Origin of the sequence: Rouxiella sp. S1S-2, from assembly GCF_009208105.1 — a bacterium.
Taxonomy (GTDB): Bacteria; Pseudomonadota; Gammaproteobacteria; order Enterobacterales; family Enterobacteriaceae; genus Rouxiella.
In genome coordinates this window covers 3,685,088-4,146,460 of record NZ_WFKL01000001.1, presented here as the reverse complement: position 1 = coordinate 4,146,460, position 461,373 = coordinate 3,685,088, and the positions used below count along the sequence as shown (strand labels likewise).

Here is a 461,373-nt window from a genome sequence, read left to right as displayed (position 1 = left end):
TAACGGTGCAGTGAGACAAATTGCCGACTTCCCGCGTCACAACGGTGCACCGGCATTTTCTCCAGACGGTACAAAACTGGCGATGGCCCTGTCTAAATCAGGCAGCCTGAACCTGTATGTAATGAATTTATCATCTGGCCAAATCAGCCAGGTTACTGACGGACGCAGCAACAGCACTGAGCCAACCTGGTACCCAGACAGTCAAAATCTGGCGTTTACCTCGGATCAGGGCGGTCGTCCTCAGGTGTATAAAGTAAATATTAATGGCGGTGCGCCACAGCGTCTGACGTGGGAAGGTTCTCAGAACCAAGACTCAGATGTTAGCTCCGATGGAAAATTCCTTGTAATGGTTAGCTCCGCAAACGGCAGCCAACACATCGCCAAACAAGATCTGGAAACGGGAGCCGTTCAAGTATTAACGGACACGTTCCTGGATGAAACGCCTAGTATCGCGCCGAATGGCACCATGATTATTTACAGCTCCTCACAGGGACTGGGTAAGGTGTTGCAGTTGGTTTCGACTGATGGGCGTTTCAAAGCGCGTCTTCCGGCTACCGATGGACAGGTCTCATTTCCTGCCTGGTCGCCGTACCTGTGATGCATGTTTAGATATGTATGGCAAATTATAAAAAGGATTATCGGAATGCAACTTAATAAAGTGCTGAAAGGCCTGCTGCTGGCTCTGCCAGTTATGGCAATCGCTGCTTGTAGTTCACACAAAACCGCAGACAACGGCCAAGCTGGTTACGGCGCTGGCACGGGTACCGGTACTGAAAACGGCAATATGTCTTCAGAAGAACAAGCTCGTCAGCAGATGCAAGAACTGCAGAAGAACAACATCGTTTACTTCGGTCTGGACAAGTACGATGTTTCTTCTGATTACGCTCAGATGCTGGATGCACACGCTGCATTCCTGCGTAGCAACCCGTCTTACAAAGTGACTGTTGAAGGTAACGCCGACGAACGTGGCACACCTGAATACAACATCGCATTGGGCGAGCGTCGTGCTACTGCAGTTAAAATGTACCTGCAAGGCAAAGGCGTTTCTGCTGACCAAATCTCTATCGTTTCTTACGGTAAAGAAAAACCAGCTGTACTGGGTCATGACGAAGCGGCTTACGCTAAAAACCGTCGTGCCGTACTGGTATACTAAGAGAATCGCATGAGCAGTAACTTCAGACATCACCTGTTGAGTCTGTCGTTATTGGTTGGCGTAGCGGCCCCCTGGGCCGCTACTGCCTCGGCGCCAATCAGTAATGTCGGCTCTGGCTCGATAGAAGATCGAGTCACCACTCTTGAGCGTATCTCCAACGGTCAAGGTCAGCTATTAAACCAACTCCAACAGCAAGTCTCTGACAACCAGAGCGATATTGCGAATCTTCGTGGTCAGATACAAGACAACCAATATCAGCTGAAACAGATTACCGATCGTCAAAACCAGATCCTTCAGCAGATAGCATCAATGCAAAGCTCAGGTGGCGCTCCTGCGGCCGCAGCGGGCTCTTCTGCCGGTGCAGCAAGTGCTGACACAGGATCTGACTCGGCGCCTGCCAGCAGCGCGCCAGCGAGCTCAGGTAATCCTGATACCGACTACAATGCTGCCGTTTCGCTAGCACTGGAAAAGAAACAGTTCGATCAGGCTATTTCTGCTTTCCAGGCTTTCATCAAGCAGTATCCAGATTCGACTTACCAGCCTAATGCCAATTACTGGTTAGGCCAGTTGTATTACAACAAGGGTAAGAAAGATGATGCGGCATATTATTATGCTGTCGTGGTCAAAAACTATCCGAAGTCACCGAAAAGCCCAGATGCAATGTACAAGGTCGGGATCATCATGCAGGAAAAAGGCCAGAGCGATAAAGCAAAAGCCGTGTTCCAGCAGGTGGTTAAACTCTACCCGAACAGTGAATCTGCCAAGCAGGCTCAAAAACGTTTGTCTTCAAAATAGTGCGTCATTCAGGCCCGAAAAATAACCATATCGACTATTTTTCGGGCTCGAATGTATGAAGAACAAGCAGTCAGTCGCTTATCTCGAAATTAGGGTTGCGCTGTCGAGATAAATCAGTAATATATGCCGCCGTTGCCCAGACAAACTGAAACAAGTTATTCAGGCAAGCGAATTAAGCAGATTTAGTGGGTCGTTAGCTCAGTTGGTAGAGCAGTTGACTTTTAATCAATTGGTCGCAGGTTCGAATCCCGCACGACCCACCACTGTTTAATAAGTAGTAAAGTGTTAAGTTGTAAGCAGTAAACAGTGGGCCGTTAGCTCAGTTGGTAGAGCAGTTGACTTTTAATCAATTGGTCGCAGGTTCGAATCCCGCACGGCCCACCACTGTTTAGTAACAAGTAAAATTTTAATCCGTAAGGGTTGAGAACCTGCAACAGGTTCGAGCCGAGCGAAGCGAGACGACAACGCGTTAGCGTTGCCCGTAGGGCGAGTCCAAACGACGAGTCAATCCCGCACGGCCCACCACTGTTTAGTATGCAGAACGTTTAAGTAAGAAATGAAGAAGTAGAAGAGGGCCGTTAGCTCAGTTGGTAGAGCAGTTGACTTTTAATCAATTGGTCGCAGGTTCGAATCCCGCACGGCCCACCACTTCTAAGAAAAAAGCGCCTAACGGCGTTTTTTGCGTTTTAGGATTAGCTAAATTATTTGGCATCTTAAAACTGGCATATTCCGCGAAGAGTGTGGGTGAGAAGCTGCGTTCAGGTTCGAGCCGAGCGAAGCGAGACGACAACGCGTTAGCGTTGCCCGCAGGGTGAGGCCGGAGGCCGAATCAATCCCGCACGGCCCACCACTTCTAAGAAAAAAGCGCCTAACGGCGTTTTTTGCGTTTTAGGATTAGCTAAATTATTTGGCATGTTAAAACTGGCATATTCCGCGAAGAGTGTGGGTGAGAAGCTGCGTTCAGGTTCGAGCCGAGCGAAGCGAGACGACAACGCGTTAGCGTTGCCCGCAGGGTGAGGCCGGAGGCCGAATCAATCCCGCACGGCCCACCACTTCTAAGAAAAAAGCGCCTAACGGCGTTTTTTGCGTTTTAGGGTTCTGTGAATCCACTCATCTTCGCGTCCACGAGTAAACCCCTCCTGCATCACCCTTCTCGCAAGCAACGCAGAACGCGTCCCTGGGGGAAGTTGATTGATACAGCGCAATAGTTTGTTAAATTTTAAGCCGCTTAAACAAAATTCGTTAGCAGCACAAAATTACAGCGACTTTTTTACTGCTTCAGAGTATTTTGTTTAGCATATAAAACAAATGGGCCGTCAAAGGCTCGATTCGCTTCCTTGCCGGATTGTTGACGGCTGACTGAGATGATGAGTAATGAGTGAGACTCTAGACCTGAATGCGGCGGTTTACCCTTTCCCTCCAAAACCGGCACCCTTGAACGACGATGAGAAATCCTTTTATAAAGAAAAAATTAAAAGGTTACTTAAACAACGGGACGCGGTAATGGTGGCTCATTACTACACCGATCCGGAAATTCAGGCGCTGGCCGAGGAAACCGGAGGCTGTGTGGCTGACTCGTTGGAGATGGCCCGTTTCGGCAGTCAGCATAAGGCCTCGACGCTGCTGGTCGCCGGTGTGCGCTTTATGGGCGAAACATCCAAAATCCTCAGTCCTGAGAAAACTGTGCTGATGCCCACGCTGCACGCCGAGTGTTCCCTGGATTTGGGCTGCCCTGAACAGGCTTTCTCTGATTTCTGTGACAGCCATCCCGACAGAACGGTGGTGGTGTACGCCAATACCTCAGCGGCAGTCAAAGCGCGGGCCGATTGGGTGGTCACCTCAAGTATTGCGGTCGAACTGATTGAACATCTTGATAGTCTGGGTGAAAAAATCATCTGGGCACCAGACAGACACCTCGGGAATTATGTGCGCAAGCAGACGGGGGCCGACATTCTGTGCTGGCAAGGTGCCTGTATCGTCCATGACGAGTTTAAAACCCAGGCCCTAGCCCGCATGAAGGCATTGTACCCGGAGGCAGCTGTACTGGTGCACCCAGAGTCTCCTCAGGCCATTGTTGATATGGCCGACGCCGTCGGTTCTACCAGTCAGCTGATTCAGGCTGCAAAAACCTTGCCAAACCAGAAGCTGATTGTTGCCACCGATCGCGGTATTTTTTACAAGATGCAGCAGGCCTGTCCGGATAAAGAGCTGTTTGCGGCACCTACAGCGGGAGAAGGGGCGAGCTGTCGCACCTGCGCGCACTGTCCGTGGATGGCGATGAATGGCCTAAAGGCGATAGCCGAAGGATTGGAGCAGGGGGGAAGTCAGCACGCGATAAAAGTGGACGAGGCTCTGAGGGTGAAGTCGTTGATCCCACTGAACCGTATGTTGGATTTTGCCGCACAGCTTAAACTGCGGTTGCAGGGTAACGCATAAATAAAGGGCCAGCTTCCTCGCCGGCCCTGTTGCTTTTGCCCGTTAGTGTTGATGGTCATGCCCGTGATGATGATGACCATGCCCCGAGGCCGCCGAACTGGCGGCTACCTCGCTGATAGTGCAGTCCGGCATGTCGCACACGCCATATTCCATCTGAATAGTCGCATGGCCGATATTATACTTTTCGGAAAGATGATGTTGGATCCTTTCCAGCAATGCATCGTGATCGTGTGGCGGAATAACCTGCGTGTGCAGTGTCATCAAACGCTGTTCCCCAATCTGCCAGACGTGGACGTGATGCACATTACGCACCTCAGGGATGGCCAGGCATAAATCCTTGCGCAGTTTGTCGATGTCAATTTCCTGCGGCGTACCCTCAAGCAGCTCATGAAAACTCTCGCGCAGCAGGCCCCAGGCATTGCGCAGCACCAGACATGAAACCAGCACCGATAAAATCGGGTCGATGGGCGTCCAGCCTGTATTCATGATAATTAGCGCTGCCACCACGGCACCCACGGAACCCAGCAGATCACCCATCACGTGCAGTGCCGCTGCTCTGACATTAATATTCTCTTTTTCTTCCCCCTGATGCAGGAGCCAAAAGGCCAGCAGATTGGCAAACAGACCGGCAATCGCAATCGCCAGCATGGTACCGCCGAGCACCGGCTCCGGAGTCATAAAGCGCTGCACTGCCTCCCAGAGAATAAGTATGACGATAAGCAACAGGGCCGAGGCATTGACAAACGCGGCCATGGTGGTCAGGCGCAAATAGCCAAACGTATGTCGGGAGTTGGGTTTGCGACGAGCAAAACGCACGGCCAGCAGCGCCATGAGCAGTGCGGCCGCGTCTGTCAGCATATGCCCCGCATCCGCAAGCAGAGCAAGGGAGCCGGAGATCAGTCCGCCAATGACTTCAATCACCATAAAGACAACGGTGACTAAAAAGGCCAGCAGTAAACGACGGCTGTTTCTATCCTCAGGTAATAAAGACTGCACTGACATGTTTTTCCCTATTTATGTAAAACTAATTATTGATAACAAAAAGCTTATGCAGCAACTCATGCACTAGATTGATGACTCTATTATAGGCCTGCTGCGATAACTTGCCTTGCTGGCATTGTTCAATCAGCTGTTGGCACTGCTGCGCCTGTTTCTCGTCGCCAAGGATAAGCAGGCTGCCTTTCAGTCGATGCGCGGCTTTGGCGATATCGGGCAAATCATCGGCCCCATATGCGTCCGTCAGCCTCTGCTGATCCTGTCGCAGCGTTAGCAGCAATGTATCGCGCAGGCGTTTAACCAATGCAGGGCTGTGATTGCCCCACGCCTGAAGCCGGTTTTCCAGCGCTGAGAGTTCTCGCCGTTGTGCACTGCGGACTTTATTTAAAAGGGTTTGGATAGCCGCGAGTGCTACTGGTTTGGTCAGAAAATCCTCGACGCCAAGATGATGCATCGGCAGGCGGGTAAACTCCTGCACGTCGGCCGAGCAGAGAATAATATGGCAGGGCGCACGCCCAAGTTGACGCTCCCGACGTCGAATAATGCGGCTCAGCTGAACACCGTCGGGGCGCGGCATATTGTAGTCGATAAACAGCACGTCAAACGGCTGCTCAGTGCATGCCTGAAGGAATGACTTACCGCTGTCGAATGTGGTCGCAACAACGCCACTGCTCAACAACTGGCGCTCCATCAGCAGAAGATTAGTTGGGTGATCGTCGATAACTGCCACGCGCAGCGGGTAGATGTCGTACGCTTGAGCTACCGGTACTGTCTCAGGCGTTGCAAGCTCGAGTTTATCCAGCGTAAGCGCCGCCGCAGGTAGGGTGACAGAAACGTGAGTACCTACTCCGAGGGTCGAGCTCAGGCTAATGCGGCCAAACATCTTCTCGGTTATCTCTTTGCAGACGGATAATCCCAGACCGCTGCCCTGAACCGAAATGCGCTGTGCGCCCGCGGCTCGATAAAAAGGTTCGAACAGTCTCTCGCGTTCATCCTCGGCAATTCCGCAGCCGGTATCGATAATGTCGAGCTGCAACTCTCCGCTTCCCACCTCGGTTTCTCGCCAACTCAGGGTGATACTTATCTCGCCTGCGGCAGTAAATTTAATGGCGTTGCCGACCAAATTATTGATTATCTGCATAAGACGATCGATATCGATCACCATAACCTCGGGCAGAGGCCCATTGCGGTGCAGTACGAACGCAATGGGTCGCTGTCCAATCAGCGGTTTAAACAGTTTACCCAGTTGGTGAAGCCACGGCTCTACGATCAGCGGTTTAGGGTTAAACGTCAGCGTACCCGTTTCAAGGCGCGCATAGTCCTGAAGATCGTTAAGCAGGTTCATTAGCGAAGAGGCTGAGCTGTAAACCAGAGGGATATTTTCCCCCAGTGCTGATGAGTCTTTCATCTCAAGCTCCAGCAGACCAAGAATGGCGTGCATCGGCGTACGTAGCTCATGACTGATGGTGGCCAAAAAACGGCTTTTCGACTGGTTGGCTTCTTCTGCCTGAATACGTGCCAATTCCAGCCGCTGGCGCTCCTGCTTATCTTTACGCTGCAGATAAAAGCGACGCACCAGCAGCAGCAGGAGTACGACGACGACCGCCGCCAGCAGGCCAAGGAGCCAGGTCATTTGCGGCTGCATGCGGTTATCGTTAACGGCGTCAATCACATTCTTCCGGTCGCTCACCCACTCATCGCGCAGCGTTTGCAGAGTCTGTGCCGGAATTTGTTGCAAACTTTTATCCAGAATACTCAGCAACAGCGGTGCGTCTTTGGGCACGCCGAAAGCAATCGGGTAGGAGATGTTGTTGGCGGCAAAGGCCAACTTTAGCACGCCCGAGTAGCGCGAAAGAGCGGTGAAGTTAGCGGTCACTATATTATCAACCAACGCATCTATCTGACCATTGGCCAGTGCGTCATACAGTGATTTACTGTCGCTAAATACTTGCACTTTCTGGGTCGGTGGAATAATTGACAACGACAGATCGCCGCGCAGCGCACCCATTCGCTTGCCGTTCAGCGCCTGCCAGGTCGAGATATTCCCGGCATCCTCGGCAACATACACGCCCCACAGTGAGCGGTGGTAGGGCATGCTGCTCTCATATTGTTCTCTGACCTGCTCATACAGGGGCAATACCGCGCGAAATGCCGCTTTGTCCGTGGCGACGTCGAGGTCGGATTGTTGCGCATTGTCAGACCACACAGGGGCAAACTTTAAACCGCTGTTTTGTGAAATGATATTCAGGATATCAACCACATAGCCATGAGGTTGCCCGTCGAGTCCGCGATAGACAAACGGATAGTCATTCTGCGTAGCGGCGTAATGCACCAAAGGATTCTGCTTTACCCAGTCAGCCTCCATCGGCGTTAATGAGGCATTTCCCGCGTCAAGATAGGTAGGGATCGGCTTATTCCAACGTCCCTGCAGTTGGTTCATTACCTCCATCGGCGTGCCGCTGATCGTCTGATTCAGCAATGTTAATAGGGCAGGACGTTGGCCGTTGAACACAAACGACAGGTTGCCAAAGCTGAGCGCGGTAGTCTCAACCTGATAAATCTGCCCCAGTTGCAGTTGGTCGATAATGAAACTGGCGCTGGCTTCATCGGCAATCATGTAGTCACTTTTGCCGTTCAGCAGCGAGTAAATGGCCTGCAGATTGTTGTCAAAGGAGGTAATGTTTGCCGTAAGTTTTCGAATGCGATCGTAGGCCTGCATGCCGGTCATTTTACTGATGGCAATTTCAGAACCCTGTGAATTCACCATAATTTGGCGTGCATTCTGACGGCTACGCAACACGCGAAGTGGGCTGATATAGTAAGGCTTGCTGGCCCAAACGCCCTTGGGCTGCTGATTTTGCGGCAGGCCGAAGATAAGATCTATCTGCTGCATTTTTAGTGCCTGCTGCAAAGCCTGAGGACTCTCGTAGCCGCTTAGCAAAAAATGAATGCCGGTAACCTGCTCGACGTAGTTGAGATAGTCAGCATTGAGGCCGTAATAGTCGCTGCCGATTAGAATATTGTAAGGACTGGTGTTATCACTGAGTATGCCGATTCGCAGCGTTTTTCCCCGCCAGGGATTTTGCAAGCCGTTAAGCAACAGTTCGGTCGGCAGGGTAAGATTACTGACCAGGTGATAAGCCGGCGGGGGGGAAGCGTAACAGAAAGGCACTGTCCAGAAGGCAATGATAATAATAAGCAGCTTAAGGAATTTCATCCGTTCTGCATTTCTTTATAAACGGCGGCTAATTCAAATAAATTATTGGCACCGGTTTTACGTAATATATTTTTCTTGTGCGTGCTGACCGTTTTATTACTTATATTTAACATGCTGGCAATTTGCAGATTGGAATGTCCTTGGGCTAATAGGCCTATTATTTGCAACTCTTTCAGCGTTAATGATGAGGTTGATTCTTCCCCCTCTGTTTCTGCGTCGTACTCCAGCCACTCAGGAAAGAAGTGCTCTCCTTGACTCAGGGCATCAAAAGCCTCAACCAGCACCGCCATCGGCTGTCCCTTATTGATAAAGCCGCTGGCACCGCCCGCCATCGCCAGCCGCGCATACACCTCTTCCTCCTGTGCGGTATAAATCAGTACCGCCTGAGCCGGGTAATGGCGAAGTATACGTTTCAGCAGCTGCAGGCCGTCAACCTCCGGCAGACCAATATCGAGTACGACCAACTGATAGGCATTTGACGCCAGTCTGGACATCGCCAACTGGTCGTCGTCGACGCTATCGAGCACCCAGTCGCTGCCCGAGCGCTGTAGCGCCGCCTCGATAGCAACTTCAACAAGAGGATGGTCATCGACTAGCAGTAACCTTGGCATGGGGCGCTCACAAAGATAAGGAGCTTTAGAATAGCTCAACCTTGAAGGGTTGAAAACGTTAATGGAAAGCGCATGGCGGCCAGTTTCGAGGCAAAAAAACGGGGAGCCGTAGCTCCCCGTTGCTTTAAACTTACAGCGTTAAGCGACCTTAATTACCCGTTGCCTTGGACTGCTTGGTGCCCGGAGTCTGGTTTGGGCAGCGGCCGTCTTTACACATCGTTATTTTATGATCCGCATTTTTGCTGGTTTTTTTGTGCATTTGGGTGGTTTTTTTATGATGCTTTTCTTGCGCTGTGTTGGTGTTAGAGGTGTTGATCTTGTTATTATCTACACCGTTAGGCGCAAGTTTTTGAACCGATCCCGGGCCGCCCGTCTGATTGGCGTTACCGTTATTGGAACCCGCGTCAGTACCTTCTGCAAATACAGCGCCACTGCTTAAGGCTAAACCAGCGGCAAGAAGTAACGTTGCGAACTTTTTCATAACCCATTCTCCATTTCCGGTTTGTCGTAGAAATCCACTCTGTATTTAGAATGATCGTACTCTGTAAATATTCTTGTCTTGTCGTGTAAAGCCTAGTTGATGATTAGAACCTCGCAATGAGATAAATGCCCATTAATGACTCAAAGTCGATTTACAGCCGTTCGCAATGCGGCTAGATTGGTCGCGTTCAGAATTTAGATCAGACCTTTTTTGAAATACCCAATGGAATAGTTATGAATTATCAAAACGACGATTTACGTATCAAAGAAATTAAGGAACTTTTGCCGCCGGTTGCCTTGTTGGAAAAATTTCCGGCAACAGACAAGGCCGCAAAAACGGTTTCCCAGGCGCGCAATGCTATCCATAAGATATTGAAGGGTAATGACGATCGTCTGTTGGTGGTAATTGGTCCCTGTTCTATTCACGACCCCAAGGCGGCCAAAGAGTATGCAGCCCGTCTGCTGACCCTGCGTGACGAGTTGCGCGGCGAGCTTGAAGTGGTTATGCGCGTTTATTTTGAAAAGCCGCGTACTACCGTGGGTTGGAAAGGGTTGATTAACGATCCGCAGATGAACAACAGTTTTCAGATTAATGACGGCCTGAGAATTGCGCGTAAATTGTTGCTGGATATTAATGACATTGGTTTACCGGCGGCGGGCGAGTTCCTCGACATGATAACGCCACAGTATCTGGCCGACCTGATGAGCTGGGGCGCAATTGGCGCGCGCACCACGGAGTCTCAGGTTCACCGCGAGCTGGCATCTGGCCTGTCGTGCCCTGTCGGTTTCAAAAACGGGACTGACGGCACTATCAAAGTGGCTATCGACGCTATCAATGCGGCGGGCGCTCCCCACTGTTTCCTGTCAGTGACCAAATGGGGCCATTCGGCTATCGTGAATACCGCGGGCAACAGCGATTGCCACATCATTTTGCGCGGCGGCAAAAAGCCAAACTACAGCGCTGAAGATGTGAAAGAAGTGAAAGATGGCCTGAAGAAGGGCGGTCTGCCGGCACAAATCATGATCGACTTCAGCCACGCTAACAGCAGCAAGCAGTTTCAAAAGCAGATGGAAGTCTGTGAGGACGTTTGCGCACAGTTGGCCAACGGCGAGCAGGCGATTATGGGCGTGATGGTTGAAAGCAACCTGATTGAAGGCAATCAGAGCCTGGACACCGGTGAACCTTTGGTTTACGGACAAAGTGTGACTGATGCCTGCATCGGCTGGGAAGATACGGAAACCCTGCTGCGTAATCTGGCGAATTCAGTGAAACAGCGTCGCGGTTAACGTTTATTAATCAACATATTACCGCCAATAAAAAAGAACGCCGAGGCGTTCTTTTTTTTCGTCTTCAGTAGAGAACTGAATTACTTGGCTTTACCCTGATTAGCAACCGCAGCCGCTTTGGCAGCGATTTCTTCAGCGTTGCCCAGGTAGTAATGCTTGATAGGTTTGAAGTTTTCATCAAACTCATAAACCAGCGGAACACCGGTAGGGATGTTCAGCTCAAGGATTTCGTCTTCACTGAGGTCATCAAGGTATTTAACCAGTGCACGCAGTGAGTTACCGTGCGCAGCAACGATGACGCGCTCGCCGCTTTCAAGGCGTGGTTTGATAACGTCAGTCCAGTAAGGAATAACGCGCTCAATGGTCAGGGCCAGGCTTTCAGTCGTTGGCAGTTCTTCAGGGCGCAGTTTCGCATAACGCGGGTCATGGCCTGGGAAGCGCTCGTCAGTTTTTTCAAGCTCTGGAGGCGTAACGCGGAAGCCGCGGCGCCACTGTTTAACCTGCTCGTCACCGTATTTGGCCGCGGTTTCAGCTTTGTCGAGACCCTGCAACGCACCGTAGTGACGTTCGTTCAGTTTCCAGGACTTTTCAACCGGCAGCCACGGCTGGTCTAATTCGTCCAGAACACTCCAAAGAGTGTGGATGGCACGTTTCAGTACAGACGTGTAAGCGAAATCAAACTGGAAGCCTTCATCTTTAAGCAGTTGACCTGCCTGTTTTGCTTCAGTACGACCTTTGTCGGAAAGATCAACATCATGCCAACCCGTGAAACGGTTTTCTTGGTTCCATTGACTTTCGCCGTGTCTTACAAGAACCAGCTTGGTTACAGCCATAGCTAAACTCCTCAATTTACTGAAATTCAAATGACAACTGAGTTCATTATATGGCCTCAGCCCCCGTTCCGGCAATCTTTAAACGAAACGCGCAGCCTGACGGGCAGGCTGCGCGTTAATGGGAGTTTGCTTCACTACTAATTACGCAGCTTTTTTCAAACATGTGCTCATAAAGGTTTTACGAGCATCACCTTTCAGATCTTTTTTCGCAGCATCCGCGTTACAGGACTTCATTTTATTCTGCTGTGGCGTCATAGATTTGGTTTCGGCTTTCAGGCAATGACTCATGAAAGTCTTGCGCTCATCTCCTTTGAGACTTTGCGTCGTAGCCTGTTGATTACAGTCGGTCATTTTCTGACGCTGTGCTGTCTGTGCCGCAGAGGCTTGCTTCACAGCTTCAGCGGCCAGTGCATTACCCCCAACAAAAAGCGTTGCTAATAAAGACAACAAAATTGGTAAACGCATAGCTCATTCCTTTTTAAGACGTCCTGCTCACCAGGACACTCTGTAAGCGTAGATGGATCGATTCGTTTTGGCTGAGTAAATATCCACCCAGAGAGGATAGATATCACATTTTTCGCTAAATGATCGACTCGCGCTGCGCTGAAATCCTCCGATTCATTACTATTCGCAAAACTTACTCAAAAATTACATCCGAACGGTAAACGTAACCAGAATCGCATATTGACAGAAATGTTTATGATAATTATTATCATTTTCATTACAAAATAATGTTACATAAAGCCCTGATAAATAACAGGGTATTACTGTGCTTTTTATCTGCAGTTCAGTGGCTGTTTGTTTTTTGAACTGTATTTATTCGCCAGACTGCCTTAATTAGCGAGAAGTATTGCTGAGCATAATAATAATCCTAAACTTCCTAAGGCCTTTTTATGTCTACACATAAGGGAAAGCGTCACCTTAAGACCCTGCTGTCTTTAAGCCTGGTCGCCAGCTCGGTAATGAGCGCCGTTGCAGCGGAAACGGCTAACACTGCACCCGTGGTTAAAAATTCAGATAATAAAGCCGATGCTGGCGACGTCATGACCGTTATCTCTCCAAAAGTGGTGAGAAAGGCCGGTGACGAGACCAGGCTGACGGCGAAAGATATGCAAAAAGACGGCGGTAACGATTTTGGTACCATTATGCGTTACCAGCCATTAATCAGTGCAACAGGCTCGGCGGGCGGTTCATCGGTCGGTAAAAGCGGTTTCGACCGCGGCGGTTATACCGGTTACAACGTGCGCGGTCTGGAATCAAACCGCGTGGCCATCGACGTAGACGGCATTGCCCAACCCAATGCCACGGGCCGACCTTACGTCGGGCGAGCGGGGCAGGACACCTTTGGTATCGGCCGTGACTTTATCGACCCGTATATGTATGGCAACGTCGATATTCAATCGGGTGCAACCCATGTTTCCTACGCCAATACCTCAATCGGCGGCTCGGTTTCTTTCAAACCTAAGTCAGCCGACGACTACCTGAGTGAAAACAAGCACAGCTATTTTGGCTATCAGAGTGACTACGACTCTTCAAACCGCAGCTGGCATAACGGGTTTACCGTGGCCGGTGGCGATCGCGACCTGAGCGGAATTGTGGTACTCAGCCGTCGTGACGGTCAGGAAACCCGCAACAATAGCGGCACGTTGGATGCTTATCCGGCTAACTGGCACTCCGATTCGGTGATGGCATCCGGCACGTGGGCGGCAACCGATACCCATACGCTGACCGGCACCGTTGATCTTTTCACCAAGACTAACCATACCAACTTTGACTCATGGAACACCGCCGGTTCTGCCACTAATGGCACTAACAACCAAACCAGCGAAACCCGTCGTCTGACCGCCAGCCTGCTCGACCATTGGACGCCGTATTCACTGCTGGTGGACACCGTTGATACCAAGCTGTTCTATCAAAAAACGCAGGCCCACGACAACACCTTTGGCCCAAGTTCTACCACCGGTACCAGTCTGGTTCGTACCTTTTCTGACTCCAATACCCATACCTTTGGATTCGATAACAAGATGGCTAAGTCCTGGGGAGTCCATGAATTCCGCTGGGGCCTAAATGGCAACATCTCCGAGACTGACCGTCCGTTCAGCCAGTCGCCCGCGCAGAGTATTTACAGCTACATCATGCCTCCGGCGGCCAACAGTCGTACTTATGTTTTTGGCGCATTTGCCGAAGACACCATGACCTGGGACTTGGCTGGCCACAACTTCTCGGTAGTGCCCGGTTTGAGATTGGCTTATCAGAAGTCTGAGCCACAGGACCTCTCGACGCTGGCCAATAGCTCTCTTTCCGAGTCGGCGCTATCTACGCTCTACAGTTCCAACAGTGATACACAGTTACTGCCTTCACTGGCCTTCATCTACGACATTACGCCGAAGGTGCAGACTTACCTGCAGTACAAACGAGGCGCTCAGTTCCCGGATGCCAGCCAGCTTTATGGTTCATGGAACCTGAGCTCAAGCTATGCTGGCTCGGCGCAGTACGCGTTGATCGGTAACTCCAATCTGAAGACAGAAACCAGCAACAACTATGAGTGGGGCCTTAAGGGCGAGGCGACGGAGGGGATCACCTTTAACCTCAACGCGTTCTATAGCCAATATTCTAACTTTATTGCCTACACCCGCTACACGCGCGCAGGCAGTCCGGGGATTTTCGCCAACATCCCGAGCAACATCTATACCGCGTATGAAGCAGAGAACCGCGATAAAGCCTATATCTACGGCACCAGTCTCAGCGCCAGGTTTAACTTTGGTACCTGGTATCACGAGGTCAACGGCCTGAGTGCACGAATGGCGTTTGGCTATGCGAAGGGCGCGTCCAAGTCGAGCTACAACGGCGATAAATACGTTGATCTCGACAGCGTCCCGCCGATGAAACTGGTGACTGGCCTGGCGTGGGATGACCCATCAGGACTGTATGGCGTGGCAGCAACGGCGACCTTCAACAAAGGGAAACAGGCCACGGCGACTAACCGTCAGACTTACACCAATACCGGTACGGCAATTACTGATTCTTCCACCGAATATGCCCGTATTCCGGGCTATGGCGTTGTTGATTTGACCGGTTACTGGCAGGTTGCTAAAAACGTTAAACTCAGCGGCGGTGTTTATAACCTGACCGACCGTAAATACTGGGATTACTTGAGTACTCGCAACAATGAAATCTCAACGGCTCAGGATAAAGCCGATCTTGCATTGGCGACGATGCCGGGCAGAACCTTCCAACTGGGGGTGAATGTCGATTTCTAATAACGACTAGTATTAAAACTATTAAAAGAAGCCGAGTAATAGTTCGGCTTCTTTTTTAATTCTCTATTTATCATAAAACCCTCAGATACTTAATAATGCCGGAAATGTTTTTTTGGGATTAAATACTATTGTTTAGAATTTCACCTCATCTTAAAGATAATAAGAATGCCCGCGAGATTACTCTCGGTATTCTATAGAACCCTCTTATTTTCAATTTGTTACAATCAGAATATATTGAAGTTCTAATGACACATTCACTTACATATCATTAAATTTCAAAGGATTGCTAAATGAAGAGAAATCACAAGTTTACACTTGTTGCCATAGCAACGATGGCGGCACTGTATGGTACTCAAACGTTTGCCGTGCAAGTGACACCGGAACAATCTGGCCAGTTGAACCCCGTGTTAAAAGGTGAGGCTGAAAGTGTGAGTCGCTATCGCGGAGATCGCATTGAGGGTAAGTTAGGCTGGAAAGAATGGTCCAACGATATGGAAGGGTTAAATGCAAATAGCCCTAAAAATTATAAAGTCTATGAAGTGAAATATACTAACCCAAATGATGAAGAGCCTGTTCGAGTAGGTGAGCTTAATTTAAATAATAAAGGGTTTAATGCGCAGTTAGAAAAAAACGTCCCTTTCAAAGTCAGTGGAAAGAAAGTCGTCGGCATGTATTTTGATGAGTGGGCGTATTGGGAGCGAGCTTTCACTGCTGACTTTGTGCCAGCTAAAAATTTGACACACGTTTATTACGGTTTTGTCGGGATTTGCGATTTCGGCAGTTTACGCCCTGTGAATACCCAACTGCCGGTGACGAATAATAATGGTCTGAAAGCTGAGGGCAACGAGCGCGGTGCCAATATTCTCAAAGCAATGTGTGGCCAGGGCAAATTCCCGTTGTGGAACGGAAGTGAGCAGGACTGGAACGCAGGCCTCGACACGCCAGCCAAGCAGCAGGGCGATTTCAATATCACCAAATACGATCCTCAGGCTTCGCATTTCGGCTTCGATGCCATGAAAAAAATGAAGCAAGTTAATCCTCAATTGAAGGCTATTGTCTCTATTGGTGGCTGGACATTGAGTTCGCCGTTCCATGCGATGGTTGAAACGCAAGCAGGTCGCGATATCTTTGTTAAGTCTGCGATGAAGTTCCTGGCGGATAACCCGTTTGTAGATGGTTTGGATCTTGATTGGGAATTTGTCGGCTTTACTGGTCCGTCAGATATGGGCAATCTGGCCATTCACGGTGTTAAAGAGGAAAGAGCGCGTTATACCTCTTTGGTCAAACAGCTGCGTAAGGCAATGGATGACAAATATGGTACTGGCGAAGGTCGTAAAGAACTGAGTGCTGCGGTAGGCGCCTCACCGGCAAAACTGTCGGCAATCGACTTTAACGCGCTGAAAGATGATTTTGACTACATCAATATCATGTCTTATGACATGTATGGTGCATTTACGCGCAACCCAAGCCATCAGGCCGCAGTCAACGCCAAGCCGCTTGCCGGCGCTTATACCACGCCAGGTTCTAGTACTCTCCTGAAAGATGAAAGCGGCGAAATCATCAAAGATGCCCGCGGTAATACTATCTCTAATGAGCAGGCGATGCGTAACTTCAGTACTGAAGGCGCGATTAAAGCCATTCTGGATAATAACCCTGATTTCCCTGCGGAAAAACTCAATCTGGGTGCTGCCGCCTATAGCCGCGGCTGGCACAGCGTGAGTGTTAAACCCGAACACGACAAACTTTTCTGGCACGGTATTGCCAACGGTACTGAAGTGAGTCGTAAAGGGTTAGGCAGCAACGGGACCTTTGAGAACGGCGTCACCGACTACCGTGAGTTATATGATAACTACGTGAGCAAAAATAAAGACGTGTACTACGATACCCAGGCTGAAGCTGCCTATATCTGGGAACCGATAGCTAAGGTTAATAACAATCCTACCGCTCACGTCGAAAGTTTCGATTCTCAGCGTTCGGTCATTGCCAAAGGTCAGCTGGTCAAAAAATACGGCCTTGGCGGAATGTTTGCCTGGGCGGCGTCTAACGACAACGGCTTAATCCTCAACAGTATGAATGCTGCCGTGTGTAACAAGCTGGATAACGGGAATTACTATAACTTTACCGAAAAATATAATGGTGAAGTTAACACTACCGTGGTGAGTGAGCAAAATGGTATTGCCACTAAAGTTGACGAAGTCATGAACCTCAACCCTGCTGCTTACAAATTCAACGGTGAAACATATTGTGAATCCACCGGAGAAGAAGAAGGGCAAGCACCTACGGCGAAATTGAGTAAAACGTCTATTACCGCCGTTGCTACCCTGACGACGAATTTTGGCTATGCCGTTGAAGGCAGCAGCAACCAGCAAAATGTCAGTTATGCATGGGACAAAGTAGAAGGTGATGCAGGGATAACCCTGAAAAGTAAAAACACGGCAGCTACCCAAGTAGTCGTCAAATCTGGTGTGAAAGACGCCAGTGCGCGCTTCCGTTTGACGGTCACCAGCAAGGATGACAAAAAGCTGAAAAGCGAAGCCTTCGTCAATGTTACGGTCATTGCACCGGCAGTGACCGTAAGCGGTGGCAACAGCATGGCAAGCAATTCACCGCTGACGCTAAAAGCCAAAGCCAACTTTGACAACGGCCAAACTGGCATGCAATACACCTGGAAACTGTCAAAAGACGGACAGGTTGTGGCCAACGGTATTAACCAGAGTGGCAAGATTAAAGCCGGTTTGGAAAAAGGCAATTATACTGCCAGCGTTGAGGCTTACAGCGACAAAGGCCCACGTCGTGCCACATCTGAACATCAGATTAAAGTGACAGCTAATGGAAATGGTCAGGTAAAACCTAATCAGCCGTTTATCGATGGATTAAAGCTGGTTATTACCCCAACCGATAAAGCAAATGCAGTGACCTTCAACGGTGTCACGTCATCAACGGCTGATCCTAAAGGCAACCCGGCCTATAGCTGGACCGTGCCGGCTAATGCGCAAAATCAGACCGGTGGGAAAGTTAAAAAAGGCTTTACTATCAAGAAAACGGATGCTGAACAGCGCCTGAATGTTTCCGTCGAAGTTAAGGTCGGTAAGCTTGATAGAACCCTGACTCAGTCGATTGTTGTGCCAGCGAAAGCGGGCAGTGACGACAACGGCAACGACAACGGCAACGACAACGGCAACGATAATGGCAACGGCCAGGCGCATCCAAAGTTCGAGTTTGGTAAGGCATACAAGGGCGGTGACAAAGTGATGGGCACTGACGGTAGCGTTTACGAATGTAAAGGCTGGCCTGCAACGAACTGGTGCAATGTAGCAAAAGGCACCGCTCAGGAAGTGCATTACACCCCAGGCTCTGGTGTCAACTGGAGCGACGCCTGGATCAAAATATAAGTATAAACAGGTTTAATTAACCTTTTATAACGTCAAAAAGCCATCGGCATGAGTCGATGGCTTTTTTTTGTGCCGTTTTACCTACATCGCAAAAAACTGATAGACCGTAGCCGAACGATAAATTTGACCCGGCTTTATCCAGCAGCTTGGCTGTGGCCAGGTTGAGTGGTTCGGGCTGTCGGGAAGAAACTCACTCTCAAGTGCCACGCCGCTGTAGTTGGCATACTGCCCACCGCTGCGGTTTGGCGTGCCGTTGAGGAAGTTGCCACTGTAAAACTGCAGCGCAGGGGCTGAGGTAAATACCGACATTTTTACTTTTTCATCGCCAGACCAGAGGTGCGCCGCCGGATTGTCATTGGCGTTGCAGGTGGCAAACAGCAGATAGGCGTGGTCGTAGCCCTTGACCCGCTGCTGATCGCGATCCTTGAGGAAATCCTGCGCCAGCGTTTTCGGCGTACGGAAATCCATGCCGGTTTGCTGAACAGAGGTGAGATCCGCACAGGGAATTCCGTCGCTGTCGATCGGCAGAAAACGTTCGGCAAACAGCTGCAGCTTTTGCTTACGTGCGTCGTGACCTTCACCGTCGAGATTGAAATAGGCGTGGTTGGTCAGGTTAACAGGACACAGTTTATCGACCTGCGCCTTGTAGCTGATTTCAAGCCGGTTATCGTCGGTAAGCTGGTAGTGCACTTCCGCCGTTAATTCGCCCGGATACCCCTGATCGCCATCAGGAGAAACCAGCTGAAAGCTGACTTTCTGCTGGGTGTAATTAAGTATTTTCCAACGACGAGCGTTGAAACCCTCAGGCCCGCCGTGCAGCTGATGTACGCCCTGATTGGCGACCAACAGATGCGGTTTACAATCGATTTGAAACTGCGAACGCGCAATACGGTTAGCGTAACGACCTACAGTAGCGCCCAAATAGGCGCTCTGGTTGACGTAGTCTTCCGGCCCCTTGCAACCCAGCAGTAATTCGCGGTTTTCACCGCACGGCAGTGGCAGCACTAATGACAACCAGGTCGCGCCCCAATCCATAAAGGTTGCCGTTGTCCCTGCAGGATTTTTTAGCGTAACCAACTGAAAAGGCGAGCCGTCTGGGGCTCGCTGGGCGTTGACTGGTGTTAACATATGCTGGCACCTTCTGAAGCCTGGCAGACGTAAAATGTTTCTTTAATGCCGGTTTTGGCGTGATATTCATGCGCCACAGTTTTGCGAACCTGCTCGACCAGCTCGCTGGGTATCAGGGCGACAATGCAGCCACCAAACCCCCCGCCGGTCATGCGCACTCCGCCTTGTTCACCAATCACCGATTTAACAATTTCAACCAGAGTATCAATCGGTGGCACGGTGATTTCGAAGTCGTCACGCATTGAGGCATGAGATTCAGCCATCAGCACGCCCATTTTTTTCAGATCACCGTGGCTCAACGCAATGGCGGCGGCTTCGGTTCGGTCATTTTCGGTAATCACGTGGCGAGCACGGCGCGCGGTGAGCGGGTCGAGGCCTTCCTGCTTAGCGGCAAACTGCGCCAAGTCAACGTCACGCAGCGCTTTCACGCCGAAGAAGCGCGCTGCTTCCTCACACTGTTTGCGGCGAGTGTTGTATTCGCTGTCAACCAGGCCGCGTTTTACATTGGAGTTGATAATAACCACAGACGCGTTTTCAGGCATGGAAACGGCTTTGGTTTCCAGCGAACGGCAGTCAATCAGCAGTGCGTGGTTTTCTTTACCCAGCGCCGAAATTAGCTGATCCATAATGCCGCAGTTGCAGCCCACGAACTGGTTTTCGGCTTCCTGACCGTTTAAAGCTAGCTCAACGCCGTCTATCGGCAGGTCATACAGGCTTTTTAACGCCTGACCTACGGCAACTTCAAGCGAGGCCGACGAGCTGAGACCTGCGCCCTGCGGCACATTGCCACTAATAACCATGTCTGCGCCGGAAAAATCCCCGTTGCGCAGCATGAGATGTTTAACCACCCCGCGCACGTAGTTAGCCCACGGCAGCGCGTTGGTGCTAAGGATCGGCTCATCGAGTGAGAACTCATCCTGTTGGTTGTCGTAGTCGGCGGCAATCACGCGAATTGTGCGGTCATTGCGCTGGCCACAGGCAATGACCGTTTCGTAGTCAATCGCGCAGGGCAGAACGAAGCCGTCGTTATAATCAGTGTGCTCGCCAATCAGGTTGACGCGGCCCGGAGCTTTAATCGTGATGGTAGCCGGATAGCCAAATTTTTCTTCAAATATTTTTAATGTTTTGTCTTTTAATTCCATCATTTCACTCCGGCCTCACGATAATGAACATCACTGACTGCACGCAGACGCTCTGCGGCCTGTTCGGCAGTCAAGTCTCTTTGGGTCTCAGCCAGCATTTCATAGCCAACCATAAATTTTCTCACCGTCGCGGAACGCAGCAGCGGCGGATAAAAGTGTGCGTGCAACTGCCAGTGGGAATAGTCACCTTCGCTGAAAGGCGCGCCATGCCACCCCATAGAGTAAGGGAAAGAGCACTGGAACAAATTATCGTAGCGGCTGGTTAGCTTTTTCAGTGCCAGCGCCAAGTCACTGCTTTGCGCCTCGCTCAGCTCGGTAATTCGCAACACTTTCGCTTTCGGAAGCAGCAAGGTTTCGAACGGCCACGCGGCCCAATAAGGGACAACAGCAACCCAGTGCTCAGTTTCGACCACCGTACGGCTGCCGTCGGCCAGCTCGCGTTGCGCATAATCTACCAGCATTGAAGAACCATACTGCGCCAGATACTGACGCTGCAGATGGTCCTCACGCTCGGCTTCGTTGGGTAAAAAACTGTTGGCCCAAATTTGACCGTGCGGGTGCGGGTTTGAACATCCCATCGCCGCACCCTTGTTCTCAAACACCTGAACCCAGGGGTAAGTTTTGCCCAAATCTGCACTCTGTTCCTGCCAGGTGGTGACCACTTTTTCCAAAGCTTCAAGTGAAAGCTGCGGCAGTGTTTTGCTGTGGTCTGGCGAGAAACAGATAACCCGACTGGTACCACGCGCGCTTTGGCAACGCATCAGCTGATCGTCACTCTCTGGGGCAAATGGCGTATCCGGCATCAGCGCGGCAAAATCGTTGGTAAAGACGTGGGTGCCTTGATAGTCAGGATTCACGTCACCGGTCACTCGGGTATTGCCCGGGCACAGGAAACAGTCAGGATCGTGCGCGGGGAGCGTTTCCTGAGACGGTGTTTCCTGCTGGCCCTGCCACGGGCGTTTGGCCCGGTGCGGACTGACCAGTACCCACTGATCGCTCAGTGGATTATAGCGGCGGTGCGGGTGCTCGATTGGGTCAAAACTTGACATTACTTTTCCTTAGTCTGGATAGCCCTGTGGGTTGTTTGATTGCCACAGCCAGGTATCAGCAGCCATATCTTCCAGAGTACGGCTGACTCGCCAATTCAGTTCGTTGGCAGCTTTGGTTGGATCAGCCCAGTAAGCAGGCAGATCGCCAGCGCGGCGTGGTGCAAAGTGATAGTTAACCGGTTTGCCACAGGCGTCGCTGAACGCGTTAACCACTTCCAACACGCTCTTGCCGAGGCCGGCGCCGAGGTTGTAGATGTGTACGCCCGGTTTGTTATGCAGCGTTTTCATGGCGGCCAAATGGCCATCAGCCAGGTCAACCACGTGAATGTAGTCGCGCAGGCAGGTACCGTCCGGTGTGTCGTAGTCATTGCCAAAGATTGACAGCGATTCCCGACGACCCACGGCAACCTGGGCGATAAACGGCATCAGGTTATTTGGGATACCCTGCGGGTCTTCTCCCATCAGGCCTGACGGATGTGCGCCGACTGGGTTGAAGTAGCGCAACAGCGAAATGCTCCAGTTGGGTTCGGCGCGCTGCAGGTCCTGCAGAACTTGTTCGACCATCAGCTTGCTGCGGCCGTACGGACTTGAAGGTGTACCGGTAGGGAAGTCTTCGACGTAAGGCGTTTTGGGCTGATCGCCATAGACGGTTGCCGACGAGCTGAAAATCAGGTTTGTCACGCCCGCTGCGCGCATGGCCTCAACCAGCACCAGAGAGCCGTAAACGTTGTTATCGTAGTATTCCATCGGCTTGTTGACTGATTCGCCAACGGCTTTCAATCCGGCAAAGTGGATAACCGAATGAACATTATGCTCCTGGAAAATTTTGTCCAGCAGGGCGCGATCGCGGATATCGCCCTGATAGAGGAGAGGAGTCTGACCCGTCAGAGTATTAATACGCTCTAAAACGCTGGCTTTGCTGTTGCAAAGATTATCCAGAATGATTGGCGTATAGCCCGCTTTGATTAATTGAACGCAAGTATGACTACCAATGTAACCGCTACCACCGGTAACTAGAACGTACATATCGACTCCTTAAAGGTATTGATGTTGACCACAATATCATGCTGTGGCGCGTAAAAAGGTGATCCATCTTATAAAATGAAATCGCTTACACCCCTTAGTTTACCACCCCAGCAATTTGCGCACCAACGGCCCTGAAGGCCGAGTTTTCATCAACACAAGCCTTATAATACCTTATGTGTAATCGCTTACACCTACTTTTTTTAAATGAAAACTGTCTTATAAGCTTAATTTTAAGATTAAGACTAGGCGGGAGTAGAATGTTCTATCATGAGCTTTCATTCATAAAAGGTGCGTTTAAAATGTACACCGAGGAAACGATTTAATGAGAAATCTGCCGCCGAGTTCCACGCTACGCGCCTTTGAGGTTGCTACTCGACATGCAACATTCACCGCCGCCGCCGAAGAGTTGCACATCACCCAAAGCGCGGTCAGTCATCAATTGAAAAATCTCGAAGATCTCTGGGGATTGCAGCTGTTTCAGCGTGGCAAGTCGTTGAGCCTGACGCCCGCCGGAGCCGCACTCGTGCCGATCGTGCGCGAGTTTTTTAGCAATCTGGAGACCACGCTCACCGATCTGCGAGAGCAAAAAGGAAGGGTCAGGGTTAAGGTCAGTACGACTTACTCCTTCGCGTTAAAATGGTTGCTGCCACGATTGCCAAACCTCTCTCTGCAGCATCCTGAAATTTTGGTTACGCTTGAAACCAGCGACAAGTCGATTAATTTTTCAAACGCGGAGTCTGACGTTGCGATACGGTTTGGCCATGGCAACTATCCGGGCCTGCATGCGGAGTTTATGTTTAGAGAACACATTTTTCCCGTCGCCAGTCCTGCTCTGTTAAATCGCCTTGGAACGCCTGAGATACCGGCAGATTTACTGAGTTACCCACTGCTCACCCGTGACGGTGCCGATTTGGTACCGAAATGGGCGCTGTGGTTTCAACATGTAGGCGTGGCCACCTCCGCACTTAAGGAGAGCGTGAGATTTGCCGACACCAACATGACTATCGAGGCGGCGCTGCTGGGCCAGGGGATCGCATTGGCGCGAAGCGGGCATGTCGAAACTGAACTAGGCGATGGCAGCCTGATCAGACTGTTTGACGTGGCCTTTCCCTCTCCGGTTGCTTACTATTTTGTCTGCCCAAAGGGGACTGAATCGCAGCCGCATATCATCAGCTTTCGACATTGGCTGCAGACAGAATCAAACAACGCGCAACAAGATTATCGATAAGGCATGAGGATTTACTCATGCTTCAATGAGGAGACTTCGCTTTAGTCAAGGCATGCAGTTGCTTACTATGACGTATGCCTATTCCAATCATTTTACTCATACTTTTCGCTGCGCTCTTGCATGCAAGCTGGAATGCGCTTCTGCGCGGTGGAGTCGACAGACTGTGGTCGATGACGGTCATGTGCGTTGCGGTTGCAGTTGCCAGCGCCATTATCGCGATTTTCCTGGCGCCGCCGGCCAAAGCCAGCTGGACATATGCCGTACTGTCAGCGGTGCTGCACGTTGGCTATAACCTGTTTCTCGTCAGGAGCTATAAAGCGGGAGACCTCGGACAAACGTATCCGATTTCACGAGGTTCTTCTCCGATCCTGATTACCTTTGCGGCCGCGGTTTTCGCCGGAGAAAAAGTGGGTGTCAATGCTCTGCTCGGCATTGTTCTGGTGTCGGGAGGCATTATTTCCCTGGCCTTCAAAGGGCGAAAACTTGCGGTGCCGAGTCTGCCCTATGCGCTGGGGACCGGATGTTTCATTGCCGCTTACAGCGTGGCAGACGGTATCGGCGTGCGCCTGTCTGGTGATCCGATGGCCTATACGGTTTGGATGAGTGCGCTGTGGGGCGTGTTGATGCCTCCGGTCTATATCTTTTTACGCGGCGCCAAAAGTTTATTCACGCTGCGGCCCGGTTTTATCATCGCTTTCATCGGTGGACTGGTCTCTCTTATGGCCTACGGCATCATCATCTACGCCATGTCTCGCGTGCCAATGGGAGCCGTTTCGGCACTGCGTGAAACCAGTGTGTTATTTGCGGCATTGATAGGCTATTTTTTCCTCGGTGAAACGCTGACTGTGCGAAAAATCGTGGCCTGTACCGTTATTGTCATCGGTATTATCGTCATAGGCTGAAAGGCCGGTGAATGACCATCAAGACAGGAGATATGAAGATGAAATCTGAAAATCCAACCGTCGCACTCATTGGGCCGGGGGCAATCGGCACAACTATCGCGGCGGCACTGCATGAGGTTGGGCGCACGCCTATTATATGCGGGCGCTCGGCTCATAGCCGTCTGGAATTGCGCTTTGAGGGGGGCAGCGTCGTTGTACCGGGGCCGGTGCAAACTTCGCCGACTGAAATTAAGAGCAGCGTCGACCTGGTTTTTGTCGCGGTCAAATCCACACAAATAGAGGCAATAGCACCGTGGCTTACCGCATTATGCAGTGCAAATACGGTGGTCTGCGTGCTGCAAAACGGTGTTGAGCAACAGACGCTGGTCGCCCCGTATGTGTCCGGCAGCCCGATATTGCCCGCAGTCGTATGGTTTCCTGCGCAACGCGAACCTGATGCCTCGGTGTGGTTACGTGCCAAACCGCGTCTAACGTTGCCTGATACCGCCGAAGCCCGCAGGGTGCTTGACGCATTACACGGCACTCGCTGTGCAGTGGATCTTGCGGCGGACTTCACGTCTATCGCATGGCGCAAGTTGCTGCAGAATGCGGTTGCCGGTTTAATGGTGCTTTCAGGACGTCGAGCGGGAATGTATTCCCGGGCTGACATTACCGCGTTATCGCAGGCCTACCTGCGCGAGTGCCTGACAGTTGCGCGTGCCGAGGGCGCGATACTGGGCGACGAAATCCCACAGGAGATTATCGATGGATTTCAGCGCGCCCCCGCCGATTTAGGTACCTCAATCCTTGCCGACAGGGTGGCAGGTTTTCCTCTCGAATGGGATATTCGCAACGGCGTGGTGCAGCGAATGGGGCGAGCGCACGGTATTCCCACGCCCATCAGCGACGTCGTGGTGCCACTTCTCGCTGCTGCTAGCGATGGGCCAGGCTAAAAGCCGTTATTTTCTGCCGCTGGCATGCGCTAAAGAGGCAGTGTGGTCATTGAGGGCATCAATCTGATAGTGATAAATCTCCCCATCGGGTACAAAACTTAAGCGATGGGTAATACACTGCGGGGCATCTTCAGCATGATGAGAAACGAACAGCAGTTGAGTGTTTCCCTCGCCAATCAGCACGTCAATCCAGCGGCGTACCAGTTGACGATTGATCGGGTCGAGGCCCTGCAGAGGTTCGTCGAGGATAAGCAATGCCGGATGCTTCACCAGCGCGCGAGCAATCAGCGCCAGACGCTGCTGCCCCCACGACAAACTGTGGAAAGGTGTATCGGCGGTGCTGCCGCCGAGGCCCAGCAGGTCAAGCCATTGGGTGGTCAACTGTTGCTGGCGGTCGGACACGGCCTGATAAATACCAATCGAGTCAAAGAATCCCGATAAAATTACGTTACGTACGCTGGAGCTCACGCGGTAGTCAAGATGCAGACTGCTGCTGACATAGCCGATGTGGCGCTTGATGTCCCAGATGGTTTCTCCACTGCCGCGACGACGACCAAACAGCGTCAAGTCGTTGCTGTAGCCCTGCGCGTGGTCACCGGTAATCAGGCTGAGCAGGGTGGATTTCCCTGCGCCGTTCTGCCCCACGATTTGCCAGTGCTGTCCCGGCTCAACCTGCCAGGTCAACCCGTGTAGAATCGGCTTGTCGTTGTATTCCACCACACCGTTGCGCAGCACGATAAGCGGCTGGTCCTGCGGCGGAGAAACGTTTTGTGTCGGATCTTCATTTTCGGGAAGCTGCATGCCGTCGAGCGTTTCACTGTGCGCCAACTGGGCAATCAGCGCTTCACGCAGCACCTGCTCGCGCGGGCCGACGGAGGCCAGCGTGCAGTCTGCCAGTACGCCAACGTGTTGAACAAAATCAGGAATATCATCAAAACGGTTTAACACCAGCACCATTGTTTGGCCGTGAGCAGCCAGTTCTTCAAGCATGGTGGCTAACTGCTGGCGGGCGTTAACGTCCAGCCCGTCGAAAGGCTCGTCTAGTACCAGCAGGTCTGGTTGCTGCATTAGAATCTGACAGAGCAGCGTCTTGCGCGTTTCGCCGGTAGAAAGATACTTGAAGCGGCGCGTGAGCAGGTGAGCAATCCCAAACTGTGCGGCCAGTTTTTCGCAGCGCGCGGTGTCCTGCACCTGTTCCTGAATAATTTCAGCCGTGGTGCGGCCAGTATCATCTTCATCAGCGCTGAGCAGGTCAGTGTTGTTGCGCTGCCATTCATCGGAGACCAATTTCTGTAACTGCTCGAAGGAGAGGCGCACCACGCGTGAAAAATCGCTATGACGCTCGCCGTTTAACAGCACAAGGTTGCCAGCAATCGCCCGCGCCAATGCCGATTTTCCGCTGCCGTTAGATCCGACAAATGCCCACGACTCGCCCTGATTCAGGTTGAGTTCATCCAGCGATAAAGTGCGCGTATCGCTGAGTCGGAAAATGGCCTGTGAAATAGTTAATGATGACATTTTGCTCCAGCCTGTCTTGTGACGTGGGGGAAGCCCGTTTCAGGCAGTGCCCCGAATATTCTGGTTAATGACGAATCCTTAAGGTTTTTAGGGATAAGCTCATCACCGGAGCAAGTCAATTGACAAATCTGCAAGCTGTCAGCGCTTAAAATGCAAGATACTGAATAAAAATGATTTATTAGCAGAGTGTGGCGATAATCACTTTGTCGGCATCGAACTGTGCGAACACCTCGGCGCCTTGCGCTAATGCCATTTCTTCAAGTTGTGCAGTGGGAACGGTGGCACACAGTATCTCACCCGCGTTCAACGCGATCAGCACTTCGCTGTTGTCGTGAGCCAACTGAATGCTGTGCACTTTTCCGGCCAGCGCATTGTCCGCATTGGTGGCCTGATAGCTCAGCGTTATCCACGGTGCTTTGATTAAGGCCAGGATCTCTTTGCCGGGCAGCAGAGAAAGACGATCGGCGCTTTGCTGGGTGAGCGCGGCGCGAATGCGCGTTTTTCCATCGGTCAGCAAGACGTTGATATGCTGTTGGACTTCTTCATTATCGCGCTCAATGACAGTGCCAAAAAGTTGGTTTCTGGCGCTGGTCTGTAGAGAGAATCGCGAAATCGCAGCCAGTAAACTGTCGAGCGGCAGGCCGTCGTCTTTGAGTACGTCAAAGGCCTTTTGCTGGATCTGCGCCAGCAGGTCATAGAGTTGTATCAAACGCTCGCCGTAGCGAGTCAATATCGCACCGCCGCCGCCTTTGCCGCCAGTGTTGCGCTCGACTAACGTTTGGTCAGCCAATTGGTTCATCTCATTAATAGCGTCCCAGGCACTTTTGTAACTGATGCCAGCCAGTTTGGCGCCCTGACTAATCGAACCGGTAATCTTTACCTGCTTGAGCAGCTCGATGCGGCGAGGATCGGCAAAAAGTCGCTGCTGCAATTTTAATGTGAGGAGGATTTCAGCTTGCATAAAATAGGGGTCCAGTCTCGGCGAAGGCAAAAGTCATGCGGTTAGGCATAACTTGATAATTGAGTATTGTCGCCGATCGTCGGGATTTCTCAAACCGCCGATGCCGCGCAAAAGCCGCTAGTTTGCGTCCAGTTGGCGAAAAGCTAAAGTAATTCCTAAGATTCACTGTTAAGATTGGTAACAGATTTTTGCTTTCGCCCTTGTGCGATTTAAGTCAACAGAGTGAGGCCATCATGTTAGAACTATTAGAGAGTTTGCTTTTCGCGGTAATAATGGTGCCTATCTTTATCGCCGTTGTTCTGGGTTTAATTTACGGTATGGGCGAGTTATTTAACGTCATTTCCAAAGTTGGCCACCCGAAAGAATCTCGCAACGAGCCTAGAGCGTAAGCCTTTCACGTTCGTTTGCCACAGCCCGACCTTTGCGTCGGGTTTTTTTTGCCTAAATTTTGATGCAGATGTTTATGTAACTGAGTGTTTCTACGCTATATTGCACCTTATACAACGGTTGAACACTATAACAACATGAGGAAAACTCAATGCGTATTACTCTGGGTAAAGGTTTAGCGGTAGCCGTACTGGCTGCGGGCGCGTTCACACAGTTACAGGCTCAGGCGGCAGAAAAAATTACCGTGTTTGCCGCCGCGTCGTTGACCAACGCGCTGCAGAAAATATCTGAACAGTACCAACAAGGGAAAAACGTGCAGGTCGTTTCTTCCTTTGCTTCGTCATCAACACTCGCCAAGCAAATTGAACAGGGCGCACCGGCTGACCTGTTTATCTCTGCCGACCAGCAGTGGATGGACTACACCGTGGGCAAGCAACTGATGGTAGATAACACGCGCTATACGCTGCTCGGTAACGATCTGGTGTTAGTGGCGGCCAAAGAGAGCAAGCAGCAAAAAATTGATATCAATAAAGACACGCCTTGGCTGAAGCTGCTTAACGGCGGTCTTTTGGCGGTGGGCGACCCCGCTCACGTTCCGGCCGGTATCTATGCCAAAGAGGCGTTGCAAAATCTGGGTGCCTGGTCGGCGCTCGAGCCAAAACTTGCGCCTTCAAGCGACGTACGCAGCGCGTTGGCACTGGTCGAGCGCGAGGAATCACCGCTGGGTATCGTTTACGGCTCTGATGCCGTGGCCAGCAGCAAGGTGAAAGTCGTCGGCATCTTCCCCGAATCGAGCCATAAGCCAGTCGAGTATCCGATGGCCGTCGTTAAAGGGCATGAAAGTGCAGCACTGACGGCGTTCTATGATTATCTTAAAACGCCTGCCGCCGCCGCCATCTTCAAACAATACGGATTTACACCACGCTGATGATACTGAGTGAATACGAGTGGCAGGCGGTGGTGCTGAGCATCAAAATCGCCAGCCTGGCCGTCGTTATCAGCCTGCCGCTGGGTATTCTTATGGCGTGGATACTGGTTCGCTGCCGCTTTCCCGGCAAGTCATTGCTCGACAGCGTGATCCATTTACCGCTGGTGCTGCCGCCGGTGGTGATCGGTTATTTGCTGCTGGTGGTGATGGGACGCAGGGGCATTATCGGGGAATGGCTGTATGACTGGTTCGGATTCAGCGTCAGTTTTAGCTGGAAAGGTGCGGTGCTGGCCTCGGCAGTCATGGCCTTTCCGTTGATGGTGCGCGCCATTCGCCAGTCGCTTGAGGCGATTGATACTCGCCTCGAGCAGGCGGCGAAAACGCTGGGGGCATCAGTGTGGAAGGTGTTTTTCACTATCACGTTGCCGCTGTCATTGCCGGGAATTATCGTTGGCATCGTGCTGTCGTTTGCCCGTTCGCTCGGCGAATTTGGTGCCACGATTACCTTTGTCTCTAACATTCCCGGGGAAACGCGCACTATCCCGCTGGCAATGTATACGCTAATTCAAACGCCGGGTGCGGAAGGGGCGGCGGCCAGGCTTTGCACCTTGGCTATATTGTTGTCGCTGGCGGCTCTGCTGATTTCTGACCTGCTTGCTCGGCGCAGCCGTAAGCATTTGGGGGGCTGATGCTCACACTGGATTTCTCCCAGCAGTTGGGCGACCTGTCGCTAGAGGTGAAAGTGGCGCTGCCAGAAAGTGGAATAACCGCTATTTTCGGCCTTTCCGGCGCAGGTAAAACCTCGCTGATTAATGCGATTGCCGGATTGACCCGTCCCGACAGTGGTTCAATTGTTCTCAATGGAAGGGTGCTTTCACAGCGTGGTTCGGCGTCTGCCAACGCGCTTTTTCTGCCGCCTGAAAAACGCCGTATTGGGTATGTTTTTCAAGATGCGCGCCTTTTCCCGCACTATAAAGTGCGCGGTAATCTGCAATATGGCATGGGGCCTGCCATGCGTGAACAGTTTGACGACATTGTAAAACTGCTCGGCATCGAAGCGTTGCTCAATCGCTATCCTTTAACGCTTTCAGGGGGCGAAAAGCAGCGCGTTGCCATTGGTCGCGCTCTGCTCAGCGGACCGGAGCTGTTGCTGATGGACGAACCGCTGGCGGCGCTGGACTTGCCGCGCAAGCGCGAGCTGATGCCGTATCTCGAGCGGCTGGCTCAGCAAATTAATATCCCTATTTTATACGTCACGCACAGCCTGGACGAGATCCTCAGCCTGGCTGAAAAAGTGCTAATACTTGATAACGGAAAAGTGCTGGCCTTTGGCGATGTCGAAGAGGTGTGGGCCAGCAATGTGATGCGTCCGTGGTTGCCGCGTGAAGAGCAGAGCAGCGTGCTGAATGTTAACGTGTTGGAGCAGCATCCTGATTATGCGATGACCGCGCTGGCGCTGGGCGACCAGCGACTATGGACCGGTAAAATCGATGCACCAACGGGTTCGCCACTGCGTATTCGTGTGCAGGCTTCAGACGTGTCGCTGGTGCTGCAACCGTCCGTTGGCAACAGCAGTATCCGTAATATATTACCGGCGCAGGTGGTAGAACTGCTGACCACCGACGCCGCGGTTGACGTAAAACTTGCCGTCGGCGGCCACATTCTGTGGGCAAAAATCACCCCCTGGGCCTGCGATGAACTGGATATTAAACCCGGCCAACAGCTCTTTGCGCAGATCAAAAGTGTGTCGCTGAGTCGCCGTTAAATGACGTGTTCCTGATGAAGGGGGGCGTCTTAATTAAAGCACTTTACGGCGAATAACGTCGGCGATGCCCGGCTGTTCGTTGTCGGCGATAACCAGTCCGGCGCGGGCTTTTATCGCGTCATCGGCGTTGCCCATTGCGACACCCAAGCCGACATTTTCCAGCATGCTGAGGTCGTTGTAATTATCACCGAAGGCGACCACGTCGGACATGCTTAGCCCCTGAGACTCTACCCACTCCTGCAGGCGTCGGCCTTTGCTGTTGCCGCCTTTGGCGACATCAACTTGATCGTGCCATGACCATTCGCAGGCCAGCCCCAACTCGTTCTCAGCCTGTTTCGCGAAGGCGTGCAGGGCATCAAGGTCGTGGTGAGAGGTGGCAAATTTCCAGATAGACTGCGCCTCATCCGCCGCTTCACGCAGGCTGTTAACCTTGATAATCGTTGGCCGTTGGCCTTCCGGCAGCGAGTTTCCCCAGACAATTGAGCGTTCCACGTGACCGCTTGATTGCTGATAAAGCATAGCATTATCGACGTACAGCAGACCGTGAATGCCATAGAACTCAAGCAGATCGACGACTTTTTTGGCTTTGGTTTTGTCTAGCGGATCGGAAGACAGAACTTTTTTTGCCTGAAAATCGTAGAGGTAGGTTCCGTTACAGCAAATCGCGGGCGTGTCCAGTTCAAGACCCTGATAAAACGGGTGAATGGCAACGTGGTGACGTCCGGTGGCGATAATAACTTTAACCCCAGCGGCGCGTGCGTCAGCCAGTGCAGAAAGTGATTCGGGTAGAATACGTTTTTGACGGTCAAGCAGCGTGCCGTCGAGATCGAGCGCGATTACGCGATAAGTCATGAGCGGTTCCAGCAGAGTGTCAGAGAATAAATGTCAGAGCATAAAATTAAGGCTATTGATGTTACACCTTTAATCCAAATGTTAAAACCTCGCATCCAGGGCTAATGCCTTGGCACCGGGTTAGGCTATGCTGTTATTCTGACGATCGCTAAGATGAAAAATAACGTACCCTATTTCAGCTTTAATAAGGAGATATGATGAAACAAGTCGTTTATGTTGCCAGCCCAGACAGTCAGCAGATCCACGCCTTTACCCTGCATGAAGACGGCGAGCTGTCGCTGTTGCAAGCGGTAGATGTCCCGGGGCAGGTACAGCCGATGGTGGCTTCGCCGGACTCGCATCATCTGTACGTGGGGGTTCGTCCGGAATTTGCGGTGCTGACCTATCATATCCACCACGATGGCCGCCTGGAGCAGGGCGGTATGGCACCGTTGCCGGGTAGCCCGACGCACCTAGGCATTGATTTACAGGGCCGCTACGTATTCAGTGCCTCATACAGCTATAACAACGTCAGTATTCACGCCATCGGCGATGACGGTGTAGCGCTGGCACCTCATCAGGTTCTCGAAGATCTTCAGGCTCCCCACTCGGCCAACATCAATCCGACCAATCAGCTGTTGATGATCCCGGCGCTGAAAGAGGACCACATCCGTCTGTATGATTTCAGCCTGCAAGGTGAAGCCACTCCTCATCAGCCGGTTCAACTGAGCACCGCACCGGGCGCAGGCCCGCGCCATATGGCGTTCCATCCAAATCAGCATTTCGTTTACTGCGCCAATGAGCTGAACGGCACCGTCGATGTATATCAAAAAGACGTCACCAGCGGCGAATATCATGCGGTACAAACGCTGGATATTATTCCTGCCGACTTCACCGGCGATCGTTGGACTGCCGACATTCATATCACCCCGGACGGCCAGTACCTCTATGCCTCCGAGCGTACGTCAAGCCTGCTGGCGATTATCAAGGTTTCAAAAGACGGCAGCGAGCTGGAGCTGGTAGGGCATCACGCGACCCAAACGCAGCCGCGCGGCTTTAACATCGACCACAGCGGTCAATACGTCATCACTGCCGGTCAAAAGTCTGATGAAATTGAAGTCGCTAGCATCGATAAAGCGACCGGTAAACTCACTACGCTGAAGCATTATCCCGTGGGTAAAGGCGCGATGTGGGTCACTATCATTGAGCTGCACGCTTAATTATTGCTAAGTACTGACTCGGCAACGCGTCTCACGCCGTTGATTGCACTATTGCATAAAAAATGCATAAAAAAACGCCAGGCTTAAAAGTCTGGCGTTTTTATTGACGACCATTACTGAATGGCTAGCGCAAAGGCGTTATTTCAGGCCAGCAATCACGTTGTTGAACTGCCACAGGCGGTTAAAACCGGTGTCATTCAGGTCACGATTAGGGGCGATATTGCCGCTAAATGGACGCTCGGAGAAGGCTGCGTTACCCCAAGGCTGCTGCAGATTGTAGCTGCCGTCAATCTGGCTGTCGCGGATGACCAACTGACCGTTTGGCGTTTGGCCTGCGCTGTAACCGCCTTTATCTGCACCCAAGTCAACGGAGCGACCGAGTTGTGCTTTCTGTGCCGCACCCTGGCCGCTAAAGCCTTTGTCGCCGGTCAGATTGCTGTCAATTACCAGGTAGCCGTAAGGCACGTTAGCAGGGGTGATTGGGGCAAAAATGCTGGCCTGCTTCACGCCACGGCTCGAGAGAGTGTGAAACTCGACGTGGTCGAACACCGCGTTTGCCATCCCAGTAACATAATCTGTGTCACCTGCAATCAGGCTGTTGTGAACGTATACGCGGGTATAGCGTGAGGTGACGGGCTTGCTGTTAATGTCGCTGGTGTTAAGCAGCAGGGTATTTTCGCGACCCAGCACGTGAACGTTTTCCAGCAACGTTTGGTCACCGTCAACGCGCAGCGCAACCGCAGGATGCTCACCGGCGTCCGAGCTGTCCTCAAGGCTGTTCGCCACGGTCAGGTTTTGCAACTGCAGCCCTTTGCCCTGAGACCACACGGTGGCCGAGCAGCCTGCGCCGATGCTTTCGTTCTGCTGGCTTGCGCACTGATTGAACATATACCATGCGCGGTCACCCGGCAGGAACTCACCGTTCGGGTTCACAGCTTTACGGTACGCGGCGGGCGCAACGCTGGCTTCCAGACCCTGCTGTAGCACAACTTCGTCAGCGCTGTTACCGGCACCAAACAGGCTGATAGGTGCAGAGCCGGCAGGAATGTAAACTGCACCGGTGTAGGTGCCCGGCAGGATTTTGATGAATTCACGTTCGCCGTGGTTGTGCTGGCTGAGTGCGGCGTTAATTGCCTGCTGGATGCTGGTGTATTCAGCCCCATCAACACCTTTTTTAGGGCCGACCACGTAAGGCGTATTCACACCGTCGGTTTTTGCCAGCACCGGCGTCCAGCCCTGCTGTTGCACCTGAACAGAGGGGCCGCCGAAGGCCAGATAAGATTTTGCAGTATAGTTGGCCGCTTCATCAGCATTGAGAACCGGCAACGCCGCAGTACCAGGAGCAACCTGAGTCGATAGGCCTTCCTGGCTATGGCTACAGGCCGCTAATACCAATGTGGCAGATAAGATTGCGCTGGCACGCGAAAGGGTGGAAATTTTCACTATGTCTGACTCCTTGATACACAAAAAAAGTGGCCAGCACGGCTGACCACTTCGCTGTTTTAAGCATTCGCGGTTATTTTTTAATTCGGTTTTTGTAGAGTACAAATAGCCGAGCTAAAAGCATCATGGTTTTGTATCACAAACCCGATTTTATCATTAGAAAATATTTAATATGTCCGCAAAAAGTGGTGATTTAGCTATAAATCACCGTCAATGACGCTTTGCCCAGCGTGTGAAAATGCAGATTGAAACCGAGATAGGCACCGCTGGACTCCTCACTGACTTCAAGCTGGTCGACGTCGAGCGCATAGACCGTGAACTGATAGCGGTGATGTTCTCCCTTAGGAGGCGCTGCACCGCCGTAGCCTGCTTTACCAAAATCGGTACGCGTTTGCACCGCGCCCGCGGGCAGTCCGCCTTTGCCAGAGCCTGCGCCGGTTGGCAGTGCGCTGATACTGGCAGGCAGGTTTGCCACGCCCCAGTGCCACCAGCCGGAACCGGTCGGTGCATCCGGGTCATAGCAGGTGATGGCGAAACTTTTCGTGCCGATCGGCGGATTTTCCCAACTCAGCTGTGGAGAGAGATTATCGCCTTCATAACCCATGCCGTTAAACACCTGGCCGTTCGGCATTTTTTCGCCGTCTTTTAAGTCAGAACTTTTCAATATAAAAGCCATAATATCCTCGAGTGATCGCTAAAAATACTTATACCGAGCCTAGCATTTTCAACAACGCCTCGGCAACGGCGGCCGATGAGGCAGGGTTTTGACCGGTGATAAGCTTGCCATCGACCTGCACATAGGGGCGCCAGTCGGCGGCTTTACTGTATTCGCCACCATTTTTTTTCAGCTCGTCTTCGACCAAAAACGGCACTACGTCGATCAGTTGAACCGCTTCTTCTTCACTGTTGCTAAAGCCGGTGACGTGCTTGTCTTTTACCAAAGGCACGTCGTCTATTTCGACGTGACGAAATACGCCCGGTGCATGGCAGACGGCGGCAACCGGCTTGTCTGCGCGCCAGAAGGCTTCAATCAGTGCGATCGAATGAGGGTCTTCTGCCAAATCCCACAGAGGACCGTGGCCACCGGGATAGAAAACGGCGTCAAAATCTTCAGCCTTAACCTCTTCAAGCTTACGGGTTTCCGCCAACTGCTTTTGCCCAGCCTTGTCATGACGGAATCTTTCAGTGGTTTCCGTTTGTGCGTCCGGCTCGTCGCTTTTGGGGTCTAACGGCGGTTGACCGCCTTTTGGCGAGGCCAACACCACGTCGGCACCGGCATCGAGCAATTCGTAGTAGGGTGAGGTGAACTCCTCAAGCCAGAATCCTGTTTTCTTGCCGGTATCGCCCAATTTATCGTGAGAAGTTAATACAATTAACACTTTCATATCATCTATCTCCAATGATTACAGGAACCTATTGCATTGAACATCAATCAGTCTCTTTACCCACCTGAATAACCAGCTTGCCGAAATTTTTACCCTCAAGCAGACCCATCAGCGATTCGGGCGCATTTTCCAGGCCTTGCACGATTTGCTCGCGGAACTTGATTTTGTCGGCCGAGAACCATTCGCTCATCTGTTTGGCAAACTCGGGGTAGCGGTGACCGTAATCATCAAAAATGATGAAGCCTTGTATGCGCAGGCGCTTTTTCAAAATAGTGCTGGTCAGCAACGTCAGGCGATCTTCACCCTTTGGCAGCCCCTGTGCATTATACTGGGACACCACGCCGCATAGCGGAACGCGTGCCTTGGTGTTGAGCAGCGGCAGTACCGCATCGAACACCGCCCCTCCGACGTTTTCAAAATAGACGTCGATACCGCGTGGGCAGGCTTCTTGTAAACGTTTATCAAGATGGGCTTCGCGGTGGTCCAGACACTCGTCAAAGCCGAAATGCTCAACCGCATAGCGGCATTTTTCTTCGCCGCCGGCGATGCCCACCACTTTGCAGCCTTTAAGTTTGGCAATTTGCCCGACCAGAGAACCGACGGGGCCGGTTGCGGCAGCGACCACCACAGTTTCACCGGCTTTGGGTTCACCGATGTCAAGCAGGCCCATGAAGGCTGTAAATCCGGGCATGCCCAGTACGCCAAGCGCCAGTGAAGGATGTTCAAGCGCCGCGCCTTCAAGCTTTTTGACCAATTTGGCGTCAATGGCGGCATAGTCCTGCCATCCGCTGCTGGCCACTACCCAGTCACCGGCCTTAAAGTTGGCATCTTTTGACTCAACCACGCGTGAAACGGCCCCGCCGGTCATGACGGCATCGATTGCCACCGGTGGGGCGTACGAAGGAGCATCGCTCATTCTGCCGCGCATGTAGGGGTCGAGTGACAGATAAACCGTGCGTAATAACAGTTGTCCGTCGGCCAAGGTTGGCAGGCTGCTCTCTTCGTGACGAAAGTTTTCAGCTACCGGCGCGCCCTTGGGACGAGAGGCTAAAACGATGCGGCGATTGACTGTCGTGTTCTGAGACATACTGACTCCTTAAGATAATTAAAATTCTTCCACCGGGAACAAGTATAGAACGCCGGAGGTATCGTAAGGAGACAGTAACAGGGATGGTTGCCTAAGGTACAGAATCCAAAGGACTTGTTTTGTTAATAGATAAAAATACGTAAGGCGTGAACAAAGAGGGAAAGGCAGGAGCCTGCGGCGACTGAGGATAGCCGCAGGCGAAGCGGTTACTTGACGGATACGTCAATATCACCAAAATATTTTTTCGATAACTGGCTGACAACGCCGTCTTTTTTGATTTCGGCAATCGCTTTGTCCAGACGCACTTTGTTGGCGGTATCGCCTTTACGCAGGCCGAAGGCGATGCCGCTGCCGAGGATTTTATCATCCTGCACCGAATCGCCGACGAAGCCGTAACCTTTGCCGTCTGGACGGTCAAGGAAGCCGCTCTGACCGGCCGCCGCCATCACCAGCGTGCCGTCAAGACGACCCGAGGTCAAATCCAGATAAACCTGATTCTGGTCCTGATAAGACACCACGTCGACCCCTTTCGGTGCCCAATGCGCCTGCGCATACGTTTCCTGGATTGAGCCTTGGAGTACACCGATGTGTTTACCTTTCAGCGACGCGGCATCAGGCAAAATGCCTGAATCCGTTTTAGCAATCAGCTTGGTCGGAACACGATAAATGACATCGGTGAAATCGATCGCCTGACGACGTTTGTCGGTCGCATTCATCGCCGAGTTGATGGCATCAAATTTACGTGCCTGCAGTGCGGGGATCAGGCCGTCGAAGGAGGTTTCGCTCCACTCACACTTCACTTTTGCCGCCGCGCAAACCGCGTTGCCGATATCAATATCAAAGCCCTGAAGTTCACCGCTGGCTGATTTAGACTCAAACGGCGGATACTGCGCCTCCAGTCCAAACTTGATGGTGGCACTGTCCGCCAGCGCGGAAAAAGAGGCTACGGCACAGCCTAACAGCAACAGGTTTTTCAGTTTTTTCATTTTTATGGCTCCAGGGAGGTGTTGTTTAAACGCCACAGAGACGGCGTGCGCCTTCGTAAAGTGTTTCATCGTCTTTTGCAAAGCTTAGGCGAATCAGCCCTGTAGGCTGATTGCTGCTGTAAAATGCCGACAGCGGAATGGTGGCTACTTGATGGTCGCGGATCAGGCTCAGTACAAATTCATCGTCGCTGAGCGGGCTGAAATGACTGAATCTGGCGAGCATAAAGAAGCTGCCACGGCTTGGCAGGAGTTCAAAGCGTGAACCTTGCAGTGCGGTAGCCAGTAAATCACGTTTTTGCTGATAAAAATCAGCCAGCCCCAAATAACTTTGCGGATTGGCTAACGCGTCGGCAAAGGCGTACTGCATCGGTGTATCGGCGGAGAAAACCATAAACTGATGCACCTTGCGGATTTCATCCATCAGGGCTTCTGGAGCCAGGCAGTAACCCACGCGCCAGCCGGTAACGTGATAGGTTTTACCAAACGACGACACGATCACGCTGCGCTCGGCAAGCTCTGGATGGCAGGCCATGCTTTCATGGCGTTCACCGTCAAACACGACGTGCTCATAAACCTCATCGGATAAAATAACGATATCGGTATGGCGGGTCAGTGCGGTCAGCCGGTCAATATCATGCTGGGTAAAAATAGCCCCGGTCGGATTGTGCGGGCTGTTGATAATAATCATGCGCGTGCGGCTGTTTATCGCACTGGCCACTTCGTCCCAGTCGATGCTGAAGTCTTCCAGCGACAGGCTTATCGCCACCGGTGTTGCACCCTGCAGGCGGACAATGGGCGAATAGCTGTCAAATGCAGGTTCAAAATAAATCACTTCATCGCCCGGATGCACGAGGGCGCTGATGGCGGAATAGAGGCCTTCGCTGGCGCTGGCAATCACGGTGACTTCGCTATCGGCGTCGTAGCGACAGCCGTACAGGGCTTCAACCTTTTCTGACAGAGCACGACGAAGTGCCGCCACGCCGCTCATTGGCGCGTATTGGTTTTGACCCGCTCGCATTGATTTGGCAACCGCGTCCACCAGCGCCGGTTGACATGAAAAGTTAGGTGCGCCCTGAGATAAATTCAGTGCGTTATGCTCGGCACTCAACTGGCCAATAACGGTAAAAATCGTGGTGCCGACGTCGGGTAACTTCGACTGTGGGGACATGGCGCTTTTCATGCAAACTCCTGCGTAGCGTGGTGAAGAGGCGTATCATTGATTATCGATTAAGCAACAGTTTCACTGTGCCGACAATAGAAAGTTTGTCATACTTGCCATGATCTGACGTCATAGCTGGAGCCGCAATGTCATGAGTTCATATGCTGATTTTTCACCCCTTTCTGTGGCTAATTCCACCCCAAATTTGCCATCACTGAATGTGTTGAAGACCTTTTCCGTGGTGGCACAAACCCTAAACTTGACCCGTGCGGCCGAACTTTTGCACATTACGCAGGGCGCGGTAAGCCGTCAGATGACCGGCCTTGAGGCCAGTCTGGGGTATCCGCTGTTTGTTCGTCAGGCGAGGGGATTGACTCTGACGCCGCGCGGCGCACAGCTTTTGCCGCCGATTGTGCAGGCGCTGGCGCAAATGAGCGAGGCGCTGCAGCGGGTGGCGAGTCATCCCGATACGCTGCGTATCAAATGTCCAACCTGCTCAATGCGCTGGCTGCTGCCCAGAGTGATTCAACTGCAAAATGACCGGCCGGATATGCAAATCGAGCTGACCGCTTCAATGGCGCACGGGGTGGATTTTAGCAGTGAACATTTTGATGCGGCGGTGGTGTTTGGCAGGCCTATTGAGACTTCGGCGCAGTCGTTGCACCTGTTTGACGAAGTGTTGACCCCGGTTTGTGTGCCGGGGCTTTTACCTGAACGTTTGCCAGAGGTGCAGGTGGCCGATCTTGAACAGCAAACGCTGCTGCACCCCACGCGTGATCGCCGTGACTGGCTGCTGTGGCTTAAATCGGCGGGTGAGCAGGGGCTGCCGTCGAGTAAGTCACAGCATTTTGACACCCTCGATTTAGCCATTAACTCGGCGCTGCAGGGCTACGGCGTGGCGATTGGTGACCTGACGCTAATAGAAGATGACCTGCGCGCTCATCGGGTGATTGCACCTTTCACTCTTTGCGTCGCCAGCGGGGCTGCGTATCAACTGCTCTATCCCGACAATCCGAGTCCCGCGCTGCGGGTGGCGATTGATTTTCTGAATCAGGAAGCACAGCGCAGTCGGGAAAGGCTCGATACGCTGCTGGCGGCTTCCCGCCAGCTAGTCCATGTCGGCGGAAAATCTCAATAAAGGGCCGATAGCGCGCTGGCGATGCCCTGAGTTAGCTGGGTAAGTTTTGCGGGACTTATAATGTACGGCGGCATCAGATAAATCAGTTTGCCAAACGGCCGTATCCACACACCCTGAGCCACAAAATGCTGTTGGAGTCTGGCCATATCGACCGGTTGGCGCATTTCTACCACGCCGATTGCGCCGAGAACGCGCACGTCTGCCACTGCCGGATGCTCAGCCAGCGGCAGCAACGCCGATTTTAACTGCTTTTCAATGTCGGCGACCTGCGGCTGCCAGCGGTTCTCGGCCAGCAATGACAGGCTAGCGCTGGCGACCGCGCAGGCCAGTGGATTGCCCATAAACGTGGGGCCGTGCATAAAGCAGCCCGCCTCGCCATTGCTGATAGTGTTGGCCACCTCGCGAGTGGTCAAGGTGGCCGAAAGCGTCATATATCCGCCGGTCAGCGCCTTGCCGAGACAGAGAATATCCGGCGCAATTTCGGCGTGATCGCAGGCAAAAAGTTTGCCGGTGCGGCCAAAACCGGTGGCAATTTCATCGGCAATCAGCAGCACGCCGGTTTCATCACACAGCCTGCGTACCTGCCGCAAATACTCAGGGTGATACATGCGCATGCCGCCCGCGCCCTGAACCACCGGCTCGAGAATAACGGCCGCTATTTCTGCACGGTGCTCGGCCAGCAGCGCGGCAAAGGGTGCAATATCCTCGCGGTTCCAAGGCTCATCAAAACCACACTGCGGTGCGGGGGCAAACAGATGTTCGGGCAAGTAGCCCTGATACAGGCTGTGCATTGAGTTCTGCGGGTCACAGACCGACATCGCGCCAAAGGTATCACCGTGATAGCCATGGCGCAGCGTCAGCAATTTTTGGCGCTTTTCGCCGCGTGCTTGCCAATACTGCATTGCCATTTTTATCGCCACTTCCACCGCCACCGAACCCGAATCGGCCAGAAATACGCACTCCAGCCCGGCGGGTGTCATCTCAACCAACTGACGGGAAAGGGCGATAGCGGAAGGATGGGTTATGCCGCCAAACATCACGTGAGACATCTTGCCAATTTGCGCAATCGCCGCCTGATTCAGCCGCGGATGGTTATAGCCATGAATCGCCGCCCACCAGGATGACATGCCGTCCACCAACTGACGCCCATCTGCCAGGTGTAGCATGACGCCGTCGGCAGACTCCACCGCGTACGTCGGCAGCGGGTGAGTCATGGAGGTGTAAGGGTGCCAGATGTGGTGTTGATCAAATTCGAGGTCGGCCGGAGTCATGAAAGTTCCTTGCGGATGCGTGGGCTGAAAAATGTTGTAAACCAAAAATAAAATATTACGTTGACCGTAAACTAAAATAAATCAAAAATGGTTTACGGTATATCATTACTTTTGGAGATGTCTTATGACAGCCCGCACCCTTTGGACCTATGAGCAAACGAAAGCGCTATTCGAAAAACCGTTTCTGGAACTGATGTTTGAAGCCCAGCAGCTGCATCGTCAACATTTTGACCCGCGTCAGGTACAGGTCAGCACGCTGCTGTCGATTAAAACCGGTGCTTGTCCCGAGGACTGCAAATATTGTCCACAAAGCTCGCGGTATAAAACCGGTCTCGAGACCGAAAAACTGATGGAAGTTGCGCAGGTGCTGGAATCGGCGCGTCAGGCCAAAGCGGCAGGTTCAACGCGATTCTGCATGGGGGCGGCGTGGAAAAATCCTCATGACCGCGATATGCCGTATCTTGAGAAAATGGTGCAGGGCGTGAAAGAGCTGGGTATGGAAACCTGCATGACGCTGGGCACGCTCAATACCACGCAGGCGCAGCGTTTGGCCACCGCGGGTCTGGATTTTTATAATCATAATCTCGACACCTCACCCGAGTTTTACGGCAGCATCATCACCACCCGCAGTTATCAGGAAAGGCTCGATACGCTGCAGGAAGTACGTGGCGCGGGCATAAAAGTGTGCTCCGGCGGTATTGTCGGGCTGGGTGAAACAGTGAAGGACCGTGCCGGTTTGCTGATGCAGCTCGCTAACCTGCCGGTGCCGCCTGAGAGTGTGCCTATCAATATGCTGGTCAAGGTAAAGGGCACGCCGCTTGCCGATAATGACGATGTTGATCCCTTTGATTTCATTCGCACTATTGCCGTCGCACGCATCATGATGCCGCGCTCCTATGTGCGCCTTTCTGCCGGTCGCGAGCAGATGAGTGAACAAACGCAGGCCATGTGCTTTATGGCCGGTGCCAACTCTATTTTCTACGGCTGCAAATTGCTGACTACGCCAAATCCTGCCGAAGACAAGGACCTGATTCTGTTTGGCAAGCTCGGGCTTAACCCGCAAAATTTTGCTACCGAAATGGGCGACGAAGAGCAACAGCAAGTGCTGGGTGCTCAACTGATGCATGCCGACAGTGAGCAATTTTATAATGCTGCGGTATAAAACGAGCGCGGCGGTGTAACCGACATGTCATGGAATGCACGCATTGAAAGCGCGTTAGACCAACGCCGGCAGGCCAGCGCTTTCCGCCAGCGCCAGCCCAATGCCGGCGGCAACGGTCGCTGGCTGGTGCACGACGGCTGTCGTTATCTGAACTTTTCGGGTAATGATTATCTTGGGCTTTCGCAGCATGCCCACCTGGTTGCCGCCTGGCAGCAGGGGGCAACGCGTTTTGGCGTGGGCAGCGGCGGTTCCGGCCACGTGACCGGATTTTCAGCCACGCATCAGCAGTTTGAAGCGCAACTGGCCGAGTGGCAGGGTTATCCGCGTGCGCTGCTGTTTATTTCTGGCTTTGCCGCCAATCAGGCGGTGTTGGCCGCCATGATGCAGGCGGAAGACAGAATTTTGGCCGACAAACTCAGCCACGCCTCGTTGCTGGAAGCGGCGGTGCACTCACCGGCCCAGCTGCGAAGATTTGCACATAATCAACCTGAATCACTGCGTCGTCTGCTTGAAAACCCGACTGCGGGTGAGGCGCTGGTTGTCACCGAAGGCGTGTTCAGCATGGACGGAGACGCCGCGCCTCTGGCCGAACTTCACCGTTTAACGCGAGAATATGGCGGTTGGCTGATGGTTGACGATGCGCACGGTGTCGGTGTTGTGGGCGAAAAGGGCCGCGGTAGTTGCTGGCAGCAAGGTATCCAGCCTGAACTGTTGGTGCTGACCTTTGGTAAAGCGTTTGGCTGCAGCGGCGCCGCCGTATTGTGTGACGAGGCCACCGCAGATTATCTGCTACAGTTCGCCCGTCATCTGATTTATAGCACCGCTATGCCCGCTGCACAGGTCTGTGCACTGCAAGCTGCGCTGACATGTATTCAGCAAGCTGATGACCTGCGTGATAAACTGGCGGCCAACGTTGCCCGTTTTAGGGCGGGCGCCGGGCAGATAGGATTGAGACTGACGACGTCATCGGGCGCGATTCAGCCGCTGATCGTTGGCGATAATCAGTCGGCGTTGACGTTGGCGCAGCGGCTGCGCGAGCAGGGGCTGTGGGTAAGCGCCATTCGTCCACCTACAGTGCCTCCGGGCAGCGCACGGCTGCGATTGACGATTACGGCTGCCCATCAGCCTGAAGATATTGATATTTTGCTGGAGACCCTGAATGGGTGCAGTCACCGAATTAGTGAATAAAAAAGCGGTCGCCGATGCGTTCAGCCGTGCGGCCTACAGTTACGAAGGCGCCGCCGAGCTGCAGCGTCAAACCGGTGAAACGCTGATGGCGTTGGCCGATGCACAAGGCGCGACGCTAGGCGGTCAAGTTCTGGATGCGGGATGCGGCACCGGCTATTTCAGTCGCCGCTGGCGTGAGAAAGGTAAAAATGTGACCGCGCTGGACCTCTCCGAGGGCATGTTGCAACGCGCACGCGAACTGCATTCTGCCGACCACTATCTGCCGGGTGACATCGAGCGTTTGCCGCTTGCCGATAACTCAGTCGACTTAAGCTTTAGCAACCTGGCAGTACAGTGGTGCAATGCGCTGCCGCGCGCGTTGCAGGAGCTGGTGCGCGTGACGCGACCGGGCGGTATTGTGTTGTTTTCAACGCTGGCCGAAGGTTCGCTGCTGGAGCTGTCGCAGGCTTGGATGAGAGTCGATGGCCGACCTCACGTCAACAAATTTCTGACGCCGGACAAAATTGCCGAAGCCTGCGCGCCGTTCACTCATCACGTTGAGTTCAGTCAACATACCGCGCTTTTTCCGGACGTGATGAGCCTGCTGCGCTCACTGAAGGGCATTGGTGCCACGCACATTAAAGGCGGCCGTTTGGGCGGGCTTGGGGGGCGCGAGCGTTTGGCGAGCCTGGATAAAAACTATGTTCGACAGGACGGTCAACTGCCACTGACATACCGTCTGGTGTACGGACTTATCCACTGTGAAGAAGAGTAAAATGCACGTAGTCAGGTCCAAAAAGCGCTGGTTCATCACCGGCACCGACACCGAAGTCGGTAAAACCGTGGCAACCTGTGCCTTTTTGCAGGCTGCTGCGACAGCAGGATTAACCGCAGCCGGATACAAACCGGTGGCCTCAGGCAGTGAAATCACCGAGCACGGACCGCGCAACAGTGATGCGCTGGCTTTGCAAGCCAACAGCTCAGTGCCGCTAACCTATGCGCAGGTCAACCCATGCACCTTTATTGAGCCAACGTCACCGCACATCGTCAGCGAGCTAGAAGGGCGACCTATCGACCTGAAGACGTTATCTCAGGGACTGCGCGCGCTTGAACCCTTGGCCGATTGGGTGGTGGTTGAAGGGGCGGGGGGGTGGTTTACGCCGTTAAATGCCCGGCAAACTTTTGCTGACTGGGTCCTTGAAGAGCAACTGCCGGTGATTTTAGTGGTGGGAATGCGTTTGGGCTGCATCAACCATGCTGTATTGACCGCGCAGGCGGTTTTGCAAAGTGGACTCAGGCTGGCAGGATGGATTGCTAATGACGTTGAGGAGACGGGGAAGCATCATCAGGCTTATCTCGCAACGTTAAAACGTATGCTGCCCGCGCCATTATTAGGCGAGATCCCGTATCTTCAAGGTAGTCAGTTTACCGACCATGGCCGTTTCCTGACGCTCGACTGTCTTCTGTCGTAAGGATGAGCCAGTCTCTGGCTGTTAAACCGTGAGATAGGTTTTTACCAGATTGTCGTCCAGCTCGGCAAGCGTGCCCTGTGCCACGTTGCGACCGCCGTCCAGCAGGCAGAAACGGTCGGCCACGCTGCGAATAAACGGCAGTTTATGCCCGACCAGCAGCAGCGTCAGCCCGAGGTCGCGGTTGAGGCGATGGATAATGTTACCCATATTGGCTTCCATAGCTTCACTGATGTGCTCGGTTGGTTCATCAAGAATCAGCAGCTCAGGCTCTTGCACCAGCGCACGGCTGATAGCCAGCTGCTGCTGCTTGCTTTCGTCCAGTTCACCGGCTTTGAGCGACCCCATCTGTTTCAGTGACGGAAACAGATCATAAACCTGCGACGGGACGCGGCGAGTTTTGTTGCGGCCCGCCATCATGGCAATCTGCAGGTTTTCATCAACGCTCATCTGCGAGAAAATCTGTCGCCCCTGCGGCACATAGCCGATCCCCATTTGCGCGCGGGTTTCCACCGGCAGCATCAGCAGGTTCTGCGGCTCTTCATTGGCGGACTGCCAGATCATTGAGCCACTTTTTACCGGCAAATGGCCCATAATACAGTTGATCAGTGTCGTTTTACCTACGCCGTTACGGCCTATCAGGCTATTACACTGACCGCGATACAGCTCGAGATTGATATCCCATAGGGTATGATTTTGACCATAGTATTGGTTAATCGCTTTTACACTTAGCATCAGTTGTTCCTCACTTATCCGGCTTTCCGTTGAAAACATCATTGACGACCCCTGTCATATTTCTGACATTTTTATGATGCCGTTAGTCTGCTAATACAGGATTAAATTCCGTTTAAGTCTCGCATTTAAACAGCATTAACAAGTGATAAACGGCTATCCCGCAGTGGTAAACGGCTAAAACTGACGTTTGTTTGCCTTAAAAGCATTCACTGTTGCTAAAAAAAGAGAGAATTAGTTTGTTTCGTGTCACTCGCAGATAATCTGTAAAGGTAATCTGTTTAACTAATGTTGCAACTCTTGGGCCAAGTTTAAAAAGATAACTCTTAAAGAGTAGGGATTGAGGCTGCGCGAGGCCGCGGCAGGGCTGAAATGCCTTAATGCATAACTTAATTTAATGTTTACGCAGAGGGGGCAATATTAAGGTGCACTTTGCCAGTGCCGAGAACGGAAATTTTGGTGCAAGTCTGAAAGGGTCAGGAGCAGAAAAGTCCCGCTCGAATGCACATATCAATTTTGCAATCTAAAAGATCGGCGTTTTCTAGGTTAAATCCGAATAAATAAAGAAATAAAAGTGTAAAAAAATAACTAAAAAAACGTCAAACGAAGTGCATTGAGGAAAATGTACATTTTTGTCAACGCACAGCCCAAGCGGCGTGCTGAGACTTATCCACCATTCCTGTGGATAACCTTGTGCATGAGCGACCTAAAAGTTGCTGCGTGCGAGTCAGGGCGCGGGTTGAGCTTAGTTTGTCCGCATTCTCTACTTTTTGATAGAATGATTAATTATCAATAACTTAATTAAAATCAATAGGGCCTCGGACGGGTTGTCAATATTGTGTAAATATTCAGCAGGCCAACTTGAAAAAGTTAATTCGTGACAGAATCTGGGGATAAATGTCATTTGGTGGGGAAAATCCCTGCCCGCAATTGCCCTAAAAAGGGCAGTGTGCACCCCGGCGATAAAATCACCGCTTGAAGCTGTGTTTATATCCAGTATTATATATAGCAAAGTATCGTTGAGTTTGACAAGACGGAAGAGTCTTCCATACTGATCCTCCTCACCGGTCTCGCACGTTCTCATCTCAGGTAGCCCGCAATGAGCAAAGTTTTCAAATTACATTCCGATTTCAAACCTTCGGGCGATCAGCCTGAGGCTATTCGTCGCCTGGAAGAAGGGTTGGAAAACGGTCTGGCGCATCAGACATTGCTTGGCGTAACCGGTTCGGGCAAAACCTTTACCGTTGCCAACGTGATTGCCGATTTAAATCGCCCAACCATGGTGCTGGCGCCTAATAAAACGCTGGCCGCGCAGCTCTACGGCGAAATGAAAGAGTTCTTTCCCGAGAATGCAGTTGAATATTTTGTCTCTTATTACGACTACTATCAGCCCGAAGCCTATGTGCCGAGCTCCGACACCTTTATCGAAAAAGATGCCTCGGTAAACGAACATATCGAGCAAATGCGTCTTTCCGCCACCAAGGCATTGCTTGAACGTAAAGACGTTATCGTGGTCGCGTCAGTGTCTGCTATCTACGGTCTGGGTGATCCTGATCTGTATCTTAAAATGATGCTGCACCTGACCAAGGGCATGATCATTGACCAGCGCGCCATTCTTCGCCGACTGGCTGAACTGCAGTATGCCCGTAACGATCAGGCGTTTCAGCGCAGTACTTTCCGCGTGCGTGGTGAAGTGATCGATGTCTTCCCTGCCGAGTCTGATGACTTGGCGTTGCGCATTGAGCTGTTTGACCAAGAGGTGGAACGGCTCTCGCTGTTTGACCCTTTAACCGGCCAAATTTCTACTGAAGTGCCGCGCTTTACCATTTACCCGAAAACGCACTACGTCACCCCGCGTGAGCGTATTGTGCAGGCGATGGAAGAGATCAAAGTTGAACTGGCCGATCGTCGCAAAAACCTGCTGGCCAATAATAAACTGCTGGAAGAGCAGCGTATCAGTCAGCGTACCCAGTTTGATCTGGAAATGATGAATGAGCTGGGCTATTGCTCGGGGATCGAAAACTATTCACGCTATCTTTCCGGGCGTGGCGAAGGCATGCCACCGCCGACCCTGTTTGACTATTTACCGGCCGACGGCCTGCTGATCGTCGATGAATCACACGTCACCATCCCGCAAATTGGTGGCATGTACAAAGGTGACCGCTCGCGTAAAGAAACGCTGGTGGAGTACGGTTTTAGACTGCCGTCCGCGCTGGACAACCGCCCAATGCGCTTTGAAGAATTTGAAGCTTCCGCGCCGCAGAGCATTTACGTTTCCGCGACGCCCGGCAATTACGAGCTTGAAAAGTCCGGCGGCGATATTGTTGAACAAGTTGTACGTCCGACCGGCCTGCTCGATCCGCTGATTGAAGTGCGTCCGGTGGGAACACAGGTTGATGACCTTCTTTCAGAGATCCGCAAACGTGTTGCGGTCAATGAACGTGTGCTGGTGACTACGCTGACCAAGCGTATGGCAGAAGACCTCACAGAATACCTCACCGAACACGGCGAAAAGGTGCGCTATCTGCACTCCGATATCGACACCGTGGAGCGCGTTGAAATCATCCGTGACCTGCGTCTGGGCGAGTTTGACGTGCTGGTGGGGATCAACCTGCTGCGAGAAGGTCTCGACATGCCTGAGGTATCGCTGGTGGCGATTCTGGACGCCGATAAAGAGGGATTCCTGCGTTCGGAGCGTTCACTTATTCAGACCATTGGTCGTGCGGCGCGAAATCTCAACGGCAAAGCCATTCTGTACGGCGACAAAATTACCAAATCGATGGCGAGGGCGATTGAAGAAACTGAGCGCCGTCGCGCCAAGCAGGAAGCATATAATCTGGAAAGAGGCATCACACCGCAGGGCCTGAACAAGAAAATCGGCGATATACTGCAACTGGGTCAGCCGAAATTTAAAAAGAACAAAGAGATGCGCGAAGCACAGGCGGCCGCAACCTTCAAAACGCTTACGCCAAAAGCGCTGGAGCAGCGTATTCGCGAGCTGGAGGCCAAAATGTATCAGCACGCGCAGAATCTCGAGTTTGAAGATGCGGCCAATACTCGCGATGAGTTACACGCTCTCAGAGACCAATTTATCGCATTGTCTTAAATACCCTCACTTTCACGCTGTGGGGGCGTTGGCTGCCCTCATTCAGCGCGAAATCTATAGGGTATTGCATTGCTGCCAGAAGTGATAAACTTCGCGCCCTGACTTTATCTGTGGCCGCTGCTAATGACCGACATTAAACCAAAAGATCCCCTCCACGGCGTTACGCTGGAAAAACTGCTCACCGTTTTGGTGGAAAATTTTGGCTGGCTAACGTTGGCGGGGCAAGTGAACATCAACTGCTTCAAGAGTGATCCGAGCATCAAGTCCAGCCTCAAGTTTTTAAGGCGCACGCCGTGGGCGCGCACCGAGGTCGAGACGCTGTATCTTGATTTTGTCGAGGGGTTGTTGAAGCCAGATATGAGCCGCAAAGGCAAACGGCGCACCGGACCTTCAGCGGACAATGCTTCTTCGCCAGCCAAAGGTGTGGCGGGCAAGAAGGTCAGCACCGCCAAGCCGGCCGCTGACAGCCCGTGGAATAATCATCCCATGCTGAAGAAAAACGACGCTGAAAAGGGCTGATTCAAGCTTGACCTATGCGTTGTAATGCCTCTTCCAGCGCCAGCCTTAGCAGTTCTCTGTCGTGGCGATAGGGAACGTCCTGCGCCTCAAGTGGACCCTGAATAATTAAGCGGCTGGCCGCTTCACCCAAATAAACACCAGGCCCTACGATGGCCGCGCTGATAGCAGAACGGCCAATCTGCTTTTCAATCATGTTGAGTTTGTCTTGCAGGCTCAACGACGCGGCCGCCACGCTAAGCTCTTTGCCAAGATTGCTGATGTACACAATATGCGCACGGCTGCGGCGCAGCTCAGTCGCCAAGTCTTTGAGCAGCAGCAGTGGCATCAGGCTGGTGAAAAAGCTGCCAGGACCAATAATAATTAAATCCGCTTCGGCGATAGCCTCTAAGGCTTCCCGCGTGGTGTCGACCTCAGGTTCAAGCATCAACTGCTGCGGCACCTTAAGCATCTGATCGACATTGACTTCGCCATGAATCAGATTGCCGTGGTGATCGATAGCTGCCAGATCGACAGGATCCTCCGACATCGGGATCAGCTCGGCATCAACCTTTAACAAGCTGCGCACCAGGTTCATTGCCTCAAGCGGACGTACGCTGAGGCTGTCTAGTGCGCGCAGAATAAGATTGCCCAGATTGTGCCCGTCAAGCTCGCCGCTGCCGCTAAAGCGATATTCAAACATCGCCGAGGCCACACTGGGCTCAGTGATCAGCTGATTAAGACAGTTGCGCATATCTCCCCAGGCAATGCCACCTACCGATCGGCGAATTCGCCCCGTTGAACCGCCGTTATCGGTCGTGGTAACAATGCCGGTCAGGCGTGAGCCCAGCGAAGAAAGTGACGACATTACGCGCCCCAGTCCGTGACCGCCGCCCAGTGCTACAACTCTATCCAAGTCACTCAACGCCCTGTTACGCATAATTCCCCTTCGTCCGGCATTAACACTCCTGTGCGTCTCTACGCTTAAACGGCGGTGAGTTTGAGCGGTATCGATAGCATAAAATTTTCTGAAACAATTTTACCTAATTTTTCTATTAACTTGTTATCTTTCGTACTTATCAGAGCGGTTGCAAAATGCACTTGATTTAATAGGTGTTTTTATTTCAGCCAGGTAATAAAATCGCTGTATAACCAATTACATAGCGAATAACCCGCTTGGCGTATGGCTTTTTACGGCGTTACAATATGGCTCAACCGCGTTCTTTAAGACGCTGTCAGTCTGAAGAATTGAACTCCTAGCCTTGGTGCCTAAGTTGTTTGTCCACTGCGTCGTTTGCGTCGCAAATCAATCAATAAGGTGCCTTGGCCGTGACGCTCCGTCACCAGGGTGCAGGGTAGAAATGCCCGCATCTCCCGTATTTGGAAAGGTGTTAACAAGGTGCCACAACTAACTGACGCATTTGCGCGCAAGTTCTATTACTTGCGCCTGTCGATCACTGACGTGTGCAATTTCCGTTGCACGTATTGCCTGCCAGACGGCTATAAACCTCAGGGTCACAACAACAAAAGTTTTCTTTCACTCGACGAAATCCGTCGGGTGAGCCGCGCGTTTGCCAATCTTGGCACTGAAAAAGTACGTCTGACCGGTGGTGAACCCTCACTGCGCCGCGATTTCAGCGAGATAATCGCTGCCGTGCGTGAAAATCCTCAGGTTCGCCATCTGGCGGTCACCACCAATGGTTATCGTTTAGCGCGTGACGTCAATACCTGGCGTGACGCCGGACTTACCGCCATCAATGTGAGTGTTGACAGTCTTGATGCCCGTCAGTTCCACGCCATCACCGGTCAGGACAAATTTCGTGAAGTGATGAACGGAATTGACGCTGCTTTCGAAGCGGGTTTCGAAAAAGTGAAAGTCAACGCCGTACTGATGCGCGATGTCAACCACACCAGCCTGCACACCTTTCTAAACTGGATCAAAGATCGGCCAATTCAGCTACGCTTTATCGAACTCATGGAAACGGGTGACGGCGGTGATTTATTCCGCAAACATCACGTTTCTGGACAGGTAATTCGCAATCAGCTGGTACAGCAAGGCTGGACGCTGCAGGGCCGCAGCCGCAGTGACGGCCCGGCTCAGGTATTCAGTCATCCTGACTACGTAGGCGAAATCGGTTTGATCATGCCTTACGAGAAAGATTTTTGCGCCACCTGTAACCGGCTGCGCGTATCGGCTGTCGGTAATCTGCATCTGTGCCTGTTTGGTGAGCAGGGTATTCCTTTACGTGATCTGCTGGCCGATGACCTGCAGCAGGACGCGCTCATGGAACGCATTCAGGGCGGATTGAGCACCAAAAAACAGACCCATTTCCTGCATCAGGGCAATACCGGCATCACGCAGAATCTCTCATTTATTGGCGGCTAATCGCCAAAGGGAAAACATTATGAGCAAAGCCAGTGGCGATTTTCAGGCGCTTTCGATAGCTATACTTACCGTTTCCGACAGTCGCACCGAGGCTGACGACAGCTCCGGTGACCACCTTAATGAGGCCGCAACGGAAGCGGGTCACCACGTCGTTGCGCGAGAAATCATAAAAGATAACCTCTATAAGATCCGCGCCGTCGTGTCGCAGTGGATAGCCGACGAGCGAATTGGTGCAGTGATTATCAACGGCGGCACTGGATTTACTGCCGGTGACAACACGCCTGAAGCATTAAAACCGTTGTTTGACCGCGAAATAGAAGGCTTTGGAGAACTGTTCCGCATGCTCTCCTATGAGGACATCGGCACGGCGACTATTCAGTCACGCGCGCTGGCCGGCATGGCGAATCAAACCGTTATTTTTGCCATACCTGGGTCGACCAATGCCTGCACAATGGCTTGGGAGCAGATCATTTCTTCACAGCTTGATGCGCGAAACCGCCCCTGCAACTTTATTCCTCACGTAAGAAAGTAAAACAAAACTATGTCTAGTCTGACGCATATCAATGCCTCCGGTGAGGCCCACATGGTGGACGTTTCCGCTAAAGCAGAAACCGTTCGTGAAGCGCGTGCTGAAGCCTATGTTTCAATGGCTGCCAGCACGCTGGCGATGATTGTTAAAGGCGACCACCATAAAGGTGATGTGTTTGCCACGGCGCGTATTGCCGGTATTCAGGCCGCCAAAAAGACCTGGGATCTGATCCCACTGTGTCATCCGCTGTTGCTCACCAAGGTCGAAGTGAAGCTTGAGGCACAGCCTGAGTTCAGTCGCGTGCGAATCGAAAGCCTCTGCCGCCTCAGTGGTAAAACTGGCGTCGAAATGGAGGCACTCACGGCCGCTTCCGTGGCGGCATTGACCATTTATGACATGTGTAAAGCGGTGCAGAAAGACATGGTACTAGGCCCGATCCGCCTGCTGGAGAAAAGCGGTGGGAAGTCCGGCGACTTCAAGGTGGAGTCATGATTGAGGTTTTGTTTTTTGCTCAGGTTCGTGAACTGATAGGTACCGGTAGCCTGCAGTTGCCCGCAGAATTCGACAGCGTAGATGCATTGCGCCAGGCGCTGTGCCAGCGTGGTGACCGTTGGGCGCTGGCGCTTGAATCTGGCAAACTGCTGGTGGCGGTGAATCAGACGTTGGTTGACGTGACCCACGTCATTAAAGACGGCGATGAAGTGGCGTTTTTTCCGCCGGTAACCGGAGGCTGAATGATGCAAGCAACGCGTATCGTGGTCAATGCTGCGCCTTTTAGCGTCGGTGACGAGTACCAGTGGTTAGCGCAGTCCGATGCCGACGGTGCGGTAGTGACGTTTACCGGCAAGGTGCGAAATCATAATCTTGGCGACAATGTCAGTGCCCTGACGCTAGAGCACTATCCCGGCATGACCGAAAAGGCGCTGGCCGACATTGTTGAAGAAGCCCGTCAACGCTGGCCGCTGCAGCGAGTGTGTGTTTATCACCGTATCGGCGCGCTGTTTCCCGGTGATGAAATCGTGTTCGTTGGCGTCACCAGCGCCCATCGCGGCATGGCGTTCGACGCCACAGAATTCATCATGGACTACCTGAAAACTCGCGCTCCTTTCTGGAAACGCGAGGCCACCGAGCAGGGCGACCGCTGGGTGGAGTCCCGAGAGACGGATCAGGCTGCCGCCAAGCGCTGGTCCTCTTCGTCCTAGGCACTGTCGCGGCGTTGGCTGCGTTCGTGCGCCCGAATCACTGACTTGTGTCAGCTCATCGGGACTGACTCTCTTGCCGCCTTGCTACATCACCTATGACGTTGAGGAGCTAATGGGGCCAGGCACTGTCGCGGCGTTGGCTGCGTTCGTGCGCTTTTGTAAACCAATTGTTTACTGGTCACTGGTGTAACGCGCAGCGGTGGGTTTTTATGATAGGCTTAGATTACTGGTAGGCTGCAATCTCAGCCTTGTTTTTGTCCTCCATGTAAGAGGTAAGCATCATGGATCGATATCCACGCACTAATGGTTCCATCGTTGAACGCGCCAACAGCGGTATTCAGGCCTATATGGCGCAGGTGTATGGCTGGATGACCTGTGGTCTGCTGTTGACCGCTTTCGTCGCCTGGTATGCCTCGCGCTCACCGCAGATCCTCGGATTTATTTTCTCAAGCCAGATAACCTTTTTCGGTTTGATTATTCTCCAGCTCGCGTTGGTATTTGTTATTTCAGGCATGGTGAATCGTCTGAGCGGCACCGTTGCCACCGGGCTGTTTATGCTTTACTCGGCCCTGACCGGACTGACGATTTCGAGTATTTTTATCGTTTATACCGGTTCATCGATTGCCGCTACCTTCTTGGTTGCAGGCGGGATGTTTGGTGCAATGAGCGTGTTTGGTTACACCACTAAACGCGACTTAAGCCGCATGGGTAGCCTGCTGTTCATGGCGCTGATTGGCATTGTGCTAGCATCGGTGGTCAATATCTGGTTGAAAAGCTCGGCCTTGATGTGGGCGGTGACTTACATCGGCGTAGTGGTGTTTGTTGGCCTGACGGCGTATGACACGCAGAAGCTGAAAAACATGGGTGAGCAGCTGTCAGTCAATGATAAAGATAACTTCCGTAAATACTCCATCGTCGGTGCATTAACGCTTTATCTTGATTTCATCAACCTGTTCCTAATGCTGTTGCGTATTTTTGGCAACAGAAGATAAGCAGTTAAAAAGACTAAAAAGGGAGCTGTGAGTAAAATCTCACGGCTCCCTTTTTTATTGATTTCCCTTAATTATTTAACTCGCACGCCGGTCGGTATCTTTCTAAAACTCCACCAAATCTGTGCCGCATTCATCAATACCAAGATTGCAGTCACTAAAAATACCCAGCGGAAACCCAGTGCAGCGGAGACGCCGGAACCAATCAGTGGACCTGCAACGTTGCCCAAATACATAAACGACTGGTTATAGCCAAAGATGCGTCCTGTGACCTGTTCGCTGCTGTATTTAACCAGCAAAGCCTGCACCGCGGGCATCAAGGCGCCATCGCCGAATCCCAGTAAAAAGCGCAAGATGCCTAATTGAACCGGCGTGCTGATAGTGGCCATCAAACAGAACAGCACGAAGCAAAATACCAGCGCGACGATAAGCACCCGATGCGCGCCAATGCGGTCACCGAGCTTGCCAAGCTTGGGCGCTGCCAGCAGTGCAGAAACGCCCGGCACTGCCGCAATTACGCCGCTGATAAAGGCAATATTATGGGTGTTGTCCGAAAGGTTGCGAATAAACAGGGTGAGGATTGGGCTGATAGAACCGTTTGCCAACTGAATCATCATAGTGGTGACAAACAGGCTGATAATCAGCATCGGATATGGCAGCGTCGTAAACACCGCTTTGCCGCTGAGGCGATTGGCCTTGGTAACCGGCACTACGCGCTCTTTAATGAGGAATAATGTTATCAGGAAACTGATGAACAGCAGGCCACCGGTGACATAAAAGACGGTGCGCAGGCCAAGCGTATCGGCCATAAATCCACCGAGCAGCGGGCCGATAATAACCCCGGCAACCTGTCCGGTTGAGAGCGTGCCCAAGGCCCAACCGCTTTTCTCGCGTGGAACCTGTGACGCAACCAGCGCCATCGCGTTGGGAATGTAACCCGACGTTAGCCCCATCAGTGTTCTAAGAATAAACAGCTGCCAGACGTTTTGCGCGAAGCCCTGCAGTACCATGACAATGGCCATGCCAAGAGCAGCGCGCAGCAGCATCAGTTTGCGACCTTTGCGGTCGGCCAAGCTTCCCCAAAGTGGAGCAACGCAGGCTGAAACCAGAAACGTGCCGCTGAACACCACGCCTGACCAGATGCTTAGCGCTTCGTGGTCGTGAACACCAAGTTGCTCAACGTACAGAGGCAGAAAAGGCAGGATTTCACTCATCGCCAGACCGGTAAAGAAACAGCCCAGCCAGACGGAGATTAAATTAAGTTTCCACGTTTCCATTTTATTACGGCGTTGCCTTATGAATGAAATAGTTAACCTCCGTAATCATAGCAAGCTAAAGTTTTATGAGAATGACAAAAAGTGGTAACACGTTAAGCATGGGTTAATTAACGATGCTATAGCAAGCTTAGGCAATTTGGCGGCACAAAGTATCGTTTTTTGGATAAGTTGGGGATATAAATTGCCACTTTGTTTAAGGAGGGTTTTGCATAAGATTTTTAGAACATAAGGTATTAGGGCTATCAGGAATAAGATGATGCTTTTGGCCGGGTGCATATTATGGCGCATCGGCCAAAATTAGGGCGAGTAGCGTTGGTGATAGGTTTTTTCACCAACGCCCGGGGACTTTATTTAACCGCTTTCAATTCTGTAACAGTGATCGTTTCACGGCCTTTCGGATCGGTAACGGTCAGCTGAATTTTTACTTTAAAATTCTTGCTGGCAGGCTTAATGAGGCGAACGCGGGTTGAAACCCCTTCATGGTTCGATATTTGAACCTTCTTGATATTAGTGAGAACTTTCCACTTATAGTTAAATCCCTGTGGCGAAATCCCTTCAGGAGAAGTTGAGTTTGCACCACTGAGAGAGACCCAAAAGGTGGGATCAATTTGCTTAGAGGTTGTGCTTATCTTTGCATCTGGTGCCTGGTCTGCCTGACTGTCAGCCGAGAGGGTTTTTTTAATCCAATCAGCATGAGCCGACACTTTTGTTACTTGTCCCACCTGCCATAGTCCGCGTGACATTAATCCCGAGACAATATAATCACCCTGGCTGTTTAAAAACATCCATGGGCCGCCAGAGTCGCCTTTACCGGTGGTTCCTTGCGAAGCATCATCCGGGTTGCCGATGCATAAATTATTTGCCGGATTAAAGTTGGTATCCGGGTAACCTTCTGGTTTATCTATGCAGAAATGATTAGCAAAAATAGCCCCCTCTGTTTTCATCAGCTTGTTAGAGGTAATGGAGTTGTGGGTTGCACCGAAGCCAATCGCGGTGAGGGCAGTACCGACGGGAAGCTTGACGTTGTCATCGATGCCGTTAAATTTGCCAAAACTGTTCGTTTTAGCGCTGTGAGCGAGCTTAACTAAAGCGATATCATTTTGACCCATGCCGTCATAATCAGGATGAATAACGACTTTTTCGAACTCGGCACTTTCTTTATAAACAGATTTAGGCCAGTACTGCTCTAAACCTATCAGTGCTTCATACCTATCCGCATCCATTTTATCAACGCAATGCGCTGCCGTAAGGAGCCAATCTTTATTCACCATTACGCCGCCACATGTGTGGCTATTGGGTGATATCTCAGCCTTATCATTGGTGATGATCGCGACAAAAGCAGGGAACTCACCGGGAGCCGCTTCTTCGCCTTTAAGAATTTTTGTATCAATATTTCCCGCTATAGCTGAGGAAGCGGAGCTTAATAAAGCCAGACTGATGGCAGCACCTAAAAAATGTCTTATTTTCATTTAAATTCCTTTTATGTGTTTGAATTGCAATGTAACTTCCAGTTACACATTGACATATTTTTTTTCGGAATGGCCTTGATCTGAATAAGATATCTCTTTTAATAAAGGGGAATGTTCTCAAGGGGTTGAGAAGATAGAAATAAGAGGGGGGATTTTGTGTCTCTCTGTCTCTCCAATCATTGAGACTTTTGTCCGGCATACACGCACTCATTTACAGCTTGAATCATATAAATGCGCGTCTTGCTGTGATATCTGTTAGAATATCCACAACTGGCGCACTGCAGTTTGTGCCGAATCCTCGTGGTAATGCCTCATTTGCCTCGTCTGATCATCCATTCTTGAAACTGCACCGAACCTGTTCGGGTTAGAGTGGACTGGAGTTTTTCCCTATATGTCATTTGATTCTCTCGGCCTGAGTGCCGACATTCTGCGTGCTGTTGAAGAGCAGGGCTATAACACACCTACGCCTATACAGCAGCAGGCAATACCTGTTGTGCTGCAGGGCCGTGATTTGATGGCCAGCGCTCAAACCGGTACGGGTAAGACCGCCGGTTTTACCCTGCCTGTTTTGCAATTGCTCCTCAACACCAGCGTTCCGATTCAAGGACGTCGTCCGGTTCGTGCTCTGATCCTCACGCCAACCCGCGAACTGGCGGCTCAGATCGGTGAAAACGTCACGGCTTACAGCAAACACTTGAGCCTGCGTTCGCTGGTGGTGTTTGGTGGCGTGAGCATTAATCCACAAATGATGAAACTGCGCGGCGGCGTCGATATTCTGGTGGCAACGCCGGGTCGATTGCTGGATCTGGAACACCAGAGAGCGGTTGATTTATCACAAGTACAAATTTTGGTTCTGGATGAAGCTGACCGCATGCTGGATATGGGCTTTATTCACGACATCCGTCGTGTATTGGCCAAGCTGCCAGCCAAACGTCAGAACCTGCTGTTCTCTGCGACCTTCTCTGACGAAATCAAAGGGCTGGCGAGCAAATTGCTGACCAATCCTGCTTCTGTTGAAGTGGCGCGTCGTAATACCGCCTCTACCCAAATCGAGCAAAGCGTTCACTTCGTTGACAAACGTCGTAAAAGAGAACTGCTTTCGCAGATGATTGGTACCGGTAACTGGCAGCAAGTGTTGGTCTTCACCCGCACCAAGCACGGCGCCAACCATTTGGCCGAGCTGCTTAATAAAGATGGCATTACTGCCGCGGCTATTCACGGCAACAAAAGCCAGGGCGCACGTACTCGCGCATTGGCCGATTTTAAGGCCGGTGGAATTCGGGTGCTGGTCGCCACTGACATCGCCGCGCGCGGTCTGGATATCGACCAGTTGCCGCACGTTGTTAACTATGAACTGCCAAACGTGCCTGAGGATTACGTGCACCGCATCGGTCGTACCGGTCGTGCAGAATCTACCGGTGAAGCGATTTCACTGGTGTGCGTAGACGAACACAAACTGCTGCGCGACATTGAGCGTTTGCTCAAGCGCGAGATCCCTCGTATTGCGTTGCCTGGCTATGAGCCAGACCCGTCTATCAAAGCTGAGCCGATCGTTAATGGTCGTCAGGGCAGCGGTGGCGGCGGTCGTGGTGCACCACGCCAGGGCGGCGGCGGACAACGTTCTGGCGCACCACGTCAGGGCGGCAACGGTCAACGCAGTGGTAACGGCGGCAGCGCTGGCAATGGCGGTAATGGGTCAGGCGAAAGCCGTCCATCACGTCCACGTCAGGGCGGGGCTGCTCACGCAGGTCAGCGTCGTACAGGCGCAGCCGGTGGCCGCAGGTCTTCAGGCGAGTAATAACGCCTCGTCTCGCGGAATCATATCTATCAAGCCCTCTGTCTCAGAGGGCTTTTTTTTTGCCTTTCATCAGCTATAACCAGATGCGATAAGCACAGCGCCGAGCACCCTGCAGAATATGCTCAGTGCGTTCTACGTGAGCGTCCAGCGTTTTACTAAACACTTCGCGTTCTGCCCGACAAAAGCCCTGACAGGTGGACGCCGCCGCGCAAATTGGGCAGTGATTTTCAACCAGTAAATAGCTGTCATCCTCCTGCTTCTCCCAATCGGCCATATAGCCTTCACGGGTGCGGATTGCCGCCAGGCGACTCAGCCTCTCTTCCAGCGAATCTGCGCCCTGCATAGCAATTTGGTAGTGTTGCAGCGTCTCGGTTTCGCGGGTAGTGATAAGCTTATCCAGCGCGTCTTCACCCAGCGATGAGCGGATCATTCTCAGTAATTGCACGGTTAAATCAGCATGACTGTCAGGGAAGCGCGCGTGGCCTTCTGCCGTCAGCAACCAATATTGGACTGGTCTGCCGACGCCCTGGGTAATGGCTTTACTTTCAACCAATCCCTCTTTGGCCAATTTAACAAACTGCTGGCGCATGGCTTCGCCAGTGGTGCCCAGAATTTTTCCGGCGTCGCTGGCCTGCAGCTCACCGCGAGTTTTCAGCAGCATCAGCAACCGTTCGGCGACGCTTTGTTTAGCGCCTTGTGAATTTTCCAAGTCTTTACTTGACATATTGTGACGTCGGGTCCTAGATTATGGCAGGAATTATTATTCCAAGAGAAAGCTTGTTTTAATGTAAACCAATCACGCCGGGAGTTCAATCTCGTTGTGTCGGGTCAATAAATGGGATGCCAGTAATGTCAGATAATCACAGTGGATGGGGCGGTTTGTTTACGGCAGAAAACCGAGGTAGCGCGATTACTCTGAGCGGAGGCGTAGCGCTGTATGCGACCAACAGCTATATCGTGATCACGATTTTGCCTTCGGTAGTGCAGGATATCGGCGGCATGGCCTGGTATGCCTGGAACACTACGCTTTTTGTGGTCAGCGCCATTATGGGATCGGCCCTGTCGGCTCGCCTGCTTAGCAAATGTGGGCCGCGCAAAGCCTATTTGTCCGCTACCGCCATTTTTATGTTCGGCGCTGCTATCTGCACTGTGGCCCCTTCGATGCCTGTTTTACTGTTAGGCAGGGCGGTGCAGGGACTTGGAGGCGGATTTCTGTTTGCACTCTCCTATGCGATGATCAATCTGGTATTCAGTGAGGCGTTGTGGCCGCGAGCGATGGCGCTGATTTCGGCGATGTGGGGGGTAGCCACGCTGGTGGGGCCGGCGGTCGGTGGCGTATTCGCCGAGCTTCACGCCTGGCGCTATGCTTTTGGCCTGCTGCTGCCGATCACGATGCTGTTTGCGCTGCTGGTATGGAAAAGCCTTCCCGCCAGGCAGGAGAAGGCGCCGGTAGCCGAACCGTTACCGCGTTTACAGCTGGTGTTATTGGCCAGCGCGGTGTTAGCCATTTCTGCGGGCAGCCTGTCAGAGCATGCTTGGGTCAATATCTTGGGCATCGTATTGGCCTCGTTGCTTATTCTCTGGTTACGAAAAAGAGAGTTTACCTCACAGATAAGGCTGTTACCGCGTAATGCGCTTTCTTTGTCTTCTCCGCTCAGTGCGCTGTTTTTAACCATGGCACTATTGATGATTGGCATGGGGTGCGAAATTTACGTGCCTTATTTCCTGCAGCACTTACACGGGCAATCCCCGTTATTGGCGGGATACATTACCGCCGCCGCCGCTGCCGGGTGGACGCTAAGTGAGATGTGGAGTGCCGCCTGGACCGGAAAACGGGCCAGCGCCGCCATTAAGGCCGGGCCGGTGCTGATGCTATTTAGCCTACTGTGCCTGCTTTTTTCAATGCCGCTGGTATTGGGCGAACCGTGGTTACATATGAGTGGAATCGTGCTGGGATTGGTGGTGTTAGGATTTGCTACCGGGCTTGGTTGGCCACATTTATTAACTCGCGTATTGCAACAGGCCGATCCGGAAGATAAGGAAAAGGCCGGCGCTTCAATTAGCGTGGTGCAGTCTTTTGCTGCGGCAATGGGGACGGCGCTGGCGGGCACGGTCGCCAACCTGTCGGGCATCAATGCGACTGGCGGCCCAGAAAGAGCCAGTCACGCTGCATTCTGGTTGTTTATGGTGTTTTTACTCGCGCCACTCATGGCCATTATCAGTTCGCGCAGGGCAACGCGCTCAAAATCGGTCAGGCAACCGGCAGAAAGCCTGAACTATAAGTAAGTCGCCCATTGCCTTGGCGAGCCGTTCGCCCGTATTATTGCGCGTCTTTTTTAAGGGTTGAACGGCTATGCGAGTATTACTGGCTCCGATGGAAGGCGTACTGGATCCTCTGGTGCGCGAACTTCTCAGCGAAGTGAACGATTACGACCTCTGTATCACCGAATTCTTGCGCGTGGTCGATCTACTGCTGCCGGTAAAATCGTTTTATCGCCTCTGTCCTGAACTGCATAATCAGAGTCGTACGCCTTCGGGAACGCCGGTGAGAGTGCAGTTACTGGGCCAGTATCCGCAGTGGCTGGCCGAGAACGCCGCTCGTGCGGTTGAACTGGGGTCTTACGGTGTGGATCTTAACTGTGGTTGCCCCTCTAAAACGGTGAACGGCAGCGGGGGGGGGGCCACGTTGTTAAAAGACCCCGAGCTTATCTATCTCGGGGCGAAGGCCATGCGCGAGGCCGTACCGGCAGATTTACCGGTCACGGTAAAAATTCGTCTGGGCTGGGACTCGCTGGCGCAAACGCTGGAAATCGCCGATGCGGTACAGCAGGCCGGTGCCACGGAACTTACCGTGCATGGCCGTACCAAAGAGGACGGTTACAAGGCCGATCGCATCAACTGGCAGGCAATCAGTGAGATTCGCCAGCGCTTAAGTATTCCGGTGATTGCCAACGGCGAAATATGGGATCACGCCAGTGCGCAGCGGTGCATGCAGGTGACGGGGTGTGACTCAGTTATGATCGGACGCGGCGCGCTTAACGTGCCGAATCTCAGCCGCGTGGTGAAATATAATGACCCGAAAATGCCGTGGCCGCAGGTGATTGAACTACTAAAAAAATATACCTATCTGGAAAAACAGGGCGACACCGGTTTATATCACGTGGCGCGCATCAAGCAGTGGCTGGGTTATTTACGTAAAGAGTATCAGGAGGCCACGGAAGTCTTTACGCAGGTCCGCACGCTAAATACGTCTAAAGATATTGCCCTGGCGATACAAGCCTTGTAAATAAGACCCTCTCCCTGTGGTTTCAGGAATTCTCTCCTTACGTTTAAAATACGTCCGATGAACATCATCAGGCGTATTTACTGCGGATCCTACTTTGCCTAATTTATCGATGAGTTTCAGGAAGGAGGGTGACAGTTTGCCGTCGTCATCTTTTTGAAATAATGGAATGAAAAAGTCGCATGCCGATTGTGGTTGAGGGAATATGTACAGCGGCAGGTTACGACATGCATTTTTGATATTATCGCTGCGGCAAATTTTGCTGCTATAAATGATGATTATTGCAATTAAATCAAGAGATGAGCTTTGACTATCAGCACAATACTCCCTCGAGGGTGGAGGTTTTTGTCCCTCCTCATACTGTTATTCACCGCGTTAATCCCCTATGGGCAGGCTGCGACGCCCCCTTTCAGCGGTCCCGGTCGTGCGCTCGCGGTCGTGCCTCCGATAACGGACTGTGCCGAGCTGGCGGACGTTGATTTATCCTCAATAGGTGGCGCAGGCAGTAAAGTGATGTCGGTGCGTGAAGTGGTGAAAGGCGACGTTTTCTGCGAAGTCAAAGGGCTACTTAAGCCGACTATTAATTTTACGGTGCTGCTGCCCATCAATAACTGGGGGCAACGCTATCTGCAGCTTGGCTGCGGCGGACTTTGTGGCCGCGTTCAGCTACAGCTTGACGGCGCAGCGGGCTGTACTCCGCTTAACAATAGCGGTTTTGTCATTGCGGCGACGGACATGGGGCACGTCACCGGCGAGGCGGATTTTGGTAAGGACCCGCAGAAAAGGCGCGACTTTGCTTACCGCAGCGTGCATCTCACCAGCGTTGCGACTAAAAAACTGATCTCGGCTTACTATGGGCGCGCCGCTGCTTACGCCTACTTTAGCGGATGCTCGGACGGCGGACGTGAGGCCCTGGTCGAAGCGCAGCGCTATCCCAACGACTTCAACGGGATTATTGCGGGTGCGCCGGTCACCACTTTTCAGGTGCACAAGGCGCTTGATCACGGCTGGAACGCGGTCTCCAACACCGACGCCAGCGGTAACGCAATTATTACCGCCAGACAACTGCCGATGATTCATCAGGCGGTGCTGGAACGGTGCGACGCAGAGGACGGTCAGAAAGACGGGCTGATTTCCGACCCGCAAAACTGTCATTTTGATCCCTCGGTTTTAAGCTGTGCCGACTTGTCCGCCGATAATATTGCGGGGTTGGACTGCCTGTCGGAAGAGCAAATCAGCACGTTGCGCAAAATCTACGCGGGTCCGCGCGACAGTAATAGTGGGTTGCTGTTGACGCCAGGTGGCCCCTTGCCGGGTTCTGAGCTTGCCTGGGCGGGCCTGTTTGTGCCGAAAAAGACTGGCGACCTTAACTACAGTCAGGCGGTGGCACTTTCGACCTTGAAGTATCTGAATTTTGAAAAGAATCCCCCTGCCAGCTATACGCTTAAAGACTTGAAATTTAACAAACAAACGCTGGCCGACTTAACCCGTCTGCACCCGCTTTATGATGCAACCAATTCCAACTTGCAGCCGTTTTATGCTGCTGGCGGTAAGCTGATTCTATGGCACGGCTGGGCCGATCCCAGCATTTCACCGCTCAACTCGCTGGCTTATCATCAGGCACTGGCGCAGACCATGGGCGCCGTAACCCGTGAGAAATTTGAACGTCTTTATATGCTTCCCGGTGTCTATCACTGCTCAACCGGTGAAGGCCCGAGTCAGATTGATTTTTTATCGCCGATGCTTGACTGGGTTGAGCTAGGTAAAGCCCCTGACAGCGTGGTCTCTTATCAGGTTGAGCCTGGGCAAAAGAGCAAATTGGTCACCAAGGCTCTGCAGGGGGACATGAAGCTTGAATATATTGCCGACGGTGCCGTCTCACGTCCGGTTTTCCCGTATCCGGATTACGCGGTTTACAGGGGTAAAAGTGATGTTAGAAAAGCGGAGAATTATATGCGTAAGCGCCTGGCGAATGTGCCTCAAAATTATCCCTGGCTGGGAGAGGGTATGTTTAAACCCTATAGCTTTGCTGACTGATATTATCAGCAAAAATCCCGACCTGCCTCACGCCATTCGAGCCAGTGCCTTTATCTCTGCGGGCAATGCCGTTGATGTATTGAACAGTCGCTGTGAAAGTGTTCACTTACCGGCAACCCCAGAGAATATAAGGCAGTCATAATAGAGTTGTGACAGAATTTGTCACAAATCCTCCGCGTAAATCAGAGTGCGCGGAGGATTATCCTCCCTTATAATTCGCCAGCAGTATTCGCCGCCCCATTAATGACAACCTTTTTAGATACAGAGCAATGCATGTGAAAATCCGTCTTTTGGTATTGAGCTTTTTAGCCCTGAATGCAAGCATGATAATGCCTGTTGACGCCTTGGCTGCCAGCAAGTCTCAGCCGGTTGTCTCTCCTCTTGTACAAATTGCTTCCGGCAGCGCCATGGTGGTTGATCTTAAAACCCATGAAGTGATTTATTCCCGGGATCCGGATCAGGTCAGGCCAATTGCCTCCCTGACGAAATTGATGACGGCCATGGTGACGCTGGATGCCAAGCAGCCCCTCGATGAAGTGATCTCGGTTGATATCCATAACACCCCTGAAATGCGCGGCGTATTTTCCCGTGTAAAAGTGAACAGTGAAATTACCCGTCGGCAGATGATCCAACTGGCGCTGATGTCTTCAGAAAACCGCGCGGCGGCCAGTTTGGCGGCGCACTATCCGGGAGGCTATGACGCATTTATTCGTGCGATGAATGCTAAGGCTAAAGCATTGGGCATGACTCACACCCATTATGTTGAACCCACCGGCCTTTCAATTCATAACGTGTCAACCGCGCGTGATTTAACGCGGTTGCTGATGGCGTCGCGACTGTATCCGCTGATGGGTGAGCTGAGTACTACGCAGGAGAAAACGGCCGTCTTTAGTCATCCTGCCTATGCGCTGCCGTTTAGAAATACCAATCATCTGATTATGAATTCCAAATGGAGCATTCAACTGACTAAGACTGGCTATACCGATGAAGCCGGTCACTGCCTGGCAATGCGCACGGTGATAAACGGTAAGCCGGTTACGCTGGTGGTGCTTGACGCGTTTGGCAAATTTACGGCCTTTGCCGATGCGGCGCGTTTACGCACCTGGATGGAAACGGGTAAAAGTGCTCCGGTGCCGCAAATTGCAAAAGTTTATCGCAAAGAGAAAGATCAACAGCGCACTGAGCCAAGCGAAGAGCAAGCTACTGATTGATTTGAAGAACAGGTTAATTTGATTTGATAGCCCATCCGGCTTGACGCGGCGGATGGGCTATTGAGTTACTGTTGATTTAAATAACGCGCGGAGGCCTAAAATATAAGCTTGAAGACGCCAGTGATGGTCAGCAGACCGACAATAAAGATAATGGCGATTGCCCATAAAATGATTTTCATATTCTCTCCTTAAGTAGGTACGCCTCAGAATAAAGAACGCTAATTCAACGATATTCTTAGTTCAAGTATAGCCCCTGTCTGAAAAAATACTTTTTACTCACCCCTCATCGTTTTCAAGCGCGGCGCAGGCAACGGCTGCGGCAACTTCCAGCGGGGAGGAACCGACGGGCAGCAGGCGGCTACTCATCGAAGCCCCGATGGTCAGCGCGTAGGCGGTGCAAAATGACGCCTGCGTTTTGTCGAGCTCAAGGTCGGCGGCAGGTCATTGTCATTATGTACATGACAGATAGGTGATGAGCTAACACAGAGATAACATGATTTGAGGGTATGACACTGGGATATGTTTTAATGTCATAACGTTAGTTACCGGCATATCGCTATACCCCGGATGCGATAAAGAAAAGCCATGAGGGATTCAACGTCAGCCTGTCGCGCGGTGGGAGGGGCGCAAAGATGAAATACTGGAGTGGATGCTTTATGGGTGTTTGTGCCGGCAGCGGCCGTGAAATATATTCAAGAACTGTAGGGTGATTTGTAGCAGAGAGAAAGGAATGACAATCCCTGCCACTGGAGGCGAGCCTTACTGATAGCCGACTTCCGGCGCGCACTAGGAAATCATTCTTTTATGACGAATCTCGATAATGATATTATTTTCAGCTAAGGCAGATAACATATTATCGATATTTTTCATGTTTGACTCGTCCAGATTTGCGTCCCATTCGTCCAAGAGAATGATTCGCGAATCGCTGTTTAACAGTGACGCCATTTGATATAACTGTTTTTGGCCGGTTGACCCCGAGTTAGTATCTTTACCAACCTGTATATTAGGACCAAAAAATAGTGCATCAGGATGTTTGCTTTTTATATATTTAATAAGTGAGGACTTTCCAGCACCATTACTCCCTGAGACCAGGTACCGGCCTGTAGTATTCTTTGTTTCCAGGCCAAGCTCCATGAAGGCATGTGCATTAATTATTCGTCCGCTTGCTACCTCAATGACTGAAACTTTTTCATTATCTATATTGGATAAATAATCATATCCAGTAAGGCTTGATGAAAAAGCGTCCAATTTTTGGATTTTATTTTTCAATAACATAATTTGACTCGTACTCATACTTGCCGCATGGATATTTTGAAAAAGCTGTAACGTCCTGGGTAATACAGCCACCATCGCGCCAATGGCTAAAGAGTTGTTCAGCACCTGATAGTATGAAAACAGGACCAAAAGCGGAATTGAGACAAGAATGGGAGCGCAAGAAATTATTTGTTCTAATATTTTATACGATTCTATTTTTTTGAAATAAACATCTATCTTTTTTTTAGAAGATGCGAATGCCCACTGCGATGATTTCTTATCACCGTAAAAAATATTATCCCAAATTTTTCCTATTGAAAGTAATGCGACTAATTTTTCATTCTGCATACTGCTTGCTATGAGTCCTATTTTACCTTTTGATGCATACAACAGTATCACTGACAGACACATGCAGAAAACGATCACGCCAGCCAATTCAGCGCCAAGGATAACGAAAAGGGCAATTGTGGTAAAAATAACATTAAAATATATTGCCAAAATTTCGATAAAGGCAAAGCCTGCTTCATCGAGCGTGCTCAAAGCCTCACCGCTTAACCATAGTTGTGTTGATCTTTTATTTTCTTCGGTTGAAATTGAATGATCCTTTGAAATGTCAATCAACGTCTTTTGATAGTATTTCTCCCACAAATCATTAGAGAGCTTAACCCGATAGAACAACGAAGCAGAACCGAGAAGATAGGCAATAAAGATAGCGAAGAAAAACAGGCCCGTGTAGTAAAATGACTCCATTGGAAGCATGGCCACTTTCTCACCGGCTAACCCGATGAAATAAGTGGACAGCCCCACTAAAACTTGTTGCAGACATATCAATACAAGACATATCACAAAGAACTTGTTTAAAAAAATCCTATTCATCTTTATTCAACATTTAATCCAAGCGTTTTTAATATGTGTACCATCTTTGGCTTGACGGCAAGAGGTATTTCTTCCATAAAACGGGATATCTTATTGTCAACATCAGTGATACCCATTTTTGAAAAAATCACTGTCCTATCTTCTGAGCTATAAGAGGAGGCGAGACAGGACAAGAACAGGCGATCATTAGATTCAGTATAAAGCGGTTTAATTTTGTCGATAATAAACTGTGATGATCTTCGCTGAGTTACTGAAGAAACAAGTTTCAATTTTAGGTTTTTTTCGTTATCAGTTTCAGATGCATCAACATAATCCTGCAAGAGGTCAATGTTACCAGGATGATATAAAAACTCAGACATTTTAATCATCAGCCAAAATTGCTCAGTCGCAGAGGAACATTTTAATTCCTGTAAAAACTGGCTTCTACACGTCTCGGCATCAATCATTGATAATAGCTTGAAATATTTTATTTTTTTGTTAAAGCTAATGTCTGTTGCTGAATGATTAACGCGGAGGAACGGCGGAAAATAATTCAGTTGTGGAGAGAGTTCAGTGATCGGGTGTGTTCTTACTATCAGACTTACCGTCGGCTGCTCTAAATGTAAAACAGCATGTTTCTCTGTTCTGCCAAAGGGAATGATTCGGCAGTCTCCGGTTTTACTGATATAGGCTTCAGTTAATTTTATGCTTCCCATGCTCAGGTTATGGCTGACTTCGGTTTCTTCGTCAAAAGAATAAATCGTATTCAGTGCACTTCCTTGGAGTTGCAATAACACACCGGAGAATCCGTGATCGTGTATGGAGGTGTCCTTATCCCACCAGTTCAGGAGTTCTATATAAAACTTTCCATTATCAAATAACTTCATGTGCAACTCTGAAAATTCTGACGCTATTTGAATTTTATTCAATGCGTTGAGATTCAAAAGTGAGTTAAGCTGGTTAAAGGAAAATAATGAGGTTATATCTGCCAGATCCATCTCTGACTTGGCTATATTTGCAAATGAATAACAGCTATAGTCGTCCCTGCGCCATCTCGCTTCAATTTTATCCGCAAGAACTTCGATTTCTTTTAACATGATTAATCCTTTAGTGTAGGTTTTCGCGGACTGTCAATATAAAATCTTTTGTTCTTTTCGTGATAAGATTATCCAGATTCTCCAAGTCTAGTATTTCTGATATTGAACGTTTGGTATTTTCTCTCAGGGTATTTGTCGGTGGGTGAATGGTGACATTGCCGGCGGTGAGAAATGTCTTTCGAGCATTCAAAATTTCATGCGAAACCAAAATGCTGTGTACAACTTTATCTAAGGGCCTTTTTTTACCCAGCAGTGCAGAAACTGAATAATTCTCTGGCTTGATGATTTCTGTGTAATTGAATTGTTCATGACAACGTTCATCAACAAATAAAAGGTGATGTGTGAGTTCATGTAGTAAAAACTCGGCAACATCGTGAGTTGTTAATGTACCGTGACCGCTAATCCAGATACTGCCAATGGCCGTCGAAGATGAACCGCCAAAAGACGAGACGCTAGATCTATTTGCAGACTTCCTGAAAAAAATAGTGTGGATCACTAGATCAAATACCAATTTTACGTCTAAATTACATTCGACTAAATGGGCGTAACCATTTCTCACAAGCTCCGATAATTCTTCATATTTTTCCGCACTGTGTTTCTCTCCAACCATTTAACCTGATTAAGATCGTCGAGAGCACTTGGCTGGTAAGCTAGCCTTAAGGCATTGACCGCGGCTTCGTTAGAGACAATTATGTTATTTGTTTGGTTAATAGGATGGTATGGCTGATGATTTTTTAAGAAATCTAAATAAAATGGCCTCAGGTCATCAACATCTTTAATTTTTCCTGAGTCAGCATGACTTCGTGAAAGAAGGTACACATCTTTAATTATTTCATCTCTTCCTAGAATACTGAGAATATCGGATTCCTGAATGAAGATAGCACCCATTAAATGGGTGCAAAGGATTTAAACATCAAATGCGAGCATGTTCATTGGCCCGAGAAGAGAAACTTCTTTACTTTCCATTTTGGAAACCTGAGTTTCAGTTACATTAATTTCAGTTTCTTTTACAGAATCGATCAATTCTTGAATGTTCATTATTAATCTACCTTTATGTAATGGAGTCTATAGCCCCCAATATATTTACTGGGTGTTCAAAACATTAATGCGGTATGTTCTTTACGGCAAGGATGGATTCACATTATTGCAACACACATCAAACTTTTTAATCATTGAAATACTTTTCCATCATATAGATTTTATGAAAATGACGGCATTATATTTACCGTGTCAATATGATGGATATGACTTATTTTCTAAGTGTCAATTGCAAAATAAATCAGCGAAAAATATTTAACTTTTTACCAACATTGATGTTTATCCGTACAAGCACAGGTTAGGAAAAACATAACTTGAAATCTCATGTTGAATGCGATTTATTGAATAAATTGGAGAATTATATTGGCCATTAATTAAAAAGTATTGCAAATCATTCTGTTAAATTTAATTAATGTAAGTAATTATAAATTCATTGATTTTATTTAGAATAATTTATTTAATTGGTTGCGCGATGGATATAAATTAATCGAATGGGTTGCAAAGTAATAATTATATTTTTATCTACCATCCTCACTTGTAAAACTTTTTTCTGCGGCTCGCACCTCTGCCAGCACACGCTATACTTGTTCATAAGGTCGCCACCTTTTATCCCTCTGTTGCTCGTTCGATTTAACAGAGTGAAAGGAATGATTTCAGGCCGCTGTAGGCGACTGCCAGCTGGCAAGGGGGTGTATCATGGTCAATCATGTCTGGGGACTGATGTCTCGTCCAGGTCCCGAATTGCAACGTATTCAACGTGAACATGAAACGGTAACGCACGTCTATTCCCATCATGTTCTGCTTATGGCAGCTATTCCCGTGGTGTGTTCCTTTATCGGTACCACCCAGGTTGGTTGGAATTTTGGTGATGGTCAGAATTTACAAATCACCATGCTAACCGCGGCCTCCATTGCAGCGGCTTTTTACGTACTTATCCTTTGTGCCGTCGCGTTGATGGGGCGAATCATCTATTGGATGGCGCGCCGGTATGAAAGTCGACCCAGCCTGAACAGCTGTATCGTGTTTGCTGGCTATGTGGCAACGCCGATGTTTCTTAGCGGAATAGTCGCGCTTTATCCACTGGTGTGGCTGTGTCTGTTTGTCGGCCTGATAGGCCTGTGCTACAGCGGATATTTGCTGTATCTGGGGATCCCAAACTTCCTGGAAATTGACCATCGTGAAGGTTTTCTGTTCTCCAGTTCGACGCTGGCGATGGGCGTGCTGGTGCTAGAGTTCTTGCTGGCACTGACAGTGATTATGTGGGGTTATGGTTCAAAACTCTTTTAACTGAGGACTGATTATCAATTTATTCAAGGTTACTGATGGGTTACAAATTGCACGCTAAATCCCCGTTGGATAGTTCATCCTGCGGGGATTTTCTTTTCTAATCAGCTTTGCCAATGTTTTAGTTTACTGGTTTTGCCCACGCCGGGGTTGAAGCTGTTTGTGGGGTCAGCCTGCTGGTAAAATGCCTGCAAATGCGGTTTGGCGACATACAGATGCCCAACGTTGTGTTCAGCAGGATATTCCGCCCCTTTAGCATCAAGAATTTCAAGCATCTGATGCTTCAACTCCTTGCTGTTTACCCCTTTCTTGACGATGTAATCCTGATGGAAAACGTGACACATAAAGTGTCCGTAATAGAGCTTGGCCACCAATTTATTATCAATTTCGGGCGGTAACACTTCAAACCAGTCGCGATCGTTGCGGCGCAGTGCGATGTCTAAGGCCAGAATATCCTCAACCTCTTTTTCATGCACGGCGTGATAGCGCACTGCAGCTCCCGCGGCGGCGAATCGATGCAGGAAGGCCTTTTTCCCTTCATCGGCTGAACAGACAAAAAAGTCGCCGTCTCGGTCGGCAAAAAAATGGGTCAAAAAGTTTTGCGCCTCTGCAACGCCCGCACCGCTCATTTTTAGCAGCAGGTGATGCTCATAGCGGTCGCGATATTTCTTCATTCTTGGCGGTAAATGATTGGGCAGGGCGCGACTCAGGCACTGCATTACCCGATCGCTGAAATTTTTTGGCAGGAAAGGGACTTTGCTGACCCGCGCGTCAAATTTACCTTTAGCGGTAAACATATCTGGCATTTTATCGGTGCCAAGTTTGTCGATCATCAGGAACGTATCTTTACCGTAGACTTCGGTAATATCAAAAATATCCCGGTGCATATATTCACCGGCCACCGGCAAGTTTTCAAACTGGGTAAGCATACCGCGCCGAAGATCGGTAAGCACGGCGGTGCTGTCGGTGCCGATGTAAAATACCTGCTGCAGCGGTTCGGCTTGAAACGTGTCAAGCCGTACGGCAAAAATCGCCAATTTTCCGGCACATCCCGAGGCTTCATACAGGCGTCGAGCGTCTGCGTTGAAACGTGAGGGAGTATCCGCATCGACATCGCGCACGCGCTCGGCATAGTCATGATCAGAAGCTTGCAGCACGCCATTTTCAACATCCTCAGGCGTATATTGCTCGTTTTGCAAACGGGTCAGAATTTCTTCGGGGGTATCGCCAAGTCGAATGCCCAGATGGTTGATAAGCTCAAGCTCTCCCTGCACATTTACCTGTGCATACAGCGCCATTTCGGTATAAGCCGGCCCGCGTTTAACCAGCGAGCCGCCCGAATTATTGCAGACCCCGCCGACTACCGACGCCCCGATGCATGACGACCCGATAACCGAGTGAGGCTCACGGCCTAGGGGTTTAAGACGTTTTTCAAGCTGGTATAAGGTGCCGCCGGGGAAGCTAATGACCTGTTTCCCGTCGTTAATCAGCTGAATATCGTCGAGTTTTAAGGTGCTGAAAATCACGATATCGCGATCGTAATCATCGCCGCTGGGCGTTGATCCTTCGGTCAAACCGGTGTTGGCTGCCTGCATGATGACAATTTTATCCGCCTCAACACAGGCCTGCAGCAGTTGCCATTGCTCAAGCAGAGTTTGCGGAAATACCACCGCCAGCGCGTTGCCGCCTCCAGAGCGGAAGCCTTTTCGATAGCGTTCTGTCTGACTTTGCGACGTCAACACGTTACGGCTGCCCGAAATGGTTTTAAGTTTTTCTATCAACGCAACGTTACTCGTCGATGTGGAATGAGGATGTTGAGTCATTCTGCCTCCCTGTCTCTTTATGACGGCACGTTTTGCCGATAGCTTGCTTGTAATCATAGGCCTAATAATTAGGTCAGGCGTTAAGGATAGGCTTTTTCAATAATTAATGGGTCATCTTTTAGCCATTAAACCATCATCAATCTGTCACAGTTGTCCCGCTTAATGGGCGTCAGAATCTGTAAGCAACCGGAGACAGCATAATGGCGCAAGCGCAACTTAAGCTGGCACAGGCTGAATACCCTCAGGCCGAGCCAGAGCATCAGAATAAAGTTTTAGACGTGAAAGGACTGGTTAAATCCTACAAGTCAGGCTCTCGCGTGCTCAACAATATTAATTTTGAACTGCACGCGGGAGAGTTTGTTGCCGTGATTGGCCGCTCCGGTGCAGGTAAATCAACCCTGCTTCACGTGCTCAACGGCACTATTCCTCTGAGTGAAGGCAGCGTGGTTTGCCATTACGACGGCGGTGATAAACAGGAACTGGCGGGGCTGACTGGCAAGGCACTGCGCCGCTGGCGTGCAGGCTGTGGCATGATTTTTCAGGATTTCTGTCTGGTACCTCGTCTAGACGTTTTAACAAACGTGCTGTTGGGGCGCCTTAGCCAGACATCAACGTTGAAATCTTTCTTTAATCAATTTGACGACGAAGACCGTGCTCGTGCGATTTCACTGCTCGAATGGCTGCACATGTTGCCTCATGCACTGCAGCGCGCCGAGAATCTGTCGGGCGGCCAGATGCAGCGGGTGGCGATTTGTCGTGCCCTGATGCAAAACCCGAAAATTCTCTTGGCCGATGAGCCGGTGGCTTCACTCGACCCTAAAAATACCTTACGTATTATGAACGCGCTTAAAAAAGTCAGTGAAGACAATATTGCGGTGATGGTTAACCTGCATTCTGTTGAGCTGGTGAAAGATTTCTGTACCCGGGTCATTGGTATTGCTCATGGCGAGATTATTTATGATGGGCATCCTGATTATCTGACTGATTCAATCCTGCATAAACTTTATGGCGAAGAAAGTGAAGCGGTAAACGCATAACTCACCAAACTACTACACAAGGTTACTACTAAATGAAGAAGCTATTACGTCTGGCGGTATTTGTTGCAGGATCAATGGCAGCAATGAATAGCATGGCCGCAGATGCACCAAAAGAATTGAATTTAGGTATTCTTGGCGGCCAGAACGCCACACAGCAAATCGGCGATAACATGTGTGTAAAACAGTTCTTTGATAAAGAGCTGAACGTTGATACTAAATTACGCAACTCTTCCGACTACTCTGGCGTTATTCAGGGCCTGTTAGGCGGGAAAGTCGATATGGTATTAAGCATGTCACCTTCTTCTTTCGCATCGGTCTATCTTAATAATCCGAAGGCCGTCAGCATTGAAGGTATTTTGGTCGACGATACTGACCAGTCACGTGGCTATCACTCCGTGGTTCTGGTTAAGGCCGACAGCAAATATAAAAAGCTGGAAGACCTGAAAGGCACCGCCTTCGGTTTTGCTGACCCAGACTCTACGTCGGGTTACCTCATCCCGAACGCCGCATTTAAGAAGAAGTTTGGTGGTAATACCGACGACAGCTATAACCACTTCTTCTCCAGCACCACCTTTTCAGGTGGTCATGAGCAGGACATTCTTGGCGTGCTGAACGGTCAGTTTGCTGGTGCAGTTGCCTGGGCATCAATGATTGGTGACCCGTCAACCGGTTATACCTCAGGGGCGTTCGGACGCATGATGCGTATGGGGAATCCTGATTTGATGAAAAAGATCCGCATCATCTGGGAATCGCCGCTCATTCCTAACGGTCCTATCCTGGTGAGCAATTCATTACCTGCAGACTTTAAAGCTAAAGTGGTTGCGGCAATTAATAAGCTGGATAAAGAAGATCACGCCTGCTTCGTTAAAGCTGTTGGCGGCACTCAGCATATTGGTCCTGCTACACTGGCTGACTATCAGCAAATTATCGACATGAAAAAAGAGCTGACCCAGGGCGGTCGCTAATATTCTTTATCTTTCTGGCAGCAGGAATATTGGCTAGGTATTTCTTCCCCGGGATGTTGATTATATAAACTCCCGGGGACTTATTTACTTGCTATTCGGCTGCTTAAAAAATTAATTTAATCTTTATTAACTGCTTTATATCTATTCAGGCAGAGCAGAGATTTATCTCCGTCATTAACTGTGGAAGCCTTATTTTGAATACAGAATTTCATCATTACTACCAGCAAATACGCAGCAAGCAAAAAAGAGAGGCGCTGATTTGGTCTGGCTTGATGTTAGTCCTCTATTTGTGGGCGGGGAGTATTTCAGAACTAAATCTAAAAACTATTTTTATTAATGCGCCGCACTTTTTCGATTATATCGTACAAACCGTCCCGACGTTGCACTGGGCCGATTTATTTTCCGATGGCCATACCAAGGGTTCGCTGGCGTATTGGGGATATCGATTAAATATTCAGTTGCCGCTGATTTGGGAAACTATTCAGTTAGCGTTCTCATCTACCATTCTCTCAACCGCGCTTGCCGTGGTGCTGGCTTTTATCGCCGCCAACAATACTGATTCGCCAAAATGGCTGAAATTCAGCGTGCGAACTTTTGTCGCTTTTCTGCGCACCATGCCGGAACTGGCATGGGCGGTGATGTGTGTGATGGCATTTGGTATTGGTGCTATTCCTGGGTTTATTGCCCTGACGCTGCACACTGTAGGGAGCTTGACCAAACTGTTTTATGAGTCGATTGAAACAGCCTCCGATAAACCTGTGCGCGGGTTAAAAGCCTGTGGAGCAGGGCGTTTGCAGCGGATGCGCTTTGCCCTTTGGCCACAGGTTCAGCCTATTTTTCTCTCCTACAGCTTCATGCGTCTGGAAATCAACTTCCGTCAGTCTACGATTTTAGGGCTGGTGGGCGCGGGTGGAATAGGGCAGGAGCTGATGACTTCAATCAAACTGGACCGCTATGACCAGGTCAGCATGACGCTGCTGCTGATTATTCTTGTGGTTTCAGTCATGGATTATGCTTCCGGCAAACTCCGTAAACGCGTTGTAGAAGGAACGTTCTGATGCTGACAGATTCTCTCTCTGCCGCTGGCGTCGCCAGCATCAAGCAGCAACACCCCCACCTTTTTGCCGCCCAGCGTCGCTACCTGCGTTTATTAGCCCTGTCTGCAGTGGTGGTGGTGATTTATTACCTGCTTTTTTTCCGTTTTTACGGCATCTCTTTTCAACAACTGACGCACGGCTGCGCCGAAATTGGTAAGTATTTCATCCGCATGTTTGTCTGGCAGAATTTCTCGCAGTGGCCGTTAATGTACTATTTTACGCAGATAGCCATTACTTTAGCTATCGTGTTTGCCGGTACGGTAACGGCTTCACTGCTGGCGCTGCCGCTGTCATTTTTGGCGGCGCGTAACGTGATGTCAACGCCTGTGCTGAGACCGATTTCACTGATTATTCGCCGTATCATGGACGTGCTGCGCGGCCTGGACATGGCTATCTGGGGATTGATTTTTGTACGCGCCGTTGGCATGGGGCCTTTGGCGGGAGTGCTGGCGATTATCATGCAAGACCTGGGACTGCTGGGTAAACTCTTTGCTGAAGGGCACGAAGCGGTAGAGCGTTCCCCAAGCCGTGGGCTGCGGGCTTTGGGGGCCAATCCGCTGCAAACTCACCGATTTGGCATTTTCACTCAGTCGTTTCCAACATTTTTGGCGCTGTCGCTGTATCAGATTGAGTCAAACACGCGTTCGGCAGCTGTATTAGGCTTTGTTGGTGCGGGCGGGGTCGGACTGGTTTATGCCGAGAACATGAGGCTGTGGAATTGGGATGTGGTGATGTTTATCACCCTAATTCTGGTCGTGATTGTCATGACCATGGATAAGATTTCGTCCATGCTGCGTGCAAAATATATTATCGGCAACGACATTGATTTGTTTAAGCCAGAAGACGCAAAACGTACTAGAATGGCGATTTTCCGCTCAGAATAAAAGAAAAAATCCCCGCCAATGCGGGGATTTTTGATTTAAAAATCAGTGTTTACCGGCCAGTACGACCAATTTCTGATTCACAAACTCTTTGATACCTAAATCGGAAAGTTCGCGGCCAAAGCCTGAACGTTTCACACCACCAAACGGCAGTTCCGGTGCGGTATCGGTCAATGAATTGACGTACACCATTCCCGTCTCAATTTTCGTTGCCAGTTTGCGTGCGCGATTCAGGTCACGGGTGAACAAGGCACCGCCAAGTCCATAATTCGAATCATTGGCAAGCTTCACCAATTCCTCATCATTTTTAACCACGTAAACCTGCGCCACCGGACCAAAGAACTCTTCAAAATAGGCCGGATTATCACGGGTGATGCCGGTCAAAATCGTCGCCTGGTAGAAGTTACCCGGATTATCGCTGACAGCTTCACCGCCGACGTGCACCTTAGCCCCGTGTTTAACCGCCTCTTTAACCTGTTTGGTCAAGGTTTTCAGAGCATCGGCTGAGGAGAGCGGCCCAAGGGTGGTTTTAGCGTCCAGCGGATCGCCAATTTTTAAATCCTTAAAGTGCTGAGTGAATTTTTTCAGAAACTCGTCAGCGACTTTTTCATGAATGATAAAACGTTTTGCGGCGGTACACACCTGACCGGCGTTGGCGATTCGCGCCTGTGCACCCACCTTGGCAGCGTGGTCGATATCAGCATCTTCAAGGACTGCAAAAATATCATTACCACCGAGTTCAAGAGTGGATTTTTTCAGTTTTCCTGCGGCTCTCGAAGCCACAACGGCCCCGGCTTTTTCCGAACCAGTCAGCGCCACGCCCTGCACGCGATCGTCATCAATAATGTTGGATACTTGGTCTTGGGAAATAAACAGATTGGTGTAGGCACCTTTTGGTGCACCTGCTTCATTCACTAGTTTCTCAAAGGTTTCTGCACAGTGCGGCACGATGCTGGCATGTTTGACCAGCACGCTGTTACCGGAGGCAAGGTTGGGGGCCAATACGCGCATCAACTGATAGAACGGGAAGTTCCACGGCTCTACGGCCATAATTACGCCGATCGGGCTATGCTCGACCCACGCTTCACCTAGGCTTGATTTATAAGGAACCGGTTTTAGAAAATCTTCAGCATTATCAGCATAATATTTCGCAATATCGGCGCAAATTTGTACTTCTGCGCGGCTTTGTTCAATCAGTTTACCCATTTCGACGCTGACAATCTTTGCCAACTCGTCAATGCGTGACGACATCAGGTCTGAGAGTTTATGCAGCACCTTGAGACGCTGCTTAATATCACCCTGCGCCCAGTCGGATTTATACAGCTGATGTGCCGTTTCCAAAGCCTGTTCAACCTGCTTATCATTATGCGTTTGATATTCTTTGATCAGCTGGTTATTGAACGGATTGATGGTTTGATAAGGCATGAATTGCTCCTTGTTTTGCCGCTCAGAGGGTGGGGAAAGCCCACTTTCTCTGAACATGAATTGAGGTGCGTTACTCAGCTTTTTCTGCGGCTGAGACTTAAGCATAGTCGATGGAGTCACAGTTTTTGGTCTTTGGCTGCGGTTTACATAACTTTTAGGAATAGTTAACCCCTTTTTCAGTTCCAAATGAGTGCATTACCTCATTGATTGCCAAGCCATTCACTTCTATTCTGGAACCCCCCCAATTTGCATGAGAGTGATATGAAATTATCATCTATTCCTTTTTGTACCACCGACTGGAACCAGATTGTCCCCACTGAACATCCGGGTGAAATTGGTGTGGCACTTTGGCGCACGCAGCACTTTGGGGATGCGTCGCAGCCCGTTCGCGTGAGAATAGTTGAGTATTCGCCGGGCTATGTGGCTGACCACTGGTGTAAAAAAGGGCATGTCCTGTTTTGCCTTGAAGGGGAGCTGCATACCCTTTTGGAAGATGGCAGAAAGTTTGTCCTCACGCCGGGCACGAGTTATCAGGTTGCGGACAATGCCGAAGCGCATCAGTCATCAACGTCGGTCGGCGCGAAGCTTTTTATTGTCGATTAAGGCATTCTACTCCGCCGGCAATTTCCCCGGTGGCAAGCGGTTATCGCAAACGTTTTGAGGAGTTCAGGGTGAGTAAACTACGCGTGGGTATTATTTTTGGCGGCAAGTCATCAGAGCATGAAGTGTCTTTGCAGTCTGCCCGCAATATCGTTGATGCGATGGACAAGCAGCGTTTTGATGTCACCTTGTTAGGGATCGACAAACAGGGTGAGTGGCACATCAACGACGTCAGCAATTATCTGATTAATGCAGAAGATCCGTCACTGATTGCCTTGAATCGCTCCAATCAACAGGTCGCGCTGGTGCCCGGACTGGAAAAAAACCAGCTGATCGATACGCAAAATGCTCACGCGATGTCACAGCTTGACGTTATTTTTCCGATTGTGCACGGCACGCTTGGAGAAGACGGTTCACTGCAGGGGCTGCTGCGGATGGCCAATATTCCGTACGTCGGATCAGGCGTGCTGGGTTCGGCAGTTTGCATGGACAAAGACGTCACAAAGCGTCTGCTGCGTGATGCTGGGCTGAATGTAGCGCCTTTCGTGACATTAACTCGCCGCACCCGTAACCAGTATCCCTTTGATCAAGTGGTAAAAAATCTTGGACTGCCGCTGTTTATTAAGCCTGCCAATCAAGGCTCGTCGGTAGGCGTCAGTAAAGTGAAAGACTTGGCTTCTTTTGAGCAGGCGTTGGACAGCGCGTTCAGCTTTGACCATAAAGTGTTAGTAGAGTCGGCCATTAAAGGTCGTGAAATTGAGTGTGCAGTATTAGGAAACGATAATCCTAAAGCCAGCACCTGCGGCGAGGTTATCCTGCACGATGAATTTTACTCTTACGACACCAAATACATTAATGAGCAGGGCGCTTCTGTGGCAGTACCGGCTGATCTCTCTGCTGAAGTTAACGATAGGATACGTGGCATTGCCATCCAGGCGTTTCAGGCTCTGGAGTGTCGCGGAATGGCGCGGGTAGACGTGTTTTTGACCGAAGAGGGGGAGGTGGTGATCAACGAGATTAATACCTTGCCTGGCTTTACTAATATCAGCATGTATCCCAAGCTTTGGGCGGCAAGCGGCGTTGATTATACTACGCTTATCACTCTGCTGATTGAGTTGGCGATTGAGCAACATCAAATGGATAGCCAACTTAAAAGCTCACACTAATTGTACTTTCTCAAATTGCAGAAACGAAAAAGGCGTCCTACGACGCCTCTTCTGCTTACTGCTGTCTTGCCTGGTACTGTCGGACTTATTTATAAATCTCAGCGGTACCAAACAGATGGTTATCACCACCAGCGGAAACGATGCGGTATGAGCTTGCACCTTCCTGAGCGGCTTTAGCAGCCAGTTTACCCTGCAGAGTACTCAGGTCATTACCGTTAGTTGTTGCACTTACTGTACCGATACTTTGCGCATCATTTGGGGCCATTTGAACTTCAGTTGCAGCAAACGTTGCGAATGAAGCGGTAGTCAGTGCGATAACGGCAAATGCTTTAGTCAGGTTTTTCATCATATTGTCCTAGTCTTTGTGAGTGCCTAATTTGCGGTGACGGCATAGTTGCCATTCGATTTTTCAAATCAAGCGTTTAATACTGTCCGATACACTTCGTCTGCGTGGCGCATGCCGACAAAATGTCTTTACCCTTTACTGCAAACTTGAACTGCTTTCAAATTTCACTCTGTAACGAACTCACGAACTTATTTATTTATAAATTTCAGCGGTACCGTACAGATGATTTTCACCGCCGGCGGAAACGATGCGGTATGAGCTTGCACCTTCCTGAGCGGCTTTGGCGGCCAGTTTTCCTTGCAGACCACTGAGGTCGTTACCGTTGGTTGAGGCACTCACTACGCCAATGCTTTGAGCACCCGCTGGTGCCATCTGGACTTCAGTGGCGGCGAAAGTGGCGAATGAAGCGGTGGTCAGTGCGATGACGGCGAAGGCTTTAGTCAGGTTTTTCATGGTCTTAATTCCTATTCTCGTTTAATTCAAGGCTTAAATTCTGGATGACGATATTGTTATCGTTCGTTAACTAAATACTAAGCCTTGGCTCTGTCCGATGCAACTTATTTATTTAATAATCGTTAACTAATTGTGCTAAACGGTTTCTGTTTACTTTTCTTATTTGTAGATTTCAGCGGTACCGTACAGATGATTTTCACCGCCGGCGGAAACGATGCGGTATGAGCTTGCACCTTCCTGAGCGGCTTTGGCGGCCAGTTTTCCTTGCAGACCACTGAGGTCGTTACCGTTGGTTGAGGCACTCACTACGCCAATGCTTTGAGCACCTGCTGGCGCCATCTGGACTTCAGTGGCGGCGAAAGTGGCGAATGAAGCGGTGGTCAGTGCGATGACGGCGAAGGCTTTAGTCAGGTTTTTCATGGGTAGTTCCTCTTTATCTGGTTATCTGAACCGGGTACTTATCGGGTTCAGTGTTTGATTCTGGGTCGTCGTTATTAATTAACGTTCGATAAGTAAATGATAGAGGGTGAACGGATCCTGTGCAACTCATTTTTATATTAATCGTTAACTAATTGTGCGGATCGTTATTTAGCGAGGATGGGGATAAAAAGCCAATCCGAGGCCTGGCCGGTAAATCTGGGCAGGTGCAGCCTGACCTCTGCCTGATCGCCGCCAACAAGCGGGAGCGAACGCCTGCTTAAGAGGGTGTTCTGAGAAGAATTATTGACGCTTTGATCGTTAATGAATCGTAATTTAATGATGTGAAATGGATAAGCTATAAAAATAAATAAATGAAAAAGGCGACAAACGTCGCCTCTTCTTCATATTACCTGTTACTCAGTTTTCTACTTATTTGTAGATCTCTGCAGTACCGTATAAATGGTCTTCACCACCGGCGGAGATGATACGATAAGACGTTGCACCTTCCTGAGTGGCTTTAGCAGCCAGTTTACCCTGCAGGCTGGTAAGATCGTTACCGTTAGTAGAAGCGCTAACCATACCGATGCTTTGTTCGCCAGTGGGCGCAGAGCTTACTTCAGTTGCAGCAAACGTTGCGAATGAAGCGGTAGTGAGTGCGATAACGGCAAATGCTTTAGTCAGGTTTTTCATCATATTGTCCTAGTCTTCGTTAGTGCCTAATTTGCGGTGACGGCATAGTTGCCATTCGATTTTTCAAATCAAGCGTTTAATACTGTCCGATACATTTCGTCTGCGTGGCGCATGCCGACAAAATATTTTTACCCTTTACTGCAAACTTCAACTGCTCTTAAATTTCACGCGGTGACGAACTCGCGAACTTATTTATAAATTTCAGCGGTACCGTACAGATGATTTTCACCACCTGCGGAAATGATGCGGTATGAACTTGCACCTTCCTGAGCGGCTTTGGCAGCCAGTTTGCCCTGGAGGCCGCTAAGGTCGTTACCGTTGGTCGCTGCACTTACCATACCGATGCTTTGTGAGCCGGCCGGTGCCATCTGAACTTCAGTGGCGGCGAAAGTAGCAAAAGAAGCGGTAGTCAGTGCAATCACGGCAAATGCTTTAGTCAGATTTTTCATGGTCTTAATTCCTATTCTCGTTTTATTTAAGGCTTGAATTTTGGATGACGACATTAGTTATCGTTCGTTAAATAAATACTAAGCCTTGTCTCTGTCCGATGCAATACGTTTATTTAATAATCGTTAACTAATTGTGCTAAACGCTTACTATCCAACTTTTCTTATTTGTAGATTTCAGCGGTACCGTACAGGTGATTTTCACCCCCGGCGGAAACGATGCGGTATGAACTTGCACCTTCCTGAGCGGCTTTGGCGGCCAGTTTGCCTTGCAGACCACTAAGGTCGTTACCGTTGGTAGAGGCGCTTACCACACCGATGCTTTGTGAACCGGCCGGTGCCATCTGGACTTCAGTGGCGGCGAAAGTGGCGAATGAAGCGGTAGTCAGTGCAATCACGGCAAATGCTTTAGTCAGGTTTTTCATGAGTAGTTCCTCTTTATCTGGTTATCTGAACCGGGTACTTATCGGGTTCAGTGTTTGATTCTGGGTCGTCGTTATTAATTAACGTTCGATAAGTAAATGATAGAGGGTGAACGGATCCTGTGCAACTCATTTTTATATTAATCGTTAATTAATTGTGCGGATCGCTTTAACACGCTGACTTGGCAGAGGCTCCGGTGCGTGCTAATTTTATATTCCCACGTAAAGGATGCCTTCCCAATGTAATGTTGTTTCGTCGCTAACAGTCTGTTTTTCAACGTCTTGTAAATTTACAGGGCGCTATTTCTGTTATTTTGATGAGATGATTTCTTATGAATACACTACTCGTCGCGCTGTTAAGCGCGCTGCGCGATCATCGTTGGCTGCGCCTGCTCGGTTGTGCCTTTATTCTGTCTTCTGTGGGTAACGGACTGACTCAGGTCGTCGTTTATAGTCAACTTCTTCGCTGGCACGTATCGCCCGCATTAACGCTGATTTTCAAAAGGGGGCTAAAAGCCAATGAGCTTCCTGCGGCGACCGCACTTGAAACCCTGATATTTGCTGCTCAAGTTTTGTTAGGGGTAGGGCTCGGTGTGATGATCATTAACCGTTTTTCGCTGATAACCCTGCTAGTGATGGATGCTTTCAGTTTTATCTTTTCAGCGATTTTACTGATGTTTACTGCCCGTCATTTTATTAAGCGTTATGTTAATGAAAGTCGGCAACCTGCTTTCGCCGTCGCGTTAAAATGGCGTGAATGTTCCCCCTTGCAGCGTCGAAGCATGCTGTTGCTGCCATTATTGGCGGCGGTAGGGACGCCGGTGATGGCGCTCATGCCCGCGCTTGCTCAACAGATCAGGCCCGATGAAACTACCGGACTTGCACTGCCATTGCTGTTGGCACGAAGTTTGGGGCAAGTCTGTGGACCATTATTGCTTAATAGCCAAAAGCTGCGCCAACATGCTCAAAGCAATCTTCGTCTGGTGGGATACCTGTCGACATTTCTAGCGGGTTATTTTTTATTACCTGCCCTAGCGACCTGGAATCTTGCCGCAGGTACTGCAGAAATTATCGGGCCAATTAACGCACTGTATGTCGTTTCACTGCCCGGCATACTTGGTGTTGTAATAGTTTTAAAACGCAGCGGAAGATAAATGAAGGTGAGGTTTTTTAAGATTGACGGCTCCCCCAGCAAGGGGGAGTTATTGTCTGAGTAAAATATAAGTGGGGAAATTAGCGGTACAGTTCAGCGCGACCATAGAGATGATTTTCACCGGTGGCGAAGATTACGCGGTATGAAGAGGCCCCTTTTTCATCGGCTTCATTAGACATTTTATTTTTAAGCGCGCTGAGCTGGTCGCCGCCGTTAACGTTGATCACGCCCATGTTCTGCTGTCCTGCGGGAGCCGCAATAACCTCCGTGGCGGCCAAAGCGGTAAATGAAGCGCTTCCCAGAACAATAGCTGCCAGCGTTTTAGTTAAATTATTCATGATCATTCCTCACTTAACTTATCAATTGACCTCGGCTTATTTGTAAAGCTCAGCCGTGCCGTACAGTTGATTGTCACCAGAAGCAGAAATGATGCGGAATGAACTTGCCCCTGCTTCCTCGGCTTTCGCATTCAGGTTGCGTTCCAGGCTTGAGAGGTCATTGCTGGAAGTCGCTGAGACTACGCCAATTTTTTGCGCATTAGACGGCATCTGTGTGACTTCGGTGGCTGCCAGAGTTGAGAAAGACGCCGCAGCAAGAGTCAGTGCAGCACACAGCATTGTTAGATTTTTCATGATTTTTAGTCCTGGATTTGTATGAGCAAATGCTCTTTTTGCGGTAAATCTAATAAGTTAACGTTCGATAAATAAATGGTAGTCTCCGCTTTTATTTTTATCAATCAAATTCATTATCGATCATTAACTAAATGTGCTCAACTGTGCTAACTCTAAGAAAATAGGAGATTATTTTCGATAGTACGACGAGCGCGAGATGGAGGTGCTGACATTGTAGGACCAGCCGGTTAACAGCAAGGAGGGCAATACCAATCCCATTGAGGGACTAAGTAAAGATAATCAATACCGCTGTTGATAACTTGTTAAATATCAGAGCGTTTTTCATTAATCTGCAATCGTTATTCAATATAATCATTCGGAATTGTGATAAATAAAGTTTATTTTAATAGCCGATAATAAATTCTTGAGGTCAGTGGAGTAGGGTGTTAAAAAAGAAGGCAGCACAAATGGCCACCTTCATTTTTTGCCTTTATGTTAGAGCCACATTTTTGTCCTGACTCAATGGCACCTAGTAGTAAATTGCCGAAGGCGAGTTGCGATCAGCATTGGGCGCTGGCGGAATGGTTGGTGAGCTTGAAATACCGGCTTGAACCGGTTTTCTGTTCAAGGTGCCATGCGGAGGCTGAATAACATTGCTGTCGCCGGTCACATTGACCATGGCAATTTCCTGACTCTGTATTGGCATCATGATAACCTGCTGTGCGGCAACGTTGGCAACCGGTACAGCGGTCAATGCCATAACTGCAAGAATTAATTTGAAGTTTCTCATGATGTTACGTCCTGGGTTGCTTTTTCTAGCTGTGTCTTTATCCGTAGGGAGTGATTAACTTATCGCTCGATAATTAAATATTAATCTCTACTGGACATTCGCGCAACTATTTTTAATAATGATCGTTAATATATTTTTATAACCATTATCACAAGGGTGATGAAAGGAGGGTGTATGAGCACTGAACAGACGGCATTAGTCCGGAAAAGTCGCGGTCGCCCGAAACAGTTCGACCGCGGAACTGCCTTAAGTAAGGCGCTAAATCTGTTCTGGCGTCACGGCTACGAAGCCACATCTCTGGCTGACTTAGTTGAAGCAACCGGTGCCAAAGCGCCTACTCTTTATGCCGAATTTGGTAATAAGGAAGGGATGTTTCGCGCCGCCGTTGAGCATTATCTAGCAACCTTTTACGAAAAGAGTTTGTGCTTGCTTGGCAAAGATGACTTGTCAGTAGAACAGGCCGTTGAACAGTACCTGCGCACTACGGCAGAGATGTTTACCGACTGCGACACGCCGAGTGGCTGTTTTATCATCAACGCTGCCTCGGGAATGTCAGCTGCTTCTCAGGAGATTTCCGAGATGCTGCGCTCGCGCCACCTTTCACAGGAGCGCACGCTGTTTGAATTTTTCGAGAAGAAAAAGCTCAGTGGCGAGTTCCCCAACGATACCGACAGTTCGCTATTAGCGAAGTACGTCGCCACTACCGTGCAGGGAATGTCGGTGCAGGCGCGTGATGGTGCGAGCAATGAACAGCTGGGTTCGATTATTGATATGCTGATGTACGTATGGCCGCAGCTGCGAACTGTACCGATGAAAAGCGCCGTGGCTCATTAAATAAACGGTGTTTTCGGGAAAGGAAAACCTCCATCCCTGTATGATTAAGGCACGTTTTATTGTCATAAAAGAATTATTGAGAACAATGTGCCATGCCCGTTGGTGAAGGTTTACGTAAAAAGATAGAGCGCCAGGTGTTAAGCATTTCTGGCCTGGCGCTGGGAGGCATTGACTTTGATCAGCCGCGAGGTGATTTTGGGCTGTTTGGCCCTGACACCGTAGTGTGGCGCGTTCACGGCGATTTCTCGAGCATGCTGTGCGGTGGCGTCAGTGCGCTGCTGTTGCAAATGCTGCATCCTCTTGCTTTGGCGGGAGTATGGGACCATTCAAATTTTCGCAGCGACATGCTGGGACGCTTACGCCGAACCAGCCAATTTGTCTCTGGCACCACCTTTGCACCGCTTGCGGATGCGCAAAATCTGATAGCCCGCGTTAAGTCCATTCATTTACAGGTTACCGGTGTTGATACACACGGCCAACCTTATGCTGCGAGCGATCCTGACCTGCTGGTTTGGGTGCACGTTGCCGAGTCCTACAGCTTCTTGCAGTCCTACCTCCGTTATCGTAATCCCGATTTAAGCCTTGCCGACCAAAGTCAATATTATCGTGAAGTTGCGCGCGTTGTTGAAGGATTGGGCGGTATAAACGTTCCGCGCAGCGTGCAGGAAATCGATGATTATTTACAACGTATGCGCCCGCAGTTGCGCTGCGACGACAGAACGCGTGAGGTGGTGAGATTGCTCAAGCGCGCACCTGCTCCCAGCAAAATCGCCGTACCGGTCGGTAAACTGATGGTTTGGTCGGGGATTGAACTGTTGCCTGAGTGGGCAAAAGAGGAGCTGGGAATAGTGCTGCCCCCCTTAACCCGCCGCGGCATCGATTTCTCAATGCGCCGTGTGGCAACACTCTTACGTTGGGCTGTGAGAAACGGCTCCTGGCATAGAGCCATGCGGCGCGTAGGGCGGTTGCCTTAGCGCCGCCGCTGTCGTTAAGACGGCATACGCGGGTAAACGCCAGGGCCAATCGGCAGCCCCAGTAAATACCAGACCACTAACATCACCAGCCAGACGATGAAAAAGACCACCGGATAGGGCAATACCAGCGAGTAGTAGGTTCCGAGCTTGGCATTTTTGTCATAGCGCTGTAAAAATCCGAGGAACAGCGGCAGGAAAGGCGACATGGGTGCCAGCGGCAGAACCGACGAGTCGGCGATGCGGAAAACGATTTGCGCAAAGGCCGGATGAAAGCCGAGCAGCATAAACATAGGGATGAAAATCGGCGCCAGAATTGACCAAATCGCCGAGCCGCTGGCGATAAACATGCACAGCAACGCTGACAAAAAAATCAGCCCCACGAAGGCCGGAATGCCCGTCATCCCTAGTTTTTCAAGAATATCGGTCAGGCCGATGGCCATAAATTTCCCCATATTGCTCCAGTTAAAGAAGGCTACAAACTGGGAAAGCGGGAAAACCATCACGATAAAGCCAGCCATACCCTTCATCGGATCGACCAGCAAATTCGGAATATCACTCTGGGTGCGGATTTGTTTGGTGACCAGTCCGTAGGGGATAGACACCACAAAAAAGAACAAAATAATTAGCGGAACGATGCCCTGAATAAATGGCGACGGGACGATACCGTGAGTGTGCGGGTCGCGCAGCGGTGCCGAATCGGGCACTACCAACAGAGCCACCAGCGCAATAAACACCAGGGCGGCAATCCCGCTGGCAGCCAGGCCGCGATTCTGCTCGGGGGCCAGTTTTTTCATCCGCTCGTCGCTGCCGCCCTCATAGACGGGCAAACGCGGTTCAACAAATTTATCGGTGAGAATGCCGCCGACCAGCGTAAGTACAATCACCGACGCGGCCATAAAGTACCAGTTATCCACCACGCTAACCTGTACCGCCGGGTTAATCACCTTGGCCGCTTCAGAGCTGAGGCCAGACAGCAGCACGTCGGTTGTCACAATGAGGAGGTTGGCAGTAAAGCCGCAGCCGACACCTGCTATTGCGGCTAAAAGCCCGGCCACGGGATGGCGTCCGACGGCGAGGAAGATAAGCGCCCCAAGCGGTGGCATCACCACCAGCGCAGCATCCGAAGAAATATGGCTAAAAAAGGCGATAAATATCACCAGATAGCTAGCGTATTTTGCATTCACGCTGGCGGCCATTTTATACATCAGGCTTTGCAGCAGCCCGACGCGTTCGGCAAGCCCCGCGCCGAGCACCAGCGCCAAAATAGATCCCAGTGGCGTAAAACCGCTGAAGTTTTTAATCACGTTGGGCAAAATCCACTGCAGCCCTTCAACGCTGAGCAAGTTTTTGACTCGAATGATTTCGCCGTTGGTAGGATTCACCGCTGTTATGTTAAGCCACGAAATCAGCGCGCTGGTTAACATTAAAACGACGATCAGATAGATAAACAGTAAAAATGGATTGGGGATTTTATTGCCTACGCGCTCGACCCAGCGGAAAAACCCACCGGGGCTGTGTGGTTGGTTCTGTGCTTCAATACTCATTAAAAACCCTCGTCGAAAAATAGTCGGTCATGAGATCCCCGCCGGTCGTGCCGTACGGTTTTATTATTTTTTATACCCTGCGTCGGCATTGAACGATGGTCGACGCAGGGGCAGATCTTTTTATATTTTTACTTTAAAGGTGAAGGGGTAATCCCCTCGGGGATCGGACAGTGGTAGGGGCGGTGTGCACGAACGGCACGATGCTCCCGCTGGCAGAGCTCAAGCGTGGCGGGAGAATCCAGTAGCGCAATCACCGTTGAGGCCATGACTTTGGCCGCCAGACACATACCTTTGTGCGCAATAGAAGTGCGTCCCTGCGATACAATTTGCCAGGTGTGCAGCGGCGAACCCACCACGAAGCACGGACTGAAACATTGCGCTGTGGGCACCAGCCAGCTCACGTCACCGACATCGGTTGAGCCATAGAGGATGTTATCGCTGGGGCTGTAAGGGGCAACTGCCTCGGTAAGTGGCGCGGTGCGCAGCGTTTCGGCAAAGACTTTACCGTCAACACCGCCGGTTTTAGCCATCGTGGTCAGGCAGGCATCAATGTCCTGTTCGCTGAGCGTCGCGTGAATAGCGCGGGCAAACGCCTGCTCCTCCTCACTGTACTGCGGTGTGCCAAATGCCAGCACCTGCTGGTACATCACTTTCTCCAGTGCGTGGTTTGGCGCATAGTTGGAGCACGCTTTGTCAAAGCGCATGGACATGCTGGTTCCGGTCATCAGTGCGGCACCTTTGGCAATATCTGTCACGCGCTCGAAAATGGCCTGCGCCTGATCCATCTGCGGTGCGCGCACCAGATACAGCACCTCGGCGTCGGCCTGCACGACGTTTGGCGAAATCCCGCCCGCGTTGGTCACGGCATAATGCACCCGCGCTTCCTGAATAATATGTTCGCGCAGGAAATTGGCGCCGGTGTTCATCAGCGTTAGGGCGTCAAGTGCGCTGCGACCCAGATGCGGCGCGGCGGCGGCGTGAGACGCCGTGCCTTTAAAGCGAAACGCGGCCTGAATATTGGCCAGCGTCGGGTTGCTGAACATGCCGCTAAAGGTTTCTGGATGCCAGGTCAGGGCGGCATCAACGTCGTTAAACAGGCCTTCTCGCGCCATGAATGTCTTGCCAGAACCGCCTTCTTCGCCCGGACAGCCGTAAAAGCGCACCGTGCCTTTTAGCCCTTCTTTTTCTATCCAGGCTTTTACCGCCAGTGCCCCGCCCAGCGCCGCGGTGCCGAGCAGATTATGCCCACAGCCGTGGCCGTTGCCGTTTTCCTCTAGCGGTTGCGCGAAGTCACAGCCGGCCTTTTGGCTCAGGCCCGCCAGCGCGTCAAACTCGCCAAGCAGGGCAATTATGGGTTTGCCTTCACCGAAGCTGGCGACAAACGCCGTCTCCATCCCGCCGACACCGCGCTCCACCTTAAAACCCGATGCTTCGAGTTTGTCGGCCAGCAGGGCAGAAGAGTGTGACTCTTCAAAACGCGTTTCAGGGTGATCCCAGATATCATCACTGATAGCCGACAGGGTATCGCGCTGGGTATCGATAAAGTCATTGATAAAACTGACAACGTGTTGATGAGTCGGGATAACTGTAGAATCAGACATCGTTACTCCTGGGTGAACGAGTGAATATTTAACGCCAGCGCGGCCAGGGTTTTGATGCCCTGCGCCATCACTCTTTCGTCAAAATCAAACTTCTCGTTGTGGTGTCCCGCACTCAGGTCAGTGCCAAAGATGACGTAAGAGGCCTGACCGCCCAGCGATTTAACGCGCTCCATCATATAGGTGGCGTCTTCCGAACCCGCCGCGCCTTCCTGACTGTCGATGATGTTATCGAACAACCCTAATTGTTCGGCTTGACGATGAATATAGTTAACCCAAGCCTCGGTAGGTTGACTGCTTTGCGCGGCACCCATCAATTTCGTTTCAAACTTGACCTGATACATTTCTGCCGCGCCGGAAATGACCTTGAGCGCCTGCTGATAAATAAATTCGTTTACCTCATTGGTGGAACCGCGCGTTTCAACCTTCATCATGGCGCTCGATGGCACCACGTTGCGCCCCGTTCCGGCCTGCAGCACACCGACATTTATACGCGAGCTGCCCGCACTGTGGCGCGGCAGGGCGTGCAGACCCAGCGTCGCCTGTGCCGCCGCCAGCAGCGCATTGCGTCCCTGCTCGGGATTGCCGCCCGCGTGGGCCGCAACGCCGGTAAAGGTGACATCAAGTTTAGTGGTGGCCATAAAGGTATCGTTGCCGCAGACGATGTGGTCGGCGGGGACGCCGGTGCCAATATGCACGGCGGTAAAGAAATCGACGTCATCCACGACGCCTGCCGCCACCATAGATTTCGCGCCGCGCGTGCCTTCCTCCGCCGGTTGGAAAATCAGTTTAAGGGTGCCGCAAAGCTGGTCGCGAATTTCCATCAGCAGTTGAGCTAGCCCAAGCCCGATAGTGGTGTGACCGTCGTGACCGCAGGCGTGCATCATGCCGCCGTTTAATGATGCAAAACCTTCGCGGTAGGGACGATGCGCGTCATCCAGCACCTCATTCAGGTCCAGCGCATCCATGTCGACCCGATAAGCCAGCGTCGGGCCGGGCTTACCGGTGGCAAGCGTTGCCACAATGCCGGTAAAGCCACCCGAGAAATGCGGCATCCAGCGGGCAATCGCTCCCTGTTCCAACGCGCGCTGTTCCTGACGTTGCAACTCCTGTGCAGAGGGCAGGCCCATGCGCGAATCGGCATCGATCACTTCACGGCCGAGTTGCAGGCTGTAGCCCAGTTCATTGAGCCGTTCGGCGACCAGAGTGGAGGTGCGAAACTCAAGCCATCCTGATTCGGCATATTTATGCAGGTCTCGGCGCTGTTTTTGCAACTCGGGAAAATAGCCGTCGACGCGATCACAAAGCGCCAGCAGGGTAGATGTATCCATTAAGTCAGATGCTTGGGTAACCATGATTAGCTCTCTTTTTGCCGTAGGTAAGACCAATATTTTGCATGAAAGAAATATGACGCTTTGATTTCAATGTACACAAAGCGACCAGGGCGTATAAGATGCCAAAATCTTTCGGGTGATAATCAGGGGTTATCATTGAGCTATGGCATCACAAATCAAAATGCATCAACTGCGTGCTTTTGTTGCGGTAACTCGTCAGGGCAGTATTCGCGCGGCCAGCCGTACTTTGAGCCTTTCACAACCGGCGTTGACCAAGTCGATAAAAGAATTGGAAAGCGGGCTGGGCGCACAGCTGTTTATTCGTCGCCGTCAGGGGGTGACATTGACCGAGTGCGGGGAGATTTTTTTCAAGCGTGCCAGCCTGATACTCGAGGAATTACGCGTCGCACAGGAGGATATCGCCCAACGATTGGGCGCAACCAGCGGACAGGTGAACATTGGCGTGGGGGCGAGTATTGCGCGAACGATTATGCCCTTGGTTATTGACCGCTTTCACCGCGAGTTTCCTGACGTTAAGGTCAGAATTGCCGAAGGCCAACTGGTGTCGATGATCCCCGAGTTGCGTCAGGGCGAGTTGGACTTCACCATCAATACTTATTACCCAAGCACCTATGATAACGAATTGTTATATGAAAAACTTATGGATAAGGAGTATCAGGTGGTCTGCCGACGCGGGCATCCGCTGGAGAAAGCACGTTCAATAAAAGAACTGCTGCACTGCGATTGGACCATGCCCACGCCGAGAGGCAGCTACTACAAACTGTTGGGTGAGATTTTTAGCGAAATGAAGGTCGAACCCAAAATTAGCGTGGTGTGCGAGACGTTTATGTCCTGCACCAGCCTGCTGGCCAAGACGGATTTTCTTAGCGTACTTTCGGCCGATATCATCAATGATCCGCTGCTTGGTCAAAGTTTGGTCGCGATGAACCTGGATCTTCCGCTGCCCAAGGCAACCTTTCATTTAATACAAAGAAAAGAATCGACCCTGTCACCGATGGCCGCACATTTGGCTCAGCTGTTCCGACTTTACTGCCGATAAGCAGAAATTTTAGCTAAAAATCACTGTTATCAACGCTTTTAATGCGAGTTTTGGGATTTTTGCCCGTTATGCTCGCACATAAGACGTTCTACACTTTACCTCATAGAACAAGAAGCGGCTTAACCCCATTGAGGTAGCATGCGCCAATCAGAAATAATTGCTGAAGTCAGTAACGATAAAAAAACCTTGTTTGCCATCGTCGAGCAGGATGAGCGGGTCGTCTATCTCTACATCTATGCGCGGGAAGACTTGCGAGAGCGTTTCCCGCGTATGCGCGGCTGTTGGGTAAGAAACCTGTCGCCTGCACCGCAGCAGGATGACAGTGAGGCCTTGGCCTACGGTTTGCCGCCGATGCTCGCCGCACAATACTGCCGTAGCCTGGAGGCCGAAGCGCCGCTGGATCCGGCCGGCATTCAGATCCTGTGGAATGAAAGCGATGACGGCGCAGCGCTGTGGTATCACGGCCTGCTGTTGGCGGTCATCCCCGGTTGGAGTTTGTACATCGATCACTCCGTCAGTTATTCCGCCGGTTGCATTCAGCAAAACCCGCTGACCTTTCCGCTGGGCTCGGCCTCAACCAATACGCAGTACGCCCTGGCCGATAAAACGCGTCAATTCTGGCGCGACTGGGCGCATGAGGAACACAATCCGTGGCCGAAAATTCAGCGTAATTTTGTTGCCTGCTACGAGCAGCGTTTTGGTCCAGCGGTTAAATATTATGCCATTGATCAGGGGACCTGGCCGCCGATGGCCATTTCCCAACATGAAGATGATGAAAATTACTACTTCTTTACGATGGGAATGAGCATCCGTCCGATGCCGCAGATTGAGCTTATTTTCAATGATGAGGCTGAACACCATCGCCGCATCGAGCTGGCATTTGCCGTGGGTAAGGAGTACGTCGATGAGGCGAATGCCGTGCAAATGGCCAGCGCAATTTCCGGCTATGCTCAACTGCCGTGGGAGTCTTTAACCTGGTTGGGGGAGGGACATACGCTGGTTTCACCGGCCGCGCCGCTAGGTTATGAGGGCCATATCATTTCGGCGGCTCTTGGGGCATCCGTCGGCAAGTTTGCGTTGCCCAGCTGTTATGGCGATCCGGTGAATCTGCTGTGGGCCAGCCCGCTGTTTGCCAGTGAACTCGAATTTGCACAAAGCCGACCTAGCGGCGGGCAGGAGCTGGTAGTGATGATGACCGAGGCGGGCGTTGAGGCAGTGTTTGCGCCGAGGGCGCCGCTGGTGTGATAGCTGGTGAGATAAAAACGCCCCCACTCAAGCAAGTGGGGGCGTTAAAGTTTATGCTTTTATTTGTTCAAAATCTTCCGCATCCACGTCATAACCGGACGGCTCCCAGCGAATCGCCAGCAGCACAATCAGCCCAATCAGTGGCGCAAAAGCGATAACCCAGAACACGCCAGTACCGAGCGCTGCAGAGAGCACCGGGAACAGGAATAGCGAAGCAGTGGAGCTGGCGCGCACCAGAATCTGGTTAAAGCCGACGCCAACGCCACGCAGAGACGTCGGGTAGCTCAGCGAGGCGAAGGTCATGGTATGAGAACCTGGACCAAATCCTTGACCAAACAGGAACAGCGCCAGCATCGAAATCGAGATCGCCGCTTCGGCACTGTCCGACGGACGCCCGACCAGCGCCAGTCCAATCATGGCAATCAGCTGTAGCGTGTAACCAATCACCGTCATGTTCCACGCCCCCATCTTCGGCACCAAACGCACCGCCAACAGGCCGCCAACGAAGGCGAAGCACAGGTTCAGACCCAGTGAGAACAGGATAGTGCTGATAAGTGACTGTGCCAGAAAGGTCGAAAGAATAACCGGCAGACCAAAGGCGACGGCGTTGTAGGCGAACGGAGAAACCAGCGAGGTCACCGTCGCTAAAATCGTGCGCTTCAGATAAACGCCTTTCAGCAGAGTGGCATAGTTGCTCCAGGCAGCCTTGCGCACTGGGGGCTGGGGCGTCAGGTTGGCATCGTCGGCCACTTCAACATTGATATTGTATGAACGACGAAGAATAGCCGCCGCGCCTTCCAAATCCCCTTGATTCGCTGTCCACACCGGCGATTCATTCATATAACGGTGGCGAATGGCGATGATAAGCAGTGCCGGAACAGCGCCGAAGCCAAGGATTAAACGCCACAGAATATCGGTTTGACCGGCAGGCAGCACCGCGTAAAGCAGCAGCACCAACAGGTACGAAATACTGATAGCCGCATACCAGGTCGGGCACCACATGGCGACACGCGAGGCTTTGTTTCCGCGTCCCGAAAGCTTCGAGAACTCGGCTAAAAACGCCATCGCCACCGGCAGATCGATACCCACGCCGATGCCCATCACGAAGCGCGAAGCACCCAGCACCCATTCATTGGGGGCAAAAGCACAGGCCAGTGCGGCGACCACGAAGAAGAACATGTCGGCCATAAATACGCGATAGCGGCCAATTTTGTCAGTCAAATAACCGCCAAACAGAGCGCCAACGATAGCACCCAGCGTAATGGCGGAAGCCACCAGACCTGCACCCGACGGTGACAACCCGAATTGACGAGTAATGTCTTTCATGCCGAACGCCAGTCCACCGAGGTCGTAGGCGTCGAGGAAAACGCCCCCCAGTGCGATAGCGACCACGATGCGTGCATCGCTCAGCTTGGTTGCGCCCTGATTAACCAGGCGAGTGATGTCAGCTGCAGAACGGATCAGCGTCGGCTGGTCGTCGGCGCTGGATGTGTTTGTAACCCCTGATGAGGCGGCTGAAGAGGCCGCAAGTGTTGTGTCAGACATTTTTTATACTACGCTTTTATCAAAAAAAAGCAGTATAGACGTCCAGACACCCAAGCTACAAGCGCAAATTAGTTATAAATTAAAATAAATAATTCTTAAAAATTGAGTAAAATCGCCGCCGCCAGCGAATCCCTGTACTCTTCTTGACCGCTTACTTTCCTGATAGATTTGCCCAAATAATTCAGTCCCAAACCAGCACCGGCTTGATTACCTTGCCGTTTTGAGCGTCCTTCAGAGCACGATTAATGTCGTCAAAGTGGTAGTAAGTGATCAGTTGCTCTACCGGGAAACGGCCCTGTTGCCAATATTCCACCAGCCTGGGAAGGAAATCCTGCGCGACCGAGTCGCCCTGAACCACGCTAATGGCTTTACGCCCGCGAGTTAAGGTTTCGCCGCAGGAACCGGTGAGGCGAACCAGTGTACCGCCTTCTTTTAAAACCTCCTGCGCGAGTTCATCCAGGTGGCCAATGCCAGTGGTGTCGATAACGTAGTCCAAGTGTGGGCACAGCGTGGCGAGGTAATTTTCTTCATCCGAATTGATCGATTCGGTGGCGCCCAGCCTGATTGCCAGCGCCAGCCGAGCGGGATCACGGTCGACCGCGATAATCGTTTTGGCACCGGCAATTTTAGCCGCCATCACTGCTGCCAGGCCGACGGCACCGGTGCCCATCACCATCAGGCTTTCACCGGCCTTAACTTTCAGCGTATTAAGCACCGTTCCTGCGCCGGTTTGCATGCCGCAGCCCAGTGGTGCGAGCACTTCTAGCGGGAATTCCGGCGCGATTTTCACCAAATTTTGTTCGGTCACCAGGCAATAATTGGCAAACGCCGACTGTCCAAAAAAGTGCCCTTGAACGCCTTCGGGATAGGCGCTGCTGCCGTCCAAGCGTTGAAAGCCAAAATTGAGCTTGGCGAAGTGCTCGCAGTTGAAAGGCTGACTTTCATGGCACGGCGCACATTGCCCGCAGGACTGATAAGAGAGCAATACGTGGTCGCCCGGTTTAACGGCCGTTACTGCGCTGCCGACCTGTTCGACAATTCCCGCGCCCTCATGGCCGAGGATAGAACCTTCACTGAGAAAGCCAAGATCGGTATGACAAATTCCGCAGGCTACAATTCTTACGCCGACTTCGTTTTGATGCGGTGCTTTGAGCTGTAAATCGTGAAAACTCATTTGTTGATGACTGTTTACTACGGCAGCGTTCACCTTTCTGGGTTGGGTACGAATGGTCATATTTGCCTCATTACTCAATTAAATACCGCCTGATACGGCGTTGTGATTGATTGGGTTGTTAAGCTAATTTTTAGTAAAGCTATGCAATAAAAGTCATTTTACTCCCCACATAGCAGCTGATTTGATGATTGGCCTTTTTGTGCTCTCGGCAAAAATTGAACTATCCTTGTAACACTCTCATTTTATGAACACATTTTTGCTTTTTAACCTTGATCTAAGCCGGTCTTCACTCCGATATGAGGAAATAACATGGCGCGCACAATGGGTAATGCTCGATTGAGAAGTATAGCTGCCGCAGCGGCAATGGCTGTGCTCGGCACCTTGAGTTTTTCTGCTCAAGCGGCAGACAGTGTGAAAGTCGGTTCAAAAATCGATACCGAAGGTTCGCTGCTCGGAAATCTGATTGTGCAGGTGCTTGAGGCCAACGGCATCAAGACCACCAATAAGCTGCAGCTCGGTAACACCAAGGTGCTGCGCGGTGCGATCACCGCAGGCGAGATTGATATCTATCCTGAATATACCGGCAATGGTGCATTCTTCTTCTCTGACGAGAAAGACCCTGCGTGGAAAAATGCTCAACAGGGCTATGAGAAGGTGAAAAAGCTCGATTACGACCAGAACAAAATTGTCTGGCTTGACCCGTCTCCGGCCAACAACACCTGGACCATCGCAGTACGTCAGGACATTGCTACAGCAAATCATCTACAAACACTGGAAGATTTAGGCAAGTGGGTTAACGGCGGCGGTGATTTCAAGCTGGCGGCCTCGGCCGAATTTATTGAACGCCCTGACGCGCTACCGGCTTTTGAAAATGCCTATGGATTCAAGCTCAAGCAAAATCAGCTGTTGTCGCTGGCGGGCGGAGATACGGCAGTCACCATTAAGGCCGCAGCCGAGAAAACCTCTGGCGTTAATGCGGCGATGGCCTACGGCACGGATGGCCCGGTCGCCGCGCTGGGGCTGGTAACACTGCAGGATCCTAAAGGCGTGCAGCCAATCTATGCGCCTGCGCCGATTATTCGTGAATCAGTATTGAAAGCGTATCCGCAGATCCCTGAATTGCTGAAACCGGTGTTTGCCTCACTCGATGGCCCAACGCTGCAAAAACTTAACGCACAAATTGCGGTCGGTGGTGCAGATGCCAAAAAAGTTGCAGCTAAATATCTGGTACAGAAAGGCTTTATCAAGACGAAATAACGAGCTGATTCGGCAAGTAGGCAGGAGATATTGTTTGAGTAATTGGGTAAAAAATCGCGTCTTGCTTACGTTGCTGGTGCTCATGATTGCTGCGGGAGCCGGTCTGGCCTTCATCACACATGCGCCAAATCGGTTGATTTCGGGGCAGGGGATCCCGCTGTATACTCTGCTGCAGGGGCCAATGCTGCTGGTGTTGGCGCCGGTTATTGTGCTGCTATTACTGTCGTTTGTGCGTCCTGACTGGCGAGTTTATCTGCTGATTATGCTATTGGCCGAGCTGCTTCTGGCTGCGCAAACTGCGCTGGCGGGGCATGCAGCCTGGGTGCTGACCGGCGGCGATGAAGATAGCCTGGCGAGAATTTCTTTTGGCGGGGGCTTTTGGGCATGTGGCGCACTGCTGCTGCTCATCGCCTCTGACGCTATCAGTCGTATGACCTCAAATCACAGCTGGCGTGTGCTGCTGAATCTGCAACTGGCGATCCCCATCATGCTATTGCTGGTTAATGGCCAGCTTTCCCAGCTCTCTTTATTGAAAGAGTACGATAACCGCTCCGACGTGTTCGATGATGCCCTCTGGCAACATCTCGGTATTTTATTGGGCACGCTGATCCCAGCGATTTTGATTGGCCTGCCGCTGGGGGTATTTTGCGCCCGACGTCCACGCTGGCAGCCGCCAATTCTCTCTGTATTGAATATTATTCAAACTCTCCCCTCAATCGCGCTATTTGGCCTGCTTCTCGCGCCGCTTGCCGGGCTGGCTAAGGCCGTTCCCTGGTTGGGTGAGCACGGGGTAAGCGGCATCGGTGCGGCGCCGGCCATCATTGCGCTGGTACTGTACTCGCTGCTGCCGTTGGTGCGCAGTGTGATTGCCGGAATGAACTCGGTAGCGCCGGGCGTAATCGAGTCAGCAACGGGAATGGGGCTGAGTCGAATGCAGGTGTTTTACAAGGTTCAGATGCCCATTGCGCTGCCGGTTATTTTGTCCGGTATCCGTATTGTTGCGGTGCAAACGGTGGGCATGGCGATGGTTGCCGCGCTGATTGGTGCCGGTGGGCTGGGCGCTATCATGTTCCAGGGACTGCTGAGCAGCGCGTTGGACCTGGTGCTACTCGGGGTAATCCCAGTGGTGTTAATGGCCGCGGTGGTTGACGGGGTCTTTAAATTTTTAGTCTCAATTCTGGAGACCTCGCGCACATGATCAATTTCTCTCGCGTAAGTAAACATTTTGCCGGTAAAGCGGTGGTGCGTGACCTCGATTTGAATATCGCAAAGGGCGAATTTACCGTGCTGATTGGCACTTCTGGCTCCGGAAAATCGACCACCTTAAAGATGATTAACCGGCTGGTGGAGCATGACAAGGGACAAATTACCTTTGCCGATGAACCGATTGAGAAGTTTCGGGCGCAGGATTTACGGCGCAGGATGGGGTATGCCATTCAGTCGATTGGCCTGTTTCCGCACTGGACGGTGGAGGAGAATATTGCCACCGTACCGCAACTGCTCAAATGGCCGAAGGCAAAGATTCGAGACCGTGTGACTGAGCTGATGGAGCTACTTCACCTCGACCCGCAGCAGTTTCGAAAGCGCTATCCGCATCAGCTTTCTGGCGGTCAGCAGCAGAGAGTGGGCGTGGCGCGTGCTTTGGCTTCTGACCCTGAAGTTTTATTGATGGATGAACCTTTTGGTGCACTCGATCCGGTCACGCGGGCTACGTTGCAGCAGGAGATTGCGCGTATCCATCAGCTTTCCGGGCGCACGATTGTGCTGGTGACGCATGATATTGATGAGGCGCTGGGTCTGGCAGACCGCATTGTGTTGCTCAGCGACGGGCAGATTGTTCAGCAGGGCACGCCGCTTGAGATGCTCACGCAGCCTGCCACGCCGTTTGTACGCGATTTCTTTGGCCGCAGCGACGTTGGCATTAAACTACTGTCGCTGGCACGAGTGGGTGACAGAACCCGTCTTGGAGAAAGCGCGGCGGGTGAACCGGTCTTGGCGTCGATGACTTTGCGAGAAGCGTTATCGGTGTTTGTTGCTCGCCACACTGAGCAATTGCCGGTGATTGATGACAACCAGCAACCGCTGGGCGTGCTGCACTTTTCTGACCTGGTGGCCGAAAGGGAGGATGCATGAGCCTGAATAAAAAAACGGCAGACAGTCGCTTAATGCGAACCCTGCATGACCCCTTGCCTTGGGTTATCGCGGTATTTATTGCACTGGTGCTCGGCATGAGTTCACTGGGGTGGCTGTTTCACTGGATGTTCCCTAACCTCGACAGGCCGGTGTATTTGCAGGACAGTTTTTCCGGTCTGGTTATCGCTCACCTTTTGCTGGTGGGCATTTCAAGCGCGATCGCAGTAATTATCGGCATGCTGGCCGGCATTGGCGTAACGCGTCAGGCGGGCAAAGAGTTTCGGGCATTAGTTGAGACGCTGGTTGCAATGGGCCAAACCTTTCCACCGGTCGCAGTATTGGCGATTGCGGTGCCGGTGATGGGATTCAGTGAAAAACCGGCTATTATTGCGCTGGTTCTTTATGGGTTATTGCCTATTTTACAAGGGACTATCGCCGGTATCGAATCCGTACCCTCCTCGGCGCGAGAGATTGCTGAGGGAGTGGGGATGAGCCGCTGGCAGGTTCTGCGGAAGGTTGAACTGCCTCTTGCCGCACCGGTTATTCTTGCCGGAATACGCACGTCGGTGATCATCAATATCGGCACGGCGGCGATTGCCTCCACCGTGGGTACCCAGAGTCTGGGCTCACCGATTATTATCGGGCTTAGTGGGTTCAACACCGCCTATGTTTTGCAGGGCGCGCTGGTCGTAGCATTGTTGGCGATTATCGTGGATATGGCGTTTGAGCGCTGGAGCCGCCGCTTGCAAAACTGGCAGCCCTCAGCACGGGGTGAGTAGTCAGCGGCTGTGGCTACCCTGTAACCGTTATTAATTTATGCGATGCGCGGCTTCGTGTTTCGAAATATATAATGATATGACTTTATCCTTGTAGTAACCGTCTCTTAAATTCTCTTTCAGGATGTTCAAAGTGTTATCTATTTTACCTCTTTCAGATTCAAATCTATTAAGTGAACGCGCAACTAAAAGCAAATCTTTGTTTAATTCATCAATCTCCTGATTCACAACTTTAATCTCCTCTTGCATTACCGTCATTTTATCTAGCGCAGTACTAGGGACAAGAGTAAACTCACTTTCTATTGCATTCCTTTCGTGAGGCATGACCATTTTAATGGCCTCTAAAACCAGCGAGCGGGGTTTTGTTTTTTTATCAGCAGCCAAAACCAGATAAGGGGATTTTAATCCGTGAATATTGTCTTGGCTAGGAGCGGTGCGACGTCTTGAGACCCTATGGTTGCTAATGTCTAAACTCGATCTCAGAAGTTCTGATAGTTTATCTGAACGCTCTAGGGTGTTATTTTTAAATTTAACATCAGATGTTTCTTGAGCATAATTTTTACTGGCTTTGATATTGCTGCTAGGAAAAGGGGGGAGTGATGGATTACTGTTTTCGATCTTTGTTATATTTATTTTGGTAAAGGTTTTTTTATTTTCTGGAGACAGGAATTTAGAGCGATAAGTGTTCACCTGGGAATACTGTGGTATTTTTGATAACGAGTTAACGATATTAGTCATTGTGAACTCCTGTATATTACATAAAGAGGCCGTAAGTATATAGACGGTGGATGTTTGACAAAAATACAAATTTTTTATATAAATGGCTCAATTCATTGAGCAGGCATATTAATTTAGGGCTGACTGCACGCCATGCCTGCGGGTTGACGCGAAATGCCGTTAGCCTCCGTTTATAAAATTGGCAGGCCCAGCACGAGGTGAGTAGTCGCCGAGTTAATAAATAAATTTATAATTACCGCTTTGCAACCAATTGAATGAATTTAGCTTATCTTTGCTGACTGAATTTGTGCAGTTTTGAATTTCTTTAATATGACTGCTGTCGAAGTTTTTTTTAAAATTATCGCTTTCTGGATTTTTTATTTTTAATTTATTTAAAGCGTGTTCAATAAGGTGTAATTCAGCATTTACATCTACGATTTCCTCCTCAATGCTCAATATTTTCTGCATAGTATTCCGCGACATAATTTCATTACCATAATACTCGTCATCAAAATACTCATCATCTTTATTATCTTCATTGATAGTAGATGATAGTTTTTTAATCATATCCAATACCAAAGCCGGAGAGCGCAGTTCTGAATCCAAACCTGAAACGAGAAGCGGATAAGTAAAAGTTTTTTCTGCGCTATTTTGGCTTTCTTCTTTTTTTTGTACAAGAGGAGCGCAAGTTTGATCGCGCTGAGTAATTGTCAGTTTATTAAGAGGCTTTGAATTTTGGGCGAGTTGACTCGGTGGCGTAGTCAGTTTGCGAGAGGGAATAAAGCAAGATCTAAGTTTTTGTGAAGTGTTATTTAAATCTTCAAACGCTTTGATTATTTCTTTTACGCCATGCTTCTTATCGTCATTGAATCGAGGGGGAGTAAGATAGCTTCGCAGCGGTAAACGCTTATTAACAGTATCGATAGTTGAACCTTGCATATGGCACATAGCATATTCCTTTATTATCTTGTAGAAAGAGGAGTGCTATAACTATATAGAGAGCGCGTTATTAATAAAAATACAGTTTTAGTATGTAAATAGCTTATCAATTGAGCAGGCATATTAATTAGGGCTGACTGCACGCCATGCCTGCTGGTTTTGACTGAAGATACCTTCAGACTGCCTAAGACGAGCTCGAAGGCTGCGCAGGGGACGAGGTTGGCGTTGGAACGCTGGCTGGCATTTTGACCGGCTCTTCGATAACGATGGCGTAGCCGGCAACCATTACACCGCCGATAGCGCCGATAGCCATCAGACCGAACAGAGCAATAAACAGCTTTTTACCTAGAGTATTCATTTTTTGCCGAACTTCTTTTAAAAAATAGACAGTGATTATAAAACTTTTAGTGCACGGGACACAGTCATAATTTGTGCGAATGCCCTTCTAAAAACACATTTCATACACATCGTGAAACTTTTCAATCACATTTTGGCACAATAGCACGCTTTAACTTGCTGTTTATAGCGCCAATAGCGTTAACTATCCGCCTCTGATTTTCTCAGCTATAAGAAAAATCTATGTCTCGCACAGCCTTCCGTACGCTACTGCCGTTAATCGCCGCTTTGTTTGCGCTATATTTCATTTGGGGATCGACCTATCTGGTGATCCGCGTTGGGGTCGAGAGCTGGCCGCCGCTGATGATGGCGGGTCTGCGATTCTTTGTGGCGGGGGTGATCATGTTTACCTTTCTGCTGCTGCGCGGTCATAAAGTGCCTTCAATGCGCGAGTGGCTGTCGGCGGGCATTATCGGCGTGCTGCTGCTTGCCATAGGCAATGGGTTGGTTACCGTAGCCGAACATCTTGAGGTTCCCTCGGGTATTGCTGCCGTAATGGTCGCGACGGTTCCGCTGTTTACACTGTGTTTCAGCCGGATGTGGGGTATGCCCAACAGCCGTCTGGAGTGGACCGGCGTGGCTATCGGCCTGTTTGGCATCGTGCTGCTCAACACCGGCAGCAATTTGAGCGGCAATCCGTGGGGCGCGCTGCTTATTCTGATTGCTTCATTGAGTTGGGCCTTTGGTTCGGTGTTGAGCTCGCGAGTGACGCTGCCAAAAGGGTTGATGGCCGGTGCAGCAGAAATGATCATTGCAGGCGTCGTGTTGTTGGTCACCAGTCGACTGAGCGGCGAGTATTTGACTCAGATTCCTTCCCCAAGCGGTTTTATGGCACTGGCCTATTTGGTGGTTTTTGGCTCGATGATTGCCATCAGCGCCTACATGTTTTTGCTCAAAACCGTGCGACCGGCTATCGCGACCAGCTATGCCTACGTCAACCCGGTTGTAGCCGTGCTGTTGGGCATTAGCTTTGCGGGAGAGTCGCTTTCATTGATTGAATGGATTTCACTGGGCGTGATCCTGAGCGCGGTATTACTGGTCACGCTCGGACGTTTTGTGTTTAAGCCGAAACCGGCAAAGCTTGATAAGGTTGAAATTTAACCTGGTTTGCCCCTCCCGCTTTCGGCGAAAGGGGCGAAATGCCTACTCACTTTTTCTCGAAGAACAGCGTCAATTTGGCCACTTGAACGCCAAACTTGGTTAATGAGGTCACGTTCATTAAGTGTCTTTCGTCCTGCTTGAACAGCCAGTCGTCAAAGGTCAGACGATAGGTCTTACCGCTGGCTTTAATATCCATCACGTAATTCCAGTTAAACGCATTGCCTTGCGCATGACCGGTCGCCACGCCGACAATATCGCCCGCCGTGCCGCGATAGCTGCCATCCGCCAGGCGTTGAATGTGCCAGACGCGGGTCTGCTTTTCGCCATCATCGTAGGTGAAGTCTTCATGCAGCGTTAACGTATCGCCGACGACGTCACCGCGTATTGCCACTGAAAAGCGTCGGGTTTGTTTATTGCTGTAGTCCTGGATCATCCCCCAGGCTTGGCTATCGCCCTGAAAATAGCTGAAGATATCAAGCTGAGGCTCGGTGCCTTTATAGTCTTCGATTTTTGCACTGCAGCCGGCCAACAGCAGGGCCATGGCAAGCACCATGAAACGCAGATAAACCTTAATATTCAGCATAATCACTCCTGATTCAGCGGGCTCCGATCAGCCCTTTGCGCAGCTGCGGATATTGGGTGGAAGGGGATAACCAAATAGCCAAAAATGCATCGCGAAACGACGGGCTAAACCGCTGGCCAATCGCTACCGGCGTGGCATTTTTATCCGTATTGCCGTTTAGCGCAGGACGAAAGTAAAATTGCCCGCCCTGTTGGTCGCCGACAAAGGTGATTTCGCTGCCGGTAGTGACATCCGGCCATGTAGCCTCTACAGCCTGCAGCCACTGTTTTTGATTTGCCTCGTCGAGCATGCCCAACGCTTTCCACTGGTCGGCCGTAGCCTGTGTCAACTCTTTACGGCTAATGTCGCGCAAGTAATTGATCACTAATGCCTGAGGCCAGACGTTGGGCTGATATTTTCCAGCAGGCGTACGCAGGTGCGAGTTGTAAACGTCGAAAAATGCCCAAGTCAGCTTGGCAGAGCCTGTTTCTGGCCAGGTTGACCACGGAGCAGCCTGCACAATCGGCGTGAGAAAAACGCTGGTGAGCAGCAGTGAAGCAGTGAGAAAACGCAGGTTCATTACGGACTCCTCTTGCTGACATGAGGTTGACGCACGCCATAGCTTATCAGCGGTAAAAAGCAGGCCCATCCGACTGCCATCAGGGAAAATACCTGCCACGGCGGGGCGAGTAGGTACATGGCATCAAAACGCATACCTATGTAATAGGCCAGTGGACCACTCACCGCGCCAAGCAGGATAAGCCACGGCCAGCGCAGTGAAATTTGCTGATAAAACCACAGCCACCAGGCGCTAAAACTGAGCCACAGCGCCACCATCCAAACAGGTACGCCTTGGCTTTGCTCAAATGCCAACAGGCCGCTGGCGCACCACAAACTGTCCATGGCAACCCCGATTACAAAGGCGAAAATCACCCATTTTCGGCGCGCGGCAGGGGTGAAATAAAGCATCAGCAGTGCGCCAATCACCAGCAATATTTCTACGCTTTCTCGTCCCCAGACTGCCAGCGTCCACCAGAGATCGAAGCCAGCGGCCAGCAGCCAGAAGCGCAGGGATTTCATGCACGGCGCTCGGCAATCAGTTGCACGGTGCTAATCGTCCGTGCGCGGAATCCCGCTTCGCAGTAGCACAGATAAAACACCCACAGGCGACGAAAACGCTCATCGCTGACCTGCGCATTTTGCGTATTCCAGTACCGTACGACTCGCTCGCGCCACTCGTGCAGCGTGCGCGCATAGTCATTACCAATATCAAAAAGATTGCACACTACCAGTCCAGTGTGTCGGGTCATGCTTTCAGTCATCGCGTTGATCGAGGGCAAAAAGCCGCCGGGGAAGACGTATCGTTGAATAAAGTCAACGTTGCGGCTGTAGTGCTTGTAGCGCTGGTCGGCAATGGTAATCGCCTGCAAAGCCATCCGCCCTTTGGGTTTAAGCAGCGCATTGCAGCGCTTGAAAAAGGTGGGCAAATAGCGTTTACCTACGGCTTCAATCATTTCAATTGATACCAGCTTGTCGTATTGCCCGGTCAGTGCGCGGTAGTCCTCAAACAGCACGGTAACCTGGGCGCTGAGTCCGGCCTGCTCGATGCGCTGGCGGGCGTAGTCGTACTGCTCGCGTGAAATGGTGGTGGTGGTCACCTGGCAGCCATATTCCCGTGCGGCGAATTCGGCCATCGCACCCCAGCCAGTGCCGATTTCAAGCAGGTGGTCTTCCGCGCGTAGCTCAAGCTGCTCACACAGGCGGCGCATTTTGGCTTCCTGGGCCTGTTCCAGCGTCATGTGCGGGCCTTGATACCAGGCGGAGGAGTAGAGCATCTTCTCATCAAGAAATCCCTGATAAAAATCATTGCCCAAATCATAGTGCGCCGAAATGTTGCGGCGTGCCTGGCTCGGGCTGTTGCGCCTAAGGAAGTGAACGACGCTGTTGACCGGTGAGGTCAGCCAGCTGAAACGCGACTCTATTTTGTCGACCAGACCGACGTTTTCGGCTAACAGTTGCAGCACGGCTGTCAGATTTGGCGTGGTCCAATCGCCGTCGATATAGCTCTCTCCCGCCGCAATGCTGCCACCGAGCAGCACGCGACGATAAACACGAAGGTCATGAACTTCAATTTGTCCCTGCAGCGGCGCAGTTTCATCGCCGAAAAACATCGGTTCATGGTTAAATTCCTGCAGGGTCAGTCCCGCGCCATGGAGTTGTTTAAGCATCCTGAGCAACAGCGCGCGCGATCCTTTGCGACGACGGCTGCCCGCTTGCTGGGCAAGTCGCAAATCAGGTGAGTTCATGTTCAATCCTTATCAACGGGAGGATGACCGTAAATGGGCGCACGTTTGAGCCACAGTTTTACTGCCTGCCAATAAATAGTGACCGCGGTTTTTACCGTCATTAACGGAAACCGCCAGAGCTGCTGGCGCAGGTTTTTACGCGTTAGTGGCTGATAAACCAGCGTTAGCGTTGCGTCGAATTCGCGGTCCTGACGATGCGTTTCTATATGTACACGCAGACGCTTTCCCGGTGGGGTCAATTGCCAGTGATAGACCATATCCATCGGGTTAAAAGGTGAAACGTGAAACTCTTTTTTGACCGGTAAGGAGCCGTCAGGCAGCACCGCATAGGTGTGGCGCTCATTCCATGGCGTGTTGCGCACCTCGGCCAATACCCAGCGTAAAACGTCTTCTTTATCATAAAGATAATAAAAATTAACCGGATTAAAATAGCAACCAAAGTAGCGCAACTGAGTCAGCAACATGACACGCCCGTCAAAACTGTCGCCAGTTAGTGCCTGAATACGCCGCTGAGCGGTAGTTTTAATGTCACCACCGCCCAAATAGTCACTTCGTTTAAAGGTCGCCGCGGAGAATTTTTCCAGTCTGATCCCGCATTGCGGCAGCTGTTCGATTTCATCGAGATCGATAAGCGCCATGAAAATGCCATAGTCGAAGTGATGCTCTATCGGCTTAAATCGGCGATGCCGCACGCCGCCAATATAGAGCGCGCTGTTCATGCGCTTTCCTGCTCGAGGAGCTGGTTTACCACTTCTTCGGCGCTTCTGACGCCGTCTTCATGAAAGCCGTTGTGCCAGTAGGCACCGCAGAACCAGCTACGGTTGTGGCCATTAATCTCGCCGCGTCTCTGCTGTGACTGATAGCTGGCGAGGTTAAGCACCGGATGCCTATACTGGGTCTTGAATAAAATTTTACGCTCATCAATTGGCGTTATCGGATTTAGCGTCACGCAAAAATTATTTTCTGACTCAATACCTTGCAGAATATTCATGTTGTACGTCACACTGGCCCGGCGTTGGCGAACAATGGCCGAATGAACCGGTGCGGACGGCGTGTGGCCCAAGGCACTTTCAACGCCGTTGGGTAGGCGATAGTTCCAGCTTGCCCACGCGCGGCGCGAAACAGGAAGTTGATTGATATCGGTGTGTAGCACCACTTCATTTGACTGATAGGGCAGGCCACATAGCACCTGACGTTCGGCATCGGTAGGTGCCTGCAGCATCGCCAGCGCCTGATCGGAATGGCAGGCGAAAATAACCTGGTCAAATGTTTCACTGCCCTGTGTGGATTGAATAGTGACTGAGCCCTCGCGGCGAATTACTGAGTTTACCGGCGTGTTGGTCAGCAGTTGAACGCTGGCGGGAAGCAACTGCTGCATGCGGCGAATGTACTCACGCGACCCACCGGGGACTACCATCCACTGTGGGCGATGACTCACATCAAGCAGCCCGTGATTGTCGAAAAAGCGCAGGAACATCGATAACGGAAACTTGCCCATATCCTCAAGTGACGATGACCAGATAGCCGCACCCATCGGCAGAACGTAGTGCAGGGCGAAAAAGGCCGAAAAACCATTCTGCCTTAGCAGGTCGGACACGGTGCTTTCGTCGTTGCCCGGCTGCTGTACGCGCTGCTTACACAACGCATTGAAGCGCAGGATTTCACGTAAAAACCGCCAGAATTTAGGCTTAAAGAAATTACGGCGCTGGGCAAAAAGCGTATTCAGGGTATGCCCGTTGTATTCAAGCCTGCTGTCCGGATTGTGCACCGAAAAACTCATTTGGGTGGGTTGTCCGGTGATGCCTAACTGGGCGAGCAGGGCGATAAATCTAGGATAGGTTTTCTGGTTGTATACGATAAAACCCGTATCGATGGCGTAGGAACGATTGCTTATCTCGACGTCCAGCGTTGCGGTATGTCCGCCCAGCGTTTCGTTGGCTTCAAAAACCTTTATTTCACATGCAGGTTGACGCTGCGACAGCATCCACGCACAGCTGAGACCCGAAATACCACTGCCGATAATGGCCACTTTCATACGCGATTTACCTTACCAATCTTTTAGCTAAAAGTTTCTGCAGGCCTTGCGGCAACACCGAAATAAAGCGCAGTAGCCAGGCGAAAACAGGCGGAAACGCAATTTCGCTTGCGCCACGCGCCAGGCCTTTTCTAATAGAGTCGGAGGATTTTTCCACCGTTATCATCATCGGCATCGGGAAATCATTACGCTCGGTGAGCGGCGTTTTTACGAAACCCGGCATCACCAGTGAGATCTCAATTCCGCGCGGCGCAAGATCAAGCGCCAGACTGCGAGCGAAGTAGGCCAGCGCGGCTTTCGAACCGCCATAGGCCTCAGCGCGCGGCAGCGGAAACAGCGACGCGGTGGAGCCGACAAGCGCGATGCGAGAACCCGAGGCCATGCCCGGCAGCAGTGCATCAAGGCAGTTAATCGGCCCCATCAGGTTGGTGGTCATCACCCGTAAAACTTTCTCGGCCTCAACCACGCCGTTATCGAGATATTCACAGGTCCCGGCGCAGAGGATAACCAGGTCAGCCTGCACCCAGGCCAGCGCCTGCCGGGTTTCTTCAAGTTGGGTGATGTCAAAGATCAGCGGCGTTATCTGCTCCGAGGCGGTGCTGATGGCGTCCAAACGCTGGCTGTCGCGCCCGCAGGCGGTCACTTTCCAACCCTCTGCGGCGTAGTCCAGGGCAAGCTGTTTGCCTATTCCCGAACTCGCGCCGGTAATTAATACGTGCTTCATGGCGCTAACCTCGATTTAACGGCTTTAACGACACTTCCCAGAAGGGGGATGTGCTCATAAAGCATCGCTCCCAAATCATAGTAGTCGCGCTGATAAATCACTCTATTTTCGCTAAAGCGCAGATGACTGTTCCCGTCGAGAACCAATTCTTTGCCTTTTTTCAGCCGCGGATGTGAATAAATCATGCGCCAAAACAGCATCGTTTCATCATCGGTGCTCAACTGATGCTGAATATCAAATCGGCAGTAGTGCGTCTGTGCCAGCAGTTGCTCAAAATAAAGCCTAAGAGTGTCGATGCCCTCGTGGCGGCCGACGGGGTCTACCAGCACTGCCTGCCGATGATAGATTTCCGGCAATTTGGCGAGCTGGGCAGTGTCCAAATGGCGATAAAAGGTGTTCAGTTTCTCGAGCGTGCTCTGGCCATTGCCTGATTCGTTAGATGTGGCGTCCGTTGAGGCATAAGTCATTCATGTCTCCTTTATCTGAAAGGTAAAGCGTCATGCGCCTCCTCTGGCGGGTTTTGCAGCAAAACGGCTGCGCTACCCAGCAGGGAAATAGGTAACCCTAATTTCTGCCACTGCAGATACTTGTTGCGTTGGATATTGGTCAGTCGTCCCTCGGCCCATAGCAAGATCTGCTGTGCCTTAACCCCTTCAAGGTGCGGGTCCACCAGCGGGTCGGGCAGCAGGTCAATGTGCAGACCTTCTCCGCTGCGGGCGATAGACTCAAGCCATAGCTCGGTGCGGTCGATATCGCCCCAGCCTGCCAGCAGCACTTTTATGCCGGATTTTTTACGCGCCGCGTTCATGCACATTACCGCGTGCTCAATCAGTACGCCGTCGAGCAGACCGCGTAAATAAAGGGTTGAAGGGGTAGAGGTCAATCGAGTTCGCAGCGGGCGCAGCACATTGTTAACCAGGCTGTCGGGCGGGTATTCGCGGCCCAACTCGATAATCAGCTGGCGGACTTTCTGCGTTTTCTCTTCCTGTAGAACACCGAGCAGCTTTTGCTCCAGCTGTGACCAACCGCTTGGGAGGGGAGTAATGCTTCCCTCCAGCAGCCCTTTAACCTGACTGACAGGCACACCGCGGTTTATCCAGCCAAGAATAGTACGAATGGTTTCCAGGTCACTGTCGTCAAACAGTCGATGGCCGCCCTCGGTACGCTGAGGTTTGAGCAGGCCGTAACGACGTTGCCATGCACGCAACGTAACAGGATTGATGCCGCATATGCGTGCGACCTCGCCAATGCTGTACAGAGACATAAAGATATTCCGCTAAATTACTAAGCCTGAATTAACTCTAGCCGTTCAGGGTCAAGTTGTACAAGTATATTGTTCTTGTACAACTTATAAAGTTGTACAACTTGCTGGTGGAAGGGGTAGAGAAGTGAAAGTGCGGGCCATTATAACGGCCGTAAAGAAGAGTGGGTTAGCTTATTGCCAACTTCTCAAATTAGGGATATATTCTCAATATAGAGAATGCATGGGCGAGAATAATACCGATGAACGATGAGCAAAAACTGGCGCAAAGGCTGTCAATACTGCGGGTGAACAACAATTGGTCGCTTGAAATGTTGGCTGATAAAACGGGAATTAGCCGAGCAACGCTGTCGCGGATTGAGCGCGCGGAAACAAGCCCAACCGCGTCGCTTTTGGGCAAGTTAAGTGCAGCTTATGGACTGACGACCTCAAGGTTATTAATGGACCTTGAAGACAATCCGGCCGAACTTATCCGCCACGCCCAGCAGTCGGTTTGGCACGACACGCAGACCGGTTTTGAGCGCCGCTCAATTTCCCCACCGGCCAAAGATTTTCATGCCGAATTTATGTCTGGCCGCCTGCAGCCTGGGGCCACCATTCACTATGAGGCGCCGCCGGTATTTGGGCTTGAGCAGCATATCTGGATGCTCTCTGGCGTTCTCGAGCTGCGCCTTGACACTCAACGATACCGCCTGGAGGCGGGCGACTGCCTGCGTTTTCATCTTAATGGCACGTCAACCTTCCATGTCCCGGGCCAGGAAGAGGCCCATTACAGCATTGTAATTTGTCGCCCTTAGTAACCAGGAGAAAACCGTGATAACCATCAGTGAACTGAGATGTGAACAATATTCGCAGGACTTTTCCCGAGCTGATTTATTGGGCCTCGCCGAAACTCTTGACGGCTGCGTGAAACTGGGCGCTAGCGTAGGATTTGTCCCGCCTTTTGGCCCAAACGAGGCGTTGGCTTTCTGGCATAAACTTTTGCCCGCCTTTGCCGCCGGAGAGCGCCGTATTCTGGTCGCACGCCTTCACGGCAAAATAGTGGGCACCGTTCAACTGGTGGTTGATATGCCTGGCAACGGACAGCATCGTGCGGACGTGGTTAAATTGTTGGTTCATCCGCAGGCAAGAAGGCAGGGGATTGCGAGAAAACTGATGCAAACGATTGAAAAAATGGCCGCTAACCTTGGAAAAACCCTGCTGGTGCTCGACACGGTCACCGGCAGCGAGGCGCAGACGCTTTATCATCATTTAGGGTATGAGCTGTGTGGCGTTATCCCAGGGTATGCGCTGTCAACTGAAGGAATTTATGACTCAACGAGTGTGATGTATAAGCCGTTGGACCGCCTTGCGAAATAGTGTTAGCCCTTCTCTCGTTAGCCCCCTCGCCGTTAAAAAGATCGAAGGGGCCAGCTGTCCATCATTAATTAATTATACGCCTTTCCACGCTCTCAGCGCTTGACTGCGCACCTGCAGTTTCTGTTCTGGGGTCAGCTTGTTGTATCCCGGAGCCAAACCGCTTTCCCAATCACCGTACAGTGGGTTTGGCAGCACGATAAATTGGGTGCCGAACAGATTGTGATTGCTGTTCACGAAGTTGCGACGCTCATCGTTGCCTTTATGATACGTGGCCGCGCCAAAGTCGTTCAGGTTGTCACCGGCGTAAATCACGATGTTATAGCCTTCGCTTTTGATAGCATCAAAACGCGCCTGCTTGTTGGACGTGGTGGTGCTCAGACGAACGGTTTTTTCATTCACGTTCGGGAAACCGAGGCGCTTCAGATTAGCAACGGTAGCGGCGTAGTCTTTTTGGTCACGGTTCGAGACATAGAACATAATCCCGCCGTGGCTGTCGACGTACTGAGCAAAGCTCACCGCACCCGGCACGGCTTTAGCCTGTTCGGCATGGGTCCACTGAGACCAGGTTTTGGCATCAAACGACTTGTTGGCTTTTACCTGCCAGGCACTGTAGGCGCTGTTGTCTATCATGGTTTCATCGAGGTCAACGACAACGGCTTTAGGTTTGCCGGTCAGCGACTGTGCTTTATCAAAAGCAAAGGTCGCTGCATTAAAGGCCTGATAGGTCAGGGCCTGATATTCACCTGATTGCTGGAACCAGTTCAACGCCATCACTGACTGATCGTTCAACTGTGCATCATCCTGCGTTTTCGAGTGCTGTGCACAGCCTGTCAGTGCTAAAAATACCAGTGCAGTTGTGCCATAGAGTGAAGCTTTCTTCATCATTATCTTTATCGTCCTGTGAGGGTGGGATTATGAAAAATTTTAATAGGTAAAACTTTAGCAGATTCAGCAGGCTGGGGAAGGGGGAGGGGGCAGAAAGTTGATCTGGATAAGCTTTTCATATGACGAAAAAAAGCCGGGGGATGAGCCCGGCAAAAAATCCAATGAAATTTAAATGAAGCGAGGTCTTATTTTTAGAACTGGTAAGTCAGGCCAAGAGCAACAACGTTATCAGTGTTCAGACCTAATTTATTATCAGTGCTCAGACGGTTGATTTTATAATCAACAAAGGTCGACATATTCTTGTTGAAATAATAAGTCGCCGCGACGTCGATATATTTGGTTAAATCTGCATCACCGATGCCTTCAATATCTTTCGCTTTGGTTTGTACGTATCCCAGAGAAGGACGCAGACCCCAATCAAATTGATATTGCGCCACGGCTTCATAGGTCTGGGTTTTTTGCGCATATCCGCTTACAGACGAAGAGGTCAGACTTGAAACACCGGCAGGCGCAGTAATTGCTATCATGCGGTTAGTTTCGGCATAAAGTGCGGCTAAATAAACGCCGTTATTGTCATATTTTAAACCGGCGTTCCAAGCTGTGGCTTTATCGCCTTTACCCAAAGCTGAATTTGTTTGCGTAACAGTACGGTCAGAAGAGGTATAAGCCGCACCTGCGCTGATGCCTGCACCGATGTCGTAGGTGGCAGAAACGGCGTAACCGTCGCCGTTTGCCGTGCTGGCAGAACGGGTGCTGGTGTCGTCGTTTTTACCCTGGTATTGCAGGGCAAAGTTCAAGCCGTCAACCAGGCCGAAGAAGCCGCGGTTGCGGTAAGTTGCCATGCCGTTGCCACGGCCGGTCATAAAGCGGTCAGCCTTGGTGTAACCGTCGCCGCCGAACTCAGGGAACATATCCGTCCAGCCTGCGACGTCGTACAGCGCACCGTAGTTACGGCCGTAGTCGAATGAGCCAAATTCGTTGAATTTCAGACCCGCAAATCCAAGACGTGTTTTAGAACCCGTTGAACCCTGTGCTTCAGAAATGTTATCGGCGACCTGATATTCCCACTGGCCATAGCCGGTGATGGAATCATTAATTTTAGTCTGACCTTTAAAGCCAAAACGTACATAACTCTGGTCACCGTCGCTGCTGCTTGCATCAGAGAAATAGTGCTCGGCTTTAACGCGACCATAAAAGTCGAGTTTATTACCGTCTTTATTATAGATTTCTGCTGCGTGTGCGCCTGAGGCAATCAGTAATGACGGGATTAATATTGCCAGAAGATTACGTTTCATTGTTAACCCTGTATTTTTCGTTTAAACGTTCTGTCAAACGTTATTTATTTAAAGACGCTATTCATCATGTGTACTGTCATTTCCATCTAAGCGGAAATTTGTTCAGCGAGAGTTTTTTACCTTATATTTGTGATCAATTTATGACATGTGAAAATGAACTTTATTTTTTTTAAGTGAATGATTTTAATAAGCTAGCTAATAATAGGGTTGGCTATTCAATTTGCGGCTGACGTGGGCGGACGAGTGTGGGACAATAACCACAACATATGAAAACGATAAGAGATGCATGGCGCTGTCCTCCGCAGTAAAAGATCAGATTAGCCAGTGGTACAAAGCCCTACAGCAGCAAATTCCGGATTTTATCTCCCGAGCCCCTCAGCGACAGATGATAGCTGAGGTCGCGAAGGCATTGACCAGTGATTCTGCCCGCCACCTCGCTATTGAGGCGCCGACCGGCGTGGGCAAAACCCTGTCGTACCTTATTCCGGGTATTGCCGTGAGTCGGGCCGAGGAGAAGCCGTTGGTGGTCAGCACCGCCAATGTGGCGCTTCAGGATCAGATCTTCAGTAAAGATTTGCCACTGCTTAAAAAAATCATTCCAGACCTGAAATTTACCGGGGCGTTCGGCCGTGGGCGCTATGTGTGTCCGCGTAACCTGTCGATGATGAGCACTGAAAATGCCCAAGGTGACCTCGGGCTGTTTTTGGGCGATGAACTGGCGCCCTCAAGCACGGAAGAACAGCAGTTTTGCAGCACGCTGGAAAAGGCCTTAACCCGCTATGAGTGGGACGGCCTGCGCGATCATTATAAAAAAACCATTCAGGATCCCCTGTGGCTCAAAATCAGCACCGACAAAGCCAACTGTCTGGGCCGAAATTGTCACTACTACCGAGAATGCCCGTACTTTGTGGCGCGTAAAGAGATTGAAAGCGCCGACGTAGTGGTGACGAACCACGCGCTGGTAATGGCCGCGCTGGAGTCCGAATCCGTTCTGCCGAATGCCAAAGACTTGCTGCTGGTTCTCGACGAAGGGCATCACCTTCCCGACGTGGCGCGTGATGCGCTGGAGGTGGACGCTGAAATTACCGCCGTGTGGAATCACCTGCAGCTCGACAACTTTATGCGCCAGATTGAACAATGTCTCGCGCTGTTTACCCCTAAAAATCCACCGCCGTTGGCTAATGCCGAACGTCTGCAAAATCACGTGGCCGAGATGCGCGAGCTCCTGCTGCTGATTGAGCAGCAGATTAATCAGTTTTTACCGCCGAACGAGCCAGAGGCTGAGCATCGCTTCGAAATGGGCGCACTGCCGCCGGCGCTTACCGAGCTTTGTGCTCGACAGTTCAAGCTGACCGATGCGCTGCGCGGACTGGCCGAGTTTATGGTTAACGACCTCAGCGAAAAAACCGGTAAGCATGATGTGTTGCGTTTGCATCGCGCCATTTTGCACATGAGCCGCATGCTAGGTTATCTCGAAACCATGACCAAGCTTTGGCGGCTGGCGGCGCTAGATAAAGCCTCCAATGCGCCGATTGGAAAATGGGTGACGCGGCAATATTTCGATAACCAGACTCACCTGATATTCCACTGTGTTGGGATACGTGTCAGCGAGCAGCTCGAAAAAATGCTTTGGCGCAAGGTGCCGCACGTAGTCATCACCTCCGCGACGCTGCGCTCACTCAACAGCTTTGCTCGCCTGCAGGAAATGAGTGGCCTGAATGAGAAGGCCGGTGACCTGTTTATCAGCCTCGATTCACCGTTTAATCATCGTAGTCAGGGAAAAATCGTGATTCCCCAAATGCGCACCGAGCCTTTAATGGCCAACGAAGCGCAGCATATTCAGGAGATGAGCGATTTTTTCCGTGCCGAGCTGGCGACTGAAAAACACAAAGGCATGCTGGTGCTGTTTGCCAGCAATCGCGCGCTGCAGCAGTTTGTTGAACTGATGCCCGACCTGCGGCTGATGCTGCTGGTGCAGGGCGACCAGCCGAGATATCGACTGGTTGAGGAGCATCGCAAACGGGTTGAGGCGGGAAGCGTCAGCGTGCTTATCGGACTGCAGTCGTTTGCCGAAGGGTTGGACCTCAAAGGGGACCTGCTGACTCAGGTGCACATTCATAAAATCGCCTTCCCGCCGATCGACAGTCCGGTGATCCTTACCGAAGGTGAATGGCTGAAAACATTAAAACGCTATCCTTTTGAAGTGCAGAGCTTGCCGAGTGCGTCGTTTAATCTGATCCAGCAGGTGGGACGATTGATCCGCAGCCACGAGTGTCGCGGTGAAATTGTTATCTACGACCGAAGGTTGATCACCAAAAATTACGGTCCACGACTGCTGGCCGCACTGCCGGTTTTTCCTATCGAACAGCGTGGAATGCCCGAGCCAGGCCTTAATAAATACGTTGCATTGACTAAAACCAAAGTGGTCAAGGCACGAAAGAAACGCTAACGAAGGATTGTGCCGGACGACAAGGTTTCTCCCTGTGAAAGGCTGGGTTATGCTGGTGGGATTCGCAGGTGAGGGAAGAACGATGGATTACACAAAAATTATTAAAGAAGTCGGGCGTGGGAAAAATCATGCTCGCTCGCTCGACAGGGAGCAGTCGCTGGCGCTTTACCGCCTGATGCTGGCGGGTGAAGTCCCAGATTTACAGCTTGGCGGTTTACTGATTGCCTTTCGTATTAAAGGCGAAGACGAGCAGGAAATGCTGGGCTTTTATCAGGCCATGGAAGAGCAGACGCTTCGCCTGCAGGCCCCAAATAACAGATCCATGCCGGTGGTTATTCCCAGCTACAATGGCGCGCGCAAGCAGGCTAATCTGACGCCACTGCTGGCTATTTTACTGCATCGTCTCGGCCTGCCGGTGGTGGTGCACGGCGTGACTTCCGACCCCGGTCGCGTCACCAGTTTTGAGATTTTTCAGGCATTGGGCATTCCCGCTGCCAACTCGGGCGAAGAGGCGCAGGCCATGCTCGACTCCGGTCGTGGTCCGGTATTTATACCCGTGTCGCTGCTCTGCCCACCTATCGACAAACAGCTTCAGCTTCGCTGGCAGATGGGCGTGCGCAACAGCAGTCACACTTTGGCCAAGCTGGCAACACCGTTTGTTGAACAGCCCGCACTGCGCTTAGCCAGCGTTTCTCATCCCGAATATATTCAGCGCGTCTCGTCATTTTTCCACGATGTCTCAGGCCGTGCGCTGCTATCGCAGGGTACGGAAGGCGAGGTTTATGCCAATCCGTTACGCAGTGCACCGGTGCATTTGATTGGTACCGGTGAGCAAAGAATTTTGCTCGAGCGTCAGGAGTTTAGTGCACAAAACTTGCCAAGTGCTAAAGACGCGCAAATTACTGCCGACTGGATAAATGACTGTTTGCAGGCAAAAGTGGCCGTGCCGCAGGCTATTCTTAATCAGTTGGCCTGCTGTTTGGTTGCCACCGACCTGGCCGAAACGATCCCAGAGGCATTGATGCGGGTAGATCAGCTCTTTTAGCATCAACGGCCGTCGACAGACGCTAGCTCCGTAAATACACTCAGTTAATAATCTCTTTTACTTTCAGCCAAGAAGGGCGCTATGAAACAGTCACAGGAATATTTTTCAGCACTGAATCACGACTATATGAAGGTGCACAAAACTAAAGAAGAGTTGTTCTGGCAAAATTACATGGGCACGGGCGATGATGACGTTTCGGATCGCTACTCGGCATCTGAGAGCGTGTTTAAACGTTTTATCGCCAATCCGTCCCGACTGGTGGAGCTGCGTGAACACATTGCTGCCGTTGAAGCCGAGCCAAAGAGTAAAGAAAGAGAGGCGCTACTGACAGGTCTGCGCGGTTGGTATCGATTTTTTGACTGCAATGCGATTGAAGACCCTCAGGCGCAGGCGTTGCTCGACGAAATCATTCAGGCCGAGTCTGCACTTTACAGCAAACGCAAACAGCATCGGCTGACCCACCTCAATAGCAAAGGGGAGCAGGTTTCTGCCTCGCTCGGCGAGCTATTGACCAATCAAGCCACCAATGAAAACGAAGAATATCGCCGCAGTTCGCAGGTTGCGCTGCGTGAGCTTGAGCAGTGGCTACTCATTAACGGTTTCCCACAGCTTATAGCCCTGCGCAACCGTTTTGCTCGTCAGCTTGGCTACCGTAACTACTTTGATTATAAAGTAAATAAAACGGAGCAGATGACCCCCGAGCAGCTGTTTGCCATTCTGGACCGCTTTGAGGAGCAAACGCGCGAAGCCAACGTGCGTAGCCTCAACGAGCTGGTTTCGCGCAAGGGCGATGCCGCATTAATGCCGTGGAACATTCGCTTTACCAGCGCCGGTGACGTGACGCGTCAGTTGGATCCTTACTTCCCGTTTGCCGACTCGTTAGGCCGCTGGATAAACAGCTTTAAACGCCTGAATATCGGTTTTAATGGTGCCGAAATGCAGCTCGATTTGCTGGTACGTGAAGGCAAATATGAAAACGGTTTTATGCACGGTCCTGTGCCGCCTTTTGTCGATCAAGGTAAATGGGTTCCGGCGGTGATCAACTTTACCAGCCTGGCGAAGCCGGATCAGGTAGGCAGTGGTGCCAGTGGATTAAACACGCTATTCCACGAAGGCGGACACGCGGCGCATTTTGCCAATATTCGCCAAAACGCCCCGTGCTTTTCGCAGGAATTCCCTCCGACCTCAATGGCCTATGCTGAGACGCAGTCCATGTTTTGCGACAGCCTGCTCGACGATGCCGACTGGCTTAAGCGTTATGCTAAAAACGAGCGCGGCGAAGCGGTACCTGATGCGTTAATCGAGCAAAGCATTGCTGCACGCCAGCCGATGCGCGCATTTAACGAACGCCATATTCTGCTGATGCCTTATTTTGAGTGGCAGCTTTATCAGTGGCCGGAAGAGAAATGTACGCCTGAGGCGATTACCGCGCTGGCTCGCGACGTTGAAACGCATATCCTTGGCGTGGCCGGCAGCCCAAGGCCTACGCTTGCGGTGCCGCACCTGCTGTCGCTGGAGTCGGCCTGTTCCTATCAAGGCTATTTACTGGCGCTTATGGCGGTTGAACAGACGCGCGCCTTCTTCCTCAAACGTGATGGCTATTTGACCGATAATCCAGCCATTGGTCCTGACTTGGCCAAACATTACTGGACACCCGGCAACAGCGTGAGTCACGACCAAACGCTGCGCAGCCTGACAGGGGAAGGTTTTAATCCTGATTATCTGGCGCAGGCTTGCAATCAAACGGTTGAATCGGCATGGCAAGAAGCCCAGCATGTTATTGCAGAATCCGCCGAGCGCGAACAGGCTGCCGCTGACTTTGATCTTAATGTGCATATCAAGGTGGTAGACGGCAAGCGCGTGTTGGCAGACAACGCCGAGGGCGATGATGCGATGTGTCAGGACTTTGCCGATTTCGTTCAGCAGACGTATTTCAGGAAATAATGACTTTGATGTGCGGGTGGGGGGGAGAGCAGTCAGCTTTCATCCCCTCCATCCTCATTAACGCGCGTCCGGGCGCGTCAAATCAAAACGTAAATCTTCAGAAATACCGTAGTAGGCCGAAGGGCCGCCAGCGCGCAGCACCGGTTCGGCCAGTGCGGTCTGATAGATCCCCTGCTCATCAAGCAGATGACGGGCGATATGCACCGCGACCACCTCACCCAATACTAACCAAGTATCAATTTTCTCACCTGCCGCACTTTGAAGCTGGATGCACTGCGAAAGTTTGCACTCAAAATTAACCGGACTTTCGGCAACGCGATCGGCGGCAACCAACGTGCCCGGTGTGGGTGTCAGCCCTGCAAATTCAAATTCGTCGCGGCCGTGCGCTAAAGACGCTGAGCTTTCATTCATTTTAATCGCCAGGCTGCGGGTGGTGAGATTCCAGACAAATTCACCGGTTTCAACAATATTCTTCACACTGTCTTTCCATCCGCTGCTGGCGAAACCAATGATCGGTGGACGATAATTAAAGCAGTTAAAGAAGCTGTAAGGGGCCAGGTTTCTCTGTCCCTGAGCGTTGCGCGACGCGATCCAACCGATAGGGCGTGGGCCTACGATTGCGTTTAACGGATCGTGCGGCAAGCCATGTCCTTTGGCAGGTTCATAAAAGTAGCGATCGTCAAAACTCATCGTTCACCTTTTCTTTGATTAATTTAGGTTGAAAAACTTGGCCTTAAATATTCTCTGGCCAAAGAAGTGCCTGCTTCTCAATACCATAAACAGTTACCGACCAACTTACCGTGACCTTATGTGTCATGCCGACAGCCTTGTGCGGCCGTTTGTGTTATCTTACGCGGCAGAATTTTTCTCGACGGCTGCGCCGCGAAAGCACCGCGCAGCCGTCGAGTAAGCTTAACATTGATATTGGAGAGTCATTCAGGTGGAAAGAAAAAAAGCGATTCCGCAGGATAAAAAGATTGTTTTCCCGCAGGAGAAAAGCGGACTTCATGCGCGAAATCGCCACCGTAGCCGCTATGATTTTCCTGCTTTAATTGCCAGCAGTCCTGAGCTTGGGCCTTTCGTTGCCGAAAATAAATGGGGCGACCTGTCTATCGACTTCGCCAGCCCTCAGGCGGTAAAGGCGCTTAACCGCGCACTGCTGCGCCACTTCTATCAGATTGAAAACTGGGATATCCCGGCCGACTACCTCTGTCCGCCAATTCCAGGACGTGCCGATTATATTCACCATCTGGCGGATTTATTGGCCGATAGCAACGGTGGTACCATTCCACAGGGTAAAAACGTCGCTATCCTCGATATTGGCGTAGGGGCAAACTGTATTTATCCTATCGTTGGGCTGCGTGAATACGGCTGGCGCTTTACCGCCAGTGAGATTGATGAAGTCTCGATGGCAGCAGCGAAAAAGATTGTGGCGACTAACCCCCTGTTGACCAATCAGGTGCGTTTCCGCCTGCAGGCAAAACCGCCGCGCATTTTCGATACCATTATCCGCCACGACGAGCGTTATGATGCCGTTCTGTGCAACCCGCCGTTCCACGGTTCGGCTGAAGAAGCCGCCGCAGGCAGCCAGCGCAAACGTCACAACCTGGGTCTGGACCGCGCCTACCAAAAGGCCGAGTTGAACTTTGGCGGTCAGCATAATGAGCTGTGGTGTGAAGGCGGTGAAGAAGCCTTTGTGGTTCGCATGGTTGAAGAGAGTGAAACCAAGGCCAACAACTGCCTGTGGTTTACGGTGTTGATTTCAAAGAAAACCACGCTGCCGCTGATTTATGAGGCGCTTGAAGAGGCGGGAGCCACCAACGTACGCACCGTTGAAATGGCGCAGGGCCAAAAGATCAGTCGCTTTGTTGCCTGGACTTTCCTGACGCCGTCCCAGCAAAGGGCCTGGTCCGGCAAGCGCTGGAACTGAGTCGATAGAAGAAATTTAATCGCACTGATATAAAAAAGGCCTCTTTCGAGGCCTTTTTTTATGACACGTGCTGCAGGAACTCGCGCAGGCGCTCGCTTGGCGGGTTGGCAATCAGCTCAGCCGGAGGACCGTCCTCTGCAACGCGGCCTTTATCGATAAAGATAAGACGTGAGGCCACTTTTTCTGCGAAGCCCACTTCGTGGGTTACGATAACCATCGTCATGCCTTCTTCCGCCAGGTCCTTCATAACGGTCAGCACTTCGTGGCGCAGCTCAGGGTCAAGCGCCGACGTTGGCTCATCAAACAGCATGAGCTTAGGCTTGACCGCCAGCGCACGGGCGATAGCCACACGCTGCTGTTGACCGCCGGAAAGCTCAGAAGGGTAATGGTGCGCCCTTTCAGATAATCCCACTTTTGCCAGCAGCTCTTTCGCCAGTTTCTGAGCCTCTTCTTTGCTCGCACCGCGAACGCGGATCGGGCCAAAGGCGACGTTTTCCAGCGCAGTCATGTGCGGGAACAGGTGAAACTGTTGGAAAACCATGCCCGCTTCCTGACGGATGAGGCGGTCATCAACTTTAGGGTCATTAACTTTAAGGCCATCAACAATCAGCTCACCGGAAGTAATCTCTTCCAGCTTATTGATGCAGCGCAGCAAGGTGGATTTACCGGAGCCTGAGGGACCGATGATAACCACGACTTCGCCCTGTTTAATGCTCAGGTCGATATTATGTAACACCTGGGTTTTGCCAAAGTGTTTAGAAACGTTTTTAAATTCAATCATAAAATTTTCAGTTTGCGTTCTAAGCGGCGCATCGCAAAGCTCAGTGCCAGCGTGATGATCAGATAGATAACGGCAACAGCACTCCAGATTTCCATTGCGCGGAAGTTACCGGCAATGATTTCCTGACCTTGACGAGTGAGTTCCGCTACGCCGATAACAATAAACAGCGAGGTATCTTTAATACTGACGATCCATTGGTTACCCAACGGCGGCAACATGCGGCGCAAAGCCAGCGGCATGATGATGTAACGCAGCGTTGCACGGCGGGAAAGCCCCAGCGCCAGGCCTGCTTCGTTAAAGCCACGATTGATGGACTGTACCGCACCGCGGGTAATTTCTGCGATGTACGCACCCGAGTTGATAACAATGGTCACAACGGCTGCGGTAAAGGGATCAATTCGCAGGCCGCTTATCATCATTGGCAGGGCAAAATAGATAAACATAACCTGGACAACGATAGGAGTACCGCGAATAAGCTCGATAAATACCAGAGCAATATTACGACTGATTACGCCGCCAAACGCGCGCGCGAAGCCCGCAATGACGCCGATAATTACGCCCCCAACTAAACCCAGGATAGAAATCCACAGGGTCATCTTGGCGCCTTCGAGAAGTATAGGAAGAGCGGCCCAAACAACGCTCCAGTCAAACTGCATGGATTAATCTCCTGATAAACAAAACAAGCCGACCCTGGTGGACATTCACTCAGGGTCGGTGATATAGCGCCACGTTTTCACGCCAGCGGCTATATCTCATTACTGCAATTATTTAGGCTCTGCGTCGAACCATTTTTTATAGATTTCTGCGTAGGTGCCGTTAGCGCGCAGCGTTTTCAATGCGGCGTTAACTTTTTCACGCAGTGGGCTGCCTTTCGGGAAGGCTACGCCGTAGTCCTGACCTGCAACAGCCGGGCCTACAGTCTTAAAGTTGCCATGACCTGCAGTCTTGATGTAGTACTGAATGTTTGGCGCATCGAACAGTACGGCGTCTGCACGACCGGTACCCAGCTCCATGTAGGCGCTGTCGATGTTAGGGAACTGGCGAACGTCTTTTGGTTTCAGGTTGGCAGCTAGGTAGTTAACAGAGCTGGTGCCGCTTTTCACTGCAACCACTTTGCCGTTCAGGTCAGCGGTGCTTTTGATGTCTTTGTTGTCTGATTTCACCATGGTGATCAGGCCGCTGGTGTAGTAGCCGTCGGAGAAATCAACTGCCTGAGCGCGCTGAGGGGTAATGGTGATACCGGCCAGAGCCAAGTCAATGTTTTTGGTCTGCAGAGCAGGAATGATACCGTCAAAGTCCATCGGCTTTAGGGTATAAGACACTTTCATTTCTTTAGCCAATGCGGCCCAAAGGTCGATATCGAAACCAACGTATTTGTCACCTTGTTTGAATTCAAAAGGAACGAATGCGGTATCGGTAGCTACGACAAGTTTTTCTTCTGCTGCGTGGGAGCTTACTGCAAAGGCCAGCGTCAGCGCTGCCAGGGAAACTTTTAACATCGACTTCATAAGTGCAATTTCCTTTGTATATTTATGGGAAAAACAACCCCTTTTCTTGTTACTTGGGGTGACAAGCAAAAAATATGCCGCTTTTTCACACCTCTTAAAATTCAAAGGGTTAGTCACCATTTGTTGGCATGAAATGCTAAAACATACCGGGTTTTGCACCAATTTGGTGCCTTGTGTTTTCGCTAATGTCCATTTTGGTGCGAACCACTAGGCTAAACTAATTTTTATTCTAAAACTGCGTATTTATTAACATTGTTAAACAGAAAATGCGTAAATATTCTAACAAATTGTCTTGATTTGTGTATTTACTGCCATTTTTTGGAGCGACTAGTGTGCTTTAAAACAACGCTGGTGGCAATGTTGACTTTAAAGGCACTTTTATGGTGCATGCGCGATTATTTAAGTTAAAGGCAGTAAATACACTAAGTGGGGGAAGGGAATCAGAGGAGGGAGGGCATTAGAAATAAAAAATAAGGGGAGCCATAGCCCCCCAATGCATTGATTCTCGCGAGTAACACTGCTTTACAGCAATGTAAGCGCTTATTCGATGTTTGATTCAATAAACCACAGGAATTTATCGAGGTCGCGTGAAGCGGCGGTGAAGATATCCGCAGTGTCTTCATCTTCAACCTGGTTAATCGCTTTACGTGTGTCGTTAGCGACGACCGCATAACGTTCTGCCAGAGCCTTCAAATGCTCCTGCACAGTGTGTATGTTAGTTGGGTAGCTTTTCAGTGGAGTTTTATCATTAACAACCTGAACAGTCCCCAGCGCTACGCCACCCAGCTGCACAACGCGTTCTGCAATAGTGTCTTGGTGGTCGATAATCGCCGTACGGAAGCCGTCTAACATTTCATGTACGCCGATAAAATTGGCACCGCGCATGTTCCAGTGGGCCTGCTTAGTGATAAGCGACAGGTCAATGAACTCGGTTACCAGCTTGTTGAGAACCTTGATGGTCTCAAGTTTGGTACTTTCATCTACATCGTTGCGTGTAAATAGAAGTTCTGAAGATTTCGTTTTTACCAGTTTAGCGGTACTCATCATTAATATCCTCTTCAGTGAGTCGTTATCTGTTTAGTCTATGAAGTAATGTGAACACGGGAATAAGTATAGCAAGCTTTAAGTATTCCGTTGAGAAATATTACCTATCAATCTTATAGCTACAATCTAATAAAGAAAAACAAGCTGTTAAACCATGGGGATTAACTCGCGCTATCAAGCTTATATTTCACTTTCTTGCTTAATAACCTAGGGTCTAAAAACGTAAATATCAACCCTTAAGAATGTTGTTTTTATTTAACTTTATGAATCTTAAGGTTTTATTTTTTAATTTTGTTTTTAATATATTTGAAATGTTAATGCGATTTAGTGTTATTCACATTTGCTAGTCAAGAGTAAGACGTTTATTAGGATAATTCTGTGTTGCGAGATATTAATCGGTGTGTTTTTGATGCGGGGATATCAGTGGCTGAATATTAAAGGGAGGCGTTGTGCCTCCCTTTAATATAAATCTTCGTTTGGATTACAGCACGATCTTGCCGCTGTACAGAACCGCACCGGTAGGTTGTCCGGTCGGAGAACCCCCTTTAGGTTCCAGACTAATCGCCAGTAACGCCCCGCCTGCGGCCACATTGTCATTCATAGCCAGCTGGGTTGATGCGCTGTTATTAAGCAATCCCAGGGATTTAGGCTTGCCACCCGCTGGAATAACCCACAGCTCGAGACTGCGGTCGGTTGAAACAGCCGCCGCCTGCAGCGGGGTTATCGTCAACTGCAGGGTAGAATTATTCGCTGTTACGACCCATTGCCCGGCGTTTGACGCGGCATCACTGTTAGCCAGTACTGCAACCGGGGTCATGGCAGGCGATTTTATAGCGCTGTTTTCCCAGAGTCTCGGCACCAGCAATACCGCAGCCAGGCAAGCGGCAACAGCCCAGCCCAGCGTCGCTCGATTAATGTAGCGAACTCGTGAACCTGACGAGGCAGACTGTAGAGAGTCCATTTGCACTGGCTTGGGCGGCAGCTGAAGCTGAATGCGTTTCCACACCGATTCAGGGGGGGCTACCGGGGTAAGTGAGTTGTCCAATTGCGCAAAGGCCTCCTGCCAGCGAGCGACTTCCGCCGCCAACTCGGGGTCCCGCTGCATCTGTTTCTCAAACTGCAGTCTCGCCGGCCCTCTCAGAGTGCCAAGCGCATATTCCGCCGACAGAGCGGCCTGATACTCCCGTCTGTTTTTCATAGGCCCACGCAAGTCTTTAAGTGTTCCAGGGCGCGACGGATCCAACTTTTTATCGTGCCGAGAGGTTGTTGCATATGGTCGGAAACTTCGCCGTGCGAGAGTCCCTGGTAGTAAGCTAACACCAGGCTTTGTCTTTGTTCTGCGGGCAAATGCCCCAGACATTCCGCCAGTTTCTTTGCGTCACTGTCATGCTGCAGACGGTTAAGCGGTTGATCGACCTCTTCGTTCAAACTGTCCTCAGCACCATCTTCCAACTCCTGCCACTGATTATCACTGCCGCGCATCCAGTCAATAGAGCGGTTGCGAACGATATGCGTCAGCCACGTCAAGGGAGAACTCAGCGTTGGATTATAGGATGAAGCGCGATTCCAGGCAGTAATGTAGCTGTCGTGCAGCACTTCTTCGGCCCAGGCGTGACGGCGCAGCATGCGCAACGCGACGGCAAAGAGGCGAGGTGAGGTTAAGCGGTACAGGTGTTCAAAGGCCTGACGGTCACCGGCGGCAATGGCCTGCATCAGTTCACTATGCAGTTGGCCGTCGGTTAGATTATTTTCTAACGCGCTGTCTTTCATTCGTTTTCCTAAAAACTTAAGGATGCAGCACGCCGACGTTACTGCATCCCTCGGCCGTGCCCCGACAGGGACACAGCTATTATAGGAGACGGTATTTATTTAGGCATAAGAACGGTGTCGATAACGTCGATTACGCCATTTTTCTGAATCACATCATAAGTACTGATGTTGGCAACGTCGCCTTTGGCATCTTTCAACTGAATGTTGTGCGGACCGTTGCTAATCAACCACAGCGCCTGACCGTTAACGGTTTTCAGCTCTGCGTGGCCACCGCCTTTTTTCAGCAGTTTTTCGAGGTCTTTCATTTCATACTTACCGGCTACTACGTGGTAAGTCAGAATGCTGGTCAGCGTAGCTTTATTTTCAGGCTTAACCAGTTTTTCAACGGTGCCCGCTGGCAGTTTGGCGAAAGCGGCATCAGTCGGTGCAAACACGGTGAAAGGACCTTTGCTTTCCAGCGTATCGACCAGACCCGCGGCCTTAACAGCAGCAACCAGTGTAGTGTGATCTTTTGAATTAACGGCATTCTCAACAATATTTTTTGACGGGTACATCGCAGCGCCGCCGACCATCGTGGTGTTATCTGACATCATTGCAGCCATTGACGCGGTGCTGAACAAAACTGAAACGCACAGAGCGGTACGGATAAATGTTTTCATGATGTAATCCTTTGAGGTTGAGTGTTTTAATGTTGCCTAACATTAGTACATACGACCCACGGCGCGCTTTGGATGCAAAGAAATCAGACAAAATGCATTTTATTTTCTTTAATTAACTTATTTTTTTGATTTTTAAGAAAATAATTTCTTAAAAATTATTGCGGATCGACCTTGATTGCTTGGATTTTCGAGCGTCTTTGCACCGTTAATGTCGATCCCGCCGAGGCAGCGATAATGGCAATAAGCGCCAGCCACTGCATAGGTGTAAGCAACTCGTTGAGAAATAGAATCCCCGAAAAGGCCGCCATCGCAGGTTCCATGCTCATCAACGTGCCAAAGGTTTTAGCCGGTAGTCGCGTTAACGCCATCATCTCAAGCGAATAAGGCACTGCGGAGCTGAGCAGGGCAATTCCGAGACCTATTGGCAAAATATCCAAGCTAAATAGCCCGCTTTGCGCCTGTGCAATGCCGATGGGACAAAATATCAGTGCGCCAATGGTTGAGCCCAACGCCGCCGTGCCAGGCCCGTAGCTGCTGCCAGCGCGCTGTCCTGCGAGGATGTATACCGCCCAGCAAGCGCCTGCTATCAAGGCAAAACAGGCACCGGTAGGGTCGATACCAGAAACGCTGTGCCCGATAGGCAAAAGGAACCACAGCCCAATCACCGCCAGCAGTACCCAGACAAAATCAATCGGACGTCGCGACGAGAACATGGCGACTGCCAGCGGACCGGTAAACTCCAGCGCTACCGCAATGCCGAGAGGCACCGTGCGAATCGCCAGATAGAAGGTATAATTCATACATCCGAGCGCGAGGCCATAAATCAGCAGCGAGCGCAGATTGCCGCCGCGCATCTTTAGGCGCCAAGGTCTGAAGTAGAGCAGTAAAATCAGTGAACCCATTCCCAGGCGCAGCGCCGTAACGCCTTGTGAGCCTACAATGGGGAACAAGGATTTGGCCAACGCTGCGCCACCCTGCAGCGAGAGCATGGCTATCAGTAGCATGGCGACGGCGATAAGCGGGTTGTGCACTTTGGCATGCATGGGCAGCGAACCTTCCATTGATGCTTGAGAATTCTGTTTGGAGGCGTGATTTTTCAAGGACTCTGTATCCATACTTTAATGTCTGCGAGTGTAAAGGTTGGGTAAATCGCGTTCATTGTACTGAGAAGCTGCAATCATTAGTGGATTCGTGCGGATAAAAAGCAAAAAAACTTTCTCCTCAATGACCTGTAAGTGAGAAATTACTGCAAAAACCGCTGCTTATTTGGTCAGGAGATTAGGAATATTCCGCTAATATGAAAAAGTTCAATAAGTTTATCTTATAGTATTTCAGCAATAAAACTGTTTTAAATTAGTGTGATACGTTATGTTGGAAACTTTTTGTTACACCATAGGGTGTGTTGGACATCTTAATTAAGGCAGAGTTTCACACTGCTATTTGTTATATTTTAATGGTGAAGGTTAATTTGGTTCCCTTTTTTGAGGTGGTTATGAAAAAAATTGCATGTCTTTCCGCATTAGCTTGCGTAGTAGCTTTAGGTACTTCAAGTGCATTCGCTGACACCAGCACCGTTACTGCGGGTTACGCGCAGGGCGACGCTCAAGGCGTAGTGAACAAAGCGACCGGTTTCAACTTGAAATACCGTTACGAGCAAGATAACAACCCACTGGGCGTTATCGGATCTTTCACTTACATCGAGAAAGATCACTCTTTGACTGACAATTCTTACCAGAAAGGTCAGTACTACGGCATCACCGCAGGTCCAGCTTACCGTCTGAACGATTGGGCAAGCGTGTACGGCGTTGTGGGTATCGGTTACGGCAAATTCAGCAGCACCGAAAACCCAGACTCTACCGTTCTGCGTCAAAAGTCTGACACCAGCGACGTTGGTTTCTCTTACGGTGCAGGTCTGCAGTTCAACCCAATCGAGAACGTTGCTCTGGACGTTTCTTACGAGCAAAGCCGTATCCGCAGTGTTGACGTTGGCACTTGGATCGCAGGCGTGGGTTACCGCTTCTAATTACCGAAATGTGGTTGCCTGGCGCTTAATTGCAACAGGCAACGATACTTCGAAAAAAAACCGCCTCTCGGGGCGGTTTTTCTTTTTGTATCATTCTCGTCTAGATGCCGCTGTACCAGTTATAACCCTGATCTTCCCAATACCCGCCCGGGTAAGTATCAGTGACGAAAATGCCCCCAATATGTTTGGCATTTTTGAAGCCAAGCTTGGTCGGCATTCTTAGGCGCAGCGGATAGCCAAAATCAGGTGGCAGCGGTTCTCCGCCAAAGTCTAAGGCCAGAATGGTCTGCGGATGCAGTGCGGTTGCCATATCAATGCTGGAATAGTAGCGATCGTCGCACTTGAAACCGACGTATTTGCAGTTCAAGTCGGCCCCTACGTGCTGCAAAAAGGTTTTTAGCGGCACGCCGCTCCACTGACCAATGGCGCTCCAGCCTTCAATACAAATAAGCCGCGTTATCTGACTGCTTTGCGGTAACTGCTTTAATTGCTCCAGCGTCCACGACGCTTTTTTCTCAACTTTTCCTGATACCTCAAGGCGATAGTTGGGAATGTCAATTTCTGGGACGTTATACTCAGGATAGAAAGCGTTAAATCGAAAGGGCTTGGTTATCTGATCTGCCGAGTAAGTTTGTGCTAACTTCTGACCGCTGAACAACCAGCTCTGCACTCTGTCATTCCAGCGAGACATCGCCCACAGCACCTTATCAACTTCATCACCGTCCTGCATGTTACAGCCCGTGAGCATCGAAACTGCGCCCAGTGTGAGACCAGATTTGATCATCAGTCGGCGCTCGATATTCACCAGTTTTTTGCGTTGGTCAGCTTCGAGAATAATTTTTGGCCGCTTTTTTTCATTACTCATCGGCGCTCTCTCCTGAATTTTTAATCACCGCGTTACCACCGGTAATCATGCTGGGTAATGTTTTTGGCACCAGCGCGACCATAACGACGTGTACCACTACGAACAGCATGATGCCGCTCATAGCAAAAAAATGAACATAACGGGCAATCGTAAACCCGCCCATTAAATACACCAGCCCGCTGAACTGCACCGGTTTCCAGATGGATAAACCCGACAGCACCAGCAATAATCCGAGCAGTAGCACGCCGACATACATCAGTTTTTGCACGGCATTATATTGGGTGGATTTATGGGGCAGGCGAAAACGCAGAGCGCTGATAAAATCGTGCCAAACCGAGGTAGCAGTAAACGGAAAAAAACGCTGCCGGAAATGACCGCTGAGCAGTCCCCACAGTACGTAGAACAGTCCATTGGCGGCTAAAACCCACATTACCGCCAGATGCCAGCCAATGTTGCCACCCAGCCAGCCACCGAGCGTGGCGCTTTGCGGGAAAGTAAAATTGAAAAGGGGGTCAGCGTTGTAAATACCCCAACCGCTCATCACCATGCCTATCATCACCAGCAGGTTTACCCAATGGCAGAGTCTCACCGGCCAGGGATGGATTCTTTTTTTACGCATCAGAAGGTCCTTGGGGGAGGTCAGCTCCAGTCCGCCAGAGAAGCGCAGACACAGAATTTGGCGGACTGAAGCTGATTTAAAGCACAATTACATCGGCGGGGTAACGCCGTCTTTACCTGCCGCGATGCCGCGAGCAGCCAGTGCGCCCTGCGCATCTTTAACTGGGAACAAGACAATGTGCGCGCCTGCTTTCAGCAGGCTGCGATCGCCCGGTGCCAGCAGAACAACCGGCACGTTGTCAGGTACAACAACGGTTTTTTCGCCGTTCTGATACTTCACGGTCAGGGTGCGGCCATTGCTGTTAACCAGCTTGCCAACGGTGCCGTTGGTCATGGTATTGATTTTGCCGTCGGCAGATTCAAACGGGTTGAAGCCTTCACCACTGCCGCGCAGGCTTGGTGCGAATACGTGAACCTCCAGCGCTTTCAGCGTGCCGTTAGCCTGTGGAACCGCCGCAGTACCGATAAAGCTGTCGGCCTGAATATCAGACATTTTGCCTTCGGTGACCTGAGTAATTTTGGTCTGGTCGGTCAGTTTGACGTCCAGTTTTTCGCCCTGACGGGTGGTCATCACGATAGAGGTTGGCGTAACGGAGTCAATAGTGCCGCGCGTCGGTTTAATGGTATGGCTGGCGTCGGCTGCGAAAGCACCGCTGGTCATCAGCAGTGAAGAAAGAAGCAGACCGGCAAGGCGTGAGGACTTAATCATAATACTCTCCAAATTATTCGTATGAGAAATAGATAGGAAGTCGGTACCACTCACTCAGGAGTGGATGGGTAATGCGTCATTAAAAAATCAGCAACTTGGTAAACAGTTCGTTTACTAATGATAGTCAGAGTGGACGATAAACAGGGACTCATTGATGACAGGTTGATGACAATATTGTCATCAAAGGTTTCTGGCAGAACTGATAGACTTGATGCAGAACAGCGGGGTCAACGAGGCACGAATGCGGATACTGGTTATTGAAGATGATGTCAGCACTGGCGACTACCTTAAAAAAGGTCTTGGCGAGGCTGGCTATCGTGTCGATTTGGCACGTAACGGCGCTGACGGCCTTTTTCTTGCGCTGGAAGACAGCTTTGATGCCATTATTCTCGACGTGATGCTGCCGGGTCTCAACGGCTGGCAGGTGATGGAAGTGCTGCGTAAAAAGAGTGACGTGCCGGTGCTGTTTTTAACCGCCAGAGATGAGGTTCAGGACCGCATTCACGGGCTGGAGTTGGGCGCAGATGACTACCTCATCAAACCTTTTTCATTCACAGAACTAATGCTTCGAGTGCGGACTTTACTGCGTCGCGGCACGGTGCGCGAGTCCGATACCTATTCTCTGGCCGACCTGCACATCGACGTCTTAAGGCGCAGAGTGACACGTCAGGAAACGGTTATCCCGCTGACCAACAAAGAGTTTATGCTGCTCCACTTGCTGATGCGCCGTGAGGGTGAGGTGCTGTCGCGCACCATGATAGCCTCGCAGGTGTGGGACATGAACTTCGACAGTGATACCAACGTGGTAGATGTGGCGGTAAAGCGCCTGCGCAGTAAAATCGACCGTCCCTATGATGTAAAACTTATCCATACCGTGCGCGGTATCGGCTATGTCTGCGAAGTGCGAGATTATGAGTAAATCAGCCAGTTCTTCTTTTTCATTGACCCTGCGGGCGACATTGTTATTCGCTCTGATTGCCGCGCTAGTGGTGAGCAGCGTGGGTTTTTATCTTTATTACGCGATTGAAAAAGAGATGATCCGTCGTGCAGATTATCAGGTGGCGGGACGGGTGCAGTACTTCCGTCAATTGCTTGGCAATAATTTCCCGTTGACTCAGCTCAGCCAAAACCCGGAACTTTTTGAAAATATGCTCGGTAACGAGCGCGATATTCTGCAGTTCCGGCTGTTGGGTCAGGCGCCAATCATCAACGTTAATCCATCACGCATCGCGCTGCCTAACGTGGCAGCCGTGCCCGTGGGTGAGGATTTAACCTTAAACAGCGTTCATCATATTCAGGCCGATGATGATACGCCTGTGCGTTTTGCCGCCGCCGACGTACGCATGAAAAATGGTCAAACGGTAGAGATCTTGGCGGGGCATTTTATGACCGGTGAAACCCATATGTTGGTGGCATTCCGCTGGGAAATTATCGCCTCCGTGTTGCTTGCCTACGTGCTGATCGCCGGATTGGGTTACATGGTTATCCGTCGCGGGCTGCGACCGTTGAAAAAAATGGCTCAGGAAGCGGCGGGTATCCATCCCACCAGTCTGGCTACTCGGCTCAGCGAGCAGGGCGCGCCGTTGGAGCTGCAGCAGTTGATCCGCTCGTTTAATGCCATGCTTGACCGGCTTGCTGAAGGATATCAACGGCTGAACCAGTTTTCGGCCGACCTGGCACACGAAATTCGCACCCCCGTGGGGGCGCTGATGGGCCACTGCCAGGTTGCGCTTTATCAGACTCGAACCACCGAAGAGTACGAAACGCTGCTGGCGAATAATATGGGCGAGCTTGAGCGTATTTCACGCATGATAGAAAATATTCTTTTTCTTGCACGCGCCTCCCATGCCCGTTCTGTGCTCAATATTGCCCCGCTGTCGTTAGAAAATGAAACCTTGCGCGTGGTGGACTATTTTGAGGGACTGGCTGAAGAGCGCGGTATTCGCCTGCGCTGTAAAGGGGAGGGGGTGGTATTAGCCGATGCGCTGCTTTTCCAACGCGCATTGAGCAATCTGGTGGCTAATGCCATTAACTATGGTGATGAAGACAGTGAGGTTCAGGTGTCGGTTGAGCATCACACTCAGCGCACGCTGGTGAACGTTGACAATGCCGGACCGGCGATCCCAGCGGATAAAATCGATAAACTGTTTGACCGATTTTATCGTGCCGATCCTTCGCGCAGTGAGGGCGGAAGTTCTAACGGATTAGGTTTGTCGATTGTGCAGGCGATTATGGCGCTGCATCACGGTAGCGTCACAGTGCGTACACTTCCGACTGGAAAAATCCGCTTTACGCTGGTCTTTCCGGGCCCTTAACCATGAGGGAGAGCCGTTGTAACCTAAATAAATTATCAATAAAGCGTAAAAAATGAGTTTTTACTATTCTTTTAATGGCATGAAATATAAGGATATCGTTAATATTGTTACATTATTTAAGCCTCTGTAATAAATGAAATTAAAACGATTTCGGCACTTTTAATGTCTGATAGTGTTATCGGCAGTCACTTTAATGAACTCACTTGAGTCGTTGGCTCCGGCACGGGCGCGCAGCATACGCAATCAGAACCTTTGAAAGAGCTTTTACCGACTGATGTATAAACTACGAGAACTGTCACAGCAGAAGATTTCACTATTTATTGCTTTATATTTGGGAATACTGCTTAACATCCCGATTTTTTACCGCCGCTACAATCAACTTCATTACAACAACGCCCTCTCGCTGATGGTTGAAATGCTGGCCGCCTTTGCGCTGGTCTATTTCCTCACCACGTTGGTGTCGTTTACCGGTAAAACAGTCTATCGGCTTCTTCTGAGCCTGGTGGTGGTCGCCTCTGTCGCCGCCGGCTACTACATGATCGTATTCAATGTAGATATCGGCTACGGCATTCTGGCCTCGGCGTTGGCGTTTGACTCGGTGGATCTCTCGAAAGAGTCCGTCGGCACACATTTCATTGTGTGGACCCTGTTGGGGAGCCTGATACCGCTGATTTTACTCTGGGGATGCAGGATGCCGGGCGCGGCGCTGCGTGAAACGACCTGGCGTAAGCTGTTGGCTAAACTGGTGCTGCTTGCCGTAAGCGGGCTGGCCTGCTGGTTGCCGCTCAAGCTAATGGGCGATGCTCAGGAAGCCCATGACCGCGTCAGTAACCGCATGATGGCAAGCTATGGCGGCGTAGTCGCGGGCACCTACTCGCCGTCTAACTGGCTTTCCGCTTTGGGCCTGTTTATTTACAGCTCCTACAGCCAGTCGGAAGACACCAAAAATCTTTTCGACCCCGCCAAACATTTCACCTATGTGCCGCCGAAAGACGTCAATGACCTGTACGTGGTGTTCGTGATTGGTGAAAGCGCCCGCCGTGACCATATGGGTCTGTATGGCTATGGGCGAGACAACACGCCGAATCTCGATAAAGAGAAAAATCTTGCAGCTCTACAGGGCTATTCTTGCGATACCTCGACTAAGCTTTCACTGCGCTGCATGTTTGTGCGCATGGGCGGCGCGAGGGATAATCCAGAGCGCACGCTGAAAGAGATGAATGTTTTCTCGGTGTTGAAAAAGCAGGGCTTCAGCTCTGACCTTTATTCAATGCAAAGTGAGGCCTGGTTCTATAACAAAACTAACGCGGATGACTATTCTCTTCGCGAAAGTATTGGCTCAGAGAAGCGCAACGCAGGAAAGCCGGTTGATGACATGCTGCTGATAGACGAGATGAAAGACTCTATCGCCAATCATCCTAAGGGCAAGCACTTGATTATCTTGCATACCAAGGGCTCGCATTATCTTTATTCTGAACGTTATCCGCGCAGTTTCGCGCGTTATACGCCTGAATGCATGGGCATAGACGATTCCTGCTCCACGGATGAGATGATTAACGCCTATGACAACTCGTTGCTGTATACCGATTATTTCCTCGAGCAGGTGTTTGATCAGATGCGCAATAAAAATGCGATTGTGTTCTATGCCTCCGATCACGGCGAATCGATTTCTCAAAATATGCACTTCCACGGTACGCCGCGTGACCATGCCCCTATTGAGCAGAGAAGTGTGCCGATTATGGTGTGGGCATCCGACAAGTTTCTGGCTAACAGTCAGAATCGTCAGGCATTCGATCAATTGCAGTTGATGGCGAAGAATAAGACGCCGGCCTATCATGAGAAACTGTTCGACAGTATATTAGGCTGCATGGGATATACCTCGCCTAATGGCGGCATTGTGGAACAGCATAATTGGTGCCACGTGCAGACACCGGCATCAAAATGAGAAGCAAAAATGCATAATGCGCGTCTGGTGGTGGCGATTCTCACCGTAGTGATGACGTTGTTAACTTTGTTACCCCTCTCCCGTAACCAGCGTTGGTGGGTGAGGGTGTGGGATTTCCCCCGCCTGCAAATGGCGGTACTGTCCTTGATATTTCTGCTGATTGAACTGTGCCTGCTGCCCGGCGGCGGGCCGTTGGCATGGTTTATCGTGCTGCTCGCGCTGGGCTGCACGGTTTATCAGAGCTGGTGGATTTTTCCCTACACCGGCTTAGCCAAAATTCAGGTCAAGAAGACGCCTGCCAGCGAACATTCACGCATTAAAATCATCAACTGCAACGTGTTGATGACCAACCGAAAGTCGGGCAAGCTGCTGGAAATCATCGGAAAAAATCAGCCTGACGTTATTGTGCTGCTTGAAACCGACCGCTGGTGGGAGCTGCAGATGTCGCCGCTTGATGCCGAGTATCCGCACAGCCTAAAATGTCCGCTGGATAATTTATACGGCATGCACGTTTACTCACGCCTGCCGCTGTTTGAAGCAAAAGTTCAGTATCTGGTGGCTGAGGGCATTCCTTCGATGCATTTTCGCGTCGCGCTTTCCGGCGGCGAACAGGTGGTCATGCACTGCCTGCACCCGATGCCGCCGAGTCCGACCGAGGACGACGAATCGACCAATCGCGACGGAGAACTTATCGCCGTGGGTCATACGGCCGCGCGTGCCTCTTATCCTACCATTGTGACCGGTGACCTGAACGACGTTGCGTGGTCGCGTACCACCCGTTTATTCATGAAAATCAGCGGCCTGTTGGACCCAAGGCGTGGGCGTGGGATGTTTAACACTTTCCATGCTAGCTACCCGTTCCTGCGCTGGCCGCTGGATCACGTTTTTCACAGCAAAGAGTTTACTTTGGTTGACCTTAAACGCCTCGAACCTATGGGGTCCGATCATTTCCCAATCATGGTTGAGCTGGCGCTAAATCCACAGGCAGGCAGCACGCAGGAGAAGCTGGAGATTGAGCAGGGGGATATTGAGGAAGCGCGTGAGAAAATGAACAACGCGGGGATCAAGAGTCGCGATGTTCATCAGGCGGAATTCTGTTAGATTTTTTAGAGAGTAGAAGGTGGCGCGATACGTAATTTACTGCGTCGTCGCGTGTCCCCCATCCCAACTCTTCCCCGCTGAAAAAGCGGGGAAGGGGCCTCAATCGTTACTCGGGAAACGTCAACGTATTTCCCGGCGCTTCCCGATTAATATGCAGGAAGTTCAGATGTCGCTCGTACTGGTCGAGGATATCGTTGATCACCTGATGCTTGGTAAAGTCCATCAAGTCATTCCCCTGCGTACCCTCAAGCAGGAAGGTCTCCAGCCGGTAGTAGTGCGATTTCCCTGAGCGCGCGCGGTAGGTAAAGCCTGGCACCGCGTAGCGCTGTGGCCAAATCTGATAGATAAAGTTCTGCTCTTCTCCCAGTTTCACCAACAGCTCCAGATGATTGAGTTTTTCATCCTCCAACGCCTCGGCCTCGCTAAATTCCACCTTCGCGCCGCGCAGTTTCAGCTCATTGGCCACGTCCTGCATCGCAGGGCGACAGACAATATCGAGCATTTTCTGCGTGTGCGTGGTGCCAGGGAAATTCATTACCCGCGACAGACGCTGTTTCCAGTTCAGTGCCGCATCACCGGTTGAAGGCGTCGCCGGGGCGAAGTTCTGCTGTGTGCTGGCGCGGCGATAATCCTCGAGCCGCAGTGATTTATACAGGCCCGCCATGATAAAGAAGATCACAAAACTAAACGGCAGGCCCATGATAACCGTGGTGTTTTGCAGTGCAGAAACGCCGTCGGTCATCAGCATGCCAAGAGTCAGTACACCAATGGTAATCGACCAAAAGATACGCAGCCAGTTTGGCGCATCGTTGTTGATATCGGCCAGTTTTGACGTGAAATTACCCAGCACCAGCGAGCCGGAGTCCGCGGAGGTTACGTAAAACAGCAAACCTGTAATCGTTGCCACCGAGGCGCTGAGCGTAAAGCCCGGATACTGCGCCAGCAGGCTATAAACACCGCGCTCAGGGTGAGCAATCACCTCATTCGCGAAATCCAGGTTGCCATGCAGAATCTGGTACAGCGCACTGTTACCAAAAATTGACAGCCAAAACAGCGTAAACACAAACGGGATAATAAGCGTACCCAGCACGAACTGACGAATGGTTCGACCGCGTGAAATACGCGCCAGGAACAGGCCGACAAACGGCGACCAGGCAACCCACCAGGCCCAGAAGAACAGAGTCCAGCTGTTCATCCACTGCGTTGGGCGATCAAAAGCGAAGGTGTTAAGGGTCATGCCCATAAAGCGGTTCACATAGTCACCGATGTTCAGCACCAGCGCATTAAGCAGGAACTCGGTGTTACCAAAGAACAGCAGGAACAGAATCAGCCCCAGCGCCAGCAGAACGTTCAGCTCGGAAAGAATACGAATACCCTTATTCACCCCCGAGGTCACCGAAACCGTCGCCATCACCACCGACAGCAGGATAAGCGCCGCCTGCACCCCTAAACCTTCAGGAATGTGGAACAGCACTTTCAGCCCATAGTTAAGCTGAACTACACCGATACCCAGCGTCGTGGCGATGCCGAAGATCGTGCCGACCACGGCGGCAATGTCCACGCTGTGGCCGATGGGGCCATAGATTTTCTTGCCAAAAATAGGGTACAGCGCTGAGCGAATGGTCAGCGGCAGGTTGTAGCGATAGCTAAAGTAGCCCAGCGCAATACCCATCAGCGCGTACATCGACCAACCGGTGAGGCCGTAGTGGAATAGCGTCCAGACCATCGCCTGCCTGGCCGCTTCTATATTTTGTCCCTGTCCCTCAGGCGGCATCATATATTGCGTCACCGGCTCGGCGACCGAGAAGAACATCAGGTCGATACCGATACCGGCTGCAAACAGCATGGATGCCCAACTCATCATCGAGAATTCGGGTTTTGACTGCTCGGGGCCGAGCTTGATTGAGCCAAAGCGTGAGGCGGCGATAAACACCACAAACACAATGTACAGCGTGGCGGCGAGCATGTAATACCAGCCGAACGTCGCCGATACCCATTCCAGCGCGACGCTAATCGCCCTTCCCGAGATATCAGTGAAGAAAATTGTCATCAGCGTGAAGGCTAAAATGAGCCCCGCCGAGGTAAAAAACACCACCTTGTTTAGTGAGTCTTTAGGTTTATCCGAAAGTTCAACAGATGCCATCGTTTTCCCGTTCATCAAAGGTAAAAAAATCAAAAATGAAGGTGTGTGATGAGTCGATAAAGCAGCGCGCCTTAGCGCATATCAAGAACACCGAGGACGCCGTTTTCAAAAGTGAAAAAAATGTCCAGACAGGAGATCCGCTGAGTGCACTGGCTTTAAATCTCAATCATCAACCTGAAAATCAGTAAGCCGCGATAGAGCCGGTAACTTACTTTTTATCAACCACTTGCCAAAGATATTAGTGCATTTTGAGCACAATTCCGTAACCAGGTGGTAATAAAATATATGCATTTTTTATTGAACGTTCAATCAAAAAAAAGTTTAATAGGGGCAGTTACGGCGTTAACTGACAGTGAAACGGGCGTCAAAACAGCCGTTTCAAAACGCCTTTTTCAGGAGTGGAGTCCATGCCCAAAGTTGGAATGCAGCCGATTCGGCGACAGCAGTTAATCGAGGCGACGCTGGCCGCCATCAACGAGGTTGGCATGCCGGAAGCCTCTATTGCGCAGATTGCTCGTCGAGCGGGCGTGTCTAACGGCATTATCAGTCACTATTTTCGTGACAAGAACGGTCTGCTTGAGGCGACGATGCGCTATTTGCTCAGCCACCTTGGCGACAGCGTCAAGCTGAGACTGGCTACGCTTAATGATGATTCGCCCACGGCGCGCTTGCGGGCAATTGCCCAGGCAAACTTTGATGAAGGGCAGACTAACGATCCGGCGATGAAAACCTGGCTGGCGTTTTGGGCCAGCAGCATGCATCACCCTGAACTGTATCGTTTGCAACAGGTCAACAGCAGAAGGCTCTACTCGAATCTATGCGTCGAATTTCGACGTTTTTTACCTCATCACGAGGCGCGTCTGGCAGCGAAAGGCCTGGCAGGACTGATTGACGGTCTGTGGTTACGCAGTGCACTGAGTCATAAAGCGTTTGACCGTCAGGAAGCGTTAATGATTACGCATCGCTATATCGAATCACTGGCACAGTCTGCTACCCAGTAAAGGTCGTGAGGCCTTCGCTACCCGCTTTGAAACAGGAGAATATATGTCCCGCTTTGGCATGCAAAAACTTTATATCGACGGTCGCTATCAGGACAGCACCGGCGGTGAAACTTTTCCGGCCATCAATCCGGCCAACGGCGAAACGCTTGCCGAGGTTGCTTGTGCAACCCGAGAAGATCTCGACCGTGCGGTTGAAGCTGCGCACAAAGGACAGAAACTGTGGGCCGCGATGACCGCCATGCAACGTTCACGTATCCTGCGTAAGGCCGTCGATATTTTGCGCGAGCGCAATGATGAACTGGCGCAGCTTGAAACACTGGACACCGGTAAGCCGCTGTCTGAAACCACTGCGGTTGATATCGTGACCGGCGCCGACGTGCTTGAGTATTACGCAGGATTAATTCCGGCGATTGAAGGCCAGCAGATCCCGCTGCGCGACAGTTCGTTCGTCTATACTCGCCGCGAGCCGCTGGGCGTTGTTGCCGGTATCGGTGCGTGGAACTATCCGATTCAGATTGCTCTTTGGAAGTCGGCCCCGGCCTTGGCGGCGGGCAATGCGATGATCTTTAAGCCAAGTGAAGTTACCTCGCTGACCGCGCTTAAACTGGCCGAAATCTACAGCGAAGCGGGCGTACCCGACGGCGTCTTCAGCGTGCTGACCGGCAAGGGGGCCGAGATTGGTCAATACCTCACTGAGCATCCCGGCATTGCGAAAATATCGTTTACTGGCGGCGTAGTCACCGGCAAGAAAGTAATGGCCAGCGCTTCGGCGTCAACCTTGAAAGAGGTCACGATGGAGCTTGGCGGCAAGTCGCCGCTGATCGTCTTCCCAGATGCCGATTTAGACAAAGCGGCGGATATTGCGATGATGGCCAATTTCTACAGCTCTGGTCAGGTCTGCACCAACGGCACGCGCGTGTTTGTGCCTAAAGCACAGCAGGCGGCATTTGAAGCCAAAATTGTTGAGCGCGTTAAGCGTATCAAACTCGGTCAGCCGACCGACGAAGCCGTTAACTTTGGCCCACTGGTCAGTTTCGCCCATATGGAAAACGTGCTGCGCTTTATCGAGAGCGGCAAACGTGAAGGCGCGCGCCTGTTAATTGGCGGCGAACGTGTTATCCACGGTGAATACGCCAAAGGCGCATTTGTGGCACCGACGGTGTTCACCGATTGCACGGATCAGATGGAAATTGTCCGCGAAGAGATCTTTGGGCCAGTAATGAGCATTCTCGGCTATGAAAGCGAAGAAGAAGTGATTCGTCGCGCTAATGACACTAATTACGGCCTAGCCGCCGGGTTGGTCACGCGTGATCTGAACACTGCGCACCGCGTTATTCATCAGCTTGAAGCGGGTATTTGCTGGATCAATACCTGGGGCGAATCGGCGGCTGAAATGCCGGTTGGCGGCTACAAGCATTCGGGCGTGGGTCGTGAAAACGGCGTCAGCACCCTTGAACATTACACACAAATCAAATCCGTGCAGGTTGAGCTGGGCGAATTTAGTTCGGTCTTTTAACCGCCGACTGCAAGAGGAGATTGATATGGATTACGATTACATCATCATCGGTGCCGGTTCTGCTGGCAACGTATTAGCGACCCGACTGACTGAAGACAGCAGCGTAAAAGTGCTGCTGCTTGAAGCGGGCGGCCCTGACTATCGTGCCGATTTCCGCACGCAAATGCCTGCCGCGCTGGCATTCCCTTTGCAGGGGCGTCGCTATAACTGGGCCTATGAAACTGACCCAGAACCGCATATGAACAACCGCCGCATGGAGTGTGGTCGAGGTAAAGGCCTTGGCGGTTCGTCGCTTATCAACGGCATGTGTTACATCCGTGGTAATGCGATGGACTTCGACAACTGGGCTACTGCACCCGGTCTGGAAAACTGGAGCTATCTTGACTGCCTGCCTTATTTCCGTAAAGCGGAAACGCGCGATATTGGCGCCAATGATTTCCACGGCGAAGAGGGCCCGGTTAGCGTGACTACGCCGAAAGCCGGTAACAATCCGCTGTTCCACGCGATGATTGAAGCGGGCGTGCAGGCCGGTTATCCGCGTACTGACGATTTAAACGGTTATCAGCAGGAAGGTTTTGGTCCGATGGACCGCACCGTTACGCCGAAAGGCCGTCGTGCGAGCACCGCGCGCGGATATCTTGATCAGGCCAAGCCGCGTGCCAACCTGACCATTGTGACCCACGCTACCACCGACCGTATTCTGTTTGACGGCAAGAAAGCTACCGGCGTCAGCTATCTCAAAGGCGACGACGTTAAGCCGATTGAAGTGCGTGCCAAACGTGAAGTGCTGCTGTGCGGCGGTGCCATTGCCTCGCCACAAATCCTTCAGCGCTCGGGCGTAGGTCCGGCAGCGCTGCTCAATTCGCTCGATATCCCGGTGGTGCACGACCTGCCAGGCGTCGGTGAGAATTTACAAGATCATCTGGAAATGTATTTGCAGTACAGCTGCACCCAGCCTGTTTCTCTGTATCCGGCACTGCAGTGGTTCAATCAGCCGAAAATTGGCGCCGAATGGCTGTTTAATGGCACCGGCGTGGGCGCGAGCAATCAGTTTGAAGCGGGCGGCTTTATCCGCAGCCGTGAAGAGTTTACCTGGCCGAATATTCAGTATCACTTCCTGCCGGTTGCCATTAATTACAACGGCAGCAATGGCGTGAAAGAGCACGGATTCCAGGCGCACGTCGGCTCAATGCGTTCGCCAAGCCGCGGGCGTGTGCAGGTGAAGTCGAAAGATCCACGCCAGCATCCGAGTATTTTGTTCAACTATATGTCTAGCGAGCAGGACTGGCACGAGTTCCGCGATGCGATTCGCATCACCCGTGAAATCATGAACCAGCCGGCGCTCGACCCGTATCGCGGGCGTGAAATCAGCCCAGGTATCGAGGTGCAGACCGATGAGGAGCTGGACGAGTTTGTACGCCAGCACGCCGAGACCGCCTTCCACCCTTCGTGTACCTGTAAAATGGGCAGCGATGAAATGGCCGTGGTTGACGGGCAGGGGCGCGTGCACGGCATGCAGGGATTACGGGTTGTGGATGCGTCGATTATGCCGCAAATCATCACTGGCAATCTGAATGCGACCACTATCATGATTGCCGAGAAAATTGCCGACGTCATTCGCGGTCGTCAGCCGTTACCAAGAAGCACCACTCAGTATTATCAGGCAAACGGCGCGCCAGTGCGCACTGAGCCTGCTAAAAAGTGACACCCTAAACCTGTGGCTCAATAAAGCCGATAAGCGCAGATTTACCGACCCACGGAGTTGAGGCATGATGAAAAGAGATAATCTTCGGGTTATCTCTTTTTTTATGTGGCAGAGCGCAATCAGCTGTATGTCATCGTTGTCGCGGTGTGGGAAAGCATTTCAACAGCCAAGCTTTCGCGCCGCGATTAGGCGTTTAGCGATCCCAATAGGCAGGCTGGCCGTACTTCTCCAACAGGAAGTCGATCACTGCTCGCACCTTGTTCGACAGGCGGCGGCTGTTGGGATAAAGCGCGGAAATAGTTTGCGGCTCCAGCGAGGTGGAGACCTGATAATCGGTCAGTGCCTCCACCAGTTGCCCCTCATGCAGCGCCTCTCCGATAAGCCAGGTGGGGAACAGCGCAAAGCCCATGCCGCTGATGGCCGCCTGCGTGAGGGTTTGCGCATTGTTACCGGTAAGTTTCCCCTGAAAGCTGTAAGGCTGCCAAACGTCACTGTCCTTTCTAAAAAACCAGCGCTGGGAGCCTGCGAACCCTTTAAACACCAGGCAGCTGTGCTGCGACAAATCCTGCGGTGATGACGGCATTCCATACCGTTTTACATAGCTTGGGCTGACCACCAGTCGAAAACGCTGCTGCGCCAGCGTGCGCGCTTGCAGTGTGGAATCGGTCATCACACCGATGCGGATCAGCAAATCGGTGGCGTCCTGCAAGGGATCGATAAAATCGTCGGTCTGCATCAATTCAATCTGCAGGCGTGGATAGCGTTCACCTAACTCAAACAGCCAGGGCGCAATATGGCGTTCGGCGAAGACTACTGGGGCATTAATACGAATTCGCCCACGTGGATCCGACTCTTTCTCCTGCAATCCCTCAGCCGCTTCCTCAAGCTGCTCCATAATCCGGCGGGCGTGAACGCCGAGCATTTCGCCCGCTTGGGTGGGTACAACGGCGCGCGTATTGCGATACAACAGCTGCGTTTGCAGCACCTGTTCCATTTGCTGAATAGTGCGCGACACGGTCGAGGGCGACATGGCCTCGCGTCGTGCGACCTCTGAAAAGCTGCCGTACTCGAGCACGGCCACCAGCAGGCGCAGTGATTTAATGCTGAGCTGATTAAAAGCGTCCATCTGTGCGTGTCCCGCAAAAGTATTTTCCCTATTATCGTGTTTTTCGCAATGTCGCGCCACTGTATAGTCGCCCCCTGTTTTACTGCGTGCGGCATTAATTAAAAGGCCAACGCATTGTCGAGTCAGGGGAAATACGTGAGATGAATATTTTATTGATTGTATTGGTGGTTCTCGGGGGAATGGGACTGTCGATTGAGGCAGGGCTGATTGGTCCACTGGGCACTGAAGTCGGCCAACTGTGGGCAACCATGAGTATATTTGGCGTTGGCGCGGCGTTGACCCTGCTGCTGGTGCTATTTTTCAGCCCGCGCGGTGCGCCTGCTTATACTTCTCAGCCGCCCTGGACGCTACTGGGAGGGATTTTAGGACCGGTATACGTGATTGTGCTGACATTGACCACGCCGGTCATTGGCATCGGTATGACCATGATTGGCATTCTATCGGGGCAGGTGGCGAAAAGTTTGCTGATTGACCACTACGGTTGGTTTGGCACAGATCCAAAGCCGGTAGGGCGTGAGCGTTTGCTGGCTCTGCTGTTCATTATCGCCGCACTGGGGCTGATCGCCTGGCAGTAAAGGGTTTCCACTTTATCTTCACGACCAAATACCAACACGAGAGATACGATGACTGAACTCATTATGATTTTATTGGCGATTATCGCCGGTGCGGCATTAAGCATTCAGGCAGCCATCAACGGCAAGCTGGGCGCACAGGTTGGCGTGATGAAAAGTGCCTTCCTGACCTTTAGCTTGGGCGCGCTCATTACCGGATTACTGATTCTGTTTATACAAACACCGCATACTGCCACCCTGCTTACCGTGCCGAAATGGCAACTGATGGGTGCACTGCTGGGTGTGCCCTACATCATTATTATGGTCACGGCGGTGCCGAGAATTGGTACGGCCGTTGCTACCGTCGCAGTGATCCTCGGGCAGTTGGCAATGGGGATGCTGATTGATAATTTTGGCTGGCTCGACAATCCGGCGATCGCGTTTTCCTGGCATCGTGTTGCGGCGATCGTTTGCCTGGTTATCGCTCTGATATTGATTTACCGCAGTAACCAGCCCGCCAAGGCCTAATCAGGGGTAATAGGAAAGCAGAAGCACAGGAAGATGAATCTTATGTGATTGTGATCACATAAAACGTGTATCAGAATGAAACTGAAATTGACAAATGTTGACCAAATCGATAATTAAGTAGCACAAATTGTTTGGTTGCAGAATTTTCCGATGCGACGTCTCGTTGGACGCAAACCTTTTTCGGAATGCAGCAGCATTTGCAACAGTGGTTCATTGTCGTTTTGATACACCCAATCGTCTCCTTAATAGCAGGGAGTTGCTTTCCTTTTTGCTTCTGGTAACTCATGAAAACTAAAATTTTACTGGCAGGTGCACTTCTCGTTTCTTCCTACAGTGCGCAAACGCTTGCGGACGACACCAAGGATCAATACGTCTCCGACTGGTGGCACCAGAGCGTTAACGTGGTAGGCAGCTATCACACCCGTTTCGGACCTCAGCTAAATAACGATCTGTATCTCGAATACGAAGCCTTCGCGCACAAAGACTGGTTCGACTTTTATGGTTACGTTGACGTGCCAAAATTCTTCGGCGTGGGTAACGGTAACGACAACGGTATCTGGGATAAGAAGGTTGGTTCTCCGCTGTTCATGGAGATCGAACCGCGCTTCTCGATTGATAAACTGACCGGCACTGATCTGAGCTTTGGCCCGTTCAAAGAGTGGTACTTCGCTAACAACTATATCTACGATATGGGCCCGAATAATGCCAACCGCCAGAATACCTGGTACATGGGTCTGGGTACCGACGTCAACACTTACACCCCGCTTAACCTGTCATTGAACGTGTATGCAAAATATCAGTGGCAGAACTATGGGGCGGCCAACGAAAACCAGTGGGACGGCTACCGTTTCAAAGTGAAGTACTTCTTGCCACTGGGCGACGTTTGGGGCGGAAAAGTCAGCTACATCGGTTTCACCAACTTTGACTGGGGTTCTGACTTGGCAGACAATGGCAACACGGCGCGCAGCAATCACTCCATTGCGTCCAGCCATATTCTTGCCTTGAACTACTCACACTGGCACTACTCGCTGGTTGCCCGTTACTTCCACAACGGCGGACAGTGGGAAGATGGCACTGAGTTGAACTTCGGCAAAGGCAACTTTAATGTTAAATCAACCGGTTGGGGTTATTACGCCGTGATTGGTTACAGTTTCTAAGAACGCGTTCTGCTAAAGCAGAGTAAACCGCCGCCTAATTCATTTTGTGCGGCGGTTTTTTATTTGTTTAGATTTCGTTTAATTGTTTTGGATTAGTTTGGGGCAAATTTGAAAAAAAGCCGCCACTCACTGGCACAATTTGAAGTTTTGGTTAATGTTGTGTAAGTGACGCTTGGTCAATGATAAAAAGGATTATTTATATGCCGGCTTCTTTAACCCCTGCGCGTATTTTCGTTGGATGCGATCCCAACGACTGTGACCTCGAACAAATGATGGTGCTCGAATACAGTCTGCGCAAGCACGCCTCGATACCGATCGAGATAGAGTGGATGAGGCTTTCTCGCGATCCAGACAGTTTCTGGTATTCCGACGGCAAGGGTGCCGGTTGGACCACCGATCGTTGGGCGACGCCATTTTCAGCCTTCCGTTGGGGGATCCCGGCCTTTTGTCACTTCAGTGGCCGCGCGCTATACGTGGACGCAGACATCATGTTTATGAGCGACGTTGCCGAAATGTGGGACCACGACATTGCACCAGGTCGGCTGATGCTGGCGTCGGGTTCAGGACGCGAACTGCGCCTTGGTGAGCTGGTATGGGACTGTGCCGCTGCCAAAGAGGTGTTGCCCGACATCCAGCAACTGCGACGTGACCCGTTGGGGCATAAAAAATTGCAGAATTTTTTTGAAGAGAATCCGCAAAAAGTTCAGCCATTAGGCGCGGAATACAGCAATATAGACGGCGATGATATTCCGCTGGAGCAGCTCAAGGCGCTGCATTATTCCAAGATGGGCACCCAATTTTCGCACCAGTTTTCACTGCCGCGCCTTGAGGCCGAGCAAAAGTGCCACTGGTTTGACGGCAAAATTGAGGCCCATCCGCGTGACGAGCTGCGTGTGCTTTTTGAGCAGTATTACCATGAGGCGATCGCCGCGGGCTATTCATTAGAGAGTTATCGTAATCCAGCGGCCTTTGGCGAATTTTACAAACAGTCGCAGGACGTCAGTCGTGGTAAAAAGAAAAAATCCCTTCTCAAGCGCCTCTTAGGCAGCCTGGTGAACTAAAAAAGACCCGTTCTTCTGCGCTATCTCGCGGGGTAGCGCAATAATTCACCAAAACTTCGCACGATCTCTTTTCCGGTTTATGGCATAATGCGCGCCAAATCACACTCTACACTATTTAACCTAAGAGCGAGCGCTGTGCTAAGTACTTATAACATCACCATGCAATTCGGCAGCAAGCCGCTATTTGAAAATATTAACGTCAAGTTTGGTGGCGGTAACCGTTATGGTTTGATCGGCGCAAACGGCTGCGGAAAATCTACCTTTATGAAAATTCTCGGTGGCGATTTGGTGCCATCGGGCGGTAACGTTGTGCTCGACCCTAACGAGCGTTTGGGTAAGCTGCGCCAAGACCAGTTCGCCTTCGAGAAATACAGCGTCCTTGATACCGTAATCATGGGCCACGCCGAACTGTGGGCAGTAAAAGAAGAGCGCGACAGCATCTACGCGATGCCAGACATGAGCGAAGAAGACGGCTATAAAGTGGCTGACCTCGAAGTCGCCTACGGTGAGATGGATGGCTACAGCGCCGAGTCTCGCGCCGGTGAACTTCTTCTGGGCGTTGGCATTCCGGTTGAACAGCACTATGGCCCGATGAGCGAAATCGCACCGGGCTTTAAACTGCGCGTACTGTTGGCGCAGGCGCTGTTCTCGGATCCAGAAATTCTGCTGCTCGACGAACCAACCAACAACCTCGACATCGATACCATTCGCTGGCTCGAGCAGGTGTTGAACGAACGTAACAGCACCATGATTATTATCTCGCATGACCGTCACTTCCTGAACATGGTCTGTACGCACATGGCCGACCTGGACTACGGCGAACTGCGCGTTTACCCGGGCAACTACGACGAATACATGACGGCGGCGACGCAGGCTCGTGACCTTCTCAATGCTAACAACGCCAAGAAAAAGGCGCAGATTGCCGAGCTGCAATCTTTCGTGAGCCGCTTCAGCGCCAACGCCTCCAAATCCAAGCAGGCGACCTCGCGTGCCAAGAAAATTGACAAAATCCAGTTGGATGAAGTCAAAGCGTCAAGCCGCCAGAACCCGTACATGCGCTTCGAGCAGGACAAGAAACTGTTCCGTAACGCCCTGGAAGTTGAAAAAATCACCAAAGGTTATGACAACGGTCCGCTGTTCAAGGGCTTCAGTCTGATGCTTGAAGTCGGAGAGAAAGTCGCGATTCTGGGCGCTAACGGCGTGGGTAAAACGACGATGCTGAAAACGCTGGTCGGCGACACCTTGCCAGACGCCGGTACCGTTAAGTGGTCTGAAAACTGCAAAATTGGTTACTACGCACAGGACCACGAATACGAATTCGACGACTCCCTGAACGTGTTCGACTGGATGAGCCAGTGGAAAGCTGAATCAGACGACGAGCAGGCCGTGCGCGGCATTCTGGGCCGTTTACTGTTTGGCCAAGACGACATCAACAAGAAAGTGAAAGTGCTTTCCGGTGGTGAAAAAGGCCGTATGCTGTTCGGTAAGCTGATGATGCAGAAACCGAATATTCTGGTGATGGATGAACCTACCAACCACCTGGACATGGAATCTATTGAATCGCTGAACATGGCGCTGGAAATGTTCGAAGGCACCCTGATTTTCGTTTCCCACGACCGTGAATTCGTGAGTTCATTGGCGAGCCGTATCATTGAAATTACGCCAAATAAAATCACTGACTTTACCGGCAACTACGAAGATTACCTGCGCAGCCAAGGCATCAATAGCTAATTTACGCGTGGGTTGTTACATAAGTTTGTGGTAATAAGAAAGGCCTGTCTCTGACGGGCCTTTCTACTTTTTACGCTCGCATCGGCAGCCTATTCAGCGGGGTGCCCACAAACGTCGCAGTGCGGATTTTTTAACAGCTTCATTTCTCTAAACTGCAGCGTCATAGCGTCAAACATTAATAGCCTACCGGTTTTGACTTCACCATAGCCGGTGAGCAGCTTAATGGCTTCCATCGCCTGCAGACTCCCTACGGTGCCTACCAGCGGTGCCATGACCCCAGCTTCAACGCAGGTCAGCGCATCTTCACCAAATAAACGGCTCAGGCAGCGATAGCACGGCTCATCGTGCTTATAGGTAAAGACGCTGATTTGTCCCTCCATGCGGATAGCCGCACCAGAAACCAGCGCTTTCTTGAGCTGAAAACAGAGTTTATTTAACTGGTTGCGAGTGTCGACATTGTCTGTACAGTCGAGCACCACGTCGCATTGAGCAATCAACGGCAGCAGGGCGTCGTCTTCAAGCTGATGGTCTATTTGTTGCACAATGAGATGAGGGTTGATCCCCGCGAGCGCAACGGCCGCCGAGGCGACTTTTTTCATGCCGATACGGGCGTCGGTGTGCAGAGTTTGACGTTGCAGATTAGAAAGCGAGACGGTGTCAAAATCCAGCAAAGTCAGCGACCCTACTCCGGCGGCGGCAAGATACTGCGCCGCAGCACAGCCCAGCCCACCGAGGCCAACAATCAGCGCACGGCTGGCTTTCAGCTTTTCCTGTCCGTCGAAGTCAAAGCCGCGCAGCACTATCTGACGATTGTAGCGCAGGGTCTCGGCATCGCTTAGCTCTGGCAACGTCATCGACTTATCCTTTTAGCAGTGCATTAAAAGGTTCAACGTCAACCCATTCACCCACTGCGACATCATCGCGGTCGCGCTCCAGCACTACAAAGCAGTTTGCCAGACTGTACGAGCTGAAAACGTGAGAACCCTGTGGACCCGTGGTGCGGGCTTCGAGTTCACCCTGCGCATTGTGGGTAAACACCGCGCGCTGAAAATCGAGGCGGCCAGGGGTTTTTTTAAACGAGGTAGCCGCTTTGGCGCGCAAACGCGGCGGCAGGCTCCAGTCAGTTTGCGCCGAGAGTGCAGCAATAAGTGGCTGAACCAGCTGATAAAAAGTCAGTACTGCCGACACCGGATTGCCGGGCAGGCCGCAGAACCAGGCGTTTTTCAACTTACCAAAGGCAAAAGGTTTACCCGGCTTAATAGCCAGTTTCCAAAAACCAATCTTGCCCAGTTCGTCGAGCATCGTTTTGGTGTAATCCGCTTCTCCAACCGACACGCCACCGCTGCTAATAACTAAATCGGCAAAATCATCGGCCTGTTGAAATGCCCGACGAAGTGCCGCGGGGTCATCCCGGATAATCCCTAAATCCAATACTTCACAGCCCATTTGATGAAGCATCAGATGCACCGCAAACCGATTAGTATCATAGATTTGGCCGTCCTGTAGAGGAATGCCGACCGGTTGCAGCTCGTCACCGGTTGAGAAAACGGCCACCTTCAGGCGGCGGTTGACTTCGACTTTCTCTACACCCAGCGAAGCTAGCAGCGGTAAATGCGCCACGCCGAGGCGAATGCCTGCCGCCAGAACGTCTTGCCCCTGACGAATATCATCGCCGATTAAACGAATGTTTTGTCCTGCTTCGACATGAGCCGTAAATCGAACGCCGTCTCCTATTTTTTCAGCCTCTTCCTGCATGACAACCGCATCAGCACCCGTCGGAACCGGTGCACCGGTCATGATGCGAATACAGCTGCCAGCGGGCCATTCCCCGCTAAAAGGTGCGCCTGCAAAGGCTTTTCCGGCAACAGTGAAAACGGTCTCGGAGCTGAACTCTGTGCTGCGAATGGCGTATCCGTCCATCGCAGAGTTATCGAAAGGGGGCACAAAAACGGGTGAACGTACTGGGCTGGCGGTGATGCGGCCTGCAGACTCCGTTAAAGGCAGCCATTCAGTTTCGTCCTGAGTGAGCGGCGCAGTCTGTGAAAGCATTTTATCCCGCGCTTCCTGCAGCGAAATAAGGCCCGAGGTGAACGTATTTTCCATCATAAAACCCTTTTATAACCCGCTGACGAAGAGCAGGACTGCCCGCAAAGTCAGCGAATCACTGTGTCGAAAAATTCTGCTCATTATGCCAGATAAAGCCAGCTCCCCCCAAGAGAACACCCATCAATAGCGCACGAGCGAAGGGGACGCGATGGCAGAAAAAAGACCTCTATCAAGAAAGTCGACAATTTTGGGGTTAACAAAAGCTAAATTTTTTCAAAATAATGAGATTGATCGCAAAAATATTTGTTATATGGGCGTATGATTACGGCGTTTTTGTGATGAATATCACGTTAAATTGTCTTCTGCGTCTGGAGTTGCATCGTGATGAAAAAAAACCGCCATCAGGCAATACTGAAATTGGTGGATCAGCATGAGGTAGTTCAGGTTAATGAGTTAGCGCTTTGGTTAGACGTGAGTTTAGAAACAATTCGCCGAGACCTTAACGAAATGCAAGACAAAGGACTGATTCAGCGCCGCCATGGTAGGGCTCGTCGCGTAGATTCACCGCCATCATACGGTTGGATTAATAGCTTGCAGCGCGTCTCTCATAGCTGAACCCCCCTAATATCGAGAAGGAAAACCAGGGTGAACTGGTTTTCCTTTTTTATACTTTCTCTCCGCCTTATTCGATCCTTCTCATTATTTTCTATAAATATTCTAAGCAATTAGCGTCATTTTGTTGGATTTAAATTTCAGCTTTACATACGCTGACCGGCTAAATATAGTCAAATTCCTCGACTATTATTTAGACTGCCTTTAAGGCATCAAGAGCGAAAAAATGAGTTCAATCATCAGTGCTGCATCTGGCGAAAACCCCGTTTCAACTTTGCCTCTCGCAGTTATCGCCATTCACGGCGGTGCCGGGGCGATTACCCGTGCGGCAATGAGCGCGGAAAAAGAACGCCTTTATCTCCAGGCGCTGGAACAGATTGTGAGCAGCGGTCAGGCTATTTTGGCTGCGGGCGGCAGTGCGCTAGATGCGGTAACCGAAGCTGTGCGCCTGTTGGAGGAGTGCCCATTATTTAATGCGGGTACCGGCGCTGTGATGACCCATCAGGGTACGCATGAGTTGGACGCCTGCATTATGGACGGCCGTACCCTGGACGCCGGCGCAGTAAGCTGCGTAAGCCACATCCGTAATCCCATTCTTACCGCCAGAAAGGTGATGGAACAAAGCCCGCACGTGATGTTTACCGGCGCCGGTGCGGAATCGTTTGCTCGTGAGCACGGACAAGAGATGGTCGCGGCCGACTACTTTTTTACCCAAGAACGCTATGACCAACTTACGCGCGCCAAAGCCAGTCAGGGCGTAATGCTCGATCACGATGCAGCATCGCTTCAGGCCAGCGTTTCGGACGATCCTTTAGACGCAGATCGCAAATTTGGCACGGTAGGTGCGGTTGCTCTGGATTCTATGGGTAATCTGGCGGCGGCAACCTCTACTGGGGGCATGACCAATAAGCAGGCCGGGCGCGTCGGCGACACGCCGATTATTGGCGCCGGATGCTATGCCAGCAACCAGACTGTCGCAGTTTCAAGCACCGGCACGGGGGAAGTTTTTATGCGCACCGTCGCGGCGTATGACGTCGCTGCCTTAATCGAGTACGCCGGAATGACGCTGCAGCAGGCCACCCATAAAGTAGTAATGGAAAAACTGGTCGCACTTGCAGGCTCAGGCGGAATGATTGCCATTGACCGCTTAGGCAACGTTTGCCTGCCGTTCAACAGCGAAGGCATGTATCGCGGATTTGGCCGAGTGGGTCAGTCGCCAACGGTAGCTATTTATAAGTAAGTCATCGACTGTCAATCCCTAAAGGCTGGTTTGTAGTCAGGGAGCCGTTAACTTTCAAGGAGTTTGGGTGAGTCAGAAAATTTCTCCACCGCCAACGTCAGTGCTCTCTTTGCCGGAGGAACAGGTGCTGTCAGTGCGCGGACTCAGCGTGCGTTTTGAGCATGAAGGACAGGCGATTGATGCCGTTCGTGACCTCAGCTTCGAGGTGAATCGCGGTGAGACGCTGGCTATCGTTGGGGAGTCTGGCTCAGGAAAGTCGGTAACTTCACTCGCGCTGATGCGGCTGGTTGAGCAGGGCGGCGGCCAGCTGCTTCAGGGTAAAATTAGCTTCAGGCGGCGTAATAAGCAGGTGATTGATTTAACCGCTGCCGGTCAGTCCGAGATGCGTAAATTGCGAGGGGCGGACATGGCGATGATTTTTCAGGAGCCGATGACCTCGCTTAATCCGGTGTTTCCGGTCGGTGAGCAAATTGCCGAGTCAATTCGGCTGCATCAGGGTAAAGACAGGGCCTCTGCCCGCGCCGAAGCGCTGCGCATGCTTGAGCTGGTGCGTATTCCTGAAGCAAAAAATATTCTCGACAGTTATCCTCATCAGCTCTCGGGCGGCATGCGTCAGAGAGTGATGATAGCCATGGCGCTCTCTTGTAAACCCGCGCTGCTGATTGCTGATGAACCCACTACCGCGCTGGATGTCACCATTCAGGCGCAAATTCTGCAACTGATCCGCGTACTGCAAAAAGAGTTGCAGATGGCGGTGATTTTCATCACCCATGATATGGGCGTAGTGGCCGAAATTGCCGACAAAGTGCTGGTGATGTATCGCGGTGAAAGCGTTGAAATGGGGGACGTGAGCACGGTGTTTATTGCCCCGCAGCACCCTTATACCCGCGCACTGCTCGCCGCCGTACCCAAACTGGGTGCGATGAAAGGCACAGAACTGCCTGCGCGTTTCCCCTTATTAAACCCCACAGACGGCGCTTTGCCAGAGACTGCCGACTCACTGATTCAATCCACCTTAATTCCTGATGCCGCGCCTATTCTCCAGGTGCGCGATTTGGTGACTCGTTTTCCTCTGCGCAGCGGATTGTTAAATCGGATAACGCGAAACGTGCATGCGGTAGAAAAGGTCAGCTTTGACCTCTATCCCGGTGAAACATTGGCGCTGGTGGGGGAGTCGGGCTGTGGTAAATCCACCACCGGGCGCTCTTTGCTACGCTTGGTCGAAAGCCAAAGTGGGTCAGTGATATTTAATGGAAAAACAGTGTTTGACGGCCAACACGCAGGCCAGCTTTCAGGCGCGTCACTGCAGCATCTTCGCCGTGATATTCAGTTTATATTTCAGGATCCCTACGCCTCACTCGACCCGCGCCTGACGGTGGGATATTCGATTATGGAGCCGCTGCTGGTGCACAAAATAGGCACCCGCCAGCAGGCCAAGGCCCGAGTTTCATGGCTGCTCGAAAAAGTGGGCCTGTTGCCCGAGCACGCAGAACGTTATCCGCACGAGTTTTCCGGCGGGCAGCGGCAGCGCATTTGCATTGCCCGCGCGCTGGCGCTGAATCCTAAAGTGGTGATCGCCGACGAATCTGTTTCGGCGTTGGATGTGTCTATTCAGGCGCAAATCGTCAATTTACTGATGGATTTACAAAAAGAGTTCGGCATCGCCTTCCTGTTTATTTCTCACGACATGGCGGTGGTTGAGCGTATTAGTCATCGCGTCGCGGTGATGTATCTTGGGCAAATTGTCGAGATTGGACCACGTGCGGCGATTTTTGAAAATCCTCAGCATGCCTACACGCGCAAGCTGATGGCCGCCGTGCCGGTTGCTAATCCACAGCACCGCCGTGTTGAGCAACCGCTGTTGGTCGATGAAATTCCGAGCCCCATACGGCCCCTCGGAAATGAGCCTGTTATTGCACCGCTGGTAAGAGTTTCAGAGGGGCACTACGTTGCCCGTCACACCATTGCCGGCGTTTATTGAGATTGACTGGGTACTATTATTTTCAGGATCTACGGATAAGGAATCAATATGAAGCAGAAAATGATGCGCAAGGCCGTGTTGGCGAGTTTGATGGTCAGCGCAATGGCTTCAGGCTCGGCCTGGGCAGCAAAAGATGTCGTGATTGCAGTGGGTTCAAACTTCACCTCGCTTGACCCGTATGACGCCAACGACACGCTTTCTCAGGCGGTGGCTAAATCTTTCTATCAAGGCTTGTTCGGCTTTGACAAAGACATGAAGCTGGTTAATGTCTTGGCTGATAGCTACACGGTGAGCCAGGATGGGCTGACTTACACCATCAAGCTGCATCCGGGCGTTAAATTCCAGGACGGCACCGACTTTAATGCGGCGGCGGTAAAGGTGAACCTCGACCGTGCCAGCAACCCTGACAGCCATCTCAAGCGCTACAACCTGTTCAAGATGATTGCCAAAACCGAAGCAGTTGATGCCAATACGGTTAAAATCTCCCTGAAAGCGCCTTTCTCGGCGTTTATCAATAACCTGGCGCATCCTTCTGCGGTGATGATCTCTCCTGCCGCCTTGACGAAATATGGCAAAGATATTGGCTTCCATCCGGTCGGGACGGGTCCTTACACGTTGGATCAGTGGAACCAGACTGATTTCGTGAAAGTGAAGAAGTTTGACGGTTACTGGAAAAAGGGTGAGCCTAAGCTGGATACCATCACCTGGCGTCCGGTAGTGGATAACAACACCCGCGCAGCGATGCTGCAAACCGGCGAAGCAGATTTAGCCTATCCCGTGCCTTACGAGCAGGCGTCGTTGCTCGAGAAAAACAGCAAGCTGAGCCTGGTCTCATCGCCGTCAATCTTGCAACGTTATATCAGTTTTAACGTTACGCAAAAGCCGTTTGATAACATCAAGGTGCGTCAGGCAATCAACTATGCCATTAACAAGCAGGCGCTGATTAAAGTGGCCTTCGCCGGCTATGCTGTCCCTGCAGAAGGGCCTTTGCCGTCGAGCATTGAGTATTCCGTGAAGTACAAACCGTGGCCTTATGACCCGGCAAAAGCGCGCGAACTGCTGAAAGAGGCGGGTTATCCCAACGGATTCACCACGACGCTGTGGTCTTCACACAACTCCAGCACCGCGCAAAAAGTGCTGCAGTTTGCTCAACAGCAGCTGGCGCAGGTGGGTATTAAAGTTACGGTGACCGCCTTTGATGCGGCGCAGCGCGCGGCTCAGGTTGAGAACGTTGGCCAAAAAGAGTCAGGTCTGCGCATGTTCTACACCGGCTGGTCGGCATCCACCGGCGAAGCGGACTGGGCATTAACGCCGCTGTTTGCCACCCAATCTGCACCGCCAAAGCAGTTCAATACGGCATTTTACAGCAATCCACAGGTTGATAAGGACCTGAGCGATGCACTGAACACCACAGATAAAACGGCCAAGGCCAAGCTCTATAAAGATGCGCAGGACCACATTTGGGCCGATGCACCGTGGGCATTTTTGGCGACCGAACGTCTGCTGTCTGCCAACAACAAACGCCTGACCGGTTTTTACGTGATGCCGGATACCTCATTCAACTTTGATAATGCTGACGTGAAATAGTCGTTGTAAAACGCCGTTGCCCCACGGGTTAACCGTGGGGCAAGAGAGGAATGAGAGTTTTAATGAATACACGTAAATTATTATGCTGAACTATTTTCTCAAGCGCCTGCTGGGATTGATCCCGACGCTGCTCATTGTCGCAGTGCTGGTGTTTCTGTTTGTTCACCTACTGCCGGGCGACCCTGCGCGCATGTTGGCCGGACAGGATGCCGACCAGAGCGTGGTGGAACTTGTACGTCAGGATTTAGGGTTGGACAAGCCGCTGTGGAAGCAATTTTTAAGCTTCTTCGGGCGCGCGTTGCAGGGCGATTTTGGTCATTCTATGGTGTCGAAACGTCCGGTCATTGATGAAATCAGCTCGCGCTTTGTGCCCACACTGTATTTAACGTTGGCCAGCATGCTGTGGTCGGTGATTTTTGGTCTGGTTATTGGCGTGGTTTCTGCTGTCTGGCGCAATCGCTGGCCGGACCGCCTGGGTATGGCGTTGGCGGTGTCGGGGATATCGTTTCCGGCGTTTGCGCTGGGTATGCTGTTGATGCAGGTGTTCTCGGTTAACCTGGGCTGGTTGCCGACAATTGGTGCTGACGGCTGGCGCAACTATATTTTGCCTTCGCTAACGCTGGGTGCGGCGGTGGCCTCTATTATGGCCCGCTTTACGCGCGCCTCGTTTGTTGAAGTGATGCAGGAAGACTACATGCGCACCGCACGGGCGAAAGGGGTTCCTGAGTTCGTGGTGGTGGTTAAGCACGGCCTGCGCAATGCCATGATCCCGGTCGTGACCATGATGGGCCTGCAATTCGGGTTCCTGCTTGGGGGATCGATTGTCGTCGAAAAAGTCTTTAACTGGCCGGGTCTTGGCCGCCTATTGATAGATTCTGTAGAGATGCGCGATTATCCGGTGATTCAGGCCGAGGTGCTGCTGTTTTCGCTGGAGTTTATCTTAATCAATCTGTTGGTGGACATGCTTTATGCGGTCATCAATCCTTCCATTCGATACAAGTGAGTAAGCGCATGAAAAACTGGCGACGCAAGGCCGCGCTGGCATCCATGCCGTTGATAACTCAGGAAAGCGTAACCCGCACGCCGGTTCGCACGCCCCTGCGCGCCTTTTGGCGACGTTTTCGCAAGCAGCACGTGGCGCTGGCCGCCGGCGTGTTTGTTATTCTGCTGATTGTGGCTGCGACGTTAGCACCCTGGTTAGTACCTTTCGATCCGGAGAACTACTTTGATTATGACCGTTTAAACGAAGGATCTTCACTGGTGCACTGGCTCGGCGTTGATTCACTCGGGCGCGATATCTTCAGCCGTATACTGATGGGCGCAAGGATCTCATTGGCGGCGGGGGTGTTATCGGTCATTCTCGGTGCCGCGATTGGCACGGTGCTTGGGCTGATGGCCGGTTATTATGAAGGCTGGTGGGACCGAATCACCATGCGAATCTGCGATGTGCTGTTTGCTTTTCCGGGAATATTGCTGGCCATTGCCGTGGTGGCAGTGATGGGCAATGGCATGACTAACGTCATCGTTGCAGTGGCAATTTTCAGCATTCCTGCCTTTGCCCGCCTGGTGCGTGCCAACACATTGGTGCTGAAACATCTGACCTATATCGAATCGGCACGCAGCATCGGCGCGTCGGACAGGACGATTATTTTTCGGCATATCTTGCCCGGCACACTGTCGTCAATCGTGGTGTATTTCACCATGCGTATTGGCACGTCGATTATCACCGCCGCGAGCCTGTCATTTTTAGGCATGGGCGCCCAGCCGCCAACGCCTGAATGGGGTGCAATGCTCAACGAAGCGCGCGCCGACATGGTGATGGCACCGCACGTGGCAATCTTCCCGAGTCTGGCAATATTTTTAACCGTGCTGGCGTTTAATCTTTTGGGCGATGGTCTGCGGGATGCACTGGATCCTAAACTGAAAAGTTAGTTTTTTTTACTCACACAGCCGCTTACACCGCTGGAAAAGATCAGCGGTGTAAGCGGCAAAAGATCATCCACCGTTAATTCGAATGCAGTTGCTCAGCATGGAATCTCAAGTGATCTTCAATAAAACTCGCGATAGTGAAATAGCTGTGATCATAGCCGGGTTGAACGCGCAGTTGGAGCGGCCAACCGCGCTGGCGGGCAAGTTCTGCGAGCTTGGCCGGTTGAAGCTGATCGGCCAGGAACTGATCGCTGTCGCCCTGATCGACCAGAATCGGGAAGGTCGCCTGACCCGCGGGTAACGCGTTGAGCAGGTGGCAGCTGTCGTACTGCAACCATTGGCTTTCATCATCACCCAAATAGGCAGCGAACGCTTTACGCCCCCAGGGAACCTGGCAAGGATTGACGATCGGCGCAAAGGCCGAGGCGGAGCTGAAATGCTGCGGATTGCGTAGCGCAATCATTAACGCGCCGTGGCCGCCCATCGAGTGGCCCATAATCGACTGACGATGGCTAATGTTGAAATGCTCCTGCACCAGCAGAGGCAGTTCGTCGATGATGTAATCGTACATGCGATAGTGCGAGGCCCACGGAGCCTGCGTGGCATTAAGATAGAAACTGGCACCCTGACCTAAATCATAGCCTTCATCGTTGGCAACGCCTTCACCGCGAGGGCTGGTATCCGGTATCACCAAGACCAACCCTAACTCGGCAGCAATGCGCTGCGCCCCCGCTTTGGTGGTGAAGTTTTCATCGTTACAGGTCAGTCCCGATAGCCAATAAACCACCGGCGGCGGATTATCATCACGCGGCGGGGGCAAATAAATACTGAACGTGGTGCTGCTTTGCAAACTGCTGGAGAAGTGACGGTAGCGCTGTTGCCAGCCGCCGAACATCCGATGTTCTTCCAGAAGTTCTATCGAAGTGCTCATCTGTTGCTCCTTTAATTTATTAAAGTCGGTGGGCTGTTTTGCGCCAAAATAAGCTCTTTTAATGCCCGCACGTTGGGACCGAAAGCATCACGACGCCAGAAAAGCCAGGTCGTCGTATCGGCAAATTCGTCTTCTATTTCATTAACCTGTATACGTTCTGCGCCGGGTAGCTGGGCCAGCAGGCTGCGCGGTAGCATCGCAATACCCGCTCCACTGGCGACGCAGGCCATCATGGAATGATAGGACTGAATTTCCATGGTGTTATTGGCCTGCAAACCCGCGTGCTTCATCCAATTCTCTAAACGTTGACGATAAGAGCAGCTGGGACGAAACGCAAACACTGTATGACCCGGCCTTCCCGGCAGGGTAATCAACGGCGCTTCACCCAGCGGAGAGATAATCACCATTCTTTCGTGAAACGCCACGCAGCCAGTCAGGTCATCAAAATCTATCGGGCCGTCTGCCATGCCCGCAGCCAACCTTCCAGCACGTACGCTGGCGATAGTTTCACCGGAGGTCGCGGTAGTTAATGATAGGGCAACCTGTGGATAGCGCTGATGATAAGCCGCGAGCAGGCCGGGAAGGCGGGTTGCGGCCGAGCTTTCCATTGCGCCAAGGGAAAATTGTCCTGCCGGTTCACCGGTGTGGCTCAGCGCCAGTGCTTCATCACTCAACGCCAGAATGCGCTGGGCATAGCCGAGAAAATTATGCCCCAGCGCCGATAAGCGTAAACGCTGTTTTTCACGGATAAACAGATCGGTGCCCAGCTCCACTTCAAGCTGGCGCAGTCGGGTGGTGAGATTAGAGGGAACGCGGTGAAGCTGTTGAGCGGCACGTGCGACCGAACCGGTTTCGGCCACGCAGCAAAACATTCTAAGCTGGGTGAGATCCATTGGCTGTTCTCTTATCGTAATGAAGTTTGTTTGTATTATTCACTATTCGTGATTCTATCTTTGCGCCATGATGTTTTAAAGCTTTTATTCAAAGCCGTGGCGCAGGGTTATCCTGTTTTATAGAGAATCGGGAGGGTCGGTATGGCATTTCGTGTAGCGCTAACGGGCTTTTTAGCCTTCGTGGTGGCATTGGGTATTGGCCGGTTTTCATTTACCCCACAGCTGCCGCTGATGATTGCTGAACATCAGTTCACCCTGACCGGTGCTGGCGTGGTGGCTGCCTTCAATTATCTTGGCTATCTGTTTGGCGCAATCGACGCCATGCGCGCCACGCGTCACGTTGAACGTCGTCTGTGGCTTGGCGTATGGGGCGCAGTGGTACTGACCCTGCTTTCGGCAGCAGTCAGTGGAGAAGTGTGGCATTCGCTGATCAGATTTTTTATCGGCTGGACCAGCGCCTGGGCGATGGTACTTGTCTCTGCCTGGTGTAACGAGCACCTAGGGCGGTTGGGACGTCCGGCGATGAGTGCTGCGGTATTTGCCGGACCCGGCGCGGGCATTTTTCTAAGTGGCGCATTGGCGGCCGTTATTCATCATACCGGGCTGAATGCTTCACAGGGTTGGCTGGTGTATGGCGTGTTGGCGTTGATATTTACTGCACTTATCAGTCGTAATCTTCCGCGCAAAGGGGAGCTGCATCGCGCGAATATTGTTAGTGAACGATTGGTGATGTCGCCCGCGCTTAAGCGATTGGTGCTGAGCTACAGTTTAGCGGGATTTGGATACATTCTTCCTGCCACTTTTTTCTCGCAGATGGCCAACGCACGCTTTCCCGATAGCCTGTTTGCGCAGTTTGTGTGGCCGGTCTTTGGCGGCGCGTCAATGGTGGGGATTGTCATCGGTATCATGACGCGCCACTGTCTTAAATCCCATCAGCGGCTGGCGATTGTTCTTTTCCTTCAGGGCTGCGGCGTACTGTGCGCTGAAGTGGTGCCGGGGATTAATGGCCTGATTATTGGCGCGGTGCTGACCGGCGGCGGTTTCTTGTGTGTGGTACAACTGACCCTGCACTGTAGCCGTGAACTGGCGCCAAACCACAGCCGCTATATGGCCGGATTATTAACCACCGGATACGCCATTGGCCAACTGCTGGGGCCGCTGCTTTCGTCGATTTCAACCGCGTTAACGCACCGCCTGGATCCGGCTCTCTACGTCGCGATGGCGGGATTTTTTATCGCTGGCGCATTAGTGATTAAGCGCGATTGATAACTTGCAGCTATTTCACCCATCATGAAGGACAATCACTGGATTCTACGGGCGGAGTAAATTACAGTAAGCCACCTCATTTTGGTGTGATCTATATCAAAGTGATATTAACTGCTGGAGAAGAAGCGAATGGCGACATTGAGTAAAGAAGCTGTACTGGTTCATGAGGCATTGTTGGCCCGTGGTCTTGAAACCCCTCTGAGGGACGAGCCGTCACTGGACGCTGCAACGCGTAAACAGCGGATCAAAGAGCATATGACCGGTATTATGCAGCTGCTCAATCTTGATCTTAACGACGACAGTCTGGCAGAAACGCCAACGCGCATTGCAAAAATGTACGTTGATGAAATTTTCTCCGGCCTTGATTACGCCAACTTCCCAAAAATCACCGTCATCACCAACAAGATGAAAGTGGACGAGATGATTTCAGTGCGTGATATCACGCTGACCAGCACCTGCGAGCACCACTTTGTCACGATTGACGGCAAGGCAACAGTCGCCTACATTCCTAAAGATTCGGTCATTGGCCTGTCCAAAATCAACCGTATCGTGCAGTTCTTCTCTCAGCGTCCACAGGTGCAAGAGCGCCTGACTCAGCAAATTTTGATTGCGCTGCAAACGCTGTTAGGCACTAACAATGTCGCGGTCTCAATTGATGCCGTGCATTACTGTGTGAAAGCGCGCGGCATTCGCGATGCCACCAGCGCCACCACCACCACCTCGCTGGGGGGGCTGTTCAAAACCAGCCAAAACACCCGTCAGGAATTCTTGCGCACTATTCGTCATAACTGATTCGTCCTGTAACGGATTGATAAATCTGTATTTGACTTCAGCACTTGCGGCACCCTACGGGTGCCGTTAGTCTATGGATCTTTCCCACAACAGGACGTCATTAATGCGCCCACGTATTGCCACGCTGGACTTCGCCCGTGGTATTGCCATTTTCGGCATCCTTTTGCTCAATATCAGCGCTTTTGGTTTGCCTAAAGCCGCCTATCTCAATCCCGCCTATGCTGGACAACCTTCCGCCACCGATGCCTGGACTTGGGCCGTGCTGGACGTACTTGCACAGGGCAAATTTTTGATGATGTTTGCCATGCTGTTTGGTGCCGGCCTGCAAATGCTGTTGCCGCGCGGTAAAGCCTGGATCCAGTCACGACTCTCTCTGTTGCTGCTCTGCGGCCTTATTCATGCAGTATTTTTCTGGGACGGCGATATTTTGCTGGCCTACGGACTCATCGGTCTGGTGTTTTGGCGACTGGTGCGTGAAGCCAAAAGTAACCAGTCACTGTTTCGTACCGGCGTAGTGTTGTATCTGATAGGCGTTGGTATCTTGATGATGCTGGGCCTTATTTCTACCTCTAAACCCGACGGTTTCTGGCAACCGGGTTTTGCCGAACTGCAGTACGAGCAGTTTTGGCGACTCAAAGGTGGCGTAGAAGCCATCAACAATCGCTTGGATTTACTGTCGTCGAGCCTGATTTCCGTGGCTGTGCAGTATGGCTGGGAGCTAGGCGGGGCAATGCTGATAGGCGCGAGTCTGATGCGCAGCGGTTGGTTGAAAGGCCAGTTTAACGTTCGCCATTATCTTGGCGTAGCGGCGATAATGTTACCGCTTTCATGGGGAATACAAATTCCTGCCGTGGCGATTGCCTGGTATACCGGTTGGAACTACCGCTGGAGTGGTTTTTACCTGCAGGCACCGCGGGAAATCGGCGCCCTGATGCAGGCGATTGGCTATCTGGCGCTGTGCTACGGATGCTGGCCTCAGCTGGTTAAACAGCGCTGGGTTATCTGGATGTCTCAGGTTGGACGCATGGCGTTAACCAACTACTTACTGCAAACATTAATTTGCACTTTTTTCTTTAATAACCTTGGTTTTTATCAACATTTCAATCGGTTGCAGCTGGTGGCTTTGGTTCCGGCTGTGTGGGCAGTCAATCTTGGCGTGACGCTTTTGTGGTTAAGCTATTTCCGTCAAGGGCCGATGGAGTGGCTGTGGCGTAAATTGACCGCTAAAGCCGCCGGTGAGGTGTAAAACCCCAGCCATTGATATGCTTTATGTGAATCTGCGATAAAAGTTGCAAAATTGTATGTAAACGTTTTCTGAGCTGTGACGAGATTCACGCTGGTTTCTCGTCAAAGCGTTTAGGATAGCGGTCGTGCAGAGTAAGCCGATCGCCAAACTAAAACAGGAAAACCGTATGCTCACTGTACTTCATCTTTCTTTAGACTTTATTTCATCTGCCCGGGGTTTATCTCTTTCTTACTGCCGTAGGCCTCTGTTAACGACCAGCGGGGCGGCCAATGGTTACCATTCGTGATGTCGCCAAGCTGGCCGGCGTATCTGTCGCCACCGTTTCCCGAGTACTAAATAATCCGGCTATTGCCAGTAAAGAGGCGCGTGAACACGTGCTTAAGGCAGTGAAAACGTTAGGGTATCGGCCAAATGCCAATGCTCAGGCACTGGCTACGCAAAGCAGCGACACTATTGGTGTTGTAGTGATGGACGTCTCGGATCCTTTCTTTGGTGCGCTGGTTAAAGCGGTAGATACCGTGGCGCAGCAGCACAACAAATATGTGCTGATTGGCAACAGTTATCACCAGGCAGAAAAAGAGCGTCATGCGATTGAAGTATTGATTCGCCAACGCTGTAACGCCCTGATTGTTCATGCAAAAGCCTTGGGCGATGCCGAGCTGGCGCTGTTTATGGAGCAGGTACCGGGCATGGTGCTGGTCAATCGCGTCGTAACCGGTTACGAGCACCGCTGTGTTTCGCTTAACAACATCGTTGGGGCGGAAATTGCTACCAAGCTACTGATTTCACAAGGGCACCAGCGTATCGGGTATATTGGCTCCAGCCATAAAATTGCCGATGAAGAGCAGCGTTTTCAGGGATATCTCTCCGCCATGCAGCAGTCACGTCATGGAGAGACCCTGCCGCCCGAAAGCTGGCACGCCTCGGGTTCGCCGGATTTACAGGGTGGGGAGGCTGCCATGGTCGAACTGCTGGGCCGCAACCTTAATCTCAGTGCGGTGTTTGCCTATAACGATTCAATGGCGGCGGGAGCGCTGGCCGTGTTGAAAGAAAACGGAATTCGCGTTCCCAATGACTTTTCGCTGATTGGGTTCGACGATATTCCGATTGCTCGTTATACCAGTCCGAAGTTAACCACCGTGCGTTATCCCATCATCTCGATGGCCACGCTGGCGACAGAATTAGCGCTGCAGGGCGCGGCAAATCAACTCACGCCGGGTGTTTCACACTGCTTTATGCCTACGCTGGTAAGGCGCCATTCCGTTGCGCCATGGCAAAGTGTGGCACCGGTCACTCCCTGAGAATTTAATATGATGTAACCGTTTCCAATCTGTGAGAACTTTCACAGATTATTAACATTGCACCTATTATGATTCATTCGTTTTCAGGATGATTCTGTCTGTATCATTTTCAAAGATACACCACAGCAATAAATAAACGAATTTGAAGTGATGGTTAGCAATTCCGGAAGATCTTCGTCAAGGATGGCAGGTATCCAGCAAATCTATTTATAAGATAAAAGCGGACGCCAAATTCTGTACCCCCCTACATAAACCGGAGATACAAATGAATAAGAAGGCTTTCACCCTGGCTACTCTGGCTGCCTGCATGATGTTTGGCGCTGCCGCTCATGCTGCTGATACCCGTATCGGCGTCACGATTTATAAATACGATGACAACTTTATGTCTGGCCTGCGCAAAGATCTTGAGAAAGATGCTAAAGCCGCACCCAACATTCAACTGCTGATGAATGACTCGCAGAATGACCAGTCTAAGCAGAATGATCAGGTTGACGTGTTGATTGCCAAAGGTGTGAAAGCGCTGGCGATTAACCTGGTTGATCCGGCTGCTGCGCCAGTGATTATTGAAAAAGCCCGCGGTGCTAATATTCCCGTGGTGTTTTTCAACAAAGAACCTTCACGCAAAGCCCTGGACAGCTACGATAAAGTGTATTACGTAGGCACTGACTCTAAAGAGTCTGGCGTTATCCAAGGCCAGTTGATCGCTAAACACTGGAAAGCCAATCCATCTTGGGATCTGAACAAAGACGGCGTCATTCAGTATGTACTGCTTAAAGGCGAGCCTGGCCATCCTGATGCTGAAGCGCGTACTACCTACGTTGTTAAAACATTAAATGACGAAGGCATCAAAACGCAGCAGCTGCAGCTTGATACAGCTATGTGGGACACCGCTCAGGCGAAAGACAAAACCGACGCGTGGTTCTCCGGCCCTAACGCCAATAAAATTGAAGTAGTGATCGCCAACAACGACGCTATGGCAATGGGCGCGGTTGAAGCATTGAAAGCACACAGCAAAACCAGCATCCCTGTATTTGGTATTGATGCCCTGCCAGAAGCTCTGGCGTTGGTGAAATCAGGCGCAATGGCCGGTACCGTGCTTAACGATGCTGAAAACCAGGCAAAAGCCACCTTCGACCTGGCTAAAAACCTGGCGGAAGGCAAACCTGCTGCCGACGGTACAAAATGGAAACTTGTCGACAAAGTGGTACGTGTTCCATATCAACCTGTTGATAAAGATAACTTATCTCAGTTCGTAAAATAAAAACTCATTGTACTTGAGGCTGTAATGGCGTGGGTTGTTACAGCATCAATAACGTTGAATTTTGATATCAACAGTAATATTGCAGCCAACACTTTTTTGACCTTGATGTTTTATAAGACGTTTGTGTAGAAAAATAAGTTAATGGGCTAAGAAGCTAAAAGCAGTGGCATGTTTTAAGCAAGTTTCTAAAGAAATTAGTCAAAATACTTTGCGTTATGTCGCTTAGGTCAGCCGGTCAGTTTTCTGACCGGCGATTTTAATCTTTAGCCGGATTTTCATTTAATTAGGTAGCGCTATGGCCGATCTTAATACGGAACAGCCCCGCGAGTGGCTGCTGGAAATGAGTGGCATTAATAAGTCATTTCCGGGCGTAAAGGCGTTAGACAATGTAAATTTAAAAGTTCGTCCACACTCTATTCATGCACTGATGGGTGAAAACGGCGCGGGTAAATCTACATTATTAAAATGCCTGTTTGGTATTTACAGTAAGGACTCAGGGACCATTCTTTTTCAGGGCAAGGAAGTTAATTTTAAAAGCTCGAAAGAGGCGTTGGAGCAGGGCGTTTCGATGGTTCACCAGGAGTTAAACCTGGTGTTACAGCGTACGGTAATGGATAACATGTGGTTGGGGCGTTATCCAACGAAAGGCTTTTTTGTCGATCAGGACAAAATGTATCAAGACACCAAAGCTATTTTTGACGAGCTTGATATTGATATTGATCCGCGTGAGAAAGTCGGCAAGTTATCCGTTTCTCAAATGCAAATGATTGAAATTGCCAAGGCTTTTTCCTATAACGCTAAAATTGTGATTATGGATGAACCGACCTCTTCTTTAACCGAGAAAGAAGTTAATCACCTGTTCACTATTATTCGTAAATTGAAAGATCGCGGCTGCGGCATTGTTTACATCTCTCACAAGATGGAAGAGATCTTCCAGCTTTGTGACGAAATCACTATTTTACGCGACGGTCAGTGGATAATAAGCCAGTCTCTTGAAGGCCTGGACATGGATAAGATTATCTCCATGATGGTTGGACGTTCTCTGAGCCAGCGTTTTCCTGACCGCTTGAATAAACCGGGTGAGGTTATTCTTGAGGTGCAGGGCTTAACGTCTTTACGTCAGCCTTCTATTCGCGATATCTCTTTTAATTTGCACAAGGGTGAAATTCTTGGTATTGCGGGGCTGGTGGGCGCCAAGCGTACCGATATTGTTGAAACGCTATTTGGTATCCGTGAAAAACTTTCCGGTACTATCAAGCTGCACGGTAAAAAAATCAACAACCATAGCGCGAATGAAGCCATTAACCACGGTTTTGCCCTGGTGACGGAAGAGCGTCGTTCAACCGGTATTTATGCTTATCTTGATATCGGCTTTAACTCGCTTATCTCGAATATTCGCAGCTATAAAAATAAAATCGGCCTGCTCGATAATAACCGCATGAAGAGCGATACCCAGTGGGTGATTGACTCTATGCGTGTTAAAACGCCGGGGCACAGAACCAATATTGGTTCGCTTTCCGGCGGTAACCAGCAAAAGGTTATTATCGGCCGGTGGTTATTGACTCAGCCTGAAATATTGATGTTGGATGAACCAACTCGCGGTATTGACGTTGGGGCAAAGTTTGAAATCTATCAGCTAATGGCCGAGCTGGCGAAGAAAGAGAAAGGTATCATTATTATCTCTTCTGAAATGCCAGAGTTATTGGGTATTACTGACAGGATACTGGTTATGAGCAATGGACAGGTTGCGGGTATTGTTGAAACAAAAAATACTTCGCAGAATGAAATTTTACGCCTTGCATCCTTGCACCTCTAATTTCTAAGGGTTCTTATTATGAATGCATTAAATAAGAAAAGCATGCTCACTTATCTTAAAGAGGGCGGGATTTATGTTGTACTGTTTGTGTTACTGGCAATTATTATTTTCCAGGATCCTACGTTCCTAAGTTTGATTAACTTGGGCAATATTCTTACGCAGTCTTCTGTGCGCGTTATTATTGCACTCGGCGTGGCGGGACTTATCGTTACCCAGGGTACAGATCTGTCAGCAGGGCGTCAGGTTGGATTGGCAGCCGTGGTGGCAGCAACCATGCTGCAGGGCATGGATAACGTCAACAAGGTGTTTCCGCACCTTGAGGTAGTGCCGATCCCGCTGGTTATTTTGGCTGTTTGCCTGGTGGGTGCAATCATTGGGTTGGTGAACGGTATTATTATCGCCTATCTCAATGTGACGCCATTTATTACCACCTTGGGCACCATGATTATTGTTTACGGTATTAACTCTCTGTATTACGACTACGTGGGCTCGTCGCCGATTGCCGGATTTGACTCTCATTTCTCGCATTTCGCGCAGGGCTTTATTAGCTTCGGTGGGCTGAAGCTGTCCTATATAACCTTCTACGCCATTATCGCTATCGGTTTTGTTTGGGTTCTGTGGAACAAAACGCGCTTCGGTAAAAACATTTTTGCCATCGGGGGCAATCCTGAAGCAGCACGTGTGTCAGGTGTGAACGTACCGTTGAACCTGATTATGATTTACGCCCTGTCTGGCGTTTTCTATGCCTTTGGCGGAATGCTCGAGGCGGGACGTATCGGCAGTGCGACAAACAACCTTGGATTTATGTATGAGCTTGACGCGATTGCGGCCTGCGTAGTCGGCGGCGTATCGTTTGCCGGCGGCGTTGGTTCGGTAGCGGGCGTTGTGACCGGTGTGCTCATCTTTACCGTTATCAACTATGGCCTGACGTACATTGGTGTAAACCCGTACTGGCAGTACATTATCAAGGGCGGGATTATTATCTTCGCCGTGGCGCTCGACTCATTGAAATACGCCAAGAAAAAGTAACAGTAGCTTTCCCTAGAACGAAAGGTAAAACAGAAGCCTTTAACAGCAGAGCACAGGATTTGTGCTCTGTTTTTTTTTGCGTCTATTTGACCATTTTTGGCGGAGTGACGTCTTTTATCGGGTTGTCTGGCTTAGCGCTGTCATCAAGTTTTTCAAGCACATCAGGCTTGGATATTGCCTCGGCGGTTTGTGCTTTTTTTGCAGCGGCTTTCTTTTCAGCTTTTAACGTATGCTGCAGGGCGACGACCTGTTCTGGCGTGACGGCGGGATAGCTCTGCGCATCGTCAGAAACGCGATGCACCGCAGGAATGGGGATCAGCGGACCCAAGAAGCGAGGTTGGCGATTGAGAATATACAGATCATTGAGCGCACCGAGGCGAGCAAATATTTCGCGAACGCGTACGGTGAGCATATCTTTTGGCGACGGAACCGCAAAACACTGTGCTTGAATGCCCATGTGAAGTGCGATAAATAGCGCACGCTCACAGTGAAAACGCTGCGTGATAATCAGAAAATCATTGGTATCAAAAACTTTTCGCGTGCGGACTATCGAGTCCAGCGTGCGGAAACCGGCATAGTCGAGCACGATATCGCTAGAGGGGATGCCGGCGGCCATTAGATCGCGACGCATGGTCATCGGTTCATTGTAGCTTTGTAGCGCGTTATCACCGCTGAGCAGCAGGTACTTCACCTTACCGCTGTTATAGGCGTTTATCGCCCCTTGAATGCGGTAGAGATAATACTGATTGATAACGCCGGTACGATAATATTTGGCGGTGCCAAGCACCACGCCGACCTGCCGATGCGGCAACTCCTGCACTTCGTCATAGATGTAATCTTGCGTTTTCCAACTAATCCAGCGGTCAAGCCCAATAGCGATACCCAGCATTAATACAAAAATGCTGATAAAGCTCACTATTAGCCGCTTAATCATGATATTGCCTTTGAGTCGAAATAAAGATGCAGGAGGTTTAAGGCTACTTTACCTGCTGGACTGACGCAATAAGCGCAAGCTTAATCAGCGGTGCCTGCTCTCTTTTTAAGCGGATCCTGAGTGTTTGGCACCGTAGCCAGACGGGCTAAAGCGCCAAACACTCAGGATGTGTTTCTTAATACTCCGGCTTAGCGAGCCTCTTAGAAAGAAGTCCGTTTATAGCTACGGTACTGCGGTGCCCAGAAGTTGTGCTCAATCGCCTTCGACAAGGCATCTTCGGTAGTGACCTGTGCAACGCCTTCAATCTGTGCCGCTTTACCGACTTCCATCGCGATGCATTTCGATACGCCCTGAATGTCGTTTACGTCCGGCAGCAGTGAGCCTTTGCCGTCGGTTGCCAGCGGTGAGCAGTCGGCCAATGCACGGCTGGCTGCCATCAGCATGCCGTCGGTCACCTGTTTGGCGCCGGAAGCGATGACGGCCAAACCAATTCCCGGGAAGATGTAGGAGTTGTTGCACTGGGCAATCGGGTAAACTTTGTCTTTATAGCTAACCGGAGCAAACGGGCTGCCGGTTGCCACCAGCGCAGCACCGTCGGTCCAGCTGATAATATCGGCCGGATGAGCTTCAACGCGTGACGTTGGGTTAGTTAATGGCATAACGATAGGGCGTTCACAGTGCTTGTGCATCTCACGAATGATTTCTTCGGTAAACAGGCCTGGCTGACCCGAGACGCCGATGAGCACGGTAGGTTTAGCGTGACGCACCACTTCAAGCAGAGAAATATTGTCGCTGTCGACGTCCCAACTTTGCAAGGCTTCGCTTTTTTGTACCAGCTGGTTTTGGAAATCGAGCAAATTAGTCAGCTTGTCGGTCAACAGGCCAAATCGGTCAACCATGAAGATGCGCGCACGCGCTTCTTCTTCACTCAGGCCTTCAGATTTCATCTGCGCGATAATTTGTTCGGCAATGCCACAGCCCGCAGAACCAGCACCTAGGAAGGTAACCGTCTGGTCACGCAAGCGGCTGCCTGCAGCGCGGCTGGCGGCAATCAGGCTGCCAACGGTAACCGAGGCGGTGCCCTGAATATCGTCATTAAAGCAGCAAAGCTCTTCACGATAGCGTTTGAGCAGCGGCATGGCATTTTTCTGTGCAAAGTCTTCAAACTGCAACAGCACGTTAGGGAAACGCACTTTTACCGCTTCAATAAACTGGTCGACAAACGCGTAATACTCATCGCCGGTAATGCGCGGGTGTCGCCAACCCATGTACAGCGGGTCATTGAGCAACTGCGGATTGTTGGTCCCGGCATCCAGCACCACGGGAAGGGTATAAGCCGGGCTGATGCCGCCACAGGCGGTGTACAGCGACAGCTTGCCGATAGGAATACCCATGCCGCCGATGCCTTGGTCACCCAGGCCGAGAATACGTTCGCCGTCGGTAACGACGATAACTTTAACGTGCTGCTTGGTGGCGTTTTGCAGCATGTCGTCAATGTGTTCACGATTTGGATAAGAGATGAAAAGGCCGCGAGCGCGACGATAAATCTCGGAGAAATGCTCGCAGGCTTCACCCACCGTTGGAGTGTAGATAACGGGCATCATTTCACTCAAATGCTCGTCGATAAGACGATAAAACAGAGTTTCGTTGGTGTCCTGAATATTGCGCAGATAAATATGTTTATCGATGTCGGTTTTGAAGTCCTGGAACTGACGGTAGGCGCGAGCGGCCTGTTCTTCAATGCTTTCAACCGTTTCTGGCAACAGCCCGTGCAGGTTGAAGTTGGCACGTTCTTCCTGACTAAAAGCGCTGCCTTTGTTTAACAAAGGGAATTCAAGCAGGATCGGGCCTGCGTGCGGAATATAAAGCGGACGTTTACTTTCGTATTCAAGTTCCATTGATTTACTCTTTAGGTCTCGGAAAAGGCAGGAAAGGCAAATTAATAAAGCGCGTTTGTCACATCGATTTTTAATGACATGCGTGACCCAAAGACTTTAGCAGAGGTGAAAGGCGCAACTCAATTTTTTCACTATGAATGGGGTTCTGTGTTGATTAAACGTTGATGAATAGAACAAAAGAGAGGGCCATTCGACGATGGCCCTTTTTTATAATGCGACGTGTCGTGCGGCTTAAAGCGGGGTATGCGCCAACGAGTGGCAACCCAGTGCGGCAAGGGTGGCGCGGGTGGCGTCAAACTGGCTGACTAGCGGATCGGTGCGTTCAATCAGTACGGCGCGACGGATTTTCAGGCAGTCTTCACCCGCAAGATTTAATACCACTAAAGCAGCCTGCAACGGAGGCAGGCTCGGGTTAAAGGCGGCATTTTCCGCATAGCGGCCGGTGAACACTTTGCCGCTGGCGCTTTCGAGGGCAATGCCGCTGTGAGACTGGCTGTAGGGGGCGTGACTTTGGTTGCAAGCATCCAGAGCCTGCAGCGCCAATGCATCTTGACTCTCAATGCGATAGCCGTGATCAACTTTGTCCATCAACAGAGTTTCGATTTCGAGGTCTCGCGGGCCAAAGGAGTAAGGAAGATATTCACCCAAGCTGGCGACGGCTCTTTCTGGCAGGTGAATGGCCAGTTCGGTGCCGCTGTTGAGCTCGTTCATAAACTGTCGGCAGTGGCCGCAGGGCGTGTAATTGACGGTAATCGATGCCAGCCGAGGCTCACCGCGCATCCAGGCGTGCGTGACGGCAGACTGCTCGGCGTGCACCGTTTGCTGCATGGATGCACCGCTAAACTCCATGTTTGCGCCAAAATAAAGGTTACCGCTCACGCCGCGCGCAACGGCGCCAACGTGAAAGTGTGAAATTGGCGTGAGAGAACAGGCGGCGGCTAAAGGCAGCAGGGCAAAGGCCAGTGCGGCATCGTCCATACTCGTTTTTGACTTGAGTTGGCCTACCTGTTCTGCTGTGAACATGGCGGGGAAGTCATCATGGCTGAGTATCGGCTCTAGGGCAGATTGCAGTGAAGCGGGCAGGCCGGCGAAAGCGTCGATGAAACGGGTATGCATGGAGACATCCTTGGTAACATTTTGGCAGACCATTCTAAGGCGATTTTTCTCATTTTAGTGTGATGTTTGTCACTCTATTTATGAAATCAATGCAATAAGAGCTGGGGAACTGTGATTTGACCAGATAGTTGTTCAACTTAGCCGAGTAGAGTGTGCGATAAACGAGCGCTTGATAACCTACCAATAGTAAGTTACCTTTAGTAGGTTAATTATAAATGAGGTACGCCTTATGCATGCACTTATCACTTATACTCATCCTGACTCAAAATCTCACACTCATGCCGTTGCCGCAGAGGTGGCAAAAGGTATTGAGTCAGCCGGTCATGCCCATACTTACGAATACGCGGACCTGGCCGCAGAGGGGTTTGATCCACGTTTCAACGCTGCAGACTTTAATCAGTTTAAAGGTCTTTCAACATCACCTGATGACGTCATTGCCGAACAGGCTCGTCTCGATCGGGCCGATGCCCTTGTGCTTGTCTATCCTATTTACTGGTGGTCTTTTCCGGCTCAGCTGAAAGGCTGGATAGATCGCGTTTTTACCCAAGGTTGGGCTTATGACGACGCGGATGGCAAGTTGGTGAAGCGACTTGGAAATCTACCTGTCCATCTTATTGCACTGGGCGGAGCCGACCAGCGAACCTATGTCCGCCACGGTTATTTTGGCAGCATGAAGACGCAGATCGATCATGGTATTTTTGGTTATTGTGGTGCGCCGGTTATAACCAGCGAACTGCTTCTGCCTTCCGATGCAGATTACCCCTATTCGCATTACCGCGCGGCAAACAGAGTGGGGCAGCAACTTTTTGCTGAGAAGGCAACGGCATGACCTCTCTCACCCATCATGCTCCAAAACGTCGCCTGTCACGTGAGGCGAGGCGCAGTCAGCTGCTGGAAACCGCGTGGCGGATTGTTCGGCTTGAGGGCAGTGATGCACTTACGCTTGCGCGGGTTGGCGAAGAAGCCGGTGTCAGCAAACCTGTCGTTTATGACCATTTCACTACGCGTCACGGATTATTAGCTGCTTTGTATGAAGATTTTGATATTCGGCAAAACGCAATTATCACTGCGGCCATGGATGCAGCTGAAAACACTGTTACGGCCAAAGCCGCGGTTATTGCTGCCTGCTATGTCGACTGCGTCATGACACAGGGGCGTGAAATACCCGACGTTTTGTCGGCGCTGGGTGGCTCGCCAGAGTTAGCTGAAGTGAAAAGAAAATATCAAATTGATTTTATTGAAAAGTTCCAAAAATGGTTTGCCCCTTTTGTGAATGAAAAGGGCATATTTTTACCGAGTTTATGGGCGATGCTTGGCGCTGCTGATTCAATTTCCAATGCGGTTGTTTCAGGTGACATCACTCGTGAGCAGGGGCAGCAAGAACTCACCGCGATAATTATCGGGATCGTTGAACGCAATCGGTAAATCGAAGCAGTCATCTAGCGGCTCACCAAGCCCGCATCAATGAGAGAAGGCGGCATTTCAGCCGCCTTCTCTCATCAATAGCCTATCTAAGTGGGGGTCAATCAGTTACGTCGTTCAAACGCCAGCGCGCGCCGCTCTATCACGCGCATCATCAGGGTTAACAGGCCATTGACGCACAAATAAACGACGCCAGCAGCGCCAAATACCATCACGTCATAAGTACGACCATACATCAGCTGACTGTGCCCCATGACATCCATCAGAGTGATGGTGTACGCCAGTGAGGTGCTTTTAAACACCAGCACCACTTCGTTGGAATAAGACGACAGCGCGCGTTTGAATGCAAAGGGCAATAAAATACGCAGAGACTGCTTTCTCGACATACCCAGCGATTCGCATGACTCCCACTGGCCACGAGGAATAGCTCTGACCGCGCCGGTAAACAGTTGGGTGGTGTACGCGGCACTGTTCAGTGCGAGGGCAAACATTGCACATAACCACGGCTGTGAAAGCATTTCCCACAGCCAGGGGATCTGGCGAATCGAAGGGAATTGCCCCGGACCGTAGTAAAGCAAAAAGATTTGTACCAGCAGCGGCGTACCGGTAAACAGCGTGATGTAGCCGCGAACCACCGCGTTAAGTACGGGCACTTTCAGTGTCAGTATCACGGTAAATAACACCGACAACAGCAGTGCAACAATTAGCGCACCCACGGTTAGCGTCAGACTGGTGTGCAGGCCTTTTAAAACTTCAGGCAAATATTCCCACATCAGGAAGCGCTCCGTTCAAAGCGGGTGGTACGGAGTTCGATGCGTTTTATGACGAACTGGCTAAACAGGGTAACGACCAGATAAATGCCCGCTGCAATCATATACCAGGTGAACGGCTCCTGAGTGCGCGTGGCAATGCTCTTGGTTTGCAGCATCAGGTCGTTAACACTGATAAGCGATACCAGCGCAGTGTCTTTTAACAGCACCAACCATTGGTTACCAAGCCCCGGAAGTGCATGACGCCACATCTGCGGCATAATCAGTCGGAAGAAAATCGCGACTTTTCGCATACCTAGCGCCTGACCCGACTCCCACTGGCCGTGGGGTACGGCCTTGAGCGCACCGCGCAGCGTCTGCGAAGCGTAGGCCGAATACAGCAGTGACAGCGCTATTACGCCACAGACAAACGGGCTGATTTCGAAATTATCAATCGGCAACTTAACCGGGATCTGGAAAAGACCGAGGTTAAGACTAAATCCGTCAGACAGCGTTAATAGCAGCTGCGACGAACCGAAATAAATAAACAGCACCACCAGAATTTCAGGCAGTCCGCGCAAAATTGTCACCCAGGCTGTTCCCAGCCAACTGAGCGGTTTCCAGGGAGAAGACTCCCATACCGCAAACAGCATCGCCAAAAACAGGCCGAGTATCAGAGCACAGATGGCAAGGCCGACGGTCATGCCGGCGGCGCTTAGCAGAGGTTGAAGTTCAATCATCGAGAGTCAGACTACTGCTGGAACCATTTGGTATACAGCGTTTTGTAAGTTCCATCCTGCCTGACTTTTGCCAGCGCATCGTTCATTTTACCCAGCAGCTCGGTATTGTTCTGACGAACGGCGATGCCCAGACCGGAGCCGAAGTAGCTTTGATCGGTAATTTTATCGCCAACGGTGCCCAGGCCGGGATTCTGTTTCAGGAACTCCTGAACCACGGCGGTATCGCCGAATACGGCATCAAGGCGGCCATTTTTCAGATCTAACACGGCATTTTGATAGCTGTCGTAAGGAACAGCGGTGATTTCAGCGTGCTTGTCCATCAAGTATTTCTGATGGGTGGTGCCATTCTGAATGCCGACACGCTTACCTTTGAGTGACGCCAGATCGGTGAATTTACCTTTCTGCGCAAAGAAGATAGCGGAGTTGTCGTAGTAAGCATTGGTGAATGAAACCTGCTTCAAACGCTCGGCGGTGATGTCCATGCCTGAGATAACGGCGTCAATGCGACGGAATTTAAGGCTTGGGATCAGGCTGTCGAAAGACTGGTTGGTGAAGGTACAGGTTGCCTGCATCTCTTTACACATTGCGTTGGCCAAGTCGATATCGAAGCCCTGAATTTTGTTGTCTGCACCCACAAATTCAAACGGCGCATACCCTGCTTCGGTCGCGAAACGAATGGTTTCTGCCGCGCTGGCGGACAAGCTGACACCGGCCAAAATAGCCGCAACTAAAAACTTTTTCATTTGAAACTCCATGATAGAGATAGAAGGCCAATCAATGTGATAAATAGCTGGCAAACTCACGGGATTGCGGCTGCGCGAAACAGTTGGCATCACCTTGCTCAACGATGCGGCCATTTTCCATGTAGACCACGCGGGTTGCCGTTTTTCGTGCTACTTCAACTTCGTGGGTGACGATAACCTGGGTAATTCCGGTATCGGCCAGCTCACGAATAATGCTGACGATTTGAGCCGTGATTTCCGGGTCAAGCGCTGCTGTCGGTTCGTCAAACAGCAGAACCTGAGGCTCCATCATCAGCGCACGGGCAATCGCCACGCGCTGTTGCTGTCCACCGGAGAGGTGCAGCGGAAAACGTTTGGCGAAGTCAGTCAGACGCAGACGGGTCAGCAATTTTTCAGCGCGCGCCATGGCGGCCTCTTTGCTCAAACCCAGCACGCGACAGGGTGCCTCAAGCAGATTGTCGAGTACGGTACGATGCGGCCACAGGTTATACTGCTGAAACACCATGCCGACGTTTTGACGCAGCTCGCGAATAGCCTTTTCATCCGGCTTCTTTTGGAAGTCGAATTGGTTACCGGCGATGTGCAAAGTGCCAGAACGCGGCATTTCTAGCAGGTTTAACACCCGCAGAAGCGAACTTTTACCCGCACCGCTCGGTCCGAGCAGCACCAATGTTTCACCCGCCGGACAGTCAAGCTGGATGTCAAAGAGTGCCTGATGGGCACCGTAGAAGCAGTTAATACTGTTTAGTTGAATACTCATGCGCAAATACTGAATAGCCATTAATGCCGCAGAGGGTAACCCCTGCAGCATAGTTATGCAACAATGACGGGTTAAAATTTATTTGTGTGCGGCCTGAATCATAAACTTAGCATAAGATAGCGTTAATGAGGTGTTGCAGGTCTACACATTTTCGCTCATTTCTCGCGATCTTTTTCTAACACCTGACGCAAACTGCCGCTGGAGGCAAAGTCGAGGTTCGCCATGTAGCGCACGTCGTCTATTGCCCAGCAGTGGCCCTGTCGCGTCATTAATACTTCATCTTTCCACGTGGCCTGCTGGCCTTTATGGCTGTCGTTAACCATGCTCACCCGCAGCGGAATATTTCGCGCATCGGTATTCGGAATAGTGGATGCGCTGGCTACGTGTACCGATGTAGGTCCCTGGAACAGACTTGAGAAAACGTCACCGGTGGTCTGGCCCGATTTCTCGTTTGGCGTGGCGGCCACGTCAATTTTAGGCTCATGCTGCGCGTTAAGCAGCGCCTGATACAAATCGGTGCTCAGATAGGGCCGATATTCCGCCAACTGGCTGGTGGTAGGGAATCCGTTCTGGTGCTTGCTGATACGGTAATCATAAAACTGCTGCGCAACGGCATCGGGGCCTCCGTCGATACAGGGGGAATTTCTGCTGCCAATATCCTGATAGGCAGGCGTTACCTGGGTACAGCCACCGAGAGCCAGTAACAGAGGCAAAATGGGGGTCAATAGTGTCTTTTTCATTGTAATCCTTGACGTGTGCATAAAGGTTTTCCAGCAATCATTCCATTTACAGTCATCATAAGTATAAAACCGATTTCTAATGTTGCATGACCGGTTACACTTCTAAAGATAAACCGCGAGCTCACTCAGGGAAGGGCAATAACATGATTTTTCCACAACGTTGTCGGGCGGCGTTGATTCTGGCAGGACTGCTGCTGGTGGGATGCCAAACATCAATACCTACGATGGGTCAGCATAATTATGTGCTTGAAACGACTCGGCAGGCGCAGGGGGCCGATCAGCGTATACGTTTTTTGGTGATTCACTATACTGCCGAAGATTTCCACAGCGCCCTGAATACACTGACTGATGAGCACGTGAGTGCCCATTATCTGATACCGGCGCGGCCTCCGCACGTTAATGGCCAGCCTGTTGCCTGGCAGCTGGTTCCTGAATCCATGCGGGCCTGGCATGCTGGAGCCAGCGGGTGGCGGGGCAGAACCAATCTTAACGACACGTCCATCGGGATTGAACTGGAAAATAAAGGCTATTCACAACGGCTGTTAGCGCAGCGATTTTATCCTTTCCCGCCTGAGCAAATCGCTTTGCTGACGTCGCTTAGCCAAGACATTGTAAAACGCTATCAGTTAATGCCGCAGAACGTCGTCGCGCACAGCGATATTGCCCCTCAGCGCAAGGAGGACCCGGGGCCGCTGTTTCCCTGGCAGGCGTTGGCAGAGAGCGGCGTAGGTGCCTGGCCGCAGGCGTGGCGAGTGAAAGCCTTTTTACACGGGCGTGACCCGCATCAGCCGGTGGAGAGTGATTTATTGCTCAGTAAGTTGGCGCGATACGGATATCCGGTGAGTGCGGATATGACGCCACGTCAGCAGCGTCGAGTGATCAGGGCGTTTCAAATGCACTTCAGGCAGAGTGATTATCAGGGAAATGCGGATGCCGAGAGCGAAGCCATCGTCGATGCGTTATTACAACAGTATCCGTCGTCAGCCGACTAATTAGGATGGCCGACAATACCCTGCTGCTGTTGCAGTTTTCCATGGTCTTTCAGCCAAACGGCGGTGCGGCGAATGCCTTCGTCAAGTGAGACGATGGGGCTGTAGCCCAGCTCTATTTCGGCGCGCTGCGTATCGAGGGTGACGTCAAAATTTAGCTTGGCTACGCTGTAGTGAGTCAGCATCGGCTCACGGTGCTGCTTGCGGCCCAATTTTTCCATGCCGCGGGCCATCATGTCCAGCAGCGGGTAAGGCACGGAGCGAATGCGATATTTAACGTCCAGGCCGTCCATAAGCTGTGCAATCAGAGATTTCAGCGGGCGTGGCTGCATATTCGTGATGTTATAGGCGCGGCCAGACTCGTGACTCTGACTCTCCGTTGCCAGCCACATGGCGTGGGCGACATTTTCAACGAAGGTCATATCAACCAGTGCATCACCGCCCCGCGGAAGCATTAGCGTGCCGTATTTAATCATCTGCAACAGTCTTGGCAGCAGCACGTTGTCGTGCGGTCCAAAAATCCCCTGCGGGCGTAAAATAGTAAAATGGGTTTGCGGATTAGACAGGGCAAGCGTGGTGATGACCTGCTCGGCGGCGGCTTTGCTGCGGGCAAACTGGTTGGCAAAGCGCGCAGGGCGAAACTCTTCTTTAATATTACGATGATGGTGGAAATCGAAATAAATCGCCGGAGAAGAGAGGTGGATAAAGTTCTCTACGCCGTAGGCGGCGGCCCACTCACCGAGGCGACGCGTAGCGCGTACGTTGGCGAGTTGAAAATCCTGCTCACTGCCCCAGGGTGCACTCAGCCCGGAACAGTGCCAAAGAGTATCAACGTCGGCCAGCAGCACTTTCGCCTGGGCGGAAACCAGATTGGTCAGATCGGCATGAATAAATTCCGCCCCCAGTTTTTCCAGCAGAGGGCCCATTGCCGCATTGCGACCCGTCGCCCTGACTTTTATGCCTTTTTTACACAGATATTCCACTGCGTTGCGGCCTGGACCACTGGTTGCGCCGGTAACCAATACCTTCATATGCATCCGAATTCCGTAAAAATTGTCGTTGCCGAAGCCCCTGACGTAAGCTTGGGCAAATAGGCGGCCATTCTTTCTTGAAATTAAATGCTATGCAATGGGAAACGGGAGAACTTGTGACACTCTCAGTGCGTTTGCCTGCAAAATAACCGGCTGCTTTTTTAGTGACCGCGCCTATCTTTTTGTCGCGCCAAACTGGCAATCCGTTTCGCCATGCCGCGAAAGACAAAAAGGTGCGCGGGCATCATACTGAACCAGTATAAAAGGCCGCGAGCACCGGCGGGATGCCACCAGGCAGTAATGTCCAGACTGCGCCTTTCGCCGTGGTCCTTGAGTGTAAACGTGAGCCGACCCAACCCGGGAGCCTTCATGCCAAACAGGAGTGACAGAGTTTTCCCGGGAACGATATTAATAACTTTCCAGCTATCGACTTTATCTCCCACTGCCAACAGCGGCTTAGCCGGACGTCCGGTGGGTGTTTTATGACCCAACAGCCTGTCTATTCTGCCTCGCAGACGCCAAAGCGCGGGAGCATAAAAGAATCCCTCTTCTCCGCCCAGTTGATTAATCACCAGCCACAGAGCCTTGATGGAGGCCGAGGTTTCTAGCCTAAATCCTGCCTGCTTTGGGTAAAATGCATAGTCCTCACGCCAGCGAAGATGAGCATCGGCATCGTTGGCCCATTCTGGAGAGTTCAGTACCTGCTCCGCTTCCTGCGCCAGCGTCTGATTAATGGCGTCGTCAATCGACGTCAGCCGTTGAGGCAGCAGTTCCTGAAGCGTCTTGCCATTGGCGGGCAAATCCTGTTTTAGTCCCTGAATCAGCGCTTTGACTAACTGGGAAGGAACAGACGTAAGCAGGCTGAGAAACAGAACGGAGATAAGCTGTGTAGGTAAGGGGATCGGAAACAGCCAACGACGTCGGCCACTGAGCGCAATAAAACGCTCCATGAGCTGACGATAACTCAGGTATTCCGGGCCTGTGGCATCAAAAATCAGATGACGAGACGAAGGGCAGGCGATTAGCCCACCGAGATAATGCAGCAGATCGGGCAACGCAATCGGCGCCGAGTGCTTTCTCACCCACGAGGGGGGAGTGAGCACCTTGAGGTTGTACACCATGTCGCGCATCACTTCGAAGGCCGCCGAGCCGGGGCCAATCACCATGCCCGCGCGCACTTCGGTTACCGGTATATTGCCCATGCGAAAAAGATCGCCAGTAAGCTTTCTCGCCTGTAAATGCGTGGAGGTAGGATTTTCCGGCTGCATCGCCCCCAGATAAATAATCTGCTTTATTGATGAATCTTTTAGGGCCAACAGTACATTTTGAGCTGCCTGACGTTCCTTCTCGAACAGATCATCGTCCTCGCTTACCGCGTGGACCAGATAAAACAGCACCTCGGCGCCGTCAAAGGCGTCGCGCAAACTGGCGTTATGATAGACATCGGCAAAACAGCAGCGAACACCGGGCCATTTTTGTGCAACCAGCCAGTCTCTGCGCCTTGCAGCGGCGGTAACCTGATAGCCCTGCCGGTTAAGGTAGTCCGTTAAATGTCGACCAATGTAGCCGCTGGCGCCGAGAACGACGACTCGCGTCTCTGCGTTAAGTGTAGGCATCTTCCATTTTGCTCGTTCAAAGTAACAAGAATTTGCCCGCAGACGGAGAGCAATGTCCGCGCTCTCTTACTAGACTGCGGACAGTGAATTAACCCGGATTACGCAAAAATTGTTGCCACAGGCTGACAACTTTTTCTAAATCCTGACGGCTTATATTGATGTGCGTAATGAGGCGGGTCAGCGGGCCTGAGCCTATCAGCACACCGTGTTGGCGCATCCATGGGCCAAGTTTCGACGCCAGCTCAGAGGATTGACGAACGTACAGTATATTGGTTTGCGCACCCGGTTCGACGATATCGAGGCCAATGACCCGCAGCTGTTGTTCAAGCCAAGCGGCGTTGTCGTGATCTTCTTTGAGGCGTTGAACGTTGTTTTCTAACGCATAAATTCCCGCCGCTGCGAGAATACCTGACTGGCGCATGCCGCCACCGGTCATTTTTCTCCAGCGGTTGGCGTGCTGAATAAACGCTTTGCTACCGCACAGCAGTGAACCCACGGGCGCTCCCAGACCTTTCGAGAGGCAAATAGTCAGGGTATCGCAATAGCGGGTGATGTCGCTTAAAGGAATCTCGAGCGCAACGGCGGCATTGAGAATGCGGGCCCCGTCGATGTGCAATGAGAGATTCTTTTCACGCGTAAATTCAAAGGCCTGCTTCAAATACGCAATGGGCAATACTTTTCCGCTGTGCGTGTTTTCGAGACTCAACAATCGGGTGCGGGCAAAGTGAATATCATCAGGCTTAATGGCGGCGGCGACTTTGTCAAGCGGGATAGAGCCGTCGTCTGCCATGTCCAGCGGTTGGGGCTGAATGCTGCCTAATACTGCTGCCCCTCCGGCCTCATACATATAGTTATGGGCTTTTTGGCCGACGATGTACTCATCACCGCGCTGGCAGTGAGAGAGCAGGGCAACCAGATTAGCCTGGGTACCGGTCGGGAAAAACAGGGCGGCTTCTTTGCCTGTAAGCTCGCAGGCCATTGCCTGTAATGCGTTAACTGTGGGGTCATCGCCGTATACATCATCACCCACTTCGGCCTGATACATGGCTTGACGCATAGCCTCACTCGGGCGCGTAACGGTGTCACTGCGTAAATCGATCAACGTTGCTTCCTCTCACTATTGGCCTGAAACAGGTTACCGTAATGTATTGCCGTTTCCCGCAGGGCGAAATTCGCACCCACGGGAAAGGGTTTACCACTATATACCCATAATCTGGCAAAATGCAGAGCGCTTTCCTTAACGCAGCCAGTTGGTTTTAGCTAATTCAACGACTTCGTCACCGCGACCGTTGATAATGGCGCGCAGCATGTACAGGCTAAAGCCTTTGGCCTGCTCAGCTTTAATCTGCGGCGGCATGGCAAGCTCTTCCTTGGCGGTTATCACGTCTATCAGCACCGGTCCGTCGTGAGCGAAGGCCTCCTGCAGCGCGGCGTCAACGTCGGAGGCTTTCTCCACCCGAATACCTTTGATTCCGGTGGCTTCGGCAATTGCCGCAAAGTCGGGGTTTTTCAGCTCGGTGCCATCGGTTAAATACCCTCCGGCTTTCATTTCCATCGCGACAAATCCCAGCACGCTGTTGTTGAAGATGACCAGTTTGATGGGCAGTTTATGTTGTGCAATGGACAAAAAATCGCCCATTAACATGGCAAAGCCGCCGTCACCGCACATTGCCACGACCTGTCGGCTTCGGTCGATAGCCTGCGCGCCAATAGCCTGCGGCATCGCGTTGGCCATCGATCCGTGGTTAAACGAACCGAGCAGTCGACGTTTACCATTCATTTCCAGGTAACGACAGGCCCAGACGGTTGGCGTACCGACATCGCAGGTGAAAATAGCGTCCTCATCGGCGAATTTACTGATTTGTTTAGCCAGATACTGCGGATGAATAGCCTGTTTGTCGTTTAACGTTGCCAGATCATCCAGACCTTTGCGCGCCTCGCGATAGTGTTTAAGGGCCTTATCAAGGAAGCTGGCGTCGGTTTTCGCTATCAGGCCTGGCAACAGTGCGCCAAGTGTCGCTTTGACATCGCCGACCAGCGCCATATCTACGTGGCAGTGCGAGCCGATGCTGCCTGGATTAATGTCAATTTGAATGATTTTTGCATCGGTTGGGTAAAACGCACGATACGGGAACTGCGTGCCGAGCAGGACCAATGTGTCGGCATTCATCATGGCGTGATATCCCGATGAGAAGCCAATCAGGCCGGTCATTCCTACATCGTAAGGATTGTCCCACTCAATGTATTCTTTTCCGCGCAGGGCATGAACCACCGGCGCTTTCAGCGTTTCGGCGAGTTTTACCACTTCCTGATGAGCGCCTGCGCAGCCGCTGCCACACATCAGCGTAATGTTGGAAGAGTCGTTGAGCAGTTGGGTCAGTTTTTCAATTTCAGAAGGTGCAGGTTGCACCACCGGCAGCAGCGGTTGATACCAGGTCGTGACGGCCTCGTCTGGTGCCGGTTTTAGCGCAACATCGCCGGGCAGCACGATAACCGACACGCCTTTGTTGAGAACAGCTTTACGCATTGCAATGGCCAGCACCTGCGGGAGCTGTTCAGGATTGCTTATCATCTCGCAGTAGTGACTACACTCGCGGAACAACTCGGTCGGATGCGTTTCCTGAAAGTATCCACTGCCAATTTCGCTTGAAGGGATATGTGCGGCGATGGCGACGACGGGCACGCGGTTGCGGTGGCAGTCAAACAGGCCGTTGATTAGGTGCAGGTTACCGGGGCCGCAAGAACCGGCGCACACGGCTAATTTACCGGTGATTTGCGCTTCGGCGCCGGCAGCGAAGGCGGCAACTTCTTCATGTCGGGTGCCAATCCACTCGATGGTGCCCATGCGATTAAGGCTGTCACTGAGGCCGTTCAGTGAATCACCCGTCACGCCCCAAATTCTTTTTATACCTGCTTCTTCGAATGTTTTTGCGATAAATGCAGCAACGGTTTGTTTCATGAATCCCTCCGGTGTTTTTGATTTTTTTCTATCGCAGGAAAGTCTCCTGCGATTAAAGAAATTTAAAACTTCAGGGGATAAGCATAGACGATAAGATTTGTTCAGCGGCTCAGGAGGAGAAAACAGCCATCAGTACCGGCGCGAGCAGGCTCAGTAAAAAGCCGTGAACCACCGCCGCGGGCACCATATCCAGCCCGCCGCTACGTTGTAATACCGGTAATGTAAAGTCCATTGACGTTGCGCCACAAAGCCCCAGCGCCGCCGACCGGTTGCTGCGCACCAGGGTTGGGATAAGCATGATCGCGCAAAGCTCGCGTGCAAGGTCGTTGAAAAACGCCGCACTGCCGATAACCGGACCAAATGAGTCAGTCAACACGATACCTGAAAGCGAATACCACCCGTAACCTGACGCCATAGCCAGGCCGGTTTTCAACGGCAACCCTAAGCATAAGGCTGCCGTCATTCCGCCGCCGAGTGAGGCTATGGCACCCACTGACGCCACCAGCATGCCGCGTCGGTTGAGAACTATTTGCCGCAGCGTCAGGCTGCTGTTACCTAACTGCGCACCCACTAGAAGCAGCAGAAAAATCAGCGCCGCCTCACTGGCCTGACTGGCATAGGTCAGCCAGTGCCACTGGGTCAAGCCAAGAAGAAAACCGGCGACCACCACAAAACAGAGGCGCAATGAGTCGAGTGCCATGTGCAGTCTTGAGGGTAGCACTTCCTGATGGTGTTTAGTCTTCCACGGCTTGCGGCGTTCCAGCAACCAGAGTGCCAACAGATTCACCGCTAGAATGCAGACGAAAAAAACCGCAGTGTATTTGAAAATCATCAATAAATTAGCGCTGAGATTATCCAAAAATGCCAGGCTGACGCCCATAATGAAAAGAATGACGTACACCATCCAGCTCAGCAGATTGTTCACCAGGTGTAATAAAGTGGGGCGTTTGACCGGAATAAAATAGCCCACGATCAGTGGCAATAAAATAATGAGTAAACCTGAATACATATAAAACAAAATCCTTTCAAATGCCTTGGGCATTGATGAGAGTGTAGGGCATGGCACAAGCTAACCAAATGCGCACATAGAGTAAAGTTTCTCATGCGTCGGGCCGCGCCGTTTATTTCTATCGCTTGACCAATGCGGCTATTTATAGCCATGCTCAAGAGAGGAAACAGGCCAAAAAACGCTGCACGGGAGGTGCCAATGTATCTTGAGCATATTGATATTGTCGGTTTCCGGGGGATCAACCGCCTCTCACTGACCTTGACTCAACCAGACCGGCGCGGCGTATCGCTAAATGACTTTCATGACGATCGCACGCAGAGTAATTTGGGAACCATCAACACCAATACCGTGCTACTGGGTGAAAATGCCTGGGGTAAATCCAGCCTGCTGGATGCGCTGACGCTGCTGTTGTCGCCCGAGCCTGAGCTTTACTGTTTTCAGGAGCAAGATTTTCATTTTCCCGCCGGAGAGCAGCAGGCCAAACAGCGCTATCTGCACGTGGTATTCACCTTCTGTGAAAACCAGCCCGGTAATCATATGTCACCACGTTTCAATCCACTTTCCCCTCTTTGGGTGCGCTGTGACGATCGCCTCAATCGGATTTATTACCGCCTTGAGGGGGAAATGGACGATGACGGCAGTGTTGCTACCTGGCGAACCTTTCTTGCCGCTAACGGTGAGCCGCTGGCATTAAAAACTATCGACCCCCTTGCTCAGGCGCTGATTCGTTTACATCCGGTGCTGCGCCTTCGCGATGCCCGTTTTGTGCGTCGCATTCGCAAGCAGGACCTTTCGCCGCAGCTGCAGCAGGGGGCGGGTGCGATGGCCAAGCAGCTGGATGAGCTTACGCGCGCGCTGATTCATAACCCCCAAGCCTTAACCAATGCCGAACTGCGACAGGGGTTAGCGGCAATGCAGCAACTGCTGGAACACTATTTTGGTATGAACAGCGCCCCTTCATCCGTCAATCCGTCGGGTGAGGAGAACGGTGATAGTGCCGGAAGAAACAAAAAATCCTGGCAGCAAAAGCGCCACGGCAGGGCAGAAAGCCGACAGGCGTGGCGATCGCTCAATAACATCAATCAGATGATTGCCGAACCCAACAGCCGCAGTATGCGGGTGATGATGCTGGCGATGTTCTCAACGCTGCTGCAAGCTAAGGGTGCCGTGGCGCTTAATCCCGATGCGCGCCCATTATTACTGATTGAAGATCCAGAAACACGTTTGCATCCGATCATGCTATCGGTCGCTTGGGGATTGCTTGAGCAGCTGCCTTTGCAGCGTATCACCACCACTAACTCCGGCGACTTGCTGGCGCTGGTTCCGGTTGAGCAGATATGTCGCCTGGTGCGAGAGTCTGCAAAAGTGGCCGCTTATAGCATCGGGCCGCAGGGGATGAGCTCGGAAGACAGTCGGCGCATTGCGTTTCATATTCGCTACAGTCGGCCTTCTTCACTCTTTGCCCGCTGTTGGCTGCTGGTGGAAGGCGAGACTGAGGTGTGGTTGCTAAACCAGTTGGCACGCCAGTGCGGCTATAATTTTGAGTCGGAAGGCATCAAGGTTATTGAGTTTGCTCAAAGCGGGCTGAAGCCACTGCTGCGTTTTGCCAGACAAATGGGTATTGAATGGCACGTACTGGTGGACGGCGATGAGGCCGGAAGAAAATACGCCGCCACGGTATCGAGTCTGGTTGAAAACCATGAAGATATATTGCGTGACAGACTGACCGCTTTGCCCGCGATGGACATTGAAAACTATCTTTATCGCAACGGTTTTGAGGACGTTTATCGCCGCGCTGCGGGCACGCCGGAGCATGCGCCGATATCGGCCAGGCATATCATCGAGAAGGCCGTGCACCGCAGCTCCAAGCCTGACCTGGCCATTGAGGTTGCGATGTCTGCTTCTACGCGCGGCGTGGGCGCGGTGCCGATTGTTCTTAAACAGATGTTTTCACGCGTGGCGTGGCTTGCGCGCGGTCGCGCGGATTGACAGCCTTACAAAAGCCAAAGTGATGGAAAGTCTCTTCTCCTCACTTTGGCTATTATTACTGGTATGACTGAGTGTGAGCAAAACGATGACGAATTTGCGTTTCCATGTCGTCGAGTAGCTCATAGCGACGACGATATTCCGCCCGTTTTTTACTGGCAATATCGGCCAGTGATTTATGCGCCACCTGTGCCGGAAAATGGAAATAACCGTTATCGTGCCTGTGCGCGCCGAGCGTTTCCCAGAAAGCGTCATAATCGGCAAAAAAATACTGCTTACGTTTGTTATAACGCGGGCTTTCATAAATATGGGTTTTATTACCGACAGCAAAGACTTGTTTCATATTCATTTTTTCAGCCAAAAGCAGTGCGGCTTCCATTAGAATTCTTTTTGGAAAAAGTCCATGGCAGGCTTTGGTTGCCTGCTGAATATGCTGGTGATCGACATCCTGAGCCGGTCCCTGAATTGCCCCAATAAATAAAGTAGGCTGACTGTCGTAATTTATAAATGAGAAGGTCACGTTGGCTAACGCGGTACCTGCATCATTAATAAACGAAAGCGTGATCTCCCCTTCTTTATCGAGTCGTTGATAAGCATTCATGCTAATACAATATGTTGACTCGTCTTTTCCGCGAAACGAGGCAATTTTTAGCGGGGCTTTATTCAAGTGCGCCATTTGCATTGGAAGCGGCATACGCTCGCGAACAAAGCGGTAGTGGTCGCACAGTCCACTGACATGCTGTTCACGTGTCATGTTTACCGCCAGGTATGGCCTGTGCACTTTGCAGGGCAGTGTCGGCTGGGCCCGCAGTATTTCCTCCCTGAGTGGGTGATTTGCAAGCTGATTCATGACTCGCAGTGTGGCGCGAGGATAGGCTAGGCTTCGGATTAAAAACTTAAAGCGATACGCGGGCTTATTCCACATTTTTCCCGGGATGAGCTTTCCGGTAATTAATGAGGACATCAGTGCAAGACCAGACATTGGCTCAGTCGTGTGAGCGGGGTAGCTGAGGATAGACATGTTCTTAGTGACCAATAAAAGATATTGATGCTATTTGAACAGCTAATTAATAAACCAGATTACAACAATTGAGGAGGAAAAATGGAGACCGCTACGGTTGTTTAATGACGGTTTATCTTCCTGCCGACGACGCTCATTTTTAACGACGTAGAAAATAAAATTCAATTTTTCTTAATCAGCACTTGAAGAGAGGGGCGTTCTCCCCCATAAATAAAATACCAGCCAACGCGTGACTGGTATTTTATAAAGATTGTGGGTTGTCTGCTGTTATCACTCGGCGTTGAGTGGGGTCGTCAGGCGACCACTTCAGACTCCACAGGTATGATAATGCTGGCATGGTTTCCTTTGGGGCCTTCATGAACGTCAAAACTGACCTGTTGCCCCGCTTTTAGCGTTCGGTAGCCCTCCATTTTTATGGTGGAGTAATGGGCGAATATGTCTTCGCCGCCGCCCAAAGGACAGATAAAACCAAAGCCCTTAGCATTATTGAACCATTTAACAGTACCCGTCTCCATGCTCTCAAATCCCTCTCATGACTATGTATAGTTAAAGAGATAAAGCCTGTTTAAAGCGTATGTTTCGATGAAAAGGACGCTAAAAAAAGGAATAAGCAATAGCTCATCCGGCTTATAAATTTACACTCTAGTGTATTAGTCTTGGACGTCAAGGAATGGCTATTTGTCTGGAGCAGGCAGATAACCAAAATTTGAAGCAGGTAACGATATTGACATTTTTTAGGCGGATTTTGCTTCGATCTGGCAGAAATTGATCACGTTTTATGTCCTGCGGCAAGGATGTCTAAAAAATGGTAAAATAGCTGGAGTAATCTAGAGACCAGAACGAGATGCAAACAGAGCCATCTTTCGTAATGTGTCGAATCTGGCTGTGTTCAATAGACATCAAGATGCAAAAGGTAACGGTAAGGCGATGGGTGACAATCAAGGTTGGCAAAATTTTGAACATTTGGCGGCGGATAAACAAAAGGATGAGCTAAAACCGCCATCTATGTATAAAGTTATATTAAACAACGACGATTACACTCCAATGGAATTTGTGATTGACGTACTGCAAAAGTTCTTTTCTTATGATATTGAACGTGCAACGCAACTGATGCTTACAGTGCACTACAAAGGCAAGGCCGTATGCGGTACTTACACCGCAGAAGTGGCCGAAACCAAAGTCGCACATGTGAATACCTACGCCAAGGAGAACGAGCATCCGTTGCTGTGTACGCTGGAAAAAGCCTGATTAAGGCAATCTATTTGGGAGGTGCCTATGCTCAATCAAGAACTTGAACTCAGTCTCAATATGGCTTTCGCAAGAGCCCGCGAGCACCGGCATGAGTTTATGACCGTCGAGCACCTGCTGCTGGCGTTGCTTAGCAACCCTGCAGCTCGTGAAGCGCTTGAAGCCTGTACGGTTGATTTGGTGGCCTTACGTCAGGAATTGGAAGCCTTCATCGAACAGACCACACCCACTTTACCCGCCAGTGAAGAAGAGCGTGATACCCAGCCTACGTTGAGTTTCCAACGTGTGCTGCAGCGCGCTGTTTTCCACGTGCAGTCTTCAGGCCGAAGTGAAGTTTCCGGCGCGAACGTGCTGGTAGCTATCTTTAGTGAACAGGAATCTCAGGCTGCCTATCTGCTGCGCAAGCACGATGTCAGCCGCCTTGACGTGGTGAATTTTATTTCCCACGGTACGCGTAAAGATGAAGCGAGCCAGGCTCCAAATAATGCGGAGAACCCGGTTAACGAAGAGCAGTCGGCAGGGGAAGATCGTATGGAGAACTTCACCACAAATCTTAACCAGTTAGCGCGCGTTGGTGGAATTGACCCGCTGATTGGCCGTGATAAAGAGTTGGAACGTGCTATTCAAGTGCTGTGCCGCCGCCGTAAAAATAACCCACTATTGGTGGGTGAGTCCGGTGTAGGTAAAACGGCTATCGCCGAAGGCCTCGCTTGGCGTATTGAACAGGGCGATGTGCCGGAGATAATGGCCGACTGTACGCTCTATTCCTTAGACATTGGTTCATTGCTCGCTGGAACCAAATATCGTGGCGATTTCGAAAAACGTTTTAAATCGTTGCTGAAACAGCTGGAGCAGGACAAGAACAGCATTCTGTTTATCGATGAGATTCATACAATCATCGGTGCAGGTGCCGCGTCCGGTGGTCAGGTTGATGCCGCAAACCTCATCAAACCGCTGCTGTCCAGTGGCAAGATCCGTGTAATTGGTTCAACCACTTATCAGGAGTTCAGCAGTATCTTTGAGAAGGACCGTGCGCTTGCGCGTCGTTTCCAGAAAATCGATATTACCGAGCCAACGCCTGAAGAGACGGTGCAGATCATTAATGGTCTGAAGACCAAATACGAAGCGCATCACGACGTGCGCTATACCGCCAAAGCGGTACGTGCAGCGGTTGAACTTTCGGTGAAATATATCAACGATCGTCACCTGCCTGACAAGGCGATTGACGTAATTGATGAAGCCGGCGCGCGCGCTCGACTGATGCCAGTCAGCAAACGCAAGAAAACCGTTAACGTCAGTGATATCGAAAGTGTGGTTGCCCGTATTGCCCGAATTCCAGAGAAAACCGTGTCAGCCACCGATCGTGATGTGCTGAAAAATCTCGGCGATCGTCTGAAAATGCTGGTGTTCGGACAAGATCCGGCCGTTGAGGTATTGACCGAAGCGATCAAAATGAGCCGCGCCGGTTTGAGTCAGGATCGTAAGCCTGTTGGCTCGTTCCTGTTTGCAGGACCGACCGGTGTGGGTAAAACCGAGGTTACCGTTCAGCTGGCCAAAGCGCTGGATATCGAACTGCTGCGTTTCGATATGTCGGAATACATGGAGCGTCACACCGTAAGCCGTCTGATCGGTGCACCTCCAGGCTATGTTGGATTCGATCAGGGCGGGTTGCTGACCGATGCGGTTATCAAGCATCCTCACTCCGTGGTGCTGCTCGATGAAATCGAGAAAGCGCACCCGGACGTCTTCAACCTGCTGCTGCAGGTGATGGACAACGGCACGCTGACCGATAACAACGGCCGCAAAGCCGACTTCCGTAACGTGATATTGGTGATGACCACCAACGCCGGCGTGCGGGAAACGGAGCGTAAATCAATCGGTATCATCCATCAGGACAACAGCCCTGACGCCATGGAAGAAATCAAGAAAGTGTTTACGCCTGAGTTCCGTAACCGTCTCGACAATGTGATTTGGTTTAATCACCTGTCGCGTGAAGTGATCCAGCAGGTTGTCGATAAGTTTATCGTCGAACTGCAGGCGCAGCTGGACGCTAAAGGCGTTTCGCTTGAAGTGAGTGAAGAAGCGCGCGACTGGCTGTCGGTGAAAGGCTATGACCGCGCAATGGGGGCTCGCCCAATGACGCGTACCGTTCAGGAAAATCTGAAGAAACCGCTGGCTAACGAGCTGCTGTTTGGCTCATTGGTTGATGGGGGCTCAGTATCGGTCGCGCTTGATAAAGCCGCTGACAAACTGACCTATCACTTTATGAGTGCGCAGAAACTGAAAGAAGAGGGCGCAGTGCACTAAGCATCTGCATCCTGAATTAAAATAAAAAAAGGCGATGGAAACATCGCCTTTTTTACATCCATTATCTGAACAATCGACAACGCCTGCTGTTCAGATACTGGATGGCGGATACCACAAAACGCCCTAGCCTGCATTCGTTGCCAAATGCGGGAAGAGCGAAATGGGTAACCTCAGGTATCGCGGGATAAATCAGCGATGAGTGAGCCTATCAGCGGCTACGGAAGACAATGCGGCCTTTGCTCAGGTCGTACGGGGTCAGCTCTACAGTGACTTTGTCGCCCGTCAGGATGCGGATATAGTTCTTACGCATTTTACCGGAGATGTGTGCGGTTACCACGTGTCCGTTTTCTAATTCAACGCGGAACATAGTGTTTGGCAACGTATCCAATACGGTGCCCTGCATTTCAATGTTGTCTTCTTTGGCCATCGAGTCCTCTAGGTGTTACTACCATAGTTTTTAACCGGCAAGATAATGCCGAAAAACCCACATTATGTAAAGAAGTGTTGGCGTATACCGCACCCATTCCCTATTCCTTCAGGAGGGATGGTAAATCAACGTCATGTGGGGGTAAGTCTTGTGGCAACCAGCATTCTGGCGGCAACGTGCGTTGCGAAAGCCGGGATAACTGCTGCAAAAATTGGCGTCGGGGGATCTCTTTCGCACCCAGCGACGCAGTGTGAGGGTTGAGGACCTGACAGTCAATCAGTTCTCCCCCATTAGCGGTAAAATATTGGCAAAAAGTCATTGTCGCGCATTTAGAAGCATTTAAACTGCGGCTGAACATTGACTCCCCGCAAAACAGGCCACCAACCGCTACGCCGTACATACCCCCCACCAGCCGGTCACCTGACCAGACTTCGATAGAGTGCGCATGGCCCTGCTGATGCAGTTGCAAATATCCCTGTTTTACCTGCGGCCCTATCCAGGTGCCTTCACTGCGCGCTTCGGCGCAGGCGGAGATAACCTGCTCAAAGGCGCGATTAAGCGTATAACGGTAGTCTGACTGGCGCATAAAGCGGCGCAGGCTGCGGCTGAGGTGTTTTTCGGCCGGAACCAGCACTGCACGCGGGTCGGGAGACCACCATAGGATGGCCTCACCCGGGTCAAACCACGGGAAAATACCGCTGTAATAGGCCGAGAGCAGGCGAGCCGGGCTTAAATCGCCGCCTACCGCCAGCAGACCGTTCGGCTGAAGTAACGCCGTTTCCGGTCGTGGAAAGTTCACCGAGTTAGCTAAAAGCTGCATCAGACGCATAGTATCCTCGTTACACAAAAGCCGTAGATGACGTTATCTGACCCGCATTCATCACGCAAACGCGGTCCATCTTTTCGAGGCCGGTCAGGCGGTGGGTAATCATGAGCAGCGTTTTATTTTTACAATGCGTATCGAGCAGCGTAAGGATGTGGCGTTCCGTTTCGGCGTCCAGGCCTTCCGTAGGCTCATCAAGGATCCACAGCGGTGCATCGTGAAGCAGGGCGCGCGCCAGGCCTAATCTGCGCTGTTCTCCGCCGGAGAGCTGGCGACCACCTTCTCCCAGCCAGGCATTCAGGCCCTGATTTTCCAGAAGGCTATCGAGCTCAACCTGGCGCAGCGCCGTGGCAAGTTGCTCATCACTGCTTTCAGGGGCAGCAAGCAGCAGATTATCACGCAGCGTGCTGTTAAAGACGTGCACGCGCTGACTCAGAACGGTCACCATGCTGCGCAGCGTTGATTCTTGATATTCTGCTAACGAAACGCCATTAAGGAGGATACAGCCCTGCTGAGGGTCCCAGGCACGTGTGAGTAATTGCGCTAGCGTCGATTTTCCGCAGCCGGTTTTGCCCAGTAACGCAATGTGTTCCCCTGCGTTTATCTCGAGATTGACCGCTTTCAGCACGGGGAGCGGCTGCTGTGGATAGGCGAAACTCACTGCCTGAACAGAAACGTTAGCGAGAGAATGCTTAACGCCGCCGCTTGCCGGGAAGGTGACGGAGGGCCGTTGGCTGATAATTTGTGTGACGCGGTTTGCAGAAGCCATGACCTGTCCAAAATGCTGGAATGCGCCTGCGACCGGCCCCAGCGCTTCGAACGCTGCCAGCGGAGTAAAGACAAAAAGTGCCAGCAGTGCGCCCGGTGCGGGAAGAGAGCCGACACCTCCCGACGCAAGCCATAGCATCAGGCAGAGTGTTAACCCTGAGGCGGCAATCATCAGCGCCTGCGAAAGTCCTGAGAGCTTTGCCTGCTGTTGCTGACGACCAAGCCAGCGCTTTTCGATATCATCAAGCCGTTGACGGCGCTGTTGTTCAGCCCCAAAAATCACCAGTTCCGACTGACTTTGCAACCAACCCCCAAGCTGGGTGCGGTATTCTCCTCGCAACTGCGTGAGTCCACGGCCAATAGGCTGCCCAGCGCGGTAAAAAATAATAGGCAGCAGCAGCAGTAACGCCAGCATTATCCCGCCAAGGATGAGGGCAAGCCCTACGTCCAGAAAACTGAGCCCGAGAGTGACCACAATAATCACTGCCAGCGCGGCGATTAATGGTGAGATAACGCGCAGATAAAGGTGGTCAAGCGTGTCAACATCGGCAACCAATCGGTTGAGCAATTCGGCTTTTTGAAAACGGGCAAGGCCGCCTGGAGATAGCGGCAGCAGTTTACTGAAGGTAAACACGCGAAGATGGGCCAGTACCCTGAAAGTGGCATCATGACTGACAACCCGCTCGGCGTAGCGGCCAGCCGTGCGGAAAATAGCGGCGCCGCGAACGCCCGCAGCGGGCAGCATGTAGTTAAACGTGTACAGACCCGCCAGGCCTGCCAGCGATGAGGCGGCAAGAAACCAGCCAGAGAGAGTCAGCAAGCCAATACTCGCTAACAGCGTGACAATGGCCAGCAAAATGCCCAGCCCCATGCGCACCCATTGACGACGATAAAGTGCCAAATAAGGCAGCAGAATTTTCATAGCGGCAGCTCCCGCGTGCGCTGTGCCAGCAGTCTGGCAAAGTGCCCCGACTGTTCGCTCAGCTGTTGATAGGTGCCTTTTTCAACCAGCAACCCTTTGTCCATAACCCAGACTTCGTCGAACTGCGCCGTGTCCTCAAGCCGATGAGTGACCAGCAGGGTAGTTTGTTTTTTTGCCGCTTGATTAAGTGCGCGCATGACACTTCCCTCGCTTTCAGCATCGAGGCTGGCGACGGGCTCATCAAGCAACAACAGCGAACAGGGGGAGAGCAGGGCACGGGCTACAGCCACTCGCTGTGCCTGCCCGACGGAAAGTCGCGCCGCATCTTCGCCAATCAACGTATCAACGCCTTCTGGCAATAGCACTAAAAACTCACTGACGTCGGCCTGCTCGATAACCTCGTTAAGGCGTTGTGCGTTGGCGTCTGGCTGGGCAAGCAGAATATTTTGTCGCAGGGTGGGTTCGGGTAAATGCGGGTTTTGGCCCACCCAGCTAATTTGCTGACGCCATTCGGTGGGGACTATTTCGCGCAGTTCTTGACCACTAACGGCTAACTGGCCCTGATAGGGCATAAATCCGAGCAGTGCATTAAGCAGTGAACTCTTACCGGCGCCACTCAGCCCAACGATCGCCACGCTGCGTCCTGCGGAAAGGTTGAAGTCCAACGGACCGGCGAGGTGCGCGCCCTGAGGCGATAAAATATGCAAATCTTTCGCCGTAAGCGAAATCGGCCCCGATGCGTTCCAATGCGCGTTTCCCGCTGTGGGGTGTTCTGCTTCAGCAGTCAAAAATTCCAGCAGACTTTCAGCAGCGCCGACAGCTTGCGCCTTGGCATGATAGAAAACGCCTAAATCGCGCAGCGGCTGGAAAAATTCCGGCGCAAGAATAAGCACCAGGAAGCCTGCAAACAGCGTCACCGGTGTGCCGTAATGGCCGAAATTGAGTTCACCGAGGTAGGAGAAGCCGAAGTAAACCGCGACGACTGCAATCGAAATAGACGCAAAGAATTCCAGTACCGCAGAAGAGAGAAAGGCGAGGCGCAGAACTTCCATGGTGCGTGCGCGGAAGTTTTCTGTAGAGCTTTTGATTTGATTTATCTCTGCTTCGGCACGGTAAAACAGTCGCAGTGTGTCGAGTCCGCGCAGGCTGTCGAGGAACTGTCCGCTTAGGCGAGCCAAGGCCTGAAAATTGCGACGGTTGGCGTCGGCGGCGCCCATGCCAACCAGTGCCATGAAAATCGGGATCAGTGGCGCAGTGGCGAGCAGAATAAGCCCTGCCGCCCAGTTAATGGGAAAAATACTGACCAAAATCAACAGCGGTACAATGCCCGCCAGAGAAATCTGTGGCAAATAACGAGCATAATAATCTTGCATGTCTTCAATTTGCTCGAGGATAAGCGTCGCCCAACTGCCCGCGGGTTTGCCCTGTATCCACGCCGGCCCCAGTACTTGCAGCCTGTCGAGCACCAGCCGACGAATTTCTTCGCGAATAATTCGGCCACAGATAAAACCTACTTGTTCACGCAGCCAGGTGATCACGGCACGCAGGATAAACGTCAATGCCAAAAACAAGAAGCTTTGCCAGAGGGTCTCGCGCGGGGTGTGAACGACGATAAGACTGTGCAGTAGCCCGGCCAGCAACCAGGCCTGGGCAAGAATGAGAAGACCCGATAGCAGGCCCAACATCATGGAAAGACGAGTCCACCGCTTGGCTCTGGCACTTTGTTGTTTAAGCCAGCGGAGTAATTCTTGTTGCCGTGTTTTGTTCATCCCGGGGAATCCAAATGCAGTGCGTGCATGATTCAAAAAAAGCACCATTGGGGGCGCAATTGTCCATTGTTTTCCATGTCAGCCGGAAAGCCCGCACATTATATAGGGTCTTGCTGGCGCTGAACACACCCGACTTTTACAAAAAACGACCGGCTTTACAAACAAAAAAGGCGACCCTGAGGTCGCCTTGGGAATTCGCATCCCATTTTTACGCCAAACTTGCAGCGTTATTCAAAATGAGCCTGCGCCAGACCGTCAAGATAACGTTCTGCGTCCAGCGCGGCCATACAGCCGGTGCCCGCTGAAGTGATGGCTTGACGATAGATATGGTCCATTACGTCGCCGGCTGCGAATACGCCAGGAATACTGGTTTGCGTCGCGTTGCCTTGGATCCCTGACTGGACTTTGATGTAGCCATTCTCGAGTTCCAGCTGTCCGTCGAAAATTCCGGTGTTAGGACTGTGACCGATAGCGATAAACATACCGGCAACGTCCAGCTTTTTCAGCTCGTCGTTGTGAACGTCACGCAGGTTTGCACCGGTTACGCCCATTTCGTCGCCCAATACTTCATCCAGCGTCTGATTAGTGTGCAGCACAATATTGCCGTTAGTGGCTTTCTCGTTCAGACGATCAATCAGGATTTTTTCGGCGCGGAAGTTTTCGCGACGGTGAATCAAATGAACCTCGGACGCGATGTTGGCCAGGTACAGCGCTTCTTCAACGGCAGTATTCCCGCCGCCCACTACCGCGACTTTCTGATTGCGGTAGAAGAAGCCGTCGCAGGTTGCACAGGCAGAAACGCCGCGGCCTTTAAAGGCTTCTTCCGAAGGCAAACCTAAATAGCGAGCTGAGGCACCTGTGGCAATAATTAGCGCATCACAGGTATATTCTTCGCTGTCACCAAACAGGCGGAAGGGGCGAGTTTGCAGATCGACGCGGTTAATATGGTCAAAAATGATTTCCGTATTAAATTTGGTCGCGTGTTCATGCATACGCTCCATCAGGCCCGGTCCAGTTAAGCCTTCAGGGTCTCCCGGCCAGTTTTCCACTTCAGTGGTGGTGGTCAATTGACCGCCTTTTTCGATTCCGGTAATTAAAACCGGATTGAGGTTTGCGCGTGCAGCATAGACTGCCGCGGTATAACCCGCAGGGCCAGAGCCTAAAATCAATAACTTACTATGTTTTACCGTACCCATATGGAATTCATCTCCGTGATGGCGAACTACTTGATAACCGAGATTGTAGGGAAAACTGAGCCGTAAAAAAAGCATACTCAGATGTTGTTAGCGATTTGTCTGATAGTTTTTACCCGCGATCATAGGTAAAAATGATTTTTGTGTTTTTACTTTTGTTATTGTTCAATCGCAAAAGATAGCTAAAAAGGATGTTGACGGATTTCAATCCGGCATGTTCTTCTGATTTTGCTTCTTTTACTTTGACAATCCGCTGTGCATTTGCGAAAACATCTAGGGAAGAAGAAATTAAACGCCAGCTGGTGTCTCAAAATTATGCAATGTGATGCTGCTTCACCCGTAATGGGTATTGCATTGTTCGTTTTTAAGACAGTCAGCGCGCATGAATCAGGATTTTTTTATCCTGATGAGTCATTTAGCGTTATTCCTTTTTCGGCTTCACTGAAAAAAATTCGTTTTCTTCTGACAGGGGCAAGACGTCTTAAGGTGAGTCGCAATAACCTATAAAAACAGGTCTTCGCTTAGGATAAACCCTCAACATTGAAGTTGGTTAGGGTATGGCAAGTGCAGGGAAGGACATCAGAGAGATAATAATAATGGTAGATAACAAGAAACGTCCGGGAAAAGATCTCGACCGTATTGACCGTAACATTCTTAATGAGCTGCAAAAGGATGGCCGGATCTCTAACGTCGAGCTTTCCAAACGCGTAGGTTTGTCTCCTACGCCATGTCTGGAGCGCGTTCGTCGTTTAGAACGTCAGAATTTCATTCATGGCTACACTGCGTTGCTTAATCCTCACTATCTGGATGCTTCGTTGTTGGTGTTCGTTGAGATTACCCTCAACCGTGGTGCACCGGATGTGTTTGAGCAATTCAATGCGGCAGTACAAAAACTAGAAGATATTCAGGAGTGTCACTTGGTTTCCGGGGACTTCGACTACTTGTTGAAAACCCGTGTACCGGATATGTCTGCTTACCGTAAACTGCTTGGCGAAACGCTTCTTCGTTTACCAGGCGTTAACGACACCCGTACCTATGTGGTAATGGAAGAAGTGAAACAGACTAACCGCCTGGTAATTAAAACCCGGTAAGTAAAAGGTACAGGTGCAAAACCTAATTAATTTAGCTACACTCCTGTGTATTCATACAGCCCTGGCGCCGAGGCGGTCTCTCGGCGCTATCGCTATTTCAGTTCACAGGAACCTGGAGAGCCTTTCTTGAGCCAGGAATATACAGAAGATAAAGACGTTACCTTGAAAAAACTCAGCAGTAGCCGCCGTATTCTGGAGGCTGTGCTGGTTGTGGTAGCGGTGTTTGCCATCTATCTCATGGCAGCATTGATAAGTTTCAATCCGTCCGACCCAAGCTGGTCTCAAACCTCTTGGCACGGTCCTATCCATAATTTGGGGGGCGGTGTCGGAGCCTGGATGGCCGATACGCTATTCTTCATTTTTGGCGTGTTGGCGTATGCCATTCCACCTATCATGCTTTGCTTGTGCTGGGCCTCTTTCCGCCAGCGGGACAATCAGGACTATATTGACTATTTTACGCTCTCCCTGCGTTTGATAGGTACGCTTGCACTGGTTCTGACCTCATGTGGTCTGGCCGCGCTCAATATTGACGATCTGTATTACTTTGCCTCAGGCGGAGTGATCGGCAGTTTGCTGGGTACCGCCATGACGCCGTGGTTTAACAACGTAGGTGCCACCCTGGTGCTGCTGTGCGTTTGGGCTGCAGGTCTTACGCTGTTTACCGGTTGGTCGTGGCTGACTATTGCCGAGAAAATCGGCGGAACGGTGCTGGGCGTTACCACTTTTATGACCAACCGGTCGCGTCGCGACGATGATTACGACTATGAGTATGACAGTCGTGATGAGCATGATGATACCTTGCTCAAAAACCATCATGACGAGGAAGAAGAGGAAGCCCATTCACCCGCTTCTCCCACACAGGTTGCTACTGCGGCAACGGTGGCGGTTTCTGCGACGGCAATCGCCGATGACGATGATGTTCTTTTCTCAGCGCCTTCTGTTAATGAAACCACCACGCCACAGGCTGCTGCCGCGTTAAACGCTGTTCCGGCAGTTTCAAGCGAGGCCCCTGTAAGCCCTGTTTCCGTGGTAAATGCCGCGGTGCAACCGCCTGCTCAGCCGCAGTCCGCGCCACTGGTTCAGCCTGCAGCATCGGCCCCGCAGCCTGAGATGCCGCCGTTGTACAGTTTTGAGATTCCTGAAGAAACACCGGCGCCAAGAACCGTTCAAGCGAATGCCTCACCTCAGTCTCGCCGCTATGACGAGCCTCAGCTTGGTAATTGGAATCAGGTCGCCGAGCCGCAGCATGAACGTTCACCGTTTGATTTCAGCTCGACGCCTGAGGTAGGTAGCGTTGCGGCAACGGCTGCACTGGCAACCGGCTTGGCACAGGCAGGAAAATCGGCTGCATCTGAAGCGGGCAATATGTTTATGCCGGCATTTAGCGCAGTGAGTGACGAAAATCCGCAAATCAAGAAAGGCTTTGGCCCAGAATTACCGCGTCCAAATCCTGTAAAATTGCCGACTCGGCGTGAGCTAGCATCCTACGGCATTAAACTGCCGTCGCAGCGCATTGCTGAACAGCAAGAGCAGGAAGCTGCACGCCAGCAGGCACAGGCCGCGCAAATTCCGCAGCCGCAAACATCTTCTGTTGAAGATGAAGAGGCCATGCAGGAGGCGGCGCTGAGGCAGGCGTGGGTCGACCAGCAGAATCAGCGCTATGGGCAAGAGGATGAACCGAGCGAAGACGATGAAGATGCACTGTTGCAAGCTCAACTGCGTCAGCAGTTTGCTGCCCGTGAGCAATCGCGCTATCAGTCCGAACCCGAGCAGGCGGAGTCGCAGCCTTATCAGGAGACGCATACTCGTCAGCAAGCGCCTCAGTATCAGGAAACGCCTCGTGTCAATCCTGTTTCAAGCCAAAATATCAGCACGCATGACGCATTTAACTTCTCGCCGATGGCCGACTTGGTTGACGATACGCCGGTTGAACCGCTATTTACACTTCCACCGCACGTGGAAGAGTCGGTACAGCCCGTTTCTTACAGCCAGAACGCGGCTTCTGCAGCTGCTGAGCCACCGCGGCCTGTAGAACCACCAAAACCGGTTATGGACAGTTTGATCCATCCGGCATTAATGCGTAATGAGCAGCCAGTCAGTAGACCAACTACGCCATTGCCAAGCCTCGATTTGCTGACGTCGGCGCCGGCTACGGAAGAACCTGTCGACATGTTTGCACTCGAGCAAACTGCGCAGCTAATCGAAGCGCGACTGAATGATTATCGTATCAAGGCAGAGGTTGTCGATAAGCTGCCGGGGCCGGTAATCACCCGTTTTGAACTGGATTTGGCTCCGGGTGTAAAAGCCGCGCGTATCTCGAATCTCTCGCGCGACCTTGCGCGTTCACTGTCCACCGTGGCGGTGCGTATTGTTGAAGTGATACCTGGCAAACCTTATGTGGGTCTGGAACTGCCGAACAAGAAGCGCCAGACCGTTTACCTGCGCGAAGTGCTCGACTGTCCACAGTTTAAAAACGATCCTTCTCCGTTAACCGTGGTGCTGGGTAAAGATATTTCCGGCCAACCGGTGGTGGCAGACCTGGCAAAAATGCCGCACCTGCTGGTGGCGGGTACGACAGGGTCGGGTAAATCAGTGGGCGTTAACGCCATGATCCTGAGCATGCTTTATAAGGCAACGCCTGAAGACGTGCGCTTTATCATGATTGACCCGAAAATGCTCGAGTTGTCAGTATATGAAGGCATTCCACACTTGCTTACCGAGGTGGTCACCGACATGAAAGATGCGGCCAATGCGCTGCGCTGGTGTGTGGGTGAAATGGAACGTCGCTATAAGCTGATGTCTGCTCTGGGTGTGCGTAACCTTGCCGGTTATAACGAGAAAATTAAAGAAGCCGAAGCCATGGGCTGGCCAATCCCCGATCCGTTCTGGAAGCCTAGCGACAGCATGGGTCATGAGCCGAGAATGCTGGGTAAAGAGCCGTTTATCGTGGTGCTGGTCGACGAATTTGCCGATCTGATGATGACCGTGGGTAAAAAAGTGGAAGAGCTGATTGCTCGTCTTGCGCAGAAAGCGCGAGCTGCAGGTATTCACCTTGTTCTGGCGACTCAACGACCCTCGGTTGACGTTATCACCGGTCTTATCAAAGCTAACATCCCGACGCGCATCGCCTTTACCGTGTCGAGCAAAATTGACTCGAGGACCATTCTCGACCAGGGTGGCGCAGAATCGCTGCTGGGTATGGGTGACATGCTGTATATGGCCCCTAACTCCTCGATTCCGATCCGCGTTCATGGTGCATTTGTTCGTGACCAAGAAGTTCACGCCGTGGTTCAGGACTGGAAAGCTCGCGGTCGTCCGCAGTACATTGACAGTATCGTCAAAGGCGGAGAAGAGGGCGAAGGGGGGGCAGGGCTCGAAGAAGGCGAGGAGCTTGATCCGCTGTTCGATCAGGCCGTGGAGTTTGTGGTTGAAAAACGCCGTGCTTCAATCTCCGGTGTTCAGCGTCAGTTCCGTATCGGGTACAACCGTGCGGCACGTATCGTTGAGCAAATGGAGGCGCAGTCGATTGTCAGCACACCAGGCCACAACGGCAACCGGGAAGTTCTTGCTCCACCACCTCATGAATAATCTGGGTGGATAATAAAGGGCCGCAAATGCGGCCCTTGGCAATTTTGCTTTCTCTATATTTAAATTTTTCACAGACAGTCGGGAATGCAAAGAATCGTAAAAGCTATAATTCTCAGACGATTGAGCTATCGCAGGGCAAGTTGCTTCGGCTAAAGTTTAGTTCCTGGGGTTGTTTTCTCAGGTATTCCCCCAATTGTTGGGAGATGTTGTCTGTTCGCAATGGATTTTGAGGTAGCAATAACAATGAAAAAATTACTCGCTGTAAGCTGTTTATTGACCGCATTTATTTCAGGATCTGTGTTGGCCGATGCCAGCAGCGATTTAAAGAGCCGCCTTGGTAAGCTGAATACCTTCCACGCCAGCTTTACTCAAACGGTCACCGGTGATGACGGTTCCAACATTCAGCAGGGCGAAGGACAGCTTTGGGTTAAACGTCCAAATCTGTTTAATTGGCACATGACTACGCCGGATGAAAGTATTCTGGTTTCTGACGGTAAAACGCTGTGGTTCTACAATCCGTTTGTTGAGCAGGTTACAGCAACCTGGCTGAAAAATGCCACCGGCAACACGCCGTTTATGCTTATTACTCGCAACGATAGCAGCGACTGGGCCAAATATAACGTCACCCAAAAGGGCGATGATTTTAACCTCACCCCTAAAGCGGCCACCGGTAATCTGAAGCAATTTGCTATCACCGTTACGCCAGCTGGCACCATCAAAAGCTTCACCGCCGTTGAGCAAGACGGTCAACGCAGTGCTTATGCGTTGAAAGGTGAGCAAAATGCTGCAGTGGATGATTCCAAATTTAAATTCACCCCACCTCAGGGTGTGACGGTAGACGATCAGCGTCAGTGAGGACTTAGTGAGTAATCTGTCACTCGATTTTTCCCATAATGAATTTCAGCCACTGGCCGCGAGAATGCGGCCGGTTACCTTGGCTGAATATATTGGTCAGCAGCACCTGCTGGCACCCGGTAAGCCGTTGCCACGCGCTATTGAAGCGGGACAGCTGCACTCCATGATCCTGTGGGGACCGCCGGGTACGGGGAAAACGACGCTGGCAGAGCTGATTGGCCGCTATGCCAACGCTGACGTTGAACGTATTTCGGCGGTCACGTCCGGTATTAAAGAGATCCGCGAGGCGATTGAACGCGCTCGTCAGAATCGCAATGCCGGTCGACGGACCATCCTGTTTGTCGATGAGGTGCATCGGTTCAATAAAAGCCAGCAGGACGCGTTTCTGCCGCATATTGAAGATGGCACCATTACTTTCATTGGCGCGACCACTGAAAACCCCTCCTTTGAACTGAATTCGGCGTTACTTTCGCGTGCACGCGTTTATTTACTGAAAGGGTTGACGGCGGATGACATCGAAAAGGTCATCGATCAGGCAATGAATAACGCTGACCGTGGCTATGCTGGGCAAAATATTCGTATTTCTCCGCAAACCCGCCGTATGCTAGCCGAATTGGTCAATGGCGACGCCCGCCGCGCCTTAAACAGCATTGAAATGATGGCCGATATGGCCGAGGTTGATGCGCAGGGTGTCAGGGTACTCACCACCGAGCTGCTGAATGAAATTTCGGGTGAACGCAGTGCACGCTTTGACAATAAAGGCGACCGCTACTACGACCTGATTTCGGCCCTGCACAAGTCGGTGCGTGGCTCTGCCCCTGATGCTGCTCTTTATTGGTATGCGCGTATCATTACCGCCGGTGGCGATCCGCTTTATGTTGCAAGACGTCTGTTGGCCATCGCTTCAGAAGATGTGGGCAATGCCGATCCGCGTGCGATGCAGATTGCCATTGCCGCTTGGGACTGTTTTACTCGCGTTGGGCCGGCCGAAGGCGAAAGAGCTATTGCACAAGCTATTGTGTATCTTGCCTGTGCGCCAAAAAGTAACGCCGTTTATACTGCTTTCAAGGCCGCAATGCGCGATGCAAAAGAGCAGGCCGACTATGACGTACCTGAGCATTTGCGCAATGCGCCAACCAAGCTAATGAAAGAGATGGGGCTGGGTGCCGAATACCGTTACGCGCATGACGAACCCAACGCCTACGCCGCCGGCGAGAACTATTTCCCTCCAGAAATGGCTAAAACGCAGTACTATTATCCGACTGCACGCGGCATGGAAGGTAAAATCGGGGAAAAGATGGCGTGGTTAACTGAACAAGATCAAAATAGCCCGACAAAACGCTACCGATAAATTTGCTGTTGCGGTAAGGTTACTCTTGATAACTCTTTGACATGCTGCCGTTTCAGGCAGGATGCGTCATCTAAATATTTTTTAATTCAACACGAACAGGATTAGCATGCTCGATCCCAATCTGCTGCGTAATGAGCTAGACGCAGTTGCAGAAAAACTTGCTCGCAGAGGTTATAAACTCGATGTAGAAACATTGCGCGCTCATGAAGAACGTCGCAAAGTACTGCAAGTCGAAACGGAAAATCTTCAGGCTGAAAGGAATGCGCGATCGAAATCGATCGGTGCGGCCAAGGCTCGCGGTGAAGACATCGATGCCCTGCGTCAGGAAGTTAACGAACTGGGTGACAAGCTGAGCACGGCCAAGGCCGAACTGGAAGCTCTGCTCGAAGAGATGAATAAAGTGACTCAGGCGTTACCAAACCTGCCTGATGACTGCGTTCCTGTTGGTAAAGATGACAGCGAGAACCTCGAGGTTAGCCGTTGGGGGACGCCGCGTCAGTTTGACTTCGAGGTTCGCGATCACGTCTCGCTGGGCGAAATGGCCGGTGGCCTTGATTTTGCCGCCGGTGTGAAACTGACCGGTGCACGCTTTGTTGTTATGCAGGGACAAATTGCTCGCATGCATCGCGCTTTGTCTCAGTTTATGATTGATCTGCACACCGAGCAGCACGGCTATATCGAAACAGCGGTGCCTTACCTGGTTAACCAGGATTCGTTGTTTGGTACCGGTCAGTTGCCAAAGTTTGGTGAAGACCTGTTCCACACCAAACCACTGGGTGAAGAAGCGGGTACCAGTAACTATGCGCTGATCCCAACGGCTGAAGTACCACTGACTAACCTGGCGCGCGACGAAATTCTTGAAGAAGAGTCTCTACCGCTGAAATTGACCGCGCACACGCCATGCTTCCGCTCAGAAGCGGGTTCCTACGGTCGAGATACCCGTGGTCTGATTCGTATGCACCAGTTTGATAAAGTCGAAATGGTGCAAATTGTTCGCCCTGAAGACTCCATGCAGGCGTTGGAAGAGCTGACCGGTCATGCTGAAAAAGTGCTGCAGCTGCTAAATCTGCCTTATCGTAAAATGCTGCTGTGCACCGGTGATATGGGTGCCGGTTCTTGCAAAACTTATGATTTAGAAGTGTGGCTGCCAGCACAGAATACCTACCGTGAAATTTCTTCTTGTTCAAATATGTGGGACTTCCAGGCTCGCCGTATGCAAGCCCGTACCCGTAGCAAAACCGAGAAGAAACCACGTTTAGTTCACACGCTAAACGGCTCTGGATTAGCCGTTGGACGTACGCTGGTTGCAGTACTCGAAAACTACCAATTGGCAGACGGCCGAATTGAAGTTCCAGAAGTATTGCGCCCTTATATGCGTGGACTGGAAGTCATCGGTTAACTAATCGTTTAAACGGTTAAATTACGTGAAAACTCTGAGGCCAATCGTTAATGCGATTGGTCTTTTTTATTGATTGAAAGCATAGGTTTAACAACCTTTGTTCATCGGCGATATTTTTTAATCGTCACTAACCAGATGCTTTGATTTTATAAAACTACCTGCCAAGATATTTAAAATAAAATACTTATTAATCATGGGGATATTTATTTTTGTTTTACGCTTTGCAATTACCAATCTTGGCTATTGATTAGTTATTTAAATCATGGAAATACAGATTGTGCGCAAGGTCGATTTCACCAGATTGACTTTTTACTAACCAATGGCATTATGCGCGCAATTTCATTGTATTTCTGGTCGCCCAATCTCTATGTCTGCTTATTCTCGCCCGGTGCTGTTGCTGCTCTGCGGCCTTTTGCTGCTTACCGTATCTATTGCGGTATTGAGTACGCTCGTCCCTCTATGGCTGACGCACGAAGCCCTGCCTACCTGGAAAGTTGGGTTAGTAAGCTCTTCTTATTATGCCGGAAATTTATTGGGAACACTGATTGCCGGTCGGTTAATCAAGAGACTTGGTTTTAATCTAAGTTATCAGCTTTCGTGCGTTATTTTTGCCATTGCGACAGCCGGCCTGGCAATTTCAATGGACTTCTTTGGTTGGGTTAGCTGGCGTTTCATCGCCGGTATCGGTTGTGCGCTAATCTGGGTGATCGTCGAAAGTGCTCTTCTGCGCAGTGGTACGGTGAAAAATCGTGGGCAACTGCTTGCAGCCTATATGATTGTTTATTATATCGGAACCGTTGCTGGTCAGTTGTTGCTGGGAAAAGTGTCAACCGAGCTGTTTAACGTCATTCCCTGGGTGACCGGTATTATCGTGATTGCCATGCTTCCGCTTTTGTTTGCACACATCACTAATCAAGACAGTGAGCAGCCACACACTAGCATCTGGCCAATGTTAAAACGTCGCAGTGCGCGATTGGGCATTAATGGCTGTGTTATTTCTGGCATCGTGTTGGGGTCATTATACGGATTAATGCCGCTGTTTTTAGCACATCGCGGGCTTAGCGACGCCGATGTTGGCTACTGGATGGCGTTGCTTGTCAGTTCGGGCATAATGGGTCAATGGCCGGTAGGGCGCCTGGCCGATCGCTATGGTCGTTTGACTGTGCTGCGCGTTCAGGTGTTTGTGGTTATTCTTGGTAGCATTGCCATGCTGAGTGGCTATGCGATGGCACCTGCGCTGTTTGTGTTAGGCTGTGCCGGCTTTACGCTTTATCCAGTGGCAATGTCTTGGGCCTGTGAAAAAGTGAACCCGGATGAGTTGGTCGCCATGAATCAGGCGCTGTTGATGAGTTATACCATCGGCAGTCTTGCCGGTCCTTCAATGACCGCCATGCTGATGCAGAACTATTCCGACCGCGTGCTCTTTGTGATGATAGCCGCGGTGGCGCTGGTTTATTTAATTATGCTGCTGCGCAAGACAGAGAACACCCACAATCCCGTTGCTGCAGCTTGAATACTCTTTAATTATTGAAGCCGCAGCGGTATTGGCTGCGGCTCGATACACGAAGAATATCAGTACATCACTTTGTGGCCGTAGCTTTCCAGTATCCCTTTCACCCTTTCCATAATTTCTTTAGTCGGTGGGCTTACGCCGTCAAGGCCGTATTTCTCTCCCATCGCAGTCCATTTATGCTTACCGAGTTCGTGATAGGGCAGGAGTTCTATTTTTTCTATATTGCCCATATCCTTAGTAAACTCACCGAGCATGTGCGTAGAGTGGTCGTCGTCTGACCAGCCGGGCACAACCACGTAGCGGATCCAAGTGCGTTGATTGCGTTTGGCAAGATACTGAGCGAACTCCAGCGTGCGGTGATTCGAAACACCCACCAGCTTTTGATGGATTTCATCGTTCATCTGCTTGAGATCAAGCATGACCAGATCGGTTGCATCAATCAGTTCATCAATCACTGGGTCATAACGGCGCACAAAGCCGTTAGTGTCCAGGCAAGTATTAATGCCTTCTTTTTGACATGCGCGGAACCAGTCGCGAACAAACTCGGCTTGCAAAATAGCCTCACCGCCAGATGCGGTAACGCCGCCGCCTGAGGCGTTCATAAAGTGGCGATAGCTCACCACCTCTTTCATTAGATCTTCGACGTTTATTTCTTTACCCCCGTGCGTATCCCACGTATCGCGGTTGTGGCAATACATGCAACGCATCAGGCAGCCCTGAAAAAACACGATAAAACGAATACCCGGGCCATCTACGGTGCCACAGGATTCATAGGAGTGAATGCGACCTTGAACAGACATTGCGGATGTTCTCCAATGTGAAAAGGCCCCACGCAAGTGGAGCCTTAATGAACAACTACAGGAAGCTCATCACTTTTTACAGCGTTTTAGTGAAGGTACGAGTAATAACGTCCTGCTGCTGCTCTTTAGTCAGTGAGTTGAAACGCACTGCATAGCCTGATACACGAATTGTCAGCTGCGGGAATTTTTCTGGATCTTCCATCGCTTCAAGCAGCATTTCACGGTTCATTACGTTGACGTTAAGGTGCTGACCGCCTTCGATAGACGCTTCGTGATGGAAATAACCGTCCATCAGACCCGCCAGGTTGGCTTTACGCACGTCATCATCTTTACCCAGCGCGTTTGGCACGATAGAGAAGGTATAAGAGATCCCATCTTTCGCGTAGGCAAACGGCAGTTTAGCAACGGAAGTCAGTGAGGCAACGGCGCCTTTCTGGTCACGACCGTGCATTGGGTTAGCACCAGGTCCAAAAGGTGCGCCAGCACGACGTCCGTCAGGAGTGTTACCGGTTTTCTTGCCGTACACCACGTTCGAAGTGATGGTAAGTACTGACTGGGTAGCCACCGCGTCGCGATAGGTTGGCAGTTTCTGAATTTTCTTCATGAAACGTTCTACCAGGTCGCAGGCGATGTCATCAACGCGTGAGTCATTATTACCAAACTGTGGATATTCGCCCTCAATTTTGAAGTCGATAGCCAGGCCATCTTCATCACGAATCGTGCTGACTTTGGCATATTTAATGGCTGACAGTGAGTCGGCTGCGACTGACAGACCTGCGATACCGCAGGCCATAGTGCGATAAACATCACGGTCGTGCAGTGCCATCAATGCAGCTTCATAGCTGTATTTGTCATGCATGAAGTGAATACAGTTCAGTGCGGTCACATACTGCTTGGCCAGCCAATCCATAAAGTGATCCATACGTTCCATCACTTTATCGTAGTCTAGCACTTCATCCATCATTGGCGCTTCTTTAGGACCAACCTGGATTTTCATTTTTTCATCAACGCCGCCGTTGATGGCGTACAGCATTGTTTTCGCCAGGTTGGCACGTGCGCCAAAGAACTGCATTTGTTTGCCGACAATCATTGGGCTCACGCAGCAGGCAATGGCGTAATCATCGTTGTCAAAGTCCGGACGCATCAGGTCATCGTTTTCATACTGAATTGATGATGTATCAATTGAGACTTTAGCCGCATACTTCTTGAAGTTTACCGGCAGTTTTTCTGACCACAGAATGGTCATGTTAGGCTCTGGAGAAGGCCCCATGGTGTAGAGAGTATTCAAGAAGCGGAAGCTGTTTTTGGTCACCAAGGTACGGCCATCAACGCCCATACCGGCCAGTGATTCTGTTGCCCAGATTGGGTCGCCGGAGAACAGCTCATCGTATTCAGGAGTACGCAGGAAACGCACCATGCGCAGTTTCATTACCAGGTGGTCAATCAGTTCCTGAGCCTGTTCTTCAGACAGTTTACCCGCGTTGATATCGCGTTCGATGAACACGTCAAGGAAGGTAGACACGCGGCCAAATGACATGGCGGCGCCGTTCTGGGATTTAACTGCGGCCAGATAACCGAAGTAGGTCCACTGAACTGCTTCCTGAGCACTGCTCGCCGGACCTGAAATATCGAAGCCGTATTTGGCCGCCATTTCTTTGATTTGGCCCAGTGCACGATACTGTTCCGAAATTTCTTCGCGCAGCTGAATGGTCATTTGCAGGTCTTCGCCGTTTTCCAATTTCGACTGCAGAGACTGGAACTGGGCAAATTTGTCGGCCATCAGGAAGTCGATGCCATAGAGGGCTACGCGGCGATAGTCACCGATGATGCGGCCACGGCCGTAGGCGTCGGGCAGACCGGTTAGTACGCCGGATTTACGGCAGTTTAGAATGTCTTTGGTGTAGACGTCGAAAACGCCCTGATTGTGAGTTTTACGGTATTCGGAAAAGACTTTTTTCAGCTGAGGGTCGAGCTCGCGGCCATACACTTTGCATGAGCCTTCAACCATTTTAATGCCGCCGAAAGGAATTATGGCGCGTTTTAAGGGTGCATCAGTCTGCAGGCCTACGATAGCCTCTAAAGATTTGTTGATATAACCCGCATCGTGCGAGGTGATGGTTGAGGCGAGGTCGGTATCAAAATCAACAGGTGCTTTGGTCGCGTTTTCCTGTTTGATGCCTTCCATAACGCTGTCCCACAGGGTGGTCGTCGCTTTTGTTGCGCCAGCGAGGAAAGACTCGTCACCCTCGTAAGGGGCATAGTTTTTCTGAATAAAGTCACGAACGTTGACTTCAGTCTGCCAGTCACCGGCGCTAAAACCCTGCCATGCAGTGGTCAATTTTTCATTGAGCTTGGACATTTTGCACCTACCTTCTAATTTGAATTTTTTCAAAAAATTGCGTTATCGGGATAACTTGAACATCAGTTAAAATTTTGCGACAAGCATCGATAATCATTAATGACGCTGCTCATCACGCAGATAAATGACCCAGTAAGTCAGGCCTACGAGCAGGCCACCGCCGATGATATTGCCGAGCGTCACCGGGATCAGGTTGTCGATAATAAAGTTGGAGACAGTCAGCTCGGAAAATTTGTCCGGCGCGCTGCCCATAGCCTGCCAGAAGCTTTCTGGCGCGAAATTCTTAATAACAATACCAAGGGGTATCATGAACATGTTGGCGATGCTGTGTTCGAAGCCACTGGCGACAAACATGGCGACCGGTAGGATCATGGCGAACATTTTGTCCATCAGGCTACGGCCGGAATAACTCATCCACACCGCCAGACAAACCATCAAATTGGCTAAAATGCCCAGGCAAACGGCCTCGATAAAAGTGTGATGCATTTTATGATCGGCGGTTTGCAGCACGTTCAGGCCCCAAAGGCCGTTATCGGTCATGTGCATTCCCGCGAACCAGATAAGCGCGACAAAGAACAACGCACCAACCAGGTTGCCGATATAAACGTTTAGCCAATTACAGGCCAACTGGGTCCAGGTAATGCGACCGCTTGCCTTGGCAATGACGGTTAATACCGTAGAGGTAAACAAGTCTGCGCCGCATACCACCACCAGCATCAGGCCCAGTGAGAAACAGATCCCCCCCACTAATTTTGCCAGGCCAAAAGGTACGGCGGCGGTGCCTGTGGTCGAGGTAATGTAGAAAACGAAGGCAATCGAGATGAAGACACCTGCGGTAATCGCCAGGAAAAAGGTTTTTATAGGTTGCTTGGTGGCTTTATACACCCCTGCATCTTCGGCAACTTTCGCCGTGGCGGCAGGTAATAACAAATTGAAGGGGTTGTCAGCGTTCACATTAACTCTCTCTTAAGGGTTATGTACTGCAAGACAGATACTAGCAACCTAGTGTAGTTGAGATATTGATTTGGATCATATCTGGGCGAAACTACTGCTAAGGAAAGCCGATATTGAAGGAATGAAAAGCGATAACTTACTGATTTACATTGATAAAAATGTTTTTAATTTTTGCGAAAAAAGTTTAAATAAAAATCATTAAATGAGATTGCTGTTTTGATTTATAAGTGAAAATGTTGAAGTGATATTACGCAATGGTGCGATTTGCATCTCATTCTTTTACAAGAAAAAATTCTTTCAACAGTAAAGGGCGACACTATCGTTCACTTTGGCGACATTTAACGCTTGTTTTGTGGGAGAGTCAAACCACATAAGCCGCTTTATTTTAGTATTGGAATAGCTGATGGGAAAAAAGGTTTTAGTCGTAAAAAAACCGGCGGTTTCCCGCCGGTTGATGTAATGATGCTTCTTACGCTTTTGACCAGTAACGACGCTTGGCAGCCTGAAGTTTTTCGTAGGCAGCAAGCAGTCCCTGATGAGATGGCAACGCTTTGAGTTCAGGGTCAACGGCGAACAGACTGTGGAAACGTTCTTCGCCGCTGATGGCTGCAGAAGCACGTTCAACCGCTTCTTGACCGTACATTTTAATGAAAGCGCTGTAATACTGGGAGGCTTCACGCTCCGGCTCCAACGCTAACTGCAGCAGCGTTTGCAGGCAGCGGTAATAGTTATTACGCTCGTCACTGTAAACGGAGGCGTTGAACTCATGCGCCCATTCAGCCCAGGTCAGCGCCTGGTCCATATCACCGCCGGCAAGTGCCAGCATGGATTTCAGCTCACCGACGCGCAGGGTATACCAGCCGTTGTCTTTGCCGCTGGCAATGCCCAGCAACTCACGGACGCGGGTGAAGTCATCCAGTCCTTCATCATCCAGTTGAGTTATCATTTCAAGATACTCTTCCGGTGCGAAATCACTGCCTGGCAGTGCAAGGATCTGCTCACGTAAATGTGCGCCCATGCTGTTGTTGGCGAGCAGCAGGTCTTCAGCAGGATAAATATCAGACATGCCCGGCACGATGATACGGCAAGCATAAACGTCGAGGTGCTCATAGTCGGCGATGTAAACTTCAGCGTCTTCCTTATCGAAGATGGCCATCAGCGTGGCGAATTCTTCTTCGGTGCTGCCGCTAAAGCTCCAGTCGGCAAACTCGTAGTCTGCGTCATGCTTAAACAAGTCCCAACAAATAAGGCCGCTTGAATCGATAAAGTGTGTTTCAAGGTTAGCGTGCTCGGCAACTTCTTCATCGTCGAAGGTTGGCGCGGTAAACACGTCCAGATCTTTCAGGCTGCGTCCTTGAAGAAGCTCAGTAACGGTACGCTCAAGCGCGACGCCAAAGTCAGGGTGAGCACCGAAAGAGGCGAAGCAGGTACCGTTTGCAGGGTTGAACAACACCACGCAAATCACCGGATAGTTGCCGCCTAATGACGCATCATAGGAAAGAATGGGGAAACCTTCTTCTTCCAGTTTGGCAATGGCTTCCACCACGCTCGGGTAACGAGCCAGCACGTCGGCAGGAATTTCAGGCAGGCTGATAGATTCGGCAATAATGCGGTTTTTAACGTAACGCTCGAAAACTTCTGAAAGACCCTGAACACGCGCTTCGTTGGCAGTGTTACCGGCCGACATGCCGTTAGACACATACAGGTTGCCGATGATGTTCATCGGGATATAAACGGTTTCAAGGTCTGACTGGCGGGTAAACGGCAGGGCGCAGATACCGCGGCTGGCATTACCAGACTGCAAGTCGATAAGTTCGCTGCCGGTCAGCTCTTTTTCTTCGTCGTAGAACGCGTGGAGGCGCTCGTCGAGAATGCCCTTTGGCAGGCTATTGTCTGCTGGGATTGGGAACCACTTTTCGTTCGGGTAGTGAACGAAGTCACCTTCGGCGATCTCTTTGCCAAGATAGAAGTCCGCAAAGAAATAGTTGGTCGACAAGCGCTCGAAGTACTCACCCAGCGCCGAAGCCAATGCCGCTTTTTTACTGGCTCCCTTGCCGTTGGTAAAGCACAGCGGGCAGTCGCGGTCACGGATGTGTACAGACCAGACGTGTGGGACCGGATTCAGCCACGAAGCCTCTTCAATATTAAAGCCGAGGTCGGTAAGTTTTTGCTGAAAACGGGAGATGGAGACTTCCAGCGCCGCGTCTTTGCCAGGGATAAAAGTTTGCGTCATTGAGTTCACTTTTGTGCGTTCTAAAAACGCGCAATGATACGGGGTTTTTGGTTTGAGCTCCACGTATTCATTGTGCTAAGAAAAAAGAATATAACAGCCGAAGATATGAAATTTATTACTGATTATTAATCTGCGGCGAATAACAATTGCAGCGGGTGGTGACCAGTGTTAAAACCGATAAACTGGTTGTTGGTATACGCAATCGATTCAATGATGCTATCAATCAACGGCTCAATTGGCTTTCAAGTGGCTATCTAAGAGAAGTGGTGAGGGGAAATGACTCAGGTTTACAATTTTAGCTCAGGTCCGGCGATGATCCCGGCTGAAGTCTTACGTCGTGCTGAACAAGAACTCTGTAATTGGCACGGTCTCGGCACCTCGGTGATGGAAATCAGTCACCGTAGCAAGGAGTTCATCCAGGTAGCCGAAGAGTCCGAAAAGGATATTCGTGACCTGATGAATATCCCCTCGAACTATAAAGTTCTGTTCTGCCACGGCGGCGCGCGCGCGCAGTTTGCCGCGATCCCGATGAACCTGCTGGGCGACAAAGCAACTGCCGACTACATCGATGGCGGCTATTGGGCACACAGCGCAGTTAAAGAAGCGCAAAAGTACTGTACGCCAAACGTGATTGATATCACCACGACTCAAGGTGACAAACGCGGCCTGCTGCCAATGAGCGAGTGGAAGCTCAGCAAAGATGCGGCCTACGTGCACTACTGCCCGAATGAAACGATCGACGGCCTGGCCATTGATGAAATGCCTGACTTTGGCGATAAAGTGGTTATTGCCGACTATTCCTCAACCATTCTTTCGCGACCTATCGACGTCAGCCGCTTTGGTGTTATCTATGCGGGTGCGCAGAAAAATATCGGTCCTGCCGGCCTGACGCTGGTTATTGTCCGCGAAGATCTGTTGGGTAAAGCACGCAAAGAACTGCCATCCATTCTGGATTACACTGTGTTGGCCGAGAACGACTCAATGTTCAATACCCCGCCAACTTTTGCCTGGTATCTGTCTGGCATGGTATTCAAGTGGCTGAAAGAGCAGGGTGGCCTGAACGAAATCGAAAAACGTAACAAAGCCAAGGCCGAGCTGCTTTACGGCACCATTGACCGCAGCGGTTTCTACCGCAATCAAGTGGCCGATGCTAACCGCTCACGCATGAACGTGCCGTTCCAGTTGGCTGATTCTGCGCTGGATGCCGTGTTCCTAAAAGAGTCTTTGGAAGCTGGTCTGCATGCGCTAAAAGGCCACCGCGTTGTTGGCGGCATGCGTGCATCTATTTATAATGCGATGCCGTTGGAAGGCGTTCAGGCGCTGACCGCGTTTATGAACGATTTTGAAAAACGCCACGGTTAATTCGGCGTTTAGGTTAACAGTTTGATTTGCATTTTTATTATTAGAAATGTTCGTGATTAAACTAACCCCGGCCCTGTGTCCGGGGTTAGTTTTTAAAATACTTACCGATTTACGGAGACGCTGTGGAAGCCCTAACCCTACAACCTGTTGCACGAGTCAACGGCACAATTAATTTACCTGGCTCAAAAAGTGTCTCAAACCGTGCACTTTTACTGGCCGCTTTCGCCAAGGGTACTACCCATCTGACCAATTTGCTCGACAGCGACGATGTTCGGCACATGCTGAATGCGCTGACGGCGCTGGGCGTAACGCACCGTCTTTCAGAAGATCGTACCCGCTGCGAGATTGACGGTTTAGGCGGTGTTTTCCCTAAAGCCGACAATCTGGAACTGTTCCTTGGCAATGCCGGTACTGCCATGCGTCCGCTGGCTGCTGCGCTGTGCTTTGGTGATCAAAATGTCGTGTTGACCGGTGAGCCACGCATGAAAGAGCGCCCGATCGGCCATCTGGTAGATGCCTTACGCATGGGCGGCGCACAGATTGACTACCTCGAGCAGGAAAATTACCCGCCCCTACGCCTTCGCGGTGGCTTCAAAGGCGGTGAGATTAGCGTTGACGGCAGCGTATCCAGCCAGTTCCTCACCGCACTGCTGATGACCGCACCGTTGGCCGAAAGCGACACGGTTATTCGTATTAAAGGTGAGCTGGTTTCAAAACCGTACATCGATATCACCTTGAATCTGATGAAAACCTTCGGCGTGACTGTGGTTAATGAAGATTACCAACAGTTCTGCGTGCAGGCTAACCAGAGCTACACCTCTCCCGGCACCTACCTGGTTGAAGGCGATGCCTCTTCTGCATCCTATTTCCTGGCGGCGGCAGCTATCAAAGGTGGCACCGTTCGCGTGACCGGTATTGGTAAAAATAGCATGCAGGGTGATATTCGATTCGCTGATGTGCTCGAAAAAATGGGCGCCACCGTGGCTTGGTCCGATGACTATATTGAATGTACCCGCGGTGAGCTGCACGGTATTGATATGGACATGAACCACATTCCCGATGCGGCGATGACCATTGCCGTTGCGGCGCTGTTTGCCCAAGGCCCAACCACGTTGCGCAATATTTACAACTGGCGGGTAAAAGAAACCGACCGTTTGGCGGCAATGGCCACCGAGCTGCGTAAAGTCGGTGCAACGGTGGAAGAGGGCGAAGATTACATCAGCATCGTTCCTCCTGGCTTACTGACTTTTGCTGAAATTGGCACCTATAACGATCACCGTATGGCGATGTGCTTCTCGCTGGTGGCGCTGTCTGACACGCCGGTGACGATTCTTGACCCGAAATGCACTGCGAAAACTGTCCCGGAGTATTTCGAACTGCTGGCATCACTTTGCACCCCGGCCTAAGCCTTTAGTCATCCTTTTCTCTTCAACGGACATTATCGTGTCCGTTTTTTATTTTCGCGCAGTCATCCTCTCGTCGCTATGCTTAAATATTCTCTGATTTGCGTGTTTATTTCATCGCTTTGCCGTTTTCCCTAGCTTATTTTTCCTAACATGCTGAAGTGGGGTAACAGTTCGGCAAAAGGCAGCGTATAATGCTGCACCTGAATTAGCCCCGTTGGGTTAATGATGAGGGGTTTTCCCCACCGAAAGGAGAGAGAAATGACGGCTATGACCTCGTCTATAACCCCAGTGATAACCGTTGATGGGCCAAGTGGTGCCGGTAAAGGCACGCTGTGTAAGGCTCTGGCTGAGGCGTTTGGATGGCACCTGCTTGATTCCGGTGCAATTTATCGCGTTCTGGCTCTGGCTGCACTGCATCATCAGGTTGATATCGTTTCCGAAGAGGCGCTGGTGCCGCTTGCTGCACACCTCGACGTTCGCTTCGTAGCGAACAACGGACAGCTTAACGTTATTTTGGAAGGTGAGGATGTCAGTCATGAGATCCGCACTGAAACCGTAGGCAATACCGCTTCGCAGGCGGCAGCGTTTCCGCGGGTTCGCGAAGCACTTCTTCGCCGCCAGCGTGCTTTTAAAGAAAAACCGGGCCTTATCGCCGATGGACGAGATATGGGTACCGTGGTCTTCCCAGAAGCGCCGGTAAAGATTTTTCTTGATGCCAGCCCTGAAGAACGTGCAAACAGAAGAATGCTACAGTTGCAGGAAAAGGGCTTTAGTGTTAACTTTGAACGTCTTTTAGCCGAGATAAAAGAGCGGGATGACCGCGATCGTAATCGGGCTATAGCGCCTTTGGTTCCTGCGCAAGATGCGTTAATACTGGATTCAACCAGTATGTCCATTGATGCAGTTATCGAAAAAGCGTTGGCGTATGCCACTGAAATTTTAGGATTGCCGCTAAAACAAACACGGTGATTCGAGCAAATATCTGGTGCTGATCCATTCTTTTTTGTAAAGAACAAGGAGTCAGTGCCAGTTTTGCTACTGTTTTTTTTAACCTCGCCGCCAGGACGGTAGCGGGGCATTTGAAACAACCCCATCCAGCATGAAGCCAGATGGACGTTAAACTTAAGAAACTAAAGATTATCAATATGACTGAATCTTTTGCTCAACTCTTTGAAGAATCCTTAAAAACAATCGAAACCCGTCCGGGTTCAATCGTTCGTGGTGTTGTTGTGTCTATCGACAAAGACGTCGTACTGGTTGACGCCGGTCTGAAGTCTGAGTCTGCTATTCCAGCAGAGCAGTTCAAAAACGCACAGGGCGAACTGGAAATCCAGGTTGGCGACGAAGTTGACGTTGCACTTGACGCTGTTGAAGATGGCTTCGGTGAAACTCTGCTGTCTCGTGAGAAAGCTAAGCGTCATGAAGCATGGCTGATGCTGGAAAAAGCTTACGAAGAAGCTGCAACTGTTACCGGTGTTATCAACGGTAAAGTTAAAGGCGGTTTCACCGTTGAGCTGAACGGTATTCGTGCGTTCCTGCCAGGTTCACTGGTTGACGTGCGTCCTGTTCGCGACACGCTGCATCTCGAAGGCAAAGATCTTGAGTTCAAAGTCATCAAGCTGGACCAGAAGCGCAACAACGTTGTTGTTTCTCGTCGTGCAGTAATTGAGTCTGAGAACAGCGCTGAGCGCGATCAACTGCTGGAAAACCTGCAGGAAGGCATGGAAGTTAAAGGTATCGTTAAGAACCTCACTGACTACGGCGCCTTCGTTGATCTGGGCGGCGTTGACGGCCTGCTGCACATCACAGATATGGCTTGGAAGCGCGTTAAGCACCCAAGCGAAATCGTGAATGTTGGCGACGAAATCACTGTTAAAGTTCTGAAATTCGACCGTGAGCGCACTCGTGTTTCCCTTGGCTTGAAACAGCTGGGCGAAGATCCATGGGTTGCTATCGCTAAACGTTACCCAGAAAGCACCAAGCTGACTGGTCGCGTAACCAACCTGACTGATTACGGCTGCTTCGTAGAAATCGAAGAAGGCGTTGAAGGTCTGGTTCACGTGTCTGAAATGGACTGGACCAACAAGAACATCCACCCATCCAAAGTTGTTAACGTTGGTGATGTAGTGGAAGTTATGGTTCTGGACATCGACGAAGAACGTCGTCGTATCTCCCTGGGTCTGAAGCAGTGTAAATCTAACCCATGGCAGCTGTTTGCAGAAACCCACAACAAGAACGACCGTGTTGAAGGCAAAATCAAGTCAATCACTGACTTCGGTATCTTCATCGGTCTGGACGGCGGCATCGACGGCCTGGTTCACCTGTCTGACATCTCCTGGAACGTTGCAGGCGAAGAAGCAGTACGTGAATACAAAAAAGGCGACGAAATCGCAGCTGTTGTTCTGCAAGTTGATGCAGAGCGTGAGCGCATCTCCCTTGGCGTTAAGCAACTCGCAGAAGACCCGTTCAATAACTACCTGTCTGTAAACAAGAAAGGTACTATTGTTACTGGTAAAGTAACTGCAGTTGACGCTAAAGGTGCTACAGTTGAATTAGCAGGCGGCGTAGAAGGTTACCTGCGTGCTTCTGAAGCTTCTCGCGACCGTATTGAAGACGCAACTCTGGTTCTGAACGTTGGTGATGAAGTTGAAGCTAAATTCACTGGTGTTGACCGTAAGAACCGTGTTGTAAGCCTGTCCGTCCGTGCTAAGGACGAAGCAGACGAGAAAGATGCAATCGCCGTGGTTAACAACAAACCAGACGAAACCAACTTCTCTAACGCTATGGCTGAAGCGTTCAAAGCGGCAAAAGGCGAGTAATAACGGGACGCAGCTCCTAAATGGAGCTGCTTCTATAACGGTAGTTTAGCTGCAAAGCTTGGAGGTTATATGACCAAGTCTGAACTCATTGAAAGACTTGCTGGCCAGCACTCTCATGTCCCGGCGAAAGCCGTTGAGGATGCCGTGAAAGAGATGCTTGAACATATGGCTGCAACCTTAGCTGATGGAGAACGCATCGAAATCCGCGGGTTTGGCAGTTTTTCTCTTCACTACCGTGCTCCGCGTGTTGGGCGTAACCCTAAGACTGGAGACAAGGTTGAGTTGGACGGCAAGTACGTTCCTCACTTTAAGCCAGGCAAAGAGTTGCGCGATCGCGCGAACATTTATGGTTAAGGGTTTATCCTTTTCCTGAATGTCTGCCTAAAGCGAACAAAACGGTGTCTTAACGGACACCGTTTTTTTTGCTTAAAATCAGCGGCCGGGCCTGATGAATATTTAAATTCTGGGTAATGTCTCGCAGCAAATGCCTTGCACAATTGCGTCAATCCTTCCCCTCCCCAACAATCTACTTTCATCCATACGGCAAGCACATTGCCTCAATAGACTGAAGGATAGATTCATCAAGATTACATTCACTCAAATTGCGCTGGCATTAATCAGCGGTATTTTACCTTTAACGCTACTGGCGCAGCTGCCGGGTCTTTATTTCTGTAGTGCCCTGTTTCTTATCGCCTGCATTGCGGGATATCTGCCGTATCGACTCTCAAAACTGCTTTGCATAACCTTGATGGGATTTCTTTGGGCGACGGCAAACGGCCAGCAACTTTTACAGCAGACCAAAGATTTTAGCGGTGGACGGCAGCAGGTGATTGCACAAATTAACAGCGCCTATTTGCAGCGCGAAGACAAACACAATGTGGTTATTGCGCTAAAAGAGGTCAATGGGCATCGCGTTTTCCCCCCGCTTTCGGCAAAAGTGTCGAGTGAAGGATTTTCTGATGGATATTGTGCGGGGCAACATTGGCTGCTTACTCTGAGTCTTAGACCGGTGCACAGCCAACTGAATCTTGGTAATTTTGACGGGCAGCGCTGGGCGGTGGCAAATCGACAAACGCTCAGTGGACGGATACGCAGTGCCGAGCTTATATCGGGCGCATGCTCCTTACGTCATGAGATTATCAGCAGCGTACAACGACAGACCCAAGGGTTGAAAAGCATGCCTGTTCTGATGGCTTTAGCATTTGGCGAGCGTTCGCTTATTCCCCAAAAGATGAACAATTTGTTTAAAATCACTGGCACCGCACATCTGATGGCAATATCCGGTTTACACATTGGCGTCGCGGCGCTCATTGGTTGGCTATTAGCCCGAGGACTGCAATTTCTATTGCCGATGCGCTGGATTGACTATCGCTTCCCGCTGATTATCAGCTGGCTGGCTATGCTCTATTACACCTGGCTCTCGGGGGTAAATCCACCGGCCATGCGGGCGGCTTTGGCAATTACGCTGTGGTTAGGGCTGCGTCTGTGGCGGATGCGTTGTCATCCCTGGCAGGTGTGGGCATGGGGTGTGGCATTGCTGATGATGCAAGACCCGTTGGGCATTCTCTCGGACAGTTTCTGGCTTTCATGCTTTGCCGTAGCAGGGCTGATTTTCTGGTTTCAATGGGCACCTTTGCCGCATCGATTTTCACGTCATTGGTACTGGGGGTGGCTCCGGTATGCTCATCTTCAGGCCGGAATGACCTTTTTACTGTTACCGATGCAAATTGGTCTGTTTCACGGTTTAAGCTCCGCTTCTTTTCTTGCCAATCTGTGGGCAGTGCCGATTGTCTCGCTGTTGACGGTACCACTGGTGTTGGTTGCGCTGTTCCTAAATCCGTTGCCGTATGAAATCTCGCTTCCTGTGGTTTCCGCGCTTTGGTCGCTGGCCGATGTCAGTCTGGCATGGGTGCTCTCTGGGCTTGAACGGGCCGAACATTATTGGCTGCCGCTAGGCGAGGGCGCAATGGGGTTAAGTCTCATGGGGTGGCTGGGCGTTATCATATGGAGAATGGGGTGGCTTTTTACCTATCCGGCGGGCGTGGTGGCACTTTTCGGTTTGATGATGCTGTGGAGGCAATCAACAGCCCGCGAAAACTGGCGAGTTGATATGCTTGACGTGGGGCATGGATTGGCGGTGTTAATTGAAAAAAATGGTCGGGGTGTACTGTATGACACGGGAAATAGATGGGAGGGAGGATCGCAGGCTGAAATGCAGATCCTGCCTTATCTCCAGTGGCGAAATATACAAATAGATCAGATAATTATTAGCCACAGCCATATGGACCACAACGGCGGCACCGAAATCGTTAAGGCTGCCTTTCCAAAGGCCAGGCTGAGAACGTCATTTCGTGGTAATTTGCCGTGCATAAGAGGGCAGAGCTGGAAGTGGCAGGGGTTGCAGTTTACCGTGCTATGGCCGCTAGCATTGAGCGACTATGCTGCAAATAACGAAAGCTGCGTTGTGCGAATTACCGACGGTAAGTTCAGCGTTTTACTCACCGGTGACATTGAGCGTCAGGCTGAAACGCATTTGGTGAGGCAAAGTCGACAAAGTTTGCCGGTTGATTTGTTACAGGTTCCTCATCATGGCAGCAATACTTCCTCTATTGGCCCTTTTTTGCGGGCAAGTAGGGCCGAGGTGGCGATGGCTTCGGCGGCACGGTTCAACGTTTGGCGTTTGCCTGCGCAAAAAATAAAAGACCGCTATCGAGAAAATGCAGTGATTTGGCACGACACGGCACGTTCAGGCCAGCTCAGTGCGTTTTTTTTCAGCAATTATTGGCTAATTAAAGGCCTGCGGGAAGAATTAATGCCCCGCTGGTATCATCAGTGGTTTGGCGTTGGGGGAGATAATGAGTAGAATGGGCCGCTGTTTATATCGCTGCTGGTTAATTGCATGATTAATGATAAAGATCTCTCCACCTGGCAGACATTCCGTCGCCTCTGGCCGATGATCACACCTTTTAAGGCTGGGCTTATTGCCGCAGCTATCGCGCTGGTGGTCAATGCCGCCGGTGATACCCTCATGCTATCGCTGCTAAAGCCACTGCTCGATGATGGCTTTGGTAAGACTGATCGCTCGATACTGCTGTGGATGCCATTGGTCGTTATCGGCCTGATGCTGGTTCGCGGCGTCAGCGGATACGTTTCCAGCTACTGCATCTCCTGGGTTTCCGGCAAAGTGGTAATGCAGATGCGTCGCCGCCTGTTTGGCCACATGATGAGAATGCCGGTGTCGTTCTTTGACCAGCAGTCTACGGGTACTCTGCTGTCGCGAATTACCTACGATTCTGAGCAGGTTGCGTCCTCTTCGTCAAGCGCACTGGTTACCGTGGTGCGTGAAGGTGCGTCGATTATTGGCCTGTTTATCATGATGTTTTACTACAGCTGGCAGCTGTCGGTGATCCTGGTCGTTATCGCGCCCATCGTTTCTATTGTGATCCGCGTGGTGTCCAAGCGTTTTCGTAACATCAGTAAAAACATGCAAAACACCATGGGTCAAGTGACCACCAGCGCCGAACAAATGCTGAAAGGGCATAAAGAAGTGCTGATTTTTGGTGGTCAGGCGATTGAAACCGAACGTTTTGATAAAGTCAGCAACCATATGCGCCGTCAGGGAATGCGTCTGGTTTCTGCATCGTCGATTTCTGACCCGATTATTCAGCTGATTGCTTCACTGGCACTGGCATTTGTGCTCTACGCTGCCAGCTTCCCATCGGTAATGGAAACGCTGACTGCCGGTACTATCACCGTGGTCTTTTCTTCAATGATTGCGCTGATGCGTCCGCTTAAATCATTGACCAACGTTAATGCCCAGTTCCAGCGCGGCATGGCGGCTTGTCAGACTCTTTTCTCTATCCTCGATATGGAGCAAGAGAAAGATGAAGGTACCCGCGTTGTTGAACGCGCCAAGGGCGACATTGCCTTTAAACATGTCACCTTTAGCTACGGCAGCAGCGAGAAACCAGCGTTAAAAGATATCTCTTTCGATATTCCGGCAGGTAAAACGGTGGCATTGGTAGGGCGTTCTGGTTCGGGCAAATCAACCATCGCCAATCTGATGACCCGCTTTTATGATATTCAACAGGGTGAAATTTTACTCGACGGTCACGATCTGCGTGAATATACGCTGTCGTCTCTACGTGATCAGGTTGCGCTGGTGTCGCAAAACGTTCACCTGTTTAACGATACAATTGCCAACAATATTGCCTATGCGCGTACTGAAAAGTATAGCCGCGAAGACGTTATCAAAGCGGCGACCATGGCTCATGCTATGGATTTCATCAGTAAGATGGAAAACGGTATTGATACCATTATTGGTGAAAACGGCGTGCTGCTTTCCGGCGGACAGCGCCAACGTATCGCGATTGCCCGCGCATTGCTGCGTGATTCTCCGGTCCTGATTCTTGACGAAGCTACCTCTGCGCTAGATACCGAGTCTGAGCGTGCGATTCAGTCGGCACTCGATGAATTGCAGAAGAACCGCACTTCATTGGTGATCGCGCACCGTCTTTCTACTATCGAAAAAGCCGATCAAATATTGGTGATTGAAGATGGGAAAGTGGTTGAGCGTGGCGCTCATGATGAGCTAATTGCTCTGCGTGGTGCTTATGCTCAACTTCATCGGATGCAGTTTGGCCAATGATTGAGCGTATCTGGTCGGGTCAATCCGCACTTTATCTGCTGTTGTTGCCTTTCAGCTGGCTGTACGGTTTAGTCTCGCTAGTGCTGCGTTTTAGTTATAAAAAAGGGTGGAAAAAAAGCTGGCGAGCGCCGGTTCCTGTTGTGGTGGTGGGGAATCTCACCGCCGGAGGCAATGGCAAGACGCCGGTCGTTATCTGGCTGGTTGAGCAGTTGCAACAGCGCGGACTTCGCGTTGGCGTGGTTTCACGCGGCTATGGCGGCAAAGCTGAAATCTACCCTTTGGTATTGAACCCTGCCACTACCACGGCGCAGGCCGGTGACGAACCTGTGCTCATTTATCAGCGCACCCGTGCACCGGTGGCAGTTTCTCCCGTTCGCTCAGAGGCAGTTAACGCGCTGCTGAAGGCCTCGGCGTTAGATATTGTTGTGACCGATGATGGTTTGCAGCATTACGCGCTGCAGCGTGATTTTGAAATTGTGGTGATCGACGGCGTGCGGCGTTTCGGTAACGGTCACTGGCTCCCTGCCGGGCCTATGCGCGAAAGGGCCTCAAGATTACAGAGTGTCGACGCAGTTATTGTGAATGGTAATGGCCAAGGGCAGGGCAATGAAATCGGTATGCAGCTTCAGGCGGGCGACGCCGTGAATTTGCTGACCGGTGAAAAGCGTAAGGCTGAGTCGTTAACTGGCGTTGTGGCAATGGCCGGCATTGGTCATCCTCCGCGCTTTTTCGCTACGCTGAGCCAGCTAGGGGTTAAAACCGAGCGTGAAATCCCCTTTGCTGATCACCAGTCTTACCAGGCGGAACAACTCGGCGCATTGGCCAACGAGAAACAAACGCTACTTATGACCGAGAAAGATGCGGTTAAGTGCCGCAGCTTTGCCCAGGCTAACTGGTGGTATTTACCGGTCGATGCTTCTTTTTCATCGCCGGACTCTTTGAAATTGCTTGAGCGTATCAAGGCATTAGTGCTGTCGAAAGACTAATTCGATAAAATAGGCTTGTTTAAAACTTGACCTTCATCACAATTTATGAGTAAATGCTGAACGGCCTGTGAATGCAGAGCTATTTATGAGTATGTACAGTATCGTTAGCCGCATGTAGCCGCTAACCTTAGCAGTGACAGTTCCTCCCAAACGTTATCTTTATTGTTTGACTCGCCAAAGTTTGACTTGCCAAAAAGTTTGATTCCGCTACAAAGACGAACCTTCGAAGTACCTCCCATAAGTAATTTTTCTGAAAAACGGCCCCGATGCCATATGGCACAACGTGATGTGTTACGTTACCTGAACGATTTATTGTAATTGTTGTCCAATTCAACAACATAAATCGCCTAGGGTGCTACACTCAAAGCTATCGCCTGCCAATAACGGCAGGATTTAATATGCTCATTAGAGGGTTTTGTATAAGAACAACTTTAGTATGGGCAAGCGCATCCGAACAATAATAAAAAAGCGTTGTCATGGATGCCCGAAAAAAGGAAATAAAATTATGATGTTAAAAATGGGTTTAGTTAAATGGTTTAATCAGGCTAAAGGCTATGGTTTCATTTCTCCACTCGACGGTTCTTCCGAAATTTATGTCAGCCGTACTTCAATTGCGAATACGCGTAATAAATCGTTGAATGCCGGTCAAAGTGTAGAGTTCACCATTTATAATAGTTCGACTCATGGCCCGGCGGCAGCGGACGTTATCGCCTACTAAGCCACAATCAGCGGCGGTACATTTTACCCCCTGATTAAAATGTGTTATCGATATCCGCCTACTAACTGTTTGACGGATATCGATATGCCAACCCCACGTATTACTCTTCAAGCCGCGCGCACGCTTCATCTCGCCGCGCAACAACTCCAATATCCGTTAAAAACCCAGGCAACTCCGGACTGTCTACTTTCAGCTATACGGCGTATGGCGTTGCTGCAAATCGATACTATTAGCGTCGTTGCCCGCAGTCCTTATTTGGTGCTTTTTAGTCGACTGGGTGAATACCCCCCCGAGTGGCTTGAATCGACGCTGTTCGAGCAAAAAATCTTTGAATATTGGGCTCACGAAGCCTGCTTTATTCCCATTGAGGACTATCGCCTGCTGCGTCATCGCATGCTTGACCCTCATAAAATGGGATGGAAGTTCAATCAGGCATGGTTCGACGAACATCAGACTGACATTCAGGCTCTACTGAAGCATATTTCAACCCATGGTCCAGTGAGGTCGGCAGATTTCAAGGCAGAAAAGCGCGCGACCAGCGGCTGGTGGGACTGGAAACCGCATAAAAAGCATCTTGAAACATTGTTTACCCGCGGCGATTTGATGGTAGTAGAACGGCGTAATTTTCATCGTGTATACGATCTTCGTGAAAATGTGCTGCCGCAGTGGGACGATGCAGCCCATACGCTGAGCAAAGAAGAGGCCGAGTTTGAAATGCTTTGTCGTTCAGCCCAGGCATTGGGCATATTCAAAATCGAATGGCTGGCAGACTATTACCGTCTAAAACGGGTGAACGCTAAAAAACTCACCGCCAAGCTGTTGGAGAATGGGTTGGTGGTAGAGGTTGAGGTGATTGGGATTGCGACGCCGATGTATGTCCATCAGTCTTACTCGAACCTGCTTAGTGAAGCCACGAGTGGAAAAATTAGCTCTACCGTGACCACTTTGCTTTCGCCTTTTGATCCCGTGGTATGGGATCGAAAAAGAGCGCTCGAGTTGTTCAATTTTGATTATCGCATAGAGTGTTATACCCCTGAGCCCAAGCGAAAATACGGTTACTTCACTTTACCTATTCTTAATCGTGGTGAAATTATTGGGCGAACTGATGCCAAAATGCATCGTAAAGAGGGCATTCTGGAGATAAAAAGCCTGCATCTCGAAAAGGGTGTGGCGGTAGGCCCTCGGCGCGCTAAAGACGTCGCGGATGCGATAAGCCGCTTTGCACGCTGGCAGGGAGCCAGTCAGGTCAAATTTGGCAACATACCGGCTGAGTTAGCACAACGTTGGGGGAAGGGGTGGAGTTTAGTCGATTAAATGCGGGCTTTGTTGAGCGCTAAATAGAAAACGGCTGCATTCGGCAGCCGTTTACGTTTCACCAAACGGCATTAATTGCTGAAGTTGGCGAACATAGCGATGATTTTGTGGAAAAGTTTCATTTCTTGTCTCTCTACAGGCGAGTTTATGTGACGCACATCACAAAAAATCATACGCCTGAGCTCTGCATTTCGCAATATCCAACAGTAAACTTCTTAAGCGCCGACAGTTAACGGCAGGTGGGGGCTGTGCTATTCTCTTTCACCATAATGACTTGGCTGCCGTCCGTTTTTTTAGACGCAGAATGAGTGCTCTAACTACGCCTCAAGGAGGAACTATGGACCATCGTTTACTCGAAATCGTTGCTTGCCCTGTATGCAACGGCAAGTTGTACTTCAATAAAGAATCTCAAGAGCTGGTATGCAAAGCCGACGGCCTGGCCTATCCTGTTCGCGACGGCATTCCCGTGCTACTCGAAGTAGAAGCCCGTTCTCTCTCTGCTGACGAGATCCACCCATGAGTTTTGTTGCCATTATTCCTGCTCGCTACGCTTCTAGCCGTTTGCCCGGTAAACCGCTGGCCGATATTAATGGCAAGCCGATGATCGTACACGTGATGGAGCGTGCTCGTGAATCCGGAGCCAAACGCGTGATCGTGGCTACCGATCATCCTGACGTGAAGACCGCCGTTGAAGCGGCCGGGGGCGAAGTCTGCATGACGCGTCCCGATCATCAGTCGGGTACTGAGCGTTTGGCGGAAGTCATCGAACTTTGCGGCTTTGCCGACGATGAAATTATTGTTAATTTGCAGGGCGATGAGCCCCTTATTCCGCCTGTTATCGTGCGTCAGGTTGCCGAGAATTTGGCTCAGTGCGGTGCCGGAATGGCCACGCTGGCGGTGCCGATTGAAGACGCCGAAGAGGCTTTCAATCCCAACGCCGTGAAAGTCGTTATGGATGCACAGGGCTTCGCACTCTATTTCTCACGCGCCACCATCCCGTGGGACCGAGAGCGCTTTGCTAGCTCAAAAGAAAATATCGGTGACACCTTCCTGCGCCACATTGGTATTTATGCCTACCGCGCGGGTTTTGTGCGTCGTTACGTCACCTGGGAGCCTAGCGCACTCGAGAAAATCGAGCTGCTCGAGCAACTGCGCGTGCTATGGTACGGTGAAAAAATTCATGTTGCCGTTGCCAAAGCCATTCCTTCTGTTGGTGTTGATACGCCAGAAGACCTGGAACGCGTCCGCGCATTCTTTGCTTCTAAGTAAGCACCGTCTGCCAGAAAGGCCACCCTCTACGCAGTGGCCTTATTTTTTATTCAGATTCTCAATTTGCTGACTGCGCGGGTGCCGTTTTACCGGTGAAATACTGCCAGATTCGCCCCAGCGTTTCATACCAGGCGCGTTCTGAATGGGCTAAGTAGAGAGACTGCGGCACGGCTTTTTCCCAGATATTCAGCGGCGAATCTATTGCCAACTGATTGGCAGGCGCCGGAACAGGGGCCAAACCTTGCTCTTGAAAAAATACCATCGCGCGCGGCAGATGATTGGCCGACGTTACCAGTGCAAAATTTTGATGCCCAATGCGCTGCGCTACCTGCTGAGCTTCCTGATGCGTGTCTCGTGGCTGGTCGAGAGTGATAATATCCGTTGCCGGTACACCCAGGCTTTCAGCCACTTTTGCCGCCGTTGCTGCACTACTCACCGGGTTACCGGGGACTGCTGCGCCGGTAAAAATCAGTTTTGACCCCGGATTCATTAAATAAATTCTTATTCCTTCAGTGACTCTGGGTAAGCTGTTATTGATTAAATTCGAACTCGGTGCCCACTGCGGGTTGTAAGTATAACCACCGCCCAGCACCACGACGTAATTAAGCTGAGTCCCGCCGTGATAGGTTGGATAGGTGTTTTCCAGCGGACGGAGCAGACTGTCGGCCACCGGTTGAAGGCTTAATAGCCCCAGCAGCAACCAACCGACCAAAAATATCACTTTTCCCATTTTTTGCCGTCGGCTAAACCAGAGTAGACTCAGTGCTATCGCCATGATTATCAGTAAAAGTGGCAAGGGCATCAGCAGGCCGCCGACAAACTTTTTTAGGGTAAAAAACATCAGATAATCGTCTCTTTTGGGTGAAAAAACGGCATCCGGGCGAGATTCTCGGCCAGGATGATTTATTCTAGGCCAGCCTGTGCCAAAATAGCAGCATAACCGGTTCGTATACCTATTGGTAAAACAAAAAGTTGAGCAAAAAAAAACGTACAGTGGTTGAGGAACCTTCACCACAGGGTCGCAATTTCGATGATATGGCAGAAAAATTTTCTCGCAATATCTACGGTACGACTAAAGGACTTATTCGCCAGGCAGTGCTTGGGCAAGATTTGCGCGGGCTTTTAACCGAGCTTCCCCAGCGTCCTTTGCGTATACTCGATGCGGGCGGCGGTGAAGGGCAAATGGCCTGCGAATTGGCCGCTTTAGGACATCAGGTATTGTTGTGCGATCTTTCAGGTGAGATGATCAAGCGGGCAAAAGCCGCCGCCGCCGAAAAAGGTGTGAGCGACAACATGCAATTCGTACAATGTCCCGCTCAAGACATCGCACAGTATTTGGAACAGCCGGTTGATCTGATATTGTTTCATGCTGTGATTGAATGGCTGGCTGAACCACAAGAAGCACTAAAAGCATTAATCGACTGCCTGTTACCGGGCGGCGCACTTTCATTGATGTTTTATAACGTCAATGGTTTGGTGATGCGCCATATGGTGCTGGGTAATTTTGGCCACGTCGAAGCAGGGTTACCCAAAATAAAAAAAAGCTCGTTGCTGCCCGACCATCCTCTGGAGCCTAGTCAGGTGTACCAGTGGTTAGAACAGTTGGGTTTACGGATAACAGGCAAAACTGGTGTAAGGGTTTTCCATGACTATCTGCGGAACAGGCAACAGCATAAGCAGGATTTTGACGAGCTTCTGGCGCTGGAACAGCGTTATTGCCGACAGGAGCCTTTTGTTAGTTTGGGGCGTTACATCCACGTGATGGCGCACAAACCCGATCGGAAGGACGAATTATGAGTGAGTTTTCCCAGACCGTCCCTGAACTGGTCGCCTGGGCACGTAAAAATGATTTCTCAATTTCATTGCCGACGGAGCGACTGGCCTTTCTTCTGGCGATTGCCACACTCAATGGCGAGCGTCTGGATGGAGAGATGAGCGAAGGCGAACTGATTGACGCGTTTCGCCACGTCAGCAAGGGGTTTGAGCAAACCAATGAAACCATCACCGTGCGTGCCAACAATGCCATCAATGATATGGTGCGCCAACGTTTGCTTAACCGTTTTGTCAGTGAACTGGCAGACGGCAACGCCATTTATCGTTTAACCCCTCTGGGTATCGGAATCACCGATTATTACATTCGCCAGCGCGAGTTTTCGACGCTGCGTTTATCTATGCAACTGTCTATCGTTGCCCAGGAGCTTAAGCGCGCGGCGGACGCCGCCGATGAAGGCGGTGACGAGTTCCATTGGCATCGCAACGTTTTTGCCCCGCTGAAATACTCCGTCGCCGAGATTTTCGACAGCATCGACATGACGCAACGCATCATGGACGAGCAGCAGCAGGGCGTGAAAGACGACATCGCGGCGTTGTTAAGCAAAGACTGGCGCGCGGCTATTTCCAGCTGTGAACTGCTGTTATCCGAAACGTCAGGTACGCTGCGCGAGCTTCAGGATACGCTGGAGGCTGCGGGAGATCTGCTGCAGGCTCACTTGCTGCGTATTCAGGATGCCACGCTGACCGGTCCTGAAGAGTTGGGCTTTATCGATAAGCTGGTGTACGACCTGCAGAATAAGCTCGACCGCATCACAAGTTGGGGACAGCAGGCTATCGACCTGTGGATTGGTTACGACCGCCACGTGCACAAGTTTATTCGTACCGCCATCGATATGGATAAAAACCGCGTATTTGCGCAGCGTTTACGCCTGTCGGTGCAAAACTATTTTGACAATCCGTGGACGCTGACCTTTGCCAATGCCGATCGTTTACTCGATATGCGTGACGAAGAGCTGGCGCTGCGCAGTGACGAGGTGACCGGTGAACTGCCGGAAGACCTCGAGTTTGAAGAGTTTAGCGAAATCCGCGAACAGCTGGCGGCGCTGATTGAGAAAGCCCTGCTGGTGTATCAGCAGGATAAAGTACCGCTGAATCTGGGACTGGTGATGCGCGATTATCTCGAACAGTATCCACGCGTGCGACATTTTGATGTGGCGCGAATCATGGTCGACCAGGCAGTACGCCTTGGTGTGGCTGAAGCAGATTTTTCAGGGTTGCCGGCACAGTGGCAGGCAATCAATGATTACGGAGCCAAGGTGCAGGCCCATGTCATCGACAAATATTGAACAAATAATGCCAGCCAAGCTGGCACAGGCGTTGGCTAATTCCCTGTTTCCGGCTCTTGACAGTCAGCTTCGCTCTGGCCGTCATATCGGTATTGATGAATTAGATAATCACGCTTTCCTGATGGATTATCAGGATGAAATCGAACTTTTTTACAGCCGTTACAGCGTTGAGCTGATCCGCGCACCTGAGGGTTTCTTCTACCTTCGTCCGCGCTCAACCACGCTTATTCCACGTTCTGTATTATCAGAACTGGATATGATGGTTGGGAAAATTCTATGTTATCTGTACCTTAGCCCAGAGCGTCTGGCGCATGAAGGCATTTTTACTCAGCAAGAGTTATATGATGAATTGCTGAGTTTGGCTGATGAAAGCAAGCTGCTGAAATACGTCAACCAGCGGTCTACCGGTTCAGATCTCGACAGACAAAAACTTCAGGAAAAAGTCAGAACTTCGCTCAACCGACTGCGCCGACTTGGCATGGTTTATTTTATGGGCGCTGACAGCACCAAGTTTAGAATTACCGAAGCCGTGTTCCGCTTTGGAGCAGATGTTCGCAGCGGTGACGACGCGCGGGAAGCGCAGCTGCGTATGATCCGCGATGGCGAAGCGATGCCAATTGAAAACAGCCTGTCGCTCAATGATGAAAATGACGAGAGCGAAGCGCAGGCAGACAATGGGCCAGAAGCTGTAGAGGATGAACAGGAATGATTGAACGCGGTAAATTTCGCTCACTGACGCTGGTCAACTGGAACGGTTTTTTTGCCAGAACCTTTGACCTCGATGCGCTGGTTACCACACTTTCCGGCGGCAACGGAGCCGGTAAGTCAACCACCATGGCCGCGTTCGTTACGGCACTGATCCCTGACTTGACCTTGCTGCACTTTCGTAACACCACCGAAGCCGGTGCCACCTCGGGTTCTCGTGATAAAGGCCTGCACGGTAAGCTGCGCGCGGGCGTGTGTTATTCGACGCTAGACGTCGTCAACTCGCGCCATCAGCGCGTGATTGTTGGCGTGCGTCTGCAGCAGGTTGCCGGTCGCGACCGTAAAGTCGACATTAAACCCTTTACCATTCAGGGGCTGCCTACCTCAGTTCAACCGACGGAAATTCTTACTGAAACCGTCGGTGAACGTCAGGCTCGCGTGCTGTCTTTGCAGGAGCTGAAAGAGCGCGTCGAAGAGATGGAAGGGGTGCAGTTCAAACAATTCAACTCCATCACCGATTACCACTCGCTGATGTTTGACCTGGGCGTTATCCCGCGTCGTCTTCGTTCAGCCTCCGACCGCAGTAAGTTTTATCGACTGATTGAGGCCTCGCTGTACGGTGGGATCTCAAGCGCCATTACACGCTCGCTGCGCGACTACCTGTTGCCAGAAAACAGCGGCGTGCGTAAAGCCTTCCAGGATATGGAGGCGGCGCTGCGTGAAAATCGCATGACGCTCGAAGCGATCCGCGTTACGCAGTCAGACCGCGACCTGTTTAAGCATCTTATTTCAGAGGCCACCTCCTACGTAGCCGCGGACTATATGCGCCACGCCAACGAACGGCGCATTCATCTTGACGGCGCGATGGTGCTGCGTAACGAACTGCTGACCAGCCGTAAACAGCTGGCCAGTGAGCAGTATCGCCACGTTGAGATGGCGCGTGAACTGTCGGAGCAGAGCGGTTCGCAGAGTGACCTCGAAACTGACTATCAGGCTGCCAGCGACCACCTGAATCTGGTGCAAACGGCCATGCGCCAGCAGGAAAAAATTGAGCGCTACCAGTCAGATTTGGAAGAGCTGACCTACCGCCTTGAAGAGCAAAATGAAGTCGTTGCCGAAGCCAGCGAACTGCACGCCGAACACGAAGCGCGCGCCGAAGCTGCCGAGCTTGAAGTCGACGAACTGAAAAGCCAGTTGGCGGATTACCAGCAAGCACTTGACGTGCAGCAAACGCGCGCCATTCAATATCAGCAGGCGTTGCAGGCGATTGAACGTGCCCGCGAGCTTTGCCAGCTGCCAGACCTTGCGCTTGAAAATAGTGAAGACTGGCTCGAGACTTTCCACGCTCGTGAGCTGGAAGCCACCGACACACTGCTGATGCTTGAACAGAAAATGAGCGTAGCGCAGGCCGCGCACAGTCAGTTTGAAAACGCCTATCAGCTGGTGGTGAAAATTGCCGGTGAAGTGAGCCGCAGTGCCGCGTGGCAAACCGCGCGTGAACTCCTGCGTGACTGGTCTTCGCAGCAGCATCAGGCCGAGCGCGTTGAGCCGTTACGCATGCGTTTGACCGAACTTGAAAACCGCCTGCGCGAACAGCAGGACGCCGAACGTCAGCTTCAGGAATTCTGTAAGCGCACCGGTCAGGACGTTCAGCCGGAAGATCTCGACGAGCTGCAGCGCGAGCTGGATGTGCAAATTGAAGAGCTTTCAGTCACCGTTTCCCAGGCCGGTGAGCGCCGCATGGAAATGCGTCAGGAGCTTGAGCAGATACAGTCTCGCATCCGTGAGTTGACCGCCCGCGCGCCGGTTTGGCTGGCGGCGCAGGACGCATTGACCCAGCTGAGTGAACAGAGTAAAGAGCCGCTGGAAAACAGCCAGCAGGTCACCGAGTTCATGCAGCAGCTGCTTGAAACGGAACGTGATACCACGGTTGAGCGTGACCAGGTCGCGGCCCGCAAGCGTAAAATTGAAGGCCAAATCACCCGACTAAGCCAACCGAGCGGTGCAGAAGATTCGCGGATGATTGCGCTAGCCGAACGTTTTGGTGGCGTGCTGCTTTCAGAAATTTATGACGACGTGACCCTCGACGATGCACCTTACTTCTCTGCGCTGTATGGCCCATCGCGTCATGCGATTGTGGTGCCTGACCTGTCTTGTATTCGCGACCAGCTCGACGGACTCGATGACTGCCCTGAAGACCTGTATCTGATCGAAGGGGATCCGCAGTCGTTCGATGACAGCGTTTTTGCGGTCGAAGAGATGCAAAAAGCCGTGCTGGTGAAAACGGGCGATCGTCAATGGCGCTATTCTCACTATCCGGAAGTGCCGCTGTTTGGCCGCGCCGCCCGTGAAAATCGTCTTGAAGTGCTGCACAAAGAGCGTGAAAACCTCTCTGAGCGCTATGCCAATCTGTCATTTGACGTACAGAAAATCCAGCGTTCGCACCAGGCTTTCAGCCGCTTTATCGGCAGCCATCTTGCGGTTGCCTTTGATACCGATCCAGAAGCGGATATTCGCGCCTTAAGCGGTCGTCGCGGCGAGCTTGAGCGCGCACTGAATGCCCACGAAGGTCAGAATCAGCAGCAGCGCCAGCAGTACGATCAGGCAAAAGACGCCGCCGCCTTGCTTAACAAGTTACAGCCTCGCGTCGGTTTACTGTGTGATGAAACGCTCATTGACCGGGTTGAAGAGCTGCGCGAAGAGCTTGACGAAGCCCAGGACGCGGCGCGTTTCATTCAACTGCACGGCGTTTCGCTGGCCAAACTTGAGCCACTGGTTTCAGTACTGCAAAGTGACCCTGAGCAGCATGAGCAATTAAAAGAAGATTATGCGCAGGCGCAGCACAGCCAACGCCTTGCCAAGCAGCAGGCCTTTGCCCTGACGGAAGTCGTACAGCGTCGTGCGCACTTTGGCTATACCGACTCTGCCGGCATGCTGACCGAAAACTCTGATTTGAATGACAAGCTGCGCCATCGTCTCGAAAGCGCCGAAGGCGAGCGCAGTCGTGCTCGCGAGCAGGTTCGTCAGCATCAAACGCAGTATACGCAGTACAGCCAGGTCTTGGCCTCACTTAAAAGCTCGTTTGAAGCCAAGCGTGACATGCTCAAAGAGCTGGGTCAGGAGCTGCAGGATATCGGCGTTCAGGCCGATCCGAATGCCGAAGCTCGCGCCCGTGCACGTCGTGATGAACTGAATCAGTTGCTTAGCACTAACCGTGCACGCTGTAATCAGCTCGAAAAACAGATCACCTTCTGCGAAGCCGAAATGGACAACCTGCAGAAGAAACTGCGCAAGCTTGAACGCGATTATCATCAGAGTCGTGAACAGGTGGTTACCGCGAAGGCGGGCTGGTGTGCGGTAATGCGTCTGGTGAAAGATAACGGCGTTGAGCGTCGTCTGCACCGTCGCGAGTTGGCCTACATGGACGGCGACGAGCTGCGTTCTATGTCAGATAAATCACTGGGTGCGCTGCGCCTGGCGGTGGCCGATAATGAACACCTTCGCGACGTGCTGCGCATGTCCGAGGATCCTAAACGTCCTGAACGAAAAATCCAGTTTTACATTGCGGTTTATCAGCATCTGCGCGAGCGTATTCGTCAGGATATCATTCGCACCGACGATCCTGTCGAAGCCATTGAACAGATGGAAATCGAGCTGGGTCGATTGACCGAAGAGCTGACTGCGCGTGAGCAACAGCTGGCGATTAGCTCAAAAAGCGTGGCTAACATTATTCGTAAAACCATTCAGCGCGAGCAAAACCGCATCCGCCAGCTGAACCAGGGATTACAGGCCGTAGCCTTTGGACAAGTGAAAAGTGTGCGCTTGAATGTTAACGTGCGCGAGGCTCATGCCGGTCTGCTCGACGTGCTTTCAGAGCAGCAGGAGCAGCATCAGGACTTGTTTACCAGCAATCGTCTTACCTTCTCGGAGGCGTTGGCCAAGCTGTATCAGCGCCTGAATCCGCAGATTGATATGGGGCAGCGTACGCCGCAAACCATTGGCGAAGAGCTGTTGGACTATCGTAACTATCTTGAGATGGAAGTTGAGGTTAACCGCGGTTCCGACGGCTGGCTGCGCGCAGAGAGTGGGGCGCTATCGACCGGTGAAGCTATCGGTACTGGGATGTCGATTCTGGTCATGGTAGTGCAGAGTTGGGAGGATGAGTCGAGCCGCCTGCGCGGAAAAGACATTTCACCTTGCCGCCTGCTGTTCCTTGATGAGGCTGCCCGTCTGGATGCCAAGTCGATCGCTACGCTGTTTGAGCTCTGCGACCGCCTGCAGATGCAGCTGATTATCGCTGCACCGGAGAATATCAGTCCCGAGAAAGGCACCACGTACAAGCTGGTGCGTAAAGTATTCCAGAATACCGAGCACGTTCACGTGGTGGGCCTGAGAGGCTTTGCTGCCGAGCTTCCTGCTATAGAAAAGACGGAGGCTGATATCGCCGCTGAAGGCTAGTCTTTGTATTAGCTACATTTACTTGCAACTTTTACTAACAAAGAAGGGCAGATAATTGATTGCCCAACGGAAAGCCCTGACTGAATAATAGCGGTCGGGGCTTTTTGTTTTATGCTGCTTTTTTACCCATTCCTAGGGCGAAAAATCAGAAACACCGGTCGAAAGCTTTAATTCGGCCGGCGTGTAACATAAAGTCTTGTTATGACTTGGGCGGCAATTATCTTGTGGACCTGAGCAAAGTTAACATTCTGTCTATATACTTAATCTACGGGCAGTTTCTGGCAGTCATTTAGCGATGTCGCTTTTATGGTATTTAAGTGAGGCAGGGAATGATGCTTAAGCGTAATGAGTCTCTCAGGGTGCTGATGGCCAGCAGTTTGTTGGCGGCCAGTATTGCCCCATTAACCCAGAGCTATGCGGCAATGCCGACTATGCCGGTTAAAACCACCACGCTTTCTAGCGTGCAGAGTATGAACCACCTGCAGGCCGAGCTGCCCGTTGGCGTAAAGCCGCTTTATCTCTCTACTCTGTCTTCTCTTTACGCCGCGAATCACATGCAGCCGATGTGGCAAGACCGCGACGCAATTCATCAATTCCAGCAGCAACTCGCCGAGCTGGCTATTTCTGGGGTGCAGCCGCAGTTTACCCAATGGGTTAGATGGCTAACCGATCCCAGCATTAAGGGTATGGCGCGTGATGTGGTGCTGTCCGATGCGATGCTCGGTTATTTGCAATTCACCAGCGGCGTCGAAGTTAACGGCAGCAATTGGCTGTACAGCAATACGCCTTATAAAATGACCACGCCGCCACTGACCGTTATCAATCAGTGGCAGCTTGCCGTACGCCACGGCACCACGGCGCACTATGTCACGACGCTGGAGCCTCAGCATCCGCAGTATAAGAAAATGCATGCTGCGCTAAGAACCCTACTGGCGGATTCGCAGACGTGGCCGCAAATGACCAGTCTGGTGAGCCTGCGTCCTGGGCAAATCAGCAATGATGTGCCGGCGCTGCGCCAGATCCTCGAACGTAGTCAGACAATGATTGATGTAACGGATACCTCTACCCCGAAGCCGACGGCTGAAACGATTGCACAAAATACCACCAGTAATAATGTCGAAGATTTTTCGGTAGATGAAACGGCTGACAAGACGCAAAAACCGACGCCTGCCGTGAGCCCTTCCGCTACCTCGGTACAAGACGTATTGCCAACGCCAACGCCAGATTCAACTCAGCCTGCAGCCTCGCAGGCCACCGCGACGCCGGTCGTTACCGTGGCGGATAATCAGTATTCGCCGGATTTGGTTGAAGCCGTTAAACGTTTTCAAAAATGGCAGGGAATAGAGGCTGATGGAATTATTGGCCCAGGCACGCGTCAGTGGCTAAATGCTTCGCCGCGCCTCAGAGCAACGCTGCTGGCGTTGAACATACAGCGTTTGCGCATTCTGCCGGGTGACGTCACCAACGGAATTATGGTGAACATTCCCAACTATTCTTTGAAGTATTATCTCAATGGCAATGAAGTCCTCTCGTCACGCGTCATCGTTGGTCGTCCAAGCCGCAAAACGCCGTTGATGAGCAGCGTGCTCAGCAACGTAGTGCTTAATCCGCCGTGGAACGTGCCGACTACGCTGGTGCGCCAGGATATTGTACCCAAAGTGATCCGTGACCCCGGTTATTTGCAAAAGCACGGTTTTACCCTGCTTTCGGGCTGGAGCAATGACGCGGAAGTGATTGATCCTTCGACCATCAACTGGAGCATGGTGTCTCCCGATCACTTCCCGTATCGCGTGCGTCAACAGGCGGGTTCGATGAGTGCGCTGGGCCGTTACAAGTTCAACATGCCGAGTTCGGATGCGATTTATCTTCACGACACGCCAAACCATAATCTGTTCCAACGAGACTCGCGTGCGTTGAGCTCAGGCTGTGTGAGGGTAAACAAAGCCTCCGAGTTGGCTAACATGCTGCTGCAGGATACCGGCTGGAATGATGCGCGCATCTCGTCTACTGTTCAGGGCGGCAGCACGACGTTTGTCCCTATTCGCCATCGTATACCTGTAAAATTGTTCTATTTAACCGCTTGGGTTGCTGAAGACGGTAAGCCGCAGTTTAGAACAGATATTTACAATTATGATTCAACAGTGAGATCTGGCGCACAAATATTGTCACAGGCCGAAAAACTGTTGTAATAAGTGCAGTAATTTTAACCTGATAAGTGTCTGAAAGACTGACTCATAAAGTGGGACCATCACGGAGCAGGCCTGCATCATAGGGCATTCACCCGGTTGACTCACTTTATCAAGGCGGTTATGGTTGCGAGGGGTCAAATTATGGCCCCTTTTTCTCACCTTCTTTTAGATATAGCTATCAGGTAATTGACTTTAAATGGACCAAATAGACAAATATCGACGTAAATGGCTTGCACTTGGCGGTGCGGCTATGGGCGTTGCGCTGCTTCCTGGCAAGGCATTTGCGACGCTTTCAACACCTAGACCCCGTGTTTTGGTGATTAACAACCTCCACACTGGTGAAACCCTCAAAACCGAGTTTTTTGATGGTAAGAAGTACAACAGGGATGAGTTGGCGCGATTGAATCATTTGTTCCGCGATTATCGTGCTGGTGGGCAGGTGACCAAAATCGATCCACAACTTTTCGACCACCTCTATCGTCTGCAGATCATGTTGGGAACCAATAAACCGGTTCAGCTGATTTCGGGCTACCGTACTTTGGCGACCAACAACAGCATGCGCAAACCTGGCAGCGGCGTCGCAAAACACAGTTATCACACGTTGGGCAAAGCCATGGATTTCCATATCCAGGGCGTTGATTTGGCGAATATCCGCAAAGCAGCGTTAAAAATGCGGATGGGTGGTGTAGGATATTATCCACGAAGTGACTTTGTGCACATCGATACGGGACCGAACCGAACCTGGTCCTGACGGTGTGCGAAAATCAGGAAAAAATCATACCTCTGGGACTTGCTATGCGTTTAAGAGCCAGGGGTATGCGTGGAGCTTAAATGAAATATCACATCATTCCGGTAACGGCATTCAGCCAGAACTGCTCAGTTATTTATTGTCCTAAAACCAATCAGGCCGCCGTTGTCGACCCCGGTGGTGATGCCGAGAAGATCAAAGCTGAGGTTGCTGCTCTGGGCGTAAACATTACTCAGGTTTTGCTCACTCACGGACATCTCGACCACGTCGGAGCCGCAGCCGAACTCGCCGCACATTATCAGGTTCCCATTATTGGTCCGCACAAGGAAGACGCCTTCCTGCTCGAAGGGTTACCGGAACAGGCGCGCATGTTTGGTTTGGAACACTGTGCCGCTTTTACTCCAGATACTTGGTTGGCGGAGGGCGATGTGGTCAAGGTTGGTGAAGAGAGTCTGTCGGTGCTTGAGTGTCCGGGACACACGCCTGGACACATCGTCTTTATTAATGATGCGGCGAGATTTGCAGTATCCGGTGACGTGATTTTTAAAGGCGGAGTAGGGCGCAGCGATTTCCCACGCGGAAACCATGAAGATTTGATCAACGCGATCAAGACCAAACTTTTGCCGCTGGGTGACGATATCGTCTTCCTGCCGGGCCATGGTCCAATGTCCAATTTAGGCCACGAAAGAAAAACCAATCCTTTCCTGCAGGACGAGCAGCCTATCTGGTGAGTGTCGATGCATTAAAAAAGCCAGCGCGGAGCTTTCCGGCTGGCTTTTTTATTACCCATAATTCAGCGGATTACAGTACTGCGACAATGGCTTCGCACAGCGGCGCCATATTATCGAGAGTAATACCCGCCACGTTGATACGGCCAGAATTCACGGCGTAAACGCCAAACTCCGAACGCAAACGCAGAACCTGGTCTTTACTCAGTCCACTAAATGAGAACATGCCGTTCTGTTGAATAATAAAGCTGAAATCCTGCTTGGCGCCTTTTTCCTTCAGCGTGGTCACAAACAGTTGACGCATGCGATGAATGCGCTGACGCATATCGCTCAGCTCCAGCTCCCACTGTGCACGCAGTTCAGGGTTGCCCAGAATGGTGGCAACGACCGCGGCGCCGTGTGCCGGGGGGTTGGAGTAGTTAGTGCGGATAACCGATTTGACCTGGCTGAATGCACGGTCGGCGGTTTCGGCGTCAGTGGTAACCAGCGTAAAGGCGCCCACGCGCTCGTTGTAAAGGCCGAAGTTTTTAGAGTACGAACTGGCAACCAGCAACTCTTTATGCAGCGAAGCGAAGATACGCAGGCCCTGTGCGTCTTCTTCCAGACCTTTGGCGAAGCCCTGGTACGCGAAGTCAAACAGCGGCAACCAGCCCTTGGCGACAGAAAGTTCTGCCAGCTGTTGCCATTGCGCGATAGTTGGGTCAATACCGGTCGGGTTATGACAGCAGCCGTGGAATAGTACGATATCTCCGGCCTTGGCGTTATTCAGGCTTTTGAGCATGCCGTCAAAGTCCAGCGCGTGTTTTTCTGCATCGTAATAATTGTATTCAGCTACTTCCAGGCCTGCGGATGAAAACACACCGACGTGGTTTGGCCAGCTTGGATTACTCACCCAAACGCGTTTTGCATCGGTTTGTGTTGCCACAAAATCGGCCGCGATACGCAGCGCGCCAGTACCCCCTGGGGTTTGCGCAGTGCGTGCACGTTTCTCACTGATGATTGCGCTGTCTGCGCCAAACAGCAGCTCTTGCGTGCAGTGTGCGAAATCGGGCAAACCGTCAATGCTCAGATAAGTTTTAGTGGTTTCATTTTCCAGCAAGAACTGCTCGGCCTTTTTAACACTGGCGAGCACCGGCGTCTTACCTGTTTCGTCCTTATAGACGCCAATTCCCAGGTTGATTTTGTCCTGACGATCGTCAGCGCGGAAAAGATCGGTAAGACCAAGGATCGGATCGGCGGGTGCAGCAGTGATTTTTTCAAACATGTGGATACTTCCATGACCAGTGACAAGCAGAATGAGGCATTTAGGTTACCGCCAGATTTGACCTTTGCCAACCGTTTGCGGCAAAAAGAAAGCAGAGTTGTGAGCGGGCCTTCAGCATTAATTTTTCTGATGAAACGGGATAATAAAATCCGAGGGAGCGTTGAGAATTAAGGGAGGGCAAGGCGGAATTAAAATCGAGTCATAAAAAAGGCAGAGCCGAAGCTCTGCCTGATTTTTAGACTTGCGTTGCACCCGAAGGCGCGAGGCTTAGGCTAAATTAGAACTGGTATACCAGACCCAGTGCAACAACGTCGTCTGTCGCCAGACCCAGTGGGTTGTTGTCGTTCAGGCGGTTGATTTTGTAGTCAACATAGGTAGACATATTTTTGTTGAAGTAGTAAGTTGCGCCCACTTCGTAGTATTTGTACAGGTCAGCATCGCCGATACCTTCGATGTCTTTGCCTTTAGACTGAACGTAGGCGATAGACGGACGCAGGCCGAAATCGAACTGGTACTGAGCGATAACTTCGGTCGTTACAGCTTTGTTTGCAAAGCCTTCGTCGTCGTTGTTCGAGTTGGAGATACGAGCAGCATCGCGAGTTTCGGTGTAGAGAGCGGCGAGGTAGATGTTGTTCGCATCATACTTAACTGCGGTACCCCAGCTGCGTGCTTTGTTTTTGTCGTTGCCGTAAGCCAGCGCTTTCTGACCGTCGGTACGGTTAGACTGCGCCATAGACGCTACGATGCCCAGACCGATAGAAGAGGTGTAAGACGTTGACAGCGCATAACCGTCGCCGTTACCGCGCAGGATATCACCGTTGTCGCGGTCGTTTTTGCCCTGGTACTGAACGGCGAAGTCCCATCCATCAACCAGACCAAAGAAGTTGGTGTTACGGTAAGTTGCCACGCCGGTAGAACGACCAGACAGGTAGCCGTCTGAGTAACCAGAGTCGCCGCCGTATTCTGGCATCATATCGGTCCAGCCGATAGTGTCATACATCAGGCCGTAGTTACGACCGTAGTCGAATGAACCGTATTCGTTGAATTTCAGACCTGCGAAGCCCAGACGGGTTTTGTTGCCGCTTTGCGCGTCAGCACCTTCTGAGTTGTTAGCCTGAATGTTGTATTCCCACTGGCCGTAACCGGTGATGTTGTCATTGATCTTGGTTTCGCCTTTGAAGCCGAAACGAACGTAAGACTGGTCGCCATCGCTACCGTCGTCTTTAGAGAAGTAATGCAGACCGTCTACTTTTCCGTACAGATCCAGCTTGTTGCCGTCTTTATTATAGATTTCGGCTGCGTTTGCTGCGCCAGCAGCTAACAAGGCTGGGATTACCACTGCGAGAATGTTGCGCTTCATCATTTATTATTACCCTCATTGGTGTTATTTGGACACCTTGCCACTGCCTACAATAATTTACGGAACTATTGTTGATAGTTTGGTGTCTCCTGTGTCTGAACGCAGTGTTCCATTGAGGGTGCGCTTAATCTACATCGAAAATGCTACTAAACGCCTAAACTTGTTTCAGTGAGAAAGAATGTGTTACAAAATATTAAATTTACGGAACTTTGTGACAGGGATCTAGGTTTAAAAATAGCTAAGGCCAGCATCGCTGGCCTTAGATTTGTATCAAAAGATGTTAAATTAATAACTCTTAATTAATTAGAAGGTTGCATTGCGTGGAGTACGTGGGAAGGGAATAACGTCACGCACGTTTTGCACACCGGTGACATAAGCCACTAAACGCTCAAAGCCCAAACCGAAACCCGAGTGTGGAACAGTGCCGTAGCGACGGAGATCGCGATACCACCAGTAATCTTCTTTATTCAAGCCCATCTCTTCAAGACGCGCATCCAGCACATCCAGACGCTCTTCACGCTGAGAACCACCAATAATCTCGCCAATTCCAGGTGCAAGAACGTCCATTGCGGCTACCGTTTTGCCGTCGTCGTTCATACGCATGTAGAAGGCCTTGATATCTTTAGGGTAGTTTTTCACTACCACCGGCGCTTTAAAATGCTGCTCTGCGAGGTAACGTTCGTGCTCTGAAGAGAGATCAACGCCCCACGACACTTCATTTTCGAACTTCTGACCTGACGCGATGAGGATATTAACCGCGTCGGTGTAGTCGACCTGCGCGAAATCGGACGTTACAAATCGCTCAAGGCGTGAAACAGCATCTTTGTCTACGCGCTCCTGGAAAAATGCCATATCGTCCGCTCGTTCGTCCAAAACTGCTTGGAAAACATACTTCAGCATGCGTTCAGCCAGTGCGGCGATGTCGTCGAGGGTTGCAAAGGCAACCTCAGGTTCTACCATCCAGAATTCCGCCAAGTGGCGGCTGGTGTTGGAGTTCTCGGCGCGGAAAGTGGGGCCGAAAGTGTAAACTTTAGATAACGCACAAGCGTAGGTTTCGCCGTTAAGCTGGCCGGATACGGTCAGGAAGGCTTCTTTACCAAAGAAGTCTTCGCTGTAGTCGATTTCGCCTTTGTCAGTACGCGGCAGGTTTTGCATGTCCAAGGTTGAAACGCGGAACATCTCGCCTGCACCTTCAGTATCGGAGGCGGTGATAAGCGGCGTCGAAACCCAGAAATAGCCGTTTTCATGATAGAAGCGGTGAATCGCCTGTGAAAGGGTGTTACGCACACGCGCTACGGCACCAATCAGGTTGGTACGCGGACGCAGGTGTGCAACTTCGCGCAGGTATTCGATGCTGTGGCGTTTTGCCGCCATCGGGTAAGTATCAGGATCATCAACCCAGCCAACCACCTTGATTGCGGTGGCCTGCAGCTCAAAGCTTTGACCTTCGCCCGGAGAGGCGACCACAATACCGGTGACTTCTACGGAACAACCGGTCGTCAGGCGCAACACTTCGTCCTGATAATTAGGCAAAGAATTATTAACGACGGCCTGTAACGGATTAAAGCAGGAGCCGTCATAAACGGCGACGAAGGAGATGCCAGCTTTTGAATCTCTCCGGGTACGCACCCAACCGCGTACGGTGACTTCACTGTCAACCGCAGCACGGCCTTGCAGTACGTCGACTACAGGCACAACGCTCATAGATTTCTCTCTTAAAATAGTTCTGATGATACCGATGGTTTTAAATTCGTATTAAAAACCTGCTTGGAAAGCCACACCTTTATAAAAAAGGGTTTTGCTATGTTACTTAGCCTTTTTCAGGACACAAGAAGAAATCGCCGCCGGAACGCAACATTTATGCTGCGGCGGCGATATCTTTAAATAGGTTTAAAGCAAAGAGTGGGGAAGTGGTGAAAAAGTAGCTTATTTCGCTTCTTCTCTTCTTCTATATAAAGAAGAGAAGAAGCAGGCCTGATAGAGATAAAGAAGAATTTAGCCGCGAGAGGGCGTGTTTCTGGGGGCGTATTTTGCCCCTTCTCCCATTTTTTCAACGGGGAAAGGGGCGGCGTCACAGAACTAAGACGCTTTCTTCACCAAGGGTAAATCAAAAGCTTTGCGCAGAGCCTTAACAAAGGCCTTGTCCTGACAAATCGTTTTGCCCGGGCTATCTGAAAGTTTGGCCACCGGCTTGCCATTGCACTGCACCAGTTTGATGACAATATTCAGCGGTTTTACGTCGGGAATATTGCAGGTTAAACGGGTGCCAATACCAAACACCAGATTGACGCGCTGATGGAAGCGGCGATAGAGGTCGAGCGCCTTATCCAAGTCCAGATTGTCCGAGAAGACCAGCGTTTTAGTCATCGGATCGATACCGAGTTTCTGATAATGGGCAATCGCTTTCTCGCCCCATTCAAACGGATCGCCCGAGTCATGGCGCAGACCCTGATAAGCGTTGGCAAACTTCGAACCAAAGTCGCGCAGGAAAGCGTCCATGGTAATGCAGTCGGTCAGCGCAATCCCTAACTGGTCAGGATATTCATCCAGCCACGCTTGCAAGGCGGCGCGCTGACTGTTGGCCAGCACTGGACTCAGCTGCTGATGCGCCTGAAACCACTCATGCGCCTGGGTACCCACGGGACTCAGCTGCAGTTTGTGCGCCAAATCGTAGTTGCTGGTGCCCACCAGATAAGGAAACTCTTCTTTTAACGTGCTGACAATCGCCCGCTGAACGGCGCCAGAAAAGCGGCGGCGCGTGCCGAAGTCCATGAGTTTAAAGGCCGAGATATCAACGTCGGCAGAATCTTGCCTGAATTTTTGCAGATTTTTTCGTAGCTGTTCAACCGCCATTTCGGGCGTAACGTCCGGGGAGCGATGCTGGTGAACCACCTCACTGATCACCGCCAGCAGTGGCACTTCCCACATGATAACCTCGCGCCACGGGCCTGAGATGCGAATATGCAAATGCCCGCTGCGGTTCGATACCTCAACGTGTTCAGGGTTGTAGCGGAATGAACGCAGCCACTGCAAATAGTCCTGACTGAAGAATGGCAGGCTGGAAAGATAGCTGAACTCTTCCTCAGTCAGCGCCAGTTCACTCATCAGTTGAACCTGGTCATATATCTCTTCGGCGTATTCGCCCAGCAGCTCGTCGCCACGGCAACGGAACTCGGCAACGACGCGACTCGTAGCATAACGATGATAGACCGCCTGCTGCATGTGGAGCTTATAGGCATCGGTATCTAACAATGAAGTCAAAATCGGGGAGGCGAATGAAGTCATACGCGCAACATCCTCGTCAGCAACAGGCTATATTCTTGGTACTTGAAACCACAGCGGCATTATCTGCGTTCGTTCACCCAAATCACTGATCTATGTCAGTTCATTGAAATTCACTCGCTTACTGCCTTGCCGTGGCCCTTCTACTTCGAATATTAAATTTGTTTATAACCTGAGTAAAATCGGCAAAGTTCGGGAAGTATACCGCATTATCAAGCCAATGAACCCTCATCTCAGCACAATTCACCGCGCCAGGTCGAGGGCCAATTGTGCCTTGTTAAGGATATTAAACACCGCTTTCCGATAAGTCTTAACAAAAGAATAACCCGTTAAAAATTAATGTCTTTCATTTTAATTTCATTAAATACAGAGAGTTGATCACACTTTTGAGGCGGTGATACGGCGCTCGGCTCCTGCGCAATGAATTGACGACCGGCGAAATAATTTAGTGGCGGTGTTAATGGGAATAGCACAAAAAAGTTAAAAAAAAGTGAATGATTGGCCTGATTATTTTTTATCTTTGCGAGACCACGCTGACCGCTTTGCCTAAAAGCTCGACGGTCGTCGCCAACATCCCGGCAACAATCTGGGAATTTTCGCCTTCTGTGATAAAGTTTATTCTAACCGCGTCACGCGTATCCCAATGAAAACGCCAAAAGGTTCTTTTATGACTGACCAGCTGCAAACGGAACAACAGACCGACGCATCAGAACATCCGCAGGTAAAATATCGTCACGACTACCGCGCCCCGGATTACACCATTACTGATATTGATTTGGATTTCGACCTCGATGCGCAGACCACCGTGGTCACTGCCGTCAGTCAAGTCAAACGCCTGGGTGCAGAAGGCGCTGAGCTGGTGTTAAACGGCGAAGACCTGACGCTGATTAGCCTGAAAATTAACGGTCAGGACTGGCCAAACTATCAGCTGCGTGAAGGCAAGCTGGTGATTAAGGGTTTGCCAGAAGCCTTTGAGCTGAAAATTGTGAACGAAATCCATCCGGCCAAAAATACGGCTCTTGAGGGGTTGTACCTGTCGGGTGAGGCGCTGTGTACCCAGTGTGAAGCGGAAGGTTTCCGTCATATTACCTATTATCTGGATCGTCCAGACGTTCTGGCGCGATTTACCACTCGCATTGTAGCCGACAAAGCGCTTTATCCTTACTTGCTCTCCAATGGCAACCGCGTTGACGGCGGCGAATTGGAGGGCGGTCGTCATTGGATTAAATGGCAGGATCCGTTCCCGAAACCTTGCTACTTGTTTGCCGTTGTAGCCGGTGACTTTGACGTGCTGCGTGACAACTTTATTACTCGCTCCGGGCGTGATATCGCGCTGGAGATTTTCGTCGATCGCGGCAATCTTGACCGCGCCGACTGGGCGATGGAGTCACTGAAGCAGTCAATGAAGTGGGACGAAACGCGTTTCAATCTAGAATATGACCTTGATATCTTTATGATTGTTGCCGTTGATTTCTTTAATATGGGTGCAATGGAGAATAAAGGCCTCAACGTTTTCAACTCTAAATACGTGCTGGCCAAGGCGGAAACCGCCACCGATAAAGACTATCTCGGCATTGAAGCCGTTATCGGACACGAATATTTCCACAACTGGACCGGCAACCGCGTGACCTGCCGCGACTGGTTCCAGCTGAGCCTGAAAGAAGGCCTGACTGTGTTCCGTGACCAGGAGTTCAGCTCTGACTTAGGTTCCCGCTCCGTTAACCGTATCGACAACGTTCGCGTGATGCGCGGCGCGCAGTTCGCCGAAGATGCCAGTCCGATGGCGCACCCGATCCGTCCCGAAAAAGTTATTGAAATGAATAACTTCTACACACTGACCGTGTATGAAAAAGGGTCGGAAGTGATCCGCATGCTGCACACTTTACTGGGTGAGCAGCAGTTCCAGGCAGGTATCGCGCTTTACTTCGAGCGTCATGACGGCAGTGCGGCAACCTGCGATGACTTCGTGCAGGCGATGGAAGACGCATCCAACGTCGATTTATCGCTGTTCCGCCGCTGGTACAGCCAGTCTGGTACGCCTATTTTAACCGTGCGTGATGACTATGACGTTGAGAAGCAGACCTATACCTTAACCGTGAGCCAGAAAACGCCGGCAACCCCGGATCAGACTGAGAAGCTGCCGCTGCACATCCCGCTGGATATCGAACTATACGACTCGCAGGGTGGTGTTATCGAGCTTAAGCAGGGAGGTCAGAAGGTCAGTAATGTGTTGAACGTGACTGAAGCGGAGCAAACCTTTGTTTTTGAAGACGTTGCTTATCAACCTATCCCTTCTTTATTACGCGAGTTTTCTGCGCCGGTTAAGCTGGACTACAAGTATGGCGATCATCAACTGACCTTCTTGATGAAACACGCCAGCAACGATTTTTCTCGCTGGGACTCGGCGCAGAGTCTCCTGGCCATTTATATCAGGCTGAATGTGGCGCGTCATCAGCAGAAACAACCACTGTCTTTGCCGCTGCACGTGGCCGATGCTTTCCGCGCCGTGTTGCTGGATGAAAATGTCGATCCCGCACTGGCCGCGCAGATCCTGACTCTGCCGTCAGAAAACGAAATCGCCGAACTTTTCAGTATTATCGACCCTGAAGCCATTAGCGCGGTGTATGAGTCTATTACGCGCTGCCTGGCAGCTGAAATGGCCGATGAATTCCTGGCGGTTTATCACGCCAACAGTCTGGCGTCTTATCGCGTTGAGCATGCCGATATTGGTAAACGCTCACTGCGCAACGTCTGCCTGCGTTATTTGGCATTCGCCGATGCGGCACAGGCAGACAAGCTGGTCAGCACGCAGTTCGAACAGGCTGATAACATGACTGATTCTCTGGCGGCGATGTCTGCAGCCGTGGCGGCAAATCTGCCATGCCGCGATGCTTTGCTGGCTGCCTACGACGATCGCTGGCATAAGGACGGCCTGGTGATGGACAAATGGTTCATCCTGCAGGCCACCAGCCCGGCCGCCGACGTGTTGGCGCAGGTACGCAGTCTGTTGACGCACCGTTCGTTCACCATGGGTAACCCGAACCGCATTCGCTCGCTGATTGGCGCATTCGCTCAGGGTAACCCGGCGGCGTTCCACGCGACAGACGGCAGCGGTTATGCCTTCCTGGTCGAAATGCTGACCGACCTTAACACCCGTAACCCGCAGGTGGCTGCACGCATGATTGAGCCGCTGATCCGCCTCAAACGTTACGACGCAGGCCGTCAGGCGTTGATGCGCCAGGCACTGCAGCAGTTAAAAGGTCTGGAAAATCTTTCCGGTGACCTGTACGAGAAAATCACCAAGGCGCTGGATGCATGATTGATTGGTTGAAGGGGTAAAAGCGAAAGGGCGACAGGAATGTCGCCCTTTTTTATGGCTCATGAAGAGAGTTAACGCTGTGCCAGTTTGGCTTCGGTGTTGGGCAACTGTGGGCGCAACACGCGGTCCAATACCTGTTCTTCCAGCTCCGCAAGCCGGACGGAGCCTCGGCGGCGTGGACGCGGTAAATCAACCAGCAGGTCCAGCCCGACCTCGCCTTGTTCGATAAGAATCACTCGATCTGCAACGGTGACGGCTTCGCTGACATCGTGCGTCACCAGCAGTACGGTAAAGCCGTGTTGTTGCCACAGGCGCTCAATCAGACTTTGCATCTCAATGCGGGTCAACGCGTCAAGCGCGCCCAAGGGTTCGTCGAGCAGCAGCAGGCGAGGGCGATGCACCAGCGCGCGTGCCAAAGCAACGCGTTGCTTTTGACCACCGGAAAGCGCGGCGGGCCATTCGTTGGCACGATCGGCCAGGCCGACTTCTTCAAGCGCCGCCTGAGCCGCCGGTCGCCAATTACCCTTCAGGCCAAGACCGACGTTATCGATAACCTTTTTCCACGGCAGCAGGCGGTCATCCTGAAACATCAAGCGGGTATCATCCTGAACGTTGCTCAGCTGCGCGCTGCCGCTGAGCAGTTCGCCGCGGGTGGTTTTTTCTAATCCTGCCAGCAGACGCAGAAGCGTGCTTTTACCGCAGCCGCTGCGTCCGACAACTGCCACAAACTGCCCGGGCGAGATGCGAAGATTAATATCTTTTAAGACGGCACGATGACCATAATTTTTGACAATGCCTGCCAGCGTGACCGGCGTGCCTTGAGGAATACGCGTGGGTTCACTCATGCGGCCTCTCCTTGTTTCTTCTGGTAGGCGGGATGCCAGCGTAGCCAAACGCTTTCCAGCGCTCGGGCCAGCATGTCGGCCAGTTTGCCAAGAATGGCGTAAAGCACAATCGCCACCACGACGACGTCTGTCTGCAGGAACTCGCGGGCATTCATCGCCAGATAACCGATGCCGGAGTTGGCAGAAATTGTTTCTGCTACGATAAGCGTCAGCCACATAAAGCCGAGGGCAAAGCGCACGCCAACCATAATGGATGGCAGTGCACCGGGTAGCACGACCTGAATAAACAGCGGGAATCCGGAAAGTCCGTAGCTGCGCGACATTTCCAGCAGGCCGCGGTCAATATTGCGAATGCCGTGATAGGTGTTGAGATAAATCGGGAACAGCGTGCCCAGCGCCACCAGAAAAATCTTGGCGGATTCATCAATACCAAACCACAAAATGACCAGCGGGATCAGCGCTAGATGCGGGATGTTACGCAGCATTTGCATTGAACTGTCTAGCAGGCGCTCGCCCCAACGAGAAAGACCTGTGATAAATCCGAGCAGCAGGCCAATACTGCCGCCGATAACAAAGCCGGTTAGCGCCCTGAAGGTGCTGATTTTCAGGTTTTGCCACAGATCGCCGGATTTCGCCAGCGTCCAGAATGCCTCTACCACGGCGCTCGGGGCCGGCAGAATACGGTTTGAAAGCCAGCCAGCCTCCACCGCCAACTGCCAGGCGGCGAGTAACACCACAGGCAACACCCACGGGCTAATTCTGTCTAACCAACGCTCAGTCTTGGTGCTCATTCTGTGGTCCTTAACTTTCTGATACGCGCTGAGGTGCAAAGTCGTGGGCGACCAGCTCGCCGTGCGCCTGAATGGCGCGCCGTGCCGGGGCGTTAACGTCGTCATCAGTGGCTAAATCAAGATGCGGGAACAGCAGTTCGCCGACGCGGTAGGCTTCTTCCAAATGCGGATAACCTGACAGCACAAAGGTATCAATACCCAGGTCAGCGTATTCCTGCATTCTTGCCGCCACGGTTGGACCGTCACCGACCAGCGCCGTGCCCGCTCCGCCACGCACCAGGCCAACGCCCGCCCACAGATTCGGGGCTATTTCCAGTTTGTCGCGATTACCGCCGTGCAACGCCGCCATGCGGTGCTGCCCAACCGAGTCGGTTTTGGCGAACTTGGCCTGTGCCTTGGCAATCGTTTCATCGTCGAGATTGGCTATCAGACGGTCGGCCGCTTTCCAGGCTTCCTCTGTCGTTTCGCGAACAATCACGTGCAGGCGAATACCGAATCTTACGGTACGGCCGTGTTTAGCCGCTTTGGCACGCACCTGCTCAATTTTTTCTTTGACCTGCGCCAGCGGTTCACCCCAGGTCAGATAAAGTTCCACCTGTTCACCGGCCAGTTCCTGCGCGGCTTCTGACGAGCCGCCAAAGTAGAGCGGTGGGCGAGGGGTTTGCACCGACGGATGCAGCAGGCTAGCGCCTTTCACGCTGATGTGTTTGCCTTCGAAGGTCACGGTTTCACCTTCAAGCACTCTGCGCCAGATATGGGTAAATTCGGCTGCCGCCTCATAGCGTTCTTCATGATTTAAGAACAACCCTTCGGCCGCTAACTCTTCCGGGTCACCGCCGGTGACCAGATTAAACAAGGCGCGTCCGTTGGAGAGCCTGTCCAGTGTGGCCGCCTGACGCGCCGCCAGCGTGGGCGAAATAATGCCTGGACGCAGTGCGACCAAAAATTTCAGTTTCTGGGTTGCCGGAATCAACGACGCCGCGACCAGCCAAGAATCTTCACATGAACGACCGGTCGGGATCAGTACGCCACCAAAGCCGAGGCGGTCCACCGCCTGCGCAATCTGCGTCAAATAGCCGTGATCGACAGCCCTGGCACCTTCATTGGTGCCGAGATAATGACCGTCACCGTGAGTAGGTAAAAACCAAAATACGTTCAGACTCATGTAATATTCCTTTTTCTTTCACCGCGGACGGTGAGCTAGCAATTCGGGTTAATTAACGTGTTTCAAAGCCGATCATTGCGCCAGTGCAGGGGCGTGCCAGATGCGGTCCTTGATAATCACGGGCTTGGGCAGCAGATGATTTTGATAGAACAAATCTGCCGTCGCCTGCTGAAGTTTTTCGGTGTGCGCGTCCACCGGCGTAATCGGCTCATCGGGTAAATGAGAGAAATAGGTGGTGATCACTTTTTCCGGCAGACCGGTAGATTTCGCCAGCAGTTGAATACTTTGTTGAGGCTCAGTTTTAACCAGCGCATTGGCTTTGGTTAACACCTTCAGCACGTCAGAAATAAACTGCGGATTAGCTTCGGTAAATTTCTTGGGTGCTAAATAGAAAGAGCCGGTCTGATTGAGCGTGGTGCCATCGATAAGCACGCGCACGCCACCCTGATTAAAGGCGGCAGAATAGTAAGGGTCCCAAATCGCCCAAGCGTCGACGTCGTGCTGTTGGAAAGCCGCCAGCGCATCGGAGGGCGCGAGATTAATGGGTTTGATATCGGTAAATTTCAGATTGGCCTGTTGCAGAGCGCGCAGGACGAAATTATTCGAACTGGAGCCTTTCTGAAAAGCAACCGTGTGCCCTTTGAGGTCGGCGACCGTTTTTATCGGACTGTTTTCAGGCACCAGGATCACTTCTGCCTTGGGCTGAGGAGGCTGATAGCCAACATAAAGCAGGTCTGCCCCTGCCGCCTGGGCAAACAGCGGCGGCAGATCGCCGGTACCACCGAAATCAATGCTGCCGACGTTCAAGGCCTCAAGGATCTGTGGCCCTGCCGGAAATTCTACCCAAGTGATTTTGGTATGAGGAAAACGATTTTCTAATAGATGATGATTTTTGGCCAATATGAGTCCGACTGAGCCTTTTTGAATGGCAACGCGAAACTGAGGCGGATCTTTTTCCTGCGCCTGAGCGGGCAAGACGCTGCCAAGCCCAAGAGTCAGCGCCAATGCGGCAATAATACGTGAGCCAAAAATTTTCATAACGTCTTCCCGTTTATGCGTGAGCGTGTTGACGTTTTGCCCGTGCGATAGCCAGCGTGTGACGATGTCCCAACGCGGTAATAAAGGTTTCAAGCGAGTCATCAAGACGTGCTTGTAAACCTTCTTCCAGCTCCGCCGGGAAGTGTTGATATTGGCCAATCAATTTGTCGTCGGCAAACACGCCTTGTAACACTTCTTGCGCCTTCAAAGCGTTCAGAACCGGTTTCAGTGCGTAGTCAATCGCCAACATGTGGCCGGTTGAACCCGCAGTAGCGAGTGGCAACACCACTTTATGCTCGAGCGCGCGCTCGGGAAGCAGGTCGAGTAGCGTCTTGAGCGCACCGGAAAGGGATGCTTTGTATACCGGCGTCGCAATCAACAGACCATCGGCGGTATCCAGTTGAGCAATAAGCTCTTTTAGCTGCGGGCTGTTAAAATTGGCAAACAGCAGATCGTCGGCAGAAAAATCCTGCAGGCTATAGGAAACAACTTCAACGCCGCGTGCGATGAGCCACTGGTGGCTAAGTGCGAGCAAGGCTGAAGAACGCGACGGCTGACGTGGGCTACCTGCCAGTGATATGACTTTCATTACGACCCCTTATAACCAGTAGTTATATAACTAACGAATTTGTAAAGATTTTGATTTAAATTAGCAGGCGATAGCTTATGACTGGAAATCTAAATTTTAGGATTTTATAGTTCAAAAATGGATAAGAAGGGGAAATCTGTGGCTGTTTGGAGGTTTCCTGTGACCAACATGTTCTACAGAAGAAAATAAAAAGGTATCGTTTGCGTAGAATGCCCTTTTTTGACGGGAATCAATTCCAATTGGCGTTGGCTTAGCCGATAATATCGCCCCGACTGGCCACCAGCCATTAGCCACCGGGACCTCAGGAGAATCCATGTATTATCCCTTCGTTAAGAAAGCACTGTTTCAGCTCGATCCAGAGCGTGCGCATGAATTAACTTTTAGCCAACTTAGGCGTCTTTCTGGTTCCCCTTTCGAGTTTTTAATTCGCCAATCTGTGCCAAGCAAGCCGGTAACCTGCATGGGGGTAAGCTTTAAGAACCCGCTCGGCCTGGCTGCGGGTCTGGATAAAAACGGTGAATGTATCGATGCATTTGGTGCAATGGGATTTGGATTCGTTGAAGTGGGTACGGTGACGCCTCGCGCGCAGGACGGCAATCCCAAGCCAAGAATATTCCGCGTGGTGGAAGCAGAAGGCCTAATTAACCGCATGGGCTTTAATAATCACGGTGTCGATAATTTAGTCAATAACGTCAAAAAATCACACTTCAGCGGCGTGCTCGGCATTAATATAGGTAAGAATAAAGACACCCCGGTTGAGAACGGCAAAGACGATTATTTAATCTGCATGGAGAAGGTTTATGCTTATGCGGGCTATATCGCCATTAATATCTCCTCACCGAACACCCCGGGTCTGCGCTCTCTACAATATGGTGAAGCGCTCGACGATCTGCTCGGATCAATCAAAAATAAGCAGCTTGAACTCCAGCAGCGTCATCATAAATATGTGCCTGTCGCGGTGAAGATCGCACCGGATCTTTCTCCTGAAGAGTTGATCCAAATAGCCGACTCTTTGGTTCGGCATAATATGGACGGCGTTATCGCCACCAATACTACGCTTGAGCGTAAATTAGTCGACGGTCTTATTCATGGCAATGAGGCGGGTGGGTTGAGCGGCCGTCCGGTGCAGATGCAGAGCACGCAGATCGTTCGTATGCTCTCACAGGAGCTTAACGGCAAGCTGCCAATTATTGGCGTCGGCGGCATAGATTCATTAACTGCCGCGCGTGAAAAAATGGATGCGGGCGCTTCATTAATTCAAATCTATTCCGGGTTTATCTACCATGGGCCACAATTGATTAAAAATATTCTCATGAATATATAGTTGTCGCTCACAATAAATTTGTAAACAACGGCAGCCGGGGGGTTTATTTATCCCTCCGGCTCGTTTATATTTTGTTCACTGAGTATTAAATGTACTTAAAAGTCATTAATTCTTTGAGCACGAGGCTAACCTGCGATTTGTCCTATATAGAGGTTACCGCTAAAAGTGTTACCGTTGAGTGATAGGTTTTGTGGCAGTTGGCTCAACAAGATTGAGCGATTGTCGTTAAAGCAGGCGAGGATAAATAGGATAACGAAATGAAAATCAAACCAGATGATAATTGGCGTTGGTATTTTGATGCTGAACATGACCGACTGATGTTGGACTTAGCCAATGGCATGATTTTCCGTTCACGTTTTCCCGCTAAAATGTTAACGCCTGACGCATTCTCAGAATCAACCTTTTGCGTTGACGACGCGGCGTTATATTTCGACTTTGAAGAGCAGTGCAAGAAAATTAAATTAGCCGCCGAACAGCGGGCCGAATTAGTGCTTAATGCGTTAGTGGCGTTCCGATTTTTAAAACCACTTATGCCGAAAAGCTGGCACTTTACTCAACAACATCGTCCGTTCCAGCCTGATAATGGCCAGTTGGCCAGCGTTAACGTTATGGCGTCCGGTGAGCAGGCAACGCTGCTAGTGGTTGAGTCTGGCGATAACGCCAGCCTGTGCCTGTTGGCGCAGGAGCGTCTGACTATTGCCGGTCGCGGCATGGTATTAGGCGATGCGATTAAAATCATGCACGACAGATTAATGCCTGCACAGATTAAATTAGATACTGTCTATGACAGGGCGGTTTGATATTTCCGCCCTGAAGCCGAAAGTTATTTCTCTGGCCTTTCTTATTACGCTATAAAGTTATTAACTTTACCCGTTATTCCAGTATCAAGTCTGACGCTGGCACACAGCTGCACGAAAGAATTTTACCCTGCTTCCCTATCGCCGTCGCTTTCAGTGCGTTAATCTCGCCTTCGACCAGAGTCAGTTTGCAACTTCCACAAATTCCCGCACGACAGGAATACGGAATGCGCAGGCCTTGCTGTTCAAGCTGCTCCAACAAAATCTGCTGATTGTTGCCCTTAAAAGAAGTGCCCTTATAGGTTATAGCGACTTCCTGCGCGGCAGTGGCGGGCATTTCGACGTTTTCAACCACAGTGCCGGCCGAGTAAGGGCGTGCGGGCTTGGTGGCAAGAACCTCTACACTGTCACCCGCGCGAATAATGCCGCTGTTACGCGCAATCATGTTCTGACCAAAGTCCACATCGCCATCGTCGGCGGTGCGATAGCTCTGCAGCGTTTTTAACGGCTCCCCGGAGGGATGCTTTCGGCCTCGCTCGGTGCTGACGGTGGTTAATACGCAGCGGCTGCAGGGTTTGACCAAGTCAAAAATGACGTCGCCCACGCGAATCGTTTGCCAGGTGTCCTCGGCATAAGGCTCCGCGCCGGTTATTACCAGGTTCGGCCGGAACTGCTCCAGTTTTACGCTGGCAGGGCAGCGCTTTTTCAGGTCAAACAGCGAGGCTTCATTTAACAATAAATAGGGATAACCATCGGCAAAGGAGAGCGGGATCTCCGGCTGTTTTTTAACATGGCGGGTAAGGCTCGGCCCCACCCAGCGCAGCTGAACGTCACGTTTGAGGTAACTGCTAAGCCAAGTATTGATGTTTTCGGGCGCAACAAGCGAGGTAAAATGGTTACCCCAAACTTCTGTTGGCTGCGGTTGGCTGTCAAAGTCGCTGAATTTCAACACGACGCTGTCGCTGCCGTCGGGACTGGTTAAGATTAATCCATCCGGTAATAAAGCCGGCATAAACTGAACCAGCTGCGGATACTGGCGAGCGGTAATAAATGTTCCCTGCGGGTCGGCCAGCATAAAAAGACGATCGAAGGCTAAACCGCTGGGGGTAACTTGGGCGTGTGAAAGTTGCAAACCGCGCATGGACTTAACTGGATGTACGTATAATCTTGACAGAGTAACCACTAATGCCTCCAGGCCTCACCAGCGGTAGGCTTCGCAAGGGGATGCCAAATGCTTGGGTAGGGGCTCTTTTTGTGTTGTAACAAGAGACTTTATGACAAGTCGTCAGGATTAGCTATAATGCGCCCCTGTTTTCTCATTATCCGGACCTGGAAACGGTCTCGGGTAATATACTGTTTTGTTCTGTAGGAAATAACTTCTAGGTGATTAAGTCAATATGAACTCTTTGTTTGCCAGCACGGCGCGTGGATTGGAAGAACTATTAAAAAGCGAACTTGAAACGCTGGGTGCGCAGGGCTGCAAAGTGGTGCAGGGCGGGGTGCATTTCGAAGGCGACGATCGCCTGCTGTATAAAAGTCTGCTCTGGAGCCGACTCGCATCGCGTATCCTTCTTCCATTAAATGAATTTAAAGTTCATAGCGATCTCGACCTCTATCTGGGCGTGATGGCGATCGACTGGCCGTCCATTTTTAGCGTTGAAAAAACCTTTGCCGTGCACTTTAGCGGCCTGAATGACGAGATCCGCAACAGCCAGTACGGTGCATTAAAAGTTAAAGATGCGATCGTCGACAGCTTTACCCGCAAAATGGACGAGCGTCCAAATGTGGCAAAACAGCAGCCTGATATTCGCGTTAACGTGTTTTTACAGCGTGATACCGCAAGCGTTGCCCTCGATCTGAGCGGTGAAGGCCTGCACCAGCGCGGCTACCGCGACCTGGCCGGTCAGGCACCGCTGAAAGAGAGTCTGGCGGCGGCCATCGTGATGCGCTCCGGCTGGCAAGCCGGTACGCCAATGGTCGATCCGATGTGTGGTTCAGGCACTTTGCTTATCGAAGCAGCGATGATCGCTGCCGATCGCGCGCCTGGCCTGCATCGTCCGCACTGGGGCTTTACCGCCTGGTCCAAGTTTGATGAAGAACTGTGGCGCGAACTGACCACCGAGGCGCAGGTGCGCACCCGTCGCGCAGTACAGGAAACCACTTCGCGCTTCTTTGGCTCAGACATTGACCGTCGAGTGATTGAGATGGCGAAATCCAACGCCCGTCGCGCCGGTGTGTCTGAGCTGATTAGCTTTGAAGCCTCTGAAGTCGGTAAACTGAAAAACCCGCTGCCGGAAGGTCCGGTGGGCACCCTTATCAGTAACCCGCCTTACGGTGAGCGTCTTGAAAGTGAACCGGCGCTGATTGCGCTGCATAACCTCCTGGGGCGCATTGCCAAAACGCAGTTTGGTGGCTGGCAGATGTCGTTGTTCAGCGCTTCGCCAGAGCTGTTAAGCTGCCTGCAACTGCGCGCCGATCGTCAGTTCAAAGCAAAAAATGGTCCGCTTGAGTGCGTGCAGAAAAACTATCAGCTGGCGGAAAACCCTCTGGGAACCGCCGGTGCGCAGCTTGCCGAAGATTTCGCCAACCGCCTGCGTAAAAATGTTAAGAAATTGGAAAAGTGGGCGAAGCAGCAGGGCATTGAGTGCTACCGTCTGTATGACGCTGACTTGCCAGACTACAACGTCGCTGTTGACCGCTACGGCAGCAAAATCGTGGTGCAGGAATATGCGCCGCCTAAAACGATTGATGCACAAAAAGCGCGTCAGCGCCTGTTTGACGTGATCAATGCGACGCTGTCGGTTTTGGATATCTCCTCAAGCCAGCTGGTGTTGAAAACGCGTGAACGTCAGAAGGGCACCAGTCAGTACGAAAAGCTGGCGCAGAAAGGTGAGTTCCTGATGGTTGAAGAGTTTAACGCCAAGTTTTGGGTTAACCTGACTGACTATCTCGACACCGGCCTGTTCCTTGACCACCGCATTGCCCGTAAAATGCTGGGCGAAATGAGCAGTGGAAAAGACTTCCTGAACCTGTTCGCCTATACCGGCACCGCGAGCGTACACGCCGGACTGGGCGGCGCGCGCAGCACTACTACGGTAGATATGTCGCGTACTTATCTTGAGTGGGCGGAGAAAAACCTGCGTGCAAACGGCTTGACTGGGCGTCAGCATCGCCTGATTCAGGCTGACTGCCTGTCGTGGCTGAGCAATGCCGATGAGCAGTTTGATGTGATCTTTATCGATCCGCCAACTTTCTCAAACTCGAAACGTATGGCCGAAAGCTTTGACGTACAGCGCGATCACTTGGCGCTGATGAAAGATTTGAAACGTATTTTACGTCGCAACGGCACCATTATGTTCTCAAACAATAAACGCGGATTCCAAATGGACGCTGAAGGTCTGAGCAAGCTCGGCCTCAGTGCAAAAGAGATAACCAGCCAAACTGTGTCTCAGGATTTTGCCCGTAACCGCCAAATTCACAACTGCTGGCTGATCACTCACGCCGGCGAGGAAAAATAAAGTCTATGTCGTTAATCAGCATGTCGGGTGCTTGGCTGTCTTTCAGCGATGCACCAATTTTAGACAACACCGAATTACATATCGAACCTAACGAGCGCGTCTGTCTGGTTGGGCGTAACGGGGCGGGCAAGTCGACCCTGATGAAAATTCTCAACCGCGAAGTGCCGCTCGATGATGGACGTATCGTCTATGAGCAAGACCTGATTGTTGCGCGTCTGCAACAGGATCCCCCGCGCAACGTTGGCGGTACAGTGTTCGATTTTGTTTCGGAAGGGGTGTTTGAGCAGGCTGAGCATCTGAAAGCCTATCACGCCATTTCGCACCTGGTTGAAAGCGATCCGAGTGAGAAGAACCTGAACAAATTGGCACAGATTATGGAGGTCCTCGACCACCAGGGTCTGTGGCAGCTCGACAGCCGCATCAGTGAAGTGCTGCTGCAGCTGGGTCTGGACGGCGATACCGAGCTGTCTGCGCTGTCCGGTGGCTGGTTGCGTAAAGCGGCACTTGGCCGTGCGCTGGTCAGTGCGCCAAAGGTATTGCTGCTTGATGAACCGACAAACCACCTCGACATCGAGAGTATTGCCTGGCTGGAAGAGTTCCTGAAGGAGTTCCAGGGCAGCATTATCTTTATCTCGCACGACCGTTCGTTTATCCGCAATATGGCGACCCGCATTGTTGACCTTGATCGCGGCAAGTTGGTCTCTTATCCGGGCAACTATGAGCTTTACCTGACCAGCAAAGAAGAAGCGCTGCGCGTTGAAGACTTGCAGAACGCCGAGTTCGATAAAAAACTGGCGCAGGAAGAAGTGTGGATCCGTCAAGGCATTAAGGCGCGTCGTACCCGTAACGAAGGCCGCGTGCGCGCACTGAAAGCCTTGCGTAAAGAGCGTTCGGATCGCCGTGAAGTGATGGGCACCGCCAAAATGCAGGTGGTTGAAGCCGTTAGCTCCGGCAAAATTGTGTTTGAGATGGAAGACGTTAACTACAGCGTGGCCGGTAAGCAGTTGGTGAGCCATTTCTCTGCCCAAGTGATGCGCGGTGACAAAATTGCTCTGGTTGGCCCGAACGGCTGTGGTAAAACTACACTGCTCAAGCTTATGCTGAGCCAGTTGGAAGCCGACAGCGGTCGTGTTCACTGCGGCACCAAGCTGGAAGTGGCCTACTTTGACCAGCACCGCGCCGAGCTTGACCCGGAACGCACCGTGATGGACAACCTGGCCGAAGGCAAACAGGAAGTGATGGTCAATGGTCGTTCACGTCACGTGCTCGGCTATCTGCAGGACTTCCTGTTCCATCCTAAACGCGCCATGACGCCGGTGAAAGCGTTGTCAGGCGGTGAGCGTAACCGCCTGCTGCTGGCAAAACTGTTCCTGCGTCCCAGCAACCTGTTGATTCTCGATGAACCAACCAACGACCTGGATGTTGAAACGCTGGAACTGCTTGAAGAGCTGATCGACAGCTATCAGGGCACCGTCATGCTGGTAAGCCACGACCGGGAATTTGTCGATAACTCGGCGACCGAGTGCTGGATTTATGAAGGCAACGGCGTGATTAACAGCTACGTTGGCGGTTATCACGATGCGCATCATCAGCGTAAATCTCAGCGCCTGCTGCGTAATTCTGCTCCGGCAGAGACTAAAGCAGCTGCACCGGCCAAAGCGGAACCTGCCAAGCGTGCAGCCGGTAAAATGAGCTACAATCAACAGCGTGAGCTTGAGCAGTTGCCTCTGAAAATCAGCGAGTTGGAAGTGCTGATTGCAGATCTTGGCAAGCAGATGAGTGACGCGAGCTTCTTTACTCGTCCTCATGATGAAACCCAGCAGGTGTTGAATGCCCTTGCCAGCGCCGAGCTCGAACTTGAGCAGGCGTTTGAGCGTTGGGAAGCGCTTGAAGCCCAGAAGAACGGCTAAAGCTGCGCCTTGCCCTTATCGCTTTCTCAATGATGGGAAGGCGATAAGGGTTTCTGTTTTCCCCGTGTTTCGCCATTGAGGAGTTGAATGTGTGTTCACACTCTCATGACCCGCACATACTGTGTCCCCATTGCGATCTGCTGGTGACACTGCCCCCGTTAAAATATGGCCAAAAGGCTAACTGCCCACGTTGTAAATCTACGCTGACCATGTGCTGGAAAGAACCGCGCAAACGTCCAGTTGGCTACGCGCTTAGCGCACTGTTTATGCTGCTTCTGGCTAACATGTTCTCGTTTGTGAACATGAACGTTAAAGGCCTGACCAGCGAAATTACCCTGATTCAGATCCCCAAAGTGCTGGTGGCGGACAACTATGCCAGCATGGCTTCTCTGTTTATGGTGGTGGTACAGCTTATTCCGGCGTTCTGTATGCTGGCAATTATCGTGCTTTGTCTGCCGGTGCGCTTGCCCGGAAGATGGAACATTCGCATTGCCTGGATCCTGTTTCATCTAAAAGCCTGGTGTATGGTCGAGATATTTCTCGCCGGCGTGCTGGTCAGTTTTGTCAAACTGATTGCCTACGGAGACGTGGGTATTGGCACCAGTTTTATCCCTTACGTTTTATTCTGTTTATTACAAGTGCGTGCGTTTCAGTGCACCGATCGCCTGTGGCTGTGGCAGCAGGTTTCACCGGCACCGGCTATTCATCAGCCGCTGAAGGTGGGGCAAAGCGGGCTCTCACAGGGACTGCGCTCGTGTGAATGCTGCATGGCGATATTGCCGGTAAAACAGCAGGTATGTACGCGCTGCGGCAGTAAAGGGCATGCGCGAAAAAAACACAGTCTGCAGTGGACTATGGCGCTGCTGGTGACGTCGGTGATGCTTTATATACCGGCAAATTTATTGCCTATCATGATAACGCAGGCACTGGGGACCAAGTTCACTTCGACGATTATGGCGGGCGTGGTCCTGCTTTGGGGTGAAGGTTCTTATCCGATTGCGATGGTGATTTTTATTGCCAGTATCATGGTGCCATCGTTGAAAATGCTGGCGATTGCCTGGTTATGTTGGGATGCCAAGAGTTCTAAAAAGGTCGATCGTGAACGACTGCACGTGGTGTATGAAATGGTGGAGTTTGTCGGGCGCTGGTCGATGATCGACGTTTTTGTTATAGCGGTGCTGTCGGCACTGGTCAGAATGGGGCAGTTAATGAGTATTTATCCTGATATAGGCGCACTGCTTTTTGCGCTGGTGGTTATTCTCACCATGTTTGCTGCAAATACATTTGATCCGCGCTTGATTTGGGATCGCTCAGGAACCTTTGAAAATAAGGAAAAATTCGATGACGGACAATAAACATAACCGAGATGAAAACACTTCGGGGGAAGCGGAGGTAGGCACGATCAAACGCTGGTCACCGGTGTGGATCATTCCGATTCTGACGGCGTTGATCGGTGCCTGGATCCTGTTTTATCACTTCAGCCATCAGGGGCCGGAAGTGACACTGATCACCTCTTCAGCCGAGGGTATTGAGGCCGGTAAAACGGCTATCAAGAGCCGCAACGTTAACGTGGGTCAGGTAGAAACCGTGACTCTGAGCGAAGACCTGCAGCAGGTTATTATCAAGGCGCGTCTCGACTCCGGCATGGAGAAAATGCTGAAAGACGATTCGGTATTTTGGGTGGTTAAGCCGCAGGTTGGGCGTGAAGGAATTTCCGGACTGGGTACGCTGCTCTCTGGCGCATATATTCAGCTGCAACCGGGTGGCAAAGGTGACGAGAAAGAGCAGTATAAATTGCTCGACTCACCGCCGCTGGCCTCGCCGGACGCGCAGGGTATTCGCGTAGTGCTTACCAGCGACCGTGCGGGTCAGCTGAATCCGGGTGATCCTGTGCTGTTCCGTGGTTTTCAGGTGGGCACCGTCGAAACCAGCCACTTTGACCCCGAATCACGTCAAATCCGCTATCAACTGTTTGTACGCGCACCTTACGACGGTCTGGTGACCAGCAACGTGCGTTTCTGGAAAGAGAGCGGGGTGAATTTCGACATGTCCTCGGCGGGTATTCGCGTTGAAATGGGCTCGTTGACCACCTTGTTCAGCGGCGGAGTGAGCTTCGACGTTCCGGACGGTTGGGAGCGTGGTGCAAAGGCCGACAACAGCGCCTCGTTCGCGTTGTTTAACGACCAGCGCAGTATTCAGGATTCGCTGTACACCAATCACACCGATTATGTGCTGTTCTTTAGCGATTCTGTGCGTGGCCTGCAGCCTGGCGCGCCGGTTGAGTTCCGCGGCATTCGTTTGGGTACCGTAGGGCAAGTTCCGTATCAGAAGATGGGGATGGGCGGACAAATCGACAATGATTACCGCATTCCGGTGTTGATCCGTATTGAACCTGAGCGCTTTAACAAGCTTCTGGGTAAAGATTTCAACATGGATGAGCGTTTGCAGGCTGGGTTGAAAGCTGGCTTACGTGCTTCACTGAAGTCTGCCAACCTGTTAACCGGTTCGCTTTATGTTGATTTGGACTTCTATCCTAATGCCAAACCGTGGACCGGGCCTAAGACCATTGACGGCCAGGCTATGCTACCCACGGTGAGTGGTGGACTGGCGCAGATCCAGCAAAAATTGATGGCAACGTTGGACAAAATCAACGCACTGCCGTTGACTCCGATGATCAATGAAGCCACCAAAACGCTGGCGGAGAGTCAGAAAACGATGAAGTCTACGCAGCGTACCATTGACTCGCTCAATGCGTTGGTTTCGAGTAAAGAGATGAAAGGCCTGCCACAGGACATGCAAAAAACGCTGTTGCAGCTTAACCGCAGTATGCAGGGCTTCCAGCCTGGTTCACCGGCCTACAATAAAATGGTTGATGACATGCAGCGTCTGGATGAAACTCTGCGTGAACTGCAGCCGGTGCTTAAAACTCTGAACCACAAGAGTAACGCGCTGGTATTCGCCGCCCCAGGGCAAGATGATCCTCAGCCGAAGAAGGCCAAATAATGATGAAATGGATACCTGTCGTCTTAGCGTTATTTCTGGTTGCCTGCAGCAGCGACGGTAAAAAGACTTATTACCAGTTGCCTACGGTGAGTACTGCCGCGTCGGTTGCGGCCGTTAGCGCGGGCGGAGGATTAACTCCGGCCGCCTCGCAGCCGAAACTGTGGATTTCACAGGTTAACGTTGCCGATTTCCTCAGCACATCGGGCCTGGTTTACCAAACCAGCGACGTGCAGTACGTAATGGCGGCAAACAATCTGTGGGCTAGCCCGCTCAGTCAACAGCTGCAGCAAACCCTGCAAACCTACCTGGGACGGAATTTGCCAGGATGGGTAATATCGGGTCAGCAAGCTAATGACGGCAATCAGGAGCAACTTTCGGTTAATGTTACAGGCTTCCACGGCCGTTACGATGGAAGGGCCATAGTGAGCGGCACATGGACTCTTACGCGCAATGGCCAAGTGAGCCAGCATAACTTTAATCTTGAGTTGAAACAGGAAGCGGATGGTTACGATGCGCTTGTCAGAACGCTTTCACAGGGTTGGGCGCAGGAAGCCAACAGTATCGCTTCACAAATAAGATAAATTCTTTTTATTAGTTCGATAAAAAATCCCGGTTCCTGTCAAAGCAGGGGCCGGGATTTTTTTTATGACGATCAGTCGCCTGAGGATATTCCTGCGCGATTAGCTTGCGCGCAATCAATAAAGATAGCGCAATATTGTGACAATGGCGTGAAATTTGCGCATTGACCTGTGGCGAAATCAGGACTATTTGTTAGGTGTGGTCGCAACAGCGAGCCACTGTTTTCTTTCCACTTGACCTGAATAATGAGGGACACGAGGCATGAAGAGACAAAAACGAGATCGCCTGGAACGGGCACAATCACGTGGATACCAAGCTGGCATTGGGGGACGTTCGAAAGAAATTTGTCCTTACCAATCATTAGACCAACGGTCACACTGGCTTGGAGGCTGGCGAGATGCCATGGAGGTCAGGGCAGTCAACGCGTAGGCTGACTCTGACAGAAAAAGGATAACCTCCGCATATGATTTACTGCGGAGGTTTTTTTTACCCTACAGAATCCAAAAATCCGTTGGGTAACAATATACTAGAAAGCAGCAGTGTCTTTAAACAGGCCTACTTTCAGGTCGGTAGCGGTATAGATTACTTGACCGTCAACCAATACTTCACCGTCCGCAACGCCCATGATCAGTTTACGGTTGATCACGCGTTTGAAGTTCAGGCGATAGGTCACCACTTTTGAGGTTGGCAGAACCTGGCCGGTGAATTTGACTTCACCCACACCTAGTGCACGACCTTTACCTTCACCGCCCAACCAGCCGAGATAGAATCCAACCAATTGCCACATTGCATCAAGTCCCAAACAGCCTGGCATCACCGGATCGCCGATGAAATGACAACCGAAGAACCACAAATCTGGATTAATATCTAATTCGGCTTCGACGTAGCCTTTATTATGGCTACCGCCATCTTCGGACATTTTGACGATGCGATCCATCATCAGCATATTGCCCGACGGCAATGGTGGTCCACCTGCTCCGAAAAGTTCACTACGGCCAGAGGCTTCGAGGTCTTCTTTCGTATAGGAATCGCGTTTTTCTACCATGTTCTCTGTAAGCCTTATTTTATTGAAGCACGCATCTTAGCGAACACCTGTAAGCTGAACAAGTCCGATCAGCTACGAGTTAGCAAATTTAACCATCGAAGAGGCCACGGGAAGCGAGGACGCTCCGGCGCAATAACCAGTGCGATTCTCTCTTGAATGAGACTCAGCAAGTTAGGGCTTTCATCGTTTTCTTCGACAGTGGTATAAAGCAGGCCGGTAAGTATGGGCAACGCATCGGCAGCGCTGTCAACGGCCCACAGGTGGAACTGGCCTTCGCGCACCGCATCAATCACCTGCTGATGCAGACAAAGGTTGCGCACGTTGGCGGTAGGGATAATCACACCCTGTTTACCGGTTAAACCGCGGCGTTGGCAAACTTCAAAAAACCCTTCGATTTTTTCATTTGCGCCGCCAATTGGCTGTACGTTACCGAATTGATCGACCGAACCGGTCACCGCAATTTGCTGATTAATAGGCTGCATAGCTAGGGCACTTATTAGCGCGCACAGTTCGGCCAGTGACGCGCTATCGCCATCGACTTCGCCGTAAGATTGCTCGAAAACAATCGACGCGGAGAAGGGCAGGGGCTGATCCAGCTCTAGTTCGGCAATCAGGAAGGCCTGCATAATCATCATGCCCTTAGCATGTAGATTGCCGCCCAGCTCTGCTTTGCGCTCAACGTCGGTGAATTCACCATCGCCAGTGTGAACCACGCAACTGATGCGCGACGGTTCGCCAAAGGCGCGCGGATGTCCAGGATACTCCAGTACGGACAAACCGTTTATTTGGCCAATGACTTCGCCATCGGTCTCGATAAATATTTGACCTAGCTCAATTTCGTCCTGCATACGTTCCTGCAGGTAGCTTTCGCGCCAGGCACGGGTAGAAATCGCCGCATCAAAGGCTTTTGCCGTCAACTCTGGCTCGTCGTTGTACAACTCAGCTTCGGTTAACTGCGCGGAGAGCCAAGATGGGCACAGTGGCAGACAGCCCTGATCGCTGCTAAATCGGACCGCAGCTCTCAGCAACTCAGGCCAGGCATCGACCGACAGGCGCGGTATTTCAAGCTCATCGGCCAGCGTATTGACATAAGCACACCATTTTTGCATGTCCTCAGCTTCTGACAGCGGCAAATCAGCCTCAAACTCGCCGTAAAAAGCCGATTCGAGCAGCTCAGGCTCCATGTCGTTAAGTTCGCCGAGCGAAACGCGGTCACCCACTAGAATCAGTTTAACGTCGAGCGGCATTGCTGGAATGCTTACCGGCAATGGGCGCGCCTCATCGGGAGAAACCCAATGGTAACTTTCCTGCGTGAGCATCTGCTTAAGACGCAGCCACAGTAGCGGCTGAGCCAACAATGAACGCACTGACAAAATCAGCACGCCACCATTAACCTGATGAATCAAGCCGGGTTGCAGCTCAATCTGGTCCTTATAGAGACGAACACAGCCAAAAAGCTGCTCTGGCTCAATCCACTCCTGATACAGACAGCTTGCCGAAGCACTGAACGGCGCGTTGGGGTCCTGGGCAGGCTGCACGTGAATTTTTCTTCCATCAATCTGGTATTCACTGCCCACCAGTTCTTCGGCTTCAGGTAACAGTTCGGTGACCACATCGGCAATGCGCGAAAGGTAGTCACGACTTTCCTGAGCCTTGACCGTCATAAAGCGCGTACGCGAATTAGGGTGGCAAAACAGAGAAAGCCCATTCTCCAGACGCGGCTGGGTCACAGAAAAATCGACCGGGGCCAACTGATCCGCAGTAGCAAAGATTGTCTGGTATGGCGTAGAATCCGGCAGTAAGAGCTGCCAATCAAGTCGGTTATTGGTCAATGTGTTAGCTGTAGTCTTTTAAAGGGAAAGCGCGATTATACAAGAATAAGCCCTGCTGCATAGAACCAGAGTCGCGCTAAGCGCGTTCAGTTGTGACATTATGCAGTTTGTGGGTGAAAAATAACCACTTTGATTCCCGCGATGTAGTGACATATTTCGGGTTAAAAGTGACATAAAGCTGCTATGCTTACCTTCGTTACATGGTCACAGAAGAGCTTGCGATGAAATATCAGCAACTGGAAAACCTTGAGAGCGGTTGGAAATGGAAGTATCTGGTAAAAAAACACCGGGAAGGCGAAAGGATCACTCGCCACGTTGAGAACAGTGCGGCAGAAGATGCGGTGGAGCAGCTGCTTAAACTTGAAAACGAGCCGGTTAAAGTTCTTGAGTGGATAGATGCCCACATGAGCAAGGCTTTAGACAATCGTTTGAAGCAGACTATTCGAGCACGACGTAAACGGCACTTTAACTCTGAGCATCAGCACACCCGTAAAAAGTCTATCGATCTCGAATTTTTAGTATGGCAGCGATTGGCTGCGTTAGCTCAGCGCCGAGGGGTAACCCTGTCTGATACTATCGTCCAACTGTTGGAAGATGCTGAACGTAAAGAGAAGTACGCGACTCAGATGTCCTCGCTAAAACAGGATCTGCAGCAGATCCTCGACAATAAAGAAAGCTAAGTCAGGCCTCGGCCTGATCCTTCCCGTTATTACTGCCTGTTTCTGTTTTTAGCCCATAAAAAAAACCCCGCAATGCGGGGTTTTTTGAAGCGAGGTCTATCAAAAGATAGCGCCGTTACTTATGCCTGTGGCTGAGTAACAACGTCTTTGATGCCTTTAACTTCGATTTCTACACGACGGTTTGGAGCAAAACCAGCGATCTGTGCTTTAGTAGCACGACCTGATTTGTAACCCAGGTTGCCGGTAATTTGGTCAGCTTCGCCTTTACCTTGTGCAGAGATCTTGTTAGAAGGGATACCTTTAGATACCAGGTAATCCACTACTGATTGAGCGCGTTGCTCAGACAGTTTCTGGTTAGATGCTTCTGAACCTACTGGGTCGGTATAACCCAGAACGACTACTGAACCGTCTTTCGGATCCAGTGAGCTCAGTTGGGTATACAGCTGATCCAGAGCCTGACGGCCTTCTGGTTTCAGAGTAGATTTACCGAAGGTGAACAGAACGTCAGATTTCAGAGTGAACTTGTGAGTCTGTACAACTGGAGCTGGAGCTGGTGCTGGTGCAACAACTGGAGCCACTGCATCATCTTGACCGAAGCGGTAAGAAACACCCACGGACAGAGTTGCGTTATCAGGACGTGCACCAACGGTAGCAGCATCACCAATGTTGTTAACCCACTGGTAGTCCAGACGGGTTGCCCAGTTTTTGGTTACAGCGTATTCGAAACCAACGGCTGCCAGTGGAGAAACACCGGTGTCGTTGTCGCTTACGCGGTTGCCGTTGCCAAAGTTACCTTTAGCGTCTGCACGCCAAACCATACCACCCAGACGAGTGTAGATATCCAGATCGTCAGTCAGTGGGTAGCTCAGTTTAGCAGCCAGCTGAACGCCTTGTGCTTTAAATGCGCCGTTGTTTACGCTGCCTTTGTAAGCCATACGGCCAAGCCAGTCATATCCCAGTTCGAAGCCCAGGTATGGGTTCGCTTGGTAACCCAAGAACGCACCAGCACCCAATTGGCTTTCGTGAGTTGGGCCGTTGCCAATGCCGTTGTAGGCGTTAGCGAAACCAGTATCATGATACTGGGACCAGCCCAATTTGCCACCGGTGTACCAGGTGTTATCTTTCGGTGCGGCTTGCGCTACTGTAGCGAAACCTGCCAGTGCCACTGCTAATGCGATAGCTGTCTTTTTCATTTTTGCGCCTCGTTATCATCCAAATAGGCAATTTAGCTTTAAGCCTTGAGCCCTTGGTTAAATTCCTTCGTCCAAGTTATTGCTTCACTTAGGTACTTGCCACTTTTCGTTGGCATTATAAGAGCAACCTTGGCGAACTAAAGTCTACAACGTGGCGAGAAACTTACAAGCTTGAAGTGATAACGCTCAGGAAAAAAAGGGAAAAATGTACACATTTCTTAACATCATAGACAAAATGTTGACGAAACTATGTGTTTTTTAACCGCGGAAACACCCTATTTTACTGGTCTCAACGGCGTTTTCAGCACAAAAAACTAAAAAAGACGATATTTTTGTAAGATTACTCCTAATTTGAATTAATGGTATACAGAAGAGTGAATTTTTACTGCTGGGGGTTGTCCGCCTGTAGAAAATCGCTCCTCAAGAGGCTTCATAATGAAACCGTATGAGCCACCAATTTCTGCGGCGACCTGTAATCTTTTGCGATCCGAGTCACTTAATTCTGGTAACCAGCCCAACACAACGCTGTAATTTCCCGTCAATAAAGCGCGTTCCATAGCATCGACAGAGGCAATACCTTGCAACTGATTAACCTGAACGATTTTATCTACCGGCAAACCTGATTGGGCTAACCAGCGGCGGCTCAATTTCTGCGTTGGCGTCAGCCAAAGCAGCCAGCGGGACTGCGCGCCGAGATGATGTAATAAAGGTAAAAGTAACTGAGTCAGCGCAGGTTGATTTTCACTATAGACGAACTCACTGAGTAAGCCACTGTTTGCCGATGAATTCTGGCAAACCGGAGTTGGGCGGGACGTTAAGTGAGGCTGACTAAATTGAGCATGATGACGATGATGAGTTCGCATAGTGTGTTCCACCAGTGAGTTACTGTATGAATGTACAGTACTGCTACTGTGGTGAGAGATCAACCTAAATTTTCCAAGATGTCTCGCAATTTTCAAAGTTAATCGTCAAGAAAGCGAGTTTAGATTTGGCGGTATGTCTGGCTTTGCGTATTTTGCCCTAAGCGGTTCACGTAACCATATGAATTACTCAACCTGGCCTAAGAGATAAGGAAATCAGTATGTTAAATGAAACTAAAAAAAGGATAGTTCAAGCCGTAGCGCTTTTTACGCCGCTGGGTTTTATCCACTCTCGTACGCAGTTTGGTGGCTTCAGCCTCTCGTCGGGCAATGCAATGTTTGCCCTAGTTTCGGAAGGTGAACTTTATCTGCGTGCTACGTTGGATAACGAAGCCATGATGAAACAGCTTAATATGCCGCAGTTTATTTATCGCAAACGAGGCGTGGAAATATTGCTGCGATATTTTCAGGTTAACGATGCGCTTTGGCTTCAACCCGAACGGCTTATTGCAATGGCAGACGAATCAATCCGTGGCATGCAGAGTGAGAAAAAAGCGCATAGCAGCAGTCCTAAAAGATTGAAAGATTTGCCCAACATCAACTTATCGATGGAGCGACTCCTTTGGCAGGTCGGCGTAAAAAATTCAGCAGAGCTGCGCGTGCAGGGTGCAATCAGAACATATGTAAAACTCAGTTCGGCCAAAAAGGGAACCGGATTGAACATGCTGTTTGCACTTGAGGGGGCAATTTTGGGATACCACAAGTCGGTATTGCCTGACCAATCGCGTCATAAACTGGTTCATTGGTTTAGCATTTTTGAGCAAGAGGGAAGAGTTCTATAGGGAGGAAAGTGCCGACGGGGTCATTTACCCGCCGGCTATGTTTGCCGAGATTGTTATCTAAAAATGAAAAGGACTATGCCGGTTTTTCTCCCGAAGCAATTTTATTATTCAGATTGGTCATTTCAGGCAGATGTTCCATTAACAGTCTAATTTGCTGCAGCACCAACTGTTCTTTACTGTCGGATGCCGTGGTTTTGGCAGACATTTTCTCCGACAACTGTTTGAGAAGTTGCTGTACGTGCGTAGCATCGTCACGCTCATGGTGCAGCGCGGCGTCCACATAACAGGTTGCGTCATCAAGCAGGCTCAGCGTTTCACTGTCTTGCAGCTTTTCACGATGTGCGCCTAGCGCAGAAATATAGCTGAGCATCGTATGGTTAAGACACAGCAAACGAAACGCCGCATCTAACGTTTCACTGTCGTTGTCTTTTTCCGACGTCATATTTGACACCACGGATGCCAGCTCTGCGTCACAGTTGTGCGCATCCCTTCTGGCCAGTCGATATTCCAGACCGTTGTCCTTGCCTTGATGATATTGAACCAAAATGGCATCAAGATAGCGGCAGTTTGCATTAAAGGTTTTACTGACCACTGTCGGCAACTGACGAAAACGCCAGTCGGGCCAGATAAAACTCACCGCAAACCAGGCTATAAAACAGCCCAACAGCGTATCGAGAATGCGTGGGATTGCTACCTCAAAGCCTTGCCCCATTAAATTAAACAGTAGCAGAGCCAGCAGGGTGATGAACATGGTGGCCTGCGCGTACTGTACGCTGCGGAAGCTGAAAAAAAGCATTCCACTGATAACAATCAGGATCATCTGTCCCTCAAGCGAGGGAATGAAATACAGAATCGGTATACCCAGCGCAACGCCGGCGAGTGTACCTACTACGCGTAAAGCCAGCCGCCGCCGCGTGGCGCTGTAATTGGGTTGGCAGACAAACAGGCTGGTCAGCAAGATCCAGTAGCCGTGGCTGAGGCCACTGAACTGGATAAATAGGTAGCCAATTAACAGCACTATCGACATGCGAACCGCATGGCGGAACAGTGCTGATTTTGGGGTAAGATGCCGCGAAATTCGCAGCCAGATATCCTGAAAACCGCTAATTTTATCATCGGCGAAGGTTTTCTGACTTGCCGGTTCACTGTCCGAAAATGCCTGCTCCGACTCGATGTTGGCAAGCTGCCCATCAATCGCTCGCAGGTTTTTAATTAAATGTCTGAGAGCCTTTATCAATCCACTGCTTGGGTCGAGGCTGGACTGGCGGTCAAGCGCCTCGCCTAAACGGACAAAGGCGCGTTCGAACAGCGGGTTGTGTTGGTATTTTTGCCTATACAGTATGCACTGAGAAAGTTGCTGACAGGCATTGGACTGCATACTCATCAGCCTTTGCAGGCGGAATAAAATATCGGTGTGATGAAACACGGCACTGAGTTTTTCATACTGCACATGTATCGAACTGGCGCGTTCGTGGATGTCCTGCGCCACGAAATAATATTGCAATGTACGGCGCGTCCCTTTTTGACCACGATCGCCTTTCAATCGGCTCTGCAGGGCCGTCTTGGTTTCGTTCAGCGTGCTCACCAACTGGCCATTAGCCATGGCTAACGCAACCAGTTGCTGACTATTACTGCCTTCCTGATCGGGGTCAAACATGGTGGATTTTGCATCTAAATACACGGCCAAACGCTGATAACAGCGAGAAATATGGTCCTGCAGCGGGCGAATAGGTAAAACCACGTGGCCAATGAGCGTCAGGAAATAATACCAAACCGTACCCACCAGCAGCAGCACAGACTGTTCATACCACACCGGGTAAACATTATTGATCCCTAGCATGGTATAGATGGCTATCAGCAGTGCGCCAAAGGCAATGGTGGCGTAGCGCTGACCCAGCGCGCCTAGCAAAATAAATCCGCAGGTGGAGAGCGTCAACCCAGCGGCGAAAAGCCAGGGGTAAGGGAAAAGCAGTACCACTGAAACCGACGCAACAAAAAATGAAACCAGCGTAATGAGCAGGTTACGTAAGCGACCGGCAAGTCTGTCGTCCAAATCGCTTAAGCCCGCAGCGACTACCCCTAGCGTAAGCGGGATAGTCAGTTTGGGTTGGGAAAGCAGCCAGGGTGCGGCAACGGTGCCCGCGAGGGCGATAAATATTCGAATGCTGTACAGCAGATTACTGCTGTAGGCATAGCGTCTCAAACCGGCTGCGATAGAAAGCACGGAAAACTCCAGCAAGAAAGTAAATTATAGGTTCAGCGGATACGTCCGTTATTTCTTAAACGCGCGGCGCCTGCTTCTCTGGCCTGTTTGGCAAGCTCAACGGAAACGACGCGTCTTCCTACCGGCCACAGTGCGATGGCGGCAATTTTAAAATTGGCGATGCCCACAGGAATACCAATGATGCTGATACACTGCGCTATGCCGATGGTGATGTGTGAAAGACACAGCCACCAGCCAAAGAAAATCAGCCAAAAAATATTCAGCAAGGTGCCGCCGCCAGAGAGCAACGCATTCTTTTTTTCCGGATATAATTCATCTACGTGTATCGCTTCATTCCCAAAGGGTAAAAATGAAAGGCGAGTAATTTCCCAGCACGAACGCGTCAGAGGCAGGGTGAAAATCAGCACGATGCTGACCAGCGTGGCAAACAACCAGGCGAGGGTAGTGAAGAAACCACCCAACACGAAATTAAGAATGTTCAGTACAGTACGCATAAAAAGTCCCGTCTTTGATTTAAGCTTTCCAACGCCATTGCGTTACGTTTAATTCTACTCTTATGTATTCTACCCCGTTTTTGGGACTGGAGCGCCACTGCCAATCACAGGTAAACTACTTTCGGGTATCGCTCATAAAATTAAAAAATCATGGCGCATTAACATGGAACTGAAATCGACATCATTTGGCAAGCATCTGGCACAGCATCCCTACAATCGGGTGCGGCTTCTGAACGCGGGGGTCGAAGTCAGCGGCGATAAACACCAGTATCTTATTCCTTTTAATCAACTTATTCACATTCGCTGCAAGCGAGGCATTGTCTGGGGGGAACTCGAGTTTGAGCTTGCGGAGCAAAAAGTTGTGCGCCTGCACGGCACAGAATGGCAGGAAACTCAGCAGTTCTATCACTATTTAATGAAGGCGTGGCAAGCCTGGAGTCTTGAAATGAGTGAGGTCAGCGCTGGCGTTTTGCAGCAGCAGATTGAGAGCCTCACACGAATCGAGCAACAGGATGCCTGGTTTAAACGCTCTCGTTTAGCTGACGTGCAGAAACAGATAAAGAGTGCTTTTGAGGCGATCCCGGTACCGGTTGAGCGCCTTGGCGAGTTTGAAAACTGTCGTGATAATTACGAAATCTGCCTGCGTTGGCTGAAACAGGGCGCGCAGAGCGTTGAGCAGCGCAACCTTGACTGGACAGAGCGGGTTATCGACCAGCATCGTGATTTCTTTGACAGCGTAGAGACGACACCGCTCAATGAAAGCCAGTGTCGCGCGGTAGTGAATGGTGAAGATTCTGTCTTGGTGCTGGCCGGGGCTGGCAGTGGAAAAACGTCGGTCCTGGTGGCGCGTGCCGGTTGGCTACTGCTTCGTCAGGAGGCGTTACCGGAACAAATCCTGCTGTTGGCCTTTGGGCGTCAGGCCGCTGACGAAATGAATACCCGCATCAAAGAGCGACTGCAGGTTGACGGCATAAAAGCCAAAACCTTCCACGCCTTGGCACTGCAGATTATCCAGGAAGGCAGCAAGAAAGTTCCAAAAATCAGCAAGCTTGAGACAGACAGTAAGGCGCGCCGTGCTCTGTTGGTGAAAACCTGGCAACAGCAGTGCGCCGAGAAAAAGGCGCAGGCGAGCGGCTGGCGTCAGTGGCTTAACGACGAGCTCGAATGGGATGTGCCGGAGGGCGATTATTGGAAAAACAAGGCATTAGCCGAAAGGCTAGGCAGTCGTCTAGAGCGCTGGCTTGGGCTGATGCGCACTCACGGCGGCAGTCAGGCCCTAATGATTGAACAAGCTTCTGAAGAGGTGCGTGATCTGTTTTCCAAACGCGTGCGTCTAATGGCACCTTTATTAAAAGCGTGGAAAGCCAAGCTTAAAGAAGAGGATGCTGTTGATTTTTCAGGGCTTATTCATCAGGCAATCAATATTTTGGATAAAGGGCGCTTTATCAGTCCGTGGAAACACATTCTGGTTGACGAATTTCAGGATATTTCTCCCCAGCGTGCCATGTTGCTTGCCGCTCTGCGTAAACAGAACAGCCAAACCAACCTGTTTGCCGTGGGGGATGACTGGCAGGCAATCTACCGCTTTAGCGGCGCCGAGCTTGGATTAACCACCGCTTTTGCCGAGAATTTTGGCGAAGGCGCACAGTGTGCATTAGACACGACTTATCGTTTTAACGACAGAATCGGCGAAATAGCCAACAGGTTCGTGCTGCAAAATCCTCATCAGTTGAACAAGCCGCTTAACAGTCTGACCAAGGGTAATAAAAAAAGCGTAGTCATTTTACCCGATGACCAGCTCGAGAAATTGCTCGATAAACTAAGTGGTTTTGCCGAAGATGATGACCAAATCCTGATTTTAGCCCGTTATCACCATCTGCGACCCGACGTCATGCAAAAGGCAGCAACGCGCTGGCCAAAATTGAACCTCGACTTTATGACTATTCACGCCAGTAAGGGACAGCAGGCGGAGTATGTGATTATTGTGGGCCTGCATGAGGGTAACGACGGTTTCCCGGCGGCGGCGCGCGAGTCAGTGATGGAGGCGGTTTTATTGCCTGCGCCGGAGGATTTTGCCGATGCGGAAGAGCGTCGCTTGCTGTATGTGGCGATGACCCGCGCAAAACATCAGGTTTGGCTAATGCAGGATAAAGACTGTCCGTCGATATTTGTCGGGCAGTTGGAGGCGTTAGGCGTTCCAACGCAGCGTAAGCCGTAATCTCACGATGCGTCGTCGAGTATTATCGGCGACGCATAACCGAGTCGTCTATTTTAGGCGATCTTGCAGATAACGCTGATAGTCAGGAATGGTTATCTCGACGTCTTCTTTAAACAGCGGCGACTGAATTAAAAAGTCGGCGGTTGAACGGTTGTTGGCGACGGGAATATTCCACACTGTTGCCAGTCGCAGCAGCGCTTTAACGTCCGGGTCGTGCGGCACGGCATTCAGTGGGTCCCAAAAGAAAATTAGTACGTCAATTTTCCCTTCCGAAATTAATGCACCCACCTGTTGGTCGCCGCCCATGGGTCCGCTAAGCATGCTTTTCACCGGCAGACCGGTATTTTTTTGCACTAGATTCCCTGTGGTGCCGGTTGCGTAAAGGATATGTTCGGCAAGCTGCGCCTTATTGGCATCGACCCAGCTCAAAAGACTGCTTTTACAGTGGTCGTGGGCAACTAACGCGATATGTTTCTGTTTTGTAATGATACGAGTCGTGTATTCCATCAGCCTGGCCTTAAGAGGAAGTTTGGCTGATAGATTACTTAAACTCGGATTTTCAGGGAAGTACTTCGCGGGTAATTGTGGCGAGATGCGCGTTATTCAATAAAATAATCAGCTTATTGTGCAGAAAACCACTTACCGGCATCACTCGATGAGCGTGGGTTGTGTTGCAGCAACGCCCACAGCGAAAATGCCTGTTGACCTGTGGCTCTTTCCGCTTGCGAAAGCGTGGTGTTATCTACATTTTTGGCGTTAAGCGTCATCGAACTTTTTTTGGTCAGGGCAAATGCTGGAACAGAAGCCGTCTGTCCCGACAAATTATACTGCGTCATCGCCGCTTCAAAATTTTGTATGCTATTAACGTTTATTCCTGAAAGTCGATCCTGACGATAATCCACCTTATTCCCTTTCTCATCAATCAACGCGATATTCATATTCTTACTGAAATCACGACCTTCCTGCGCGTTGGTCAGGGCAGGAAGACTGATGCTCACCGAGTGCAGACTTTTTGCATTGAACGCAACGATGATGGGGGGGGAATGATAGACATGAGGTGTTTCCGTACTCACCGGTAAATTTTTACTTATTTGAAAAAGTATTTGATGCTGCCCAGCATCTAACTCCAGGCTGTCGGCACCCTTTAAAATAGGGCCCGAGACTTGCCTGCCATCCACGACCAGGAGATCGACTTCTGGCGATAGCTTAAGGCTTAACGCATAAGCAGGCGCTATCAGGTTTGCCAAAATAATACCGGCAACCATTGAACCAAGATTCATCACTCTCTCCAAACTTCGATGACTAACCCTCCCATTATTAAATATTGCTGATAATGTGTCAAAGTTTTACAAAATGTATTTTTATTGCACAATACTGAAACAACTTCCATCTCGCATTACGTGATGAAAATCCCGCTAAAAAAGTCAGACTGAATTACACTTAAGGAACCATTACGCAAAGGAGAGAAAGCCGTGCAAGATAGCGAAATCACTCAAATACTAAAAAAAATCAAAACAATAGCCTTAGTGGGCGCTAGCGATAATCCGTCGCGTCCGAGCTATGGCGTAATGAAATATTTACTCGACCAGGGGTATGAGGTTACTCCGGTAAGTCCAAAGCTGGCGGGGCAAACTTTATTGGGGCAAACAGTGGTCGCGACGTTGGCCGATATAAAACATCCTGTAGATATGGTTGACGTGTTTCGCAATCCCGAAGCCGCTTACGGCGTCGCGCAGGAGGCCATTGCTATCGGTGCCAAAACGCTGTGGCTGCAGTTGGGGGTTATCAATGAGCATGCTGCCGTGTTGGCGAAAGACGCTGGAATGCACGTTGTCATGGACCGCTGCCCAAAAATTGAGATCCCGCGCCTGGGATTGTCACACTAATTTTAAATGCGTAAGTATTGAAGCGTGCCCGTAACAGGCATAAAAAAACCGGTCACTCAGGACCGGTTTTTACTCGATGCGCGGGCTTAATTTCTAAGGCGCGGAGCCAGTAGCTGAGTGCGAACAGACTCGGCCAAGTCGTCCAGCGAGCTTTGTTCCGGGTGGGCAATGCGCGCTTCATGGTCGATTTGAATTTCTGCCAAATAAGTATGTATCGGCTGACCTTGGTCATCTTCCATCACCACGTGATACCACGGCGCGGCGCGCATTTGGTCATCGGCCTCAATTTGGTCTGCTTCAGGCTTATCGAGTGAATACTCTGCATCCACGTCGATAACGACGCCGAGATAACCTAACATCCGATGGCGTACCTGTTGGCCAATGCCGTACTTGCTTGCGGTCCCATATTTGCTGGCTATCATAGCAATCTCCTCAAAATAGCATCTTGCAAGAGATATGGGGGCAAACTCGCCCTTTTCAAGATCAACAGACCTTAAGCGGTGACCAGGCAGGCAAAACCTTTCAAATACAGGCCTTCAGGATAAGCGCCCGTCACCGGATGGTCGGCAGCCTGACGGAACTGTTCCACGAACTGGATCTCGCGACCCGCATCCAGCGCGGCGTCTGCCAAGATTTTTTGGAACAAATCGGTAGACAGCAGACCTGAACACGAGAAGCTCAGCAGAATACCGCCAGGGCGCATCAGCTGGAGTGCCAACATGTTGATATCTTTATATCCGCGGCAGGCGCTGGCTAACTGGCTCTTATTTTCAACGAACTTCGGCGGGTCCATAACAATCAGGTCGAATTGCTCACCCTGCGTGCGGTACTTACGTAGCAGCTGGAACACGTCATCACGCACGAAGTCCACTTTAGACAGATCGAGTTTGTTAAGCTCAACGTTCTTTTTAGCGATATCTAGCGCATCTTGCGAGGTATCGACGTTGGTGACTTTTTCACAGCCACCCATGAGTGCTGATACTGCAAACGCACCGGTGTAGGAGAAGCAGTTCAGTACGTTACGGCCAGCAGCATAGTTGCGTGCTGCCAGACGGCTGTCACGCTGGTCGAGATAGAAACCGGTTTTGTGGCCGCCTTTGATATCCACCAGCAGGCTCATACCGTGTTCCTGAATCGGCAGAAGGTCAGGAGGCGTTTCACCCAAAACCAGTCCCTGAGTCAGTTCAAGACCCTCTTTTTTACGTACTGCGACGTCTGAGCGATCGTAAATTGCGCACTCGGGATAGCAGTGCTGCAGTGCACTCAGTAGCGCCGCACGCTGGTATTCGGCACCGGCAGAAAGCAGTTGCAGTACTAAAAAGTTTTGGAAGCGGTCAATAGTGATACCCGGCAAACCGTCGGACTCTCCGGCAATCAGGCGGTAACCGTCCAGGCCGTCGCGCTTTGCCAGCCAGTCGCGCCAGATTTGTGCCTGTTGCAGACGGCGGATAAAGAAATCGATGTCGATAGCTTCGTCTTGCTTGAAACTCCAGACGCGCGCCCGGATTTGTGAGTCAGGCGAGTAGGCGGCGGTGGCCAGCCATTTTCCCTGGTTGTCTACAATATCAATAGTATCGCCGGAAAGCGGCTTACCTTCGACGCGTAATACAGCCCCGGAAAATACCCACGGGTGGCGACGAAGAAGTGATTTTTCACGGCCTTTGGCCAGATACAAACGTGCAGTCATATAATTAGGTTCTGTCAGTCTGGAGACAAAAAAGAGCGACATTGTCCGAGCAAGAGAATGAGATTGCAATGAATCAAATCGCTATGAGGAGATAATTATGTCAAAAACCAGTATAGCCGCTTACGTCTATGGCCGTGTACAGGGCGTAGGTTTTCGATTTGCCACTCAACAACAGGCCAACGGACTGGGCTTAACCGGCTACGCGAAGAATCTCGACGATGGCGGCGTTGAGGTTATCGCCTGTGGCGAACAGCAAAAAATTGATCAACTGCTCGACTGGCTCAGGCAGGGCGGACCGAAATACGCCCGAGTTGATCGCGTGCTAACCGAGCCCAGCGCCTTGGCGGAGTACGATGGTTTTAGCATCCGTCACTGAGCAAGCTAAAAAACTCTCAACGGCAGCTTACAAGCTGTTTAAATACATTTAACCGGTTTGGGCAGTCCGGCTATTTTGGTGGCCTGCTTGGCGGGGCCTTCTGGAAAAAGGCGATAGAGATAACGGCTGTTGCCTTTTTCTTCGCCATATTTCTGTGCCATAGCCTTAACCAACATGCGGATCGCCGGAGAGGTATTAAATTCCAGATAAAAGTCGCGCACAAATTTTACCACTTCCCAATGCGCGTCAGTCAGGGTGATACCTTCTTCCGCGGCCAGTATTGGGGCCAGCGCCTCGTGCCACTGCGCACTGTTTTTTAGGTAACCTTTGGCATCGGTTTCAATAACCTGGCCGTTAAACTCCAACATATAACCTCAGAAATCTTAAAAGCAGGGCGCAAGTTTAGCAAAAAAGAGCCTATAGCCAAACAAAAGCCCTGCTAAAAGCAGGGCTCAAGGGGCATGCAACCTGTTGGATCAGTTACTGCGTGATGACAGACCCAATATGCTCAGGAGGCTGACGAATACGTTATACAGCGAAACGTAAAGACTTACGGTGGCGCGAATATAGTTGGTTTCACCGCCGTGAATAATGTTGCTGGTTTCCCACAAAATGGCACCCGCGGAGAACAGAATAAACAGGCAGCTAATGGCCAGCGACAGTGCCGGGATCTGCAGGAACAAGTTGGCAATGACCGCAACCAGCAACACCACAAAACCTGCCATCATCATGCCAGAAAGGAAAGACATATCCTTACGCGTGGTGAGCACGTAGGCCGAACAGCAGAAGAACACCAGCGCCGTACCGCCCAATGCCAGCATGATGATGTCGCCTGCGCCCGCCGCCAGCAGTGAACTCAGCAACGGCCCGAGGGTGTATCCCATAAATCCGGTCAATGCAAAGGTGCAAAGAATACCGGCAGGGCGGTCAGCCATGCGGTAGGTCAGGAACATCAGTCCGTAAAAACCAACCAGAGTGATCAGCATTCCGGGTGACGGTAATCTGAGAACGGTGCTTGCCGTGGCGGTAATAGCAGAAACAGCCAGCGTCAGCGCCAGCATTAAATAAGTATTACGCAGCACTCGATGCGTGCTGAGCAGCGAGCCCGCGCGTGAAGAGGTTGAGGCAACGATACGATCCATTTTTATAATCTCGCTTATCGACAAAAGTGAAGTCGGTGAAAAAGCATTCAGTCTAGAATAATAGATAGTTGCTGAGCGTGATTAAAGGGGGTTTACCCTTCTTTACCACCTCAACCTCTTCTTTACCCAAAATAGATGAGAAGAATAAAGATAAGGCGAGTTTTTAAACTTAGGCCTGAGAAAATAGTGCAAAAACGTCGATTAAAACACCACTTGAGCGAGGGGTGGCTATTTTTGCCGCAAATGAATAAAATCAGGCTTTACAACTCGCAGGGCTATGTTTATAGTGCGTTCCGTTGCGGAGGGGTGGCCGAGCGGCTGAAGGCACCGGTCTTGAAAACCGGCGATGGGAAACCATTCGAGAGTTCGAATCTCTCCTCCTCCGCCATAAACAACACAAGAAAGCTGCTAAGTCATTAGCGGCTTTTTTTGTATCCAAAATGTGCCGCAATGAAAAACCAGCCTGTTGGCTGACTTTCAAAAGAGAACGGGGGCACGTGAATGCATGCGTAACGACCAATGGGCGGGAGCGAACCCCGCCATTGGGTTGCGTCTTCCTTATCTTATCTTGGCTTAACTTCATAATTGATGCTCAGAACAGAAAGCTCCAAAGCTCCCGCGCGCAGTGTAACGACTCCCCCCCAAATTGCTCAATTAATCACCACGCAAATCAATTATTTAATTATTTAAAACTTCTTAAGCGCCACTTCCTTTTATACCTCTTAATATGTTCATTTACGGTGATGAATTAGCTGGCAATTTTATGCGCAATTTCTTGCTATTTTTTCAACGCCTTTAGCCTGCAAAATCGGCAAATTCAGCAGTGGCGGGTTTATTACTAAAATAAATTGAATATGTGCCGGTTTTTCAAGCAAATGAACAACTTCAGGCTTTACATCCTCATCCCCAGTGTTTATAGTGCGTTCCGTTGCGGAGGGGTGGCCGAGCGGCTGAAGGCACCGGTCTTGAAAACCGGCGATGGGAAACCATTCGAGAGTTCGAATCTCTCCTCCTCCGCCATAAACAACAGAAGAAAAGCTGCTAAGCAATTAGCAGCTTTTTTTTTCGTCTGTATTTTATCTCGATGTGCTCCTGATAGAGTTTCCGACTCGATCCCTGTTCGAATCTGTACCTTTACACTCACTCCCCCCAATACGATTAAAATTCCTGTAAGCTAGCCCTTCAAAGACCGGTATTAATCATAATTTAACGTCTAAATTGAGGTGGTTAATGGGACCGAGCGTAGATTTGGTGACCTCTTCCGTGCATTTCCCAACGCAGGCCGAAGTGGTGGTTATTGGTGGAGGAATCGTCGGGGTTGCTACTGCGCTGGCGTTGGTGAAGCAAGGTGTCAGTACGGTATTGCTTGAAAAGGGCACTGTTGCCGCCGAACAGTCGAGCCGAAACTGGGGTTGGTGTCGCCGAACTGGTCGGGATATACGTGAACTACCGCTGATCAATGCCAGTATGAGGCTGTGGGAATCCATGAATCACACTACCGGGCGCGAAACGGGATTTCGTCGTCAGGGAATTATTTACAGCTCACGCAGCGAAGAGCAGCGCGAGCGGCATTTGAGATGGATTGCTGAGGCTAAGCACTATGATATCAATAGCCAAATGCTCTCACGCTCACAGTTGGCGGATAGAGTCCCTGGCCTGACATCAGACTTCGCTGGAGCACTCTTTACTGAGGCTGACGGGCGAGCCGAACCACAAAAAGCCACACCAGCCATGGCAATGGCGGCAATGGATGCGGGTCTCAACCTCCAGCAGCACTGCGCGGTGCGTAGCATAGAACGCAGTGCGGGAAGAGTGAGTCAGGTAATTACCGAGCATGGCGCCATAAGCTGTCAGTCTGTAGTCGTCGCAGGCGGTGCCTGGTCGCGACTGCTTTTACAGGGTTGTGGCGTTGAAATTCCGCAGCTTAAAGTATTATCGACCGTCTTGCGCACTCGGCCGCTAGAGGCAGATATCTCCTCCTGTGTCAGCCTTGGCAGTGTGGCAATTCGTAAACGTCTGGACGGTGGCTGGACCGTTGCCAGTGCAGCCAGCAACGTGGTGGATATTACTCCTGATTCGCTGCGTTTTATGCGTCAATTTATGCCTGCTTTCAAAGTAGAGCGTCGTTCACTGCAGCTTCGACTTGGTCAGCGTTTTATTGAAGAAGCGCTGTGCTGGAAGCCGGGGCAGGCAGATAAAGTCTCGATTTATGAACGTATTCGCATATTGGATCCTGCACCTGACCGGTCCGCCCTCGGGCAAATGGTTGTCGACCTCAGAAAGGCACTGCCGGTATTTGATAATTTGCAGGTGGCGCAAAGCTGGGCTGGGCTAATTGATACGCTGCCCGATGCGATCCCGGTGATTTCTGGCGTAGGCAGCGTGTCAGGACTCTTTGTTGCAACCGGTTTTTCTGGTCATGGTTTTGGGATTGCACCTGCGGCGGGTCAACTCATGGCGGATTTGGTTCAGGGCAGGGAGCCTATTGTCGATGCAGCGCCTTTTCGCTTTTCTCGCTTTACCGACGGCGAGCTGATTCGTGCTCAACACTGGCTTTAGTACGATTTTTTATAGCGTCTGAAAAGTGGCTACAAGGCCACTTTTGACTATTTCTTGTTCTTACTCTGTTCTGACGCCTGATGCCATAAAAGCATGCTGCCTTCTGAGTGGCCGGTAACGGGGTCTGTCTCGGGCAGCGGAACTTTCGCTACGGCTTTGGTGCGCACTGCCAGTTTGGCTACGTCATCGTGACACAAATCGGCAGTCACGTTTGGCGGATAAGCCCCCACCATCATAAAATTCTCGTCGGCCGAAACCTGCTTGTGTCCCACTCCAGCAGGCAGCAGCAAAACATCCCCCACGTTAACCTGAATAATATTGCCTTTCTCACCGCCCAACTGCAGCTTGGCCGAGCCTGCGAATACGCCCAGCGCTTCGGGGGTATTACTGTGAAAATGCGTGAAAGGGTAAACGCCATAGCGCCATTGGGGCGGCCAGCCGTTGGTGGTAAAGAGATGCTCGAGATAATCGGCGTTGTCTACGGCTTCGGGGGCAATAACATGGTGATAAATCAGCACCGGCAAAGGACTATTGGGCACGCCGCCGTCCGATTTAGTGATGTACAAAGTCTCCATAGCCACCTCTCTCGGCTCCGCAATGCTCCAACGCGACAGCGCCATTAAAGGAATTAAACCGATAAAAGTACAAAAGCGACGTCGATCCAGCTGCATTGGCACGGCTCCCTGTCTGCGAGGATAATTTAAAAACAGCCCTTTCTGATGGGTAAATCTTCATCAGTCAGCATGAATCTCAATAACTTACCTTCATCAGGTATAGATCAAAATCCAGTGAATATCACGAAAAATCAACAGACAAATTGACGTTTTTTTAGCGCTCTGCGTCAGAGATTTATCAGAAAAAACTGAAATCTGGCCAAAATCAACAAATAAAAGTATTACAAATTTGATTAAGGACCATTTTCTTCTACCTTTAAAAGACATAAAGCACTTCTGGAGGAGAAGTCATGAATAAGAAAATGTTGATTATGGTTGCTACAGCGGTTTCAGTGCTTGCGGGTTGTCAGACTTATGACCGCGCGGCGAGCTATGTTAAAGAGCCTGTAGTCAGCGACGTCAAAGTCGGGATGACAAGAGCGCAGGTACGTGCGATTGCCGGCCCACCATCAACCGAAGCGACCCTAATTCACGCCAAGGGTACTTGTCAGACTTATGCCGTTGCCCCACGTGATGGTAAGGCACAGACTTACTTCGTTAGCTTCAACGACACCGGCCACGTGTTGAATAAAGGTTATCAGACCTGTTCTGACTACGATAAAGACCCGCAGTCAGGTAGTTAATCGCTAAATCACCGCCAATCTCGCTTTGGCGGTGATTTGCCTCAGTTAGCAAAGAAAAAACCTGCCATTCCGGCAGGTTTTTTTATCATCATCACTCAGTGGGTTAATCCGTCATTAAGCCTGTTGTGTGACGATACGCACCCCAACTTTACTTACCCGCTTGCCTTCCATTTCGGCAATGGTCCACGTCAGACCGTCCCACTCGATGTGGTCACCGATTACCGGCTCACCGCCCAAAAGCTGAATAACAAAGTGGCCAAGCGACAGCGTTTTGTCGATTGCCTCATCAAGATTTAAACCATAAAGCTGGGAAATCGCCTCCAAGGGTGCATCGGCTTCCAAAATAAAATCCCCGAAGAAGCGGTCATCGATGACCACGGCATTGGTATCGCTGAACAGTTTACCGAGCTCTGGCAAATCTTTTTCTTGTCCGATTACGCAAAGAATATCGCCCTCTTTAAGGCGCGTGCTGCCGGTCGGGTGCAGCATCACGGTGCCGCGGAACAGGGCGGCAATACGCGTTTCCTTCGGCATTTTCAGATCGCGCAACGCTGCACCCACGCACCATTTTTCTGAGCCAAGCTGATAAATAAAGTGCTCCCACTGAGTATAAATATCAATATCGAGGCCGACGCGAGAAATGGGCGCAGGGGCTGGCGGAATAATGACCTTGGCTTTTTTAGCCGCGAAGCCGAGCGACGTTCCTTGCAGCAGCAGCGAAACCAGCACGATAAAGAACGCGACGTTGAAATAAAGATGCGCCTGTGGGAGGCCGGCCATCATCGGAAACACTGCCAGAATGATCGGCACCGCGCCGCGCAGGCCGACCCAAGAGATAAAGAATCTTTCCCTCAGGGTAAAGTTTTTGAACGGTAACAGGCCAACAAACACTGAGAGCGGGCGGGCAAACAGAATCATCCACAGCGACAGGGCCAGCGCGGAAATCGCAATTGGCAGCAGATCGCTGGGCGTCAGTAACAGCCCCAGCACCAGAAACATGGCTATTTGGCTCAGCCACGCCAGTCCGTCAAAGGTTTGCATGATGCCGTGTTTGTTACGTACAGGAAGGTTGCCTAGCATCAAACCGCAAAGATAAACCGCCAAAATGCCACTGCCGTCGAGCGCAACGGTGGCGGCATATACCAGCAGCCCGCCGCTGAAAGCCAGCAGCGGATAAAGGCCTGTAGGTAAGGTGACGCGGTTTATTAGCTGCTGTAATAACCAGCCGCCGCCCAGCCCGAAGGCTATGCCGAGGCCAAACTGGCGCACGACGTCAATCAGGAACATCCAGCTCAGGCCGTGTTCACCCTTGGCTATCATGTCTATTAGGGTAATAGTCAGAAATACCGCCATCGGGTCATTGCTGCCCGATTCGATTTCAAGCGTTGCGCTCACGCGCTCATTGAGACCTTTGCCTCCGATTAGCGAAAATACGGCGGCCGCGTCGGTCGAGCCGATAATGGCGCCAATCAGCAGTCCCTGCATGAGATTGATATGGAAAAGCCAGGCCGCTGCCAGCCCGGTGAGGCCCGCGGTAATCAGTACGCCGACGGTGGCCAGCGAGAGAGCGGGCCATAATGCGACGCGAAATGACGAGGCGCGGGTACGCATTCCGCCGTCGAGTAAAATCACCGCCAATGCCAGGTTGCTCACCAGATAGGCTGCGGGATAGTTATCAAAAGCGATGCCGCCGATACCGTCTACGCCAGCCAGCATACCGATGGCCAAAAAGATGACCAAAATAGGGATCCCGAGGCGGGAAGAAAGCGAGCTAAGCAGAATACTCGCTGCTACCAACAGTGCGCCAATAAAAAAAAGTGTGTTGATAGTACTCGCATCCAATTTGTCGTTCTCCTGTGAATATTGCGGCGATAATGCAGTAATTGTGCCAATTACTAGATGATTAATTTAACAGGAATTAGTGACGGGCGCTGGCTAAAATTTGGATTTTTATTAGGCAATGAGCCGGTCTTATAGCTCATGCGTTATTATCAACTTTTACTCATTGATTTCAGTGTGCCGAGCCACGAAAGCCCGAGAAAAGCTATGCTTATAGTTATCTAATTTGAAAAAGGATACAGACATGGCACAGTTTACCGGGATCCATCGCGAAATTTTACAGGATGGCACCATCAAACACGTTTTAGTACGCGACGAACAGGGTAACGAACAGATTAAAGCGGCCAAGGATTACATTTCCGAGGGCATTCGTCCGCAGTTGGACGACCTGCCTGAAGTGGGCACTGATTCCGAGTTTCCGCAAGATGCGAAGGGGTAACCTTTGTGTTATTTTTCGCGAATCGGGCTAGGCGTATGCCGTTGAATCTGAGAAGTATTTGGGGTTTAAAAAGAAAAAAACCAGCGGTTAAATCGGACGGGTGGACCGAATAACCGCTGGCGATCATCAAATTTGATGAGCTAAGGAGAAACTGAGGTCGTCAGTTATCTTTTAATGCAGTATCTGTGCCAACAACGTTAATCTTTCTATTTTTGAGCAGTGCGTTCAGCAAAATTGCGCCGAAGGTCGCCGTGCCGATACCGCCCATAGTGAAACCGCCAAAGGTCAGTGAGAAGTTGCCAGCCCCCAGTACAAGCGTCACTGCGACCATAATCAGGTTGCCATTCTGGTTCAAATCAACGTTATTCTGTAGCCAGATACGTGCGCCTGCTACCGCAATGAGACCGAACACCACGATAGATGCGCCGCCCAATACTGGACCTGGAATGGTGTGGATCAGTGCACCAAATTTGGGAGAGAAGCCCAACAGAATGGCAAACACTGCCGCCGCAACGAAAATCAGCGTCGAGTAAATCTTGGTTACCGCCATTACGCCAATATTTTCAGCGTAGGTGGTCACCCCGGTGCCACCCGCCGAGGCTGAAAGCATCGTCGCCAGTCCGTCGCCGACGAAGGCGCGACCGAGGTATGGATCGAGATTTTTACCGGTCATTCCCGCTACAGCTTTAATATGGCCCAGGTTTTCGGCGATTAAAATCACCGCGACCGGCGCAATCAGTATCATCGCATGGCTGTCAAACACCGGCGCGGTAAAGCTCGGCATACCCAGCCAGGCTGCACTCGCGATGCCGCTAAAGTCGATGGGTTTGCCTAATCCTAGTACGTTGGTGATAACAAAATAGATAGCGTAGGCCGCGATAAGTCCCAACAGCAGCATCAACCGCTGCACCAGTCCGCGAGTAAAGACCGCTACGCCACCGATGCACAGCACAGTCACTACCGCCATCCAGCTGTCAAACATCGAAGACGCCACGCTGCCCACCGCAATCGGTGCCAAATTGAGGCCAATCGCCATCACCACGGCACCCGTAACTACCGGGGGCATAAGTTTTTCTATCCAGCGGGTGCCGATAGCCATGACCACAAAGCCAATCAGCGTATACAGCGCACCGCAGGCGATAATGCCCCCCAATGCGAGGGCAATATTCGGATTGGGGCCGTGACCGCTGTAACCAGTAACCGCAATAACCAACCCAACAAATGAGGCGCTGGACCCCAGATAACTCGGTATGCGACCACCGACGATAATAAAGAACAGCAGGGTGCCAATGCCGGACATCAAAATCGACATGTTGGCATCAAAGCCCATCAACAGGGGCATTAACACGGTAGCACCAAACATCGCCACCACGTGTTGTAATCCCATGATAAGCGTCGAGCCTAAGGGTAACCGCTCGTCCGGTGCTATCACTGCACCTTCCAGACTGCCTGTTCGTTTACGCCAATGAGGAAACCAGGTATTCGCCATCATCTTCTCCACGTCTTGTTACTATCTATAAGATAAAAACAGGGGAATGGCCTGAACTTCAGACCGGTGCTTGTTGACGTATCAAAGGGTGATAGCGTCGGTCAAAATAGACCAATCCATGGCTGTCATCGCTGCGTAAAATATCAATAACTTCACAAAATAAAACGTCGTGCGTGCCGATACTGGTGACCTGACTCACACGGCAGTCGAACGAGGTCAGTGCGCCTTGCAACGCGGGAGAACCGGTGGCCATCGCGACCCATTCTGCTGCTGCGAATCGCGTTTCCATCGGCGTTTTACCGCCAAATAGGTTGGAGAGTGACTCGTGACGGTCCGAAAGCGTGTTAACGCACAGCACCTGATTTTGCTGGAAAACGGGATAAACCGAAGCTGAACGGTTCAGGCAAACCAACAGCGTTGGCGGCGAATCCGTCACGCTGCAGACCGCCGAGGCGGTAAAACCGGCACGCCCCGCAGCGCCGTCGGTAGTAATGATGTTTACCGCCGAGCCAAGGTGTGCCATGGCGTCACGAAACGCCTGTTTTTCGACGCTGGCAAGCTCGGCCAACGGCAAGTCTTTCATCTGTTTTGACTCTTTAATGGGAAGAGTATTTTGATTTTGCATAGGTCAGGTTAACTCCGCTGTTCAGACGCGATGGGTCAGATAATCTGACACACCCGCTCAAAGTCGAGACGCGGCGAGCGCGGATAAACCTTGCTGCTGTCGCCATAGCCGATATTTAGCAGGAAATTGGCTTTCCAGCCACTTGCTGCCAGAAAGGTTTCGTTGACCTTATCTTGGTCAAATCCTGACATCGGGCCGGTATCGAGCCCTAGCGATCGCAGCGCGAGAATCAGATAAGCCGCCTGTAAACTGGCGTTGCGAAACGCCGTTTCGTGAGCCAACTCCGGGCTTGAGGTAAACCACGATCGCGCGTCGCCGTGCAGGTACAGCTCAGGAAGCAGGTCATAAAATGCCGGATCGTAGGCCAAAATAGCGGTAACCGGTGCACTCAGCGTTTTTTGCAGATTGCCGCTTGATAGCGCTGGAGCCAGTTTTTCTTTCGCCTCTTTACTGCGGATAAAAACCACCCGCAACGGGCAGCAGTTGGCCGAGGTTGGCCCCATGCGCGCCAAGTCGTAGGCCTGTTTTAACAGTTCGTCGCTGACCGGTGTGTCCTGCCAGCCGTTCTGTGTGCGCGCCTGGGTAAACAGGGTAGCGAGTGCGCTATCGATTAATGCTTCGGCCATACGTATTATCTCCGTTGATTATTGACTGTCGTTGGCCGCCAGCGCCTGCGGGGCAAAACGCAGCAGCCATTGTTCAAGAATAGGGTTAAACGTTTTACTGTCAGTCACACTCATGGCATGCCCGCCGTAGGTCATTTGTACGTGTTCGCCGTGCGGAAGATTTTGCGCCAGCGCGGCAGAACAATGCCACGGTACCAGCAGGTCATCTTTGCAGCTGAAGGCCAGCGTTGGCGTAATAATGCTGCTCAGACTGTCGCTGAGATCTGAAGCCATCAACGCCTGCAGTCGATTCATCAGGTTTTCCATGCCTTGGAAGTGCGCAACCTGATGTTGCTGCTCCTGCTGCAATAAATCCGCATGTGCAGAAAGCCAGTCTGCGGGGTATAAAAACAGCGGCTGCGCTTGGACATAGGCCTCAACACCGCTGTTAAGCAGCAGATTTTGACGCACGTTAAAGCAGCGACGTGTCTGACTGTCGAGCACCGTCCAGCCGTTGATGACGACCAGACTTTCAAGCAGCGCTGGATAACGCTTGGCCAAATGCAGACCGAGAATACCGCCGAGCGCGTGGCCAATCAGGTGACAGCGGTTTATTTCCAGCGAGTTCAGCAAGCCTGCCAACTCATCGGCCATATCTTCCATGCGATATCCCGGTGGAACATCACCCTGACTGCTGCCGGTGCCATATTGATCGTAGACCACCACGCGAAAATACTTTTCCAGCATCGCCAACTGCGGTTGCCAAAAACTGTTGACGCCACCAAGGCCCGACGAGAGCACCACGGTTTGCGCCGTCGACGACGTATTTCCCGATATTTTATAATACAAGGTGCTTTTACTCATGCTTGTTCCACTCGATTCGTTGTCAACGCGGCTATTTGCCCACGTGCGCGATAGAGGCGATTTCTACTAAAGCCTCTGGTTTCACCAGGCCACACTGAATACAGAAACGCGCCGGTTTTTCACCGGGGAAATATTCGGCATAAACTGTGTTAACCGCCGCGTAGTTGCTCCAGTCAGTAATGAAAATCGAGTTAAAGGTGACGTCATCCATTGTGCCGCCTGCAGTTTCAATCACCTTTTTAATGGTTTCTAAAACGTGGCGGGTTTGCGCGGCGGCGTCTCCCGGAAATACCACGTTGTTCTCTTTATCAAACGGCAGAGTGCCAGAAACGTAAACGATGCCGTCGGCCATTGTGCCAGGAACGAAAGGCGCAATAGGGACGCCGGTGCCTTCAGGAATGATGATGCTTTTTGGCATGGTGCTTATCCTTTTAAAATAACCTGTTGGACAAAGACGACGTTATTAGGCCATCTGGCTCAGTTTTTCGCTGGTTTTTGCCACGGTATTGCAGAAGTTATCTACGTTAGAGACCCAGCCAAAGAAGGTTTCAATGTTATAGATTGCCGCTTTCTGTACAAACTCCGGGCCGGCCTGATGAGTTGCGTCTTCGAGTACTACGCTGAAATACTCAAGGAAGAAGCCGTCTCGCAGGGTGGATTCCACGCAGACGTTGGTGGCAATACCGGTAAATACCAGATGATGAATGCCGTAGCTGCGCAGCAGGCTGTCGAGTTGGGTATTAAAGAAGCCACTGTAGCGCGGTTTTGGCAGCACGATGTCGCCGGGCTGCGGCTGCAGTTCGTCGACCAGGTCATAGTCCCAGTCGCCTTTCGCCAACAGTTTTCCCATCAACTCAGGGCGTTTGCGCATCGTTTTCAAGGCATTTGATTTATGGTAATTAGGTGAGCCTTCACCCCCCGCCTCAACGTACTGATTGTCCCAACCGTTCTGGAAGAAAATCACTTTAATGCCCGCCGAACGTGCGGCGGAAACGGCGCGTTTGATGTTGGCGATAACCGGCCCCGTGTGCGACACGTCAAAGCCCGCGAGATCCAGATAGCCGCCTGGTGACGCATAGGCGTTCTGCATATCAATCACAATCAGCGCGGTTTGCTGCGGGGAAAATGCCAGTGATTCGGGGCGAGCCGGTAAAATCACTTCACTGTCTACGCAGCCTGGATCTCGACGCACGACGGAGTTTTCAACAATTTTCATTACGCGACCTCTTTTTCAGCGGATGTTTCATTGAACAGGTATTGACGGGTTTTCATGAGTGGCTGAATAAACTGACCAAAGTTTTCAATGCCCTGAACGAAATCGTCGAAAGTCAGCAATACGCCCTCGGTGCCGGGTACGGTGTCAATTTCGTCGAGCATTTTTGCTACGCTGGCGTAGGAGCCTACCAGCGTGCCCATGTTGATATTGACCGCCGATGTTGGGTCTGCCATCTGGCGTACGTTGGTGTCAGAACCGGATTTAGTGTCCTTGCTGCTCTGATCGGTGAGCCAGGCGAGGGCTTCACTGTCGGCACCGGCCTTGTAAGCGTCCCATTTGGCACGGGCAGCGGCGTCGGTTTCGTCGGCAATGACCATAAACAGCACGTAGGAAGCCACGTCGCGTTTTTCAGCTTCGGCCGCCGTTTTCATGCGCGCAGAGGTTGGGGCAAAGGCGGTGGGAGTGTTCACGCCCTTGCCAAAGCAGAAGTTGTAATCGGCGTATTTGGCAGAGAAGGCCATGCCTGCGTCACTCTGACCGGCGCAGATCACTTTCATTTCGGCTTTTGGACGCGGGCTGACGCGGCAGTCGTCCATTTTGAAAAATTCCCCCTGCATATCGCAGTGGCCGGTGCCCCACAGATCGCGCAGCACGGTAACGTATTCCGTCAGATAGTCGTAGCGGCGGCTAAAATAGTCATCACCGGGCCACATGCCCATCTGCTCATATTCGGGCTTTTGCCAGCCGGTTACCACGTTTACGCCAAATCGGCCGTTAGAGATTGAGTCAATGGTCGCGGCCATGCGCGCCACTATCGCCGGTGGCATGACGAGCGTTGCGGCGGTAGCGTAGAGCTTAATCCTGGAGGTCACGGCAGCCAGCCCGGCCATGAGCGTGAACGACTCCATGTTGTGCTCCCAGAATTCAGTTTTGCCGCCAAATCCGCGTAATTTAATCATCGAAAGCGCGAAATCAAAATTGTAGTGCTCGGCCTTCTGCACAATGGTTTTGTTCAGCTCAAAGGTCGGCTGATACTGTGGCGCGTTTTCAGAAATCAACCAGCCATTGTTACCGATAGGAATAAAGACGCCGATTTTCATAGCACACCTCGTAATTGAATAAGACCTTTACCGATGAGGGACATTCGCGTGAAACACGCAGTGGCCCGGGTCAAAACAGCGCCGCTTGAGTGCATCCTGCGGGTTCCAAATTGCGCTACGCTGTTTGACGCGTTACAGAACGGTTTGCAAACTCGATGCCAGTTTTGTGATTTTGTTATTTATCAGCATGTTGAGTTGTGATGTGAGAATTTTGTGGAGCAAATGGTCAAAAGTGGACCATTTGGTAAAAAATAACTGCACACAAAACGAACATGATTGAGCGAAAATGGTGCGCAAATGTTAATTTTTCTCAAAGCAAAGGGGCCAGGGTCACAGGAGCTGTGGCTGGTCGTAGTCGCGATGGGAAGCATTTGTTATGCTTTATGAAAGCAATGCTTACAGGAAGAGGGTGAAGCCATTGGCAGCTGATGGAGCTATCGGCAGTAAAAAGCCGCCGACGAGGCGTTCGCGAGCCGTTGCGGCAAAGCGCAGCACCATTATGAGCGCCGCGCTGGAGTTTTTTTCTTTATACGGTATGCATGGCACCAGTCTGGATCAGGTGGCCGAGCGTGCGGACGTGTCCAAAACAAATCTTCTTTACTACTTTCCCTCGAAAGAAGAACTCTACGTAGCGGTGCTGAAGGATTTGCTGGATATTTGGCTGGAGCCGCTTAAGGCGCTGAATGCTGAACAGCAGCCGATGGAAGCCATTAAGCAGTACATCTATCTTAAGCTTTGCGTTTCGCGCGACCATCCGCAGGCTTCGCGACTGTTCTGTCTGGAAATGCTGCAGGGCGCGCCGTTGTTAAAACAGGTCTTAAGCACGCATCTCAAGCAGCTGGTGGACGAAAAGTCTGACATTATTCGCGGGTGGGTGCAGGCAGGTCAAATTGCGCAAATTGAACCCCTGCATTTGCTGTTTATTTTGTGGGCGACCACGCAGCACTATGCTGATTTTGGCGTGCAGATTGAGGCCATTAGCGGCCAAACGTTGAATGATGACGCGTTCTTTGAACAGGCAGTTGCCAACATTCAACACATTATCACCCAGGGTATCAGGCCTGTGGGTTGAGCTAATTGCCGCGCAAAAAAATGCCCATGCAGGTTAACCGCATGGGCATTTTTATTATGCAGAGAGGACTATTTTGTCTTCTGCTGAGTTCTGCTGCGGATCCAGTAGCCGATACCCAAAACCACGAACCACAGCGGTGTGACCATTAGCGCCTGACGGGTATCATCCTGCAAGGTTAACAGCACCAGAACAAAGGCGAAGAACGCCATGCACACCCAGCACATTACAATACCCAATGGCATTTTGTATTCAGAGGTGGCGTGCAGCTGAGGCCGTTTGCGGCGATAGACCAGGTACGAGCAGAGAATAATGGTCCACACAAACATAAACAAAATCGCCGACACGGTCGTCACCAATGTAAACACCGTCAGCACGTTGGGGATCAGATAAATCAGGACGACGCCAGCCAGCAGGCAAATGCAGGAAAAAATCAGTCCGTTTGACGGCACCGCGCGCGACGAAAGTTTGCCAAACGCTTTAGGTGCCATACCGTCCTGACCTAAGCCAAACAGCATGCGGCTGGTGGAGAAGATCCCACTGTTGGCGGACGAGGCGGCAGACGTCAGTACCACAAAGTTGATGATACTGGCCGCAGCCGGCAGGCCCGCAAGCACAAACAGCTCAACGAATGGACTTCTGTCGGCGGCCACTGTGTTCCACGGCGTGACACACATAATGGCAATCAGCGCAAAAACGTAGAACATGATGATGCGGATAGGAATGGCGTTAATCGCCCTTGGCAGTGACTTCTTGGGATCTTTGGTTTCTGCCGCTGTGGTGCCGACCAGCTCAATGCCGACGAAGGCAAAAATGGCTATCTGGAAACCGGCGAAGAAGCCGCTGATGCCTTTAGGGAAGAAGCCACCGTTGTCCCACAGGTTGCTGAAGGCCGCCACGGATCCTGCTGGCGTTTGGTAATGCATTAATACCATCACCAGGCCGGTGATAATCAGGCCAACGATGGCAACAATTTTGATCATCGCGAACCAAAACTCGGTTTCGCCGAACATTTTTACCGTCGCAAGATTCAAGCCAAACAGTATCAGCACGAAAATCAGCGACGCAACCCACTGCGAAAGTCCGGGGAACCAGAACTGCGCATAAGAGGTGACGGCGACCACGTCAGCGATGCCGGTCACTACCCAGCAAAACCAATAAGTCCAGCCGGTGAAATAACCTGCCCACGGCCCCAGAAGGTCGGCGGCAAAATCACTAAAGGATTTGTATTCGAGGTTCGACAGCAGCAGTTCGCCCATCGCACGCATGACGAAAAACAGCATAAAACCGATAATCATATACACGAATATGATCGACGGTCCGGCGAGGCTAATCGTTTTGCCCGACCCCATAAACAGGCCGGTGCCTATAGCACCGCCGATGGCGATCAGCTGGATATGACGATTTGTGAGGTTTCTGCGCAGGTGTTCGGGGGAATCATCCCCAGATTGTGCGATGGTTTTGGTCTCGTGTGGCATAGGTTATTTCTTCCTGTCATGTATGGAATAAGGGCTCTATCTGGCTCTTTTCTCAATTTTAATATTATGGGTACACTGCCGCGTGAGGATGGACTGCATTCGGGCAGAGTGGCTTCATAATAATGTTAAATTCCAGCGAATTATAACGTTGCAGATAAATAATCTAATAGCGAATGTACCTTTATTTTTACAGACCGAGTCCAACTGTTGCATTAATCATCTCTAATTAGCAGCATTTTGTCCGTTATGCACGGGTGAATGTCGTTTAGTGAGGCGCAGCTCAGAGAACATTGCGCCATACTTACCTCAGGCAGCGGAATTTGGTCCCTGCCGACGAATGGAGAAAAACTATGTTAGCCGACCCGTCGCAGAAGTATGTTGCATTCCCCACCGTGGATTTACCCGATCGTCAGTGGCCGGGGAAAACGCTCACGAAGGTGCCGCAATGGTGTTCAAGCGATCTACGGGACGGTAACCAATCGCTTGCCGAGCCAATGGATAATCAGCGCAAACGTCTGTTTTTCGACCTGCTGCTGCGCTGTGGTTTCAAGCAGATTGAAGTGGCTTTTCCTTCGGCGTCGCAAACCGATTTCGATTTTGTTCGCGGCTTGATTAACGACAAAGCCATACCTGAAGACGTGCATATCCAGGTTTTGACCCAGTCACGTAGCGATTTGATTGAGCGTACCTTTGAGTCGTTGATCGACGTTCCGCGCGCCATCGTGCATTTATATAACGCCACGTCGCCGATTTTCCGCGACGTGGTATTTAACCAAGACAAAGCGGCCACGCTGGAGCTGGCCGTGCGCGGCGCAAAACAGATCCGTCAGCTTTGTGAAAAATATCCGCAAACTAAATGGACCTTTGAGTATTCGCCGGAAACCTTCTGTTTTACCGAGCTGGAGTTTTCCCTCGAGGTGTGTGAAGCCGTAGCGGCAGTGTGGGAGCCGTGCACCGAGCGTCCTATGATTTTGAACCTGCCTGCAACGGTTGAAGTCAGCACCCCTAACGTCTACGCCGACCAGATTGAGTGGTTCTGCCGCCATTTCAGCCGCCGCGAACAGGTCTCAATCAGCGTGCATCCGCACAATGACCGTGGAACCGGCGTCGCCTGCGCAGAATTGGCGATGATGGCCGGTGCCGACCGCGTTGAAGGCTGTCTGTTTGGTAACGGCGAGCGGACAGGTAACGTCGATTTAGTGACGCTGGCGCTGAACTTCTACACTCAGGGGATCTCACCGGGACTTGACTTCAGTGATTTGAAAGGCGTGGTCGAAACCGTGGAGCAGTGTAACCAGTTGCCGGTACACCCTCGCCATCCGTACGCCGGTGAGCTGGTGTTTACCGCCTTTTCCGGATCGCATCAGGATGCTATCAAAAAGGGTTTTGCCGCACAAAAGCAGCGCGAAGACCAACATTGGCAGGTTCCTTACCTGCCACTGGACCCCGCCGACGTTGGCTGTAGCTACGAAGCGGTTATTCGCGTTAACAGTCAGTCTGGAAAAAGCGGTGCCGCATGGCTGCTTGAACAAAATCACGGCTTGAAAATGCCGCGTGGCCTGCAGATAGAGTTCAGCAAAGCGGTACAGAAAGAGACCGACAGCAGCGGTAAAGAGATGAGCACCAGTGACGTGTGGCGTCTGTTCCGCCAGCGCTATGGTTTGGTTGATCAACCGGTGATGAAACTGTTGAGCTATGATATTCGCAGCGACGAAAACAACCTGCGCCATTTCAGCGCGAAGGTGAATTATCAGGGGCAGGAACTGGCACTGAACGGCAGCGGCAACGGACTGCTTTCTTCTGCGGTAGACGCCCTGCATCGTACCTTTGATCTGATGCTGGAAATTGGTGACTATGACGAACATACGCTGGGGCATCAAAGCCACAGTCGCGCCGTAGCCTATGTTAGCTGCCAGCGTCCGCACGGCGAACGTGTTTACGGGGTGGGAATCGACAGTGACGTGTCCAGTGCGTCGTTGCAGGCGCTGTTTAACGCCAGTGCACAATTACTGGTGTAGATGATTCAGGTTATAACATTTATAGAACGGCTGGGGCGTCCGCCAAACGGGCCGCAGGATTGAAATACTCGCTGGGTGATACACCCAGCGTTCTACGAAACATGGCACTAAACGCGCTGGGACTGTCATAACCCAGCTCCAGCGCAACATCAATAACCGACTGTCCCATCGCCAGCGCATTCATTGCCGCCAGAATTTTCGCCCGCCTCACCCAATCACTAAAGCGCAACCCAGTCTCTCGTTGAAAACGGCGTGAAAGCGTTCTGCCACTGATCGCCATATTTGCCGCTACATCTTCAAGCTCCCACGCAGCAGACAAATCCGCACGGATCCGCTGGCAAAGTGCAAACAGCGGTGGGTCACTGGGTTCGGGAAGGTGCAGCGGTAAAATTGGCAGTAAGCGCAGTTCATCGAGGATAAGCTCAATGATTCGCTCGTCGCGTCCGCCTGCGGCATAGTTGGCCGGTACGCTAAAGGAGGCGAGGATCAGTTCGCGCAGCAGCGGTGAAATCTGAACCACCTGACACTGGGCGGGCAGGTCGGCACGTGCTAGTGAGTCAACAAACAGCGTTCTTGCCTGAACGCCGCCAATAAAGCGCAGACTGTGGACCACGTTGGCGGGTAGCCAGACGCCGCGACCGGGCGGCACCATCCACACGCCGTGTTGGGTCGAAACCTGAACCACGCCAGAGAGGGCGTGGATTAGTTGGGAGCAGCTGTGGCTGTGCGCGGGCTCACAATCACCGTGTTGATAGTCAACTGCAATAGCGGCAAGCGATTGATTTCCAGCTAAGGTATTGTCATGCATGGTGAAGCCAACGTCCAAAAAACTGTTTTAAGAGATAATTCGTTTAGGCGTGGGGGTTATTTTTTGCCTTCTCAGCGGCCGTTCTCGCCTCTTCCGCAAGCCGATCAAGCTCTTCTTCTGTCAGCTGTTCAGCCACTTTGTGCAACTTTGCCAAGCCATCACTGACGTGAACATCATCAGCTTTTGTTTTGTTTTCGCTGTTTTTTTCACTCATGGAATACACCTTGAAGCAGATTAAGGGTTATTCATTTTAGCAGATTTAATCTAAACCCACGCAGGCTAAAAAAAAGAGAGCCATTCTGGCTCTCTTTTCTTGCGGCTTCAACAAAATTAGACCGGAGATGGCGTCATACCTATCGTTATTGACGATATCCAAATTTGATTTGCTGCAGGGTATTATTGAAAATCTCTGCCTGTTGAGGGTCCTCAATTTGGGCGATAAATTTTTCAAGATTCAGAACGACTTTACCTGCATCTGCCTGACCAATCGCTTTAAGCATCAGTGTCAGCGTCGCTTTAAGACAGGCAACCTCTGTTGCCAGGGTTTCAACGCTGGCCTCGGTGTTAAAATTGCATGTGCTCATTATAATCTCCTTAAAAAAACCAACCGCCTGTAGGCGGTCGGATAGCGCGTTCAATAACTTTACAGCCTCTCTATAGGAAGGCTGCTGAAAATGTGGCGCTATACTAGCACACTCCTCTGTGACGCTGGGAGACGGCTGTTGTGCAACTCTTGCTGTAAGGCCAAAGTTTTACGAAATTAGCACAGAAAAATAATCCTAAACCGTCAAGTATGCTAAACGAATGGTCAACGATGAGACTACTTCAGGTATTTTTTCAGTTTTTAGATATTTAAACTGAGGGCATCATGGCATTAGTTAAATAAATTCAGTTTAAATCAGTAATATATCAAGTGAATCAGCTGATGTTATTTTGCGCATTAATAAACCTTATATGCGCAAAGTCAGATTCTTTCTTAATGGTTGTTGTTTTTTTGAGCGGTTGGTGGGTTTCTAAATGATTTTTATAGGATTTAATCTTATAATTGATTTTCAGTTGTAATCTTTGATGGAAGTTAATTTTTACATTATTAAAAATCATTTTTTTCACAATCAAAGCTTGGTTAATTTCTGCCTGATGCAGTAAAATAGTTCAGCTAATTTAATTCGCTTTATTTTATGTCCGCAGTCAGTTTGTTGTTTTCATGTTTTCTCGGTAACGTGTTTGACCTGACGCGGTAGACTCTTTTTGCTTATGTATTGTTCTGTCTCTTTTGCGAATTTGTGCCGTTGTTTACACCCTTGACCGCAGCCACTTAGCAAGCTAATGAAAAATACGACCGTGTGACGCCCTTAATTTTGGAGAATTCTCTTTGATTAGCGTTCTTCTTGTAGATGACCATGAACTGGTGCGCGCAGGGATTCGACGCATTCTTGAGGATATCAAAGGCATTAAAGTTGTTGACGAGGTGCAGTGCGGAGAAGACGCTGTTAAATGGTGCCGCAGCAACTCAGTCGATATTGTCTTGATGGATATGAGTATGCCGGGGATCGGCGGGTTGGAAGCCACAAAGAAAATTGTGCGTTTTTGCCCAGACGTCAAAATTATCATGCTGACAATTTATACCGAAAACCCTTTGCCGGCAAAAGTGATGCAGGCGGGCGCTTCCGGCTATCTCAGTAAAGGCGCCGCTCCTCAGGAAGTGGTTAATGCTATCCGCCTGGTCGATTCTGGTCAGCGGTACATAGCCTCTGATATTGCCCAGCAAATGGCTCTGAGCCAACTTGAGCCACAGTCTGAAACGCCTTTTGACAGCCTCTCCGAGCGTGAGCTGCAAATTATGTTGATGATTACCAAAGGGCAGAAGGTTAACGAGATTTCAGAACAACTTAATCTCAGTCCGAAAACGGTGAACAGTTATCGCTATAGAATGTTTAGTAAACTAAATATCAGCGGTGATGTAGAATTGACTCATCTGGCAATACGCCATGGTCTTTTCAACTCGGAGACGTTGTCTGGCAGTGAGTAATGAGCGTTTTGACCCCCAGGCCTTTTTAAAAACGGTCACCAGCCAACCCGGCGTCTACAGAATGTACGACGTAACCGGGACGGTAATTTATGTCGGGAAAGCCAAAGATCTTAAAAAAAGGCTTTCCAGTTATTTCCGTGTCCAGGTTTCGAGCCGCAAGACAGAGACCCTGGTCAAAAACATCCAACAAATAGACGTCACGGTCACGCATACCGAAACGGAAGCGCTGCTGCTTGAACATAACTACATCAAGCTTTATCAGCCGCGCTACAACGTTTTGCTGCGTGACGACAAATCTTATCCGCTGATTTTTCTCAGCGCCGATAATCATCCCCGACTCACTATCCACCGCGGCGCGAAGCATGCCAAAGGTGAGTATTTTGGTCCGTTTCCCAATTCCTATGCGGTAAGAGAAACGCTGGCTTTGCTGCAAAAGCTGTTTCCTATCCGCCAGTGTGAAAACAGCGTTTACCGCAATCGCTCGCGTCCTTGCCTGCAGTATCAGATTGGCCGCTGCCTTGGTCCATGCGTCAGCGGGTTGGTCAGTGAAGAGGAATATAAGCAGCAGGTCGACTATGTTCGGTTGTTCCTGGCCGGTAAAGACCAGCAGGTGGTGACTCAGCTGATTGAACGAATGGAAGACGCCAGTAAAAATCTGCGTTTTGAAGATGCAGGGCGTTTTCGTGATCAGATTCAGGCGGTGGGTCGCGTGACTGAAAGGCAGTTTGTGACGGGCAACAGTGAAGATCTTGACGTCATTGGCGTCGCCTTTGAGTCAGGAATGGCCTGCCTGCATGTGCTGTTCATCCGTCAGGGAAAAGTGCTCGGAAGCCGAAGCTATTATCCTAAGGTACCGGGCGGCACTGAAATGTCAGAGGTTGTGCAAACCTTCGTTGGTCAATTTTATTTGCAAGGCAGTCAGGCGAGAACCTTGCCGGGTGAAATACTGCTCGACTTTAGCCTGCCCGAGAAAGACCTGCTCGCTGAATCGCTCAGCGAGATGGCTGGCCGTAAAGTTCATATTCAAAGCAAACCGCGCGGCGACCGTGCACGCTACCTCAAGCTAGCCCGCACCAACGCCACTACAGCGTTGACTACGCGTTTGTCCGAGCGCTCGACGATTCATCAACGGCTCGCCGAACTGGCCAAAACGTTGAATCTTGCCGAAATAAATCGCATGGAGTGTTTCGACATCAGCCATACCATGGGGGAGCAAACCGTGGCTTCTTGTGTGGTATTTGATGCAAATGGTCCGGTACGCGCCGAGTATCGTCGCTATAATATAACGGGGATCACGCCTGGTGATGATTACGCGGCGATGACGCAGGTACTCAATCGGCGTTACGGTAAATCGATTGAGGAGGCCAAGATCCCTGACGTCATTTTTATCGACGGCGGAAAAGGGCAGTTGGGCATGGCCTTGGACGTGTTCAAGGAATTGGATGTATCATGGGATAAATCCAAGCCGCTGCTGATTGGCATTGCCAAAGGCGCGGATCGTAAAGCGGGGTTGGAGACGCTATTCTTCAAAGCCGAAGGTGAGGGGATTGCATTGCCTTCTGATTCTCCTGCGCTGCATGTGATACAACATATTCGTGACGATTCGCACAATCACGCCATTACCGGACATCGGCAGAAGCGTGCCAAAGTAAGAAACACCAGTGCACTTGAAGAGATAGAAGGCGTGGGGCCGAAAAGGCGTCAGGTTTTGCTCAAATATATGGGAGGCATTCAACCTTTACTGAATGCCAGTGCAGAGGAAATTGCAAAAGTGCCGGGTATTTCACACGCATTGGCAGAAAAAATTCATAATGCGTTGAAACACTAGGGTCATTGTAGCAACATACTCATAATATCTACATCGGACAGATAGTTACCTACGCACATGCAATTTAATATACCGACGTGCCTTACCCTGTTTCGCGTTGTCATGATCCCGTTCTTCGTGCTGGCTTTTTATCTGCCGTACGTTTGGGCTCCTACAGCTTGCGCCTTGATTTTCGTTCTCGCCGCGATTACCGACTGGTTTGACGGCTATCTTGCTCGTCGCTGGAAGCAAACTACTCGCTTTGGTGCGTTCCTCGATCCCGTGGCCGACAAGGTATTGGTCGCGATTGCGCTCGTGCTGGTGGCAGAATATTTCCACGCCTGGTGGATAACATTGCCGGCGGCGACCATGATAGCACGCGAAATTATCATTTCTGCGCTTCGAGAATGGATGGCCGAGATCGGTAAACGCAGCAGCGTGGCGGTTTCCTGGATAGGTAAAGTGAAAACGATGGCGCAGATGCTGTCGCTGGTAGCGCTATTATGGCGCCCAAATGATATCGCCGTCGGCGTTGGGGTTGTCGCGTTGTACATTGCTGCGGTGCTGACTTTTTGGTCAATGTTCCAATATCTGTTTGCTGCACGTAATGATTTGCTGGAACCTTGATCGAACTGATTTAAAAAACGGCAATCAGTCACGATGAGCTGATAATTTTATTGACTCATCGCGTCAGCCAAGTAGAATGCAACGCATCGGAAGGCAGTGAGCAGTTAGCCCGAAGATAAGCTAAAAAAATCAGTAAGTTCTGATTAAAGCGGGAATAGCTCAGTTGGTAGAGCACGACCTTGCCAAGGTCGGGGTCGCGAGTTCGAGTCTCGTTTCCCGCTCCAAATTCGTTAGGTAGAACAAGTTTCTAGCTAACAGTAAGAAAAGTAAAGAATTAAGGCGCGTTAACAAAGCGGTTATGTAGCGGATTGCAAATCCGCCTAGTCCGGTTCGACTCCGGAACGCGCCTCCAATTTTCCCGGAGCCCGGGTGGTGGAATCGGTAGACACAAGGGATTTAAAATCCCTCGGCGTTCGCGCTGTACGAGTTCAAGTCTCGTCCCGGGTACCATGGAAAATTAGCTGAATAATCAAAAGCAATAAAGTAGTAATGTCGTTATGCCACCTTCGGGTGGTTTTTTTGTTTTTGGGTTTTCATAATATCCCTTCATAATATTTCTCCTTACCCCTCTATCATTTTCATCTTAATTGAAATTGCACTATCTTGCAGTATCCTCTGCGAAAGCAAATTGAAACGATTACTGCGTTTACTGAGCGTCTTTAATACGGCATATTTTTGGGTGGATTCTCGGCGATTTTATTGTCACAAGCTGGGTAATTCACCGGATGTTTTCAGAAGTAACTCTATGTAATGCATTGAACTATATGATTAAAAATCAGGGGTGCTAGATTGAAATCGCTAATTAAAATAGGTGGGTTTGCTTTATTGTTGTCTACGGTCATCGCGAATATATCCATAGCTCGGGCCGAACAAACCATCGTTTTTGTCCGCCATGGTGAAAAACCGGTAAACAGCAGCGGGCAATTAACCTGTAAGGGACTTAACCGAGCACTGGCTCTGCCTAAGGTTTTGCTATCCCGTTATGGAAAACCGGCTGCTATCTTCGCCGCGGGGCCGAAGGAAGATAAGTCAGGAAGTTCTCTCAGACCATTGACGACCATCACTCCAACGGCTATCCAGCTTTCTATGCCGATTGATATTCAGTTCCATGCGGATGATATTGCTGGCGTTCAAAAGGCACTGTTGAGCAATACGTATAGCAATTCACTGGTATTTGTTTCCTGGGAACACAAAAATCTCGATAAATTAGTTAAAAATATTATGAAAGCTGAGGGTGCTGACCCCGCCACGGTGCCTGCCTGGCCCGGCAGTGATTTTGACAGTATTTTTGTTCTAAAAATCAATCAGGGCAGCGCAAGTAACAAAATCAGCTTCCAGCATGAGGCTGAGAACCTGACTAATTTGTCAGATCAATGTCCCGGCACCCAATCATAATAGGACAGTGTCGATAGTTCCCGATCAAGGGACCTGCCATTAAAAAAGGAGCAAAGGCGAGTGCTGCCTTGGCTCCTTTTTATGTGTCATACGCTAATTAAATTAGATTTCGTACTGTACGCCGCGGACTACGCCGATAATCTCGCAGTTGCCATTGATAGGAATGTTGGCGTAGCGCGGGTTTAGCGGAACGAGATACTTATTCGGTCCATCAATAACCAACTTTTTCATGGTTGCCTCGCTGGTTCCGGCAATGCGGGCGACAACGATTTTTCCATGAGTGGCCTCTACGTGAGGATCGACAATGACGGTAGAGCCTTCCGGGATACTCGGTAGCCCCGAAGGATTAGTCATTGAATCACCACGCACCGTTAGAGCAAATGAGTCTGATGACACGCGTAGGCCGGTTTCCATCCAGTATTCTGCTCTCTCAAAAAGTTCACTCGATTCTGACTCCGTGAACACGCCTGCCTGTACCCACGAAAGAATAGGGATTTTTCTAACGCTGGTCACCAGGGGTTGTAGCCCAGCAAAATCAGTACCATAAAGTACATAAGCTTCTGTGGTATTGAAATATTTTGCAAGCTTCAACAACGATTCAGCTTTAGGAACATTGAGATCTTTTTCCCAATATCCCACAGTGACATCCGAAACGCCGCAATACTCACCCAATGCTTTCTGCGTTGTCTTGGTTATTCTGCGTAGCCTTTTAAGTCGCGCGCCAACCGATTCCATAATCCACTCTCAATAAAATTAACTAAGTTATCTTAGTTTTATTTGATCAAATTTAACCTTGGATATATTATCTAAGTTAACTTAGCTTGTGAAGCACGTTTGCAAATGAAACTTAGAGAAGCCAGCGCAGGGTTTAGCGCCCTCAATCTGGAAAAGTTCCCGCAGCTGCAAGGCGGCAAAGCATGATTACGCGACCTGTAGAGGACATCTTATGAGAGATATACCACAAGTTTTAGAGCGCTGGGGCGGTTGGGCGGCGGCGGATAACAGTCAACTGGACTGGCAGAGAACGGCGAACGGCTTCAAAAGTTTGTTACCTAACAGCTCAAAGTCGCGTCTTTCATGCTGCGATGACGACGGTTTGCTGATTGACGGATGTATCACGCGATTAAAAACCCTTAGGCCTGAGGAGTATCAGCTGCTGGTTCTGCATTACGTTATGAATCAGCCGAAGCGCGCCATTGCCCGGGTCATGAAAAGGGATGAAAAGCTGGTGCGTATTATGCTGCAAATGGCTGAGGGTTTTGTTGAGGGTTGCCTGGCGATGCTCGACGTACCGCTGGATATGGACCCGACTGTGGAAATTTATCGTGAACCGAAAAAAGTGCTCACGCGGTCCGCAAAAAGCCCGCTACTGTATTAATACTGGTTACTGAGTCACGTAGCCAACGCCAGTAAAAACCTCGCCTTGGTGGGGTTTTTACATGTAAAGGGTCACTTCGGTGGCCCTTTTTTTTCGACCCATGTACCTACAAAATAAAGAAGGACACTTCCATGTATACCTTGACCCTTTCTCTATCAACCAATAATCAAATTGTGGGAAAAATTGCAGATGTTGTTGAGGCTAAAGTCGTCGATGATGCCGGCGCCGCCGTATCTGGACAGGTGGTCAAATTTAGCGCCGACAATAACGCCTATTTTCTTGGAAATACTGTTACGACAGGAAGTAATGGCACCAACACTATTTCAGTATTCAGCCATACCGTGGGCAACTCGACGGTAACCGCAAAGCTTGTCGATGGCACCTCGGCCACTGTTGTTGTGACGTTTATTGCCGACCCCGGTCTGCCACCGGTCACCACGCCGGTCGGTGCGTTAACCTTAACTCTCGATGTCTCAACCAATAATCAAATTGTTGGCAATATCGCCGACGTGGTAGAGGCAAAAGTTATCGATTCTACCGGGGCCGCCATCGCTAAACAGTCAGTGAGTTTCAGCGTAGACAACGGCGCTTACTTCCTTGACGGCAATAAAGCCATAACCGGCAGTAACGGCACGGCGAATATTCTCATATACAGCAATACGGTCGGTGATTCGACGGTGAGTGCCACGCTGACAGACGGAACGTCGGCCAGCACAGTGGTTTCCTTTGTAGCTGACACCGGAACTCCTCCAGTCGTCAACCCGACAGGAAAAATGACACTCACACTTGATGCCTCCGTCAATAATCAGATAGTAAGCAGTGCACCGGACGTCGTTGAGGCGAAAGTGATTGATGAAACGGGCACCGCAATCGCCGAACAGGCGGTAAATTTTAGCGTAGATAATGGCGCCTATTTCATTGATTCAAATAAGATGAAAACCCAAAGTAACGGCACGACCAGCATCGCGGTATTCAGTGATACAGCAGGTGATGCTACGGTTAACGCCACTCTGGCGGACGGAACGGCGGCCACGCTGGTAATAAGTTTTGTTGCCTCGGACGGGGATCCTGGAACGGGAGCGGAACTGGCCGCCTTTAAAGCCGATGTCTCAGCCTTTATCACCTATGTACAACAAGCCCTTACGTCGTTAGAGCAAAATGTGGGTTCCGCGTTGTTGCAGCTTTCAACCTCGGTCACGGCTGAAGATGTACCCTCGGCGTGGACCCAGTTCGATACTAATGTTCAAACGTTTGAAACTTACTTCCAGCAAGGTCTGGTGGCGCTGGGTCAAAACGTTGATACAGCCTTTTTACAGCTCAAACAAAAGTATCAGTAACGCGTCATCATTGACGGCGAAAAATAAATGGCGTGCGGAGTAAAAAAACGCTCACGCGGTCCGCAAAAATGCGTTTACTCTATCAATACTGGTTACTTAGTTACGTAGCCAACACCTGCAAAACCTCGCCTCGGCGGGGTTTTTTGCGTTTAAGGGCCACTTCGGTGGCCCTTTTTTATTGCCTGGCATTCCTGCCAAAACACAAATCTACTTAGGAAATAATTATGTACTCAATTAGCTTCACTGCGCTTAGCAGTAATCAACTCGTGGGTCCTAACGGGACTGCCAATAGGGTTGCAGCCAAGGTTGTTGACTCGAATGGGGTTGCGGCAGCGGGTTTAAAGCTGACCTGGAGCGCGGATAATGGCGCCAATCTCGACCTCACTGTCAATCCGGCAACCACTGACGCCAACGGTCAGGCGGTGGCCTATGTATTCAGTAATACCGTGGGTAATGCCAATCTGACCGCGACACTGGCAGACGGCACTTCAGCCTCCACGGTGATCAACTTTGTCGCCAAGCCGGTTACTCCCCCGGTCACCACGCCGGTCGGTCCTTTCAGCATCAGTCTGTTATCTCGCACCAGTAATCAACTGGCCGGGCCAAACGGGTCGGCTAACACTGTCGCAGCAACGGTGCTCGATTCAACCGGCGCGGTGGCAGCGGGGCAGACGGTGACATGGAGCGTAGACAATGGCGCTAATCTTGACCTCACTGTTAATCCGGCAACCACTGACGTTAACGGTCAGGTCGTGGCATATGTGTTTAGCAACACTGTGGGTAATGCCAACCTGACCGCGACGCTGGCGGGTGGCACCTCAGCCTCCACGGTGATCAACTTTGTCGCTAAGCCGGTTACTCCCCCGGTCACCACGCCGGTCGGTCCATTCAGCATCAGTCTGTTATCTCGCACCAGTAATCAACTGGCCGGGCCAAACGGGTCGGCTAACACCGTCGCAGCAACGGTGCTCGATTCAACCGGCGCGGTGGCAGCGGGGCAGAAGGTGACATGGAGCGTAGACAATGGCGCCAATCTTGACCTCACTGTCAATCCGGCAACCACTGACGCCAACGGCCAGGCCGTGGCGTATGTGTTTAGCAACACCGTGGGGAATGCCAATCTGACCGCGACACTGGAGGACGGCACCTTTGCCTCGGCTGTCATCACTTTTGTCTCTAAAACGGCACTGCCGGAACCGGGCGATGATTCTCTCACCGCGTTTAAGTCCGACGTGGCAGCGTTTATCACCTATGTCCAGCAGCAGCTCGATTCGGTTGGTCAAAATGTGGAGGCCGCCTTGTCACAGCTTGGCGCTTCAGTGACCCAGAGCAGTGTGGCCGATGCCCTGTCTGCGTTTGAAACTAATGATGAAACGTTCAACGGTTACGTCGAGCAGAATGTTTCGACACTGAGTCAAAACGTCAGTGCGGCATTTTTACAGCTTAAAGCGAAGTATCAGTAATGCTTTCAAGAGCCTGCTACGAGCAGGCTCAATAATTTCATGCGGTTCAAACCTTAATAAAAGAGGTGGGGCGAAATGATTCAACATGGGTTCAATTGGCTGAAAAGCCTCTATTACATCCCCGTCATCGCGAGCAAAACCGAAACGTATCAGGAGACTTCAATGAATAACGAAACGATCAATTCCATACCTCAGCCTGGCGAGTCCATTGCCTCGCTGGCCAGCGCAGCCGCAGTTCTGCCCGTTGCCACGCCGGTAGCAGTTTCAAACGAGGCGATAACGTCGCCTTTGGCAGAGTTTAAATCCAGGATTGAGGCATTTGTTGCCTTTGTCGAAAAAGGGATCGAAGTGCTGGGGCAAGACGCCGAAGCCGAGCTGGTGGCGCTTAAAGAAAAGTATCTTTAGGCCTTTGCAAATACCTCTAAAAAATACTCATGCGGTCCGCAATAAATCCTTAGCGCCGAATACTCAACCTTCCCTGACTTCTTGTCGCAACGTATTCCGGCGCTAATCCCTATGGCAACAGTGCACAGCCAACGGCAGTTGGAGGTGGAGACTATGAAAATGAACCCACAAAGTGACGGATTCTGGACGCATTTCTGGGCCACGATCACCGCACTGTTTAGTGCGGCGGGTCTGACCACTGAGCAATGGATTTATGTGTTTTGCGCCATTTTTGGCGCACTGCTTTCATTTAACTCTTATCGCAATAACAAACTTGCCCTAAAGGAGAGGCAAAGCGAGGACGAAAAGAGAACCGAGATACTTCGGTCCTACCTGGCCGGCAGAAAAAATAATGCTGATATCGAGCCTGCAGGCGTTGCCAATGAGGTTAACGAAGTCATCAATAAGGTAGAAACATAATGGCCATATCACCGGAACTGAAAAGCAAAATGGTTAAATTAGGCGGAGCAACCGCGCTGACCATCGCAATTTCGCTGCTCGGTGGTCCTGAAGGCGTTGAAGGGCAGAGAAGCACGCCCTATCGCGATGTTGGCGGGGTATGGACAGTGTGCAGCGGCATCACGGGTCCCGACGTGTTGCCCGGAAAATATTACTCGGACAAAGAGTGTGATGTTCTTTTGAACAAGCATTTGGCATCGGTTAAAACAGCCGTCGATAACGCCGTAACCGTCCCCTTAGACCGCTACACCCGAGCTGCACTCTACTCCTTTGCCTACAATGTAGGCGTCAGCGCATTCAAACGATCGTCCTTACTCAGGCACATTAATGCCGGTAACACCAGGCAGGCCTGCGATGACCTTCGGCGGTGGGTTTACGTCAATAAAAAACGCAACCGTGGCCTGATAAACCGGCGCGAGATTGAGAGGCAAGTCTGCCTAATGGGGCAATTATGATCAATAAAATCGCGGTGATGACCACTCTGCTGGTGATGGCCTGCATCGGCTTGCTTATTTTTCTGGCTTTTCACTACTACGGGCAAACCGTTTCTCAGGCCGCTTCATTGTCCACGCTGAGTCAGCAGAAAAAAGAGGCCGAATTTATCGCCCAGTCTCAGGGGCTGAGCGTGGGTATTTTTAACCAGATTGCAGGGGCAACGCTAAATGACCAACAGGCTAACCAAACCGCAAGTCAGACGAGACAAACTATCATTAAACGAGTTCTTCAAACGGCACCGTGCAATCTGGTGCCTGTTGCTGCTGCCGTTAATGTCAGCTTGTTCAACCACTACAACGCAGTACGTCAACGTTCCCGTAACACCGATACCCGCAAGCCTGCTCGCGCAGTGCCAGCCGTCTCCACCGCCCAGTGACCCCCTCACTTATGGCGCATCGGTGCTATGGAATGAGCTTTTACTCACCGATTTAGAAAACTGTAATACCCAGCTCCACGGCATCCGCCAAATAGAAGTCGCAAGACAGCAGTGATCCACAACGCACTAACCACAATCCTCACCTCAATCAATCCCTAAGGAAATTATTATGGCTAATGTATTAACGTTAACTCGCGTCACCAACGGCGCACAGGCAGACGGCAGCTCAAACAACTCATTCCAGGTACTGGTCAACGATTCTGTAACCGGCGCGGGCGTGGCTAACGTCACCGTGACACTTTCGGTAACTACCGGCGCAACCCTGACTGCAAGCACGGTCACTACTGGGAGTGCGGGCAGCGTGTTTGGCTATGTCACCAGCATCACCGCGGCTTCTTATGTGGTCACCGCGGCATTAACCGGCGCAACCTCAAAAACCATTTCGGTTATCTTTACCTCCGCCGCCGAAACCGCGGCGGCGCAAAGGGCGCTCGAGACCATGCAGTCGGCACTCTCGGGCACGACCGGCTCTGGTTATGTCGGTTATGACCAAACGCTGACCTACGCCAGCGGCACCATTGGGGCATCATTAAGTCAGGCGGCCACTAATCTGACGACCAATAACAATAAGCTAGCGGCACTGGCGACCTCTACCGGCGCGGGTTCTGTGGGTTATGACTCAACCGTGACCTATACCAGTGGCACGGTTGGGGCAGCCTTCAATTCTGCGGCCACTAATCTGACGACCAATAACAATAAACTGGCGGCACTCGCGACCTCTTCTGGCGCAGGCTCTGTAGGCTATGACTCAACGGTGAGCTATGCCAGCGGTACGGTCGGATCGGCCTTCAATTCGGCGGCAACCAATTTGACCTCAAACAATAACCAACTGGCCGCACTCGCTACTTCATCAGGCGCGGGCTCGGTGGGTTATGACTCAACGGTAAGCTATGCCAACGGCACCGTCGGCTCGGCCTTTAATTCAGCAGCAACAAATTTAACGTCCAATAATAATCAACTGGCAGCACTCGCTACCTCGTCCGGTGCGGGTTCAGTCGGCTACAGCTCTACGGTGAGCTATACCGGGGGGACGCTGGGGTCGGCTTTTAATTCAGCGGCAACCAACCTGACCTCTATCAATAATCAATTGTCGGCACTTGCTACCTCGTCGGGTGCAGGTTCCGTGGGTTATGACCAAACTATTGACTATGCCAACGGCACTCTGGGTTCAGCCTTTAACTATTCGGGCACAACCCTGGCCTCGCAAACCAATAAGCTGGCGCGTTATCTGGATATTGAAGATTTCGCCGATACCAATTCTGCGGCGGGTGACTGGACGACGGCTATTCAGGCGGCCATTGACGCGGCCGTGAGTCGTGGAATTCTTGAGGTGCGCGGTACCGGCAGCTATGCGATTTCCGGCACGGTCAAAATCCGTAATATTTTTGGCAACGGTCTGAATATTTCTATTCACTCCCTGAGCGTGACCAGCAGCTTCCCGAGCAATACGTCTTTTTGGAACGCAACGCCGATGATTTCCATTGGCGACCTGGTCGGTAACGCAACCGGACTGAACCTGTTTATCAACGTACTTGACGGGGGTAGCAAAGCTGACGGTATCGTCCCAACCGGCTATGGCTTTGCGTTGTCGCATATTCACATCGGCTCAGCGAGCAATTGTATCGCGGTAGTCCGCACCGGCGCGCACCAGTGGCCAAACTCCTCGAACCAGCTGACGGGCGATTACTGGTCGAGTAACTATGTCGGCGTATTCTTGAAAAATGGCACCACCGGGACTAACCCGATCGTTGAAGGCTGGAAAGTCTCGGTCAAGTTTATTGCGGCGAACTACTGGGGGGGGATCTGGCTCTTCGACTGCGGTCAGTACGCACAGTTAAGCGGCGACTGGGACTATAACGGTCGCTACGTCGGGGTTATTGAACTGGACTCTACCACCGGGTTGTCGTCGATTGCCGGCCAGACCGGGCTTAAACTCACTAACGGCACGACGCCACTCGAGTTCCTGTTCTATTACACCTACCAGGGAAGCACCTACGCCGTGGTGGCTGCTAGCAGCAATATTTCAGTTTATGACGGCAGCGGCACCTTCCCGTGGACCGTGGGGCAAACGATTAGCTGTACCACAATTACCGGCGTGAGCCTGACCTACACCGCCGTCACGCTTTGCGGCGACAATGCCAGCAAAACCAACTTCTTCGATATTTTCCATGACTTTGAAAGGACGGCGTTCGGTAGAATTCAAGTGAAGGCGGGGTATCTTTCAGGAATCATTGGCGGCCTGCAGCACACCTCCAACCTGCAGTACCAAAACTCCTATGAGGACCCCACTGACTGCTTCCACGGACTGAGCGTCACCAACTCAGGCACCACGTTGGCGTTTATCAATACGCCGGTTGAGTCTTCAGCCTACTCGTATGTAACGGCGGACTACGTTAATTTCCAGAAAAAACTCTATATGCAGGATCGCCTGTATGAGGGAACGCCGGTGGCCATCAAGCTCGGGCCGTCCAGCACCACGTCCACCACCATTACCACTCTGAAAGACTCGGCACAGGACAAGCATCTGGATGAGGGCAGTATTTATGACATCACTCTGAAAACCAACTATGCGGGCAACTGTGGTTCCTATCGCGTGTTTGTTCTTTCGAGTGGCGGCACCTATTCACATAACGTTATCTCCAGTTACAGCACCTCGGCCATCACGGTCGACTTTGCTGATAACACCACAGGAGTAGACATGAACTTCCGCCAGCAGGCCCAGTCGCAGATGCAGGTGGTGATCAATATCGTGAGAATTTAACCTGAAAACGTCATTGCGGGCCTGTCGCGCGGTTATTACAGCCGCACGTCAGGCCCTCTTATGGCCTGAATTGTGATTATTTTGTTACAAACTTAAAAAATTTAAAAAGCAGTACTCTTATCTCAATCGGTATAAAATACTGTTTTAGAATATTGTGAGCTGTTGATTCAAATATGAAATGGTTAACAAAAAATGCGTTTTTGTTCGCGGTAAAGACCTGCATAGCGGCATTTCTAGCCTTATACATCGCGCTTGAACTTAACCTCGATAAACCGGCCTGGGCAATGGTCTCGGTTTACGTCATCTCGCAGCTTTATTCTGCTTCAACCCTGTCAAAGGCGCTGTTCCGCTTTCTTGGCACCGTGTTGGGTGGGATATTTATTTTTCTGATCTATCCCGTCACCGTTACTTTTCCGCTTCTGTTTAGCCTCAGCGTTTCACTGTGGGTAGCCTGCTGCCTTTACCTCTCACTGCACGACAGAACGCCAAAAAGTTACATCTTTATGCTGGCTGGATACAGCGCCGCCATCATGGGTTTTGCCGACGTGACCGTTCCGCTTGATATCACTTATACTGTCATTTCCCGCGTTGAAGAGATAACCGTCGCCATTGTTTGCAGCAGCCTGATCCACATGCTGGTTTTTCCGGTGCGGATGCGCAATTTACTGGAAAGCAGCGTGAGCAACTGGTACGACAGTGCCAAGAAACTGTGTAATGAATTGCTTACCGCCGAATCAAAAGAAGGTTCGCCGGAAAGAGAACATATTCTGGTACAGATGGCGAATTATCCCCTCAGCGTCGAAGCCCTGATAACCCACCTGGTTTACGAGGGAGATTCAGCGCGAAAACTGATCCGCCTGGTCAGTGCGCAGTATCAGCACCTTTCTTATTTGATCCCCACCCTGACAGCGATTGAAAAGCGTCTGAGTTTATTGGCAGAGCAGGGCATCACCTTTCCTGACTTTGTGGCCGAGTCGTTTGGCCATTTTCTGCAGTGGCTGAACAGCCCGGAGCAGAGCGGCAATGCGCAGGTGATTCAGGACGATATTAGCGGGTCGCAGGGGAAGATTAAAATGCTCTACGCCCGCGGAGAAATGAGTGCCGAAGAGGGACTGCTGCTGATTGGCCTGATGGAGCGTTTGCAAAACTTCATTCGCCTCTCCGAGTCCTACATGGGGGCCAAAGAGCGTGTTACGTCGCTGTCGCCCGAGAAAAAACGTGGTAAAGCAAAATTGATTCGCAAGCACTCCGATAAAGGTCTGATCCTGCTTTCTTGCTTTACCGCCTTTACCGCCACCATGCTGGGGTGCCTGTTCTGGATAGGCACCGGCTGGAAAGACGGCTCAACGGCGCCCATGATGGCGGCGGTGGTGTGCTCATTTTTTGCCTCACTTGATAGCCCGATTGCCTCCATGAAGGTGTTTCTGAAAGGCGTGTTAGTGGCAATCGTAATCAGCATTATGTATGTCGGTATTTTTATCCCCTTAACGGTGACCTTTGAGTCTTTGGTGATTGTTCTCGCTCCCGGACTGATCGCATTGGGGTTAGTCATTGCTAATCCTTCAACCAACTTTATTGGGCTGATTATCGCCACCCAGATCCCAGGGTTTATTGGCATGACGCACGACCTTAAGCCGGACCTGCTGTCGATTATTAACGCCTCGATTTCGACGATAGTCGGGATCGTTATCGCCGTTGTGTTGACGGCAATCATCCGCAACAAGCGTCCAGCCTGGATGGCCAGGCGAGTGTTGCGTCGTGGCATTAAAGAGTTGCTGCAGTTTACTTCTGAAATAAAAATGAATGCCTCATCGCTGCTGTCCCGCCAGCAGTACGTGGCAAGCATGATAGATAAAATCAATATCATCTTGCCGCGTAACAAAGTGGACCCTACGCCGGACGTGGCGCTGGGTGGCAATTTGATCACTGAAATCTGGCTAGGGGTCAACTGCTATGATTTTTATGCGCGCCATCAGGAACTGCTTAAAGAAAATACGCTGGACAGTGACGCGTTAATGGCGGAGATAAATAGATATTTTAAAATGCGACTGAAAAATATTTACCTCGCGCCACCGGCATCGCTGCTCAACGAACTCGACAATCTGCTGTTAAAAACAGAGGGGCTTTGCCGCACGGATATGCAACTCTTCAGCCCGCTGTTTTATCTTTTTAACATCCGTATGGCGCTGTTTCCGGGCCAACGCTGGCCTGTTATTTAAAGCTTGCAGCATTCCTACTACACCAAGTCACCTCGCGGTGACTTTTTTGTTTTATTTGTACATAATTGCGAACATCTTTGTTACAAACAAAACAAGATAACAAGTTTCTTGGGGGTATAAAATAATCCTTTAAAATCTACGTGATTTGTTTAATTAGAAAATGAAGTGGCTAACAAAAAATGCTTTTTTGTTCTCAATAAAGACCTGTATCGCTGCATTTTTGGCTTTATATATCGCTTTAAAACTTAATCTGGATAAACCTGCCTGGTCGCTGACGTCCGTTTTCATCATTTCTCAGCTCTACTCCGCTTCTACGCTGTCAAAGTCGGTATTTCGACTATTAGGCACGCTGCTCGGCGGTGCATTCATCTTCTTTATCTACCCCATTACCGTGCTTTACCCCCTACTTTTTAGCGTCAGCGTCTCATTGTGGATAGCCTTTTGCCTCTATCTGTCACTGCATGACCGCACGCCGAAAAGTTATGTCTTTATGCTGGCGGGTTACAGTGCTGCCATCATGGGCTTTGCCGATGTGGATTCCCCTCTGGATATTACCTACACCGTCATTTCTCGCATTGAGGAGATCGCGGTGGCTATTGTGTGCAGCACGCTGGTGCACATGATTATTTTTCCGGTACGCATGAGTACGTTGTTGGAAAACAGCGTCAATAACTGGTTTGAAAGTGCCAAGAAACTCTGCGGTGACATGGTGACCCGCGTTTCTAAAGAGAAGTCGTTGGAGCATGAACATATTCTGATCCAGATGGCGAACTATCCCTCCAACGTTGAAGCGCTGATCACCCACTGCGTCTATGAAGGGGATTCTGCGCGCACGCTGATTCGCATGGTTTCAGTCCAGTATCAGCATCTCTCCTATTTAATTCCGACGCTTACCGCGATTGAAAAACGCCTGATTTTACTCAGTGAACACGGTATTACCTTTCCTGATTTTATCGCCGAAACTTTCAGTCACTTCCTACAGTGGCTGAATAATCCCGCACAATTTGGCGATACCGGCGTATTAATCGAGGAGATGATGGCTTCGCAGGAAAGAATTAAAGCGCTGTACGTTGAGGGAGGAATGAGTGCCGAAGAAGGACTGCTGCTGACAGGGCTGGTAGAACGGCTGCAAAACTTCATCCGTATCGCGCAGGCCTACCTGGCGGTTAAAGAGAAAGTTAACGCGCTGAGTGATGAAAGAAATCCGGCGAAGTTTACGTTGTTTAAAAAGCATGCTGATAAGGGACTGATTTTTCTCTCATCGCTGACCATTTTTATTGTCACCCTGCTGTGCTGCCTGTTCTGGATAGGCAGCGGTTGGAAACACGGCGGCACCGCACCGGTAATGGCCGCCATTGCTTGTTCATTTTTCGCGGCCCACGACAGCCCAATAGCTTCACTGCAGGTGTTTCTCAAGGCGGTGATTATCGCTATTGCCGCCAGCCTGATTTATACCGTGCTCCTTATTCCGCTGGCCACCAGCTTTGAGGCACTGATCATTTGTCTGGCACCGGGACTGATAGCCTTGGGGATCATTATCGCCAATCCTGCGACCAACATTTTCGGGTTGATTATCGCCACGCAGATCCCAAGCTTTATGGGCATGAGCCACGACTTTAGGCCCGATCCGCTGTCGATTCTTAACTCTGCTATCTCAACGGTGGTTGGCATCGTGATCGCCGTGCTGGTGACTGCGATCATTCGTAATAAGCGACCTTCGTGGACGGCAAAACGCGCGCTGCGTAAGGGGATCAAAGACCTGCTGCAGTTTACACAGACCATTAAAATGAATAAGTCTTCGCTGCTTGGCCGCCAGCAATATGTCTCGGGTATGCTTGACAAAGTGAACGTGATTTTACCGCGTATCAAAATTGATCCGATACCCAACGTCGCGCTGGGCGGCAACCTGATTACCGAAATTTGGCTGGGGGTTAGCGTGTTTGATTTCTATGCCAGGCACGAGGAGCTGCTGAAAAGTAACGGTATTGATACCGATGCGCTGCTGTTTGAGATTAATAATTATATAAAAATGCGGCTAAAAAATATTTATTTAGCACCGCCCGAATCACTTTTGGGGGAGCTAAACGTGTTGTTGCTGCAGCTCGAAAGGGTCTGTCGTGCAGACATGCATTTATTTATGCCGCTGTTTTATTTATATAATATTCGCATGTGGCTTTATTCGTCTGAACGCTGGCCTGCACTATAATCGGTGGCTGACACCTGCTGCGGGCGACACAAGCCGTGGACCGCAGCAGTATTTGCGTTTTATCAGATATTTTCCAACTCAATATCTTTTGTTTTGGGACCCAGTATCGAAATAACCAACACCACGATTATCATGCTTGCCACGATAAAGCTCAGTACGCCAATATTGCCGGTGTATTGTAGAAACAGGCCGATAATGATGCTGCTGAATACTGTTGAAAGGCGACTAAACGAATAGCAGAAGCCGACGGCGGTGACCCGAATTCGCGTCGGGAATATTTCGGTTTGGTAAGAGTGGAAGCTGTAGGTCATCCACGCATTGCAGTAGCTCACCATAAATCCGCAGAAAATCATCCCCACCGGACTGCGCTGAAAACCAAACAGCGCGCCAAAAATCACTACGCCCAGCGCACCGGCCACTACCTGCCATTTTATCTCGAATTTATCGGCATACATTACTGAAATCAAACAGCCCAGCGGGAAGCCGAGGGTGATAATTATCGAATAAGACAGACTGTGGGTGAAACTGCTGCCTTGCCCAGCCAATAGCGCGGGGAGCCAGTTTCCGAAGCCAAAGAAGCCGATGGCCTGAAATATATTGAAAATCATCAGCATGATGGTGCGCGAGCGAAACTGCGGCGTCCAGATTTCCTTGAAACGTCCGCGACGCTCGAACTGCTCTTCATCATTGAGTGTCACCAGCTGCGTAATACGTTCAACTTTTTCAACCCCACACCGTTTTTCAAGCTCTTCGAGCACAGCCTGGGCTTTATCCGCCTGACCCTGCTGCATCAACCAGCGTGGAGACTCCGGCAGTTTTTTCCGCACTATCCAGATAAACAGCGAGAACACCACGCTGACCAACAGCACATAGCGCCAGCCGGTTAAGCCGAACCACGTATGGGGAACGAACCACCATGAGATCAGCGCAACGGCGGGGACCGACATAAATTGGATAAAGAAAGAGAAAGCAAAAGCTTTGCTGCGCAGGCGCGTTGGCACCATTTCGACTAAATAGGTGTCAATGGTCACCAGCTCAATACCCAGACCTACGCCGACCAGAAAGCGCAGGAAAATAATCCATTCCGCCTGATTCTGGAACACAATCAGCAGGGTGAAGAAGCTGTACCAAAGCAGCGCGAACATAAACGTCAGGCGACGGCCAAACTTGTCGGCCAAAGGGCTGAGCAGGCTGGTACCGATAAACAGACCGAGGAAAGTCGAGGAGGCGAAAGCGGCCTGATCGGAAATGCCAAACACCCCATTGCTGCCGACGTGAAAAATGCCTTCAGCGATTAGCCCGGGGCTGATGTACGCCGTTTGAAAGAGGTCGTAAAGTTCAAAAAAACCACCGATTGCCAATAATATTATAAAGCGCCACAGTCCCGGTGATGAAGGCAGGGCGTCTATTCTGGTGATCAGTTCGGGCGCCGTCATGGCCGCTGACTGACTCGATAAAGACGATGCGTGTGCGAATTCCATAAGTCCCATTACCCGTTGAAAAAACCTGATCATGCTAAGGGGTTATCACCGGATTTAAATTCGGAATAAGATTTCAAGATGTAAAATAATAGTGTATTTCACTAATTTTAGACGTATCAAGAGATAATTCACTTTGTCTCTCTTTCCTAATCATGAAGCTGAAATTTACGCTGTTCGTGCAAAACTTATTCGATAGATTTTAAAATAAAATTGAAACACAACGTGGCTCTTATAGGTTTAAATACCGAATCACAATTAGCTTTTTTGTGTACTGATTTTTTTCTAATTTTTCCCCAAAGTAAAACTCAGTACTGTCCAGCAGCAGACCAATATGAGGCTAAAATCGCCATCGGCGCCAGTGAAAGCTCGAATATTCCCCGCGCCTGTTAAGACTACGCGCCAACCTGATCGCCCGCCCGATAATGCGCACTGGCTCGCTCCGCGCCAATCTGCAATGCGGTTTGTGTTGTCTTGCCGTCGCGACCCGGATAAGGGTTGGTGACGCCGAGAACAATTTTGTTTTTCAACGCCGGACCCAGTGTTTTTCCCAGCGCGGGCAGGGCACCGTAGGGCACGGCAATGACGACCACATCGCCAAACTGTGTGGCCTGCTGTTCGGTGCCCACCTGCATATCATGACCCAGCGAGGCGGCTAGCGGCTTCAACTGTTCAGGATGCCTGAGAGGCAAACATCACCTGATAACCCGACTTTGCCCACAGTTTGCCCAAAGTTGAACCCATTTGTCCGGCACCGATAATTCCTGTCTTTAGTCACTGTGCGGGAGCCGCAATACTCGAGGTGGCGGTCAGCAACAGACTCCCCGCAGCCAGCATCACGGCAGTTGTCCGGCGGCGAAAAACCTGAGTTTTTGCTGATTTTTTATGAAAAGCATCCGTTTCTCCTTAAATGTAGCCATTAAGTTAGATGGTATCGGTTCCATTTTTTCGAAGTATTAAATCTCAGGTGATTGGCTTTTTGACCACTGCTGCTTTATCCCACCCCGAGCGCCAGTCACAGGATCGGTAGACGGCATAGCAATCTGTGAAATATGTTCTCGTGCCTCGGACAGTTTTGTCGGGTCGTCGTGATATAAATCAGGGCTTAATCCCTGCGGGTAGGCACCTAACACCTCAAAATCATCTGTGGCAGCAAGCTGTTTATGACCTACACCGGCGGGGATAAGCACCACGTCGCCTTTTTTCAGCGTTGCCGTCGGCCCCGATTCACCGCCAAGCTGAACATTTGCACTGCCGCCGCTTACGCCAAGTAATTCGTGAGTGTTCGAGTGATATCTTTGGCATAGCCGATTATCGGTATTGCTGATGCCAGTCACAACAACTGACAAAAGTCTCGTCGCGAAACAGGGGGGTGATTGATAGTTTTCATTGAGCGCTCCTGTGTTTGAGTTAACACATTGCTGAGCATGACTTTATGCGCGCAAATGACCTGCGGAAAAATACAGAGTCTTTTGCGAACTCACAGTTAAAATATGTGAGAAAGATCGCAATATTGTCAAGGTGGTAGGGCCAATGAAAGAATGAGCGGATAAAAATGAGGAGGATAAAACAGCCCCGAAGGGCGTTTATAGGGTTAAAAATCACCCGCAGGTTCTGGATTACTGATCGCCTTAAGGGATAAAGGCAAATGGTAATTCGGTTGACTCGAGAAAAAGGCTTGCAGGGCAACGCGCTTAGTTCGGTCGATAGCAATTTCTTGCATAGTTTTGCGGAAAATACTGTAACGTCCGCAGGTAGTACAGGTTACGTTGACCACTTTCTCAGTCAGGTTGAGTGAAGTTTTGGTCTTGATTGTACTTTGGCATAATGGACACTCGTCTGGAGTGTTAACTGCGATGGAGCTCATAAAACCTCCGGTCTTATTTGGGCCAGCGCGTAGTATAGCGCAAAAAGCGGTCAACCCCTTAGCGCTAATTGTTTAAAAGGCGATCTAATTGGATCTTACTGCTTTAATAGGGGGTTTTTATGAGTTTTCTGCTGCTGCCGGCTTTGTTAATGGTGATCCTGATACCGTTTTGCGCATTTTTGATCAAACGTTTGGCAAGTTTTTGGCACTTTAAAGACAAGAAATGGGGCAATGTGATGTCTGATGTAGCAAAATACCAACGCATTGACGGCAGCCGGTATCGGCGGATTTTTGTTGTCGGCGACATTCACGGCTGTTTGCAACAGCTTAATCAGGCGCTTTCTGCCCAGCATTTTTGTGAAAGCGAGGACTTGCTGCTTTCCGTTGGCGACCTTATTGACCGGGGCAAAGACAGCCTGAGTTGTCTGGCACTTATCAACCAACCGTGGTTCGCCTGCGTGCGTGGCAACCACGAGCAAATGGCTATTGACGCCGTGCGCGGGCAAAACGTCGAACGTTGGTTGAGAAACGGCGGTGACTGGTTTTATAAACTTGCACCGGCGGATGAAGCGCTGGCGAGAGAATTGATTGCCCAGGCCGATGAATTGCCGCACATTATTGAAATTGACACCCATGAAGGCCAAGTGGTGATTGCACACGCTGATTATCCGTTGAGTCATTACAGTTGCGGTCAAGCGGTTGATGCCTATGAGGTTATCTGGAGTCGACAGCGTCTTGAGGATTCGAAGGCAGGTAATATTCAGCCTATAGATGGCGCTCAACGTTTTTTCTTTGGCCACACGCCGGTAGAAAATGTTCAGCAGTTCGCCAATCAATTATATATCGATACCGGCGCTGTTTTTGACGGCAGGCTGACCCTGTTACAAATTCAATGATATTATCCGCTTAGTAAGTATCATCGGCATGCATTCCGATACGGATTTTACCCTCCTCGAGAGTTGATAATGGAAAATAAGCGAGAAGATCGGCTGCAACGACTGCTGCATGCTTTGAAAAAAGCAGACAAAATCCACCTTAATGAGGCGGCCCAGCTGCTCGACGTTTCGCAAATGACCGTTCGCCGTGACCTGAACGGCACCGCCTCGCCGCTGATATTATTAGGCGGATACATCGTTATCGACCCGAAAAACAGCCCCGCGACGCACTATTTTGTCAGCGAGCAGAAAATGCGTCAGACGGTAGAAAAGCGGCATCTTGGGAAACAGGCGGCGATGCTTGTCAATGATGACGATCTGGTCTTTTTTGACTGCGGAACGACAACGCCCTATATCATTGAAAATATTCCCGATGAGCGAGTTTTTACTGCAATTTGCTACTCCTTCAACACTTTTTTGGCCCTGCAGGAGAAGCCGAACTGTGAGGTCATCATGTGTGGGGGGAAATATCGGGCGAGCAACAGTATTTTCATCCCTTTCGGAAAAAGCAGCAGCGAGCTTAATAATACGCTACCGGATAAAGCCTTTATCTCGGCGGCGGGCGTGAGTCTGGAATACGGGGTCAGCTGCTTTAATTTCGATGAACTTCTCATGAAGCATCAGGCACTGCAGTGCGCGCGCGAAAAAATTCTGGTGGTCGACAGCAGCAAGTTTGGAAAAGTAAGGCCAGCCTCCATAGCGCCGCTGAGCGAGTTTTCCACGCTGGTTACCGACACGGCACCGGACAAGTCGTTCGTGGATTATTGCCAAGAATCACATATTGGTCTTATTTATTAACTATACGGTTTATCGAGTACAAATAGATCTCAATAAGAGAATACGCCCTCCGTTGCCTTGAAAGTCGATCATGAGACAACATCGGGCGCATAATTTACAAACTACGCGGGATAAAATTAGCGGATAACGGCAATTTTTTCTACGGATTGATAAAGCACGACTTCAAATACGCCTGTTTGCCGGCCGTCGTTAAGATACTCTTCGTAGCAGGCTCGGCCGTCCGGACGGTAACCGCTGTTGGCGATGTGCACATTAAAGAAATCGTTCCAGGCCTGAGCGAAATTATCGTCGTCGACGGTGGTGTGGAACGCAGCATAGGTGCCAGCGGGCAGAGTTTGCAGCGTAATTCCTTCGGCAGTGCTGTCTACCTGAAAGCCCTCTGCCACGCTGACCGATGAGTCTGCACGACACTCTTCTGGAGCGGTAGCGTTGGGATTATCCCAAAAAACCGTTAACCACTGTCCATCACCGAGCTTGTGTGCTTGAGCCCACGGCATCAGTTTCTCAAATCCTTGTTTAACGCTTGTCTCATAGGGACCGATAACCCGATAACTGGCAACGGTTTTTACAGGTTTTTCCAAAATCATAAACGGCACGATGCATTCCTCATCTTCAGTGAGTTAAGTGATAACTGCGCGTCCTATAACAGATGGTCTGATAAAAGATGTTAACTGCTCTACGTGCTATAACAGTGTGCGTGTTAAAATCTTCCTATCAAATTGCAGTATAGTCCTGACTGTAGTGAGGTTATCAATGGATGTCGTTAAAAGTATTCTGAATAGTGAGATCGAACGCATTAATCGTGCAGAGGGCCGAGACGGCAAGGCGAGACTCAACGTTGAGTTCTTCGTTAACCATCCCTGGCTGTGTCTTGCGATGCTTGTCGGCTACATTGCCGTGGGTATCGTGATGTACGCTTCACCTTATATGGGCCTTGGCTGGTTTGCAGGCTTCACCGCATTTTTGCTGTTTATGGCGGCAATGCTGCTCCTGGAAATCAAGCCAACCTACCGTTACGAAGATATTGGCGTATTGGATCTGCGAGTCTGTTACAACGGCGAATGGTTTTTCAGTCGTGAAATTTCAGCCGATGCCGTGTCAACGCTGCTCAGCAGTGGCGCCGTGGATAACAGGTTTAAAACGCACGTTAAAAGTATCGTTGAGCATAAAGGTAGTATTGATTTTTATGATGTTTACGACTTGGCTCGCCGTTATGAATCACCGGTGAGAGCTGGCAGTACTGCACAAATTGCCTGATTTTTTTCTGATGATTATCTGATAAAAGTGCAACAAGTTTTGTTCACGCTGTGACTCTTCCACTGCGGCTCTGATAAACTGTTGGTTATGTACTATGCAATGAAAAGTACGCAAAGAGATGATAAAATTCACTTTGCAACCTCCAGGAGCCGTTGTGGAACGTATCAAACTTTCTATTCATCACTTACATATTTGGGTTGCGGGCGAGAAGCAGGATGCCCAGGCAACGGCACGCATTTATGCTGGCGATAAACTCCTTCTGGTCGAGACTATGCAAGGCCAGGCAGTAGGGTATGACAGATTCATTCAGGCAACTGATGATAATGGGCAGCCTTTGCGGGTAGAGTGGGAATGTGACGGCGAGGCCAGTATGTCGGTTTCCCGCGTTGAGGTTTGTTCCTGCTGTGGTGGTGATGAGAGTTTGCACGTTTAATCGCGAAGTCTGCTGCAGCAGGCAATGCGTATGAGTCGTTTCAGGAGCGAAATATGAAATTTCTGAATAATGAATTTGAGTACCGAAACTGGATTATACAGGAAATCTTTCAGGCTACGGCGGTAGGGGAGTCCTCTGATTTCGCCGAACAGGAAATCGATGATTTTATCTTCGATGCCCGTCCTGTTGCTTATCCATGCATTGCCGTCATGATACAGACGCCGAGCCAACCGGGCGTATGTGAACCCCGTTTTGTCTATAAAGAGCAAGTGTTTGAGTGGGCTCATCAGATGGGGTTTGGATTCGATAGCTGAGCCCCGGAAGACTTCCAGGGCTAGTCGGTCACAGTCGGCCTTTAATAGGGCTTATCAGACGTTTTTACGGTCTATTTTTTCTTCGCCCCAAAACAGGTAGTCCTCTTTCGTTTTAGCGAAAGCAACGGGTAACACCTCGTCGTTGCCTTCCTCCCAGATTTTTTGGGCCAGAACCTCGTCATTTTTAGCCAGTTCGAAAATAGCCTCAGCAATCTCATGAGAGGTCTCGCGGGTGTTTGCCCAAGCTTTAATATTTGAACTTGTCATTTCTATCTCCTTTGTTTTGGCTTCCCTTAACTATGGTTGCTGGAACGCAGAGACGCAAATTCACTGGTCTAAAGCTTGAGCAACTGGATTGGATTTCGCTCCGGCTTTCCTTTCACAGCACAGAATAATGGTACCTGCTGTGCGCTGTCGTTTATACTCCCAGAATGCTGGGAACCCCTGCTTGTAGACCGCGGGCTGGGGGGAATTATCAAAAACACGCTGTGTTTGAAAAGGTGAAGAGAATGAGTGACGATATTTTTGATTTCGATATAGATGCTGCGCTGGAAACTGCCGAAGAAAAAGCGGCAGAGAAAGCGGCTGCCGTACCGGAAATTCTGACCGATGAAGCTGAGTGTGAAAGCTGCAAAATCTGAGTCATTACCGTTAACCACGGTGCACATCAGTAAAAAAGAACCGCTTCGGCGGTTTTTTTATTGCCTGAATCGCCTCATTTACGAATCTCAAGCGCTTTCTTTTACCTGGCAAGAACCGAAAATGAGGCGGTAAAATAATCAACATATTAAGCAGCCTGTTAATTTTGGCTTTGGCACCATAGTCTTACGAATTATTGATAATTGTAACCGCTTTGACGCAACTGTGAGGAAATCGTGAGGCGTGAGTAAATGGGATAAATTCCTATAGAACAGCAAGATAGCCAGGGGTAACGTAGCCACATCAGATCGGACAGATCCTGGAGTGTAAAATGAAAAAAATATTTCTGGTGCTCGCAGTCATGTCGGCCTTTTCAGGTTTGCCGTCGGTAGCACATGCAGATGTGTCGGTGGGTGTTAACATGCCTGGCTTCTCAATGAACATCGGTGACCGCGACCGCCGTGGTTACTATTGGGACGGCGGCGATTGGCGCCCACCGGGTTGGTGGAGTCATCATCGTCGTGACCGCGGTCGCTGGGTTTATTATGAGCCTGCTCCGCCGCCACCGCCGCCGGGTTACTACTGGCGTGAAGGCCCGCCGCGCTGGCATGAAGGTCCGCCACCGGGAAGATGGCGTGAGGGTCCGCCTCCGGGACGCTGGTAAAAGCTAACGGGTTACGTCCCCTTAAAGGGTCGTGTGTTGTTAAAGAAGCAAAGATTTTAAGTACAGGGTTGGCGCTGGCTATGCAAGGCATCCCTAACGTCAATTCTGTACTTTCTAATTAACGGTTTTTTAGTTACCGCGCACTTCAATTAAAACCGGGCAAGGCGCACCCGCCACCACTTCTGCACTTATAGACCCTTTAAATATCCGGCCGAAAGCCGTTAATTGACGATGACCCATCACTATGACGGATGCCTGCTTGGCCTGCGCCTCTGCAATTAACGTATCTCCCGCCGCGCCAACCACCAAATTTCCCTGTGCAACCACACCTGCCTGAGCCAACTGCCGCAACGCATTTTCAACCACCGCCGTGGCGGTATCCTGTTCTGCAGCCGCGGCCGGATAGTCGAGAATATCGCCGGGTTGCTCTTTTTCATTGGCTAACGCATAGGCTTCATCAATACAGCAGGTGACGTACACTTTCGGTGTGCCGTGCTGAGCGACCTGACTGGCCAGGGCTACTACCTGCGGTGTTTGTGGGGAGCCATCAACGGCCACCAGAATGACATCAAACATGCGGCTTTCCTTCTTGTCTGAGGAGATTGCAGGGTTTACTGTGCGCCACCCAGTTTACCGATTTCACCACTTAGCGACTCTTTACAGCGCAAAATGGCCTCAGTGACGGCCTGCTGTTTCACGGCGCGTCGTTCTGTTGGCATTAAAACTGAAATGGAGTAGTGACCAAGAATGGTATCTACCGCCGCCGCCATTGACGAGATCCCGAGTACAGTTTCACCACTTTCTATTGAGATCCCGTCTTGTCGAACCTGTGCAATCTTCACCAACAGCGCATTAATATCTTTAACGGTATTTTCTGTCGCGGGTTCAAGCGTATCGCCGACCAGATGGCGGATTTCTGAATCGCTCTGCAGTGAAAGCAGGGCGCGTCCGGCCGAGGTGCTATAAATGGGCAGATTCAGACCGAGCTTCGGCACCACACGCAGCTCGCGTTCGGCAACGATGTGATGAATATTGCTGATTTGTCTGCCACTCGCTCTGCCCAGTGCAACGGTTTCTTCGGTTTCATTGCAAAGTTGTTGCAGATAAGGCGAGGCAATGGCGATAACGTCACTGTGTATAGTTGACACCAACCGGAGCAGCATGGGTCCGAGGCGAACCCCCCCGGCGCCTTCTGCCCGCACGAAACCTTCCTCTGCCAGTGCGGCAACGATGCGCTGCACCGTAGAGCGAGGCAGCTGAACTTCATTGGCGATGGCTCCCAGGCTGAGTCCCTCGGGATGGCGGCCTAAGGTGTTGAGGATCGCCGCCGCCCGCGAGATAACCTGAATTCCGCCACTGCGTTCTTCCTCTGCCGAGCTGTCAATATTCATAACGTTGATTTATCCATGGTTTTTCCCTTCCTCGTCTTATTAATACCCGCTCAATGTAATGGTGCGGCGCGCGAAAAACAATCATTAATCACATTGCAATACACTGCACCGTATTATAGTATCCGCAGGTGTACCGTATCGTGGTGCATTGCACCATTAAAATAAGAGTAACTCAATGAACCAGCCATCAATACCGGTCAGCCCCGCAGGCGGCCCCGCGATGCCCGTGCCGCAGCCTTTTAATCTGCGGCTGATCGTCGGATTAATCGGTATTCTTTTTGCCTCTCTCTGTTCCGGCCTAAACGATCGCGTGACCGATATTGCGCTGGCTGACGTTCGCGGGGCGTTAAATATCAGCAGTGACCCCGGCAGTTGGGTGATTGGTGCCTATCAGGCGGCAGAAGTTGCGGCCATGATGCTCGCGCCCTGGTTTGCCATGACTTTTTCACTGCGTCGTTTTGCCATCGGCGTGGCATTGGGTTTTTCGCTGATCGCCGCGGTATTGCCTTACTCTCCTAATATTTCGGTATTTATCGCGCTTCGCGTGGTGCAGGGCATTTTTGGCGGAGCGTTGCCGCCCTTGCTGATGACTGCCGCACTGCGATTTTTACCGCCGACTTACAAACTTTATGGCCTGAGCGCTTATGCGCTAACCGCCACCTTTGGCCCAAACGTGGCCATTACCCTGGCGTCATTTTGGACTGACGTCGTCGGCTGGCAGTGGGTCTTTTGGCAGGTTATCCCGCCGTGTTTAGCCGCGGCGATGATGATAGGTTACGGGATCCCCCAAGACCCGTTGCGTTTCGAGCGCTTCAAACAGATGGATACAGTTGGCATGTTGACCGGCAGCAGCGGCATTGCGCTGTTGGTATTAACACTGCAGCAGGGACAGCGACTTGATTGGCTCCACTCGCCGTTAATTGTGCTGATGCTGCTTTCCTCTCTTGGCCTGCTGCTGGTGTTTCTTGTTAACGAATGGTCGCATCCGTTGCCGCTTTTTAAATTGCAGATGCTCAAACGTGCCAATTTAAGCCATGGTTTGCTGACCTTGGGCGGTCTGATGGTTCTGCTGCTTTCCGGCTCGGCACTGCCTTCAAGCTACATGGAAAGCGTGCACGGATTTCGTGCGGCCGAGGTGGGGCCGTTAGCGCTGACCATCGGTTTACCTCAACTTTTGTTGGCCCCGCTGGTTGCTGCCATGTTGAACCTGCGTTGGATAGATAGCCGCTGGGTGCTGTTAATGGGTCTTGGGCTGGTGGGCGGCTCCTGCTATTTCAGCAGTCATATCACCGAGGACTGGTCGCGGGAAAACTTCTATTGGCTGCAAATTATGCAGGCGTTTGGACAACCAATGGCGATATTACCGGTGCTGATGGGCGCGACCAGCGTGGTTCAGCCGCCCGAAGGACCGTTTGCTTCGGCAATGTTCAACACTGTGCGCGGATTAGGGAGCGTAATCGGCAGCACCGTCGTGGGCGAATTTTCCAGTCAACGCGAACAGTTCCACTCCAGCGTATTGCTCAACCATGCGGGAAGCGTGAGCTCGCTGCTTTCTCAGCCCTATGACGGGGACGGCACCTATCTTGCGCCGCTCAATCCCAACGGCTCTGCCATTTCGAGTGAAGTGTTAAGCGCATTTTCATCATTGGTTAAACGACAGGCTACGGTGCTGGGACTTTCGGATACTTATTTACTGCTAATAAACGTTGCCCTTGCCTTGGCGTTGCTTACCGCACTGTTGCCTAAACGGACTTATCCGCCGCATACGCTGATAAAAAAAGCTGATTAAACAACACACCGACTGCCTGCACCGACTATTAATAAGAACAATCGAGAGAAAAGTATTATGTCCATTAAATCCTCATTTCGTCCGGTATGGCTGCTGGTTGCGGTCATTATCCTGTTGCTGGTCATTCTGGGCGTGTATTTGCTTACCAGTGACACAGCGCCTACCACCGATGATGCGGTGATTTCTGCCGATTCAACGCTGGTAGCCCCGCGTATTTCAGGCACCATCCAAGACGTACTGGTTCAGGATAATCAGCAGGTTAAGGCAGGGCAGCTGTTGGCTAAAATCGACGACCGTGACTACCTGAACGCGGTGCAAACCGCCAGTGCGGCAGTGGAAACCGCGCAGGCGCAGATGCAAAGTTTAGTGGCGCAGGTTGCCAAACAGCAGCCGACTATCGAACAGGCTCGTGCTGTGGTCGCCGCCGACGCCGCAGGGCTGGTGTATGCGCGTCAAAGTGCTGAACGATATAAACGTTTGGCGGTTGACGGTTCGACATCGTTAGACCAGCGTGATGATTCCGATGCTAATTATCGCCAAAAGCTGGCGGCTCAGCAGAGTGACATGGCTGCGGTTCAGGCGGCAGAAAAGCAGCTCGACGTGTTGAAAGCTGAGCAGTCGCAGTCGAAGGCGGCGATTGACTCGGCGACCACCGCGTTGCAGCAGGCCAAACTGAACTTGTCTTATACAGAAATCAAGGCACCGATTGACGGCGTAGTGGGTGTACGCTCGCTGCGCGTGGGGGCGTACGTGAGCGCAGGCACTCGCGTGCTCGCGCTGGTGCCGGTAGAAAAGGCCTACGTGCTGGCCAATTATTTAGAAACTCAACTCGCTCACGTGCAGCCAAATCAGTCAGTGACGATAAAAGTTGACGCGCTGCCGGGCGTTACGTTCAGGGGGAGGGTAGACAGTATTGCACCGGCAACCGGCGTCACTTTTTCACCGATTACGCCTGATAATGCCACCGGGAATTACACGAAGGTCACGCAGAGACTGGCGGTAAAAATTTTACTGGATGCGGGGCAAAAAGATTTATCTCGACTGAGGGTAGGGATGTCGGTCGTGCCGACGATTATCACGCCGTGATATTTATCATCTCTTATAAGAGAGTGTGATACTGCGTGACAGGTTAACGACTTCCTGTCACGCAGAACGCCATTTAGCATTCGTTTTAATGCCGCCTACTGGCCGAGTTCAGGCCTTTTACCCGCCGCAGACTCTTCCCCGCTCTCTTTCTTCATAAACTGCCATTTCCCCGAGAACAGGAAGCGCAGCAGAGGAATGCGTTTATGCACCTCATAAAGGAAGAAGGCGATACCAAATACAAACACCAGCCCCAGCCAGAAGCCTACCCAGTCACTTTTGATCAGTGGCGTGATAAATGCGCCATAAATCAGCGTTAATGGGTGGTGAATGAGGTAGACAAACAGTGACGCATTGACCAGATAGGTGACAAACGGCGACTGAAAGTTAAGCACATAGTGGCTGAATGAAAACACCACGTTAACCATCAGAATGCCCAGCAGGCTGGTAATGATGGCATCTATCTCCATCGAGTAGAGCTGTGGCGTATTAATATGCTGGTTAATCATGTAAGCAGCAAACAGCAAGATGCTAATCGCGCAGGCCGGCACTGAAGGCTTCAGAAAAATGCTCTTCAAACTGGCAAACTTAAATGTACAGGCACCAATAAGGAAAAACGGCAGATAAAATAAAGTTTGCATCACCACGAAGTTAAATGCGCCATTTCCCAACAGCTGTGGTGCAAAAAGATACACAGTTCGGTTAAATGCGGCGTAAATCAATCCGAAAAATAAAAATAATATTGAGATTTTTCCCAGCGAATCTGCGTTTTGAATCACTTTTAAAATCCGACTATTCTTATTCTCTTTAATTGCGCGGAATAAATAGAAAGAGACAGCGGTTAATATTACCAGCGTTAATAAGAACCACAGGTGTGAAACTAACTCCCACACGGTAATATTTATTTTTTGGTAAAAGTCCAGCGAACCCCAGTTAGAGAAGCTGTTGGTGAAGTAAGCCAAAAAGAGCAGCTGAGGTACGGTGATCAGTGGAAAGGCCGCGGCCAGCGGGATAGCAACACGCTCCAGGCGCACCCTGAGCCACTTGCGGCTCTCGTAACGCTCATAGAGCATATAGGAGAAGTAACCTGAAATAACAAAGAAAACCTGCATGCGAAAGGCATGAATAGTATCGTTGAATATAGTCAGTCCATCAGACGGCGTGATGCTGTTTACCGTCCAGATATGGCTGGAATATATCAACGATATATGAAATGGAATACCGAGCAACATGAGGTATGCTCGAATAGAGTCCAAAAAAAACTCTCTTGGTTGACTTTGTGGTTTCATATCGATTCATTTTAGTTAAATCTTCATTAAATCTAGTTTACTTTAAAATCAAAATTGGCACTGTTAAGAAATGTCTGCTTTTTGTAAAGCCTCTGTTGCTGTGGGCCGCTTGTCTACTGCAGACTCAGACAACTTTCCATAGCGGGACTTTCGCCGAATTGATATCCTTGTTTAACTATGTGCTTAAACGGTTCATCAATGTGATGATCCATACACCTCTCATCTTGTCGGATTTCTGACTATTCCTTAAAATGGACTAATGAGTTGAGCGCATTTAAAGGAGGGGACGTGCCGGGTAAAAATTTTTCCAAAGGGCCAGATATGACTAAAGTCCGTTTGCTGAGTGCCGCAGTGTTGATGACCTTGTTCACTTCATCTGCCTGGGCTTTTTCCATTGATGATGTTGCCAAGCAGGCTAAAGCGCTGGCTGATAAAGGTTATGAAGCACCAAAGAGTAACCTGCCATCTCAATTCCGCGACATGAAGTTTGCGGACTATCAACAAATACAATTCAATCACGATAAAGCGTATTGGAATAATCTGAACACGCCTTTCAAACTTGAGTTCTACCACCAGGGTATGTATTTCGACACGCCGGTCAAAATTAATGAAGTGACCGCCAACAGCGTTAAAGAGATCAAGTACAGCCCGGACTATTTTAATTTCGGTAACGTCAAGCACGATGCCGACACGGTTAAAAACCTGGGTTTCGCCGGTTTCAAAGTTCTTTATCCAATCAATAAAGCCGATAAAGATGATGAAATCATGAGCGTGCTGGGTGCAAGCTATTTCCGTTTGATCGGTAAAGGTCAGGTTTATGGCCTGTCTGCCCGTGGTTTGGCTATCGATACTGCACTTTCCTCCGGTGAGGAATTCCCTCGCTTCCGCGAATTCTGGATTGAACGCCCAAATCCAGATGAGAAACATCTGGTCATTTATGCGCTGCTCGATTCCCCGCGTGCGACCGGTGCCTACCGTCTTGACGTATTCCCTGGCAAAGAAGCGACTGTCGATATTCAGGCTAAAGTGTTCCTGCGCGATAAAGTCGGCAAGCTGGGACTGGCCCCGTTGACCAGTATGTTCCTGTTTGGTCCAAATCAGCCTTCGCCGGTCATGAACTACCGTCCGTCGCTGCATGATTCCGACGGCCTGTCTATCCACGCCGGTAACGGTGAGTGGATCTGGCGTCCGTTGAATAATCCAAAACACCTGTCGGTTAGCCAGTTCACCATGGAAAACCCGAAAGGCTTTGGTCTGCTGCAGCGTGGCCGCAACTTCTCTGAATATGAAGATCTTGACGATCGTTACGATCTGCGCCCAAGTGCCTGGGTAGAACCGAAAGGCGATTGGGGTAAAGGTAAAGTAGAGCTGGTGGAGATCCCGACCGCTGACGAAACCAACGACAACATCGTCGCCTTCTGGACGCCGGACCAACTTCCCGCTGCCGGTACGCCTATTGATATCAACTACCGCCTGCACTTCACGCGCGATGAAGACAAGCTGCATTCACCTGACTCTTCATGGGTTTCTCAAACCATGCGTTCCGCCGGTGATGTGAAACAGTCTAACCTGGTTCGTGAACAGGACGGCAGCGTGGCTTACGTGGTCGATTTCGTTGGGCCTGCCCTGAAGTCGCTTAAGCCTGATACTCCGGTAGCGTCTCAAGTCAGCATGGGTGATAACGCCGATCTGCTTGAAAATAATGTCCGCTATAATCCTGTTACCAAAGGCTGGCGTTTAACGCTGCGCCTGAAAGTAAAAGATCCGAAGAAGCCGGTTGAAATGCGTGCTGCTTTGGTCAATGGCGACAAAACTCTGAGCGAAACCTGGAGCAATCAGTTACCTGCCAATGAATAAAACAACGCATTCTACTCAAGAGTACGTAGAGGCACTCCCCCTGACCGAGTCTCGGAAAGGGGAACTTACTCAGCAGCTTCCGGCTGCTGAGGAGTTGGCTTTTACGTCACTGCATCACCGCCTTGGCGGTGATTTTGCTGCGCCAATTGAACAGGCTGACGCCGAGGCTCCGCTGGTTTCGGTGAAAGAGCGTATTCGCGAAGGTTGGCCAGACGCCGACGAGCACGGCACATTGTCAGACGTTGATAATGAAGGCCGCACCATCGTGAAAGCGATGCCGCCCGTTAAGCGCTCCAGCATGTTCCCTGAGGTATGGCGTACCAACCCGGTAGGTCGCTTCTGGGACTCACTGATGGGACGCACCGCGATCGCCCGCCGTTACACCTCTTCTCAAATGCCCGAGTCAGAGAAGAGATGGCGTGCAGCAGGCTCTATTCGTCGTTATATCCTATTGGCGCTGATGCTGATTCAAACAGCGATCGCCACCTGGTATATGAAAACCATTCTGCCTTATCAGGGCTGGGCGTTGATCGACCCGTCCGACATGCTGAATCAGGACTTCTTGCAGTCCGTATTGCAACTGCTGCCTTACGTCTTGCAGACCGGCATACTGGTGCTGTTCGCCATTCTGTTCTGTTGGGTGTCGGCCGGTTTCTGGACTGCGCTGATGGGCTTCCTGCAGTTGATGATTGGGCGTGATAAATACAGTATTACCGCTTCAACCACGGGCACTGAGAAGCTGAATCCGAACAACCGTACCGCGCTGATTATGCCGATTTGTAATGAAGACGTTGAGCGGGTATTTGCCGGTCTGCGTGCGACTTATGAATCTGTGAAAGCCACCGGTGACCTCGACCAGTTTGATATCTACGTGTTGAGCGACAGCTACGACCCGGATATCTGTGTGGCCGAGCAGAAAGCCTGGATGGAAGTGTGCCGCGACGTAGACGGTCACGGCCGCATCTTCTATCGCCGCCGTCGCCGTCGCGTAAAACGTAAAAGTGGCAATATCGATGACTGGTGTCGCCGCTGGGGTGGGGAATATGCCTATATGGTTATTCTCGACGCCGACAGCGTGATGAGCGGAGAGTGCCTTACTGGTCTGGCGCGACTTATGGATGCCAATCCGAATGCCGGTATTATCCAGTCTGCGCCTAAAGCGTCGGGCATGGACACGCTTTATGCGCGCTGCCAGCAGTTCGCTACCCGTGTTTATGGACCCTTGTTTACCGCAGGTCTGCACTTCTGGCAGTTGGGCGAATCGCACTACTGGGGCCATAACGCCATTATTCGTGTTAAGCCGTTCATTGAGCACTGTGCGCTGGCTCCGCTTCCGGGTGAAGGTTCATTTGCCGGCTCGATTCTGTCTCATGACTTTGTTGAAGCCGCGCTGATGCGTCGTGCAGGGTGGGGCGTCTGGATTGCCTATGATCTGCCGGGAAGCTACGAAGAGCTGCCGCCGAACCTGCTTGATGAGCTGAAACGCGACCGCCGCTGGTGTCACGGTAACCTGATGAACTTCCGTCTGTTCCTGGTTAAGGGTATGCACCCGGTTCACCGCGCCGTGTTCCTGACGGGCGTAATGTCTTACCTGTCGGCCCCGCTGTGGTTTATGTTCTTGGCGCTTTCAACCGCGCTTCAGGTGGTGCATACACTGATGGAGCCGCAGTACTTCCTGCAGCCGCGGCAACTGTTCCCAGTTTGGCCGCAGTGGCGTCCCGAGCTGGCGATTGCGTTGTTCTCGACCACTATGGTGCTGCTGTTCTTGCCTAAATTACTCAGTATCGTATTGATTTGGGCCAAGGGCGCGAAGCAGTATGGTGGTGCGGTACGTCTGCTGCTGTCAATGCTGCTCGAGATGCTGTTCTCCGTGCTGCTGGCGCCGGTGCGCATGTTGTTCCACACCGTGTTTGTGGTCAGTGCGTTTCTCGGTTGGGAAGTGGTCTGGAACTCACCGCAGCGTGACGATGACGATACCCCTTGGGGTGAAGCATTCAAGCGACACGGTTCACAGTTGGCGCTGGGTCTGGTTTGGGCCAGCGGCATGGCGTGGCTTGACCTGCGCTTCCTGTGGTGGTTAGGGCCTATCGTCTTCTCTCTGATCCTTTCGCCGATCGTCTCTGTGCTTTCAAGCCGTGCGACCTTGGGTATAAAGAGCAAAGCGGCAAAACTGTTCCTGATACCTGAAGAGTACGATCCGCCGCGCGAGCTGGTGGCGACAGAAGAATATCTGAAGCTAAACCGCGAACGCATGCTGAAAAACGGCTTTATGCACGCCGTGGTTAACCCGACCTTTAACGCCTTGGCTACCGGCATGGCGACCTCGCGTCACCTGCTGCGTCAAAGTGTTGAAAACGGACGCCAGCAACTGCTTGAAAAAGCGCTGCAGAGCGGACCGAAAAACCTCGGTAAAGCGGATCGTCTGGTGTTGCTAAGCGATCCGGTTATTATGGCGCGCCTGCACTCAGCGGTGTGGACACAGCCAGACTTGCAGCAGTGGAAAGCGTATTACGCAGAGTTGCCGCGTAATGCCGAGGCCTTCCCCGAGACGCAAACCTTGGAAGTGAAACCGGCCTAATCGGAATGAGAATAAATAGGTCAAAGGCCCTTAGCGGCGAATGACTTAAAAAAACGGGCAGTTTGCGTGATGCAGACTGCCCGTTTTGTTTTTTTGCTGAGTGAAAATAACTTAGTTAACCGAACTGACATCGTTAACGTTGATGGGTTTTGCCGCACTTAGTTTTTCAACGGTAGTGTGATAGGCGTCGTCATCCAGTTTTTGCAGTCCGTCGAAGACGACCTTGCCGCGGTAAAGGTCTCGATCGGCCTCAACAATCTGCGGTTTGGTGGTGAGGCTTCCGGTGGCGATACACACATTATTGACGTCCTTCAGCGCGGCATCCCAGATATTACCCATTTTTTTACAGCTATCTACCCAGACAAACTTCTCGTCGGGGGCCAGCGTTGATAGCTGTTTTTCCAGGGGATCGGACATATATACGTCAAACAGCGGGTCTATCCTTCCGTCATTCACCCGCAATATGAGCGGAAACTTGAACGACACACCGGAAAACGTCAGTATTTTGCTGTCTGTGTGCAGCACATAGTCGGTAATAGTTTTTGGAAAGTCCCACATCTTGATGATGGCCGGCTTCCAACGCAGCGTGTGCTTGCGTATATCGCGATAGTTGTTGGCAAGAGACTCGCTGGTCAGGCTGCTGCGACCTAGCCCAATGAAGTTGTCGCCGCCCAAAATATCCAGCACCGTGGCCCCATTGTCGAGCGTGGTGCGTTTCTGGTCGATGACCTGATTATTTTCTCCGTCACCGCGCAGCACAAAGAACAAGTCTCTTCTGTTCTGTTTAGTGAGGATCGAGTAGGCGGTATTATTCATCGCCAAATGGTCTGATGAAACTACGATCACCGTATTCTTGAAGTACGGCGAGGCCTTAATCTTGTTAATCAGTTTCGCCACCTGCTCCTGGCTGCAGGCTACCGCGCTCAGAGACTGGTTGCTTTTGTTGTTATATAAATAGTTATTTCTCTTGCAGGTCGCATCGATGTAACCGTCTGGATGATGCGTATCAACGGTCAAGGCAAAAATCGAGAATGGCTTGCCAGCTTTAGACAACGCCTCAAACTTGTCGTAGACGAAGTCCAGCGTGGTGTCGTCATACCAGCCCCACTCATTTTTGTAGTTCGGGTCTTTAACGAAAGGCTTAAGCTCTTGATAGCCATAAAGATGGTCAATGCCATGGGTAGACAAAAGCAGTTCTTTACCGGCGAAGGCCAGATTCGCGCCCTGATAGAAATAGTTAGTGTAGCCGGAGGCTTTTAACACATCGCCCAGACAAATGCTTCTTGGGTAAAACGTGGACAGCGAGCTGGAGGCATTGCTGTCGAAGGGCGCAAATAGCGGAATGCCGCACAGCGCCGAAACCATACCTGAGACAGTATTTTCCGCACCGGGGATCTGAATCGTATTACTGAAGTCTATCGACTCCTGTTTGATTGCGCCAAGCTCGGGGGTCAGGTCAGGAAAAACGTCGTTGTCGAAATAGGTGCGTTCAAGACTCTCACCAAAGATATAAATCAGATTGGGCTTGCTGCCATTAATGGACTTAATTGCATCTTTATAATTCTCTGAAAAATCTGACTTGTCATCACCATACTGCGAGGTTGTTAGCTTGAAAAGCTGAGCGGTAGCCGGCGATGTACCAATGGCCAGCAGCGAAAACAGCAGGGCAGTATAGTTGTAAGTCGTTTTTCTGGCAGTATTTTTATTGCTTAATATTAGCCAGGACAGCAGTCCAAAAATCAGTAAGATAAAACCAAATAGCCCAACGGCAGGCAACACATATTTATCAACGCCTGCGCCCGTGAGGCTGTTGGTGACGGTAAACAACACCTCGTCGTTCACGCCTTCGCCAGTAAAATAATTACTGGCCACCCAAATTGCGCTCAACAGCAGGAAAAGCGCCGAAAGCACCAGTGTTAGAGAAATCCAAAATGAGTTTCGTTTTGCCTTTAATGCACAAAGGGCGACGGATGCAATGAAGAACAATACCGAAATTAATTCCAGGGCCATTTACTTTCCTTGTATGACTTATGAGCGGATTGATAGTAACGTATTGATAAAAATCATCTTATTTTTTTATTGTTTGATTTTATTCAATAATACTCTGCCGTTACATTTTAATATAATTTTCATAAACTATTCATATACAGAATGATGCGTTAGCACTTTATAGCGGCGAAATTGTGAAAACGTGGAGGGTAACGGCGAATGCTTTACGTTTGCTTAACGCGGAGCGCACAGCCTACTGTGATAAACTTAATAGAAGATTAAGGTTATTTGATGAGGTTTTGGGTGTGGATAAAGGTTGGTTTTTGAGGTGGGGCGGGTTGGCGGTTGCAGTGATCGCGCTTTCGGGTTGCGGCAGTATAATCAGTCGCACCATGCCCGGCCAAGGGCACGGTAACCAGTATTATCCTGGCGTTCAGTGGGACTTACGTGACGGGCCGTGGCGCTATGTTACCGTTATCGATGTGCCACTATCGATGATTGTCGATACCTTTATGCTGCCTATTGACGCCCGCCACGGACCGTACGAGTAAGAGTCAGGCGTGAGTTGCCTGACGGCGTGGTTTATTCCTCACGTCCCGGGAATTCATCTTCATCGTCCCATTCTTCGGCGGCAGCTGCGCCTTCCTCGGTGTCAAGTGGAGGCTCAAGCTGGTATTCACCCTCATCCCACTCATACAGCGTATTTTCAGGCTGCCACTCTTCAAGCAGTTCCTGCTTGTCAAAGTCATCGTCAAAAATAGCCTGCGCCGCTTCGCCACTCAGAAAACTCAGGCCTTCTGTTTCTTCGCCTGACTCAGCGGAAAACTCGGCCTCCCACATAGTATCGCCATCCTGCATGACATATTTCTGCAAGTTGAACTGATCGACCGCAGGGGATTCCTCATCTGAAGTGTCGGCAATTTTCTCCAGAAACTCTTCGCGTGCCGCGTCTATAGCCTCTTCGAGCGTTGCATACAGTGACATATTTCCTCCTTTGCACAGATTACGGTGTTTTTAAGGAAAGGATAGTTGAAGATTTGGCGATGAAAAATTTTTAGGCGTAAAAATTTATAAATCGCATTACCCCACTGCAAACAGCAGCGTTCAAGCGGTTAAAAGGTGTGCGATAACCGCTTTTTGCACTGGCAGCAGCCAAGCCTTTTGATGGTAACCGGCAAAGTTGGTATACAACAGTGGGTCAAAATCGAGCTCTTGTCCCACGGTGAAAGGCGGAGTTGGCAACAACAATGGATTGTCGAGCGCCTGCAGGATAGCCAAAGTCAAAGGATATGCCGATTGACACGCAGTTGGCCAACCGTCTGTGATGACCACGTCAGTGTTGAAATCGGCTTTCGTGGTAAATTTCACGCCGGGAGTTTGAGTGTGAAACGCCTCATCACAGACGTGAGTGAGGTCTAAGCCCAACAGCGGCGCCAGCTCATGCCATGATTTAAAAACATTGGTCGTAGGCCCCCAGAGACAGATACGCACTTGTTTAATCGGGCCGAGCGTCTTGTTGATAAAAAAGGCGTCGGTCAATACTTCGCAGGGATGACCCTGGCTCGACATGGCATTAATGACCGGTTTCGAGGAACACGCAGCAAAGGTGGCGAGTTTTTCATGGTTGGATTCGCGCACGACGTAGAGGTCATAAAAAGGGTCTAGATACCCGGCCAAATCTTCAGCGCGCTCCGCCGTTTTTAAAAGATTGGGCAGCTCGATGAAAGACAGGCCGAGCGCATTAAATGCCTGAATAAAGGTGGTTCGAGTCCGAATGCCGTTGCCTTCAAATGACCAGCCAACTCTTCCCCATAAGGGGGCTATTGGACTTTCGACTCTCTGCCATATGGCAAGAATATCGGCGGGCTGAAGGTCATTCAGCGTAATAATACTCATCGATTCACCTCGGGTTCTGGATTTTTACTTGGCTATTACGCTATTTTATTGGCCAATTTTGTCAATGAAAATTCAGCTTTGCAAAGGTGATGAATCATTAGGGTAAAGGTTTGGCAAACGCGGTTTATTCAACGAATTTCTTGGCTCACAGTAAGCGGGAACTCTTTTGAAAAGGTCGTTGCTATGAAAATGTCTACCCGCACTATTTTATTGCCGCTTTGTGGTATTGCGGCGCTTATCAGCGTCGGCAGTTACGCCGCCGAGAGTACAAACAAAGCCCCACAGGCTGAGCCTGCGAATCAGCCGCAGGAAGAGATGCCGTTTCACGGAGAAGGTCGACCGCCGTTCCCGCCTATGGGAATGATGCCACCGCCGATGCACGGTTTCTGTCACGCCAGAGAGCTGTTCTGCGCCTCTGTCGCTAGCGATAACCCAACGGATACGCTGCAAAAACTCAACGGCGTTATTCCGGCGGCGACAGCAGGTAAGCACTATGAAGTGCGTGTTTCGGTGGTTGAGGTACCTGACTTCTCACACCACGGTCCTCGAGGTCCCCAGTCGGAAAACGGCAAGTAGGATTGAGATTCAGCGCCGGTTCAGGGGCTTCCGTTGATTTTATTCAACCATTGCCTGACTGGGGCGGCGTTGTAAACTCCAGTAGGAATAGCACGCGTTGAACAGCACCACGCAGGCCGTCACGCAAAATACCGCCCGGAAACCATATCCCGCCGAAACAGACGCGCCCAGTAGCGGCCCAGTAACGTTTCCCACGTCGCGGAAAGATTGGTTATAGCTGAACACGCGTCCTGCCACCTGATTAGTACAATTATAAATGAGCAGCGTTTGCACCGCGGGTAAAAGCGCACCGTCCGTTGCACCAAGCAGGAACCTGAGGATGCCCAGCTGCAGCGGACTCTGTACAAATGCCATGGGGATCAGCAGCAGCACAGAAAGTGCCAACATGGCGACGAGAATACGTTCGGGGCCAATTTTGTCGCCCAGTTTACCTAGCCGCGGCGCGCTTAATAGCGCCGCCACGCCGGGCACCGAGGCAATCATGCCGCTTATAAACGCCAGGTTTTGGGTATTTCCCGCCAGTTCGCGAACGTAAAGGGTCAAAATTGGCGCAATCGAGCCGGTTGCTACCTGAATGATCATCGTGGTAATAAACAGACAAAGTACCAATTTGGGGTCTTTCAGCGAGGCGAAAACTTGCTTGCGGTTGAGCATATCCTTCTTATTCACCGGCACAAACTGTTCGCGAACAAGATAGAGAGTCATCAAAAAACAGGTAAAGAGCACGGCAGCGGTAATAAAGAATACCGGCCGCAGCCCGTAGCTGTCGGCCAGTATGCCGCCAACCAGTGGACCAATAAGCGCACCGCTTACTGCCCCGGTAGAAAGCGTGCCCAGCGCCCAACCGCTCTTGTTGCGCGGTATTTGCGTGGCGATAAGCGCATTGGCGTTGGGGACAAAACCACCGAGCAGTCCGAGCAGCGCGCGCAGCACGAGAAATTGCCAGATATTATTCGCCATGCCCATTAGCGCCATCACGATGGCCATGCCGAGAGCCGACCGCAGCAGCATAATTTTTCGACCTTTACGATCGGCTAATCCTCCCCAGAAAGGCGAAGCAATAGCAGAAAACAGAAAGGTGATACTAAATACCAAGCCCGACCACATATTGAGTGATTCGTGACCCGTCACGCCGAGTTTTTCTATATACAGGGGAAGAAAGGGCATGATGAGGCTAAATGCTGCGCCGGTCAGAAAACAGCCGATCCAGACAACGAAAAGATTACGTTTCCAATTAATGGGTTCTGGTGCTTGGTCCGATGCAGGTGCCGAGGTCATAAAATACCAGTGAGTGAGGTCCATTTACTCTGCGAAGAGGGCAAAACAGAGCGCAGTAATAATGATTTAGCTCGATAATTATGCGCCGAATAATTACGCAGTTCAATAATGTTAAGAACTTATTACGGAAAATTAAAAAAGATGTTGAGCAGGGAGGTGAAAGGCAGGATAAAGGGTATAGCCATTAAAGAAGGTTAAAAATCAGGCGATTAACGGTAATCGCCTGACGGAATGGCTTAACGCAGAGCCGGGTTGCTGACCACGGAGTAACGGCCGCTGCCCAGTAACATGATGGTAAGACCGCCGAAGAAATACATCGCTTCGCCTTCGAGTCCCCATGCGCCTACTTCGTTGATGGTAAAGAATTTACCGCCAACCACCAGCAGGGTCGCTACCACTAAATTGATTGACATGACCAGCGCGGCAGGACGGGTGAAAATACCCAAAATAATCAATACGGGAGCAATCACTTCCCCGATGTAAGCGCCATAGGCAATAAAGCCTGGCAGGCCGTGACCTTCAAGCATTTTCGCAATCCAGCCTACGCCGTTTTCCATTTTAGCCACGCCGTGGAATAAAATAAGGATACCAAACGTCAGGCGTAACAGGAGCTTACCCAGATCGGGGTGATCGGTGATACGGGTAAAACAGGTATTCAATTTAGCCAACATGGTGAGGTCCTTTTAGGATAATTAACGCGGCTGTCTGTTATAAAACGTCATCGGTGATTTCAAAATGAGTCACAGATGAAATTATATTGCCAGTATTCTCTACATTGCGGGTGGAGGAAATCAGATAACGTTGATGAAGTCTTTCAAAAAAACTGTTTGAAAATACAACTTGTTGAGATTTTATAGCCCTGGTGCGCGAAGAGGTCTGACAGGGCTATGGAAAGCATTAGTACAGCGAAGGTTCGCCGTCTGGACGCGTCTTAAATCGACGATGCAGCCACATATACTGTTCAGGAGCCAGTTTAATTTCGTCTTCCACCACTTTGTTCATGTGGGTGGCTGCGACGACCTCATCATCGAGCGGGAAATTTTCGACTGCAGGATGCAGCAGCAGCTCATAGCCTTTACCGCCGGGTAAACGACGCGGGGTAAAGGGGATAATCGCCGGTTTGCCCATCCGCGCCAGCAGATAGGTCCCTTTGGTGGTGGCGGCTTTATCCACGGCAAAGAATGGCACAAATACACTGCTGCGTGGGCCGTAGTCGTGGTCAGGGGCATACCAGATAATGTCACCCTGTTTAAGACTGCGGATCATGCCTTTGAGATCTTTACGATCCAGCATTGCCTTGTTGGAGCGCATGCGTCCCTTTGTCTGGATCCAGTCCATCAGCTTGTTGTCATGAGGACGATAAACCCCGACGCCGGGATTGTGGATACCAAAGATGCGTGCGCCCAGCTCCAGCGTTAAAAAGTGCACGCCAATCAGCAGCACACCCTGTTGGTTATCACGCGCCTTCTGAATGTGCTCCAATCCGCTGACCTTAAACCAGCGCTCTATGCGCCAGTCTGGCCAGAACCACGCCATGCCAGTTTCAAACAATCCCATGCCGACGGATTCAAAGTTTTTAAGTATCAATCCATCTCGCTGGCTTTGCGGCATATCCGGGAAACACAGCTCCAGGTTACGCTGGGCAATATTACGGCGGCGTTTTAAGAAACGCATGGAAAAGCGGCCAATGCCACACCCCATGCGATAGATAATGGGGTAGGGCAAAAGCACCAGTAAATACAACAGTCCCAGCCCCATCCAGGTAACCCAGTAACGGGGATGCAATAACGAACGGTTAAAGGTTGGTACCTGAGTCATAAAATCTCTGCGTCATCGTTTGAAGTAGGAAAATATAAGCTCTGTCTTGGCTATGCCTGTTTATTGAGTCAAGAGCATCATGACTCAATGCACGGTAAAGCCAGCTAGCAGCCCGCCGAGGAAATGCCTGCTTATGTGAATTCTCATTATTGCAGGAGGTAAATCTTCCTAAGCAAAGTCGTATATTGTGACACTTTTTTTTATTAAGGTGAAAAATGACGGCATTAAAACCTCATTTTTGAACGATTGAATCCTGATATCTCCTTAAAGTGTGTGATTTTTAAACTTTTCGGCTTGATTTCCACTTAATCATTTATGCTAAAACTTTCCGGGCAAGGCGTGAAAACTACGTGTCTGCCGCTTTGAATATTGATAAAGAACCCGATTTTGTCAATCATCACCCCCTTGTCATGTCATAAAAGCGCGATATATCGCACGAAAGGTTCGATTAGGTTTTTTGTGCATAAAAAAAGGGCGCCTAAAAGGCGCCCTCAGTGACAATAGCGAAGTGTAAACGATTATTTTACGTCGAATAAACCTTTCACATTATGCGGCTCGCTGCGCCAATACTGTTTGGGTGCACTAACCTTAGCCCCCAGTTTTGCCGCCGCATGCCAAGGCCAGCGTGGGTTGTAGAGCACGCCGCGCGCCAGCGCTATCATGTCTGCCTGACCGGTAGAAACGATAGCTTCAGCCTGCTCTGGCTCAGTAATTAGCCCCACGGCGATAACCGGGATATCCACCGCTTGCTTGATACTTTGCGCGAACGGCACCTGATAATTAGGACCTACGGCAATTTTCTGCTGCGTTGACAGACCGCCACTCGAGACGTGAATGTAGCTGCACCCCAGTTTTTCAAGTGCCTTAGAAAGTTCAATCGACTGTTCCACGTCCCAGCCGCCCGGTACCCAATCGGTGGCAGAGATGCGCACGCCAATCGGTTTGTTGTCAGAGAAGACCTGGCGCAGTTCCTGATAAATCTCCAACAGCAGGCGCATACGGTTTTCCAATGAGCCGCCGTATTGATCCGTGCGCTGATTTGAAAGAGGAGACAGGAACTGGTGCAGTAAATAACCGTGTGCACCGTGCAGTTCAATCAGGTCGAAGCCCAGTTTGTCCGCGCGCTTTGCGCTGTCGACGAAGGCCTGCTTAAGGGCGCTGATTCTTTCTAGTGACATTGCTTCCGGCACGTTATCGGTATCGGCAAAACCTACGGCAGAAGGCGCTACCGTTTGCCAGCCACCGAGTTTGGCGCTGATTTGCGTGCCGCCTTCCCATGGCGCATAGCACGATGCCTTGCGACCCGCGTGCCCCAGCTGTATGCCTAATGGAATGTCACTGTTTTCACGCAGTGAAGTGACCAGGTTAGCCATTGCCTCTTCGGTTTCATCGTTCCATAAACCAAGGTCCTGCGGGGAGATCCTACCTACGTCCTCAACCGCCGTGGCCTCCAGAATCAATAATCCTGCACCGGAAAATGAGAGCTGGCCAAGGTGGGCGTGGTGCCATGACGTTGCTTTACCGTGTTCGGCCGAGTATTGGCACATAGGCGCGATAACGATGCGGTTAGCTAACGTCAGTGAACCGAGTTTGATGCTTTCAAATAACTTGCTCATGGTGACCTCTAATGAGTTTGAAATGTGTATCAGGCAACACGGGATGTGGTAACCGAAGCTTTAATCATGGTGGCTGTTTAATGTATGATAGCGCCGTTTTAATTTTTACTCTGCTTAGAATAGCCTCAACGAAAGACAGGAAAGTACACCATGCCAGTGTTACATAACCGAATTTCTAACGAGGAACTGAAGGCACGCATGCTGGCAGAAGCCGAGCCGCGCACGACAGTTTCTTTTTATAAATACTTCCATCTTGATGACCCTAAAGCATTTCGCGACCGGCTCTACATTGATCTGGTTAAGTTAAATGTTTTTGGCCGCATTTATGTGGCTAAAGAAGGCATCAATGCGCAGATTAGCGTTCCGCAAAGCCAATTCGAGGCTTTTAAACAGCATCTTTTTGCCTGTCATCCGGCTCTCGACAATATTCGCTTAAATATTGCGCTGGAAGACGACGGCAAGTCATTTTGGGTGCTGCGCTTCAAAGTGCGTGAGCGAATTGTGGCAGACGGCATTGATGATGATACCTTTGACCCTTCCAACATAGGTGAATACCTCAAGGCGGAACAGGTCAACGCAATGATTGACGATCCTGATACGCTTTTTGTCGATATGCGTAACCACTACGAATACGAAGTGGGGCATTTTGACAAGGCGATTGAAGTGCCTTCTGATACCTTCCGCGACCAGCTGCCGATGGCCGTTGATATGCTGAAGGACGATAAAGACAAAAAGATTGTTATGTACTGCACCGGCGGTATCCGCTGTGAGAAGGCCAGCGCCTACATGCTGCATAACGGCTTTAAAAATGTTTATCACGTTGAAGGCGGGATTATCGAGTATGCACGTCGTGCCAAAGAACAGGGTTTGCCGGTAAAATTTAAAGGCAAAAATTTTGTATTTGATGAGCGCATGGGCGAAAGAATCTCTGACGACGTGATTGCCCACTGCCACCAGTGCGGTGCTGAGTGTGATAATCACACGAACTGTCTGAACGACGGCTGCCATTTGCTGTTCATTCAGTGCCCATCCTGCGCCGCCAAGTTTGAAGGCTGCTGTAGCGAAATCTGCCAGACTGAGCTCAAGCTTCCACCTGAGCAACAGCGCGCACTGCGGGCCGGTCGTGAGAATGGCAATAAAATATTCAATAAATCTAAAGGGTTATTGCAGACAACCATGCATATTCCAGCCCCTAAAGACGCGGGATCAATCGACTGATAACCGTTTTTTAAGCCTGCAGGTCTTTAGCTGCAGGCTTACTCCCTTCCTTTCTGCTTCGATACATCAATAAATTTACCCGTCACTGATTTCTCGGCTTATCTGCCTGCCCTGATGACTAACTTCCCACTCTGTTTTTGATGAACCGAATTTTACCCTGATCATGACGAAGAAAAAGGGCGTTTTACCTACGAAAAATATCAGAGAAATGTCATTTTTTTGTCAGGATAAATTTTTAATCAGTCTTTTATTGGCGACTATACTTGTTTAAGTCAGGGAGCGAGCTTCACTCGGTGATTTTGAGTGTTATTATTTTTATTCATTTAAAACAATGAATTATTATTTATTTATTGAAGTGGAGGGCGTGATTTTACAGCGAGTGATTCTGTGAAAATATACAGCAAACTTGACCACGATCACATTTTTGTATAGGTTAAAGAAATGTAAAAAAGCGTTCCGTTACTGATTGTGATGAAGTTTTTAATACTGAAAATAATCAGAAATGGAGTGAATAATAAACGCTGCTGCATAGCTGTCGCATCACTTTCGTTCATTGTAAATGAACAAGCCAATCCATTGGGGAAGCGAAAGCTATGGTGCTGCATTGAAACCCCTTCATGCAACATCTGAGGTTATTTAATGAAAGATTCAACGGAATCTCATACTTCCCACATCAAATTTTGGCGCAAACGAAACAAGCCCGAACTGACTCTTGATGACATCACCATTGTTGACCGGAAAATGCTTAACCGCGCAGTGGGAGCCGCGGCGTTGGGTAATGCAATGGAGTGGTTCGACTTTGGGGTATACAGTTTTTTAGCCGTCACCATCGGGCACGTTTTCTTCCCGAGCGGGAGTGCATCGGCGCAGCTCATTGCCACTTTTGCCACCTTTGCCGCCGCGTTTCTGATCCGTCCGTTAGGGGGGCTGGTATTTGGGCCATTGGGTGACAAAATCGGTCGTCAGAAAGTGCTCGCCTTTACCATGATCATGATGGCGATAGGGACATTCAGCATCGGTTTGATTCCGAGTTATTCAAGTATTGGTATCGCGGCACCTATTTTGCTGCTGGTGGCGCGTCTGGTGCAGGGCTTCTCGACCGGCGGTGAATACGGTGGGGCAGCCACTTTTATCGCTGAATACTCCACCGACAAGCGCCGTGGATTTATGGGCAGCTGGTTGGAGTTTGGTACGCTCGGCGGTTATTTGCTGGGGGCGGGTCTGGTTACTGGACTCACTGCATTTATTACGCCTCAGCAACTGCTCGACTGGGGCTGGCGTATTCCGTTCTATATCGCTGCGCCATTAGGTTTATTTGGCTTGTATATCCGTTTAAAGCTTGAGGAAACGCCTGCGTTTCAGAAACATATGGAGAAGCAGGAGCAAATAGAAGACAGCAAACCGCGTCAAACCTTGTTTGAGATGCTGAGAAAATACTGGCGGCCGATGCTGCAGTGTATTGGCCTGGTGCTGCTATTCAACGTTTCCAACTATATGCTGACGTCTTACATGCCAAGTTACCTGACCAGCGTACTCGGATTAAGCGAGCTTAGCGGCCTGATGCTGATTATGGTGGTGATGTTTATTATGATGCCAATGACCCTGCTGCTGGGTTTCTGGAATGATCGGCTGGGGCGTAAACCGGTGCTGCTTGCCGGTGCCGTTGGGTTGATCCTATTTTCGATACCCGCGCTGATGCTGATTGGTCAAGGCGGTGTTGTGGGCGTATTTTGCGGTCTGATGCTGCTAGGTGTTCTGCATACCTTTTTCAGCGGCACCATGCCTTCGGCGCTGCCTGCGCTGTTTACTACTAACACCCGTTACAGTGCACTGGCAATCGGTTTTAACATCTCCGTCTCGCTGTTTGGCGGCACTACGCCGCTCATCACTTCATGGTTGGTTTCAGAAACGGGCAACGTGCTGGTCCCAGCCTACTACCTGATGGGTGCGGCCCTGATTGGTGCGATTACCGTATTGACGTTGAAAGAAACGGCGCGTAAACCTTTGATTGGTTCTGCCCCAGCGGTTGAAAACAAAGAAGAAGCGAAGAAACTGTTGAAGAAAATACGTTTACGTAAAAAGAAACGTGAAGATGAAGAGGCTAATCTAGGCAGCAATACGCCGAGTTAGTAAAAATTAAATTTAGGAAAAAGGCTACCTGAAAAGGTGGCCTTTTTTAATGTCTCATTAACATTCTTCTCGTTAGCATTTCATTGTATTATTTAGTATTTTTATATTCATGAATTAAATCATTAGCGCGTTAAACTTAACAAGTCACTTTTAGTCTGTCGACTCATTGGGCGCTGTGCTTGAGGATTAAGGGGCCAGTAAAGATATTTAATTAAATTATAAACAAAGCAAAACTCAAGTCGATTTCTGACTTTAATTTTTTGTGTAATATGCCGTTTGTGCACGTAAACTGTTCTATCACTGATATTTAACTTTCGAGCGATCCGGTAGTTTGGCATTTCAGCCATCCAGTCATTCATTACCAGCATCTCCTGATCGCTGAAAATGGAGTAGGGCTGGGTACATAGCCTAAAGGACGTTGAGGCATCAACCAGTCGGCTGACGTGGTTAAGTACATCGATAACCTTCTGTTTATTAGTAATGAAAAAGTTCTCCGCTACCATAATGGGCTCCCGGTTATCCGGATAGTTTGCATCCAGATAGCAATATACTTTGCTGTTTTTTCTAAATTTTAAAAATTCATTAATATTGCTATCAAACTGAGTGCTGTGACAATGACTGGTCATGTTCGCGAATATTATATCTGGTTTAAAGAGTGGGGCTTTTATTAATGCATCGGCCAAGCATTCAACGTCAAGTAGGTCGATTGCTTTGTGTTCATTTAATATTTCCAACATGCCAAGGCGCATGAAACTGCAGGGCTCAACAACAAGTATTTTCATGAGTAACATCCATGTAGGGTTTGTTAGGTAGGGTATGCTGATCGATCCGATGATCAAGTTTTGGAAGAATAGGTGTTTATATTGGACAATGTCAAATACGTGGCTGAAAAAAAGCGATTATTAATAATGTTTTAATAATTGAAGGGTTTGATATTCGCCGAACGTATATTTCGGCGAATATTTATTAAAATAAATATTAGGATTAAAAGCGCGATAGAGAAAAAGGCGACAGGTCTGTTTTGGGGGGGAGATCTTGTGCAAACAGGGCAACCGTTTCTCCCAGTGCGCTGGCGAACTTAAAGCCGTGGCCGCTCAGTCCGGAAATCACCAGGGTGTTATCGTGCTCAGGCACCTTGTCGATAATAAAATCTTCGTCGGCAGTGACATCATAGGTGCAGGATTTACCGTACAGACAAACACCGACACCGGGCAAGAATTGGCGAAGAAAGCTGAACACCTCGCTACCGTCCTGTGCAACACTGCCAAACGGTGTGCGCTGCTCGGGGGAGTCGATCGGCTGTCCGCCGTTGTGTTTACCTAATTTGAGGCTGTCTTTAACCGCTGGAAAACCATAAAACTGGTCGCCAGACTGTGTCTCAACGGTGAACGCCGGAAAATGGTTATCTTCGCTGTAACGACCATCGGCCTGATGCCAGGAAAAAACTTTACGCACAGGTGTCATCGGCAGTGAAGGCAGAAATTTTTTGACCCAAGTTCCGGCGGTTAATGCCAGTTTGGGCGTACGGTATTCACCTTCATGCGTGCTTACGACAGCAATATCACCCTCATAGTGGACGCTCTCTACCGGGCAGTTAAACAGCTGCGCGCAACCGGCTTCTCTTGCCAGTTTGATATAACCGCTGATGGCTTTCTCACAGAATAGATAACCTGAGTCTGGCTCAAAAACGCCGCTGTAACCTTCAGGCACGGTAAGCTGGGGCCATTTATGGCGGATTTGCTCGGCATTAAGCGACTGAGTATTAAGATTAAACTTGAGGGCGCTCGATTTAACATTGGCAATAAATTCAGATCCTTCCGGACCGATGTTGATCACGCCGCATGAGCGGAAAATTTCTTGCTCGGTAAGCATCGCCAGCTCGTTCCACAGCGCCTGCGCCCGTAAAACCAACGGGACATAGCGAGCACCTTCCCCGTAAGCGTGGCGGATTAACCGCGTTTCACCGTGGTGACTGCCTTCTTGATGCGGCGGCATCGCCCCATCAATCATTAAAACTTTTAGTCCTGCGCGGGTGGCATAAAAACCGGCAGCGGCGCCAACTGAACCACTCCCGACCACAATGAGATCATAATCCATCGGACGATGGCTCCTCGAAACATTAAAAAAAAGATAAGGCATGATAGTGATTTTTTGTAGCGGATAGCAAGGCAGAAGAAGGCATTGGAACAGGCATTAAAAAAGGCACCGGAGAGTATTCTCGGGTGCCCTAGACTAGGTCGTTTCGATTAATGTTTTCTTTGATCAATGAACTCATACTCGTGTGATTCTATCTTTTCTATGCCAGCTTCAAGGATATTGATCAGTTGCCTTGCAACGTCGGTAGTTAACCATAAGGTTCTGTCTACCTGAGCATCCTCTGGCGTTTGGTCTTTAGAAGACAGGTAATGAAGACGTATCATCATGGCGTCGTACGAATCAACAGTACTGATATCCCAACCAACAAGCGGGTGTGTCTGAATTACTTCGTCATTTCTGTCCATATAGACCCCTTATTTTGTAGTGACTATCATGAGTGACTAACGAGGATCAATGCGGCTCATTATCAGGTGAGCTTTTTCAGTATAAGCATTTATTCAATTTTTGGCATAGAAATCCCTTATTTAGTTGTAAAAATTTCCCCAAGTACAATTTATAGGCATTTTATGCATTATTTAAGCAAATAAAAAAGCCGGACAGCGACGCCCGGCAAACTTGAAATGGCTTACACAGCCTGGTTATTATTAATTTATAGGGTATTGACGATTTACATGTCAGAACCTTCGGTGGAGAACCAGTCGTCTGCGCTTTCCCAGGTCTCCTGCAATATTTCTTCGATAACATCTTTATCAGTCTTGGCTCCACCGAGCACTGAAAGATTGTTGGCACCGGCATAGCGTACCTGCACGCTGTTTTGGGTTTCAGAGAATTGTTTATTAATACGCTTACTCAGTTCACCTGACAGTGCTTCCAGCGCCCCAATTGGCAAAGGTTTTGTTCTGTCGATGCAGACTTCAATACGCATAACTGCCCCTCCGTATAATATATACTGTGAATATATACAGTTATTTTTAGAAGAGCAAGAGAGGAAGAGTAAAAAACGGGAAGACGAGCGTCTTCCCGCAATATGCGCACGGAGCAATTTAGCAGGACGTCACTTTCCAGTTAAGCGTTTGGCCGGCAAGGAAGGGCACAATGGTGTCGTTGCCGAGCGGGAAGGTTTCCGGCTGAGTGACAGGAGTTCGGGTCAGCTCAACGGTGCCTTCGTTGAGTGGCAGGCCATAGAAGTTTGGACCGTTTTCTGAACAGAACGCTTCGAAGTGCTCAAGTGCGTTCATCTCTTCAAACACCGTGGCATAGGCTGACAGCGCCAGTGGCGCATTGAAACAGCCCGCGCAGCCACAGCTGGATTCTTTCAGGTGCCTGGCATGCGGCGCTGAGTCGGTGCCCAGGAAGAAACGGTTATTGCCGCCGGCGATCACTTCACGCAGTGCCTGCTGGTGCACGCTACGTTTAAGAATTGGCAAACAGAACAGGTGAGGGCGCACGCCGCCAACCAGCATGTGATTACGGTTGAACATCAGGTGCTGTGGCGTAATAGTCGCGCCGAGGTATTGGTTTCCGCCTAAAACGTACTGTGCGGCCTCTTTGGTGGTGATGTGCTCAAAGACTACCTTCAGTTCAGGCAATTGACGGCGGATGGGATCCATCACTTCATCAATAAAGCGCGCTTCGCGGTCGAAAATATCGACCTCCGCATGGGTCACTTCGCCGTGAATAAGCAAAGGCATGCCAATTTTCTGCATGCGCTCGAGTACCGGATAGATACCTTTAACGTCTTTGACGCCGTGGCTAGAGTTAGTGGTCGCATTCGCCGGATAAAGCTTGGCCGCGGTAAATACGCCTTCTTCGAAGCCTCGTGAGAGTTCGTTAGGGTCCAGAGAGTCAGTGAGGTAGCAGGTCAGCAGCGGAGTAAATTTGTGTCCTGCCGGGATAGCGGCTTCGATTCGAGTGCGGTAGGCAATAGCCGCATCCACGGTAGTGACCGGAGGCGACAGGTTTGGCATCACAATGGCGCGGCCAAATACTTCACTGGTAAACGGCAATACTGCATTCAGCACGGCGTCGTCGCGAAGGTGGATATGCCAGTCATCTGGGCGGCGTATTTTCAAAACTTGCGGTATTGCGGTCATGTTACAAAACTCCGGCATTGAGAGACAGGACGTTCGAATCGGGTGCAGTAATGGGAGCATTAACGGCGGGGTACAAGGATAAGCGCAAAATGTAAAGGATGCATTACTTTGTTAAGTTAACATTGAAATCAGTGCAAATCGGGGAGCATAGTAGTCGGCAATTATTAGAGAAAATCATTTTTTTCGGGCTGTAAGAAGCTGAATTTATTATACAGGAGTTGAAATTATGGAAGTCAGAATCGTTGCACCGTTAACCATCAAACCTGAGTTTGTTGAAGAGGTCACTCCCGCGCTGTTGGCCATCGTTGCTGCCAGCCGCGAAGAGCTGGGATGCCTGCAATATGATCTGCATCGCGAAATTGGCAGCACTAACTGTTTTGTTTTTTACGAACGCTGGCGTTCAGAAGAGGCAATTGATCAGCACGAAAGCAGTGCCCATTTCCAGCATTTTGTAAGTTTGCTGGATGGCAAGCTCGAGAAAATCGAAATCAAGAAAATGAAAGTGTTTGCCTGAGGGAACGACCTGTCTGAACATAGTGGTTTAAGAAGCAGTTAAAGGCAGGTGTTAAAAGCAGTAATAAAAAAACCCGCCATCGGCGGGTTTTTTAGTTAAGGCAACAAATGACTCATGTTATTGAGGCATTTCCGGCTTGGTGGCCGGTGCCGTTGCGGTGGTGACAGCGGCGTGGCCGCCGGCAGAACCTTTTCCTTCAAAGTCGTATGACGGACGAACCCAGTCGCTGTGACGCGGGGCTTCAGCCACGAAGACCGCTGCAGGGGCTTTAGTCATCGGCGCAGTCGCATGATGTTTAAAGCGCGTCTGGTCGCCCGCAGAAGCTTGAGTTTTCACTGCAGGTTCTGGCGTTTGGGTGGCAACAGCAGGAGCGGTTTGCGTGGCGGCAACCGGTTCTGCAGGTGCAACTGGCGCTGGAGCGGCAGGGATTTCGATAGCTGGCGCTTCGGCTTCGGTCGCCTGAATACCGGCAACTTCTACCTTAACGGAGTCTTCTCCCTGAGGCTTAACGTCTTCAACGACCGGCGCAGCAGCTTGTATAGCAGGCTCTAGCGCGGCAGGAGAAGCAATAACTTCCTCAACTTTTGGCGTTTCAACGTGAACAGGTTCAACCACCACAGGCTCAGTAGGGGTTGGAGCCGGAACGACGGCATCAGTCACTTCGAGCGTGGCAGGTTCAACCACGTGAGGCTCGGCCGCAACGGTCTCGGCTTTCGTCACGTCAACTTCTTCCTGCGCAATAACCTGCTGAGCTTCTGCAAGCGTCAATGCCGAAGTCTGAACCAGAGGGTCTGAAACCTGCGCCGACTGCTCGATAACCGGTTTCACTTCGCTTGCAGCTGGCGTATTGGCCTGTGCAATCTCAACCTGCTCGGTCAGTACTGCCGCCGGTGCGCTGACTTCAACCTGTTCCTGAACCGCTGGCTGCTGCTCATAAGAGTGAACCTGCTCGGACGGTTGAACAATGGGGTAAGAGACCCACACTTTACCGGAAGCCATCTCTGGGGATACAAACGCACCCGCTAAAGGCATCGGTGACTGAGACGGGTAACGCTCGTCACGATAACGACGACGACGTTGACCGCTAACGCGCAGATGACGCGGTGAACGACGCGAGCGACGCGGCATGCCGTTTTCACGTGCGTTATCACCCTGTGCATCGTCAGCATCAGCTTCAGTATCGGCTTCATTGCTGGCTTCGGTTTGCACCGGTGCAGCAACTTCTTGCTCGACAGCTGGACGCTCGACCGGTTTAACGCCGGTTACCAGCATTTGAGCAGCATCTTCAACGTCCTGATCCACAACTTCAGACTCAAAGCGAATCTTCTGGTTCAGTGGACGGCGCTGACGGCGCTGGCTCGGCATACGGTCTTCTTGATCCTCAACCGCTGCTGCGACTGGCGCGGCGGCAACTTCCTCAACAACCACCGCTTCAGCAACTTTATCTTCCTGCTGATTTTTACGCTTATCATCGTTGCGACGACGTGAACGATCGCCACGCTCGCGACGAGGTTGCTGCTGCTCTTCACGATTGCCGGCGTTTTCAACTTCCTGCACCGCAGTTTCAACAGCGGCTGGCTCTTGGTTACGACGGTTGCGGCGTTGGTCCTCACGCGGCTCACGGGTATTTTCGCGAGGCTCGTTGCGGCCTTCACTACGTTCGCCACGGCTGTCAGTACGGTCACGATTATCGCGATTTTCGTTACGATCGCGGCCGTTGCTGCGCTCACCGTTGCGACGTGTGCCCTGACGACGCTGATTACGACGATCGCCGTTACGACGGTTTTCGCTATCGGTGGTTTCAGGTTCGACTTTAACTTCTTCTTCAACCGGTTTAGCTTCTGGTTTAGGTTCGGAAGCAAACAGGTTCTTGAGTCCGCCCAGCAGTTTGCTGATAAAGCCTGATTTCTCAGCTGCAGCAGGGGCAGTATTCACAACCGCAGTGCGAGTTTGAACCGGCTGGGACTGCACGGCATCTGGCTGCTCGTAAGAAGCCGGGGGGGCTTCGGCCGGCAGGGCAAAGGTTGCCAGAGCAGGTTGCTCAGGACGTTTGCGTTCTGCTGGCAAATCTTCAGAAGGTTGCAGCATCTCGGCTTCATGTAGCTGAGGCAGTAGATAGCTCAACGTTGAAGACTCTTCACCCTTGCGCACGCGCAGTACGTGATAGTGCGGAGTATGCATCTGGTCGTTTGGCACGATAATCGCGCGAACGCCGCCCTGACGCTTCTCGATGGCGTTTACCGAATCACGTTTTTCATTGAGCAGGTAAGACGCAATCGGCACAGGCACGATAGCGTGAACTTCTTTGGTGTTCTCTTTCAGCGCTTCTTCTTCAATTAAACGAAGAATCGACAGTGAAAGTGATTCGTTGTCACGAATAGTCCCAGTTCCGCTACAGCGTGGGCAGACGTGATGGGTAGATTCACCCAGCGACGGGCTCAAACGCTGGCGCGACATTTCCAGCAGGCCAAAGCGAGAGATACGGCCAATCTGAATGCGCGCACGGTCTTGACGTACGGCATCACGCAGGCGGTTTTCAACTTCGCGCTGGTGACGAACCGGTGTCATGTCGATGTAATCGATAACGATCAGGCCGCCGAGGTCACGCAGGCGCAGCTGACGTGCAATTTCTTCTGCGGCTTCGAGGTTAGTATTGAAGGCCGTTTCTTCGATGTCGCCGCCGCGGGTTGCGCGAGCGGAGTTGATATCGATAGCCGTTAACGCTTCGGTGGTATCAATAACAATCGAGCCACCGGAAGGCAGGCGAACTTCACGCTGGAAAGCGGATTCGATCTGCGATTCGATTTGGTAGTGGCTGAACAGCGGGATTTCACCGACGTAAGGTTTGATTTTGCTGCTAAAGTCTGGACGACCCAGTGCGGCAATATGCTCTTTCGCCAGTTCGAGAACTTTCGGATTATCGATAAGAATTTCGCCGATGTCCGGACGCAGATAGTCACGGAATGCGCGAACGATAACGTTACTTTCCTGGTGGATAAGGAAAGGTGCCGGGCGACCTTCAGCGGCTTTCTTGATGGCATCCCAGTGCTTCATACGGAAGCTCAGGTCCCACTGCAATGCATCCGCATCTTTACCTACACCGGCAGTACGCACGATGAGGCCCATGCCGTCAGGCAATTGCAGGGAGGAGAGCGCTTCTTTCAACTCGGTGCGGTCATCGCCTTCGATCCGGCGGGAAATGCCACCAGCGCGCGGATTGTTAGGCATTAACACTAAATAGCTACCGGCGAGGCTGATGAACGTCGTCAGCGCTGCACCTTTGTTACCACGTTCTTCTTTATCTACCTGAACAATAACTTCCTGACCTTCGCGCAGAACATCTTTGATGTTTGGACGACCGTGGGAGGAATAATTGCTGGGGAAGTATTCGCGGGCGATTTCTTTGAGAGGGAGAAAACCATGCCTTTCAGCACCATAATCAACGAATGCTGCTTCAAGACTTGGCTCTATGCGGGTGATTTTACCTTTGTAAATATTGGCTTTTTTCTGCTCGTGTCCAGGACTTTCAATATCCAGATCGTAAAGCCGTTGTCCATCTACAAGAGCAACGCGCAACTCTTCTTGCTGAGTTGCGTTAATCAACATTCTTTTCATCTTAACTTACTCGTTATTTTTGCATTATTGTCAGAACTGCGGGCAAAATAACCTCTATGGCCGGATAAACCGTTGGCCCCGAGTCTTCTCGCATAGTCGTCAACCTCCCGGTTGTCGCCTGCATAGGGGCGCATTATTTCGGTAAGTCTGCTTTTGCCGGGTTAGTAACCACAGCGTGATAAAAGCAGTACTTTTAGTAGGGGAATAGCCTCTGATTTTATATAGCCAGATCTCATTCCATTTGCCGGCCAAGCTGCAACCCGCAGCCCGCTAATTGCTTGATTTCACATTACGTCTTACGCCATTGCTGCGTTTGTGTGCGATCAGGCAAATCTATAGTTCCAGCGTTTTCCCTAAGTTCAAGAGAATCAACGCGGAAGTGAACTCATTATTCCATTGCTGGCACTGATATAGCAAGGTGACTTTTAAGTGAACGTAAAGTTTATTTAGCACCTTTGAAGGCTATAGCACCCCGTTATTCACTCAATATATTGGCTAGTTTAAGTATTCCTCGGCAGTTGCTGGTAAACTTAGAGTTAAGCACAGAAAAATCAGCGGCGCGAACCCTGCCCCTAATATTTAGAATCATCTAGAATCATGGCCCATGAAAACTGAGAATCCAACTGTACAATTAATCCCCATTACCGAAGACGAAGCCGGTCAGAGAATTGATAACTTTTTGCGCACTTTCCTCAAAGGTGTGCCAAAAAGCATGATTTATCGTATTTTGCGAAAAGGCGAAGTTCGCGTGAACAAGAAGCGAATCAAGCCGGAATACAAATTATTGGCCGGTGATGAAGTTCGCGTTCCGCCCGTGCGCGTTGCCGAGCGTGAAGACGCGCCGGTGTCTGCCAAGCTCGATAAAGTCGCGGCGCTTGAGCACTGCATTCTTTTTGAAGACGATCACCTGTTGATCCTCAATAAGCCATCAGGAACAGCGGTTCACGGCGGAAGCGGCCTGAGCTTTGGCGTGATAGAAGGGCTGAGAGCATTGCGCCCTGACGCACGTTTCCTTGAACTGGTGCATCGCCTCGACCGCGACACCTCCGGCGTACTGCTGGTGGCGAAGAAGCGTTCGGCGCTGCGTTCCCTGCATGAACAGCTGCGCATGAAAACCATGCAAAAAGATTATCTCGCCCTGGTGCGCGGTGAATGGCAGTCGCATTGCAAAGTCGTGCAGGCGCCGTTGCTGAAAAATATTCTGCAAAGCGGTGAGCGCATTGTCCGGGTTAACAGTGAAGGTAAGCCTTCTGAAACGCGCTTTAAAATTGAAGAAAAGTATACGTTTGCAACGCTGGTAAAATGCAGTCCTGTCACTGGGCGTACACACCAAATTCGCGTCCATACCCAATACGCCGGTCATCCTATCGCCTTTGACGACCGCTACGGCGACCGCGAGTTTGATGCCCAGCTTTCAGGACTGGGCATCAATCGCCTATTCTTGCACGCCGCCGCACTGCGCTTCGAACATCCGGCCAATGGAGAGACAATGCGTATTGAAGCTCCGTTAGAGCCAAAACTTCGCAACGCCTTGGTTAAGCTTCGAAAAAGTACAAAGTAATTTGCTGGGAAGTTAAGATACCGCGGATTAAAAAGCGCCCCCTGGGCGCTTTTTTTATGCCTGTTCTTTGATATCGTCTTTTAAATTGGTTAAACGAGCGGATTAACACCGTGCTCACGCAACAGGGCGAGCAGGGCGATCAGCGGCAGGCCAATCAGCGTATTGGGATCGCGGCCCTCGAGCTTTTCAAACAGGCTAATACCCAGGCCTTCACATTTGAAGCTACCCGCACAGTCGTAAGGTTGTTCAAGCTTCACATAGCCGGCAATTTCCTGCGCTGTAAGCGTTCGAAAATGCACGTCGAATGTCTCGCATAGCACTTGGGCTTGACCGCTGTCGCTATCCAAGAGACAAAGACCGGTGTAAAAGCGCACCAGTTTACCGCTTGCCATGCCGAGTTGACGGCAGGCGTTGTCAAAAGTGTGAGGCTTACCGAGGATCGTCTCGTCGATCACACAGACCTGATCTGATCCAATGATAAGATGTTCGGGATGATCGTTAGCCAGTGCGCGCGCTTTGTGGGCAGAAAGGCGCTTCACCAGTTCGACCGCAGACTCTCCGTCAAGCGCCGACTCATCAATGTTTGGAGCCGCACAGCTAAATTTTAGCGTCGTTTTTTCAAGAATTGCGCGGCGGTAGGCCGAGGTTGAGGCCAGAAGGATCTTTTTTTGCGTCATTGTTTGCATAATTTTTTTCACAAAGCATAGCGTTATTGAATCACACATTTTAAACTGTCCGCCGCTGAGGAAGCGAATATTGGTGAAAGGCGCAGTAAAATGCCCTTTTTCTTTGACTCTACGTCGTTACAAAGTTAATATGCGCGCCCTATGCAAAAAGTAAAATTACCCCTGACCGTTGATGCCGTTCGTACCGCTCAAAAGCGTGTAGACTACATTGGAGCCTACGACGCGGACCAAGTGACGCGAGTTGCAGCATCAGTGGTTAGTGTGGACTCAGAAGTACAGACCTCTTTGTCGTTTGATATCGACAATCAACGCTTGGCCGTTATTAAAGGTCAATCGGATGTCACTGTTACTCTGGAATGCCAGAGATGTGGCAAGACGTTTGAGCATCAGGTTCACACAACATATTGTTTTAGTCCTGTTAAGAATGATGAGCAGGCTGAAGCATTACCGGAAGCGTACGAGCCGATCGAAGTCGACAATTTTGGCGAAGTTGATCTGCTGGCTATGATTGAAGACGAAATTATTCTTTCACTGCCTGTCGTTCCGGTACATGATTCTGAACACTGTGAAGTGTCCGACGCGGAAATGATATTTGGTCAACTGCCTCCAGAGGCGGAGAAACCGAATCCGTTTTCCGTATTAGCGAATTTAAAGAAAAGTAATTGAGGAGTAAGGTCCATGGCCGTACAACAAAATAAACCAACCCGTTCTAAACGTGGCATGCGTCGTTCACACGATGCTCTGACCACCGCCACTTTGTCTGTAGACAAAACTTCTGGCGAGACTCACCTGCGTCACCATATCACTGCCGACGGTTTCTACCGCGGTCGCAAGGTTATCGGCTGATTTCTAACTTGCTAACTATTTACTTGATAACTTTAAACTTGTTAAGTAATAGCAAGGCGATACCTTGAAACGTCTAACCATCGCGTTAGACGTTATGGGCGGGGACTTCGGTCCTTCCGTCACAGTGCCTGCTTCATTGCAGGCACTGACCTCTAATCCTGAACTCAATCTTCTTCTGGTCGGTGATCCCGACGACATCACACCTTATTTGGCTAAAACCGATCCTCTTGTATTGGAGCGGATACAAATTATTGCCTCTGAGTCTGTGATTGCGAATGACGCCAGAGTTTCGCAGGCTATCCGCGCCAGTCGGGGAAGCTCAATGCGGATGGCGCTGGAGTTGATTAAGAGTGGTGACGCACAGGCCTGCGTCAGCGCCGGAAATACCGGTGCATTAATGGGGTTGGCCAAGTTGGTTATAAAGCCTCTGGATGGCATTGAGCGCCCAGCGCTGATGACGGTACTGCCGAATCAGCAGCGAGGTAAAACCGTGGTGCTTGATCTGGGGGCTAACGTTGAATGCGACAGCCGTATGCTGGTGCAGTTTGCGGTGATGGGATCCGTCATGGCGGAAGACGTCATCGGCACGGTTAATCCGCGCGTTGCCTTGCTTAATATTGGCGAGGAAGAGTCAAAGGGGCTTGATAACATCCGTGAAGCCGCCGCGATTTTAAAAAACATACCCGTTATCAATTATATCGGCTATCTTGAAGGCAATGACCTGCTAACCGGTAAAACGGATGTCATGGTATGTGATGGTTTTGTAGGTAATGTCACACTGAAAACTATGGAAGGTGTGATCAGGATGTTTTTGTCGTTGCTTAAATCCTCTGGGGAGAATGGCAAGAAGTCTTGGTGGATGAAGTGGTTCGGACCCGCGTTGCAAAAAATAGTACAGAAAAAATTAGCAAAGCGTTTCAGCCATTTAAATCCCGACCAGTATAATGGCGCGAGTTTATTAGGATTACGCGGCATCGTGATAAAAAGCCACGGCGGAGCAAATCAGCGGGCGTTTGCTGTTGCTATCGAACAGGCTGTTCAGGCGGTGCAGCGGCAGGTTCCCGAGCGGATCGCCGCGCGCCTTGAGGCTGTATTACCCAAGAGTGACTGACTGTACATGTATACAAAGATTCTCGGTACGGGGAGCTACTTGCCCGTACAAGTTCGGACTAACGCCGACTTAGAAAAAATGGTTGAAACCACTGACGAATGGATCGTTTCACGTACCGGTATCCGTGAACGACGCATTGCAGCACCGGATGAGACTGTGGCCACAATGGGCCTTGCCGCCGCTGAAAAAGCGTTGGAGATGGCTGACGTCGATAAAAAAGACGTCGGTTTGATCATTGTCGCCACAACCTCGTCTTCGCATGCGTTCCCAAGCTCTGCCTGTCAGATTCAAAACATGCTGGGGATTAAAGACTCGGCTGCGTTTGATCTGGCGGCGGCCTGCGCGGGCTTCACTTATGCGTTAAGCGTTGCTGATCAATACGTTAAAAACGGAGCCGTGCGTTATGCGCTGGTTATCGGTTCTGACGTGCTTTCGCGCAAGCTCGATGAAGAAGACCGCGGTACGGTTATCCTGTTTGGTGACGGTGCGGGTGCGGTTCTGCTTGGAGCCTCAGAAGAACAAGGTATTATCTCCACACACATGCATGCAGATGGCCATTATGGCAATCTGCTGAGCCTGGAATATCCAGACCAGAAAAAACCAGAACAACCGGCCTATGTCACCATGGCGGGCAACGAAGTGTTTAAAGTTGCGGTTACCGAACTGGCACACATTGTTGAAGAGACGCTGCAGGCCAATAATATGGAGCGCGAACAGCTCGACTGGCTGGTGCCGCATCAGGCAAATCTGCGCATCATTAGTGCAACGGCTAAAAAATTGGGAATGGGCATGGACAAAGTCGTGGTTACCCTCGACCGTCATGGCAACACCTCAGCCGCATCCGTTCCTACTGCGTTTGACGAAGCCGTGCGTGATGGCCGTATTCAGCGCGGGCAACTCGTGCTGCTCGAAGCCTTTGGCGGCGGGTTCACCTGGGGCTCGGCCTTGGTTCGTTTTTAATTTTTTACGAACCTCTTTAGATCTTACGAATTAACAGGATTGCAAAATGACCAAGATTGCAGTGGTTTTCCCTGGGCAAGGTTCTCAGGCGTTAGGTATGCTTTCAGACCTGGCTGCCGCGCATCCCATCGTGGAAGCGACCTTTGCTGAAGCCTCTTCTGTTTTAGGCTACGATTTATGGCAATTGGTGCAGCAGGGGCCGGTCGAAGAGTTAAACAAGACGTGGCAGACTCAGCCTGCTTTGCTGGCCGCCTCTGTGGCTATCTGGCGCGTGTGGCAGCAAGAGAAGGGTGCCAAGCCTGCTTTAATGGCAGGTCATAGCCTGGGTGAGTATTCAGCATTAGTTTGCGCCGGTGTTCTGGATTTCAAACAGGCCATTAGCCTGGTTGAACTGCGCGGTAAACTGATGCAGGAAGCGGTACCTGAAGGTACCGGTGCAATGTATGCCATTATCGGCCTCGATAACGATGCTATCGCCAAAGCGTGTGAAGAATCGGCACAGGGTCAGGTCGTGTCTCCGGTGAACTTTAACTCACCGGGCCAGGTGGTTATTGCCGGCAATAAAGAAGCCGTTGAACGTGCGGGTGCAGCCTGTAAAGCAGCGGGCGCCAAGCGGGCACTGCCGTTGCCGGTCAGCGTACCGTCGCATTGTGCATTAATGAAGCCTGCGGCTGATAAAATGGCCGTTGCGCTAGATCAAGTTACTTTCAGCCAACCACAGTATCCTGTTGTGAACAACGTGGACGTGAAGGTTGAAACGGACGCAGAAGCAATTCGCAGTGCCCTGATTCGCCAGCTTTATAACCCAGTACGCTGGACAGAAAGCGTCGAATACATTGCACAGCAAGGCGTTGAGCAGTTAATTGAGGTTGGTCCTGGTAAAGTATTGACCGGCCTGACCAAGCGTATAGTTGACACCCTGACAGCTGTGGCAGTGAACGACACTGCAAGCCTGGCAGCGGCGCTTGATCAATAAAAAGAGGAAGATGATGAGCTTCGACGGAAAAATTGCTCTGGTCACCGGCGCTAGCCGCGGTATTGGCCGAGCTATTGCAGAGAAACTGGTTGCAGGTGGCGCACGTGTTATTGGCACCGCGACCAGCGAAAAAGGCGCTGAAGATATCAGTGCTTACTTAGGCGAAAACGGCAAAGGTATTGCGCTCAATGTGACTGATTCTTCGTCGATTGAGCAGGTATTGGCGACGATTCGTGCTGAATTTGGCGAAATCGACATTTTAGTCAATAATGCTGGCATTACCCGTGATAACCTTCTGATGCGTATGAAAGATGACGAGTGGCAGGATATCCTGGATACGAATTTGACTTCTGTGTTTAGGCTGTCAAAAGCGGTAATGCGGGCTATGATGAAAAAGCGATTTGGCCGGATCATTACCATTGGCTCTGTAGTTGGAACCATGGGTAACGCAGGACAGGCGAACTACGCGGCGGCTAAAGCCGGTTTGATTGGTTTTAGCAAGTCTTTGGCGCGTGAAGTTGCTTCACGCGGCATTACTGTCAACGTCGTGGCTCCTGGCTTTATTGAGACGGACATGACAAGGGCGTTGACAGATGATCAACGTGCAGGCATTTTGTCATCAGTTCCAGCCAACCGGTTGGGCGATGCAAAAGAAATTGCCAGCGCTGTTGCATTTTTAGCCTCAGATGAGGCCAGCTACATCACTGGTGAGACTTTACATGTCAATGGCGGCATGTACATGATCTAAGAATCACTAAGATTTTGCTTATTTAGTCTTAAAATAAGGCTAATAATGCAAAATAGTGGTTTGACCAGCCGGGATTTAGTTGCATCTTTTCCAACATTTTATACACTACGAAAACCATCGCGAAAGCGAGTTTTGATAGGAAATTTAATAGTATGAGCACTATCGAAGAACGCGTTAAGAAAATCATCGTTGAACAGCTGGGTGTTAAACAGGAAGAAGTAGTTAACTCTGCCTCTTTCGTAGACGACCTTGGCGCAGATTCTCTCGACACCGTTGAGCTGGTTATGGCTCTGGAAGAAGAGTTTGATACCGAGATCCCTGACGAAGAAGCTGAGAAAATCACTACTGTTCAGGCAGCTATTGATTTTGTCACTAACGCTCAGGCGTAATCGAACCTATTCTCGAATAAGGTTTAGATAGTTAGGCGGTCATTTGACCGCCTAAGTTTTTTTCGCCCCACGGTATTTTTTTTCCCTCCCTGGAGGACACACGTGTCTAAACGTCGAGTTGTTGTGACTGGACTTGGCATGCTGTCTCCTGTCGGCAATACAGTTGAGTCTACTTGGAATGCTCTACTTGCCGGTAAGAGTGGCATTGGCCTAATCGACCATTTTGATACTAGTGCCTACGCAACGCGTTTTGCTGGCTTAGTAAAAAATTTCAACTGTGAAGAGTACATCTCGCGAAAAGATGCCCGCAAGATGGATACCTTTATTCAGTACGGTGTTGCCGCCGGTATTCAAGCTATGCAAGATAGCGGTCTTGAAGTGACCGAAGAAAATGCCCCGCGTTTCGGTGCCGCAATCGGCTCCGGCATTGGCGGTTTGGGTCTTATCGAAGAAAACCACACTTTATTGGTTAACGGTGGACCGCGCAAAATCAGCCCGTTTTTTGTGCCTTCGACTATCGTGAACATGATTGCCGGCCAGTTAAGCATTATGTTTGGCCTGCAAGGTCCCAGTATTTCAATTTCCACCGCCTGTACTTCCGGCGTACACAACATCGGCCATGCGGCACGTATTATCGCCTATGATGACGCAGACATCATGCTGGCCGGTGGCGCAGAAAAAGCCAGTACTCCGCTGGGTGTTGGGGGTTTTGGAGCAGCACGTGCGCTTTCAACCCGCAATGACAACCCACAGGCAGCAAGCCGTCCTTGGGACAAAGAGCGTGACGGTTTTGTACTTGGTGACGGCGCCGGTATCATGGTGCTTGAAGAGTACGAACATGCGAAAAAGCGCGGCGCAAAAATTTACGCAGAAATCGTCGGTTTTGGCATGAGCAGTGACGCTTTTCATATGACTTCACCGCCTGAAGACGGCGCGGGTGCGGCATTAGCAATGCATAATGCGCTTCGGGATGCGGGAATTTCCGCTTCTCAGGTAGGCTATATCAATGCGCACGGTACCTCGACGCCTGCCGGTGATAAAGCCGAAGCCCAGGCGGTAAAATCGGTGTTTGGTGCTGATGCACATCGTGTTCTGGTCAGTTCCACCAAGTCCATGACCGGTCACCTGTTGGGTGCCGCCGGCGCGGTAGAGTCTATTTTCACTCTACTGGCACTGCGTGACCAGGCTGTTCCGCCAACGCTCAATCTGGATAACCCGGATGAAGGCTGTGACCTTGACTTTGTGCCACACGAGGCGCGTCAGGTTAAAGGTATGGAATATAGCCTGTGTAACTCTTTCGGTTTTGGCGGAACCAACGGTTCTCTGGTATTCCGTAAACTGTAAGTGACGGCACAGCTGCAGATAAAGGCCCGTATTTCGGGCCTTTTTGCTGTCTGCCGAAAGTTTGATTCATATCTAAAGTCAGAATGCTCTCGTGGTATCGATGAGACGACTACGCCAGTCTCATAGCCGAAGGAGGGAAGGATCATGTATTGGATAAATGGTATTGAACAACGCACGGTTTCTGTGGGCGATCGCGCCGTGCAGTTTGGTGATGGCTGTTTTACTACCGCCTGGGTAAAAGAGGGGCAGGTGCAGCACCTCGATGACCACATTGCGCGATTGCAAAATGCCACGTCTAGTTTGCTTATGCCAGCCTGCGATTGGCCGGGCCTGCGTAGTGAAATGCAGTCTGCCGCTGCAGGGCATGATGAAGCGGTGCTGAAGGTCATTTTATCGCGTGGTGAGGGCGGTCGTGGCTACAGCGCACAGGGCACGCTGGGCCCAACCCGAATCATGTCAATCAGCGGTTATCCTCAGTATTATCATCAATGGCGCATCGAGGGGATTGAGCTGGCGCTGAGCCCCGTAGCATTAGCGCGCAGCTCACTCCTTGCCGGTATTAAGCACCTAAACCGGCTGGAGCAGGTGATGATCCGCATGCATCTTGATAAAACCACCGCGCAGGAAGCGTTGGTGGTCGATACTTCCGGCATGCTGGTTGAATGCTGCGCCGCCAATCTATTCTGGCGTAAAGGACATCAGGTGTTTACCCCTGACCTTACACACTCTGGCGTGGCCGGGATTATGCGCCAGCGTATTATTTCAGTGTTGCAGCAACGTTGGGATTTAAGTATTGAAGAGGTATCAGAAGCACCTCAAGCGCTTTCCGATGCTGAAGAGGTCATCATTTGCAACGCATTGATGCCAATTCTTCCGGTCAAAAAGATAGAAAACTGGCATTATAATGATTCACAGTTGTTCGATTTTTTAACACCATATTGTCTTTAAATGAATGTTTATCAAAACATTTTAAAGTGAAGAAGTCATGAAAAATAAAAAAACGAAAATTTTAGCAATCATCGTCATCATCCTATTGGCGGTGGTCATTGCCGGATACGTCAAAGTTGAACATTTTGCCGACCGCAAATTAAATATTGCCCAGGAAAAGATCTTCACCTTACCCGCCGGAACGGGACGCGTTGGGCTCGAAGATTTGCTGATTGAGCAGAAACTGATAGGCTCTCGGACCTGGTTTGGCTGGCTGCTGCGGGTAGAACCGCCGCTGAGCGAATTCAAGGCCGGCACTTATCGATTTCCTGCCGGCATGACCGTGCGCCAAATGCTCGAGCTGCTGAGAAGCGGCAAAGAGGCGCAATTCAGCATCCGTTTTGTTGAAGGATTCCGCCTGCAGGACTGGATGAAAGTACTGCAAAATGCTGACTATCTCAAACACGATCTCAGCGGCAAAAGTGACGACGAAATTGCTACTGCGCTAGATATGAAAGACGCCAAAAATGCCGAAGGCTGGCTGTATCCCGACACTTACTCCTATACGGCGGGTACCACCGACCTGTCGTTGCTAAAACGTTCACATCTGCGCATGGAAAAGACCGTGGCGCAAATTTGGAAAGACCGCGATACGTCATTGCCATATAAAACACCCACCGACATGCTGACGATGGCCTCTATTATTGAGAAAGAGACCGCCATCAAGGATGAGCGCAAAGAAGTAGCCTCTGTGTTCATTAACCGACTGCGCATCGGCATGCGTCTGCAGACCGACCCTACGGTTATTTACGGCATGGGCGATAGCTACAAAGGCGTGATTACCAAGAAAGATCTCGAAACTGCAACGCCGTATAATACCTACGTTATTGACGGGCTGCCGCCTTCCCCTATCGCGATGCCGAGCGAGGCGTCGATAGAAGCCGCGGCGCATCCGGCGAAAAGCGATTATCTTTATTTTGTTGCCGATGGAAAGGGTGGGCATACCTTTACTACCAACCTCGAAAGCCACAACAAGGCAGTGCGCGTGTATCGCGACCTGATGAAAAACAAGAATGAAAAGTAGCTTTATTGTTATCGAAGGCCTTGAAGGCGCAGGAAAAACCACCGCCCGCGATGTCGTTGTGAGTACGCTGCGTGAGCAGGGTATCGCCGATATTCAGTTCACCCGTGAGCCGGGAGGTACGCCGCTGGCCGAAAAACTGCGTGACTTGATCAAGCAGGGCATTGAGGGGGAACAACTCACGGATAAAGCAGAAGTTCTCATGCTTTATGCAGCTCGCGTTCAGTTGGTCGAAAATGTAATAAAACCGGCTCTGGCTCGCGGTGCCTGGGTGGTGGGTGATCGCCATGACCTCTCTTCTCAAGCCTATCAGGGCGGTGGGCGCGGCATTGACAGCCGCCTGATGGCCTCGCTGCGTGATACCGTGCTTGGCGATTTTCGCCCTGACCTCACTCTTTATCTCGACCTGTCGCCGGTGATTGGGCTGCAGCGCGCCCGTGCGCGCGGTGAACTCGACCGCATCGAGCAAGAGTCATTGGCATTTTTTGAACGTACCCGTGAGCGCTACCTCAGTTTGGCAGCTGTAGACGCAACAATAAAAACCATTGATGCCTCACAGAGCCTTGAACAGGTTGCCGCCGATATTCGCCACACTTTAATTGAATGGATTGAGCAACAGCGTAAGCAGGGCGCTCAGGCATGAATTGGTATCCGTGGTTAAACGGTCCTTATCGACAACTGGTTTCCCAATATCAGGGGGAGCGTGGTCATCACGCACTGTTAATGCAGGCTGCGAAAGGCATGGGGGATGAGGCCTTGGTGTATGGCCTCAGTCGCTGGCTGTTGTGTCAGCACCCCGATGGCGAGAAAAGCTGCGGTAAGTGCCACAGCTGTCATTTAATGATTGCCGGTAACCACCCAGACTGGCACGTGCTTATGCCTGAAAAAGGCAAAAATAGTCTCGGTGTTGAACCGGTACGTCAGCTGATTGAAACACTCTACAATTATTCTCAACAGGGGGGCGCGAAGGTGGTCTGGCTCCCTCAGGCCGAGCTGCTCACCGAAGCGGCTGCCAATGCTCTGTTAAAAACGCTTGAAGAACCACCGGAAGGCACTTATTTCTTGCTGGGATGCCGTGAGCCATCAAGGCTGTTGCCGACCCTGCGCAGCCGCTGTTTCTATTGGCATTTAGCTACGCCGGAAGCTTCACTTGCCACGCAGTGGATTGCGCGGCAACTGCAGGCCGAACCGTTAGCCATCCAGACCGCACTAAGACTCACCGAGGGTACACCGTTAGCGGCGCTTGAGTTGTTACAACCTGAACGCTGGAAGCAGCGCGAGATGCTTTGCCAACAGCTGGCGGCTAGCTGGCAGCAGCGTGACCTTCTCTCGCTGCTGCCACAGCTTAATCATGACGATGCCGCCGAGCGTCTGCACTGGCTGATGTCGGTGCTGCTCGATGTTGTTAAATATCAGCAGGGCGCAGGGCATTATGTGATTAACCTCGACCAGCAACCGCTGATTTCCCTGCTGGCGAGCGCGATGAATAACGCCTTTTTACAGCAAAACTTGCAGGGCTGGATGCTCTGCCGCCAACAGTTGCTTAACGTAGTCGGTGTTAATCGTGAGCTGCTGCTGACCGAACGGCTGCTGGACTGGGAAAGTTCCCTACAATTTTGATCAATATTAAGAGTTAACCTTATGTTTTTAGTCGATTCCCACTGTCATCTCGACAGTCTTGATTATCAGGCGTTGCACACCAGCGTTGACGATGTGGTTGAAAAAGCTCGCGCCCGCGATGTGAAATTCATGCTGGCCGTGGCAACCACCTTGCCCGGCTATCGCGCGATGGCAGAGCTGATTGGTACTCGCCCGGAAGTCGCTTTTTCGTGTGGCGTTCATCCGCTGAATATCGAAGAAGGCTATGATTTTGAAGAGTTGAGGTTTCTGGCCGCCGATTCGCGCGTTGTGGCGATGGGTGAGACCGGGCTGGACTACTTTTATCAGAAAGAAGATGTCCAACTGAAGCTGCAGCAGGACTCTTTCCGCCACCATATTCGTGTCGGACGCGAGCTGAATAAACCGGTGATCGTGCATACCCGCGATGCACGCCAAGATACTCTGGATATTCTGCGTGAAGAAAAAGCCGGTGAATGTGGTGGCGTGCTGCACTGCTTCACCGAGGATAAAGACACGGCTAAGGTGTTGCTGGATCTTGGCTTCTATATTTCTTTCTCAGGAATTGTGACGTTTAGAAACGCCGAGCAGCTGCGTGAGGCGGCGCGTTATGTGCCGATGGACAGACTCCTGATTGAAACAGATTCCCCTTACCTTGCGCCGGTGCCGCACCGTGGTAAAGAAAACCAACCTTCCTATGTGCGTGATGTTGCCGAATATTTGGCCGTGGTCAAAGGGGTGAGCCTCGACACGCTGGCAGAAGCGACGACTGAAAACTTCTCTCGATTGTTTCACATCGATTCCGCACGCCTGGCGTAATCCAGCCAGCGGGAGAACTCCGCTTTTATTTTCACCTCGTAATTAATCGCCTGAACCGCTACCCTGCTCGCGGTTTTCAGGCGATAACGCCAATTTTCCCCTTAGCCGTAGCCTGTATTGTTGATTTTAGGAAACTTTATAGCGGGTTATTGATTATTTTTTAACAAAACGTGACTGTCATCAAATATTATTGAAGCGATTTATTTTACCCTTCGTAATAAATAAAAGGGGCAAATATATGCCCCGCCCGCAGAGGCTAAAAAAGCCTCTGCAACAGGGTTAATGGCATCGGCTAAAGACCCTGGGAAGTATCAAAGCACCATTACTCAGGAGCACTATCAATATGTTCAAGAACGCGTTTGCAAACCTTCAAAAGGTCGGTAAATCGCTAATGCTGCCCGTTTCCGTCTTACCTATCGCAGGCATACTGCTGGGTGTCGGTTCCGCAAACTTTAGCTGGCTGCCCGTCATTGTCTCTCACGTTATGGCCGAAGCGGGAGGCTCAGTCTTTGCCAACATGCCGCTGATTTTCGCCATCGGCGTTGCGCTCGGATTCACCAATAACGACGGCGTGTCCGCGCTGGCTGCGGTGGTCGCTTACGGAATTATGGTGAAAACCATGGCCGTCGTTGCGCCAATGGTTCTGCACCTGCCTGCCGATGAAATTGCCAGTAAACATCTGGCCGACACCGGCGTGCTGGGTGGGATTATCTCGGGCGTCATCGCCGCCTATATGTTCAACCGTTTCTATCGCATCAAGCTCCCTGAGTATCTGGGCTTCTTCGCCGGTAAACGTTTTGTCCCGATCATCTCCGGGCTTGCCGCGATTATTTTGGGCGTTGTTCTGTCATTTATCTGGCCACCTATTGGCAGCGCAATCCAAACTTTCTCTCAGTGGGCCGCTTACCAAAACCCGGTTGTAGCCTTCGGGATTTATGGTCTGGTTGAACGCGCACTTGTGCCATTTGGTTTGCATCATATCTGGAACGTTCCTTTCCAAATGCAGGTTGGCGAATACGTTAACTCGGCGGGTCAGGTATTCCACGGTGATATTCCACGTTATATGGCGGGTGACCCAACGGCAGGTAAACTTTCCGGTGGCTTCCTGTTTAAAATGTATGGACTGCCGGCGGCAGCGATCGCGATTTGGCACTCAGCCAAGCCTGAAAATCGCGCCAAAGTCGGCGGCATTATGATTTCTGCTGCGCTGACTGCTTTCCTGACCGGTATCACCGAGCCTATCGAATTCGCATTTATGTTTGTTGCGCCGATTCTATATGTTATTCACATGATTCTGGCCGGTCTGGCCTTCCCAATCTGTATTTTGTTGGGGATGCGCGATGGCACCAGTTTCTCTCACGGATTAATCGATTTTGTGGTGCTAAGCGGTAACAGCAGCCGCATTTGGTTGTTCCCTGTCGTCGGGGTGATTTATGGCGTGGTTTACTACACTATCTTCCGCGTATTGATCGTTAAGCTGAACCTGAAAACGCCGGGCCGTGAAGACACCACAGCGGCCCAGACTACACAGAGCGGCAGTGAAATGTCTGCTTCATTGGTGAAAGCGTTTGGTGGTAAAGAAAATATCACTAACCTGGATGCCTGTATCACGCGTCTGCGTGTGAGCGTGGCCGATGTCTCAAAAGTTGACCAAGCTGGCCTGAAACAGTTGGGCGCGGCGGGGGTTGTAGTCGCAGGTTCTGGCGTACAGGCAATCTTCGGTACCAAGTCAGATAACCTGAAAACAGATATGGATGACTACATCCGCAATAATTAATTTGCGGCAAGGCTGATTATTGTTGAAATAGAAAAAGGAGACGTTGGTCTCCTTTTTCTATTTATGGTTTGTAAAAGAGTTATAACTTTCATTTATTATTATTTATATTGATGGTTTTGTTAATCCTGTCACATTCTTATTTTTGTGAAAAGCATGTAATTCACACGCCAACCATTCAAAATTATGATTACTTACTCTATTGAAGGTAATATGATTGTCTAATTTAGCTATATTGCTAAGTTTATTTAATTAAATATTGTAATGGCACATTGTTAAAAGATGTGGGTTGTTACTTGTTTTTATTTGATAAGCTTTACTGATTTATATTTATAAATTATTAATATAGATTTATTTAATCGATATGAATTTCAAGTGAGAAAGGTGACATGGATATGTCCAATAATTTAAGTGATTCAAGAAAAATAAAATTTAGCATGGCTGTAAAGTGGGCAGTGGTTATTATATTTTTTATAATGACTTCATATTTTATCTTTGAAATGAAAGATGCGACAGCGCTGCACGCTGACGCCGTGTCTGTTGAATTAGACACTGCGAAGCAAACGCCTGAGGTCTCCGACGGCAATAGGGGGGGATTGAGCGATAAACCGCTGAATGAGAATGTTGTTAAGACGACGAATAAAGGTGAGCTGACGTTTGCAGAGGCGGAAAATGGCCGCATTGAAGACAGCCCGTTGGCCGCAGAGACAACATCAGCACCGCAACCCCTTGCTTCAGCGATTAGCGTCAATAGAAAGGAAACAAACGACAACGCTGAGCGGGTTTCATCCAATACATTACCGCTACTGGTTACAGAAAACAGCAGTGCGCAGCAGTCAGAGGGGAACACTAGAAACGATAATCCTCCCCTCACCTCAATGCTGGAGCAGTTAGGGCCTACGCTAAGTCAAGCTCCACTCTCGCAGCAACTGTCTTCAAAAGCCGTGGGTGCCGTAAACAGTCAGGCCTCACAGCAAATCGAACAGTTATTATCGTTTTCTGATGCTAAGGCTAGAGCCAGCATAAACACCGGCATTGATGGCAGGAGCCGTTTTGAATTCGGACTCGACTATCTTTACCCCTGGCTTGAGGGTGATAACTACACCTTGTTTTCACAACTAAGCTCTCATCGCTGGAATGAGCGAAATCAGTTTAATCTCGGCCTGGGTTATCGCTATAGCATTAACGATAATTTAATTGTGGGTACCAACGCGTTTTTTGATCAAGATATTACGCGCAGGCATAACCGTTTGGGGCTTGGGTTTGAGGTCTGGGGCGAAACTATCCGGAGCTCTTTTAACTACTATTTGCCGCTCAGCGGGTGGAAAAAGTCCAATGACACGCAGTTTAATCCAGACCCTCTACATTATGGCCTGTATGAACGCGCCGCCAGAGGGTGGGATATAAACCTTGAGGCCTTAATATTAAGGCCTTTAGCGGTAAAATTAACCGGATTCCACTGGTACGGCAAAGATGTTGATGTCTTGGGTACGCGTAGTCGCGTAAGTGCAGACCCTTATGGCCTCACATTAGGCTTCAACTGGCAGCCCGTCTCCCTGTTGGGGTTCACCCTCGAAGAAACCCTGATGACCGGCCAGCCTCATGATTTAAAAATCGGTATGAATTTTACCTGGAACTTTGATCAGAGCCTGCAGCAGCAGTTAGATCCACAAAAAGGCCAGGCAATGAGTGCACTGTCCCTGTCTCGTCACGACTTCGTTACCCGAAACAATAATATTGTGCTGCAATATAAAAGAGAGGAGCTATTTCGTCCGCTCTATTTTAGCCCCGATCGGCTGACAGTTAAGGCTGGGGCGGCACAGTCGGTTAATCTGGCCAAGGGCGGTTATGGAGGCGCCATTAAATATACCTCCGACCAGAATGAAATAGTCAAGGTTGAATTGGACAGCGGGTTTATCACGCCTCTAAAACGCGGCGAAACGACCATTCGTGCTCAAGAGTTTCAGCAGGGCTGGTGGCAAACGCCGGTTAATAACGCCTTCTATCAGGTCACAGTACTTCCGGGCGATATCGCACCTGCGGCAAAGCAAGTCAATATAACCGGTACGCCTGACGTAGGGGAGACGCTGGCAGCCAGTTATCTGTTTGTTAATAATGAAGGCAATGACGAAATAGACGGCGGTTCGCCGGTTGTCTGGTTTAACGAAAATGACAGCGCTACATCATTGAGTGAAGGTTTGACCTATAAAGTAAGAGCTGAAGATCGCGGACAAAATATTATTTTCCAAGTCACACCCATCAATAAAGACAACATATCAGGAGAGTCAGTAAAACAGACTGTAAATATCCCTAGCCTAAAATTGAGCAATCTTTTGATTGCCAATGGCAACACCTCAGTGGAAAGCGATGAGGTGATAATCTTCCCACAGGGAACTTCGGGGCAACTATTTCTGACCGCTATTGTAAAAGATCGCTACGATCGACCTGCTTCCATGGCACCTGTATTTTGGAGCCAGTTAAACTCGGCGCTGGGAACCATTACCAAGCGTACCGGCGTAACGGATGATCATGGGGAGATGATCATTCGCTATGAGGGAATTACCACGCCTGGTCATGATACCGTTACCGTCAGTTTACAGCCTAATACTGTAGATGCGGCGTCCTCCATTTCAGCGAAAAAATCACTCTCACGTAATATTAACGTGGAGTTTTCCGCAGCAAAAATAGACCCGCTTCCAGGGATAACGCTTTACGTTGGGGAGAATAAAACGGTTAGCCCAACAGGCGGTATTATTGGTGAGGAGTATCTGTTCACATCCAAATCCGCAGAAATTGTTGCCATCGAGCAGGGGAAGCTGATCGCTAAAAAAGTGGGCGTAACAGAAATAACCGTTTATCAAAAGCCGACTGCAACGGTAAATGCGCCTGAACCGATAACTTTCACCGTGACCGTGACTAAACATATACCAGAAGAACTACAAGTTAAATCGGTAACGGTAGACTTTGGTGCACCGGTTCAAACGCTGGATGTCTCCGGCGGCAACGGCGGGGAATTGAGCTATAAATCAGCAGATGTGAAAATAGTTAGTGTGTCGACGACGGGCGAGCTGACGTTCCTGAAGGCGGGCACGACCCGCATCACGGTGAGCCAGCCGGCAACGGAGAACACGGCGGCACCGCAACCGATTGACGTCGCGGTTACCGTCAACAAAATTGTCGGCGTCGCGCTTGAAGTGAGTCCGATGAAGTTAAAAGTGGGTGACAAGAAGGGTGTAATGGCAAGCGGCGGTAACGGTGGGCAAGGTGGCAAGCTGACTTATCGCAGTGACAACGACACCGTCGCTCAAGTAGACAGCGAGGGCAATGTTACGGCGCGGGCTAAAGGCACCGCGAAGATCGCGGTGACGGAGGCGGAGAGCGCTAACTACCTAGGTCAAACGGCCACGTTTGGCGTCACTGTTGATTTGAAAGACGCGCTGGCGCTGCATGCTGATCCCGTGACGGTTGACTTCGGGGCGACGAAGCAAAAACTCAGTGTTTCCGGCGGAAACGGCGGGACTTACCTTTATAAATCCCTGGATGAAAGCGTGGTTAAGGTGTCGGCGACGGGCGAGCTGACGTTTGTGAAGGCGGGCACGACCCGCATCACGGTGAGCCAGGCGGCAACGGAGAACACGGCGGCATCGCAACCGATTGACGTCGCGGTTACCGTCAACAAAATTGTCGGCGTCGCGCTTGAAGTGAGTCCGATGAAGTTAAAAGTGGGTGACAAGTCGGGTGTTACGGCAAGCGGCGGTAACGGTGGGCAAGGTGGCAAGCTGACTTATCGCAGTGACAACGACACCGTCGCTCAAGTAGACAGCGAGGGCAATGTTACGGCGCGGGCTAAAGGCACCGCGAAGATCGCGGTGACGGAGGCGGAGAGCGCTAACTACCTTGGTCAAACGGCCACGTTTGGCGTCACTGTTGATTTGAAAGACGCGCTGGCGCTGTATGCTGAACCCGTGACGGTTGACTTCGGGGCGACGAAGCAAAAACTCAGTGTTTCCGGCGGAAACGGCGGGACTTACCTTTATAAATCCCTGGATGAAAGCGTGGTTAAGGTGTCGACGACGGGCGAGCTGACGTTTGTGAAGGCGGGCACAACCCGCATCACGGTGAGCCAGCCGGCAACGGAGAACACGGCGGCATCGCAACCGATTGACGTCGCGATTACCGTCAACAAAATTGTCGGCGTCGCGCTTGAAGTGAGTCCGATGAAGTTAAAAGTAGGTGACAAGTCGGGTGTTACGGCAAGCGGCGGTAACGGTGGGCAAGGTGGCAAGCTGACTTATCGCAGTGACAACGACACCGTCGCTCAAGTAGACAGCGAGGGCAATGTTACGGCGCGGGCTAAAGGCACCGCGAAGATCGCGGTGACGGAGGCGGAGAGCGCTAACTACCTTGGTCAAACGGCCACGTTTGGCGTCACTGTTGATTTGAAAGACGCGCTGGCGCTGCATGCTGATCCCGTGACGGTTGACTTCGGGGCGACGAAGCAAAAACTCAGTGTTTCCGGCGGAAACGGCGGGATTTACCTCTATAGATCTTCAGATGTAAGCATTGTTAAGGTTTCTGATAAAGGAGAGATAGAGTTCATTGAAGTGGGCACTACTGACATCAACGTTAGCCAGGCAGCAACCAGCACCACCGCGGCACCGATATCTATAGACGTCCCCGTTACCGTTAAACATGGAAAACCTGTCATTAAAGATTTAAACATTACCGGGCAATCGGTCATCGGAAGTACGCTGAAATCGTCTTATAAGTACGTCGGTAACGGTGTTGCAGAGGCAGAGGAAAAGGCGAGTTACCAATGGATGAATGAAAAAGAATGGATAACGGGTGCGACAAGTAAAGACTACGTTATTACTCTTGCAGACGTTGGCCACGAAATCCATGTTCAAGCTATCACGCGTAATAGGTTGGGTGAATCCAGTAGTTTAGTTATTTCCAATAAAATAAAGGTTATACCGTTACCGAGCATATCTAACCAGAGGATCTGGGGTAGTCCAATTGAAGGTCAGACTTTGGACGCTTTATACACTTTAGAAAATGGGGATGCGGAGCAGACTAAAAAAACAATTACCTGGGAACGCACTTCTGGGAGCAATCCGGGAATAATCCCCGGGGCCACTAAGCAACAATATGTGCTGACTGCCAATGACGTAGGGGCCAAAGTTCGCTTTCACGTGACTCCAACAAATTCTAGTGGATTAAAGGGAGAGTTGGCTTCAGCACCTAGTTTTGGCCCTGTTATAGCGTTACCGAGCATATCTAACCTGAGTATCAGCGGAACGCCAAGGGTAGGAGAGACTTTATCCGCTAACTACACTTTGCAAAATGGGGATGCCGGTAAAACTGAAAAAACAATGACCTGGGAGCGCACTTCTGGGAGCAATCCAGGAACAATCCCCGGGGCCACTCTGCGCAAATATACGCTGACCAAAGATGACATAGGGGCCGAAATTCGCTTTCATGTGACTGCAACAAATTCTAGCGGATTAACGGGAGGATCATCCTCAGCACCTGGTGTTGGCCCTGTCGTAGGTATGCCAAATGTAGACAGACTAAATATCAGTGGAATATTCATAGTGGGCCAACAATTGAGAGCAAACTATAGTTTGGAAGATGGGGATGATGCTAAAACCTTAAAAACAATCACCTGGTATATTAATGGAACAGTGGTAGCAGAAGGAACTCGATATTATAGGCTGGTAGCCGATGATATAGGAGGCAATATTAATTTCAGGGTGACGGCAATCAGTTCTGATAATACCAAGGGAAATTGGAGTTCTTCAACGACTTACGGCCCTATAAAAGATAACAAACCTAAGGTGAGCAATCTCAGTGTATCAACCACATCATGCGGTTTTTCCCAAAGGGAATATACCGCGCATTACGACTATGATGCCCAAGGGGGGAGCGCAGAAGGCGACACTGTTATCACGTGGACGAGCAGTACTAAAACAGCGCACGGAAGAACCGTTTGTGTGAGCGTTTATAATTCAAATGGCTTTGACAAACTGACAATTACGCCTAAAAACAAAGATGGCATTGTTGGCGATGTGGTTGAAAAGAGCATTTAAATTATAGTAATAAGACGACTAATTTAGATTAAATTTTAGTCAGTTGAAAAGTGGCGACAGGTATTGAAAAACGTGTTTGATATCCGTCGCCACACTCCTTTAACCTTGTGTTGAACTGTAAACGCCTTAAAAACTTGAAAATAGCGGAATGGCTGACTCATACTGCGCTCACAGCTTTTGTAATGAAACGCGATCAAGGGAGAAACATCATGGCCGAAGAAACAATTTTCAGTAAAATTATCCGCCGCGAAATTCCGGCAGACGTGGTTTATCAGGATGAACTGGTCACTGCTTTCCGTGATATCGCCCCGCAGGCGCCTAACCATATTCTTATCATACCCAACGTTCTGATCCCGACCATGAATGATGTCACCGCCGAGCATGAAGCCGCACTGGGCCGCATGATGACCGTCGCTGCCAGGATTGCCGAGCAGGAAGGCATTGCGGAAAATGGTTACCGTTTGATAGTTAACTGCAACAAAGACGCCGGCCAGGTGGTGTATCATATACATATGCACCTGGTGGGTGGTCATAATCTTGGTCCTCTGCTATCGCACTAAAACGCGGATGTGCGGCTTTGATGCCCGCGCCCGTGGGTATATTGAAGCTTATTAGGGGAAGGTTATGCGATTTTTGATGGCATGTGCAGTGCTGCTGTGTCTTGCAGGGTGCAGCAGCAAGCCGGGTATTGCGCTGAATAATCAGCAAACGGTTATCATGGAATCACCGGTGTTGACCGCCGGGATAATTCCCGGCACGCCGTCGCTGTCTGTCGATCAGGGGCGCCAAAAGGCCACGCTGTCGTTGAGTAACAATCAACCCAAAGCAATACAAATACACTATGTTTTCTATTGGTATGATAGGCAAGGATTAGACCTGCTGCCGTTTGCCGAGCCGCGCACCATTACCGTTCCGGCAAACTCAGACGTCGATATTTACTCGCTTAATGGCAATCTTGATGCGTACAGTGTGCGCGTCCATCTTTATCTTTAAAGTTCGGTACGGAGAGGGTTGATGAAAAAGTATTTACTCGTGGCATTGGCAACGCTGGCGCTCAGTGGCTGTATTACTACCCAGGAAGAACAACCACAGCAACCTCAGACGCCACCGCCGACGACGACAGCACCCGTGACAACTGTGCCGGGTACGGGCACGCCTGAAACTTCAGGTCAGCCACCGGTTCAGACCATTCCTCAGCCGCCTAAACTGCAGTCTATTGACTGGAGCGCGACCGTGCAGCCGCTGGTTGCCAAAATGCTGCAGGCTGAAGGCGTGCAGGCGGGAAGCGTTTTGCTGCTCGACAACGTGAAGAACAGTACCAACGGTTCTCTGCAAACCGGTAAAATTACTTCAGCGATGCACACGGCGCTGGCGTCGAATAACACCTTTACCGTAGTGCCGGCTTCACAGCTGGCGACGGCAAAACAGGCGATGGGGCTTTCGCCAGACGACAACCTGGTTTCTCGCAGCAAGGCTATTGCACTGGCGCGGCAGGTTAATGCCCAATACGTGCTGTACAGCGACGCCAGCGGCAATGTGAAATCACCAACGCTTGATATGCAATTGATGACGGTGCAAAGCGGTGAAATCGTGTGGTCCGGCAGCGGTGCGGTGCAAAATCAGCAGTAGTCTGCAGGTCTGGGTTAAAAAACATCTTCCGGCGGATTATTCCGCCGGTTGTATTTTTACACCTGTGGAAGGGCTAAGCAGCAAAAGCTGGCGTATTGTGGCAGGTAACCACCACTGTTTAGCGCGGCATGAGTCGGCCGAAAAACGGCTGCTGGGCATTAGCCGTAAACGCGAATGCAGACTGCTGCGATCTTTGACGCCCCAAGCCATTGCCCCCTCGGTAATCTGTTGGCAAAGCCCTTGGCTGGCGGTGAGTTGGATTAACGGACAAACGCTGAATACGGCCTCTTTTTTCAGTCAATCTGCGCAAAAGCGTTTAGCAACTATGCTGGCAGCGTTGCACGGTAGCACCCCACAGGGCGAGCCTCTTGACTTAAAACGGCGGTTGCAGATTTATTGGCAGTCAGTTGACCCGCAGCGATTATCGCCTGCGTGGCTGCGGGTACATCAGCGTTTAATGAAACGACGATTGCCCTCTCCGGTCAAAATGTCGACGGCGCACATGGATATTCACCCTGAAAATTGGGTCGAGGGTGCGCAGGGTGACCGTCTGATTGACTGGGAGTATGCGGCAAACGCCGATATCGCGTTGGAGTTTGCCGCACTGTTTTGTGCAAATGGCTACAGTGTGCAACAACAAACGCAGCTGCTGCGATACTATGCGCAGAGCGGAGGATATTCAGATATTTTAAAGCTTGAGCGTCAAGTCCGCCGTTGGCAGCCGTGGCTCGAATATTTGATGCTCATGTGGTTTGAGGTACGTTGGCAACAAACCGCCGATGTGCGCTATATCGATTGGGCGCAGCCGCTGCGCCAGAAATTATTTAACGAATTATAATCAGGAGTGGCCGGTCTTGGGTCCAGTAATGTTAGACGTTGCCAGCTACGAGCTGGATGCAGAAGAGCGCGAGATTTTGCAGCACCCGCTGGTCGGTGGGCTGATTCTGTTTACCCGTAACTATCATGATGTTCAGCAGTTGCAGGAGCTGATTCGTCAAATTCGGGCGGCCTCGCGCCAGCGCCAGGTGTTAGCGGTAGATCAGGAAGGCGGAAGGGTACAGCGTTTTCGCGAAGGTTTTACCCGCATTCCCGCCGCGCAGTCATTCGCTGCGTTAAACGATCCACGCGAAGCGGGCCGTTTGGCCGAAGAGGCTGGATGGCTGATGGCCGCAGAAATGATTGCCATGGACATCGACATAAGCTTTGCACCGGTACTGGACATTGGCCATATCAGTGCGGCGATTGGTGAGCGTTCTTTCCACGCAGACCCGCAAAAAGCGCTGGATATTGCCGAACGCTATATTCGCGGAATGCACTTGGCCGGAATGAAAGTGACCGGCAAACATTTCCCGGGGCACGGCGCGGTTACCGCCGACTCGCACAAAGAAACGCCGCGCGATAATCGCCCGCTTGAGGAAATTCGCCAGCACGATATGGCCATTTTCCGCCAACTGATTGAGCGCAAGATGCTCGACGCCGTCATGCCTGCGCACGTGATTTATACCGAGGCAGACCCGCGTCCTGCCAGCGGTTCTCCATACTGGTTGAAGAAAATTCTCCGTCAGGAACTGGGCTTTGGCGGCATTATTTTCTCTGACGACTTGTCGATGGAAGGTGCCGCCGTGATGGGCAGTTATGCCGAGCGCGGTCAGGCCTCACTCGATGCCGGTTGCGACATGATTTTGGTATGTAATAACCGCGACGGTGCGGTGAGCGTGCTCGATAACCTGTTACCGATCAAGGCAGAGCAGGTTACCGGCTTGTACCATGGGGGCGCCTATCAGGGTAAATCCAGCCGCCAGGCTCTGCGTGACACTGAGCGCTGGCAGCGTTCGAATCAGGAACTAACGGCGCTGGATGAGCGCTGGCAGGCGCATAAGCAGGCCTGACAGAGTCCTTAGCTGTCATGGCCTATAAAGTGATACCGAGGTTTAATGAGGAAAGATATGATCATTTATTTGCATGGCTTTGACTCAACCAGTCCGGGAAATCATGAGAAGGTGTTGCAGCTGCAGTTTATCGATCCCGATGTCCGATTTATTAGCTACAGCACGCTGCACCCGCGTCATGATATGCAACACCTAATCAAGGAAGTCGACAAGGTGCAGCAGCAGGCAGAAGGTAAAACCACGCTTATCTGTGGCGTAGGGCTTGGCGGTTATTGGGCGGAGCGCATCGGCTTTTTGTGTGGCATACGCCAGGTGATGTTCAACCCCAATCTGTCGCCGCAGAGCAACATGACGGGAAAAATCGACCGTCCTGAAGAGTACGTGGATATCGCCACCAAGTGCGTAAGTGATTTCAGAGAGAAAAACCGCGACCAATGCCTGGTGATCCTCTCGCGTGAAGATGGCGTGCTTGATAGCCAAGAGTCAGCTAATGCGTTGTCTCCTTACTATCCGATTATTTGGGACGAAAAGCAGAGTCACAAATTTAAGAACATCTCGGTGCACTTACCGAGCATAAAGGCTTTTCAACACCTCGTCTGAATCATTTAATTGTAACTTTTTAAAATATCCCTTTCTGCTAACCGGCGTTAACTGTTTGAATAACAAGCTGCAAAAAAATTGTTATCGCCGGGCTATTCCGAAAAAAATTGATGTAGATCAATTTTGGTATAACCAATTGACCCCGCCATGTTATTCTCAGCCATGAAGATGATTTAACTTGAACAACCCTATGTTATCTAAGGATAAATTTTTACCCTTAGATAACATTTGGTTTACATTTGAGGGGGTCATAGTGACTGAAGCAAAGAAAAAAATTGTGATTATCGGCGGTGGGGCAGGCGGTCTTGAGCTGGCAACCAGCCTGGGTCGCAAACTGGGTCGCAATAAAAAAGCCGAGATTATTTTGGTAGACCGTAACCACAGTCATCTGTGGAAGCCACTGCTGCATGAAGTTGCCACGGGAAGCCTGGATGACGGTGTCGACGCGCTGAGCTATCTCGCACATGCACGCAACCATGGATTCACATTCCAAATCGGTTCGCTTACCAACATTAGCCGCGACAATAAAACCATCACGCTGGCTGAAATTCGTGATACCAACGGCGAACTGCTGGTGGCCGAACGTGACTTGGCCTATGACCAACTGGTGATGGCGCTGGGCAGTACCTCCAATGATTTCGGCACTCCGGGCATTAAAGAGAATTGCATCTTTCTGGACAACCCGCATCAGGCTCACCGTTTCCATAATGAAATGCTCAATCTGTTCCTTAAATATTCGGCAAATCCGGATAAAAAAGGCACGGTTAATATTGCGATCGTGGGCGGCGGAGCGACCGGCGTTGAGCTGTCGGCCGAACTGCATAATGCGGTGAAGGAGCTGCACAGCTATGGCTTTGAAGGCCTTAATAATCAGACGCTTAACGTAACTTTAGTCGAGGCCGGTGAGCGCATTTTACCTGCTTTGCCGCCGCGAATTTCTGCTGCTGCGCATCAGGAGTTGACCAAAATTGGCGTGCGCGTATTGACGAAAACCATGGTCACCAGCGCGGATAAAAACGGTCTTAACACCAAAGACGGCGAATTTATTGAAGCTGATTTAATGGTCTGGGCTGCTGGTATTAAAGCGCCTGATTTCTTGAAGGATATAGCGGGTCTGGAGACCAACCGTATCAATCAACTGGTGGTTGAACCCACGCTGCAAACGACGCGCGATGCTGATATTTATGCGATTGGTGACTGTGCTTCATGTGCACTGCCGGGCGGCGGATTTGTTCCTCCTCGTGCCCAGTCTGCGCATCAGATGGCGTCTCGCTGTTTTGCCAATATCATGGCTCAGCGCAGCGGCCGTAGCCTGAAACCGTATGTCTATAAAGACCATGGTTCACTGGTTTCGCTCTCTCGTTTTAGCACCGTAGGCAGCCTGATGGGGAATCTGACCAAAGGTTCCATGATGGTTGAAGGCCGATTGGCACGCTTAGTCTATGTTTCTTTATACCGCATGCACCAGATTGCGCTGCATGGCTATGCGAAGACCGGGTTGATGATGTTAGTGGGCAGTATTAACCGGGTTATTCGCCCGCGTCTTAAACTTCACTAAATGACTGTACAGCCTCCGGTTTTTTTACCGGAGGCTGAATCGATTCTAGGGTTATTCCCCTAAGCAAATACCTCCCATGGTTGAAATTTTTAATCATACAAACGGCCCTTCGCTCATTCGTTTAGTGAATAATCCTAAGAATGCTCCTAAATCCCACTGTTAATGCGCATATTCTGTGTTTTTTATCCAATAGTCTTATTGTTCGCTCTGGGCTAAATGCGCAAAATTTATATCAGGTTCAAGAGAACTGTTTACAGAAGGCGATTCACGCACGCCGTTCCCTCGAGGGAGTCGATGAGTAGGGAGCAAAATGCGTGTTAACACTTTAGGAGGATGTCCTGTGAACAAGTCAATGTTAGCGGGTGTCGGTATCGGTGTGGCGGCGGCGCTAGGCGTTGCGGCTGTCGCCAGCATGAACGTTTTTTCTTCTGCTCCGCAGTACGCGCAGGTTGTCAGTGCAACGCCCATCAAAGAAACCATTAAAACACCACGACAAGAATGCCGTAATGTTACGGTCACTCACCGTCGTCCGGTGCAGGATGAAAATCAAATCACGGGTTCTGTGTTGGGTGCCGTCGCGGGTGGGGTTCTGGGTCATCAGTTTGGCGGTGGGCACGGGCGTGATTTAGCAACGGTAGCCGGTGCGCTGGGCGGCGGTTATGCGGGCAACCGCGTGCAAAGCTCAATGCAGGACAACGACACCTATACCACGCAGAAGCAGCGTTGTAGCACCATCTATGACAAGTCAGAAAAAATGCTGGGCTATGACGTGACATACAAAATCGGTAATCAACAAGGCAAAGTGCGCATGGACCACGATCCGGGCACGCAGATCCCCCTAGACAAGAGCGGTCAGTTGCAGTTGACCCGCAGCTAACTTTTTCGTCAAAAATCTGTTCCTTGTCTTAGTAAAAAGCCCGAGTTTTTATGCTCGGGCTTTTGCTCTTTGTACACCGTAATGGCACGGCCCGAGTATTACCCCGTGAGCTGATGCCCCGCAAACTCCTCGAGCAATTCATCAACAAACTTCAGGCGTTTTGGCCTGTCGGTCAGGTCGAGCATAAACTTCAGCTTGCTTGGGCCATCCAATCGATAAACCTGCGGCTGTTTCTGCAGTAAACCAATCAGATAACTCGGATCGACGCGGTTCTTGTCGCTAAACTCGACAAATCCACCGCGCTCATTGCCTTCGATTCGCTTGATACCCAGCGCTTTAGCCTTGAGACGCAGCACGGCAATGCTCAGTAAATTACGCGCGCCGTCGGGCAGGGTGCCGAAACGGTCAATCAGCTCAACGCGAAGTTCGTCAACTTCCTGCGGAGTTCGGGCGCTGGCAATGCGTTTATACAATGAGAGGCGGGTATTCACGTCGGGAATAAACTCTTCCGGCAGCAGAGCAGGCATGCGCATTTCTACGTCGGTTTGGCTGGTCGTGAGATCTTCAAGCGACGGCTCGCGCCCCTCTTTCAGCGCCTCAACGGCATTTTCGAGCAGCTCCATGTACAGCGAGAAGCCGATAGAGCTCATTTGCCCGCTCTGCCCCTCGCCCAATAGCTCACCGGCACCGCGGATCTCAAGGTCGTGGGTGGCCAGCGCAAAGCCGGCTCCCAGGTCTTCGAGTGAGGCAATGGCTTCGAGGCGCTTGTGGGCATCGGCAGACATCGCCTTGGGCGGCGGGGTAAGGAGATAAGCATAGGCCTGATGATGAGAACGGCCGACGCGGCCACGCAGCTGGTGCAGCTGGGCAAGGCCAAGGTGGTCGGCACGCTCCATGATAATGGTATTGGCAGTGGAAATATCAATACCGGTTTCAATAATGGTGGTGCAAACCAATACGTTAAAGCGCTGATGATGGAAGTCATTCATCACTCGTTCAAGATCACGCTCGCGCATTTGTCCGTGCCCGATGGCAATTCGCGCCTCAGGTACCAGCTCTGCCAGGCGCTCGGCGGCTTTGTCGATATTGGCTACGTCGTTGTAAAGATAATAAACCTGCCCGCCGCGCAGCACTTCGCGCAAAATAGCCTCACGTACCACCAGACTGTCATATTCGCGAACGAAGGTTTTCACCGCCAGACGGCGAGCCGGTGGCGTAGCAATAATCGACAGGTCGCGCATGCCGCTCATCGCCATATTCAGGGTTCGCGGAATAGGCGTCGCGGTGAGGGTGAGAATATCCACATCGGCGCGCATCGCCTTGATTCGCTCTTTATGACGCACGCCGAAGCGGTGCTCTTCATCGACGATCAGCAGGCCCAGATCTTTCCAGTGCAGATTGCTCTGCAGCAGTTTATGGGTGCCGATAATAATATCGACCTTGCCCTCGACGGCTTCTTCAAGCACCGCCTGCTGCTCTTTGGCACTGCGAAAACGCGACATCATTTCAATGCGCACCGGCCAATTGGCGAAGCGATCGCGGAAGTTGTCAAAGTGCTGCTGCGCCAGCAACGTGGTCGGGACCAGTACCGCAACCTGCTTGTTGTTAGAGACGGCAAGAAACGCGGCGCGCATCGCCACTTCGGTTTTACCGAAGCCCACGTCACCGCACACCAGACGATCCATAGCCAGCGGCTGCGTCATGTCGGTCAGTACGGCATTAATGGCCTGCGACTGGTCCGGGGTGGTTTCAAACGGAAAAGTTTGACAGAACAACTGATATTGCTCTTTATCATGCTTGAAGGCGAAACCCGCTTTGGCTTCACGCTGGGCATAAATATCCAGCAACTCTGCCGCCACGTCGCGGACTTTTTCAGCCGCTTTCTGCCGCGCCTTGGACCAGGCCTCACCGCCGAGTTTGTGCAGCGGTGCAGTATCATCAGCACCTCCGGCATAGCGGCTAATCAGGTGCAGTGATGAAACCGGCACATACAGTTTGTCTTCGCCAGCGTAAGTCAGAATCAGGTATTCGGCCTTAATGCCGCCCGCTTCTAGCGTAGTCAGGCCTAAATAACGGCCCACGCCGTGCTCAAGATGCACCACCGGCTGGCCGGGACGCAGCTCGGCAAGGTTGCGGATCAGTGTGTCGGTATTAATGGCGCGACGGGTGTCCTGACGGCGGCGGGCTACGCGTTCGCCCAGCATGTCGCTTTCGCAAATCAGCGCCAGCTGTTTTTGATTATCCAGAAAGCCCTTTTCACAGGCGCCAATCATGATATAGCGGCCCGGCTCTGCGGCCTGCTCGATGCGGGTAATCAGCTGCGGTTGCAGCTTGATACGGCCCAGCAGGTCCTGCAGGGTCTCGCGACGACCTTCGCTTTCTACCGAAAAGACGATACTGCCGTTAAAGGCTTCGTTAAAGCGGCGCAGGTTGTCCATCGGCGCTTTGTTTTGCGGCACCACGGAGAGGTCCGGAAGCGGCTGATAGTCAAGATTGGTATTGGCGCTTTTTTCCGCCAGCAGCTCAGTTTTAAGCTGCATGCGCGGCCACTGCTTTAGCTCGGAAAACAGGCTGTCGACTTTTAGCCACAGCAGTTCTGGCTCAACCAGCGGGCGCATTGGGTCGATGCGGCGGCTTTCATAGCGCTGAACCACATCCTGCCAGAAACGATCGGCGGCTTGTTCCAAATCACCCGTGTTCAGCAGCAGTGTGTTTTTCGGTAAATAGCTGAACAGCGTGCTCAATGGTTGGCTGAAAAACAGCGGCTGCCAGTATTCAATACCGGCAGGGAAGGTGCCTTTAGTCACCTGCTGATAAACGTGCTCGGCCTCGCGGCGGACCTCAAATTTTTCACGGAACTGGCTGCGAAACAGCTCGATAGCATTTTTATCGGTCGGGAATTCGTGGGCAGGCAGCAGATTTATTGATTCGACTTCGCTCAGTGTGCGCTGGGTATCGACGTCAAACAGGCGCAGGCTGTCAATCTCGTCGTCAAAGAAGTCGATACGGTAAGGTTCATCGCTGCCCATCGGGTAGAGGTCGAGCAGGGCGCCACGGGTGGCAAATTCGCCGTGCTCCATTACCTGATCGACACTGCGATATCCTGCCTGTTCGAGCTGGGAACGCAGTTTGTCGCGTGAAAGATGCTGGCCTTTTTTCATCACCAGCGCGTGCCCGTGCAGGAACTCGTGCGGACAAACGCGCTGCATCAGCGTATTGACCGGAAGAATAATTATGCCGCGTTCCATGGTCGGTAGCTGATAAAGGCTCGACAGACGGGCAGAAATGATTTCCTGATGCGGAGAAAAACTGTCGTACGGCAGCGTTTCCCAGTCGGAGAGGCTGATCACTTTATGTTCGGTAAACTGCTGGATCTCATCGCGTAAACGCAGTGCGTTTTGCATATCCGGCGCGATAAGCATCACCGGACCGGGATGGCGCTCGCTGATTTCGGCGCACTCCAACGCGCAGGCCGAACCGGTGAGTTGCCCCAGCTGACGGGTATCGCCGGGACGTTCTGGCAGTGAATACCGCCTTTCTTGAGGCATTTTTTGAAGCATAAGCAGTTTCGCTATCTCTTTTGTCGGCGGTAAGGGCCAGATTTATAAACCGTATCTTGCGATGGGGTTTACCATCAGGTCAATCCGATTTGTTCACGACTCTACATAAATAAAAGCCGCCTGGTAACACCGTTAATGGTTCCATAAAGCGCAGGTAGCCTTTATTATCCTTGATCACTTTGCAATGAGCTACTGCACTTAACGGATTTCATGTATCAACCTGTCGCGTTATTCATCGGCCTGCGCTACATGCGCGGGCGAGCTTCAGACCGCTTTGGGCGGTTTGTCTCCTGGCTATCCACAATCGGCATTACCCTTGGGGTGATGGCGTTGGTTACCGTGTTGTCGGTCATGAACGGTTTTGAGAAAGATCTCGAAAATAATATTTTGGGACTGATACCTCAAGCCTACATCACCACACCGCAGGGATCGCTAAATCCTCAACAAATTCCTCGCGATGCGGCGGCCAAACTGCAGGGTGTTAACCGCGCCGTGCCGTTGACTACCGGCGACGTGGTGCTGCAAAGCCCCGGTAGCGTGGCGGTCGGCGTGATGCTGGGTATTGATCCCAATGAAAAAGACACGCTGTCGAGCACGCTGGTTGGCGTCACTCAGCAAGACCTGCAGCCTGGACAGTATAAGGTCATTTTAGGCGATCAGCTTGCCCAGCAGCTAAAAGTTCAGCGCGGCGACAAACTGCGTCTGATGGTCACCAGCGTGAGCCAGTTTACCCCGGTAGGTCGCATCCCGAGCCAGCGTCTCTTTACAGTAGCAGGCACGTTTGCCGCCAACAGCGAGGTTGACGGCTACGAAATGCTGGTCAACATTCAAGACGCCTCGCGTATGATGCTCTATCCACAGGGCAACATCACCGGCTGGCGACTGTATTTGAACAAACCGCTCGACGTCGATTCGCTAAGTCGCCAGACGCTGCCGAATGGCACCCAATGGAAAGACTGGCGCGAACGTCGTGGTGAGCTGTTCCAGGCCGTGAGCATGGAGAAAAACATGATGGGCCTGTTGTTAAGCCTGATTGTTGCCGTGGCGGCGTTTAATATTATTACCTCGCTAGGTCTGCTGGTGATGGAGAAACAGGGCGAGGTGGCTATCTTGAAAACTCAGGGCCTCACACGTCGGCAAATCATGGCCATCTTCATGGTGCAGGGCGCCAGCGCGGGTATTATTGGTGCACTGCTCGGCGCCGTGCTGGGCGTGCTGCTTGCGACCCAACTCAATACCATCATGCCCGCGATTGGCGTGATGCTCGACGGCGCCTCACTGCCGGTGGCCATTGAGCCAATGCAGGTAGTGATTATTGCGCTGGTGGCGATGGTTATCGCGCTGTTGTCTACGTTCTATCCTTCATGGCGCGCCGCCGCCGCTCAACCCGCAGAGGCTCTACGTTATGAATAATTCTTTATTGTTGCAGTGCGAAAACCTCTGTAAGACTTACCAGGAAGGCAAGCTAAAAACCGACGTGCTGCGCGACGTGTCGTTTGCCATCAAACCGGGTGAGATGATGGCAATTGTCGGCAGTTCCGGTTCGGGTAAAAGTACGCTGCTGCACCTGCTCGGTGGTTTGGATTCGCCCACTGCAGGTGAAGTGGTGTTTAAAGGCCAGTCGCTGAACGCCATGTCCTCTTCTGCCAAGGCCGAGCTACGCAACCGCCAACTGGGCTTTATTTATCAGTTCCACCACCTGCTGCCGGACTTTACCGCGCTGGAAAACGTGGCGATGCCACTGTTGATAGGCAAGAACAAAGCTTCAGAGGTGCAAGACAAGACCCGTGAGATGTTGGCCGCCGTTGGGCTGGAGCACCGCAGTAAGCATCGTCCATCGGAACTTTCAGGCGGTGAACGTCAGCGTGTGGCCATAGCGCGCGCGCTGGTCAACAGTCCTTCTCTGGTATTGGCCGATGAGCCTACCGGTAACCTTGACCAGAAAAATGCCGACAGCATTTTTGAGCTGCTTGGCGAACTGAACGTACGACAGGGCACCGCATTTTTAGTGGTGACTCATGATTTACAGTTGGCTAATCGACTCAGTCGCCAGCTTGAAATGCGCGACGGTAAGTTGCAGCAGGATTCAACTCTGCTGGGAGCGCGTTAATGTCAGCGATGCCTTTTTCCCTCCTCATCGGCCTGCGTTTTAGCCGTGGACGCCGTCGCGGCGGCATGGTGTCGCTGATTTCGGTTATTTCGACGCTGGGCATCGCACTGGGCGTAGCGGTACTGATCGTCGGCCTGAGCGCGATGAACGGATTTGAACGCGAACTTAAAGACCGCGTGCTGGCCGTGGTTCCTCACGGTGAGATCCGCCCGGTTAATCAGCCGTTTAACGACTGGCAGGGTGTTATCGACCGCGTAGAGAAAGTGCCGGGCATTGTGGCCGCGGCACCCTATGTGCAGTTTAGCGGCCTGATTGAAAATGGGGCCAAACTGCGTGCTTTGCAGGTTAAGGGCGTTGATCCGCAGCAGGAAGGGCGCATCAGCGCGGTGCCAAAATTTGTGCAGGGCGATGCCTGGCAGAATTTTAAAGCCGGCGAACAGCAAATCATTTTGGGTAAAGGCGTGGCCGATGCCCTCAACGTTAAGCAGGGCGACTGGGTAACGGTCATGATCCCCAACAGCGACCCTGAGATGAAGCTGCTGCAGCCCAAGCGTATTCGTCTGCACGTAACCGGTATTTTGCAACTCAGCGGTCAGCTTGACCACAGCATGGCAATGGTTCCCCTGACCGATGCTCAGCAGTATCAGGATATGGGCGCCAGCGTGACCGGAATAGACATCAAAGTTAATGATGTCTTTGCTGCCAACAAGCTGGTACGTGATGCGGGTGAAGTCACAAAAGCGTATGTCTACATTAGCAGTTGGATAGGGACTTACGGTTATATGTACCGTGACATTCAAATGATCCGCGCCATTATGTATTTGGCGATGGTGCTGGTGATAGGCGTTGCCTGTTTCAACATTGTCTCCACACTGGTGATGGCGGTTAAAGATAAAAGCAGCGATATCGCGGTGTTGAGAACGCTGGGCGCCAAAGATGGGCTGATTCGTGCAATATTTATTTGGTACGGCCTGATGGCAGGGCTGGTGGGCAGCGTGTGTGGCGTAGTGATTGGCGTGATTGCCTCTCTGGAATTGACCAATATAATTAACGTGCTGCAAAGGCTGATCGGCCATAAACTTCTGTCTGGTGACATTTATTTCATCGATTTCCTGCCGTCGGAACTGCATTGGCTAGACGTCGTTAGCGTGCTAGGAACTGCGCTGGTGCTGAGTTTGCTCGCCAGCTGGTATCCCGCACGTCGCGCCAGCCGTATCGATCCCGCAAGAGTGTTGAGCGGCGGTCAGTAACCAGATTTCCGATTAAAGATTTTTTTCGGGTAAAGAAAAGGAGCGGTGAATATGCGCACACGCCATCGGCTGCGTCGGTTTCGCAAAAATAAGCGCATACGCCATCAGCGTTTTCGATCTAATATTTTCCATCGCGACAGCATGGCCGCCGCGGAGTTGAAAAGGCCCTTCGTGGTGGTGCTCACCGGTGCCGGTATTTCGGCCGAATCCGGGATACGCACTTTCCGCGCCGCCGACGGGTTGTGGGAAGAGCACAAGGTTGAAGACGTGGCCACGCCGGAAGGATTTCGCCGTGATCCGGAGCTGGTGCAGGCGTTTTATAACGCACGTCGCCAGCAGTTGCAGCAGGAAGACATCCAGCCCAACGCCGCCCATCACGCGTTGGCCGTGCTCGAAGAAGCTTTGGGTGATAACTTCCTGCTGGTGACACAAAATATCGATAATTTACACGAGCGTGCAGGCAGTTCCCGGATATTGCACATGCACGGTGAGCTGATGAAAGTGCGATGTAGCGAGTCGGGTCAGGTGTTTGACTGGCCCAAAGACTTATCGGTCGATGACCGCTGCCACTGTTGTCAGTTTCCTGCACCGTTGCGCCCTCACGTGGTATGGTTCGGCGAAATGCCGCTGCGCATGGACGAAATTTACACCGCGCTGGCCAAGGCCGATTTTTTCATTGCTATCGGAACCTCGGGGCACGTCTACCCAGCAGCAGGATTTGTGCATGAGGCGCATATTCAAGGGGCTCACACCTTCGAACTTAACCTTGAGCCAAGCCAAGTCGAAAGCCAGTTTGATGAGCGGATTTATGGCCCGGCAAGCACCGTAGTGCCCGAATTTGTGCACGCTTTTCTGACCAACAAAAGCGAAAGCTGGAGCTAACCTGGCTGCGTCGGGTAACCGTGTTAACAATGACCTGACGCAATATTCAAGATATTCAGCCTGCGCATAATAAACCTCTGTCGCCCGAGGATGCTTGAATATGGATAAGTTGCTTGACCGTTTCCTTCACTATGTCTCTTTTGACACCCAGTCAAAAGCTAACGCAAAATCCACGCCAAGCAGTGATGGCCAGGTAAGACTGGCACAATCACTGCGCGACGAGCTTATTTCACTGGGGTTCGACCACGTGACGCTCAGCCCAAAAGGCTGCGTGATGGCCACGGTGCCTGCCAACGTTAGCTGGCCGGTGCCGGTGATTGGTTTTATTTCCCATCTTGATACCGCCCCTGATTTTACCGCTAAGCACGTCAATCCCCAGATAGTCGAAAGCTATCGTGGGGGCGACATTGCGCTCGGTAACGGTGACGAAATTCTGTCGCCGGTGATGTTTCCGGTGTTGCACCAGCTTCTCGGCCACACTCTGGTCACTACTGATGGCAAAACGCTGCTCGGTGCCGATGACAAAGCCGGAATTGCCGAAATCATCACGGCAATGTTGCGCCTTAAAAATAGCGATACGCCTCACGGCACTTTGCGCATCGCCTTCACACCGGATGAAGAGATAGGCAAGGGCGCGCAGAACTTTGACGTTGAGGCTTTTGCCGCTGAATGGGCCTATACCGTCGACGGTGGCGGCGTGGGCGAGCTTGAATACGAAAACTTCAACGCGGCGTCGGTCACCCTAAAAATAGTCGGTAATAATGTGCACCCGGGCAGTGCAAAAGGGGTGATGGTCAATGCGCTGTCGCTGGCTACGCGTTTTCATGAGGCGCTGCCAGCAGATGAAAGGCCGGAAAATACCAGTGGCTATGAAGGGTTCTACCACCTGACAGGAATAAAAGGCAACGTTGAGCGCGCCGAGATGCACTATATTCTGCGTGATTTCGACCACGTCAATTTTGAAGCCCGTAAACAGAAGATCCTTGATTTGGCTCAGTGGCTGGGTGAGGGGCTCCATCGCGACTGTTATATTGACGTCACCATTGATGACAATTACTACAACATGCGCGAGCAGGTTATGAAGCATCTGCACGTCATCGACCTGGCACGTCAGGCAATGAAAGACTGTAATATCAAACCGCTAGTGAAGCCAATTCGCGGTGGTACCGATGGCGCTCAACTTTCGTTTCGCGGCCTGCCTTGCCCTAATATTTTCACCGGTGGCTACAACTTTCACGGCAAGCATGAATTTATTACGCTGGAAGGGATGGAGAGTGCGGTAAAAGTGATTATGCGGATTGCGGAGCTGACAGCGAATAGTGCGCGAAATTAGTCTCTCTTTTGAAAACTCCCCCGCTAAATAAGCGGGGGATGGCAGATAAACGATTATGCCGCTACGCCGTTGGTTTTATACTTCGCCCGCGTTCTGGCGTAATGCTCGGCCAGCGCGATAGCTTTAGCACCCGGCACCAAGGCAATATCGCACTCTTTCGGCAGCAGAGCCGTCACCGCTGCGGCAATCAGCAGGGAAACAACCAGTGCATAAATCGCCGTGCTCTGACCGTACAGGCTGACCAACACCCCCACGAGATACGGGCCACAGAAGCCACCCAGATTACCCAAACCATTAATAACACCGCGTGCACGGCCCGCGACTTCTGGCGTCGTCACTTTACCCGGAATAGTCCAGAAGGCGCTGGTTGCAGCCTGCAGGAAGAAGCCTGCACCGACCAGGAAACCATAAGACGCCATCACGTTGCCTTTCGCCGTCACCGATGCGGCCAAACAGGCGGCAAAGCCAATCAACGGTAAGATAATAAACATTCTGCGCTTGCCGGTTTTATCGGAGAAGATGGACATCACCAGAATACCCAGCATAGTGCCCACATAAGGGACAATCGCCAGCAGGCCAACCGAACTCATGTCACCGCCGGTGAGATTCTTCAAAATGGTCGGCAGCCACAGGGTGTAGCCATAAATCCCAGTCTGGTAGAAGAAGTTAATCACAATCAGCTTCAGAATAGACTTGTTGCGGAACACCTCTTTCAGCGGTGCATCGTCAACTTTTGCCAGCGCTTTCAACGCTTCCCGTTCTCGATTTAGCTCGGTCACCAGATAGTCGCGTTCACGATCCGAGAGCCATTTGGCCTCTTCAGGACGGTCACTGATGGTGAACCACCAGAACAGCATCACCACCACCGACAGCAAACCTTCAATGATAAACAACCAGCGCCAGTCCAGCGCATCCAGAATATAGCCGGACAGCGGTGCGGTGATCATCCCGCCAATAGGGGCAAACATCAGGACGTAAGCATTGGCACGACCGCGTTCAGCGTCAGGGAACCAGTTGCTGACCATGGTTAATACCACCGGCAACATACCGCCCTCAGACACGCCGAGTGCGAAGCGCAGGAACAATAGCTGGTATTGGTTAGTCACCAGACCGGTCAGTACCGAGATAACTGCCCAGGCAATCAGCGAGCAGGCGATGAATTTTCTGCCGCTGCCGTGTACGGCAATGCTGCCTCCTGGCACCTGTAAAAAGAGATACCCGATAAAGAAGATACCCGCAGCTAGCCCAGCCATCGAGGACGTGATGCCCAATGCGCTGTCCATGCCGCCGGGCATCGCGAAGCTGATGTTAACTCGGTCCATGAATGAAATAATACAGGCAATTAATATCGGCGTAATAACGCGTAACCAGCGGGCTTTAGGTATTTTATTATCCATGGGTACACCTCGTTTATTCACAGACGCATTCCATCTCAGGGAATGAATTAATACGCGAATTCGGTTGGTATCTGAAATAAGGCATTGGAATGTAATGTTCTTATTAACCTGATCCGGCGATGCTCTAATAAAAGCATTTTCACCGATATATTTCGTGACTCAGCTCACGTTAGATCATGTTAAAAAAGGATGTTACTGGTAACGTGATCCTGCCCCCATGCGGTGGGAGCAGGCTTGCAGAAGGGATTTGGGTTAAATCGTGCCGCCAAGGGAGATGCGGTAATGCAGGTCAACTCTTTCAATTGTAGGGATTTTATTGATTTTTTTAAGCATGATTTCCGCGCCCACTTTACCCATTTCAAAGCGCGGTGTAATAACACTTGCCAATGCAGGGGTGGTCGCTAAACCAATATCCAGCCCGTGAAATCCGGAAATGGCCATCTGCTCAGGAACCTTAATACCCAGTCTAATGCATTCCTGTAAAACGCCCACCGCAATGTCGTCATTTGTGCACAGCACCGCATTGATTTCAGGATTATTTTGTCTTGCCAGGGTTAACATGCCCGCGCCAATAGAGACCGATGAGACTTTGTTGGGCGTGATATGTTGGGCAATAAGTTGGTTATCTTCCATGGCTTTACGATAGCCTTCATAGCGTTTCATATCACGGGCATCGGACATGGAACCAAAATACACCACTTGCCGTTTACCGCTGGCAATTAACGCCGAAGCCATGTCATAACCGGCCTGGAAATTATTAAAACCGACGGCAATTCGCCCGTTGGCATTTTCAAGGTCCATCAGTTGCGCTATCGGAATATCGGCTGCGTTCAGGTATTTTTCAGCCTTCAAAGTGTGCACGGAATCAGTGAGCATCAGCCCGGCCAGTCGGTAGGTCAGCAAGTTGATAATGTGCTCTTCTTCGCGCTCTTTGCTGTAATCATAATTAACCACCAGCGTTTGATAACCCTGCGCCGAGGTAACGGACTCGATGCCCGCCAGTAAATCCGAGAAAATTTGATTGTTAAAAGAGGGGACGAGGATGCCTATCTTTTTGCTTTTGTTCTTTTTTTCCGTCTCTTCTAGCGGAAAACCGACTTCTTGCATCACTTTGGTAATGCGTTCGCGCGTTTCGGGTGAGACTTTTTCTGGCGTGCGCAGAAAGCGGCTGACGGTCATTTTTGTGACGTCGGCGAGTAACGCGATGTCCTGCAGTGTGACGCGTTGGTTTCTCATCCGGGAGTCCTGCTGGTGCTAAAAGGGAGGAAAACTAATGGCATCTATGTTACCAAATTGACCCTGTGTTAACAACGCGCACGGAGTAAGCAAAACATTAAGACTTTCAGGATGATGAAACTTTTTATCGCAGTCAATTTTCGGCAGCATGATTAAAATTTGGCTTAGTTTTGACGAGACGGATGACTCGGATCACGCTTGCGGTAACAGAGTTTGTTAACACTTTATAAAGTGATCTGCATCACAGTTTATCAAGTGGTAAACCGGTTTGATTAACCTAGATAAAATTCTTTCATCTTGCTCGTGAGCATCACGAACATTTTCGCTAGGTAACGTCAGGAAAATCACAATGACAAATTTATTCTCGCTGGATAACAAAAAAATCCTGGTCACCGGATCTTCACGCGGTTTGGGATTCCTGTTGGCAAAAGGTTTGGCCGAGCACGGCGCCGAAATTATTATCAACAGCACCACGCAGGAATCAGCCAACAAAGCCGCAGAAAGCCTGCGTGCGGCGGGTTTCATTGCACATCCGGTGGCGTTTGACGTGACCCACTCTCAGGCTGTGCAACAGGCGATTGATAAAATCGAAAGTGAAATTGGCCCGATTGATGTGCTGGTAAACAATGCCGGTATTCAGCGTCGCCACAAGTTTACCGAATTCCCGGAGAAAGACTGGGATGACATTGTTGCCGTAAACCAAAAATCCGTTTTCCTGGTTTCACAAGCCGTTGCGCGCTACATGGTTAAACGCGAGCGCGGAAAAATTATTAATATCGGCTCTATTCAGAGCGAGCTGGGTCGCGACACTATTACCCCGTATGCTGCCTCCAAAGGCGCGGTTAAAATGCTGACTCGCGGCATGTGCGTCGAACTTGCCCGCTACAATATTCAGGTTAATGGCATCGCACCGGGTTATTTCAAAACGGACATGACACAGGCGCTGGTGGATAACAAAGAGTTTTCCGACTGGCTGTGCAAGAGAACGCCGGCCGCGCGCTGGGGCAATCCCGAAGAGCTGATTGGCGGCGCTGTTTATCTTTCATCCCGCGCTTCTGACTTCGTTAACGGCCATTTGCTGTTTATCGACGGCGGCATGATGGCGGCGGTGTAAGTTTGCTGAACTGATTAACGACTCCGCTGAGCAATTTAAAAAAAGGCAAACTTTGGGAAATCGTATGATTAACACTGAAAAGAAAATTGCTCTGATTACCGGAGCGGGAAGCGGTATCGGACTGAGCGCCGCCAAGTCTTTGGTTGCCAGCGGTTTTCTGGTCATTCTGACCGGTCGCAGTCAGGAAAAGCTCGACAAGGCCGCCGAGCAGTTTGAGCCAGGTCAGGTTCATGCTCTGACGGTTGACGTCACCCGCCCTGAGTCGGTGGCTGCGCTGTTTGCAACCGTTCAGGAAACCTATGGCCGCCTCGACGTGTTGTTCAATAACGCCGGTACTAATGTGAAAGAGCAACCGATTGAAGATCAGCCCTACGAAGACTGGCTGGCCGTCATCAATACCAATCTGAACGGCGCCTATCTTTGTACCCAGGCGGCTGTTCGGCTGATGAAACAGCAAAAGCCAATGGGCGGTCGAATTATCAATAATGGATCAATTTCGGCCCATACTCCGCGTCCTTACTCCGCGGCGTATACCGCAAGCAAGCACGCCATTACCGGTCTGACCAAGAGTACTTCGCTCGACGGTCGCCAGTATAACATCGCCTGTGGGCAAATTGACGTGGGCAATGCGGCGACGGACATGGGGAATAAGGCGCTGAGTGGCCGACTGCAGGCAGATTTTGAACTGGCGCAGGAGCCGGTAATGCCAGCGGATAAAGTCGGGGACGCCGTGGCGTTTATGGCCAACCAACCCGACGGTACCAATATTCTGACGCTGACAGTTATGGCGACTGCAATGCCGTTTGTGGGGCGCGGATAATTTGATTTAACCTGCCATTTTCTGCCTGTGCTGTCTTACAGGCAGAAAATTAAGCACAGCTAGAAATAACGCTAACTGATCCTCTCGAATCCTGCCTGCAAGTCTTCCAACAAATCTTCAACGTTTTCTAAGCCAATATGTAAGCGAATTAACGTTCCCGTAAACGTGACACCCGTTGCAGGGCGAATGGCCGCCATCTCATCAGGTTGATTTGCCAGAATCAATGACTCGAATCCACCCCAAGAATAGGCCATCTTAAAGTGGGTGAAAGGGTCCAGATAATGGGCGAGTTCAGTATCATCGAGTTTGGTATCAAGAACGAATGAAAACAAACCAGACGATCCGCTAAAGTCTCTGACATAGAATTCATGGCCGGGACATTCAGGCAGGGCGGGATGATTAACGCGCGCCACTCTGGGATGCTGGGCTAACCAGTTGGCAACCTCAAGACCACTTTTATGGTGTTGAGCAAGCCTCACTCCAAGAGTCCGCAATCCGCGGCTGGCGAGATAAGCCGTGTCTGCATCAACCGTTTGTCCCATCAAGTAAGAGTTTTCGCGAAGCGTATCCCAACAGCGGGCGTTACTGACCGCCGTGCCGATCATGGCATCAGAATGGCCGATTAAATATTTGGTTCCCGCTTGAACAGAAATATCGACGCCGTGCTGTAGCGGTTTAAACAGCACGCCAGCCGCCCATGTATTGTCTATCACTATAATGATTTCAGGATTAATCGATTTTATTTGCTTAACCAATCCAGGAATATCTTGTACTTCCATGGTAATAGAGCTTGGCGACTCTAGAAAAACGAGACGCGTATTCTGCTGAATTAATGCAGCTATCCCACTATCACTGCTGATGATAGGCGGGAAATAGGTCGTGGTCACGCCGAGACGGGTCAAGGTTTTAGTGCAAAAATCTTGAGTCGGTTCGTAGGCACTTTCTGTGACTAAAATATGATCTCCCTGTTTAACGAAGGCCAAAATTGTATTGGCCACCGCTGCCGCACCGCAGGGATAAAGCGCACAGCCTGCACCACCTTCAATCTCTGTCATCGCCTGCTGCAAGGCAAAGTGGGTTAAGGTGCCGCGGCGACCATAAAACAGTTCACCTTCAGCCCTGAGCTTTGTCGCGTGTTTTTTACTCGCCACCGAATCAAAGACAATAGATGAGGCGCGTTGCACCACCGGGTTGACCGCGCCGTGGCAAAACTTCTTATCTCGACCTGCATTGACTAACATTGTTTCTATTTTATTCGACATGATATTTCCTTTTTAAACGTCAGTAGCGAGTTGATTTATAGGGGGCGTATCTTTGCCTGCGGGCTTTTTGTTACCGCAAAATCGTTGAATTATTTGGGTCGCGTTAAGATCATTCACCACGTTGAGCATCGTGGCCGGGGCGTCAGTGATAGCGCCTAAAATAACCAACATTGGAATAGCTTCGAGCGGCAATCCAAGGGTAGTCACAATAAAAATCTCGCCGAGGAAGGCTCCGCCGGGTACGCCGCCTACGATGATGGCTGAAATAACCGCAATCATCAGTGTCAGCAACAGCGCTTGAGTATCAAAGGGGATGCCTAATATCTGATAAATAAACAGGACTTTTAGCGTAGCAATCATTGCCACACCGCCCTTGTTTAAATTGGCAAGCAAAGGCAGGCTGACGTTGACTATGTCATCATTAAGTCCCATTTTTTTGGCCGCACGAATAGTCACTGGCAACGAAGCGAGGGAGGAGCAAGTTCCTAATGATGTCGCCGCAGGTTCCATCATATATTTCCAGAAGGATTTGATGGCCGGAAGGCCTCCTGCTATCCATGAATAAAACGTTGAGGCAAAAATAAAGTAGACCAGGCTGGTCACAAAGAACATAGCAATGACGCTACCAAAAGTGATCACCAACTTGGGGTCTTGGCTGGCCATGGTATCCGCGAAATAACAGCCCAGTCCCAGCGGCGCTAATTTCATTATGATTGAAATTAACTTCATTATGACGTCGTTAGCGGCATCTAATAACGACGATATTTTCTGACCCGACTCACCGGCTTGCCCGATAGCAATTCCGCCAATAATTGACATAATGATCAGTGCCAGAATGTTCTTTTTACTCAACAGGCCAATAAAATCGCTGGCTGTCACCATTTCTACAAAGTTCATTCCTCCGGCATTACCTTCAAATGATTGCTCAAAGGTGACAATGATTCCTTTCGCTGGGTTGTAAATTTCATGCAGGCCAATCATGGTTAATGAGGCGACTAAAGGCATGAGTAAAGAGATGATGATGACGAGCAGGAGTATTTTTCCCAGCTTTCTGAGATCAGTCATTTTAGCGATGGAAGACATCACACTGACACCGACTAGCGGGACGATGGTCATAAAGAGTAAGTTTAAAAATATTTCACCGATTGGTTTAACTTCTTTCGCAATCGAGGGGAATGTCATACCAATAAAGCCGCCTATTGCTAAGGCAATAACCAGTAATATTGATGATTTGTAATTTTGCAGTATGGCTTTCAACATTTATTCACCTTAGTTAGTTGTTGCACTAACGTATTGGTTAAATTTATTTTATAATTAAAATTTACAGGGGCTTTTTTTGGTGTTAATCGTACTGATACGATTCTAATTGATTTGCAATCATGGTTTACTGTTGTTTTATGGAAACACTTTTTAATTAAAGTTGAAAATGAACAGTCCAAGACATCCTTCACTTAAACAGATTGAAAGTTTTGTTCGCGTTGTCGACTTGCTCAGTATTAGTGATGCTGCACACTCGTTAAATGTAAGCGTTTCGTCGGTGAGTAAAAGTTTGCAATTACTTGAAAGTTTATTGAATGTTACATTAATAAAAAGGACCACCAGGAGTTTATTTTTAACAGATGCAGGACGCAATTTTTATGAAAAATCTAAAGGTTTATTAGACGATCTTGATGATACAATAAACTCGACCATCCATTATAATCAAAGGCCCAGTGGGGAGCTGAAGTTAACCTGCTCTATGGCCTTCGGTTACACCCACATTTTTTCATTGATTAATGAATACGTTAAGAAGAATAGCAGTGTCACTTTTGACGTGGATTTGAACGATCGGTGCATTAATCTAAACGATACCCACTATGATATTGCTCTCAGGATAAGCACGGTTCCTCCTGAAAATTATTCTATGCGCAAGATTTGTAATATTGATTGGGTTTATTGTGCTTCAACCGAGTACCTGCATAAAAAGGGTACGCCTGAATCAATAAACTGTCTGAGTGGTCATCATATTTTTAGTTACCCCATGATGAATGTGAATATTGTTGAAAATAATGAAGACGTTATTTTTACTAAAATAAACTCAAGTCTGGCTATTTTACAGTGCGTACTGAATCATCAGGGGATGGCCTATTTGCCTTTATATTTAGCCGGCGAGCATTTAAAGAGTGGGAAGTTGGTGGCATTGAATCTTGACGATAAGGTTTTTTATAAAACTCATCATCTTTATGCTTTATATTTCCCTGCTAAATTTACTAATCCGCGGGTAAGAACCTTCATTGATGCATTAACAGAAAGATTTCACCTGCCCTTTATATAAAAAAGGGAGAGCACCGAGGTCCTCTCCCTTTTCACTATGCTTGAAAGTTAGCGAGCGCGGGTTTTGCGCCTTCTCACCAGCCAGAAGATAAGCAGCAGTACAACAATTACGCCTATCACCATCGCCGGTGCCATGAACGGCTGTAGTTTAGCCAACAGCGTCACTGGACCGCCGCCGCGTAGCACGGCCACGTCGTGTTCCGTAACCTGAACGTCAGGATTACCGTAGTTCGTCAGCACGTAGTTGGAGATATCGGCAATCTGAGCATCGGTTAACTGACCCACGTAGGAGCCTTCGCCAAACTTCGGCATCAGCACATGCTGGTCACCCACCTGGCGGTCTACGCCGTAAAGAATGGCGGAAATCAGGTTGGAGGCATTGGTCAAGCCAGTTGCAGTATTGTTATACAGCGAAGGATAAGCCTGATTTTTACTGCCGCCGCCGTCGGGCTGGTGACAGCTGGCACAATAGCCGCTGAACAGCGCCGCGCCACCGATAATGGTGTTATTGGCATTATAAGGATGCGCACCGCGAAGGCCATCTTCAACGTTTACCTGCTTGGGACCAAAGCTGTCTGCGGCCTGTTTGTCAGCAGGGTCGCGTACCGGCGTGCTGTTTTTCAGGTAGAAAGCAATGGCGTTTAGGTCTGACTCCGGCAGGTATTGCAGACTGTTCTGTACGGCTTCGGCCATCGGCCCGGCCGCCTGGTTTTTACCTAGGGTACGGCCGGTTTTCATGTACTCAACCAGCTGGGCTTGCGTCCAGTTACCAATACCACTCACCGGGTCTGCACTGATGTTTGGCGCATACCACGGGCCGACCATGCCGCCGGCCAGCGGTTTCGACGTCACTTCACCCATCATCAGGTTACGCGGCGTATGGCAGGTGTCGCAGTGGCCAGCGCCGTTAACCAGATAAGCACCGCGGTTCCATTCATCGCTTTTAGACGGGTCAGGCTTGAAAGCCGAGCTGTCGAGGTACAGCATATTCCAGCCCGCCATTGCAATACGCATATTAAACGGGAAGGGCAGCGCGGTGACCTTGGTCGGCGCATCAACAGGCTGTACGCCGTGCTGGAAGTAGGCATACATCGCCTTGATATCGTCATCGCTCATGTGGCTGTAAGACGTGTAGGGCATTGCCGGATAGAGGTTTTCGCCGTCTGGGCGCACGCCATCGCGCACCGCGCGGCTGAACTGCTCTTCGCTATAGTTGCCGATACCGTACTTTTTAGACGGCGTAATATTGGTGGTGAAAATGGTGCCCATTGGCGATTGAATCGGATAATCACCGGCAAACGCTTTGCCACCTTCCGGATTGGTATGACAGGCCTGACAGTCGGCTGCGGTAGCGACCCATTTTCCTTTGGCAATCAGGTCTAGCTGGCTGTCCTGTGCCGAAGCCAGTCCTGCAAAACCGCCGAGTACCGCACTCAGCAAGCCTAAACTCAGTAATTTTTTCATGCATTACCTGCCAGAGACTTAGCCATATCATCAGCGGCTTTGAGCGCCAGGGCCGCCATGGTCAAAGTACTGTTGACCACGCTGGATGAGGGAATGGCACCGCCGCCCGGCAGCCACAGATTAGCGTGGTCGTGGGTGCGACAGTCACCATTTACCACCGAGTCTTTAGGGTCGTTGCCCATAATGGTTCCGCCCATAATGTGGTTATTGGCGTTCAGGCTGGTGGTGATGTTGAAATCTTCGGCCATAAAAAGTTTGCCGATCGCTTCCAGCTGTTTGTGTGCCGCAGTGGCACCTTCACGCACATAGTCACCGACGTCGTAGTGAATATCCGGGCATGGCAGGCCGTGTGGGTCTTTACGGGTTTTGCTTAGCGTCAGGCGGTTATTCGGATCGGGAAGCGGCTCAAGACTTATCGATAAATCAACGCCATAGATTGAGCGACGACGAATTTCGGCATCCAGCTCTTCGCCCACCAGGCCCATTTCCAGCGCTTTGTTAGTGGCCGGGATCACTTGGCTGATGTTGTTGAGGATCATCTTGTTGGCCGAATACTGCGAGCGGAAATCACCGTCACGCGGGCCGACTAAACAGCTGCTCTGCGCGGGGCCACGCCCAATCCACAGCGGTTCCGAGGCAATAAAGGTGCAGTGGAACCCTGAGTGATCCATCATGTTACGGCCAACGTGGTCAGAAGAGTTGGCAATACCGTTCGGGTTTTTTTCGTTGGCGGCAATCAGCAGCAGGCGCGGAGTTTCAATGCCGTTACAGGCGAGTGCGAACACTTTACCGGTGGCTTTGTGCGACTGCTTTTTGTTGTCGAGCCAGTGAACGGCGGTCACGCGGTTGTTTTCGTCAGTGTCAATCTTGTAAACCACGGATTCTGCCAACACCACCGCGCCTTTGTTTTCGGCGCGTTCAACGTGACTGATACCATTATACATGGCGCCAATCGGGCAAATAGGCTGGCAGTTGTTGTTACCGCAGCAGGTCGGGCGACCGTTCCACGGACGCGTGCTGCGACCCTGTGGAATAGGCACTGATTTAAAACCGTGCGGGTTGACCACTTCGGCGAAACGGGTATCACCGTAGGCGTAAGGTACCTGCTCCATCGGATAAGGTTTGCTGCGCTCAGACGGCGACTGTAGCTCGGGGTCACTTGGGCCGGCCACGCCAATTTCGTCTTCGGCGCGGCAGTAGTACGGCTCCAGTTCTTCATAGGAAATTGGCCAGTCGCGGCCCACGCCATAAAGCGTTTTCATTTTGAAGTCGTTAGGCAGGTGGCGCCAACATGAGGCAGCCCAGTGCCAGGTCGTGCCGCCTACGGTGCGCAGATAACCTTGCTGGAAACTGCTGGCGCTCGGACCGGTCAGATTTACATAGTTATTTTTTGGAAAATAAAGCGGGGCAGGTGCCAGTTCCGATTGCGGATACAGCCCCTGAAAGTCGGAACCGGCACGGTTGGCGAACGGCATATTGCGCCAGTTTTCCACCGCCTGCGCGCGCTCGATGCGTAAACCGGCTTCCAGCACCAGCACGGAGTGACCCAAACTCACCATTTGGTCGGCAATCATGCCGCCAACAATCCCTGAACCAACAATAATGACGTCAGCAGAAGCGTCGCCGTCTGCGGTAAAAGTAGGTTTATTCATTATGCTTTACTCGTGTTATCAAGGTCGGGCGTCGCTTTCAAGCGCTCTTCATTCATATATTCCGGCATGGATGCCGCGGGCGGTGCGGCGGTAAACCACAGCGGGCCGTTGCCGCAGTAAGTTGGCACGATCAATCCATCACTGACCGGACGGTACATCAGCGCATCTTTATAGGAAATTAATATGGAATCGGTACCATTTTTGACTGTGCCGGTGTACCAGCCGGTAATGATGCTGGTCAGCAGGTCACCAAGTCCATTTTGTTTGGCGAGATCCTGAAATTGTTTTGCACGCAGATTCGGTTTTAGCAGTGAATACAATTTACTTACTTGGGCAGGAAACTGCGAATTACCCTGATAGAAAGCGTTGAAAAAGCGCGCTGACATGCCAGGGCTCAGATCCTGATGCTCAGTAATTGCCTGAGAAATCAAAAAAAACTGTGAAAAAATTACCGGATCACCTGTCGCAGTATCTTTTTCAGCCTGGGTCAAAAAAGGGAAGCCTAACAGGGTAGCAGCCACCATTGCCGAACCCACGCCTTTAAGCATGTCACGACGACTGAAACCGGTACCATTTTTCTGGGTGGTTAAGTCAAAAAGTGAAGGATTTTTGTCCATCTCAACTCTCTTTAATTTCGGGGGAAATAAGCCAGCGGCTTGCCAAAAGTTATTATTATTTTTTTGGTTACGTAGAAGCGCAGGGCCTCTTGGAGGAGGTTCAATGCCTCAGTGATAGGGTAATCCAGTAAAAACGGTGTGGATGATAATCCCACACCAATTAAAAGGCGCTAACAAATCGTGCTAAAAAATAACATTTCGTTTTCATTTTGGTTCAATTTAACAATTAAATAACAATGATAATGTTGAAAATGATAAAATTAGTGCAGCATTTTGAATCAAATGGTTCATTTGTTATTAACCAAATGTGTATTATATAAATAATTGATAAGTATAAATTTAAAATTTATGAACAAAGAGCTTTGTTTAAATTATGTGACATTTTGGAGTCAAAAAGGTAACTGCGATGGTTGAAATCGGTTGAGAAATGATTCATAAAGGGTTACAAATGACTCAAAGTGCGACCACGATCTCAAAAATAGACTAGAGCGCTCAAAAAACCATCACAATTGACTGCCTTTGTACTTAAATGGTTAATGAGATGTAAACTACAGGTTATATTGAAGCGATTTAGCAGGAAAAAATCACGGTTCTGCGTTATACCTTGGTTCATGAGTTGCAGATTTGTGAAATTATTGTTGATGTTAATTTATTGTTGAAGAGTTTCTGGGGACTACCTTGAATAATGATCATTTTTCAGTTGTGCACCGACTGCCGGATACTTATCGCTGGCTCTCAGGTTTTGCGGGCATAAAAGTGGAAGCTATCCCGCTGCCTGGCGATGAGGACAGCAATCTCGTCGGACTTAAGCTTTTAAGCCCGGAAGGGGAAAGTGCCAGACAAATTTTGCAAGGTTTGAACCTTTCTTTGAGAGAGATTCAGGTGGAAAGTAATATCGTTGAATGCGAGGGTGAACTTTGCCTGTTCGTTAAACGCGACGATGAGAGTGCCACCATGTGCCGCCTTAAAAATATCGGTACCGCCATTGCCGAATCCGTGTCTGTATCTGCCATCTATCCATTCTAAAGACTGCCGGTTGTCATGGACCGTCAGTCACCTTCGTTAACGCTAGCAGTTCCCTCGTGTAGGTATGTTCTGGCCTGGTAAACAGCGTTTCACACTCTCCCTGCTCAATCACTTTTCCTCCTTGCAATACAATAACCTGGTGACAAAGACTTCTTACTACCTGCAGGTCATGGCTGATGAACAGGTACGAAAGGCCGTAGCGCTGTTGCAGATTGTTTAGTAGCTCAAGGATTTGTGCCTGTACCGATTTGTCGAGTGAGGACGTGGGCTCATCAAGAATAACCAGTTCTGGCTGAAGAATAAGCGCGCGGGCAATCGCAATACGCTGCCGCTGGCCGCCAGAAAACTCTGTCGGGTAGCGGTGGCGCGTCTGTGGGTCAAGGCCCACTTCCTGCATGGCGACGATAACCTGCTGCTCGCGCTGTTCCTCCGTTAGGCGTTTATGTACTAATAACCCTTCGGCGATTATCTGCATCACGTTGAGTCGCGGGTTCAGCGCCGAATAGGGGTCCTGAAAAACCACCTGTATCCGGCGACGAAATGGCAGCATTTGTCGGCGGTTAAACTGATGCAGTGGCTGACCGTCAAACTCGATTTTTCCACTGCAGGAAAGCAGGCGCAGCAGCGCGAGACCGGTCGTGCTTTTACCCGAGCCAGACTCTCCCACCAGCCCCAGGCTTTCGCCGCGACGTAAACTGAAGCTCAGGCCACTGAGCGCCTGCTTGACGCTCACGGTGCGTCTCAGCAGCCCTCGTCGCACAGGGAATCCTACCCCCAAATCCTCAACGCGCAGCAATACAGGGCTATCGTCGGGCACCGGCTGCGGGCTGCCGGTCGGTTCTGCCTTTAACAGCTGTTGGGTATAGGCATGTTGGGGCGCTGAAATAAGTGCCGTACGGCTGTTGTACTCCACGCGGCGTCCATCTTTCATTACCGCGACGTTATCGGCAATCGAGCGTACAATCCGCAGGTTGTGCGTGATAAACAGCATCGCCATGCCCAACTCCTGCTTGAGCTCCCGCAGTAGGCTGAGGATTTGCGCCTGCACTGAAACGTCGAGCGCGGTTGTTGGTTCATCGGCAATCAGCAGTTTGGGTTGAGTTAATATCGCCATGGCGATCATCACGCGCTGGCGTTCGCCGCCCGAGAGTTGATGCGGGTAGTCACTCAGCCTGGAGGCGGCCTGAGCAATGCCCACGCGGTCCAGGCACTGAATGATTTCAGCTCTTGCCGCTTCACGGCGCAGACCTCGATGCAGCGACAACACTTCTGCCAGCTGTTTTTCAATCGAGTGTAGCGGGTTAAGTGACACCATCGGCTCTTGAAAAATCATCGCAATACGATCGCCGCGTACCTTGCGCAGCGCAGGTTCACTAGCGTGCAGTAGGCTCTGACCTTCAAACAAAATGTCACCTTTAGGATACACCACAGACTGCGCACGCAGCAGGCGCAGTATGGATAGGGCGGTCACGCTTTTACCCGAACCGGACTCCCCGACCAGCGCCAGGGTTTCACCTTGCGCAATATTCAACGAGAGGTCATGAACTACGCCTGAGAGCTGGCCTTCATGGCGAAAGGCGATATCCAAGTTCTTAATAGATAACAGTGGTGAATGTGTCATGGTTGGGCGTCCTAACGGGTCTGACTGGGATCAAAAGCGTCGCGTACCGCTTCACCAATAAAAATAAGCAGAGACAGCAATATGGCGAGAACCATAAATGCGCTTATCCCCAGCCACGGTGCCTGAATATTATTTTTTCCTTCAAGCAGCAACGAACCCAAAGAAGGCGAACCCAGCGGCAGTCCAAAGCCCAGAAAATCTAGCGAAGCCAGGGTGGTAATCGAGCCGCAGAGAATAAATGGCATATAGGTCAGCGTAGCCACCATGGCGTTGGGCAATATATGGCGAAGCATAATCGTGCGGTCAGCCACGCCCATCGCCTGTGCCGCACGGATGTAGTCAAAGTTGCGGGTGCGCAGAAACTCGGCCCGCACTACGCCCACTAATACCATCCAGCCGGAAAGCACCGTGATGAGCAGCAGCCACCAGAAGTTAGGCTGTACCACGCTTGAGAGCATAATTATCAGGAAAAGCGTGGGCATGCCTGACCAAACTTCGATAAATCGTTGCCCCCACAGGTCAATTTTTCCGCCGTAGTAGCCCTGCGTTGCGCCTATCACGATGCCAATCACCGAAGACAGCAGGGTCAACATCAGGCCAAACAGCAGCGAAATTCGCAGCCCGTACAGAATCTCCGCCAGTACGTCGTGGCCGTTGCTGTCCGTACCGAGAAGGTTGTGGCGCGAAGGCGGTGAGGGGAAGGGGCTGTCGGTTGAGAAATTGATCGAATTAAAACTCTGGCGCAGCGGTGCCCATATTACCCCGCCGTGGCTCTCAAGCTGTTTAACCACGAACGGGTCCTGATAATCGGTGGTCGTTTGCAGCTCGCCGCCAAAGGTTGATTCGCTGTAGTTAAACAACACCGGAAAATAAAAATGGCCCTGATAGTTCACCAGCAGCGGTTTCTCATTGGCGATGACGTTGGAGAACAGCGCCAGCAGAAAGATTATCAGAAAGATCCACAGCGACCAGAAGCCGCGGGAGTTTTGACGAAAGCGTGCCCAGCGCGCGCGATTAATTGCATTAAGCGCCATTATTGACGCCCCTCGAAATCAATCCGCGGATCGACCAGCGTGTAGGTGATATCGCTGATGATATTGAGCAGCAGGCCAATCAGGGTAAATATGTACAGCGTGCCAAACATCACCGGGAAATCGCGCTGCAGTGTGGCATCGTAGCCCAGCAGTCCGAGACCATGCAGGGAGAACATCACTTCAATCAGCAGTGAGCCGGTAAAGAACATGCTGATAAAGGTGGCAGGGAAACCAGCAATAACCAGCAGCATGGCATTGCGAAACACGTGGCGATAGAGAATTTTATTTTCGTCGAGGCCTTTGGCCCGCGCGGTGACGACATACTGCTTTTGTACCTCATCCAGAAACGAATTTTTAGTCAGCATGGTCAACGTGGCAAAGCCGCCAATTACCGTCGCTAATACCGGCAGCGTGATGTGCCACAGGTAGTCGGTAATTTTTCCATACCAGGGCAGCGTGTCGAAATTGGCCGAGGTCAGGCCGCGCAGCGGGAACCAGTCATAATAGTTACCGCCGGTGAAAAAGACGATCAATAAAATAGCGAATAAAAACGAGGGCACCGCGTAGCCGATGATGATGACCGTGCTGCTCCAGGTGTCAAACGCGCTGCCGTTTTTTACTGCCTTGCGAATGCCTAGCGGAATCGACACCAAATAAATGATGAGCGTGCTCCATAGCCCAAGGCTTATTGAAACCGGCAGGCTGAATTTCACTAGCTGCATCACCGAGGCGCCCTGGAACAGGCTATCGCCGAAATCAAAACGCGCATAGCGCCAGAGCATGTCGACATATCGCTCATGCAGCGGCTTATCGAAGCCGAAGCGTTTGGTTATTTCGGCTATCACTTCAGGGTCGAGGCCGCGAGCGCCGCGATACTGGCTGTCTCCAACCATCCCGACGCCCGCATTGGCATGGCCGTTACCGCTCGATTGCCCACCGCCGGGTAATCCGCTGCTTTGACCCATTTCAATGGCCGCGATGGCCTGGTCCACCGGACCGCCGGGGGCAATCTGCACAATAAAGAAATTAATCGTGATAATGGCCCACAGGGTGGGAATAACCAGCAGAAGCCGACGAAGTAAATATGCAGTCAATGTCGTCTCCCTACTTTCTTGCCGCTTGCAAACGCGCAGCTTTGTTCACGTCAAACCACCAGCTGTCTAGCTCTATAGCATAAGGTGGGCGAAGGGTGGGCATCGAAAACTTGTCCCAGTAGGCGTAACGGTCACGGTTGGAATACCACATCGGGATCATATACCTGTGCCAGGTTAAAACGCGGTCAAGCGCGTGTCCCAGTGAGAGCAGCGCGTCGGGCTGGCCCTGATGTGCGACCACCGCGTCGGTCAACTGGTCGATAGCCGGGTCTGATACGCCGGGCGCATTATAGGTGGAGTTAATGTATTTTGAGTTCCACATAATCTGCAGGTCGGTGCCGGGGTAGGTCATGGCGCGATACACCGTTGGGATCATATCGTAATCACGACTGCGTAAACGGCTGGTGAACTGTGAATTATCCACCTGACGCAGGGTCATGTTAATACCCAACCGCTGCAGATTATGCTGGAAAGGCAGCACGTATTGAGAATTTCCACTGCTGGGCAGCAGCAGTTCAAAGGTGAAGGGCTTGCCCGTTTTGTCGTTAACTAGCTGCTGGTTTTTTACCGTCCATCCGGCCTCTTTAAGCAGTGCGGTCGCCTTGAGCAAGTTTACTCGGTCACTGCCGCTGCCGTCAGAGTGCGGGGGCTGATAAAGCTGGCTAAACACCTCTTCAGGGATTTTACCTTTCAGCGGCGCCAACCACGCCAGCTCGGCGGCATCGGGATAGTTTGCCGCCGCATAGTCGGTGTTTTGGAAGTAGCTGGTGGTGCGTTTGTAAGCGCCGTAGAACAGAGCCTTGTTCATCCAGTCAAAATCAAAGGCCAGCGTCAGCGCCTCTCTGACGCGTCGGTCCTGGAAGATAGGGCGATGAATATTAAAAGCCAGCCAGCGCGTATCCTGCGCGGCCTGGTTTTCATCATCCTGCTTTATGATTAAGCCACGCGTAAAGTTAGTCCCCTGATACTGCGTGGCCCAATTTTTAGGGGAAGGTTCGCTGCGATAATCAAAGGCCCCGGACTTGAAGGCTTCGAGAGCCACATTATCGTCCAGATAGTAGTCGTAGCGAATGGTGTCAAAGTTGTAGCGACCACGGTTAACCGGCAGATTGGCCGCCCAGTAGTTAGTGACGCGCGAGTAGGTAACATATTGACCAAGCTTATAGGCGCTAATGCGATAAGGCCCACTGCCCAGCGGCGGTGTTGACAGTGGTTCGTTAAATTTTCGATGTTCCCAAAATTTTTGCGAGATGATGGGCAGTCCGAGCAGGCCGAGCATTTGTTCTTTATTAGGTTGCGGAAATTCAAAGCGCACGGTGAGTGGAGAAAGGGCTTTCACCACCACGCCCTTATACACCACTCGAAACTGCGGTACGCCCTCAGTCATAAATTTGTGGAAAGTAAAGGCCACATCTTTGGCGGTGATCGGGCTGCCGTCCTGAAAAACGGCGCGCGGATTTATTTCTACCTCAACCCATTTAAAATCGCTGTCATAGCGCGCCGAATCAGCAATTAGCGGGTAATAGCTGCCAATCTCGTCGCTTGAGGGCGTAAACAGGCTGTCGTAAAGCGTATCGCTGCGCACCGCGGCATTACCGCGAGAGGCGAAGCGGTTAAAATTGTCAAAGGTGCCGATGGCTGAAAGGGTGATACTTCCGCCTTTGGGGGCGGCAGGATTAACGTAATCAAAATGACTGAAGTTATAGAGGTATTTCGGGGAGCCTAAAATTGAAAAGGCGTAGCCGTCCTCTATCGATTCGGCGTGCGCGAAAAATCCTATCAACGACAGTAGCAGACCTATGAGTGCGCGAGGAAACATCCTGAAAGTTAACTCCTGATTTGGCGCCGCTGACGCTGTGATAACTCAATAATAGATTGAGAATTAATAAACAACCATTTTGGCTGTTGTATCACAAGATTACGTGCAGCCCCAAGACAAATAGCGGGTAAACAGTGTAAGGGAAGAGGGGAGGGTTTGCTTAGCCGTGAGCATAAAAAAAGACCCTCAGAAGAGGGCCTTTTTTTATTCGCTGGGCTTGGACAACAAGAGTGAATTCTGTTTTCGCTGCTATTGCAGCATTGCAGTCGCCATACTCTCGGTACTGCTGTTTGGGTGTGAGCCACTCAGTACGCGTCTTGCTTCACGATAGCGTGACGTCCAGTAAGCTTCATTAAGGTTAGAAATCATTACGCCATTGCTTGTAGAAGCATGAACGAATTGATCGTTACCGAGATAAATACCTACATGACGACCGGTAGAGCCGGCACGGAACAGGACTAAATCGCCTGGACGCAGCTTGTTACGCTGAATCTTCTTACCTGTATCTTCCTGTTCATAAGTTGAACGCGGTAAGTCCATACCAAATTGTTCGCGGAATGTTACCTGGACGAAGGCTGAGCAATCGATACCACGCTTGCTGTCACCACCTAACCGATAACGAACGCCTTTCCAGTCTGCATATTGATCCATAATCTTGGATTTAATATCGACGTTGCGAACCATTGCTTCGAATTCATCCTGAGAGGATTGAAGTAAAAGACCATTTTTGTCTTTAACTGCATGCATCTCAGTTTGTGCGTTTTCTGTGTTCGAAGAATGAGTACCACTACACGCGGAGAGTAAAATTGCCGCGCCAATTGCGGGTAAAGCCCGCAGCACATATCTCAGAAACGGTTGAGACTTGACCATGTATGTTGTTTTCCCTTGCTGTCCTTAACGAAACCGAAGTTCGTTATCAAATTGCCCAAAAACCAAGCGAGATTATCTGTTGCTTTCAGCTTGGGCAAAGGCTTAGCCAGGAAATTGTGTGGTACAACACACTTTTAATTGGAATTAGACCATTTATGCCACATTTCTGTGCAACGAGGTCGAGATTACCGTAATGGTTAGGGGAATGCGAGAGGTTTTATCTGTTTTTTAATAAGAAATAATGATGTAAAGCAATGTAACTATTGATGTAAAAGCCGGTGACTAAGTATTGTGCTCATTTGGCTTAAAAGCGCAGCAGAATGCGGGCTGCGAGCAATATTCCGCTTTCGCCTATTTACAATCTCGTTAAATAGAATGGCCCGGCAATCTGTAAATATTGTACAGGCCATAATAAAAAGCTATGTCATCGAGAATAAGTATTTTCTTAAAAAAACTTATTTAGCGGCTTTTTTTGGCAGTTTTCTATCCAGCCAATTGACAAGCATGTCACTTGCCGGGGTCATTAACCACCAGCTTGCGCCGACCAATACCACTGACAATGAGCCAACCATGATATCGGTAAACCAGTGCGCACCGATCATCAGGCGCGGCATCGAGAAGATGACGGTAATCAATACGGCAATCGCGAATGCGCGTTTGCCAAGATAGCGCAGCATAAAGACGCTGAAGACCATCAACATCATGCCGTGATCGCCCGGGAAGCTGTCACCGGAGGAGTCTTTGGTCGGAATACCCGTCAATTCGCTTACGCGATTAACGTGCTCGAAGCTCAGCGATGGACTCTTATGCGCTACCGGCAACTGGTGGCCTAACTGATTAAGCACCACGGCGGTGAGTAACATCACGATACCGATAATCACCATCCTGCGGCGGCCTTGGCTGTCTTCCTTTAAATAGTAAGAAAGGTACAGCAGACCCATCGCCACCAGTGAGCAGATGTCAAAGGCGCGGTTGTTGGTCACGGCAACGATATGCAGGAACGTCTCGCTGGTGGCCAGATGCCGGTTAAAATAGAAAAATATCGACGAATCGATTGGTGCCCAAAAACCGTGGTTAATCGGCAGGTAAAAGGATAAAAACAGGGCAATACCGACCACGTTAAGCAGCAGTATCAACGGTAAATTACGGCGGAACATAGAGCTAAACCTATTCAAATTTGTTTTTAGACGTCGTTACGGCCGATACAGTAAGCCTGCTAAGTTAAACGAATCTTCAACAAAATTGATTGCAGCACATTCCAGTCGGTTTTATCGCGGGATATTATTTCAATTCTGCTGTCTAACGGCGCCCCTGGTAATGTCTCAATGTTCAAATCTTGGCCTTGGCGATTAACCTGTAAAGTTCCCTCTTTTATACGCACCACGGCTTTGACCCTTTCTGCCGGTGCCTGTCGCGCCCAGTCGAGGAACCCTGCCGTATCAAAAAGAGTGTCACCATCAAAAATCCAGCCGCAGCTGGCGTAACCACCGGCCTCATTGAGCGCGCGCCGCCAACGTTGATGCCCCGGAAGGCTTAACGCGGCCAGTCCCTGCTTTGACTGATGGGGGTGATGATGCTGACCGTCAGGCAGTTCTCGCTGGTTGCGGCGCGGTTCGTCGAGCAAGTCAGGGTTTATATTCCCCTGAGAAACGCGTTCGACTCTCAGCGCCGGATCCTGAGTGCCAACCCAGCTCGCCAAGGCCAGATTATCGCTATCAACATAGGCATCGATTTTATTGGCAACAACGATGTCGGCAGCGGCCAGCTGGTCGCGGAAGTTTTCATTGGTCACTACGCGAGGATCGGCGAGCTGACGCGCATCGAGCAGGCAAAGCGTAGCATTCAGCGTCAACCAGGACTGATAAACGTCGGAGGTAAGCAGCGAGAGGATCTGTTTAGGATGGCCCAAACCGGTGGGTTCAATAAGCAGCCTATCTGGTTTAGCCTGCTTGAGCAGCATATTCAGGCCTATCTGCATCGGTAAACCGTTAACACAGCACATGCAGCCACCGGGGATCTCTTTGAGCACTGCGCCGCTGTCGGCCAGCAGTGCGCCGTCGATGCCGATTTCACCGAATTCATTGACCAGCACCGCCCATTTTTCATTTTGCGGCTTGTTGGCAAGCAGATGACGAACGGTGGTGGTTTTTCCACTGCCGAGAAAACCGGTGATCAAATTTGTTTTAGTCATGATGTCATCCTTAAGCTCATTCACATGTTTTTTAAGCCGTTATGCACGGTATGCGGATGATTTATCGTAATATTGGTCGCCATAAGATGCTCCCCCATAAAAAGAAAATCTAGCGAATTGCAGCTAAATCTACCTGGAAAGCTCTTTTTTCTACACGCATTGCGGATAACGCAATGACTAATTCTGCCTTCGTTGCCGAGGCATTACTCGCTGAGTCAACCCGCAGCATCGTGACATAAATACAACGCTAACCTACTGCGTGGTATACTGTTTCTCACTATTGCTCATAGAGAGAGGACACCATGCGGCTTTATCAGGAAATTGGTAATCAGTTGCGTGAGGCCATTGCTTCTGGACAGCATCAGCCCGGTGACCGTCTTCCTCCCGAACGTGATATTGCCGAGCGTTTTTCGGTCAGCCGCAGCGTAGTGCGTGAGGCGCTAATTATGCTTGAGCTTGAGAAGGTTGTGGAAGTGCGCAAAGGCTCCGGCGTTTATGTGCTTGAATCTTCTACCGAGCTCCCCGCCTTTGGTGATAGCGGTTACGGCCCGTTCGAGCTGTTACAGGCACGACAGTTGCTGGAAAGTGAAGTGGCGGCGTTTGCCGCCGTGCAGGCCACCAAGGCTGATATTCTCAAAATGCGCGACGCTATTGAGCTTGAAAAAAGCTTTGTAGCGCGGGGAATTATTGATGAAAGTGCCGATGAACTGTTTCATACGCTGCTGGCGCAGGCCTCACAAAATAGCGTTCTGGCCAATATGGTTTACGAACTGTGGCAGGTGCGAAAGCACAGCCCAATGTGGCAGCGGTTGCATCAGCACGTGGGTGACCAAAATTACAGTGAGCTGTGGCTGAACGATCATCAGCAAATCTTGCAGGCTATTTTGCGTCGTGAGCCAAAAGCCGCCAAGCAGGCGATGTGGCAGCATCTTGAAAACGTGAAAAGCAAACTACTTGAGATTTCAGATGCGGAAGATCCGGCGTTTGACGGCTATCTGTTTCGTTCAGTGCCCGCCAGTCTGAATGACTAACGGGCGATAATCAGCCAACGCCAGGTAAAAACCTTTATTTGACCAGATTCGCTACGGTTGCTTTCGCCCCGATACTTTGCAGACTTGAATAAGCACGCAGAATGGCGTCAACCGCCGATTGATTGGCGGGCAATGCGTCACCAAACACGCTCTTAAGTCCCAGAAGTGCCAGCACTCGCGCTTCACCATCCGCATTTGACTCAACGATTTCTCGCAGCTTGGCCGCCATCGGATCTTTTATTTCGATGGCCTGGCCCGCGTCGTCAACACCGCCAACGTAGCGCATCCAACCGGCAACGCCCAGTGCCAGACAAGAAAAATCACCACCGTGTTGCAGGTGCCAGCGCAAGGAGTCGAGCATCCGCTGTGGCAACTTTTGCGTACCGTCCATCGCAATTTGCCAGGTACGGTGTTTGAGCGACGGATTGCTGTAGCGCTCAATCAGGCTGTCGGCGTAGGTTGTCAGGTTAATGCCGGAAACGCTCAGCGTTGGCGCCTGCTCTTCCAGCATCAGGCGATATGCCGCGCGGCGATAGTTGTCATCCTCCATGCAGACATTAATAAACTGATAACCGGCCAGATAGCCGAGATAGGCCAGAAACGAGTGGCTGCCGTTTAGCATGCGCAATTTCATTTGTTCAAACGGCAGTACGTCATCGACCAGCTGTGCGCCAACGGTTTCCCAGGCAGGACGGCCCGCCACGAAATTGTCTTCAATAACCCATTGAATGAAAGGCTCGCAGGCTATCCCACACGGGTCGTCAATGCCGCCCAATGCGTTGCTGATTTCAACCTCATACTCTTCAGTGAGGGCTGGAACAATGCGGTCAACCATCGTGCTTGGGAAGGTGACTGACTCGTGGATCCAGGCGGCTAATGTCGGATCTTTTGCCTGCGCCAGGCCGAGGATGGCGTTTTTGACCACGTGACCGTTTTCGGGGATGTTATCGCAGGAAAGAATGCTGAAACCGGGCAGTCCACGCTGATGGCGCAGGCGCAGAGCTTCAACGAGGAGGCCTGGGGCGGTTGCCGGTGACACTCCGTCGTTGAGATCTTTCACAATATCGGGGTGCTGTAAATCGAGTTTGCCGCTAACCGGCTCGATGCAGTAGCCTTTTTCGGTGATAGTCAGTGAAACTATGGCCACCTGCGGCTCTGCCAGTTTCTCAACAATAGCCTCGATGCCCTCAATTCTTCCGTGCATCGACTCATGGACTGCGCCAACGATAATGGCCTGATTTCCGGCCGCGCCTTTCTCCAGCACGCTAAACAGGTGGTCTTGCTCACGCAGCGCCCGTATTAAATTATCGCGACCAAACAGCGAAATCTCGCAAATACCCCAATCGCCCCCCTGTTTATTCAGCACACGATCGGTCATCAGCGCCTGATGTGCCCGATGAAAGGCACCAAAACCAATGTGCACGATGCGCGTTTTGAGCGCCTGACGGTCGTATTGAGGTAGTTGAACTTCAGCGGGCAAAGCGCCAGTGGAAATCTTGTTCATTTTGACTCCATCACATTCAAGCAAGAATAAATTGGTCAGGCCAAAAGCACTCAGAGAACGATTTAATGGATTATTAACGTTGATATGAGCCGTTTAGTCATGGGCTCAGTGTAAAGTGATATGACAGCAATGAAAATTGGTAAGTCCAAATATTAGGCCGCATTTGTGAGGCGGATCAAAACTCTGTCAGGTGCAATAAAATGGCAGGCAAAAAAAAGAGCGCCGTAGCGCCCTTTATGACAACAGGTGAGGGCATTGCCCGGCCTTATGCACGACCCATATAGCGATGTTCGGCAATATGAATCTGAATTTTGTCACCGGCACTCAGATATTCTGGCACCTGAATGACCAGACCCGTGGTCATGGTGGCGGGCTTGTTGCGAGCACTGGCCGAGGCACCTTTAATACCCGGTGCGGTTTCAACGATTTCCAGATCAACCGTCTGCGGCATCTCAAGCGCCAGCAGCTGCGTGTCGAGCAGCAGTACTTGCATACCCGCCAGGCCACCTTCAGGAATGAACAGCAGCTCTTCTTCAATCTGAGATTTGTTGAAGGTATAAGGAGTGAAATCTTCGTCATCCATAAAGATGTACTCGTCGCCGTCAACGTACGAGAAGTTCACTCGGCGGCGGGTCAGCGTAACGGTATCGATGATATCGTCACCTTTGAAACGCTCTTCAACCTTCATACCCGTGCGCACGTCCGAGAAGCGCATTTTGTACAAGGTACTTGCGCCACGTGCGCTAGGACTTTGAACATCGATATCTTTTACCAGCAGCAATTTACCGTCGTAATTTACAACGAAGCCGCGTTTAATTTCATTAGCACGTGCCATAAAAATAACCTGTTTGCAAAAAGTTTGGATAATGGGCGACACGTTACTCGCGCCGCCGATTTCAGGCAAGCAGATAGCGCAAAAAGAGTGATGAAAAGAGTGCCGAAAGGCGTTATTGGCGATTTAACTGGTGAGCATTTCACCGTACTGCTATTGTCTGGCGATAACAGAGTTTACATGTCAATTCGCAGCCCAGAGGGGAGCTACCGATGGACTGTCGATCAGACTGCGGCGCGTGCTGTATCGCGCCCTCAATTTCCAGCCCGATCCCGGGCATGCCAAACGGTAAGCCCGCCAACACGCGGTGCGTTCAACTTGCAGATAACTTCCAGTGCAAGATTTTCACTTCACCGCTGCGACCGAAAGTTTGTGCCAGCCTGCAGGCGAGTCGAGAGATGTGTTTTACACACCGAGAGGATGCGCTTACCTATCTTATTAAGCTTGAGGAAGAGACCGCACCTTAGCGCAAATCACGCGGAGTACACTTTCTCTGAACCCAAGCCGACTTGACGCGAACATTTCCTTGATGATTTTTTGACCTACCTCTAATTCATAAGAAAGTCATATCTCACTCTGCGAAACACAGTAGGGATATGTGATTTATATCACATTTTAACCCTCTTTCAACGTGTTAGGTTTAATTAGTCCTTAATTAGGATTAATTATGCAACCGGCATGTTTTCCCGCCGGACTTCGACAATGCAGCTTTGCCTCCGGAGTTAACGATGAACGGGATAGACTATTTTGTCATGGCGCTTTATGCGCTGATGATTGTAATGACCACGCTGTGGGCGATGCGTAAAGTGGGCAACACAGGGGATTTCTTTGCCGCAGGGGGAAAAATGCCCTGGTGGTTGTCGGGTATTTCACATCATATGTCGGGTTACAGTGCGGCGGTGTTTGTCGCGTATGCCGCGGTGGCCTATAAGTACGGATTGACTATTTACTTCTGGTGGGCGTTTCCCATTTCTATCGCAGTTTTCATTGGCTCGGTTATCTTCGCACCGCGCTGGGCACGACTGCGAGTCCATATGAATATCGAATCACCGATGGAGTATCTTGCAACGCGTTATAACGTACCTACCCAGCAGATTCTGGCATGGAGCGGCGTATTCCTAAAAACTTTTGATGTAGGCGCAAAATGGGCCGCCATCTCAATAATCATCAATGTGTTCACCGGGCTTGACCCTCTGTTAGGCATTGGCATCTCGGGCATTCTCTGCCTCTTTTATACCGTACTGGGCGGCCTGTGGGCTGATGCCTGTAATGATTTTGGTCAGTTTATCGTACAGTTTATTGCTGCAATTGTGATGGTGGTGGCAGTGGCATTTCATCTCGGCGGATTCAGCAATCTGCTGACCATTTGGGACAGATTGCCCGCAGGTCACACCGACATTGTTGCCGGACCTTATTCTATGGGCTTTATTCTGGCTTATTTCGTTATTTACACACTGAGTTACAACGGCGGCACATGGAATCTGGCCCAGCGTTTTATTGCCTCGCCACGCGGTAAGGATGCCCGTAAGGCGGCACTGCTTTCTTCAGTTCTTTATCTTGTCTGGCCGTTGATTTTGTTTTATCCGATGTGGGCCGCGCCGCTGCTATTCACGAATATTGCCGATCCCGCACAGTCTTATTCCATTATGGCGATGCAATTGTTACCCAACGGCCTGATTGGGCTGGTGCTGGTCGCGATGTTTACGCACACCTTATCCATGACCTCTTCGGACTCCAATGCGATAACTGCCGTGGTTACCCGTGATATTTTGCCGGTGCTGTTCCCGAAACAGTTTGGGCAGGGGCAATCGTCGTTGCTGGTTGCTCGCGTCGTAGTGGTGTTATTCATTCTGACAACCCTACTTATCGCTGTGAATGCCAACCGTTTTGGTGGCGTACTGACGCTACTGATCGTTTGGTTCGGTGGGCTGGTGGGACCCATTTCTATCCCGATGCTGCTTGGTCTGCTGCCGTGGTTTCGCAAATGCGGTTCGACGGCCGCCATTACCTCATGGGCGGCCGGGGTATCTGCGTTCTTCCTGGTGAAATTTGTCATCCCTGATATGAGCACCACTCAGGTGGTCGCAATCCCTGTCTTGCTGTCACTGGCTGTTTACACGATCGGCGGTTTACTGCGCCGCACCCCGGTCAGCATTGAAGTCGATACTTTGCTAAATGCGTTAAATCAGGATCAAGCAGAAAATCTGCCTGCGCCAAAAGTTAATCCCGATTATCAAACTGAATCACGATAAATTACAGTAGGTTATTATATGAACTCACCACATTATACGCGACGGGCCGAGCGCCTGAATGTTGAAGTTTTTGGAACTCGGCAGGAAATGGGGCAAGCCGCCGCCGCCGATGCCGCGCAACATTTGCGGCAACGGCTTGAGCAGCAAAAAAAGGTGCGGATTATTTTTGCCGCTGCACCGTCGCAAAACGAGTTTTTAGCGCATCTGGTACAGGCAAACGACATCGACTGGGGGCGGGTAGAAGCCTTTCATATGGATGAGTATGTCGGATTGTCCGCAAACTCTTCGGCCTTGTTTAGCCAGTATCTGACCGAGCATTTGTTCGATAAAGTCAGGCCGGGCGTCGTTCACAAGATCCCGCCCTCGGGTGATCTCCAGCAGCTGTGCGCGCAATACGCCAGCCTGCTGCAACAGGCCCCAGTAGACATGGTCTGCCTGGGGATAGGTGAGAATGGTCATTTGGCGTTTAACGATCCGCCGGTGGCGGATTTCAATGACGCTAAGCTGATGAAAGTGGTCGAGCTTGACGCGGTATGTCGCCAACAGCAGGTAAACGACGGGTGTTTTGCAACGTTTGATGCCGTTCCGACGCACGCACTGACGCTAACGATTCCAACCCTGATGGCCGCGGGGCGTCTGTTTTGCATGGTTCCCGGAAAAAATAAGCACCGGGCGATTGTGCAAACGCTGACCGCGCCGCAGTCGGTTGCCTGTCCTGCCACGGTGTTGCGCACGCATCCTTCCTGCACCCTTTATACCGATATCGAGGGTTTTGGGGAGCTGGGGAATGCGTGAGACAACGTTGCGTGGCAGGGATTATCGCAGTGAGCAGCCGATTGAAATCACCGCGCATGACGGTGTTATCAGCCATATACGCCCAATAGCCGAGGGGAAGAGCCTGCCATTCATTGCGCCGGGGCTGGTGGACTTGCAGGTCAATGGCTTCGGTGGCGTTGACTTCAATACGTATCCTTTCGCCGAAGAGTCGGTCGAGCAGGTGACGCGGGCTATGTGGCAGCAGGGCGTAACGACCTTTTTACCCACAGTTATTACCAATGACGGGCATGAAATTGAACAGATGGTGGCAACGCTGGCGCGGGCGTGCCAGCAGTTTCCGGCTGTTGAACAATCCGTTGCCGGTATTCATTTGGAAGGGCCTTTTTTATCGGCGCAGGAGGGTCCGCGAGGCGCACATGCGCTTGCCCACATTACAGCCCCTGATTGGGCGTTGTTTCAGCAGTGGCAGAAAGCCGCTCAGGGGCGTGTTCGTTTAATTACGCTGTCCCCGGAATGGCCGCAGGCGGATGATTTTATTCGCCAGTGCGTCGCCGATAACATCGTGGTATCCATTGGGCATACGGCCGCCAGCGCCGCGCAAATCGCTTCGGCCGTCAAGGCAGGCGCTCGAATGTCCACGCATCTTGGCAACGGTGCGCATCTGACATTGCCTCGCCATCCCAACTATATTTGGGAGCAGTTGGCGCAGGACGACCTCTGGTGCGCGATGATTGCCGATGGGGAACATTTACCACTGTCGGTACTGAAAGTTTTTATCCGTGCCAAAAATGGGCGCGCGATGCTGGTCAGTGATGTCACCAGCCACGCCGGTATGCCGCCGGGTTGTTATCACTCGCACATCGGCGGTGAGGTGGTATTAAGTGCCGAAGGCAGGCTGTCGATGGCAAATAATCCCGCGCTGCTGGCTGGATCGGTGCAGGGGTTATTGCACGGCGTCAATACACTGGTTAAAAACGCGATTGTTCCCTTGGCGGAGGCGATTGATATGGCTTCAATTCGTCCGGCATTAAGCCTGAATCTGCCCGTTCAACAGGGGCTTGCAGTCGGTGCGCCGTTGGATGCCATTATGTTACGGTCAGGGGAGGGGAATACGCTTCAACTGGTGGCAACCTACAAACAAGGGGCTGAAGTATGGCGCGGTGAATAGTTTGACCTGCAGATCCGGTGTCATGTAATAATGTAATGCTAAGGCAAAGAGCGATGGAAAGTCATGACATGAAAGACCCAGGCAAAGGACCCGCGCTGCTGCGCCAGTATAATGAAAAACGTGTACTGGCCTATCTTCGCCAGCAGAAAATCAGTTCTCGTCTGGATATTTCACGCGCGCTGGCGTTAAGCAAAAACACTATTTCCCTGATAGTTGATGACCTGCTTGCGCTGGGCTATGTGGAAGAGCAGGGCGTGGCCCAAACCAATAGCATCGGGCGACCTAAAATTCACGTGGCGCTGAAGCCCTCGGCGATTAAAGCCGCCGGTATCATGATTGAGCGTCACCGCCTGCACTGGATGGTTTGTGATTTTTTCTCGCAAATCATCGATGAAAAAACCCTTACGCTTGATACGTCCAATCCTCAGGCAGTGCTAAGCGAGATAACGCACCACTGTCAGCAGTTGCTTCTGGACTGGCCGGATCTGGTGGGTATTGGGGTGGGTTTCCCCGGTATTATTGACCAGCAGCAGGGTATTTTGCACATCTCCTCGCACCTTGGTTGGGGAGAGGTCAGTCTGCAGCCTTTACTAACCTGCGCAAGCTCGGTTCCGGTGAGCGTTTGGAACAATGTGAAGGCGGCGGCGCTTATTGCCCGCGAGGGCGAGATAGCCAGTGAGCATGCCGCCTGCTTTTATCTGCGTATCGGTGAGGGCATTGGTGGCGCACTGTTGACTGAACACGGTGTGTATTCCGGGGGCAGTTGGACGGCGGGCGAGGTGGGTCATTTATCAGTATTACCCGATGGGCCGCTGTGTTCATGCGGACAGCAGGGGTGTCTTGAATCGTTGATCGGCTTTTCGGCGATTAACCGGCAGTTGGAACAGCGCCAGCCGGGATTAAGCTGGGAGACTCGTCAGCAATCTACAGAGATTGTGGACGAGGTGATGGCGGCGTCTGGTCGCCTATTAGGGAAGGCGCTCAGCCAGATAGTGCATTTGGTTAATCCGAAGACCTTACTGATTGACTGCCCGTATAATATTCATCCTTTATTTGTCGAAAATACCCTGGCGGCGGTACGGCAATTTACGCTGACCTTTCCTTTTAGCCGCACGCAGATTACGTTTGTGGCCGAAAGGCTCAATCCTGCACAGGGTCTGGCACTGGCGATGCTACAGCGTTTCGAACAGGTCTCCCTCACTTGATCCCTTAGAGGCTACTCTTCTGCCTTTAAGGCCTGCATCGAACATAACCCCTTAACCGTAAACGTTAAGTAACCTGTTGCGTTTCAACCGCTTGAACGGGAGCGTGCAACGGTTCCTTAATGCGCCAAATACAGCCTACTGCAACCACCACCATCGCCAGCGCGGCGTAAAACACCGCGTAATAATTGGCAAATTGGGCGACTAATCCGGCAATTGAACCCGCCAATATCCAGCCGACGCGTGTTGAATTGGTAAACAGCGTGGTTGCCGCACCCGCCTGTCCCGGCATCAAATCCTGAAAATAAAGCATTCCGATGCCGGCTAAAACGCCGATAAACAGTGCGTTCAGTAATTGGATGGCAATCAGTGCTGCCGTGCCGGTGAAAAACAGTAGGCTGGCATAAAAAATTACTCCGCTAACCACGGCAAAACGCATCAGCAGGCGCTTGCCCAGCTGTTTTGCCAGATATCCGGCAATCAGCATGGTCGGGATCTCAAGGCAGGCCGCGCTGCCCATCAGCATACCCGCCAGCTTTGAGGGCAAGTGCAGTTCTTTCACCACGTACAGCGGCATGTTAATCAGATAAATACTGTTGGCCGCCCACATCAGTGAACAGGCGACAAACAGCATTAACGTATCGCGGCGGTTATTGCGCGGCGCTTGTAATGTGGCGGTGCCGGTTAATACCGCCTTCGGCATGGACGGTAGAAAAGAGCGCACCATGAGCCCGCACAGTAAAAACGCCACCGCAGCGGCGCAGTACATAAAGGTAAAGCCGAAACCTAGCGCTAGCGCAAAGGCCAGCGGCGGGCCGACAACCCAGGCCAACGATACCTGTGCGCGCAGTATTGAGCTGAACATCACCGCTTCACGACCCGTTTTGTCGGCGTGCTCGCGAGCAAGGGCAAACATCTGTGGGTTCGCGGTAGAACCAAAGCTTGAGAGCAGCACGCCTACCAGCAGTAACAGAAAATAGCTGCGATTAAAGGCAAACAGTACACAGCCCATCGCGCCGAGAATGCAGCAGAACAGAATCAGTGTTTTCCTGTCGCCTTTCTTATCAGACCAGGTGCCGAGAAACTGGCTTACGAAAATCCCCATTACTGCACTGCCGGTAAAAAACAGCCCAACCATAAACGGTGAAACCTTGACTTCGGTGCTTAGGAATAAGCTCAAGGTCGGTGTTTGTAGCGCACCGGCGATGCCGGTCAGAAACGCAATAATCAAAAAGGCGCTGGAGGTCATGTCGGGCAGACGAAGGCGACGCGCGGAAGTGCTAGACACTGTCATTTTAGGCTTGTACCAGAACAATAGGGAAACGTGAGGACAAATTTTGCGCGGATTTTACGCCTGTTTTAATTAATAAACATCCGTTTTGATCGTCAAAATCCTGCTGTTTCAATGCCGTTGAACTAAGAGCGCCATAAAGCGCACGGGATGCTAAAAGTACGGAAGAGACTACACTACGTACAGCAAGCTTCAGCCTGATGATGCTTGCCTGTCAGCTTAGCTTCAGCTTTTCCCTACAGGATTGCCTTCATGAAAGTTAAAAATGGGAAAATGTGCGTAGCATCATAAAAATGCAACGCCGAAACACGCAATGCTTGCAAAATAAGCGGCGCAGATTGAGACTGATTGAAACGTTTCAGCGTTGTTGTGTTATTAAATTTAACCCGACGACGCTCCTTTTTTCTCATTAAAGCTGAAACGATTCAAGTTCAGCAGGAGAGGAGAATTATGTTCCAGTTGTCACAGCAAGACATTCACCTGGGCGCAGCCGCAGGCACTAAAGAAGAAGCTATTCGTCAGGTGGCGGCTGCGCTTACTGCAGCAGGTCGCGTAGGCGAAGGTTATGTAGATGGAATGCTGGCCCGAGAGCTGCAAACCTCAACCTATTTGGGTAATGGCATTGCCATCCCACACGGCACAACTGATACGCGCGACTTGGTATTGAGCACCGGTGTTCAAGTATTCCAATTCCCGCAGGGCATTGCATGGGGTGACGACCAGAAGGCTTACATTGTTATCGGCATTGCTGCGCGCTCCGACGAGCATTTGTCACTTCTACGTCAACTGACACACGTGCTCAGCGATGAAAGCGTTGCTGAACAGCTGGCAAAAACGGATTCTGCGGAAGAACTTCGCAGTCTGCTGATGGGCGAAAAAACCGCCGCGGAATTCCGATTTGACCCCCAGCTGATTTCAGTGGACGTGGCGGCCGACAGCCTGATTACCCTGCAGGCCCTGAATGCCGGTCGTCTGCAGCAAATCGGCGCCGTTGATACTGCCTTCGTCAGCGATGTTGTCAGCCGTAAACCGATGAACCTCGGCCAGGGTATCTGGTTAAGCGACAGCGTTATTGGCAACCTGGGCAATGCTGCTGTCGTAAGCCGTGCTGCCAATGCTTTCGAAAGTGAAGGTCAAAAAGTGGCGCTGCTGCTGACCGTTGCCGTGAGTGATGACCAACCGCTGAACATGCTGAACTACCTCGGTGATTTGTTGAAGTCTGGCAAGGCCGATCGTTTACTCACCGCCGATCCGGTGGGCATTCTCGCTCTGCTGACCAGTGAAGTCGAAGAGCAAAGTGAAGTGCTGACGGCAGAATACGTCATTCGAAATGAGCACGGCCTTCACGCTCGTCCGGGTACAGCGCTGGTTAACTGCATCAAGCAGTTCAACAGCGATATTACCGTAACCAATCTCGACGGCAGCGGTAAACCTGCCAACGGCCGCAGCCTGATGAAAGTCGTGGCGCTGGGCGTTAAAAAAGGACATCGCCTGCGCTTTACCGCCAGCGGTGAAGACGCTGAATTAGCATTGAAATCTATCGGCGAAGCGGTTGCCGAAGGACTCGGGGAGGGCGCATGAGCCGTCGAGTAGCAACAATTACGTTAAATCCTGCTTACGATCTGGTGGGATTTTGCCCTGAAATCGAAAAGGGTGAAGTTAACCTGGTTCAAACGGCCGGGCTGCACGCTGCCGGTAAAGGGATCAATGTTGCCAAAGTACTTAAAGATTTGGGCATCGATGTCACCGTAGGCGGTTTTTTGGGTAAAGAGAATCAGGACGGCTTTCAGCACCTGTTCAGCAGTCTGGGCATTGCTAACCGTTTTCAGGTGGTAGAAGGCCGTACTCGCATCAACGTTAAACTGACCGAAAAAGACGGTGAAGTCAGCGATTTCAACTTCTCTGGATTTGAAGTCACCCCGCAGGACTGGGAGCGTTTTGTTAATGATTCCCTGAGCTGGCTGGGACAGTTCGACATGGTAGCCGTGTGCGGCAGTCTGCCTGCGGGCGTGGACCCACAGGCGTTTACCGACTGGATGACTCGTCTGCGCAGCCTGTGCCCGTGCATTATTTTCGACAGCAGCCGTGAAGCGTTGGTTGCCGGACTGAAAGCCGCGCCTTGGTTGGTAAAACCAAATCGCCGTGAACTGGAGATTTGGGCTGGACGCAAGTTTAACGATTTAAGTGACGTTGTTGAGGCTGCTCATGCCCTTCGTGACCAGGGGATCGCCCACGTGGTTATCTCTCTGGGGGCTGAGGGTGCGCTGTGGGTTAACGCCTCCGGTGCCTGGATTGCCAAGCCCCCGGCCTGTGAAGTTGTCAGCACCGTGGGTGCGGGTGATTCAATGGTGGGCGGACTGATTTATGGATTGCTGATGCGCGAATCAAGCGAGCACACGCTGCGCCTGGCAACTGCCGTAGCGGCACTGGCAGTGAGCCAAAGCAATGTTGGTGTCACCGATCGCCCACAGTTGGCGGCGATGATGGCACGTGTTGATCTGAAACCTTTTAATTGACAGCAGGAGAGACAGAATGAAAACGCTGCTGATAGTAGATAAGACGGTCGGACAGGCAAGTGCTCATCTGGCAAAAACGATGCTTGCTGCCGCCGCTGAAAAAGCCGGTCATCAGGTCGTCACGAGTGCCGCCGAGGCTGAGCTGGTATTAGCGATAGGTGATGCAGTGCCTGCGGATGCACAACTGTCGGGTAAAAATGTTTATCTGGGACAGGCGGCCGACGCCGTTCGCGAACCCGATGTTTTCATTGAGCGTGCGGTAGCCCAAGCCAAGCCTTATCAGGCACCGGTTCAGACCTCAGCAGCAGCTCCGGCAGCGGCGGGTCCAAAACGTATCGTCGCGGTTACTGCGTGCCCAACCGGCGTAGCACACACCTTTATGGCGGCAGAAGCCATTGAATCCGAAGCTAAAAAACGCGGCTGGTGGGTGAAGGTTGAAACGCGTGGCTCCGTAGGGGCGGGTAACGCCATTACTGCTGAAGAAGTAGCCGCCGCCGACCTGGTTATTGTCGCTGCCGATATTGAGGTGGATCTCGAGAAGTTTGCGGGTAAGCAGATGTACCGTACTTCTACCGGTCTGGCCTTGAAAAAGACCAAGCAGGAGCTCGATAAAGCACTGGTTGAAGCCGAACTGTACGAGCCTAAAAAGCAGGGGCAGAGCTCTTCAGGCAAGAAAAAGGAGACCGGCACCGGCCCTTATCGCCACCTGTTGACCGGCGTGTCTTACATGCTGCCAATGGTTGTGGCGGGGGGGTTATGTATCGCGCTGTCGTTTATTTTTGGTATCAAGGCCTTTGAAGTGAAAGGCACGATGGCTGCCGCGCTGATGCAGATTGGTGGCGCCTCAGCCTTTGCACTGATGGTTCCTGTACTGGCGGGCTTCATTGCCTTCTCTATCGCTGACCGCCCGGGTCTGACGCCTGGCTTAATCGGCGGTATGCTGGCGGTAAGCACCGGTGCAGGCTTCATTGGCGGTATCATTGCCGGTTTCCTGGCGGGTTACGTTGCCAAGTTTATCAGCACCAAACTGCGTTTACCGCAGAGTATGGAAGCGCTTAAGCCGATACTGATAATTCCGCTGATTGCCAGCTTGATAACGGGTTTGGTCATGATTTATGTGGTCGGTACGCCGGTTGCTAAAATCATGTTGGGCCTGACCGCCTGGCTGCAGTCTCTGGGCACGGCTAACGCGGTTCTGCTGGGCGCTATCCTTGGTGCGATGATGTGTACCGACATGGGCGGACCGGTTAACAAAGCGGCCTATGCGTTTGGTGTCGCGCTGTTGAGCTCTTCCGTTTACGCACCGATGGCCGCTATTATGGCCGCAGGTATGGTGCCGCCGCTGGCGATGGGTCTGGCAACGTTGCTGGCGCGTCACAAGTTCGAACAGGGTGAGCGAGAAGGGGGCAAAGCCGCGCTGGTTCTGGGACTGTGCTTTATCTCGGAAGGGGCGATCCCGTTCGCGGCCCGTGACCCGATGCGCGTTCTGCCGTGCTGTATAGCAGGGGGTGCCTTGACCGGTGCGTTATCAATGGCCTTTGGCGCAAAACTGATGGCTCCACACGGCGGGCTGTTTGTGCTGCTGATCCCAGGTGCCATTACGCCTGTGTTGCTGTATCTGGTGGCGATTATCGCCGGTACCGTGTTGGCCGGCGTGTCTTACGCGGTTCTTAAACGCTCTGATGCCGCGCTTGCTGCAAAAGTCGTTGCCAACAGCTAATCTGTCAAACGCTTGTAATCAGCACTGCTCTCGGGCAGTGCTTTTTTTTGCCTGTGTTTTTTTATTTACATGATCACGTCATTTATTTAGCCGTAAACATTTTCTTAATTATTAAGCTTTAATGAACGGAGGTTTTCTCCTTAACCATAATAATCGTCCTATCGCTCTCAGCTTCGTCAACGCTGCATGGGCGTAATAACGGTAAACCTTTTCAATACTTTTTATAAATACGCTATTTGTTGTATTTATTGATCTTTTTTTATAAAAAATTAAACAGGCTATACCAAAATAGCCTTGCGGAAGCTTTACGCTTATTTACGCAAAAAAACTATAGTTACTGCTGATTTCCATAAAATTCCGATAGTGAATTCTAATACCTTGGCCCTCTTATTCATAACCGAGTAGTAGAGCCGAATTTTTATGAAAACTATCACCCCCTTTCTTAACAGGGCAGAAACGGTGTTTGTCGATCCTAAACTTGGAGACACAAAGGGGTCTTTGCATGAAAAAATGACTGGCCGTCACCTCACACCGTCTGTGTATTATCCTCAAATTGTTACACTATTTAATAAGTTGGATAAGTCTGACGATTGGCACCATGATGAAGACGTTTGCCAGTTAGTTAAATTAGTCCTTGATGACGTGACGTTCCGCAACAAATTATCTGATACGACGGTATTTAAGGCGAAGTCTGACGAAACAAACTGCCGCCCGGCAGAGAGCAGTGATAAGCATCGCTTTTTGTCTACTCAACTGGATAAACCAGACCATCCTACCGGCCCGGAGCTGGACGAGTTTCTGCAAATCATCAAAAATGAAGTCGCCTCCCGTGCCGACGAGTGGGCTGACAGCATGTCAGAATACCTACGCGCTCAGCCCGTCGGAGCAGGGCAGACTAAAAAAGCCTCGCCACCCCCTGCGGATATTCTCCTTCCTGTACTAAAAGGTATCACCGAAAGGACCCTGTTACGTGTATTTGAAAATATACTGGGTGCTGAAATAAAAGGGGGGCTTGGGGCGATTAATGATATGCGCAAACTGCCTGAGATTTGTTGCCGGCCAGACACCTCTTTTGTGGATAAACTAATACGTATTCAAGGAGTTATTGATGACAGCACTCACAGGCTGAGTGGTCTACGTAAAGACCAGCAAGAGTGGGTTAATTCTCTTAAAGCTGCACTGAAGCACGTTCAGAAATTTGCCAGTAATTTTGAGAAGGAAAGCAGCTCCAGTGTCTCTTTAAGTTTGGGTCTGTTGGCTGATACCCTCGCGTCTGCACAGTCATTACTTCAGGCTGCGCCTTCTCTTGCTGGTACTAGCGATACACACATTCGCTCACTGACCTCTATTCATCAGTTGGTGACGCAGGCACAAAAATATTACGCATTACCGCCCAATGCTTCGTTTACTGACTTTTTGTCGCAGTTCGAAGGGATGAAACCGCTGACAGAAGCGTTTAATGCCATCTATGAAAAAATACAGACAGTCCTCGCGGTGCTGCCCGAAAATCCCAGTATTGAAAGAAAATTCGAGAGTATTTGTCAGGCCTTTGAGAATACTGCGCCGAAAAAAGTGGCTGAACTCAATAAACTCCTTGGCCAGGATGCGGCAGATACCATCAGGCGAAGTCTGTTACTGGTAAAACAGGCTGGGGCATACCCATCAGACAAAAACCTGATGGTGCAGCTGGACTGGTTTCAGAAACAGGTCCCCTCATTACAACAGTTGTTCTCTGGCGAGTCAGGTAGCACCCGTCAACACGCTCATTCATTAGCGCAGCTTGATACACTGCTCAATATGATCAACCCGGCTACCGGAACCTGGGATAAAGCGAAGGGGCTAGTCAGTCTAATTAACCCTTCCACTTTGCTGTCAGTGCTGGCCGGGACGGCATTACCGGCACTGGCTGGCATTTTCCCTGCTGGCCCACTGGCTCTGCTGACAGCACAGAAAACCCAGGAATTTTACAGCGGCGATGGGTTTAGTGCATCTTGGTCGAAGTCTCTCCGAAATTTTGCCGAATATATCAGCAAAGACATTGCGAAAAATCCTAAGGATTACAGCAGAATAATGCCAAGTGGCGAGGTTTATGCTCCTGCCGTTAACGCGGCTCTGGTGTGGTGGAACAGTTCACCCGCCCAGAGCTGGTCTGACAGCGTTGGCCAGCTGGTTAAAAGTGCCTCATCCACTCATCCTGCTGCTCAGCGAATTTATCAGGGTTATATGGAACTGAGTCTTGGCTGGAAACTGTACCAGGCTTCTAAAGAAAATGACCCACGTGAAGTGGTTAAACACCTTGAAGAAATCCGCGACGTGGCGAAGTCTTATATTATGGACAGCCGTCTGGGGGGCGTGGCTCCGCTTGTCGATTTATTGCCATTGTTACCGGCACTGAGTGCGGCGCGCAAAGAGATAGCACAAATCGGGCCAACAGATTCATGGGGCGGATGGGCAGAACAGCTGGTCGCGAAACTCGCGGACAGTGAAAATCCTACACTACAACAACTAAAAAGCCGGCTGACTGACCAGCTGGAAAGCTGGGCTGCAGAGAAATTATCCACCGCTATTAATGCCGTTCAAATCCTGCCAGGGGCTGACGCGGCTGCGTTGCCGGTAAAAAAAGGCGCAAACAGTGACATTCCTGTAAGTGACGTCACGGAGGCCGATTTCCAGTCTATGGGCGAAACTGAGGCAACGCGTCGGCCAACATCACTCACCTCTTTTAAATATAATGAAGAAAAACCCGCCTCCCAGGTAGTCGACCCCGAAGAAATCCTTGTGGCAGTGATAGACAATGATGGTTTCACTCTCAGCAAGGATGAGGTAGCACTTGCTGCAGGTGGTCTGACTCTGGCTATGGGGGCGGCTGTTGCCGGTGTTGCGGTATGTTATGGTGTTTACAAATACACATCCGCCTCAAAAGATAACTCCCCAGGCACGGCTGATGAGAGTATTCCTTTGGCTGAGCTTCCTGCGGCGAGGGAAGGCGTGGCCATGTCCTCCGGCGAGGATGTTCCTATCTCCTTTGCGCAGTCAGGCTCGTTTAAGAGTGTGCGTACGACGGCCTCTGCCTCTGACCCGCTTAGCGGAGACGTTATCAGAGAAAAGGTAACTTTCCTCAACGGGAAGCATGTAGACAAGGTCTACAGTAATACAACTGAGTCTGCCGTGGAGCCAGCAGAAAAGAGTCACGGGCGGAAACTGATCGCCGGGGTGTGCGTAGGCTTGGGCATGACAGCTCTGGCGGGTACCGCGGCATATAATTACTTTAACCGCGAAGCGGGAAAAGTGGACGATGAAGATAAGAACGATGTCCTCCAGTGCGGTGCAGGTCAACTGCAAACGCACAATGAACACGGCGCGTATTTTAAGCCGGGAGAACATATAAGTGAAAACCAGTTACAGCTTGCGCATGACTATAACAGGATAACCAGGCAATTAGAAACTGACCTGGAAAATCTCAGTGAAATTGCCACTCCCTCCCAAACGCCTGAGCAATGCAAAGTATCGTTGGAGTATCTGGCGTTTTTTATTGAAAGAATAGGCGTTGCGATAGAGCTGGAACTGGATACTTCGCGGTGGAACACCGAACTGCTGAATCAGAAGCAATCAGATGCTAAAGAGATAGAAACGACACTGGATACATCGCATACATCGCGTAAAGGGCGTCATCTCTTGGAATATGAGCCGCTTTCACTCCTATTGAAAAGAATACGTGATGAAAAAAAAAGAGTAATAGAAAGACAAGAAGAACAGAAAATTATTTCAGACCGTAATGAAGTATCAAAGAAAGTGAATGATCTCATCAACGTTCCGACACCTTCAAATACGATTGAAGAATGTGACAGTTCAATAATTCACCTTAATACACTTATAGCAGAATTAAGAAGAGCTGTGGCTATGAAGGTTGAGTTTCCTCAGTCGACATTTAACCTCCTGATGGAAAATCTAGGTAAGCAGGTCGATATTATGTACGACCGTGAAATTCTAATACGGGAAAGCTGGACTGAAGCTGAGGTTATTGACGCAGGGAATATTTGTCTGGCTAAATTTAAGGATGGCGTTGAAGCCCGGTTCGGGGATAAAATGGACGAGACTGCCTATGCGCTGAAATATGCTGACATATTACGAGACAGGCACCTTTCGATAAAAGAAGCCTTTCCTCGTCAAGGTTCAACAATTAACGTTGTTTTTGAGGCTTATTCCGGAAATCCCCGGACCCAGCCTTTAACCCTTCACGAACTCCTGCTTGGAAAGCAATATGCAAGGACGTCTCAGGGAGATGTTATGTGGACTGTTGATGAAAATTATCCCGGTACTAACAGAGTCTATGTATCAGAAGACGCCCAACAGGATATTTACCCTACAAGAGATATTTTACCGAATAAAGGGCTGTGGAAGGTCTTCGAAAATGAACTTCCTGCTTTAAGGCTCGACAGCAATCATAAAGACAAAATAAAGGACTATTTTTATTTTGGTGTTGAACGAATTAAAACTAAACTATTGTCTGAGCGCGGTGTGCCAGATGCAATTAAAAATATTATCCGCAATGGCATTGAGCCTATGGCGGTCAAATTTAATGGACTCGGGCTTAAGGATATAGGGGCCTGGCACGTCAATGACAAAGTGGTGATGTTTAATATGTTTGGCGAGTGGAAGTCATTTAATGATTCCGCTGCCGGAATCGAGAAAAAAGTGCAAGATTTTATTATAGGCGGCCTCACCAAGGAACTTCAGACTTCAGCAAAAGCAAATAAGTCTCGTTTTTTTGCTGAAGCATCTACAAAAATCGTCGCTCGTTCACTACCTACATCCCGCTCGCCATTAGAATTTATGGAGTCCGCAAATCGATTTAATGACTGGCATAGCACTCTTTTTGATCATATGAAAAAAAATCTTGATGATATGAGCCGTTCTCCAGGTGAAGTATTATGCGACGGTATTATTGATATGGCTAAATCGTATGTTACCTATGCATCAATAGTAATGCCAGGAGGGATCATCAAGAGCATCATTATAGATATTATGGCTAGCGTCCTGAAACTGGCACTGGAACATGGAAAATCCGATTATGAGGAATATAAAAAAGAGGCCTATAATGAATTCCTGAACGATATACTGTGTAGTGCAGGAATAGGTGGTCTTGCATTAGGTGTGAAATGGGCGAATAAATTAGCGAAGACGAAAGCAAGAGATGCACTGAGTATTCCATGGGAGAAAGAAAGAATTCGCGTAAGTGTGGATGATATTATTGGAACGCAGTCTAATAAGATAATATATACTAATACTGCCGCAGACAGGGCACTTTATAGGGATAGAGCGCAGGTATTTGAGTCAATTGCCACTCCGTTGGGGGGGGAGGTGCGTTTAACCGCCAGCAGAACCACGGGGGAAATTGTACGCAACCAGGTTATTGACATTTTTTATAAAAATCCCAATGCGAATGTCACGATTTTAAGTGGTACGCATGGTAACCCTAATGGAGTTCGCTCTCGTAATTTGAATGCTGAAATAGATTTTACAATAGAAGATCTGTCACTGGTACCTCGGGCAATACAAGAAAAAGTCACGGTACTTGATTTGGCTCATTCAACAGATGAACATCTAAGGACTATTATCAACCGAGCGAAACACGGAGATGTATTTGTCGGTGCTTTTTGTTTCAGCCGTAATGATAATTTTATACGAAGCGTATTGGACCTGGCTCCCAAAACATCACACGTTCCCGAGGGTAATTTCCTATCAGGCATACCAGCGATGCCTGGTTATTCGAGACCAGCATTTCGCCCTAATAATTTCCTAACAGAAAGGGCGCCAGGCGCCCCCCTGGTTACGCCTGACACTTTGCCTTCTCAAGTCACCGATGAACATTTAACTCTCGCAGGGAATGTTTCGCCGGAGACGGGCCAGCGGTATATTTTTCAGATTGGTGATACCGGGGGTGAAAAATGGCAACTCTTTGATGAATATGCAAGATCTTCAATGAGGAATCATGATATCCCACTTAACCATGTTTTTGGGGAGATGAGGGGTTTACGCCCGGAAAGTTTAGTACAGAAACCCAATATCAATACTCTGTCTGGTCTGACACTCAATGACAGGCTGGATATTCCTGTGCATGGTTCAATTACTGGGCCAGCAGATTCGGGGGTACGCAATTTAGCCTCTTATCAAAGCTTCAGTCCCGCGCAACTGGTTCAAAAGCTGCAGAGCTATGGTCTAAAAGAAGTGGGTATCCTACGAATTGACAGTTGTCATGTAGGGGCCGGCTTTTACCTTCCTGAGGTCAAAAGAATGTTGGATAGGGCGGGAATCAAGGTGGGATATTTGAGCGCACCTAATGGTTATTTGCAGGTAAGTCACTTGCCATTTCTTAAAATCAGACCTGTCTACCAGACTAAATTCTGGGACCCGTGGAATGTTGTTGAAGGTAATGTCAAGCTTGATTTTCCAGGAACAAAATACAGAAATTTCGACTATAAAGATCTGTCATCTCCTTCAGAGAGAAATGCCTATTTGACGACTAAAACGTTGGAGTCTGACGTGGGTCAGGGAGCAGTAGCTGCGGTTGGTTCAGACCTAACCTGGAAAATTATCCGTACCGCATTGTATAATTATCCGCCCTCTTTGGAAAATGAAACGCTTACTCTGAATGACATAGAGCGTGCATTGGCAAATGCGGTAGTAAAGCGCACCCAGCAAGCAAATGGGGTAGAAGAGCGCAACCGGCTAGCAAATGGGGTAGTGGATGTGCGCTTCATGGCTACTAAAATAGAGCATGCCCCAGGGGCAAAAATTTTTAATATGCTAAAAGAGATCAACCAGCAACACATTGTGGACATGCAGCAAGAAAATGTAGAACCGCAATCGATCGAGTCAGATACTCAAGGTTAGCTGGGTCATGTCGCGTTAGAGATTAATTGTTATGTGGGTGAGATAACGTTTTAACCTCATCCTCCTTCTAACAAGTCGTTGCCAACTGATTGACGTAGCCGAGTAAAATAATAAAAGCGTTGCTTAATAGCAGCGCTTTTTTTTTGCAGCAGTTAGGATAGGAACATCGCGATTTTTCACTCCTATCTACTGAGGTAAATAATGACTCACGCCCAGACGTCTCAGCACTTTTCGCTTTCTCAATCCTCTACATTACATCTGCTGTGCGGGAAAATTGCCTCAGGTAAATCAACGCTTTCTGCCACGCTTGGGGCGCAACCCGGCACTGTGATTATCAGTGAAGACAGCTGGCTTGCGCATTTATTTGCCGATGAAATGCACTCTGTGACCGATTACATTCGCTGCTCGGCAAAGCTGAGAAATGCGGTAAAGCCTCACGTCATTGCGCTGCTGAAAGCGGGGATATCCGTGGTGCTGGATTTCCCAGCCAATACCTTGGCGAATCGCCACTGGATGATGAGTCTGGTGAGTGAGTCAAATGCCGATCATCAGTTGCACTATCTCAAGGTGGAGGATGAGGTGTGTAAAGCCCGTCTGCGGGCGCGAAATGAGGCCGGTAACCACGATTTTTCAGCTACCGATGAGCAGTTCGACCTCATAACGCGCTATTTCGTTGAACCAACGGCGGAAGAGGGATTCACCCTCGTTGTGCACGACGCACATTGAGGCCCATTTTTACAACTCGCTGAAATCAAGTTTCAGCTTACCGCAGCTGGCACGCCTATCGGCCCAAATGATGCGGCTATTGCTGGCCATGCTAGTTCAGCGGGTGCCGTGCTGGTCAAGAATCTCAGAAAGTTTGCGCGTGTTCCGAGACTTAATCCCGTTGGCTGGCTTAAGCTGTGATGCTAATAATTCAGTAGCGATTAACCTAACAAAAACGCCGCAAACTTTTCAGGAGTACTGCGTTTTGTCTGATGATTACCGTGTCGATACATTAGCCAAAGGCCACTTTATGATTTGATATTATAAAAGGTCGCGGTAGCCGCCATCACATGCTGCCCATCGTTGCCCGGTTTATGCGATTCTACATTGGTAATATGGTACCCGACTGCACCTGCATCCAACGCTTTCTTAACAAATGCGCTATTTAACTCTTCAACAGACGTTGCCCAACTGACCGACGACACGCCTACAGGTTGCAGGGAGGCAATTTCACGATGTGATAATCCGCTGCGGATCAAAACAGGCTTAACGGCCTGAGGGGAGAATATGGATAAAACATCATTAACTAAGTTTTTCATGAAATTACACCTTATTATTCATCTTCTGAATCGGGTATTGAGCCGCACCGTCAATGAAAGAAAATGATTGCTCACCTAAATTATTGAACGGGCACAGCACTAATAAATACCTTTTCGTGTAACTATTTTTAGCTTTAATTGCTAATTACTTGTTAAAAAAAGTTCTGCCACACTTAACGTGATATTTAGGGATGATATTTTCAGTTGGTTACAGGTTGGGTGTTTTTGACATGAATACAGGGGAGGGAATGAACCACTTGTGGGCATAAAAAAGCCCGATCAATTTCGGGCTTTTTAACCAATAAAAGTTTATTTATGCGCGCTATCAGGCCGCAGCTTCATCGTCATTGGCTTTTTGCTGTGATTTCAACCAGGCAATTTCATCAATCCAGATATCCGGATTAACGGTTTCGAGGATCATCGGAATATTATCGAAACGCGGATCGGCCATGATATAGCTGAACGCCGTTTTCCCAATATTGCCTTCGCCCAGACTGTTATGGCGGTCAACGCGGCTGTTGAATTCGCTTTTGGCGTCATTCAGATGCATACCACGCAGGTACTTGAATCCGACGACGTCCGAGAAGTTTTTGAAGGTGTGTTCACAGGCTTCGCGGGTTCTCAGGTCGTAGCCTGCCGCGAAAGCGTGACAGGTGTCGATACACACGCCGACGCGGCTTTTGTCTTCTACGCCTTCAATGATTTTTGCCAGATGTTCAAAGCGGAAGCCAAGATTACTGCCCTGACCGGCGGTGTTTTCAATCACTGCAGTGACGCCGGCCGTTTTATCAAGCGCGATATTGATTGATTCTGCGATGGTGGCGAGACATTTGTCTTCGTCAATCTGCATCAGATGGCTGCCGGGGTGAAAGTTCAGCAGTGACAGGCCCAACTGTTCGCAGCGCTGAAGTTCGTCGATAAAGGCCTCGCGGGATTTTTCGAGCGCTTCTATAACCGGATGGCCCAGGTTAATCAGATAGCTGTCGTGCGGCAGGATTTGATGGCTGCCGTAGCCATATTTTTGACAGGCGGCCTTAAAGCGTTCAATAACATCTTCTGCCAGGGGAGCCGCGCGCCATTGTCTTTGGTTCTTGGTAAATAGCGCAAATGCAGTCGCTTCCAGCTCATGTGCTCGCAAGACTGCCTGATCGACTCCGCCTGCTGCACTGACGTGTGCCCCTACAAATTTCATGTTACCCCCTGTTGAGTTATGTCCTGTTGGTCAGAATGATAACTGCTTTATGCGCAAGGGAGCAGCCAATAAATGTTAAAACTCTTTCTATTTGCGCCTTTTTATAAGGATTACAGCAGGTGTTGCACCAGTAAATTAATTCCTGCGCCACCGACGATAAGCCAGACAAAAAGTAATGCCGCCATCATTAAAGGTTTAATGCCCGCCTGACGAAGCGCACTGAAATGGGTGGTCAAGCCCAATGCCGCCATCGCCATCGCCAGAAAAACGGTGTCCAGCGTCAGTAAAAACTGCACCCAGCTTTGCGGCAGCAGGCCGAAACTGTTAAAGGCCGCCACGCCGATAAACCACAGCGCAAACCACGGCAAAGTGATGCTTGACCACAGGCTTTTTCCCGTTGTACCGGCCCGTATTGACGTGCGGTCACGGCCTTTCCACAGGCTCAGCAGTATCAGGAAAGGGGCCAGCATCATGACGCGGATCATTTTGGCAATCACCGCGGCATTTTCGGCGTCTGGCGTCACGCCATGTCCTGCCGCAACCACTTGGGCGACTTCGTGAAGGGTAGAGCCAGTGTATATGCCAAAGTGGGAGGCGGTTATTTCCAGCCAGTGATAATGCAGATTTAACTGCCACAGCCATGGATAAATGAAAATGGCCAGCGTGCCGAAAATGACCACGGTAGCCACGGCAACGGTCACTTTCTCCGGTTCAGCTTTGAGGACCGGTTCGGTTGCCATCACCGCCGCCGCGCCGCAAATACTGCTGCCTGCGCCGATAAGCATCGCGGTATCGCTGTCTAGCCCGAAAATACGTTTTCCCAACCAGCAGGCCAGCAAAAAAGTGCTGCTCAGGGTCAGTGCATCAATGACAATGCCGGATGCCCCCACGTCGGCTATTTGGATAAAAGTCAGTTTAAATCCGTAAAGAATGATGCCGAGTCGCAACAGTTTCTGCTTTGCCAGGTTAACACCTTCGGCGCACAGCGGACGGGCAGCGGGGTAAAAAGTGTTACCCACGACCATGCCGATCAAAATAGCTAGCGTCAGCGCGCTAAGACCGAGAGAGCTCAGTGTTTGAAAGTGGCTTAACCACAAAGCGAGGGCTGTAATCGCCACCGTAAGAACTAAACCCGGTAAAACGCGTCCAAAAGAGAATGAAGGCCAAAAAGTCCTGCGGGCCGGTGAATGTTTTAACTGCTCAGGAAGAGTGTGGCTCATGATGATGTCTCGCTTAGATTGCCTGGGAATAAGCTTATCCATCGTTGGTATAAATGTGAAATTGATTGTAATCCTATAACCAATCTAAAAAACTGGTATAGAATGGCAGGACAACCTAACGCCAATGACTCGTGCGGTTAGCGCTATACTGATAGGGGGAGGAGCGGATTCGGCCGAGGGGTGCACGTGAAAGTTTGAGCACTTTTTACTTTTGAATCAATCAAATTACTGGACTGCACCTGATCCGGTAAACGATAACGAGACTCTATGCATATTACACTGCGTCAACTTGAAGTTTTCTCCGAGGTGCTAAAAAGTGGCTCGACCACGCAGGCCTCCGTTATTCTGTCTTTGTCACAGTCGGCGGTCAGTGCGGCTTTGGCCGATATAGAAGGGCAGTTGGGGGTTAAACTGTTTGACCGGGTGGGTAAGCGTTTGGTTATCAATGAGCACGGACGTTTATTGTATCCCAAAGCGTTGGCGCTGCTTGAGCAGGCCAGCGAAATTGAGCGGTTGTTCAGCCACGACAGCGGTTCTCTCAAAATTGGTGCCAGCAGTACCATCGGCAACTATATGTTGCCTGCCATGATAGCCGGTTATCGGCTGGACTTTCCTGAAACCCCACTTGAGTTAAACGTCGGTAATACTGATGACGTCATTAACGCCGTGGCCGATTTCCGCGTTGACCTCGGCCTGATTGAAGGCCCGTGCCGAATGCCGGAGCTGATTACCCAGTCGTGGCTTGATGACGAATTAGTGGTGTTCGCCGCGCCGGATAATCCGCTGGCAGGAAAAAATCTGACCCTGCAAATGCTGGCAGAAGCACCGTGGATCCTACGCGAGCGCGGTTCCGGTACGCGGGAAGTATTGGACCACCTGCTTTTGTCGCAGCTGCCCGATTTTCATCTGGTGATGGAATTGGGTAACTCCGAGGCCATCAAGCACGCGGTGCGACATGGGATCGGCATCAGCTGCCTGTCGCGCAGAGTCATCGCCGAGCAGTTAAGCAGCGGTTCGCTGGTTGAAATCAAACTTCCTCTGCCGCCGCTCATCAGAAAACTTTATCTGATCCACCACCGGCAGAAGCACATTTCCAACGCCTTATCGCGCTTTTTAACCTATTGCAAAGAACTGGCATAAAGCGTTTTGCTAATAATACTCAGCCTATCATGAAGCCTTCTAATGATGGGGCGTTCCTGCTATTCAGCTCAGCTGTTTTTGCTACAATCCGCGGCTAAATTCAGACATGACGCGCAGATATAGGGCAAAAATGGCTCAACAGCATACAAAAAATCAGCAGGTGGCTCCCACACTGCGTCGAGAGCTCAAGGCTCGTCACTTAACCATGATCGCCATCGGCGGTTCAATCGGTACCGGTTTATTCGTTGCTTCGGGTGCAACCGTATCGCAAGCCGGACCCGGTGGGGCGCTGCTCTCCTATGCAATAATCGGCCTGATGGTTTATTTCCTGATGACCAGCCTGGGTGAATTGGCCGCCTTTATGCCGGTCTCCGGCTCTTTCTCTACCTACGGTGCCAAATACGTCGAAGAAGGCTTCGGCTTCGCGCTCGGCTGGAACTACTGGTACAACTGGGCCGTCACCATTGCGGTAGAACTGGTGGCTTCGCAGTTGGTGATGAACTACTGGTTCCCGCATACGCCCGGCTGGGTATGGAGTGCGCTGTTTCTGAGCGTTATTTTCCTGCTTAACTACATTTCTGTGCGCGGTTTTGGCGAGGCGGAATATTGGTTCTCGTTGATTAAAGTGCTGACCGTGATTATTTTTATCGCCGTCGGCATAATGATGATTTTCGGCATTATGAAAGGCGGTGAAACGGCGGGTTGGCACAATTGGACGATTGGCGATGCGCCCTTTGCCGGTGGTTTTGCCTCGATGATAGGCGTGGCGATGATAGCCGGCTTCTCCTTCCAGGGCACTGAACTCATCGGCGTTGCGGCGGGGGAATCCGAAGATCCGGGGAAAAATATTCCACGCGCCGTGCGTCAGGTTTTTTGGCGTATTCTGCTGTTCTATGTGCTTGCCATTCTGGTGATCAGCCTGATCATCCCCTATACCGATCCAAGCCTGCTACGTAATGATGTAAAAGACATTGGCGTCAGTCCGTTTACCCTGGTGTTTCGCAATGCTGGCCTGCTTTCAGCGGCGGCGGTGATGAACGCCGTTATTCTGACGGCGGTGCTTTCTGCCGGTAACTCGGGCATGTATGCGTCAACGCGTATGCTTTACAACCTGGCGACGGAGGGCAAGGCCCCGCGTATTTTCGCCAAGCTGTCGAAAGGTGGCGTGCCGCGTAACGCGCTTTACGCCACCACGGTCATTGCCGCGCTGTGCTTCTTTAGCTCAATGTACGGCAATCAGTCGGTGTATATGTGGCTGCTCAATACTTCTGGCATGACCGGATTTATCGCCTGGCTCGGTATTGCTATCAGCCATTACCGTTTCCGTCGGGGCTTTGTGGCGCAGGGACGTGATCTTTCAATACTTCCTTATAAGGCGGGTTTATTCCCTCTCGGGCCGATTTTTGCCTTCGTACTGTGTTTGATTATCACCCTCGGCCAGAACTATCAGGCATTCCTGCAGGATAAAATTGACTGGTACGGCGTGACGGCAACGTATGTGGGTATCCCGCTGTTCCTGGTGATTTGGTTTGGCTACAAGTTGACCAAAGGCACTCGATTCGTTAAGTATCAGGATATGGAATTCCCTGAAACTGATACGCATTAAACGGCTTTGCACTGAAAAAAGTGGGGGAGGGGCCAAGTAATGCTTTGTTACTGCTTCACCGCCACTTTTACCGTTTTTCGGTAAGGCATAGAGCCCTCGAGCCTTATACTGGATTGATAATACTTATCGTTTATATTACTGTTACCTATCATCAGTAATGTATCCAGGCCTTTAACCGCGCCGTGCCAAGCGAGAAACAAGTTTACATGAGTGCTTCAACCGATCCCCTCCTTAATACCGTCAGCCATAACGACGAAACCGGCTTTGATGGCAGCGTAATGGGTCGCTATAACGCGATTCTTCGCCGCCGCCTCTCATTGATGTTAGTGCTGGTGTTGGCTATTTTTGCCTCGCTGGTGCTCGATTTTGTCATGGGACCTGCGGGGTTAACGCTCGATACGCTGTGGCAAACCATTTTCCACGCTCAGGCGGCGGACGCGGGTACGCGAGTGATCGTTTGGGATATTCGTATGCCGTATGCCCTGATGGCGGTAGCGGTTGGCATGTCTTTGGGCCTGGCAGGCGCAGAGATGCAAACTATCCTTAACAACCCGTTGGCGAGCCCGTTCACGCTGGGCGTTTCTTCGGCCGCCGCATTTGGTGCCGCGCTGGCTATCGTGTTGAATATTGGTATTCCGGGCATTCCCGATCAGTGGTTTATCTCGGCCAACGCCTTTATTTTTGCCCTGCTTGCCGCACTGATGCTGGACGGCGTGACCCGCTGGACGCAGGTTGCCAGCTCCGGCGTGGTGCTGTTTGGTATTGCGCTGGTGTTTACCTTTAACGCCTTGGTTTCACTGATGCAGTTTATTGCCTCGGAAGATACTCTCCAGGGGCTGGTGTTTTGGACCATGGGCAGTCTGGCGCGCGCCACTTGGATAAAACTTGCCGTCATGGCGGGCGCATTCTTGCTGCTGTTGCCGATTTCGATGAAAAGTGCCTGGAAACTTACCGCGCTGCGCCTCGGTGAAGACCGCGCGGTCAGTTTTGGCATCGACGTGCGTCGTCTGCGCCTTGGCACTCTGCTGCGCATCAGTATTCTTTCTGCTCTGGCCGTGGCGTTTGTCGGGCCGATCGGCTTTATCGGGCTGGTAGCGCCGCACATCGCGCGCATGATGTTTGGCGAAGATCACCGTTTCTATCTTCCGGCCAGTGCGCTGATTGGCGCGTTGGTGCTTTCTCTTGCCTCGGTTGCTTCTAAAAATCTGGTGCCAGGCGTTATCATCCCGGTCGGAATTGTGACCTCGCTGGTGGGCGTGCCGTTCTTCCTGAGCATTATTTTGCGTCACAGGGGAACCGTATGAGTCTGAGTAACCATAACGTGATTGATATGCCTCAGCGCCACGCGATTGACGCCGCACAGGGTCTGCAAATTCGCAATTTTACCGCGGGTTATCCTAAGCGCGCGGTGATCCGCGAGTTAAACGTACCCAAGCTTCCTCGCGGTGAAATTACCGTGCTGCTTGGCCCCAACGGCAGCGGAAAATCCACGCTGCTGCGGGCGCTAGCCGGTCTGAACCGTGCGCAGGGAGAAATGATCCTCGACGGGCATGACCTGATGCAAATGCCGTTTTCCAAACGCGCAGAGCAGGTGGTTTATCTGCCGCAGTCACTGCCTGCGGGCGTGCATCTGCACGTGCTGGAGTCAATTATTGTCGCGCAGCGCGCCTCGGGAGGGCGTTCTCACCAATCGCAGACCACCGCGCAGGTGATGGACTTACTCAAACTGCTGGGCATTGAGCATCTGGCATTGAGCTACCTTGACCAGCTTTCTGGCGGCCAGAAGCAGCTGGTGGGCTTGGCGCAGTCGCTGATTCGTCAGCCTTCGTTACTGCTGCTCGACGAGCCGCTGAGCGCGCTGGACCTCAATTATCAGTTCCACGTGATGGATCTGGTGCGCCGTGAAACGCGCAAAAGAAATATCATTACCGTGGTGGTGGTGCATGACATCAATATCGCGCTGCGTCACGGCGACAATGTGCTGATGCTTAAAGACGGGCAGTTGATTGCCGACGGTCAGCCAGAAGCGGTGATTACCGCCGAGAGTTTGGCAAAAGTGTATGGTGTTAGAGGGCGAATTGAACGCTGCTCGCAGGGAACCCCGCAAATCTTGATTGACGGCCTGGTAGACACGCCGAGTCTGTAACTTTCACCCCGTCCCTCGCGATGAGGGACGGGTTTTTTTGACTATCTCTTCTGAATGTAGGTCAGCGCCAGCGCAACGGCCAGCACCAGCCCTTTGATAATATCCATCGCGTAATAAGGCACCGACAGCATCACTAGGCCATTCTGCAAAACGCCGAGAATAACCGCCCCCAGTAGCGTACCCAGCGCATTCGGTTTACCCGAGCCCGCCAATGAAAAACCAATATAAGCCGCCGCCACCGCGTCCATTAGGTAACCGCCACCGGCATTAACCTGCGAGGAGCCAATGCGCGAAGCCAGTAAAATGCCACCGGCGCCCGCCAGCACGGACGACATCAGATAGGCAATCACCCGATAACGCGCGGTACGAATACCCGCTAGTCGCGCGGCCAGTGGATTACCGCCAATGGCATACATGCGGCGACCGTGTTTGGTCAGCGACATAAACAGCTGCACTGCCACCGTCACGACCAGCATAACAATCACGATAACCGGGACCTGACCCAACAGGCTGAATACCGCAGGAACGCTCCCCTCCGCCATGTCACCGCTCGGCAGGAGCATATTTTCGGTAATCGAGCCGCCGTAGCTGTAAGTCATCGCCGCACCCTGAATAACAAACAGGCTGGCGAGCGTGGCTAACATGTCGGGGATTTTAAGGATAACAATCAGGAAGGCGTTAAAAAGACCCACCAGCAGGCACAGCGCCAACGTAATAGCGATAGCTTCAACGGTGCCAAAACCGTGCCAGACGAACATTGAAATCACCAGCGCATTGGCCAGTGAGGCCGTAGACCCAACCGATAAATCAAACCCGCCAACCGACAGTGAAAGTGAGACGCCAATGGCAATCACCGTGACGATCGCAATCGATCGCATGATGTTGATGATGTTCGACATTTCCAGGAAATTATCGGAAGCAATCCCAAACAGCGCAATCAGCGCCACTACAGTGAGCAACATCCCCCATTTATAGAGAAATTCGAAAACATGATGACGCCAGGGTTGGGGGGCGTTCAGGGGTAAGTCTTTGCTCACGCGGGGGTTCCTCCGGTTGAATAATCTAAAAGGGTCTGTTCATCAATGTCGGCAGCATTCAGCTCGGCAACAATGCGGCCATCCCAAAGCACCAAAATTCGGTCACACAGTCCGACCAGTTCGGCGAACTCGCCCGAAGCATAAATAATGCCTTTTCCCTGTTGCGCCAGACCGTCTATCAGCCTGAATACATCCTGTTTTGCTCTGATATCAACGCCTTTGGTCGGCTCATCGAAAATCAGCACCTGACTTTCGCTGCGCAACCACTTGCCAATGGCGACCTTCTGCTGATTGCCGCCGGAAAGGCGCGCCAGCTTCTGCAGCGGCCCGGACGCACGGATGCCCAGCCGATTAATGATCTCTTTCGCCCAGCTCAGTGAGGCGCGGCGATTAAAGATGCTCAGCGTAGAGAAGCTGTTGTCGGCGACGACGCTGAGGTTCATGGGAATATCATCATCGATAAAAATCCCCTCTTTGCGTCGCTCTTCCGGCACTAGTGCCAGCCCCTGTTCAACCGACAGATACGGCTCACGCGGCTTCCACGGTTTTCCATTAAGCTCACCGCGCTCGACCTGACTTGGCGATGCGCCAAACAGCGCCTTGCACATTTCGGTTTTACCCGCTCCCGCCAAACCGGCGATGCCGAGGATCTCGCCGCGATGCAGCGTCAGGCTGATATTACGCAGCTTGTCTTTGTCGTGCAGGCTTTCTATTTTCAACAGCGTTTCTGTGCTGTGAGGCGGCCGACGTGGGGGATATATATCGTTAATTTGGTGACCAATCATCTTCTCGATGATGTGTTCGTTGGTCAGTCCCTGCATGCTGTCGTCGCTGACCAGACGCCCGTCGCGCAGGACTGTCATGCGGTCGCAGATATCGCGCAGTTCGTGGATGCGGTGAGAAATGAACACCACCGCCATGCCTTCATCGCGCAGGCGGCGAACGAGCGTAAACAGGCGTTCACTTTCGGCGTGGTCCAGCGGGGCAGTCGGTTCATCAAGTATCAGGAAACGGCATTTATGTGACAGCGCACGGGCAAGCAAAATCAGCTGTTTCTCGGCCAGCGTGCAGTTTTCGATGCGTTGACGCAGGTTAATTTTCAGCCCCAGCTGTTCAGTAAGTGTCTGTGCTTGCTGATAAATTTTTGACCACTTGAGCAAATGACCCGGTTCTGAAAGCGCATCGAGCATTATATTTTCGGCGACGTTCAGCGTGGGTATCAGGGCGACGTCAACTTCCTGCTGTACCAGATGAATACCGTGCTCGCGCGCGTGATGCGGCTGACTGATGGTCACCGGTTGACCGTCAATGAGGATTTGCCCGCTGTAGTGGTTATAAGCCCCGGCAAGCACGGCCATCAGCGTTGATTTCCCCGCGCCGTTGGCACCGACCAAAGCCTGCACTGCGCCACCTTCAAGAGTGAAATCCACCTGATGAAGCGCCGAAAAACCCCCAAACGAGATTGAGATATTACGCATCTCTAAGCGTGAAGAAAGCGGTGGCGAACTCACGGTGCGAAAGCCTTTAGGTTAAAAAGTAAATAATTTAGTGAGGAAACCGTTACTGAAAAAAATTAAGCAGAAATTTGTATCATAGACAGGGATTTAAGCAACAAACTTAGTGGTATATGGTGTAATAAAAAGTCATAAGGGCCGGGCTGGGCTGAGGGGAAGTTCAGTGTGGTGTTATCCCCTCACCCATTTTGGCGGAGGGCGAGGGTGGGGGAGGTTTTAAGCCGATATTCTAGCCCAAGTCATGTAAAAACTTAGAGGCCGCGTGCGCGACGCAGAGACGGCAGCATATCTTCAGGCTCAGGGCGGCGGGTGTAGTCAGGATTTACCTCCGCATAAAGGATGACGCCGTCCTGGCCTATCACATAGCGTGACGGCATGGGCAGTGTCCAGCTCGCATCGCCGTTGACGGTAGGTAAATCGTTGTTAAACCCTTTGTACAGGTCAATCAGATAATCTGGCATAGCGAAACGCAGGCCGAAAGCTTCGGCGATGGCGTTGTGGGGGTCTGAAAGTATCGGGAAGCTAAGGTTATTCTGGCGCACGGACTTGCGGCTGTTGGGTGCAGTCTGCGGAGAAATAGCCACCAGGCTGGCGCCCAAAGCCTCAAATTCAGGCAATGTTTCCTGTAACGCCTGAAGCTCCATGTTGCAGTATGGGCACCACACGCCACGATAAAAACTCAGCACCAGCGGCCCTTTTAACAGCAGCTCGGCACTTGATACCGGGATACCCTGTGGGTCATTAAGCGTGAAAAGTGGCGCTTTATCCCCCGCTTTGAGTGCGCGCTCGGCCTGGCCGGAGGCGATAAGCTCGGCGGTAGCGCGGTGCATGGTTTCTACCACCAAATGAGGTCGATTATAGGGTGGTTTGCCGGCTTCAAAATCTGCCTTGAAAGCGTCGAGTTTGGCTTGAAGTGTCATCACTGTCTCCTGAGATTAAAAGCATTACCAAGCATGAGCTTTACGTGTACCCGAAGCGGGTGCCCGTTGGTGATAGCAATATTGGATGGCGCACGTTGGGAAGGGTAGATATGCTAAAGAGATAATGGCTATTCTCATCAGGAATAACATGGACCGATTTCAGGCAATGGCGACCTTTGTTAGGGTCGTCGAGACGGGATCTTTTTCTGCCGCGGCCCGGCAGCTCAACGTGGGTCAGCCCGCTGTTTCCAAGACGATTGCCCAACTCGAGGCGCGATTGCAAACCAGCCTGCTATCGCGTTCCACCCACGGCCTTACGCCTACCGAGGCGGGGCTGCGTTTTTATGAGCGGGCGCGAACCGCTATTGAGGAAGCCGACGAAGCCGAATTGGCCGCCAGAGGTGCGGGACTCGGTTTATCCGGGCGACTGCGGGTTTCAGCAGCAACGACGTTTGCACGGCTGCATGTCATGCCCCATCTTCCTCGTTTTCTTGGCGAACACCCTGAGCTGGACATCGACGTCATTCTCGACGATCGCATCATTGACCTTATTGCCGAAGGCGTGGATGTGTCATTACGAATGGGACCTTTACCCGACTCGACGGCGGTTGCTCGCAGACTGGCAACGTCTCCACGCTCGGTGATTGCCACCCCGGCCTATCTGGAAAAAGCCGGTGAACCCCGAAACCCTGCCGAACTGGCCGAGCACGAAACCGTTATCTATCATCCTGGACCGAATCAGTGGTCGTTCACCCAGGACGGAAAGGTCATCTCGACTGCCGTTCACGGGCGTGTGCGAGTCAGTGCCGCTGAAGGGCTGCGCGCCGCCGTATTGGCCAGCATGGGACTGTGCATCGCCTCGGATTGGATGTTTCACGACGAACTAAAAAGTGGGGCGGTCAGAAAAGTGCTGCCCGCCTGGACGTTGCCGAGCGTCGATCTTTGGGCCGTGTTCCCCAATGGCCGCATGGCCAGCGCCAAAGCGCGTCAGTTTGCCGCTTTTGTAGAATCGATTGTGTCCATGCCTGATGACTAAATTCGTCCGAAATTTGCACAAATCATGCCCATAGGGTAATAATAGAATAACCAAATGGGAGGTCTCGAATGAAAACATATACGCCGCCAATGTCAGGCAAAGAAGTCGACAGTATTTGGAATAACGTGGGTCTCAGTTTGAGCGATGGCGTACTGCTGGTGAGCAAAATTGACGAAGGGCTTGAAGGCGCGGTAGCAACGCGCATCGTAAAGTGGGCAGCCATTTCGCAGGCAGAGCTGCGCCGCATGACCGGCATCCCTAGCACCACCTTCAGCCGCAATATCAAGACGCGTTTTAGCCCAGACCAAAGTGAACGTCTGGTTCGCTTTATCCGCGTTATGGACAAGGCCGTTGAGCTGTTTGAAGGGGATAAACGTGCCGCGCAAAAATGGTTGAATGAGCCAAGCCGGGCGCTGGCCTGGAAAACACCCGCCGATTTGCTTGCCTCCGAGACGGGTGCCTATGAGGTGATGAAATTAATTACGCGCATTGAGCATGGAATTTATTCGTGATCCTCTACCGTTTAACCAAAACGCGATATTCCTCAACGGCGTGGACCGGACAGGGGGCAAAAGAGGTTGGCGGAAGGTGGAATAGTGTGGGTACCGCCATGGTTTACGCGTCCGAAACGGCATCACTGACCATGCTTGAAACACTTGTGCATCTGCACGCTGCCAATTTGTTGGACTCCTTTACCCTGTTTGCAGTCGACGTTCCCGAAGATTTGATTGAGAACATTGATCCTCAGTCGCTGCCAACGGGTTGGAATGCCTCTGAAGCTCCTGAAGCGTTAAGCCAAATGGGCGACCAATGGGTACGTTCGGGCAGCGCAGTAGCACTGGGCGTCCCGAGTGCAATATCCCCGGTTGAGAGCAACTTCTTGCTTAATCCTCTGCACCCTGAGTATCAGGCCATCGTTAATCAGGCGGTAACTATTGAATTCAAATTTGACGAGCGACTTAAGTAACCGTAAGGGCCGTCAGTAGATTAAACATCATCTATTATGTGCAGATTGTCGCGCACGGTACTGACGACAGGCGTTAATAAATGACTCAAACAGCTGCTTTGACACCGGATCGGTCAGACTATGCCATTCGGGATGCCACTGCACGCCAAGGGCAAAAGGATGCGCGCGTACACTAACGGCTTCGACCAAATTGTCCGGTGCGACCGCTTCTACGGTGAGGCTCGCCCCCAAACGTTTGGCCCCTTGGCCGTGCAGGGAGTTCACCTGAAAGCGTGGATATTCCGGCAAGAGTTCAGAGAGTAATCCCCCCTGTTTTACGTCAACCGGATGGACTAAATCATACTGATTATCATGCGGCAGCGCGGTGTCTTCGCGGTGGTCCATAAAGCCCGGTTGCTCATGCACCTTGCGATATAAGCTCCCTCCGGTGGCAACAACCAATTCCTGCATGCCTCGACAGGCGGCAAAAAGCGGCATTCCCTGCGCCAATGTGGCTTTGATAAGGGCGATGCTGAGTTTGTCGCGACCCGGATCGGCCAGCTGTTCTACGCCTTCTTCGCCATAAAGATGAGGTTCGACGTTACTCGGGCTGCCGGTCAGGAAAATACCGTCCAACCGCGTTAGCACGCTTTCGATAGCGCCTTCGCGTGAGGCCAGCTCATGCGGCAGGGCGATAGGCAAACCGTCTGCGTAAAATATCGCATCCAGGTATTTTTCATGCACCGTAAGTGCGGGATTTTCATCGACAATATTTTGGCACATCACCACGCCAATAAGCGGGCGATAGGCTGCGTTGGGCGCGTCGATGTTGATTTTGATGATTTCTGCCGTGGAAGGAATAGTGTCCATTTTACCGCCTCGATGAGTTGATTAAAATGATTACAGCCCTCCCATTGTTCCGCATTCGTTCAATAAAAGTGACTTCACCTGTTCAATATTTTAACAATCTAACAGCCCGTTGCCGCTAATTCAAACGAGCATGTAAACGAAATGTAACTGCAATAGCAACGGGAAAGTAAAGCCTGAGTAAATATAGGGCTTTTACAGCTGTTTTTTATGAGGGCAGCTCAATAAACGGTCATATAGTCTATATTTATACTGTTTTTACATTTTAATATTCAGTTTAGATAAAATTTTTACCTTCCTTCGGGCACCTTTACTAACGGGAATAAAGCAATTGAACAGAGAGAATTAACCTTGGCGCGCATCACCATGAGGGTGATGTGACTGACGCCAGTCAAATGCAAACGGCGGAAATCCTATGCAAGCTATGAGTCTAATTACCAACAACATCGAAGTTGAAAACTTCGCCCTCCCCGGTGAAGAGACGCGAAGTAGCGCGTTCCAGGACGAAGTTACTGAATACCTGGAACGTCACCCGCTTACTCAGCACGTCGATGTACTTCTCACCGATTTAAATGGCAGTTTTCGCGGCAAACGCATTCCCGTCTCAGCGCTGCGTAAAATTGAAAAAGGCTGTTATTTCCCCGCCTCCGTCTTCGCCATGGATATTTTAGGTAATGTGGTTGAAGAAGCCGGTCTTGGCCAGGAGCTGGGTGAACCCGACCGAATATGTCTCCCCGTCCCCGGCACGCTTTCACCTTCTGCTTCAGACCCTGAACATATTGGGCAACTGCTGTTAACCATGCTTGACGAAGATGGCACTCCCTTTGACGTTGAACCACGCAATGTCCTGAATCATATCTGGCAAACATTGCGCCAGCGGGGCTTGTTCCCGGTGGTAGCGGTAGAGTTGGAGTTTTATCTGCTCGACAGGCAGCGGGACGCGGAGGGAGCACTGCAGCCACCCTGCACCCCGGGTACTCACGAGCGAAATATTCAGAGCCAAGTCTACTCGGTTGACAATCTCGACCATTTTGCTGACGTATTAAACGACATTGACCGACTGGCGCATATTCAGGGATTACCGGCCGACGGCGCCGTGGCGGAATCCTCCCCGGGTCAATTCGAAATTAACCTGCATCACACAGACAACATCCTTAACGCTTGCGATCACGCGTTAGCGCTGAAAAGATTGGTGCGGCTGGTGGCGGAAAATCATGAAATGGACGCCACCTTCATGGCCAAGCCGTATGACGAATACGCCGGCAGCGGTATGCACATTCATCTCAGCATACTGGACGATAACGGCAAAAACCTGTTCTCGAATGAGCAGGGTGAAGACTCGCCGCTGATGAAAAAAGCGCTGGCGGGGATGATTGCCATGATGCCTGCTTCCATGGCCGTGTTGGCGCCAAACGTTAATGCCTTTAGACGTTTCCAGCCTGGAATGTATGTACCGACCCAGGCATCGTGGGGGCATAACAATCGCACCGTGGCGCTGCGCGTTCCGTGCAGTGACACCAACAATCACCGCGTTGAGTATCGCGTAGCGGGAGCTGATGCCAATCCTTACCTGGTGGTAGCAACGGTGCTCGCGGGCGTGCTGTTCGGCCTTGATAATCCGCTGCCATTATCAGAACCGGTCACGGGCAATGGCTTGGAGCAAGAGGGGGCACCGTTGCCCATTCGTCAAAGCGATGCGTTGCAGATGTTTGAACAGCAGACAGCGTTGCATAAATATCTGGGTGAACGTTTTAGTCACGTTTATCACGCCTGTAAGTCGGACGAGCTGTTGCAATTCGAACGTCGGGTAACAGAAACCGAAATTGACTGGATGCTGAGAAATGCCTGATATTGGCGGGTTTTTCCGCCAAAGTGACGTTTCCCGACGACGCGATGCCATGCTCTCAACACGACGGCAAAAAGAATTTATCGACTTTAGGTCGCAAAATCTTGTCATCGGGCCTGGATTTGGTGCAAAATAGCGGACATGCAAAATAACCGACGCCTAAACGCGCCGGTTATTTTTTTTGCATGGTTTTTTACACTAATTCAACAGAGGCCGGACCCAGATCCGGATAGATAACCAGATTTCGTGCTCGACCCCAAATTAATAACGGTCAGCACTATGAGGAAATGTAAGATGGGGCAATTTTTCACACCTATACCGGTACCTTCCGGTGTTGCTTTCCGCTGCGCGCCACTGCAGGCCGCCTTTGCGTCAAAACTCAATGATGTGAAGCTTAATCCCCCATTTTTATCATCGAGTCGTAAATTACGAAGTTTTCCCAGTACCTTGCTGAATCAGGCGATAGCACGCCAGAACGTTGCAGGTCAGGGGAGGCTCGCCCATGTCGAATAATCATTCTGCTATTCCTTCAGCTGCACCGCGCGTGAAGCTTCGCCGCACCCTGACACTGGTTCAGGTGGTGATGATGGGCCTTGCCTATCTGCAGCCGATGACCATTTTTGATACCTTTGGTATTGTGACCAGCATGACCGACGGCCACGTTGCAACCGCCTATTTGTTTGCGCTGGTTGCCGTGCTGTTTACCGCGGTGAGCTACGGCAAGCTGGTTAAGCGTTTCCCGTCGGCGGGTTCTGCCTACACTTACGCCCAGAAAGCCATTAGTCCACACGTTGGCTTTATGGTGGGCTGGTCGTCACTGCTCGATTATCTGTTTATGCCGATGATCAACATCCTGCTGGCAAAAATCTACCTTGAGGCGATTTTCCCTGGCTTCCCGTCGTGGGTCTGGGTAGTGGCGCTGGTCGGCCTGATGACGGCCTTTAACCTGCGTGGCATCAAGCTGGTTGCCAACATGAACAGCGTGGTGGTGGTGGTTCAGGTCGCTATCATGGTGCTTATCGTCGGACTGCTGATTTATGGCGTCTATCAGGGTGAAGGCGCAGGTACGCTGGTGAGCAGCAAGCCGTTCTGGTCTGAAAACGCGCATACGGTACCGATGATAACCGGGGCGACAATACTCTGCTTCTCGTTCCTCGGATTCGACGGCATCAGCTCCCTGTCAGAAGAGACGCCAAATGCGGATAAAGTTATCCCGCGCGCCATCTTCCTGACGGCGCTGATTGGCGGGGTGATTTTTGTTGTGGTGTCTTACTTCCTGCAGCTCTATTTCCCGACGATTTCGCGCTTCCACGACCCAGACGCGTCGCAGCCGGAAATCATGCTGTTTGTGGGCGGTAAAGTGTTCCAATTCGTCATTCTGTGCTTCTCCTGCGTGACTGTATTGGCATCGGGTATGGCTGCACACGCGGGCGTTTCGCGTCTACTTTACGTGATGGGGCGTGATGGTGTGTTCCCGGAGAAAATCTTCGGTTTTGTCCATCCGACCTGGCGTACTCCGGCGTTTAACGTTGTTCTGGTTGGCGTGGTTGCGCTTTCGGCGATCAGCTTTGATTTGGTGACCGCCACGGCGCTTATCAACTTTGGTGCGCTGGTGGCCTTTACCTTCGTTAACCTGTCGGTCATTTCACAGTTCTATATTCGTGAAAAACGTAACCGCACGCTGAGTGACCACATTCATTACCTCGTGCTGCCGGTGATTGGTGCGTTGACCGTCGGCGCGCTGTGGTTGAACCTTGAGGCCAGCTCAATGACGCTGGGTCTGGTGTGGGGCGCGATTGGCCTGTCTTATCTGGCCTTTATCACGCGTCGCTTCCGTCAGCCGCCGCCGCAGATGAGTGAAGAAGTCATCTAATCAGTATGTTAAGCGATGATATCCAGATTGTGATATCTACCGTTGCCATAATAAAAATGCCGCATATTTGCGGCATTTTTTACGTCCCCTGCATCGTTCGAAACGGTACTCCTTAAAACTTATCTCGGCCATTCTGACCTAACTGGTGAAGAATCGGCTTAGCCCACCAGCTTCTTGCCATAATCAAACAGCGCTTTTAACAACGCCGTTTTCTCGGCATTTTCCTCATGCAGATTGTAGAGGGCCTCTAATTGCAGCACATAATCCTGAACTTTTTCGGCGTTTAACGCTTCCCTTCGATGCGCTAACCAGCGACGCTGTTCGTCGTCGTTAAGCGTCGCCGGGTAATTGCGCGCACGAAAGCGGAACAGTAGCTCTTCAAGCCGCGAGTCCTGAAAACGTAAATCCAGCGCGGGAAGATTTTCCGGGGCAGTTTGCTGAATGATGCGCATCGTGGATCGGTCCGCTTCCCCAAAGAAGCCGTCGTACAATCTTGCGTCGACGTCCAGTGACGGGGTAAAAGGTTCAGCTTCTGCGTACAGTGCCACCACCTTTTCACGAATCTGTGTATTTTGGCGCAGTATCTGCAAATTTTGCAGGCAGCGTGCTCGGTCTATATCCAATCGATCGGCGTTTTCAGGCAGCAGCGTCTTGGCCGGCGCCAACACTGGACACTTGTTGATGTGCAGCAGCTTGATCGGCAACGGCGATTGGCCTGGCGGTAAATCGTCGCGGCGAGTGTAGAGTCTTTCGCGCATCTGGTCGGCGTCGAGCTCCAGCAGCGGTGCCATATCACCGGCCAAATCACAGACGATGACGGCATTTTTATTTTCAGGATGCCAGGCGATCGGCGCGACCCAACTGGTATTACCGCGTGCAGCGCCGAACATGCCAGAAACGTGCACCAGCGGAGCCATGGTCGGAATATCAATCAGCGCGTTAATTTTGTGTTTGTTGCGATGCTCAAGAAGATAATCGAACAGTCGCGGCTGTGCCTGCTTCACCTTTTTTGCCATCGCGATAGTGGCGTACACGTCGGCCATCGCATCGTGGGCATTTTCATGTTCAACGCCGTTGGCGCGGGTTAAATGCTCAAGGCGAAAACTGGGAAAGCCGTCATCATTCTCTGGCCAGTTGATCCCGTCCGGGCGCAAGGCGTAGCAGGCACGCATAACGTCGAGCAGGTCCCAGCGAGAATTTCCATTTTGCCAGCTGTAGGCGTAGGGGTCGTAGAAGTTGCGATAGAAAATATTACGACTGACTTCATCATCAAAGCGAATATTGTTGTAACCCACGATGCAGGTGCCCGGCACGCTAAATGCCTGATGAATTTGCGCAGCAAACTCTGCCTCGTTCAACCCTTTTGACAACGCGAGCTGCGGGGTAATACCGGTTATCATCACGGCTTCGGGCTGTGGCAAATAATCATCGGCAGGCCGGCAGTAAATCACCCGCGGTTCTTCAATGATATTGAAATCAGCATCAGTACGCACGCCAGCAAACTGCGCGGGCCTGTCCAGCGCCGGATGGGTACCAAAAGTTTCAAAGTCGTGGAAGTAGAAGCTTGGCTGAACGCTTTTGTCTCGCATTGCGGGTTATGGCCTTAATCTGGTTTTAAATGTCTTTTAAAACATGTCAGTCTGAAGACGATGGTTTACGTGTAAGGATATCATCTCTGGGCACGATGGCCTTCCAATTTCGTTACCGCCGTGACAAGGCATTAGGCACAACGAATCTGCATGAGTTCCCGGTAAGTACAGGCGTTACCGACGCTGGCACGGTATTGCCTGTATTTGCGGTTCGTTTAAACTACACCGCACAGGTCATAACAAATGAACAATGACTATAAACGGCCGAAATCCTGGGTTTTTAGACCCGTCAGTAAGAAAAATGGCTTGAATGTTCATCATGACTTTTTTAAGAGTTCGCGCTGATGCGCCAAGCGGCTTCAACAAACGAAGAGGGTGCTCAGCTATTCATACGAAGGAAGTAAGATGCTTTTGCCAGATTTGAGCTTTACAAAAACCCTATATCAATTGTCATTTAAAGAATGAGTCGTCCGCTGTTTGTTTCTCTGGATGGGCCTAAGGGAGCCGGCAAAACCACGTTGTTGGAGGCCATGGCGAAAGTATTAAGGGCAGACAACAAAAAGGTGATTCGGCTTTGCGAGAAAAAAAGCGATCCCTACAGGGGGGAAACAATGGCTCTCGTTAACAAGCTTGCCAGACATCCCGCCCTGGATTTGGAATGGGAGATTTGTCAGCGCTTTGCTGATAGCCGTGCTTGGATTTCCCAGCACGTGCTGACTAAACAGCCACCGGACAGCATTATCTTGATGGATCGCTGGTATCCGTCTGATGCCGCGTTTCGCCGCAGGGTTCCCTTTGCAGAGATTTTACCGCTTAACATTGAACGAAACGTGCGAACGCCAGACCTGCATGTCGGGGTTGTTACTGCGCCTGATATTTCATGGGCGAGGGCCGCGGCCCGACCGCGTGGGCTAAGTAGTACGGTGATTCATAGGCTGGAAGAGCATGTCGCGTGTACTAAGGCATTTGAGCGAGAAATTGCAAATCAGGGCTGGGTTTTATGCCGTAATGAAGGAACCATCGAAGACGCAACGATGCAGGTGATTTCTGAGATCTACAGAGTGCCAGGATGTCCATAGGCGTCTGTTTCGTTGAGCATTTATCATGCCGGAATTCTGTCTCTACACGCCAGGTAAAAAAATGGTTGTCCAATTTTCGGTTGTGAGGCTTTCATCAGATGTTCTAGATTCATCCTGTCTTTATTAAAGGAAATAGGCATGAACTTCACAGAACTTCACAATCAAAGTAAACCATTACTCATCGCCAATGTCTGGGATGCCGCGAGTGCAATTATGGCGCAACAGTCGGGCTATCAGGCCATGGGTACTTCAAGTGCCGCGATTGCCGCGATGTTAGGTTACGAGGATGGACAAGCAATGTCTTTTGATGAATTGCTCTATATCGTCACACGTATCCAATCCGTCAGTAACCTACCCTTAAGTGTTGATGTAGAGGCGGGATTTGGCAGCACAGCTGAGGAGATAACGACTCATCTTAAACGTCTCGCGCAGCTTGGGGTGGTGGGGATAAATCTTGAGGACAGTAGAGTTGTTAACGGTGTCAGGCAACTTGATGATGCGGCAGCATTCACCCATACATTACAAAAGATACGCAAGGCGTTAAACGAAGAGAGTTATCAACTATTTCTTAATATCCGTATCGATACATACCTGCTTAATCATGAACTTGCTTTGCAAGAGACGCTATTACGCGGCCGACTTTATGAAGCCGCGGGGGCTGACGGGATTTTTGTACCCTGTTTGACGTTAGTAAAAGATATTGAGACCCTTACCAAAGAGCTTAATATGCCCTTAAACGTAATGTGTATGCCTGGTCTCCCAACATTCGAAAGGCTGGGAGAAATCGGCGTAAGTCGCATTTCTATGGGAAATTTCGTTCATTCAGCCCTTCAATCAAAGCTTAAAGATTTAATGCTACTCATCCAGTCTCAGCAGACATTTGCAGGAGTTTTTATTGATGAAAGTTCTAGATAATGCCTTGTGCAATGTCTGGTATCAGGCATTACTTGCGCGGGCTTCGGAGTACACGGGGGTGTTTTTCGTTGGCGTCAAAACGACAGGGGTATTTTGTATTTCGGTATGTCGGGCGCGGAAACCGAAACGCGAAAATGTCGAGTTTTATAAAAATTTTAAATCTGCTCTGGATGCAGGTTTTCGCCCCTGCAAAGTATGTCGACCCACTGAAAATGCGTACACAGCTCCTTTGATTATCGAGCAAGCACTTGAACTCCTGCGCGCTAACCCTAAAACACGAATAACCGATGGTGTGCTACGTAAGCATGATATCAGCCCCGAACGGTTACGGCGCTGGTTTCTACAAAACCACGGTGTTACTTTCCAGGCATTTCAACGAATGCAGCGGGTGAATATCGCATTTCAGGAGCTAAAAAGTGGGCGTGCTGCCACCGATGTGGCTTTTGATAATGGCTATGAATCATTAAGTGGTTTTGGTTATACCTATAAGCAACTCACGGGTGTTGCTCCCACTGAACAGACTCAGGTAATTTTAATTCACCGCTTTACCACGATGCTGGGCCCAATGTTCGTCTGTGCCACGCAACGTGGAGTTTGCCTGCTGGAATTTACTGACCGCCGAATGCTGGAGACTGAATTTCGTGACCTCCAACGTTTGCTGAATGCTCGAATAATGTCAGGGGAAAATAGTCATACACGACAAGCGGAAAAAGAGGTCAGTGAGTACTTTTCTGGAACGCGTCAACAGTTTGCTCTCACGCTCGATGCTCC

At 50.9% G+C, this 461,373-nt stretch carries 404 protein-coding genes, 8 tRNA genes, 3 other RNA genes, 5 pseudogenes and 1 riboswitch (2 of these 421 only partly in view); of the genes and pseudogenes, 231 read left to right on the top strand and 189 right to left on the bottom strand.

Going from position 1 to position 461,373, the window contains the following annotated elements; all coding sequences use genetic code 11:
* The 10 genes from tolB to nadA form a co-directional block, all read left to right on the top strand.
* A protein-coding gene (gene tolB, locus GA565_RS19010; protein ID WP_152200097.1) for a Tol-Pal system beta propeller repeat protein TolB crosses the window boundary here: on the top strand, positions 1 to 598 show its end. It extends 695 nt beyond the left edge of the window; 598 of the gene's 1,293 nt are visible here — the last part of the coding sequence; its start codon lies off the left edge, out of view; it ends in the stop codon at positions 596 to 598.
* A 45-nt stretch (positions 599 to 643) separates the two neighbouring features.
* Positions 644 to 1,153, top strand: a complete 510-nt coding sequence (gene pal / locus GA565_RS19005) for a peptidoglycan-associated lipoprotein Pal (RefSeq protein WP_055777356.1) — start codon at positions 644 to 646, stop codon at positions 1,151 to 1,153.
* Between the two features lie 9 nt (positions 1,154 to 1,162).
* Positions 1,163 to 1,948: a cell division protein CpoB gene (gene cpoB / locus GA565_RS19000; RefSeq protein ID WP_152200095.1), complete on the top strand. Its 786-nt coding sequence runs from the start codon at positions 1,163 to 1,165 to the stop codon at positions 1,946 to 1,948.
* Between the two features lie 187 nt (positions 1,949 to 2,135).
* A tRNA-Lys gene (locus GA565_RS18995) sits at positions 2,136 to 2,211 on the top strand.
* Between the two features lie 45 nt (positions 2,212 to 2,256).
* Positions 2,257 to 2,332: transfer RNA gene (locus GA565_RS18990), tRNA-Lys, on the top strand.
* Between the two features lie 15 nt (positions 2,333 to 2,347).
* A non-coding RNA gene (locus GA565_RS18985) (RtT sRNA) lies at positions 2,348 to 2,473 on the top strand.
* 47 nt (positions 2,474 to 2,520) lie between these two features.
* Positions 2,521 to 2,596: transfer RNA gene (locus GA565_RS18980), tRNA-Lys, on the top strand.
* A 76-nt stretch (positions 2,597 to 2,672) separates the two neighbouring features.
* Positions 2,673 to 2,798: non-coding RNA, RtT sRNA (locus tag GA565_RS18975), on the top strand.
* A gap of 76 nt (positions 2,799 to 2,874) precedes the next feature.
* Positions 2,875 to 3,000, top strand: a non-coding RNA gene (locus GA565_RS18970) — RtT sRNA.
* 322 nt (positions 3,001 to 3,322) lie between these two features.
* Complete coding sequence (gene nadA / locus GA565_RS18965) at positions 3,323 to 4,384, top strand: quinolinate synthase NadA (protein WP_152200094.1); 1,062 nt, start codon at positions 3,323 to 3,325, stop codon at positions 4,382 to 4,384.
* 42 nt (positions 4,385 to 4,426) lie between these two features.
* On the opposite strand, the gene zitB is transcribed toward nadA, so the two are convergent.
* From zitB to GA565_RS18945, 4 genes are all read right to left on the bottom strand, one after another.
* Positions 4,427 to 5,386: a CDF family zinc transporter ZitB gene (gene zitB, locus GA565_RS18960; RefSeq protein WP_152200092.1), complete on the bottom strand. Its 960-nt coding sequence runs from the start codon at positions 5,384 to 5,386 to the stop codon at positions 4,427 to 4,429.
* A 22-nt stretch (positions 5,387 to 5,408) separates the two neighbouring features.
* Positions 5,409 to 8,597 carry a transporter substrate-binding domain-containing protein gene (locus tag GA565_RS18955; RefSeq protein WP_152200090.1) on the bottom strand — a complete coding sequence of 1,063 codons (3,189 nt, stop codon included), beginning with the start codon at positions 8,595 to 8,597 and terminating at the stop codon, positions 5,409 to 5,411.
* A complete protein-coding gene (locus tag GA565_RS18950; protein ID WP_152200088.1) occupies positions 8,594 to 9,208 on the bottom strand; it encodes a response regulator transcription factor in 615 nt (204 codons plus the stop codon). Before GA565_RS18950 ends, GA565_RS18955 begins: the two co-directional genes overlap by 4 nt.
* A gap of 148 nt (positions 9,209 to 9,356) precedes the next feature.
* Positions 9,357 to 9,689, bottom strand: coding sequence for a protein YbgS (locus tag GA565_RS18945; RefSeq protein WP_152200086.1), 333 nt, complete (start codon positions 9,687 to 9,689; stop codon positions 9,357 to 9,359).
* A gap of 233 nt (positions 9,690 to 9,922) precedes the next feature.
* Here GA565_RS18945 and aroG point away from each other — a divergent pair, with 233 nt between their 5' ends.
* Positions 9,923 to 10,975 carry a 3-deoxy-7-phosphoheptulonate synthase AroG gene (gene aroG, locus GA565_RS18940; RefSeq protein WP_152200085.1) on the top strand — a complete coding sequence of 351 codons (1,053 nt, stop codon included), beginning with the start codon at positions 9,923 to 9,925 and terminating at the stop codon, positions 10,973 to 10,975.
* Between the two features lie 80 nt (positions 10,976 to 11,055).
* Here aroG and gpmA read toward each other — a convergent pair whose 3' ends face one another.
* Both gpmA and GA565_RS18930 read right to left on the bottom strand, forming a co-directional pair.
* Positions 11,056 to 11,808, bottom strand: coding sequence for a 2,3-diphosphoglycerate-dependent phosphoglycerate mutase (gene gpmA, locus GA565_RS18935; protein WP_152200083.1), 753 nt, complete (start codon positions 11,806 to 11,808; stop codon positions 11,056 to 11,058).
* A gap of 141 nt (positions 11,809 to 11,949) precedes the next feature.
* Positions 11,950 to 12,273: a PsiF family protein gene (locus tag GA565_RS18930; RefSeq protein WP_152200082.1), complete on the bottom strand. Its 324-nt coding sequence runs from the start codon at positions 12,271 to 12,273 to the stop codon at positions 11,950 to 11,952.
* A 428-nt stretch (positions 12,274 to 12,701) separates the two neighbouring features.
* Between GA565_RS18930 and GA565_RS18925 the strand changes: the two genes are divergently transcribed.
* Together GA565_RS18925 and GA565_RS18920 are read left to right on the top strand one after the other, a co-directional pair.
* Entirely contained in the window at positions 12,702 to 15,068 is a 2,367-nt protein-coding gene (locus GA565_RS18925; protein WP_152200080.1) for a TonB-dependent receptor domain-containing protein, read from the top strand.
* 290 nt (positions 15,069 to 15,358) lie between these two features.
* A complete protein-coding gene (locus GA565_RS18920; RefSeq protein WP_152200078.1) occupies positions 15,359 to 18,460 on the top strand; it encodes a glycosyl hydrolase family 18 protein in 3,102 nt (1,033 codons plus the stop codon).
* Positions 18,461 to 18,541: 81 nt separating this feature from the next.
* Here the strand turns inward: GA565_RS18920 and galM are convergent, their stop codons facing one another.
* The 4 genes from galM to galE are packed head-to-tail and all read right to left on the bottom strand — an operon-like array spanning position 18,542 to position 22,805.
* Complete coding sequence (gene galM / locus GA565_RS18915) at positions 18,542 to 19,588, bottom strand: galactose-1-epimerase (RefSeq protein ID WP_152200076.1); 1,047 nt, start codon at positions 19,586 to 19,588, stop codon at positions 18,542 to 18,544.
* Positions 19,582 to 20,730, bottom strand: a complete 1,149-nt coding sequence (galK, locus tag GA565_RS18910; RefSeq protein ID WP_152201624.1) for a galactokinase — start codon at positions 20,728 to 20,730, stop codon at positions 19,582 to 19,584. The genes galM and galK overlap by 7 nt, the downstream gene beginning before the upstream one ends.
* Positions 20,730 to 21,779 (bottom strand): galactose-1-phosphate uridylyltransferase, encoded by a 1,050-nt coding sequence (galT, locus tag GA565_RS18905; RefSeq protein WP_152200075.1) that lies wholly within the window; start codon positions 21,777 to 21,779, stop codon positions 20,730 to 20,732. The genes galK and galT overlap by 1 nt, the downstream gene beginning before the upstream one ends.
* Before the next feature lie 9 nt (positions 21,780 to 21,788).
* Positions 21,789 to 22,805, bottom strand: a complete 1,017-nt coding sequence (galE, locus tag GA565_RS18900) for a UDP-glucose 4-epimerase GalE (RefSeq protein ID WP_152200073.1) — start codon at positions 22,803 to 22,805, stop codon at positions 21,789 to 21,791.
* A 322-nt stretch (positions 22,806 to 23,127) separates the two neighbouring features.
* On the opposite strand from galE, the gene gcvA reads away from it, so the two are divergent.
* From gcvA to GA565_RS18885, 3 genes are all read left to right on the top strand, one after another.
* A complete protein-coding gene (gene gcvA / locus GA565_RS18895; protein ID WP_152200071.1) occupies positions 23,128 to 24,033 on the top strand; it encodes a transcriptional regulator GcvA in 906 nt (301 codons plus the stop codon).
* A 74-nt stretch (positions 24,034 to 24,107) separates the two neighbouring features.
* Positions 24,108 to 24,935: a DMT family transporter gene (locus tag GA565_RS18890; protein WP_152200069.1), complete on the top strand. Its 828-nt coding sequence runs from the start codon at positions 24,108 to 24,110 to the stop codon at positions 24,933 to 24,935.
* Between the two features lie 38 nt (positions 24,936 to 24,973).
* Entirely contained in the window at positions 24,974 to 25,867 is an 894-nt protein-coding gene (locus GA565_RS18885; RefSeq protein WP_152200067.1) for an oxidoreductase, read from the top strand.
* Positions 25,868 to 25,873: 6 nt separating this feature from the next.
* Here the strand turns inward: GA565_RS18885 and modF are convergent, their stop codons facing one another.
* A complete protein-coding gene (gene modF, locus GA565_RS18880; RefSeq protein ID WP_152200065.1) occupies positions 25,874 to 27,385 on the bottom strand; it encodes a molybdate ABC transporter ATP-binding protein ModF in 1,512 nt (503 codons plus the stop codon).
* Between the two features lie 178 nt (positions 27,386 to 27,563).
* The gene (gene modE / locus GA565_RS18875; protein WP_152200064.1) at positions 27,564 to 28,346 is read right to left on the bottom strand and encodes a molybdenum-dependent transcriptional regulator; all 783 of its coding nucleotides are present in this window, start codon (positions 28,344 to 28,346) and stop codon (positions 27,564 to 27,566) included.
* A 233-nt stretch (positions 28,347 to 28,579) separates the two neighbouring features.
* Between modE and GA565_RS18870 the strand changes: the two genes are divergently transcribed.
* From GA565_RS18870 to modC, 4 genes are all read left to right on the top strand, one after another.
* The gene (locus GA565_RS18870; protein ID WP_072156453.1) at positions 28,580 to 28,735 is read left to right on the top strand and encodes an AcrZ family multidrug efflux pump-associated protein; all 156 of its coding nucleotides are present in this window, start codon (positions 28,580 to 28,582) and stop codon (positions 28,733 to 28,735) included.
* A 149-nt stretch (positions 28,736 to 28,884) separates the two neighbouring features.
* Positions 28,885 to 29,661, top strand: coding sequence for a molybdate ABC transporter substrate-binding protein (modA, locus tag GA565_RS18865; RefSeq protein WP_152200062.1), 777 nt, complete (start codon positions 28,885 to 28,887; stop codon positions 29,659 to 29,661).
* Positions 29,661 to 30,350: a molybdate ABC transporter permease subunit gene (gene modB, locus GA565_RS18860; RefSeq protein WP_152200060.1), complete on the top strand. Its 690-nt coding sequence runs from the start codon at positions 29,661 to 29,663 to the stop codon at positions 30,348 to 30,350. Before modA ends, modB begins: the two co-directional genes overlap by 1 nt.
* Entirely contained in the window at positions 30,350 to 31,426 is a 1,077-nt protein-coding gene (gene modC / locus GA565_RS18855) for a molybdenum ABC transporter ATP-binding protein ModC (protein ID WP_152200058.1), read from the top strand. The genes modB and modC overlap by 1 nt, the downstream gene beginning before the upstream one ends.
* Before the next feature lie 33 nt (positions 31,427 to 31,459).
* Here the strand turns inward: modC and GA565_RS18850 are convergent, their stop codons facing one another.
* Positions 31,460 to 32,278 (bottom strand): pyridoxal phosphatase, encoded by an 819-nt coding sequence (locus GA565_RS18850; RefSeq protein WP_152200056.1) that lies wholly within the window; start codon positions 32,276 to 32,278, stop codon positions 31,460 to 31,462.
* Positions 32,279 to 32,475: 197 nt separating this feature from the next.
* Between GA565_RS18850 and pgl the strand changes: the two genes are divergently transcribed.
* On the top strand, positions 32,476 to 33,477 hold the full coding sequence (gene pgl / locus GA565_RS18845) for a 6-phosphogluconolactonase (RefSeq protein ID WP_152201622.1): 1,002 nt from the start codon (positions 32,476 to 32,478) through the stop codon (positions 33,475 to 33,477).
* Between the two features lie 138 nt (positions 33,478 to 33,615).
* Here the strand turns inward: pgl and GA565_RS18840 are convergent, their stop codons facing one another.
* From GA565_RS18840 to GA565_RS18815, 6 genes are all read right to left on the bottom strand, one after another.
* On the bottom strand, positions 33,616 to 34,920 hold the full coding sequence (locus GA565_RS18840) for a putative acyl-CoA thioester hydrolase (protein ID WP_152200055.1): 1,305 nt from the start codon (positions 34,918 to 34,920) through the stop codon (positions 33,616 to 33,618).
* Between the two features lie 193 nt (positions 34,921 to 35,113).
* Positions 35,114 to 35,596 (bottom strand): kinase inhibitor, encoded by a 483-nt coding sequence (locus tag GA565_RS18835; protein ID WP_152200053.1) that lies wholly within the window; start codon positions 35,594 to 35,596, stop codon positions 35,114 to 35,116.
* A 28-nt stretch (positions 35,597 to 35,624) separates the two neighbouring features.
* A complete protein-coding gene (locus tag GA565_RS18830; protein ID WP_152200051.1) occupies positions 35,625 to 36,305 on the bottom strand; it encodes a type 1 glutamine amidotransferase domain-containing protein in 681 nt (226 codons plus the stop codon).
* Positions 36,306 to 36,348: 43 nt separating this feature from the next.
* The gene (locus tag GA565_RS18825) at positions 36,349 to 37,392 is read right to left on the bottom strand and encodes an NADP-dependent oxidoreductase (protein ID WP_152200050.1); all 1,044 of its coding nucleotides are present in this window, start codon (positions 37,390 to 37,392) and stop codon (positions 36,349 to 36,351) included.
* A gap of 206 nt (positions 37,393 to 37,598) precedes the next feature.
* The gene (locus GA565_RS18820; protein WP_055777465.1) at positions 37,599 to 38,378 is read right to left on the bottom strand and encodes an ABC transporter substrate-binding protein; all 780 of its coding nucleotides are present in this window, start codon (positions 38,376 to 38,378) and stop codon (positions 37,599 to 37,601) included.
* A 25-nt stretch (positions 38,379 to 38,403) separates the two neighbouring features.
* Positions 38,404 to 39,558, bottom strand: coding sequence for a methionine aminotransferase (locus GA565_RS18815; RefSeq protein ID WP_152200048.1), 1,155 nt, complete (start codon positions 39,556 to 39,558; stop codon positions 38,404 to 38,406).
* 130 nt (positions 39,559 to 39,688) lie between these two features.
* Here GA565_RS18815 and GA565_RS18810 point away from each other — a divergent pair, with 130 nt between their 5' ends.
* Positions 39,689 to 40,675: a LysR substrate-binding domain-containing protein gene (locus GA565_RS18810; RefSeq protein WP_152200047.1), complete on the top strand. Its 987-nt coding sequence runs from the start codon at positions 39,689 to 39,691 to the stop codon at positions 40,673 to 40,675.
* Here the strand turns inward: GA565_RS18810 and bioA are convergent.
* Complete coding sequence (gene bioA / locus GA565_RS18805; RefSeq protein WP_152200045.1) at positions 40,669 to 41,946, bottom strand: adenosylmethionine--8-amino-7-oxononanoate transaminase; 1,278 nt, start codon at positions 41,944 to 41,946, stop codon at positions 40,669 to 40,671. The genes GA565_RS18810 and bioA overlap by 7 nt on opposite strands.
* A gap of 124 nt (positions 41,947 to 42,070) precedes the next feature.
* On the opposite strand from bioA, the gene bioB reads away from it, so the two are divergent.
* From bioB to bioD, 4 genes are read left to right on the top strand one after another with little or no spacing between them, the layout of a single operon-like run.
* Entirely contained in the window at positions 42,071 to 43,108 is a 1,038-nt protein-coding gene (gene bioB / locus GA565_RS18800) for a biotin synthase BioB (protein ID WP_152200043.1), read from the top strand.
* A gap of 24 nt (positions 43,109 to 43,132) precedes the next feature.
* Complete coding sequence (gene bioF / locus GA565_RS18795; protein WP_152200041.1) at positions 43,133 to 44,296, top strand: 8-amino-7-oxononanoate synthase; 1,164 nt, start codon at positions 43,133 to 43,135, stop codon at positions 44,294 to 44,296.
* The gene (gene bioC / locus GA565_RS18790; RefSeq protein WP_152200039.1) at positions 44,268 to 45,050 is read left to right on the top strand and encodes a malonyl-ACP O-methyltransferase BioC; all 783 of its coding nucleotides are present in this window, start codon (positions 44,268 to 44,270) and stop codon (positions 45,048 to 45,050) included. Before bioF ends, bioC begins: the two co-directional genes overlap by 29 nt.
* 1 nt (position 45,051) lies before the next feature.
* Positions 45,052 to 45,747 (top strand): dethiobiotin synthase, encoded by a 696-nt coding sequence (gene bioD, locus GA565_RS18785; RefSeq protein WP_152200037.1) that lies wholly within the window; start codon positions 45,052 to 45,054, stop codon positions 45,745 to 45,747.
* 21 nt (positions 45,748 to 45,768) lie between these two features.
* Here bioD and GA565_RS18780 read toward each other — a convergent pair whose 3' ends face one another.
* On the bottom strand, positions 45,769 to 46,479 hold the full coding sequence (locus tag GA565_RS18780; RefSeq protein WP_152201621.1) for an ABC transporter ATP-binding protein: 711 nt from the start codon (positions 46,477 to 46,479) through the stop codon (positions 45,769 to 45,771).
* A 1,096-nt stretch (positions 46,480 to 47,575) separates the two neighbouring features.
* Between GA565_RS18780 and uvrB the strand changes: the two genes are divergently transcribed.
* Positions 47,576 to 49,582 (top strand): excinuclease ABC subunit UvrB, encoded by a 2,007-nt coding sequence (gene uvrB, locus GA565_RS18775; RefSeq protein WP_055777490.1) that lies wholly within the window; start codon positions 47,576 to 47,578, stop codon positions 49,580 to 49,582.
* Between the two features lie 123 nt (positions 49,583 to 49,705).
* Entirely contained in the window at positions 49,706 to 50,101 is a 396-nt protein-coding gene (locus tag GA565_RS24970) for a VF530 family DNA-binding protein (RefSeq protein WP_152200036.1), read from the top strand.
* A 1-nt stretch (position 50,102) separates the two neighbouring features.
* Here GA565_RS24970 and yvcK read toward each other — a convergent pair whose 3' ends face one another.
* Positions 50,103 to 51,017: a uridine diphosphate-N-acetylglucosamine-binding protein YvcK gene (yvcK, locus tag GA565_RS18765; protein ID WP_152200034.1), complete on the bottom strand. Its 915-nt coding sequence runs from the start codon at positions 51,015 to 51,017 to the stop codon at positions 50,103 to 50,105.
* A 301-nt stretch (positions 51,018 to 51,318) separates the two neighbouring features.
* Positions 51,319 to 51,484, top strand: a riboswitch (molybdenum cofactor riboswitch).
* On the opposite strand from yvcK, the gene moaA reads away from it, so the two are divergent.
* The 6 genes from moaA (at position 51,477) to GA565_RS18735 (ending at position 55,186) form a co-directional block, all read left to right on the top strand.
* Positions 51,477 to 52,463, top strand: coding sequence for a GTP 3',8-cyclase MoaA (gene moaA, locus GA565_RS18760; RefSeq protein ID WP_152200032.1), 987 nt, complete (start codon positions 51,477 to 51,479; stop codon positions 52,461 to 52,463). Its footprint overlaps the riboswitch before it by 8 nt.
* A 19-nt stretch (positions 52,464 to 52,482) precedes the next feature.
* The gene (gene moaB, locus GA565_RS18755; protein WP_152200030.1) at positions 52,483 to 52,995 is read left to right on the top strand and encodes a molybdenum cofactor biosynthesis protein B; all 513 of its coding nucleotides are present in this window, start codon (positions 52,483 to 52,485) and stop codon (positions 52,993 to 52,995) included.
* A gap of 9 nt (positions 52,996 to 53,004) precedes the next feature.
* Positions 53,005 to 53,484, top strand: a complete 480-nt coding sequence (moaC, locus tag GA565_RS18750; RefSeq protein ID WP_152200028.1) for a cyclic pyranopterin monophosphate synthase MoaC — start codon at positions 53,005 to 53,007, stop codon at positions 53,482 to 53,484.
* Complete coding sequence (moaD, locus tag GA565_RS18745) at positions 53,481 to 53,726, top strand: molybdopterin synthase sulfur carrier subunit (protein WP_152200027.1); 246 nt, start codon at positions 53,481 to 53,483, stop codon at positions 53,724 to 53,726. Before moaC ends, moaD begins: the two co-directional genes overlap by 4 nt.
* Positions 53,727 to 53,729: 3 nt before the next feature.
* Positions 53,730 to 54,194: a molybdopterin synthase catalytic subunit MoaE gene (moaE, locus tag GA565_RS18740; RefSeq protein WP_152201619.1), complete on the top strand. Its 465-nt coding sequence runs from the start codon at positions 53,730 to 53,732 to the stop codon at positions 54,192 to 54,194.
* Between the two features lie 281 nt (positions 54,195 to 54,475).
* A complete protein-coding gene (locus GA565_RS18735) occupies positions 54,476 to 55,186 on the top strand; it encodes a Bax inhibitor-1/YccA family protein (RefSeq protein ID WP_055777513.1) in 711 nt (236 codons plus the stop codon).
* A 71-nt stretch (positions 55,187 to 55,257) separates the two neighbouring features.
* Here the strand turns inward: GA565_RS18735 and GA565_RS18730 are convergent, their stop codons facing one another.
* Positions 55,258 to 56,460 (bottom strand): multidrug efflux MFS transporter, encoded by a 1,203-nt coding sequence (locus GA565_RS18730; RefSeq protein WP_055777516.1) that lies wholly within the window; start codon positions 56,458 to 56,460, stop codon positions 55,258 to 55,260.
* Between the two features lie 347 nt (positions 56,461 to 56,807).
* A complete protein-coding gene (locus tag GA565_RS18725) occupies positions 56,808 to 57,929 on the bottom strand; it encodes a trypsin-like serine protease (RefSeq protein WP_152200025.1) in 1,122 nt (373 codons plus the stop codon).
* Positions 57,930 to 58,320: 391 nt separating this feature from the next.
* Between GA565_RS18725 and rhlE the strand changes: the two genes are divergently transcribed.
* Positions 58,321 to 59,727 carry an ATP-dependent RNA helicase RhlE gene (rhlE, locus tag GA565_RS18720; protein ID WP_152200023.1) on the top strand — a complete coding sequence of 469 codons (1,407 nt, stop codon included), beginning with the start codon at positions 58,321 to 58,323 and terminating at the stop codon, positions 59,725 to 59,727.
* A gap of 73 nt (positions 59,728 to 59,800) precedes the next feature.
* Here the strand turns inward: rhlE and GA565_RS18715 are convergent, their stop codons facing one another.
* The gene (locus tag GA565_RS18715) at positions 59,801 to 60,451 is read right to left on the bottom strand and encodes a metalloregulator ArsR/SmtB family transcription factor (RefSeq protein WP_152200021.1); all 651 of its coding nucleotides are present in this window, start codon (positions 60,449 to 60,451) and stop codon (positions 59,801 to 59,803) included.
* 125 nt (positions 60,452 to 60,576) lie between these two features.
* On the opposite strand from GA565_RS18715, the gene GA565_RS18710 reads away from it, so the two are divergent.
* The 4 genes from GA565_RS18710 to pbpG all read left to right on the top strand — a co-directional run bounded on the left by GA565_RS18710 (position 60,577) and on the right by pbpG (position 66,258).
* Positions 60,577 to 62,013 (top strand): MFS transporter, encoded by a 1,437-nt coding sequence (locus GA565_RS18710; RefSeq protein WP_152200020.1) that lies wholly within the window; start codon positions 60,577 to 60,579, stop codon positions 62,011 to 62,013.
* Positions 62,014 to 62,080: 67 nt separating this feature from the next.
* Positions 62,081 to 63,013: a tRNA dihydrouridine(16) synthase DusC gene (gene dusC, locus GA565_RS18705; RefSeq protein WP_152200018.1), complete on the top strand. Its 933-nt coding sequence runs from the start codon at positions 62,081 to 62,083 to the stop codon at positions 63,011 to 63,013.
* Between the two features lie 342 nt (positions 63,014 to 63,355).
* Complete coding sequence (locus GA565_RS18700; protein WP_226950995.1) at positions 63,356 to 65,047, top strand: tannase/feruloyl esterase family alpha/beta hydrolase; 1,692 nt, start codon at positions 63,356 to 63,358, stop codon at positions 65,045 to 65,047.
* Between the two features lie 269 nt (positions 65,048 to 65,316).
* The gene (pbpG, locus tag GA565_RS18695) at positions 65,317 to 66,258 is read left to right on the top strand and encodes a D-alanyl-D-alanine endopeptidase (protein ID WP_193311935.1); all 942 of its coding nucleotides are present in this window, start codon (positions 65,317 to 65,319) and stop codon (positions 66,256 to 66,258) included.
* 288 nt (positions 66,259 to 66,546) lie between these two features.
* On the opposite strand, the pseudogene GA565_RS18690 reads toward pbpG, so the two are convergent.
* The 5 genes and pseudogenes from GA565_RS18690 to GA565_RS24900 all read right to left on the bottom strand — a co-directional run.
* A pseudogene (locus GA565_RS18690) lies at positions 66,547 to 66,624 on the bottom strand (phage tail protein I); the annotation flags it as partial.
* A gap of 420 nt (positions 66,625 to 67,044) precedes the next feature.
* Positions 67,045 to 68,319, bottom strand: coding sequence for an ABC transporter ATP-binding protein (locus GA565_RS18685; RefSeq protein WP_152200013.1), 1,275 nt, complete (start codon positions 68,317 to 68,319; stop codon positions 67,045 to 67,047).
* Between the two features lie 71 nt (positions 68,320 to 68,390).
* Positions 68,391 to 69,464, bottom strand: a complete 1,074-nt coding sequence (locus GA565_RS18680; RefSeq protein ID WP_152200011.1) for a hypothetical protein — start codon at positions 69,462 to 69,464, stop codon at positions 68,391 to 68,393.
* 10 nt (positions 69,465 to 69,474) lie between these two features.
* Entirely contained in the window at positions 69,475 to 70,074 is a 600-nt protein-coding gene (locus tag GA565_RS18675) for an HEXXH motif-containing putative peptide modification protein (protein ID WP_152200009.1), read from the bottom strand.
* Positions 70,075 to 70,370: 296 nt separating this feature from the next.
* On the bottom strand, positions 70,371 to 70,502 hold the full coding sequence (locus tag GA565_RS24900) for a hypothetical protein (protein WP_255474461.1): 132 nt from the start codon (positions 70,500 to 70,502) through the stop codon (positions 70,371 to 70,373).
* A gap of 696 nt (positions 70,503 to 71,198) precedes the next feature.
* Between GA565_RS24900 and GA565_RS18670 the strand changes: the two genes are divergently transcribed.
* Entirely contained in the window at positions 71,199 to 71,789 is a 591-nt protein-coding gene (locus GA565_RS18670) for a Yip1 family protein (protein ID WP_152200007.1), read from the top strand.
* A gap of 101 nt (positions 71,790 to 71,890) precedes the next feature.
* On the opposite strand, the gene dld is transcribed toward GA565_RS18670, so the two are convergent.
* Positions 71,891 to 73,609 (bottom strand): D-lactate dehydrogenase, encoded by a 1,719-nt coding sequence (gene dld / locus GA565_RS18665; RefSeq protein WP_152200005.1) that lies wholly within the window; start codon positions 73,607 to 73,609, stop codon positions 71,891 to 71,893.
* A 200-nt stretch (positions 73,610 to 73,809) separates the two neighbouring features.
* On the opposite strand from dld, the gene phnC reads away from it, so the two are divergent.
* From phnC to phnE (GA565_RS18645), 4 genes are all read left to right on the top strand, one after another.
* A complete protein-coding gene (phnC, locus tag GA565_RS18660) occupies positions 73,810 to 74,646 on the top strand; it encodes a phosphonate ABC transporter ATP-binding protein (protein ID WP_084984521.1) in 837 nt (278 codons plus the stop codon).
* Between the two features lie 32 nt (positions 74,647 to 74,678).
* Entirely contained in the window at positions 74,679 to 75,611 is a 933-nt protein-coding gene (gene phnD / locus GA565_RS18655) for a phosphonate ABC transporter substrate-binding protein (protein WP_152200004.1), read from the top strand.
* Positions 75,612 to 75,805: 194 nt separating this feature from the next.
* Entirely contained in the window at positions 75,806 to 76,669 is an 864-nt protein-coding gene (gene phnE, locus GA565_RS18650; RefSeq protein ID WP_152200002.1) for a phosphonate ABC transporter, permease protein PhnE, read from the top strand.
* Positions 76,669 to 77,592, top strand: coding sequence for a phosphonate ABC transporter, permease protein PhnE (phnE, locus tag GA565_RS18645; RefSeq protein WP_152200000.1), 924 nt, complete (start codon positions 76,669 to 76,671; stop codon positions 77,590 to 77,592). Before phnE (GA565_RS18650) ends, phnE (GA565_RS18645) begins: the two co-directional genes overlap by 1 nt.
* 42 nt (positions 77,593 to 77,634) lie before the next feature.
* Here phnE (GA565_RS18645) and GA565_RS18640 read toward each other — a convergent pair whose 3' ends face one another.
* Positions 77,635 to 79,014 (bottom strand): NAD-dependent succinate-semialdehyde dehydrogenase, encoded by a 1,380-nt coding sequence (locus GA565_RS18640; protein WP_152199998.1) that lies wholly within the window; start codon positions 79,012 to 79,014, stop codon positions 77,635 to 77,637.
* 261 nt (positions 79,015 to 79,275) lie between these two features.
* Here GA565_RS18640 and GA565_RS18635 point away from each other — a divergent pair, with 261 nt between their 5' ends.
* Positions 79,276 to 79,617 carry a DHCW motif cupin fold protein gene (locus GA565_RS18635; RefSeq protein ID WP_152199996.1) on the top strand — a complete coding sequence of 114 codons (342 nt, stop codon included), beginning with the start codon at positions 79,276 to 79,278 and terminating at the stop codon, positions 79,615 to 79,617.
* A 68-nt stretch (positions 79,618 to 79,685) separates the two neighbouring features.
* Entirely contained in the window at positions 79,686 to 80,780 is a 1,095-nt protein-coding gene (gene ddlA / locus GA565_RS18630) for a D-alanine--D-alanine ligase (protein ID WP_152199995.1), read from the top strand.
* An 85-nt stretch (positions 80,781 to 80,865) separates the two neighbouring features.
* Here the strand turns inward: ddlA and GA565_RS18625 are convergent, their stop codons facing one another.
* The 6 genes from GA565_RS18625 to GA565_RS18600 all read right to left on the bottom strand — a co-directional run bounded on the left by GA565_RS18625 (position 80,866) and on the right by GA565_RS18600 (position 83,560).
* Positions 80,866 to 81,126, bottom strand: coding sequence for a DUF1471 domain-containing protein (locus GA565_RS18625; protein ID WP_055777568.1), 261 nt, complete (start codon positions 81,124 to 81,126; stop codon positions 80,866 to 80,868).
* A 192-nt stretch (positions 81,127 to 81,318) separates the two neighbouring features.
* Positions 81,319 to 81,579 (bottom strand): DUF1471 domain-containing protein, encoded by a 261-nt coding sequence (locus tag GA565_RS18620; RefSeq protein WP_152199993.1) that lies wholly within the window; start codon positions 81,577 to 81,579, stop codon positions 81,319 to 81,321.
* A 159-nt stretch (positions 81,580 to 81,738) separates the two neighbouring features.
* Positions 81,739 to 81,999, bottom strand: coding sequence for a DUF1471 domain-containing protein (locus tag GA565_RS18615; RefSeq protein WP_152199993.1), 261 nt, complete (start codon positions 81,997 to 81,999; stop codon positions 81,739 to 81,741).
* A gap of 429 nt (positions 82,000 to 82,428) precedes the next feature.
* Positions 82,429 to 82,689 carry a YdgH/BhsA/McbA-like domain containing protein gene (locus GA565_RS18610; RefSeq protein WP_152201618.1) on the bottom strand — a complete coding sequence of 87 codons (261 nt, stop codon included), beginning with the start codon at positions 82,687 to 82,689 and terminating at the stop codon, positions 82,429 to 82,431.
* 188 nt (positions 82,690 to 82,877) lie between these two features.
* A complete protein-coding gene (locus GA565_RS18605; RefSeq protein ID WP_084984524.1) occupies positions 82,878 to 83,138 on the bottom strand; it encodes a YdgH/BhsA/McbA-like domain containing protein in 261 nt (86 codons plus the stop codon).
* A 161-nt stretch (positions 83,139 to 83,299) separates the two neighbouring features.
* The gene (locus GA565_RS18600; protein WP_055777572.1) at positions 83,300 to 83,560 is read right to left on the bottom strand and encodes a DUF1471 domain-containing protein; all 261 of its coding nucleotides are present in this window, start codon (positions 83,558 to 83,560) and stop codon (positions 83,300 to 83,302) included.
* A gap of 329 nt (positions 83,561 to 83,889) precedes the next feature.
* Between GA565_RS18600 and GA565_RS18595 the strand changes: the two genes are divergently transcribed.
* Positions 83,890 to 84,711 carry an MFS transporter gene (locus tag GA565_RS18595; protein WP_152199992.1) on the top strand — a complete coding sequence of 274 codons (822 nt, stop codon included), beginning with the start codon at positions 83,890 to 83,892 and terminating at the stop codon, positions 84,709 to 84,711.
* A 79-nt stretch (positions 84,712 to 84,790) separates the two neighbouring features.
* Here GA565_RS18595 and GA565_RS18590 read toward each other — a convergent pair whose 3' ends face one another.
* The 3 genes from GA565_RS18590 to GA565_RS18580 form a co-directional block, all read right to left on the bottom strand.
* Positions 84,791 to 85,048 (bottom strand): YdgH/BhsA/McbA-like domain containing protein, encoded by a 258-nt coding sequence (locus GA565_RS18590; RefSeq protein WP_055777588.1) that lies wholly within the window; start codon positions 85,046 to 85,048, stop codon positions 84,791 to 84,793.
* A 36-nt stretch (positions 85,049 to 85,084) separates the two neighbouring features.
* Positions 85,085 to 85,342 (bottom strand): DUF1471 domain-containing protein, encoded by a 258-nt coding sequence (locus GA565_RS18585; RefSeq protein ID WP_055777591.1) that lies wholly within the window; start codon positions 85,340 to 85,342, stop codon positions 85,085 to 85,087.
* 508 nt (positions 85,343 to 85,850) lie between these two features.
* On the bottom strand, positions 85,851 to 86,111 hold the full coding sequence (locus GA565_RS18580; RefSeq protein WP_152199990.1) for a hypothetical protein: 261 nt from the start codon (positions 86,109 to 86,111) through the stop codon (positions 85,851 to 85,853).
* Between the two features lie 174 nt (positions 86,112 to 86,285).
* Here GA565_RS18580 and GA565_RS18575 point away from each other — a divergent pair, with 174 nt between their 5' ends.
* Together GA565_RS18575 and GA565_RS18570 are read left to right on the top strand one after the other, a co-directional pair.
* Positions 86,286 to 86,945, top strand: a complete 660-nt coding sequence (locus GA565_RS18575) for a TetR/AcrR family transcriptional regulator (RefSeq protein WP_055777597.1) — start codon at positions 86,286 to 86,288, stop codon at positions 86,943 to 86,945.
* A 92-nt stretch (positions 86,946 to 87,037) separates the two neighbouring features.
* Positions 87,038 to 87,919: an oxygenase MpaB family protein gene (locus tag GA565_RS18570; RefSeq protein WP_152199989.1), complete on the top strand. Its 882-nt coding sequence runs from the start codon at positions 87,038 to 87,040 to the stop codon at positions 87,917 to 87,919.
* 14 nt (positions 87,920 to 87,933) lie between these two features.
* Here the strand turns inward: GA565_RS18570 and abgT are convergent, their stop codons facing one another.
* The 3 genes from abgT to GA565_RS18555 form a co-directional block, all read right to left on the bottom strand.
* The gene (gene abgT / locus GA565_RS18565) at positions 87,934 to 89,463 is read right to left on the bottom strand and encodes a p-aminobenzoyl-glutamate transporter (RefSeq protein ID WP_152199987.1); all 1,530 of its coding nucleotides are present in this window, start codon (positions 89,461 to 89,463) and stop codon (positions 87,934 to 87,936) included.
* A 128-nt stretch (positions 89,464 to 89,591) separates the two neighbouring features.
* The gene (locus GA565_RS18560; protein ID WP_152199985.1) at positions 89,592 to 91,064 is read right to left on the bottom strand and encodes a M20 family metallopeptidase; all 1,473 of its coding nucleotides are present in this window, start codon (positions 91,062 to 91,064) and stop codon (positions 89,592 to 89,594) included.
* 2 nt (positions 91,065 to 91,066) lie between these two features.
* Positions 91,067 to 92,392 carry a M20 family metallo-hydrolase gene (locus GA565_RS18555; protein WP_226951050.1) on the bottom strand — a complete coding sequence of 442 codons (1,326 nt, stop codon included), beginning with the start codon at positions 92,390 to 92,392 and terminating at the stop codon, positions 91,067 to 91,069.
* A gap of 166 nt (positions 92,393 to 92,558) precedes the next feature.
* Between GA565_RS18555 and GA565_RS18550 the strand changes: the two genes are divergently transcribed.
* Both GA565_RS18550 and GA565_RS18545 read left to right on the top strand, forming a co-directional pair.
* A complete protein-coding gene (locus GA565_RS18550; protein WP_152199981.1) occupies positions 92,559 to 93,455 on the top strand; it encodes a LysR family transcriptional regulator in 897 nt (298 codons plus the stop codon).
* 138 nt (positions 93,456 to 93,593) lie between these two features.
* Complete coding sequence (locus tag GA565_RS18545; protein WP_152199979.1) at positions 93,594 to 94,700, top strand: suppressor of fused domain protein; 1,107 nt, start codon at positions 93,594 to 93,596, stop codon at positions 94,698 to 94,700.
* 51 nt (positions 94,701 to 94,751) lie between these two features.
* Here the strand turns inward: GA565_RS18545 and GA565_RS18540 are convergent, their stop codons facing one another.
* Together GA565_RS18540 and GA565_RS18535 are read right to left on the bottom strand one after the other, a co-directional pair.
* A complete protein-coding gene (locus GA565_RS18540; RefSeq protein ID WP_152199977.1) occupies positions 94,752 to 96,245 on the bottom strand; it encodes an MFS transporter in 1,494 nt (497 codons plus the stop codon).
* Between the two features lie 181 nt (positions 96,246 to 96,426).
* A complete protein-coding gene (locus GA565_RS18535; protein ID WP_152199975.1) occupies positions 96,427 to 97,479 on the bottom strand; it encodes an NAD(P)-dependent alcohol dehydrogenase in 1,053 nt (350 codons plus the stop codon).
* 303 nt (positions 97,480 to 97,782) lie between these two features.
* Between GA565_RS18535 and GA565_RS18530 the strand changes: the two genes are divergently transcribed.
* The 4 genes from GA565_RS18530 (at position 97,783) to GA565_RS18515 (ending at position 101,588) form a co-directional block, all read left to right on the top strand.
* On the top strand, positions 97,783 to 98,676 hold the full coding sequence (locus tag GA565_RS18530) for an ABC transporter substrate-binding protein (protein WP_370518110.1): 894 nt from the start codon (positions 97,783 to 97,785) through the stop codon (positions 98,674 to 98,676).
* Between the two features lie 82 nt (positions 98,677 to 98,758).
* Complete coding sequence (locus tag GA565_RS18525) at positions 98,759 to 99,874, top strand: ABC transporter permease (protein ID WP_193312001.1); 1,116 nt, start codon at positions 98,759 to 98,761, stop codon at positions 99,872 to 99,874.
* A complete protein-coding gene (locus GA565_RS18520) occupies positions 99,871 to 100,809 on the top strand; it encodes an ABC transporter ATP-binding protein (protein WP_152199969.1) in 939 nt (312 codons plus the stop codon). Before GA565_RS18525 ends, GA565_RS18520 begins: the two co-directional genes overlap by 4 nt.
* A complete protein-coding gene (locus GA565_RS18515) occupies positions 100,806 to 101,588 on the top strand; it encodes an ABC transporter permease (protein ID WP_304621428.1) in 783 nt (260 codons plus the stop codon). The genes GA565_RS18520 and GA565_RS18515 overlap by 4 nt, the downstream gene beginning before the upstream one ends.
* A gap of 30 nt (positions 101,589 to 101,618) precedes the next feature.
* Here the strand turns inward: GA565_RS18515 and GA565_RS18510 are convergent, their stop codons facing one another.
* The 3 genes and pseudogenes from GA565_RS18510 to GA565_RS24965 all read right to left on the bottom strand — a co-directional run.
* Positions 101,619 to 102,323, bottom strand: a complete 705-nt coding sequence (locus GA565_RS18510; RefSeq protein WP_152199967.1) for a hypothetical protein — start codon at positions 102,321 to 102,323, stop codon at positions 101,619 to 101,621.
* Between the two features lie 213 nt (positions 102,324 to 102,536).
* Complete coding sequence (locus GA565_RS18505; RefSeq protein ID WP_152199965.1) at positions 102,537 to 103,250, bottom strand: hypothetical protein; 714 nt, start codon at positions 103,248 to 103,250, stop codon at positions 102,537 to 102,539.
* A 250-nt stretch (positions 103,251 to 103,500) separates the two neighbouring features.
* A pseudogene (locus GA565_RS24965) lies at positions 103,501 to 103,599 on the bottom strand (hypothetical protein); the annotation flags it as partial.
* 221 nt (positions 103,600 to 103,820) lie between these two features.
* Between GA565_RS24965 and yedA the strand changes: the two are divergent.
* Positions 103,821 to 104,738: a drug/metabolite exporter YedA gene (yedA, locus tag GA565_RS18500; RefSeq protein WP_152199963.1), complete on the top strand. Its 918-nt coding sequence runs from the start codon at positions 103,821 to 103,823 to the stop codon at positions 104,736 to 104,738.
* A gap of 46 nt (positions 104,739 to 104,784) precedes the next feature.
* Here yedA and GA565_RS18495 read toward each other — a convergent pair whose 3' ends face one another.
* The 9 genes from GA565_RS18495 to GA565_RS18455 all read right to left on the bottom strand — a co-directional run bounded on the left by GA565_RS18495 (position 104,785) and on the right by GA565_RS18455 (position 111,629).
* Positions 104,785 to 105,321 (bottom strand): DUF3833 domain-containing protein, encoded by a 537-nt coding sequence (locus GA565_RS18495; protein ID WP_193311933.1) that lies wholly within the window; start codon positions 105,319 to 105,321, stop codon positions 104,785 to 104,787.
* Between the two features lie 13 nt (positions 105,322 to 105,334).
* Entirely contained in the window at positions 105,335 to 105,880 is a 546-nt protein-coding gene (locus GA565_RS18490) for a hypothetical protein (protein ID WP_193311932.1), read from the bottom strand.
* The gene (locus GA565_RS18485; protein WP_152199962.1) at positions 105,880 to 106,380 is read right to left on the bottom strand and encodes a DUF2878 domain-containing protein; all 501 of its coding nucleotides are present in this window, start codon (positions 106,378 to 106,380) and stop codon (positions 105,880 to 105,882) included. The genes GA565_RS18490 and GA565_RS18485 overlap by 1 nt, the downstream gene beginning before the upstream one ends.
* The gene (locus tag GA565_RS18480; RefSeq protein ID WP_370518109.1) at positions 106,377 to 107,528 is read right to left on the bottom strand and encodes a class I SAM-dependent methyltransferase; all 1,152 of its coding nucleotides are present in this window, start codon (positions 107,526 to 107,528) and stop codon (positions 106,377 to 106,379) included. Before GA565_RS18480 ends, GA565_RS18485 begins: the two co-directional genes overlap by 4 nt.
* An 80-nt stretch (positions 107,529 to 107,608) precedes the next feature.
* Positions 107,609 to 108,325, bottom strand: a complete 717-nt coding sequence (locus GA565_RS18475) for a DUF1365 domain-containing protein (protein ID WP_152199958.1) — start codon at positions 108,323 to 108,325, stop codon at positions 107,609 to 107,611.
* Complete coding sequence (locus GA565_RS18470) at positions 108,322 to 109,641, bottom strand: NAD(P)/FAD-dependent oxidoreductase (RefSeq protein ID WP_152199957.1); 1,320 nt, start codon at positions 109,639 to 109,641, stop codon at positions 108,322 to 108,324. Before GA565_RS18470 ends, GA565_RS18475 begins: the two co-directional genes overlap by 4 nt.
* A 7-nt stretch (positions 109,642 to 109,648) precedes the next feature.
* Positions 109,649 to 110,365 carry an SDR family NAD(P)-dependent oxidoreductase gene (locus GA565_RS18465; protein WP_152199955.1) on the bottom strand — a complete coding sequence of 239 codons (717 nt, stop codon included), beginning with the start codon at positions 110,363 to 110,365 and terminating at the stop codon, positions 109,649 to 109,651.
* Entirely contained in the window at positions 110,362 to 110,832 is a 471-nt protein-coding gene (locus tag GA565_RS18460) for a nuclear transport factor 2 family protein (protein WP_152199953.1), read from the bottom strand. The genes GA565_RS18465 and GA565_RS18460 overlap by 4 nt, the downstream gene beginning before the upstream one ends.
* 11 nt (positions 110,833 to 110,843) lie before the next feature.
* The gene (locus GA565_RS18455; protein WP_152199952.1) at positions 110,844 to 111,629 is read right to left on the bottom strand and encodes a MerR family transcriptional regulator; all 786 of its coding nucleotides are present in this window, start codon (positions 111,627 to 111,629) and stop codon (positions 110,844 to 110,846) included.
* A 239-nt stretch (positions 111,630 to 111,868) separates the two neighbouring features.
* On the opposite strand from GA565_RS18455, the gene GA565_RS18450 reads away from it, so the two are divergent.
* Both GA565_RS18450 and GA565_RS18445 read left to right on the top strand, forming a co-directional pair.
* Entirely contained in the window at positions 111,869 to 112,423 is a 555-nt protein-coding gene (locus GA565_RS18450; RefSeq protein WP_152199950.1) for a helix-turn-helix domain-containing protein, read from the top strand.
* Positions 112,424 to 112,442: 19 nt separating this feature from the next.
* A complete protein-coding gene (locus GA565_RS18445) occupies positions 112,443 to 112,985 on the top strand; it encodes an N-acetyltransferase family protein (protein WP_370518108.1) in 543 nt (180 codons plus the stop codon).
* 72 nt (positions 112,986 to 113,057) lie between these two features.
* Here GA565_RS18445 and GA565_RS18440 read toward each other — a convergent pair whose 3' ends face one another.
* Together GA565_RS18440 and GA565_RS18435 are read right to left on the bottom strand one after the other, a co-directional pair.
* Entirely contained in the window at positions 113,058 to 113,867 is an 810-nt protein-coding gene (locus GA565_RS18440; RefSeq protein ID WP_152201611.1) for a 5'-nucleotidase, lipoprotein e(P4) family, read from the bottom strand.
* 194 nt (positions 113,868 to 114,061) lie between these two features.
* On the bottom strand, positions 114,062 to 115,165 hold the full coding sequence (locus GA565_RS18435) for a porin (RefSeq protein ID WP_152199947.1): 1,104 nt from the start codon (positions 115,163 to 115,165) through the stop codon (positions 114,062 to 114,064).
* A 286-nt stretch (positions 115,166 to 115,451) separates the two neighbouring features.
* On the opposite strand from GA565_RS18435, the gene dinG reads away from it, so the two are divergent.
* The 3 genes from dinG to GA565_RS18420 all read left to right on the top strand — a co-directional run bounded on the left by dinG (position 115,452) and on the right by GA565_RS18420 (position 120,603).
* A complete protein-coding gene (dinG, locus tag GA565_RS18430; RefSeq protein WP_152199945.1) occupies positions 115,452 to 117,614 on the top strand; it encodes an ATP-dependent DNA helicase DinG in 2,163 nt (720 codons plus the stop codon).
* A gap of 82 nt (positions 117,615 to 117,696) precedes the next feature.
* Positions 117,697 to 118,659 (top strand): DNA-binding protein YbiB, encoded by a 963-nt coding sequence (ybiB, locus tag GA565_RS18425; RefSeq protein WP_152199943.1) that lies wholly within the window; start codon positions 117,697 to 117,699, stop codon positions 118,657 to 118,659.
* Positions 118,660 to 118,740: 81 nt separating this feature from the next.
* Positions 118,741 to 120,603 (top strand): M3 family metallopeptidase, encoded by a 1,863-nt coding sequence (locus GA565_RS18420; protein ID WP_152199942.1) that lies wholly within the window; start codon positions 118,741 to 118,743, stop codon positions 120,601 to 120,603.
* Positions 120,604 to 120,660: 57 nt separating this feature from the next.
* Here the strand turns inward: GA565_RS18420 and GA565_RS18415 are convergent, their stop codons facing one another.
* Positions 120,661 to 121,293, bottom strand: coding sequence for a flavin reductase family protein (locus tag GA565_RS18415; RefSeq protein WP_152199940.1), 633 nt, complete (start codon positions 121,291 to 121,293; stop codon positions 120,661 to 120,663).
* Positions 121,294 to 121,543: 250 nt separating this feature from the next.
* Between GA565_RS18415 and rlmF the strand changes: the two genes are divergently transcribed.
* Positions 121,544 to 122,533: a 23S rRNA (adenine(1618)-N(6))-methyltransferase RlmF gene (rlmF, locus tag GA565_RS18410; protein ID WP_152199938.1), complete on the top strand. Its 990-nt coding sequence runs from the start codon at positions 121,544 to 121,546 to the stop codon at positions 122,531 to 122,533.
* A gap of 58 nt (positions 122,534 to 122,591) precedes the next feature.
* Here the strand turns inward: rlmF and glnQ are convergent, their stop codons facing one another.
* From glnQ to rhtA, 8 genes are all read right to left on the bottom strand, one after another.
* Positions 122,592 to 123,314, bottom strand: coding sequence for a glutamine ABC transporter ATP-binding protein GlnQ (glnQ, locus tag GA565_RS18405; protein ID WP_152199936.1), 723 nt, complete (start codon positions 123,312 to 123,314; stop codon positions 122,592 to 122,594).
* A complete protein-coding gene (glnP, locus tag GA565_RS18400; protein ID WP_055777702.1) occupies positions 123,311 to 123,970 on the bottom strand; it encodes a glutamine ABC transporter permease GlnP in 660 nt (219 codons plus the stop codon). Before glnP ends, glnQ begins: the two co-directional genes overlap by 4 nt.
* 108 nt (positions 123,971 to 124,078) lie before the next feature.
* Positions 124,079 to 124,822 (bottom strand): glutamine ABC transporter substrate-binding protein GlnH, encoded by a 744-nt coding sequence (gene glnH, locus GA565_RS18395; RefSeq protein WP_055777705.1) that lies wholly within the window; start codon positions 124,820 to 124,822, stop codon positions 124,079 to 124,081.
* Between the two features lie 540 nt (positions 124,823 to 125,362).
* The gene (gene dps / locus GA565_RS18390; protein WP_152201609.1) at positions 125,363 to 125,866 is read right to left on the bottom strand and encodes a DNA starvation/stationary phase protection protein Dps; all 504 of its coding nucleotides are present in this window, start codon (positions 125,864 to 125,866) and stop codon (positions 125,363 to 125,365) included.
* Between the two features lie 481 nt (positions 125,867 to 126,347).
* Positions 126,348 to 127,064: an anti-sigma factor domain-containing protein gene (locus GA565_RS18385; RefSeq protein ID WP_152199934.1), complete on the bottom strand. Its 717-nt coding sequence runs from the start codon at positions 127,062 to 127,064 to the stop codon at positions 126,348 to 126,350.
* On the bottom strand, positions 127,061 to 127,636 hold the full coding sequence (locus tag GA565_RS18380; protein WP_152199932.1) for an RNA polymerase sigma factor: 576 nt from the start codon (positions 127,634 to 127,636) through the stop codon (positions 127,061 to 127,063). The genes GA565_RS18385 and GA565_RS18380 overlap by 4 nt, the downstream gene beginning before the upstream one ends.
* Positions 127,637 to 127,731: 95 nt before the next feature.
* Positions 127,732 to 128,295: a fasciclin domain-containing protein gene (locus GA565_RS18375; RefSeq protein ID WP_152199930.1), complete on the bottom strand. Its 564-nt coding sequence runs from the start codon at positions 128,293 to 128,295 to the stop codon at positions 127,732 to 127,734.
* Positions 128,296 to 128,450: 155 nt separating this feature from the next.
* Positions 128,451 to 129,356: a threonine/homoserine exporter RhtA gene (rhtA, locus tag GA565_RS18370; RefSeq protein WP_152201608.1), complete on the bottom strand. Its 906-nt coding sequence runs from the start codon at positions 129,354 to 129,356 to the stop codon at positions 128,451 to 128,453.
* 431 nt (positions 129,357 to 129,787) lie between these two features.
* Here rhtA and ompX point away from each other — a divergent pair, with 431 nt between their 5' ends.
* Positions 129,788 to 130,318 carry an outer membrane protein OmpX gene (gene ompX, locus GA565_RS18365; RefSeq protein WP_152199929.1) on the top strand — a complete coding sequence of 177 codons (531 nt, stop codon included), beginning with the start codon at positions 129,788 to 129,790 and terminating at the stop codon, positions 130,316 to 130,318.
* A 100-nt stretch (positions 130,319 to 130,418) separates the two neighbouring features.
* Here ompX and GA565_RS18360 read toward each other — a convergent pair whose 3' ends face one another.
* The 3 genes from GA565_RS18360 to GA565_RS18350 all read right to left on the bottom strand — a co-directional run bounded on the left by GA565_RS18360 (position 130,419) and on the right by GA565_RS18350 (position 132,510).
* A complete protein-coding gene (locus tag GA565_RS18360; protein ID WP_152199927.1) occupies positions 130,419 to 131,183 on the bottom strand; it encodes a molybdopterin-dependent oxidoreductase in 765 nt (254 codons plus the stop codon).
* The gene (locus GA565_RS18355) at positions 131,176 to 131,802 is read right to left on the bottom strand and encodes a cytochrome b/b6 domain-containing protein (RefSeq protein ID WP_152199925.1); all 627 of its coding nucleotides are present in this window, start codon (positions 131,800 to 131,802) and stop codon (positions 131,176 to 131,178) included. Before GA565_RS18355 ends, GA565_RS18360 begins: the two co-directional genes overlap by 8 nt.
* 87 nt (positions 131,803 to 131,889) lie before the next feature.
* Complete coding sequence (locus tag GA565_RS18350; RefSeq protein ID WP_152199924.1) at positions 131,890 to 132,510, bottom strand: hypothetical protein; 621 nt, start codon at positions 132,508 to 132,510, stop codon at positions 131,890 to 131,892.
* 241 nt (positions 132,511 to 132,751) lie between these two features.
* Here GA565_RS18350 and GA565_RS18345 point away from each other — a divergent pair, with 241 nt between their 5' ends.
* The 4 genes from GA565_RS18345 to GA565_RS18330 all read left to right on the top strand — a co-directional run bounded on the left by GA565_RS18345 (position 132,752) and on the right by GA565_RS18330 (position 137,871).
* Positions 132,752 to 133,429, top strand: a complete 678-nt coding sequence (locus GA565_RS18345) for a heavy metal response regulator transcription factor (RefSeq protein WP_152199922.1) — start codon at positions 132,752 to 132,754, stop codon at positions 133,427 to 133,429.
* Complete coding sequence (locus GA565_RS18340) at positions 133,422 to 134,825, top strand: heavy metal sensor histidine kinase (protein ID WP_152199920.1); 1,404 nt, start codon at positions 133,422 to 133,424, stop codon at positions 134,823 to 134,825. Before GA565_RS18345 ends, GA565_RS18340 begins: the two co-directional genes overlap by 8 nt.
* A 274-nt stretch (positions 134,826 to 135,099) precedes the next feature.
* Positions 135,100 to 136,770, top strand: a complete 1,671-nt coding sequence (gene eptB, locus GA565_RS18335) for a kdo(2)-lipid A phosphoethanolamine 7''-transferase (protein WP_152199918.1) — start codon at positions 135,100 to 135,102, stop codon at positions 136,768 to 136,770.
* A gap of 9 nt (positions 136,771 to 136,779) precedes the next feature.
* Positions 136,780 to 137,871 carry an endonuclease/exonuclease/phosphatase family protein gene (locus tag GA565_RS18330; RefSeq protein ID WP_152199917.1) on the top strand — a complete coding sequence of 364 codons (1,092 nt, stop codon included), beginning with the start codon at positions 136,780 to 136,782 and terminating at the stop codon, positions 137,869 to 137,871.
* A 106-nt stretch (positions 137,872 to 137,977) separates the two neighbouring features.
* On the opposite strand, the gene GA565_RS18325 is transcribed toward GA565_RS18330, so the two are convergent.
* The gene (locus GA565_RS18325) at positions 137,978 to 140,014 is read right to left on the bottom strand and encodes a choline transporter (protein ID WP_152199915.1); all 2,037 of its coding nucleotides are present in this window, start codon (positions 140,012 to 140,014) and stop codon (positions 137,978 to 137,980) included.
* On the opposite strand from GA565_RS18325, the gene GA565_RS18320 reads away from it, so the two are divergent.
* The 4 genes from GA565_RS18320 to betA all read left to right on the top strand — a co-directional run bounded on the left by GA565_RS18320 (position 140,008) and on the right by betA (position 144,236).
* Positions 140,008 to 140,202, top strand: coding sequence for a hypothetical protein (locus tag GA565_RS18320; protein WP_152199913.1), 195 nt, complete (start codon positions 140,008 to 140,010; stop codon positions 140,200 to 140,202). The genes GA565_RS18325 and GA565_RS18320 overlap by 7 nt on opposite strands.
* Positions 140,203 to 140,421: 219 nt before the next feature.
* Positions 140,422 to 141,015: a transcriptional regulator BetI gene (betI, locus tag GA565_RS18315; RefSeq protein ID WP_152199911.1), complete on the top strand. Its 594-nt coding sequence runs from the start codon at positions 140,422 to 140,424 to the stop codon at positions 141,013 to 141,015.
* A 43-nt stretch (positions 141,016 to 141,058) separates the two neighbouring features.
* Positions 141,059 to 142,531: a betaine-aldehyde dehydrogenase gene (gene betB / locus GA565_RS18310; RefSeq protein WP_152199909.1), complete on the top strand. Its 1,473-nt coding sequence runs from the start codon at positions 141,059 to 141,061 to the stop codon at positions 142,529 to 142,531.
* 25 nt (positions 142,532 to 142,556) lie between these two features.
* Positions 142,557 to 144,236 carry a choline dehydrogenase gene (betA, locus tag GA565_RS18305; RefSeq protein ID WP_084981978.1) on the top strand — a complete coding sequence of 560 codons (1,680 nt, stop codon included), beginning with the start codon at positions 142,557 to 142,559 and terminating at the stop codon, positions 144,234 to 144,236.
* 193 nt (positions 144,237 to 144,429) lie between these two features.
* Here the strand turns inward: betA and GA565_RS18300 are convergent, their stop codons facing one another.
* Positions 144,430 to 145,362 carry a LysR family transcriptional regulator gene (locus GA565_RS18300; protein WP_152199908.1) on the bottom strand — a complete coding sequence of 311 codons (933 nt, stop codon included), beginning with the start codon at positions 145,360 to 145,362 and terminating at the stop codon, positions 144,430 to 144,432.
* A 140-nt stretch (positions 145,363 to 145,502) separates the two neighbouring features.
* Here GA565_RS18300 and GA565_RS18295 point away from each other — a divergent pair, with 140 nt between their 5' ends.
* From GA565_RS18295 to GA565_RS18275, 5 genes are all read left to right on the top strand, one after another.
* A complete protein-coding gene (locus GA565_RS18295) occupies positions 145,503 to 145,937 on the top strand; it encodes a DMT family transporter (protein ID WP_152199906.1) in 435 nt (144 codons plus the stop codon).
* Positions 145,938 to 145,985: 48 nt separating this feature from the next.
* Positions 145,986 to 146,441, top strand: coding sequence for a DMT family transporter (locus GA565_RS18290; RefSeq protein ID WP_152199904.1), 456 nt, complete (start codon positions 145,986 to 145,988; stop codon positions 146,439 to 146,441).
* 284 nt (positions 146,442 to 146,725) lie between these two features.
* Positions 146,726 to 147,598, top strand: a complete 873-nt coding sequence (locus GA565_RS18285) for a nucleoside-specific channel-forming protein Tsx (RefSeq protein WP_055777758.1) — start codon at positions 146,726 to 146,728, stop codon at positions 147,596 to 147,598.
* A gap of 200 nt (positions 147,599 to 147,798) precedes the next feature.
* Positions 147,799 to 148,659, top strand: coding sequence for a glycosyl transferase (locus GA565_RS18280; RefSeq protein ID WP_152199903.1), 861 nt, complete (start codon positions 147,799 to 147,801; stop codon positions 148,657 to 148,659).
* A gap of 135 nt (positions 148,660 to 148,794) precedes the next feature.
* Positions 148,795 to 150,390, top strand: a complete 1,596-nt coding sequence (locus GA565_RS18275; RefSeq protein WP_072156455.1) for an ABC-F family ATPase — start codon at positions 148,795 to 148,797, stop codon at positions 150,388 to 150,390.
* 89 nt (positions 150,391 to 150,479) lie between these two features.
* On the opposite strand, the gene moeB is transcribed toward GA565_RS18275, so the two are convergent.
* Positions 150,480 to 151,244: a molybdopterin-synthase adenylyltransferase MoeB gene (gene moeB / locus GA565_RS18270; protein WP_152199901.1), complete on the bottom strand. Its 765-nt coding sequence runs from the start codon at positions 151,242 to 151,244 to the stop codon at positions 150,480 to 150,482.
* Between the two features lie 4 nt (positions 151,245 to 151,248).
* Positions 151,249 to 152,493 carry a molybdopterin molybdotransferase MoeA gene (gene moeA / locus GA565_RS18265; protein ID WP_152201606.1) on the bottom strand — a complete coding sequence of 415 codons (1,245 nt, stop codon included), beginning with the start codon at positions 152,491 to 152,493 and terminating at the stop codon, positions 151,249 to 151,251.
* Positions 152,494 to 152,820: 327 nt separating this feature from the next.
* Between moeA and GA565_RS18260 the strand changes: the two genes are divergently transcribed.
* The 6 genes from GA565_RS18260 to gsiD all read left to right on the top strand — a co-directional run bounded on the left by GA565_RS18260 (position 152,821) and on the right by gsiD (position 159,788).
* A complete protein-coding gene (locus tag GA565_RS18260; RefSeq protein ID WP_055777774.1) occupies positions 152,821 to 153,051 on the top strand; it encodes a DeoR family transcriptional regulator in 231 nt (76 codons plus the stop codon).
* A gap of 271 nt (positions 153,052 to 153,322) precedes the next feature.
* On the top strand, positions 153,323 to 154,288 hold the full coding sequence (locus GA565_RS18255) for an isoaspartyl peptidase/L-asparaginase family protein (RefSeq protein ID WP_193311999.1): 966 nt from the start codon (positions 153,323 to 153,325) through the stop codon (positions 154,286 to 154,288).
* A 67-nt stretch (positions 154,289 to 154,355) separates the two neighbouring features.
* Positions 154,356 to 156,269 carry a dipeptide ABC transporter ATP-binding protein gene (locus GA565_RS18250; protein ID WP_152199897.1) on the top strand — a complete coding sequence of 638 codons (1,914 nt, stop codon included), beginning with the start codon at positions 154,356 to 154,358 and terminating at the stop codon, positions 156,267 to 156,269.
* A gap of 60 nt (positions 156,270 to 156,329) precedes the next feature.
* Complete coding sequence (gene gsiB / locus GA565_RS18245; protein WP_370518107.1) at positions 156,330 to 157,856, top strand: glutathione ABC transporter substrate-binding protein GsiB; 1,527 nt, start codon at positions 156,330 to 156,332, stop codon at positions 157,854 to 157,856.
* A gap of 82 nt (positions 157,857 to 157,938) precedes the next feature.
* A complete protein-coding gene (gsiC, locus tag GA565_RS18240) occupies positions 157,939 to 158,859 on the top strand; it encodes a glutathione ABC transporter permease GsiC (RefSeq protein WP_152199893.1) in 921 nt (306 codons plus the stop codon).
* 8 nt (positions 158,860 to 158,867) lie between these two features.
* Complete coding sequence (gene gsiD, locus GA565_RS18235; RefSeq protein ID WP_152199891.1) at positions 158,868 to 159,788, top strand: glutathione ABC transporter permease GsiD; 921 nt, start codon at positions 158,868 to 158,870, stop codon at positions 159,786 to 159,788.
* Between the two features lie 73 nt (positions 159,789 to 159,861).
* Here the strand turns inward: gsiD and fghA are convergent, their stop codons facing one another.
* Entirely contained in the window at positions 159,862 to 160,716 is an 855-nt protein-coding gene (gene fghA / locus GA565_RS18230; protein ID WP_152199889.1) for an S-formylglutathione hydrolase, read from the bottom strand.
* Positions 160,717 to 160,727: 11 nt separating this feature from the next.
* Positions 160,728 to 161,609, bottom strand: a complete 882-nt coding sequence (locus GA565_RS18225; protein ID WP_152199888.1) for a LysR family transcriptional regulator — start codon at positions 161,607 to 161,609, stop codon at positions 160,728 to 160,730.
* Positions 161,610 to 161,750: 141 nt separating this feature from the next.
* Between GA565_RS18225 and GA565_RS18220 the strand changes: the two genes are divergently transcribed.
* From GA565_RS18220 to mglC, 7 genes are all read left to right on the top strand, one after another.
* Positions 161,751 to 162,875, top strand: a complete 1,125-nt coding sequence (locus tag GA565_RS18220) for a YbfB/YjiJ family MFS transporter (RefSeq protein ID WP_152199886.1) — start codon at positions 161,751 to 161,753, stop codon at positions 162,873 to 162,875.
* Positions 162,876 to 163,004: 129 nt separating this feature from the next.
* Entirely contained in the window at positions 163,005 to 163,667 is a 663-nt protein-coding gene (gene folE, locus GA565_RS18215; RefSeq protein ID WP_055777800.1) for a GTP cyclohydrolase I FolE, read from the top strand.
* A gap of 103 nt (positions 163,668 to 163,770) precedes the next feature.
* On the top strand, positions 163,771 to 164,913 hold the full coding sequence (gene yeiB / locus GA565_RS18210) for a DUF418 domain-containing protein YeiB (RefSeq protein ID WP_152199884.1): 1,143 nt from the start codon (positions 163,771 to 163,773) through the stop codon (positions 164,911 to 164,913).
* Positions 164,914 to 165,182: 269 nt separating this feature from the next.
* Complete coding sequence (gene galS, locus GA565_RS18205) at positions 165,183 to 166,214, top strand: HTH-type transcriptional regulator GalS (RefSeq protein WP_152199882.1); 1,032 nt, start codon at positions 165,183 to 165,185, stop codon at positions 166,212 to 166,214.
* Positions 166,215 to 166,479: 265 nt separating this feature from the next.
* A complete protein-coding gene (gene mglB / locus GA565_RS18200) occupies positions 166,480 to 167,475 on the top strand; it encodes a galactose/glucose ABC transporter substrate-binding protein MglB (RefSeq protein WP_152199881.1) in 996 nt (331 codons plus the stop codon).
* 295 nt (positions 167,476 to 167,770) lie between these two features.
* Positions 167,771 to 169,291 (top strand): galactose/methyl galactoside ABC transporter ATP-binding protein MglA, encoded by a 1,521-nt coding sequence (gene mglA, locus GA565_RS18195; protein ID WP_152199879.1) that lies wholly within the window; start codon positions 167,771 to 167,773, stop codon positions 169,289 to 169,291.
* 18 nt (positions 169,292 to 169,309) lie between these two features.
* The gene (gene mglC, locus GA565_RS18190; protein ID WP_055777815.1) at positions 169,310 to 170,320 is read left to right on the top strand and encodes a galactose/methyl galactoside ABC transporter permease MglC; all 1,011 of its coding nucleotides are present in this window, start codon (positions 169,310 to 169,312) and stop codon (positions 170,318 to 170,320) included.
* An 82-nt stretch (positions 170,321 to 170,402) separates the two neighbouring features.
* On the opposite strand, the gene sanA is transcribed toward mglC, so the two are convergent.
* The 3 genes from sanA to cdd all read right to left on the bottom strand — a co-directional run bounded on the left by sanA (position 170,403) and on the right by cdd (position 174,268).
* Entirely contained in the window at positions 170,403 to 171,254 is an 852-nt protein-coding gene (gene sanA, locus GA565_RS18185; protein ID WP_226950994.1) for an outer membrane permeability protein SanA, read from the bottom strand.
* Between the two features lie 200 nt (positions 171,255 to 171,454).
* Positions 171,455 to 173,152: an NAD-dependent malic enzyme gene (locus tag GA565_RS18180; protein WP_152199877.1), complete on the bottom strand. Its 1,698-nt coding sequence runs from the start codon at positions 173,150 to 173,152 to the stop codon at positions 171,455 to 171,457.
* Between the two features lie 231 nt (positions 173,153 to 173,383).
* Complete coding sequence (gene cdd / locus GA565_RS18175; protein WP_152199875.1) at positions 173,384 to 174,268, bottom strand: cytidine deaminase; 885 nt, start codon at positions 174,266 to 174,268, stop codon at positions 173,384 to 173,386.
* Positions 174,269 to 174,497: 229 nt separating this feature from the next.
* Between cdd and GA565_RS18170 the strand changes: the two genes are divergently transcribed.
* Positions 174,498 to 175,097, top strand: a complete 600-nt coding sequence (locus tag GA565_RS18170; protein WP_152199874.1) for an NAD(P)H-dependent oxidoreductase — start codon at positions 174,498 to 174,500, stop codon at positions 175,095 to 175,097.
* Positions 175,094 to 175,693, top strand: coding sequence for a TetR/AcrR family transcriptional regulator (locus tag GA565_RS18165; protein WP_152199873.1), 600 nt, complete (start codon positions 175,094 to 175,096; stop codon positions 175,691 to 175,693). Before GA565_RS18170 ends, GA565_RS18165 begins: the two co-directional genes overlap by 4 nt.
* Positions 175,694 to 175,794: 101 nt before the next feature.
* On the opposite strand, the gene artM is transcribed toward GA565_RS18165, so the two are convergent.
* From artM to GA565_RS18140, 5 genes are all read right to left on the bottom strand, one after another.
* Positions 175,795 to 176,463, bottom strand: coding sequence for an arginine ABC transporter permease ArtM (gene artM / locus GA565_RS18160; protein WP_152199871.1), 669 nt, complete (start codon positions 176,461 to 176,463; stop codon positions 175,795 to 175,797).
* Entirely contained in the window at positions 176,463 to 177,179 is a 717-nt protein-coding gene (artQ, locus tag GA565_RS18155; RefSeq protein ID WP_152199869.1) for an arginine ABC transporter permease ArtQ, read from the bottom strand. Before artQ ends, artM begins: the two co-directional genes overlap by 1 nt.
* Before the next feature lie 11 nt (positions 177,180 to 177,190).
* Positions 177,191 to 177,922 carry an arginine ABC transporter substrate-binding protein gene (gene artJ / locus GA565_RS18150; protein ID WP_152199868.1) on the bottom strand — a complete coding sequence of 244 codons (732 nt, stop codon included), beginning with the start codon at positions 177,920 to 177,922 and terminating at the stop codon, positions 177,191 to 177,193.
* Between the two features lie 31 nt (positions 177,923 to 177,953).
* Positions 177,954 to 178,682, bottom strand: coding sequence for an arginine ABC transporter ATP-binding protein ArtP (gene artP, locus GA565_RS18145; RefSeq protein WP_152199866.1), 729 nt, complete (start codon positions 178,680 to 178,682; stop codon positions 177,954 to 177,956).
* Between the two features lie 155 nt (positions 178,683 to 178,837).
* Positions 178,838 to 179,422 (bottom strand): lipoprotein, encoded by a 585-nt coding sequence (locus GA565_RS18140; RefSeq protein ID WP_152199864.1) that lies wholly within the window; start codon positions 179,420 to 179,422, stop codon positions 178,838 to 178,840.
* 143 nt (positions 179,423 to 179,565) lie between these two features.
* On the opposite strand from GA565_RS18140, the gene GA565_RS18135 reads away from it, so the two are divergent.
* Positions 179,566 to 180,414 carry an N-acetylmuramoyl-L-alanine amidase gene (locus GA565_RS18135; protein WP_152199863.1) on the top strand — a complete coding sequence of 283 codons (849 nt, stop codon included), beginning with the start codon at positions 179,566 to 179,568 and terminating at the stop codon, positions 180,412 to 180,414.
* Here GA565_RS18135 and GA565_RS18130 read toward each other — a convergent pair.
* From GA565_RS18130 to GA565_RS18110, 5 genes are all read right to left on the bottom strand, one after another.
* Complete coding sequence (locus tag GA565_RS18130; RefSeq protein WP_152201604.1) at positions 180,411 to 181,442, bottom strand: NAD(P)-dependent oxidoreductase; 1,032 nt, start codon at positions 181,440 to 181,442, stop codon at positions 180,411 to 180,413. The two genes, GA565_RS18135 and GA565_RS18130, sit on opposite strands and share 4 nt — an antisense overlap.
* Positions 181,443 to 181,603: 161 nt before the next feature.
* On the bottom strand, positions 181,604 to 183,058 hold the full coding sequence (locus GA565_RS18125) for a DUF2867 domain-containing protein (RefSeq protein ID WP_152199861.1): 1,455 nt from the start codon (positions 183,056 to 183,058) through the stop codon (positions 181,604 to 181,606).
* A gap of 88 nt (positions 183,059 to 183,146) precedes the next feature.
* Positions 183,147 to 184,160, bottom strand: a complete 1,014-nt coding sequence (gene ltaE / locus GA565_RS18120; protein WP_152199859.1) for a low-specificity L-threonine aldolase — start codon at positions 184,158 to 184,160, stop codon at positions 183,147 to 183,149.
* A 135-nt stretch (positions 184,161 to 184,295) separates the two neighbouring features.
* Positions 184,296 to 186,017, bottom strand: coding sequence for a ubiquinone-dependent pyruvate dehydrogenase (gene poxB, locus GA565_RS18115; protein ID WP_152199858.1), 1,722 nt, complete (start codon positions 186,015 to 186,017; stop codon positions 184,296 to 184,298).
* A 109-nt stretch (positions 186,018 to 186,126) separates the two neighbouring features.
* Positions 186,127 to 187,026, bottom strand: coding sequence for a lysine exporter LysO family protein (locus GA565_RS18110; protein WP_152199856.1), 900 nt, complete (start codon positions 187,024 to 187,026; stop codon positions 186,127 to 186,129).
* 198 nt (positions 187,027 to 187,224) lie between these two features.
* Here GA565_RS18110 and GA565_RS18105 point away from each other — a divergent pair, with 198 nt between their 5' ends.
* A complete protein-coding gene (locus tag GA565_RS18105; protein ID WP_152199854.1) occupies positions 187,225 to 189,015 on the top strand; it encodes an ATP-dependent endonuclease in 1,791 nt (596 codons plus the stop codon).
* Between the two features lie 55 nt (positions 189,016 to 189,070).
* Here GA565_RS18105 and GA565_RS18100 read toward each other — a convergent pair whose 3' ends face one another.
* Entirely contained in the window at positions 189,071 to 189,937 is an 867-nt protein-coding gene (locus tag GA565_RS18100) for a VirK/YbjX family protein (protein WP_226951048.1), read from the bottom strand.
* 389 nt (positions 189,938 to 190,326) lie between these two features.
* Positions 190,327 to 190,548: a cold shock-like protein CspD gene (gene cspD, locus GA565_RS18095; protein ID WP_055777877.1), complete on the bottom strand. Its 222-nt coding sequence runs from the start codon at positions 190,546 to 190,548 to the stop codon at positions 190,327 to 190,329.
* Positions 190,549 to 190,960: 412 nt separating this feature from the next.
* Between cspD and clpS the strand changes: the two genes are divergently transcribed.
* Together clpS and clpA are read left to right on the top strand one after the other, a co-directional pair.
* A complete protein-coding gene (gene clpS, locus GA565_RS18090) occupies positions 190,961 to 191,281 on the top strand; it encodes an ATP-dependent Clp protease adapter ClpS (RefSeq protein WP_055777881.1) in 321 nt (106 codons plus the stop codon).
* 27 nt (positions 191,282 to 191,308) lie between these two features.
* Complete coding sequence (clpA, locus tag GA565_RS18085; protein ID WP_084981960.1) at positions 191,309 to 193,588, top strand: ATP-dependent Clp protease ATP-binding subunit ClpA; 2,280 nt, start codon at positions 191,309 to 191,311, stop codon at positions 193,586 to 193,588.
* A gap of 208 nt (positions 193,589 to 193,796) precedes the next feature.
* On the opposite strand, the gene infA is transcribed toward clpA, so the two are convergent.
* The 5 genes and pseudogenes from infA to trxB form a co-directional block, all read right to left on the bottom strand.
* Positions 193,797 to 194,015, bottom strand: a complete 219-nt coding sequence (infA, locus tag GA565_RS18080) for a translation initiation factor IF-1 (RefSeq protein WP_002211347.1) — start codon at positions 194,013 to 194,015, stop codon at positions 193,797 to 193,799.
* 100 nt (positions 194,016 to 194,115) lie between these two features.
* Positions 194,116 to 194,844 carry a leucyl/phenylalanyl-tRNA--protein transferase gene (gene aat, locus GA565_RS18075; RefSeq protein ID WP_152199851.1) on the bottom strand — a complete coding sequence of 243 codons (729 nt, stop codon included), beginning with the start codon at positions 194,842 to 194,844 and terminating at the stop codon, positions 194,116 to 194,118.
* Positions 194,845 to 194,878: 34 nt separating this feature from the next.
* Positions 194,879 to 196,528 (bottom strand): annotated as a pseudogene (cydC, locus tag GA565_RS18070) (cysteine/glutathione ABC transporter ATP-binding protein/permease CydC); the annotation flags it as partial.
* Complete coding sequence (gene cydD / locus GA565_RS18065; RefSeq protein WP_152199847.1) at positions 196,525 to 198,297, bottom strand: cysteine/glutathione ABC transporter permease/ATP-binding protein CydD; 1,773 nt, start codon at positions 198,295 to 198,297, stop codon at positions 196,525 to 196,527. The gene cydD and the pseudogene cydC, both read right to left, overlap by 4 nt.
* Positions 198,298 to 198,524: 227 nt before the next feature.
* Positions 198,525 to 199,493, bottom strand: a complete 969-nt coding sequence (gene trxB / locus GA565_RS18060; RefSeq protein ID WP_152199845.1) for a thioredoxin-disulfide reductase — start codon at positions 199,491 to 199,493, stop codon at positions 198,525 to 198,527.
* 593 nt (positions 199,494 to 200,086) lie between these two features.
* Here trxB and lrp point away from each other — a divergent pair.
* From lrp to GA565_RS18030, 6 genes are all read left to right on the top strand, one after another.
* Positions 200,087 to 200,581, top strand: a complete 495-nt coding sequence (gene lrp, locus GA565_RS18055; protein ID WP_009636652.1) for a leucine-responsive transcriptional regulator Lrp — start codon at positions 200,087 to 200,089, stop codon at positions 200,579 to 200,581.
* Positions 200,582 to 200,707: 126 nt separating this feature from the next.
* Complete coding sequence (locus GA565_RS18050) at positions 200,708 to 204,169, top strand: DNA translocase FtsK 4TM domain-containing protein (protein WP_152199843.1); 3,462 nt, start codon at positions 200,708 to 200,710, stop codon at positions 204,167 to 204,169.
* Positions 204,170 to 204,412: 243 nt separating this feature from the next.
* Positions 204,413 to 205,024 carry an outer membrane lipoprotein chaperone LolA gene (gene lolA, locus GA565_RS18045; RefSeq protein WP_152199842.1) on the top strand — a complete coding sequence of 204 codons (612 nt, stop codon included), beginning with the start codon at positions 204,413 to 204,415 and terminating at the stop codon, positions 205,022 to 205,024.
* 7 nt (positions 205,025 to 205,031) lie between these two features.
* Positions 205,032 to 206,375 (top strand): replication-associated recombination protein A, encoded by a 1,344-nt coding sequence (locus GA565_RS18040; RefSeq protein WP_055777907.1) that lies wholly within the window; start codon positions 205,032 to 205,034, stop codon positions 206,373 to 206,375.
* Positions 206,376 to 206,481: 106 nt separating this feature from the next.
* A complete protein-coding gene (gene serS / locus GA565_RS18035; RefSeq protein WP_152199840.1) occupies positions 206,482 to 207,774 on the top strand; it encodes a serine--tRNA ligase in 1,293 nt (430 codons plus the stop codon).
* Positions 207,775 to 208,141: 367 nt separating this feature from the next.
* Positions 208,142 to 209,287, top strand: coding sequence for an MFS transporter (locus GA565_RS18030; protein ID WP_152199838.1), 1,146 nt, complete (start codon positions 208,142 to 208,144; stop codon positions 209,285 to 209,287).
* Between the two features lie 59 nt (positions 209,288 to 209,346).
* Here the strand turns inward: GA565_RS18030 and pflA are convergent, their stop codons facing one another.
* The 4 genes from pflA to ycaO all read right to left on the bottom strand — a co-directional run bounded on the left by pflA (position 209,347) and on the right by ycaO (position 215,633).
* Positions 209,347 to 210,087, bottom strand: a complete 741-nt coding sequence (gene pflA / locus GA565_RS18025; protein ID WP_152199836.1) for a pyruvate formate lyase 1-activating protein — start codon at positions 210,085 to 210,087, stop codon at positions 209,347 to 209,349.
* A 76-nt stretch (positions 210,088 to 210,163) separates the two neighbouring features.
* The gene (gene pflB, locus GA565_RS18020) at positions 210,164 to 212,446 is read right to left on the bottom strand and encodes a formate C-acetyltransferase (RefSeq protein ID WP_152199835.1); all 2,283 of its coding nucleotides are present in this window, start codon (positions 212,444 to 212,446) and stop codon (positions 210,164 to 210,166) included.
* A 96-nt stretch (positions 212,447 to 212,542) separates the two neighbouring features.
* Positions 212,543 to 213,400, bottom strand: a complete 858-nt coding sequence (gene focA, locus GA565_RS18015; RefSeq protein ID WP_152199833.1) for a formate transporter FocA — start codon at positions 213,398 to 213,400, stop codon at positions 212,543 to 212,545.
* 469 nt (positions 213,401 to 213,869) lie between these two features.
* A complete protein-coding gene (gene ycaO / locus GA565_RS18010) occupies positions 213,870 to 215,633 on the bottom strand; it encodes a 30S ribosomal protein S12 methylthiotransferase accessory factor YcaO (RefSeq protein WP_152199831.1) in 1,764 nt (587 codons plus the stop codon).
* A 276-nt stretch (positions 215,634 to 215,909) separates the two neighbouring features.
* On the opposite strand from ycaO, the gene serC reads away from it, so the two are divergent.
* The 12 genes from serC to kdsB all read left to right on the top strand — a co-directional run bounded on the left by serC (position 215,910) and on the right by kdsB (position 230,155).
* Positions 215,910 to 216,995, top strand: coding sequence for a 3-phosphoserine/phosphohydroxythreonine transaminase (gene serC, locus GA565_RS18005; RefSeq protein ID WP_152199830.1), 1,086 nt, complete (start codon positions 215,910 to 215,912; stop codon positions 216,993 to 216,995).
* A gap of 122 nt (positions 216,996 to 217,117) precedes the next feature.
* Positions 217,118 to 218,401, top strand: coding sequence for a 3-phosphoshikimate 1-carboxyvinyltransferase (aroA, locus tag GA565_RS18000; protein WP_152199828.1), 1,284 nt, complete (start codon positions 217,118 to 217,120; stop codon positions 218,399 to 218,401).
* A gap of 267 nt (positions 218,402 to 218,668) precedes the next feature.
* The gene (gene cmk, locus GA565_RS17995; RefSeq protein WP_055778265.1) at positions 218,669 to 219,370 is read left to right on the top strand and encodes a (d)CMP kinase; all 702 of its coding nucleotides are present in this window, start codon (positions 218,669 to 218,671) and stop codon (positions 219,368 to 219,370) included.
* Between the two features lie 176 nt (positions 219,371 to 219,546).
* Positions 219,547 to 221,220 (top strand): 30S ribosomal protein S1, encoded by a 1,674-nt coding sequence (rpsA, locus tag GA565_RS17990; RefSeq protein WP_139804018.1) that lies wholly within the window; start codon positions 219,547 to 219,549, stop codon positions 221,218 to 221,220.
* 69 nt (positions 221,221 to 221,289) lie between these two features.
* Complete coding sequence (gene ihfB, locus GA565_RS17985) at positions 221,290 to 221,574, top strand: integration host factor subunit beta (protein ID WP_009636638.1); 285 nt, start codon at positions 221,290 to 221,292, stop codon at positions 221,572 to 221,574.
* 211 nt (positions 221,575 to 221,785) lie between these two features.
* Entirely contained in the window at positions 221,786 to 224,083 is a 2,298-nt protein-coding gene (locus GA565_RS17980) for a ComEC family protein (protein ID WP_226951047.1), read from the top strand.
* A gap of 36 nt (positions 224,084 to 224,119) precedes the next feature.
* Positions 224,120 to 225,868 carry a lipid A ABC transporter ATP-binding protein/permease MsbA gene (msbA, locus tag GA565_RS17975; RefSeq protein ID WP_152199825.1) on the top strand — a complete coding sequence of 583 codons (1,749 nt, stop codon included), beginning with the start codon at positions 224,120 to 224,122 and terminating at the stop codon, positions 225,866 to 225,868.
* Positions 225,865 to 226,854, top strand: coding sequence for a tetraacyldisaccharide 4'-kinase (gene lpxK / locus GA565_RS17970; protein ID WP_152199823.1), 990 nt, complete (start codon positions 225,865 to 225,867; stop codon positions 226,852 to 226,854). Before msbA ends, lpxK begins: the two co-directional genes overlap by 4 nt.
* 505 nt (positions 226,855 to 227,359) lie before the next feature.
* Positions 227,360 to 227,572 carry a cold-shock protein gene (locus tag GA565_RS17965; RefSeq protein WP_055777944.1) on the top strand — a complete coding sequence of 71 codons (213 nt, stop codon included), beginning with the start codon at positions 227,360 to 227,362 and terminating at the stop codon, positions 227,570 to 227,572.
* Between the two features lie 84 nt (positions 227,573 to 227,656).
* Positions 227,657 to 228,886, top strand: coding sequence for a winged helix-turn-helix domain-containing protein (locus GA565_RS17960; RefSeq protein ID WP_152199821.1), 1,230 nt, complete (start codon positions 227,657 to 227,659; stop codon positions 228,884 to 228,886).
* Between the two features lie 337 nt (positions 228,887 to 229,223).
* Positions 229,224 to 229,406 (top strand): Trm112 family protein, encoded by a 183-nt coding sequence (locus GA565_RS17955; RefSeq protein WP_009636632.1) that lies wholly within the window; start codon positions 229,224 to 229,226, stop codon positions 229,404 to 229,406.
* Positions 229,403 to 230,155, top strand: a complete 753-nt coding sequence (kdsB, locus tag GA565_RS17950; RefSeq protein ID WP_152199819.1) for a 3-deoxy-manno-octulosonate cytidylyltransferase — start codon at positions 229,403 to 229,405, stop codon at positions 230,153 to 230,155. Before GA565_RS17955 ends, kdsB begins: the two co-directional genes overlap by 4 nt.
* Before the next feature lie 58 nt (positions 230,156 to 230,213).
* Here kdsB and elyC read toward each other — a convergent pair whose 3' ends face one another.
* Entirely contained in the window at positions 230,214 to 230,996 is a 783-nt protein-coding gene (elyC, locus tag GA565_RS17945; RefSeq protein ID WP_152199818.1) for an envelope biogenesis factor ElyC, read from the bottom strand.
* A gap of 131 nt (positions 230,997 to 231,127) precedes the next feature.
* Here elyC and cmoM point away from each other — a divergent pair, with 131 nt between their 5' ends.
* From cmoM to GA565_RS17910, 7 genes are all read left to right on the top strand, one after another.
* Positions 231,128 to 231,952 carry a tRNA uridine 5-oxyacetic acid(34) methyltransferase CmoM gene (cmoM, locus tag GA565_RS17940; protein WP_152199816.1) on the top strand — a complete coding sequence of 275 codons (825 nt, stop codon included), beginning with the start codon at positions 231,128 to 231,130 and terminating at the stop codon, positions 231,950 to 231,952.
* Positions 231,949 to 233,274 (top strand): chromosome partition protein MukF, encoded by a 1,326-nt coding sequence (gene mukF, locus GA565_RS17935; protein WP_152199814.1) that lies wholly within the window; start codon positions 231,949 to 231,951, stop codon positions 233,272 to 233,274. The genes cmoM and mukF overlap by 4 nt, the downstream gene beginning before the upstream one ends.
* The gene (gene mukE, locus GA565_RS17930; RefSeq protein ID WP_084981948.1) at positions 233,255 to 233,983 is read left to right on the top strand and encodes a chromosome partition protein MukE; all 729 of its coding nucleotides are present in this window, start codon (positions 233,255 to 233,257) and stop codon (positions 233,981 to 233,983) included. Before mukF ends, mukE begins: the two co-directional genes overlap by 20 nt.
* Entirely contained in the window at positions 233,980 to 238,437 is a 4,458-nt protein-coding gene (gene mukB / locus GA565_RS17925) for a chromosome partition protein MukB (RefSeq protein WP_152199813.1), read from the top strand. Before mukE ends, mukB begins: the two co-directional genes overlap by 4 nt.
* A gap of 329 nt (positions 238,438 to 238,766) precedes the next feature.
* The gene (gene ldtD, locus GA565_RS17920; protein WP_152199811.1) at positions 238,767 to 240,626 is read left to right on the top strand and encodes a L,D-transpeptidase; all 1,860 of its coding nucleotides are present in this window, start codon (positions 238,767 to 238,769) and stop codon (positions 240,624 to 240,626) included.
* 196 nt (positions 240,627 to 240,822) lie between these two features.
* Complete coding sequence (locus tag GA565_RS17915) at positions 240,823 to 241,377, top strand: YcbK family protein (protein ID WP_055777966.1); 555 nt, start codon at positions 240,823 to 240,825, stop codon at positions 241,375 to 241,377.
* An 80-nt stretch (positions 241,378 to 241,457) separates the two neighbouring features.
* Positions 241,458 to 242,105: an MBL fold metallo-hydrolase gene (locus GA565_RS17910; RefSeq protein ID WP_152199809.1), complete on the top strand. Its 648-nt coding sequence runs from the start codon at positions 241,458 to 241,460 to the stop codon at positions 242,103 to 242,105.
* A gap of 70 nt (positions 242,106 to 242,175) precedes the next feature.
* Here the strand turns inward: GA565_RS17910 and GA565_RS17905 are convergent, their stop codons facing one another.
* The 4 genes from GA565_RS17905 to pncB all read right to left on the bottom strand — a co-directional run bounded on the left by GA565_RS17905 (position 242,176) and on the right by pncB (position 248,011).
* Complete coding sequence (locus GA565_RS17905) at positions 242,176 to 243,366, bottom strand: amino acid aminotransferase (protein WP_152199807.1); 1,191 nt, start codon at positions 243,364 to 243,366, stop codon at positions 242,176 to 242,178.
* 277 nt (positions 243,367 to 243,643) lie between these two features.
* Positions 243,644 to 244,729 (bottom strand): porin OmpC, encoded by a 1,086-nt coding sequence (gene ompC / locus GA565_RS17900; protein ID WP_304621427.1) that lies wholly within the window; start codon positions 244,727 to 244,729, stop codon positions 243,644 to 243,646.
* A 300-nt stretch (positions 244,730 to 245,029) separates the two neighbouring features.
* A complete protein-coding gene (asnS, locus tag GA565_RS17895) occupies positions 245,030 to 246,430 on the bottom strand; it encodes an asparagine--tRNA ligase (protein WP_055777980.1) in 1,401 nt (466 codons plus the stop codon).
* A gap of 375 nt (positions 246,431 to 246,805) precedes the next feature.
* Positions 246,806 to 248,011: a nicotinate phosphoribosyltransferase gene (gene pncB / locus GA565_RS17890; RefSeq protein ID WP_152199805.1), complete on the bottom strand. Its 1,206-nt coding sequence runs from the start codon at positions 248,009 to 248,011 to the stop codon at positions 246,806 to 246,808.
* Between the two features lie 664 nt (positions 248,012 to 248,675).
* On the opposite strand from pncB, the gene pepN reads away from it, so the two are divergent.
* A complete protein-coding gene (gene pepN / locus GA565_RS17885; RefSeq protein ID WP_152199804.1) occupies positions 248,676 to 251,327 on the top strand; it encodes an aminopeptidase N in 2,652 nt (883 codons plus the stop codon).
* Between the two features lie 71 nt (positions 251,328 to 251,398).
* Here pepN and ssuB read toward each other — a convergent pair whose 3' ends face one another.
* From ssuB to ssuE, 5 genes are all read right to left on the bottom strand, one after another.
* Positions 251,399 to 252,172, bottom strand: a complete 774-nt coding sequence (gene ssuB, locus GA565_RS17880; RefSeq protein WP_152199802.1) for an aliphatic sulfonates ABC transporter ATP-binding protein — start codon at positions 252,170 to 252,172, stop codon at positions 251,399 to 251,401.
* Entirely contained in the window at positions 252,169 to 252,963 is a 795-nt protein-coding gene (gene ssuC / locus GA565_RS17875) for an aliphatic sulfonate ABC transporter permease SsuC (protein WP_152199800.1), read from the bottom strand. The genes ssuB and ssuC overlap by 4 nt, the downstream gene beginning before the upstream one ends.
* Positions 252,964 to 252,973: 10 nt before the next feature.
* Positions 252,974 to 254,128 carry an FMNH2-dependent alkanesulfonate monooxygenase gene (gene ssuD / locus GA565_RS17870; RefSeq protein WP_152199798.1) on the bottom strand — a complete coding sequence of 385 codons (1,155 nt, stop codon included), beginning with the start codon at positions 254,126 to 254,128 and terminating at the stop codon, positions 252,974 to 252,976.
* Positions 254,129 to 254,200: 72 nt separating this feature from the next.
* Entirely contained in the window at positions 254,201 to 255,166 is a 966-nt protein-coding gene (locus tag GA565_RS17865) for an aliphatic sulfonate ABC transporter substrate-binding protein (protein WP_152199796.1), read from the bottom strand.
* A 13-nt stretch (positions 255,167 to 255,179) separates the two neighbouring features.
* The gene (gene ssuE, locus GA565_RS17860) at positions 255,180 to 255,755 is read right to left on the bottom strand and encodes an NADPH-dependent FMN reductase (protein WP_152199794.1); all 576 of its coding nucleotides are present in this window, start codon (positions 255,753 to 255,755) and stop codon (positions 255,180 to 255,182) included.
* A gap of 313 nt (positions 255,756 to 256,068) precedes the next feature.
* Between ssuE and pyrD the strand changes: the two genes are divergently transcribed.
* Positions 256,069 to 257,079 carry a quinone-dependent dihydroorotate dehydrogenase gene (gene pyrD, locus GA565_RS17855; RefSeq protein WP_152199792.1) on the top strand — a complete coding sequence of 337 codons (1,011 nt, stop codon included), beginning with the start codon at positions 256,069 to 256,071 and terminating at the stop codon, positions 257,077 to 257,079.
* A 257-nt stretch (positions 257,080 to 257,336) separates the two neighbouring features.
* Positions 257,337 to 257,879 carry a cell division protein ZapC gene (locus GA565_RS17850; protein ID WP_152199790.1) on the top strand — a complete coding sequence of 181 codons (543 nt, stop codon included), beginning with the start codon at positions 257,337 to 257,339 and terminating at the stop codon, positions 257,877 to 257,879.
* A 73-nt stretch (positions 257,880 to 257,952) separates the two neighbouring features.
* Here GA565_RS17850 and GA565_RS17845 read toward each other — a convergent pair whose 3' ends face one another.
* Positions 257,953 to 259,059 (bottom strand): YcbX family protein, encoded by a 1,107-nt coding sequence (locus GA565_RS17845; protein WP_152199789.1) that lies wholly within the window; start codon positions 259,057 to 259,059, stop codon positions 257,953 to 257,955.
* A gap of 214 nt (positions 259,060 to 259,273) precedes the next feature.
* Here GA565_RS17845 and rlmKL point away from each other — a divergent pair, with 214 nt between their 5' ends.
* The 6 genes from rlmKL to rmf all read left to right on the top strand — a co-directional run bounded on the left by rlmKL (position 259,274) and on the right by rmf (position 267,315).
* Complete coding sequence (rlmKL, locus tag GA565_RS17840; RefSeq protein WP_152199787.1) at positions 259,274 to 261,394, top strand: bifunctional 23S rRNA (guanine(2069)-N(7))-methyltransferase RlmK/23S rRNA (guanine(2445)-N(2))-methyltransferase RlmL; 2,121 nt, start codon at positions 259,274 to 259,276, stop codon at positions 261,392 to 261,394.
* A 5-nt stretch (positions 261,395 to 261,399) separates the two neighbouring features.
* Positions 261,400 to 263,304 carry an ABC transporter ATP-binding protein gene (locus tag GA565_RS17835; protein WP_152199785.1) on the top strand — a complete coding sequence of 635 codons (1,905 nt, stop codon included), beginning with the start codon at positions 261,400 to 261,402 and terminating at the stop codon, positions 263,302 to 263,304.
* A gap of 89 nt (positions 263,305 to 263,393) precedes the next feature.
* Positions 263,394 to 264,659: a membrane integrity-associated transporter subunit PqiA gene (pqiA, locus tag GA565_RS17830; RefSeq protein WP_152199783.1), complete on the top strand. Its 1,266-nt coding sequence runs from the start codon at positions 263,394 to 263,396 to the stop codon at positions 264,657 to 264,659.
* Positions 264,646 to 266,307, top strand: coding sequence for an intermembrane transport protein PqiB (gene pqiB, locus GA565_RS17825; RefSeq protein WP_152199781.1), 1,662 nt, complete (start codon positions 264,646 to 264,648; stop codon positions 266,305 to 266,307). The genes pqiA and pqiB overlap by 14 nt, the downstream gene beginning before the upstream one ends.
* The gene (gene pqiC / locus GA565_RS17820; RefSeq protein WP_152199779.1) at positions 266,307 to 266,888 is read left to right on the top strand and encodes a membrane integrity-associated transporter subunit PqiC; all 582 of its coding nucleotides are present in this window, start codon (positions 266,307 to 266,309) and stop codon (positions 266,886 to 266,888) included. Before pqiB ends, pqiC begins: the two co-directional genes overlap by 1 nt.
* A gap of 259 nt (positions 266,889 to 267,147) precedes the next feature.
* Positions 267,148 to 267,315 (top strand): ribosome modulation factor, encoded by a 168-nt coding sequence (rmf, locus tag GA565_RS17815; protein ID WP_152199778.1) that lies wholly within the window; start codon positions 267,148 to 267,150, stop codon positions 267,313 to 267,315.
* 97 nt (positions 267,316 to 267,412) lie between these two features.
* Here the strand turns inward: rmf and fabA are convergent, their stop codons facing one another.
* Positions 267,413 to 267,931, bottom strand: a complete 519-nt coding sequence (fabA, locus tag GA565_RS17810; protein ID WP_055778025.1) for a bifunctional 3-hydroxydecanoyl-ACP dehydratase/trans-2-decenoyl-ACP isomerase — start codon at positions 267,929 to 267,931, stop codon at positions 267,413 to 267,415.
* 68 nt (positions 267,932 to 267,999) lie between these two features.
* Positions 268,000 to 269,763: a Lon protease family protein gene (locus GA565_RS17805; RefSeq protein ID WP_152199776.1), complete on the bottom strand. Its 1,764-nt coding sequence runs from the start codon at positions 269,761 to 269,763 to the stop codon at positions 268,000 to 268,002.
* A 221-nt stretch (positions 269,764 to 269,984) separates the two neighbouring features.
* Here GA565_RS17805 and matP point away from each other — a divergent pair, with 221 nt between their 5' ends.
* Positions 269,985 to 270,443 (top strand): macrodomain Ter protein MatP, encoded by a 459-nt coding sequence (gene matP / locus GA565_RS17800; protein WP_152199775.1) that lies wholly within the window; start codon positions 269,985 to 269,987, stop codon positions 270,441 to 270,443.
* Positions 270,444 to 270,562: 119 nt separating this feature from the next.
* On the opposite strand, the gene ompA is transcribed toward matP, so the two are convergent.
* Positions 270,563 to 271,636 carry a porin OmpA gene (gene ompA, locus GA565_RS17795; RefSeq protein WP_152199773.1) on the bottom strand — a complete coding sequence of 358 codons (1,074 nt, stop codon included), beginning with the start codon at positions 271,634 to 271,636 and terminating at the stop codon, positions 270,563 to 270,565.
* A 356-nt stretch (positions 271,637 to 271,992) separates the two neighbouring features.
* The gene (gene sulA, locus GA565_RS17790; RefSeq protein ID WP_152199771.1) at positions 271,993 to 272,499 is read right to left on the bottom strand and encodes an SOS-induced cell division inhibitor SulA; all 507 of its coding nucleotides are present in this window, start codon (positions 272,497 to 272,499) and stop codon (positions 271,993 to 271,995) included.
* Between the two features lie 218 nt (positions 272,500 to 272,717).
* Here sulA and GA565_RS17785 point away from each other — a divergent pair, with 218 nt between their 5' ends.
* Positions 272,718 to 273,338 (top strand): TfoX/Sxy family DNA transformation protein, encoded by a 621-nt coding sequence (locus tag GA565_RS17785; protein ID WP_152199769.1) that lies wholly within the window; start codon positions 272,718 to 272,720, stop codon positions 273,336 to 273,338.
* 73 nt (positions 273,339 to 273,411) lie between these two features.
* On the opposite strand, the gene yccS is transcribed toward GA565_RS17785, so the two are convergent.
* Both yccS and GA565_RS17775 read right to left on the bottom strand, forming a co-directional pair.
* On the bottom strand, positions 273,412 to 275,562 hold the full coding sequence (gene yccS / locus GA565_RS17780) for a YccS family putative transporter (protein ID WP_152199767.1): 2,151 nt from the start codon (positions 275,560 to 275,562) through the stop codon (positions 273,412 to 273,414).
* A 32-nt stretch (positions 275,563 to 275,594) separates the two neighbouring features.
* Positions 275,595 to 276,056, bottom strand: a complete 462-nt coding sequence (locus tag GA565_RS17775; RefSeq protein ID WP_152199765.1) for a YccF domain-containing protein — start codon at positions 276,054 to 276,056, stop codon at positions 275,595 to 275,597.
* A 163-nt stretch (positions 276,057 to 276,219) separates the two neighbouring features.
* Here GA565_RS17775 and helD point away from each other — a divergent pair, with 163 nt between their 5' ends.
* Positions 276,220 to 278,274: a DNA helicase IV gene (gene helD, locus GA565_RS17770; protein WP_152199763.1), complete on the top strand. Its 2,055-nt coding sequence runs from the start codon at positions 276,220 to 276,222 to the stop codon at positions 278,272 to 278,274.
* A 48-nt stretch (positions 278,275 to 278,322) separates the two neighbouring features.
* Here the strand turns inward: helD and GA565_RS17765 are convergent, their stop codons facing one another.
* Both GA565_RS17765 and GA565_RS17760 read right to left on the bottom strand, forming a co-directional pair.
* A complete protein-coding gene (locus GA565_RS17765; RefSeq protein WP_152199761.1) occupies positions 278,323 to 278,781 on the bottom strand; it encodes a methylglyoxal synthase in 459 nt (152 codons plus the stop codon).
* A gap of 113 nt (positions 278,782 to 278,894) precedes the next feature.
* Positions 278,895 to 279,539 (bottom strand): DUF2057 family protein, encoded by a 645-nt coding sequence (locus GA565_RS17760; protein ID WP_226950993.1) that lies wholly within the window; start codon positions 279,537 to 279,539, stop codon positions 278,895 to 278,897.
* 207 nt (positions 279,540 to 279,746) lie between these two features.
* Between GA565_RS17760 and GA565_RS17755 the strand changes: the two genes are divergently transcribed.
* Entirely contained in the window at positions 279,747 to 280,160 is a 414-nt protein-coding gene (locus tag GA565_RS17755; protein WP_152199758.1) for a CoA-binding protein, read from the top strand.
* 86 nt (positions 280,161 to 280,246) lie between these two features.
* Here GA565_RS17755 and hspQ read toward each other — a convergent pair whose 3' ends face one another.
* Both hspQ and rlmI read right to left on the bottom strand, forming a co-directional pair.
* Positions 280,247 to 280,582 carry a heat shock protein HspQ gene (gene hspQ / locus GA565_RS17750; RefSeq protein ID WP_152199757.1) on the bottom strand — a complete coding sequence of 112 codons (336 nt, stop codon included), beginning with the start codon at positions 280,580 to 280,582 and terminating at the stop codon, positions 280,247 to 280,249.
* 71 nt (positions 280,583 to 280,653) lie between these two features.
* Positions 280,654 to 281,847, bottom strand: a complete 1,194-nt coding sequence (gene rlmI / locus GA565_RS17745) for a 23S rRNA (cytosine(1962)-C(5))-methyltransferase RlmI (RefSeq protein WP_152199755.1) — start codon at positions 281,845 to 281,847, stop codon at positions 280,654 to 280,656.
* Between the two features lie 97 nt (positions 281,848 to 281,944).
* Here rlmI and yccX point away from each other — a divergent pair, with 97 nt between their 5' ends.
* Positions 281,945 to 282,223: an acylphosphatase gene (gene yccX / locus GA565_RS17740; RefSeq protein WP_152199753.1), complete on the top strand. Its 279-nt coding sequence runs from the start codon at positions 281,945 to 281,947 to the stop codon at positions 282,221 to 282,223.
* A gap of 38 nt (positions 282,224 to 282,261) precedes the next feature.
* Here the strand turns inward: yccX and tusE are convergent, their stop codons facing one another.
* Entirely contained in the window at positions 282,262 to 282,591 is a 330-nt protein-coding gene (tusE, locus tag GA565_RS17735; RefSeq protein ID WP_152199751.1) for a sulfurtransferase TusE, read from the bottom strand.
* Between the two features lie 108 nt (positions 282,592 to 282,699).
* Positions 282,700 to 283,365 carry an FtsH protease modulator YccA gene (yccA, locus tag GA565_RS17730; RefSeq protein WP_152199749.1) on the bottom strand — a complete coding sequence of 222 codons (666 nt, stop codon included), beginning with the start codon at positions 283,363 to 283,365 and terminating at the stop codon, positions 282,700 to 282,702.
* Positions 283,366 to 283,665: 300 nt separating this feature from the next.
* Here yccA and GA565_RS17725 point away from each other — a divergent pair.
* The 3 genes from GA565_RS17725 (at position 283,666) to GA565_RS17715 (ending at position 285,924) form a co-directional block, all read left to right on the top strand.
* A tRNA-Ser gene (locus GA565_RS17725) sits at positions 283,666 to 283,753 on the top strand.
* Positions 283,754 to 284,297: 544 nt separating this feature from the next.
* A tRNA-Ser gene (locus tag GA565_RS17720) sits at positions 284,298 to 284,385 on the top strand.
* A 210-nt stretch (positions 284,386 to 284,595) separates the two neighbouring features.
* Positions 284,596 to 285,924: an FAD-binding oxidoreductase gene (locus tag GA565_RS17715; protein ID WP_152199748.1), complete on the top strand. Its 1,329-nt coding sequence runs from the start codon at positions 284,596 to 284,598 to the stop codon at positions 285,922 to 285,924.
* A 47-nt stretch (positions 285,925 to 285,971) separates the two neighbouring features.
* Here the strand turns inward: GA565_RS17715 and GA565_RS17710 are convergent, their stop codons facing one another.
* A complete protein-coding gene (locus tag GA565_RS17710) occupies positions 285,972 to 286,595 on the bottom strand; it encodes a cupin (RefSeq protein ID WP_152199746.1) in 624 nt (207 codons plus the stop codon).
* Positions 286,596 to 286,888: 293 nt separating this feature from the next.
* On the opposite strand from GA565_RS17710, the gene osmE reads away from it, so the two are divergent.
* Positions 286,889 to 287,221, top strand: coding sequence for an osmotically-inducible lipoprotein OsmE (gene osmE, locus GA565_RS17705; protein ID WP_152199744.1), 333 nt, complete (start codon positions 286,889 to 286,891; stop codon positions 287,219 to 287,221).
* Between the two features lie 114 nt (positions 287,222 to 287,335).
* Here osmE and GA565_RS17700 read toward each other — a convergent pair whose 3' ends face one another.
* The gene (locus tag GA565_RS17700; protein ID WP_152199742.1) at positions 287,336 to 289,063 is read right to left on the bottom strand and encodes a potassium/proton antiporter; all 1,728 of its coding nucleotides are present in this window, start codon (positions 289,061 to 289,063) and stop codon (positions 287,336 to 287,338) included.
* 241 nt (positions 289,064 to 289,304) lie between these two features.
* Here GA565_RS17700 and GA565_RS17695 point away from each other — a divergent pair, with 241 nt between their 5' ends.
* Complete coding sequence (locus tag GA565_RS17695; RefSeq protein ID WP_152199741.1) at positions 289,305 to 289,499, top strand: hypothetical protein; 195 nt, start codon at positions 289,305 to 289,307, stop codon at positions 289,497 to 289,499.
* 160 nt (positions 289,500 to 289,659) lie between these two features.
* Here GA565_RS17695 and rutG read toward each other — a convergent pair whose 3' ends face one another.
* The 7 genes from rutG to rutA form a co-directional block, all read right to left on the bottom strand.
* Positions 289,660 to 290,988 carry a pyrimidine utilization transport protein G gene (gene rutG / locus GA565_RS17690; protein ID WP_152201601.1) on the bottom strand — a complete coding sequence of 443 codons (1,329 nt, stop codon included), beginning with the start codon at positions 290,986 to 290,988 and terminating at the stop codon, positions 289,660 to 289,662.
* A gap of 58 nt (positions 290,989 to 291,046) precedes the next feature.
* Positions 291,047 to 291,571, bottom strand: a complete 525-nt coding sequence (rutF, locus tag GA565_RS17685) for an NADH-dependent FMN reductase RutF (protein WP_152201599.1) — start codon at positions 291,569 to 291,571, stop codon at positions 291,047 to 291,049.
* 77 nt (positions 291,572 to 291,648) lie between these two features.
* Positions 291,649 to 292,239, bottom strand: a complete 591-nt coding sequence (locus GA565_RS17680; protein ID WP_152199739.1) for a malonic semialdehyde reductase — start codon at positions 292,237 to 292,239, stop codon at positions 291,649 to 291,651.
* Between the two features lie 18 nt (positions 292,240 to 292,257).
* Positions 292,258 to 293,067 (bottom strand): pyrimidine utilization protein D, encoded by an 810-nt coding sequence (gene rutD / locus GA565_RS17675; RefSeq protein ID WP_152201597.1) that lies wholly within the window; start codon positions 293,065 to 293,067, stop codon positions 292,258 to 292,260.
* 46 nt (positions 293,068 to 293,113) lie between these two features.
* Entirely contained in the window at positions 293,114 to 293,500 is a 387-nt protein-coding gene (gene rutC, locus GA565_RS17670) for a pyrimidine utilization protein C (protein ID WP_152199738.1), read from the bottom strand.
* Positions 293,501 to 293,545: 45 nt separating this feature from the next.
* Positions 293,546 to 294,298: a pyrimidine utilization protein B gene (gene rutB / locus GA565_RS17665; protein ID WP_152199736.1), complete on the bottom strand. Its 753-nt coding sequence runs from the start codon at positions 294,296 to 294,298 to the stop codon at positions 293,546 to 293,548.
* Positions 294,298 to 295,398 carry a pyrimidine utilization protein A gene (gene rutA, locus GA565_RS17660; RefSeq protein ID WP_152199734.1) on the bottom strand — a complete coding sequence of 367 codons (1,101 nt, stop codon included), beginning with the start codon at positions 295,396 to 295,398 and terminating at the stop codon, positions 294,298 to 294,300. Before rutA ends, rutB begins: the two co-directional genes overlap by 1 nt.
* Positions 295,399 to 295,816: 418 nt before the next feature.
* Between rutA and rutR the strand changes: the two genes are divergently transcribed.
* The gene (gene rutR, locus GA565_RS17655; protein ID WP_152199732.1) at positions 295,817 to 296,470 is read left to right on the top strand and encodes an HTH-type transcriptional regulator RutR; all 654 of its coding nucleotides are present in this window, start codon (positions 295,817 to 295,819) and stop codon (positions 296,468 to 296,470) included.
* Positions 296,471 to 296,538: 68 nt separating this feature from the next.
* Here the strand turns inward: rutR and cycA are convergent, their stop codons facing one another.
* A complete protein-coding gene (gene cycA / locus GA565_RS17650) occupies positions 296,539 to 297,945 on the bottom strand; it encodes a D-serine/D-alanine/glycine transporter (protein WP_152199731.1) in 1,407 nt (468 codons plus the stop codon).
* 350 nt (positions 297,946 to 298,295) lie between these two features.
* Here cycA and leuA point away from each other — a divergent pair, with 350 nt between their 5' ends.
* On the top strand, positions 298,296 to 299,963 hold the full coding sequence (leuA, locus tag GA565_RS17645; RefSeq protein ID WP_152199729.1) for a 2-isopropylmalate synthase: 1,668 nt from the start codon (positions 298,296 to 298,298) through the stop codon (positions 299,961 to 299,963).
* 19 nt (positions 299,964 to 299,982) lie between these two features.
* On the opposite strand, the gene GA565_RS17640 is transcribed toward leuA, so the two are convergent.
* From GA565_RS17640 to GA565_RS17635, 3 genes are all read right to left on the bottom strand, one after another.
* Entirely contained in the window at positions 299,983 to 300,771 is a 789-nt protein-coding gene (locus tag GA565_RS17640; RefSeq protein ID WP_152199727.1) for a helix-turn-helix transcriptional regulator, read from the bottom strand.
* Between the two features lie 43 nt (positions 300,772 to 300,814).
* Positions 300,815 to 300,985: a hypothetical protein gene (locus GA565_RS24655; protein ID WP_193311930.1), complete on the bottom strand. Its 171-nt coding sequence runs from the start codon at positions 300,983 to 300,985 to the stop codon at positions 300,815 to 300,817.
* 145 nt (positions 300,986 to 301,130) lie between these two features.
* Positions 301,131 to 301,355 carry a DUF2594 family protein gene (locus GA565_RS17635; protein ID WP_055778120.1) on the bottom strand — a complete coding sequence of 75 codons (225 nt, stop codon included), beginning with the start codon at positions 301,353 to 301,355 and terminating at the stop codon, positions 301,131 to 301,133.
* Between the two features lie 788 nt (positions 301,356 to 302,143).
* Between GA565_RS17635 and uvrY the strand changes: the two genes are divergently transcribed.
* From uvrY to GA565_RS17600, 7 genes are all read left to right on the top strand, one after another.
* Positions 302,144 to 302,800 carry a UvrY/SirA/GacA family response regulator transcription factor gene (gene uvrY, locus GA565_RS17630; protein ID WP_152199725.1) on the top strand — a complete coding sequence of 219 codons (657 nt, stop codon included), beginning with the start codon at positions 302,144 to 302,146 and terminating at the stop codon, positions 302,798 to 302,800.
* A complete protein-coding gene (uvrC, locus tag GA565_RS17625; RefSeq protein WP_255474460.1) occupies positions 302,793 to 304,628 on the top strand; it encodes an excinuclease ABC subunit UvrC in 1,836 nt (611 codons plus the stop codon). Before uvrY ends, uvrC begins: the two co-directional genes overlap by 8 nt.
* Positions 304,629 to 304,685: 57 nt before the next feature.
* Complete coding sequence (pgsA, locus tag GA565_RS17620) at positions 304,686 to 305,234, top strand: CDP-diacylglycerol--glycerol-3-phosphate 3-phosphatidyltransferase (RefSeq protein WP_055778126.1); 549 nt, start codon at positions 304,686 to 304,688, stop codon at positions 305,232 to 305,234.
* Between the two features lie 148 nt (positions 305,235 to 305,382).
* A tRNA-Gly gene (locus GA565_RS17615) sits at positions 305,383 to 305,458 on the top strand.
* A 54-nt stretch (positions 305,459 to 305,512) separates the two neighbouring features.
* Positions 305,513 to 305,586, top strand: a tRNA-Cys gene (locus GA565_RS17610).
* 11 nt (positions 305,587 to 305,597) lie between these two features.
* Positions 305,598 to 305,684: transfer RNA gene (locus GA565_RS17605), tRNA-Leu, on the top strand.
* A gap of 351 nt (positions 305,685 to 306,035) precedes the next feature.
* Positions 306,036 to 306,629: a histidine phosphatase family protein gene (locus GA565_RS17600; RefSeq protein WP_370518106.1), complete on the top strand. Its 594-nt coding sequence runs from the start codon at positions 306,036 to 306,038 to the stop codon at positions 306,627 to 306,629.
* 102 nt (positions 306,630 to 306,731) lie between these two features.
* On the opposite strand, the gene GA565_RS17595 is transcribed toward GA565_RS17600, so the two are convergent.
* Positions 306,732 to 307,364 carry a LexA family transcriptional regulator gene (locus GA565_RS17595; RefSeq protein WP_055778132.1) on the bottom strand — a complete coding sequence of 211 codons (633 nt, stop codon included), beginning with the start codon at positions 307,362 to 307,364 and terminating at the stop codon, positions 306,732 to 306,734.
* A gap of 211 nt (positions 307,365 to 307,575) precedes the next feature.
* Here GA565_RS17595 and GA565_RS17590 point away from each other — a divergent pair, with 211 nt between their 5' ends.
* The 10 genes from GA565_RS17590 (at position 307,576) to GA565_RS17545 (ending at position 319,827) form a co-directional block, all read left to right on the top strand.
* Complete coding sequence (locus GA565_RS17590) at positions 307,576 to 308,007, top strand: antiterminator Q family protein (protein ID WP_152199722.1); 432 nt, start codon at positions 307,576 to 307,578, stop codon at positions 308,005 to 308,007.
* Positions 308,008 to 308,138: 131 nt separating this feature from the next.
* Complete coding sequence (locus tag GA565_RS17585) at positions 308,139 to 309,344, top strand: Ig-like domain-containing protein (protein ID WP_152199720.1); 1,206 nt, start codon at positions 308,139 to 308,141, stop codon at positions 309,342 to 309,344.
* Positions 309,345 to 309,568: 224 nt separating this feature from the next.
* Complete coding sequence (locus GA565_RS17580) at positions 309,569 to 310,807, top strand: Ig-like domain-containing protein (RefSeq protein WP_152199719.1); 1,239 nt, start codon at positions 309,569 to 309,571, stop codon at positions 310,805 to 310,807.
* A gap of 162 nt (positions 310,808 to 310,969) precedes the next feature.
* Positions 310,970 to 311,212 carry an Ig domain protein group 1 domain protein gene (locus GA565_RS24835; RefSeq protein WP_226950992.1) on the top strand — a complete coding sequence of 81 codons (243 nt, stop codon included), beginning with the start codon at positions 310,970 to 310,972 and terminating at the stop codon, positions 311,210 to 311,212.
* A 153-nt stretch (positions 311,213 to 311,365) separates the two neighbouring features.
* Entirely contained in the window at positions 311,366 to 311,671 is a 306-nt protein-coding gene (locus GA565_RS17570; protein ID WP_055782973.1) for a hypothetical protein, read from the top strand.
* A complete protein-coding gene (locus GA565_RS17565) occupies positions 311,671 to 312,165 on the top strand; it encodes a lysozyme (protein WP_152199717.1) in 495 nt (164 codons plus the stop codon). Before GA565_RS17570 ends, GA565_RS17565 begins: the two co-directional genes overlap by 1 nt.
* A complete protein-coding gene (locus tag GA565_RS24650; protein ID WP_193311929.1) occupies positions 312,162 to 312,581 on the top strand; it encodes a hypothetical protein in 420 nt (139 codons plus the stop codon). Before GA565_RS17565 ends, GA565_RS24650 begins: the two co-directional genes overlap by 4 nt.
* A 169-nt stretch (positions 312,582 to 312,750) precedes the next feature.
* Positions 312,751 to 315,402 carry an S-layer family protein gene (locus GA565_RS17555; protein ID WP_152199713.1) on the top strand — a complete coding sequence of 884 codons (2,652 nt, stop codon included), beginning with the start codon at positions 312,751 to 312,753 and terminating at the stop codon, positions 315,400 to 315,402.
* A 173-nt stretch (positions 315,403 to 315,575) separates the two neighbouring features.
* On the top strand, positions 315,576 to 317,621 hold the full coding sequence (locus GA565_RS17550; RefSeq protein ID WP_152199711.1) for an FUSC family protein: 2,046 nt from the start codon (positions 315,576 to 315,578) through the stop codon (positions 317,619 to 317,621).
* Positions 317,622 to 317,781: 160 nt separating this feature from the next.
* Positions 317,782 to 319,827 (top strand): FUSC family protein, encoded by a 2,046-nt coding sequence (locus GA565_RS17545; protein WP_152199709.1) that lies wholly within the window; start codon positions 317,782 to 317,784, stop codon positions 319,825 to 319,827.
* Positions 319,828 to 319,889: 62 nt separating this feature from the next.
* On the opposite strand, the gene GA565_RS17540 is transcribed toward GA565_RS17545, so the two are convergent.
* The 5 genes from GA565_RS17540 to GA565_RS17525 all read right to left on the bottom strand — a co-directional run bounded on the left by GA565_RS17540 (position 319,890) and on the right by GA565_RS17525 (position 323,172).
* Entirely contained in the window at positions 319,890 to 321,308 is a 1,419-nt protein-coding gene (locus GA565_RS17540; protein ID WP_226950991.1) for an MFS transporter, read from the bottom strand.
* 392 nt (positions 321,309 to 321,700) lie between these two features.
* Positions 321,701 to 321,997, bottom strand: a complete 297-nt coding sequence (locus tag GA565_RS17535) for an NAD(P)-binding domain-containing protein (RefSeq protein WP_255474459.1) — start codon at positions 321,995 to 321,997, stop codon at positions 321,701 to 321,703.
* Positions 321,978 to 322,049, bottom strand: a complete 72-nt coding sequence (locus GA565_RS24895) for a hypothetical protein (protein WP_255474471.1) — start codon at positions 322,047 to 322,049, stop codon at positions 321,978 to 321,980. Before GA565_RS24895 ends, GA565_RS17535 begins: the two co-directional genes overlap by 20 nt.
* 212 nt (positions 322,050 to 322,261) lie before the next feature.
* Positions 322,262 to 322,654, bottom strand: coding sequence for a cupin domain-containing protein (locus tag GA565_RS17530; RefSeq protein ID WP_152199706.1), 393 nt, complete (start codon positions 322,652 to 322,654; stop codon positions 322,262 to 322,264).
* 245 nt (positions 322,655 to 322,899) lie between these two features.
* Entirely contained in the window at positions 322,900 to 323,172 is a 273-nt protein-coding gene (locus GA565_RS17525; protein ID WP_055782993.1) for a hypothetical protein, read from the bottom strand.
* 236 nt (positions 323,173 to 323,408) lie between these two features.
* Here GA565_RS17525 and GA565_RS17520 point away from each other — a divergent pair, with 236 nt between their 5' ends.
* Both GA565_RS17520 and deoR read left to right on the top strand, forming a co-directional pair.
* Positions 323,409 to 324,068, top strand: a complete 660-nt coding sequence (locus GA565_RS17520) for a metallophosphoesterase (RefSeq protein WP_152201593.1) — start codon at positions 323,409 to 323,411, stop codon at positions 324,066 to 324,068.
* A 69-nt stretch (positions 324,069 to 324,137) separates the two neighbouring features.
* Positions 324,138 to 324,905: a DNA-binding transcriptional repressor DeoR gene (gene deoR / locus GA565_RS17515; RefSeq protein ID WP_152199704.1), complete on the top strand. Its 768-nt coding sequence runs from the start codon at positions 324,138 to 324,140 to the stop codon at positions 324,903 to 324,905.
* A 116-nt stretch (positions 324,906 to 325,021) separates the two neighbouring features.
* Here the strand turns inward: deoR and GA565_RS17510 are convergent, their stop codons facing one another.
* The gene (locus tag GA565_RS17510) at positions 325,022 to 325,492 is read right to left on the bottom strand and encodes a GyrI-like domain-containing protein (protein ID WP_226951045.1); all 471 of its coding nucleotides are present in this window, start codon (positions 325,490 to 325,492) and stop codon (positions 325,022 to 325,024) included.
* Between the two features lie 166 nt (positions 325,493 to 325,658).
* On the opposite strand from GA565_RS17510, the gene GA565_RS17505 reads away from it, so the two are divergent.
* The 3 genes from GA565_RS17505 (at position 325,659) to GA565_RS17495 (ending at position 326,909) form a co-directional block, all read left to right on the top strand.
* Entirely contained in the window at positions 325,659 to 326,162 is a 504-nt protein-coding gene (locus GA565_RS17505; protein ID WP_152199701.1) for a YlaC family protein, read from the top strand.
* 154 nt (positions 326,163 to 326,316) lie between these two features.
* Positions 326,317 to 326,595 (top strand): hypothetical protein, encoded by a 279-nt coding sequence (locus GA565_RS17500; RefSeq protein ID WP_152199699.1) that lies wholly within the window; start codon positions 326,317 to 326,319, stop codon positions 326,593 to 326,595.
* Between the two features lie 53 nt (positions 326,596 to 326,648).
* On the top strand, positions 326,649 to 326,909 hold the full coding sequence (locus GA565_RS17495) for a hypothetical protein (protein ID WP_152199698.1): 261 nt from the start codon (positions 326,649 to 326,651) through the stop codon (positions 326,907 to 326,909).
* 54 nt (positions 326,910 to 326,963) lie between these two features.
* Here GA565_RS17495 and GA565_RS17490 read toward each other — a convergent pair whose 3' ends face one another.
* Positions 326,964 to 327,176 carry a YccJ family protein gene (locus GA565_RS17490; RefSeq protein ID WP_055783008.1) on the bottom strand — a complete coding sequence of 71 codons (213 nt, stop codon included), beginning with the start codon at positions 327,174 to 327,176 and terminating at the stop codon, positions 326,964 to 326,966.
* Positions 327,177 to 327,418: 242 nt separating this feature from the next.
* On the opposite strand from GA565_RS17490, the gene GA565_RS24890 reads away from it, so the two are divergent.
* Together GA565_RS24890 and GA565_RS17485 are read left to right on the top strand one after the other, a co-directional pair.
* Positions 327,419 to 327,550: a hypothetical protein gene (locus tag GA565_RS24890; protein WP_255474458.1), complete on the top strand. Its 132-nt coding sequence runs from the start codon at positions 327,419 to 327,421 to the stop codon at positions 327,548 to 327,550.
* 329 nt (positions 327,551 to 327,879) lie between these two features.
* Positions 327,880 to 328,212: a DUF2502 domain-containing protein gene (locus tag GA565_RS17485; protein ID WP_152199696.1), complete on the top strand. Its 333-nt coding sequence runs from the start codon at positions 327,880 to 327,882 to the stop codon at positions 328,210 to 328,212.
* 129 nt (positions 328,213 to 328,341) lie between these two features.
* On the opposite strand, the gene GA565_RS17480 is transcribed toward GA565_RS17485, so the two are convergent.
* Positions 328,342 to 328,788, bottom strand: coding sequence for a universal stress protein (locus GA565_RS17480; protein ID WP_152199695.1), 447 nt, complete (start codon positions 328,786 to 328,788; stop codon positions 328,342 to 328,344).
* 35 nt (positions 328,789 to 328,823) lie between these two features.
* Positions 328,824 to 329,603, bottom strand: a complete 780-nt coding sequence (locus GA565_RS17475; RefSeq protein ID WP_152199693.1) for an IclR family transcriptional regulator — start codon at positions 329,601 to 329,603, stop codon at positions 328,824 to 328,826.
* A 175-nt stretch (positions 329,604 to 329,778) separates the two neighbouring features.
* On the opposite strand from GA565_RS17475, the gene GA565_RS17470 reads away from it, so the two are divergent.
* Both GA565_RS17470 and GA565_RS17465 read left to right on the top strand, forming a co-directional pair.
* A complete protein-coding gene (locus GA565_RS17470) occupies positions 329,779 to 331,392 on the top strand; it encodes an MFS transporter (protein ID WP_152199691.1) in 1,614 nt (537 codons plus the stop codon).
* 57 nt (positions 331,393 to 331,449) lie between these two features.
* Positions 331,450 to 332,478 carry an HlyD family secretion protein gene (locus GA565_RS17465; RefSeq protein ID WP_152199690.1) on the top strand — a complete coding sequence of 343 codons (1,029 nt, stop codon included), beginning with the start codon at positions 331,450 to 331,452 and terminating at the stop codon, positions 332,476 to 332,478.
* A 95-nt stretch (positions 332,479 to 332,573) separates the two neighbouring features.
* On the opposite strand, the gene mdoC is transcribed toward GA565_RS17465, so the two are convergent.
* On the bottom strand, positions 332,574 to 333,764 hold the full coding sequence (gene mdoC / locus GA565_RS17460) for a glucans biosynthesis protein MdoC (protein ID WP_152199688.1): 1,191 nt from the start codon (positions 333,762 to 333,764) through the stop codon (positions 332,574 to 332,576).
* Between the two features lie 321 nt (positions 333,765 to 334,085).
* Between mdoC and GA565_RS17455 the strand changes: the two genes are divergently transcribed.
* Together GA565_RS17455 and mdoH are read left to right on the top strand one after the other, a co-directional pair.
* Positions 334,086 to 335,621 (top strand): glucan biosynthesis protein G, encoded by a 1,536-nt coding sequence (locus tag GA565_RS17455; RefSeq protein WP_152199686.1) that lies wholly within the window; start codon positions 334,086 to 334,088, stop codon positions 335,619 to 335,621.
* Positions 335,614 to 338,199, top strand: coding sequence for a glucans biosynthesis glucosyltransferase MdoH (gene mdoH, locus GA565_RS17450; RefSeq protein ID WP_152199684.1), 2,586 nt, complete (start codon positions 335,614 to 335,616; stop codon positions 338,197 to 338,199). The genes GA565_RS17455 and mdoH overlap by 8 nt, the downstream gene beginning before the upstream one ends.
* Before the next feature lie 111 nt (positions 338,200 to 338,310).
* Here mdoH and opgB read toward each other — a convergent pair whose 3' ends face one another.
* Entirely contained in the window at positions 338,311 to 340,209 is a 1,899-nt protein-coding gene (gene opgB, locus GA565_RS17445; protein ID WP_152199683.1) for a phosphatidylglycerol--membrane-oligosaccharide glycerophosphotransferase, read from the bottom strand.
* 284 nt (positions 340,210 to 340,493) lie between these two features.
* On the opposite strand from opgB, the gene GA565_RS17440 reads away from it, so the two are divergent.
* On the top strand, positions 340,494 to 340,739 hold the full coding sequence (locus GA565_RS17440; protein WP_152199681.1) for a YceK/YidQ family lipoprotein: 246 nt from the start codon (positions 340,494 to 340,496) through the stop codon (positions 340,737 to 340,739).
* 31 nt (positions 340,740 to 340,770) lie between these two features.
* On the opposite strand, the gene GA565_RS17435 is transcribed toward GA565_RS17440, so the two are convergent.
* Positions 340,771 to 341,172, bottom strand: a complete 402-nt coding sequence (locus tag GA565_RS17435) for a MysB family protein (RefSeq protein ID WP_152199679.1) — start codon at positions 341,170 to 341,172, stop codon at positions 340,771 to 340,773.
* Between the two features lie 120 nt (positions 341,173 to 341,292).
* Positions 341,293 to 342,084, bottom strand: coding sequence for an ornithine carbamoyltransferase (locus GA565_RS17430; protein ID WP_152199677.1), 792 nt, complete (start codon positions 342,082 to 342,084; stop codon positions 341,293 to 341,295).
* Positions 342,085 to 342,267: 183 nt separating this feature from the next.
* On the opposite strand from GA565_RS17430, the gene GA565_RS17425 reads away from it, so the two are divergent.
* Positions 342,268 to 342,660 carry a hypothetical protein gene (locus GA565_RS17425; RefSeq protein ID WP_152199676.1) on the top strand — a complete coding sequence of 131 codons (393 nt, stop codon included), beginning with the start codon at positions 342,268 to 342,270 and terminating at the stop codon, positions 342,658 to 342,660.
* Between the two features lie 39 nt (positions 342,661 to 342,699).
* Here the strand turns inward: GA565_RS17425 and mdtG are convergent, their stop codons facing one another.
* The 4 genes from mdtG to GA565_RS17405 all read right to left on the bottom strand — a co-directional run bounded on the left by mdtG (position 342,700) and on the right by GA565_RS17405 (position 347,372).
* Positions 342,700 to 343,938, bottom strand: a complete 1,239-nt coding sequence (gene mdtG, locus GA565_RS17420; protein WP_152201592.1) for a multidrug efflux MFS transporter MdtG — start codon at positions 343,936 to 343,938, stop codon at positions 342,700 to 342,702.
* A gap of 236 nt (positions 343,939 to 344,174) precedes the next feature.
* Entirely contained in the window at positions 344,175 to 344,609 is a 435-nt protein-coding gene (locus GA565_RS17415) for a DoxX family protein (protein WP_152199674.1), read from the bottom strand.
* Positions 344,610 to 344,835: 226 nt separating this feature from the next.
* Positions 344,836 to 345,756 (bottom strand): Kdo(2)-lipid IV(A) acyltransferase, encoded by a 921-nt coding sequence (locus GA565_RS17410; RefSeq protein WP_152199673.1) that lies wholly within the window; start codon positions 345,754 to 345,756, stop codon positions 344,836 to 344,838.
* Positions 345,757 to 346,274: 518 nt separating this feature from the next.
* Complete coding sequence (locus GA565_RS17405) at positions 346,275 to 347,372, bottom strand: NADH:flavin oxidoreductase/NADH oxidase (RefSeq protein WP_152199672.1); 1,098 nt, start codon at positions 347,370 to 347,372, stop codon at positions 346,275 to 346,277.
* Positions 347,373 to 347,522: 150 nt separating this feature from the next.
* On the opposite strand from GA565_RS17405, the gene GA565_RS17400 reads away from it, so the two are divergent.
* Both GA565_RS17400 and proP read left to right on the top strand, forming a co-directional pair.
* Positions 347,523 to 348,590, top strand: a complete 1,068-nt coding sequence (locus GA565_RS17400; protein ID WP_152199671.1) for a rhodanese-related sulfurtransferase — start codon at positions 347,523 to 347,525, stop codon at positions 348,588 to 348,590.
* Positions 348,591 to 349,229: 639 nt separating this feature from the next.
* The gene (proP, locus tag GA565_RS17395; RefSeq protein WP_152199669.1) at positions 349,230 to 350,720 is read left to right on the top strand and encodes a glycine betaine/L-proline transporter ProP; all 1,491 of its coding nucleotides are present in this window, start codon (positions 349,230 to 349,232) and stop codon (positions 350,718 to 350,720) included.
* 122 nt (positions 350,721 to 350,842) lie between these two features.
* Here the strand turns inward: proP and GA565_RS17390 are convergent, their stop codons facing one another.
* The 5 genes from GA565_RS17390 to pyrC all read right to left on the bottom strand — a co-directional run bounded on the left by GA565_RS17390 (position 350,843) and on the right by pyrC (position 354,910).
* Positions 350,843 to 351,502, bottom strand: coding sequence for a LuxR C-terminal-related transcriptional regulator (locus GA565_RS17390; protein WP_152199667.1), 660 nt, complete (start codon positions 351,500 to 351,502; stop codon positions 350,843 to 350,845).
* Positions 351,503 to 351,704: 202 nt separating this feature from the next.
* Complete coding sequence (gene solA, locus GA565_RS17385) at positions 351,705 to 352,817, bottom strand: N-methyl-L-tryptophan oxidase (RefSeq protein WP_152199665.1); 1,113 nt, start codon at positions 352,815 to 352,817, stop codon at positions 351,705 to 351,707.
* Between the two features lie 149 nt (positions 352,818 to 352,966).
* Entirely contained in the window at positions 352,967 to 353,221 is a 255-nt protein-coding gene (gene bssS / locus GA565_RS17380; protein ID WP_055783077.1) for a biofilm formation regulator BssS, read from the bottom strand.
* A 263-nt stretch (positions 353,222 to 353,484) separates the two neighbouring features.
* A complete protein-coding gene (gene dinI, locus GA565_RS17375; RefSeq protein WP_152199664.1) occupies positions 353,485 to 353,742 on the bottom strand; it encodes a DNA damage-inducible protein I in 258 nt (85 codons plus the stop codon).
* Positions 353,743 to 353,860: 118 nt separating this feature from the next.
* Positions 353,861 to 354,910, bottom strand: a complete 1,050-nt coding sequence (gene pyrC / locus GA565_RS17370; RefSeq protein ID WP_152199662.1) for a dihydroorotase — start codon at positions 354,908 to 354,910, stop codon at positions 353,861 to 353,863.
* A 226-nt stretch (positions 354,911 to 355,136) separates the two neighbouring features.
* On the opposite strand from pyrC, the gene GA565_RS17365 reads away from it, so the two are divergent.
* Entirely contained in the window at positions 355,137 to 355,424 is a 288-nt protein-coding gene (locus GA565_RS17365; protein ID WP_152199660.1) for a putative quinol monooxygenase, read from the top strand.
* Positions 355,425 to 355,541: 117 nt separating this feature from the next.
* On the opposite strand, the gene rne is transcribed toward GA565_RS17365, so the two are convergent.
* Positions 355,542 to 359,039: a ribonuclease E gene (gene rne, locus GA565_RS17360; protein ID WP_152199658.1), complete on the bottom strand. Its 3,498-nt coding sequence runs from the start codon at positions 359,037 to 359,039 to the stop codon at positions 355,542 to 355,544.
* Between the two features lie 604 nt (positions 359,040 to 359,643).
* On the opposite strand from rne, the gene rluC reads away from it, so the two are divergent.
* Positions 359,644 to 360,600, top strand: coding sequence for a 23S rRNA pseudouridine(955/2504/2580) synthase RluC (rluC, locus tag GA565_RS17355; RefSeq protein ID WP_152199656.1), 957 nt, complete (start codon positions 359,644 to 359,646; stop codon positions 360,598 to 360,600).
* 89 nt (positions 360,601 to 360,689) lie between these two features.
* Here rluC and GA565_RS17350 read toward each other — a convergent pair whose 3' ends face one another.
* On the bottom strand, positions 360,690 to 361,286 hold the full coding sequence (locus GA565_RS17350) for a nucleoside triphosphate pyrophosphatase (RefSeq protein ID WP_152199654.1): 597 nt from the start codon (positions 361,284 to 361,286) through the stop codon (positions 360,690 to 360,692).
* Positions 361,287 to 361,427: 141 nt separating this feature from the next.
* Between GA565_RS17350 and yceD the strand changes: the two genes are divergently transcribed.
* The 23 genes from yceD to GA565_RS17235 all read left to right on the top strand — a co-directional run bounded on the left by yceD (position 361,428) and on the right by GA565_RS17235 (position 386,520).
* Positions 361,428 to 361,952, top strand: a complete 525-nt coding sequence (gene yceD, locus GA565_RS17345) for a 23S rRNA accumulation protein YceD (RefSeq protein WP_152199653.1) — start codon at positions 361,428 to 361,430, stop codon at positions 361,950 to 361,952.
* Between the two features lie 12 nt (positions 361,953 to 361,964).
* Entirely contained in the window at positions 361,965 to 362,132 is a 168-nt protein-coding gene (gene rpmF / locus GA565_RS17340) for a 50S ribosomal protein L32 (RefSeq protein ID WP_002210931.1), read from the top strand.
* Between the two features lie 64 nt (positions 362,133 to 362,196).
* Entirely contained in the window at positions 362,197 to 363,243 is a 1,047-nt protein-coding gene (gene plsX / locus GA565_RS17335; protein ID WP_152199651.1) for a phosphate acyltransferase PlsX, read from the top strand.
* Between the two features lie 6 nt (positions 363,244 to 363,249).
* Positions 363,250 to 364,203, top strand: coding sequence for a beta-ketoacyl-ACP synthase III (locus GA565_RS17330; RefSeq protein WP_152199649.1), 954 nt, complete (start codon positions 363,250 to 363,252; stop codon positions 364,201 to 364,203).
* A 46-nt stretch (positions 364,204 to 364,249) separates the two neighbouring features.
* A complete protein-coding gene (gene fabD / locus GA565_RS17325) occupies positions 364,250 to 365,179 on the top strand; it encodes an ACP S-malonyltransferase (protein ID WP_152199647.1) in 930 nt (309 codons plus the stop codon).
* Between the two features lie 13 nt (positions 365,180 to 365,192).
* The gene (gene fabG, locus GA565_RS17320; RefSeq protein WP_055783109.1) at positions 365,193 to 365,927 is read left to right on the top strand and encodes a 3-oxoacyl-ACP reductase FabG; all 735 of its coding nucleotides are present in this window, start codon (positions 365,193 to 365,195) and stop codon (positions 365,925 to 365,927) included.
* A gap of 152 nt (positions 365,928 to 366,079) precedes the next feature.
* Positions 366,080 to 366,316: an acyl carrier protein gene (gene acpP, locus GA565_RS17315; protein ID WP_055783112.1), complete on the top strand. Its 237-nt coding sequence runs from the start codon at positions 366,080 to 366,082 to the stop codon at positions 366,314 to 366,316.
* A gap of 102 nt (positions 366,317 to 366,418) precedes the next feature.
* On the top strand, positions 366,419 to 367,660 hold the full coding sequence (gene fabF, locus GA565_RS17310; protein ID WP_152199645.1) for a beta-ketoacyl-ACP synthase II: 1,242 nt from the start codon (positions 366,419 to 366,421) through the stop codon (positions 367,658 to 367,660).
* A 144-nt stretch (positions 367,661 to 367,804) separates the two neighbouring features.
* The gene (gene pabC / locus GA565_RS17305; RefSeq protein ID WP_152199643.1) at positions 367,805 to 368,608 is read left to right on the top strand and encodes an aminodeoxychorismate lyase; all 804 of its coding nucleotides are present in this window, start codon (positions 367,805 to 367,807) and stop codon (positions 368,606 to 368,608) included.
* Positions 368,609 to 368,645: 37 nt separating this feature from the next.
* Entirely contained in the window at positions 368,646 to 369,671 is a 1,026-nt protein-coding gene (gene mltG, locus GA565_RS17300; protein WP_152199642.1) for an endolytic transglycosylase MltG, read from the top strand.
* Positions 369,661 to 370,311, top strand: a complete 651-nt coding sequence (gene tmk, locus GA565_RS17295) for a dTMP kinase (protein ID WP_152199640.1) — start codon at positions 369,661 to 369,663, stop codon at positions 370,309 to 370,311. The genes mltG and tmk overlap by 11 nt, the downstream gene beginning before the upstream one ends.
* Entirely contained in the window at positions 370,308 to 371,288 is a 981-nt protein-coding gene (holB, locus tag GA565_RS17290) for a DNA polymerase III subunit delta' (RefSeq protein ID WP_152199638.1), read from the top strand. Before tmk ends, holB begins: the two co-directional genes overlap by 4 nt.
* A 21-nt stretch (positions 371,289 to 371,309) precedes the next feature.
* Positions 371,310 to 372,104, top strand: coding sequence for a metal-dependent hydrolase (locus GA565_RS17285; RefSeq protein ID WP_152199636.1), 795 nt, complete (start codon positions 371,310 to 371,312; stop codon positions 372,102 to 372,104).
* Between the two features lie 343 nt (positions 372,105 to 372,447).
* Positions 372,448 to 373,881, top strand: a complete 1,434-nt coding sequence (ptsG, locus tag GA565_RS17280) for a PTS glucose transporter subunit IIBC (protein WP_152199634.1) — start codon at positions 372,448 to 372,450, stop codon at positions 373,879 to 373,881.
* Positions 373,882 to 374,273: 392 nt separating this feature from the next.
* Complete coding sequence (locus GA565_RS17275; RefSeq protein ID WP_193311928.1) at positions 374,274 to 379,967, top strand: inverse autotransporter beta domain-containing protein; 5,694 nt, start codon at positions 374,274 to 374,276, stop codon at positions 379,965 to 379,967.
* Between the two features lie 209 nt (positions 379,968 to 380,176).
* On the top strand, positions 380,177 to 380,527 hold the full coding sequence (gene hinT / locus GA565_RS17270; RefSeq protein WP_152199631.1) for a purine nucleoside phosphoramidase: 351 nt from the start codon (positions 380,177 to 380,179) through the stop codon (positions 380,525 to 380,527).
* Between the two features lie 64 nt (positions 380,528 to 380,591).
* Entirely contained in the window at positions 380,592 to 380,960 is a 369-nt protein-coding gene (locus GA565_RS17265; protein WP_152199629.1) for a YcfL family protein, read from the top strand.
* Positions 380,961 to 380,981: 21 nt separating this feature from the next.
* Positions 380,982 to 381,596: a penicillin-binding protein activator LpoB gene (gene lpoB, locus GA565_RS17260; protein WP_152199627.1), complete on the top strand. Its 615-nt coding sequence runs from the start codon at positions 380,982 to 380,984 to the stop codon at positions 381,594 to 381,596.
* Positions 381,550 to 382,434 carry a phosphotransferase gene (locus GA565_RS17255; RefSeq protein ID WP_226950990.1) on the top strand — a complete coding sequence of 295 codons (885 nt, stop codon included), beginning with the start codon at positions 381,550 to 381,552 and terminating at the stop codon, positions 382,432 to 382,434. Before lpoB ends, GA565_RS17255 begins: the two co-directional genes overlap by 47 nt.
* A gap of 28 nt (positions 382,435 to 382,462) precedes the next feature.
* Positions 382,463 to 383,485, top strand: coding sequence for a beta-N-acetylhexosaminidase (gene nagZ / locus GA565_RS17250; protein WP_152199625.1), 1,023 nt, complete (start codon positions 382,463 to 382,465; stop codon positions 383,483 to 383,485).
* A gap of 57 nt (positions 383,486 to 383,542) precedes the next feature.
* Positions 383,543 to 384,085, top strand: coding sequence for an alpha/beta hydrolase YcfP (ycfP, locus tag GA565_RS17245; RefSeq protein ID WP_152199623.1), 543 nt, complete (start codon positions 383,543 to 383,545; stop codon positions 384,083 to 384,085).
* 253 nt (positions 384,086 to 384,338) lie between these two features.
* Positions 384,339 to 385,643 (top strand): NAD(P)/FAD-dependent oxidoreductase, encoded by a 1,305-nt coding sequence (locus GA565_RS17240; RefSeq protein WP_152199621.1) that lies wholly within the window; start codon positions 384,339 to 384,341, stop codon positions 385,641 to 385,643.
* A 340-nt stretch (positions 385,644 to 385,983) separates the two neighbouring features.
* Positions 385,984 to 386,520 (top strand): glycine zipper 2TM domain-containing protein, encoded by a 537-nt coding sequence (locus tag GA565_RS17235; RefSeq protein WP_152199620.1) that lies wholly within the window; start codon positions 385,984 to 385,986, stop codon positions 386,518 to 386,520.
* 98 nt (positions 386,521 to 386,618) lie between these two features.
* Here the strand turns inward: GA565_RS17235 and mfd are convergent, their stop codons facing one another.
* Positions 386,619 to 390,068, bottom strand: coding sequence for a transcription-repair coupling factor (gene mfd / locus GA565_RS17230; protein WP_152201588.1), 3,450 nt, complete (start codon positions 390,066 to 390,068; stop codon positions 386,619 to 386,621).
* A gap of 222 nt (positions 390,069 to 390,290) precedes the next feature.
* Between mfd and lolC the strand changes: the two genes are divergently transcribed.
* The 5 genes from lolC to pepT all read left to right on the top strand — a co-directional run bounded on the left by lolC (position 390,291) and on the right by pepT (position 395,655).
* A complete protein-coding gene (gene lolC / locus GA565_RS17225) occupies positions 390,291 to 391,493 on the top strand; it encodes a lipoprotein-releasing ABC transporter permease subunit LolC (protein WP_152199618.1) in 1,203 nt (400 codons plus the stop codon).
* Complete coding sequence (lolD, locus tag GA565_RS17220) at positions 391,486 to 392,190, top strand: lipoprotein-releasing ABC transporter ATP-binding protein LolD (protein WP_152199616.1); 705 nt, start codon at positions 391,486 to 391,488, stop codon at positions 392,188 to 392,190. Before lolC ends, lolD begins: the two co-directional genes overlap by 8 nt.
* A gap of 8 nt (positions 392,191 to 392,198) precedes the next feature.
* Complete coding sequence (lolE, locus tag GA565_RS17215; protein WP_152201587.1) at positions 392,199 to 393,440, top strand: lipoprotein-releasing ABC transporter permease subunit LolE; 1,242 nt, start codon at positions 392,199 to 392,201, stop codon at positions 393,438 to 393,440.
* Positions 393,441 to 393,491: 51 nt separating this feature from the next.
* On the top strand, positions 393,492 to 394,322 hold the full coding sequence (gene cobB / locus GA565_RS17210; RefSeq protein ID WP_152199614.1) for a Sir2 family NAD+-dependent deacetylase: 831 nt from the start codon (positions 393,492 to 393,494) through the stop codon (positions 394,320 to 394,322).
* 100 nt (positions 394,323 to 394,422) lie between these two features.
* Positions 394,423 to 395,655 carry a peptidase T gene (gene pepT / locus GA565_RS17205; RefSeq protein ID WP_152199612.1) on the top strand — a complete coding sequence of 411 codons (1,233 nt, stop codon included), beginning with the start codon at positions 394,423 to 394,425 and terminating at the stop codon, positions 395,653 to 395,655.
* 53 nt (positions 395,656 to 395,708) lie between these two features.
* Here the strand turns inward: pepT and GA565_RS17200 are convergent, their stop codons facing one another.
* Both GA565_RS17200 and GA565_RS17195 read right to left on the bottom strand, forming a co-directional pair.
* Positions 395,709 to 397,052: an MFS transporter gene (locus tag GA565_RS17200; RefSeq protein ID WP_152199611.1), complete on the bottom strand. Its 1,344-nt coding sequence runs from the start codon at positions 397,050 to 397,052 to the stop codon at positions 395,709 to 395,711.
* Between the two features lie 252 nt (positions 397,053 to 397,304).
* Positions 397,305 to 398,288, bottom strand: a complete 984-nt coding sequence (locus tag GA565_RS17195) for a LacI family DNA-binding transcriptional regulator (RefSeq protein ID WP_152199609.1) — start codon at positions 398,286 to 398,288, stop codon at positions 397,305 to 397,307.
* A 349-nt stretch (positions 398,289 to 398,637) separates the two neighbouring features.
* On the opposite strand from GA565_RS17195, the gene idnO reads away from it, so the two are divergent.
* Positions 398,638 to 399,402 carry a gluconate 5-dehydrogenase gene (gene idnO, locus GA565_RS17190; protein WP_152199607.1) on the top strand — a complete coding sequence of 255 codons (765 nt, stop codon included), beginning with the start codon at positions 398,638 to 398,640 and terminating at the stop codon, positions 399,400 to 399,402.
* A gap of 64 nt (positions 399,403 to 399,466) precedes the next feature.
* On the top strand, positions 399,467 to 400,222 hold the full coding sequence (locus tag GA565_RS17185) for an SDR family oxidoreductase (protein WP_152199605.1): 756 nt from the start codon (positions 399,467 to 399,469) through the stop codon (positions 400,220 to 400,222).
* Positions 400,223 to 400,293: 71 nt separating this feature from the next.
* Here GA565_RS17185 and metC read toward each other — a convergent pair whose 3' ends face one another.
* Both metC and GA565_RS17175 read right to left on the bottom strand, forming a co-directional pair.
* Positions 400,294 to 401,484 (bottom strand): cystathionine beta-lyase, encoded by a 1,191-nt coding sequence (gene metC, locus GA565_RS17180; RefSeq protein ID WP_152199603.1) that lies wholly within the window; start codon positions 401,482 to 401,484, stop codon positions 400,294 to 400,296.
* Positions 401,485 to 401,496: 12 nt separating this feature from the next.
* On the bottom strand, positions 401,497 to 402,744 hold the full coding sequence (locus GA565_RS17175; protein ID WP_370518062.1) for a dicarboxylate/amino acid:cation symporter: 1,248 nt from the start codon (positions 402,742 to 402,744) through the stop codon (positions 401,497 to 401,499).
* Positions 402,745 to 402,910: 166 nt separating this feature from the next.
* Between GA565_RS17175 and GA565_RS17170 the strand changes: the two genes are divergently transcribed.
* Positions 402,911 to 403,798 (top strand): LysR family transcriptional regulator, encoded by an 888-nt coding sequence (locus GA565_RS17170; protein ID WP_152199602.1) that lies wholly within the window; start codon positions 402,911 to 402,913, stop codon positions 403,796 to 403,798.
* A 47-nt stretch (positions 403,799 to 403,845) separates the two neighbouring features.
* Here the strand turns inward: GA565_RS17170 and GA565_RS17165 are convergent, their stop codons facing one another.
* Genes GA565_RS17165 through GA565_RS17155 form a run of 3 tightly spaced genes read right to left on the bottom strand, consistent with a single transcriptional unit; the run spans position 403,846 to position 407,530 of the window.
* Positions 403,846 to 405,261, bottom strand: coding sequence for a cytochrome c (locus GA565_RS17165; protein WP_152199601.1), 1,416 nt, complete (start codon positions 405,259 to 405,261; stop codon positions 403,846 to 403,848).
* Entirely contained in the window at positions 405,258 to 406,913 is a 1,656-nt protein-coding gene (locus GA565_RS17160) for a GMC family oxidoreductase (protein WP_152199599.1), read from the bottom strand. The genes GA565_RS17165 and GA565_RS17160 overlap by 4 nt, the downstream gene beginning before the upstream one ends.
* The gene (locus tag GA565_RS17155; protein WP_152199597.1) at positions 406,913 to 407,530 is read right to left on the bottom strand and encodes a sorbitol dehydrogenase family protein; all 618 of its coding nucleotides are present in this window, start codon (positions 407,528 to 407,530) and stop codon (positions 406,913 to 406,915) included. The genes GA565_RS17160 and GA565_RS17155 overlap by 1 nt, the downstream gene beginning before the upstream one ends.
* A 678-nt stretch (positions 407,531 to 408,208) precedes the next feature.
* On the opposite strand from GA565_RS17155, the gene GA565_RS17150 reads away from it, so the two are divergent.
* Positions 408,209 to 408,556: a YejG family protein gene (locus tag GA565_RS17150; RefSeq protein WP_152199596.1), complete on the top strand. Its 348-nt coding sequence runs from the start codon at positions 408,209 to 408,211 to the stop codon at positions 408,554 to 408,556.
* A 13-nt stretch (positions 408,557 to 408,569) separates the two neighbouring features.
* Here the strand turns inward: GA565_RS17150 and yejF are convergent, their stop codons facing one another.
* From yejF to GA565_RS17115, 7 genes are all read right to left on the bottom strand, one after another.
* Positions 408,570 to 410,177, bottom strand: coding sequence for a microcin C ABC transporter ATP-binding protein YejF (yejF, locus tag GA565_RS17145; protein WP_152199594.1), 1,608 nt, complete (start codon positions 410,175 to 410,177; stop codon positions 408,570 to 408,572).
* 11 nt (positions 410,178 to 410,188) lie between these two features.
* Positions 410,189 to 411,211 (bottom strand): ABC transporter permease, encoded by a 1,023-nt coding sequence (locus GA565_RS17140; RefSeq protein WP_152199592.1) that lies wholly within the window; start codon positions 411,209 to 411,211, stop codon positions 410,189 to 410,191.
* Positions 411,211 to 412,305, bottom strand: coding sequence for a microcin C ABC transporter permease YejB (locus tag GA565_RS17135; RefSeq protein WP_152199591.1), 1,095 nt, complete (start codon positions 412,303 to 412,305; stop codon positions 411,211 to 411,213). Before GA565_RS17135 ends, GA565_RS17140 begins: the two co-directional genes overlap by 1 nt.
* 10 nt (positions 412,306 to 412,315) lie before the next feature.
* Positions 412,316 to 414,124, bottom strand: coding sequence for an extracellular solute-binding protein (locus tag GA565_RS17130; protein WP_152199589.1), 1,809 nt, complete (start codon positions 414,122 to 414,124; stop codon positions 412,316 to 412,318).
* Between the two features lie 249 nt (positions 414,125 to 414,373).
* On the bottom strand, positions 414,374 to 414,994 hold the full coding sequence (gene mepS / locus GA565_RS17125; RefSeq protein WP_152199588.1) for a bifunctional murein DD-endopeptidase/murein LD-carboxypeptidase: 621 nt from the start codon (positions 414,992 to 414,994) through the stop codon (positions 414,374 to 414,376).
* A gap of 455 nt (positions 414,995 to 415,449) precedes the next feature.
* A complete protein-coding gene (locus tag GA565_RS17120) occupies positions 415,450 to 416,151 on the bottom strand; it encodes a phosphatase PAP2 family protein (RefSeq protein WP_152199586.1) in 702 nt (233 codons plus the stop codon).
* Between the two features lie 59 nt (positions 416,152 to 416,210).
* Complete coding sequence (locus GA565_RS17115; protein WP_152199584.1) at positions 416,211 to 417,185, bottom strand: GTP-binding protein; 975 nt, start codon at positions 417,183 to 417,185, stop codon at positions 416,211 to 416,213.
* A gap of 302 nt (positions 417,186 to 417,487) precedes the next feature.
* On the opposite strand from GA565_RS17115, the gene GA565_RS17110 reads away from it, so the two are divergent.
* The gene (locus tag GA565_RS17110; protein ID WP_152199583.1) at positions 417,488 to 418,216 is read left to right on the top strand and encodes a GntR family transcriptional regulator; all 729 of its coding nucleotides are present in this window, start codon (positions 417,488 to 417,490) and stop codon (positions 418,214 to 418,216) included.
* Between the two features lie 34 nt (positions 418,217 to 418,250).
* On the opposite strand, the gene GA565_RS17105 is transcribed toward GA565_RS17110, so the two are convergent.
* Positions 418,251 to 419,720 carry a mannitol dehydrogenase family protein gene (locus GA565_RS17105; RefSeq protein WP_152199581.1) on the bottom strand — a complete coding sequence of 490 codons (1,470 nt, stop codon included), beginning with the start codon at positions 419,718 to 419,720 and terminating at the stop codon, positions 418,251 to 418,253.
* Between the two features lie 265 nt (positions 419,721 to 419,985).
* Positions 419,986 to 420,555, bottom strand: coding sequence for an elongation factor P-like protein YeiP (gene yeiP / locus GA565_RS17100; protein WP_055783764.1), 570 nt, complete (start codon positions 420,553 to 420,555; stop codon positions 419,986 to 419,988).
* Between the two features lie 209 nt (positions 420,556 to 420,764).
* Between yeiP and GA565_RS17095 the strand changes: the two genes are divergently transcribed.
* From GA565_RS17095 to GA565_RS17075, 5 genes are all read left to right on the top strand, one after another.
* Positions 420,765 to 421,019, top strand: coding sequence for a YkgJ family cysteine cluster protein (locus GA565_RS17095; RefSeq protein WP_152199579.1), 255 nt, complete (start codon positions 420,765 to 420,767; stop codon positions 421,017 to 421,019).
* 261 nt (positions 421,020 to 421,280) lie between these two features.
* Complete coding sequence (locus tag GA565_RS17090; protein WP_152199578.1) at positions 421,281 to 422,804, top strand: sodium:solute symporter family protein; 1,524 nt, start codon at positions 421,281 to 421,283, stop codon at positions 422,802 to 422,804.
* A gap of 18 nt (positions 422,805 to 422,822) precedes the next feature.
* Positions 422,823 to 423,599 (top strand): 6-phosphogluconolactonase, encoded by a 777-nt coding sequence (locus tag GA565_RS17085; RefSeq protein WP_152199576.1) that lies wholly within the window; start codon positions 422,823 to 422,825, stop codon positions 423,597 to 423,599.
* A complete protein-coding gene (locus GA565_RS17080; protein ID WP_152199574.1) occupies positions 423,592 to 424,749 on the top strand; it encodes an N-acetylglucosamine-6-phosphate deacetylase in 1,158 nt (385 codons plus the stop codon). The genes GA565_RS17085 and GA565_RS17080 overlap by 8 nt, the downstream gene beginning before the upstream one ends.
* A gap of 53 nt (positions 424,750 to 424,802) precedes the next feature.
* On the top strand, positions 424,803 to 425,954 hold the full coding sequence (locus tag GA565_RS17075) for an ROK family protein (protein ID WP_226950989.1): 1,152 nt from the start codon (positions 424,803 to 424,805) through the stop codon (positions 425,952 to 425,954).
* Positions 425,955 to 426,018: 64 nt separating this feature from the next.
* Here GA565_RS17075 and GA565_RS17070 read toward each other — a convergent pair whose 3' ends face one another.
* On the bottom strand, positions 426,019 to 427,245 hold the full coding sequence (locus GA565_RS17070; protein ID WP_152199572.1) for a sugar efflux transporter: 1,227 nt from the start codon (positions 427,243 to 427,245) through the stop codon (positions 426,019 to 426,021).
* A 447-nt stretch (positions 427,246 to 427,692) separates the two neighbouring features.
* Here GA565_RS17070 and fruB point away from each other — a divergent pair, with 447 nt between their 5' ends.
* From fruB to GA565_RS24830, 6 genes and pseudogenes are all read left to right on the top strand, one after another.
* Entirely contained in the window at positions 427,693 to 428,823 is a 1,131-nt protein-coding gene (fruB, locus tag GA565_RS17065; protein WP_152199570.1) for a fused PTS fructose transporter subunit IIA/HPr protein, read from the top strand.
* Positions 428,820 to 429,758, top strand: a complete 939-nt coding sequence (fruK, locus tag GA565_RS17060) for a 1-phosphofructokinase (RefSeq protein WP_055783287.1) — start codon at positions 428,820 to 428,822, stop codon at positions 429,756 to 429,758. The genes fruB and fruK overlap by 4 nt, the downstream gene beginning before the upstream one ends.
* A 16-nt stretch (positions 429,759 to 429,774) precedes the next feature.
* Positions 429,775 to 431,478, top strand: a complete 1,704-nt coding sequence (gene fruA, locus GA565_RS17055; protein ID WP_152199569.1) for a PTS fructose transporter subunit IIBC — start codon at positions 429,775 to 429,777, stop codon at positions 431,476 to 431,478.
* Between the two features lie 420 nt (positions 431,479 to 431,898).
* On the top strand, positions 431,899 to 438,372 hold the full coding sequence (locus GA565_RS17050; protein ID WP_152199567.1) for a hypothetical protein: 6,474 nt from the start codon (positions 431,899 to 431,901) through the stop codon (positions 438,370 to 438,372).
* 201 nt (positions 438,373 to 438,573) lie between these two features.
* Positions 438,574 to 439,098, top strand: coding sequence for an ATP-binding protein (locus GA565_RS17045; protein WP_152199566.1), 525 nt, complete (start codon positions 438,574 to 438,576; stop codon positions 439,096 to 439,098).
* 21 nt (positions 439,099 to 439,119) lie between these two features.
* A pseudogene (locus tag GA565_RS24830) lies at positions 439,120 to 439,278 on the top strand (VapC toxin family PIN domain ribonuclease); the annotation flags it as partial.
* 91 nt (positions 439,279 to 439,369) lie between these two features.
* Here GA565_RS24830 and GA565_RS17035 read toward each other — a convergent pair.
* From GA565_RS17035 to GA565_RS17025, 3 genes and pseudogenes are all read right to left on the bottom strand, one after another.
* Positions 439,370 to 439,676 (bottom strand): annotated as a pseudogene (locus GA565_RS17035) (DUF1471 domain-containing protein).
* A gap of 325 nt (positions 439,677 to 440,001) precedes the next feature.
* On the bottom strand, positions 440,002 to 440,868 hold the full coding sequence (gene nfo, locus GA565_RS17030) for a deoxyribonuclease IV (RefSeq protein WP_152199565.1): 867 nt from the start codon (positions 440,866 to 440,868) through the stop codon (positions 440,002 to 440,004).
* Positions 440,869 to 440,978: 110 nt separating this feature from the next.
* A complete protein-coding gene (locus tag GA565_RS17025) occupies positions 440,979 to 442,088 on the bottom strand; it encodes a YeiH family protein (protein WP_152199563.1) in 1,110 nt (369 codons plus the stop codon).
* Positions 442,089 to 442,355: 267 nt separating this feature from the next.
* On the opposite strand from GA565_RS17025, the gene yieE reads away from it, so the two are divergent.
* The 4 genes from yieE (at position 442,356) to GA565_RS17005 (ending at position 446,980) form a co-directional block, all read left to right on the top strand.
* A complete protein-coding gene (yieE, locus tag GA565_RS17020) occupies positions 442,356 to 443,228 on the top strand; it encodes a DNA-binding transcriptional regulator YeiE (protein WP_055783310.1) in 873 nt (290 codons plus the stop codon).
* A gap of 130 nt (positions 443,229 to 443,358) precedes the next feature.
* On the top strand, positions 443,359 to 444,834 hold the full coding sequence (locus GA565_RS17015) for an amino acid permease (protein WP_152199561.1): 1,476 nt from the start codon (positions 443,359 to 443,361) through the stop codon (positions 444,832 to 444,834).
* Positions 444,835 to 445,040: 206 nt separating this feature from the next.
* Positions 445,041 to 446,138: an iron ABC transporter permease gene (locus GA565_RS17010; RefSeq protein WP_152199560.1), complete on the top strand. Its 1,098-nt coding sequence runs from the start codon at positions 445,041 to 445,043 to the stop codon at positions 446,136 to 446,138.
* Between the two features lie 26 nt (positions 446,139 to 446,164).
* A complete protein-coding gene (locus GA565_RS17005; protein WP_055783767.1) occupies positions 446,165 to 446,980 on the top strand; it encodes an ABC transporter ATP-binding protein in 816 nt (271 codons plus the stop codon).
* 41 nt (positions 446,981 to 447,021) lie between these two features.
* On the opposite strand, the gene GA565_RS17000 is transcribed toward GA565_RS17005, so the two are convergent.
* From GA565_RS17000 to GA565_RS16990, 3 genes are all read right to left on the bottom strand, one after another.
* Entirely contained in the window at positions 447,022 to 448,017 is a 996-nt protein-coding gene (locus GA565_RS17000) for an ABC transporter permease (protein ID WP_152199558.1), read from the bottom strand.
* Positions 448,014 to 449,495, bottom strand: coding sequence for a sugar ABC transporter ATP-binding protein (locus tag GA565_RS16995; RefSeq protein WP_152201581.1), 1,482 nt, complete (start codon positions 449,493 to 449,495; stop codon positions 448,014 to 448,016). The genes GA565_RS17000 and GA565_RS16995 overlap by 4 nt, the downstream gene beginning before the upstream one ends.
* Before the next feature lie 287 nt (positions 449,496 to 449,782).
* Positions 449,783 to 450,451: a peroxiredoxin-like family protein gene (locus GA565_RS16990; protein ID WP_152199557.1), complete on the bottom strand. Its 669-nt coding sequence runs from the start codon at positions 450,449 to 450,451 to the stop codon at positions 449,783 to 449,785.
* A gap of 148 nt (positions 450,452 to 450,599) precedes the next feature.
* On the opposite strand from GA565_RS16990, the gene GA565_RS16985 reads away from it, so the two are divergent.
* The 3 genes from GA565_RS16985 to GA565_RS16975 all read left to right on the top strand — a co-directional run bounded on the left by GA565_RS16985 (position 450,600) and on the right by GA565_RS16975 (position 452,454).
* Entirely contained in the window at positions 450,600 to 451,487 is an 888-nt protein-coding gene (locus tag GA565_RS16985; protein WP_152199555.1) for a LysR family transcriptional regulator, read from the top strand.
* Positions 451,488 to 451,555: 68 nt separating this feature from the next.
* Positions 451,556 to 451,999 (top strand): antitoxin Xre/MbcA/ParS toxin-binding domain-containing protein, encoded by a 444-nt coding sequence (locus GA565_RS16980; protein ID WP_152199553.1) that lies wholly within the window; start codon positions 451,556 to 451,558, stop codon positions 451,997 to 451,999.
* The gene (locus tag GA565_RS16975) at positions 451,996 to 452,454 is read left to right on the top strand and encodes an RES family NAD+ phosphorylase (RefSeq protein WP_152199552.1); all 459 of its coding nucleotides are present in this window, start codon (positions 451,996 to 451,998) and stop codon (positions 452,452 to 452,454) included. Before GA565_RS16980 ends, GA565_RS16975 begins: the two co-directional genes overlap by 4 nt.
* A 27-nt stretch (positions 452,455 to 452,481) precedes the next feature.
* Here GA565_RS16975 and puuD read toward each other — a convergent pair whose 3' ends face one another.
* Positions 452,482 to 453,303: a gamma-glutamyl-gamma-aminobutyrate hydrolase gene (gene puuD, locus GA565_RS16970; protein ID WP_152199550.1), complete on the bottom strand. Its 822-nt coding sequence runs from the start codon at positions 453,301 to 453,303 to the stop codon at positions 452,482 to 452,484.
* A 421-nt stretch (positions 453,304 to 453,724) separates the two neighbouring features.
* Between puuD and GA565_RS16965 the strand changes: the two genes are divergently transcribed.
* Positions 453,725 to 455,149, top strand: a complete 1,425-nt coding sequence (locus GA565_RS16965; protein WP_193311997.1) for a glutamine synthetase family protein — start codon at positions 453,725 to 453,727, stop codon at positions 455,147 to 455,149.
* 499 nt (positions 455,150 to 455,648) lie between these two features.
* Entirely contained in the window at positions 455,649 to 457,019 is a 1,371-nt protein-coding gene (locus GA565_RS16955; protein WP_055783345.1) for an APC family permease, read from the top strand.
* Between the two features lie 158 nt (positions 457,020 to 457,177).
* Here the strand turns inward: GA565_RS16955 and sbcB are convergent, their stop codons facing one another.
* The gene (sbcB, locus tag GA565_RS16950) at positions 457,178 to 458,608 is read right to left on the bottom strand and encodes an exodeoxyribonuclease I (RefSeq protein ID WP_152199546.1); all 1,431 of its coding nucleotides are present in this window, start codon (positions 458,606 to 458,608) and stop codon (positions 457,178 to 457,180) included.
* A gap of 461 nt (positions 458,609 to 459,069) precedes the next feature.
* On the opposite strand from sbcB, the gene GA565_RS16945 reads away from it, so the two are divergent.
* The 3 genes from GA565_RS16945 to GA565_RS16935 all read left to right on the top strand — a co-directional run.
* The gene (locus GA565_RS16945; RefSeq protein ID WP_152199545.1) at positions 459,070 to 459,687 is read left to right on the top strand and encodes a dTMP kinase; all 618 of its coding nucleotides are present in this window, start codon (positions 459,070 to 459,072) and stop codon (positions 459,685 to 459,687) included.
* Positions 459,688 to 459,825: 138 nt separating this feature from the next.
* On the top strand, positions 459,826 to 460,602 hold the full coding sequence (locus tag GA565_RS16940; RefSeq protein WP_152199543.1) for an isocitrate lyase/phosphoenolpyruvate mutase family protein: 777 nt from the start codon (positions 459,826 to 459,828) through the stop codon (positions 460,600 to 460,602).
* On the top strand, positions 460,586 to 461,373 hold the 5' portion of the coding sequence (locus GA565_RS16935; protein ID WP_055783357.1) for a bifunctional transcriptional activator/DNA repair enzyme AdaA. 259 nt of this gene lie beyond the right edge of the window; only the first 788 of its 1,047 coding nucleotides appear in the window; its start codon is at positions 460,586 to 460,588; the stop codon falls past the right edge of the window. The genes GA565_RS16940 and GA565_RS16935 overlap by 17 nt, the downstream gene beginning before the upstream one ends.

Excerpts from the sequence above, each read along its gene's own strand:
- pal (WP_055777356.1), top strand. The coding sequence starts at position 644 with ATGCAACTTAATAAAGTGCTGAAAGGCCTGCTGCTGGCTCTGCCAGTT.
- cpoB (WP_152200095.1), top strand. The coding sequence starts at position 1,163 with ATGAGCAGTAACTTCAGACATCACCTGTTGAGTCTGTCGTTATTGGTT.
- nadA (WP_152200094.1), top strand. The coding sequence starts at position 3,323 with ATGAGTGAGACTCTAGACCTGAATGCGGCGGTTTACCCTTTCCCTCCA.
- zitB (WP_152200092.1), bottom strand. The coding sequence starts at position 5,386 with ATGTCAGTGCAGTCTTTATTACCTGAGGATAGAAACAGCCGTCGTTTA.
- GA565_RS18955 (WP_152200090.1), bottom strand. The coding sequence starts at position 8,597 with ATGAAATTCCTTAAGCTGCTTATTATTATCATTGCCTTCTGGACAGTG.
- GA565_RS18950 (WP_152200088.1), bottom strand. The coding sequence starts at position 9,208 with ATGCCAAGGTTACTGCTAGTCGATGACCATCCTCTTGTTGAAGTTGCT.
- GA565_RS18945 (WP_152200086.1), bottom strand. The coding sequence starts at position 9,689 with ATGAAAAAGTTCGCAACGTTACTTCTTGCCGCTGGTTTAGCCTTAAGC.
- aroG (WP_152200085.1), top strand. The coding sequence starts at position 9,923 with ATGAATTATCAAAACGACGATTTACGTATCAAAGAAATTAAGGAACTT.
- gpmA (WP_152200083.1), bottom strand. The coding sequence starts at position 11,808 with ATGGCTGTAACCAAGCTGGTTCTTGTAAGACACGGCGAAAGTCAATGG.
- GA565_RS18930 (WP_152200082.1), bottom strand. The coding sequence starts at position 12,273 with ATGCGTTTACCAATTTTGTTGTCTTTATTAGCAACGCTTTTTGTTGGG.
- GA565_RS18925 (WP_152200080.1), top strand. The coding sequence starts at position 12,702 with ATGTCTACACATAAGGGAAAGCGTCACCTTAAGACCCTGCTGTCTTTA.
- GA565_RS18920 (WP_152200078.1), top strand. The coding sequence starts at position 15,359 with ATGAAGAGAAATCACAAGTTTACACTTGTTGCCATAGCAACGATGGCG.
- galM (WP_152200076.1), bottom strand. The coding sequence starts at position 19,588 with ATGTTAACACCAGTCAACGCCCAGCGAGCCCCAGACGGCTCGCCTTTT.
- galK (WP_152201624.1), bottom strand. The coding sequence starts at position 20,730 with ATGGAATTAAAAGACAAAACATTAAAAATATTTGAAGAAAAATTTGGC.
- galT (WP_152200075.1), bottom strand. The coding sequence starts at position 21,779 with ATGTCAAGTTTTGACCCAATCGAGCACCCGCACCGCCGCTATAATCCA.
- galE (WP_152200073.1), bottom strand. The coding sequence starts at position 22,805 with ATGTACGTTCTAGTTACCGGTGGTAGCGGTTACATTGGTAGTCATACT.
- gcvA (WP_152200071.1), top strand. The coding sequence starts at position 23,128 with ATGAGAAATCTGCCGCCGAGTTCCACGCTACGCGCCTTTGAGGTTGCT.
- GA565_RS18890 (WP_152200069.1), top strand. The coding sequence starts at position 24,108 with ATGCCTATTCCAATCATTTTACTCATACTTTTCGCTGCGCTCTTGCAT.
- GA565_RS18885 (WP_152200067.1), top strand. The coding sequence starts at position 24,974 with ATGAAATCTGAAAATCCAACCGTCGCACTCATTGGGCCGGGGGCAATC.
- modF (WP_152200065.1), bottom strand. The coding sequence starts at position 27,385 with ATGTCATCATTAACTATTTCACAGGCCATTTTCCGACTCAGCGATACG.
- modE (WP_152200064.1), bottom strand. The coding sequence starts at position 28,346 with ATGCAAGCTGAAATCCTCCTCACATTAAAATTGCAGCAGCGACTTTTT.
- GA565_RS18870 (WP_072156453.1), top strand. The coding sequence starts at position 28,580 with ATGTTAGAACTATTAGAGAGTTTGCTTTTCGCGGTAATAATGGTGCCT.
- modA (WP_152200062.1), top strand. The coding sequence starts at position 28,885 with ATGCGTATTACTCTGGGTAAAGGTTTAGCGGTAGCCGTACTGGCTGCG.
- modB (WP_152200060.1), top strand. The coding sequence starts at position 29,661 with ATGATACTGAGTGAATACGAGTGGCAGGCGGTGGTGCTGAGCATCAAA.
- modC (WP_152200058.1), top strand. The coding sequence starts at position 30,350 with ATGCTCACACTGGATTTCTCCCAGCAGTTGGGCGACCTGTCGCTAGAG.
- GA565_RS18850 (WP_152200056.1), bottom strand. The coding sequence starts at position 32,278 with ATGACTTATCGCGTAATCGCGCTCGATCTCGACGGCACGCTGCTTGAC.
- pgl (WP_152201622.1), top strand. The coding sequence starts at position 32,476 with ATGAAACAAGTCGTTTATGTTGCCAGCCCAGACAGTCAGCAGATCCAC.
- GA565_RS18835 (WP_152200053.1), bottom strand. The coding sequence starts at position 35,596 with ATGGCTTTTATATTGAAAAGTTCTGACTTAAAAGACGGCGAAAAAATG.
- GA565_RS18830 (WP_152200051.1), bottom strand. The coding sequence starts at position 36,305 with ATGAAAGTGTTAATTGTATTAACTTCTCACGATAAATTGGGCGATACC.
- GA565_RS18825 (WP_152200050.1), bottom strand. The coding sequence starts at position 37,392 with ATGTCTCAGAACACGACAGTCAATCGCCGCATCGTTTTAGCCTCTCGT.
- GA565_RS18820 (WP_055777465.1), bottom strand. The coding sequence starts at position 38,378 with ATGAAAAAACTGAAAAACCTGTTGCTGTTAGGCTGTGCCGTAGCCTCT.
- GA565_RS18815 (WP_152200048.1), bottom strand. The coding sequence starts at position 39,558 with ATGAAAAGCGCCATGTCCCCACAGTCGAAGTTACCCGACGTCGGCACC.
- GA565_RS18810 (WP_152200047.1), top strand. The coding sequence starts at position 39,689 with ATGAGTTCATATGCTGATTTTTCACCCCTTTCTGTGGCTAATTCCACC.
- bioA (WP_152200045.1), bottom strand. The coding sequence starts at position 41,946 with ATGACTCCGGCCGACCTCGAATTTGATCAACACCACATCTGGCACCCT.
- bioB (WP_152200043.1), top strand. The coding sequence starts at position 42,071 with ATGACAGCCCGCACCCTTTGGACCTATGAGCAAACGAAAGCGCTATTC.
- bioF (WP_152200041.1), top strand. The coding sequence starts at position 43,133 with ATGTCATGGAATGCACGCATTGAAAGCGCGTTAGACCAACGCCGGCAG.
- bioC (WP_152200039.1), top strand. The coding sequence starts at position 44,268 with ATGGGTGCAGTCACCGAATTAGTGAATAAAAAAGCGGTCGCCGATGCG.
- bioD (WP_152200037.1), top strand. The coding sequence starts at position 45,052 with ATGCACGTAGTCAGGTCCAAAAAGCGCTGGTTCATCACCGGCACCGAC.
- GA565_RS18780 (WP_152201621.1), bottom strand. The coding sequence starts at position 46,479 with ATGCTAAGTGTAAAAGCGATTAACCAATACTATGGTCAAAATCATACC.
- uvrB (WP_055777490.1), top strand. The coding sequence starts at position 47,576 with ATGAGCAAAGTTTTCAAATTACATTCCGATTTCAAACCTTCGGGCGAT.
- GA565_RS24970 (WP_152200036.1), top strand. The coding sequence starts at position 49,706 with ATGACCGACATTAAACCAAAAGATCCCCTCCACGGCGTTACGCTGGAA.
- yvcK (WP_152200034.1), bottom strand. The coding sequence starts at position 51,017 with ATGCGTAACAGGGCGTTGAGTGACTTGGATAGAGTTGTAGCACTGGGC.
- moaB (WP_152200030.1), top strand. The coding sequence starts at position 52,483 with ATGAGCAAAGCCAGTGGCGATTTTCAGGCGCTTTCGATAGCTATACTT.
- moaC (WP_152200028.1), top strand. The coding sequence starts at position 53,005 with ATGTCTAGTCTGACGCATATCAATGCCTCCGGTGAGGCCCACATGGTG.
- moaD (WP_152200027.1), top strand. The coding sequence starts at position 53,481 with ATGATTGAGGTTTTGTTTTTTGCTCAGGTTCGTGAACTGATAGGTACC.
- moaE (WP_152201619.1), top strand. The coding sequence starts at position 53,730 with ATGCAAGCAACGCGTATCGTGGTCAATGCTGCGCCTTTTAGCGTCGGT.
- GA565_RS18735 (WP_055777513.1), top strand. The coding sequence starts at position 54,476 with ATGGATCGATATCCACGCACTAATGGTTCCATCGTTGAACGCGCCAAC.
- GA565_RS18730 (WP_055777516.1), bottom strand. The coding sequence starts at position 56,460 with ATGGAAACGTGGAAACTTAATTTAATCTCCGTCTGGCTGGGCTGTTTC.
- GA565_RS18725 (WP_152200025.1), bottom strand. The coding sequence starts at position 57,929 with ATGAAAATAAGACATTTTTTAGGTGCTGCCATCAGTCTGGCTTTATTA.
- rhlE (WP_152200023.1), top strand. The coding sequence starts at position 58,321 with ATGTCATTTGATTCTCTCGGCCTGAGTGCCGACATTCTGCGTGCTGTT.
- GA565_RS18715 (WP_152200021.1), bottom strand. The coding sequence starts at position 60,451 with ATGTCAAGTAAAGACTTGGAAAATTCACAAGGCGCTAAACAAAGCGTC.
- GA565_RS18710 (WP_152200020.1), top strand. The coding sequence starts at position 60,577 with ATGTCAGATAATCACAGTGGATGGGGCGGTTTGTTTACGGCAGAAAAC.
- dusC (WP_152200018.1), top strand. The coding sequence starts at position 62,081 with ATGCGAGTATTACTGGCTCCGATGGAAGGCGTACTGGATCCTCTGGTG.
- pbpG (WP_193311935.1), top strand. The coding sequence starts at position 65,317 with ATGCATGTGAAAATCCGTCTTTTGGTATTGAGCTTTTTAGCCCTGAAT.
- GA565_RS18680 (WP_152200011.1), bottom strand. The coding sequence starts at position 69,464 with ATGTTAAAAGAAATCGAAGTTCTTGCGGATAAAATTGAAGCGAGATGG.
- GA565_RS18675 (WP_152200009.1), bottom strand. The coding sequence starts at position 70,074 with ATGGTTGGAGAGAAACACAGTGCGGAAAAATATGAAGAATTATCGGAG.
- GA565_RS24900 (WP_255474461.1), bottom strand. The coding sequence starts at position 70,502 with ATGAACATTCAAGAATTGATCGATTCTGTAAAAGAAACTGAAATTAAT.
- GA565_RS18670 (WP_152200007.1), top strand. The coding sequence starts at position 71,199 with ATGGTCAATCATGTCTGGGGACTGATGTCTCGTCCAGGTCCCGAATTG.
- dld (WP_152200005.1), bottom strand. The coding sequence starts at position 73,609 with ATGACTCAACATCCTCATTCCACATCGACGAGTAACGTTGCGTTGATA.
- phnC (WP_084984521.1), top strand. The coding sequence starts at position 73,810 with ATGGCGCAAGCGCAACTTAAGCTGGCACAGGCTGAATACCCTCAGGCC.
- phnD (WP_152200004.1), top strand. The coding sequence starts at position 74,679 with ATGAAGAAGCTATTACGTCTGGCGGTATTTGTTGCAGGATCAATGGCA.
- phnE (WP_152200000.1), top strand. The coding sequence starts at position 76,669 with ATGCTGACAGATTCTCTCTCTGCCGCTGGCGTCGCCAGCATCAAGCAG.
- GA565_RS18640 (WP_152199998.1), bottom strand. The coding sequence starts at position 79,014 with ATGCCTTATCAAACCATCAATCCGTTCAATAACCAGCTGATCAAAGAA.
- GA565_RS18635 (WP_152199996.1), top strand. The coding sequence starts at position 79,276 with ATGAAATTATCATCTATTCCTTTTTGTACCACCGACTGGAACCAGATT.
- GA565_RS18625 (WP_055777568.1), bottom strand. The coding sequence starts at position 81,126 with ATGAAAAACCTGACTAAAGCATTTGCCGTTATCGCACTGACTACCGCT.
- GA565_RS18620 (WP_152199993.1), bottom strand. The coding sequence starts at position 81,579 with ATGAAAAACCTGACTAAAGCCTTCGCCGTCATCGCACTGACCACCGCT.
- GA565_RS18615 (WP_152199993.1), bottom strand. The coding sequence starts at position 81,999 with ATGAAAAACCTGACTAAAGCCTTCGCCGTCATCGCACTGACCACCGCT.
- GA565_RS18610 (WP_152201618.1), bottom strand. The coding sequence starts at position 82,689 with ATGAAAAACCTGACTAAAGCATTTGCCGTTATCGCACTCACTACCGCT.
- GA565_RS18605 (WP_084984524.1), bottom strand. The coding sequence starts at position 83,138 with ATGAAAAATCTGACTAAAGCATTTGCCGTGATTGCACTGACTACCGCT.
- GA565_RS18600 (WP_055777572.1), bottom strand. The coding sequence starts at position 83,560 with ATGAAAAACCTGACTAAAGCATTTGCCGTGATTGCACTGACTACCGCT.
- GA565_RS18595 (WP_152199992.1), top strand. The coding sequence starts at position 83,890 with ATGAATACACTACTCGTCGCGCTGTTAAGCGCGCTGCGCGATCATCGT.
- GA565_RS18590 (WP_055777588.1), bottom strand. The coding sequence starts at position 85,048 with ATGAATAATTTAACTAAAACGCTGGCAGCTATTGTTCTGGGAAGCGCT.
- GA565_RS18585 (WP_055777591.1), bottom strand. The coding sequence starts at position 85,342 with ATGAAAAATCTAACAATGCTGTGTGCTGCACTGACTCTTGCTGCGGCG.
- GA565_RS18580 (WP_152199990.1), bottom strand. The coding sequence starts at position 86,111 with ATGAGAAACTTCAAATTAATTCTTGCAGTTATGGCATTGACCGCTGTA.
- GA565_RS18575 (WP_055777597.1), top strand. The coding sequence starts at position 86,286 with ATGAGCACTGAACAGACGGCATTAGTCCGGAAAAGTCGCGGTCGCCCG.
- GA565_RS18570 (WP_152199989.1), top strand. The coding sequence starts at position 87,038 with ATGCCCGTTGGTGAAGGTTTACGTAAAAAGATAGAGCGCCAGGTGTTA.
- abgT (WP_152199987.1), bottom strand. The coding sequence starts at position 89,463 with ATGAGTATTGAAGCACAGAACCAACCACACAGCCCCGGTGGGTTTTTC.
- GA565_RS18560 (WP_152199985.1), bottom strand. The coding sequence starts at position 91,064 with ATGTCTGATTCTACAGTTATCCCGACTCATCAACACGTTGTCAGTTTT.
- GA565_RS18555 (WP_226951050.1), bottom strand. The coding sequence starts at position 92,392 with ATGGATACATCTACCCTGCTGGCGCTTTGTGATCGCGTCGACGGCTAT.
- GA565_RS18550 (WP_152199981.1), top strand. The coding sequence starts at position 92,559 with ATGGCATCACAAATCAAAATGCATCAACTGCGTGCTTTTGTTGCGGTA.
- GA565_RS18545 (WP_152199979.1), top strand. The coding sequence starts at position 93,594 with ATGCGCCAATCAGAAATAATTGCTGAAGTCAGTAACGATAAAAAAACC.
- GA565_RS18540 (WP_152199977.1), bottom strand. The coding sequence starts at position 96,245 with ATGTCTGACACAACACTTGCGGCCTCTTCAGCCGCCTCATCAGGGGTT.
- GA565_RS18535 (WP_152199975.1), bottom strand. The coding sequence starts at position 97,479 with ATGACCATTCGTACCCAACCCAGAAAGGTGAACGCTGCCGTAGTAAAC.
- GA565_RS18530 (WP_370518110.1), top strand. The coding sequence starts at position 97,783 with ATGGCTGTGCTCGGCACCTTGAGTTTTTCTGCTCAAGCGGCAGACAGT.
- GA565_RS18525 (WP_193312001.1), top strand. The coding sequence starts at position 98,759 with ATGATTGCTGCGGGAGCCGGTCTGGCCTTCATCACACATGCGCCAAAT.
- GA565_RS18520 (WP_152199969.1), top strand. The coding sequence starts at position 99,871 with ATGATCAATTTCTCTCGCGTAAGTAAACATTTTGCCGGTAAAGCGGTG.
- GA565_RS18515 (WP_304621428.1), top strand. The coding sequence starts at position 100,806 with ATGAGCCTGAATAAAAAAACGGCAGACAGTCGCTTAATGCGAACCCTG.
- GA565_RS18510 (WP_152199967.1), bottom strand. The coding sequence starts at position 102,323 with ATGACTAATATCGTTAACTCGTTATCAAAAATACCACAGTATTCCCAG.
- GA565_RS18505 (WP_152199965.1), bottom strand. The coding sequence starts at position 103,250 with ATGTGCCATATGCAAGGTTCAACTATCGATACTGTTAATAAGCGTTTA.
- yedA (WP_152199963.1), top strand. The coding sequence starts at position 103,821 with ATGTCTCGCACAGCCTTCCGTACGCTACTGCCGTTAATCGCCGCTTTG.
- GA565_RS18495 (WP_193311933.1), bottom strand. The coding sequence starts at position 105,321 with ATGCTGAATATTAAGGTTTATCTGCGTTTCATGGTGCTTGCCATGGCC.
- GA565_RS18490 (WP_193311932.1), bottom strand. The coding sequence starts at position 105,880 with ATGAACCTGCGTTTTCTCACTGCTTCACTGCTGCTCACCAGCGTTTTT.
- GA565_RS18485 (WP_152199962.1), bottom strand. The coding sequence starts at position 106,380 with ATGAAATCCCTGCGCTTCTGGCTGCTGGCCGCTGGCTTCGATCTCTGG.
- GA565_RS18480 (WP_370518109.1), bottom strand. The coding sequence starts at position 107,528 with ATGCTTAAACAACTCCATGGCGCGGGACTGACCCTGCAGGAATTTAAC.
- GA565_RS18475 (WP_152199958.1), bottom strand. The coding sequence starts at position 108,325 with ATGAACAGCGCGCTCTATATTGGCGGCGTGCGGCATCGCCGATTTAAG.
- GA565_RS18470 (WP_152199957.1), bottom strand. The coding sequence starts at position 109,641 with ATGAAAGTGGCCATTATCGGCAGTGGTATTTCGGGTCTCAGCTGTGCG.
- GA565_RS18465 (WP_152199955.1), bottom strand. The coding sequence starts at position 110,365 with ATGAAGCACGTATTAATTACCGGCGCGAGTTCGGGAATAGGCAAACAG.
- GA565_RS18460 (WP_152199953.1), bottom strand. The coding sequence starts at position 110,832 with ATGACTTATGCCTCAACGGACGCCACATCTAACGAATCAGGCAATGGC.
- GA565_RS18455 (WP_152199952.1), bottom strand. The coding sequence starts at position 111,629 with ATGTCTCTGTACAGCATTGGCGAGGTCGCACGCATATGCGGCATCAAT.
- GA565_RS18450 (WP_152199950.1), top strand. The coding sequence starts at position 111,869 with ATGAACGATGAGCAAAAACTGGCGCAAAGGCTGTCAATACTGCGGGTG.
- GA565_RS18440 (WP_152201611.1), bottom strand. The coding sequence starts at position 113,867 with ATGAAGAAAGCTTCACTCTATGGCACAACTGCACTGGTATTTTTAGCA.
- GA565_RS18435 (WP_152199947.1), bottom strand. The coding sequence starts at position 115,165 with ATGAAACGTAATCTTCTGGCAATATTAATCCCGTCATTACTGATTGCC.
- dinG (WP_152199945.1), top strand. The coding sequence starts at position 115,452 with ATGGCGCTGTCCTCCGCAGTAAAAGATCAGATTAGCCAGTGGTACAAA.
- ybiB (WP_152199943.1), top strand. The coding sequence starts at position 117,697 with ATGGATTACACAAAAATTATTAAAGAAGTCGGGCGTGGGAAAAATCAT.
- GA565_RS18420 (WP_152199942.1), top strand. The coding sequence starts at position 118,741 with ATGAAACAGTCACAGGAATATTTTTCAGCACTGAATCACGACTATATG.
- GA565_RS18415 (WP_152199940.1), bottom strand. The coding sequence starts at position 121,293 with ATGAGTTTTGACGATCGCTACTTTTATGAACCTGCCAAAGGACATGGC.
- glnQ (WP_152199936.1), bottom strand. The coding sequence starts at position 123,314 with ATGATTGAATTTAAAAACGTTTCTAAACACTTTGGCAAAACCCAGGTG.
- glnP (WP_055777702.1), bottom strand. The coding sequence starts at position 123,970 with ATGCAGTTTGACTGGAGCGTTGTTTGGGCCGCTCTTCCTATACTTCTC.
- glnH (WP_055777705.1), bottom strand. The coding sequence starts at position 124,822 with ATGAAGTCGATGTTAAAAGTTTCCCTGGCAGCGCTGACGCTGGCCTTT.
- dps (WP_152201609.1), bottom strand. The coding sequence starts at position 125,866 with ATGAGTACCGCTAAACTGGTAAAAACGAAATCTTCAGAACTTCTATTT.
- GA565_RS18385 (WP_152199934.1), bottom strand. The coding sequence starts at position 127,064 with ATGAAAAACAGACGGGAGTATCAGGCCGCTCTGTCGGCGGAATATGCG.
- GA565_RS18380 (WP_152199932.1), bottom strand. The coding sequence starts at position 127,636 with ATGAAAGACAGCGCGTTAGAAAATAATCTAACCGACGGCCAACTGCAT.
- GA565_RS18375 (WP_152199930.1), bottom strand. The coding sequence starts at position 128,295 with ATGAAAACATTTATCCGTACCGCTCTGTGCGTTTCAGTTTTGTTCAGC.
- rhtA (WP_152201608.1), bottom strand. The coding sequence starts at position 129,356 with ATGGAAGGTTCGCTGCCCATGCATGCCAAAGTGCACAACCCGCTTATC.
- ompX (WP_152199929.1), top strand. The coding sequence starts at position 129,788 with ATGAAAAAAATTGCATGTCTTTCCGCATTAGCTTGCGTAGTAGCTTTA.
- GA565_RS18360 (WP_152199927.1), bottom strand. The coding sequence starts at position 131,183 with ATGAGTAATGAAAAAAAGCGGCCAAAAATTATTCTCGAAGCTGACCAA.
- GA565_RS18355 (WP_152199925.1), bottom strand. The coding sequence starts at position 131,802 with ATGCGTAAAAAAAGAATCCATCCCTGGCCGGTGAGACTCTGCCATTGG.
- GA565_RS18350 (WP_152199924.1), bottom strand. The coding sequence starts at position 132,510 with ATGATTAAGTCCTCACGCCTTGCCGGTCTGCTTCTTTCTTCACTGCTG.
- GA565_RS18345 (WP_152199922.1), top strand. The coding sequence starts at position 132,752 with ATGCGGATACTGGTTATTGAAGATGATGTCAGCACTGGCGACTACCTT.
- GA565_RS18340 (WP_152199920.1), top strand. The coding sequence starts at position 133,422 with ATGAGTAAATCAGCCAGTTCTTCTTTTTCATTGACCCTGCGGGCGACA.
- eptB (WP_152199918.1), top strand. The coding sequence starts at position 135,100 with ATGTATAAACTACGAGAACTGTCACAGCAGAAGATTTCACTATTTATT.
- GA565_RS18330 (WP_152199917.1), top strand. The coding sequence starts at position 136,780 with ATGCATAATGCGCGTCTGGTGGTGGCGATTCTCACCGTAGTGATGACG.
- GA565_RS18320 (WP_152199913.1), top strand. The coding sequence starts at position 140,008 with ATGCCATCGTTTTCCCGTTCATCAAAGGTAAAAAAATCAAAAATGAAG.
- GA565_RS18325 (WP_152199915.1), bottom strand. The coding sequence starts at position 140,014 with ATGGCATCTGTTGAACTTTCGGATAAACCTAAAGACTCACTAAACAAG.
- betI (WP_152199911.1), top strand. The coding sequence starts at position 140,422 with ATGCCCAAAGTTGGAATGCAGCCGATTCGGCGACAGCAGTTAATCGAG.
- betB (WP_152199909.1), top strand. The coding sequence starts at position 141,059 with ATGTCCCGCTTTGGCATGCAAAAACTTTATATCGACGGTCGCTATCAG.
- betA (WP_084981978.1), top strand. The coding sequence starts at position 142,557 with ATGGATTACGATTACATCATCATCGGTGCCGGTTCTGCTGGCAACGTA.
- GA565_RS18300 (WP_152199908.1), bottom strand. The coding sequence starts at position 145,362 with ATGGACGCTTTTAATCAGCTCAGCATTAAATCACTGCGCCTGCTGGTG.
- GA565_RS18295 (WP_152199906.1), top strand. The coding sequence starts at position 145,503 with ATGAATATTTTATTGATTGTATTGGTGGTTCTCGGGGGAATGGGACTG.
- GA565_RS18290 (WP_152199904.1), top strand. The coding sequence starts at position 145,986 with ATGACTGAACTCATTATGATTTTATTGGCGATTATCGCCGGTGCGGCA.
- GA565_RS18285 (WP_055777758.1), top strand. The coding sequence starts at position 146,726 with ATGAAAACTAAAATTTTACTGGCAGGTGCACTTCTCGTTTCTTCCTAC.
- GA565_RS18280 (WP_152199903.1), top strand. The coding sequence starts at position 147,799 with ATGCCGGCTTCTTTAACCCCTGCGCGTATTTTCGTTGGATGCGATCCC.
- moeB (WP_152199901.1), bottom strand. The coding sequence starts at position 151,244 with ATGACGTTGCCAGAGCTAAGCGATGCCGAGACCCTGCGCTACAATCGT.
- moeA (WP_152201606.1), bottom strand. The coding sequence starts at position 152,493 with ATGGAAAATACGTTCACCTCGGGCCTTATTTCGCTGCAGGAAGCGCGG.
- GA565_RS18260 (WP_055777774.1), top strand. The coding sequence starts at position 152,821 with ATGAAAAAAAACCGCCATCAGGCAATACTGAAATTGGTGGATCAGCAT.
- gsiB (WP_370518107.1), top strand. The coding sequence starts at position 156,330 with ATGATGCGCAAGGCCGTGTTGGCGAGTTTGATGGTCAGCGCAATGGCT.
- gsiC (WP_152199893.1), top strand. The coding sequence starts at position 157,939 with ATGCTGAACTATTTTCTCAAGCGCCTGCTGGGATTGATCCCGACGCTG.
- gsiD (WP_152199891.1), top strand. The coding sequence starts at position 158,868 with ATGAAAAACTGGCGACGCAAGGCCGCGCTGGCATCCATGCCGTTGATA.
- fghA (WP_152199889.1), bottom strand. The coding sequence starts at position 160,716 with ATGAGCACTTCGATAGAACTTCTGGAAGAACATCGGATGTTCGGCGGC.
- GA565_RS18225 (WP_152199888.1), bottom strand. The coding sequence starts at position 161,609 with ATGGATCTCACCCAGCTTAGAATGTTTTGCTGCGTGGCCGAAACCGGT.
- GA565_RS18220 (WP_152199886.1), top strand. The coding sequence starts at position 161,751 with ATGGCATTTCGTGTAGCGCTAACGGGCTTTTTAGCCTTCGTGGTGGCA.
- folE (WP_055777800.1), top strand. The coding sequence starts at position 163,005 with ATGGCGACATTGAGTAAAGAAGCTGTACTGGTTCATGAGGCATTGTTG.
- yeiB (WP_152199884.1), top strand. The coding sequence starts at position 163,771 with ATGCGCCCACGTATTGCCACGCTGGACTTCGCCCGTGGTATTGCCATT.
- galS (WP_152199882.1), top strand. The coding sequence starts at position 165,183 with ATGGTTACCATTCGTGATGTCGCCAAGCTGGCCGGCGTATCTGTCGCC.
- mglB (WP_152199881.1), top strand. The coding sequence starts at position 166,480 with ATGAATAAGAAGGCTTTCACCCTGGCTACTCTGGCTGCCTGCATGATG.
- mglA (WP_152199879.1), top strand. The coding sequence starts at position 167,771 with ATGGCCGATCTTAATACGGAACAGCCCCGCGAGTGGCTGCTGGAAATG.
- mglC (WP_055777815.1), top strand. The coding sequence starts at position 169,310 with ATGAATGCATTAAATAAGAAAAGCATGCTCACTTATCTTAAAGAGGGC.
- sanA (WP_226950994.1), bottom strand. The coding sequence starts at position 171,254 with ATGATTAAGCGGCTAATAGTGAGCTTTATCAGCATTTTTGTATTAATG.
- GA565_RS18180 (WP_152199877.1), bottom strand. The coding sequence starts at position 173,152 with ATGGAACTTGAATACGAAAGTAAACGTCCGCTTTATATTCCGCACGCA.
- cdd (WP_152199875.1), bottom strand. The coding sequence starts at position 174,268 with ATGCATACCCGTTTCATCGACGCTTTCGCCGGCCTGCCCGCTTCACTG.
- GA565_RS18170 (WP_152199874.1), top strand. The coding sequence starts at position 174,498 with ATGCATGCACTTATCACTTATACTCATCCTGACTCAAAATCTCACACT.
- GA565_RS18165 (WP_152199873.1), top strand. The coding sequence starts at position 175,094 with ATGACCTCTCTCACCCATCATGCTCCAAAACGTCGCCTGTCACGTGAG.
- artM (WP_152199871.1), bottom strand. The coding sequence starts at position 176,463 with ATGTGGGAATATTTGCCTGAAGTTTTAAAAGGCCTGCACACCAGTCTG.
- artQ (WP_152199869.1), bottom strand. The coding sequence starts at position 177,179 with ATGATTGAACTTCAACCTCTGCTAAGCGCCGCCGGCATGACCGTCGGC.
- artJ (WP_152199868.1), bottom strand. The coding sequence starts at position 177,922 with ATGAAAAAGTTTTTAGTTGCGGCTATTTTGGCCGGTGTCAGCTTGTCC.
- artP (WP_152199866.1), bottom strand. The coding sequence starts at position 178,682 with ATGAGTATTCAACTAAACAGTATTAACTGCTTCTACGGTGCCCATCAG.
- GA565_RS18140 (WP_152199864.1), bottom strand. The coding sequence starts at position 179,422 with ATGAAAAAGACACTATTGACCCCCATTTTGCCTCTGTTACTGGCTCTC.
- GA565_RS18135 (WP_152199863.1), top strand. The coding sequence starts at position 179,566 with ATGATTTTTCCACAACGTTGTCGGGCGGCGTTGATTCTGGCAGGACTG.
- GA565_RS18130 (WP_152201604.1), bottom strand. The coding sequence starts at position 181,442 with ATGAAGGTATTGGTTACCGGCGCAACCAGTGGTCCAGGCCGCAACGCA.
- GA565_RS18125 (WP_152199861.1), bottom strand. The coding sequence starts at position 183,058 with ATGCCTACACTTAACGCAGAGACGCGAGTCGTCGTTCTCGGCGCCAGC.
- poxB (WP_152199858.1), bottom strand. The coding sequence starts at position 186,017 with ATGAAACAAACCGTTGCTGCATTTATCGCAAAAACATTCGAAGAAGCA.
- GA565_RS18110 (WP_152199856.1), bottom strand. The coding sequence starts at position 187,026 with ATGTATTCAGGTTTACTCATTATTTTATTGCCACTGATCGTGGGCTAT.
- GA565_RS18105 (WP_152199854.1), top strand. The coding sequence starts at position 187,225 with ATGTATCTTGAGCATATTGATATTGTCGGTTTCCGGGGGATCAACCGC.
- GA565_RS18100 (WP_226951048.1), bottom strand. The coding sequence starts at position 189,937 with ATGTGGAATAAGCCCGCGTATCGCTTTAAGTTTTTAATCCGAAGCCTA.
- cspD (WP_055777877.1), bottom strand. The coding sequence starts at position 190,548 with ATGGAGACGGGTACTGTTAAATGGTTCAATAATGCTAAGGGCTTTGGT.
- clpS (WP_055777881.1), top strand. The coding sequence starts at position 190,961 with ATGGGTGACAATCAAGGTTGGCAAAATTTTGAACATTTGGCGGCGGAT.
- clpA (WP_084981960.1), top strand. The coding sequence starts at position 191,309 with ATGCTCAATCAAGAACTTGAACTCAGTCTCAATATGGCTTTCGCAAGA.
- infA (WP_002211347.1), bottom strand. The coding sequence starts at position 194,015 with ATGGCCAAAGAAGACAACATTGAAATGCAGGGCACCGTATTGGATACG.
- aat (WP_152199851.1), bottom strand. The coding sequence starts at position 194,844 with ATGCGTCTGATGCAGCTTTTAGCTAACTCGGTGAACTTTCCACGACCG.
- cydD (WP_152199847.1), bottom strand. The coding sequence starts at position 198,297 with ATGAACAAAACACGGCAACAAGAATTACTCCGCTGGCTTAAACAACAA.
- trxB (WP_152199845.1), bottom strand. The coding sequence starts at position 199,493 with ATGGGTACGGTAAAACATAGTAAGTTATTGATTTTAGGCTCTGGCCCT.
- lrp (WP_009636652.1), top strand. The coding sequence starts at position 200,087 with ATGGTAGATAACAAGAAACGTCCGGGAAAAGATCTCGACCGTATTGAC.
- lolA (WP_152199842.1), top strand. The coding sequence starts at position 204,413 with ATGAAAAAATTACTCGCTGTAAGCTGTTTATTGACCGCATTTATTTCA.
- serS (WP_152199840.1), top strand. The coding sequence starts at position 206,482 with ATGCTCGATCCCAATCTGCTGCGTAATGAGCTAGACGCAGTTGCAGAA.
- GA565_RS18030 (WP_152199838.1), top strand. The coding sequence starts at position 208,142 with ATGTCTGCTTATTCTCGCCCGGTGCTGTTGCTGCTCTGCGGCCTTTTG.
- pflA (WP_152199836.1), bottom strand. The coding sequence starts at position 210,087 with ATGTCTGTTCAAGGTCGCATTCACTCCTATGAATCCTGTGGCACCGTA.
- pflB (WP_152199835.1), bottom strand. The coding sequence starts at position 212,446 with ATGTCCAAGCTCAATGAAAAATTGACCACTGCATGGCAGGGTTTTAGC.
- ycaO (WP_152199831.1), bottom strand. The coding sequence starts at position 215,633 with ATGACGCAAACTTTTATCCCTGGCAAAGACGCGGCGCTGGAAGTCTCC.
- serC (WP_152199830.1), top strand. The coding sequence starts at position 215,910 with ATGACTCAGGTTTACAATTTTAGCTCAGGTCCGGCGATGATCCCGGCT.
- cmk (WP_055778265.1), top strand. The coding sequence starts at position 218,669 with ATGACCTCGTCTATAACCCCAGTGATAACCGTTGATGGGCCAAGTGGT.
- rpsA (WP_139804018.1), top strand. The coding sequence starts at position 219,547 with ATGACTGAATCTTTTGCTCAACTCTTTGAAGAATCCTTAAAAACAATC.
- ihfB (WP_009636638.1), top strand. The coding sequence starts at position 221,290 with ATGACCAAGTCTGAACTCATTGAAAGACTTGCTGGCCAGCACTCTCAT.
- msbA (WP_152199825.1), top strand. The coding sequence starts at position 224,120 with ATGATTAATGATAAAGATCTCTCCACCTGGCAGACATTCCGTCGCCTC.
- lpxK (WP_152199823.1), top strand. The coding sequence starts at position 225,865 with ATGATTGAGCGTATCTGGTCGGGTCAATCCGCACTTTATCTGCTGTTG.
- GA565_RS17965 (WP_055777944.1), top strand. The coding sequence starts at position 227,360 with ATGATGTTAAAAATGGGTTTAGTTAAATGGTTTAATCAGGCTAAAGGC.
- GA565_RS17960 (WP_152199821.1), top strand. The coding sequence starts at position 227,657 with ATGCCAACCCCACGTATTACTCTTCAAGCCGCGCGCACGCTTCATCTC.
- GA565_RS17955 (WP_009636632.1), top strand. The coding sequence starts at position 229,224 with ATGGACCATCGTTTACTCGAAATCGTTGCTTGCCCTGTATGCAACGGC.
- kdsB (WP_152199819.1), top strand. The coding sequence starts at position 229,403 with ATGAGTTTTGTTGCCATTATTCCTGCTCGCTACGCTTCTAGCCGTTTG.
- elyC (WP_152199818.1), bottom strand. The coding sequence starts at position 230,996 with ATGTTTTTTACCCTAAAAAAGTTTGTCGGCGGCCTGCTGATGCCCTTG.
- mukF (WP_152199814.1), top strand. The coding sequence starts at position 231,949 with ATGAGTGAGTTTTCCCAGACCGTCCCTGAACTGGTCGCCTGGGCACGT.
- mukE (WP_084981948.1), top strand. The coding sequence starts at position 233,255 with ATGTCATCGACAAATATTGAACAAATAATGCCAGCCAAGCTGGCACAG.
- mukB (WP_152199813.1), top strand. The coding sequence starts at position 233,980 with ATGATTGAACGCGGTAAATTTCGCTCACTGACGCTGGTCAACTGGAAC.
- ldtD (WP_152199811.1), top strand. The coding sequence starts at position 238,767 with ATGATGCTTAAGCGTAATGAGTCTCTCAGGGTGCTGATGGCCAGCAGT.
- GA565_RS17915 (WP_055777966.1), top strand. The coding sequence starts at position 240,823 with ATGGACCAAATAGACAAATATCGACGTAAATGGCTTGCACTTGGCGGT.
- GA565_RS17910 (WP_152199809.1), top strand. The coding sequence starts at position 241,458 with ATGAAATATCACATCATTCCGGTAACGGCATTCAGCCAGAACTGCTCA.
- GA565_RS17905 (WP_152199807.1), bottom strand. The coding sequence starts at position 243,366 with ATGTTTGAAAAAATCACTGCTGCACCCGCCGATCCGATCCTTGGTCTT.
- ompC (WP_304621427.1), bottom strand. The coding sequence starts at position 244,729 with ATGATGAAGCGCAACATTCTCGCAGTGGTAATCCCAGCCTTGTTAGCT.
- asnS (WP_055777980.1), bottom strand. The coding sequence starts at position 246,430 with ATGAGCGTTGTGCCTGTAGTCGACGTACTGCAAGGCCGTGCTGCGGTT.
- pncB (WP_152199805.1), bottom strand. The coding sequence starts at position 248,011 with ATGACTTCATTCGCCTCCCCGATTTTGACTTCATTGTTAGATACCGAT.
- pepN (WP_152199804.1), top strand. The coding sequence starts at position 248,676 with ATGACTGACCAGCTGCAAACGGAACAACAGACCGACGCATCAGAACAT.
- ssuB (WP_152199802.1), bottom strand. The coding sequence starts at position 252,172 with ATGAGTGAACCCACGCGTATTCCTCAAGGCACGCCGGTCACGCTGGCA.
- ssuC (WP_152199800.1), bottom strand. The coding sequence starts at position 252,963 with ATGAGCACCAAGACTGAGCGTTGGTTAGACAGAATTAGCCCGTGGGTG.
- ssuD (WP_152199798.1), bottom strand. The coding sequence starts at position 254,128 with ATGAGTCTGAACGTATTTTGGTTTTTACCTACTCACGGTGACGGTCAT.
- GA565_RS17865 (WP_152199796.1), bottom strand. The coding sequence starts at position 255,166 with ATGAAAATTTTTGGCTCACGTATTATTGCCGCATTGGCGCTGACTCTT.
- ssuE (WP_152199794.1), bottom strand. The coding sequence starts at position 255,755 with ATGAAAGTCATATCACTGGCAGGTAGCCCACGTCAGCCGTCGCGTTCT.
- pyrD (WP_152199792.1), top strand. The coding sequence starts at position 256,069 with ATGTATTATCCCTTCGTTAAGAAAGCACTGTTTCAGCTCGATCCAGAG.
- GA565_RS17850 (WP_152199790.1), top strand. The coding sequence starts at position 257,337 with ATGAAAATCAAACCAGATGATAATTGGCGTTGGTATTTTGATGCTGAA.
- rlmKL (WP_152199787.1), top strand. The coding sequence starts at position 259,274 with ATGAACTCTTTGTTTGCCAGCACGGCGCGTGGATTGGAAGAACTATTA.
- GA565_RS17835 (WP_152199785.1), top strand. The coding sequence starts at position 261,400 with ATGTCGTTAATCAGCATGTCGGGTGCTTGGCTGTCTTTCAGCGATGCA.
- pqiB (WP_152199781.1), top strand. The coding sequence starts at position 264,646 with ATGACGGACAATAAACATAACCGAGATGAAAACACTTCGGGGGAAGCG.
- pqiC (WP_152199779.1), top strand. The coding sequence starts at position 266,307 with ATGATGAAATGGATACCTGTCGTCTTAGCGTTATTTCTGGTTGCCTGC.
- rmf (WP_152199778.1), top strand. The coding sequence starts at position 267,148 with ATGAAGAGACAAAAACGAGATCGCCTGGAACGGGCACAATCACGTGGA.
- fabA (WP_055778025.1), bottom strand. The coding sequence starts at position 267,931 with ATGGTAGAAAAACGCGATTCCTATACGAAAGAAGACCTCGAAGCCTCT.
- matP (WP_152199775.1), top strand. The coding sequence starts at position 269,985 with ATGAAATATCAGCAACTGGAAAACCTTGAGAGCGGTTGGAAATGGAAG.
- ompA (WP_152199773.1), bottom strand. The coding sequence starts at position 271,636 with ATGAAAAAGACAGCTATCGCATTAGCAGTGGCACTGGCAGGTTTCGCT.
- sulA (WP_152199771.1), bottom strand. The coding sequence starts at position 272,499 with ATGCGAACTCATCATCGTCATCATGCTCAATTTAGTCAGCCTCACTTA.
- GA565_RS17785 (WP_152199769.1), top strand. The coding sequence starts at position 272,718 with ATGTTAAATGAAACTAAAAAAAGGATAGTTCAAGCCGTAGCGCTTTTT.
- GA565_RS17775 (WP_152199765.1), bottom strand. The coding sequence starts at position 276,056 with ATGCGTACTGTACTGAACATTCTTAATTTCGTGTTGGGTGGTTTCTTC.
- helD (WP_152199763.1), top strand. The coding sequence starts at position 276,220 with ATGGAACTGAAATCGACATCATTTGGCAAGCATCTGGCACAGCATCCC.
- GA565_RS17765 (WP_152199761.1), bottom strand. The coding sequence starts at position 278,781 with ATGGAATACACGACTCGTATCATTACAAAACAGAAACATATCGCGTTA.
- GA565_RS17760 (WP_226950993.1), bottom strand. The coding sequence starts at position 279,539 with ATGGTTGCCGGTATTATTTTGGCAAACCTGATAGCGCCTGCTTATGCG.
- hspQ (WP_152199757.1), bottom strand. The coding sequence starts at position 280,582 with ATGATAGCCAGCAAATATGGGACCGCAAGCAAGTACGGCATTGGCCAA.
- rlmI (WP_152199755.1), bottom strand. The coding sequence starts at position 281,847 with ATGACTGCACGTTTGTATCTGGCCAAAGGCCGTGAAAAATCACTTCTT.
- yccX (WP_152199753.1), top strand. The coding sequence starts at position 281,945 with ATGTCAAAAACCAGTATAGCCGCTTACGTCTATGGCCGTGTACAGGGC.
- tusE (WP_152199751.1), bottom strand. The coding sequence starts at position 282,591 with ATGTTGGAGTTTAACGGCCAGGTTATTGAAACCGATGCCAAAGGTTAC.
- yccA (WP_152199749.1), bottom strand. The coding sequence starts at position 283,365 with ATGGATCGTATCGTTGCCTCAACCTCTTCACGCGCGGGCTCGCTGCTC.
- GA565_RS17715 (WP_152199748.1), top strand. The coding sequence starts at position 284,596 with ATGGGACCGAGCGTAGATTTGGTGACCTCTTCCGTGCATTTCCCAACG.
- GA565_RS17710 (WP_152199746.1), bottom strand. The coding sequence starts at position 286,595 with ATGCAGCTGGATCGACGTCGCTTTTGTACTTTTATCGGTTTAATTCCT.
- osmE (WP_152199744.1), top strand. The coding sequence starts at position 286,889 with ATGAATAAGAAAATGTTGATTATGGTTGCTACAGCGGTTTCAGTGCTT.
- GA565_RS17695 (WP_152199741.1), top strand. The coding sequence starts at position 289,305 with ATGGCACAGTTTACCGGGATCCATCGCGAAATTTTACAGGATGGCACC.
- rutG (WP_152201601.1), bottom strand. The coding sequence starts at position 290,988 with ATGGCGAATACCTGGTTTCCTCATTGGCGTAAACGAACAGGCAGTCTG.
- rutF (WP_152201599.1), bottom strand. The coding sequence starts at position 291,571 with ATGAAAGACTTGCCGTTGGCCGAGCTTGCCAGCGTCGAAAAACAGGCG.
- GA565_RS17680 (WP_152199739.1), bottom strand. The coding sequence starts at position 292,239 with ATGGCCGAAGCATTAATCGATAGCGCACTCGCTACCCTGTTTACCCAG.
- rutC (WP_152199738.1), bottom strand. The coding sequence starts at position 293,500 with ATGCCAAAAAGCATCATCATTCCTGAAGGCACCGGCGTCCCTATTGCG.
- rutB (WP_152199736.1), bottom strand. The coding sequence starts at position 294,298 with ATGAAAATTGTTGAAAACTCCGTCGTGCGTCGAGATCCAGGCTGCGTA.
- rutA (WP_152199734.1), bottom strand. The coding sequence starts at position 295,398 with ATGAAAATCGGCGTCTTTATTCCTATCGGTAACAATGGCTGGTTGATT.
- cycA (WP_152199731.1), bottom strand. The coding sequence starts at position 297,945 with ATGCCACACGAGACCAAAACCATCGCACAATCTGGGGATGATTCCCCC.
- leuA (WP_152199729.1), top strand. The coding sequence starts at position 298,296 with ATGTTAGCCGACCCGTCGCAGAAGTATGTTGCATTCCCCACCGTGGAT.
- GA565_RS17640 (WP_152199727.1), bottom strand. The coding sequence starts at position 300,771 with ATGCATGACAATACCTTAGCTGGAAATCAATCGCTTGCCGCTATTGCA.
- GA565_RS24655 (WP_193311930.1), bottom strand. The coding sequence starts at position 300,985 with ATGAGTGAAAAAAACAGCGAAAACAAAACAAAAGCTGATGATGTTCAC.
- GA565_RS17635 (WP_055778120.1), bottom strand. The coding sequence starts at position 301,355 with ATGAGCACATGCAATTTTAACACCGAGGCCAGCGTTGAAACCCTGGCA.
- pgsA (WP_055778126.1), top strand. The coding sequence starts at position 304,686 with ATGCAATTTAATATACCGACGTGCCTTACCCTGTTTCGCGTTGTCATG.
- GA565_RS17595 (WP_055778132.1), bottom strand. The coding sequence starts at position 307,364 with ATGGAATCGGTTGGCGCGCGACTTAAAAGGCTACGCAGAATAACCAAG.
- GA565_RS17590 (WP_152199722.1), top strand. The coding sequence starts at position 307,576 with ATGAGAGATATACCACAAGTTTTAGAGCGCTGGGGCGGTTGGGCGGCG.
- GA565_RS17585 (WP_152199720.1), top strand. The coding sequence starts at position 308,139 with ATGTATACCTTGACCCTTTCTCTATCAACCAATAATCAAATTGTGGGA.
- GA565_RS17580 (WP_152199719.1), top strand. The coding sequence starts at position 309,569 with ATGTACTCAATTAGCTTCACTGCGCTTAGCAGTAATCAACTCGTGGGT.
- GA565_RS24835 (WP_226950992.1), top strand. The coding sequence starts at position 310,970 with ATGAATAACGAAACGATCAATTCCATACCTCAGCCTGGCGAGTCCATT.
- GA565_RS17570 (WP_055782973.1), top strand. The coding sequence starts at position 311,366 with ATGAAAATGAACCCACAAAGTGACGGATTCTGGACGCATTTCTGGGCC.
- GA565_RS17565 (WP_152199717.1), top strand. The coding sequence starts at position 311,671 with ATGGCCATATCACCGGAACTGAAAAGCAAAATGGTTAAATTAGGCGGA.
- GA565_RS24650 (WP_193311929.1), top strand. The coding sequence starts at position 312,162 with ATGATCAATAAAATCGCGGTGATGACCACTCTGCTGGTGATGGCCTGC.
- GA565_RS17555 (WP_152199713.1), top strand. The coding sequence starts at position 312,751 with ATGGCTAATGTATTAACGTTAACTCGCGTCACCAACGGCGCACAGGCA.
- GA565_RS17550 (WP_152199711.1), top strand. The coding sequence starts at position 315,576 with ATGAAATGGTTAACAAAAAATGCGTTTTTGTTCGCGGTAAAGACCTGC.
- GA565_RS17545 (WP_152199709.1), top strand. The coding sequence starts at position 317,782 with ATGAAGTGGCTAACAAAAAATGCTTTTTTGTTCTCAATAAAGACCTGT.
- GA565_RS17540 (WP_226950991.1), bottom strand. The coding sequence starts at position 321,308 with ATGGAATTCGCACACGCATCGTCTTTATCGAGTCAGTCAGCGGCCATG.
- GA565_RS17525 (WP_055782993.1), bottom strand. The coding sequence starts at position 323,172 with ATGAGCTCCATCGCAGTTAACACTCCAGACGAGTGTCCATTATGCCAA.
- GA565_RS17520 (WP_152201593.1), top strand. The coding sequence starts at position 323,409 with ATGTCTGATGTAGCAAAATACCAACGCATTGACGGCAGCCGGTATCGG.
- deoR (WP_152199704.1), top strand. The coding sequence starts at position 324,138 with ATGGAAAATAAGCGAGAAGATCGGCTGCAACGACTGCTGCATGCTTTG.
- GA565_RS17510 (WP_226951045.1), bottom strand. The coding sequence starts at position 325,492 with ATGATTTTGGAAAAACCTGTAAAAACCGTTGCCAGTTATCGGGTTATC.
- GA565_RS17505 (WP_152199701.1), top strand. The coding sequence starts at position 325,659 with ATGGATGTCGTTAAAAGTATTCTGAATAGTGAGATCGAACGCATTAAT.
- GA565_RS17495 (WP_152199698.1), top strand. The coding sequence starts at position 326,649 with ATGAAATTTCTGAATAATGAATTTGAGTACCGAAACTGGATTATACAG.
- GA565_RS17490 (WP_055783008.1), bottom strand. The coding sequence starts at position 327,176 with ATGACAAGTTCAAATATTAAAGCTTGGGCAAACACCCGCGAGACCTCT.
- GA565_RS24890 (WP_255474458.1), top strand. The coding sequence starts at position 327,419 with ATGAGTGACGATATTTTTGATTTCGATATAGATGCTGCGCTGGAAACT.
- GA565_RS17485 (WP_152199696.1), top strand. The coding sequence starts at position 327,880 with ATGAAAAAAATATTTCTGGTGCTCGCAGTCATGTCGGCCTTTTCAGGT.
- GA565_RS17480 (WP_152199695.1), bottom strand. The coding sequence starts at position 328,788 with ATGTTTGATGTCATTCTGGTGGCCGTTGATGGCTCCCCACAAACACCG.
- GA565_RS17475 (WP_152199693.1), bottom strand. The coding sequence starts at position 329,603 with ATGAATATTGACAGCTCGGCAGAGGAAGAACGCAGTGGCGGAATTCAG.
- GA565_RS17470 (WP_152199691.1), top strand. The coding sequence starts at position 329,779 with ATGAACCAGCCATCAATACCGGTCAGCCCCGCAGGCGGCCCCGCGATG.
- GA565_RS17465 (WP_152199690.1), top strand. The coding sequence starts at position 331,450 with ATGTCCATTAAATCCTCATTTCGTCCGGTATGGCTGCTGGTTGCGGTC.
- mdoC (WP_152199688.1), bottom strand. The coding sequence starts at position 333,764 with ATGAAACCACAAAGTCAACCAAGAGAGTTTTTTTTGGACTCTATTCGA.
- GA565_RS17455 (WP_152199686.1), top strand. The coding sequence starts at position 334,086 with ATGACTAAAGTCCGTTTGCTGAGTGCCGCAGTGTTGATGACCTTGTTC.
- mdoH (WP_152199684.1), top strand. The coding sequence starts at position 335,614 with ATGAATAAAACAACGCATTCTACTCAAGAGTACGTAGAGGCACTCCCC.
- opgB (WP_152199683.1), bottom strand. The coding sequence starts at position 340,209 with ATGGCCCTGGAATTAATTTCGGTATTGTTCTTCATTGCATCCGTCGCC.
- GA565_RS17435 (WP_152199679.1), bottom strand. The coding sequence starts at position 341,172 with ATGTCACTGTATGCAACGCTCGAAGAGGCTATAGACGCGGCACGCGAA.
- GA565_RS17430 (WP_152199677.1), bottom strand. The coding sequence starts at position 342,084 with ATGAGTATTATTACGCTGAATGACCTTCAGCCCGCCGATATTCTTGCC.
- GA565_RS17425 (WP_152199676.1), top strand. The coding sequence starts at position 342,268 with ATGAAAATGTCTACCCGCACTATTTTATTGCCGCTTTGTGGTATTGCG.
- mdtG (WP_152201592.1), bottom strand. The coding sequence starts at position 343,938 with ATGACCTCGGCACCTGCATCGGACCAAGCACCAGAACCCATTAATTGG.
- GA565_RS17415 (WP_152199674.1), bottom strand. The coding sequence starts at position 344,609 with ATGTTGGCTAAATTGAATACCTGTTTTACCCGTATCACCGATCACCCC.
- GA565_RS17410 (WP_152199673.1), bottom strand. The coding sequence starts at position 345,756 with ATGACTCAGGTACCAACCTTTAACCGTTCGTTATTGCATCCCCGTTAC.
- GA565_RS17405 (WP_152199672.1), bottom strand. The coding sequence starts at position 347,372 with ATGAGCAAGTTATTTGAAAGCATCAAACTCGGTTCACTGACGTTAGCT.
- GA565_RS17400 (WP_152199671.1), top strand. The coding sequence starts at position 347,523 with ATGCCAGTGTTACATAACCGAATTTCTAACGAGGAACTGAAGGCACGC.
- proP (WP_152199669.1), top strand. The coding sequence starts at position 349,230 with ATGAAAGATTCAACGGAATCTCATACTTCCCACATCAAATTTTGGCGC.
- GA565_RS17390 (WP_152199667.1), bottom strand. The coding sequence starts at position 351,502 with ATGAAAATACTTGTTGTTGAGCCCTGCAGTTTCATGCGCCTTGGCATG.
- solA (WP_152199665.1), bottom strand. The coding sequence starts at position 352,817 with ATGGATTATGATCTCATTGTGGTCGGGAGTGGTTCAGTTGGCGCCGCT.
- bssS (WP_055783077.1), bottom strand. The coding sequence starts at position 353,221 with ATGGACAGAAATGACGAAGTAATTCAGACACACCCGCTTGTTGGTTGG.
- dinI (WP_152199664.1), bottom strand. The coding sequence starts at position 353,742 with ATGCGTATTGAAGTCTGCATCGACAGAACAAAACCTTTGCCAATTGGG.
- pyrC (WP_152199662.1), bottom strand. The coding sequence starts at position 354,910 with ATGACCGCAATACCGCAAGTTTTGAAAATACGCCGCCCAGATGACTGG.
- GA565_RS17365 (WP_152199660.1), top strand. The coding sequence starts at position 355,137 with ATGGAAGTCAGAATCGTTGCACCGTTAACCATCAAACCTGAGTTTGTT.
- rne (WP_152199658.1), bottom strand. The coding sequence starts at position 359,039 with ATGAAAAGAATGTTGATTAACGCAACTCAGCAAGAAGAGTTGCGCGTT.
- rluC (WP_152199656.1), top strand. The coding sequence starts at position 359,644 with ATGAAAACTGAGAATCCAACTGTACAATTAATCCCCATTACCGAAGAC.
- GA565_RS17350 (WP_152199654.1), bottom strand. The coding sequence starts at position 361,286 with ATGCAAACAATGACGCAAAAAAAGATCCTTCTGGCCTCAACCTCGGCC.
- yceD (WP_152199653.1), top strand. The coding sequence starts at position 361,428 with ATGCAAAAAGTAAAATTACCCCTGACCGTTGATGCCGTTCGTACCGCT.
- rpmF (WP_002210931.1), top strand. The coding sequence starts at position 361,965 with ATGGCCGTACAACAAAATAAACCAACCCGTTCTAAACGTGGCATGCGT.
- GA565_RS17330 (WP_152199649.1), top strand. The coding sequence starts at position 363,250 with ATGTATACAAAGATTCTCGGTACGGGGAGCTACTTGCCCGTACAAGTT.
- fabD (WP_152199647.1), top strand. The coding sequence starts at position 364,250 with ATGACCAAGATTGCAGTGGTTTTCCCTGGGCAAGGTTCTCAGGCGTTA.
- fabG (WP_055783109.1), top strand. The coding sequence starts at position 365,193 with ATGAGCTTCGACGGAAAAATTGCTCTGGTCACCGGCGCTAGCCGCGGT.
- acpP (WP_055783112.1), top strand. The coding sequence starts at position 366,080 with ATGAGCACTATCGAAGAACGCGTTAAGAAAATCATCGTTGAACAGCTG.
- pabC (WP_152199643.1), top strand. The coding sequence starts at position 367,805 with ATGTATTGGATAAATGGTATTGAACAACGCACGGTTTCTGTGGGCGAT.
- mltG (WP_152199642.1), top strand. The coding sequence starts at position 368,646 with ATGAAAAATAAAAAAACGAAAATTTTAGCAATCATCGTCATCATCCTA.
- tmk (WP_152199640.1), top strand. The coding sequence starts at position 369,661 with ATGAAAAGTAGCTTTATTGTTATCGAAGGCCTTGAAGGCGCAGGAAAA.
- holB (WP_152199638.1), top strand. The coding sequence starts at position 370,308 with ATGAATTGGTATCCGTGGTTAAACGGTCCTTATCGACAACTGGTTTCC.
- GA565_RS17285 (WP_152199636.1), top strand. The coding sequence starts at position 371,310 with ATGTTTTTAGTCGATTCCCACTGTCATCTCGACAGTCTTGATTATCAG.
- ptsG (WP_152199634.1), top strand. The coding sequence starts at position 372,448 with ATGTTCAAGAACGCGTTTGCAAACCTTCAAAAGGTCGGTAAATCGCTA.
- GA565_RS17275 (WP_193311928.1), top strand. The coding sequence starts at position 374,274 with ATGTCCAATAATTTAAGTGATTCAAGAAAAATAAAATTTAGCATGGCT.
- hinT (WP_152199631.1), top strand. The coding sequence starts at position 380,177 with ATGGCCGAAGAAACAATTTTCAGTAAAATTATCCGCCGCGAAATTCCG.
- GA565_RS17265 (WP_152199629.1), top strand. The coding sequence starts at position 380,592 with ATGCGATTTTTGATGGCATGTGCAGTGCTGCTGTGTCTTGCAGGGTGC.
- lpoB (WP_152199627.1), top strand. The coding sequence starts at position 380,982 with ATGAAAAAGTATTTACTCGTGGCATTGGCAACGCTGGCGCTCAGTGGC.
- nagZ (WP_152199625.1), top strand. The coding sequence starts at position 382,463 with ATGTTAGACGTTGCCAGCTACGAGCTGGATGCAGAAGAGCGCGAGATT.
- ycfP (WP_152199623.1), top strand. The coding sequence starts at position 383,543 with ATGATCATTTATTTGCATGGCTTTGACTCAACCAGTCCGGGAAATCAT.
- mfd (WP_152201588.1), bottom strand. The coding sequence starts at position 390,068 with ATGCCTCAAGAAAGGCGGTATTCACTGCCAGAACGTCCCGGCGATACC.
- lolC (WP_152199618.1), top strand. The coding sequence starts at position 390,291 with ATGTATCAACCTGTCGCGTTATTCATCGGCCTGCGCTACATGCGCGGG.
- lolD (WP_152199616.1), top strand. The coding sequence starts at position 391,486 with ATGAATAATTCTTTATTGTTGCAGTGCGAAAACCTCTGTAAGACTTAC.
- lolE (WP_152201587.1), top strand. The coding sequence starts at position 392,199 with ATGCCTTTTTCCCTCCTCATCGGCCTGCGTTTTAGCCGTGGACGCCGT.
- cobB (WP_152199614.1), top strand. The coding sequence starts at position 393,492 with ATGCGCACACGCCATCGGCTGCGTCGGTTTCGCAAAAATAAGCGCATA.
- pepT (WP_152199612.1), top strand. The coding sequence starts at position 394,423 with ATGGATAAGTTGCTTGACCGTTTCCTTCACTATGTCTCTTTTGACACC.
- GA565_RS17200 (WP_152199611.1), bottom strand. The coding sequence starts at position 397,052 with ATGGATAATAAAATACCTAAAGCCCGCTGGTTACGCGTTATTACGCCG.
- GA565_RS17195 (WP_152199609.1), bottom strand. The coding sequence starts at position 398,288 with ATGAGAAACCAACGCGTCACACTGCAGGACATCGCGTTACTCGCCGAC.
- idnO (WP_152199607.1), top strand. The coding sequence starts at position 398,638 with ATGACAAATTTATTCTCGCTGGATAACAAAAAAATCCTGGTCACCGGA.
- GA565_RS17185 (WP_152199605.1), top strand. The coding sequence starts at position 399,467 with ATGATTAACACTGAAAAGAAAATTGCTCTGATTACCGGAGCGGGAAGC.
- metC (WP_152199603.1), bottom strand. The coding sequence starts at position 401,484 with ATGTCGAATAAAATAGAAACAATGTTAGTCAATGCAGGTCGAGATAAG.
- GA565_RS17175 (WP_370518062.1), bottom strand. The coding sequence starts at position 402,744 with ATGTTGAAAGCCATACTGCAAAATTACAAATCATCAATATTACTGGTT.
- GA565_RS17170 (WP_152199602.1), top strand. The coding sequence starts at position 402,911 with ATGAACAGTCCAAGACATCCTTCACTTAAACAGATTGAAAGTTTTGTT.
- GA565_RS17165 (WP_152199601.1), bottom strand. The coding sequence starts at position 405,261 with ATGAAAAAATTACTGAGTTTAGGCTTGCTGAGTGCGGTACTCGGCGGT.
- GA565_RS17160 (WP_152199599.1), bottom strand. The coding sequence starts at position 406,913 with ATGAATAAACCTACTTTTACCGCAGACGGCGACGCTTCTGCTGACGTC.
- GA565_RS17155 (WP_152199597.1), bottom strand. The coding sequence starts at position 407,530 with ATGGACAAAAATCCTTCACTTTTTGACTTAACCACCCAGAAAAATGGT.
- yejF (WP_152199594.1), bottom strand. The coding sequence starts at position 410,177 with ATGACACATTCACCACTGTTATCTATTAAGAACTTGGATATCGCCTTT.
- GA565_RS17140 (WP_152199592.1), bottom strand. The coding sequence starts at position 411,211 with ATGGCGCTTAATGCAATTAATCGCGCGCGCTGGGCACGCTTTCGTCAA.
- GA565_RS17130 (WP_152199589.1), bottom strand. The coding sequence starts at position 414,124 with ATGTTTCCTCGCGCACTCATAGGTCTGCTACTGTCGTTGATAGGATTT.
- mepS (WP_152199588.1), bottom strand. The coding sequence starts at position 414,994 with ATGGTCAAGTCTCAACCGTTTCTGAGATATGTGCTGCGGGCTTTACCC.
- GA565_RS17120 (WP_152199586.1), bottom strand. The coding sequence starts at position 416,151 with ATGTTCCGCCGTAATTTACCGTTGATACTGCTGCTTAACGTGGTCGGT.
- GA565_RS17115 (WP_152199584.1), bottom strand. The coding sequence starts at position 417,185 with ATGACTAAAACAAATTTGATCACCGGTTTTCTCGGCAGTGGAAAAACC.
- GA565_RS17110 (WP_152199583.1), top strand. The coding sequence starts at position 417,488 with ATGCGGCTTTATCAGGAAATTGGTAATCAGTTGCGTGAGGCCATTGCT.
- GA565_RS17105 (WP_152199581.1), bottom strand. The coding sequence starts at position 419,720 with ATGAACAAGATTTCCACTGGCGCTTTGCCCGCTGAAGTTCAACTACCT.
- yeiP (WP_055783764.1), bottom strand. The coding sequence starts at position 420,555 with ATGGCACGTGCTAATGAAATTAAACGCGGCTTCGTTGTAAATTACGAC.
- GA565_RS17095 (WP_152199579.1), top strand. The coding sequence starts at position 420,765 with ATGGACTGTCGATCAGACTGCGGCGCGTGCTGTATCGCGCCCTCAATT.
- GA565_RS17090 (WP_152199578.1), top strand. The coding sequence starts at position 421,281 with ATGAACGGGATAGACTATTTTGTCATGGCGCTTTATGCGCTGATGATT.
- GA565_RS17085 (WP_152199576.1), top strand. The coding sequence starts at position 422,823 with ATGAACTCACCACATTATACGCGACGGGCCGAGCGCCTGAATGTTGAA.
- GA565_RS17080 (WP_152199574.1), top strand. The coding sequence starts at position 423,592 with ATGCGTGAGACAACGTTGCGTGGCAGGGATTATCGCAGTGAGCAGCCG.
- GA565_RS17075 (WP_226950989.1), top strand. The coding sequence starts at position 424,803 with ATGGAAAGTCATGACATGAAAGACCCAGGCAAAGGACCCGCGCTGCTG.
- GA565_RS17070 (WP_152199572.1), bottom strand. The coding sequence starts at position 427,245 with ATGACAGTGTCTAGCACTTCCGCGCGTCGCCTTCGTCTGCCCGACATG.
- fruB (WP_152199570.1), top strand. The coding sequence starts at position 427,693 with ATGTTCCAGTTGTCACAGCAAGACATTCACCTGGGCGCAGCCGCAGGC.
- fruK (WP_055783287.1), top strand. The coding sequence starts at position 428,820 with ATGAGCCGTCGAGTAGCAACAATTACGTTAAATCCTGCTTACGATCTG.
- fruA (WP_152199569.1), top strand. The coding sequence starts at position 429,775 with ATGAAAACGCTGCTGATAGTAGATAAGACGGTCGGACAGGCAAGTGCT.
- GA565_RS17050 (WP_152199567.1), top strand. The coding sequence starts at position 431,899 with ATGAAAACTATCACCCCCTTTCTTAACAGGGCAGAAACGGTGTTTGTC.
- GA565_RS17045 (WP_152199566.1), top strand. The coding sequence starts at position 438,574 with ATGACTCACGCCCAGACGTCTCAGCACTTTTCGCTTTCTCAATCCTCT.
- nfo (WP_152199565.1), bottom strand. The coding sequence starts at position 440,868 with ATGAAATTTGTAGGGGCACACGTCAGTGCAGCAGGCGGAGTCGATCAG.
- GA565_RS17025 (WP_152199563.1), bottom strand. The coding sequence starts at position 442,088 with ATGAGCCACACTCTTCCTGAGCAGTTAAAACATTCACCGGCCCGCAGG.
- yieE (WP_055783310.1), top strand. The coding sequence starts at position 442,356 with ATGCATATTACACTGCGTCAACTTGAAGTTTTCTCCGAGGTGCTAAAA.
- GA565_RS17015 (WP_152199561.1), top strand. The coding sequence starts at position 443,359 with ATGGCTCAACAGCATACAAAAAATCAGCAGGTGGCTCCCACACTGCGT.
- GA565_RS17010 (WP_152199560.1), top strand. The coding sequence starts at position 445,041 with ATGAGTGCTTCAACCGATCCCCTCCTTAATACCGTCAGCCATAACGAC.
- GA565_RS17005 (WP_055783767.1), top strand. The coding sequence starts at position 446,165 with ATGCCTCAGCGCCACGCGATTGACGCCGCACAGGGTCTGCAAATTCGC.
- GA565_RS16995 (WP_152201581.1), bottom strand. The coding sequence starts at position 449,495 with ATGCGTAATATCTCAATCTCGTTTGGGGGTTTTTCGGCGCTTCATCAG.
- GA565_RS16990 (WP_152199557.1), bottom strand. The coding sequence starts at position 450,451 with ATGACACTTCAAGCCAAACTCGACGCTTTCAAGGCAGATTTTGAAGCC.
- GA565_RS16985 (WP_152199555.1), top strand. The coding sequence starts at position 450,600 with ATGGACCGATTTCAGGCAATGGCGACCTTTGTTAGGGTCGTCGAGACG.
- GA565_RS16980 (WP_152199553.1), top strand. The coding sequence starts at position 451,556 with ATGAAAACATATACGCCGCCAATGTCAGGCAAAGAAGTCGACAGTATT.
- puuD (WP_152199550.1), bottom strand. The coding sequence starts at position 453,303 with ATGGACACTATTCCTTCCACGGCAGAAATCATCAAAATCAACATCGAC.
- GA565_RS16965 (WP_193311997.1), top strand. The coding sequence starts at position 453,725 with ATGAGTCTAATTACCAACAACATCGAAGTTGAAAACTTCGCCCTCCCC.
- GA565_RS16955 (WP_055783345.1), top strand. The coding sequence starts at position 455,649 with ATGTCGAATAATCATTCTGCTATTCCTTCAGCTGCACCGCGCGTGAAG.
- sbcB (WP_152199546.1), bottom strand. The coding sequence starts at position 458,608 with ATGCGAGACAAAAGCGTTCAGCCAAGCTTCTACTTCCACGACTTTGAA.
- GA565_RS16945 (WP_152199545.1), top strand. The coding sequence starts at position 459,070 with ATGAGTCGTCCGCTGTTTGTTTCTCTGGATGGGCCTAAGGGAGCCGGC.
- GA565_RS16940 (WP_152199543.1), top strand. The coding sequence starts at position 459,826 with ATGAACTTCACAGAACTTCACAATCAAAGTAAACCATTACTCATCGCC.